Below are 461,373 nucleotides of genomic sequence, written 5' to 3' on the forward strand. Positions count from 1 at the left end.
GTCCACCCGCACCTACTCGCAGTTCGCCGGCTTCGCGCAGACCACCGTCGTCAGCGGAACGGACGACCCGGACATCGGCGGCAGGCAGACCAAGTCCGTCACCCGCTACTTCCAGGGCCTCGGCGACACGGTGTCGGTACGCGACATCGCCGGTGTCGAGATCGCCAAGGACCGGGAGCCCTTCGCCGGCCGGATCGCCGAGGAACTCACCTACGCCAGCGCCGACGACGGGGACACGGAGTGGCTCACCCGCAGCGTCACCACCCCGGAGGCCCGCCAGCTCGCCAGCCGTACCCGGGACGACGGACTCGACCCGCTGCGCGCCTGGCGGGTGACCGAGCCGCGCCAGACCACCTACACGAAGTCCTCCGGCAGCGGTGACGACGACCGTACCGAGCGGGTCGTCGAGACCAGGACCACCTACGAGCCGACGCACGGCCTGCCCACGCACATCGAGTCCCTCGGCGACACCGGCCGGACCGGCGACGAGTCCTGCGTCTTCGTGGAATATCTGCACCGCCTCGACAGACACCTGGTCGGCCTCACCAAGCAGGCGCGTACCAGCCCCACCACCTGCGGCAGCGCCAGCTTCGACAACCTGACGACGCTGAGCGCCGCCAGCCGTGTCGGTTACGACGGCCAGGCGTACGACGTCGGCCTCGGCGGCTCCGCTCGCGGGCTCGCCACCCAGACCTGGTCGCTGAAGGGCGACGGTTCCGGCTTCCAGTCCGACGGCACCACCGGCTTCGACGCGATCGGTCGGGTGGTCTCCCGCACCGACCCGGACGGCAGGACGTCGCGGATCACCTACACCCCGGCGGCCGGTCAGGCGTTCAGCGTCACCGAGGAGAACTCGCTCGGGCACCGGCAGATTCAGGAACTGGATCCGGGCCGGGCCGTCACGGTCAGGACCACCGACCCGAACGACCGGACCAGCGAGGCGAGATACGACCCGCTGGGCCGCCTCGTCGAGGCGTGGGGGCCGGGACGCACCCCGAACGCGGCAGCGGTGCCCGACTTCCGGGCCGAGTACGCCGTCCCGGTCGGCAAGCCGGCGTACGTCACCACCTTCACCCGGGGACACGACAACCAGATCCAGAGCGCGGTCACCCTCTACGACGGCCTGGGCCGGGAACGGCAGACCCAGGAGCAGGCGGTCGGCGGCGGCCGGCTGATCACCGACACGCTGTACAACGGCTCCGGTGAGGTGTGGCAGAGCAACAACGCCTACCTCGCCGACGGATCGCCGATCGGCCAGTTGTTCACCCCGCTCGCCGACACGGCGATACCGAACGCCACCCGCTACACCTACGACGGCCTCGGCCGGGTGACGGAAGAGCTGCCGGTCCTGCGTGGCGTCGAGACGCCGGCACGGGCCACCAGCTACACCTACGGGGCGGACCACTCCACAGTGGTCAACCCGAACGGAGCGGCCTCCTACCGGCTCTACACCGACGCACTGGGCCGGACCAGCCGGGTGGACACCTTCACCAACGCCGCACGGACCGAGTTCACGTCGATGCGCTATCGGTACGACGCGCGCGGCCAACTGGTCAGGGCGGAACACTCGGCCGACCCGGACCACCCGTGGACCTGGAGCTACGACCAGCGCGGCCGGCTGGTGACCGCGACCGACCCGGACGCCGGCACCAGCCGGTTCACCTACGACCATCGCGACCGGCAACTGACCGTCACCAACGCCCGTGAGGTCACGGTCTGGAACGGCTACGACGAACTGTCCCGCCCGATCCGGCAGCGGCTCGGCGACGGCAACGGACCGCTGCTTGCCGAATACGGCTACGACACGGCCCCGGGCGGCAAGGGTCTGCCCGCGAGCGCCACCCGCTACACCGACGGTCTGCCGTACACGCAGACGGTCGGCGGCTACACCACCGACTACCAGCCGACGTCGACCACTCTCACGCTGCCGCAGTCCATCGCCGACACGTGGGGGTTGCGGACCTCCTACACCTACGACTACACGTACACCGACACCGGGCTGCCGGAGTCGATGACGCTGCCCGCCGTGAGCAGCCTCCCCGCCGAGAAGGTCCTGGTCCGCTACACCAGGGACGGCCTGCCGCTGTCGGTCTCCGGCCGGGACTGGTACGGGGCCGAGACGGTCTACTCGCCGTACGGTCAGATGTTGCGGTCCACCCTCGGGGCGCAGCCGTACCGGGTCTGGACCACGGCCTCCTACGACGACGCCAGCGGGGCCCTGACCGACCAGCGGATCTACCGGGAGCAGACCCAGGACCAAGCCCTCGTCGGCGGCAACCTCGTCTCGCACCGCTCCTTCGGCTACGACGCGGCGGGCAACGTGACCTCGATCCGCGAGCGGTCGACCGGCATCGAGGAACGGCAGTGCTTCCGGTACGACGCACGCGGTCAGTTGACCACCGCCTGGACGGCCGCGGACCAGGAATCCTGCACCGCCGACCCGTCCGGCGGCAGCGGCACCGTGAGCCGCGGACGGGACGGTTCCGGTTACTGGCAGGAGTACGAGTACGACCTGCTCGGTAACCGGACCAGGCTGGTGGAGCGGGACCTCACCGGTGACCAGGCGAAGGATGCCGTCACCCGGTACGGATACGGCAGGGCCGACGGCGGCCAGCCGCGCACCGTGACCGAGGTGACCAGGGAATACGTCACGCCGGAGGGCGCCGAGGTCACCGCCGTGGCGGAACGGCTCTACGAGCTGACCGGGGAGACCAGGTCCGTCACGTCGCTGCAGAGCGGCGACCACCAGGCGCTGTCCTGGACGCACGACGGGAAGATCGAGCGGATCACCGGGCAGGGTGGTCCGGGCAGGACCGCGTACGTCGGTCTCGCGGACAAGTGCATCGACCTCAGCGCCGGCCTCACCGAGCCGGGCCGACCGATCCAGTTGTACGGGTGCAACGGCACACCGGCGCAGAAGTGGAGCTTCACCCCGGTCCCGAACCAGTCCGACCCCAACCTGGGCACCATGTCGATGTACGCGGAGTGGTGCCTGCAACCGGCCGCGAACACCGCCGGGTCGGCGTTCGGGATCCAGAAGTGCGATGGCGGGACCGGACAGCGGCTGGCACGCACCGGCGCCGGCCAGCTCCGGCACACCGCCTCCGGGTTGTGCCTCGCCGTCAGGGATGCCGCCACCGCCAACGGCACCCCGATCGTGTTGGCGGCCTGCAACAGCAGCGCCGCCGCACAGCGCTGGGAGGCGCAGGACGAGACCCGGTATGTCTACGGCCCGGACGGGGCGCGGCTGCTGACGGTCCAGGGTCGGCAGGCGACCCTGCACCTCGCCGACTCGCAGTTGACCGTCGGACGCGGCGGGGTGCTGATCAACGCTCAGCGTTCGTACGCCGTTCCCGGCGGGTCGGTGGTGCGGTACGCGACCGCGACCGCGAGCGCCGGGTCGACGCTCGTCGCCGTGCCGACCGATCATCAGGGCACCCCGTATGCGGAGATCGGGTTGCAGGGGACGATGCCGACCCGGGTTCGCAAGCAGGACCCGTTCGGCAACCTGCGCGGTCCGGCCCCGCTCAACACCAACCTGCAGAACAATGCCGGCTTCCTGGGCGCGGTGCGGGACGACGCGTCGGGCTACGTGCCGTTGGGGGCGCGGTGGTACGACCCGGTGGTGGGGCGGTTCCTGTCCGCGGATCCGGTGCTGGACCTGACGGACCCCGCACAGGCGAACGGGTACGCGTACGCGCACAACAACCCGGTGACGTTGTCGGACCCGACGGGGCTGTCGGTGTCGTTGACGCCGTCGGAGCTGTCGGCGGCCCTGGCCGGTGCCGGACTGTCGGCGGCGCAGGTCGCGCAGGCGCAGGCCGACATGAACCGCTCGCTGGTCTCGGTGATCCTCGGCGCGGCGTGGTACGCCTTGAAGGACTTCATCGGCATCAACGACGCGATCAACTGCTTCGGCGGCGACCTGTGGGCCTGCGGCAGTCTGATCATCGGGGCCATCCCGTGGGGGAAGGTCGCCAAGATCCCGTCGGTACTCAAGGCCATCGACCGGACGATATCGGCCATCCAGGCGTGGCGGGCGGCGAAACGGGCCGCCGAGGCGGTGCTGGCGGCGGCTCGGGCGGCCGAGCAGGCGGCGCTGAACGCAAAGAGGCTGGCGATCGAACGGGCGAAGAGAGCCGCCCAGGCCGCGAAGAAGAAACCAGCCGACAAGGTCAACCCGACGAGCAACGCCGCGGCGAACAACACGAAGAAAACCGGCAACCCAGCCCAGAAGGACGCCCAGGCCAAGGCGAACCCGAAGGGCTCCTCCGCCGGCTCCGGAGGCTCCCGGAAGTCCGGCGGCGGGAGCGGCGCGAAGTCCGGTGGATCCTCCAGCGGCTCGGCCCGCAGCAGCGGCGGCAGCAGCGGCGGAGGCGGTGCCGGCAAGGCCGACGGTGGCTCGTGCTCGCCCAGCAACAGCTTCGTACCCGGCACCCGGGTACTCATGGCCGACGGGTCGACAACGCCGATCGAGGAGGTACGCCCGGGTGACAGGGTCATGGCCACCGACCCGGAAACCGGCGAGACGCGGGCCGAGACCGTCACCGCAGCCATCAAGGGCAACGGCGTCAAACACCTGGTGAAGATCACCATCCACGCCGACGGCACGGACGGCCCGGACACCGCCGAGGTCACCGGCACGGACGGCCACCCGTTCTGGGTACCGGACCTCGACACATGGATCGACGCCACCGACCTGCGACCCGGCCAATGGCTCCGCACCAGCGCCGGCACCTACGTCCAGATCACCGCAGTCGAACGCTGGACCGTCCAGCAGGCCACCGTCCACAACCTCACAGTCGCCAACACCCACACGTTCTAAGGCGTGTTTCGTAAGTCGGGCTGGCGGCGTCAAGGTCACGGCGTGGCGGTGATCGACAACTGAAGAGGTCTCCGGTATCTGGTTCTGCGACCAAGCAAGAACTTCGTACCGGAGACCTCGTGCCCAGCGTAGCGGTGACGAGGCGGCATGACCTGACCGACAGGCAGTGGGCTGTTCTGGCCCCGCTGCTGCCTGCCGCACCGAGAACGGGTCGGCCGCCGAAGTGGGAGAAACGGCAGCTCATCGACGGGATCCGGTGGCGGATCCGGATCGGCGCCCCATGGCGGGACGTCCCGGCCGAGTACGCGCCCTGGCCCACCGTCTACGGCCTGTTCCGCCGCTGGCAGCGCGACGGGACCTGGGACAGGATCCTGGCCGCGTTGCAGGCCGCCGGCGACGCGGCCGGCCGGATCGCCTGGACGGTGAGCGTGGACTCGATGACCAGCCGCGCCCACCAACACGCCGCTGGCGCCCGCACCGACGGCCACCTGCAGAAAGAGTCGCCCGGTGGCGTGCACGACGAACCAGCCGACCACGCCCTCGGACGGTCACGCGGCGGGCTGACCACCAAGACCCACCTGGCCTGCGAACAGGGACAGAAGGTCCTGTCGATGATCGTGACCGCCGGGCACCGTGGCGACAGCCCGCAGTTCATCCCCGTCCTGCGCCGCATCCGCGTGACCCGACTCGGGGTCGGCCGACCCCGCACCCGTCCCGACCTGGTCCTGGCCGACAAGGCCTACACCAGCCGAGGCAACCGCGCCCACCTACGCTCACGCGGGATCAAGGCCTGCATCCCCAGCAAGACCGACCAGGACGCCCACCGCAAAGCCAAAGGCTCCAAGGGCGGCCGCCCGCCCACGTTCGACAAGGACCTCTACCGGCTACGCCACGCCGTCGAAAACGGCATCAACCGGCTCAAACGCCACCGCGGCGTCGCCACCCGCTACGACAAGCTGGCAGTCCGCTTCCAAGCCGTCCTGACCATCACCATCATCACCGAGTGGCTCTGACCGGCTTATGAAACACGCCTTAGTTGGTGCCACGCGCGAAAGGCCAGAGTCACGCAAGCGGTCGGCTCTTTGATTTCCAAACGTTCGATTGATCGGTAGTTGTGGAGCATCGGCGGACCACTGGCCCTGGCTCACATTCGGTGGTGACGGAGCGCGAAGCCGTACCTGTCGGCTGACTCTGTGCCATGCGAGAGTGCTTGTGGATCTCTGCCAGCTGCGCGCCGCTGACCGATGCGAGCGTCTGGGCACGCCGCGCGACCGGTCGGCGGTGTCCCACTCGGGATCGGCGGCTGGGACGTGCTGTCTTCAAGCGATCCACCAGTGGGCGGCCCAACGCCGGGCCGTGCTCGACAAGTAGGTCGATGGCCTCGGCGACGACTATAGAGTTGGCGGCTTCCATACAAGCGGTGTCTGCGACGGAGGACCGGATGGCCGAAAACGTGACCTTCGACGGAGTCGCCCCGGTGGTGCCGGTGCGCGACCTGGACGCCGCGCTCGACCGCTACCGGCGACTCGGCTTCACCATTCGGCCCTACTCCGGCACCGAGCGGTACGGCTTCGTGCAGCGCGATTCCGTATCCCTGCACCTCACCGAGTGGGCCGAGCACGACCCCGCCCGGACAGCCGCCGCCGTCTACCTCTATGTCTCCGACGCCGACGCCCTGCACACCATCTGGGCGAAGTCAGGAGTCGAGGGGCGGCTCGGCGAGGTCCACGACACCCCATACGGCCTGCGCGAGTTCGCCTTCGTCGACCCCGACGGCACGCTGCACCGCGTCGGCTCCCCCGGCCCGACCCGTCAGACGTAGAACGCGTCGAAGGGTGCCCAGGGCAGGTTACGCAGCACCGAGAAGGCCCCCCAGGCGGCGAGGAAGATCCCGATCGCCCTCGGAGTGATCTCCAACTGCGGGAGCCGCCAGCCGAAGAGCTGCCGACCGGCCCAGGCGACGTAGAGATAGATCAGGAACGGCACCGCGAAGACGAAGAGCAGGTGATGCCGGGCGGCCGCCGGCAGGTCGCCGTGCAGCAGGTACCAGAACGCGCGGGTACCGCCGCAGCCGGGACAGTCGAGCCCGGTGGTCAGCTTGAGAAAGCAGGTGGGGGCCGCGTCGGGCGCGCTGCGGGTCGGATCGGTGATGAGAGTGAAGCCGACCGCACCGGCGACGCAGCCGAGCGCCGCCACCGGGGCGAGCCAGCGGGGTGCCCGCGCCTGGAACCGGTTGACCCACCGGGTGAGCCGGTCGGGCTCGGCGTAGTGGTACGCCGGCGCCGGATATCCCGTCGGCGGATGGCCACCCGCCTGGCCACCGTCCCCGGCCGACCAGCCACCGGCAGCACCGTCCGCCGCCCACTCCCCCGCCGCCGGACCAGGCCCGCCGGGCCGGTTCTCGTCAACGCTCGTCATCCCGCCCGTCCCGTCGCCGGTCGTCCCTCACCGATCACACCCATCCGCCACCGCCCGGCCACAACGCACCGGAGCCGGGGCAGCGCCACCGCATCCGCCGCACCACCCGGTCAGCACGGCGCGACGCCGGCCGCCTCGTCTCACCGTACCGCGAGGGTGCCGGCGAGGGCGGCGGCGAGCGGCCCGGCGAGGTCTCCGCCGACCGGCGGGGCCACCGCGCCCAGGCCCAGCCAGCCGGCCAGCCGGCGCAGCTCGGCGGCGAGCGCCCCGGCCGTCTCGACCGGGTCGGTGCCGGGCTCGGCCCAGGCCGCCGGGACCAACAGCACCCCGGCCTTACGGTCCGCCTTCAGGTCGACCCGGGCGACGAACCGGTCACCGAGCAGGAACGGCAGCACGTAGTAGCCGTACACCCGCTGCGGGGCCGGCACGTAGATCTCGATCCGGTAACTGAAGCCGAAGAGCCGCTCGGTGCGGGATCGTTCCCAGATCAGCGGGTCGAAGGGGCTGACCAGGGTGCTGGCCCGGATCCACCGGGGCAGCCGGGCGTCCCGGTGCAGGTAGGCCGACAGTCGCCAGCCCTGCACCGTGACCGGCCGCAGCTCGCCCGCCCCGACCAGCTCGGCGATCGCCGTCCGGGCGCCGGCCACCGGCAGCCGGAAGTAGTCCCGCAGCTCGGGCTCGGCCGCCACCCCGAGCGCGCGGGCCGCGACCCCGACCAGCCGGCGGTACGCCTCCGCCGGCTCCGGCGTCGGTGCGGCCAGCACGTCGGCCGGCAGCACCCGCTCCGGTACGTCGTAGACCCGGGCGAAGGAGCTGTTCCGGGCGGCGGCGGTCAGCTCGCCGGCCCAGAAGAGAAACTCGCAGGCCCGCTTCACCGCCGACCAGTTCCAACCCCAGTTGCCGGTCTCGCGCGGGGCGTCGTGCTCGATCTCGGCGGCGGTCAGCGGCCCGCTGGCGCGTACCTCGTCGAGAACCCGGGCGACCAGCGCCGGCTGCTCGACGGCGATCCGGCGCATCCCGCCCCAGGCGTCGGTGTGCGCGGCCGCCATCCGCCAGCGCAGCGCCGGCTGGAGGTCGACCCGGACCAGCGAGGCCTCGTGCCCCCAGTATTCGAAAACGTCCCGGGGGCGCCGGTAGGCGGCCCGGTCGAGCAGGTCGGTCGGATAGGGGCCGAGCCGGCTGTAGAGCGGCAGGTAGTGGGCGCGTTGCAGGACGTTCACCGAGTCCATCTGGAGCAGGCCGAGCCGGTCCAGCACCCGGCGCAGGTGGCGACGGTTGGGCACCGCCCCGGGCGTGGGGTCGGCGAAACCCTGGGCGGCCAGCGCGATCCGCCGGGCCTGGGACAGCGACAACGATTCAGGTACGACCATCGCCCCGGACCCTAACCGACGGGTCCGACACCACACACCGGCCCCGATCCGTCAGCGACACCGCGTCAGTCCCCGCGGAGGGTGAGCGGTTGACCGACGAACTGCAACGGCCGCGGCGAGGGTCGTCGCTTGGGCCGCTCGGACTCTGCCACGCCGCCCGGCACCTCGGGGTGGCCAGGGTCCCGCCCCGGGAGCGCGAGCAGCAGCGCGACACTGATCCAGACGTAGAAGTTGCTGCCGAGGAAGCCGAGCAGGCCGTCGAAGCGGCGCTCCCAGATCCAGACCAGTCGACTGATCAGCACCAGGTACGCGAAGATCGCGAAGCCGAGCAGCCAGCGCCGCCGTCGGCTGCCGGTCGGTGCGGCGTACGCGTTGTCGACCAGCAGGATCAGCGCGGGAATCAGCCAGACCAGGTGGTGCACCCAGGTCACCGGGCTGACAAGGCTGGCCACCACGCCGGTCAGCGCCAACCCGGTCGCCTCGTCGCCGGCCGCCGCCGTCGCCCGGACCCGCCAGATCCAGATTGCCAGCGTCGCCGCCACGAGCAGCAGCCAGAGCGGGGTGCTCGGATGGTCCGGATCGAGCCGGGCCACCACACCCTGCCACGACTGGTTCGAGATGAACGACAGCGACCCGACCCGGTCGGTGTCCCAGAGCGCGGTGGTCCAGAACTCCCGGGACGCGTCCGGGGCCACCCCGGCGGCGAGCAGCGTCGCCGCCGTCGCGGTGCCGCTGGCCACCAGCGCCGCCCGCCACCGCCCGGTGACCAGCAGGTAGACGATGAAGATTCCCGGGGTCAGCTTGATCGCGGTCGCCAGCCCGACACCCACCCCGGCGAAGCGGCGGTAGCGCTGCGGCAGCCGGCGCCCGAACGGGGTCGCCGGGGCGACCAGCCAGAGCAGGTCGGCGCCGACCAGGAAGAGCAGCAGCATGTTCACCTGGCCGAAGTTGACCGTCTCCCGCATCGGCTCGAAGGCCGCCGCCAGGCAGAGCGCGACGGCGAGGGTGAACCAGCGGGTCCAGCCCGTCCGGCGGGCGATCGGGTCGACCAGCCACCAGATGAGCAGCGCGCTGGCCAGCACGGTCAGGGCGACGCTGATCACCATCGCCACCGGCCAGTTCACATACGCCAGCGGCAGCATGACCAACGCCGCGAACGGCGGATAGGTGAAGCCGTACTTGCTGTCCGGCTTCAGCCAGTCGTAGATCTCGCCGTCGGCGCGTACCCAGTGGTGCAGGGCCCCGTAGTAGACCCGGAGATCGAAGAAGCCGTGCCGGACAGCGGCCACCGAGAGGAAGCCGGCGACCAGTACGGCCAACACGATCACGAACAGCACCTGATGCCGGGTACGCCAACCGGCACCCTGCGCCATTACCGCCCCCCTCGCCCTGCGTAGGCTTCTTCCCCATGGCTCTCGGGTACGTCCGCCCAGCGCGTCCGTCGGACGCCGGCGAGATCGCACGCATCCAGCTCGCGACCTGGCGGGTCGCGTACCGCCGGATGCTGCCCAAGCATGTGCTCGACAACCTCGACGAGGAGTGGCTCGGTCGCCGGTGGAGTGCGGCGGTCGAGGCGCCGCCCTCCGAACGGCACCGGGTCCTGGTCGCCGTCGAGCAGGCCGAACAATCGTATCTGGTGGGATTTGCCGCATCCGGGCCCCCCGACGAACAGGCACTCGCCCCGGAGGAACCGGCCGAGGCGCTCGGCCCCGGCGTCGTCGCGGTGACGGATCTCCTGGTCGAGCCGAGGTGGGGCCGGCGCGGGCACGGCAGCCGGCTGCTCGCCGCCAGCGTCGACCTGTGGCGCTCCGACGGCTTCGACACGGCGCTGGCCTGGGCGTTCGACGGCGACGCCGCGACCCGGAAGTTTCTCGGCGGCGCCGGCTGGGAGCCGGACGGGGCGGCCCGGGCCCTCGACGTCGACGACCTGCTCGTGCCGCAGCTCCGGCTGCACGTCTCGCTCGCCGCCGACCCGACCGCCTGACGCCGGGGAACACCCTGTTAGGAAGGGCCCCCGCTACAACGGAAAACGATAAGCGGGGGCCCTTCCTTACAGGAGTCCTTACCCGAGCAGGGTGTCGATGCCGACGGTCAGGCCGGGGCGCCGGGGCGCCGAGCGGACGGCCAGCAGCACGCCGGGCATGAACGACGCCCGGTCGTAGGAGTCGTGCCGGATGGTCAGCGTCTCCCCGGCCGTCCCCAACAGCACCTCCTGGTGCGCGACCAGGCCGGCGGCCCGGACCGCGTGCACGCGTACCCCGTCGAGATCCGCCCCGCGCGCACCCGGCACCTCGTCGGTGGTGGCGTCCGGCATCGGGCCCAGGCCGGCGTCGGCGCGGGCCTCGGCGATCAACCGGGCGGTGTGCGTGGCGGTACCGCTGGGCGCGTCGAGCTTCCTCGGGTGGTGCTGCTCGATGATCTCCACCGAGTCGAAGTATCGGGCCGCCCGGGCGGCGAACTGCATCATCAGCACCGCACCGATGCCGAAGTTGGGTGCGATCACCACCCCCACGCCCGGCTTGGCGGAGAGCCAGCCACGCACCTGGTCGAGCCGCTGCTCGGTGAAGCCGCTGGTGCCCACGACGACGTTGATGCCCTGCTCGATGCACCAGTGCAGGTTCTCCATCACCACGTCCGGGGTGGTGAAGTCGACCACCACCTGCACACCGGCGTCCGAGGCGTCGAGCAGCCGGTCGCCGTCGTCGACCGTGGCCACCAGGTCGAGATCCTCGGCGGCGTCGACCGCCCGGCAGACCTCGACGCCCATCCGGCCCCGGGCGCCGAGTACGCCCACCCGCAGCCGCTCGCCCGCCCGCAGCCGCTCGCCCGCCCGGCCCTGCGGCTGAGCCGGGGAGGTCACCGTCGCCCCGCCCTGGGTGGCGCGCCCTGCGGCACGGTCGACCTGTTCTGCACCGGTTCACGCTCGTCGCTCACGGGCCACAACCTATCCCAGCGCGGACGAGCCCGTGCGGGCAGCGCTGCACCTGCCCGGCCGGCCCGGGAGGCGGCGGTCCGGCGGTCCGCGTCACAGGAGTCTGCGGGCGCCGACCGGGAGGCAGGCACCGGAGTCTGTGGGCGCCGACCGGGAGGCAGGCACCGGAGTCTGTGGGCGCCGACCGGGGGGCAGGGCCGTCGGGGCCGTCGGGAGCCGGCCCGAACGGCCGTCAGGAGTCCGCCACGGCCGGAGGGCCGGTCGGGACTCCGGTTCGCCGCAGGTAACGCAGACCCCGTCGCAGATACGTACGCGGATTCGTGTCGACATGGCGCGCCCAGTCAGGTGCGGTCTCACCGCGCAGCCACGCGTACCTTGCGAGGGCGTAGCCGTACATCGGCTCGGTCAGGTAGCCCAGCCGGCTCGCCGACCACCCGGTGCGCTGCCCGGCGAACTCCAGGGCGGCGTTGGCCGCGAAGACGCCGAACCCGAGGTAGACCGTGAGCAGGTCGGTCAGGGGCTCCTGGTCCCGCCGGTACGGATCGACCCGCCCCTCGCCGAGCAGGCGTTCGTGCGCCAGCTCGTGCGCGACCGTGGCGACCAGCGCCAACGGCCGGAGGCCGAGTGACTCCTCCAGCGAGATCACCGGTCTGCCCTCGACCACCCGGTAGTGCCCGGCCGCACCGGACCAGCTCGCGGAGCCGCCGGCCACCTTCTGCAGCTCGCGCCCACCCACCCGCTCGGCGTGCAGTTCCACCCGGATCCGGTCGGGGTCCACCGACAGGTGTACGCAGAGCTGGTGCACCACGCGGCGCATATCCTCCTCGGAGCCGGAGTATCCGCCCGGGAAGAAGTCGTCGGTGGGGAGCACCACCGGCGAGCGCAGCCAGGAATCGCCGAACTCGCGCACGAACCACGCCAGGTTCTCTTCGGTCCACCGCTGCTCCTCGGCGACGACCGGGCAGCGGGGTGTGAACCAACCCATCGATCCGCCTCCTCGCCGGCATGGTAGAACAGCGGTGCTCGTCGGCCGCCGCTCTCATACCTCGCCGGCGACCGGCCTATTCCGGGGCGGCGGAGAAGTCGGCGGCGCCGAAGGGGCCGACCACGGCCAGCGACATCGGCCGGGCCAGCAGGTCGGCCGCGAGCGCGTTCACCTCGTCCGGGCCGACCGCGTCGACCCGGGCCAGCAGCTCGTCGACCGAGAGCAGGTCGCCGAAGAGAAGCTCACCCTTTGCCAGCCGGCTCATCCGGGACCCGGTGTCCTCCAGGTTGAGCACGTACGACCCCTTCGCCATCCCCTTGCCCCGGGCCAGCTCGGCGTCGCTGATGCCGTGCGCGGCGACCTCGGCGAGTTCGGCGCGGATCAGCTTCAGCACCTCCTCGACCTTGCCCGGTGCGCAGCCGGCGTAGACGGCGAAGAGTCCGGTGTCGGCGTACTGGCTGGAGTAGGAGTAGACCGAGTAGGCCAGGCCCCGCCGCTCACGGATCTCCTGGAAGAGCCGGCTCGACATCCCGCCGCCCAGCACGTTGTTGAGTACGCCGAGGGCGAACCGCCGCTCGTCGAGCCGGCCGATGCCGGGACAGCCGACAACGACGTGCGCCTGCTCGGTCTCCTTCTGCTCCACGATGCTGCGGGGCCGGGCGGTGCGTACCCGGGAATCGGCCGGACGCAGCGGCGCCGGCGCCGCCGGCTCGCCCTCCAGCGACGTGTCCCGCAGCGCCTGCCGGACCAGCTTGACCACCTCGCCGTGCTCGAGGTTGCCGGCGGCGGAAACCACGATCGACGGCGCGGTGTAGCGGCGCCGGTAGAAGCTCTGGATCTGCCGTCGGGACATCGGGGAGACGGTCTCCTCGGTGCCGGAGATCAGCCGGCCCAGCGGGTGGTCACCGTAGACCGCCCGGGCCAGCAGGTCGTGCACCTCGTCCCCGGGTTCGTCGTCGTGCATGGCGATCTCTTCGAGGATCACCCCGCGCTCGGTTTCCACGTCGGCCGCGGCCAGCACCGAGTCGGCGACGAGGTCGCACATCACGTCGATGGCCAGCGGCAGGTCCTGGTCGAGCACCCGCGCGTAGTAGCAGGTGTATTCCTTGGTGGTGAAGGCGTTCGTCTCGCCACCCACCGCCTCGATCGCGGCGGAGATGTCCAGTGCGCTGCGTTTGCGGGTCCCCTTGAAGAGCAGGTGCTCGAGGAAGTGCGACACACCGGCCTGGGTGCCGGTCTCGTCCCGCGAACCGACCGCCACCCAGATGCCGAACGACACACTCCGCATCGCCGGGATCGCCTCGGTGAGCACCCGCAGGCCGCTGGGGAGGACGGTGCGCCGTACGGTGCCGCCGAGCGGATCGCTCTCCACCACCTGAGTCACCGCCCGGGCCGCTCGACCGGCAACCCCGTGCGCGGCACCGGAACCCGGCACTCGTTTCGCCCGACTCAAGGGACTCCGGCTCCTCACTTCACGGCGGCGGGGCGGCGGACGCCACCCCGGGGACGGTACGACGGCAGGCGCCGCGCCGACCTGTACGCACGATCCCCGTGCGGCCCGGGTCGGCGCGGCGCGCCTCGATCAGCTGTGCCGGTTGCGCCGACGGCGCGGCTCGCCGCCACCGCCGCCCTCGCCGTCCTCGCGGTCGCGCTCGCCGCGGCTCGGGCCGCGGTCGCCCCGGTCCCGGTCGCTGCGATCGCGCGGGCCGCGGTCGCCCCGGTCCCGGCCGGCCGGACGCTCGCCGCCGGCCGCCTCGGCCGGCGCCTCCTCGCCCTCGGGCCGCACCTTGTCCAGGTAGATCTTGCCGCGAGCGTCGATGTCGGCGATCTGCACCTCGATCCTGTCGCCGACGTTGAGGAAGTCCTCGACCCGCTCGACCCGCTTGCCGTCGCCGACCTTGGAGATGTGCAGCAGGCCGTCCCGGCCGGGCAGCAGCGAGATGAACGCCCCGAACGCGGCGGTCTTCACCACGGTGCCGAGGAACTTGTCGCCGACCTTCGGCAGGGTCGGGTTCGCGATCGCGTTGATCCGCTCGACCGCGGCCTCGGCCGACGGGCCGTTGGTCGCGCCGACGTAGATCGTGCCGTCGTCCTCGATCGAGATCTCGGCGCCGGTCTCGTCCTGGATGGCGTTGATGGTCTGGCCCTTCGGCCCGATCACCATGCCGATCTTGTCGACCGGAATCTTCACCGTGGTGACCCGGGGAGCGTAGTCCGACATCGTGGCCGGCGCCTCGATCGCGTCCTGCATCACGCCGAGGATGATCTGCCGGGCCTCGTTCGCCTGCTGCAACGCCGACGCCAGCACGTCGGACGGAATCCCGTCGAGCTTGGTGTCGAGCTGGAGCGCGGTGACGAACTCCCTGGTGCCGGCGACCTTGAAGTCCATGTCGCCGAAGGCGTCCTCGGCACCGAGGATGTCGGTCAGCGTGACGTACTGCGTCTTGCCGTCGACCTCGTCGGAGATCAGACCCATCGCGATGCCGGCCACCGGGGCCTTCAGCGGCACACCGGCGCTGAGCAGCGCCATCGTCGAGGCGCAGACCGAGCCCATCGAGGTGGAGCCGTTCGAGCCGAGCGCCTCGGAGACCTGGCGGATCGCGTACGGGAACTCCTCGCGGCTGGGCAGCACCGGGATCAGCGCCCGCTCGGCCAGCGCCCCGTGCCCGATCTCGCGCCGCTTCGGCGCGCCGACCCGGCCGGTCTCACCGGTCGAGTAGGGCGGGAAGTTGTAGTTGTGCATGTAGCGCTTGGTCTTCTCCGGGGAGAGAGTGTCCAGCGCCTGCTCCATCCGGAGCATGTTCAGCGTGGTGACACCGAGGATCTGCGTCTCGCCGCGCTCGAAGAGCGCCGAGCCGTGCACCCGGGGCAGCACCGCGATCTCGGCGGTCAGCGAGCGGATGTCCCGCGGCCCGCGGCCGTCCATCCGGACCTGCTCGCGGAGTACGCGGGCCCGCACCTCGGACTTGTTCAGCGAACGGAACGCCGCGCCGAGTTCCTTCTCCCGACCCTCGTAGGTCGGGGCGAGTTGCTCGACGACCCGCTCCTTGATGCGGTCCAGGGCCTCCTCGCGCTCCGCCTTGCCTGCGATCTTGAGCGCCTCGGCGACCTCGCCGCGCGCCGCGCCGGAGACCGCGTCGTAGACGTCGTCGGCGTAGTCGAGGAAGACCGGGAACTCGGCGACCGGCTTGGCCGCGACCTCGGCCAGCTCGCTCTGCGCCCGGCACAGCTCCCGGATGGCCGGCTTGGCGGCCTCCAGGCCGCCCGCCACGACCTCCTCGGTCGGCGCCGGGGCACCGCCGGCGACCAGCGCCACTGTGTGCTCGGTGGCCTCCGCCTCGACCATCATGATCGCGACGTCGCCGTCCGGCAGGACGCGGCCGGCGACCACCATGTCGAAGGTGGCCCGGGCCAGCTCCTCGTGCGTCGGGAAGGCAACCCACTGCCCGTCCACGTGCGCCATCCGGGTGGCCCCGATCGGGCCGGAGAACGGCAGGCCGGAGAGCTTGGTGGAGAGCGACGCCGCGTTGATCGCCACGACGTCGTACGGGTGCAGCGGGTCGAGCGCCAGTACGGTCTCGACGACCTGCACCTCGTTGCGGAGTCCCTTGACGAACGACGGGCGCAGCGGCCGGTCGATCAGCCGGCAGGTGAGGATGGCGTCCTCGCTGGGCCGGCCCTCACGGCGGAAGAACGAGCCGGGGATCCGGCCCGCCGCGTACATCCGCTCCTCGACGTCGACGGTGAGCGGGAAGAAGTCGAACTGCTCCTTCGGCTGCTTGCTCGCGGTGGTCGCGGAGAGGACCACGGTCTCGCCGAGCTGGGCGAGGACGGAGCCGGCGGCCTGCCGGGCGAGCCGGCCGGTGGAGAAGGTGACCTCGCGGGTGCCGAAGGACCCGTTGTCGATCACGGCGGTGCGGTGCTGGGTGCCGAGCGTGCCGGCGCCGCTGGGGTTGGTGCTGTTCGGGTTGGATGTTTCGGTCATGGTGCGGAAGCACTCCTTCGATCGGGGGCCCGCGACTGCCCTCCGCGCCGGTGGTCCTGCACCGGTGCGAGACCGTGGCCAGAGAAGCCGCTCGGACAACCGGTCTTCGATCGAAGCGCCCGGGGCGGCGGATGACCTGCCGGCCCGGGGGCCACTACCGAGGACCGGTGCGTCGACCGGCTCCGCTGTCGGGTGGTCGCGCTGGCCCCTGGTTGGGTGGGCGGTGGAAGCGGGTGGAGCGGCTGCCCGTCGGTGCCGTGGCTGCGCCGGTGCCGTCGGTGTGTCGCTGGCGACCGCGCCGCGGGGCGGTGCCGGGACGGCCGCTCCCCCGCCTCAGATCACCGCCGCAGACCGAGCCGCTCGATGAGCGACCGGTAACGGTTGATGTCCTTCTTCTGCATGTAGTTGAGCAGCCGCCGGCGGCGACCCACCAGCAGCAGCAGACCACGGCGACTGTGGTGGTCGTGCTTGTGCACCTTGAGGTGCTCGGTGAGGTCGGCGATCCGCTTGGTCAGGACCGCCACCTGCACCTCGGGCGAGCCGGTGTCACCCTCGACGGTCGCGTACTCCTGGCGGATCTTGGCCTTGGTTTCCTGGTCGAGCGCCATTTCTCCCTGTTCCTGGATTGTCGTGTCCGCCCGCGGCAGGTCGGTGGACCGACCGGGACGACCTCGCACCCGCGGCGTCGTGCAGGCACGCGAGGCCACGCCGGTAACCCCGACGTTCCCGTCAGGTTACCAGCCTGGCGGGGTTCGTCCGAGTTGAGGGCCGCCCGGACCGGTCAACCCAGCGCCTCCCGGGTCTGCGCCACATCGGCGTCGATCTGTGCCACCAGCGGCTCGATCGCGTCGTAGCTGCGCATTTCCCGCAGGTAGGACACGAAGTCGAGGGCGAGCCGCTCGCCATAAAGATCGCCGGAAAAGTCCAGCACGTACGCCTCGATCCGCCGCTCGCGTCCGGAGAATGTCGGATTTGTTCCTATCGACACTGCGGAGGGGAGCCGCTCGGCGCCCTGTCCCGCCCGGCCGCCCCGGCGGATCAACCAGGCCGCGTAGATGCCGTCCGCCGGCACCGCCGCGTAGCGGTGGCAGAGCAGGTTGGCGGTCGGAAAGCCGATCTCCCGGCCGCGCTGGTCACCCCGGACCACCACGCCCTCCAGCCGGTGCGGCCGGCCGAGCGCCGCCGCCGCGGCGGTCACGTCGCCGGCGGCGACGCAGGCCCGGATGTAGGTCGACGAGTAGACCGTCCCGTCGTCGGTGATCAGCGGCGCACCCTCGACCCCGAAGCCGAAGGTGCGCCCGAGCCGCTCCAGCAGCGCCACGTCGCCCGCGGCCCGGTGCCCGAACCGGAAGTTCTCCCCCACCACCACCAGCGCCGCGTGCAACTGCTCGACCAGTACGTCGTGCACGAACGCCTCCGGCGACAGCCGGGAGAAGTCGGGGGTGAACGGCACCACGCAGAGCATGTCCACCCCGAGCGCCTCGATCAGCTCCGCCTTGCGGGCCTGTTCGGTCAGCACCGCCGGATGCGACCCGGCCCGGACCACCTCGGCCGGGTGCGGGTCGAAGGTGACCACCACCGACTGCACACCCATGTCCCGGGCGCGCTTCACCGCGTGTCCGATGATTGCCTGGTGCCCCCGGTGTATCCCGTCGAAGACGCCGATGGTGACCACCGACCGACCCCAGCCGACCGGAGCTCCGTGGTACCCCCGCCACCGCTGCATCCCTGATCCCTGTTCCCTCTCCTGTTCCTGACAACTCCACCGCCGGAACCCCGGCAGAACCGGCTCGCTCCGGGCGAGCGGTGGCAGCTCAGGCCGGGGCGAGCACAATCTCCGCCCGGGCCCGGCCGTCCCGCTCGCTGACGATAGCGATCACCCTCCCCGTGGAGTCGACGACCGCATACGGCCCGGAGATGCCGGCGGGGTCGAGCGGGCCGCCGTGCGAGAGCACCTTCACCTCGTCCGCCGACGCCGCACGCTCCGGGAAGAACCGCCGGGCCGCCGCGTCGACGGTCAGGTTGACCACCTCCGGAGCACGTTCCTCCAGCACCGGAAGGGTCGCCGCCTCCGCGAGGGTGAACCCGCCCACGGCGGTACGTCGCAGCGCCGTCAGGTGCCCGCCGACCCCGAGCGCGGCGCCGAGGTCCCGGGCCAGCGCCCGGATGTACGTGCCGGACGAGCAGTCCACCGCCACGTCCACCTCCACCACGGCCCCCCCGCCGATGGTGCCGCGACGGAAGCCGAGCACGTCGAAGCGGAGGACGGTGACCCGACGCGCGGCCAACTCGACCGTCTCGCCGTCGCGTACCCGCTTGTAGGCCCGCTGTCCGTCGATCTTGATCGCGCTGACCGCGCTCGGCACCTGGTCGATCTCGCCGGTCAGCGGCAGCACTGCGGAGCGTACCGCCTCCTCGGTGACCCCGGCGGCGTCGGCGGTGCCGACCACCTCGCCCTCCGCGTCGTCGGTCACCGTCGACTGGCCAAGCCGGATCGTCGCCGTGTAGCTCTTCCCGGCACCGATCACGTACGTCAACAGCCGGGTCGCCCGGCCGACCCCGATCACCAGTACCCCTGTGGCCATCGGATCCAGCGTGCCGCCGTGTCCGACCCGGCGGGTCCGGGCCAACCGGCGGACCCGGGCCACCACGTCGTGCGACGTCATGCCGCCGGGCTTGTCGACCACGATCAGCCCGTCGGCGCCTGCGGGAGCATTCACGGGCAACCAGCCTGCCAGATACCGCCACCGCCGCCCGCTTCGCCCACGCCGGCGGCCCGGCGCCCGCAGGTCCGGCCAGCCGAGGCTGCCGACGATGTGGTGCACCAGCACCGGATCGAGGTCCCGCTACGACCACTGCCAATTCACGGCGGTACGCCCGGCCGTACCCCGCTCATCCGGCCGAAGGTCCGGGGGTCGGGCCGCCGCGATCCCGCCTCTGCCAGGAGCTGCCGACCGTTGTGGAGGAGACGCCGAAATCTGTGGGGAAACTGTGGTGGTGGCGGGGCTGTGTTCCGGTGCCCGAGGCAACACAATGCGTACATGACCAATCACGACAGGTCGGCGCCTGACCACCTGCTGATCAAGATCGAGCAGCGGGACGACCCCGTCTCGATGATTTCGGAGGACGACGCCCGACGTCGCTCGCTCGCCTACCCCAAGACCATGTGGGGTGCCCCGGTCTTCGGTGTCGCCGAAGAACTGGATACCGGCCGGTGGCGGATCATCCGGCTCGACGCCGAGGAGCCGCAGTACGCCCGGGACAGCCTCGCCCACCACCTCCGCAAGCGGCACAGCGAGACACCGGACATCCCCGAGAACGCGACCGAGCGGGCCGAGTGCGAGACCGCGTACGAGTTGCTCGACTGGGAGCCCGTCAACGACCTCACCGTCAACGGCCGCCGATACCGGATCATCCGCGCCCAACCGTTCATCCGGATGGGGCCGGACGGGCCCGAGCCGCCCCGACCCACCGACCCCGACCCGTACCCGCCAGGCCAGGCGGAGAACGCTCCGTCTCAGATGGACGGGTTCGTCATCGACCCGACCGCCGGCACCGGACTCACCGACGGCATCGCCCGGATGGAGATGATCTCCGCCTTCCACCTCGCGGAGACCGTCCCCGCAGCGGTACGCGCAGACTCCTACCGGGCCATGGACACCCACCCCAACGTGGTGCTGCTTCCGGTCGGTTTCACCATCGGCGGGTACGTCGGTGGCAGCTGGCGACCCAAGTCGTTCGACGCCTACCCGACCCCACAGGCTGCCCGGGACGCCGGCTCCTACTCCATGGTGCATCCCCGGATGGACGGGACCACCACGATCGAGGAGTTCATGGCGGCGTGCGAGCGCGCCCGCGCGGCACACCAGCCGCCGCGCACCGACGACTTCGAGTTGAACGGCGTGCGGTGCCGGGTCACCCGCGTCGAAACCTTCGTCCGGGTCGGCCCCGACGGGCCGGAAGGACCACGTCCCTCCGACCACGACTCGCAACCGCCACCGGCCCGACACGTCGCCGACCTCCGCGCCCAGGGCCTGATGCCCGACCCCGACTGACCGACCCCGACTGACCGACGCCGGGTGGGCCTGCGGCCGGTTACGCCGCCTGCCGTTCGTCATGAGCCGCATGCCCACCCGGTCCGCCGGTGCGGTCAACGTACTAACCGCAGTGGATCGGGCCCCACCGCTCCTCGGAGAGATTCCGGTAGACCACGTACACCAGGATGCAGTGGCCGGCGGTCCCGGTGATCTGGGCCGGACCGGCGTCGTACTGGAAGTTGCCGTAGTCGCGGTCGAAGACCAACGGCTCACCCGGGTAGCCCGGGTTGCCGGTGGCTCATTCGGCCGATACTCCGTGCCCGCACCTGCCCCACGACCTTGTCGCACACCCCCTATCCTGAAGCACGCTCAACGTAATCGAAGCGGTGAGTTGAGTAGTCGAACCACCAGCCGATGCGGTCCGTCGGCCCGCCGTGAACGGCGGTCAACCGGGGAGACGGGTACCCATGGGATCCATTGCCGACACCTACGATGCCATGCGCGCGGTCGGACGCTCACCGGACCGGTCGGTGACACTGACCCTGACCGGCCGGGGTCAGGTCGAGGTCGAGCTCGACCCGGATGTGCGGTTCACCCACAGCGAGGCCCAGCTCGCCCGCCAGATCGCCGGCGCGGCCCGGATCGCGATCGCCGCGTTCCAGCAGGAGCAGGCCCGCGCGATTGCCCAGGCCGTTGCGGAAGCACAGCCGGCGTGACGACCGCCCGCCGCAGCCTGCCGTATCCCTTGCTGACCCGGCTGCTCGCCGCGCTCTCGCCTCCCGGCTGCTCGCTCGGACCACCCGACCCGATGCCGGTCCCGCACGATAAACCACTGCCAGGCCGCGACGCTCTCGTACCGGCGCTGATCTCCCTCGGCACGAGCAGGCTATACCCCCCGTGATCGCGATGCTGTGAGGACCTGATCATGGAAAACCAGTACGACCGCTTCCGCGCCGAACTCGACAGCAGTCCGGTACACGGCCGCTCCCCGTTGGGATACGTCGAGGTACGCCGCGACGCCAAGGGCGAGATCAGCGTGTCGATCGGGCCTGGCGCCTTCCGGGAACTAACCCACCGGCAACTCACCGACGAGGTACACGGCGCCCTGGCCGCCGCCATCGCCGACTACTCGCAGACGTCGGAACGGCTGTTCCAGCGGTGGGGTGGCACCCTGTGACCAGACCCCAGCGTCGGAACCGCCAGCTCGCACGAGGCCCGGGAGACGCCGCGAAGAGCCACCAAACCCTCCCGTACGTCCTGCTCGCCGCGGTGGTGGCCGGCACCGCGCTCGCCGGCTGCACCTCCGGCCCGGAAAAACCAAAGCCGATCGAGCACGACAAACCGATGCCGACCTGCGACGCCCTCCCACCGATACTGATCTCCCTCGGCATGAGCCGACCGGAACCACGACCGCCGGCGCTACCCGGCCCCCCGGCGACTCATTACAACTGCTCGTTCTCGCTACCCGAGCCAATCACCGAACCAGGCATCGCCAGCGCCAGCGTGGACGCGGTTCGCCCCAACACCGATCCGTTCGGAACTGTTCGGGTCGAACGTTACGGGGAGATCTTCGTGGACAGCATGCAGTGCGAGGGCCTTACCCGGCCCGTCCCGTCGCTGCCACTCGGAACGATCTGCTACGAGCCGTACAGCGAAAACAGCGGTTCGGCACTCCTGATGGGTTTCACCGGACAGGTGACCGTTCGGATCTGGGTTCTCTGGTGGGAGCCCGACACCAGCCAGGCCGCGATCCGCGTAGTCGCCGAACAGAAGGCCGACGAACTGGCCCAGCAAGTGATCACGCTGCTGTAGCTCGACATCCGTACGTCGCCATCGTGACCGTTTCCAGAGGGGACAGCAAGCTGTGAGCACCATCAACGTCGAGACCGCCGCCCTGGTCCGGCACGCGAGCGGACGCTACGGCGATGCGATGGCCTGCGCGGGCATCGGACGCTACGTCCGGCACGTCGGTGCTGTTCCCGACTTCGCCTGGGGTTCACTGGAGTGGGCCCAGAAGTGGCGGACCGAATGGGCGGAAGCCTGCGACGACCGCGTCAGGGAAGCCAGCCTGGCCAGCGAGCGGTTCGGTGACGTCGGCGAAACCCTTTACCAGGTGGCCGCCAACTACGCCGAGGCAGACATCGGAGTCGAGGCGGACCTGTCTGCCCTGGCGGGTGGCCCGCTCATGCCCTTCGTCGATGCTCTGGGCGCCCCGCCCAGCGGCGTCGCCCGTCCCGGTGGCGACTTCCAAGCCCCTGACCGCCACACCGGCGCGGTCATCCCGTCCATTCCCGACGACACGCCGGTCAACCACGATCTGAACATGTTGTTGAAGGACGGCTCGATCATCCAACAGGACCTCTACCCGAAGGGCGCCGACCTCTCGAAAACCCCGAAGGCCCAGCTCCGGGCCGAGCTGATGACCGAGGGCCGCCGCAAACTCTGGGAGTTCATCACCGAGTGGTACGACGACCTGCAGACCGCGGAAAAGCTCGTCCGGCAGTGGGGGGTGGTCGAGGGCACGAGCAGCACCGGCCTGATCGACGAGGCCAGTGCGGCCTGGCCCGGCATCATCGCCAACCGGGCCAACCTGCTGCGCCTCGGCGCGAACGCCTACCGGACCCTGCGGGAGAACATGGCCAACCAGGTCAAGGATCTTCAGCAGTACTGGGCGTCACCCGGCGCCGCCAGCGCCTACGTGATCTATGCAAGCAGTCTGGGCAGGTACTACGACGCGATCGCCGACAATCTCCAGTGGCTCGGCGACGAGGGTGTCGAGGCGGCCAAGACCATCGACAGCCTGCAACTGTCGTACGCGAACGTCGGCTACTCCCACATTGGCGTCATCGCTACCCAGCTCCAGGCGTACAACGAGGCGGCGGCCAGTCTCAGCAAGGCAACCGGAGATCCGCTCAAGGCGCTTGGCGACGCACTGACCGCGTTGACCGATTCATTGATCGAGAGCTGGAAGGCCGCCGCCAACAAGGCCGGCGGCACCCTCGCGGTCAGTGACAAGGTCATTGACCGGGCACCGCACTTCGACAACAACAACCACGCGCTCGAACTGCCACCCTCCGGCCCGTCGAACGAGTGGCGGGGTGACGGCTGGAAGCCCGGCACCCGCATCCCGACGCCGTGAACCGCCGCTGACCGGCCACGGCCGGGTTCGCGTTGTCGCCCCACCGGGGCAGGGTCCCGGTCGCCATCTCGTAGAACGTCACCCGGCGGCGAACCGCTCGGCGGCGGCGTCGGAGCGGAGCCGGCGCGGCGGCTTGTTTCGGTAGCAGCCGCGACGGCCGTACTCACCGGGTGGCGCCGAGCACCGCCCACCGGCCGGAACGCATCCGCAGCAGCAGCCCGGCCAGCCGGGCCACGACGAAGAGGGCGAGCCCGGCCCAGATGCCGCCCAACCCGAGATCGAGAGCGTAGCTGAGCCAGATCATCGGCAGGAAGACGCCGAGCCCGCTGACCACTGTCAGGTTGCGCAGGTAGCCGACGTCACCGGCACCGATCAGCACCCCGTCGAGGGCGAAGACGACGCCGGCCAGCGGCTGCATCGCGACGAACCACGGCCAGGCGAGCATCGCCTGCTCGCGTACCTGCGGGTCGTCGCTGAACCAGCCGGGGACGGTGCCGGTGCCGGCACCGATCAGCACGGCGAAGGCGAGACCGCAGATCCCGCCGTAGACGGCGATCCGTCGGGCCAGCAGCCGGGCGTTTGCCGCGTCGCCGGCACCCAGCGCCGCCCCGACCAGCGCCTGGGCGGCGATGGCCAGCGCGTCGAGCAGCAGCGCAGTGAAGAACCAGAGTTGCAGCGCGATCTGGTGGGCGCCGACGGCGGCGACGCCGAACCGGGCTGCCACGGTGGTGGCGGAGAGGAAGCTGGCCTGGAAGGCCGCGCCCCGGATCAGCAGGTCCCGGCTGAGCACGAGCTGCCGGCCGATCACCCGAGGGCGGGGCACCAGCGGCACCCGCTCGGCGACCAGCGCACCGGCGAAGAGCAGCCCGGAGAGGGTCTGGGCCACCGCGTTGGCGATCGCCGAACCGGCCAGGCCCAGGCCGGCCGGATATACCAGCAGCGGGCAGAGCAGGGCGGAGAGCAGGTTCGGCCCGAGCACGAACCAGAGCGGCCGGCGGGTGTCCTGCACGCCGCGCATCCAGCCGTTGCCGGCCGCCGCGAGCAGCAGTCCGGGAGCGCCGAGCACCGCGATCCGCAGCCAGAGCGCCGCACCGTCGGCCACCTCGGGAGATCCGCTCCCCGCGACGGTACGCGCCAGCGGGCCGGCCGCCACCTGCATGACGACCACCAGCAGCAGGCCGGCGGTGAGGGCGAGCCAGGAGGACTGGACGCCCTCGGCGACGGCGGCCGGCCGGTCACCGTACCCGAACCGGCGGGCCGCCCGGCCCGTGGTCCCGTACGCGGTGACGGTGCCGATCCAGACGACCAGGGTCATCACGGGACCACCGACCGCGAGCGCCGCCAGCGGCACCGCGCCGAGGTGCCCGAGCACGGCCGTGTCGACCAGCACGTAGAGCGGTTCGGCGGCCAGCACCACCAGGGCGGGGAGGGCGAGTCCGAAGATCCGCCGCGCGGAGGCGTCGATTGCCCGTGACGGCGGGGCGATCTCCGGGGTGGGTGTGCGGGACTGGCTCATCGCGGATGATGGTGGCACGGCACTCGTAAGGAGTGCAATAGAGTCCTGCACTTACTATTCCCGTCCTGGCCGATCCGGCTTGCCGGTTGCCGCACCGGACTGGCCCGATCAACGATCAATGCCTATGCTCCGGACCGTGTCTAACCACGGCGGGGGGCCGGGCGGGCGCCGGGCGGGGCCGGCCGCGCGGCTGCTGGCCGTCCCGTTGCGGTGGCTGGGGATCGGTGCCGGCGTCGCGGGACTGGCCGCCTCCGGCCTCTTCGGTGGTCTGGACCAGGTCGAAAAGCCCGAGGTGCCGACGGTCGAGGTCGGCAGGACCGTCGATGCCGGCCCGTGGAACGTCGCGGTGACCGGCAGCAGGGCGGTGGACGAACTGCCGACGCTCCATCTCGGCGACGGCAAGCGGTGGCTGGCGGTGCTGGCCACGATCCGGAACACCGACGCCGAGAGCCGGGCCGGCTTCGGCGACACGATCCGGCTACCCGGTGTCGCCGGGCTCGACGACGAACGGCCGGACCAGGTCCTGCTGGTACGCGACGCGAGCCGACCGACGTACCTCAACCCCGGACTCCTGGAAGAGCTGGCATTCCTCTGGGAGCAGGACGACCGCGACCCGCCACCGAGCCGGATACGGGTGGAGGTGTGGGGGACCACGCGCCGGCTCGACACCATCGGCGACCGGTGGGAGTGGCTCGACCCCGAGTGCCGGGCCGTGGTCGAGGTGCCGGTGCGGGACCGGAGGATCGGATGACGACTCCACCGGACGACTCGGCTCGTGAATCCGTCGCCAGCCATCGGGCACCGCCTGGCCCGGCACAGCGGATGGGCATGCGGGTCGGCGCCGGCACGCTGATCGTCGCGGCGCTGGCCGTCGGTGGTGCCATCGCCGACTGGCGGCCCGTCAACGGCGGCGGCGCCGAGGCCCGCGAGCGGCCCTTCGTCCAGGTCGGCCGCTTCGGCGAGACCGTCTCGACCCGAGTCTTCGACGCGACCGTGCTGGACGTCCGGGGCGCCGCCGTCGTGGACAGCGGCGGCCAGCGGTATGACACGGCGGGCATCTGGCTCGTCCTGCGGGTCCGGCTCGCCACCCGCACCGAGGCGACCACCATCGGGTACGCGGCGGTCCGCGACCATCGTGGCCGGGAGTTCCGGGCCACGACGCGGTTCTCCCAGGCAATGGTCGGCGGCGGCCGGGTCCTGCAACCGGGGATCCCCGTCGAGGGGGATGTCGCCGTCGAACTGCCCCGCGACGCGGCGGCCACCCGGCTGACGGCGCGCTTCGCCCAGCAGCAGGTCGACCTCCGGATGGACGCGCTGGCCGAGGTGTCGTTGCCGGCGGTGGCGCCGGCACGGGTGGACGAGTGGGCGGCGGCTCCGGCACCGGTGGCCCTGGCGACCCCGTCGGTGGTGGCACCGTGACCCGGCCGCCACCGCCGCCATGGCCCGGCCCGCCGACCGTGGTCCTCAGGTACGCCGAGGTCGAGACCGCGATGCTGCCCATGGTCGATGCCGGACCGTCACTCGTCGACACCCGGGCCGTGGAATCCGTCTCCGCCGCTGCGGCACCGGCCGCCACGCCGACCGTCGCGGAACCCCCCGCCACGCCGACCGCCGCAGGCCGCCTCGTCACCACCTCGGGCACGGCGGAACCCCCGATCTCGCGGACCGCCACGGAATCCTCGGTCGCCCCAGCCATGCCCCCGCGGCCCGTCTCCGGGCACCGTGGCTGGTGGCGGCGCAACCGCTGGGGACTGCTGACCCTGCTGCCCGCGCTCGTGCTGGCGATCGCACCCGGCGCACGGGACGGCTACGAGCGGTACTCCCAGGCGGAGTACCGCGACCCGGTCAGGGCGGGGACCGACGGCTGGGTGACGTTCTCCGGTGCCCGGATCCGCCTGGTCGAGCTGGTCCGGGAGAATCCCGAGCCGCCGGCCGGCAGCCGCCCACTGGCGCTGTCCGAGGGCGTGGTGGCCTGGCGGGCGACGCTGACCTTCGAACTCTCCACCCCGGACGCGCTGATCGGTTGCCAGCCGCACCTGGAGGACCGTGACGGCCGGCTCTTCGGCCCGAACGCGGCCGAGCTGCGCGGTGCGCGGCTGCCGATCGCCGGATGCGACGCGGAGGATCCCGCCCAGCGCTCGTTCCGGTCGGTCGTCTACTTCGCGCTGCCCCGCTCGGCGACACCGGTGGCGCTGCGGATTCTCCGAGCGACCGAGCGACCGCGCTACGCCCGGCTGACCGTCGGCTGACCGACCCCGTCCGGCTCCTCCGGAGATGGCCGGATCCGCAGCACCCGGTCGACGGCGGCGCCGAGCAGACAGGCCAGCAGCACGGTGCCGACCGCGTCGTTGAGCAGGGACAGCGGCCCGGACAGCGGCATCCACACCGACTGGAGGTCCTGGGCGCCGACGATCAGACGCTCCGCCTCCCAGAGCCATTCCCGGGCGGTCTGGGCCAGCAGGAAGGCCAGACAGAAGAGGAGCATCGGCGCCAGGCCGGCCCGCGCCATCAGTCGCAGGCTGTGCACCATCGGTGCGAACCGCTCACGCAGGTCGGCGCCGAGGTTCGCCCCGACCGCCCGGAGCGGACGGGGAAGGGCGCGCCAGCGCCGGACGGCCCGTTCCACCAGATCGGACCCTGCCGGCGGGGGTGGCACGAGTCGGTGGCCATACACCACCGCGCCGACGGCCAGCCAGGCCAGCGGTACGACGATGGCCACCTCGATCGATCCGGCCACTCCGACCAGCCACGCCCCGGCAGCCCGGACCGTCCCGGAGAGCGGTCCCAACCGGTCCACCAGATCGTGCCAGGTCTCCACCAGCCAGACGACGATCCGCCGCTCCTGGAGCCACTGCAACGCGGGATCCTGTGCCTGGGCGATCGTGGCGGCGACGATCGAGATCCAGATGATCTCGACGTAGGCCCCCGGGATGCCGAGCCATCCCATCCCGGGCCGTTCCTGCCACCTGCCGAGCAGCCAGCGCAGCACCACCGCGACGGCCACCACCGCCACGATCGCGCCGGTGAGTTCGATCGGGATCCGCCGCTCGGCGTTCTCGGCGATCCGGGCGGGGTCGGTGAAGATGGCGGCGTCGGCGAGATGGGTGTCGACGAAGAGCCGGTACAGATAGTCGGTGAGATCTTCCTGGAGATATCCCCACGAGGCGTAGACGGTCAGGAACGGCACGAGCGCGCTGCCCAGGTGGTCGAGGAAAGTCCTGCGGCGCCGCGGCCGACCCGCCTCCGCCTCCCCCGGCGCTCCCCGCTCCCGCGCCTCCGCCGCTCCTGCCGGCTCGGTCGCGTGCCGTAGCCACGGGAGGGACGGGCGCAGCACGCGCAGCATCAGCACCAGCGCGGTCAGCGTGGCGATCGGCCCCAGGATGACCACCAGCAGCCCCAGGACCCCATTGATCTTGCTGACCTGGACCGCGCCCAGGGTCACGAACTCCCGCGCCGCCGCACCCGCGAAGAAGAGGGCGAAGAGGACCGGCCAGTGCCGGACCAACAACCGCAGCGACATGCCGAGCACCGCGACGGCCTCCCGCAGTGCCCCGCCGACCGTACGGCGGCGGCGCGGCGACCGGGTCCACGCCGACGGAGCCGCCACCGCCGTTGCCTCCGGCGCGATCACGGGCCACAGGTTACCCCCGATCGCCGTCCGTCGGGTGACGTCATCGCCGGCCGGCCGACCCGGCCCGCCGCACGGCCTAACCCGGCCCGCTGCACGCGCCGGAGAGCCACTCGTCCGGCCCGAGCGACCTGCGGAGCCGTTCGAGGTCGCCGAGCAGGGTGTCGAGCCGCTCCGGATAGCGCAGGTATTCGAGTACGGCGTGCTGGAACGCGTTCGCCATCGCGGTCGGCATCACGTCGGAGGCGTCGAGGCAGAGTGGACTCCGGCTGTCGGTAAGCGTCTGCGCGATCCTGGTACGCACCTCGGCGCGGCGGTCCGGCCCGGTGGCGCCGGCCGGCTCGGCGCCACGATCGCTCGGCCGCACGTCCCGGTTGACCGAGAAGGAGGTGCCGGCGCTGCTGCCCTGCCAGATCCGCTGGGCCTCGTCGGTGGCGAGGAACTCGATCAGGCGCCGGGCCGCCGGCTTGTCGCTCAGGAGGCCGGCGAAGTCGGCCGAGACCATGGCGGCGTCCCGCCGTCCGGCACCCGGGTCGGCGTCGCGGAAGGCCGGGAACGGCAGGTAGTCGGCAGCGGCCACCTCGGCCGCCCGGACGGCACCGCCCCGGTCGTCCTCCGGGTAGCCCTCCCGGATGCCGATCACGAAGGACGCCTGGTGTTCGAAGAGGCAGCCGGGTCCGCCGGTGAACATCGGCCGGCCGGCGTCGGTGAACTCGGTCAGCAGGGCCGCGTCGGCACCGCCCCGGACCATTCCCGGCGCGGTGACCAGATCGCCCCAGGCCGTCCAGGCCGCCCTCACCTTCGCCGAGTCCCAGGCGAGCCTGCCGCCCGCCCAGGCGTCGTAGTCGGCCACCCCGGAGCGGTGCAGCAGAATGTCCTCGATCCAGTCGGTACCCGGCCAGCCGGATCCCGGCGTCGCGCTCATCCCCAGACACCACGGTGTCGCGCCCGCCTCCGCCAGCGACTCGCTGGTCTCGACCAGCGCCTCCCAGCTCGTCGGCGGTCCCGCCGCGCCGAACGGTGACCGCTCCGGGACGTACCAGACGAGACTCTTCAGGTCGGCCTTGATCGGGATGACGTCCGGGCCACCGCGCGCGTTCAGTTGGGCCAACTCGCGCCACTGCCGCGCCATCGACGACGAGCCGGGCTCGCCGTCCAGCGGTCGCAGCACGTCCCGGCGCAGATACCCGGCCAGCTCGCTCAGGGTCGGCAGCACCGCGACATCCGGCGGCGTGCCCTTCTGCACCTCGGCGAGGAGGATCTGTCGCACGGCCCGGGTGCCCTGGTAGTCCACCGCGACGCCGTGCTCCTCCTCGAACGCCCGCAGCACGGTGCGGAAGCTCGCCTCCTCGGCACCGGTCCAGGAGGCGAGCACGCTGACCGTCTCCTCGACCGGCTGGCCGAGGCAGCCGGTCGCCCCCGCCCCGGCGGTCAGCAGCGGCAACAGGACCAGGTGGGCGGCCTTACGCCGCAGGTGAGGTCTCATCTCGACCGGTACCGGTATTCCTCGAGGCGTGGCCGCAGCCCGAGCCAGACGAGCAGCGCGATCGGTGACACCAGCAGCAGGACGACGAAGGCCCAGGACGTCGCGCTGGTCGCCGCCCCCGCCTGCTCGTCGACCTCCTCGGCCCGGCCCAGCACGTCGCGGTCCGCGACCGGCATCGGGGACCCGGCGGTGAGGCCGGGGCGGAAGACGTCGCTCGAGATGTCGCAGCCGTCGTCCCGGACGCAGGAATCCCGCAGGAGTCTCTCCAGGGCCATGGCTCCCTCCCGGTCGGCGGCCCGGAACTGCTCGCCGGAGAGCCGGCGGACCTCCGACAGCTCCGCCCCGGCGTCGGCCAGCTGGGCCTTTGAGACAAGCGCGAACGACGTACCGGCGACGAGCAGGGCGAGCAGGAGCGTGCTGGTGGCGAGTCCCCAGTTGACCATGCGCCGGAAGCGCCGGTGCAGGAAGAGCTGGGTGCCGACGAGCAGGATCAGCGCCGGCACCAGCCAGAGCAGGGTCGCGGCGGGACTCAGCCAGCCGGAGGCCAGCCGCGCCTCCAGCGCGTCGGTCTCCGCCGCGAGCAGGCTGTCGAGCTGTGCCAGGATGCCCTGCTCGGAGTGGAGCAGCCGGGAGGCGTACCAGAGATAGGCGGTGGCCAGGCCGCCCGGCCCGCTCTTGCGGTAGTGCGCGTCGGCCTGCCCGACCAGGCCGACGTACGTCACCAGCAGCCCTTCGACGAGCTGGATCCGCCGGCTGCTCGTGCCGTCCCCGGAACCGATGTCCTCGGCCGCCTGGGCCAGGCTCTGGCTGGCGGCGGCAATCTGGTTCTGGTATTCCTCTCCGGGCCCGGCCAGCCCCGCCTGCCTGCTCTGGAAGCTCGTGATCGCCGCGGTGTCCGCCCGGACCAGCGCGGTACGGACCGCCGCCAACTCCATCACCGAGGGGAGGCTCCGGGTGCGTACCGTCTCGGCGGTGCGGTGGGTGCCCCATACCACGGCGAGCGAGCTGGTCAGCACCAACGCCGTCGCGCCGAGGAGGCAGCCGAGCAGCCGCAGCAGCGTACGCCGGGTCGTGCTCGACCGCGCCGTGCCACCCGCCGATGGTCCCGCCGGCACGCCGCCCACCGACGGCCCCGCCATCATGCCCTCCCACCGTCCTCGGCGCGGTCGAACGGGCGCTTGCACGCCTCGCAGACCAGCGCGTCCGGTGGTGAGATCCGCCCGCAGGGGCACTCCTGGTCGGGACCGGTCGCGATCGCCGGCTCGGGTGCCGGCTTGTGGTCGGTCAGTCGTGGCTCCGAGCCGACCATCACCGAGCTGACCGCGACCCGCAGCATGGCGCTGCGGGTCCAGTCGTCCCTCAGCCGTACCGGCCGGTCGGAGTCTCCGGTGACCTCCACCAGACCGGCCAGCCGGCGCAGGATCTCGGCGTTGCCCAGCCGCTCCGCCAGGACGACGGCGAGCCCGAGCTTCGCCTCCGCGGCCTTCCGGTCACCGCTTTCCAGGGCGTCGCAGCCGGCCGCCACCGCCTCGCCCAGTTCCTCCTGCCCGAGGTGCCGGGCGACCAGCGGCTCGATCCGGGTCGACGCCACCGGGTCGTCCGTCCAGCGCAGCTCGATCGGCTGCGGGTCGGCGCACCGCTCCCCCGCCATGATCAGGTCCACCCGGGCTGCCCGGACATCCTCCTCCAGCGGCGGCCGGTCCCCGTCCTGCCCGTAGGCGATCGCCAGGTCGACGAGGAATTCGCGGCTCTCCTCACCGCTCCAGGAGCCGGTGTAGAACTCCGTGGTCCGCTCGTCCAGCACCGTGGCGTGCTCGGTCAGGTCGGCCAGTGTCGGCGTCTCCTGGCGCACCGACCGCACTCGCACTCCCGGGGCCGTGCCAAGGCGGATCCGCAGGTCGGGAACGTGCTTCCCCATCGCCCTGTCCATGATGGACTCGAAATCGGCCGCCAGCTCGGCGACGTCTCCGATGGCCTCGGCCTCGCCGCGCAGCACCGAGGTGATCCGGAGCAGCTGGCGGTGGTCCCAGTCCTCGCCGATGCCCCGGGCGTCGCAGACGAAGCTGCCCGCGCAGGCGGTCAGCACCGCCTCCAGCTCCTCCGGCGTCTCGTGCTGGTTGCGGCCGTCGGTCAGCAGGATCACGTGGCGCACCAGTTCCGGATACGGCGCCAGCAGCCGGTCCGCCAGCCGCAGCCAGCTTCCCATGGCGGTGCCGCCGCTGTCGTAGAGATGCCCGGTCGCCTGCTTCGCCGCCGCCCGGGTGGTGGCATCGGCGACCGCCATCGTCGCCGGCTCCGGATAGACCATCCGGGCGCCGTCGGTACCGGCGACGACCGCGAAGCGGCTGCCGTCCCGGATCGTGTCGATCGCGGCCCGGGTGGCCTGCTTCGCCGCCGACATCTTGGCCGGCGGATACCCCATCGAGCTGGAGCAGTCGACCAGAATCGCCACCGCGGCCGAGGCCGGCGCCGATGCCGCCCCCGCCCCGCCGGAACGCCCGGTACCGACCCTGAGTACCACCGCCATCCCGGTGTCCGAGGTGGACCGGTACTTGTTCTGCACGACCTCCAACTCGAAGGCGTGCAGCGGGCCGCCGGCCCCTGGAGTCATGGCGTCTCCTCCCGTCACGGCGTCACCACCGGGTCCTCGGCCGCACCGCGTTGGCGAGATCGACCAGCGCCCCGTGGTCGTCGGCGGTCCTTGCCTGGCCGGCGAGCACCCGCATCGACCGTTCCAGCCGCCGCCGAAGGTCGTCCTCGGTCAGTTTCCGGCCGAGCACCTCTCCGCCGTCCCCGAGCCCGTCCGCGTCCCGGTGCTCGACAGCGGAGGCGGCATCGAGGCCGTCTCCGTCGACGCCACCTCCGCCTCCTGCGCCGATGCCGGCCGGGTCGTCCCGACGGACCAGGGCATCCCGACGGACCAGGGCATCCCGACGGACCAGGGCATCCCGACGCACCAGGCCGAGCGCCGCAGCCTGGACCAGCGCGGTCAACCGGTCTCGGGCCTCGCCGGTCTCGTTGCCCCCGTCGAGATGCAGTGCGGGCAACCGCCGGACCGCCTCGGCGACGTCACCGGAGGTCGGTCCACCGTCGCCCGACCTGCCCATGCCGGCGCTCGGTACGCCGGCAGGAAGCCGCCCGCAGAGGATCCGGACCGCCGCCACCCGGGCCCGTTCGTAGTGCAGGCTCTCCCTCGGCACCTCGTCCAGGATGCGTACCGCGCCGGCCCGGTCGCCGTCGCGCAGCCGCAGTCTCGCCAGCCCGAACGCGGCGCTGCCCACGCTGTTGTCCCGCCGCCAGACCGCCTCGTAGCAGCGTTCCGCCCTCGCGTACTCGGCCAGGTGCTCGGCGCAGAAGCCGAGGGCGAGCTTCGGGGCGATCTCACCGGGACAGTCGGCGTAGACGGCGTCGAATTCGTCGCGCCCCGCCGCCACGTCTTCGTCGCGCCCCGCCGCCACGTCGGCGCGGGCCAGGCAGAGCAGCGCACTGTGCCAGCGGATCCGCCAGTCGTGGTCGGACCGGACGCCCAGCTCGGCGACTGCCGCGTCCAGGCAGCGCGCCGCACGGTCGAGATCGCCGGCCTCCAGGTACGCCCGGCAGAGCGCGAACTGGACCTCGACCGACTGTCGGCCGGAGTTGGCCAGCTTCTCGATCAGTCCCCGCGGGTCCGCGGCACCGGCGGTCGCCAGCAGGTCCGCCGCGTCGTCGTCCGGGTCCACGATCGGCACCGGCAGGCCGCCGGACGCCGCCGAGGAGGGTGACGGCGGTGTGACGTCGAGCAGGTCGGTCGCGCCCCGGATCCAGAGCTCCAGTCCCGGTACGGCACCGAGCCCGCCGTCCAGCAGCACCGGGGTCGGGGCGAAGACCACCGACCGCGCCGGATGAGGTCGGCCGGTACGCAGCGACAGCACCTCCCGGAGCACTCCGGTGAGCTGCCGGGACATCTCCGCAGCGGTGGCGAACCGCCGGTCGCGCCGGGCGACGGCCCGGTTGACCAGCCGGAGGAACGACTCCACACCGAAGGCGATCCGGTCCTCCGGGGCATTCGCCGGGCGTCCCTCGTCGCTCACCTCGAAGAGCACCTGGAGCGTCCGGCCGACCGTGTGGATGTCGGAGCGGACGGTCAGACCGTGTCGGTGGATCTCGTACTCCGGTGGTCGGAAGAACTCGGTGGTCACCGAGGGGCCGCTGCTGTCGTCGATCCGCCGTACGCCGCCGATGTCGATCACCTTGATCCGCTCCGGGCAGCGGATCACGTTCGCCGGCTTCATGTCGCAGTAGAGCAGCCCCCGGCTGTGCAGATACTCCAGCGCCGCGAGGATCTCGTGGCCGTACGCGAGCACGTGCTCGATCGGCAGCGGCTCGGCGCCCCGGGCGGCGGCCTCCAGGACGTCCTGCAGGGACTGCCCGTTCAGGTACTCCATCACGATGTAGCCGGTCTGCTCACCGGTCTGCGGATCCTGGTGCGTGACCGAGTTGAAGATCCGGACGATGTTGGGGTGGTCGAGTGCGGTCAGGAAGCGACGCTCGGCGACCGCCAGCCGTAGCGCCGCCGCGTTCTTGGTGATCAGGCCCTTGAGGGCGACCAGGTTGCCGTCGAGGTGGGTGTCCCGGGCCAGGTACACCCAGCCGAGGCCGCCCCGGGCCAGGCAGCCCTCGACCTCGTACTGGTCGGCGACCAGGTCCCCACGGTGCAGCTTCGGGGCGAAGGAGAACGGTGTCTGACACCGGCGGCAGTAGCCCTCCAGCAGGCCGGGCTGGCCGGCGTAGCCGCGGCCGACCTGGGCCCGGCACTCGCCGCAGAAGCGGCTCGACTCCGGCACCTCCGTGGCGCCACGCACCCGGCTGAGCGGGTCGGGCAGCGGCAGGTCCGGCATCGGCACCAGGCCGTCCGCCAGCCTGGAGACAGCACCCGAACCAGCGCCGCCGGAGCCGACGACGCCGGAACCTGTGCCGTCGGAGCCAGTGCCACCGGCTTCGGCGGGGCCGGAACGAGCGGGACCGGAACGAGCGGAGCCGGAACGAGCGGGACCGGAACGAGCGGAGCCGGAGACGGTCGGGTCGGGCACGCCGGGCGGTGCCTCGGGAGTGGCCGCCGCAAGCGGCCGGCGGTTGCAGCGGTCGCAGTAGCCCGTCTCGTCCACCGTCCCGGTGCAGCCCGGACGGTTGCAGTTCCCCGTCACCACGTCCCCGTCACCTGTCCCCGTCACGACGTCTCCGCAAGCTGGTCGTCCGGTCCGGCACCGCGCCGCCGGACCAGGGCTCCGTACCGGTCGACCAGAGCGGCGCAGGCCGCGAGGTCGGACGGCCCGTGCCAGAGCGCCTCGTGAGCCTCGCGGTAGAGCGCGGTCAGCGCCGGGTCCTCCCGCAGCCGCTCGGGCACGCTCGCCCGGTACGCGTCGAGCCGCTCCCGCAACCGGTCGCGCTCGTCGAGCTTCGCGTCCAGATCCCGTCGCGCCTCCTCGGCGGCGGCGAGCGCCTCCTCGACCAGGGGGCGGCACACCTCGACGGCGGGCAGCAACGGAGTGTCACCGGGCCGGGTGGCTGCCACCCGCAACGCCGTCAACCGCAGCCGCAGCTTGGCACCGCTGCGCTTCGGCGGATCGACCGGCGTGACCCGCTCGGCTACATGGAGGTAGCTACGCCAGGCGGCCTCCTCGGCGGCCTGCAGGACGGCGATCCGCTTCCCCAACAGCTCGGTCGCGGCACAGCCGAGGCTCGGTGCGTGGTCGTCGTGGAAGACCAGCAGCAGCCTGAGGTCGTGCCCGGTCATCCGCTCCGCGATCGGCAGCACCACCTTCGCGATCAACGCCTCCGGGTCTGCCGCCCGGTCGACGCCGTCGAGCACCAGGCTCATCGGGGGCGGCTCCCCGGTCAGGCAGTCGACCAGCGACTTCGCCGAGGCACCGACACTCATCCAGTTGACGATCCGGCTGCTCACCTCGTCCGCCGTCCGGCCCGAGACGTCGAGGGCCAGATCGATCCGGCCCGGTCGTGGTTCTCCGGCGGCGGCCGGCGCGGATCCGGGCGGGCCGGCGTCGGCGGGCCGGAACTCCCGGCTGGTCCGCAGCACCACGTCGCGCACGGCGGCGTGCACCGCCGACCCCGGGGTGGTGACGATGACCCTGGTCTCCGGCCGGGCTCCGGGGGCAAGGAACTCGGTGAGCTGCCGGACCACCGTCTCGTCGCTGACCACCGGACCGACCGGCCTGGCGAAGCTCTCGTCGACCGCCGAGTCGCCGCTGACCCACTCCCGGGTCCGGGGCAGATATCTGATGATCGTCTCGACCGGGATCATCCAGGAGGTACCCGCACCGCCGCGGGCAAGATAGCTGACCACGATGCCCACGACCTGATCGGTCTCCTCGTCGAACACCGCCGTGCCGCTGAACCCGGCCTCCACGGCCACGCCGATCGGATCGCGATCGAGTTGGATCCATTCACCGCCCGGGCCGCCGTCCCCGCCGAGCCGCGCCCGCGCCCAGACCCCGGTCGGAACGGCCGCCGGAAAGCCGAACATCCGCACGGGACGGCGTGCGTTCGACGGCAGCCGGCGCAGCACCTCCGGACCGGTGCCCTCCGGCAGCGGATCGGCGAGTTCGAGCAGCGCCAGATCGGCGCGCTGGTCGTCCTGCGGCGGCTTCCAACAGCCGCCCGCCACCCGTGCCCAACCCGGCGGGACCCCCGGGCGTCGCCGCCCGACGAACTCCACCTGAAAATCGTCAGACGGAGGTCCGTGGGCCGTGCCCTGCTCGTCGTGTGTCGCCGGCAGGAGAATGTGCGCACAGGTCAGCACGTGCCGGTCGCCGAGGACGATGCCGCCACCTCGAATACCGGCGCGATCGTCCCTGATGCACGCCCGCCACTCTGCGCGGCCCGAATGCGACACACGGCAACGTTATTCGCAGGTGTCCAATCGACGCCACCCGTGTCAAGGTCGGAAATCGGCACGCCATCCCCCGCTTCCCGATCCGTAGCGCACTCTCAGCTCCGGTCGATGCCGACGGCGGCGAGGGCGGCCGTGAGGTTCTGCGCAGAGCGGGCGTACGCCGAGCAGGGCTGCATCCCTCGATGCTCTCGGATAGTGTTCGGTCGCCCACGTAAGCGTCACGATGCGGCGCGCTGGCGAGTCCTGCCGCAGCAGGGCATCCGTAGGTCGGGGAGGACCACATGGCCAGTATCGAAGAAGTCAAAGCAGCGCTCGCGCAAGCCGCCGAGCAGGGGAACACGACACTCAACCAGATCCGGTCTTCGATCGAGAGCACCGAGCAGATGCTCAACCGCCTGCGCACGGTCGCCGCCGGCACAAACCACGCAATGATCGCGGAGGCGATCCAGCGCGCCGAGCAGAGCAAGCAGCGGCTCACCGAGGCGGCGACCCTCGTCCAGGGCAGCTCCGCCGCCGCCCGCCAGTACGTAGGCGTCCTGGGCTAGCTGGGCACCACCCTGAATGTCGACGAGGTGACGGACACGGTCCGGGAGAGTAACCAGGCAACGAGAGATCGAACTGACGCCGCTCGCCGCAACAGCGGATATCGGCATGGCCGGGCGGCCGAGTAGTGCGGCTGGGCGGGGCTGCCATCATCACCGGCATGACCGTGACCCGCCGTACGCTGCTCGGTGCCGGCGTCGCCGCCGCCACCGCCTCCCTCGCCGCCTGCGATCGGCCCGACACCGTGCGGCGGGAGGTTGGCTGGAGCGGCCCCGGGGGGTCGGTGAGCGCGACCGGAGGTGTGCGCACCCACGGCACACCGACCCACTCCGGCACACCCGCGCCGGTCGGTACGGTCGGCCCGGCCGCCGCCCCCGAGACGCCGCCGGGCAACCGGCTCCGGCACGGGCCCGAAATGACCGCCCTACTCAAGCGGCACCTGCCGGCCACCTCGCAGACCTTCCAGCACGGCGGCTTTCCCGGTGCGGTAGCGATGGTGACGGTCAGAGGAGTGACGACGGCACTGAGCGTGGTCGGCGAGGCGCTGCGCTACGGCGCCGGGCCGAAGCTCCTCCCGGCCAACCAACGGGTGGCGATGCGCTCCGATTCGATCTTCGACCTCGCGTCGGTCACGAAGATCTACACCGCCATCCTGCTGCTCCAGCAGGTCGAGCGGGGCCGGGTCGCCCTCGACGCAGCGGTCCGCGACTACCTGCCGGGCTTCACCGGCACCGGCAAGGAGCGGGTCACCGTCGAGATGCTGCTGACCCACACCAGTGGGCTCCCGGTCGGCGCCAAGGTCACCGGCCTGCCCGACAACAACGCCCGGTGGAACGCGGTCCTGGCCACCCCGCTGATCTCCGGTGCCACCCCCGGTGACACGTTCCGCTATTCCAGCGTCGGCCTGATGGTCGCCGGCAAGATCGTGGAGAAGGTTACCGGTCAGCGCCTCGACCAGGCTCTCAGGTCCAACCTCACCGGACCGCTCGGCCTGCGCGACACCGGCTTCAACCCGACGACCTGGCTTTCCGCCTCCGCAAGGGCCAGCCGCCTCGTCGCCACCGACGCCCGATCCTCCCGTGGACTGCTTCGCGGCACCGTCCACGACGACGTCGCCAACCACCTCGGCGGCATCGCCGGGCACGCCGGCATTTTCGCCTCCGCCGCCGACCTCGCCGCGATAGGCCAGCTCCTGCTCAATGGCGGCAGCTACCAGGGCAGGCAGATCCTCTCCGCCGACACCGTGGCGCAGATGCTCACCGATCACAATGCCGGCAAGCCCGCCATCGACCCCGACCGCCCCAGCCGCACCTCGGCGCACGGCCTCGGTGTCGTCCTCGACCAGCCGTGGTTCATGGGGAAACTCTCCTCGCCCAGGACGTTCGGCCACACCGGTTTCGCCGGACCGTCGCTGCTGGTCGACCCCGGCCGCAAGCTCGTGCTGGCCCTGCTCACCAACCGCGCCCATCCCAACTGGAGCTGGGCCGACCCCGACCCGGTACGTGCCGCCGTGGCGGACGTGTTAGCCGCATCCGCGCGCTGACCGGCGTTGCCGGGGTACCCCGGGGCGGGGATCGGTGGCCGTACGCGCTGTACGCCGACGATCGTCTGTGCCGCGAGATTGCACGTCAACAGCCGATTCTGGGGTTTTCCTTTACACCGGGTCGGGCGTGCCATTCCTCCAGATGCACGGCGAGCTGCCGATCAGATAGATGTCGACCGAGCCCGAAGCCCGATGGTGCACCGCGACGCCGATCCGGTAGCCGTCGGCCGGGTCCTGCACGCTCAGCCGGGGGTCGCTGCGGTCCCGCAGGTCGTTGACAACCGTGTAGCCCCGCCGCCGCCAGTAGTCGGCGAGGTTCGCCAGTGCCTGCCCGGTGCGCCAGTTCGCCGGGAAGACCACCTCGTACTGCTGCTCCACGAAGACCCGGCCGGCCGGACCACCGTCGGTCGGGTCGTCGCACGGCAGCACGCCGCTGACGCCGAACGGCTTCAGCTCGGCGCCGGGCGGGAGCTGCGCATGGGCCTCCCGCAGGATCTCCCCGACCCGCTGGGCCGCCGCTACGGCGGTGACGGTGGGCTGCACGTCGTCGTCTCCTCCACATGCCGAAGCCCGCCGGGCCGGCGGGGCGCCTCACGTCGGTCGTGCGGCCCTCATCGGACCATCTCCGGGTGTCCGGTCACGATGTATGCGATGTTCTCCCGGGCCAGGTTTCCCGGGTCCCAGTACGCCGAGTGGGTAGCCACCCGGTCGGCGGAGTTGCCCGGATCGCTCCCGAACACCCGCCCACCGAACCGCGGCTCGGTCGGGTCGATGCCGTGCACGACGTCCGGTGACCACGCGGCGATCTTGTCGTGCTGTGCCCGGGTGGCCCACACCTCGTTCGCGGTGACACCTCGCAACTCCACCGCCGAGTCGACGTCTACCCCGGGCGCGCCCACGAAGACCACCGCGTCGGCGTCGATCCCGGCGCCGCCGGCGGCGTGCCCGATCACCAGCGAGCCGTAGCTGTGCCCGAGGACGACGTTCCGGGACGGCTCGCCGTCGTGGGTGACCCGCAGCCCGTTCTGGAACCGGTTGAGCTCCCGGGCACCCGCCTCGGCGTAGCTGTCGGACGGCGCGTCGACGACGGCGTCGTCCGGTGCGTCGTAGCCGAGCCAGTACAGCGACGCGGTCTCCTGACCCGGATCGATCCGCCTGGCGTCCAGGGCCATCCGGTCGGCCCGCTCGATACCGGTCTCCACCCCCGCCAGCTCGGCCCCGACCCCGGGGACGTACGTCAGCACGTTGTCGGCGGCGTCCGGGTTGCCGACCGAGACGATCGCCCGGCCGTCGTCGGTGGTGGAGAGCCCGATCAGGTACGCCCGCGGCTTGTCCGGATCCTCCAGCCGGGCATCGATCGAGTTGAGCCCGTGCAGGGTGGCGTCGATGCGGTTCCGCTCGTCCGCGATCACGGCAAGTTCGCGCTGGGCGGCGTGTGTGGCCGGATGGTGATCGCGCGGATAGAGTTCGATGGCGCGGCCCTGCTCGAGCATCGCCCGGATGTGTGCCTCCCGGGCCTGCAACTCGGCCCGGCGCTCGGTACGCCCGTCCATCTCCCGATCCAGCACGATCCGGTTGGCGATGTCCCGGTTGACCACCGGCACCCCGTCGAGCGACCCGATCAGCTCCGGATATTCCGATATCGCGTACCGGCGCTGCGCCGGGGAGAGCGAGTCCCACCACCGCTTGACGTCGGTCGGGTCGGCTCCCCTGGCCGGCACGCTCGACCTCTGCACCGTGGCGGAGGGCATACCGGATGCCGTCGCGGTGTTCTCGGCGATCGTCCTCGCGGTCCGCGCGTCGAGTTCGGCGGCCTCCCGCAGCAGCGCGTCCCGGACCGCGACCAGGGCGGAGACGGACCGGGCCGTAGCTTCGGTCACGTGGGCCGGGTCGACCGTCATCGACCCGTCCGGGTGGACGGTGACGTGTGCGGCCCGGCCCTGCTCGACCAGTTCCCGGGCTCGGACGCGCAGTTCCGCGACCGTGTTGCCGTGCTGGGCGAGGGCCTGGGCGATCAGCAGCAGCGGCGGGAACGCGGCGTCGAGGTCCTTGCGCAACGCCTCGCAGTGCGCACCCGCCGACGACGACGCCGGACCGGACTCCCAGACACCGACGAGCCGCCTCGCCGACCGGGACAGCGCGTCCGTCCGCTCGTCGAGCGCCGCGCCGAGCCTGTCCCAGTCGGCTGCCGCCTTCCGCCACGGTTCCGGGTCGGCTCGCAGCACCATCTCGAAGGAGATCCCGGCCATGCCCGGCTATCCCGTGCCGGACCGGGCGGGCGGACCGGCCGATCCGGTCGCTCCCGACGCCGGCAGCGGCATCCGACGGACGCGACCGATCCGCTGGACGGAGCGCTTCTCCGACTCCGCGTAGTTGTCGGCCGAGTCGCTCAACAGGCCCCCGGCCGCCTCGATCCGGGCGCCGAGCCCGGTGAGACAGGAACTCCAGCCGCGCGCGGCTCTGGTCGTCGCGTCGAGAGTGGCCCAACCGTCGACCCCCGGTCCGCCCGGTGGCACGAGTCGACTTTCGACCGCCGTGACGTTGCGCTTCAGTTCGGCGCCGTGGTCGACGATCTCCGCGCCCAGCCGTCGCAACCCGGGCACGTTGACCCGCACCGGCTGCGTCATCACGCCTCCCCGCCACACCTCGGGGCTACCACCCGGCCGACCGGGCCACCCCCGCTGGGAGAGCAATATACCAACGTCGACCTACGGGCCAGGACCGTCGACCTACGGGCCAGGACCGTCGACCGGGCCACGACCCGTCGGCCGTCCCCACCCGACGCACGATCCCTAGCCGACACGCGACCGCACCGGCTGTCCGGGACGGATCGGTGCCGTCCGGCAGACCGGTGCGGGCGGAGCAGTCCGGCTCGTCGGCCGGCGCCAGGGAGGATTGGCGAGGGTGCGAAGGGATCGGTCCGACAACCGGATCCGGCCCCTCACGCCGCTCCCCACTCGGTCACTGGCGGGTGTCCATCGACATCTGGAGTGCGCGCCGGGCCTGCTCACGGGCCTCGTCGGTGTTTTCCTGCTTCGGTTTGGTCGGCTTGGCGGCCATCGGAGTGGCTCCTTCCAGGGCGGGCGGCACCGCAGGACGCGGTGCACCACGACGGGGTCGTGCTGATCGGCCGCGACGACGGCGGGTCCGGGATCTCCGGACCGGGCGGCCGGGACGGCGTGAGCCCCGGGTCGGTCGACCCTGGCAGCCGGGCGATCTGCGCGGGGTTGCCACACCCGGTCCGGGTGGGACGGGTGGGAACGCAACCCTAGGTATCGTTCAGTTCCATTACCCAAGTTATCGTTCAGGTCCACATCCTGCGCAGCATTCCCGCCATCCGGGACATCGAAACCCGCCGGCCCCACCCGGACGACCTGGTCAGCGGGCGAAGAAGTGCCAGCCCATCCACCACCAGAACCCGAAGAGGGCGATCCGGCCGACCGGTACCGGACCGACCTCGTAGCGCATCACGTAGGCGCAGACGTCACCGAAGGTCGGAATCCGGGAGTCCTCCCGCCGTGCGGCCCACTCCAGTGCGCCGAAGAGCAGCAGCGCCAGGCTGAAGCCGGCGATCGCGACGTGTCTCATCGCCGCACCAGTCCCCAGAACGCGGAGAGCCACGCGAAGTAGGCGACCGACCGCACCAGCGGGTCGTCCAGCAGCGGGTCGGCCAGCTTGGAGAAGGTCGGAAAGTCGTCCCGGGAACCGAGCATGAAGGTGCTGGCCTCGAAGACCCCGAAGACCAGCACCGGCAGCAGCCACCAGGCGGCACCGGACCGCAACCGGTGCGGTACGGGCCGCCGGGGCACCCGGCTGGTTACGCCCAGCCACACCAGCGCCCCGCCGGTGCCGATGGCGTAGATGTTCGCCTGGGTGGAGAAGGAGGGGAACTGCCCTCCGATCACGGACAGGAGGGTGAGGGTCGGAACCGTGACGACCGGTCGGTCCCAGGCCCGGGGCACGTCCGCAGAGAGCTCCGGCTGCTGTTCCATTAGCCAATTGTCCTCGCGCGAGCGCCGGGCGGAAAGCACGCCGCCGGCCGGGTTACTCCCGATCTTGCAGGTCGGCGGAGGGCATCCCCGCCCCGGCTGCGCCCGGCCGGCCGGCCCTGGCCAACTCGGCCCGGATCGCGTCGACGATCTCCGGCGCCGAGCCGCGCCCCGTGAACCCGGCCGCCAGGCGGTGTCCACCGCCGCCCAGCGCCACCGCCACCGCACTCACGTCCGTGGCCCCCTTGCTGCGCATGGAGACCGCCCACTCCGCCTCGGTGACCTGCTTGAGCACGCAGCTCACGTCCGCCTCGGCGGTGCACCGCACCGAGTCGATCAGTGGTTCCAGCGTGTACGGGCGCTGCCCGTGCCGGGCCAGGTCCGCCAGCGTCGCGTACGTCCAGACCAGCCCGACCCCGCCGGCCGCCGACGGTTCGAGCTGGGTACGCCCGAGCACGTCACCGTAGAGCCGGACCGCACCGAACGGCCGGGTGTCGAAGATCCGCCGGGAGATCTCCCCGGGGCTGATGCCGGTGGCCAGCAGCCGGGCGGCCATCTCGTGCACCGCCGGAGTGGTCATGTCGAACCGGAACGAGCCGGTGTCGGTGGCCAGGGCGATGTAGAGGCACTCGGCGATTTCCGCGTCCAGCGGCACACCGAGCCGGACCAGCAGCTTCTCCACCACCACCGAGGTGGCGGCGGCGTCCGGGTCGACCAGGTGGATGCCGCCGAACCGGGTGTTGGAGGCGTGGTGGTCCAGCACCAGGGCGGCGCCGGCCCGGTCGAGCCGGTCGGCCAGGTCGCCGAGCCGCGAGACGCCGGCGACGTCGAAGCAGATCACCAGGTCAGGATCGGGATCCGCGGCCGTCGCCGGGACCAGCAGGTCGAGGCCGGGCATCGCCTGAAGCGGCTCCGGCACCTCCGGACGCCCGGGGAAGGTGGCCTGGAGATGCCGTACGCCGAGCTGCCGCAGCCCCAGTCCGAAGCCGAGCATGCTGCCCAGCGCGTCGCCGTCAGGGTTGACGTGACAGATCAGCAGCACCCGGCCGTCGGCGGGGAGACGGGTGATCGCCGAGACCGCCGCCGCCCACTCCGCCTCGGTCGGCTGCTCGGCGGCCGGCGGGGACACGTCGGTGAGCAGTGCGCCGCTCACGGACGCCCTCCGCCGTCACCGGCCGGTGGCCGGTCGTCGTGCCCGGAGTCGGTCTCCTCCTCGGAGTCGATCGCGTCCTCATCGGAGTCGATCCGGTACGGCTGCGCCTCGCCCGCGTACTCCGCCTGGGCGGCCAGCCGCTGCACCTCGGCGTCGGCGGTACGAGCCGCCGCCAGCAGGTCGTCGATCTGTTTGACCTGGTCCTGCACGTTGTCGAGGACGAAGGTCAGGCTCGGCGAGTGGCGCAGCCCGAGCGCCTTGCCAACCGTGCTCCGCAGCAGCCCCTTGGCGCTCTCCAGCGCGGCGGCGGTGGCCGCCTGGTCGGAGGCGTCACCGAGCACGGTGTAGAAGACGGTGGCATCGCGCAGGTCGGGGGTGATCCGGGCGTCGGTGATGGTGATCATGCCGAGTCGGGGGTCCTTGATCTGGGTGCGTACCACCGACGCCACCAGTTCCCGCACCCGCTCCGCGTGCCGACGCACCTTGGCCTGGTCCGTCATCTCCGCACCTCCACGCCCATCCTGCTTCCGGGCCGGACTGGCGACGCTGGGCGCCGCGGCCGGACCGGCCGACCTGGGAAACACTACCCGCGCATCCTGGAGCCTCGCCGCCGCCGTCGCCATCGGCCGTCCCGGCAGGCCCGGCCCGGTGAGCCGGGCTCGGTCCTCGTCGTGGGTCAAGGCTCGCTCCTCGTCGTCCGCCGGGCTCAGTCGTCGTCGCCGTGCATCCGGCGCCGCACGGAGAGCAACTCGACCTCCGGCCGCCCGGCGACCAGACGCTCGCAGGCATCCAGCACCGTACCGACGTGCTGCGGCTCGGAGGCGACCAGGGCGACCCCGATCTGGGCCCGCCCGTGCAGGTCGAGCACGCCCACCTCGGCGGCCGAGACCTCGAACCGGCGCAGCGCGGCGACGATGGGCCGGACATACGACCGCTTGGTCTTCAGGGAGCGCGAGTCTCCGGGCAGCAGCAGGTCGAACAGGGCGGTTCCGGTATACACGGCCGGAAGGGTACGCCATCTTCCCGCCGCCGCTCACCGCCTTTCCCGGCGCCTGGCCCTTTTTTGCCGCCCGACCCCGGACAGGCCGGTGGCCGGAGCCCGAAGGGCTCCGGCCACCGGCGATCGATCTCGCTCAGGCGCGCGGCTTCTCGCGCATCTCGAACGTCTCGATGATGTCCCCGACCTGGACGTTGTTGAAGTTGCTCAACGTCAGACCGCACTCGAAGCCCTCGCGGACCTCGGTGGCGTCGTCCTTGAACCGCTTGAGCGAGCTGATCGTGACGTTGTCGGCCACGACCGTCCCGTCGCGCAGCAGCCGCGCCTTGGCGTTGCGGCGGATGACACCGGACCGGACGATACAACCGGCGATGTTGCCGATCTTGGACGAGCGGAAGACGTCGCGGATCTCCGCGCTGCCCAGCTCGACCTCTTCGAACTCCGGCTTGAGCAGGCCCTTGAGTGCGGCGTCGATTTCCTCGATGGCCTGGTAGATGACCGTGTAGTACCGGATCTCCACGCCTTCGCGGTCGGCGATCTCCCGGACCTTGTTGGAGGCCCGGACGTTGAAGCCGATGATCGTGACCGCCTCGGACGAGGCACTGGCCAGCATGACGTCGCTCTCCGTGATGGCACCGACGCCCCGGTGGATGATCCGCAGCTGGACCTCCGCCGGAATGTCGAGCTTGAAGAGCGCGTCCTCCAGCGCTTCCACCGAGCCGGAGCCGTCGCCCTTGAGCACCAGGTTGAGCGAGGTCTTCTCGCCCTCCTTGAGCTGCTCCATGATCGTTTCGAGGCTCGGTCGCCGCTGCGAGTTGGCGAAACTCGCCGCCCGCCGCCGCGCCTGCCGCTGCTCGGCGATCTGCCGCACCGTACGGTCGTCCTCGGCCGCCAGGAAGGTGTCACCCGCTCCCGGCACCGCGGTCAGACCCAGCACCATGACGGGACGCGCGGGGCCGGCCTCGGTGACCGGCTTGCCGTTCTCGTCGAGCATGGCCCGGACCCGGCCGTGCGCCCCACCGGCGACGATCGAGTCGCCGGCCCGCAGGGTGCCCTTCTGCACCAGCACCGTGGCGACGGCGCCGCGACCCTTGTCCAGGTGTGCCTCGATGGCCACACCCTGGGCCGGCCCGTCGGTCGGAGCGGTCAGCTCCAGCGACGCGTCGGCGGTGAGCAGGATCGCCTCGAGCAGCTCCTCGATGCCGATGCCGGGCTTGGCCGCCACGTTGACGAACATGGTGTCGCCGCCGTACTCCTCGGCGACCAGACCGTATTCCGTCAACTGCTGCCGAACCTTGTCCGGGTTGGCCTCCGGCTTGTCGATCTTGTTGACCGCCACCACGATCGGCACGTCCGCCGCCTTGGCGTGGTTGAGCGCCTCGATCGTCTGCGGCATGACGCCGTCGTCGGCGGCGACCACCAGCACCACGATGTCGGTGACCTGGGCACCACGGGCACGCATGGCGGTGAACGCCTCGTGACCCGGGGTGTCGATGACGGTCAGCGCCCGGTCCTCACCCTCGTGCGGCACGTGCACCTGGTAGGCACCGATGTGCTGGGTGATGCCACCGGCCTCGCCCTCGACCACGTTCGCCTTGCGGATCGCGTCGAGGAGCTTGGTCTTACCGTGGTCGACGTGACCCATGACGGTCACCACCGGCGGGCGGCTGACCAGCCGGTCCGAGGCGACCTCGGCGTCCAGATCGATGTTGAACTGCGCGAGCAGCTCGCGGTCCTCGTCCTCCGGGCTGACGATCGAGATCTCGAAGCCGAGGTGCTCGCCGAGCAGCTGGAGGGTGTCGTCCGAGACGGACTGGGTCGCGGTGACCATCTCGCCCAGGTTGAACATCTCCTGGACCAGCGAACCCGGATTCGCGTTGATCTTGTCTGCGAAGTCCGACAACGACGCACCGCGTGGCAGCCGGATGACCTGGCCCTGACCGCGCGGAGCGCCCGAGCTCATGGTCGGCGCCGACAGGTTGTCGAACTCCTGTCTGCGCTGCTTCTTGGACTTGCGACCACGGGTCGGCTTGCCACCGGGACGCCCGAAGGCACCCGCGGCACCGCCGCCACGGCCACGACCGCCGCCACCGGGACGGCCGGCACCACCGGCCGGTGCCCCACCGCCGGGGCCGCCACGGAAGCCACCGCCACCGCCGCCACCACCGCCGGGACCGCCACGGAAGCCACCGCCTCCGCCGCCACCACCGCCACGGAAGCCACCGCCTCCGCCACCACCGCCGGGACCGCCGCGGAAGCCACCGCCTCCGCCACCACCGGGGCGACCGGCACCGGCACCGCCACCGGGACGGCCGGGGCCGCCACCGGGACGGCCGGGGCGCTGCGTCGGCATGGACGCGGGGCTCGGCCGGGGCGGCATCGAGGCCGGGCTCGGCCGGGGCGGCATGTTCGCCGGGTTGGGCCGGGGCCCACCCGACGCCGCCGGACGCTGACCGCCCGGTGTGATGCCGAACGGGTTGTTACCGCCGCTGCGTCCCGTCGGACGGCCACCGGGCCGGCCGGGACCGGGCGTCGGCGCACCGGGCGGCGTCGGCCGCGCGCCCGACGGGGCGCCCGGACGCGGCGGGGCGGCACCGGGACCCGGCTTCGGCCGGTTCGTGGTGGTGCCGCCGTCACCCGGCGGCTCCCGCCGGGTGGTGTCGTTGCGTTGCTGCCGAGCCGCCTGGGCGGCCTTGACGGTTGCCTCCTGCTCGGCCTTGAGGGCGGCCGCGCGCGCCTCCGCCGCGGCCAGCTCGATGTCGTGGGCGCTCGCCGGCTTGGCGACCGGGGTCGCCGGCTGCGGCGGGCCCGGCACCGGGCCCCTGGGCTTGGCCGGAGGCGTCGGCCGCCGGGGCGGTCCCGGCTTCGCGGAGATCCTGGGCTCTCCTGTGCTCGGCGTCGGGGCCGCCTTGGGTGTCGGCGGCGGCGTCGGAGCGGCCGGAGGTGCCGACGGCTCCGCAGACGCGACGAAGGCGCCGCGCAGCCGCCGGGCCACGGGGGCCTCGACGGTGCTCGACGCTGACTTGACGAACTCGCCCATCTCCTTGAGCTTGGCGAGAACGGTCTTGCTTTCGACCCCGAGCTCCTTAGCCAGCTCGTGTACGCGGGCCTTGCCTGCCACTGCACTCCTCACTCCGAGGTCGTGCGGGCAGCACCCGCAGCGACCTCACTCGTGCACTTGAAGCCTGGTCATTTCTGGGACTTCATCGTGTGCTCATGTCGGTCGTCCTACCTTGCTTACGGTCCGTTGCGTCGATCCCGCCCGGTCGGGTGACCGGTCGTGGTTGTCAACGCCTTGGAGGTGCTCGGCCAACTCACTCGCGTCAGGTACGCCAGCGATCCGCAGCGCCCGCCCGAAGGCGCGGCGCCGCACTGCGAGCGTGAAGCATGCCGGGTCGGGATGAAGGTGAGCTCCCCGCCCCGGCAGGCTACGCGCCGGATCGGGTCGGAGGCTGTGACCAGTCTCATCGCCGACCGCGACAATCCGCAGCAGCTGGCCGGCCGGCGCCCGTTGCCGACAGCCCACACAGGTGCGCTCCGGCTCCGCGCGTCGTACCACTGAGAAAGTCTACCCCTACCCGGCCGAGATCGCGCCGTCTGCCTCGGCCGCGTGATCAGGACCGCTCTGCCGGCCGGCCGGCGCCTGGCTCGGCATCTGCTCGGTGTCCGGGCGGATGTCGATCCGCCAACCGGTCAACCGGGCAGCAAGCCGGGCATTCTGCCCCTCCCGCCCGATGGCCAGAGAGAGCTGGAAGTCGGGTACGGTCACCCGGGCCGTACGGGTCGCCGCGTCGACGACCTCGACCCGGAGCGCCTTGGCCGGCGAGAGGGCATTGCCCACGAACTGGGCCGGATCCTCCGACCAGTCGATGATGTCGATCTTTTCACCGTGCAGCTCGCTCATCACCGCCCGGACCCGCTGCCCCATCGGGCCGATGCAGGCACCCTTGGCATTCACGCCCGGCACCATCGACCGCACCGCGATCTTGGTGCGATGGCCGGCCTCGCGGGCGATTGCGGCGATCTCCACCGTGCCGTCAGCGATCTCCGGCACCTCCAGGGCGAAGAGCTTCTTCACCAGGTTGGGATGCGACCGGGAGAGGGTGATCTGCGGGCCCCGGAAGCTCTTCACCACGTGGACGACCACGCAACGGATCCGCTGACCGTGCTCGTAGATCTCGCCGGGGACCTGCTCGGCCTGGGGCAGCACCGCCTCCACCTTGCCGAGGTCGACCGAGACGATGCCCTTCTCGCTGCGCGCCTCGTGCGCCTGCACCACCCCGGTGACCAGGTCACCGTCCCGGCCGACGTACTCGCCGAAGTGCACCTCGTCGGTGGCCTCCCGCAGCCGTTGCAGGATGACCTGCTTGGCGGTCATCGCGGCGATCCGGCCGAAGTCGTGCGGAGTGTCGTCGAACTCCCGGATCACCGCGCCCTCGGCGTCCTGCTCCTGGGCGTAGACCAGGGCCGCGCCGGTCTTGCGGTCGATCTCGACCCGGGCGTGCGCCTGGGCCCCCTCGGTGTGCCGGTACGCCGTCAGCAACGCGGTCTCGATCGCCGCGAGAATGGTGTCGAACGGGATCTCCCGCTCCCGTTCCAGGGCGCGCAACGCCGCGAGGTCGATGTTCATCGCTCCTCGCCCTCCACATCTTCGTCGTCGCCGTTGCCGACGTCTTCATCGTCATCATCGCCGGCACCGGTCAGATCGTCATCGGCGATCTCGTCCAGCCGGCCGAACTCCACCTGCACCCGCCCCGGCCCGAGGTCGGGGTACGCCCAGCCAACCGGTCCGGCGTCGGTCTCCAGCACCACCTGGCCGTCGTCCGCGGCGACCACCCGGGCGGTCAGCTGCCGGTCACCGGACCCCGACACGGCCGCCCCGCCCGCGGCGCCGGCACCCGGGCGCCCGTCCGAACCGCCGCCCTCGGCACCGCCGGCCTCCGGGCGCCGGCCGGGGCCACGCACGGTCACCTTCACCAAGCGGCCGACGTTGCGCCGCCAGTGCCGGGGCAGGGTCAGCGGCCGGTCCACGCCGGGTGAACTCACCTCGAGCTGGTATTCCCCGGCGACCAGGTCCCCACCGGTCTCCTCGGCCTCGTCGAGGGCCTTGGAGAGCAGCCGGGAGACGTCCGCGACCGCGTCCAGGCTCACCCCACCGTCACCGTCCACCACCACCCGGACCACGTACCGCCGGCCGGCCCGGGACACCGACAGGTCCTCCAGGTCGTAGCCGGCGGCGGTCACCACCGGTTCGATCACCGCACGGAGCCGGAGCCGACGCGTGGACGAGTCGTCGCGTGGACGCCCAGGAGCCCGGTGGCCCACCTTCGGCCGACCGGCGTTCCGGCCACGCTGCGTCATCTCCGCCCTCCTCCCACGATCGCCGGCCCCGCCCGGCAGCCATACCAGCGTGCCACCGGACTCGTGCGTCCGGCGGCTGCGCAGAGCGTAACGCGCGGGCCGCCCCGGGGGCCGGTCGGCGCACCGACGCCCCGGGTGCGGACCCCGGCGACGGTACCGATGGTGTTGACTTGCCGGGTGCGGATCGGGAACACGGACCAGACGATCGGGACGAGCCGGCATCCGGAACGGGTCCTCCGGGTGGGGCGGTCCCGGCGCGAGGTGGTGCGTGCAGTCGTCCTGCTGGGGTTCGTCGGCGCCACCGCCCCGGTCACCGGCTGCGGGCTCTTCGACGGCGAGCCGGATCCGCCGCCTCCGCCGGACCCGCTGGCACCGCTGATCACCGGCGCCCTCGACCTCGCCGCCCGCTACGACGCGGCTGTCGCGGCCCACCCGGAGCTGGCCGACCGGCTCCGCCCGGTCGCCGAGGCGCACCGTGCGCACGCCGCCGAGCTCGCCCGGGTGACCGGAACGGCGCTGCCCAGCGCCACCCCCACCGCTGCCACCCCGGCCACCGACCCCGCGGCCGGGACGGCGGCGACCACCCTCGGCGGGTTGCGGGAGGCCGAACAGCAGGGCAGGGAGGCGGCGAGCAGGGCCGCCGCCGAGGCTCCGGCCGGCCGGGCCGCCCTGGTCGGGTCGATCGCCGCGGCCCGGGCGACCCACCTGGAGGTGCTGAGGTGATCGGGCCGGGGCCGGCACGGCAGGAGGTGGGCTGATGTCCGAGGCACTGGCGGCCGCACTAGCCGCCGAGCATGCGGCGATCTACGCGTACGGGCCGATCGGGGTACGGCTGCGCGGTGCCGCCGCCGACCAGGCCCGCTCCGCCGAGGCGGCGCACCGCAGCCGCCGGGACGCGCTCGTCCTGCTCCTCACCGAAGCGGGCGGCCCGGTGCCGGCGGCCGCACCGGCATACGCGCTGCCGTTCCCGGTGACCGACGAGGCGAGCGCGCTCCGGCTGGCGGTCGAGATCGAGGAGCGGACCGCGGCGGTCTGGCGGGCCGCACTGCCCGCCACCGAGGGTCCCCAGCGCGCCCGGGCGGTCGACGGGCTCACCGACGCGGCGGTCCGGGCCACCCGGTGGCGAAAGGCCGCCGGGGTCAACCCGGCCACCGTTCCGTTCCCCGGCCGCCCGGCCTGACACCGCCGGCACGGCAGTCCCTGCGGCAGGCACTCCCCACGGCACCCCGGCGGCACGGCACCCAGCGGCACGGCACTCGCGGCGGCACGGCACCCAGCGGCACGGCACTCGCGGCGGCACGGCGCGTGGGGAACCGGCACACTGTATCGATGTCCGCTTCGGGGAAATCGTTGTCCGCGCTGGGCAGGGCCGTCCGTCGGCTCGGGCACACGCGCTGGTTCGCCGCCTGCACGCCGTTGCTGGTACCCGCCGACCGCCTGGTCGCCCGGCTGACCCGGGGTCGGGTCGTGGCTCTCGGCCTGGTGCCGTCGCTGCTGATCACCACCACCGGCCGCCGGTCCGGGCGCCCGCGCAGCACCCCGCTGCTCTACGTGCCGGACGGCGACGCGTTGATCGTCGCGGGCTCGAACTGGGGGCGCCCGGAACAGCCCGCCTGGGCGCTCAACCTGCTCGCCGACCCGACCGCCACGGTCACCGTCGACGGCACCCGGACACCGGTCCGGGCCCGAATGGCCGAGGGCGCCGAGCGGGACCGGCTCTGGGCTCTGCTGGTGGCCGAGTGGCCGGCGTACCGGACCTACGTACACCGGGCCGGCGTCCGCGAGATCCGCGTCTTCCGCCTGGAACCGGCCGGTCCACCGGCCGGAGAGTGGCCGCCGGGCACCACCGGCGACAACGACCTGGACATCAGAGGCGCCAACGGCGCGGGTTAACGCCTCTGATGTCCAGGTGACCGGCCTGTTGTCGCGCCGGTCGGCGTCTCAGCTCACGCCGACGCCGATCAGCCGACCGACCAGGTACGTCGCGGCGGTCGCCGCCGCGCCGAGCAGGAGCTGCCGGCCACCGCTGACCCACCACCGCCGCCGGGTGAAGCGGGCGACCAACGCACCGGCGACGAAGAGGCCGACACCACCCACCCCGAGCGCCAGCCACAGGCTGGAGAAGCCCAGCAGATAGCTGAGCAACGGCACGACGGCGCCGACCGAGAAGCAGAGGAACGACGAGAGGGCGGCCGTCCACGGGCTCGGCCGCTCGTCGGCGTCGACGCCCAGCTCCTCCTGGACGTGCACCCGCAGCGCCTCCTCCGGGTTGTCCCGCAGGACCTCCGCGACCTGCTCGGCGAGCTCCCGGGGCAGCCCGCGCTCCACCCAGGCGTCGGCGAGTTCCCGCGCCTCGCCGGCCGGGTTCCGTTCCAGCTCGCGGCGCTCCTTGGCAACCTCGGCGGCGACCTGCTCGTTCTGCGACTGCACGCTGGTGTACTCGCCGAGGGCCATCGAGATCGCCCCGGCCACCAGCCCGGCGAAGCCGGTCAGCACGATGTTGCGGGGCGCGACACCGCCGCCGCCGACCCCGGCGATCAGGGCGATGTTGGTGACCAGGCCGTCCATCGCGCCGAAGACGGCGGGGCGGAGCCAGCCGCCGGAGACGTCGGCGTGGTGGTGCTCGCTGACCGGGGTGGCGGCCTCCGTCACGGTGGGAGCGTCCGTCACGGCAGGGTGAGGATCTCGTGGCCGTCGTCGGTGACCAGGATGGTGTGCTCGAACTGCGCGGTCCAGCGCCGGTCCTTGGTGACCACGGTCCAGCCGTCCTCCCACACGTCGTATTCGTACGTGCCGAGGGTGATCATCGGCTCGATCGTGAAGGTCATTCCCGGTTCCATCACGTCGGTCGGGCGCGGGCTGTCGTAGTGCGGCACGTAGAGCCCGCTGTGGAATGCCTCGCCGATGCCGTGCCCGGTGAAGTCCCGCACCACGCCGTAGCCGAAGCGCTTGGCGTACGACTCGATCACCCGGCCGATCACGTTGATCTGCCGTCCCGGGGCGACCGCCCGGATGCCCCGCATCATCGCCTCGTGGGTCCGCTCCACCAGCAGCCGGGCCGGCTCGGAGACCTCGCCGACGCAGAAGGTGGCATCGGTGTCCCCGTGCACACCGTCGAGGTACGCGGTCACGTCGACGTTGATGATGTCGCCGTCCGCCAGCACGGTGGAGTCGGGTATGCCGTGGCAGATGACCTCGTTGAGGCTGGTGCAGCAGGACTTGGGGAAGCCCTTGTAGCCGAGCGTGGAGGGGTAGGCGCCGTGGTCGACCAGGAACTCGTGCACCACCCGGTCGATCTCGTCGGTGGTGACACCCGGCTTGCAGTGCTCACCGGCGAGCTGGGTCGCCTGGGCGGCGATCCGGCCGGCGACCCGCATCTTCTCGATCGTCTCGGCCGTCTGCACGTGCGAGCCGCGCCACTCCTTCGGCCGCTTCTTGCCCACGTATTCCGGGCGGGCGATGTGTGGCGGCACCTGGCGCCACGGGGAGATCGTGCCAGGGGTCAACGGCGCACGGACGGTCATGACTTCCACCCTATCGCCGCTCTAGAGGGGGGTGACGTAGGCGCCGGTGATCCCCCCGTCGACCACGAACTGGGCGGCGGTCATGAACGACGCGTCGTCGCTGGCGAGGAAGGCGACCGCGGCGGCGATCTCCTCCGGCTCCCCGAAGCGCCCCATCGGCACGTGCACCAGTCGCCGGGCCGCCCGCTCCGGATCGGCGGCGAAGAGCTCCCGTAGCAGCGGGGTGCCGATCGGCCCTGGGCAGAGCGCGTTGACCCGGATCCCCTGCCGGGCGAACTGCACGCCGAGCTCCCGGGTCAGCGCCAGTACCCCGCCCTTGCTCGCCGTGTAGGCGATCTGCGAGGTGGCCGCACCCATCAGCGCGACGAAGGAGGCGGTGTTGACGATCGAGCCCCTGCCCTGTCGGAGCATGTGCGGGAGCACGTATTTGCAGCAGAGGTAGACGCTCGTGGTGTTGACCCGGATCACCCGCTCCCAGGCGTCCAGCCCGGTCTGCAGGATCGAGTCGTCCTCCGGCGGGGAGATGCCGGCGTTGTTGAAGGCGATGTCGATCCGGCCGCGCCGGGCCGCGACCTGGTCGAAGAGATCGCGTACGGCCGCCTCGTCGGACACGTCGCAGCCGACGAACTCGCCCGCCACCTCGTCGGCGGCGGCCTGCCCGGCCTCGGCCGCCACGTCGACACAGACCACGTACGCCCCCTCGGCGGCCAGCCTGCGGGCGCTCGCCAGCCCGATCCCGCTGCCGGCACCCGTCACCACGGCCACCCGACCGGCCAGTCGATCACTGATCATCGCCGCGCTCCTCCCGAAGATCGCCGTCACCGGCATCCTCGCCGACCCGTCACCGGCATCCTCGCCGACCCGGGACCGGTGGTCGAGCGAGGCCGACCCTCCCCGCCGTGCGCGTGGACGCCGTCGCCGTCAGTCCCGCACCCGGACGGTCACGGTGGCGGTGTCGCTGCGGCCGTGTTGGCTGAGCCGGTAGACGAAGGTGTCCGGCAGCGCGTGCGTGGCGGTGCGCTCGTAGACGATGTCGGCGGGCCCGGTCGAGACCAGTCGGCCGTAGCACGGCGGCCTGATGACCCGCAGCGTCGCGTTCGTACTCGCGAGGTCGTTGTCCCGCACCCTGATCGCCTGCGGCCGGCCCCGCTGCACGGAGGCCCGGTCGTCGTGTGCCACCGGCGGCAGGACGAAGGTGCGGTCGCCCCGGTTGATGAAGGTCTCCCGGACTCCTCCTACCCACGAGACGGTACGGATGTCCGGCCGCCCGTCCCCGCTGACATCCCCGACGACTACCCGCCAGGTGTCGTCGCCGCCCTGCAGTTGCCGCCTGGTGCCGTCGTCGAAGACCACCACCACGCCGTTCTCCGGAACCCCGATGGTGTAGCTGACCACAAGGTCCGTCCGACGGTTGCCGTCCAGGTCCACCAGGATCGGTTCGTCGATGCTCATGCTGTCGACGGCCAGCGGCCCGGGTACCAGCCGTCCGTCGCGGGTGTTGAGCCAGCTCTGGAACCCGTCCAGGTCGTCCGTCATCTCCCACAGGTCGGTCAGCCCGTCGGCGTTGAGGTCGGCGGTCCGGATCACACTCGGCCGGAGGATCGCGCCCATGCTGCCGACCACCCGATAGTCACGCAGGATCACCAGGTCGGGCCCCCAGGCAGCGCCGTGGAAGTAGCCGAGCACCAGCTCCGGAACGCCGTCACCGCCGAGGTCGAGGTGGACCCCCATGTCCGGGCAGTAGGTGGGCGGCACCGTCTCCTCCGGCGGCAGGTACGGGTACCGGACGATCGGCCCGTAGCCGCCACCGGGCCGGCCGAGACGGACGAGCAGCAGGCAACTGTCGCTCCCGTAGCCGAGGGTCACCCGGTCGACCAGGCCGTCACCGTTCAGGTCTCCGTGGATGGGCTCGTCCTGCTCGCCCGCGTGCGCCGCCGGCCCGGTCAGGGTCAGCGCGCAGAGCACTCCGACCATCGCGCCGGCCAGCGCTCCCCTGCCATTCATCCCCACCGGGCCCCCTTCCCGTTCGCCGAGGTCAGTGGCGCTACCCGCGGCTGATGGTGGTGTTCTGTGCAGCAGGCTACGAGCGGGTCGGTCGAGACGGAAGATGACTTTCCGTATTATGACAGTTACATATCGTTACATCATCTCCACGGACCGCTACCCGTCGGTGGCCAGGAAGACGTTCTTGACGTCGGTGAAGGCGTGCAGGGCATCCGGGCCCAGCTCCCGGCCGAGACCGGAGCGCTTCATGCCGCCGAACGGCGTCCAGTACCGCACCGACGAGTGGGAGTTGACGCTGAGGTTGCCCGACTCCACGCCCCGGGCCACCCGGACCGCCCGGCCCAGGTCACGGGTCCAGATGGAGCCGGAGAGGCCGTACTCGGTGTCGTTGGCCAGCGCCACCGCCTCGGCCTCGTCGTCGAAGGGCAGCACCGAGACGACCGGCCCGAAGATCTCCTCCCGCCAGTGCCGCTCCGCCGGCGACCCGGCCAGCAGGACGGTCGGGGCGTGCCAGAAGCCGGGGCCCTCCGGGCAGGAGCCGGTGAAGGCGACCTCGGCACCATCCAGGTAGGACGCCACCGACGCGCGCCGCCCGGCCGAGATCAGCGGGCCCATCTCCGCCGTCTCCAGCGCCGGATCCTCCACCCGGAACGCCGTGACGGCCGGCTCCAGCAGTTCCAGGAAGCGGTCGTACACGGATCGCTGGACCAGGATCCGGGAGCGCGCGCAGCAGTCCTGGCCGGCGTTGTCGAAGACGGCGTACGGCGCGGTCGCCGCCGCCCGCGCCAGGTCGGCATCGGCGAAGACCAGGTTGGCGCTCTTGCCGCCGAGTTCCAGGGTCAGCCGCTTCACCTGGGCCGCACAGCCGGCCATGATCCGGGTGCCGACCTCGGTGGAGCCGGTGAAGCAGATCTTCCGGACCGCCGGATGCGCGACGAGTGCCTCGCCGACCACGCTCCCCCGCCCCGGCAGCACCGTGAGCACGTCCGGCGGCAGCCCGGCCTCCACCGCCAGCTCGCCGAGGCGGAGCGCCGTCAGCGGGGTCAGCTCGGCCGGCTTCAGCACCACCGTGTTGCCGGCGGCGAGCGCCGGGGCGAACCCCCAGCCGGCGATCGGCATCGGGAAGTTCCACGGCACGATCACCCCGACCACGCCGAGCGGCTCGTGGAAGGTGACGTCCAGCCCGCCCGGGACCGGGATCTGCTGTCCGGTCAGCCGCTCCGGCGCCCCGGCGTAGTAGTCGAGCACGTCCCGGACGTTTCCCGCCTCCCAGCGGGCGTTGCCGATGGTGTGCCCGGCGTTGCGTACCTCCAGCTCGGCCAGTTCCTCGAGGCGCGCGTCGACCCGGGCGGCGAACCGGCGCAGCAGCCGGGCCCGGTCACCCGGCGCCACCCGCCGCCACGACCGGTACGCCCGCGCGGCCCGGTCGATCGCCTCCGCCGCCTCGGCGGCACCGGTCTGCGGCACGGCCGCCACCACCAGCCCGGTCGCCGGGTTCACCACCTCGGTCACCGGGCCCGCCGGCAGTTCCGTCACCGGGCCCGCCGGCAGCCGGGACACCGGATTCACCGGCAGCCGGGACACCGGGTTCGCCGGGCCGGGACCGGGTTCAGAGCCGCTCGAAGCCACGCCGCAACTCCCAGTCCGTCACCGCCGCGTCGAAGGCGGCCAGTTCCACCCGCGCCTGGTTGGCGTAGTGCGCCACCACCTCGTCCCCGAAGGCGTTCCGGGCCACCGGCGACGCCGTCCACCGGTCGAGCGCGTCCCGCAGCGTCGCCGGCACCCGGGGCGCGGACTCGTCCGCGTACGCGTTGCCGGCGAACTCCGGCTCCAGGTCGAGCCCGGCCTCGATCCCGTGTACGGCCCCGGCCACCAGCGCCGCGATCGCCAGGTACGGGTTGACGTCGGCGCCGGGCAGCCGGTTCTCCACCCGCATCCCCTGGCCCTGCCCGACCAGTCGGAGCGCGCAGGTCCGGTTGTCCGTGCCCCAGCGCAGCGCCGTCGGGGCGAACGAACCCGGCTGGTAGCGCTTGTACGAGTTGACGTTCGGCGCCGTCAGCAGGCTGAGGTCGGGGATCGTCGCCAGCAGCCCGGCCAGCACCCGCTGCCCGATGCTGGAGAGCCGGGCCGGGCCGTTGCCGAGCATCGCCGAGCGGCCGTTCGCGCTGCGCAGCGAGAAGTGGACGTGGCAGGAGTTTCCCTCCCGCTCGTTCGGCTTCGCCATGAAGGTGATCGACATGCCCTCCTGAGCGGCGATCTCCTTGGCCCCGTTCTTGTAGACCACGTGGTTGTCGGCGCAGGTCAGCGCGTCCGCGTACCGGAAGGCGATCTCGTGCTGGCCGAGGTTGCACTCGCCCTTGGCGCTCTCCGGGACGAGCCCCGCGCCGGCCATCTCGGTGCGGATACGCCGCAGCAGCGGCTCGACCCGGGCGGTGCCGAGCAGCGAGTAGTCCACGTTGTAGAGGTTCGCCGGGGTCAGCTCGCGGTAGCCGCGCCGCCAGGCGTCCTCGTAGGAGTCGCGGTAGAGCACGAACTCCAGCTCGGTGCCGGCGTACGCGGTCAGGCCGTGCCCGGCGAGCCGGTCGAGCTGGCGGCGCAGGATCTGCCGGGGCGAGGCGACCACGTCGCCGCCGCCGTCCAGCCAGCGCAGGTCGGCCAGGAGCATCGCGGTGCCGGGCTGCCACGGGACCCGGCGCAGCGTACCGAGGTCGGGGACCATGGCGAAGTCGCCGTAGCCGCGCTCCCAGCTCGACATCGCGTACCCGTCGACGGTGTTCATCTCGACGTCGACCGCGAGCAGGTAGTCACAGCCCTCGCTGCCGTGCCCGAGCACCTCGGCGAGGAAGTACGGGGCGTGGAACCGCTTGCCCTGTAGCCGCCCCTGCATGTCGGTCAGGGCCAGCACCACGGTGTCGATCTCGCCGCCGTCGACCGCCACCCGCAGCGCCTCCAGGCTGAGCGCCGGTGCCCGGCCCCCGCCGGCCGCCCGCGCCGTCACAGGCCCGCCCCGTCCGCCTCGCCGGCGTCCGTTGGTGCCGGGTCGGGGATGGCCGGATCGGGTTGCGCGACGGTGGGGACCAGGTTCTGGCGCGGGCCGGTGAACCAGTGTCGCGCGCCGAGCAGCCACCAGAGCCAGGCTCCGCCGAGCACCACCGCGACCGCCACGATCGTGTAGTTGAAGGTCGAGGCGGTGATCGGGGCGGTGGTGGGAAGCACGAAGAGCACGCAGATCACCGCGACCCAGCCGATCGCCAGCCAGCCGACCAGCGGGCTCCAGCGGCCGAGCTGCCACGGGCCGGGCCGGAAGTCGGGGCTGCGGCGGCGCAGGAAGACCGGGCCGACGTAGGCGATGTAGAGGCCGATCACCGCGATCGAGGTGGCCGCCAGGTAGGCGGTGGTGTTCCAGAGCGAGGGGACCACCAGCAGGGTCGAGCAGGCGACGCAGAGCCAGATGGAGTTGGTCGGCGTACCGGTGCGGGGGTTGACCCGGCGCCAGATCGCCGAGCCGGGCAGCGCGCCGTCGCGGCTGAACGCGTACGCCATCCGGGAGTTGGCGGTGACCGAGGCCATCCCGCAGAAGAACTGCGCCACCACGCAGATGAAGAGCAGGAAGGTGCCGGTGACCTCGCCGGTGGCGTCGATGAAGATCTGGGCCGGCGGCAGCCCGAGCTCGGTCTGCCGCTGTGCCTCGTAGTCCCGGATCGACCAGGTGATCGCGAAGAGCAGCACGAAGCCGGCGAGGACCGAGACCACCACCGACATCACGATGCCCCGGGGTGCCGCGCGGGCCGCGTCGTGGGTCTCCTCGGCCACGTGCGCGCTCGCGTCGTAGCCGGTGTAGGTGTACTGCGCCATCAGCAGGCCGATCAGGACGGCGTAGACGGCCACGCCGGTGAAGTCGAAGCCGGTGGCGTTGCGTACCTCGAAGAAGACCTCGGAGATCGGCTTGTGCTGGTCGGGCACGATCGCCAGCACCCCGACGATGGTCGCCACGCCGGCCAGGTGCCACCAGGCGCTGACGTCGGAGAGCACCCGGACCAGGTTGACGCCGAAGGTGTTCAGCAGGCCGTGCGCGACGATGATCACGAGAAAGACCACGAAGGTACGCTCCGCGGTCACCTCGAGGTCGAAGGTGAGGCTGAGGAACGCCGAGGTGGTGATCGCCGCCCCGAAGTCGATGGCGGCGGTGACCGCCACCTCGCCGAGGAAGTTGAACCAGCCGATGAACCAGGCCCAGGCCGCCTTGTTGCGCTTCGCCAGCGCCGCCGCCCACCAGTAGAGCGCGCCGGCGGTGGGATAGACCGAGCAGATCTCGGCCATCGCGAGCGCGACCAGGGTCACCATCCCACCGACGGCGAGCCAGCCGAGGGTGATCGCCAGCGGCCCGCCGGCGGTCATCGCGATGCCGTACGAGGTGATCGCGCCGGCCAGGATGGAGATGATCGAGAAGGAGACCGCGAAGTTGGAGAAGCCGGAGAGCTTGCGGCGCAACTCCTGCTGGTAGCCGAGTTCGGCGAGACGCTGCTCGTCGGCGTCGGGTGCGGCGGTGACCGGCGTACCGGTCGGCTGGGTCGGTGCGCTCATCGGTGTCTCCTTCATCCGGTCGGATGGAGTTTGTGACCGTCGTCACGCCTCTGCCGAGATCGTCCGCTCCCGGAAGATCTGCGTCAACCGATCACGACGGAGTGATCCGGGCCACTGGTGCCACCTCCGGGTCGCGTCGGCGATTTGAAGAAGTCTTCAATTGCTCATATGCAGGTACCGCTGTACCAGGCCAAGGCCGAGTTCTTCCGGATGCTCGGGCATCCGGTCCGGATCCGCGTCCTCGAACTGCTCGGCGAGGGCCCGCGGCCGGTCCGCGACCTGCTGGTCGAGACCGATGTGGAGGCGTCCAACCTGTCCCAGCAGCTCGCGGTGCTGCGCCGGGCCGGGATCGTCGTGTCGCACCGGGACGGCGCCAACGTCGTCTACGCGCTCGCCGGGCCGGACGTGGCCGACCTGATGAGAGCCGCCCGGCGCATCCTCACCGAGATGCTCCAGGGCCAGGCCGAGCTGCTCGCCTCGCTGCGGGTGGAGAGCGAGTGAGACTCGCCGGACTCCTGCCAGGCCGGGCCGACCTGGCCGCCGTACGCCGCAACCCCCGCGCCGACCTGCTGGCCGGGCTCACCGTCGCGGTCGTGGCGCTGCCGCTCGCCCTCGGCTTCGGCGTCGCCTCCGGGCTCGGCGCCACGGCCGGACTGGTCACCGCGATCGTGGCCGGTGCACTGGCGGCCGTCTTCGGCGGCTCGAACCTCCAGGTCTCCGGCCCGACCGGGGCGATGACGGTGGTCCTCGTCCCGATCATCGCCCGGTACGGGCCCGCCGGGGTCCTCACCGTCGGGTTCCTCGCCGGGCTGATCCTGCTCGGCCTCGCGCTCGTCCGGGCCGGCCGGTACGCGCGACTGGTCCCCGCCCCGGTGGTCGAGGGCTTCACCGCCGGCATCGCCGTCATCATCCTGCTCCAGCAGGTGCCACCGGCGCTCGGCCAGCAGTCCCACGCCGAGCAGGTGCTCCCGGCCACCCGGCGGGCGGTGGCGGCCTTCGCCGACGCTCCCCACTGGCCGTCGGTGGTCTTCTCGCTCGGTGTCGCGGCCGTGGTGCTCGCCCTCCTCCGGTGGCGGCCACAGCTCCCCGCCGCCCTGCTCGCCGTCGTGGCGGCGACCACCGCCGCCCAGCTCTGGGACGTCGACCTGGCCCGCATCGGCGCCCTGCCGGCGACGCTTCCCGCACCGTCGCTGGCGTTCTTCCGGCTCGACGCCCTGGCCACCCTGCTCACCTCGGCGGTGGCGGTCGCGGCCCTGGCCGCGCTGGAATCACTGCTCTCGGCGACCGTGGCCGACGGGATGCGGCGCGGCGAGCGGCACGACCCCGACCGCGAGCTGTTCGGGCAGGGCATCGCGAACCTCGTCACCCCGCTCTTCGGCGGTGTGCCGGCGACCGCCGCCATCGCCCGTACGGCGGTCAACGTCCGCGCCGGGGCGGTTTCCCGGCTCGCCGCGCTGACCCACGCGCTCGTGCTCGCCGTCATCATGTTCGCCGCGGCACCGCTGGTGGCCGGCATCCCACTGGCCGCGCTCGCCGGGGTGCTGCTCGCCACCGCCGTCCGGATGGTGCATGTCGGCACGCTGCGCGCGATGGCCGGGGCCAGCCGCTCGGACGCGCTGGTGCTGGTGCTCACCGCCGGTGCCACGGTGCTGCTGGACCTGGTCGCCGCCGTACTGCTCGGACTGGTCGTCGCCGGCGGCCTGGCGCTGCGGAAGCTCGCCAACTCGATGCGGGTGGACCAGGTACCGCACGACGAGCACCTGCCGCACCTCGCCGTCTACCGGCCGAGCGGACCGCTCTTCTTCGCCGCCGCGCACCGGCTGCGCCGGGAACTCGCCCGGATCGACGGGGTCGACGTCGTGCTGCTGCGGCTCTCCCGGGTCACCGCGATCGACGCCTCGGGCGCACTGGCGCTGCGGGAGGCCGTCGAGGACCTGCACCACCGGAACATCGTCGTACACGCGTCCGGAGTCCGGCCCGAGCACCGCCGGGCCCTGGCCTCGCTCGGCGTCCTGGCACTGCTGCACGAACGGGTGCACGTCGATGCCCCGACCGCGATCGCCGCACTCCGCGCACCTGCGGCTCCGCCTCGGTCCGGGCACCATCCCCCGGGAGGGGAGCCCGTAGTCGCCGCCGGAGCGGCTGAAGCAGCCGGGCACGATGGTCGGCCGGACGGCCGTCCGGTCGTCCGGCCGGACGGGTCCGCACCGTAACGCCGATGCCGGTAATTGCGTTGCCGGGCAGTGGTCGCCCGGCGCATGATCTGGGGCGTGACATGTCAGGAGTTGCACACCGCGCGCCGCCCACGCCGGCGCGCCGGGTCCCTGGCCTGACCGGACGGCATCGCGCGCGATCTCGGCGCGCCGGTCCGGCTCCGCCGGACCCGACGGGCCCGCACCAGGGCCCGACGCCGGGTTCTCGGACGACCCGGCTCCCGCGGCGGCGCGGGGCGCGGTCACCTCTCTCATCGGGTGCGACGCCGGTCGTGCCAGCGCCCGCCCCGCGCCGCCGCACTCGTCCCGTCCGGCTTTCCGCCCTCAGGGCAGCCGGCGCTCAGGTGACGACGAGGCCGACCAGCCAGACGCCGGTGATGCCGAGCGCGGCGGCCAGCTCGACCAGCAGGGCGAGCCCGACCGCCGCCAGCGCGTGCCGGGTGGAGGGCCAGGCCTGCCGGACGTCCCCGAGCCGGGCAAGCTCGGCGAGCCAGAGCCCGAGTACGAAGCCGAGCACCAGCCCGACCACCGGCACCACGAAGAACCCGACCAGCCCGAGCACGCCCCCGGCGAGCAGCGAGACGGTCGACACGCCGCTACGTTTCAGGTTGCGCCCCGGCCACAGGTACTTCACGGTGGTGCCGAAGACCGCGATCACCGTGGCCAGGCCGAGCACCACCCAGCGACCGCCCCCCTCGCCGTCACCGAAGAACGACCAGATCACCACGCCCAGCCAACAGAGGATGAGTCCGGGGACGATCGGCACGATCACCCCGCAGACGCCGATCACGATCGTCACGCCACACAGGAGGGTCACCACGGACTCGGTGTCGGTCATGTCCACGCCCCCCAGGGTGCCCTACCGCCGCCGGAGGCACCGCATCCGCCACCCCCGTCAGGCCGTGCCACCGCGTCAGGCCGTGCCACCGCGTCGCTGCTCCGCCCGGGCGGCCAGCCGCCGGATGATCTCGGCCTCCGGAGCCGGCGGCGCGAAGTACCGCCCCTGGGCGGCGTCGCAGCCCAGTGCTCGGAGCTGGTCGGCCTGCCCGACCGTCTCCACCGCCTCGGCGGTGACCGTCAGCCCCAGGGCGTGCGCGAGCCGGACCAGCGCGTCCACGATCCGGCCGTCCACCAGACCCTGCCGGTCGCCGGACCGGATGCCCTCCACGAACGGGCCGGCGAGCTTCAGGTTGTGGATCGGCAGCCGGCGAAGGTACGCCAGGTTGGAGTATCCGGTGCCGAAGTCGTCGATCGCCAGCCGTACGCCGAGGGCGGCCAGCCGGCGCAGCGCGGGCAGCGGCTCGCCCGCGGTGGCCATCACCGCGCTCTCGGTCAGTTCGAGCTGCAGCAGGTCGGCGGGGAGGTCCGTCCGGCGCAGCGCCTCGGAGACCGTGTCCACGATCGACGGATCGCCGGCCTGCCGGGCGGCCAGGTTGACGCTGACCACCACCCGGGCGTCGGGAAACTCCCGGTGCCACCGGCTCGCCGCCTCACAGGCCCGGGTCAGCACCCAGCGACCCAGCTCGATGATGAGTCCGGTCTCCTCGGCCAGCCCGATGAACTCGTCCGGGCCGAGCAACCCCCGCTCGGGGTGCCGCCACCGGACCAGCGCCTCCACCGCGCAGATCGACCCGTCGGCCAGCGCCACGATCGGCTGGTAGTCGATGAGGAACTCGCCCCGGGCCAGTCCCACCGACATGGCGGCGACCAGGGCCGACCTGGCCTGCTCCCGGGCCCGCCGCGCCGGGTCGTAGCTCACCCAACGATCCCGCCCCTCGGCCTTGGCCCAGTGCAGGGTGACGTCGGCGGCCTTCATCAGCTCGGCCACCGACGTGGTGCCGAGCGGCCCGGAGACCAGGCCGATGCTGGCGGTTACCGCGAGCCGGTGCTCGCCGATCTGCACCGGTTCGGCGACCGTCGCCAGTATCCGGTCTCCCATCGCCTTGACCGCCCGGCACCCGGCGTCATGGTCGAGCAGGATCATGAACTCGTCGCCACCCATCCGGGCCACCAGGTATCCCTGCCCGGCCACGCTGTCGGCGAGTCGCCGAGCGACGGTGACCAGCAGGTTGTCCCCGAGGGCGTGCCCGAGACTGTCGTTGACCGCCTTGAAGCCGTCGAGGTCGAGGAAGCAGATTCCCACCCGGTCGTCGGGCTCGCCGCCGGCGAAGAGCTCGCCGAGCCGGTCGAGGAAGAGGGTGCGGTTCGGCAGCCCGGTCAACGGGTCGTGCGACGCCTGGTGGCGCAGCCGCTGCTGCAACCTGTGTCGTTCGGTGACGTCCTCCACCATGGCCACGGTGAACCGGGGGCGGCCGTCGTCGTGCCGGATCAGCGAGACCGCGAGATCGGTCCAGATCGCGCTGCCGTCCTTGCGGTGGTAGCGCTTCTCCACCCGTACGGTGTCGTGCTTGCCCTCGATCAGTTCCTGGTACAGCTCCCACATTCCGGCCGCGTCGTCCGGATGGAACAGGGCGGCGACGTTCATCTCGCGCAACTCGGCCGCCGAATAGCCGAGCAGCTCGGTGAAGGCGCGGTTGACGTCGAGGATCCGCCCGTCGATGTCGGCGATACCGATCCCGATCGCGGCGTCGACGAAGACCGCCCGGAACCGCGCCTCGCTGTCCCGCAGCGCCCGCTCGACCCGGTCCCGGGCCTCCCAGACGGAGCGGGCGATCCGTTCCTGCTGGGTGAGGGTTTGCTCGCGCAGGGCGCGGGCGAACCCCGCCGCCAGGGCACCCTGGAGAGCGGCGACCCGGGCGGAGGCCTCCGGTTCGCTCCCGGACGCCTCCGGCCCGGCCGAGGCCGGTGCGACGAGGGCGCGGAACTGGTCGCCGAGGGCGCGTACCGACCAGTCCAGCATCTCCGGCTCGGTGAGCTGGGCGTCGACCAGGGCCCGGCCGACGTCGTACGCCGGCTGCGCGGTGAACGGCTCGGCCAGCATCGCGCGGGCGAGCTGCTCGGTCTGCCCCAGCAGCAGGCGCTGGTGCTCCGCCGCGCTCGTCGGCACGAAGCCCCGCCCGGCCAGCGCCATCGCCCAGCGGCGCGCGTACAGCTCGATGCCGGGCCGGTCTCCAACCGGAGCGTCCTGGTGGTGGTCGGCGTCGAGCCGCTGGCCGGTGGCGGGCGCCGACGAATCGCCGGCTCCGGTGACGGAGGTGGACACCGCTAGCCCGCGCCGCCCTCGTGCCGGCCCACGCCGCCGAAGGCCCCGAGCCGCTGCGGGTCGGCGACCGCGTCCGCCGGTCCGTCCGGTCGCCAGAGCGGCAAATGCACCACCCCCGGTTCGACGATCGTGAAATCGCCGAAGAAGGCGGTGATGTCGGCCCGGGAGCGGAGCGTGATCTCGGTCGCCGTCCGGGCCGAGAGCCGCTGCGCGTCGAGCATCTCCGGCGGCTGGTCCTCGTGGGTGGCGTGCGAGAGCAGCAGGTAGCTGCCCGGCATCGTCGCGGCGCGCAGGGTGGCCAGGATCTCCTGCGGGTCGTCGGAGTCCGGGACGAAGTGCACCACCCCGGCGAGCAGTACGCCGACCGGCCGGCCGAAGTCGATCAGGCCCAGCCTCTGCGCCTCGGCCAGGATCCGCTCGGGCTCCCGCAGGTCGCCGTGGATCACCCCGGTCTGCTCGTCGCCGGCCAGGATCGACCGGCTGTGCGCCACCGCGACCGGGTCGATGTCGACGTAGACGACCCGGACCCGTGGGTCGATCTCCCGGGCGACCTCGTGCACGTTGCCGGCGGTGGGGATGCCGGAGCCGATGTCGAGGAACTGGTCGATGCCCTCGCCGACCAGCATCCGTACGCCCCGCCGGAGGAACGCCCGGCCGGCCCTCATCGTCTCGGCCAGGTTCGGCGTCATCGCGGCGATCTGCTCGGCGAGGCGCCGGTCGACCTCGAAGTTGTGCGCGCCACCGAGAAAGTAGTCGTAGACCCGGGCGGCGCTGGGTCGAGTCAGATCGATGTCCGCGGGTAGCCCGTCCGGCAATCGCATGTCCGCCTCAGCTCGTCACTTCCGGTCCGTGCAGGGGCTGGTCGGCCACGACCTGCGCCCGGCGGGCGGCACCGACGGATCCGGCGGGTCGTGGTTGATCGATCCACACTCTAGGGCCTGTCCAGCGGATCCTCCACCGGCCCTCCGCCGGCGGGATAGGTTTGCCGCATGGCGCAGGCTTCCTCCGGCTCGGTTGTCGACGTCGATGACCGGCCCCGGGCCGGCGCCCGCCGCAGGTGAGGGCCGCCCGACGGGCGCCCGCCGCATTCGCCGCCGCGGCCTGCGCGCTGGCCGGCACGGTGGCGGTGGCTCTCGCCGTGGCCGGTGGGCCGGCTCCGGAGCCCGCCGGCTACGTCAGCGAGGCCGGCGCGCCGGAGAGCGCGACCGTCTGGCCGTACCGGCTCGGACTGCTCGCCGTCGCCGCCGGGCTGGTGCTGCTCGGGGTGGCCCTGCCGCCCGCACTGCGCCTGGCGACCGGGCTGCTGCTCGCGAGCGCGGTCGCCACGGGCGTCTCGGCCGGGGTGAGCTGTCGTGCCGCGTGCCCGCTGCCCCCCTTCGACCGGGTCGTCCTGGCCGATCTGGTGCACGGCGGCGCCAGCATCGCGGCCGTGGCCGGACCGGTGCTGGCGATGTTGGTGGTGGCCGCGACGGCCGGAGTGGACCGGCCGCTGCGCAGGATCGCGGTGGTCGCAGTCGCGGTCGCGCTGCCGCTCTCGCTGGTCGCCGGTCTCGCCCTGCTGCTGGTCGGCCGGAGCGTCCTGATGGGATCGGTCGAACGGCTGCTCCTGTTCGACCTGGCTGCCTGGGGGGTGGCGACCGGGCTCGCGCTCGGGCTGGCCCGAGCGCCCGTCGCGGTCGGGCAGGTCGCCGGCGGTGCGGGCCGGCCCCACCGGCAGCGCATCCTCGGCGGACGATGGCCGACGTCTGGTTCCTGACCGGCGCGGGGACGGATGTGCCGGGCGGGCTCAGAAGAGCACGGTGGCGAAGGTGCCGACGGTGCGGAAGCCGCACCGTTGGTAGACCCGGCGGGCCGGCGCGTTGTAGTCGTTGACGTAGAGGCTCACGGTGGGCGCGATCCGGGCCAGGGCGTCCCGGACCACCGCCGCCATCGCGGCGGCCCCGATCCCCCGACCGCGCCAGGCGGGATCGACCCAGACCCCCTGGATCTGCGCGGTGCGCCGGGTGACGACCGCCAGCTCGGCCTTGAAGATCACCTGGCCGTCGAGAAACCGGGCGTACGCCCGGCGGGCCCGGACCAGCTCGGCGACCCGCTGCCGGTAGGCCCGCCCACCGTCGTCGGCCAGCGGTGAGATACCCACCTCCTCGGTGTACATCGCCACCGCCGCCGGAAAGAGTGCGTCGATCTCGCCGGGCCGGACCGGATGCACGTCGGGGTCCGGCGCCACCTGCGGGGCGGCGTCGGTCGCCAGCAGCGGCTGGTTGGGGCGTACGTCCCGGGCCGGCCCCCACCGGCCGGAGAGCCGATCCCAGAGCCCGAGCACCCCGTCGGCCCGCCCGACGATCGACGAGCAGGTCCGTTCCTCCGCCCCGAGCGCCTCGGCGAAGGCGGTGATCGCCGAACGGCCGGCCCGGACCGGAGTGACCTGCCCGCCCAGCCAGCAGAGTGCCTCGATGCTGTCCCGGGAGCCGTAGCCGAGCACCCGACCGTCCGCCCGCCACCAGGACAGGCCGTTCGCGGCGACCCGCTCCGCCACCTGTGCGGCGGCGAACGGATCGAGGTCGAGGATTCCTTCCACCGCACCGCGCTCGGCCTCACCGAGTTGGCGTACCGGCACCATCAGCACGCTTACCAGCCTGCCAGATCATCGGCCGGGGAACGGGCCGGATCACCGCGTCCGCCCCGCGCGGGACCCGGACAGAGGGGCCGTTACGCGCACTTCCGGGCCGGCCGCTCCGCGACCGACCGTCACGCCGACTCGCGGATCACCAGCTCGGTGGGAAGGATGACCGCGGCGTGCGAGTCCCCGGCGAGGTGCCCAAGGAGCAGCCGGACCATCTCGGCGCTGATCCGGGCCCAGGGCTGCCGGATCGTGGTCAGCCGGGGCACCGAGGTGGTGGCGACCTTGGAATCGTCGAATCCGCCGACCGCGACGTCGTCCGGCACCCGCCGCCCGGCCCGACGCAGTGCGGCGATCGCACCGGTGGCCATCAGGTCCGAGCTGACGAAGACGGCGTCCAGCTCCGGCGCCTGCCGCAGCAGCTGCTCCATCGCCGCCTCGCCGCTGTCGTGGCTGTAGTCGCCGGTCACCACCAGCCGGGGGTCGGTCTGGCCCAGCACGTCGTGGTAGCCGGCGAGCCGGTCCACCCCGCCGGAGGTGTCCAACGGGCCGGTGATGGTGGCGATGGTGCGCCGCCCCCGGGAGCGCAGGTAGCCGACCATCTGCCGGGCACCGCCCCGGTCGTCGGCGGCGACGTAGCTGACATCGGACTCCCGGCCCAGCGGGCGGCCGACCGCTACGAACGGCAGGCCCCGCTCGTCCAGCTCGTCGAGGAGCGGGCTGCCGGCGTGGGTGGAGATCACCAGCGCGCCGTCGACGTGGCCGGCGGTGACGTACCGGCCGACCCGCTTACGGTCCTCCTGGGTGCCGGCGATCGTCAGCAGCAGGGTGATGTCGTGCTCGGCCAGCTCCTGGGTGCAGCCCCGGAGCAGGATGTTGAAGTTGGGGTCCTCGAAGAGCCGGTCCTGCGGCTCGGAGAGGATGAACGCCACCGAGTCCGAGCGCTGGGTGACCAGACTCCGGGCGTGCTGGTTGAGCACGTAGCCGGTCTTGCGGATCGCCCGGCGGACCGCCTCCAACGCCGGGCCGCTGACGTTGTGACCGCCGTTGAGCACCCGGGAGACGGTGCCCCGCGAAACGCCGGCCACCGCCGCCACGTCGTCCATGGTCGGGCGGGGCCTTGTCCGGCGGATACGGCTGCGGTCGGGCGCGGTCACCCTGTCATTGTCCCCGCACCGGCCCCTGGTGGCGGTACCGGTGCCTGTGACACGCCTCGCCCCAGTCGCGACCGGACGGAGGCGCTCCGAGGCAGGCGCCGCCTCGCCCCGCATTCGCCCTGCGCACCGCGCCCGCGTCCGCCGCGCTATGCCTTGGTCGCGCCGGAGAGCAGGTCGATCCGCCAGTAGCGTTGCAGCGACAGGAAGAGCGCCACCAGCGGGACGATCGACAGCAGTGCCCCGGCGATCACCAGCCGGTAGAGCGCGGGCTGGGTGTTGCCCTGGTTGAGCAGCGTGTAGAGGCCCAGCGTTACCGGGAACCGCTCGTCGTTGGCGAGCATGATGAACGGCAGCAGGAAGTTGTTCCAGATCGCCACGAACTGGAGCAGGAAGACCGTGATCAGCCCGGGAACCATCATCGGCAGCGCCACCCGGCGGAAGATGCCGAATTCGGTCGCGCCGTCCACCCGGGCCGCCTCGACCACCGAGTCCGGCACGGCGGCCGCCGCGTAGATCCGGGCCAGGTAGATGCCGTACGGGCTGACGATGCTGGGCAGCAGCACCGACCAGTACGTGTCGGTGAGCCCGACCTTGGCCAGCAGCAGGTACTGCGGCACGGCCAGCGTGATCGCCGGCACCAGCACCCCGGCCAGCAGGACGTTGAAGACCACCGACCGGCCCGGAAACCGGAACTTGGCCAGGGTGTAGCCACTCAGCCCGGAGACGGCGGCCGAGAGCGCGGCGCCGACCCCGGCGTACAGGGCGGTGTTGAGCATCCACCGCCAGAAGAGCCCGTCCCGGTACGTCGACAGGTCGACCAGGTTGTCGACCAGGTCGCCGCCGGGGGCGAAGGTGGAGGTGCTGAAGAGGCTGCCCGCGCTCTTGGTCGACGCGACCACCACCCAGGCCACCGGGAGCAGGCAGTAGACCGCCCCGATCAGCAGGATCGCGGTCGGCGCCAGCCGGGCGAGCCCGCCCTCCCGCCGGCTCCCGGTCGGGGTCGCCGCCGGCCCCCGCGGTTCGCCGGCGCCGGCCCGGGTGGTGCTGGTGACGGTCTCCGTGCCGGCCGTCCCGGTGCTTCCCGCCATCTCACTGCTCCTGTCCGAAGGCGCGCCGCTGCACCAGCCGGAGGAAGCCCAGCGACAGCAGCAGGGTGACCGCGGCGAACAACACCGAGGTGGCCGCGGCGGCGTACCGGTCGTCGGTGGCGAAGGCGTCGCGGTAGATCTTCATCAGTGGTGTCCAGGTCGACGGGATCGAGTTGGTCATCGGCGCCAGCGTCATCGGCTCACTGAAGACCTGCAACGTGGCGATCATGGTGAAGAGCGTGGTCATCACCAGGGCCGGGACGAGCAGCGGAATCTTGATCCGGAGCGCGACCTGGATCTCGGAGCAGCCGTCGAGCCGGGCCGACTCGTAGAGCTCCGGCGGGATCGCCCGGAGTGCCGTGTAGAGCACGATCATGTTGAAGCCGACCCCGCCCCAGAGCGCGATGTTGACCACCGCGTAGAAGACCACGTCGGTGCCGAGCAGGTCCGGCTCGGGCAGCCCGAGGCGGGCCAGCAGGTCGTTGAGCGGACTTGTCGCCGGCAGGTAGAGGAAACCCCAGAGCAGGCTGGCGATGACCGCCGGGACCGCGTACGGCAGGAAGATCGCGGTGCGGCTGAACCGGGCGAGCTGGGCCCGGGGCCGGTCCAGCAGCAGCGCGAAGAGCAGGGCCAGCCCCAGCATGGTCGGCACCAGCAGGGCACCGTAGCCGAGTACCCGCAGCGTGCCGGACCAGAGTTCCGGGTCGCTGACCGCGTTGCGGTAGTTCTCCAGACCGGCGAAGACCTCGGTCCGGGCGCCCCGACCGAGTCCCAGCCCGGAGATCTGGACCTTGCGCAGGCTCAGGTACGCCGCGTACCCGATCGGCGCGAGGAAGAAGGCGAGAAACAGGATCACCGCCGGGGCGAGGAAGGCGTACGGGGCTCCCGTCCGCCTTCCCCGGCGGCGCACCCCTGCGGTGGCCGTTGGCATGGACTCTCCGTTCGGTCGGCCGGCTCGGTCGCCGGCCGTGGGGTCGGCCGGTCAGGTGCCGGGTCAGCCGGCGATGGTGAAGCCGTTCTTCCGCATGTCGTCGACGGTCGCGGTCTGCATCGCGTCGACCGCCGCGCCGAACGGCGTCTTCTCGGTGATCGCCTTGCCGAACGCGTCCTGGTAGGTCTCGTAGGTGACGTTGACGTTGGGACCCCAGGTGACCCCGGCCGCGGTCTCGGCGATCTGCTTGGCCAGCGGATAGAAGTCGGCCTGGCCGGCGAAGAAGTCCGGCGGTGCGGCCAGCCCCGGGCCGGACTGGGCGTCCCGGGCCGCCGGATAGACCGCGCACTCCCGGACCAGCATGCTGGTCGCGTCCGGATGGGTGTTCAGCCAGGTGGCGAAGCGGACCGCCGCCGTCTTGTGCTTCGAGGCCGCGGTGACCCCGGTCGAGGAGCCGCCCCAGTTGCCCGTCCTGTTCTCCCCGGCGCTCCACTGTGGCAGCGGCGCCATCGCCCACCTGCCCTTGGTGTCGGGCGCGTTGCCGACCAGCACGCCCGGTGCCCAGACGGCGCTCGGCCAGGCCAGCAGGGTCCCGTCGTTGAGCGCCTTGTTCCACTCCGGGGTGTACATCGGGTTGCCGTCGACGACACCCTCGCCGACGAGCCCGCCCCAGTAGTCGGCGACCTTCCTGGTCGCCGCGTCGTTGACGGTGACCCGCCATGACTCGCCGTCGATCCCCCACCAGTTCGCCCCGGCCTGCTGGGCCAGCCCGGCGAACCATCCGGGGTCGTTGGCCGAGAAGGTGGTCAGGAAGTGCTTTGTGCTCCTACCCCGCAGCGTGCGGGCGGTCTGCGCGAACTCCTCCCAGGTCTTCGGCACGGTCAGGCCGAACTGCTGGAAGAGGTCCGTGCGGTAGTAGAGCATCATCGGGGCGGCGTCCTGCGGGACGGCGTACACCGCATCGGTACCGAGCGTCACCTGTCGCCAGGTGCCCTCGGAGAACTTCTCCTGAAGTGGTGTGGCCTGCTCGGCGATGTCGGCCAGCACGTCGTTGCTGACCAGCGTGGGCAGCGCCTGGTATTCGACCTGGGCGAGGTCCGGCGGGTTGCCCGCCTTGGCCGCGGTGAGCAGCTTGGCGACGATGTCGGCGCCGCCGGCCTGCTTGCTCAGCGTCACCTTGGTCTCCGGGTTGTCGGCGTTCCACCGGTCGACCAGCTTCTCCATGTTCGGCGCCCAGGACCAGAAGGTCAGCTCGACCGGGCCGGTCGGCTCCTCCGGGTCGTCGTTCGATGTCGAGGTGCAGGCGGCGACCAGGCTGGCGCCGAGAGCCAACGCCAGGATCTTCGCGCCGAGCGTACGGGTCATCTCAACCTCTCAGTTTTCACGGTGTCATCGGCTGGTGATCGGCCAGAAACAACTGGGAGCGCTCACAGTCTTGGACCCTCGATCGATCATGTCAAGACACGTTTTGGCACTTGTTCACCTCGTAGAATCCGTGTGCAATCATGCGCACTACCTTTGGGAGCGCGCACAGTACGGAGACCCCGCATGAGTCAGACCCCGCAACTGGTGGTAGCCGCAGCGGATGTCGCCGGGCGGGCCGGGCCACTGCCCCGGCTGGCCCGGCTGGCCTACGGCGGCGACTACAACCCCGAGCAGTGGCCGGAACCGGTCTGGGCCGAGGACGTCGAGCTGATGCGCACCGCCGGGGTCAACCTGGTAAGCGTCGGAATCTTCGCCTGGGTCCTGCTCGAACCTGCCGAGGGGCGGTTCGAGTTCGGCTGGCTCGACCGGCTGCTCGACCTGCTGCACGGCGGCGGGATCGCGGTCGACCTGGCCACCCCGACGGCGGTGCCGCCGGCCTGGTTCCGCCGGCGGTTTCCCGAGGCCAGGCTGGTGGACCGGCACGGCGTACCACTGGGCGGCGGGGCGCGGCAGTCGTTCTGTCCCAGCTCACCCGCGTACGCCGAGGCGAGCGCGCGGATCACCGAGCAGCTCGCCCGCCGCTACGCCGACCATCCGGCACTGGTGCTCTGGCACTCGCACAACGAGTACGGCGGCGCCAACGCCCTCTGCTACTGCGCCACCTCGGCCGAGGCGTTCCGGGACTGGCTCCGCGTCCGGTACGGCGACCTCACCGGGCTGAACGCGGCCTGGGGCACCACCTTCTGGGGCCAGCGGTACGGCGACTGGGCCGAGGTCGAGCCACCGGTCGCCGCACCGACCTCGGTCAACCCGACCCAGCAGCTCGACTTCCTGCGCTTCTCCTCCGACGCGCACCTGGCCAACTTCCGCCGCGAGCGGGACATCCTGCACCGGCTCTCCCCCGGCGTCCCCGTCACCACCAACTTCATGATCGCCAACTGCAAGACCATCGACTACTGGCGCTGGGCGGCCGAGGTGGACGTGGTCTCCAACGACCACTACCTGCGCGCCGAGGAGCCGGAGAACCACATCGAGCTGGCGATGTGCGCCGACCTGACCCGGGCGGTGGCCGGTGGCCGGCCGTGGCTGCTGATGGAGCACGCCACCTCGGCGGTGAACTGGCAGCCCCGCAACATCGCCAAGCGCCCCGGCGAACTGCGCCGAAACAGCCTGGCCCACCTGGCCCGGGGCGCCGAGTCGGCGCTCTTCTTCCAGTGGCGGGCGTCCCGGTTCGGCGCCGAGAAGTTCCACAGCGCGATGCTGCCGCACGGCGGCACCGACACCCGGATCTGGCGCGAGGTGGTGGCGCTCGGCGCCGACCTGGCCAGCCTCGAACCGCTGCGCGGCACCCGGGTCGTCGCGGACGTGGCGATGCTCTGGGACTGGGAGTCCTGGTGGGCCGTTGAGCTGGACTGGCGACCCTCGGTCGACCTCGACTACCGGGAACGGGTGGCGGCCTACTACGAGCGGCTCTGGCGGGACCGACTCACGGTGGACTTCGCCCATCCGGAACGGCCGCTCGACGGCTACCGGCTGGTCGTCGTGCCGAGCCTCTACCTGACCACGCCGGCCGCGGCGGAGAACCTGCGCCGGTACGTCGCGGGCGGCGGCACGCTGCTGGTCTCGTACTTCTCCGGGATCGTGGACGCGGACGACGCCGTCCACCCCGGCGGCCACCCCGGCGCGCTGCGCGAGTTGCTCGGGTTGACCGTGGAGGAGTTCCTGCCGCTGCGCACCGGCGAGACGGTCCGGCTGGCACCGGCGACGCCTCCCGGGACGGCCGGCCACGCCGGGGGTCCCGGCGGCGACGACGAGGGCGGGGGCGCGGGAGGGCGCACGGATGGGGGCACGGCTGGCGGCACCCGAGGGGCCGCGCACACCGGGGACGTCTGGGCCGAGATCGTCGTGCCGCACGGCGCCGAGCCGGTGCTGACCTACCAGGACGGTCCGGCCGCTGGTGGACCGGCCGTGACCCGGCACACCCTCGGCGCCGGCCACGCCTGGTATGTCTCCACCCGGCTGACCGCGGCCGGCCTGGCCCCGGTGCTCCGGGCCGCGTACCGGGACGCCGGCCTGGTCCCGCCGGACGGGGTGCCCGACGGTGTCGAGCTGGTCCGCCGGGCCGGCGCCGACGGCACCCGATTCCTGGTCGCCATCAACCACACCGACCGGGACGTGGACCTGCCGGCGACCGGCACCGACCTGCTCGACGGAACCTTCCACCCGGGCACCTGCCCGCTCCCCGCCGGCACCGTCCGCACCCTCCGCACCTGAGGTGCAAGGAAGGGCCCCCGCTTATCGTTTTCTGTTGTAGCGGGGGCCCTTCCTAACGCCTCGGGCGCAGCAACGACCCTTGACATCCATCGGCAGTGATGGTTCTGTGAGCGCTCCCAATCCATGTCCTCGACGAGAGGGTCGGGGCTGGCGGCGGCACGGCATTCGATCGAGGAGGAACGTCGAGCGATGCGGACCAGAAAGACCACGATCGTGGCTCTGGCGCTGGCAGCTGCCGTGGTCGTACCGGATCTCGGTCGACCCGCACTGGCCGGACCCCCAGCCGGCGGCACACCGGCAGTGCTCAACCCCGGCTTCGAGACCACCGCCCCCGACGGGTCACCGGCCGGATGGTCGGTACGCGGCCAGCGCTCCGCCAGTTACGTCGAACCCGGCGGCCGCACCGGCGCGAACCGGCTCACCCACCGGGCGGACCGGCCCTACCGGGTGGAGACCTACCAGCGGCTCACCGGGCTGCGCCGGGGTGACCACACCCTCCGCGTCTCGGTACGCGCCAGCGGTGGCCAACGCGACGCGTACGTATCGCTCACCGGCTGCGGTGGGCGGAGCCAGCGGGTCGACCTGCCCCGCACCGGCGAGCAGTGGTGGGTGGAGGTGAGCGTCACCGCCCGGGTCAGCACCGGCCGGTGCACCGTCACTCTTGCCTCCGCGGGCGACGCCGGGCAGTGGGCGCACTTCGACGACCTGACCCTCTCCCCGGCCACCCGGCCGGCCGGCGCCCCGGCGCTGCGGATCGCCGGCGCCGACGTCTCGCACCTGACCAAGAACGAGCACCACGGCGCGGTCTACCGCGACCGGGTCGGCCCGCCCCGGGACGCGCTGCGGATCCTCCGGCACAACGGCGTCAACTATGCCCGGATGAAGGTCTGGGTGGATCCGGCGGACGGGTTCAGCGACAAGGCGGACGTCCTGGCCAAGGCGCGCCGGGCGAAGGCCCTCGGCATGGGCCTGCTGATCGACTTCCACTACTCGGACACCTGGGCCGACCCGGGCAAGCAGTTCAAGCCCGCCGCCTGGGCCGACCTGCCCTTCGCGCAGCTCCGGCAGGCGGTCTACGACCACACCCACGACGTGGTGGCGAGCCTGCGTCGGCAGGGCACCCCGGCCGACATGGTGCAGGTCGGCAACGAGATCAACGGCGGGCTGCTCTGGCCGGACGGGCGCTGGGACAACTGGGACGGTCTGGCGGCGCTGCTCACCGCCGCGAGCACCGCGGTCACCGACGCCTCACCGCACAGCAGGGTCGCGCTGCACCTGGCCGAGGGCGGCGACAACGGCGGGCACCGCTGGTGGTTCGACAACGCGGTCAGCCGGGGGGTGCCGTTCGACCTCATCGCCGTCTCGCACTACACCTACTGGCACGGGCCGCTCGGCGCGCTCCAGGCGAACCTGCTCGACCTCACCGCCCGGTACGGCAGGCCGGTGATGGTGGTGGAGACCGGCTATGGCTTCACGCTCGCCGAGAACGACCACGAGGCCAACATCTTCAACGCCTCCCTGCAGCAGGCCGGGGGCTATCCGGCGACGCCGCAGGGTCAGGCGGAGGCGATCCGCGACATGGTCACCACAGTCGCCGCCGTGCCAGGCGCGCTCGGGGTCTTCTACTGGGAGCCGACCTGGACCGCCGTCGACGGCGCCGGTTGGGATCCGGCCGACCCGACCTCCGGCGACGGCTGGGAGAACCAGGCGCTCTTCGACTACTCCGGCCGGGCCCTGCCCGGTCTGCGGGTGCTCGGCGGCGCCGCCACCTGAGGTGTGTGCTCGGCGGCGCCGCCACCTGAGGTGTGCTCGGCGGCGCCGCCCCACCACGCCGGCTCTCCCGAACGCGCGCGCCTGAACGCGCGCCCGAAACCCACGACCTCTGACGGCCGACCATCCGGCGGCTCCCCCGGGAAGGGCCCGGGCGGGGCCGCCGTCGGCGTTCGCCGGACAGATCCCCTAAGATAGACAATCACAAATTTTCCCTGTTACAGGCTCTTAACGGCAACCGGGCATAGATATCGATATCCTTCGATGTAACCTGGTGGTTGGCGTCCGTTAACCCACCGGCCATCGGATCATATCCAGGAGGACAGGATCCATGCCCCAACTCGCCCTCTTTGCGACCGACATCGTCGCAGTGACCCTGCTCGTGTTCGGGCTCTACTTCCCGCGCCACCGGCGTCGAGACCTCGTCGCCGCGTACCTCGGTGTCAACATCGGGGTGATGGCGGTGGCGAGTTCGCTCGGCACCAGCAACGCCGGCACCGGCCTGGGTCTCGGACTGGCGCTCTTCGGAGTGCTCTCCATCATCCGGCTCCGCTCCACCGAGCTCGACCAACACGAGGTGGCGTACTACTTCTCCGCGCTGGCCCTCGGCATCCTCTCCGCGCTCGGCGGCGGCCCGGCCTGGCACGTACCGACCATGATGGCCCTGATCCTCCTGGTGATGTTCGTCGGCGACCACCCCCGGATGTTCCGCAACTACCGGCGGCAGAGCATGTTCCTCGACTCGGCCTTCACCGACCAGGTCGCCCTGATCGCCTACCTCGAACAGATGCTGGGCGCCCGGGTGCACTCCGCCAGCGTTCAGCGACTCGACCTGGTCAACGACACCACCCTGGTCGACGTCCGCTACTCGCACCCGCCCGTGCAGCGGGCGGTCCGGAACGTCGCGGTCGCCTCCGGCGGGGTGGCCCGATGACCGCCGCCCCCGTCGGCTGCGCCCTCGCCGGGCACCTCGCGCCGATCGGGCTGGACGAGCTGACCGAGCGCGCCGCGCTGCAGACCCGGGTGGACCGCAAGTACGTGCTGCCGGTGAGCGAGGCACACGCCGTCATCGGCCAGGTCGGCCCGGACACCCTGGCCCTGGAGATCGAGGGCCGCCGCTCCTTCAGCTACCGCTCGGTCTACTTCGACACCCCGGAGCTGACCAGCTATCTGCTCAGCGCCCAGCGCCGGCGACGCCGGTTCAAGGTGCGCACCCGGACCTATCTCGACTCCGCCGAATGCTGGCTGGAGGTGAAGACCCGGGGTCCCCGGGGCAACACCGTGAAGGACCGGCTCCCGTACCCGTCGGATCACGAAACCACCCTCTCCCCCGGACGCCGGTTCGTCGAGGACGTGCTCGCCCGGGAGTCGATCGAGGTGGGTGACCGGGCCTTCGCACCGGTCCTCGTCACCCGCTACCGGCGTAGCACCCTCTTTCTCGCCGCGACGGTGAGCCGGGTCACCATCGACACCGAGTTGACCTGGGAGGGTGCCGGCGAACCGCTCCAGCTCCCGGATCTCGCGGTGATCGAGACCAAGACCGGCTCGACCGCGTCCTGCGTGGACCGCCTGCTCTGGGCGCGGGGCCACCGGCCGACCCGGATCTCCAAGTACGCGACCGGGATGGCCGCGCTCCGGCCCGACCTCCCGTGTACGCCGTGGCGCCGCACCCTGCGCCGGCATTTCCACCCCACCGGGGTCATCGACGACCACCGGTCGGCTCTCTGCACCGACGCGCCCGGGTTCAGCCCGGTGGCGAGCGCCATCCACCCACCGCACATCCCCGGAACGGAGTAAAAGGTGCGTAAAATCAGTTACTACGTGGTCGGCCTCCTGGTCGCCGCGGCCCTGGGGCCTGCCGCAGGGCCCGGACCGGACCGGGCCGATGCCGCCGGCCGCACGGCGGCGGAGCCCGACCGGCCGGTCGCGGCCGAGGTCGGGGCCGCCGCGGACCCGACCGGCGACATCACCTTCTCCGTGCCGAGCGGCACCTTCCAGAACGAGGTCTCGGTCTCGCTGGGCAGCACGGTGAGCGGGGCCCAGGTCCGGTACACCACCGACGGCCAGCCGCCCGGTCCGGCCTCGCCGGTCTACTCCGGAACCCCGCTGCGGTTCACCCGCACCACCCAGCTCCGGGCGCAGGCCTACGTCAGCGGCACCGCGACCGGTGCGCCCGGCACCGCCATGTACGTGGCCCGCGCCGTCACCACCAACCACGACCTGCCGGTACTGCTGCTCGACGCGTACGGGCAGGGCGCCCCGGGGCGTGAGTACATCGACGCCGCCGTGATGGAGTTCCGGCCGACCAACGGTTCGACCTCGCTCTCCGCCTCGCCGAGTCTGGTCAGCCGAGGCGCCTTCCACCTGCGCGGCAACTCCAGCGCGATGTTCCCGAAGACGCCGTACCGGCTGGAGCTGCGGGACAACACCGACGACGACACCGACCTGCCGCTGCTGGGCATGCCGGCCGACTCCGACTGGGTGCTGCGCGGGCCGTACACCGACAAGGCGCTGATCCGCGACGCCTTCGTGCACGGCCTCGGCCAGGACATGGGCCTGTACGCCCCGCGCTACGCCTTTGCCGAGGTGTACGTGAACACCGACGCCCAACCGGTGGCCGCGAACGACTACCTCGGGGTGTACCTGATCGTCGAGACGATCAAGAACTCGAAGAACCGGCTCGACCTGAAGCAGCTCGACGAGGAGGACGTCACGCTGCCCAAGCTGACCGGCGGCTACATCTTCAAGTTCGAGTGGATGGCGGCTGAGGAGCCGACCCTGCCCTGCCAGGGCGCCGACGCCACCTGCTGGCACTACCTGGAGGTGGTCGACCCGGATCCGCTGCAACCGGCGCAGCGGGACTGGCTCCGGCAACACCTCCAGCAGTTCCACGACGTGCTCCGCAGTCCGAATTTCGCCGACCCGGCGACCGGCTATCCCTCCTTCGTCGACGTCAACTCCTGGGTGGACATGCTCATCGTCAACGAGCTGACCCGGGGCATGGACGCATACCTGCGCAGCGCCTACTTCTACAAGGACCGGGACAGCAAGATCGTCGCCGGTCCGCTCTGGGACTTCGACCTCACCTTCGGGGTGGGTGGCTTCTTCCAGAACGACCAGATCGCCGGCTGGCAGCACCAGCAGACCCGGACCCCGAGTGCGAACGACTGGTTCCAGCGGCTGCTCCAGGATCCGGCGTTCGTCAACCGGGTCAGGGCGCGCTGGCAGGAACTGCGCCGGGGCGTGCTCTCCAACGCCCAGCTCCAGTCCCGGATCGACCGGCTGACCGCACCGCTGACCGCCGCCGCGCAGCGCAACTTCCAACGCTGGCCAAACCTCAGCACCCGGATGCTCGGCCCGTTCATCACGCCGACCTCGCCGACCTGGCAGGGACAGGTGCAGTTCATGCGGGACTGGATGTTCCAGCGGGCGGCCTGGCTGGAGACCACCGGCGGCTGGGGATCCGGCGGCCCGACCACCCCGCCGACCACGCCGCCGGTGACCGGTCCGCCGACCCCGCCGGCCACGACTCCGCCCGCCTCGGGCCGCACCTGTACGGCGGCGTACACGGTCGTCAGCCAGTGGACCGGCGGCTTCCAGGCCAACGTACGGGTCACCGCCGGTTCCTCCGCGATCAGCGGCTGGCGGGTCAACTGGACGTTCGGCAACGGCCAGACGGTCAGCCAGTCCTGGGAGGCGACCGTCACCAGTAGCGGCTCGGCGGTGACCGCGACGAACGTGTCGCACAACGGGGCGCTCAGCGCCGGAGCCAGCACCAACTTCGGGTTCCTCGGCACCTGGAACGGCACCAACAGCCCGCCGACACCCACCTGTACGGCATCCTGACCGCAACCCTGACCTGCGCTGCCGGCGCCGCCCGTTCCCGGGGCGGCGCCGGCAGTGTGTGGTGAGAGTCACGTCCAGCTCGGACGGGGAATCGACGCCGGAGGCGATGGCGTTGTCGTCGATAGTTTTCCGATATATCGTTGAGCTATCAGCGACAGTCCAGAGGAGGCTCAGATGGGTTTTCACCGACGCTTCTACGCGATGCAGGAGGCCCGGATGCGCGGCTTCGGCTTTCCGCCGGGCGGCCCCGGTCACGGACACGGCCGGGGTGGTGGCCGGGGCCGCGGTGGCCGGGGACGCCGGCCCAACGTCCGCGCCGCCGTGCTCGCCCTGCTGACCGAGCGGCCGATGCACGGCTACGAGATGATCCAGGAGCTGGACTCGCGCACCGGTGGTGCCTGGCGGCCGAGCCCCGGGTCCATCTATCCGACCCTGCAACTCCTGGAGGACGAGGGCCTGATCGCCGGCAGCACCGAGTCGGGTGGCGGCCGGCGGCGCTTCGCACTCACCGAAGCCGGCCAGACCGAGGCGACCCAGGCGGCGACGCAGCCGCCGTGGGCCGAGTTCGCCGAGGACACCATCAACAGCTGGCACGACATCCGGGAGGCCGGGTTCCAGGCGATGAACGCGCTGCGCCAGGTGATGATGACCGGCACCGACGACCAGCGCGAGCGGGCCGCCCAGGTGCTCGACGAGACCCGGCGCAAGCTCTACGCCATCCTCGCCGAGTCGGAGTAGCCCGGTGCACCGGCCGGCTCGGCCCTTGCTACGGCAGTTCGGGCTCGGCCCTTGCTACGGCAGTTCGGACGGGCGGTGGCTGGTCGTCCCCTCGGAGGTGTGCACCAGCACTGTCAGCCGGTCGACCTCGCCGCCCTCGGGCCCCGGCCACCAGGCCGCCCACCAGCCGCCCTTCACGCTGGCGTGGAAGACCCGGCCACCGTCGAGACGCAGCTCCACCCCGGTGACTCCCGGGCCGGCGAGGCCGACCATGTTCGACCAGATGTCGTCGCCGTTCCCGGTGGAACTCATCGTCTCCAGGTTGACCGTGCCGGCGGGCGGAGGCGGCAGGGGGCGACTGTCGGCCAGCCCCATCGAGGCAAGCTGGTCCTTGCCCACGCTCATGCACTCGACGATGTTGCCGCTGCTCTTGCGCATGATGAGCAGCGTCGCGTCCCCGCGCTGCTCGGCGAGAAGCACGTCCGACGGACGGACCGTCGAGGAGTTTCCCCCGACGCCGTTGCCGGCGCACGCACGGGCCTGCGGGAGTACCTGCTCGCCGGTGCGTGGACTGGGTGCGGCCGTCCAGCCCGCGACCGCCCGGTCGGCCGCACCAGGCAGCAGCGCGGGCACCACCGCCGCCGCGACGACGCCCGCCGCGACCGTGGCCGCACCCACCGCCAGCCAGCGCCCCACCGGCCGGTGGGCGGACCCGCCGCTGACCTCGCCGGCCATCACCCGCTCGACGAACGCCTGCGAGCGCGCCCACTCCAGCTCGGTCGGCACCCGCTCCCGCGCCGGGTCAAGGACAGCCAGTTGCTCCAAGTCCTTCACGCTTGCGTCCATGACTGCTGCTCCTTGAGAGATCGGGGGCGGACAGACGAGCGGGTGGCGGGTTCCGCCGGTTCCAGGGCGGTCCGCAGGCGTTGCCGCGCCCGGCCGAGTCGCATCGCGAAGGTCGACCTCCGGCAGCCGAGCACGGTGGCCGCCTGCTCGGCGGTCAGACCGTCGAACGCGACCAACGCGAGAACCTCACGGTCCGCCGTGCTCAGGGCGGCCCAGGCGCGCTCCAGGTCGATCCGTACCGCCGTACCCGTGGAGTCGTCGGAAAGCTCGCGCGCCTCCGACGACCTCAGCCGGACGTCCAACGCCCGGCGCCGCAACCAGCCGCGGGCCTGATTGGTCATGGTCCTGCGGGCCACCGCGAAGAGCCACGGCCGGGTGTCGTCCGGCAGCTCGTCAAAGCGCCGCCAGGCTGTCAGGAAAACCGTCGACACGATGTCCTCGGCCTCACCTGGCGGCACCCTCCGCTCGACGAAGCGCAGCAGGTCGGCGTACGTCTCGAGGTGCAGGGCCCGAAAACGCTCCTCCCGGGCGCCGGGGCAGGCTCCGCTCATCTGTTATTTCCTTCGTCGTCCATACCCCCCACCTGTCCGGCTCGGCGGTCGCTGTCACACGCCGATCGCCGGTTTTCTCAGGTGTTCAGGACGACCCGGCCCCTGGCCGAGCTCTGCTCGGTCAGTGCACCGTGACGGTGGGCTTGACGACGAGGTCGCGCAGCTCCTCGGGGAGCTCGGCGCCCATCTCGTCGGCGAGCCGGACGGCCTCCTCGATCAGGGTCTCCACGATCTGGCCCTCCGGGACCGTCTTGATCACCTGGCCCTTGACGAAGATCTGGCCCTTGCCGTTGCCGGAGGCCACCCCGAGGTCGGCCTCCCGGGCCTCGCCGGGCCCGTTGACCACGCAGCCCATCACGGCGACCCGCAGCGGCACCGGCAACCCCTCCAGGCCGGCGGTGACCTCCTCGGCCAGCTTGTAGACGTCGACCTGGGCGCGGCCGCAGGAGGGGCAGGAGACGATCTCCAGGCCACGCTCGCGCAGCCCCAGGGACTCCAGGATCGCGGCGCCGACCTTGATCTCCTCGACCGGCGGTGCGGAGAGCGAGACCCGGATGGTGTCGCCGATCCCCTCGGCGAGCAACGCGCCGAAGGCCACCGCCGACTTGACGGTGCCCTGGAACGCCGGGCCCGCCTCGGTCACCCCGAGGTGCAGCGGATAGTCACACTGCTCCGCGAGCTGCCGGTACGCCCGGATCATCACCACCGGGTCGTTGTGCTTGACCGAGATCTTGATGTCGCGGAAGCCGTGCTCCTCGAAGAGTGAGCACTCCCAGAGCGCCGACTCGACCATCGCCTCCGCCGTGGCCCTGCCATGCTTGGCCAGCAGCCGCTTGTCCAGCGACCCGGCGTTGACCCCGATCCGGATCGGCACCCCGGCCGCCGAGGCCGCCGCCGCGATCTCCCTGACCTTGTCGTCGAACTGCCGGATGTTCCCCGGGTTGACCCGGACGGCGGCGCAGCCGGCGTCGATCGCCGCGAAGACGTACTTCGGCTGGAAGTGGATGTCGGCGATCACCGGGATCTGCGACTTCTTCGCGATCGCCGGCAGCGCCTCCACGTCGTCCTGGGACGGCACCGCGACCCGGACGATCTGACAGCCGGCGGCGGTCAGCTCGGCGATCTGCTGGAGCGTCGAGTTGACGTCGGCGGTCAGCGTGGTGGTCATCGACTGCACCGAGACCGGCGCGCCGCCCCCGACCAGCACCGAACCGACCTTGATCTGGCGACTGGCCCGGCGGGCGGCCAGCGGTGGCGGTGGCACGGCGGGCATGCCGAGGCTGACGGCGGTCACTCTGTCCTCACCTCTGGATCAGGGTTATCGGGTTGACCACGTCGGCGGTGATGGTGAGCAGCGTGAACGCGCCGCCGATCAGGATCAAAGCGTACGTTACGGGCATCAGCTTGAAGTAGTCGACCCGCCCGGGATCCGGCCTGCCCAGTCGGGCGAAGAGCCAGGAGCGGACCCGTTCGAACCAGGCGATGGCGATGTGCCCGCCGTCGAGTGGCAGCAGCGGAAGCAGGTTGAAGACGCCGATGAAGAAGTTGAGCGAGATGAAGAGCAGCACGAAGACCTCCCACAGGCCGTGCTGCACCGCCTCACCGCCGAGCCGGCTCGCCCCGACCACGCTTATCGGGGTGTCGACGTCGCGCTCCGCCCCGGTGATCGCCTCCCAGAGGGCCGGGATCTTCTGCGGCAGGCGCTGGAGCGCGTGCGCGGTGTTGACCGCCATGGTGCCGGTGAAGTCGGCGGTGGCACCGAAGGCGGAGAGCGGGCTGTAGGTGATGGTCGGCGGGGTGCCGAGCCCGACGCCGAGCGCCGACACCGGACCGACCGGGCCGTCCACCTGGTCCTGCGGCGGCCGCTGCACCTCGGCCAGGTCGACCCGGACGGTGTGGGTGGCGCCGTCGCGCAGGTAGCTGACCTCCGCCGGCCCCGGCTCGGTCGCCCGGATCGCGTCCAGCATCTCGCCCCAGTTGCCGATCTGGCGGGTGCCGATCGCCGTGATCACGTCACCGTCGCGGAGACCGGCCTCGGCCGCCGGACTCGTTAGGTCGCCGGGCTCGCAGACCCGGGCCACATTCTCCTGGACCACGCAGGGCGCCAGCTCGATCCGCGCCGGCTCGTTGCGGATCTCCGCGGTGCTGCTCGGGTAGTCGGGGTTGGGCAGCCCCATGAAGATCGCCGCGAACCAGAGGGTGACGACGGCGAGCGCGAAGTGCGCCGCCGAGCCGGCGGCCATCACGGCGGTCCGTTTCCAGAGCGGATAGCGCCACATCGCCCGGGGCTCGTCCGCCGGGTCGACGTCGTCGTCCTGTGGGGTCATCCCGACGATCTTGCAGAAGCCGCCGAGCGGGATCGCCTTGAGTCCGTACTCGGTCTCGCCGCGCCGGAACGACCAGATCGTGGGGCCGAAACCGACGAAGTAGCGGGTGACCTTCATCCCGAACCGCTTGGCCACGAGCATGTGCCCGGCCTCGTGCAGGCTCACCGAGATGAGGATTCCCAGGGCGAACGCCACCACCCCGAGTAGATACAGCATCAGGCTCCTTCTGCCGCTTTCGCGATGATCTCCTGGGCCCGCGCCCGCGCCCAGGACTCGGCGGCGAGCACCTCCTCGACGGTACCCGGTTCGGCGAACTCCGGAGTGGCCTCCAGCACCCGCTCCACCACCTCGACGATGCCGAGGAACGGCAGCCGGCCGGCCAGGAACGCCGCCACGCACTCCTCGTTTGCCGCGTTGTAGACCGCCGGCCGGCACCGCCCGGCCGCACCGGCCTGCTTGGCCAGGCGTACGGCCGGAAACGCCGCCTCGTCCAGCGGGGTGAACTGCCAGGTGTGCGCGGCGGTCCAGTCCACCGCCCCGGCCGCGCCGGGGACCCGGTCCGGCCAGCCGAGGGCGAGCGCGATCGGCAGCCGCATGTCGGGCGGGCTCGCCTGGGCCAGCGTCGAGCCGTCGACGAACTCGACCATCGAGTGGATCACCGACTGCGGGTGGACCATCACCTCGATGTCGTCGTACGCCACGTCGAAGAGTTCGTGCGTCTCGATCACTTCCAGCGCCTTGTTCACCAGGGTGGCGCAGTTGATCGTGACCACCGGCCCCATGTTCCAGGTGGGATGGGCGAGCGCCTGCTCGGGCGTCACCCCGGTCAGTTCCTCCCGGCGCCGCCCCCGGAACGGGCCGCCGCTGGCGGTGAGGATCAGCCGACGCACCTCGGCACGGCCGCCGCCGCGCAGGCACTGGGCCAGCGCCGAGTGCTCCGAGTCGACCGGCACGATCTGGTCCGGTCGCTGGAGGGCGGCCCGGACCACCGGGCCGCCGGCCACCAGCGACTCCTTGTTGGCCAGCGCCAGAGTACGACCGGCGCCCAGCGCCGCCAGGGTCGGCACCAGCCCTCGCGAGCCGACGATGCCGTTGAGCACGATGTCGCAGGGCCACTCCGCGAGTTCGGCCATGGCGGAGGGGCCCGCGACAATCTTCGGGATCCGGAAGCCGCCGGCCGGATAGCCCTGCCGGGCCGCCTCGGCGTAGAAGGCGAGTTGCAGGTCCTGCGCGGCGGAGGCCCTGGCGACCCCGACCGCCTCGACACCGAGTTCGAGCGCCTGGGCGGCGAGTTGGGTCACGTTTCCGCCGCCCGCGCCGAGTGCGACCACCCGGAACCGCCCCGGGTTGCGCCGGACTATGTCGATCGCCTGGGTGCCGATCGAGCCGGTGGAGCCGAGCAGCACGATCTCGCGGGGAGAACTCACCCCGCCATTGTTGCCGACCCGGCCCGGCGGGCTACGGCCGGACCAACCGGAAGGTCTCCAGTTCCTCGCCGCCGTACCAGTCGGTGCACCGGCCGATCGGGGTCATGCCGAGCCGCCGGGCGACCGACATCCCGGATCGAACCAGCGGTTTCCTCCGTACCGGGCCCGGCCGGCGCCGTCCCGGGCCCGGTACGAGAGGCAGCGCTGTCCCGGGCCCGGTGTGGGGAAGCCCGCCGGGGGTCAGCGCCGGAACGGTCCGGTCACCTCGTAGGTGATGCCGCCACTGCCGGTCGAGTTGCCGGAGGTTCCACGCTGGGAGGAGAAGTAGAGGCGGGAGCCGTCCGGGGAGAAGGCCGGTCCGGTGATCTCAGAGGAGGACTGGCCGTTGATCCGCAGGAACGGCGCGACCACGCCCTGCGGTGTGATGATGTTGATCTCCATGTTTCCGCCGTCCTCGGCGACGAAGAGGTCGCCGGAGGACGCCCCGGTGATGTTGTCGACCCCGGTCAGCGTGGCGGTGCCGGCGGGCACCAGGGAGTCGTCGTACGCCAGGTCGATGCGCTGGTTCACCGCGTCGTACGCCCACACCCGGTTGTCGCCCTTGGTGGTGAAGTAGCAGACCCCGTTGTCGTACCAGCAGCCCTCGCCGCCGTCGAAGTGCTTCGCCGCGCTGACCTGCCAGCGGGTGAAGATCGGGAAGCCGTCCCGGTCGGGGATGTCCCGCCAGGTCACCGGCCCGCTGGTCTGGTCGGCCGGCGCGCAGAGCACCTGCACCTTCCCGGTCCGCAGGTCACCCCAGGTGTCCGGGATGAACCGGTAGAAGCAGCCGTCCTCCTCGTCCTCGGTGAGGTAGACGACCCGGCGGTCCGGGTCGCAGGCCGCCGCCTCGTGGGTGAACCGGCCCATCCGGGTCCGCTCCTCGCCGGAGCGGCTCCCGTCCGGCCAGGTCTCGAAGACCCGGCCGAGCGGCACCTCCTCGCAGGAGAGCCAGGTGCCCCACGGCGTCGCACCGCCGGCGCAGTTGACGTTGGTGCCGGAGAGGATCCGGTACGCCGAGGCGATCGAGCCGTCGGCGTTGAACCGCACCGCCGAGGCGCCGCCGACGAGCGGGATCTCCGAGTTCGACACGTAGATCCAGCCCGAACCCGCGGCGAAGCACGCCCCGCCGTCGGGTGCGAAGTGCCAGGTGTAGGAGGTGCCGGCCACCCTGCTGCCGGAGCGGGCGATCACCCGGCTGCTGAACCGGGCCGGGAGTTGGATGCCGTTCCCGTCGGCGGCCAGCAGCTCGCCGTAGGGACTGGGACCGGGCTGGGCGACCGCGCCGAAGGCCTGCTGCCACAGCGCGCCGGAGAAGGCAGCGGTGCCGGCGCCGACGACAGCGGCGCGAAGGACGGTACGACGTTCCACGAGAACCTCCACAAAGGTCGATGCCTGGTGGAAGGTACGTCGCACGGGGCATCGACCACTCCCGTCTCCCCGTGAACAGGCGATGCACATCCGGCATGATCGTCGTGACCACCGCCCGCGAAGCGGAGGTGCTCCCGGATCGGCTCAGGCGTGCCGGATCGGCTCAGGCGTGCCGGATCGCTCAGGGCACGCCCGCCCCGGCCGGGCTGCTCGCGGCCCCCGCGTCGCCGCCCCCGGCGTCCGCTGCCGACTCGCGGATGCCGTACCGACGGTAGACCCGGGCCAGCGGGCCCGGCGCCCACCAGTTCCAGCGCCCGAGCAGCCGCATCGTGGCCGGCACGAGCAGCGCCCGCACCAGGGTGGCGTCGACCACGATCGCCACGATCATCCCGACGCCGATCAGCTTGACGAAGACCACGCCACCGGTGGCGAACCCGGCGACCACGACGATCAGCAGCAGCGCGGCGGCGGTGATGATCCGGCCGGTGTGTTGCAGCCCGGCGGCGACCGAGGCGGTGTTGTCGCCGGTGGCGTCCCACTCCTCGCGGACCCGGGAGAGCAGGAAGACCTCGTAGTCGGTGGCGAGGCCGAAGAGCACCGCCAGCATCAGGATCGGATTGCTCGGCTCGATGAAACCGGTCGGGGTGAAGTCGAGCCAGTCGGCGAGATGCCCGTCCTGGAAGATCCAGACCACCACGCCGAACGACGCACCGATCGAGACGAGGTTCATCACCACCGCCTTGATCGGCAACAGCACCGAGCCGAAGGCGAGGAAGAGCAGCACCAGCGTTGCCGAGGCCATGATCAGGGCCATCAACGGCAGCCGCGAGGTGAGGCTCTCCAGCAGGTCGACGTCGAAGGCTGGCCGCCCGCCCACCAGCACCTCGGCCCCGGGCGGTGCGGGGAGGTCCCGGGCGTGCCGCACCACCTCCGCCGCCACCGGGCCGGTCGGCTCGCCCGGATAGGTGACCGAGAGCAGCGTGGCGTCGCCGCGGTTCGCCGCCACCTGCACGCCGGTGACCCCGGAGATCCGGGTCAGTTCGTCGGCGAAGCGCTGCGCCTCCGCCATCGGGGCGCCGGTGACCAGCACCTGGACCGGCCCGACGCTTCCGCCGGGGAAGTCCGATGCGATCCGCTCGGCGACGATCCGGGGCACCGCGTCGGCCGGCAGTACCCGCTCGTCGAAGCCGCCGGCCTCCATCCGGAAGGAGGGGGCGGCGAGGACCGCGAGCACCGCGAGCACCCCCAGCAGGTAGAGCACGGGCCGGCGCATGACGCTGCGGGCCAACCGCGCCCAGGCACCCGGGCCGGCGAGGCCCGCCCCACCGGCCTCCGGCACCGCAGCGGCAGCACCGGGAGCGCCGCCTGCGGTCACCGCGCCGGCGTCCGCCGCCCGGGAGCGGATTGCCCGGGAGCGGATTGCCCGGGAGCGGATTGCCCGGGGGCGCCAGGGCAGGCGTACGGCGAGCGCGTTGATGCGTGGTCCGAGCACCGCGAGCAGGGCCGGAAGTACGCTCAGCGCGGCGACCATGGCGACCAGGACGGCGGCGATCCCGCCCAGCCCCATCGAGCGCAGGAACGCCTGCGGGAAGATCAGCAGGCTGGCCAGCGCGGTCGCGATGGTGAGCCCGGAGACCATCACCGTGCGGCCGGCGGTGCTCATCGTGCGCCGGATCGCCTCGGTGCTCGGATGGCCGGCGGCGAGTTCCTCGCGGAACCGGCTGACGATGAAGAGCGAGTAGTCGACGGCCATGCCGAGGCCGATCAGCGTGATGATGTTGATGGCGAAGACGGAGACGTCGGTGACCGTGGCGAGCAGCCGGACCGCGACAAAGGCACCGAGGATGGCCAGCCCGCCGACGAGCAGCGGCGTCGCGGCGGCGACCAGCCCCCGGAAGATCAGCAGAAGCAGCACGAGCAGGACCGGCAGGGAGAGCGTCTCGGCCCGGGTGATGTCCTCGGTGGTCTGTTCGTTCGCCTCGGCGAGGAAGGCCACCGTGCCGCCGACGTCGGTGCTCACCCCGGCGGCGTCCAGCGCCGGCCGGAGGTGCCGGTACACCTCGGCCTGCTCGTCCGGGTCGGTCGCCCGGAACTGCACCGCCGCGTAGCTGGCGTGCCGGTCGGCCGAGACCAGGGCCGGCGCCCCGGTCTCGTAGAAGCTGGTCACACTGGCGACGTCGGGATGCCGGCGGAGCCGGTCCAGGGTGGCGACGACCGGGTCGCGGAAGACCGGTTGGTCGACCGTTGCGGTGTCGCTGGAGTAGAGGACGAGCAGGTCTGCGCCCTGGTTGCCGAGTTCGGCGGTGATCCGCCGGTCGGTGCGGACCGACTCGCTGGCAGGATCCTCGAAGCCGCCGCCGGTCAGCGAGCCGAACACCCCGACCCCCCAGGTCGCGCCGACGGCGACCAGCACCAGGCCGGCGGCGAGCACCACCCAGCGGAGCCGGACCACCACGCTCCCCCACCACGCGAACATCGCCTGCTCTCCCGTCAGCCGTTAAGGTCGTATCCGTAACAAGGCTTAAAATGAGTGAACGTCGTTTACTATTACAACGGCGTTCACTCCGGTCAAGGGGGTTCGCGATGACGGTACCGACCCGCCGGGAGCGCCTGCGTACCGCCGCCCTGACCGAGATCAAGAACGCGGCACGGCGGTTGTTGGTGACCGGTGGCCCACAGGCCGTCTCGTTGCGCGCCATCGCCCGGGACATGGGCATGACCGCTCCCGCCATCTACCGGTACTTCCCCAGCCTGGAAGCCCTGATCCTCGACCTGGCCGGCGATCTGCTGAACGAACTCTGCGGCGTGCTGAAGGAGGCCCGCGACGGGGCCGGTGCCGCACCGGCCGACCAGATCGTCGCCGCGTCCCGCGCCTTCCGGCGCTGGGCCGTCGGGCACCCGGTCGAGTTCGACCTGGTCTTCGGCACCCTGGTCCCCGGCGTCAACGCGTTTCCGGAATGCGCCCGGGACGACGATCCGGGCGCCCGGCTCGGGCACGTCTTCCTCGCCCCCCTGGTCGAGCTCTGGCGGCGGGCGCCGTTTCCGGTGCCGTTGGCCGGACAGGTCGACGCCCGACTGGCCGACGCCCTGGCCCCGGTGCGGGAGAGACATCCCGAGGTACCGGTCGAGGTGGCCTGCCTGATGCTCTCCGGCTGGACCATGCTTTACGGGCTGGTCGCCATGGAGGTGCACGCCCAGCTCCGGTGGGCGGTCACCGACCCGGAGGCGCTCTTCGAGGCGGAGCTGGCGACCTTCCTGCACCAGTTCCTGGCGCCGGCCGGCGCCGGCCAACCACGCACAGCGGCCGGCCGGCGCCACTAGGCTTGCCGAGCATGACCGCCGAGCTGCCCTCCCGTGCCGACGTCGTGATCGTCGGCGCCGGCCACAACGGACTGGTGTCCGCGATCCTGCTGGCCCGCGCCGGCCTCGACGTCGTGGTGCTGGAGGCCGCCGACACGCTCGGCGGGGCGGCCCGCACCGAGAACCCGTTTCCGAAGGTGCCCGCGCTGCGCCACTCCACCGGCTCGTACCTGCTCGGCCTGATGCCGCCGGAACTGATCCGGCTGCTCGGCGTCGAGCTGCCGGTGCTGCGCCGGGACCCGCACTACTTCCTGCCCACCCCGGGCGGGCCCGGCTCGCCGTACCTGCTCTTCGGGGCCGACCGGGAGGCGACCCGGCAGCAGATGGAACGCTTCTTCACCCGCGCCGACGTGGCGGCCGACGACGCCATGCAGGCCGAACTCGCCGCGCTCCGCGACGACCTCGCGCCGGCCTGGCTGGCCGAGCCGCTGCCGGTGCCGGAGACCGCCGACCGCTACATCCGGCCCGCGCTGCGCCAGGTCTTCGTCGACCTGGTACGCGGCTCGGTCGCCGACTACCTGGCCAGGTTCGACTTCCGCTCCGAGCTGCTCGTCTCGATGTACGCGGTCACCGACGGCCTCTCCGGGCTGAACGCCGGACCGGACGACCCGGGCACCGGGCACAACTTCCTGGCCCACAACATGTGTCGGCTCCCCGGTGCCGGCGGCACCTGGATGATCGTGGCCGGCGGAATGGGCACGGTCAGCCGGACCTTCGCCGACGCGGCCCGCTCCGCCGGCGCACGGATCCTCACCGGTACGCCCGTCGCCGCGATCACCCTGGACGGTGGCGCCGCCACTGGCGTCGTACTCGACGACGGGCGCAGCGTCGCCGCCGAGGTGGTGCTCGGCGCCGGTGACCCGTACCGGCTGATGGAGCTGGTGCCCGACGGCGCCCTGCCGGCCGCCCTCACCGAGCGGATGGCGGCGGTCCGGCGCACCGGCACCACCCTCAAGGTCAACCTGGCCCTCGCCGGCCTGCCGGAATTCTCCTGCCTGCCCGAGGGGGCACCGAGCCCGTTCGGCGCCACCATCCACCTGCTGCCCGGCTCCGGGGCGCTGCTGCCGGGCGCTGCCGGCGGGTCGCCGATGGCCGAGCTGCGCGACATGTGGGCGGACGTCCAGGCCGGCAGGTTGCCCGACGAGCCGACGATCGAGTGGTACCTGCACACCACCGTCGACCCGTCGCTGCGGGACGCGGCCGGGCACCACTCCTCGGCGCTCTTCGTCCAGTCCGTCCCGTACGCTCCGGCCGACTCGAGCTGGGACGACCTGCTCCCCGGATACGTACGGCGGCTGCTCGCCATCTGCGACCGGTACGCCCCGGGCACGAGCGACCTGGTCGCGGATGCGGTGCCGCTGACCCCGCCCGGCATCGAGTCGCACTTCGGGATCACCGGCGGCCACATCCACCACGTCGACAACACCGTCTCGTTCACCGACCGCATGCCGTACGCCACCGGCGTCGACGGCCTCTACGCGGGCGGTGCCGGCTGTCACCCCGCCGGCAGTGTCATCGGCGCCGCCGGACACAACGCGGCCCGCCGCATCCTGACCGACCTCGGCCGCGTCATCTGATAGCAGGGGCCCCCGCTTATCGCATTCTGGTGCAGAAGGGCCCCCGCCCAACACCTCCGGCCGGCTCAACCGGCCGGCTCAGCCAGCCGGCTCGGATTCGACGCTCGTGGAGGCGGGTGCGGTGGCGGTATCGGGGGCGGCCTCGTCGAGGCGGTGCGCGCGGATCGAGTGGCCGACGCTGGTCAGGCAGCGGCCGCTGGCCAGGTCGAAGCGCCAGCCGTGCAGCTGGCAGGTGAGCTGGCCGTCCTCGACGATGCCGAACCGGGTCAGGTCCGCCTTCAGGTGCGGGCAGCGCCGCTGGACCACCCAGTCGCCGAGGGTGACGTCCTCGGCGTCGGTGGCCCGCTCGTGCTCGTCGTACCAGCCCTCGGCGTACTGGAGACGCTCCTCGGAGAGGCACTTGAAGAAGGCGTAGACGAACTCGTTGTACTGGCCGATCCGGGCCGCGGAGAACCGGCAGGAGAGGAAGAGCGAGTTGACCCAGTCCACCTCTTCGATGTGCAGCAGGTGCTCGACCAGCGCCCGCTCGGTACGGAACCGGTAGCGGACCTTCTCGTCCGCGTACGGCCGGACCTGCTTGCCCGGGAAGTCCACCAGGACGGATTCGACCGACTCGCCGTCGTAACCGACCAGGTCGAACCGGACCGGCCCACCCACACCCTTGGCGAGGTAGATCGACTCGTCCAGCAGGGGCTCGATCCGGCGCTTCATCTCGGCCAGTACGTCGATCTCCGGGTGTCGCCAGGAGGCCTTCGCCGCCTCGATCACCGGCCGGGACCGCTCCTGGTACTCCCGCAGGTGTTCCTCCTTGCGCGCGAAGAACTCCCGCACGTCCGGCACCGGATGGCTGGTGTGCAGACTGTCCGGGCCGATCTCGGAGACGCTGCCGGGCAGCAGGATCACGCCGTTGTCGTAGCCGAGCCCGGCGTAGTGGTCGAGGAAGACCTGCTGGTCGGGGAAGATGTTCCCCTCGTCGCCGTGGATGTCGTTGAACTGCCAGAGCTCGTCGTCGAGGAAGCACGGCGGGCCGGCGATCGGGAAGACCCAGGACGCCTTGAGGTCGTCGATGTACCGGATCGTCCGGTCCATCTGCCGGTCCCGCTTCTGCTTGCCGAACGCGGTCTTGGCGGAGGTGGGCAGCTCGTAGACCATCGGGTACCAGATCGCGCCGGAGAACTGCAGCATGTGCGCGTGCACGTGCCCCAGCTCCGCGAAGACGCCCAGGTCGGTCGGGCGGGCGTCGTTCTGGTTCAGCAGCCGCACGCCGTCGTACTCCACCCAGAGCGAGGAGTCGCCGATCGGCCCGTCGGTGGGGCTGGTCAGTGCCTGGATCATCACCCGCAGGCCGCCGTCGAGCTCGACGACCTCGTTGCTCTTCGTCTTCAGGAAGCTGGCGAAGCCGAGCTCCCGCAGCTCGTCCTCGAGCTCGGAGGTGGGGTACTCCGGCAGCAGGACGGTCGCCTTCTTGGAGACGAAGCGCTTGAGGTGCGCCGCGTCGAAGTGGTCCCGGTGCAGGTGGGAGACGTAGAGGTAGTCGACGTCGCCGAGGGTCTCCCAGTCGAGCTGGGAATTGTCCGGGAAAGGAAACCACGAGGCGAAATAGGCCGGGTTGACCCATGGGTCGCAGAGGATGCTGCCCGCACCGGTGTCGATCCGCATGCTCGCGTGTCCCGTACCGGTCAGTCGCACCGCACACTCCCCCTAGACCTAGGCATTTCTCGTCGCGCGCCGAAGGCGATCACAGGCGTACGCCCCAAACGCTACCGGAGGCCGCAGGCCGGCCGACCCGCGACGCCGGGTTGCACGCCCCGATCACGGCACCGGGAAGTCCGGCCCGTGCGCCGGTGGTCGGATGGCGCATGCCAGACTTACCAGCATCCGATCGTGAGGAAGGACCGGAAAGTGGCTGGAAGCGAGCCGGTGACGTCACCAGACCAACGCAAGCCGGGCAACCGCAGGGCAGGCCGGATCGGTGCGATCCTCTCCGCAGCGGCGCTGGTGCTGATGATGTTCAACAACAACGAGGTCAGCGGCACCGCGAAGCTCTGGCTCGGTTCGATCGCCGCGTTCCTGGTGCTCGCCGTCGTCGGAGACACGATCCTGCGCCGCAACGGTCTGCGGTCCTGAGCCGCCACGACAGCGCCGCGCGCTTCTGAACTCGGCGACAGCTGAGCCGCCTCCGGGTCACGGACAGGCCCTCGCCCGGCCCCCGGACCCAAGGAGGCTCCCGCGTGGTGGCCGGCGCCGATCAGCGCCGGCCGCACGTTCTCCAGAGCCGCCGCGCCGCCGAGGATCCATCACCCTCACCGGCAACCGCCAACGCCTCCCCCGGACGGGGCGCAGGTTGACGGCAGTCTCGCCGCGGGCCCGGCGGGTTGACGGGAATGTCGTCACTGGCCGAGCAGCAGGTCCTTGACCTCCTTGAGCGCGGCGTCGACCTCGGCCTCGAAGTAGCCGCCGGGCACCAGACCGAATCGGGTGATGTCGAGGTCGGCGGGGTTTACCGGCATCGGGCCCCGTCCCGCCATGCTGCCCAGAATCCCGTCGAACAGCCGATCGACCTGGTCCGGGTCGTAGCCGCTGCCGAACCTGCGCACCTGGAAGGACCGCCGGATATGATCGATCCGGGCCATGTCGCTGCCGGGCGGACCCATCAGGGGTGGACCGCCGAGCCCGGGAGGACCACCCATCGAGGGGCCACCCCCTGACGGGGCGCCCATCGGCGGCGGGCCGCCGGCCGGCGGAGGCATCGGTGGCACGGCCCCTCCCATGCCACGTCCCGGCCCGCGAACGTCCCGGTCCGGCATCCGGATCTCGGCTGTCATGTCCGTTTTGCCGCGACGTCCCGGCTCGAAGCCGTCGAAGCGCTCCTCCGGCCCGAGGCCGCCCGCCGACCCTCCGGGAGCGCCCGGGGTACGCGGCGGAAGTGGTGCGCCCGTGCCGCGCTGCGGCTCGAACCCACCCCGCTGAGGCTCGAAGCCACCCCGCTCGCGCTCGAACCCACCCCGCTGAGGCTCCAGCCCACCCCGCTGAGGCTCGAAGCCACCCCGCTGAGGCTCGAACCCGCCCCGCTCGCGCTCGAACCCACCCCGCTGAGGCTCCAGCCCACCCCGCTGGGGCTCGAACCCGCCCCGCTCGCGCTCGAACCCACCCCGCTGAGGCTCGAAACCGCCGCGTTGGCCGCCGAAGGTCCCGGTCGGCTCGTCGAACTGACCGTACGGGTCGTTCGGCGGGCCGGCCTGGGCCGGCATCGGCCGTGGCGGCGGCCCGGGCGGCACGGTCCGATCGTTGCGCATCGGCGGGCCCATGCGGTCTTGCGGGCCCATGCGGTCTTGCGGGCCCATGCGGTCCTGTGGGCCCATCCGGTCCTGTGGGCCCATCCGGTCCTGTGGGCCCATCCGGCCCGGCGCCCCTCGATCGGCCAGCCGTGGGTCCGCCCCGCGCCCGGCGGCACCGCCGCGCTCCTCCAGCTCGGCGATCTGCCGCTCGACGCGGTCGAGGTGCAGGTCCACCTGCCACTCGTCGTAGCCTCCGAAGCGCACCCGGAAGACGACGTCGTGCACCTCCTGGGAGGCGACCGGCGCGCCAACCTGCTCACCGGCGAGCGTGGCCTCGACACGATCGAGGAACGAGTCCACCTCATCGACCTTGTAGCCTCGCCGGAGCGCCTTGCGCCGGAAACGCTGACCCTGACTCGCCACTATGTCTCCTGCTTCGCTCGCTCGCTTCGCTCGCTCACGCCACCGCCCCGCCACGCGCGCCGGCGCCGCAAGCGGCACTACCAAGCCTGTCGACCCGGTCGCTCACCCTGTCACCTCGGCGGCGGCCAGTTGGCCGCACGCACCGTCGATCTCGCGCCCCCGGGTGTCCCGAACGGTGGTCGAGACACCGGCCGCACGGAGCCGCCGGACGAACTCCCGCTCTACCGGCTTCGGGCTCGCGTCCCAGCGGCTACCCGGAGTCGGGTTGAGCGGGATCAGGTTCACGTGGGTCAGTCGACCAGCCAGCAGCCGACCAAGGAGGTCGGCACGCCACGGCTGGTCGTTCACATCTCTGATCATCGCGTATTCAATGGACACGCGACGCCCCGTACGCTCCGCGTAGTGCCATGCGGCGTCCAGCACCTCGGCAACCTTCCACCGTTGGTTGACCGGAACCAGTTCGTCGCGCAGCTCATCATCGGGCGCATGCAGCGACAACGCAAGAGTCACCGACAGACCCTCGTCGGCCAACCGCCGCATCGCGGGGACCAGACCGACGGTGGAGACGGTGATGTGCCGCTGGGAGAGGCCGAGACCCTCGGGGGCGGGTGCGGTCAGCCGTCGCACGGCGGCCACCACCCGGGCGTAGTTTGCCAGCGGCTCGCCCATGCCCATGAACACCACGTGGGACAACCGGGGCGGGGACCCGACGACCGCGCCGGACGCGGCCACACCGGCGAGATGAACGGCCTGGTCCACGATCTCGGCGGTGGAGAGGTTGCGGGTCAGCCCCGCCTGCCCGGTCGCGCAGAACGGGCAGGCCATGCCGCAGCCGGCCTGGCTGGAGATGCAGACGGTGACCCGGTCGGGATAACCCATCAGCACGCTCTCCACCAGCGATCCGTCGTGCAGCCGCCACAGCGCCTTGCGGGTGGCGCCGCCGTCGCAGGCCACTTCACGTACCGGCGTGAGCAGGTGGGGAAGCAGCTCGGTCGCGATGCGGTCCCGGGCGGCAGCGGGCAGATCCGTCATCCTCGCCGGATCGCGGACGAGCCTGCCGAAGTAGTGCGTGGAGATCTGCCGGGCCCGGAAGGCGGGCTCCCCCAACTCGGCGACGGCCGCCTGCCGTTCGGGCAGGTCGAGGTCGGCGAGATGTCGGGGCGGCATCCCCGCACGGCGCGACGGCACGAGCCCGGTCGGGGCCTCGGGCGCGATCTGGATCAAGGGTTGGCTCGTCATGGCACGTCCAGTCTCCCACGTCCGCGCGACAACGCACCTGGCCGGAGGGACCCATCCGGCGACCAGGGCCGGACCACCTGGATGTGCAGGCTCATCGCACCTCTCAGCCGGCCGGGACGAAGATCGCCAGCAACAGGTAGGCGGTGGGCACCGCGAAGAGGATCGCGTCCAGCCGGTCCATCAACCCACCGTGCCCCGGCAACAGGTTGCTCATGTCCTTGACGCTGAGGTCCCTCTTGATCAGGGACTCGGCGAGGTCGCCGAGGACCGCCGCGACCGAGACCGCCACCCCGAAGAGCGCACCCCACCACAACGCGACGTCGAGCAGGATCGCCAGCAGCACGGAACTGCCCACGGCGGCCGCCAGCACCGAGCCGGCAAAGCCCTCCCAGGACTTCTTCGGGCTCACCGAGGGAGCCATCGGGCGCTTGCCGAAGGCCACGCCGGCGGCGTACCCGCCGGTGTCGGAGAGGACCACCGCGACCAGGGTGGCCAGCACCCGGAGGTCGCCGTCGGCCGGCTCGGCGGCGAGTAGCGCCGCGAACCCGCCGAGGAACGGCACGTAGACCGCGATCAGGGTCGCCGCCGTCATGTCCCGCTGGTATCCGGCCGGACCGTCCCCGAGCCGCCAGACCATCGTCGCCAGGACCGTCACCAGCAACCCGAGGCTGAGCGCGTCGGGCCCGGCCCACCAGGCCAACCCGACCATCAGCAACCCGCCGGCAACCAGCGGCACGAGCGGCGGCTGCATCCCGGCCGGGCGTACCGCCCGGGTCATCTCCCAGATGCCGACGGCGACCGCGAGCGCCACCACGACCAGAAAGGCCGGACGGAACAGGAAGAGCGGGACCACGATCGCCGCGCCGAGCCCGAGCCCGACGGCGATCGCGGCCGGTAGATTCCGGCCGGCCCGGGACGGTCCGGCCGGCTTGCCGGAGCGGGTCGCGCGGCGCCGGCCCGGGCCGCGCCGCGACAGCGGCTCCGGGTCGCTCCCCGACTCCGGACCCGCCGTTGGCTGCGGATGCGTCGGTGGCCGCAGGTCCGCCGGCGACCGCGACTCCGTGCCCGGGTCCGGGTCGGCACCGACGAACGGCCAGCCGACCGGATTGGTCGGCGCGTCCATCCCCGCCTCCGCTCCGGCCCGGACTCCGCCGCCACCCTGGGCGCCGCGCGACCGGTCGCCGCCATCGCGGTACGCCGGCACGCCGTAGTCGAGGCCGGCGGGGTGCTCGGCACCCGGCTCGACCGAGCGCCACTGGCTCGTCGGATCCGGTACGCCCTCGGCCGGATGCCCGTTGCGGTGCATGGTCGACCTGCCCGGCCGGTGCGCGGAGCCGGGGTACTCGTCGGCGGCTCCCGGGTACGGCGTCACCGGGGACGCGTCGGTCGGCGTCGAATAGGCGTCGGGCGCGGCACCACCGTGCCGCGCCCGAGCCCAGGCGTCTTCTCCGGCCGGCCGCGGTCGGCTCGACGGCCCGTCCTGGCGTCCCGGGCCACGGGACCATTCGGGACCGCGGGGTTGCTCCGGCCGCGGCCGGCCACCCGGCTCCGCGCTACCGCCGTAGGGGTCGACGTGGGACATCAGACCTCGAGCAACTCGGATTCCTTGTGTTTCACCAACTCGTCGACGTGGGAGACGTACCTGTGCGTGAGGTCGTCCAGTTCCTTCTCGGCACGCCGGCCCTCGTCCTCGCCCGCCTCGCCGTCCTTGACGATCCGGTCGAGTTCCTCCTTACCCCGGCGGCGAATGTTCCGGATCGCCACCTTGGCTTCCTCACCCTTGTGCCGGGCCACCTTGATCATGTCCCGACGTCGCTCCTCGGTCATCTGCGGCAGCAGGATGCGTAGTTGGTTGCCCTCGTTGTTGGGGTTCACCCCGAGGTCGGAGTCGCGGATCGCCTTCTCCATCGCCTGTAGCTGCGACGCGTCGTACGGCTTGATGATCGCCATCCGCGGCTCGGGCACCCCGACGGAGGCCATCTGGGTCAACGGGGTGGGACTGCCGTAGTAGTCGATAATGATCTTGGAGAACATCGCCGGAGTCGCCCGCCCGGTGCGGATGGCGCCAAACTCCTCCTTGGCGTGCTCGACGGCGCGCTCCATCTTCTCCTCGGCCTCGAGGAGGGTGTCGTCGATCACCTGCTCCTTCGCCTCCCTCTGCTGGCTACTGCTCCGAAAAAACTCCACCCGTGCCCCACCCGCCGGCCGGGCCGTTCCGACTCAGGTCGTGATGAGCGTGCCGATCGGCTCGCCGGCGACCGCCCGGACGATGGTGTCGTCACCCTCGGCGCCGAACACCAGCATCGGCAGGCCATTCTCCTCGCAGAGGCTGAACGCGGCGGCATCGGCGACCCGGAGGCCACGACGCAGCACCTCGGAGAAGGTGATCTTGTCGAACTTGCTGGCGCCGGGGTCGGTACGCGGGTCGGCCGTGTAGACGCCGTCCACCCCGTTCTTGCTCATCAGCACCACGTCGGCACGGATCTCCAGCGCCCGCTGCGCGGCGACCGTGTCGGTGGAGAAGTACGGCATGCCGGCGCCCGCCCCGAAGATCACTACCCGGCCCTTCTCCAGGTGCCGGATGGCCCGCAGCGGAATGTAGGGCTCCGCCACCTGGGCCATCGTGATCGCGCTCTGCACGCGCGTCTCCACACCCTCCTTCTCCAGGAAGTCCTGCAGCGCGAGGCAGTTCATCACCGTGCCGAGCATGCCCATGTAGTCGGCGCGGGCCCGGTCCATGCCGCGCTTCTGCAGCTCGGCGCCCCGGAAGAAGTTCCCGCCGCCGACCACCACGGAGACCTGCACGCCCCGGCGCACCACGGTGGCGATCTGCCGCGCGATGGCCTGGACGACGTCCGGGTCGACGCCGATGGCCCCACCGCCGAAGACCTCGCCGGAGAGCTTGAGCACCACCCGGCGGGCCCGTCCGGGTGGTGGCGCCGTCGGATCGTCCGCCGCCAGGGTCCGGTCACTCACGAGCTGCGTCATCCGACCCGCCTTTCCCACGCCGGAACGCCGGCGCCCAGTTCAGCCAACCTGCCGCTGCTGACCCTACGTGACGAGGAGGCCGCGGTGTCCGTTGCATACACCTGCGGCCTCCCCTCCGTGTCGACTCCGCCGTGACCCCGGGTCGCGACGGTCCAGGCCCACGAGACGCCGCAGGCCTCACGACCGCCACGACCCGCGCCTGCCGACCGCCACGACTCAGGCCTGGCCGACCTCGAACCGGACGAACCGGGTCACCTCGATGCCGGCCTCGGCGAGCACCTGCTTGACGGTCTTCTTGTTGTCGGCAACCGAGGACTGCTCGACGAGGACGTAGTCCTTGAAGAAGGCGTTGACCCGACCCTCAATGATCTTGGACAGCGCCGCCTCGGGCTTGCCCTCCTCGCGGGCGGTCTGCTCGGCGATCCGCCGCTCGGAGGCGACGGTCTCGGCCGGCACCTCGTCCCGACTCAGGTACTTCGGGCGCATCGCGGCGATCTGCATGGCGACACCCCGTGCGTCGGCGTCACCCGCCTCGTCGGCCTTGCCGGCGTACTCGACCAGCACGCCGACCTGCGGCGGCAGGTCCTGGGCCTTGCGGTGCAGGTAGACCGCGACCGTTCCGTCCAGCGCGGCGAAGCGGTTGAGCACCAGCTTCTCGCCGATCTTGGCGGACTGCTCCTGGACGGCGTCGGCGACGGTGCGACCGTCGGGCAGCGTACTGCCGAGCAGCCCCTCGGCGTCCCGCACCCCGGCCTGCGCCCCGTGCTCGACCAGGAGCTGCGCGAACGCGATGAAGTCGGTGTTCTTGGCGACGAAGTCCGTTTCGCAGTTCAGCTCGAGCAGCGCCTTGCCGGAGTGCGCCACCAGGCCGTTGGCGGCCGTCCGGCCGGCCCGCTTGCCGACATCCTTGGCGCCCTTGACGCGCAGGATCTCGACGGCCTTGTCGAAGTCGCCCTCGGCCTCGGTCAGGGCCTTCTTGCAGTCCATCATGCCGGCGCCGGTGAGGTCCCGGAGCTTCTTGACGTCCGCGGCGGTGAAGTTGGACATGACTCTCTCTTCGGTGTGTAACGCGGCTGATTCGTGGTCTGCGGCTGATTCGTGGTCTTCTGCGGTTACCCCCGATCGGGGGCCGCCGTGCCTGCTACCGGTGTTGGCTGCTGCCCGGTGCGGGTCCGCCGACCGGGAGCGGCCGGCGGAACCCGACACCGAAGATCACTCGGCGGCGACGCCCGCCGGCTCGCCGGCCTTCTGCTCCGAGTCGCCGGCCGCCTTCTTCTCGTTGTCCTCGATCAGCTCGCGCTCCCACTCGGCGAGCGGCTCGTCGGCGCCGACCACGCCCGGCTCGGGCTTCTCGTCGGTGCCCCGACGCTTGCCGGAACGGGCGATCAGACCGTCACCGACGGCCGCCGCGATGACCTTGGTCAGCAGCTCGGCGGAGCGGATCGCGTCGTCGTTACCCGGAATCGGGAAGTCGACCTCGTCCGGGTCGCAGTTGGTGTCGAGCACCGCGATCACCGGGATGCCCAGCTTGCGGGCCTCGTCGACGGCGATGTGCTCCTTCTTGGTGTCGACCACCCAGATCGCGGCGGGGACCTTCTGCATGTCCCGGAGGCCGCCCAGGGTGCGGGTCAACTTGTCCTTCTCGCGGGAGAGCTGCAGGGTCTCCTTCTTGGTGTAGCCCTGCGCGGTGCCCGAGAGGTCGCCGAGGGCCTCCAGCTCCTTCATCCGCTGCAGCCGCTTGTAGACCGTCTGGAAGTTGGTCAGCATGCCGCCGAGCCAGCGGTGGTTCACGTAGGGCTGCCCGACCCGGGTCGCCTGCTCGGCAATCGCTTCCTGGGCCTGCTTCTTGGTGCCCACGAAGAGGATGCTGCCGCCCTCGGCCACCGTCCCGCGCACGAAGTCGTACGCCTTCTCGATGTAGTCGAGGGTCTGCCGCAGGTCGATGATGTAGATGCCGTTACGCTCGGTGAAGATGAAGCGCTTCATCTTCGGGTTCCAGCGCCGGGTCTGGTGTCCGAAGTGGACACCGCTCTCCAGCAGCTGGCGCATGGTCACCACGGCCATGGTGAGGTGCTCCTTCAGTTGTCCCTGGTTGTCACGCCGGGCCGGCGGCCTGGCGTCCTGGCGCCTGATCGCCGGCCATGGCGGACCCGATCAAGATCGGGACCAGGGGGCCGTCGCTCCACGGACTCACCGTGGAGAGGGCACGCGAGGTCGACCGCGCGAGGCGGTCGCCAATCGCCAAGTGTACGCCCCCGCCGGACCCACCAACGCACAAACCCCCGCCCACCACCACTCACCGGCGCATCCGTTGCACTCGGCAGACCTCGCGGGCGGCCTCACGGGCGGGCCTGGCGGGCGGCCTCACGGGCGGGCCTGGCGGGCGATCGGGTCAGCCGGCTGCGAGTGCCGCGGCGAGGAAGAGCACCAGGCCGATGCCGAGATACCCGGTCGGCGGCCGGAGCCATGCCCGCACCGGATCACCGAACGCGGTGGCGCTGGTGACCAGGCCATACATTCCGGCAGCGAAGATCGGCAGACCCAGCACCACGAAAATGCCGGAAAGCACCGCGGACGGCACAACGGGATCACCGAGTACTCCGGCGAGGAGTAGGCGTACCGCCGGCACCTCGAAGATCACCGTGAGCACGGCCAGGACCACCGCCAGAGCGGGCCGGCGGGTCCGGTACACGCCGTCTCCGGTGGCCGCCCCGAGTCCGCCGGGCAGTCCCGGTGATGGCTGTGCCGGTGATGGCGCTGGGGAGGTCGGACGGCCCGGTGCCGTCCGGTCGATCGCCTCGGTGTGGCGGCTTGACGGGTCGCCGCCAGCCGGTACCGCGCTCCCGCCAGCCGGTACCGCGCTCCCGCCAGCCGGTACCGCGCTTCCACCGGCCGGTGCGGCACTCCCGCCGGCTGGAATGGCGCCTGCCCCGGCCTGCGGGTCGACCTGCGGCACCAGGTCGGTGGGTTGGCCCAACGCGCCCATCTGGTCGGCGACGCCGCCTCCGGCCGGCTGCACGATCGGGTAGCCCGCCAGCGGCGACCGCGCCGGTTCGCTGTTCGGTTGGCTGACGGTCACGCCGTCCGTCGCTGACCGAGCCTGGGGATCGCGCTCCCCAGGTGGCGCAGCGGCCTGGAACTGTCCGACCGGGTTTCCGGTCCACTGAGCAGGCGGATAGCCGGGGTCGGGCCGGGCCGGACCGGTACCGAATGCCGGCAACGGCACCTCCAGGGCCGGCCGGGCCGGGTCGAACCCGCTGGTCGGCGCGAAGCTGGCGTACCCGGCAGCGTCCGGGAAGTCGCCGTCCCGCGGCGCGGGTGCCGGGTACCGGTCGGCGGCGGCGGTGCCCTCCGGTGCGCCGAAAGGGTGCGGTCCGGCGTACGGGTCGGCGCCAGCATCGTAGGGCCGACCGTGCCGGGCGCCCGGTGTGGGAGCGGCAGGCTGGCTCGGCGCCGCCGGAGGTTCCGTGCGGGGGTACCGGTCGGTACCGGCGCCGTACCACGGCTGGTCGGCGTAGCCACGGTCGCCGTCCCGCCAGTCCGGGGCCGGCTCTTCCGAGAAGTTGCGTTGTTGCTCCACGGCCCCGCACCGTATGTGACCTGCCGCCTCCTCGCCACCCGGGCCGCCCGGTCGCCACGTCGCCGGCCTCGGTTCCGGGGTGTTTTCCTCCTGTTCCGGCCGGTCCGGCCCGGCCCTGCTCTCCGCGCCTCCGACGCCGCCAGGATCAGCGGCCCCAGCAGAACCCTTGGCAGCCCCTTAGCAGCCGAAGGACTTGATCGTCCGGCTGTCCACAGCACCCCTGGATATCCACAGCCGCGTGACCCCGGGTTGGCCGTGGCACCCGCCGGGCGCCAGGGTCCACGCCATGACAGCAGCGAGACAGGCGGTCGGGGCGTACGGAGAGAGATGTGCCGTGCGCCACCTGGTCGAGGCTGGCCTGCGGGTGGTGGTCCGCAACTGGCGGTGCAGCCACGGTGAGATCGACATCATCGCCTGGGAGGGCGAGGTCCTCGCCTTCTGCGAGGTCAAGACCAGACGGAGCGGCACGTTCGGCACGCCGGCCGATGCCGTGGAGGGTCGGAAGGTCCGGCGGCTGCGGCGGCTGGCCCTCGAGTGGCTGCGAACCAGCGGCGTTCATCCGGAGCAGATCCGGTTCGACGTCATCGAGGTGTATCCGGCGCGCAACGGCCCTGCCCGGATCGAACACCTACGCGCGGCCTTCTGACCAGGTCGGTCTGCACCCTCTCGACGTCGGCGACACCAGGCACAGACTGCCGTGCCGTCACCCGACGCCCGCCACCACCAGCCCGAGACGATCATTATTGCCATGCCGTGGCAGTAGGGTCAGACTCGTCGGCATGCCCGCCGTCGCACCTGGCCCGCATGACCGCCCGGTGGGGTCGATCCGGCGATCCCTCTTCCTGCACTCGCCGATCCACCGGTCGCCCCACACGGTTCTGCGGCAGCTCCTCGAGGTGGTCGACGACGACACCCCGCCGAGCGGACCGGACGGACCGGTCGCCCGACTGGAGCGACGGATCGCCGACCTGCTCGGCACGGGGTCGGCACTGTTCTTTCCGACAGGCACGATGGCACAGCAGGTGGCGCTGCGGATCCATGCCGAACGCCGTGGCCGGAACGCGTTCGCCGCACACCCGCAGAGCCACCTGGACGTCTGGGAACGGCGGGGTTACCACGTCGTCCACGGGCTGCGGTTCCACCCGGTCGGTGACCGCCACCAGCTGATGACCGGCGCGGATCTGGCAGCGATCGGCGAGCCGCTGGCCGCGGTCGTCTGGGAGTTGCCACAGCGGGACATCGGCGGGCAGCTCCCGGAATGGGACGAGCTGTGCAGCCAGGTCGCGACGGTACGGTCCCGGGGCGCGGCGGCGCATCTGGACGGCGCCCGGCTGTGGGAGGCACAGACCTACTACCGGCGGCCCTTCGACGAGATCGCCGCACTCTTCGACACCGTCTACGTCTCGCTCTACAAGGCCCTCCTGGGCATCCGTGGCGCCGTTCTCGCCGCCGACGCCGCGACCCTCGGCGAGGCGGCGGTGTGGCGCAGCCGCCTGGGCGGGGCGATCCACGATGCCTGGCCGCTCGCGTTGGCGGGCCTCGCCGGCCTGGACAACCTGCTGCCCCGGATGCCGGCGTTCCGGGAGCACGCAATCGCGCTCGCCACCGCGATCAACACCGACGGCACGGCGCTGGCCTGGCCGGATCCGCCCCAGACGCCGATCTTCCACGTCCATCTGCCGGCGCCGAAACGGGCCGTCGAGCGGGCCGGCGAGGCGATGATCGCGGAGCGGGGCGTCCAGCTGTTCGGCAGAGTGCTCTCGGCGCCGGATCCGAGGCGGTGCAGCTTCGAGGTCACCGTTGGCGAGCAGGCCATGGACTTCGCTCCCCAGGAGGTGGTCGCCCTGCTGTGCGAACTGCTCGACCGGGCCGCGACGGGGCCCTCCCCGGCCTGAGCGGGAGGCCCGCGCGGAGTGTGCCGCCACGCCATACTCCGCCACGCCATACTCCGCCACGGCCGGGCCGACCACGCATAGCACAGCCACAGCATGATCGTCCGGACATCCACAGGGACCGTGGTTGTCCACAGGCCGCCCCGCCGGGCATGTCCAGCCCACGCTGGTCGGGCACCGTCGGCACCATGCCGATAGCGCCAGACACCTCCCCGGGGGCGTGCCGATGAGTTACGCCAAAGTGCTCTGCGTCGGACTGGTCGGGGTGACCGGCCATGTGGTCGAGGTCGAAGCCGACGTGGCCGCCGGCCTGCCCACCGTTCTCCTCTCCGGACTGCCCGACACCGCGCTCAACGAGGCCCGGGACCGGGTACGTGCCGCGATCGTCAACTCCGGACAGCGCTGGCCCAACCGACGCATCACCGTGAACCTGCTCCCCGCGACCCTGCCGAAGCACGGGTCGGCGTTCGACCTGGCCATCGCGGCCGCCCTGCTGGGTGGTGCGGGCGAGATGCCGCTCGCCCCACTGGACCGGGTCGCCATCCTCGGCGAACTCGGACTCGACGGGACCGTCCGGCCCGTCCGGGGCGTACTCCCGATGGTCGCGGCGGCGGCCCGGGCCGGGATAGACCGCGTGGTCGTGCCCCTCGGCAACGCGGCCGAGGCGTCGGTCGTGCCGGGCGTACAGGTCCGGGCCGTCGATGCCCTGCACCGGCTGGTGGCCTTCGTCCGCGACGGTGCCCCGCTGCTCGACCCGCCCTCTCCGCCGGCCGTAACGCCCCGGCCCGGGCCCGATCTCGCCGACGTCGCCGGACAGGGGCTCGGGCGGCGGGCACTGGAGGTGACCGCCGCCGGCGGGCACCACCTGGCCCTGCTCGGCCCGCCCGGTGCCGGCAAGACCATGCTCGCGGAGCGGCTGCCCTCGATCCTGCCGGAGCTGGACGACGAGGCCGCACTGGAGGTGACCGCGCTGCACTCGATCGCGGGTCTGCTGCCTCCGGACGGCCAGCTCCTGCGCCGGCCACCCTTCCAGGCCCCACACCACACCGCGACGATCGCCTCGCTGGTCGGCGGCGGCTCGGGACTGGCCCGACCAGGAGCGGTATCGCTGGCCCACCGCGGGGTTCTCTTCCTCGACGAGGCTCCCGAGTACGCCAGGGGCGCGCTCGAGGCACTCCGCCAACCGCTGGAGAGCGGCCGGATCGTGTTGACCAGGGCGCAGGGCGGGACGGAATATCCGGCCAGGGTGCAGTTGGTGGTGGCAGCCAACCCCTGTCCCTGCGCAAAGCCCTCCGGTGACATCTCGTGCGAGTGCCCACCGCTGGCCCGCCGCCGCTACCTCGGTCGACTCTCCGGCCCGCTGCTGGACCGGCTGGACGTGCAGGTGACGGTGCAGCCGCTGCGAGCGGCCGAGCTCATGGCCGCGGGGCAGACCGTCGAATCCTCCGCCGTGGTCGCCGAACGGGTCGGCAAGGCCCGAGCCGCCGCCGCTGCCCGCTGGGCCACCGACGGATGGCGGATCAACGCCGAGGTGCCCGGCCCGCAGCTGCGCCTTCCCCGGTGGCGGTTGCCGGCACGGGAGACGTACGCCCTGCGCCGCCTGCTGGACAGCGGCGTGCTTTCCGCCCGTGGCTTCGACCGGGTGATCCGGGTCGCGTGGAGCATCGCCGACCTCGACGGCCGGTCGCGCCCGGACGCGGGTGACGTCGAGGAGGCCACCCAACTGCGCACCGGGAGCGCCACATGAGCAGACCAGCGGATAGTGGTCCCGTCCTCACCCCCGACCCGAACCTTGGGGCCGGCCCGATCCCGGCAGACGGCCCCGGACCGACCCCGGCCGCCGTCCTCGGTCCGCTGCCCGACGATCCGCTGCCCGACGATCCGCTGCCCGACGATCCGCTGCCCGACGATCCGCTGCCCGACGATCCGCTGTCCGGGCGGGATGCACCGGTGGAAATGGACGACGACCGGCTGGCCCGGATCGCCCTCACCTGGCTCTTCGAGCCCGGCACCCGAGCAGTCTTCGGGCTGGTGGAACGGTTCGGGGCGGTGGGGGGCCTGCAACGGTTGCTCGCCGGAAAGGTGCCCGACCGTCGGCTGCGGGCGACGGTGGAGTCCCGGCTCGCCGCCGGCGACCCGTGGCAGGTCGCGCACTCCGCCGCTCAGCAGACCGAACGGCTCGGTGCCCGCCTCGTGACCCCGGCCGACGCGGAGTGGCCGGCGCGGATGGGGAGCTTGAAAGGGCTGGCCATGGGCGGCGCGGACCGCCGGGTCGACCAGGAGACGGCACCGCCGCTCTGCTTCTGGGTACGCGGCGCCTGCTCGCTCGGGGAGGCGTTGCAGCGCTCGGTGGCGGTGGTCGGTTCCCGCGCCGCGACCTCGTACGGGCTGCACGTCGCCACCGGGATCGCCTTCGGCCTGGCCGAGCGGGACTGGAGCATCGTCTCCGGCGGCGCGTTCGGCATCGACGCGGCGGCGCACCGGGGAGCCCTGAACGCCGGCGGCCTGACCGTGGCCATTCTCGCCTGCGGCGTCGACCGCCCCTACCCGATGGGCAACGCCGCCCTCTTCGACCGGATCTGCGACGTCGGGCTGCTGGTCAGCGAATGGCCTCCGGGAGCGGAGCCACTGCGGCCACGCTTCCTGATCCGCAATCGGGTCATCGCCGCAGCCACCGCCGGCACCCTGCTGGTCGAGGCGGCGGCCCGCAGCGGCGCCACCCAGACCCTGCGCCGGGCGATCGCGATGAGGCGGCCCGCGATGGTGGTACCCGGGCCGGTCACCTCCGCCATGTCGGTCGGCGCGCACGAAATACTCCGCGAATATCCCGAGGCGCGGTTGGTCACCGGCGTGCCACACGTCCTGGAGGAGGTGGGCCGGCTCGGTACCGACCTGGCCCCGCCGCCCCGTGGTCCGCAGCGGCCGCAGGACTCGCTCGACGACGAGTCCGCGCTGCTCCTGGAGTCGGTGCCCCGGCGTGGCGCGTTCGGGCCCGACGTCCTCGCCGCGCGGGCCGGCCTCGACCTGCGTACCACGCTGCGGAAACTCTCCCTGCTGGAGCAGGTGGGCCTGCTGGTGCGCCGCGACGGCGGGTACGCCCTCACTCCGCTGGCCACCCGACCGGCGGCGGCACCGTCGGCACAGTGAATCTGACGGTCGGTGGAGCGATCGGTCGCCGGCCGGCGACGGCATAGCCGCAAAGCGACCCGAGCGGGCGGGACGGACGCCACGTTCGTCGACATCCGGAGGGAGCGAACGGACCGGACGGGACGGGTCCGGTGCGAGCCGGCTTGACGTAGCGGACATCCGGGTCCACCGTCACGGGTGATGAGCACACCCAGCCGCAGCACCCGCGTCCGGCACGAGGCCCTGGCGCCGCCCTTCCGGGACGGCGTCGACGACTTCGCCCAGCACCTCGCGTCAGTCGAGAACCGGTCGGCGCACACCGTCCGGGCGTACGTCGCGGACGTGGTCTCACTGCTCGACCATGCCACCCGGATGGGCTGCACCGGGCCGGGTGACCTCGACATCACCGTGCTGCGCAGTTGGCTGGCCAAACTGCGTACCCTCGGGGCCGCCCGCGCCTCGCTGGCCCGCCGCGCCGCCTCCGCCCGCACATTCACCGCATGGGCACACCGGAGCGGACTGTCGGCGACCGATGCCGGCGCCCAGTTGGCGAGCCCTCGGGCACACCGCGAGCTGCCGACCGTGCTCCGGGCCGACCAGGCCGGCGGACTCCTCGACGCCGTCGGCGAGCCCGGCTCCGCAGATTCGTCGCGGGACCGGGTGGTGCTCGAACTCCTCTATGCCACCGCGATTCGGGTCAGCGAACTCTGCGGTCTGGACCTCGGCGACGTCGACCCTGCCCGGCGGGTGGTCCGGGTGATGGGCAAGGGCGCCAAGGAGCGCACGGTCCCCTACGGGCTGCCGGCACAGCGGGCACTCGACGACTGGCTCCGGACCGGCCGGCCCCGCCTGGCGGGCCCGACCAGCGGCGCCGCGCTGCTGCTCGGGGTACGCGGCGGGCGGCTCCAGCCCACTGTGGTACGACGAATCGTCGGCACCTACGCCCGCGTCACCGGACTGCCCCACACCAGCCCGCACGGGCTGCGGCACTCCGCCGCGACCCACCTGCTGGAGGGTGGCGCCGACCTGCGCACCGTGCAGGAGCTGCTCGGGCACGCGACGCTGTCGAGCACCCAGATCTACACCCACGTCTCGATGGAGCGGCTGCGGGCGGCGTACCGGCAGGCGCACCCGCGGGCCTGACGACCGGAATGTCGGCTTACCGGCCGGCGCCCGACCGGCTCCGGGCTATGATCACCGGGTGAGCATCGCCGGGCCGCCGCCGCCCGTACCGATCCCCGGCGCCCGGCTCCTCTTCTCGCTGGATCCCGCCGTCGCCCATCTCAACCACGGCTCGTACGGCGCGGTGCCGATTGGAGTGCAGCGGGCGCAACAGCGGCTGCGCGACGAGACCGAGGCCAACCCGGTGCGGTTCTTCAACCGTGGCCTGATCGACCGGATCACGCACGCCCGGCGGCACCTGGCCGGGTTCCTCGGCGCCGACCCGGACGGGACCGCGCTGATCGGCAACGTCACCGTGGGGGCGGCCATCGTGCTCCGGTCGCTGGGGCTGGAGCCGGGTGACGAGGTGCTCTGCACCGACCACGGGTACGGCTCGTTCGCCCTCTCGATCGATCGGGAGGCACGCCTGACCGGGGCGGTCCGGCGCACCCTGTCGGTGCCGCTGACCGCCACCGACGAGGAAATCGTTGAGATCGTCCGGACCGGGATCCGGCCGGGACGGACCAAGCTGCTCGTCGTCGACCAGCTCACCTCCCCGACGGCCCGGCTCTTTCCGGCCGCCGCGATCGCCGCCGTCGCCCGGGAACGGGGCGTGCCGATCCTGGTCGACGGCGCGCACGCACCCGGCATGCTGCCGACCCCGGTGGAGGGCATCGGCGCCGACTTCTGGGTCGGCAACCTGCACAAGTGGGGATTCGCCCCGCGCGGCACCGCCGCGCTGGTGGTGGCGCCCCGCTGGCGGCGGCGCATCGAGCCGCTCGCCGTCTCCTGGTATGACGAGGACGGCTTCCCGACCCGGGTCGAATGGCAGGCGACGCTCGACTACACGGCCTGGCTGGCCGCACCCGTGGGCGTGTACACACTGCGGACGCTCGGGCTCGACACGGTCCGCGCCTACAACGCGGGCCTGGCCGCGTACGGGCAGTGGGTCGTCGGCCGGGCGCTCGGCATCGCGCCGGCCGATCTGGTCGACCCCGGCGGGCCGACGGTCTCGATGCGGGTTCTGCCGTTGCCGGCCGGCGTCGCGACCACCGTTGCCGATGCGGTGGCGCTGCGGCACCGGATCAGCGACGAGCTCGGCACCGAGGTCAACGTCAACGCCTGGCGCGACCAGGGCTGGCTGCGGCTCTCAGGCCAGGTCTACAACCGGCCGGAGGAGTACGGGCGGCTCGCCGATGGCCTGCCGGCCCTGCTGGCCACCCTCTCCTGACCGGCTGTCTTCACCGATCCCCGCTCCGGACCGGCCGGCTTCACCGATCCCCGCTCCTGGCCGGCCGGCTTCCCGACCGCCCGGCGGACGGTCCCGTCGTCAGCCAGGCCGTCGGCGTCTCGGGGTGGCGCCGACCGGGCGGCCGGATGTGACCGGCAGCAGGCGGACCCGGCCGAGCCCCAGCAACAGCAGCGGATCCAGATAGTCGTCACCGCAGCGCAGGCCCCAGTGCAGACAGGCCGACCCGCTGGCGGCGCAGCCGGGATGGCCGGACAGCAGCACGCCGAGCGGATCCCCCGCCCGGACCGCCTCGCCAGCTGCCATCCTGGAGCGCACCGGCTCGTAGGTGGTGCGTAGTCCGTTGCCGTGGGAGACGCTGACGACCGGCCGCCCTGCCACCATTCCGGCGAAGAAGACGACTCCCGGCCCGGCGGCCCGGACGGTCGCACCGGCCGGCGCGGCAAGATCGACGCCGCGGTGCCCCGCCGCCCACGGCTGCGGCGGAGGATCGAACCGGCGGACGACCCGGGGGACCCCGTCGAGCGGCCAGCGGTAACCGCCCACCGGCGACGGTAGCGCCGACCGCGCCGGGGCGGCATTTCCGATCGCCGTCCAGCTCCGGGCCGTCTCGGAGCTGAGCGACCGCCACCTCCGGACCGTCCCGGGATCCGTCGCCGGTGGTAGCAGCGTCAGGAGCACCACCACCGGAAGCAGCACCGCCGGCAGCGCCGTCGCCGGTCCCCGGCCAGGCCATTTCCTGCTCATGGTCCGGCAGCCTCCCGCCGACCGGCCGGGTCGGACAACCGCCCGGCCCGAACCTGTGCACAACTCACCCTGCTGTGGAAAACGGCCGCGAGTCCCGATGATCTGCTATGGCGGGCCCGGACAGCGAGACCGTGGCCGCGTCCGGAGTGGGGAAGAAGCCTGCGCAGGGCGAGGCGGTCGAGCCGGCACGTCGAGCCCCGCCCCACCTCGCCTAGGCTGGGCAGGCCGGGGGCGGAACGACCCGTCGTCGGCCGGAGGAGGAGCGGCGATGACCACAGTGGACGGAGTGAGCCTGCCGGCCCGGCTGGCCGATCCCGACGAGGGCATCAGCATCGAGGAACTGGGCCTCGCGGCGCGCAACCACGCGCTGCCGCTGGAGGCACTCCGCTACGACGTCACCCCGGTGGGCCTGCACTATCTGCTCATTCACTACGACATTCCGGACCTCGACCCCGGGAAGCATCTGCTGACCGTCGACGGCCGGGTCGACCACCAGCTGACCCTCGATCTCGCCGCGCTGCGGGCCCGTCCGCGCGTCACCCGGCGAGTCACCCTGGAGTGCGCCGGCAACGGTCGGGCCCTGCTGACACCCCGACCGATCAGCCAGCCCTGGCTCTCCGAGGCGGTCGGCACCGCCGAGTGGACCGGCACGCCGCTGGCTCCACTGCTGCGCGAGGCCGGGCTGGCGCCGGACGCCGTCGACGTGGTCTTCACCGGCGCCGACCACGGGGTGGAGCGCGGTGTCGAACAGGACTACCGGCGCGGGCTGCCGGTCGCCGAGGCGCTGCGCGAGGAGGTGCTGCTGGCGTACGAGATGAACGGCGCACCCCTGCTGCCCCAGCACGGCGCCCCGCTGCGACTGGTGGTGCCCGGCTGGTACGGGATGGCGCACGTCAAGTGGCTGACCCGGATCACGGTGCTGGACCGGGAGTTCGACGGTTACCAGAACGCGGTGGCCTACCGGCTGCGCAGCTCCGCCGACGATCCCGGTGTCCCGGTGACCCGGATCGAGCCTCGGGCGCTGGTCCAGCCGCCGGGCTTCCCGGATTTCATGTCCCGGACCCGGGTGGTCCGGGCCGGGCCGCGTGTGGTCGAGGGGCGGGCGTGGTCCGGGCACGCTCCGGTCACCGCCGTCGAGGCGACCACGGACGGGGGCGTCACCTGGGAAGCCGCCACCCTCGATCCGGCCGGGAGCGATGCCGACGCGCGCTGGGCGTGGCGCCGCTGGCGGTACGAGTGGCCGGCCACCCCCGGCCGGTACGTGCTCGGTGCACGTGCCACCGACGCCTCCGGCCGTACACAGCCGGTCGAGCAGCCGTGGAACCGGGGCGGGTTCGCCAACAATCTCGTCCAGCGGGTGGAGGTCGTGGTCACCGGGGACGCCTAGCCCGGCGACTGCCTGCGGCCGGTCGGCGCCGGGTGGTCAGCCGGCGCGGCACCGGCGATGACCGGCGCAGCCCCGACGAGGATCAGCCGCCGAATCCAGAATCAGCGGGAAGGGAGATGTCCGGCTTTTCGAGTTCTTCGACGTTGACATCCTTGAACGTCATTACTCGGACATTCTTCACGAAGCGGGCCGGCCTATACATATCCCATACCCAGGCGTCGTGCATTTCCACCTCGAAGTAGACCTCACCGTCGGAGTTGCGGACGTGCAGGTCGACCTGGTTCGCCAGGTAGAACCGCCGCTCGGTCTCCACGACATAGGAGAACTGACGAACGATGTCGCGGTACTCCCGATAGAGCTGCAGCTCCATCTCGGTCTCGTACTTCTCGAGATCTTCCGCGCTCATCCCACTCCGCCTTCCATGGCCACATCTTCCCCCACTGACGCCGACGGCCGAAGCCGCTCGCCCAACGCCACGCCGACGGTACTCCCTGCCCGGCCCTCCCGCGCCATCGACTCGATCCCGCCGAGGTGCACCGGCCTCCGGGAGCGCGGCGGGCGGCCGACCCGGCCGGAGACGGCCGCCACGTTGACGTACGAGAAGCGATGTTCCGGACACGGCCCGTGCCGTTCCAGCGCGGCGCTGTGTTCGGCGGTGATGTATCCCTTGTGCTCGGCGAAGCCGTACCCGGGGTGACGGCCGTCCAGCTCCACCATGATCCGGTCTCGGGTGACCTTGGCCAGCACGCTCGCCGCGGCCACACAGGCGGCGACCTGGTCACCCTTCCAGACGGCCAGCCCCGGCACACCCAGCCCGTCGACCCCGAACCCGTCGGTCAGCACGTAGTCCGGTGCGACGGCGAGGGAGGCCAGCGCCCGCCGCATCGCCGCCAGGTTGCAGACGTGCAGTCCTCGGGCGTCCACCTCCACGGCCGGGACGACCACCACGGCGTACGCCAGGGCCCGCTCGACCACCTCGGCATAGATCCGTTCCCGGGTGGCCGGGGTGAGCAGCTTGGAGTCGGCCAGCCCCTCGATCTCGCCGCGCCGGCCGTCGGACAGCACTGCGGCTGCGGCCACCAGCGGCCCGGCACAGGCCCCCCGGCCCGCCTCGTCGGCGCCGGCGACCTGCGCGAAGCCGCGCCGCCGCAGGGCGCGTTCCATGGCGTAGATGCCGCCCTCGCGGCGGATCACCGTACGAGGTGGGGTCAGCACCGCTACTCGCTCCCCAGCGCCCGGCGCAGCAGCTCGGGCAGGTCGGTCGGATAGAAGCCTTCCGTCGTCCGGGCCAGCTCGTCCAGCGACCACCAGCGGTGGGCGTCGATCGTCTCCCGCTCGATCGCGTCGAACCCGGCCGTGTCCACCACCCACCGCGTGACCCGGGCGAGGAAGAATTGCTGTTCTTGGCGGTACCACCGGCCGGCGAAGCTGAACTCGGTCACCTCGCGCCAGATCGGCTCGCCCAACTCGGCCGGGGCCAGACTCAGCCCGGTCTCCTCGGCCAACTCACGGACGGCACCGGCCACCGGCGTCTCGCCCGGGTCCAAGCCGCCGCCGGGGGTGAACCAGTAGCGGCGTTCGGGACGGGCCGGGTCCCAACCACGGAACAGCAGCAGTCGCTCCTCGGCGTCCACCAGGAGGATCCGGGCGGCCTGGCGAGGGGTGAACACGGTCACCCGGTCAGCCTAGCCGCGCCGGCCGGGTATCCCGCCCACCGGCGGGCCGGTCAGCCCTGCGGCTCGGGGATGACGCCGTAGGTGTCGGGCACGGAGAGCCAGGTGGCCCGTCCCACCGGCCAGAAGACGGTGAAGGCCCGTCCGACCACCGACTCCTCCGGTATCGTCGCGACCTCGATGTCCTTGCGGCTCTGCTGCCAGTGCTCCAGCGAGTCACCGGAGGCGGAGCGATGGTCGCCCATCACCCAGAGCCGGCCGGGCGGCACCGTGATGTCGAACTCCTCGTCGGCCGCCGGATCCCGGACCCCGTTCTCGGTGAAGATGTACGGCTCGTCCAGCGACTGCCCGTTGATCGTCAGGCGGTCCTGCTCGTCGCAGCAGACCACCCGGTCCCCGCCGACGCCGATGACCCGCTTGATGAAGTCCTCACCTTCGGGGTTGCCGGTCCACTGCGTCGGGGCCTTGAACACGATGATCTCGCCACGGTGCGGTGAGCGGAAGTCGTAGACCAGCTTGTTGACGAGCACCCGGTCGTAGATGTCGAGGGTGTGTTCCATCGACGGTGACGGGATGTAGAAGGTCTGCAGGACGAAGGCCCGCACCAGCACCGCGACCAGGACGGCCACGCCCACCAGGATCGGCAGTTCCCGCCAGAACGAACTCCTGGGCTTGGATTTGTCGGTCTGCTCGTCAATCACGGGTGGAGCCTACGATGCCGGGTCCCGGAAGAACGTCGGGAACGCGCGGTAACGAGCAGAGAAGCCAAGATTGGCATAGCAATTGCTATTTCTCCCGTGTTTGCACTGTTCTGCGTATTGTCGGTGACGGGTTCGTCGGCGCTGACAGGTTCGTCATCGGTGACGGGTTCGTCGGGGGCGGGGGCCGCCGCCGGTCTCGGCAACTCGTCGAAGGTCTCCGGCACCGGCAGCGAACTCCAGTGGCCGAACGGCCAGACGATCACGAAGGCCCGGCCGATGACGTTCTCGATCGGCACCGGTCCCTGACACCGCGCGTCCTGCGACACCAGCCGGTGGTCGCCCATCACGAAGATCTGCCCCGGCGGCACCACGACCTCGTCGAAGCGGCGCGACCGGCACTCCTGCCGGTTGGGAGGTACGTCCAGCGGAGAGTCCTCGAGCACGTAAGGCTCGTCGATCGGGGCACCGTTGACGGTCACCCGGCCCTGGTCGTCGCAGCACTGCACCCGGTCGCCGGGCAGCCCGACCACCCGCTTGATGAAGTCCTTCTCGCCCGGGCGGCTCACCCCGACCAGGTCGCCGACGGTACGCCCCAGTTTGGCGACGAACCCCGGATCGGGCTCGTCGCGGACCTCCGGTGCCCAGGCCGCGGTCCCCCGGAACACCACGATCTCGCCGCGTACCGGATCGCGCACGTCGTACACGATCTTGTTGACCAGAACCCGGTCACCGATCAGCAGCGTGTCCTCCATGGACCCCGAGGGGATGAAGAACGCCTGGAGCAGGAAGGTGCGGATCAGGACCGCGAGGCAGAACGCCACGACAAGAAGGAGCGGAAGCTCCTGCCACAGTGGCATCTGCTTGCGCGTGCGGCGGGATCGCCGGCGCCGGGGACGCCATGACTCGACGTCGTCCTCGTCGTCCACCCTACGCACCATGCAACTCCCCGGTCCCGAGAGACGACGCCGGCATCCAGAGCACCGTCATCCAGAGCCTGGACGACGGGCACCGCGAGCGGAAAGGCGCGGGTAACGAGCGACCCCGGCAGCTGCCGGGGTCGCCGCGCCTCGCCTCCGCCCGTGCGGCCAGCGTAGTCGGCCCGGCGAAGGTCGGCACCCCGCGATCGGCGCCAGCGCGGCCAGTCCGGAGGTCAGCCGACCCGCTTTTCGCGCTTCTCCTTGATCTTGGCCTTCTTTCCGCGCAGCTCGCGGAGGTAGTAGAGCTTTGCCCGACGGACGTCGCCACGGACGATCACCTCGATCCGGTCGATCGCCGGGCTGTTGACCGGGTACGTCCGCTCCACACCTACCCCGAAACTGATCTTGCGGACGGAGAAGGTCTCCCGCAGGCCCGCGCCGTGACGCCGGATGACGACGCCCTCGAAGACCTGGACCCGGGACCGGTTCCCCTCGACGACCCGGGCGTGCACCTTGACGGTGTCACCGGCCCGGAAATCCGGGATGTCGGTCCGCTGCGACTGGGCGTCGAGGGCGTCCAGGGTGTTCATCGCTGCATCCTTGAAGGCTCACGGCGCACCGGGCATCGGCGCGCGGATGGGTGATTCTGAACTCCACGCGGAATTCCAGGATCGCAACCCCGGCGGAGATCCTCGCCGCCGCCCGCGGCACGGGCGGCTGCGGCAACCCCCCTACTTTGCCATATCGTCGGCCCGAGGCTGAAATCCGACCCCGGCCAGGGCGGCTATATCCCATTTGTCCCACCGCTCCGCCGGCAGCGCCGCCAGCATGTCCGGCCGGCGCCGGGCCGTCCGGACCAGTGCCTGGTCCCGCCGCCACCGGGCGATCCGGCCGTGGTCACCGGAGCGGAGGATCTCCGGTACGTCGTGTCCCCGCCAGCTCGGCGGCTTGGTGTAGACCGGCGCCTCCAGCAGCCCGTGTGCGTGGGACTCCTCGGCGAGCGAATCGGCGTTACCCAGCACCCCGGGCAGCAGTCGGGTCACCGCCTCCATGATCACGAGGACCGCGACCTCGCCGCCGAAGAGCACGTAGTCGCCGAGCGAAACCTCGGTCACCGGCATCCGGGTGGCGGCGTGCTCCAGCACCCGCTGGTCGATCCCCTCGTACCGCCCGCAGGCGAAGAGCAGGTGGGACTCGCCGGCCAACTCGTGCGCCAGCGCCTGACTGAACCGGCTCCCCGCCGGCGTCGGCACCACCAACCTGGCGCCGGCCTCGGCGCCGGCCGGCACCAGGGCGTCCAGCGCCTCCCCCCACGGCTCGGGCCGCATCACCATCCCCGGTCCGCCACCGTACGGGGTGTCGTCGACCGTACGGTGCACGTCGTGGGTCCAGGTCCGCAGGTCGTGCACCCCGACCTCCAGCACCCCGGCCGCCTGCGCCCGCCCGATCAGCGACAACCCCAACGGCGCCAGGTACTCCGGAAAAATCGACACCACGTCGACCCGCATGTAAGGAAGGGCCCCTTCTTATCGTTTCTTGTAGAGGAAGGGGCCCTTCCCAACCACCGTGCCGGGTCACAGGTCCAGCAGGCCGGGGGGAGGGTCCACGACCACCCGGCCAGCGGCCAGGTCGACCTCCGGCACGATCGCCTTGACGAACGGGATCAGGGCGGTCCGTCCCTCCGGGCGGCGGAGCACCAGCAGGTCGGAGGCGGGCGCATGGTCGATCCGGGTCACCTCGCCGAGCGGATCACCTGCCGGAGTGACCGCGGCGAGCCCGATCAACTGGTGGTCGTTGAACTCGTCCGGGTCGGCCGGCGGTGGCAGCTCGGTGCTCTCCGCCCAGAGCAGGGTGCCCCGGAGCGCCTCGGCCAGGTTCCGGTCGTGGACACCCTCGAAGCCGACGAGCAACCGGCCCTGGTGCCAGCGGACGGTCTCGATTGTGACCTGCTCGGGCACCTGGAACAGCTCGCCGTATCCGGGCACCGACGGCGCGCTCGCCGGACCGGTGCCGGACGCCGCCGGACCGGTGCGCAACACCGCCCCGGCGGCGAATCGAGCCTCGGGATCGTCGGTCCGCACGTCCACGGTCACCTCGCCGCGGATGCCGTGCGGGCGCCCGACCCGGCCGACGATCAGGAGCATGAAGGCGGGCGGGTCAGTACGCGTCGACGATGTCGACGCGTACCCCACGGCCACCTATCGACCCGATCACCTGGCGCAGCGCCTTTGCCGTACGGCCGGAGCGGCCGATCACCGTGCCCAGGTCCTCGGGGTGCACCCGCACCTCCAGTCGCTTGCCGCGCCGGGAGTCGACCATCCGGACCCGTACGTCGTCCGGATGGTCGACGATGCCCTTGACCAGATGCTCGAGCGCTGGCCGGAGCGCCACGTCAGGCCTGCTCGCCGGAGTCCGCACCGGCCTGCTCCTCGGTCTTGGGCGCCTCGGCGGGCGCCGCCTTGGCCGCCTTCTTCGCCGGCTTGGCCGACTCGGTCAGCCCTGCCGCCGCCTTCGCCTCGGCCTCGTAGGCCGCCGTGCGGTCGGCCCGCTCGGGAGCCACCAGCAGCGGCGGCGGGGCCGGCAGGCCCTTGAACTTCTGCCAGTCGCCGGTCTTCTCCAGCAGGCGCTGGACGGCCTCGCTCGGCTGGGCGCCGACGGAGAGCCAGTACTGCACCCGGTCAGACTTGACCTGGATCACCGAAGGGTCCTCCTTCGGCTGGTAGATCCCGACGAACTCGATCGCCCGACCATCGCGCTTCGTACGCGAGTCGGCGACGACGATGCGGTATTGCGGGTTGCGGATCTTTCCCATCCGCAGGAGCCGGATCTTTACGGCCACAGTCTGTTCGCTCCTGTTGCGATTTCCACCGCCCGGGACACGGACGGTGCGCGGGTGAGAGCCGACCGGCACAGTGGGGTTGGGCCGGGGACTGCTCGATGGACTGGCGACGCGCCCGGGTTAGAGGGCGCCGGACGCGCGCCGGATACCAGCGAACCATTGTGCCAGACCCGGCGCGGAGACCTCACACCGGCCAGCGAACTCGCCCATACGGCCCATCCTGCACGATGCGGGCTCATCCTGCACGGTCATGGCCGGCCCCGAGCAATGATCATGAACGAACGCCCGTTTTTTCGGTAGGTGCCATCGGCTAGGTGCCATCGGCGCGACGATGGTCCGGGGCGGTGGTGGCCGGGACGGCGGTGATGGCCGGGACGGCGGTGCGGGGCGGGACGGCGGTGATGGCCGGGACGGCGGTGCGGGGCGGCGGCGGTCCGGGCCTGATCTGAGCCGGACCGGCCGCCACCGCGCACATCGCTGGTGTTGCTCTGCCGCTCCCCGTTGTCGCTGCTGTGCCCGCTACCGCTCAGCCCTTGACCGCGCCCTGGAGGCCGCCCACGATCTGCTTCTCGGCGAACGTGAAGAAGAGCAGTGCCGGCAGCATCGCCAGCGACGTGAAGGCGAGGATTCCGGCGGTGTCGGAGGTGTACTGGCTGGAGAAGTTCTGCACACCGAGCGGCAGGGTGTGCAGGCTGACGTCGCCGAGGACCAACAGCGGCAGGAGGAATGCGTTCCAGCTGGTCACGAAGGCGAGAATCCCGACGGTGACCAGCGCGGGCCGGGACAGCGGCAGCACGATCAGCCAGAGGAAGCCGAGCCGACCCGTACCGTCGATCGCGGCGGCGTCCTCCAACTCCCGGGGGATGGCGGTCAGGAAGGGGCGCAGGATCACGATCGTGAGCGGCAACGCGAAGGCGACCTGCGGAAGGATCACCGCGTAGTACGAATTGATCAGGTTCAGGTCACGCAGCATGAGGTAGAGCGGCAGGATCGCCGCACCGGCCGGGAAGAGCAGGCCGAGCGTGAAGAAGGTGTAGAGCGCCTCGCGTCCCCGGAAGGTGTATCTGGCGAGCACGTAGGCCGCGCAGACTCCGAGCACCACGACGCCGAGCGTCGTACCCAGAGCGATCACGGCGCTGTTGAACGCCTGCCCCCAGAAGTCGCTCTGCGTCAGCACCCTGGCGTAGTTGTCGAAGACCCACGGGTCCGGAAAACCGGCCGGGTCCGCGACGATCTGCGGCGTGGTGCGGAAACCGCCGACGATCACGTAGACCACCGGGGCGATCGACACGGCCGCGACCGCGAGCGCCAGCGCGTAGGTGAGCGGACTGCCCCAGGACACCGGGCGGCGCGAGGACGGCGGAGGCAGGACGGCGTTCCCGGCCACGGTCAGTTCACCCTTCTGCTGGTGATGGCGCCCTGGATGTCACGACGCAGGAGGAAACGCTGGAACAGCAGCGCCGCGACGAACGAGATGGCGAAGAGGATCACGGCCACCGCGTTGCCGTAGCCCCACAGCCGGGCGAAGAAGCCGTTGTCGACCATGTATGTCGCCATGGTGGCCGACGCGCCGAGGGACCGCACCGCCGGCACCGAGGTCACCCAGATGACGTCGAAGACCTGCAGCGAACCGATCATCGAGAGGAACATCCAGATCCGGATGGTCGGGCCGAGCAGCGGAAGCGTGATGTGGCGCTGGACCTGCCACCAGTTCGCTCCGTCGATCGCGGCAGCCTCGGTGAGCTCGTGCGGCACGTTGGACAGGCCGGCGAGCAGGAGGATGATGGCGAAACCGACGTACTTCCAGGTGAGGATCGCCAGCAGGGTCCAGATCACGATGTCGAGATCGGCGAGCCACGCCTGCACCAGGCTGCCCAGTCCGATCGACCGCAGCAGCGCGTCGACCGTACCGCCGTCGGTCAGGATCAGCTTCCACATGATGCCGACCGTGACCTCGGCGAGCACGTACGGCACGAACACCAGCATCCGGAAGACGCCGCGGCCGCGGAAGCGACGGTTGAGCAGCAGGGCGATGCCCAGCGCGATGGGGCCCTGGATCAGCAGTGACCCGACCACGATGAAGGCGTTGTTGCGCAGCGCGTCGACGAAGATCGGATCCTCGAAGGCGAGGACGTAGTTGTCGAAGCCGACGAAATCGGTGGGCGCGCCGACGCCACGCCAGCGGAAGAGGCTGTAGTAGACGGCGAAGCCCATCGGTACCAGCACGAACATCACGTAGACGATGATCGCCGGCGTGGTGAGCCCGATGATCTCGTACCACTTCCGCCGGGTCTGGGCCGCGCCCGTCGGTCGCCGCTGGTCGGGCCGGCGGCCCGCCGGCGGCGCGGAGGCGCCGCCGGCGGGATACAGGGTTGAGTTGGTGGCGGTCACTTGCGTGCGGCCGCCTTCATGGCGTCGACGACCTGCTGCGGGGTGCCGTTGCCCGCGAAGATGGCGACGATCGCGTCGTTCATCGCGTTGCCGACGGTGCTACCGAAGGCGGTGTCCAGCCAGAGCTGGACGTAGGTCGCGCTGGACGTGGCCTCCAGGATGGACTTCAGCGCCGGGTCCGCGACGCCGTCCTCCGCGCCCTTGGCGACGGGGAGGCCGGTGCCGGTCTCGGCGTAGCCCTTCTGCACCTCGGGGCTGACGATGTACTTGAGGAACTCGACGCACTCGGCCGGCGCGTTCTTGGCGCAGGCGAAGCCGTCGCCACCGCCGAGGGCCGCCTTGGGGTCGCCCGCCGAGCCGCTGATGGCTGGCACAGGGAACCAGCCCAGGAACTTGGCGAGAGCAGCCTTGTCCTCGGCGACGGTCTCCAGGGTGCCCTTGTTCCAGTCGCCCATCAGCTCCATCGCGGCCTTGCCGTTGGCGAGCAGGCCGTTGGCGCTGGTCGGGTCGTTCTGGCCCGGCGTGGCGATGAAGTTGGGCTGGAACGGCTCGGTGGCAATGAACTTCTGCAGGTCCTCGCCGGCCTTCACGAAGCACGGGTCGTCGAAGACGGCCTCGTTGGATGCCTTCTTCAGGGTGTCGACCGAGCAGGCGCGGAGCGCGAAGTTGTACCACCAGTGCGCCGCGGGCCACTTGTCACCGGCGCCGAGGGCGATCGGGATGACATTGATGGCCTTGAGCTTCGCCACCGCGTCGTTAAGCTCGTCGAACGTGGTGGGAACCGCGTCGATGCCCGCACGATCGAACATGTCCTTGTTGTACCAGATGCCCTCGATGCCCATCCGGTACGGCAGGCCGTACTGCTTGCCGTCCACCGCCCAGATCTCGGCGGCGCTGCCGATGTTCTCGACCTCCGCCTTGACCTCGTCGGTGATGTCCTTGAGGTAGTCGGCCTCGGCCTGCTCGCGGATCTCGCCACCGCCCCAGGCCTGGAAGAGGTCCGGCGGGTCGCTGCTGAGCAGGGCGGCAGGGAGCCGGGTGCGCTGGAGCTGATTGGTCTCGATCGCCTCGATCTCGATCGTGACGGTCGGGTGAAGGGCGGAGAAGTCCTGGGCGACCTTCGCCCAGTAGGTCTTGCCGGGCCCGTCCTGCGAGGCGTTGTGCCACCAGGTCAGGGTCACCGGGTTCTTGTACAGCTCATTCTCGGCGGGTTCTTCGCTCTCGCCGCCACCACACCCCGCGGCCAGGAGTGCGCCGGTGGTCAGCAGCGCGAAGACGGCGCCCGTGCGGCGCTTGATCGGCATCGAATGTCTCCTCGACTAGTCAGTCGCGGTACTTCAACCTGAACGGCGAGTTTTACAGCCCCGTAACGCGGTGTCAACCGTTGTCGATAACGTTTTCGACACCCCTATGGCGGGGCCCGAAACGCCCTCTATCATCGTCGGCGTGGTGTTCCCGCAGCGTGTGAAGATGTCGGACGTGGCCCGTACGGCCGGCGTCTCGGTGGCAACCGTATCTAAGGTGGTCAATGGACGGTATGGCGTGGCGCAGGCGACGGTGGAACGTGTCCAGCAGGTTATCCACCAACTGGGGTACGAGGCCAGCCTCGGAGCGCAGAGCCTGCGCAGCCACCGCACCAACGTGCTGGGCATCCTGGTCGCCGAGTTCGAGCCCTTCTCGACCGAACTACTCAAGGGCGCTTCCCGGGAGGTCGCCGGCACCGGCTACCAGTTGCTGGCCTACTCCAGCGGCGACGGCGGCGGCGCGGCCATCGGCTGGGAGCGGCGCTCACTGGCACGCCTCTCGGGAACGCTCATCGACGGTGCCGTGATCGTCACCCCGACCGTGGTCGAGACCAAGCAGGGCTTCCACGTCGTCGCCGTCGACCCGCACACCGGCCCGTCCGGCCTGCCCACGGTCGACTCCGACAACTTCGCCGGTGCCGTGCTCGCCACCAACTACCTGCTCTCGCTCGGCCACCGCCGCATCGGGCACATCAGCGGGCGCCCCGACCTCGAGTCCGCGCGCCTGCGCGAGGCGGGCTTCCGCAGAGCGATGGCGGACGCCGGAGTCCCGGTCGACGAGCGGCTGGTCCGCGTCGGCGGGTTCCGGACGGCGAGCGCCGCCGGCACCGCCGCCGAACTGCTGGCCCTCCCCGACCGGCCGACGGCGGTCTTCGCCGGCAACGACCTCTCGGCGATCTCCACACTGGACGTCGCCCGGAGCATGGGCATCGGCGTGCCCGACGACCTCTCCGTGATCGGCTTCGACAACGTCCCGGAGTCGGCGCTGGTCAACCCGCCGCTGACGACCATCATGCAACCGTTGCAACGCATGGGCGCCGAGGCGCTGCGCCTGCTCATCGACCTGATCGGCGGCGTCGAGCGCGACACGCACATCCGGCTACCCACCGAGCTGGTCATCCGGGCGTCCTGCCGGCCCCACGCCCCTGCCGCCCGGCAGCCGAGCCTGCCGCTGCCCGCGCCCGCCGCACCCGCGGCCGGCTGATCCGCAGCGGTCCACGCCAGGGGCCAGCTGATCCGCGGCTGCCGGAGCCACACGTGGCGCGCCGGTCAGCGTACGGGGGGCCGGTCCCAGCCCGCCGGCAACGCCAGCGGGGTCCAGGTCGGGTCGGGGACGAAGTCGCACCAGGTGCCGTCGAAGGGGAACTGCCCCGCCTCGGCCATCTTGATCACCCGCTCGCCCTCGGCACGTACCACCGCCCCGTCCGGGACCCAGTAGTGCTCGGGCAGGGCGAGCCGCTCGGCGAACTCCTCCTCGTCCTTCCACGCCCAGGTGTGGTCCGGCCGGATCACCACGTCGAGATCCTGGTCCACCACGTCAACACCGGCCAGCTCGCCGTCGTCCCAGCGGATCCCGTGCTCCTCCAGGTTGACGTACCAGTTGGCGAACCGGCCCGCCTCGTCCCGGAAGAACCAGACCGAGTGGTCGGCACCGGCCGGCAGGAACTTCAGCACCGGTGGACCGCTCCAGGGCGACACGTGCAGTCGGTAGCCGAAGGTCACCCACTCGGTGAAGGGCATCGTACGCATGCCGCGGCCGTCCTCGGTGACCTCGCTGGCCACCTGGCTGCCCTGGGCGACCCAGAGCAGCAGGCCACGGTCGTCGTCACTGACCACCCTGGCCGGACGGGCCCAGCCGATCCGGCCGTGCCGGACGTTGCGGTGCACGACGAGCCGGCCCGGCGAGAAGCGCATCCCGGTCATACCAGGGAGGCCGGTCAGTAGGAGCGCGCCATGATTGCGCTGAGCTCGGGCTCGTCCTCCGAGTCCGGCACCGAACCATCGGCCCGGCGCAGGCAGCGGACGGTCACTCCCTGGGCGTTCGCCTCCGCCTCCCCCTCGGCGCCGACGGCCGACCACGGGACCCGGGCCCAACCGGTGGCGGCCGCCTCGATCGCCTCGGCGAGCGAATCCACCGGAACGGTCTGCGACTCCCGGCGGGCCAGCGCCTCGTCGTAGAGCGCCTTCTGGTCGGCGTCGAGCGCGGCGAGCACCGCCGCCACCACGTCCGGCACCGGGACCGGAGTCTTGGCACCGGTGGTCCGGCGCACCAGCACCGCGTTGCCGGCGGCGAGGTCGCGGGGACCGAGCTCGATGCGTACCGGATAGCCCTTGAGCTCGGCGTCGACGGCTCGGCGGCCGAACGGTGTCTCCACCCGGTCGTCGAGGGCGACCCGCACCCCGGCGTCGCGCAGCGCGTCGCAGAGCTTGGCGGCGGCCTCGGCGACGCCGTCGCCGGCCTTGACCACCATCACGTACGCCTGCACCGGCGCCAGCCGTGGCGGCACGCGCAGCCCGTTGTCGTCGCCGTGGCACATGATCAGACCGCCGAGCATCCGGGTGGAGCTGCCCCAGGAGGTGGTCCAGGCGTGCTCGACGGCGCGTTCGGCCGAGGTGTAGGTGATGTCGAAGGCGCGGGCGAAGTTCTGGCCCAGCTCGTGCGAGGTGCCCATCTGCAGCGCCTTGCCGTCGCCCATCATGCCTTCGAGGGTGTAGGTGCGGGTCGCGCCGGCGAAACGCTCCCGGGCGGTCTTCAGCCCGACCAGCACCGGGATGCCGAGCACCCCGACCATGAAGTCCTCGTAGACCTCGTGCAAGATCTTCCGGGCGTACGCCCGCGCGTCCGCCTCGTCGGCGTGCGCGGTGTGCCCCTCCTGCCACAGGAACTCGCTGGTCCGCAGGAACACCCGGGGCCGCAGCTCCCAGCGGACCACGTTCGCCCACTGGTTGAGCAGCAGTGGCAGGTCGCGGTAGGAGTCGACCCACTTCGCCATGAACTCGCCGATCACCGTCTCGCTGGTCGGCCGGACCACGACCGGCTCGGCGAGCTGCTTGCCGCCACCGTGGGTGACCACCGCCAGTTCCGGCGAGAAGCCCTCGACGTGCTGCGCCTCGCGGCGCAGATAGCTCTCCGGGATGAAGAGCGGGAAGTACGCGTTCTCGGCACCGGCGAGCTTGATCCGGGCGTCCATCTCGGCCTGCATGCGCTCCCAGATGGCGTAGCCGGCCGGTCGAATGACCATTGTCCCCCGGACCGGGCCGTTGTCGGCGAGCTGCGCCTTGGCGATCAGGTCCTGGTACCAGCGGGGGAAGTCCTCCGCCCGGGGAGTGAGCACGCGTGCCATGAGGGCACATCTTAGGCGCCGGCCCCGGAACCGACGCGCCCGGCCCGCGGCCGACGCGCCACCCTCGTGGTTGACGCGCCCGTCCCGGCGCCGAGGGCACAGAGTCAGGGCCGAGGGCACAGAGTCAGGGCCGAGGGCACAGAGTCAGCGGAGCACGCGACCGCGCAGCACGATGCGCTCGGGTGCCCGTACCACCCGCAGGTCGGTGCGGGGATCCTCGGGGTAGACGACCAGGTCGGCGAGGCCGCCCTCGACCAGGCCGGGAAAGCCGAGCCAGTCCCGGGCCCGCCAGGAGGCGGCGGCGAGGACGTCGACCGGGGAGATCCCGGCCTGCTCGTGCAGCAGCAGCATCTCCTCGGCCGCCAGCCCGTGGTCGATCCCGCCGCCCGCGTCGGTGCCGACGTAGATCGGCACCCCCGCCTCGTACGCGGCGCGGACCACCGCCGGGAAGCCGTCGCGGAGCGCGAGCATGTGCTTGGCGTACCCGGGGAACTTCCCGGCGGCCTGCTCGGCGATCCCGCCGAAGGTGGCGACGTTGATCATTGTTGGCACCAGGGCCGTACCGCGCCGGGCCATTTCGTCGACCAGGGCGAGACGCACGCCCGTGCCGTGCTCCACCGAGTCGACCCCGGCCCGAACCATTACCTCGACCGCCGCCTCGGAGAAGGTGTGCACGGCCGCCCTGACTCCGGCGGCGTGCGCGGCCCGGACCGCCGCCGCCATCGTCGCCGGATCCCAGGACGGCGCCAGGTCGCCGACGCTCCGATCGATCCAGTCGCCGACCAGCTTGACCCAGCCGTTGCCGGCCCGGGCCTGCTCGGTCACGGTCGCCGCCACCTCGGCGGCCTCGACCTCCACCGCGATGCCCCGCAGGTACCGCTTCGGCGGCGCGATGTGCCGCCCGGCGCGGGCCAGTCGCGGCAGGTCCGGCTCGTCCTCCAACTCGGGGTACGGGAACGGCGATCCCGCGTCCCGGATCGCGAGCACCCCGGCGTCCCGGTCGATCCGGGCCAACTCACGGGCCTGGTCGAGGGAGCCGATCGGCACCGCTCCGGGCGCGATGCCCGGATGGCAGTGCGCGTCGACCAGTCCCGGCAACACGAAGCCGCGATCGGCCACCGTGACCGCCCCGGGGACCGGGGTGAAGGTGACCCGGTCCCCGACCAGCCACAGGTCGCGGACCTCGTCGTCGGGAAGCACGACCCCTCGTACGTGCAGCGCCATGCGCCATTCCTACCCGATCGGCCCCCGGGCACCCGCCGCACCCCGCCGGGTCCGGCCGGAGATCACGCTGCACGCCGCACCGCGCCGCACCACACCGCACCACACCGGGGTATCGACGCGCCCGACGTCACCCGGACACGCCCGACGCCGCCGCGCCCGACGGACTCACGACTCGCCGCGCCCGACGGACTCACGACTCGCCGCGCCCGACGGACTCACGACTCGGCGCGCCCCCGCAGGCCGGCCCTGCGACTGCTCAGGGCCGGCAGGTCGAGGGTCACTTCCAGGGGCGCTCGGTGTTCTAGACGTTCCCCCGCTGTCTCTGCCGACAGGCATCCCGTCCGTCCGTCAGCGGTCCTTGTCGTCCCGGCGTTTGGTGAACTTGTTGAAGTCCAGCTTCGGTGGCGTGAAGCCCGGCGGCAGGCCCTGGCCACCCTGCAGCGCGCTCGGGTCCAGCCCCGGCGGCAGCTGCGGCATGCCGCCCGGGAAGCCGCCGGCCGGACCGCCGACCCGGGGCCGTCCGCCGCCCTTGGTCCCCTTCCGCTTGTTCTTCGGGGACTTCGTCGCCTTGCGCCGGCTGCCGGGCAGGCCCATCATGCCGCCCATCTGCTTCATCATCTTCTGCGCGTCGGCGAAGCGGTTGAGCAACTGGTTGACGTCCATCACGGTGACCCCGGAGCCGTTCGCGATCCGGGCCCGCCGGGAGCCGTTGATGATCTTCGGGTTGGTCCGCTCGCCGGGGGTCATCGACCGGATGATCGCGGTGACCCTGTCGAAGTGCTTGTCGTCGACCTCGGCCAACTGGTCCTTCATCTGCCCCATGCCGGGCATCATCGCCAGCACGTTGGCGATCGGGCCCATCCGGCGGACCGCGATGAGCTGGTCGAGGAAGTCCTCCAGGGTGAACTGCTCGCCGCCCATCAGCTTGGCGGTCATCTTCTCTTTCTGATCGGCGTCGAAGGCATGCTCGGCCTGCTCGATCAGGGTCAGCACGTCGCCCATCCCCAGGATCCGGCTGGCCATCCGGTCCGGGTGGAAGACGTCGAAGTCGCTCAGCTTCTCGCCGGTGGAGGCGAAGAGGATCGGCTGGCCGGTGACCTGCCGGACGGAGAGCGCGGCGCCACCCCGGGCGTCACCGTCGAGCTTGGAGAGGACCACGCCGGTGATCCCGACGCCGTCCCGGAACGCCTCGGCGGTGCGTACCGCGTCCTGACCGACCATCGCGTCGATGACGAAGATGACCTCGTCCGGGTCGACCGCGTCCCGGATGGCGGCGGCCTGGGCCATCATCTCGGCATCGATACCGAGCCGGCCGGCGGTGTCGACGATGACGATGTCCCGGGCGGCCCGTCGGGCGTGCTCGATCGACGCCTTGGCGACCTGGACCGGGTCGCCGACGCCGTTGCCCGGCTCCGGCGCGAAGACCTCGACCCCGGCCCGGCCGCCGAGCACCTGCAACTGGTTGACCGCGTTGGGCCGCTGGAGGTCGGCGGCGACCAGCATCGGCTGGTGCCCCTGCCCCTTCAGCCAGCCGGCCAGCTTGCCGGCGAGGGTGGTCTTACCCGAACCCTGGAGACCGGCGAGCATGATCACGGTCGGCGGCTGCTTGGCGAACTGCAACCGGCGGCCCTCGCCACCGAGCACGGCGACGAGTTCCTCGTGAACGATCTTGATGACCTGCTGGGCCGGGTTGAGCGCCTGCGACACCTCGGCACCCCGAGCCCGCTCCTTCATGTTGGCGATGAAGGACCTGACCACGGGCAGGGCGACGTCCGCCTCCAACAGCGCCAGCCGGATCTCCCGGGCGGTGGCGTCGATGTCGGCGTCGGTGAGGCGACCCTTGCCGCGCAGCTTCCCGAAGATCCCGGAGAGGCGGTCACTCAAAGTGTCAAACACGGCGCAGCATCCCGTTTGTCGTATTTACCCGAGCACGGTTGCCCGAGCATGGTGTGGCGGGCACAGGGTTCCCAGCCACCGCAAGGGTAGCCGCCCGCCTCCCCCGCCGCTTCCACCCGCCATCCCCTGAACGGGGAACTCCGTCGTGTAATCACCCCACCGATCATCTGTGATGAGGCGTGGGATGGCTCGGGTCAGGGATCGACGAGGCCGGACTGGTACGCGTACACGACCAGTTGGGCCCGGTCCCGGGCGCCCAGCTTGACCATGGCGCGGCTGACGTGCGTACGCGCCGTGGCCGGGCTGACCAGCAGCCGCCGACCGATCTCGTCGTTGTTCAGCCCCTCACCGACCAACCCGACCACCTGCCGTTCCCGTTCCGTGAGAGTCTCCAGCCGGGGGTGCGGGCGGAGCACCCGGGACGGCCGGGTCGCGAACTCCCGGACCACCCGCCGGGTGACCGACGGGGAGAGCAGCGCCTCGCCACCGGCGACCAGCCGGATAGCCCGGAGCAGCTCGACCGGCCTGGTGTCCTTGGTCAGGAAGCCGCTGGCGCCGTGCCGGAGCGCCTCGAAGACGTACGAGTCGAGTTCGAAGGTGGTCAACACCACCACCCGGGTACCGGCCAACTCCGGATCCGCGACGATTCGGCGGGTCGCCTCGATGCCGTCGATCCCCGGCATCCGGACGTCCATCAGCACCACGTCCGGGCGCTCGCTGCGGGCCAACGCCAGCGTGCGCAACCCGTCGGCCGCCTCACCGACCACCCGCAGGTCCGGTTCGCTCTCCAGCAGCGCGCGCAGCCCCAGCCGGACCAGATCCTGGTCGTCCGCGATCAGTACGCCGATCGTCGGAACGTTCTCTCCGCTCATCGGACCCCCGTCGGTAGCCGGGCGAAGACCCGGAACCCGCTGCCGGCCCGAGGGCCGACCTCCAGCACACCGCCGAGGGCGTCGACCCGCTCCCGCATCCCGGTCAGCCCGTGGCCGGCTCCGGGGCCGGCCACTCCGGAACCGCCCCGGCCGGTGTCGAGAACCTCGACCGTCACCCCCGCCGGCAGGTAACCGATCCGCACGCTGGCGCTCGCCGCCCCCGCGTGCCGCAGGACGTTTGTCAGCGACTCCTGCACCACCCGGTACGCGGCCAGGTCCACCGCCACCGGCAGCGCCCGCCGCTCCCCGACGACCTCCAGGGTGACCGGTAGGCCGCTGCGGCGCAGCCGGGCCGTCAACGCCGGCACCTGGTCCAGCCCCGGCACCGGTACACGCTCGGCAGCGGCGTCGCGGCGGACGACCGAGAGGGTGACCCGCAGCTCGTCCAGCGCCTCCCGGCTGGTCCGGCTGATCGCGGTCAACGCCGTCTCCGCCTGCTCCGGACGCTTGGCCAGCAGGTGCAGGGCGATCTCCGCCTGCATGTTGATCGCGGCGAGCCCGTGCCCGACCACGTCGTGCACCTCCTGGGCGATCCGCAACCGTTCCTCGTCGGCCAGCCGGCGAGCCTCCTCGATCCGGTTCCGGGCGGCGGACTCCCGGTTGGCCCGGACGGTGATCCCGAGGGCGAACGGCACGACGGCCCAGGCCGAGGCGGGCAGCACTCCGGCCAGTCCCTGCGGCGTGCCCCGGACGGCAAACACCGTGTGGGCCGTCAGCGCCAGCAGGGAGGCGGCGGCGCCGATCGCCGCCCGCCGCGGCGGAAGATGCGCCGCCACCGTGTACACCGCGACGAAGTAGCTGAGCAGCATCGGCCCGTACGGGTAGCCGAGCACCAGATACGTCGAGACCGCCACCGTGGTGACCGCGAGCGTGACCAGCGGCCAGCGACGGCGTACCGCCAGGCTCAGCGTGGCGGACGCGATCAGGGTGTAGCACCAGCCGTCCGCCGGTACCGCGCCGGGCATGTTCCAGCTGATCACCGTCGTCACCGGCACGGTCAGCGCGAACAGCCCGACCGCCAGCGCCGCGTCGGCCAGCCGGACCCGGCCACCCCGCCCCGCATCCACCGTGCCGTGCGCATCCACCGCGCCGCGCGCACCCGCTGCGCCGGTTGCCGCCACCGCACCCGCTGCGCCGGTTGCCGCCACCACACCCGCTGCGCCGGTTGCCGCCACCACACCCGGCACGCCGTGCGGGCCGTCGTCCGCCGCGTCAGGCTCCGGCACCGGATCGTTCTGCGCCATCGGTTCAGAGGATGTCACGCCGACGCTCCACCACGTCGGCCGGCAACCCTGGCGAATCAGTCATGCGACCGACGATCCCGCCCCGGCGGTCCGACGGCATCGGCCGTCGAGCGGCTGTGCGCGTACGCCCGTCGACGTACGTCCCGACGGTGGTTAGGCGGGGGCCCTTCTTCTACAGAAGACGATAAGCGGGGGCCCTTCCTTGCGCTTCCTTGCGCATTCTTGGGCGCTAGGCGGCGGCGGCCAGGACGGCGGCCTCGACGCGGGCCCGCTCGGCGTCGTCGGGCCAGCCGCCGACCAGGTAGAAGGCGTCGACCACGTCGCCGCCGAGGGTGGAGATCCGGGCGGCCCTGACCTGGGCACCCGCCTCGTCCAGAGCGCTGGTGACCCGGTAGAGGAGCCCACCTGAGTCTGCGGCGCGCAACTCCAGCACCACGGCGTCGGTCGCGGCGGCGCGGTGCCAGACCACCCGGGGTGGCGAGCCGCTGCCCCGGGTGGCCAGGGCGCGGCCCCGCAGGCGCTGGGTGACGGAGATGTCGCCGCTGACCGCCTTGCGGAGGTCGGTGGCGAGGGCGACCGGGTCCGGCGGGGTGCCGTAGCGGGGCTGGACCAGGAACTCGACCAGGGCGGTCTGCTCGACCATGCTGGCGTCGGCGGCGAGGACTTCGAGGCGGTGCAGGGCCAGGCATCCGGCGACCGCGGCGAGCAGGCCGCGCCGGTCCGCCGCGGCCACCGCCACCCGGTCCCCCTCCAGGTGTACGGCCGGCAGCGGCCCCGCCACCAGCGCCGGATCCGGGGTCGGCGGCTCGGGAAGCTCGCCGGTGTCGAGCCGGGTGTGCACCCGGCGCGCCAGTTCGGCGATGAGGCGGGCCTTCCAGTCCGACCATGCCGCCGGCCCGGTCGCCTTCGCGTCGGCCCGGGCCAGGGCATGTAGCAGGCTCAGTGTGGTGGTGTCCTGCACCGCCTCGGCGACGCGGGCGATGGTGACCGGGTCGGCCAGGTCGCGTCGGGTCGCCACCTCGGGCAGCAGCAGGTGCAGCCGGACCAGCCGCTCGATCAGGTCGACCTCCGGCGGCGGCAGCCCGATCCGGGCCGCGATCCGGGCCGCGATCGGCGCACCGACCAGGCTGTGGTCGCCGCCGAGTCCCTTGCCGACGTCGTGCAGGAAGGCGGCGAGCAGCAGCAAATCGGGCCGGTCGACCTCGCGGGCGTGCCCGGTCGCCTCGGCGGCCGCCTGCACCAGGTGCCGGTCCAGGGTGTAGCGGTGCACCGGGTTGTGCTGCGGCAGGCTGCGCATCCGGGGCCACTCCGGCAGCCAGCCGTCGACCAGGCCGTACCGGTCGCAGGTCTCCCAGGTGGCGACGAGGCCGGGCCCGGCGCCGAGCAGCGTGATCAACGCGGCGCGGGCTCCGGGCGGCCAGGGCGTCGGCAGCGGCGGGCAGTAGGCGGCGAGCCATTCGCAGGTGGCCCTGGCGATCGGCAGCCGGGCGCTGGCCGCGGCGGCGGCGACCCGCAGCGACAGGCTCGGGTCGGGGCGGGCCCCGATGGCGGTACGGGCGAGCACCAGCTCGCCGTCCTGCTCCACCACGTCCCGGGCGACGGGGCGGCGCAGCGGCCGGCCGTCGGCACCCCGGCGCCGGCCGGAGCGGAGCCGGTCGGCGGCCCGCCAGGCGTCGTCCAGGGCGTGGCTGATCGTCCGGGCGTCGCCGGCCACCTTGCGCAGCAGCGCGTCGCCGGCGTCGGCGACGTTCCCGTCCGGCCAGCCGGTCGCCACGCCGCCGATATCCGACCCGGCGTTGTCGGACCCGCCGGTGTCCGGGTCGCCGGCCGGGAGTTGGCGCGGCGCTCCGGTGCCGCCGGGGCGGCGCTGGCGTAGCCCGAGCAGGTGGGCGACGGCGGCCCGTTCCTGGGCGAGCAGCCGGTCGACCCGCCGTCCCACCGAGGTGTGCAGGGCGTCCCGGGTGTCGAGCAGCCGCAGGTGCGCGGCCCGGACGGCCGGGCGGAGCGTGTCGCTGATGCCGGCGAAGGCGATCGCCCGGAGCAGCGCCACGTCCCGCAGCCCGCCGGCGGCCTCCTTCAGGTCGCCCTCCAGCAGGAAGGCCAGCTCGCCGTGTGCCTGCCAGCGGTTGACGGTGATCTCGCGCAGTGCGGGGAGCACGCGTACGGCCGTCCGCCGCCACTGGTCCGCGGCGGCGGTGACGAGCCGGGCGGAGAGGTCCCGGTCGCCGGCGACGTGCCGGGCGTCGAGCAGGCCGAGCGCGACCTTGACGTCGTCGTGTGCGACCGAGAGCGCCTCGGGGATGGTCCGCACCGAGTGGTCCAGGCCGAGCCGGGCGTCCCAGATCGGGTACCAGAGCGCGGTGGCCAGCTCGTCCATCCCGGGCACCCCGGCGTGCAGCAGCACGAGGTCGAGGTCGCCACAGGGTGCGCACTGCCGGCGGCCCAGCCCGCCGACCGCGATCAGGGCGACCCCGTCGACCGAGGTCGGGTCGGCACCGCCTCGCGCGGCTGCGGTGTCCCGCAACCCTGCCGCGAGCAGCCCGGTCAACCATGCGTCGAGCGCCGCCGCACGCTGCTCGCGCGCGGCGGCGCCGATGCCGGGGATGACCAGGGGCCTCGGGTCGACCTCTCCCACGGTCAACGGCGAGGGTCCCCTGGTCATCGTCATGATCTCCTAGAGCGCGTCGAGGCCGCGCTCGCCGGTCCGGACCCGGATGACGTCCTCGACGCCGGTCACCCAGACCTTCCCGTCACCGATCTTGCCGGTACGGGCAGCGGTGACCACCGCGTCGACCACCTTGTCGACGTCGATCTCGTCGGTCAGCACCTCGACCCGGATCTTCGGCAGGAACTCGACGGTGTACTCGGCTCCCCGGTACACCTCCGTGTGCCCCTTCTGCCGTCCGTACCCCTGGACCTCGCTGACGGTCAGGCCGGCCACGCCGAGGGCGTGCAGCGCCTCCTTGACCGCGTCCAGCTGGTACGGCTTGATGACCGCAGTCACCAGCTTCATGTCCAACCCCTCCATCGGAGAAACTTAACCGGCGACCTTTTCGCTGACCGGAGCGGCAGGCTCGTCTGCCGCCGTGCTGCTGTTCGGGGAACCGATCCCGGCCATGGCGAACGCGCCGCCACCGCCGGTGGCCGTGGAGAGGTCGTACCCGCTCTCCGCGTGCTCCGCGATGTCGATCCCCTCGACCTCGGCCTCGGCGGAGGTGCGGAAGCCGATGGTCTTCTCGATGAGGAAGCCGAGCCCGAGAGCGATCACGAAGGAGATCGCCGTGACGATCAACGCGCTGAGCGCCTGGATTCCGAGCTGGGTGACTCCACCACCGTAGAAGAGCCCCTCGTTCTCCACCAGCGAGCTGACCGTGCTGGTGCCGAAGAGGCCGATCCAGAGGCAGCCGATCCAGCCGCCGACGAAGTGCACGCCGACCACGTCGAGCGAGTCGTCGTAGCCGAGCGCGTACTTCAGGCTGACCGCCAGGGCGCAGACCGCACCGGCCACCAGGCCGAGCACGACCGCCGCCCAGGGCGCGACGAAGGCACAGGCCGGGGTGATCGCCACCAGGCCGGCGATGGCACCGGAGGAGGCACCGACCAGGGTCGGCTTGCCGTTGCGCAGCCACTCCACGATGATCCAGCCGAGCACGGCCGCAGCGGTGCAGACCTGGGTGTTCATGAACGCGATCGCCGTGGTCGCGTCGGCGGTCAGCTCCGAGCCGGCGTTGAAGCCGAACCAGCCGAACCAGAGCAGGCCGGCACCGAGCGCCACCATGGGCACGTTGTGCGGCTTCATGCTCTCCTTGGGCCAGCCGACCCGCCTGCCGAGCACGATCGCCAGGGCGAGCGCCGCCGCACCGGCGTTGATGTGCACCGCGGTGCCGCCGGCGAAGTCCAGTGCGCCGAGGCCCGCGCCGATGAAGCCACCGCCCCAGACCATGTGCGCGACCGGGAAGTAGACAAGCGTGGCCCAGCCGAAGGCGAAGACCAGCCAGCCGGAGAACTTGGCCCGGTCGGAGATGGCGCCGCTGATGAGCGCGACGGTGATGATCGCGAACATCATCTGGAAGGCCATGAAGACGTAGAGCGGGATGCCGGTCTCGCCCCACAGGTCGGTCTCGGCCATGAACGTCTTGGTGCCGACGTACTGGCCGAGGTCACCCCAGATGCCGTTCTGGTCGTCGCCGAAGGCGACGGTGAAGCCGTAAAAGAGCCAGAGGATGGAGACGAGCCCGATGGCGGAGAAGCTCATCATCATCATGTTCAGGACGCCCTTGGACCGGTTCAAGCCGCCGTAGAACAGCGCCAGACCCGGTGTCATGAGCAGCACGATCGCGCTGGAAATCAGCAACCAGGCGGTATTGCCGGTATCGATCGTCGGTGCTTCAGGCACGCTGGCCTCCTAAAGTTGGTTACCCTCCTTCCCGGCCCACCGAGGCAGCATCGCCCGTACGCCGGTTGCGCGGAAGCTTCGTAGCTGGAGGTTTCACCCGTGGTGCCCAGTTGGTTTCTGCCCTGTCACGGGTTGTTTCCAACGTGTGAAGAAGTCCGCACTATCGATGGAACGGACAGGGGCATACCAGCCGAATAGCCCGGAGTAGCTGTACGGAAAGCGACGTACGGTTACCGGAGCGCGTACTCCAGGGTGTGCCGTTCGTAGTCCAGCAGCCGCAGATCGCGCATCGGGCGCCGGAGGTGGCCCTTGTGCACGATCCGGACGAAGGCCGGGTCGCCGGCCGCCGCCATTCGGCGGATCCCCTCGACGTGGTCCACGATCCGCTTCCGGATGGTCCGGACCAGCCGGTGCCGGTCCCTCGGGATCAGCCCGTACGCGTCGGCGAAGAGCCGCAGCCGGCGCGGCCGGTTGGGGCGCTGCCAGCCGAGGGTGTAGGAATCCCGGTCCGAGAAGAGCGGCACCCAGGTCCAGGCCGCGTACGCGACGTCGTAGATCCGGGCGCCGGGCGAGGCGAGGTCGAAGTCGATCAGCGCCAGCGTGCCGTCCGGCCGCCAGATCACGTTGTGCGGGGCGGCGTCGTGGTGGCAGATCACCTCGGTGTCCGGCGGCGGCGGCCCGAACGAGCGCCAGACCGCGTTCGGCGGCGGCTGGAAGCCGTACTGCGCGTCGTGGAACATCCGCAGCATGGTGGCGACGGTGACCAGCGCCTCGTCGGTGACCCAGTGCGGGGCGAGCGGATATTCGCCGCACTCCCCCTCCAGATACGACAGCACCTCGCGGTTGCGCGAGTCCATCCCGAGGGCCCGGGGCGAGCCGGTGAAGCCGACGTATTCGAGGTGTCGCAGCAGGGCGTGCACCGACGGCGTCCACGGGCCGGCGTTGCGGCGTACCGTGTCGCCCACCCGCACGACGGTGCTGACGTTCCCGCCGTGCAGCGGGATCTCCTGCGATGTCACGTACGTCTCTCCTACCGGAGCGGCGCTGGGAAACAGCGTCACCAGGCCCGCGCCCGGGAATGGGCGCGGCATCCGAACAGTCCCCCGAGATTACGCGTCGGCGCCAAGCGGCTCGGTGCCGAGGAGCGCGTCGACGAACTGTGCCGGATCGAAGGGCGCCAGATCGTCCGGGCCCTCGCCGAGCCCGACCAGCTTGACCGGGATGCCGAGCTTGCGCTGCACCGCGATCACGATGCCGCCCTTGGCGGTGCCGTCGAGCTTGGTCAGCACCACGCCGGTGACGTCCACCACCTCGGTGAAGACCCGGGCCTGCTCGAGGCCGTTCTGCCCGGTGGTGGCATCGAGGACCAGCAGCGTCTCGTCCACCGGGCCGTGCCGGGAGACCACCCGCTTGATCTTGCCCAGCTCGTCCATCAGACCGACCTTGTTCTGTAGCCGGCCGGCGGTGTCGACAAGCACCGTGTCGACGGAGGCCTCGATGCCGCGCTGCACCGCGTCGAAGGCGACGCTCGCCGGGTCGGCACCCTCGGGGCCCCGGACCACCTCGGCACCGACCCGGCCGGCCCAGGTGGTGAGCTGCTCGGCGGCGGCGGCCCGGAACGTGTCGGCGGCGCCGAGCAGCACCGTACGGCCGTCCGCGATCAGCACCCGGGCCACCTTGCCGCAGGTGGTCGTCTTGCCGGCACCGTTCACCCCGACGACCAGCAGCACCGCCGGGGTCCCGCCGGACCGGGTCGCCCGCAGCGACCGGTCCAGCGTCGGGTCGAGCACGTTCACCAGTTCGGCGGCGAGCAGCGCGCGCAGCTCGGTGGCGCTGCGGGTGCCGAGCACGGCGGTACGCTCCCGCAGCCGGTCGACGATCTCCCGGGTCGCCTCGACCCCGACGTCGGCGCCGATCAGGCTGTCCTCGATCTCCTCCCAGACCTCCTCGTCCAGGTGGTCCCGGCTCAGGAGGCTGAGCAGGCCCTTGCCGAAGACGTTCTGCGAGCGGGAGAGTCGGGCCCGTAGCCGGACCATCCGCCCGGCGGTCGGCTCCGGCCGCTCCACCACCACCGGGGTCTCGACCTCGGTGGGTGCCGGCGGCGCCTCGACCGGCGGGGCCACCAGCTCCGTCGGGGGTGCGCCCGGCGGGCTGGGCGGCACCGGCGGCACCGGCGGCGCGGGCGGGATCGGCGGGAGCGGCGGGGCCGCCCGGCCACCCCGGCGGGTCACCACCAGACCGATCGTCAGGCCCACCGCGAGGAGCACCAGCACGCCGGCCACGATCAGCATGACGACGAGGTTGTCCATACGGGCGATCCTGTCAGACGCCGAACGGCTCGGCGCAGCCGCCGCACCTCTGCCCGGGTGTTACCCCGGACGAGTAGGCTCGCCGCCGAAACGCCGGTAATGCCGCGGCCCGCCGGGACAGGCGGGTGTCGTGGCCGACCGGACCGCAGGATCGAGGTCGTCACCCTTCCCCGCTCGGAGGTCCCGCATGTCCACCGCCCGGCTACTGATCGGCCCGGTGCTGCGCCGGGTGGTCGGCTCCAGGGCCACCGTCTGGGTGGAGACCAGCGGGCCGGCCCTGGTCCGGGTCGAGACGACGGAGGGCGCGGCCGGTGAGGCGGCCACGTTCAGCGCCTTCGACCACCACTATGCGCTGGTCGTGGTGGAAGGGCTGGAAACGGGCCGGGCCGCCCCCTACCAGGTCCTCCTCGACGGTGCACAGGTCTGGCCGGAGCCCGGGACGACGTTTCCGCCGAGCGTGATCCGGACCCGCGCGGCCGGCGATCCCGGGGCACGGCTGATCTTCGGCTCCTGCCGGGAGACCACCCAGCACGCCACCGCCCGGAAGCTGCCGCCGGACGCGCTCGACGCGTACTCCCGGCGGTTGATGACGACCGACGCCGCTGGCGAGTGGCCCGACCTCCTCGTGCTCCTCGGTGACCAGGTCTACGCCGACCAGACCTCGCCGACGGTACGCAAGCTGCTGCACCGCCGCCGCGACCGGAGCGCGGGTGCCCCGGCCGACCAGGTGGTCAGCTTCGACGAGTACACGAAGCTCTACCTGGAGTCGTGGCGCGACCCGGAGATCCGCTGGCTGCTCTCCACCGTGCCGAGCGTGATGATCTTCGACGACCACGAGATCATCGACGACTGGAACACCTCGACGCCGTGGCGGACCGAGACGCACCGCCAACCCTGGTGGTCGGAGCGGATCTCCAGCGGCCTCGCGTCGTACTGGGTCTACCAGCACCTGGGCAACCTCGAGCCAGACGAGCTCGCCGCCGACCCGGTGTACGCCAAGGTCGTCGCCGCCGAGGACGCCACCTCGGTGCTGCGCGAGTTCGGCGAGCGGGTCGGCGCGGAGGCGACCGGTTACGACGCGGCACTGGGCCGGGGCGAGTCACCGGCCGAGGCTGCCCCGGCCGGCCGCTACCAGTGGAGCTACTCGCTGGACGTCGGCCGGACCCGGCTGGTCGTGCTGGACAACCGGTGCAGCCGGGTGCTGGACCGCCGACACCGGGCGATGCTGCCGCCGACGGAGTGGGCGTGGTTCACCGACCAGGTGCACGGCGACTACGACCACCTGGTGGTCGGCTCCTCGCTGCCCTGGCTGCTGCCGCCCGGCATCCACCACCTGGAGTCCTGGAACGAGCGGCTCGCCGACTCGGAGCGCCCCAGGGTGGCGGCCTTCGCCGAGCGGCTGCGCCGGGCGCTCGACCTGGAGCACTGGGCCGCCTTCCGCCGCTCCTTCGACGCGCTCGCCCAGGTCTTCGTCCGGCTCGGCACCGGGCCGCAGGGACGGCCGGGCGACCGGGTGGGGACCGGGCCGGCGTATCCGCCACCGGCCTCGATAAGCGTGCTCTCCGGTGACGTGCACCACTCGTACGTCGCGCGGGCCCGGTTCCCCGGCGAGTCGATGACCACCCCGGTGCACCAGTTGACCTGCTCGCCGATCCACAACCAGATACCGGGGCCGATGCGACCGCTGCTCCGGCTCGGCTGGTGGCGCGGACCCACCGTGGCGGCGTGGACGCTGGCGCGCACGGCCGGGATCCGTCGCCCGCCGGTGCGCTGGCGCAAGCTCGACGGCCCCTACTTCGGCAACGCGGTCAGCACGCTCCGCCATGACGGCCGCTCGGCCGAGGTGACGATCGAGGGGACGGCGCCGGACGGCAGCCTGCGCGCGGTCGCCCAGCGCACACTCACCCACTGATCCCGACGCTCTCAGGCGGAGGGACCGGCGCGGACCGGATCAGAAGTCGAACTCGCCGTCCTTCGCACCGGCCAGGAAGGCATCCCACTCCGCGCGGGTGTAGACGATCACCGCACCCTCCGGCGCCCTACTGTGCCGAACCGCTACCCGGCCACTCCCGTCACCCAACGGCCCCGCCTCGACACAGTTGCCGCCGCCACCGCTGCTGCGGGTGCTGACGTGCCACTTCACGCCGGCCAACTCGTCCATCAGATCTCCTCAGCGATCGCCGCGATCAGCTCGGTCGATTCCCGCTCGGTCAGCGCGACCTCCCGAAGCTGATCGTACGCCTGGACAAATCGAGTCGACTTAGGCCATTCCAGGAACAGTCGACCACCGAGGTGTTCCACATAGGCCACCGGCGGGAACGGCTTGGGTAGTTCGAAGACCTGGAACGGGCCGTCCGTGCCGACGCTGGCACCGACCGCGAGCGGCAGCACCCGCAGCTCGATGTTGCGCTGCCGGCCCAACTGGACCAAGTGGTCGAGTTGGCCCCGCATGATCCGGTCGCCACCGATCCGGGCCCGGAGCACGGACTCCGCGATAACGCAGGTCAGACGGGTCGGCTTGACGCCGGTGAGCACCTGTTGCCGGGCGAGCCGCAGCGCCACCCAGCGGTCGATCCGCTCGTCGGTCGGCTGGTCTCCTTCCACAACCCGCAGGACTGCGGTGGCGTATCCCGGGGTTTGAAGTAGCCCAGGCACCCGTCCCAGATCGAAGGTGTGGATCGCCGTGGCGCGTTCTTCGAGCCAGGGCAGGTCGACGAAAGACTTGTCGTAGATGGCGTCCTCGAATTCGGTCTCCCATTCGTGGCGGCGGCCGACCTCCTCACTCAGTCGGATGAAGTGCTCCCGGACCTCCTTGTCGATCACGCCGTAGAGGTCGAGCAGCAGCCGTACGTCCGGACGCGGGAACGGCCACTCGGCCCGCTCGAAGCGGCCGAGCGCCGAGCGGTCCCGGTTGAGATAGCTGGCGGCCTCCTCCAGGGAGAGTCCGATCTCCTCGCGGAGTGCGCGTAACTGCTGGCCGAGGAGTTGGCCGCGCAGCGTGGAGACCTTGCTCGGGTGGGATGAGTGCATCGATCGTCTCCTGTCGGCGGGCGCCCGGGAACCGTTGCTCCCACTTCGGGGCGCGGGGAAGCGTGGTGGCGTGCGTGACGGAGGCAGCCACCGGGCCACTGGCAACGGCTTGGCTATGAAGCCGACAGGTAAGGGTTTCCGGGCGCTGTCCCGGCCACCGGGCCTCATCTGCGGGTCGGACCGGACCCGCCTTACCAGCCCAGAAACAACTACCACAAACCCCTCAATCCCGGCCACCCCCGGCCACAAGCGAGAGGACGCACTCCAGATCTTGGCAATCTGTGGTTCGCGGCGAACCACAGATTGCCAAGATCTCGGCGGGCACCGGCCGGCGCCGGCAGGCGCCGGCCGGGGGCGGGCGTAGGCGGGGGGCGGGCGCAGGCGGGGGACGTGCGCAGGCGGGGGCGTGCGATCATGTGTCGGTGGTCTGGATCGCACCTGAGGTGGAGCGGCAGCGCGCTCCCGTCGTCGCCGACGAGCGCACCATGCTCGACGGCTGGCTCGACTTCCACCGGCAGACCCTGCTGGGCAAGTGCGCCGGCCTCACCGCTGAGCAGCTTCGCACCGCCAGTGTCGCGCCCTCCGGGTTGACCCTGCTCGGCCTGGTCCGGCATGCCGCCGACAACGAGCGGTACTGGTTCCGCCAGCAGTTCGCCCGGCTCGACCTGCCGTCGCTCTATTTCACCGACTCGCAACCGGACCGCGACTTCGAAGGGCTCGACGACGCCGATCCGGCGGCCGACCTCGACACCCTGCGAAACGAGATCGACCTCGTCCGCCAGGCCGTCGCCGGCCGGTCGCTGGAGGAGACCTTCGCCGGTCCGCGCGGCCGGGACATCACGTTGCGCTGGGTCTATCTGCACATGATCGAGGAGTACGCCCGACACAACGGCCACGCCGACCTGATTCGCGAGCGCATCGACGGGACGACCGGCGAATAGCCACCCGCGGGCCCGGTCCGGGCGGTGCCGGTCCGGACGGGTCTCAGGAGATCGTCACGGTCCAGACGGTAGTCGTCGACTGGCTCCGGGTGCGCTCGTTGTGGCAGCCCTGGAAGCAGTTCGACAGGGTGATCGTCGCCCGCCCTGCCTGCTTCGCGTCGAATCTGAAAAAGCGGAACCCCCCGCCACCGCCGAGTGCCGGCCCGAACAGCCGGTCACCGAGGCTGTCCGAGACCAGCTCGTCGCCGACCTGCTCCACCAGGTCGGCGGGGTCGGCCGACGCGGACCACCGGTCGCCGACCGACGGGCCGCGATCCGGCACCCGCAGCGAGAACCGATCGCCGACGTCCACTGTGATCGACGCGGTCTCCTGGTCGGCGATCGTGCCGTACCGGAGCTGTCGGCGGATCGCCAGCCCCGCCACCGCCACCACGACGACCAGCAGGGCGAGAGCGGCGCCGATCAGCACGACGCGTCTGGGATGGGCCACGGCCGATCACGATACCGCCGCTCGGCTCACCGCACCGCCGCCCGGACGCCGGCCGCCCGGCACGGGGCCGCGCGGCCGGCGTCCGGGCGATATGGTGCGGGGCGACGAGGGGACGGGCGATGGTGCGGGTGGACACCGCCGCGTTGCGGGCGGCGGCGAAACAACTCCGGGACGAGGCCGCCGACGCGGTCGGCGAGGCGAGCAGGGCGACCCGGTCGACCGAGGACCGCACGCTTGTCGGCTTCGCCTTCGACCGCTACGGCAGCCACGACGGCTACAAGGCCGTCTCGCATGCCTGGCGCAGCGAGCTGAGCGGCCTCGCCGAGGCACTGCGCCAGCTCGCCGGCGCGCTCGACACGGCGGCCGACAACTACGACCGGTCCGACGAGAACGCCAGCGCCCGGTTCGGTCACGGAGGCCCCCGATGAGCGACGACGACACCCCGCTGCCCCGGCTCAGGAAACTCAAGCGCGACATCGACGACCAGAACGGCTTCTGGAACGCCGGCGCGCTGCACTACTCCACCCGCGACGCCCTGGGCGTTTCAGGGCCGGGCGGCGAACCGTCGACACTGGAGTCGCTCGCCAGCGACTACGACCGGGCCGAGAAGAGCCTCGACGCCGCGCTGATGGCGGTGAGCGAGATCCGGCAGCGGCGGCTGCCGGCGGTCTGGGCGGGCGAGACCCGGGTCGCGGCGACGGACGCGCTCGCCGCCGCCGAGCGGGCCCTGGAGCGCGGTGTCGGCGTCATGGGCAAGGTCGCGCACGGACTCCGCTCGCTGGCCGGCACCCTGGAGGCCGCGAAGCGGCGGGACGCCGCCGCCCTCACCCCGCTACGCGAGGCGTACGACCTGACCGAGGAGGTCACGGCCGGGCCCTTCACCGACCCGCTCCACTACGACGGCGACACGATGTACCGGGCCCACCAGCTCGCCAAGGGCGCAATGGCCGAACGGGTCACCGCGCACGCCGCCGCGCAGGAGTCGTCCCAGGAGACCAGCAGCACCTTTCACGACCTCGCCTCGCAGGCCCGGTTGCAGCGGCTGGCGGACTCGCCGCTCCCCGCCCTGGACGAGTTACTGCTGACCGACGCGGGCAGCACCGGCACCGGCATGGACTCGGCGATCCTGTCGGCCTCGATGGCCGACCGGGCGGCCGACCGGCTCGCCGCGCTGAGCGAGGCCGACCGGGCCCGGTTGGCGGCGCTGCTGGCCGGGGCGGGCAGCCCGGAGCACCGGGCCTACCTGATGCGCGCCCTCGCCGCCGGCTACGACCTCGACAGGATCGCCGAGTTCGACGGGCTGATCGGCCCGTACGGGAACGACCCGGCCTGGCTGCGCGACCACCTCAGCCCGCTTGCCGCCGGCGGCCCCATGCCGACCGGGCTGCAGCGGGACACGGTCTTCGACGGCACGGAGTGGACGCAGGGGCAGTACCCGACCTGCGTGGCGTCCTCCACGGTCACCGCCCGGGCCGACGTCGACCCCCTCTACGCCCTCCAGCTCACCACCGGCGGCCACCCGGGCGACCCGGCCTACGACAACGGTGCCGCGTTCGCCGAACGCCTCCGCGACGAGCAGGTACGCGTCTACGACGGCGGTCGCTCCTGGTATCAGGATCTGCCGGTGCTCGGCAGCGACGGGATGAGCAACGACCAGTCCGAGACGATCGCCGACGAGGAGATCGGCGCCCGGACCGGCGTCGACTACGAGAACCGGGCCGTCGACAACGCCGACGAGCGCCGCGCGGTGCTGCCGGAGATCGAACGAGCGGTCGACGAGGGGCATGCGGTGCCGTTCTCCAGCCACGACGACAGCGGCGGACACCAGATGCTGGTCATCGGCCACGATGGTGACCGGTTGCAGGTATACAACCCGTGGGGCTACACGGTCTGGGTGCACGAGGACGACTTCGTCGACGGCAACCTCGACTCGATCGGCGGCGGCGTGCCGAACGAACTCACAAGCGTCCGGCTGCCCGGGTAAGGACGACGATGAGCTATCCGAGGATCGGCGAGGACGAGCTGCGGGCCATCGACGTACCGTCGGCGCTGACGGCCGGGCTGCGGAGTGGCGGCCCGCCGCCCGGCGAGGTGACGGTGGCGGCGGCGCTCGCGGCAGACCGGCTCGGCACCCATCCCCGGTCGCTGACCTTCCTGGCCGAGATCGTCCGCCGGGGCGGCACGGGATACGCGGTCACCCTGCCGGAACCGCTGCCGACGCCGGAGCAGGCCGCGCTCGCCGCGAGCTGGTTGGCCGCGGCGAACGCCGTCGAGGAACGCGACCCGGCGTACGACGAGACGATGGCCCGCTGGCTGGAGAATGTCGCCGTGGTCGTCGCGGCCCGCCGTCAGGCCGGTCCCGGCGTCTCCGGCTGACTCACCCTGGCCCGGCGAATGCCAGTTCCGGCCGATCGACAGGGCCACGAGCGGTACGCGCAGGTCTGACGGCAACCTGGCACCATTGCGCCGACAGGCGTCCTGGACGACACCGTCGCCGCAGGGGAGATGACGTCCTGGACTGGTTGCCGGTCCTCGCGTCGATTGCGGCACTGGGCCGGGGACGGGCCCTGCGTGGCGACGCACCGGCAGCAGAGGTCGAGGAGGGTCCGATGGCGTTGACGAGGCGAGCCGCGCGCTGGTCGGTGCCGGTGGCCGAGCCGCCGACGGTAGGGACGAGTCGTGCGGCTCCGGAGGACCGATTCTGGGGGTCGAATCGTGTGATCGTCTTCGTCGGTGGACTGGTGCTTGCGCTCATCGCCGGCTTCGCGCTCGGCGGGTCTGTCGGAGACCCGGATTCGCCCACGGTAGGCCAGCCCGCCGGTCCCGGGAACGGCGGCGCCAGTGGCATGGCGCATGACCATGCCGCGGTAGGTGCGCCAAGCATCCGCACCGAGGTCGGCGGACTCGCCGTCAGTGATGGTGGCTACACCTTCGCAGCGGAGTCGATGTCCCTCTCGGCGGGCACACCGACCACCTGGCGGTTTCGGATTGACGGCCCCGACCGGAAGCCCGCGACGACCTTCGCGATCGCACACGACAAGCCGATGCACCTGATCGTCGCCCGCCGGGACCTCTCCGGCTACCAGCACCTGCATCCGACGATGGCACCGGACGGCACCTGGAGTGTTGACCTGACCCTCCCCCACCCCGGCGTGTGGCGGGTGTTCGCGGACTTCGTGGCCGTCGACCCGACCGGCGCCCAGATCGCCAGGACGCTCTCCATCGACCTGGCAGTGCCCGGAGACTACCGGCCGCGCGCACTGCCCGCCGTGGCTCGCGAGTCCACCGTCGATGGGTTTGCCGTGACTCTGGAGGGTACGCCGCAGGTGGGCATGGCCCGGCCGCTGTTGTTTCGGGTGTTCGGTAACGGCGTGCCAGTAGCCCACCTCCAGCGTTACCTCGGCTCGTACGGCCACCTGGTCGTGATGCGCGAGGGCGACCTCGGGTACGTGCACGCGCATCCGGAGGAACTGCTGGCGCCGACGCCGACGACCGGCGGTGCGGTCAAGTTCTGGCTCGTGGCGCCGAGCCCCGGCCGGTTTCGGGTGTTTTTTGACTTTCAGGTCGACGGGCAGGTGCGTACCGCGGAGTTCACCGTCGTGGTGCGGTAGCGATGACGCTGAAGATGGTGAGTCCCCGCCATTGCTCTGCCGCACCGCCTGGCATGACAATGTCCACCAAGGACGAGATCCAGGTGTAACAGCTTGCGAGATGACAGCCGCGACCGCCCCGGGCCGCACTCGCCCCCGACGGGGTCGGCACGGTCGGGAGGTCAGCGGCACTGTTGACGGAGCCGGTGACGGGTCCGCCAAGTTCTGTGTCGGCTGACCTGCCCGATCGGATGTGATCTTATGATGCGGCAACCGCGCCGAGGCGCGATCCTACTCTCCGTGGTCCTTGTCACGGCCGGCCTGACCGTCGGACCGGCCGGCGCCGACAATGCGACGATCTTCGATGACGGCGGTGTTGTCGTCGACGGCCACCAGCACGGTGGCCAGCGTGGCCACCTCGACGCCGGCCGCAGAGACGTCACCCTCGTCGGCAAGGCAAAGGTCAACAATGCCCGGGAGGGCATCGTCTCCGATGTCGGCGTGCTCGGCAACTACGCATATCTCGGCGCCTACAACAGCAGTCCGTGCGAGGGCGGCGTCTACGTCATGGACATCGCTGACCTGCGCCGTCCGCGGCAGGTCGGCTTCATCGCGGCGTCGCCGGGCTCGTTCGTCGGCGAAGGGGTCCAGCCGATCCGCTTCCGCACGCCAGCGTTCTCCGGCGACGTCCTGTCGTACAGCAACGAGTTGTGCGCCGAGGCGACGGCACCGCCCGCCGTGGGTGGCGCGACCCTGGTCGACGTCAGTGATCCCCTGCACCCCGTGGTGCTCGCCAACGGCTTCGGCGCGGCCGAGCCGGGAGTAACGACCCGGGCGCGCACGGCCCACAGCACGTTCATGTGGCAGACCGGCTCGGGGCGCAACAGCAAGGCCTACATCGTGCTCCCGGACAGCAGCACGCCAATGCTGCCGATCTTCGACATCACCGATCCACGGCACCCGGTGCAGGTCATCGACATCGATCTGACCACGGTGTTCCCCCAGATCCTGCAGACCGGCGTCGACCTGGACACGGTCTTCTTCCACGATGTGGTGGTCCGCAAGCACGGAAACCGGCAGCTGATGCTGCTGTCCGTCTGGGACGCCGGCTACCTGGTGCTCGACGTGACCGACCCGGCCCGCCCGAAGTACGTCGCCGACACCGATTTCACCTTCCCCGACCCGCAGCTGCTCGAGACCAACGGGGTGGCGCTCGGTCCGGAGGGCAACGGGCACTACGCCGAGTTCATGGACAACAGGAAGTACATCCTGACCACGGACGAGGATTTCGGGCCGACCAGGATCCGGGTCGTGAGCGACGACGGCGGCGACTTCCGGGCGGTCCAGGCCGGCAGCGCGCAACTGCCCACCGGCGGCAGCCTCGCCGGTACGGTGATCTTCGTCGGCCTCGGCTGCAACGCGGCGCCACCGGAGCCGGCACCGGCCACCGGCGGGCCGTACGTCGCGCTCGTCGAGCGGGGCGGCTGCGCCTTCACCGAGATGGCAGCCAACGTGGAGTCTCGCGGGTACGCGGGCACCGTCGTGTTCAACCGGACCGGGCCGGGGAACGGCTGCGGTGCGCTGGTCACTCCGTCCGTTGAGGCGACCAAGCCGTTCTTCTTCGTCAACCGGCTAGGTGGCCTGTCCATGGTGGACGCTGAAGCAGGCTACGACGAGGCCGCCTGCCAGACGGGTTCCACCCAACTGCCGGTGCCGATCGGCACGACCGGTGACACCGTTACGTTGGCCGCCACCTTTGACGGGTGGGGCTACCTGCATCTGTACCGAAACGGGACCGGCAAGCTGCGGGAGCTGGACACCTACGCCGTGCGGGAGGGCATGGACCCCGCCTATGCTTCCGGGTTCGGCGACCAGACCATCCACGAGGTGGCCGCCTCGGCGCAGACCTCGCACCTGGCATACCTGTCGTACTACAACGCGGGCTTCCGGGTCATCAGTGTCAAGGGCGGCAAGATCAAAGAGGTGGGCAGTTTCATCGACGAGGGCGGCAACAACTTCTGGGGCGTCCAGGTCATCCAGCGACACGGTCGCGAGTATGTGCTGGCCAGCGACCGCGACTTCGGTTTGTACATCCTCAGTTACAACGGCAGGCGCTGACCCTCCTGCCCGCGGCGCCGCCACCGATTCGGTGGCGGCGCCGCGACAGCACGGCCCGACGATCAGAACGCCAGCGCGGCCCGCAGATACCGCAGGTCCGCCGGCCCGTTCCACCGGTACGCCGAGAGCCCGGCGACCCGGGCCCCGCGCACCGACCGGTCCTCGTCGTCGACGAAGAGCACCTGGGGCGGCGGGGTGCCGAGGGCCAGGCAGGCTTGCTCGAAGTATTCCCGGCTCGGCTTCGCCACTCCCAGCGCCGAGGAGTTGACCACCACGTCCACCTCGCCGGTCAGGCCGAGCTGGACCAGGTCGGCGTCGAGCAGGTCGGTGGCGTTGCTGGCCAGCCCGACCCGGATCCCGGCCGCCCGGACCTCCCGGACGAAGGCCAGCACCTCCGGGTCCACGGTGCCCCGGTCGGCCTGCCACTCCCGCACCGCCGCCTCGGCCCGCACCGCCGCCTCGGCCCGGTCCACCGCCTCGGCCCGCACCGCCGCCTCGGCCCGGTCCACCGCCTCGGCCCGGTCCGCTCCAGCGGCGGTCTCGGCCAGCGCGTCGGTGACTCCGGCGAGCCAGTCGGCGTGGCTGAGCCGTCCGGTGACCGCCGGTTGCAGCAGCGACCAGCGCATCGCGGTCTCGTAGAGGGCGCCGGCCGGCAGGCCGTGCCGGCGTTCGACGGCGGCGGTGGCCGCCGGGTCCCAGCGGCGCAGCACCCCGTCGAGGTCCACCAGCAGGGCCGTGGCCCGCTCGCGCGGCATCACTCCTCCTCGTTGGCGAGTCGCTGGCTGATCACCTGGGTCACGCCGCTGCGCATGGTCACGCCGTACAACGCGTCGGCCACCTCCATCGTCCGCTTCTGGTGGGTGACGACGATCAACTGGCTCTTCTCCCGCAACTGGGCCATCAGAGTGATCAGCCGGCCGAGGTTGACGTCGTCGAGCGCCGCCTCGACCTCGTCCATGATGTAGAACGGGCTGGGCCGGGCCCGGAAGATCGCCACCAACATCGCGACGGCGGTCAGCGACCGCTCGCCGCCGGAGAGCAGCGAGAGCCGTTTGATCTTCTTGCCCGGCGGCCGGGCCTCGACCTCGACACCGGTGGTGAGCAGGTCCTCCGGGTCGGTGAGCACGAGCCGCCCTTCACCGCCGGGGAAGAGCACCGTAAATACCTCTTCGAACTCCCGCGCGGTGTCGTGGTAGGCGCTGGCGAAGACCTCCAGGATCCGGTCGTCGACATCCTTGACCACGGTGAGCAGATCCCGGCGGGTCGCCTTGAGGTCTTCGAGCTGTTCGGAGAGGAACTTGTAGCGCTCCTCCAGGGCGGCGAACTCCTCCAGGGCCAGCGGGTTGACCTTGCCGAGCAGCGCCAGCTCGCGTTCCGCCTTGGCGGCGCGCTTCTCCTGCACCGGCCGGTCGAACGGCACCGGCTCGGGCGCCGGCCGCTCGTCCCGCTCGGCGGCGGTGATCTCCGCCTGGCTTGGCGGGACGGGCTGCCGGGGGCCGTACTCGGCGATCAGGGCCTCCACGTCGAGCCCGAAGTCCTCGGCCGCCTTCGCCTCCAGCTGCTCGATCCGCAGCCGCTGCTCGGCCCGGGCGACCTCGTCCCGATGCACCGCGCTGGTCAGCCGCTCCAGGTCGGCGCCGAGCCGCTTGGCCGCGCCGCGTACCTCCTGGAGTTCGGCCTCGCGTGCGGAGCGGGCCTGCGCCACGGCGTCCCGGGTCTGCTCGGCCGCCGCCAGCGAGACCGCGAGCCGGGTCAGCGCCTCGCGGGCGCCGAACTCGACGGCGCGGGCGATGGCCGCGCCCCGGGCCCGCGCCGCCCTGCGGGCGGCGGCCCGCTCCCGGGCGGCCCGCTCGGCGGCGGCCTGCCGGGCCAGCGAGTCGGCGCGGCCGGCGATCGAGGCGACCCGCTCCTCGGCGGTACGCACCGCGAGCCGCACCTCCATCTCGTTCTGCCGGGCCTGCGGCAGGTACGCGGCCAGCTCGTCCCGTTCCTCGGTCGACGGCTCGGCGTCGACCGGGGTCGCCTCGGCGAGCCGGAGCCGCTCCTCCAGCTCGGCCAGGCCGGCGAGATCCCGCTCCCGCGCCTGCTCGGCCCGGCCGCGCGACTCGGCGAGCCGGTCCATCTCCGCCTTCGCGGACCGGGCGGCGGCGCCCAGCTCGGCGAGCCGGCGGGCGGCGGCGTTGCGCTGCCCCTCCGCGTCCCGTTTCACCGCCGCCGCGGCGACGACCGCCTGCTTGCGCTCGGCCGCCTCCTCGCGCGCCTCGCCGAGCTGGTCGCGCAGCTCGGCGATGGTCTGCTCGGCGGCGGCCCGGTTGGTGCGGGCCTCCTCGACGGCGGCCTGCACCTCGATGAAGCTCGGCGCCTTCGCCGCGCCGCCGGCCGCCGCATAGCCGCCGAGCACGTCACCGTCGGCGGTGACCGCCCGGAGTTCGGGGTTGCCGGCCACCACCCGGGTCGCGGTCTCCAGCGTGTCGACGAGCACCACGTCGCGGAGCGCCCGGTGCACCGCCGGGCGGACGTCGTCGGGGCAGCCGACCAGGTCCGGTGCCCAGCGTGCCCCGGCCGGCAGGGCCGGGCGGAGCGCGTCCGGTGAGCCGATCATGCCCGGTCCGGCCTGGCCGCCGACCAGCAGCTCGGCCCGGCCGGCGTCCTGGATCCGCAGCCAGCGCATCGCCTCGGCCGCCTCGTCCACCCCGGCGACCGCGACCGCGTCGGCGAGCGAGCCGAGCGCGGCGGCGAGCGCGGCCTCGTGCCCGGGGGCCACGGTCAGCATCCCGGCCAGCCCGCCCAGCAGCCCCGGCACCTGGTCGGCGCGGGCCAGCAGCGCACCGGCGCCGTCCTTGCGGCGCAGCCCCATCGCCAGCGCCTCTTCCCGGGCCTTCCAGGTCGCCGCGTCCTTCTCCGCCGCCCGTTCGGCGTCGGAGAGGGTACGCACCCGGGCCGCCGCCTCCTCCTGCGCGGCGACCGCCTCGGCGTGCCGGGCGTCCAGCTCGGCGTTGTCCCGGTCCGCCTCCGAGGACTGCTCGGCGACGGCGTCCAGCTCGGCCTGGGTCTCCTCGGCCCGCAGCTGCGCGTCGGCGTGCGCGGCGGCGAGCCGTGCGATCTCCTCGGCCGCCGATCCGGTACGGGCCCGCGCCGAGTTGACCTGCCCGGTCAGCTTCGCCAGCCCCTCCCGCCGGTCGGCTATCGCCTTGGCGGCGGCGACAAGCGCCCGTTCGGCCTCGGCGAGCTGCCGTTCGAGCTGCTGGCGGCTCTCCACCGCCTCGGCCAGCCGCACCTGGTCCTCGGTGAGGGCGGCACGCAGCTCCTCCTCGTGCGCGCGGACCTCCTCGGCCTCGGCGTCGAGCCGGTCGGGGTCGCGGCCGGGGCGCTCGTCGTCGGGGGTCGTGCTGAGGTGCCGGAGCCGCTCCCGGGCCAGCTGCTCGGTGGAGCGGAACCGCTCGGTGAGCGCGGAGAGTGCGTACCAGGTCTCCTGGGCACGGGCGAGCAGCGGGGCGTCGGAGGCCAGCGCCGCCTCCAGCTCGCCGAGCCGGGACTGCACCTCGGCGTGCTCCGCCTCGACCTGCTCGCGGCGCTGCCGCAGGGCCGCCTCGTCGGCGATCTCCTTGTCCAGGGTCGAGCGGAGCGTGGCCAGGTCGTCGGCGAGCAGCCGCAGCCGGGCGTCCCGCAGGTCGGCCTGGATGCCCTGGGCCCGCCGGGCCACCTCGGCCTGCCGGCCCAGCGGCTTGAGCTGGCGGCGCAGCTCGGCGGTGAGGTCGGTCAGCCGGTTCAGGTTGACCTGCATCGCGTCGAGCTTGCGCAGCGCCTTCTCCTTGCGCTTGCGATGCTTGAGTACCCCGGCCGCCTCCTCGATGAAGGCCCGCCGGTCCTCCGGCTTGGCGTGCAACACGGCGTCGAGCTGGCCCTGCCCGACGATGACGTGCATCTCCCGGCCGATGCCGGAGTCGGAGAGGAGTTCCTGGATGTCGAGGAGTCGGCAGGAGTCCCCGTTGATCTCGTATTCGCTCTCCCCGGACCGGAACATCCGGCGGGTGATCGACACCTCGGTGTAGTCGATCGGCAGCGCACCGTCGGTGTTGTCGATCGTCAGGGTGACCTCGGCCCTGCCCAGCGGCGCCCGGCCGGCGGTGCCGGCGAAGATCACGTCCTCCATCTTGCCGCCGCGCAGCGCCTTGGCGCTGTGCTCGCCGAGCACCCAGGCGATCGCGTCGACCACGTTCGACTTGCCCGAGCCGTTGGGACCCACCACGCAGGTGATCCCCGGCTCCAGCTTGAAGGTCGTGCTGGAGGCGAAGGACTTGAAGCCCTTCACGGTCAGGCTCTTGAGATACACGTTCCCGATCCTCGTCCGGCGCGACCGCCGGGCAGACTCAGCCTTCCCGGTCCGTCCCGCTCCCGGTCCGGCACCGCCACGACCGGATCGTCAGCCGCTCGGCCGCGGCCCGGCCCGGCCCGGCGGAGACTGCTTGCCCCCGGCGGTGGGGGCTGGTCAACCCGCAGAGTAACCCGGGGCTGGGCGTCATGCCCGACGTGGCACGCCTCGCCCAGCGTATCGGATCGCCGAAAACCGTCCGCACAGCGTTCAACGGCCGTTCGGGTGGCAGAACGGCTGTCGGCTCGGATGTGGCCCCGGGACATGGCCCCGGGAAGGAGACGTGATCCCGGGGAAGGAGAGTGCGGCAGCGCCGGGAACAGAACTGCGCGCCGTCACGGATGTGTCGGCGCGCGTTTTCTGGTGCGATTCAGTTGTCCAGGCGGGGCGCCGGTCACCCGGCGCCCGAAGCTCAGGTCAGCGCGGGCTCGGCCAGCCGCAGCAGGTCGTCTGCCTCGGCCGCCGCCGCCGCGAGCCGATCGTTCTCGGCACGCAACCGCGTTGTCTCGAACTCCAGTGCCTGAACCCTGGCACGCAGTCGGGTGACCTCGTCGAGAAGGCGCCGGTCTGGCGCCGCACCGACGTGGCCGTAGAGGGCCTTCGCCATATCGTCTCCTTGTAATGCGCTGCCGGAAAGGCCGGCCAACGCGCGCCCAACTCGTACGCGACTGCCCGCCCGCGCGGAAACGCGGGCACGGTCGGGCGCGACTGGCGACACTTACATAGTGTGCCGCTGTCCCGGCGTAGTCAAGTTTCACCGGGCGTGAGCCACCTGTGCCGTCAACCACTCGCTGACCGAGAGCTGCCGCAGCGGCACGAACAGGACGCTGTCCGGACGACCACAGTCTATCCCCGGTCCATGTCTGGATCAGCAAGAGCCCTGGCCAACGGCGTAATCCCGCCGATGGGTCCCCCCTTATTTCTTCCTTAGCCACGTTGCCCCTGGCCGGAGGGCCCGCGTAGCGTCCGCACGGACAGTGATCAGGCCATGGCCGAAGATCTCGGGAGCAGTGGCCCCGGGAACGTCTCGGAAGCAGAGGCTCCCGGGAGCGGTGGCCCGAGGCCCCGGGAGCAGTGGCCCGGGTTCCGGAATCAGTGGAGGCGTCGCGTGCAGGGGTGGAGCGAACAGGCCGACTGGGAGGATGGCGCCGACTGGCCCAGCCCGCCCGCCGGTCGTGCCGACCCGGCCGATCGCGCCGGCTGTCCGGATGATCCGCCCCCGTTCCGGCACGACGATCGGGGCATCCGGCGCCGCGAACACGGCCGGGGCGAACACGGCCGGGGCGAACACGGCCGGGGCGAACACGGCCGGGGCGGCGAGCAAGACCGGAGGGGCGACCGGACGGTCGTCGGGCACGCCGACCGGTCCGGCGCGTACGCCGCCCCGTCCCGCGCGTACCCCGGCTGGAGCAGCGTCCAGGGCGGCGGGGACGACGAGCGGCCCGACCGGGCAGGCGCCGGCCGGCACCGCAGGCCGACCTCGCTGCGCGGCCCGATCGGACTGGGCGTGGCGGTCACCGCGCTGCTCGGCGTCATCGGCGCCGGAGCCGCGCTGCTACCGGCCAGCCTCACCGATGCGCCGGCCGACGCCAGGGGCAACGAGCCGGCGGTCGAGGCGGCCGGCCCGGAGGAGCCGATCGACCTGACGACACCGGAACCTGCGGACGTCGACGAGAAGACTCCCGGCCCGACCACGACCCCGACCGCCACCCGTACCTCCCCGAAGCCCAGGGTCACCACGACCGCGCCCAGGCCGGCCCGGACGTCCGCTCCACCCGCCCGGCGTACCCCCGGCGGCTCGGGTTCCGGGCCCGGGTCGGGAGCCAGCGGGGCGGGCAGCAGCAGCCAGGAGACGCAGGTGTTGACGATCGTCAACCGCGAACGCGCCGCCAACGGCTGCGCCGCGGTGGTGATCAACAGCGATCTCGCCGAGGCGGCCCGGCTGCACAGCCAGGACCAGGCAGAGAACACCAACATGTCGCACACCGGCAGTGACGGCAGCGACTTCGTCGAACGTGCCCGGCGGGCCGGCTACGACCGGCCGATCGGCGAGAACGTCGCCATGGGCTACCGCGACGCCGCCGCCGTGATGGAGGGCTGGATGAACAGCTCCGGGCACCGGGCCAACATTCTCAACTGCGATGCCAGGGCGATGGGCGTCGGGGTCGCCACCGGGCCCGACGGGCGGCTCTACTGGACCCAGATGTTCGGCTCGGCCGCCTGAGGCCGACCCGCCGGCCGACCCGTGCCCCGGGCCCGGGCCCGATCGTTGGGCCCGTACGAGGGGGGTGCGCGGTCGTGCTGAGCGCTGCGGGATGAGGTGCCCGGAATACGCCGGAGCGCCGGCCTGCTCGTCACCGCCCTGCTGCTGGCGACCCCGGGGTGCCGACTCCTGCCGGACCGGTCCACCCCGGTGCCGCCGTGGCCCGGCGGGCAGACGCCAAGCTGGCAGTGGCAGCTCACCGGCCCGCTCGACAGCACCGTCGACGCCCAGGTCTACGTACTCGACGGGTTCCGGACGTCGCTGGAGGCAGCGCGGCGGTTGCGGGCCGACGGGCGCCGCCTGGTCTGCCACGTCGACGCCGGCGTCCACCAGGAGTCCCGCCCGGACGCGACGCGCATTCCGGCCGCCGTGCTCGGTGCGCCGGCCCGGGTGCCGGGACAGCCGGCGGGCGCACCCCGCGGCCGGTGGCTGGACATCCGGCAGTGGTCGGCGCTGGAACCGGTGCTCGCCGACCGGTTCCGGCTCTGCCGGGGCAAGGGGTTCGTCGCCGTCCTGCCGGTCGGGATGGACGGCTACGCGCAGCGGTCCGGCTTTCCACTGACCTTCGACGACCAGCTCACCTTCAACCGCCGGGTCGCCGACCTGGCCCGGCAGGCGAGCCTGGCGCCGGGCCTCGGCAACGACATCGACCAGGTGCTGGCCCTGGAGCCGTACTTCGACTTCGCGGTCAACGAGGAGTGCGTCCGGCGTACGGAGTGCGCCCGGCTCGCGCCGTTCACCCAGGCCGGCAAGCCGGTCTTCCACGTCGAATACCAGGGGTCCACGGCGGACTTCTGCACCACCGCGGTCGGCTACGGCCTCAGCTCGATCCGCAAGGACCGCGACCTCGGGGTACGCCGGGACACCTGCCTGCCGCCGTGACGGGTCAGCGGGCCGGTCGTACCCCGCGCGGCCGGGGCTGGCACCGGGGGCAGCTGAACGACGAGCGGTTCATGAACGCCTCCCGCCGGATCGGCGTACCGCACCGCCGGCACGGCAGGCCCTCCCGGCCGTAGACGTTGAGTTCGCGGTCGAAGTAGCCGCTCTCGCCGTTGACGTTGACGTAGAGGGCGTCGAAGCTGGTGCCGCCCTGCGTGATCGCCTCGCCGAGGACGTCCCGGACGTGGCCGAGCAGCCGGGTGACCGCCGGAGCGGTGAGCGCCTCCGTCGGTCGTACCCCGTGCAGGCCGGCCCGCCACAGCGCCTCGTCGGCGTAGATGTTGCCGACGCCCGAGATCAGGGTCTGGTCGAGCAGCGCCCGCTTGATCTCGGTACGCCGGCGACGTACGGCGGCCACGAAGGCGGCGTCGGAGAACTCGGGATCCATCGGGTCCCGGGCGATGTGCGCGATCTCGGACGGCAGCGTCGCGCCGCTCTCGGAGACGGCCAGCCCGCCGAAGGTGCGCTGGTCGACGAAGCGCAGGTCGGTCCCGCCGTCGTCGAAGGTGAACCGGATCCGCAGGTGGATCTCGTCGGCCGCCTCGGTCGGCCGGACCAGCAGCTGCCCGGACATCCCCAGGTGTCCGACGACCGCGTCGCCGCTGTCCAACGGCAACCAGAGATATTTTCCGCGACGGCGGGCGCCCAGGATCGTCCGCCCGGCGAGCACCTCGGCGAAGTGCCCGGCACCGGGGAGATGCCGGCGCACGGCACGCGGGTGCCGCACCTCGACGGCTGCGATCCGCCGACCCGTCACCCAGCGGGACAGCCCTTCCCGGACCGTCTCCACCTCGGGCAGCTCAGGCATGTACCACCTTCGTTCAGTCCGGCACGGCGCCCGCTGCCGTACCCGGGATGCGGCCGTTCGGATCGACCGGCGCGCCGGAGGGCGCGACGGCCGGCCCGCCGGAGCCCGGCTCGGCTGGCGCGGCGGCGGGCGTTGTCGGCGCTCCGGTGGCTCCGGAGGTCTCGGATGACGCGGCGGCGACAACTGACGCGTTCTGCTGTTCGGAGAGGGTCCGCCAGGCCGCCTCGGCGGCCCGCTGCTCCGCCTCCTTCTTGCTGCGGCCGTCGGCTCCCCCGTACTTGCGGCCGGCCACCACCACCCACGCGGTGAAGGTCTTGGCGTGGTCGGGCCCCGCCTCGTCGATCCGGTACTCCGGCACGCCGAGCGCGAGCGCGGCGGTCAACTCCTGGAGGCTGGTCTTCCAGTCCAGCGCCGCGCCCCGGCCGGCCGACTCCGCCATCAGCGGGTCGAAGAGCCGGTGGATGACGATGGCGACGGTGTCCAGTCCGTACTGGAGATAGATCGCCCCGAGCAGCGCCTCCAGGGTGTCGGCGAGGATGCTCGCCTTGTCCCGGCCACCGGTGCTCTCCTCGCCCTTGCCCAACAGCAGGTACGGGCCGAGCCCGGCCGGCCCGAGCCGCCGCGCGACGTCGGCCAGGGCACGCATGTTGACCACGCTGGCCCGCAACTTCGCCAACTGTCCCTCGGGGAGATCCGGGTGGTTGTGGAAGAGCGCCGTGGTGATCACGACGCCGAGTACCGAGTCGCCGAGGAACTCCAGCCGCTCGTTGGTGGGCAGGCCGCCGTTCTCGTACGCGAACGACCGGTGCGTCAGGGCCCGCTCCAGCAGCTCCGGGTCCAGGGCGACCCCGAACGCCGCCTCCAGATGCGTGATCGGCGGCCGCCGCCGCTTCTCCTTGGTCATGCCGTCTCCTCGCTTCGCCCGTCGCCGCCACGACCCCGGCGACTGAGCTGGCTGATGCACTCGCTGCCCCGCTGGCTGACGTGCGTGCGGTGCCGATGGCCGACACGCGCGCCACGCACGTCCAGGGCGTCTCCCCCGCGCCGTCGGCAGACGTCACGGACCCGGCACGGGAGCCGACGGGCGTCCCGGAACCAGGTCCTGAGCTGGTTCGTTCCGCCACTCACGCCGGCACCTCACGATCGGGCGCACGACCGGTCACGGTGGAGTCGGCGAGCAGCGCCGACATCGCCGGAATCGTCCGGCGGCGGTGCAGGTGGGCGGCGAGCGCGATCCCCGAGGCGACGTCGTCGTCCCGGGCCGCGCCGTGGCAGACCACCACGGCGCCGGCCACCCCGAGCAGCACGGCCGCCCGGGGCGCCCCACCGCCGGCCGGTGGGCCACCGGCCATCGCGTACGCGCCCTCGATCCCCTTGAGCAGGATGTTGCCGGTGAACCCGTCGGTGACGACCACGTCCGCCCGGCTACCGAACGCCACGTCGTACCCCTCGACCAGGCCCACGTAGCGGGCGTCGGCCGGCAGCGCCTGCCCGGCCAGGGCCGGATCGGCGGCGCGCCGGGTCCGGTCACCCTTGCCCGATTCGGTGCCGATGGAGAGCAGCCCGACCCGGGGCCTGCGCACCTCGTGCGTGACCGCGGCAAAGGCTGCGCCGAGCACGGCGTGCCGGGCCAGGGTGGCCGGTCGGGCCTCCAGGGAGCCGCCGACGTCGAGCAGCACCACCGGGCCGCCGAGGGCGGGCAGGGTGGCGACGAGCGCCGGCCGGCGTACGCCGGGCCAGCGGCCGAAGCCGAGCACGGCGGCAGTCACGGTCGCGCCGGTGGCACCGGCGGAGACGACCGCGTCGGCCGTACCCTCCCGGACGGCCGCCACGGCGGCCTGGATGGTGTTCTCCGAGCGGACGATCGCAGCGGAGTGACCGCTCACCGTGACCGCGTCGCGGACCGGCCGGGCGGCGACCCGGTCCCGCTCCGCGGATGGAAGCGCAGCTATCAGCTCGTCGGCCACCTCGGCGGGGCCGACGAGCAGGAAACACAGATCGGGATCAGCGCCGAACGCCCGCAGAGCGCCGTCAACCACGACGTCGGGAGCTTCGTCCCCGCCGAGGAGGTCGACGGCGATCCGCACGGTGCCCGGCTCCACGGGAACGCCGGCCGACCGGGGTCGGTCGGCGTCGGCGGGAGCCGGTGCACCGGGCAGTCGCCAGGGCGGGTGCGCCGCCCGACCGGAGGTCGGTGGCGTCACTCGAGTTCCAGGGGATCAGACCTCGATGACCTGGCGGCCGTTGTAGGTGCCGCAGACGCTGCAGGCCGCGTGCGGCAGCTTCGGCGACTTGCACTGCGGGCAGGCCACGGTCGCGACCGCCGTGGTCTTCCACTGCGCCCGGCGGGACCGGGTGTTGCTGCGCGACATCTTGCGCTTGGGGACGGCCACGGTTCTTCCTACTCCTCTTGACGGGTCAGTTGCGACAGGCCCGCCCAGCGCGGGTCGATCTGCTCGTGGCTGTGCCCAGCCGGCAGCTCGTCCCAATGCACCCCACACTCGGGGCACAGTCCTGGGCAGTCCTCCCGGCACACCGGGTTGGTCGGCAGTGCGAGCACCACCGCGTCCCGCAGTGCCGGTTCCAGGTCGATCAGGTCGCCCTGCATCCGGCCCACCTCGTCCTCGTCGGTCGTCTCGTCCGTGGTGCTGTGCGCGTAGGCGTACAGCTCCTGGATCGGGACGACCAGCGAGTCCGTGATCGGGCGCAGGCAACGGCCGCACTCACCCTCGATCGGACCGGTGACGGTCCCCGAGACGAGTACGCCCTCGGACACCGACTCCAGCCTCAGATCGAGGCTCAGGTCCGCGCCCTCCGGCACGCCGATCAGCTCCACGCCGAGGTCCGCCGGTGCCGCCACCGTCCGATTGACCGTACGCAACACGCCAGGTCGGCGCGGCAGCTCCCTCGTGTCGAGGACCAGCGGCGACCTGGGGTTGAGATGGGTCGGCAGATGTTTGGGCATAGTCAGACTCCGGCCTGTGCGAGGCCGACGTAACAGGTTACCTGAGCAGCGGCCTTAGCGTCGAACCGGGGCGAGCCCGCCGGAACCGGCCGGTCCCGGCCCTGGCCGGATCGACGAAAACGACATCCGTCTCAGAACGGCAGGGGGCGCTCGTTCTCCTCGCCCACGAAGGTGCCGATCTCCCGCAGCGCGTGCATCTTGTCCCGCCCGCGCTCGATGGAGGCGAGTGCCCGGGTCAGGAACTGCTCGAAGTTGGCCAGCGCCGTGTCGACGTAGTCGTCGACCTCCTCGCGCAGCCGCTGGGCCTCGGCCCGGGCCTCCGCGATGATCCGGGCACCCTCGTGCTCGGCCGAGACCGTGATCTCGTTGACCGAGACCAGCCGGGCGTGCTCCGCCTCGCCCTCGCTGATGATCCGGTCCGCCTCGCGCTTGCCGGCGTCCATGATCTTGTCGCGCTCCTCCAGCAGCGCCGCCGCCCGGCGCAGCTCGACCGGCAGCTCGACGCGCAGCTCCTCAAGGGCACCGATCATCTCGGCGCGGTCGACCATGGCGTTGTTGCGGGACATCGGGACGGAGCGCGCCGTCTCCACCATGGCGATGATCTCGTCTATGCGATCGAGCGGGTCCACCGGTACCTCACTCCCGTCGTTACGTCGGTCGACATACATGATGAGGTGTCGGACCGGATTACTGCTCAACCAATGATGCGGTGCCGTCCGTACCCGGTCGGTGATCGACCCGGAAACGGCGCGTCGCCGGCGCCGACGAGCTGGTCTCCGGCGCCGGTCAGCCGGTATTCGTGCGGTGGTGCGCCGGCGCGGTCCGGCCGGCCGGCGCCCCGGCTCCCCGCCGACCACCCGGTCCCGGTCGGCTCCCGGTTACTCGCCCCGGTCGGCTCCGGGCCGCCCTCCCGGTCGTCCCCTCCCCCGGACGCGGCCGGTCAGGAGCCGGGACGCACCAGACGCTCCCGCAGCCGCTCGCGGACCACGTCCGGTACGTGCGGCGAGACGTCCCCACCCCACTTCGCCACGTCCTTCACCAGGCTGGACGAGAGGAAGGAGTAGAGCGGGCTGGTGGGCATGAAGAGGGTCTCGACGCCGGCCAGCCCGATGTTCATCTGGGCCATCTGCAACTCGTAGTCGAAGTCGCTGACCGCCCGGAGACCGCGGACGACCACCCCGGCCCGCTGGGTCCGGCAGAAGTCGACCAGCAGGCCCTGGAACGACTCCACCCGGACGTTGCCGTAGGAGCCACTCACGTCGCGGAGCATGTCGATCCGCTCGTCGACGGTGAACAGCCCGCGCTTGGACTCGTTGATCAACACACCGACGATCACCTCGTCGAAGAGCCGGCTCGCCCGACCGATGATGTCGAGGTGACCGTTGGTGACCGGATCGAAGGAGCCGGGACAGACCGCACGTCTCACGATCGGCGACCGTACCAAAGAGTGGTCTCGCCGTACCGGCGGCTGCGCTCCGCAGTGATTCCCTGCACCCAGTCGACCGGCCCGCTGCGGCTGGACCGTTCCAGCACCAGCAGGGCGTCCGGGGCCAGCCAGCCGTGGTCGCGCAGCGCCGCCTGCACCAGCGCCAGCTCCGAATCCGGTACGGCGTACGGCGGGTCGGCGAAGACGACGTCGTAGGCCCCGCCCTCGGGCGGGGTGGCGAGCACCTGTGCGACCTTCGCGGTGACCAGCCGAGCCGTGCCGGCGACCGGGCTGGCCGGGGTGGAGCGCAACGCGGCGAGGTTCTCCCGGACGACCCGGGCGGCCCGGGGATCGGACTCGACCAACAACACCTCGGCAGCACCCCGGGAGAGCGCCTCCAGGCCGACGGCGCCGGAGCCGGCGTAGAGGTCGGCGAAGCGGGCCCCGGTCAGCTCGGTGCTCGCCTCGACCGCGCTGAACAGCGCCTCGCGGACCCGGTCGCTGGTCGGCCGGGTCCGCCCGCCGGGCGGCGCGGCGATCCGGCGGCCGCCGAGCACTCCGGCCACGATCCGGGTCATCGCACCGCCCTCCGCATGACCCCGACGCTACGCGACCGCCGGACCACCGCTGCGGCAGGTCACACCCCTTCTGGCAGCGGTGATCGTCTTTTGGGACACCGGGCAGGACTCTTCCGTCCGGGTCAAGGGCCTTTCGTCACCTGACAACGGACGAACAGACACGACACACACACCGTGGGAGATAGCTTTGCTACCCCCTGTGTATCAATCATCTCGAATTGACAACATCATCGTTAGAAGACTCTGAAGGGTGTTCCTGTACCACGCCAATCGCTAAGGTCGTGCGCTGTGCCGGCTGCGTCTTGCCGGCCAACGACGTCGGAGAGGCAGTTCTCGCAGGTCGCGCGCCACCCCAATGGTGCCCTTGCTCGTCATTCCACGTCGTACCCTGACGCCCTCATCTCCCAGGAGCACGCGTGATCCGTCCAAAGCTGCCGCTCCGGCGGCCGCTCGCCATCATCGGGGCCGCGCTACTCGGCCTCGGCGCGACACTCTCCGTGGCCGCGCCCGCGAGCGCCCACCACCCTGAGATCACGGGCACGGTGGTCTGTCCACCGGCGTCCAACGAAAAGGTCATCACCTGGACCATCTCGCACAGCGAGCGGGACAAGACCGCCACCATCCTCGGCGTCACCGCCACCCCGGACACGGACGTGGTGACCAAGGAGGGCAAGGCGCTCGCCAGGATCGGCGGCAGCAACCCCGACGCCGTTCAGCCGGTGCTCGGCAAGAAGGGCAGCAGGAACGACACCATCGTCGTCACCCAGAAGGTCCCCGGCACCACGACCGGCATGGCCAAGCTGCGGATGTCGATGAAGTGGAGCAAGAACGGCAGGACCGTCCTGGAGCTCGTCACCAACGACAGCCGCGACGGCAAGGTCAACCTCGGCAAGAAGACCTGTGGCGAGGAGCCGCCGGTCTGTGTGGACGCAGCCAAGGCGCAGTTCACGCACACCTTCGACGGCCCGGGTGGCAAGGCGACGGTCGAGCTGGAGGGCACCCTGCCGCTCTGCGGCGAGGGCGCGCAGCCGTTCACCCTGGTCTCCTACTTCGCGCCGCGCCCGCAGTTCGACGTCCCGCAGTACGTCTACGGGCAGGACACGGACGTCATCAAGGCCGGCACCAACAAGATCGAGCTTGAGGTCCCGATCCCGGACTGCAACACCCAGGTCGACCTGATCTGGGGCGACGAGTCCGAGGTGATCGAGGAGATCGTCGCGGGCGGTCCGCGCTACGGCGACAAGAAGCTGGGCAGCCCGGGCGCGCCGGGCAACCGGTCGAAGGGCCCGCAGGGCTGGTACAACGGCGGCAACAAGGCCTGCCAGCAGCCGGCCGCCGACTTCGTGTCGAGCTGTGACGGCAGCGTCGCGGTCAACCTGAGCAACGACGGCGAGATCAGCAAGTACCCGGTCGAATTCACCATCACCGCCGGTGAGTGGGTCAAGAAGGTCACCGTCGCCGCAGGCAAGGGTGACACCGTCGAGGTGCCGGCCGAGCACGCCGCCGAGATCGTCGTCACCGCCGAGGGCTTCGAGACCAAGAAGGGTGGCTGGCAGCGTCCCGAGGACTGCGAGCTGCCGGAGGTGCTTGTCGCCTCCGACTGCGAGACCTACGCCGTCGGGGTGCTGAACCCGGAGGGCAACACCCCCGTCAAGGTCGAGGTCACCTACGAGGGCGAGACCAAGACCCTGACCGTGCCCGCGGGCAACGAGGAGCCGGCCACGGTTACCTTCGAGGCGGGCAAGGGCACCACCGCGACGATCGTCTTCCCCGAGCTCGACATGGAGCCGCTGGAGGCGACCTTCGAGAAGCCGGCTGACTGCGGTGGCGGCGGCGGTGGCGAAGAGCCCGGCCTCCCGGTGACGGGTGCCGCCGCCGGTGGCATCGCCGCGGGCGCGCTGGTGCTGCTCGGTATCGGCGTGTTCCTGTTCATCATGGCTCGCCGCCGCCGGGTGACCTTCACCGCCTGACCGGTGTAGCAGTAACGAAACCTGAACCAACCGCCTGAGGGCGCGTCGACCGGAAACGGTAGGCGCGCCCTCAGCGTTTCCGCAGGTGATATCGGCACTGCCCCAGACCTCGGCACTGCCCCAGACCTCGGCGCTGCTCCGGGGTCTCAGGCCCTTCGCCAGGGCTCAGCCCTTCTCCAGGTACTCGGCACGCTCCTCGTCGACCAGTGCGGCCACCGAGGCTGCCAGGGCCGGATGCCGCGCCAGCTCGGGATCCTCCTCGACCAGGGCGATCGCCTCGACCCGGGCGTCCCGGATCAGGTCGGTGTCGCGGAGCAGCGAGAGCAGCCGCAGGTGTGAGCGCCGCCCCGACTGGGTCGCCCCGAGTACGTCCCCCTCGCGGCGCTGCTCCAGGTCGAGTTCGGCGAGCCGGAACCCGTCGGTGGTGGAGGCGACCGCGTCCAGCCGCTCCCGGGCCGGCGTACCCTCGACCGCCTCGGTGACCAGCAGGCAGAGCCCGGCCGCCGAGCCCCGCCCCACCCGGCCGCGCAACTGGTGCAGTTGCGAGACACCGAACCGGTCGGCGTCGAGCACTATCATCACGGTGGCGTTCGGCACGTCGACCCCGACCTCGATCACCGTCGTCGCCACCAGCACGTCCAGCTCACCGGCGGCGAAGGTTCGCATCACCGAGTCCTTCTCGTCGGCCGGCAACCGGCCGTGCAGTACGCCGATCCGCAGCCCGTGCAGCGGTCCCTCGGCGAGCAGCGGCGCCACCTCGGCCACCGCCAGCGGGGGCCGTCGACCGTCCTCGCCGGCCATGCCGACCTCCTCGGCGGTCGCCGCCTGGTCACCGATGCGCGGGCAGACCACGTACGCCTGGTGACCGGCGGTGACCTCCTCGCGCAGCCGCCGCCAGGCCCGGTCCAGATAGGCCGGTTTCTCCGCCGCGGGTACGACGTGCGAGGCGATCGGCGACCGCCCGCGCGGCAACTGGGAGAGTGTGGAGATCTCCAGGTCGCCGTAGACGGTCATCGCCACGGTGCGCGGGATCGGGGTCGCCGTCATCACCAGCACGTGCGGCGGCTGCTCGGCCTTTGCCCGCAGCGCGTCCCGCTGCTCGACCCCGAACCGGTGCTGCTCGTCCACCACCACCAGCCCCAGGTCGGCGAAGTCGACCCCCTCGTAGAGCAGCGCGTGGGTGCCGACCACGATGCCGGCGTCGCCGGTCGCGACGGTCTCCAGGGCCCGCCGGCGGGCCGCCGCCCCGAGCGAGCCTGTGACCAGGGCGAGCCGGGTGCCGTCCGGGTCTCCGTCCAGCTCGCCGGCCCGGCCGAGCGGGCCGAGCAGGTCGCGCATGCCCCGGTAGTGTTGTGCGGCGAGTACCTCGGTCGGGGCCAGCAACGCCGCCTGGCCGCCCGCGTCGACCACCTGGAGCATGGCGCGCAGGGCGCAGACGGTCTTGCCGGAGCCGACCTCGCCCTGGAGCAGCCGGTGCATCGGATGCGCGGTGCCCAGGTCGGCGGCGACCTCCTCACCGACCGCGCGCTGCCCAGCGGTCAGCTCGTACGGCAACCGGGCGTCGAAGGCGGTCAGCAGGCCGTTGTCACGGCGCGGACGCGGCGTCGCCGGCCAGGCCGCCGCCCGGTACTTGCGCTGCACCAGGGTCAGCTGCAGGGCGAACGCCTCGTCCCACTTCAACCGGTGGCGGGCCCGGTACAGCTCCTCCTTGCCGGCGGGGCGGTGGATCTCCCGCAGGGCGGTGGCCAGCCCGACAAGGTTGCGGGTGGCTCGCAGCGTCGCCGGCAGCGGATCCTCCGGCGGCGTGACGGTGTCCAGCACCACCCGCACGCAGCGGGCGATCACCCAGGTCGGCACCGCCGCCGCGGCCGGGTAGACCGGAATCAGCGCACCGGCGAACTCCTCGATCTCCTCGCCCGACACGCCACCGTCACCGCCGGTACCGGACCCGCCGCCGGCGCCACCACCGGTGTCCGACTCGCTGCTGCCGCCGTCGCCGTCGCCGAGCAGGACGTACTCCGGGCCGTTGAGCTGGCGTTTGGCCCGGAACTCGGTGACCTTGCCGGCGAACATCCCCCACCTGCCGGGCTTCAGGTCCCGCTCCCGCCATGCCTGGTTGCCGAAGAAGGTGAGCGTCAGTACCCCGCCGGAGCCGTCCCCGACGGTCACCTCCAGCAGTTTTCCCCGGCGCTGCCGCATCGGCCGCACGGCCGTACGCTGCACCTGGGCCAGCACCGTGACCTGCTCACCCACCTCCAGGGAACGGATGTCGGTGTGCTCGCCCCGCTCGTCGTAGCGGCGGGGAAAGTGGTAGAGCAGGTCCCCGGCGGTGTGCAGGTCGAGGTGGCTGGCGAGCGCCTTCGCCGTCTTGTCGCCGAGCAGCTTGCGCAGCGGCGTCTCCAGGCCGGCCGAGGTCGGCTCCTTTCCGGTCATCCGCCCTCCACGTGCGCTGCCACCCGGCCCCCGGTCACGTGCGCTGCCACCCGGCCCCCGGTCACGTGCGCTGCCACCCGGCCTCCGGGCACCTTGCCGAAGGGTGCCGTTCGGTCCTCGGCCACCGCCGTCATTCGACACCCACCAACAGTGGGTAGAACGGCTGACCGCCGGAGTAGTCGTGCACCTCGACGAAGGGCCACTGCCGGGCCAGATGCGTCCGGAGCATCTCGGCCAGCTCGTCGGGCGCGTCGGCGCCGAGCAGCAGGGTGACCAGCTCACCGCCACCACCGAGCAACCGGTCGAGCAGCGCCGTACAGGTCGGCACCAGGTCGCTGCCGATCAGGTGTACCTCGCCGTCGACCAGGCCGAGTATGTCGCCCGGCTGGCACCGGCCGGCCACCGTCAGCGCCTCGCGGCCGGCGGAACAGACCTCCGCGTAGCGGCAGGCGCCGGCCGCCTCGGCCATCGCGATCACGTCGTCGGCGAACGGGCGGGCCGGATCCCGGACCGCGAGCGCGGCAAGGGCCTGCACCGGCGAGCGGGTCGGCACCACGCTCACCTCGATGCCGAGCCGCCGGGCCTCCTCGGCCGCCACCCGGGCCACCGCCTGGGTGTCCGGATCGTTCGGCAGCACCACGACCCGGAACGCACCGGTCGACCGGATCGCGCCGAGCAGCTCACCCGCGGACGGGTTCCCGTGCACCACCGTCGCACCCTCGGCCGCGAAGATCGTGGCGAGGCCGCTGCCGGCGGCCACCACCACCGCCGCCCGCTCCGGCTGCGGCCGTGCCGCCTCGACCGCAGCCCGCTCCGGCTGTGGCCCCACCGCTTCGACTCCCGACCGATCCTCGACGTCCGTCCGCTCCGCGGCAGGCGTTCCGCCCCCGGGACGTGCCCGGTCCGCCAGGCCCACCCTGCCTCCGACGCCGGACGGGGCCTCGTCCTCGAAACGGGTGACCGAGATCTGATAAGGCCGACCGGCCCGCACCCCGGCCTCGATCGCCGCCCCGACGTCGTTGACGTGCACGTGCACCTGCCACGTCGACGTGCCGGCGGCCTCCGCCCCGTCCCCGACCACCACCAGCGAGTCACCGAGCCGGCCCAGTTCGGCCCGGAGCCGGCGTACCGCCGGGGCGTCGGCGTCGAGCAGGAACTGCACCTCGTAGGCGTACTCCGACGAGCCGGTCTCCCGGGCTGCCGTCAGCTGCCGGTGCGGCGATGCGGGCACGAATTCCGGCCGCTCCGGCGCACTGCCGGTGACCACCTCGACCAGGGCATCGAGCAGGACGCAGAGACCCCGCCCGCCCGCGTCGACGACGCCGGCCCGGGCCAGCGCCGGCAACTGCTCCGGGGTACGCGCCAGTGCCTGGTCGGCAGCGGTCGCGGCGGCTCTGGTCACCGCCGGAAGATCGTCGGTATCGGCCTGCCCGGCGGCGCTCGCGGCGGCGGCGGCGATACTGAGCAGCGTTCCCTCCACCGGCTCGGCCACCGCCGCGTACGCCGCGGTGCTGGCCCGTCGCAGCGCCGCCGCGAGGGCCCGGCCCCGAACCACCGGGGTGTCGCCGAGCGCCTCGGCCAGGGCACGCAGGATCTGCGAGAGGATCACGCCCGAGTTGCCCCGGGCGCCGAGCAGTGCACCCCGGGCCAGCAGTCGCAGCACCCGGGCGTGCGCCGGCTGCCCGTCAAGGCCCGGATCGTCCCGGCCGAGCCGTAGCGCCTGCTCGGCGGAGGTCATCGTGAGCACCAGGTTGGTGCCGGTGTCACCGTCGGGGACCGGATAGACGTTGAGCTGGTTGATCTCGTCCTGGTGCCGCTTGAGCGCGGCCAACCCGCCGGCGCACCACCGGTGCAGGGCCGTGGCGTCAAGGGTCTCCAGCACGGCGAGAAGCCTACTGGCGCACCCCGACGCCGCGCTGGCACGCGCCGGGCGGGGCCGGCCGGCGGGAGCACTTCCTGGCATGTTCACGATGCCGGCGGAGCCGATTCGCCGGGCGACCGGGGGATCGGGTACCCTGACCAGGTTGCCCGGCCTGCGCCTCGCCGGCAACCTGACGACGATCAATTTCCAGGAGTATCCCGTGGCTAGCGTGTGCGACATCTGTGGCAAGGGGCCTGGCTTCGGCCACAACGTGTCCCACTCGCACCGGCGGACCAACCGCCGCTGGAACCCGAACATCCAGTCGGTGCGTACGCCGGCGGGTGGCGGCACGACCCGCAAGCTCAAGGTCTGCACCTCGTGCATCAAGGCCGGTAAGGTCACCCGCGCCTGAGCCTGCGCAAGCCGTGACACACGGATAGCCGCCGGAGCACCGCTTCGGCGGCTATTACTGTGTGCGCTAATCCTTCTGTATTGCCACTCCCTCCATTACCACTCCCCTCCGCGGCGGAACTGAGCGGGATGTAGGGGGTCAGAGAGAGCGGCCGAACGAGATGACCCCCGGCTCCTCGCGGTAGTAGCCGAAGTCGGGGATCCGCTCATAGCCGCTGGCCCGGTAGAGCGCGATCGCCTCCGGCTGCCGGTCACCGCACTCCAGGATCAGCCGGCTACGCCCGTGCTTCCGGGCCGACTCCTCGATCCCGGTCAACACCCGCCGAGCGACGCCCCGGCCGCGAGCTGCCGGGGAGACGTACATCCGCTTGAGTTCGGCGACCTCACCGGTGTCGCCGTGGGTCCGCCACCCGGCGCAGCCGACCGGGGCGCCATCGAGATAGGCGATCAGGAATGCGCCGGCCGGCGGCTCGAACTCGCTCCCCGCTACCGGGGTCTCGTCGCCCTCGCCGCCGTACCGCTGCGCCAGGTCCGCCATGGCGGCGGCGACCAGTTCCCGAGCCACGGGGGAGTCGTAGCGCATGATCCGAATGTCCAGCTCACCCACGCGACGAAGGCTACGACCCGCACCACACCTCCCCGCCACCCGGGTACATACCCCCCCACCCCGCCCCCGCCCACCCGCCCCCGGCCACAGCTCCCGTGACCCTGTATGTCCGGCTCGCCCCGACGAGCCGGACACTACACACAAAGCTGCCTGGTGCGCGGCGGAGGCGTGAGGGTGGTAGGGAGTCAGCTTCGAGAACCGATTGCTTGGGGAATCAGCGGAAGTGGTCCCAGCCGCCCGGTCCCCGGAACGCACGCCCGTCCACGGTCACCCCGGCGCCGTGCACCACGTGGCCGATCAACCGGAACCCCCCGGGCAGCGGCTGGTCCTCCGGAAACGTCGCCACCAGCGCGTGGTCGTCGCCGCCGGCGAGGACCCAGGCCAGCGGGTCCACCCCGAGCGCGTGCGCCGCGTCCCGCATCTGCTCCGGCACCTCGAAGGCGCCGCCGAGCAGGTCGATGCCGACCCGGCTCGCTGTCGCGACGTGCCCCAGGTCGGCGAGGAGCCCGTCCGAGACGTCGATCATGGCGGTGGCGCCGAACCGGGCGGCGGCCGGCCCTGCCGGGTACGGCACGTCGGGCCGCCGGTACGCCTCGACCAGGACCTTCGGGGTGCGGAAGCCGCGGGAGAGCACGGTGTAGCCGGCGGCGGCAAACCCGAGCCGGCCGGCGAGCGCGACGACATCGCCGGCCCGCGCCCCGCTGCGCACCACCGGGGCGAGCCCGCCCAGGTCACCGAGGGCGGTCACCGCGATGGTGAGGGTGGGACTGGCCGACATGTCCCCACCGACCACGCTGGCCCCGACCCGCGCCGCCTCCGCCGCCAGCCCGTCGGCAAGCTCCTCCGCCCACTGGATCTCCAGGCCGGGAGGCATGCAGAGCGCGACGAGCAGCGCCGTCGGTACGGCACCCATCGCCGCCACATCTGCCAGGTTCGCCGCGGCGGCGCGATGTCCGATATCCACCGCGCTCGACCAGTCTCGCCGGAAGTGCCGGCCCTCGACGAGCACGTCCGTGGAGGCGACCACCCGACCGTCGGGTGCGTGCACCACCGCCGCGTCGTCGCCGGGACCGAGCAGCGTGGCATGACCGGTGCCGAGTCGGGCGGTGACCCGGGCGATCAGGCCGAACTCGCCGGCCCGTGCGACACTCACACCGGCCTCCGGAGACGCCGCTTCCCGCCCCGGAGCCGATGGCCCCCGCTTCCAGGTACGTCCGAACCCGGGACCGCACTCACACCGAGCCGGCCGCTTCGGTCGCTCATCGTGTCTCCTCCGACCACCGATCGAAATCCGACCTGGCCCGTACGGTATTTTCACGGTCTAGCCGCTCGGCGGCGGACGGGAGGCAGGTCGTGGTCCAGGCGTACATCCTCATCCAGACTGAGGTCGGAAGGGCACGTGACGTGGCCGCGCACATCTCGGATATTGCCGGAGTGGTCCGGGTCGACGCGGTCACCGGGCCGTACGACGTCGTGGTGCTCACCGAGGCACACACCGTCGACGAGTTGGGCAAGATGATCGTCAGCAAGGTGCAGATGGTGCCCGGCATCACCCGCACCCTGACCTGCTCCGTGGTGCGGTTGTAGATGGCACACGCCACCAGGTCCGACCAGCTCGAACCACGCCGACCACGGACGGAAGAGACCGAGACGACGCAACCGGCGACCGGCGCCGGACCGGACCGGACCACCCGGCAGGCGGCGCTCTGGGCGACCCTGGTCGCGGTGCCGCTGACCGTCCTGGTCGCTCTGCTGGTCATCGGCCAGCTCAGCCCGGATCCGACCGGCGGGCCCGCGCCGCACCCGACCTCCGCCGCCCCCCGGGTGACCGCACCGGTGCAGATGGCCGCCCCGCCCCTGGCCGAGCGGCCCGCCACCGTCTGCCGGGCCCTGATGTCCCGGCTGCCGGCCACCCTCCGCGGCCTCGACCAGCGGCCGGTCACCGCCGGCCCGGAGCAGAACGCCGCGTTCGGCGACCCGGCCGTCGCTCTCGCCTGCGGGGTAGCCAGGCCGGCGCTGGCGGATGTCACCGACACCTGGATGATCAACCGGGTCTGCTGGCTCGCCGAGCACGACAACGGCGGACTCGTGCTGACCACTGTGGACCGGGAGGTGCCGGTCCGGCTCACCGTGCCGGCCGGGCAGGAACAGACGGTGCAGTGGGCGGCGCCGGTGTCGGAGACACTGGTCGCCTCGGTTCCCTCGCTGCCCGACGTACCGGCCAGCTGCGCCGCCGGGTGACCACCGGCGTACCGAGACGCGGAGCACCTCCGGCCGGGGACGCGCAGGCAGAGGCTCGTCAATGCAGACCGGTGCCCCGGCGTAGCGCGGTCCGGATCAGCCGGTTCACCAGCTTGGGGTACTCCAGTCCGGTCGCCGCCCACATCTGCGGAAACATCGAGGTCGGGGTGAACCCCGGCATGGTGTTGATCTCGTTGAGATAGACGTCCAGCTCCGGTGTGACGAAGAAGTCGACCCGGGCCAGCCCGGCACAGTCCAGCGCCGTGAACGTGCGGCAGGCGTAGTCCTGCACCTGCCGGGTCACCCGGTCCGGCAGGTCGGCCGGGATGTCGAAGTCGCTGGCGTCGAGGTATTTGGCCTCGAAGTCGTAGAACTCGTGCTCGGCGACCCGGATCTCGGCCAGCAGCGACGCCTCGGGGCCGCCACCGGCCTCGGCCTCCAGCACCCCGCACTCGATTTCGCGGCCGACGATCGCCGCCTCCACCAGTACCTTCGGATCCACCTGGCGGGCCTGCGCGACGGCGGCGTCGAGGTCGGCCCAGTCGGAGACCTTGCTGATCCCGACCGACGAACCGGCCCGGGACGGCTTGACGAAGACCGGCAGGCCGAGCCGTTCCTTGTCTTCCTCGGTGAGGCTGACGCCACTGCGCAGCACCGCGTACGGCCCCACCGGGATGCCCTCGGCGGCGGCAAGCTTCTTGGTGAACTCCTTGTCCATCGCGGCGGCCGAGGCGAAGACGTTGGCACCGACGTACGGAATGCCGGCCATCTCCAGCAGCCCCTGGATGGTGCCGTCCTCGCCGTAGGCGCCGTGCAGCGCCGGGAAGACCACGTCGACCCCGGCGAGCGCCCGGGGACCGTCGGCCGGGTCGAGGACCATCAGGCCGTCGCCGGTCGGGTCGGCCGGCAGCACCACGGTGGATCCGGCGGCGGCGGTGATCTCGGGGAGCCGGCGCTCGGTGATGGCGAACTGCGCCGGGTCGCCGTCGGTCAGCACCCACTGGCCGGCCCGGGTGATGCCGACCGGGACCACGTCGTACTCGTCCGGATCGAGGGCGGCGAGGATGCTGCCGGCACTGACGCAGGAGATCGCGTGTTCGGTGCTGCGACCGCCGAAGACGACGGCCACGCGGGTTCTGCCTGGGGTGGTCACTCCGGTCACCTTTCCTTTGCGTTCCCGCTGGTCGGCGTCACCACTCGGCGCACGGGTCACCATAGGTGCACGCAACGGCCACCGCGGCCTCCTCGGCGGTCGTCCGTGCCACCGTGACCGGTCGTTTCCGGCTCACCGTGGCCGGCCGTACCGTCGCCTCGATCCGCTCACCGGGTGACCCTACTCTGCGTGGCCAACTCTCGGGTCCACCCCCCTTTTCGGGACCGGGAAACCTTCGTGGGAGTGAGCGGTACGAGCACAAGGGGTAACCAGTGACGCACGGCAACCCGAGGGACCGGAGCGATCTTAGTTGCCGCTGTGTCGTCACCGGTTGCCGGCGCGTTTCGGGGTGCTCGTTCTGTGGCTCCGCCGCGTCTGCACCTCGCCGGGCTACTTCTCGGCGCCGGCCGAACCGGCGCTCAGCCGACCGGCAGGCCGGCGCTCAGCCGACCGGTGACCGGCGGCGGCCGACGGCGAGCACCTTGACCCGCTGCCGTCCGGCGCGCACCATGCCGAGCGCCGCGAAGGCGGTGGCTATCCGGTCGGCGGCCTCCCGGCTGGTGGCGCCCACCACCTGGCGACGCCGCTCCGGCTCGATCCGCTCGTCCCGGCCCTCCTTGGTCAGTGGCCGCACGTCGGTGAGTACGACCAGGTACCGGGTCACCGCGACCGCTCCGACGACCGCCGCGGGTGCTGCCCCCGCCCTCGGCCGTTCGGGCGTCCATACTGGTCAGAGGGCACGGCGAGCCGCCTCCGGCTCTGCTGTCGTCCCGGCCAACCCGCCCCACCGGTCCCGGCACACGTAGGCCAGGTCGGCGTGGATCCACGCGCCGTCGTTGTCCCGCAACACCGGTCGCGCACACCAGCGGCATCGGGAGATCCGAGGCCAGCACGGGGTTGTCGCCATTCGTCACCTCCAGGTCCGCTTGCTGGCGGGAGGGACACGGCGATCGGGTACGGGAAGGTCCGATCGCCGTGCGCCTCATTCCCCTTCGGTCACCCACAGCCACCGTCGACACGACCACCGGCGGTGAGGACGTGATGACAGATTGCCAGTTGTGAACGCGTGAATGCAACTCTCACGAGCCTTCTCTCATGCACGCTTTCCCGGTTCCATGTGACAGGATCGATGCATGGCTCCGAAGTCGTTCCGCGCCCGCCGTCTCGGCATCGCCCTGCGCCACGCCCGGGAGGCGGCCGGCCTCACCCTCGAACAGGCCGCCGACGAGATCAACAGCACCCGCAGCACGCTCTCCCGCTACGAGAACGCCCAGACGATGGTCAGTCCGGCCTCGGTACGTGCCCTGCTCACCCTCTACAAGCGGCCGGAGAGCGAGATGGACGACATGGTGGCGCTCGCCAAGGAGGCCAGGAAGCCGGGCTGGTGGGTCTCCTACTCGTACATCCTGGACCGTCGCACCATCGACTTCATCGCGGTCGAGGCCGAGGCGACCGCGATCGCCAACTTCGAGCCATCGCTCGTGCCCGGCCTGCTGCAGACCCCGGAATACATCCGGGCGATCATGCGGGGCGGCCCGCACACCCTTCGCGACGAGGAGGTGGAGCAGCGGGTGCAGATCCGGATCGGCCGGCAGGAGCGGCTCAAGGAAACCGACCCGCCGATCTTCGACGCCATCGTCGACGAGGGTGCGCTGCTGCGCCCGGTCGGCGGCGAGGCCGTGATGGCGGCGCAGCTCCAGGCCCTGCTCAAGATGTCCGAGCTGCCGAACGTCACCATCCAGGTCGTACCGCTCAAGGCCGGCTACCACCGCGGCACGCGCGGCTCGCTGCACATCCTCGAGTTCGCCGACCCGGAGGACCCGACGCTGGCCTCGGTCGAGACGGTCGCCGGGCAACTGATCCTCGACCGGCCGGCTGACCTGCGGACCTGCGCGAAGATCATGGAACACCTGCGGGCCGTCGCGCTGAGTCCCGCGGAAAGCCGCGACACCATCAACCGCCTCCTGAAAGGACTGTGAGATGTCGGAGACGACCGACCAGCTCGACGAGGTCACCTGGCGCAAGAGCAGCTACAGCGGCGACCAGGGCGCCTGCGTCGAGTTCGCCCTGCTCGGCAGGGCCGGCGATGCCGGAGCCGCTCACGCCGGGGCGGCCGACGCCGCCGTGGCGATCCGCGACTCGAAGGACGCCACCGGCCCGGCGCTGCTCTTCGCACCGACCGCCTGGACCGCATTCACCACCGCGCTGTCCGCCTCCCACATTCTCCCCTGACGGGTGGGAGGTCGGCGGTCCCGAGCTGAGTCCCCCCGGCAAGGCTCGGTCCGCCCAGCTACGGTGCCCCACGCCCCCTGCTCCGCCCGGTCCGGGTCGGCGGACAGGGGGCGTGGCGGTTCACGGCGACGCCCGCCCGTCCGGCTCTCCATTCCAGGCGCTGTCCCGGCCGCACCGCCCGCTCCTCGGACCGGCAGACACCTCCCTGGGACGCTGTCGAGCTGGGCGCAGAAACGGGGCACGGCATTCCGGCTGCTATCTTCGTCGCATCAGCCGCCGGGCGCACAGAGCCGCCGGGCGCACAATGCGGGGCAGCTCGACGGCGTCGGGACCGGACACCTGGTTCCCGAAGCCGCCCGCATCGCGGCCCACTCCGAGCAGCTATGACCGGTGACTGCGGCCCGGCGATCCGGTCACGCGTCGCGGGCCGGCGGTGATCCGGTACAGCCTGCCGACCAGGCCCGCGAGCAACGCCAGCTCGACAAGGACCAGGATCCGCTCGACCAGCCCCATCATCACCCGCTCGCCGGGAAACGCGACGTAGTAGAGCGCGAGCAGGGCGAACACGCTGGTCACCGCGAGCGCCCGCAGCCGCTGTACGGCATCATGCCATCGGGCGTCGGCGGCCAGCCGCCGGATCGCCAGCAGCGTCGCGACCGGCAGGGCGACGAAGGCGGCCACCGAGACATACCGGTGCACGTAGCCCTGGGTGCTCAGCTCGACGACGTGGAGCGGATCGGTAGGGATCAGCGCCGAGGCGACGAGCCCTGCGCACCAGACCAGCAGCAGCGTCTCGGCGAGGCGCCCCACGTCGACCCGGACGGCGCGCAACGCCAGTGGTACGGCGAGTGAGCTGACCCCGAGGGCCAGGATCGCCACGTTCATCGGCCAGCCGTTGCTGGACACCGCGTAGTCGCTGATGGTCAGGGTCAGCGGGCTCATCCCGGGGGCAGGCACGAGGTGCGCCGCGACGCCCAGGACCGCCGTCACGAGCAGGCCGAGCGCCGCGACCAGGGTGAGCGGTCGGGCGGTCCAGGGCTGTGGTTGAGATCCGGACGTCATACCACCAGCGTCGTCGCGCCGGTACGGAGGCGAATCCGGCGCGATCCCGGACCGATCCCCGGGTTCGGCGACCCTGAGCAGGTCAGGGTCGGGTTTTCCTCACCGCCGGCACTACCCCCAGCACCATCGACACCGGGCCGCCGCCGGCCCGCTCCGGCACGACGTTTTCCGGCGTACGCGTCTTGTCAGGCTTCCGACTGACCGGCGCCGACCGTGGCAGGTAGGTATCTCCGATCCCGGTTCGGCTGATCTTCTATCAGTCTGTGATCTGACCGGGTGCGTTTCCTGATCATCTTTTCCCGGGCCTGTCCGTTCGTCTGGTCGGTGGTGCGGCCTCGCGGAGTGTCGCTGATGGATGCGGCTTTGTAGGATGGCGCGCGGCGGATGGGAGGGCGGTGGGTGGGCGACGCGGGATCGGGCAGGGATTTCTTTATCAGCTACGCGACCGAAAATCGCGCGTGGGCCGAGTGGATCGCCGTGCAGTTGGAGCAGGCGGACTATTCGACCGTGTACCAGTCGGCGGATCTCCGACCAGGCCGCGATTTCGTTTTCGAGATGCAGAGGGCGGTCACGTCCGCGCGCCGGATGATCGCCGTGTTGACGCCGGCCTACCTGGTTTCGGTCTTCGGTGGCGCGGAGTGGCAGGCGATGTACCTGCGCGATCCCACGGGTGAGCATGGGTTGTTGATTCCGGTGCGGGTGCAGCCGTGCGAGCCGACCGGATTCCTGGCGTCGCGGGTCTATGCGGATCTGGTCGACGCGGACGAGCCGGTGGCCCGAAAGAAGTTGCTGGCCGCTGTGGACGAGGATCGGCCACGCCCGTCGGTGGTGGATTTCCCTGGCCGGGCCGGAATGCGGTTTCCGGGCGCCGGGCCGGTGGTGACGAATCTGCCGACGCGGAATCCGGTCTTCACCGGCCGGAGCGAGGTGATCGAGGCGATGTGGGAGGGGTTGCGGACGGGCGGCCCGTCGGCGGTGGTCTCGGGTGCGGTGCATGGCCTGGGTGGAGTGGGCAAGTCGGCAGTTGCGACGGAGTACGGATACCGATTCGGCAGCGACTACGACGTGGTGTGGTGGGTCGACGCGCAGCAACCGGCGACGGTGCCGGCGCAGCTGGCGGGGCTCGGCCGCAGGCTGGGGCTGCTGCCGGAGGTGGTGGACGACCAGGACGCGGTGGCGACGGTCTTCGATCATCTGCGGGGCCGTGACCGGTGGCTGCTGGTGTATGACAACGCGGAGCGGCCGTCGTCGCTGTCGGGGTTGATACCGGCGGGCGGGGCCGGGCATGTGCTGGTCACCTCGCGCTGGCCGGACTGGGGCGCACACGGCCGTGTGGTGCGGTTGGAGGTGTGGTCGCGGGAGGAGTCGGTGGCGTTTCTGCGGACCCGGACGCGGCACGTCGACGAGCGGTTGTTGGGTGAGTTGGGGGAGTTGGTGGGGGATTTGCCGTTGGCGGTGGAGGAGGCCGCCGCCTACCTGTCGCAGACGGGCGAGGATCTGGTGGTCTATCTGGAGCTGGTGCGGGAGCGGTCGCGGGAGTTGTTCGCGGTCTCCGATGCGGCGGAGGATGCGGACGGGCGGCGGGTGGCGACGGTGTGGATTTTGTCACTGACCCGGGTCGGCGAGGATCAGCCGCTGGCCGGAGAGTTGCTGAAGCTGTTGGCGTTCCTGGCTCCGCGCGTCCCCCGGCAGTTGCCTGCGGCGGCGCCGGACACACTGCCAGCGGAGTTGGCGGCGGCGGTGACCGACCGCTTGGCTTATAACCGGCTGTTGGATGCGGTGGGCCGGTATGCGTTGGTCGGGCTCGACCCGGAGGTGATCGCGATGCACCGGCTGGTCCAGGCGGTGGTTCAGGCCCGGCTCGGCCGCGAGCAGGAGGAGCAGTGGGCGACGGCGGCCGTGGCCCTGATTCGGGAGACGTTCCCGAACGACATTTCGGAGCCGGCTCGCTGGCCGGCGTGCCAACAACTGCTACCGCACCTGCTGGCCGTGACCGGTCACGCCCGAAGGCTAGGCGTCGCTGCGGAAGAGGTCGGCTGGTTGCTCGCCGGGGCGTCGAGCTATCTGCGAGAACGGGGTCAGTATCAGCAGGCCGAGCCTCTCGCCCGCGACGCACTCACCATCACCCGCAGCACGCTCGGTCCCGACCACCCCACCATCGGCATCCGGCGCAACAACCTCGGCAACGTGTTGCGGGACCTGGGCCGGCTGGAGGAAGCACACACCCAGTTCCAGCAGGCACTCACCATCGGCCTGACCGCCCTCGGCCCCGACCACCCCACCATCGGCATCCGGCGCAACAACCTCGGCAACGTGTTGCGGGACCTGGGCCGGCTGGAGGAAGCACACACCCAGTTCCAGCAGGCACTCACCATCGGCCTGACCGCCCTCGGCCCCGACCACCCCGACATCGGCAGGTGGCGCAACAACCTCGGCAGCGTGTTGCAGGACCTGGGCCGGCTGGAGGAAGCACACACCCAACTCCAGCAGGCACTCACCATCGGCCTGACCGCCCTCGGCCCCGACCACCCCGACATCGGCAGGTGGCGCAACAACCTCGGCAACGTGTTGCAGGACCTGGGCCGGCTGGAGGAAGCACACACCCAACTCCAGCAGGCACTCACCATCAGCCTGACCGCCCTCGGCCCCGACCACCCGCAGACCCGGACCATCCGTGACAACCTTGATCGATTAGAGGGGCGGGAGTAGAGGGACAGGCCCGGTGTCAGCCGCCGGAGAGGACTGTGATGAGTGACCCGTCGGACATCGTGCTCGCGTACTGGAACGAGCATCGTCAACAGCTACGGCAATCCGAGAACCAGCGTGCCACCACCACCAACTTCGTACTGGTCATCACCGCCGCTCTGAGCGGGCTCATCGTCCAGCAGAAGTTCGCGACGACGACGATAGCCCTGGGCGCCCTGATCATCCTGGTGGGACTGTTCGGCGCCCTCGTCGCGGCGAAATATCACGAGCGGGCCGCTTACCACCTCAACCAGGCCCGGGGGCTCACCGCCACGCTCAAGAGCACCGGCGCCCTACTCGACGACGCCAATATCACCGAGCGCCGCGAAGCCCACTACGACACCTATCCTCGGCTGCACCGCATCCGCCTGCACTGGCTCTGGACCGGCCTCAACCTCGCGATAGCCGCGTACGGGATCACCCTCACCACGATTTCGATCGTCCGGTAGTCATCACGGCCTTCGCAGTCGTCACGGGCTGCCGGAGGTGCCTCGCCGGTCTGGACGGTGCCGGGCCGACGACGGCGCGCCTGTTGCGTGTCGGGATGCCGGGATCGCCGGTGGATCGACTGCCGTAGGCGCGGGGAGGGCGGCGTTCCGGCGGGCGAGTGCCCACGTGATCATGCGGTGTGTCGGCACCCATCCGAGAAACCGCGCGTGCAGCTCGGCCGGGTTGGGCGCCGGGTTCGGGCAGAGCCGGTAAAGATCCCCGGCCGCCTCGAAGAGGGCCGAGCCGAGATAGACGAAGAGCGAGAGCGGCTCCTGCCGGAACTCCTCGGGCAGGGCGGCCCTGGCCCAGGCGCACGGCCACGGATGACCGCACTGGCGGCAGGTCCACATCGGCCGCCGGGGCGAGTGCGGCCGGTTCGGGTCGGTGAGTGCCGCCAGGTCTCGCAGCACGACGATGCCCATCACCGGTCGGTCCCGGTTCGCACGCCCGCTGAGGGCGGGCCGATCGGCTCGTAGCGCACGACCTCCGGCACCGGCGAGGAGGCGCGCAGGCCCGCCCGGTACTCCTCCTCGGTCATCGGCCGGACGAACGGCTGGTACGGCGTCGGCACCAGTGTGGCCGAGTCGGGACAGCGCCAGCGGTGGCCGCACCGGCAGTACCGCCAGAGCCGCCGCCAGTCCCGCCGCTGTCGCTTTCCCTTCCGGAATGCCATCGGGTCACCTCTCAGCCTCGCCGGTATCAGGACCAGGAAGGGGCGGGGAGGGCCCGTTCCGCTCGAGCCCGTCCCCACCCCGATGACGGGAGTGGCCCACCCGGGGGCGGGATTGCCGCCCCGCATCCCCGGCGTGTCGATGGGCCGTTGTGATGGCTCCTCCGTCTGCCCTCCACCCTGGACCAGAGGCCGCCCGGAGTGGAAGATGAGCCACAGGGAGTATCGATGGATATCGCTTAGTTGATCAGGAGTGGGGTGGAGTACGTGAACGACATCCGCGAAATCCTCAGGGAGCACCGGAGGCGGGCGAAGCTGACCCGGGATCAGGTGGGGGCGGCCGTCGGGCTCAGCGGAGCGTCGATCGCCTCGTTCGAGCAGGGCCGGATGATCCCCCAGCCGGACACGGCCGAACGCCTCGACGCGCACTTCAAGACCGGCGACACGTTCCAGCGGGCGGCCCAGGAGGCCCGGGAGGACGCCCGGCCGACCTGGCTACGCCCCTGGGCGGAGCACGAGCTGCGCGCGACGATGCTCCGCTCCTTCGAGCACAGCCTGATCCCCGGCCTGTTGCAGACCGAGGCATACACCCGCGCGCTCCTGCGCAGTGGCCGGCTGCCGGAGGACGTGATCGACCGGACGGTGCAGGTCCGGCGGGAACGGCAGGCCGCCACCGTCGACCGGCCGAACCCGCCGATGCTCTCCGCGCTCATCGGGGAGGCGGCCCTGACCTACGGGCCGCCCGACGTCGTCAAGGGCCAACTGGAGCACCTGCTGGAGGCGAGCCGCCGCCCCCAGGTGCAGATCCTGGTGGTGCCCCGGACCGCCGGCCTGCACCCTGGCCTGGCGGGGGCGTTCGTGCTGGCGACCCTCCCCGCCCGGACCCGGGCCGTCTACCTCGACGACCAGCTGCGCGGCCGTACCGTGACCGAGGGGGCAGACGTGGACGAACTGGAGCGCTCCTGGGAGATCGTCCGGGGTCTGGCCCTGCCCGTAAGCTTGTCGCAAGAGCTGATCGCGAGAGCGATCGGCGATCTTGACTGAGCCACACCCGAGCCACAAATGATGCCGGAGACGACAATGACCGAGCCGAACTGGCGCAAGAGCAGCCGCAGCAGCACGAACCAGGGCAACTGCGTGGAGGTTGCCGACAACCTTCCCGGCCGCGTGCTGGTCCGGGACACCAAGGACCGCGACGGCGGCACGCTCACCTTCGACCCCACCGCCTGGCGCGCCTTCGTCGACCTGGCGAAGTCGCACGGCTGACCGCCGGCCCAGGCGCGACGGTCAACACATCCGGTCGGGGTCGCCGCGCCATCGTCCGAAGTCTGGCCCTGCCCGGAAGTGTCGCAAGAGCTGATTACGAGAGCGGTCCGCAACCTTGCCTGAGCCACAAATGATGCCGGAGACGACAATGACCGAGCCGAGCTGGCGCAAGAGCAGCCGTAGCGGCACCAACCAGGGCAACTGCGTGGAGGTTGCCGACAACCTCCCCGGCCGCGTGCTGATCCGGGACACCAAGGACCGCGACGGCGGCACGCTCACCTTCGACCCCACCGCCTGGCGCGCCTTCGTCGACCTGGCGAAGTCACCGGGCTGACGCCGCAGGGCTGACGGCGGGGCGGACGCCCGGCGCTCAGACGACCGGCGTCGCCGCGCCGTCGAGCAGCTTCAGCGCGGCGATGGCGGCGCCCCGGGCGCCCGCCATGTCCAGATCGGGTACGAGCGCGAAGCGCGCCCGCTCCGCCTGCTCGGCGCGGAGCGTGGTGTGCTCGCGCACCGTCGCCAGGAACCAGTCCCGGAACTCCGGCGTCGCCTCGACCACTCCACCCCCGACGAAGTAGCCGTCCGGGTCGGTGAAGTTGGCGACGATGGTGAAGAGCCGCCCCAGTGCCATCGCCTGCTGCTCGAAGATTTTCAGCGCCATCGGGTCGCCGTCGATCCCGTACGCCCGCACCTGCCGGGCGGCGCGTCCCCGGTCCAGGTCGCCGAGCGGGTGCCCCGCGTAGCGGGTCAGCCAGTACGGCAGCAGGTTGCGCCGGATCGCGGTGAGCGAGGCGACGCTCTCCACGTCGCCGACGAAGCCGCAGTTGCAGGTCGGCACCGGCTGCCCCTCGGCGAGCAGCCCGAAGAGCGGGATGTGCACGTGCCCGAGTTCGCCGGCCATCCCGGCGGTGCCGGTGACCACCTGGCCCCGCTCGACCACGCCGCCGCCCAGTCCAGTGCCGACGATCGCCGACACCGACGACCTCTTCGGCGCGTCGGCGCCGAAGAAGGAGTGGTGGGCGTAGAGCGCCGCCGCGTTGCCGTCGTTGTGGTAGACCACCGGCAGGCCGAGCCGCCGTTCGAGCGCGCTGCGGATGTCGTAGCCGCGCCAGGCGGGCTGGGAGAAGTTCGTCGAGCCCTTCGACGAGATGACCCCGGCTGCGCTGGCCGGCCCCGGGGTGTCCAGCCCCACCGCCCGGACCTGGTCGGGACGGGTGCCGGTCCGGGTCAGCACCTGCTGCATCGACTCCGCCAGCGCCTCGACCGCCGCCTCGGGCCCTTCCAGCACCCGGCACGGCGTCTCGACAAGCTGGTCGACCAGAAACCGCCCGCTTGCGTCGAGAACCGTGGCGTTGTTGCTGTTTCCACCGTTGTCGAGCCCGACCACCACCGGTATCTCGGATTTCGCCATGGTGTGCCTCCCGGGTACGACGGTCGGTTCGGGCCGACATCGCCAGCAGATCGATCTCAACATCGCCAGCCGACCGATCTCAATACCCTGCCGCACGCGGGGTTATCCCGCACCCCCCGGCCGTCTGCCCGGACCGGGTCAGGCACCGCCGGCCGCGTCGAGCGCCGTCGTCAGGTCGGCGACCAGGTCGGCGGTGTCCTCGACGCCGCAGGAGAGCCGCACGAAGCCGTCCGGAACGTCGTCGCCCCACTGGGCCCGCCGGTCGGCGCTGGTGTGCAGGCCGCCGAAGGAGGTGGCCGCGAAGACCAGCCGGCTGGCGGTCAGGAACCGCGCCACCCGGTCGGCGTCGCCGAGGTCGAGGGCGACGATGCCGGGCATCCGCCGCATCTGCCGGCTGGCAACGGGGTACGCCGGATCGTCGGCGAGCCCCGGCCAGCGGACGCCGGAGACGTCGGCCCGGTCCCGCAGCGCCGCCGCCACCGCCGCCGCGTTGGCGCTCTGCCGCGACAGCCGCAGGTCCAGTGTGGCCAGTGACCGGTGGGCGAGCCAGGCGTCGAAGGGGCCCGGGACGGCGCCGGTGCTGGTCCGCCAGGCCCGGATCACGTCCAGCAGCCCGGCGGTGCGGCTGGCCACGTAACCGAGGAGCAGGTCCGAGTGCCCGGTCAACGCCTTCGTGCCGGAGGCGACGACCAGGTCGGCACCGAGATCCAGCGGGCGTTGGCCGAGCGGGGTCGCGGCGGTGTTGTCGACCGCGAGCAGCGCGCCGGCGGCGTGTGCCCGGGCCGCCAGGTCGGCGAGATCGCAGACGTCCAGGCCCGGGTTGGCCGGAGTCTCGACCAGCACCAGCCGGACGCCGTCGAACGCCGGGTACGGGCCGGTGGTCGGCACGAAGTCGACCCGTACCCCGATGCTACGCAGCGTCTCGGCGGCGAACGCCCGGACCGGGTAGTAGCCGTCGGTGGGGAGCAGCACGGTGTCCCCGGGCCGGAGCACCGAGAGCAGCACGGCGGTGATCGCGGCCTGCCCGCTGGCGAAGGTGAGACAGCTTCCGCCCTCCAGCTCGCCGATCGCCGCCTCCAGCCCTCGCCGCGTCGGGTTGTCCGACCGGCCGTAGCCGTTCGGGGTCGCCTCCGGCCCGGCCGCCGGATCGAGGTGGTACGGGGCGGCGAAGACCGGCCCGGGAAGGAACGGCTCACCCGGCACCGGCTCCGGCAGCCCGGCGTGCACGCACCGCGTGCCGTCGCCGTACGTCGAGGGGGTCATTCCGGCCTCGGCTTCCGGCTCATCAGGGCCGCCATCGCGGCGCGCGGGTCGGCGCCCTCGTGGCAGACCCGCTCGACCTGCTCGGTGATGGGCATCTCCACCCCGTGCGCCCGGGAGAGGTCCCGGATCGCCAGGCAGCTCTTCACCCCTTCGGCGGTCTGCCGGGTCGCCGTCTGCGCCTGTTCGAGGTTTTCCCCCCGGCCCAGGTGCTCGCCGAAGGTGCGGTTGCGGGAGAACGGGGACGAACAGGTGGCGACCAGGTCACCGAGGCCGGCCAGGCCGGCGAAGGTGAGCGGGTCGGCGCCGAGGGCCACCCCGAGCCGGGCCGTCTCGGCCAGCCCTCTGGTGATCAGAGTCGCCCGGGTGTTGTCGCCCAGCCCCATCGCGGAGGTCATGCCGTAGGCCAGCGCGATCACGTTCTTCACCGCGCCGCCCAGCTCGCAGCCGATCACGTCGTCGTTGGTGTAGGGCCGGAAGTACGGCGTGTTGACCGAGGTCTGCACCAGGGTCGCCCGGTCCGTGTCGGTGCAGGCGACCACGGTGGCGGCCGGTTGCTCGTCGGCGATCTCGGGGGCGAGGTTCGGGCCGGAGACCACCACCACCCGGTCCACCGCCACCCCGGCGGTCTCCACGATCACCTCGCTCATCCGCTTCGTGGTGCCGAGCTCGATCCCCTTCATCAGGGAGACCAGCGTCGAGTCGGGTTCGAGGTGCCGGGCCCACTCGGCGAGGTTGCCGCGCAGCGTCTGCGAGGGCACCGCCAGCACCACCAGGTCGGAGCCGCCGATCGCCTCGGCGGCGTCGGCGGTGGCCCGGACCGCGGCCGGCAGTCGCAGCCGGGGCAGGTAGTCGGGGTTGGTACGGGTGGCGCGGATCGACTCGGCCACCGCCGGCCGGCGGGCCCAGACGACCACGTCCCGCCCGGCGTCGGCGAGCACCTTGGCGAAGGCCGTACCCCAGGAGCCGGCGCCGAGCACAGCGGCGTGCGTCATGCCATGTCCTCCGTGCGCCGCTTCGGCTGGGCCGACCAGAGCGGCGGAGGTGTCTCCGCGCGGATCTCGGCGAGCATGTCCCGGAGCCGCAGCATGATCGCGTCGGTCATCTCGTCGAGCACTGCCCGGGTCGGCGTCGCGCCGGCCCATCGGCTCAGGTCCACCGGCGGACCGGCGACCACGGTCACCGGAGTACGCGGCCGGAGGCTGAACTTCTTCGTCCGCGGGTCGAAGATCCGCTGCGGCCCCCACATCGCGACCGGGACCACCGGGGCGCCGGTGGTCAGCGCGAGCCGGGCGGCGCCGGTCTTGCCGCGCATCGGCCACAACTCGGGTTCCCGGGTGGTGGTGCCCTCCGGATAGATCACCACCGCGCTGCCGGCCCGGATCGCCCGCTCCAGCGTCTCCAGCGACCGGGCCGCGTCCACGGTGCCGCGCTCCACCGGGATCTGCTGGCACTTCAACAGGATCCGGCCGATCACCGGCACCTTGAAGACGCTGGCCTTGCCCAGGTAGCTGGGCCAGCGGCCGGCGTCGTAGATGAAGTGTGCCGAGACCAGCGGGTCGAAGTGGGAGAGGTGGTTCGGCACGACGATGACGCCGCCGGAGGCCGGGAGGTGCTCCATCCCGCTCCAGTCGCGCCGCGTCCAGACCGTCAGCACCGGCTTGACCAACACCACGGCGAACCGTCGCCAGAACCCCAGCCTGCGCCGTGCCACTCTGCCTCCTCATCGTCCCAACCTCCGGCGGGACCCCTCCGGTACGCCGCTCGGGCGTCCGCTCCGGTGGCGAGGGCACGCGCCCGTGCGTACCCCGGTCCCGGCCGCCGCTCCCGGACGCGACGCCGGCGACACGAGGTCGGTTGCCGCCGCCCGCAGCGAAATCATGCCTGCTCGCCCCCGGTACGGCCAGCCAGGGGTCGGGCGGGGTCCGGAAGCGCCACATCCGGCCGGCCGCGCCGGGACGGGATGTACGTCGACGGGGAGGGTCGCAGCTGAACTGGCAGGATTGCCGCGTGGCAGAGCGGAACTGGACCGTGGTGGTGCCGGTCAAGCGCCTCGATGCGGCGAAGAGTCGGCTGCGGGGGGCGCTCGACGGCGTGCCGCACGAGGTGCTCGCCCTCGCGCTGGCCGAGGACACCGCCGAAGCGGTGCTGGCCTGCCGGGCCGTCCGGGAACTGCTGGTGGTGACCGACGACCCGTCGATCGCCCGGAAGCTGGGACGGCTCGGCGCCCGGATCGTGCCGGAACCGCCGACGCCCGGGCTCAATCCCGCGTTCGCCCGGGGCGCCTCGCTGGTCCCCGGGGAGTGGGTGGCGGCGCTCACCGCCGACCTACCGGCGTTGCGGCCCGACGAACTGGCCGAGGCGCTCCGAGCCGCCGAGGCCGGTGAACCGGGGGGCGGGCCGGGGGACGGACCGGCGAGCGTACGGCGGTTTGTCGCGGATGCCACCGGCACCGGCACCGTGCTACTCACCGCCGCTCCCGGCTCGGCCCTGGATCCCCGGTTCGGCCCGCGCTCGGCGGCGGCCCACGCGGCCTCCGGCGCCCGTCCGCTCTCTGCCGCCTGGCCGACGCTGCGCCGGGACGTCGACACCCCGGCGGACCTGCGTGCCGCGACCGCGCTCGGGCTCGGCCGCCACACCGCCGCAGCGACCCGGCGCGCGGCACCGGCCGCTGCGGACCGCTGACCCACCGGAGCCGTTGGCCGCCGGCAATCGGTGTACGGCCGGCGACGGTGTACGGTGCTCGGCATGCAGGGCACCGTGGCCGACTACGATCCGAGCACCCGGACCGGCACCCTGCTGCTCGACGACGGCAGCCGGGTCACCTTTCCCGCGAGCGCGTTCGACGCCTCCGGTCTGCGCCTGCTCCGGCTGGGTCAGCGGGTCCGGCTGGAGCACGACGCCGGCGGCACGCTGGTCCGGATCACGCTGCCGACCTTCCCCTGAGCGGGTCGGTCTTCCCCTGAGCGGGTCGGTCTTCCTCTGAGCGGGTCGGTCAAGTTCATTTTCCGTTAACCGGGCTCGGGCAATGATGGGACCGTGAGCACGCCGCCGTCCCGCCGCCCCCTTTCCGCCCGCCAGCAGCGCTCCCGCGCCACCGAGCGGTCGGCCCCCGATCGTGCATCGGACGGCCCGGACGAGTCACCGCAGACGGGCCGGTCCCGGCGTTCGACGCCGCCCGCGACGCCGGCAACCCGAGCCGACTCCGGTGGCACGCCCCGGACCAACCGTGCCTCCCGCTCTGCCCGGCCGGCCAGCCCCGCCGAACGGGTCGGGGACGTACCGGAGGCCGCGGGCGAAGCCGCACCGAGGGCCGCACCACGCCGGGAGGCACCGCAGGCCGCACGCCGGGAGGCACCGCAGGCCGCAGGCGGAGAGGCACCCGAGCGCGACCCGGCGGCCGAGCCCGACGGCACCGTGGAGCCCGACAGCGCCACGGAGCCGGCACGGGTCGGCACTCTCGACGAGGCGGCCGACTCGGCCCGTGGCGCGGCCGCCGGACCGGACCGGACGGCGTCGACGGGCCTGGCCGACAACCCGCTACGGGGCCGACGCGGCGTGCCGGCCACCGGCCCGGGGAGCGCCGCCCCGGACAGCGGCCTGGCCGCCCGCCCCGGCCCGGACGAGCCCACCCCCGAGCCCTCTGCCGAAGCCACCAGCGAGCCCGCCACCGGGCCCTCGGCCGGGCCAACTGCCGAGCCCGCCGCCGCGCCGCATGCCGAGCCCGCCGCCCGTACGCCGGTCGGGCCGGCCGAACCCCTGCCGCCGGAGCGGTTCCTCAACCGGGAGCTCTCCTGGCTCGACTTCAACGCCCGGGTGCTCGCTCTGGCCGAGGACCCGGACACCCCACTGCTGGAACGGGCCAAGTTCCTCGCCATCTTCGCCAACAACCTCGACGAGTTCTACATGGTCCGGGTCGCCGGGCTGAAGCGCCGGCTCTCGGCCGGGCTGCCGGTGCGCGGCGGCGACCAGATGCCGCTGCAGACCCAGCTCGAACTGGTCTCCGAGCGCGCCGCCGAGCTGGTGGCCCGGCACGCGGCCTGCTTCGTCGACGAGGTGATGCCGAAGCTCGCCGCCGAGGACATCGCGCTGCTGCACTGGGACGAGTTGCCCGCCCCGGAACGACAGCGGCTGCGGACGTACTTCCGGGAGCAGATCTTCCCGGTGCTCACCCCGCTCGCCGTCGATCCGGCGCACCCGTTCCCGTACATCTCCAGCCGGTCGCTGAACCTGGCCGTGGTGGTCCGGGACTCCGACGGCGGATCGGAGCTCTTCGCCCGGGTCAAGGTGCCGAACAACGTACCCCGGTTCGTCCGGGTCGAGCGGGACGCACCCGGCAGCCGCTTCCTGCCGGTGGAGGACCTCATCGCCGCCCACCTCGACCAGCTCTTCTCCGGCATGCAGGTGATGGAGTGCCACCTGTTCCGGGTGACCCGCAACGCCGAGGTGGAGGTCGACGAGGACCGGGACGAGGACCTGCTCCAGGCCCTGGAACGCGAGCTGGCCCGCCGCCGGTTCGGCCCGCCGGTACGCCTGGAGGTCGCCGCCTCCGTCTCCGACCACGTGCTCGACCTGCTGGTCCGGGAACTCGACATGGACAGCCAGGACGTGCTGCGGGTGCCCGGGCTGCTCGACCTGACCGCGCTCTGGCAGGTCTACAACGAGTCCCACCGGTCCGACCTCAAGGATCCGCCCTTCGTGCCGGCCACCCATCCCCGGCTGGCGGAGGGCGAGGTGCCGCGCAGCGTCTTCGCCACCCTCCGCGACGGCGACATCCTGGTGCACCACCCGTACCACTCGTTCTCCACCAGCGTGCAGCGCTTCATCGAGCAGGCCGCCGCCGACCCCAACGTGCTCGCCATCAAGCAGACCCTCTACCGCACCAGCGGCGACTCGCCGATCGTCGACGCGCTGATCGATGCCGCTGCGGCCGGCAAGCAGGTGGTGGTGCTGGTGGAGATCAAGGCCCGCTTCGACGAGGTGGCCAACATCGGCTGGGCCCGGGTGCTGGAGCGGGCCGGCTGCCACGTGGTGTACGGGCTGGTCGGGCTCAAGACGCACTGCAAGACCGCGCTGGTGGTCCGGCAGGAGGGCGGCCAGATCCGGCGGTACTGCCACATCGGCACCGGCAACTACCACCCGAAGACGGCCCGGCTCTACGAGGACTTCGGCATGCTCACCGCCGACCCGGAGATCGGCGCCGACCTGACCGACCTGTTCAACGTGCTCACCGGCTACAGCCGGCAGAGGTCGTTCCGGCGGCTGCTGGTGGCACCGCAGGGTATCCGGCGTGGGCTGATCGAGCGGATCGAGCGGGAGATCGAGCGGGCCCGGCAGGGGGTGCCGGGGCTGGTCCAGTTCAAGGTCAACGCGCTGGTCGACGAGGCGATCGTGGACGCGCTCTACCGGGCGTCCCGGGCCGGGGTCCACGTCGACCTGCTGATCCGCGGGATGTGCACGCTGCGGCCCGGCGTGCCAGGGCTGTCGGAGAACATCCGGGTGCGCTCGATCCTGGGCCGGTTCCTCGAGCACTCCCGGGTGTTCCGGTTCGGTAGCGGGGTCACGGCCGACGGCGACGGCGACGGGCCGGAGGCCGGTGCCGAGTTCTGGATCGGCTCCGCCGACCTGATGCACCGTAACCTCGACCGCCGGGTGGAGGCGCTGGTGCAGGTCACCGATCCGACCGCGCGGGCCGAGCTGGACGAGTTGCTGACCGCCGCGATGAGCCCGGAGGTCGAGGCGTTCGACCTGACCGGGGACGGCGGCTGGATCCGGCGCAGGGGAAGCCTGGAGGCACCGCTGGTGAACCTCCAGGAGGCGCTGCTGCGCCGCTTCTCCGGGGCCGCCAAGTGATCCGCCCGGACTAGGCTGGACCGATGTTGGAGGAGGAGCGGAAATACGACGTCGACCCCGACTTCACCCTGCCCGAGTTCTCCGGCGCGCTGCCGGACGGCGTACGCGTGGTGGAGCTCTCCCCGGTGACGCTCACGGCCACCTACCTCGACACCGCCGACCTACGGCTGGCCCGGGCCGGGGTGTCGCTGCGGCACCGGCGCGGTGACGAGCTGCCCTGGACGGTGAAGCTGCCGGCCGACAGCCCCGGTGTGCGGCACGAGATCTCCCGGCCCGGTCGGCGGAAGTCGCCGCCGGCCGAGCTGACGGCGCTGGTCACCGCATACTCACGGGGCGCGGAGCTGGCGCCCGCCGCAGTGGTCCGGACGGTCCGCCGAGCGTACGAGCTGCGCGACGGCTCCGACCGGCTGCTCGCCGAGATCGCCGACGACGCGGTCTCGGTGCTGGACGGCAAGCGGATCCGCGCGACGTTCCGCGAGATCGAGGTGGAGCGCAAGGAGGGCGACCAGGACCTGCTCGACCGGGTCGAGGCGGCGCTGACCGGTGCCGGCGCCCGGGCCGGCGGGTTCACCCCGAAGCACGTCCGGGCGCTCGGCCCGGCCGCCGACGGCCCACCCGACCTGGTGCCCCCCGGCGAGCTGCCCGAGCCGCCGAGCGCCGGTGACGTGGTGGTCGCCGCGATCCGGCGCGGCATCGGCCGGATCCTCGCGCACGACCCGCTGGTCCGGTTGCGGGCGCCGGTCGGCGACGACGACACCGCCGTACACCAGATGCGGGTCGGCTGCCGGCGGCTCCGCAGCGACCTGCGGACGTTCGGGCCGCTGATCCGCAAGGCGTGGGCCACGCCGCTGCGCGACGAGCTGAAGTGGTTGGCCGGCGTGCTGGGGCAGGCCCGCGACGCCGAGGTGCTGCGGGACCGGCTGCACCAAACGGCCTCCGCCGACCCGCTCAGCCCGCTCGACCCGGAGGCGGTGGGGCGGATCGACCGGGTCCTCGCCGACCGGCACGACGCGGCGCTCGCCGCGGTCGACGAGGCGCTGGGCTCGCCGCGCTATCACGCCCTGGTCGAGTCGCTGGTCGACGCCGCCCGGGCACCCCAGCTGACCGCCCGAGCCGACGAGCCGGCCGCGGAGGTGCTGCCCCGGCTGGTCGCCCGGCCCTGGCACCGGCTCACCGACGGCGACGACGAGGTCGACGGCGCGGCCGATCTGCGCGGGGACGCCCCGGACGAGCGCTGGCACGCGGTCCGGATCAACGGCAAACGGGCCCGCTACGCCGTCGACGCCGTCGCCGGCGTGCTCGGCGGGGACGCGGCGAAGCTGGCCAAGGCGCTGTCGAAGGTGCAGAACCTGCTCGGCGAGCACCAGGACGCGGCGGTCGCCGCGCAGACCTGGCAGTCGATAGCGGAGGAGAACCCGGCCGACCACGCGGTCGCGGTGACCGCCGGCCGGTTGGTGGAGCGGGAACGGGCCGCCACCCGCACCGCCCGCGCCGCCTTCCCCGAGGCGTGGGATCGGGCGAGCCGGGGACGCCGGACGGCATGGCTGGACTGACCCCGGTCCGGGCGGCGGGTGGCGTGGTCTGGCGCCGCTCGGCCGCCGGCGGCGTGCAGGTGTGCCTGGTGCACCGTCCCCGCTACGACGACTGGTCGCTGCCGAAGGGAAAACTGGATCCCGGCGAGCATCCGCTGACCGCTGCGGTACGCGAGGTGGCCGAGGAGGCCGACGTGCACGCGGTGCCGGAGGTGCGCCTGCCGCCCGTGCGTTACCTGATGCGCGACGGCACGCCGAAGACGGTCGAGTACTGGTCGATGCGGGCGGCCGGCAGCGGCGGCTTCCAGCCGGAGACCGAGGTCGACGCCGTACGCTGGCTGCCGCTGCCCGAGGCCGCCCGGCTGGCCAGCTACCCGCACGACGTCCGGGTGCTGGAGGACTTCGCATCGCTGCCACCGGTGAGCGTGGTGCTCGGGATCGTCCGGCACGCCCGTGCTGGCAAGCGGGGCACCTGGTCCGGCCCGGACACCGCCCGCCCGCTGGATGCCACCGGTCGGGCGCAGGCCCGGGATCTGGCCGGCCTGCTCGCGCCGCTCCGCCCCGGCCGGCTGCTCTCGGCGACGCCCCGGCGCTGCGTGCAGACGCTGCAGGCACTGGCCGAACTCCTCGACCTGCCGGTGGAGGCGGATTCCGCGTACGACGAGCCGAGGCCGGGGCAGGACACCGGGGAGAACGCGCTCGCCGCCGCCGGCGCCCTGCTGGAGCTGGCCCGGGCCGGGGTGCCGGCGGTGGTGTGCAGTCAGGGCAAGGTGATCCCGCCGGCGCTGGCCCTGCTGGCGAACCCGGCCGCGGTCCCGGATCAGGGTCCGGGGTCGGTGGAGAGCTTCCGGGCCCGGAAGGGCACCGGCTGGCTGCTCGCCTTTGCCGGCGACCGGCTGGTCGCCGCCAGCCGGCTGGACGGCGGGGACCGGTTCGCCGCCGTAACGGTCTAGCCCCGTGACGGCGGCGCTGCGGCGCGAATCGGCTTGGGGTATCGGGAGACATCCGGTCCGGGGTTTCGAGCCGCTGAGCAGCCCCTGAGCGGCCCCAACACCCACAACGAAGGCAGGGGACGGGACTGCCCCTGGCCGGCGGTGGGCCGGGCAGCCGATGACGGTACGGACAGCCGGCGGTGGGCCGGGCAGTCGATGGCGGGCCGGGCGACGCGAAAGGGCGCCCCCGGACCAGCCGGAGGCGCCCTGCGGTGCAGAGCCGGCTCAGCGCCTGGCGGCCTTCTTGGCCGGAGCCTTCTTGGCGGTCGCCTTCTTGGTCGCCGTGGCGCGGGTCGACGTGCTCTTGGCAGCCGTCGTCTTCTTGGCCGTCGCCGTCTTCTTGGCCGTGGTGGCCTTCTTGGCCGTGGTGGCCTTCTTGGCGCCGGTGGCCTTCTTCGCCGGAGCCGTCTTCTTCGCCGCCGCCTTGGTGGCGGTCTTCTTGGCCGGTGCGGCCTTCGTGGTCGTCGTCTTCTTCGCGGCGGTCGACTTGGCCGTCGTCCCCGTAGCGGTCTTCTTCGCCGCCACGGTGTTCTTCGGGGCCTTGCCGCTGGCCACCATCTCCTTGAATCCGGCGCCCGGCCGGAAGGCCGGAACGGATGTCTTCTTCACCTTCACCGATTCCCCGGTGCGGGGGTTGCGGGCTGTTCGAGCACCGCGCACGCGCTTTTCGAACACCCCGAACCCGGTGATGGCGACCCGGTCCCCCTTGGTGACCGCCGCCTGGACCTCCGCGAGGACCGCGTCGAGCGCCGACGTCGCCGTCTTCCGGTCCCCCAGACGAGCGGCGAGAGCCTCGATGAGCTCGGCCTTGTTCACGACTTCCCTCCCAATGTGCAACTGGACTCAACGCGAGCCATTCTGCGCGCACGGTATGCCCTGTGCCACCGGGACACAAACATCTGCTCGAAAAAACCCATTGTGTCGCAACGGATTCGCCCCCGCCGGGCGAACCGGCGGGGGCGAAAACGGCTGTGCGGACGGCGGTTCGGCCTATGCCACCACGGGCCGGAAGGGGGATCGCCGGGTCTCGTACGCGGTGATGTCGGCCTCGTGCCGCAGGGTCAGTCCAATGTCGTCCAAGCCCTCGATGAGGCGCCAGCGGCTGAAGTCGTCGAGCGGGAAGGACCAGGTTTCGTCCCCGGCCCGGACCTCCCGGGCGGTCAGGTCGACGGTGATCCGCGCGGTCGGGTCGGACTCGACCAGCTCCCACAGAGCTTCGACAGCCTTCAATTCGAGCTCAACCGGAAGGAGCCCTTCCTTGAGAGCGTTCCCCCGGAAGATGTCACCGAAGCGGGGAGAGATGACCGCCCGGAACCCCCAGTCCCGCAGCGCCCAGACGGCGTGCTCCCGGGAGGAGCCCGTACCGAACTCCGGACCGGCCACCAGAATCGATGCGCCGGAATATGAAGAATCGTTGAGTACGAATGCGGGGTCCTCCCGCCAGGCACTGAAGAGGCCGTCGGCGAAGCCCGTCCGGGTCACCCGCTTGAGGTACACGGCCGGGATGATCTGATCCGTATCCACGTTGGACCGGCGCAGCGGGACCGCCGTGCCGGTGTGCACGGTGAACTTGTCCATCTCAGGTCAGCCCCTTCACAGGTCGGCCGGCGCGGCCAGCCGGCCGACCACGGCGGTGGCGGCGGCGACCGGTGGCGAGACCAGGTGGGTGCGCCCGCCCCGGCCCTGCCGGCCCTCGAAGTTACGGTTGGAGGTCGAGGCCGAGCGCTGGCCCGGCTTGAGGGTGTCCGGGTTCATGCCGAGACACATCGAGCAGCCGGCGAACCGCCACTCGGCGCCGGCAGCGGTGAAGACCTTGTCCAGCCCCTCCTGCTCGGCCGCCTCGCGGACCGCCGCCGATCCGGGCACGACCAGCATCCGTACCCCGGTGGCGACCCGGTGGCCGCGCAGCACGTCGGCGGCGGCGCGCAGGTCCTCCAGCCGGCCGTTGGTGCACGAGCCGACGAAGACCACGTCCACCGGGACGTCCCGGAGCGGGGTGCCGGGCTTGAGGTCCATGTATTCCAGGGCCCGCCGGGCGGCGGTCTGCTCGGCGTCGGTGACGAACTCCTCCGGATCCGGCACGGCCGCGTCCAGCGCGGTGCCCTGCCCGGGGTTGGTGCCCCAGGTGACGAACGGGCTGATCCGGCTCGCGTCCAGCACCACCTCGCTGTCGAAGGTCGCGCCCGGGTCGGTGGGCAGGCTCCGCCAGTATTCGACGGCGGCATCCCAGTCGGCGCCCTGCGGGGCGTTCGGCCGGCCCTTGAGGTACGCAAAGGTGGTCTCGTCCGGCGCGATCATGCCGGCCTTGGCGCCCCACTCGATCGACATGTTGGCGATCGTCATCCGCGCCTCCATGGAGAGCCGGCTGATCGCCTCGCCCCGGTATTCGACGATGTGGCCGCGACCGCCGCCGGTGCCGACCTGGGCGATCAGCGCCAGCACCAGGTCCTTGGCGGTTACCCCGGGAGCCAACTCGCCGATCACGGTCACCGCCATGGTCTTCGGGCGGATCTGCGGCAGGGTCTGCGTGGCGAGGACGTGCTCGACCTCACTGGTCCCGATGCCGAAGGCCAGGGCGCCGAACGCGCCGTGGGTGGCCGTGTGCGAGTCGCCACAGACGATCGTCAGGCCCGGCTGGGTCAGCCCGAGCTGGGGGCCGATCACGTGCACGATGCCCTGGTTGTCGTCGCCGAGCGGATGCAGCCGGAGGCCGAACTCGGCGCAGTTGCGACGCAGCGTCTCGATCTGGGTCCGCGAGGTCGGATCGGCGATGGTGAGCAGGTCACCGCGCCGGGACCGGAACGACGGGTCGTCGTAGCCGGTCGGGGTGTTGTGGTCCTCCGTCGCGAGTGTGAGATCGGGCCGGCGGACCTTGCGGTTCGCCATCCGCAGCCCGTCGAAGGCCTGCGGGCTGGTCACCTCGTGCAGCAGGTGCAGGTCGATATAGAGCAGATCCGGCTCACCGTCAGCGGATCGCACCACGTGAGCATCCCAGACCTTCTCGGCCAAGGTCCTCGGCGAGGACGGCTCTGGAGTGACTCCCACCATCTGGACATCCTAAATTCTGGGAGGTAGGTTTCGGCTTGTGGGACACAGTATGAGCGGTGTCGGCGTTCTCGACAAGGCGGTGGTCATCCTGGCCGCCTGCGTCGACGGCGCCAGCCTGGCCGAACTCGTCGATCGCACCAAGCTGCCCCGGGCCACGGCACACCGCCTGGCCCAGGCCCTGGAGATCCATCGAATGCTGGTCCGGGACACCCAGGGACGCTGGCGTCCCGGGCCCCGGCTCGGCGAGCTGGCCAACGCGGCGCCCGACGTACTACTCACCGCGGCCGAGCCGCTGCTTTCCGCACTCCGTGACGCGACCGGCGAGAGTGCCCAACTCTACCTGCGCCGGGCGGACGAGCGGGTCTGCGTCGCCGCCGCCGAGCGGGCCAGCGGGCTGCGCGACACGGTGCCGGTCGGCTCGGTGCTCCCGATGACCGCCGGCTCCGCCGCACAGATCCTGCTGGCCTGGGAACCGCCGGAGGCGGTCATGCCGCTGCTGCCCAGGTGCAAGTTCACCGGCCGTACCCTCGCCGAGGTACGCCGCCGGGGTTGGGCGCAGAGCGTGGCCGAGCGCGAGGTCGGGGTGGCGAGCGTCTCGTCGCCGATCCGCGACCGGACCGGCCGGGTGATCGCCGCGATCAGCATCTCCGGGCCGATCGAACGGCTCGGCCGCCGCCCCGGCGACCGGCACGCGATGGCCGTGGTCCGGGCCGGCCAGCGGCTGAGCGGCCTGTAACCCGGCCCCGGCCCCGTGCCCGGCGGCGCCGGCCGACAGAGACTGCGCCGCTCGGCGGACTGTCGAGCTGCCCCGTCTGTGCGCCCACTCCCGGTGCCCGATCGCCTCGAGAGCGGAAAGGACCAGGTCGCGGGTACCGGAACCCGGACGCCGCCGCGAAGGCCGAGCGAGGGCCGAGCGGGCGCGGACCGCGCCAAGGGCTTCGAGGGCCAGCTCAGGATTTCGGCGACCAGGACCCCTGCTGATGTGCGATGCTCGACATCGGGAACCGGCCCGTGGGCCCGTGGAGCCCAAGGGCCCACCCAAACGGCAGACGACCCGCGCCACCGGAGTGACACGGGCCGTCGATCGTAGCCCCGACCGGATTCGAACCGGCGCTACCGCCTTGAGAGGGCGGCGTCCTAGGCCGCTAGACGACGGGGCCAGGACTTTCCGTTGTTGACCTTGCGATCAACGCCGCTGAACTCTATCAGAGACCAGCTACCGGCGCCCTTGCGGGCTTCGGTTGCTGGGGTACCAGGACTCGAACCTAGACTAACTGAACCAGAATCAGTCGGGCTGCCAATTACCCCATACCCCATCGGTGCTCGTCGCACCGAAAGCGAACTTTACCGGACCCCTCGGTGGAGACCAAATCGGGTCGGCACCCACACCGGCACCTGCCAGCCGCGGCCACACGCCCTCCCCGACCCCTCAGTCGAGGGCCACCACCGGGTTCGACAGCTCGCCGATGCCACCGACGCGCACGGTGACCGTATCCCCGTCGACGATCGGACTAACCCCGGCCGGAGTACCGGTCAGCACCACGTCACCGGGCAGCAGCGTCATCACGTGTGAGATATAGGACACCAGGGTCGCAACGTCGAAAACCATGTCACGGGTCCGGCCGAGCTGGCGTACCTCCATCTCGTCCGGCCCCCGACCCACCTCACAGCGGATCTCGACGTCGCTGACGTCGATCCCGGTCGAGATCCACGGGCCGAGCGGGCAGAACGAGTCGAAGCCCTTGGCCCGGGTCCACTGACCGTCCGAGCGCTGCAGGTCGCGCGCTGTCACGTCATTGGCGCAGGTGTAGCCGAAAATGGCCCGGGCAGCGGCCGCCCGGTCGGCCCGGCGCGCACCGGGCGGGCCGATCACCACGGCCAGCTCCGCCTCGTGCTCGACCTGCTTCGACTGGGCCGGCAGCCGGATGGCGTCACGGGGCCCGATCACCGACGTGGAGGGCTTGAGGAAGAGCAGCGGCTCGGTCGGCACGTCGTTGCCGTGCTCGGCGGCGTGTTCGGCGTAGTTACGGCCGACACAGACCACCTTGCTCGGCAGGATCGGCGAGAGCAACCGGACGTCCGCCAGTGCCCATCGGGCCGTCGTGAACCGGATCTCGCCGAACGGATGGCCCTCGACCTCGGCGACCGTCAACCCTTCGGGGCCGGCCGCCGGGTCGCCTTCGACCACGCCGAACGACATTCCCTTTGCATGAGCGAAACGAGCGATACGCACGCCGCCAATCTATCCCCACCCACGGGCCGGGCCCGCGCCGGAGGCGGCGCACGATACCGCAGCGCTGCGGCCACGGGCAGCGGTTCGATCCTTCCCCACCGGCCTGCCGCCCGACCGGCTTAGCGTCGGGGCGGGAGGACATTCGTGATGCCTGCATCGACCCGACTACGTGCGGCAGGGGCGGTGGTCGCGGGTTGCCTGCTGGCCACCACCGCGCCCGGAGCCCCCGCCCAGGCGGCCACCCCGCCGATCACCGTCGCGATGACCAGTTACGGCGACCCGGCGCCCCGGTACGACATCCGGGTGCGCAACGGCACCGACGGCATGGTACGGACGACCGTGCGGCAGGAGCTGCCGCCCGGGGCCACCCCCTTCATGATCAGTCAGGGCGGTGCGGCCACCCCGCCCGGCACCCTGCCGGGCCAGGTCGGCACCGAGGTGGTCTGGCAGGTCCAGCTCGGCGCCCGCAGCGCCGCGCTGCTCAGCAGCACGCTCGTACCACCGACGAGCGGGGTCGACGTCACCGCGCCGGCCTGCGCCTTCGTCGCGGGCGGCGCCGTGCCGTACGACTGCGCCACCACGACCTGGGTGCGTGGGAAGGGCGGCGCGGGTGGGGGTGACTCGGTGCAGGCCGGGGCGGGGGCCGCGCCGCCCTGGTGGCGGCGCGGCACGCTGCTGGGTACCGCCATCGCGGCACTGACGCTGCTCCTCGCGGGTGGCGGTGCCCTCTGGTGGCGCCGGCGGCGGCGCCGGCGGATCGCCGACCAGGTCAACGCGGCACCGCCGGGGCGCGCCGAGAAGCGGGCCGCCCGGCGTGCCGCGAAGCGGCGTGCGGCGCAGGAGCGCGCCGTCGAGCGGCAGACCGCGGCGGCGGCCCGGCGGGTCCGCAGGTCCGGAAGTCCGATCGCGCGTGCTCGGGCCCGGGTGCGCGGCGACCACAAGATCCCTGCGCCCGAGAGCGTACGCCTGGCCACCGGGCATCCCAGGATCGGCAGCGCGGCCGAGCCGGCCCTCACCACCGTGGCCGAGCGTGCCCCCGAGAGGGTCGACGGTGACGCGGTCACCCACGACGGCGTGGTGGCCGACGGCGCGGTCGTCGACGACGGCGGTCTGCTGCGCGACGGTGGCCTGGCCAGGACCGACGAAGGGGTCGAGGACGGTGGCCTGGTCGGCATCGCGGGCGGCGCCCGGTACGTCGGCCGGGCGCCCATCCCGCCCCGCTCCCCCGTGCCGGATCCCGACGCGCCTGCCGGACCCGGGCCCGAGGCCGCCGAGCCCGCCGAGCCGCCGGAGCCGGGTGCCGAGGAACTCGCCCCGGTGGTGGGGCGGGCCCGGCCCACACCGCACCCCGCCACCACCTATCGACCACCGCGGCGGCGTCCCAGGCCCCCGGCGTGGGCGGCGGTCGGCACCGCCGCCCTGCTCGCCGTGGCGCTGGCCGCCCTCACCGCCTGGACCGGCTCCAGCCAGGTGAGCGCGATCAACGGCGACCGGCAGCCGTCGAGCGGGGCGTGGGTGGGTAGGACCGTGGCCGGACCGGTCGGCACCAGCCTGCGGGAGAGCGCCTTCGAGTTCACCGTCTACCGGCTGGCCTGCCCGCCCGCGCCCGGCGGCTGCCAGGCGATCGTCGGACTACGCAACCTGACCGACCGGAGCCAGCAGTGGCACGGCACGCTGCAGCGGGCGTACCTGCCGAACGGGGACTGGGTCGGTGCCGACGTGCCGGCGACCCAGATCGCCAACGCCGGCAAGGACCCGTTCGCCGACCCGGTCCCGGCCGGCGAACGGGTGGTCACACCGCTGGTCTTCGCCCCGACGGGCGGGGCGGCACCGACCCGGATCGAGCTGCGCAGTGCCGTCTTCTCGGCCGGGGTGAGCGTGGACGTGCCGCACTGACCCGCCCCGGCGCCGCCGTACCCTGGAGCGGTGACCGCCGCTCTCGCGCGTACCGCCGTGCTCGACGCGGCGGACTGGCGTGCCCGGCGGCGGGCCCACGAGCGGCGGGTGGACGCCTGGCTGGCGCCGCACCTGGCCCGGCGCGGCACCGGCGAGCGGCACCCGGTGGAGGACTTCCTCTTCACCTACTACTCGCACCGGCCGGCCCAGTTGCGGCGCTGGCATCCGGGTGCGGGCGTCGTGCTGCGGGACGCCGACCCGGCCGAGTTCGGTGCTGACTACCGCGCCGGCTCCGCCGGCCTCACCCTCGACACCTCGGCGGTACGGCAACGGCGCGGCGACTCCGTCGAGTGGATCCGCACCCTGCTGGCCCGCACCGCGAGCCGGCCCGGCCAGTTCGGCTGCTTCGGGATGCACGAGTGGGCGATGGTCTACCGGCAGACCCAGGCGGAGGTACGCCACGACGCCTGGCCGCTGCGGCTCTCTCCCGAGCAGACCGCCCGGGTGGTGGAGGGCAACCGGATCCGGTGCAGCCACTTCGACGCGTACCGCTTCTTCACCGCGCCGGCCCGGCCGCTGAACCTGCTCACCCCGAGCCGGGAGACCCAGCACGAGAACGAACAGCCGGGGTGTCTGCACGCCAACATGGACCTCTACAAGTGGGCGTACAAGCTCTCCCCACTGGTGCCGAGCGAGCTGGTCGCCGACGCCTTCGCCCTGGCCCGGGAGATCCGCACCCTGGACATGCGGGCCAGCCCGTACGACCTGACCGCGCTCGGCCATCCGCCGGTGCGGGTGGAGACTCCCGAGGGCCGGGCCGAGTACGCCGCCGCACAGCGCGGTTTCGCGGATCGGGCCGCTCCGCTGCGGGCCCGGCTGCTCGCGGCAGCCGGGGACGGCTGACAGAAACCCGGAGGCGCCACCTCGCGGCCGGCGGATAGCCTGGCCCGGTGGATCTCGCCGGGGCGCAGCAACTGTGGAGGCCCGAGCCGGGCTGGCTGAACACCGCGAGCTACGGGCTCCCGCCGGATCCGGCCTGGGAGGCGCTCCAGGCCGCCCTGGCGCAGTGGCGGGCCGGGACTACCTCCTGGGAGGGGTGGGACGCCTCCACCGGGCGGTCCCGGGCCGCCTTCGCCGAGCTGGTCGGCGTGCCGGTGGCGGACGTGACCGTCGGCGCGACCGTCTCCCAACTGCTCGCGCCGGTCGGGGCGGCGCTGCCGGGCGGAGCCACCGTGCTGGTGCCGGAGGTGGAGTTCACCTCCAACCTCTTCCCCTGGCTGGTGCACGCCGAGCGCGGGGTACGGGTCCGCACCGTCCCGCTGGACGGGCTGGTCGAGGCGATCGACGCCGGCACCGACCTCGTCGCGTTCAGCCTGGTCCAGTCGGCGGACGGCACCATCGCCCGGTACGACGACATCCTCGCCGCCGCGCGGGCGCACGACGCGCTGGTGGTGGTCGACGCCACCCAGGGCTGCGGTTGGCTGCCGTTCGACGCGGGCCGGGCGGACGTGGTCGCGGTCGGCGCGTACAAGTGGCTGATGGCGCCGCGCGGCGCCGCCTTCGGCTACCTGAGCCCGCGGATCCGCGACCGGTTCACTCCGCTCGCCGCGAACTGGTATGCCGGCTCCGACCCGCACGCCTCCTACTATGGCCCGCCGCTACGCCTCGCCGAGGACGCCCGCCGGTTCGACATCTCCCCCGCCTGGTTCTGTTTCGTCGGTGCCGCCCCGGCCATGGAACTGCTGGCCGAGGTGGGACTGCCGGCGATCCGGGAGCACAACGTCCGGTTGGCGAACCGGTTTCTGACCGGCCTGGGCCGGCCGGCCGGGGAGAGCGCGATCGTCACCGTCGACGTGCCGGGCGCGGCGGAGAAGCTGGCGGCGGCCGGCGTGCGGGCTGCGGTCCGGGCCGGTCGGGTACGCGCCTCGTTCCACCTCTACTCCACCGAGCACGACGTCGACCTGGCGCTCACCGCGCTGTCGGCGTGACCAGGCGCTCACCGCGCTGTCGGCGTGACCAGGCGCCCGTCACTCCTCGTCGCGTCGCCGCATCTGTTTGAGCTGTCCCCGGCGCTTCTTCTCGGAGAGCCGCCGCTCCTTCGCCGCCCGGCTCGGTTTGGTCGCCCGCCTCGGCGGCGCGGGTGGCGCGACCGCGTCGGCCAGCAACGCGACGAGTCGGGCCTGGGCCGCCTCCCGGTTGCGCAGTTGGGCGCGGTGCTCCGACGCCGAGACCGTCAGTACCCCGTCGGAGAGACGTCCGGCCAGCCGCTCCACCGCCCGGGCCCTGAGCCGCTCCGGGAGCGCCGACGAGCGGGCCACGTCGAAGGAGAGTTCGGCCCGGGAGTCGGTGGTGTTCACGCCCTGCCCGCCCGGCCCGCTGGACCGGGAGAACCGCCAGTGCAGTTCCGTCTCCGGGATGACGAGTCCGGGTCGGATGGTCAGGGGTGCCATGTCGTCAACCGTACGGGCTCAGCCGCCCTTGCCGATGATGGTGTCCGCGGTCTGCTGCGCCTGTTCGATCGGGATGGCGAAGCCGATCCCGATCGAACCGTTACCGTCGATGGTGGCGATCGCGGTGTTCACCCCGACCACCTCACCACGGGCGTTGACCAGTGGACCACCCGAGTTGCCCGGATTGATCGAGGCATCGGTCTGCACCGCGCTGTGCCGGTTCTCGCCGAGCTTCACCTGGCGGTCCAGCGCGCTGACGATCCCGGCGGTGACCGTGCCGGAGAGTCCCAGGGGCGAGCCGACCGCGAGCACCGGCTCGCCCACCCGGGTGGCACCGGGCCTGGCCAGCGGCAGCGCCGTCAGGCCGGCCGACGGCGGCACCCGAAGCACCGCGATGTCGCTGCTCGGGTCGCGGCCGACCACCCGGGCCGGATACTGCCGGCCGTCCGAGGTCTCCACCATGACCGCGCCGCCGGGATCACCGCCACCGCCGCGGGCCACGATGTGGTCGTTGGTGACGATGTGCTGGAGGTCGTCGAGGGCGAACCCGGAACCGCCGGCCGACTTGCCGTCCCCGGCCACCATTACCGAGACCACCCCGGGCACGACCTGGGCGGCGGCGGCCACCAGGTCGGCCGGCACGGCGGCCTGCGCCGCGTTGCCCCGCTCCGCCGACGTCTCCTGGCTGGCCACCCAGCCGCCGGCCAGGCCGCCGGAGCCGATGGAGAGCGCCATCACCGCCAGCGCGGCGAGCAGCGCCCGTCGCCGCCGGCTCGCCAGGTCGGCCGCGGGCACCTCACCGGGTACGCCCGGGACCCCGCGCCCGTCCGGTGGGAGGTCCGGCGAGACGAACCATGGGCCGCGCGGTTCGCCGAGCCCGGTCTGGGTTGCCATAGCTCACTCCTCGTCACTCCGTCGTCGGGTCAGGTCGGATCGGATCGGGCGGGTCGGGCGGGTCGGGCGTCAGGTCCGTGCCGGTCCGGGGGCCGGGTGGGCCGGGCCGCCTACGGCAGTCGGGAGAACCAGGCCATCGAGCCGCCGGCCGCCGCCAGGGCCAGCAACAGGCCGATGCCGATGAACCGGGCGGAGACGTCCTGCTTCTCCGTCCGGTAGCCGACAGAGGTGCCGATGTCCTCGTAGACCGCGCGCAGTTCGTCGCTGGTGCCCGCCTCGTGGTAGCCGCCCCTGGTCTGCTCGGCGACCGCCCGCAGGGTCTGGCCGTCGACCGGCACCCGGATCGGCCGGCCACCGCGGGCCACGTAGCCGGAGGCGGTGCCGAACGAGATGGTGTGCACCGGCACGCCCACCTGCACCGCCTCGTCCGCCGCCGCGAGCGGATCCCGCCCGGAGGTGTTCGCCCCGTCGGAGAGCAGCACGATCCTGGCCGGCGGCGGATTCTTCGCGGCCTGCGCGTCGAAGGTCCTGATCGCCTCCAGCGAGGTGCCGATCGCCTCGCCGATGGCGGTGCCCTGCACGCCGGTGCTGCCCTCGGCGAGCCGCCTGATCCCGGAGTGCAGCACCGCACGGTCGGTGCCCGGTGGCACCAGCACCGCCGCGCTGCCGGCGAAGGCGACCAACCCGACGTTGAACTCGTCCGGGAGCGTCTCGGCGAAGCGGTGCGCCGCCGACTTCGCCGCTGCCAGCCGGTCCGGCTCGACGTCGGTGGCGAGCATCGAGGTCGAGACGTCCACCGCGACCATCACGGTGGCCCGTTCCCGGGGCACCCGGACCTCCGCCTCCGGCCGGGCGAAACCGACGACCAGCAGCGCCAGCATGGCCAGGAAGAGTCCGGCCGGGACGTGCCGGCGCCAGGACGGTCGGTCCGGCGCGACCCGGTCCAGCAGGCGGAGGTTGGTGAAGCGTACGGCGTACCGGCTGCGGCGTCGCTGGAGCAGCACGTACCAGATGCCGAGCCCGAGCACACCGAGAAGCAGCAGGAGCCGCTCCGGAGACTGCCACGTCATGCCGCGCCTCCCCGTAGCGCCGGAACGGGCGGGCGGGCCGCGCCGGCCAACCGCCGCTGGGTGTGTACGTGCCGGACGATCTCCGCGACCCAGTCCCGGTCGGTACGCAGCGGCAGGTGCGCCGCGCCCGCCCGGCGGAGCGCCCGCCGGATCAGGTCACGCTGGCCGGCGGCAGCGGTGGCGAACCGATCCCGGAGCCGGTGGTCCGATGTGGAGATCTCGCGTCGCCGGCCGGTCTCCGGGTCGATGACGGTGAGCAGGCCGACGTCCGGCAACTCCAGTTCGCGCGGGTCGGTCACCTCGACCGCGAGCACCTGGTGACGTACCGCGAGTCGCCGCATCGCCCGCTCCCAGGCCGGGGTGCCGGTCTCACCGTCCGGCAGCCCGTCGAGGAAGTCGGAGACGACGACCGCCAGTCCGCGGCCGGAGCTTGCCCCCTGCAGCGTCGTCACCGCGTCGGCGAGCGACGGGGATCCGGCCACCGGCAGGTCGCCGCGTGGCGCCGCGAGGAGCCTGGTGAGCAGGTTCAGCAGGTGGGCCCGGCCGGTCCGGGCAGGTAGCCGGCGGATCCCGACGGCGTCGAGCAGGTGCGCGCCGAGCCGGTTGCCCACCCCGGCGGTGAGGAAGCCGACCGCCGCCACCGCCGCCACCGCCAGTTCCCGCTTGTCCAGGTCGGCGGTGCCGAAATCCATGCTGGGGGTGGAGTCGACCAGTAGCCAGGTGGTGAGTTCCCGGTCGGCGTCCACCTCACGGACGTGCGGCAGAGTGGTGCGGGCGGTGACCGCCCAGTCCATCCGGCGTACCTCGTCCTCGCCGGCCCGGTATTCCCGGGCGCCGGTGAACTCGCTGCCCGGTCCCGGCAGCAGGCCGAGGTGTTGGCCGTGCAGCAGCCCGTCGAGCCGGCGGGTGACGGCGAGTTCCAGCCGGCGCAGCCGGTGCTCGGGCGCGAGTTGGCGCAGCGTGGGCTCGGGCGCGAGTTGGCGCAGCGTGGGCTCGGGCGCGAGTTGGCGCAGCGTGGGCTCGGACCCGCCGGGCAAGGATCCGCCGCCGTTCCGGCCGGGCCGGTTCACGCGACCGCCATGCCGGGCCGGTGTTCCTGCCGGGACGGCGCGATCCGGGGCGGCGGGACGGCCTCGACGAGCCGCCGTACCACCGACTCGGCGGGCACCCCGTCGGCGATGGCGTCGAACGAGAGCACCAGCCGGTGGGCGATCACCTCGGAGGCGAGTTCGCGTACGTCGTCGGGGAGCACGTAGTCCCGGCCGCGCAGCAGGGCCTGGGCGCGGGCGGCGGCGACCAGCCCCAGGGTGGCCCGGGGACTCGCACCGTACGCGAGCAGCGGCGCCACCTCCGGCACCCCGAACCGGGCGGGATTGCGGGTGGCCAGGATCAGCCGTACGACGTACTCGGCGAGCGCGTGGTGCACGAAGACCCGGCTGGCCCGGTCCTGGAGCCCGCGCAGTCGCTGCGGGTCGAGCACGGCGCGCGCGGTCGGCCGTTCCGCACTCATCCGGTAGAGGATGGCCAGCTCGTCGACGTCCGTCGGATAGTCGACCAGGACCTTCAGCAGGAACCGGTCCCGCTGCGCCTCCGGAAGCTGGTACACCCCCTCCGACTCGATCGGGTTCTGCGTCGCCAGCACCAGAAACGGCTCCGGCACCGGATAACTCCGCCCCCCGATCGACACCTGCCGCTCCGCCATCGCCTCCAACAACGCCGACTGCACCTTCGCCGGCGCCCGGTTGATCTCGTCGGCCAACACCAGGTTCGCCATCACCGGCCCCAGCTCCACGTCGAAACTCTCCGCCGACGCCCGGTAGATCCGGGTACCCACGATGTCCGACGGCACCAGGTCCGGCGTGAACTGGATCCGGGAGAACGTCCCACCCACCGCCGTCGCTAGGGTCTGCGCCGCCAGGGTCTTCGCCACCCCCGGCACCCCCTCCAGCAGGCAGTGCCCGTCGGCCAACAACGCGGTGAAGAGCCGCTCCACCAACCTGTCCTGCCCGACGATCACCCGCTTGACCTCGAAGAGCGCCTGTTCCAGCTCAGGGCCGACCGAAGCCGTCTCGACCGGACTGGGGCGGGTGGCCACGGTGTCTGACATGTCCGTCACGGTGCGGGCTTCCCGGGCAGCGCCGCCGGCAAACCCGGGGCCACCTCGATGTCGTGACGATTTCCGCCCGGAGAACAACAGGGGTTGCCGGACATCACTCCGGTACCAATAGGATCGGTGCCACGCAAACCGGTCAGCGAAGCCGGGACGGGACGAATCCGGGAGGCACCGTGTCGCTGCGACACCGCGGGACGCGCCTGCTGGCGACACTCCTGCTGCCGGCGGCCACGGTGATGGCCCTCGCGACACCCGCGCTCGCCGCGCCCGACCAGGGGCCCCCGCCGAGCTACGCCGGGTTCCGGCTGGTCAAGGCGATCCCCGGCGAGCCGGGCACGCCGGAGATCACCCTGCCCGCCGGCTACGAGCTCGTCCCCGGCGCCCAGCACCAGGTGGCCAGCCGGGCGGAGTACTACTCCTTCATCCGGGGGCCGCGCCGCGAGGCGGTGACGGTCACCGTCGACTGGCCCGGAAGCTGGATCGGCTCGGTGGTCGCCACGGACACCCGACTGCCGGTGCGCCGGCACCCGGGCGCGCCGTACCGGATCAGCTTCGACGTCCCGGTGACCTGGTCCTCGGCAAACGCCAACCAGGCGACCCTGCAGGTCTGGAGCATCCTGAGCCCCTCGACCGCCAGCGGGCTGCACTGGCGCATCGAGCACAACGACCCGGACCGGACGGCCGGGCCGTGGACCGGCGTGGCGTGGCCGGCGGCGCAGGCCGCCTCCGTGATCAACTACATGGTCGCCGGCGAGGCGGTGTTACGGGACTCCGGGCTGGTCGCCGAGGCCCGCCGCAAGGGGCACTTCTTCTCGCTGATGGGCTTCGAGACCAACAACGTGCTGCACCCGGACAACCCGCCGCACTGGCACCTCGCCTACTACCCCGGCGCCAGCCGCGGCGCGCCCCGCGCGCACGTGCCGCACTTCTGGGTCGACGCGCGGGGCAGGACCTTCTACAACGGGATGGACATCCAGGGGCAGGGCCGCAGCCGCTTCCACGCCGGTGACCCCGCGCGGATCCACGACCTCGACGGCAACCTGGTCGTCACTCTCACCATCCGGGCCGACGGCGGGCTCGACATCGACCCGCCGGCCGGGCCCCGTTACTCGATCACCGCCCCGGACGGCGACTTCTCGCACCAGGTGGACGTCGCCCGGGACGGCGTGCCGTGGCGCTCGGTCGTCAGCCGGGACCACGTGAAGATCGGCGTACTGGTCATCCAGGTGAGGGAGCACGGGACGGTGCGGCCGCACCGGACCACGGTCCACCGGTACGACGCGCTGACCGGAGTGCTCACCAGCACCTGGCCGACCCCGGGCTGAACACCCGCACGGCTTCTTCACCGGCCCTGCACACCCGGCGGTTAACGTGCCGGCATGAGTGTGGATCTCGATCGGGAGCCGGTGTCCGGGGCCCGGTCCCGGGGGCACCGTCGGCCGCTGCTGACCGGCCTCTGCTGGGCGCTTGTCGTACCAGCGTTCTGCTGGGCGTCGATCCGGGTCGCCGGGGTGGAGCGGGGGCCGCTGGTGCAACTGCTGGCCTTCACCCCGTACGTGGCGGCCTGGAGCCTGGTCCCGCTCGGAGTGGCCCTTGCCGTCCGGCGCTGGTCGGCGGCGGGTGCCGCCGCGACCGCCGCCATCGCCCTGGTCGCCCTGGTCCTGCCCCGCGCCCTGCCGGACCCGCGACCGGCCGCGGGCGGGACGGCGCTGCGGGTGCTGACCGCCAACCTGCTCGCCGGGGCGGCCGACCCGGCGACGCTGGTCGGCCTGGTCCGGACCTCGACGGTCGACGTGCTCGCGTTGCAGGAGTTCACTCCGGCGGCCGAGCGGTCGCTGGGCCGGCTGGGCCTGGCCGAGCTGCTGCCGCACCGGCAGGTCAACCCGGAGGTGGGGACGACCGGGTCCGCGCTCTACTCCCGGCATCCGCTCCGGGACGCCGGGACCCGCCGCAACTCCGGCGGCTTCTCCCAGGCGTACGCGACGGTCCTGCCACCGACCGGGCCGGCGGTGCTGGTGGAGTCGGCACATCCGATGGCCCCCGCCAGCCTGGACTGGCTGGCGGCGTGGCGGGCGGACCTGCGGGCGCAGCCACCGGCCGCTCCGGAGGGACCGCTGCGGATCCTGGCCGGCGACTTCAACGCCACCCTTGACCACTCCCCGCTGCGCGATCTGCTGGCGACCGGGTACGTCGACGCCGCCGACGCGGTCGGGGCCGGCCTGGCCGGCACCTGGGGGCCGTACGACGGGGACCCGATCCCACCGGTCACCATCGACCACGTCCTGCTGGACCGGCGGATCGCGGTGGATCGGGTGGCGGTGTGGGCGTTGCCGGGCTCCGACCACCGTGCCGTGCTGGCCGCACTGACCCTGCCGGCGCCCCACCCCGGCGGGTGATCCGGGTGCCGCCGATCAGGAATCGGGCGGGCCACCGGACGCCGCCGGCCTCCGTGTCTGTTCGGGAGACACGGAGGCCGGCGGGCACCGGGGATATCAGGGAAGGAACACTCCGAGGTGGAAGCTCCGGTTGGCCGGCTGGTTGGAGGCGTTCCAGGTCTGCACGAAGACGCCCTGCGCCAGGTTGGTCCGGCCGACCACGGAGATCAGGCCCGAGGGTGAGGTGCCGACGCTGCCGGTCAGCCCGATGGTGCCCACGAACGCCCCGTTGTTCACCGGCACGTTGAAGACCACCTGGTAGAGGCCGAGACCCAGCGAGGTCGCCGAGACGGCCTGGCTGCCCCGGATCAGGCCGCCGTTGGCACTGACCACAGCGAAGAGCTGCGCGCTCGACGCCTGGGTGCCCGCGCCGTCCTTCAGGGCGGCCTTTGCCAGGTCGATGTCGGCCTGGGTGACCGGTGGCTGCTCCACCATCTTGCCGGCGACCCGGACCGCGTCGGGGTCGGTGCCGGGGGTCGGCTTGGCGACAGCGACACCGCCGCCGAGGAGGGTCAGCGCGAGCGCTCCCACGGCGAGCAGGATCGTCTTGCGTCCAAAGATTCTGGCCATGACGTCATCTCTTTCTTTAGCCCAGGATGGTGATGGTCTTACGACGGTGGGAGCCGGTCAGATCTGGTGCCGACCTGGCGTCCCGGTACGCCCGCGTCCTCCGACCCGTAACCGGAAATGGCGTCGCCCAACAATCACAAAGGACACCCCCAGTCATGGATCAGGCGAGGAACGCGGCCTGCATCAGCCTTTGACGCACGATTGTTTCGCTCGTTGAACGCCCGATCGCGTCGTTCATTGCCCCGCGCTCACCAGCATCAACTACTTAGAGTGGCCACTCAACAACCATGAGCGAAGATAGCATTCAGCAAAGGAGCAGGTCAATAGCGGTTTCACCCGTACGCGTGCCGGAACGTGCGCACCAACGATGGGTCACCGGGGCGGAAAATGCGAAGTGACATTACGTATCGCCCTCGCAATTCACGTTCTATTTCGCCGCGTGCGGAAAGCGCGGAGGCGCGGAAAAGGGCGGCCCCGCCCGCGGGTGTGTCACCGCGGGCGGGGCCGCCCCACACGAACGCCGTCGTCTCAGACCTCGGCCGGAGCACGCGAGACGCCGTAGGTCAGCGCGTCGACCAGGGCGTGCCAGCTCGCCTCCACCACGTTCGGATGCACGCCCACCGTGGTCCAGTCCCCGCCGCCGCTGTCGGTCGTCTCCACCAGCACCCGGGTGATCGCGCCGGTGCCGTGGCTGCCCTCCAGGATCCGCACCTTGTAGTCGGCGAGCTCGAAGCCGCGCAGCTCCGGATAGTGCCGCAGCAACGCCACCCGCAGCGCCTCGTCCAGGGCGTTGATCGGGCCGTTCCCTTCCGCCGTGGCGATCACGCGCTCACCGCGTACCCGGAGCTTCACCGTCGCCTCGGAGACGACCGCGCCGTCCTCCCGGTGCTCGACCTGGACCCGGTAGGACTCCAGCGCGAACGGCCGGGGTGCGCTCATCCCGGGTAGCTCCGCGCGGACCAGCAGCTCGAACGAGGCGTCCGCGGCCTCGAAGGACCAGCCGCCGGCCTCCATCTCCTTGACCCGCTTGGTGACCCGCGCGGCGGCGTCGGGATGGTCGGCCAGGTCCAGCCCGAGCTCGCGACTCTTCAGCTCGATGCTGGCCCGGCCGGCCATCTCCGTCACCAGGATCCGCATGTCGTTCCCGACCACGGCCGGGTCCACATGGTTGTAGAGCAGCGGATCCACCTTGATCGCACTCGCGTGCAGCCCCGCCTTGTGAGCGAAGGCAGCGGCCCCGACGTAGGCCTGGTGGGTGTCGGGGGCGATGTTGGCGATCTCTGCGATGGCGTGCGAGACGCGCACCATCTGTTCGAGACACCCGTCCGGTAGGACCGGCAGCCCGAGCTTGAGTTGCAGGTTGGCGACCACGGCGAAGATGTCGGCGTTGCCCGGCCGCTCCCCGTAGCCGTTGGCGGTGCCCTGGAAGTGCCGCACCCCGGCCTCGACCGCGGCGATGGTGTTCGCCACCGCGCAGCCGGTGTCGTTCTGGGTGTGGATGCCGAGCCGGGCCGGGGAGATCCCGAGCCGCTCGGTCAGCGCGCCGATCGCCGCCGTCACCTGGGACGGCAGCATCCCGCCGTTGGTGTCGCACATCACCACGACCTCGGCGCCGGCAGCGAGTGCGGTCTCCACCACCGCCGAGGTGTACGCCGGGTCGTGCCGGAAACCGTCGAAGAAGTGCTCACAGTCGAGGAAGGCCCGGCGCCCCTGCGCGACCAGGTGCGCCACGCTGTCCCGGACCATCGCCAGGTTCTCCGCCGGGGTTGTCCGCAGCGCCCGCTCGACGTGCCGGACGTCGGACTTCGCGACCAGGCAGACCGCCGAGGTCTCCGCGTCGAGCAGCGCCCGCAGCTGCGGGTCGGCGTCGACGGCCACCCCGGCCTTGCGGGTGGCGCCGAAGGCGACGAGTACGGCGTGCCTGAGCTCCAGTTCCGTGCGGGCCCGACGGAAGAACTCGGTGTCCTTCGGCATCGCACCCGGCCAGCCGCCCTCGATGAAGCCGACGCCGAACTCGTCGAGCAGCCGGGCCACCGCCAGCTTGTCGACGACCGAGTAGCTGATCCCCTCCCGCTGGGCGCCGTCGCGCAGCGTCGTGTCGAACACCTGGTACGTCATCTGATCTCCTTCGTCAAGGGCGCGGCCCCTGCTCCCGTCTCCTGGCCCGACAAACAAAATGACCCCCCGCGAATGCGGGAGGTCTGCGCGCTCGGCGGGGAGGATGCCGGCGCGCTAGCTGCCAATAATGAGTGCGGAGCAGGTCACGGAACGTACTCTGCCACGATCACAAGGATGTGGGAGAAGAATTCCACATCGCGGGACCGGCTGGTTCGGGGTGCCGAAGCCGTATCCCGCCAGGTGTAGGTATCGACCACCGTGGGTACAAACCACCCGACAGCGGAGAACGTCGAGACAGTCGAGAAGAGGAGTGATAGCCAGTGGACAGGCTCGATCCTCAGACGACCCCGCAGCAGCAGACGCCGGATCCCCTGATCCATGGCGGCGGTGGAGCCGTCGCGGGTGGTACGCCCTCGGGCGACTTCGACCCGTGGCGCTACCGCGACGACGCCGGGGTGACCGGCGCCGACCTGGTGGGCTACAAGGTGGAGGCGACCGACGGCGGCATCGGCAAGATCGATGCTGCCAGTCACGAGGTCAACGCCAGCCACCTGGTGGTGGACACCGGCCCGTGGATCTTCGGCAAGAAGGTCATGTTGCCGGCCGGCGTGGTTAACCACGTCGACCACGACAGCCAGAAGGTGTACGTCGACCGGAGCAAGGACCAGATCAAGGCCGCTCCGGAGTTCGACGACGCCGCACACGAGGATCCGGCCTACCGGGACAAGCTCGGTAGCTACTACGGCGGCACGTACGGCTCGTCGGGCTGGACGGTTCCGCCGGGCCGCGCCATGTGACGCGCGACCCGCGGTCGGCTGGCCGGCAGGGCTCCCCGCCCCGCCGGCCAGCGGCGTCCTCGGGCCCGGTCAGGACGGGCCCTCCCACCACGGGAAGCGATGAGTGGACGCCTTTCTCGCACCCACTACGGTAGGCGTGTGGATCTGACTTCGACTCCTACGGCGGCCTTCGAGAAGCTCTTCAACTTCCGGGACGTCGGCGGCGTCCCCGGGCTCGACGGCCGGCCGGTCCGCCGGCAACGGCTCTACCGGTCCGACTCGCCGCACCGGATCGACGGTGCCGACCGGGAGGCGTTCGGGGCGCTCGGCATCCGCACCGTGATCGACCTGCGCCGACCCTCCGAGGTGCAGGAGCACGGCCGGGTCCCGACCTATGACGGACTTGTCTACCAGCACATCCATCCGGAACACGCCCTCTGGGAGGAATCGGCGTACTCCGAGGAACTCGGCATGGCCCGTTACCTCGCCGACCGCTACCGCGACCTCGCCACCACCGGTGCCGCCGGGCTGGTCGCCGCGATCGAGGTGATCGCCGACGCCGAGGCCGCCCCGGTGCTGGTGCACTGCGTGGCGGGCAAGGACCGGACCGGCGTGGTCTGCGCCTTGACCCTGTCGCTGCTCGGCGTCGCCGACTCCGACATCGCCGAGGACTACGCCCGGAGCACCGCCGCATCGGCCCGGTTCAGCGAGTGGCTGGCCAGCACGATGCCGGAGGCAGCGCCGCTGCCGGCGCCGTTTCTGGGTTCGCCAGCCGAGGCGATGACCCTCTTCCTCGGCGAGCTGCGCGACCGGCACGGATCGGTGCCGGACTACCTGATCGGCGCCGGCCTGGCCCCGGAGCGGATCGACGCCCTCCGGGGCCACCTGCTGAGCTAGGCCGCCGTCGTCACCTGCTGCGCCAGCCCGCCCTACGCCGCCGCTCAGCCAATCCGTTGGATCCAGCCGTCGGGGTCCTCGGCGCGACCCCGCTGGATGTCGACCAGGGTCTGCCGGAGTCGCATGGTGACCTCCCCTGGGCTGCCGTCGGCGATCCGGAACTCGCCGTCGGGGTGACGCACCTGCCCGATCGGGGTGATCACCGCGGCCGTGCCGCAGGCGAAGACCTCGCGCAGCCGGCCGCTGGCGGCGTCGGCCCGCCACTCGTCGAAGGCCACCGGCCGCTCCAGGACGGTGCCGCCGGACTGCCGGATCAGCGTGATCAGCGCATCCCGGGTGATGCCGCGCAGTATGGTGCCGCCGAGCGGCGGGGTGACCAGGGTGCCGTCGTCGTAGACGAAGAAGATGTTCATGCCGCCGAGTTCGTCGACGTACCGGCGCTGGACGGCGTCCAGGAAGACGACCTGGTCACAGCCGTGGTCGGTCGCCTCCGCCTGGGCTGCCAGCGAGGCGGCGTAGTTGCCGCCGAACTTCGCCTCGCCGGTGCCGCCGGGCGCGGCGCGGGTGTAGGTGGGCGAGACCCAGACATCGACCGGCTGCACGCCGCGGGCGAAGTAGGAACCGACCGGCGACGCGATCACGACGTAGAGGTATTCGTTGGAGGGGCGGACCCCGAGGAAGACCTCGTTGGCAAACATGAACGGCCGCAGATAGAGGCTGCCCTCCTCCGACATCGGCAGCCAGGCCCGGTCGATCTCCACCAGGTGCCGCAGCGAGTCCAGGAACACCGCCTCCGGCAGCTCGGGCATGGCCATCCGACGGGCCGACTCGTTGAACCGGGCCGCGTTGGCGTCCGGCCGGAACATCGTCACCGAGCCGTCCACGGCGGCGTATGCCTTCAGCCCTTCGAAGATCTCCTGGGCGTAGTGCAGTACCGCGCTCGCCGGATCCATCGGGATCGGTGCCCGCGCCTCGACGCGGGCGTCGTACCAGCCCTTGCCCTCGGCGTATCGGATCGTGACCATGTGGTCGGTGAAGACTCGACCGAATCCCGGGTTGGCCATCAGCGCCGCGCGCTCGGCGGCGGCTACGGGCTGAGGATTCGGACGGATCTCGAAGTCGAGCTTGTCACCACCGCTCATCGTGCTGACCTCCAGGAAGTGGGCCGGCGCCCGGGCAGGGGCGGGCCGGGAGATGGGAGTCGTGCCTGAAACTTACCCGAACGGTCGTTAAAATCTCGACCCTCCGGTCGACCGGCGGGCCGCACCACCCGCACTTTCCCCGAAAACGGCACCCGTGGGCGGGAGGACCGCTCGGGATGCCGGGCGCGGGAAACGCTCAGGTTGCCGCGTGCGCGGCGAGCCGGTCTCCGATGTCGGCGGTGCGCCGCGGCGAGATCGAGGTACGGGTGGCCAGCTCGGCGGCGACCGCCTCGGTTACTCGGCGGGCCGCGTCCGGGTGGCCCAGGTGGTCCAGGAGCAGTGCGGTGGAGAGCACCGCCGCGGCCGGGTCCGCCACGCCCTGACCGGCGATGTCCGGCGCCGAACCGTGCACCGGCTCGAACATCGACGGGTGGGCCCGATCGGGGTTGATGCTGCCGCTGGCGGCCAGCCCGATCCCGCCGGTGACCGCGGCGGCGATGTCGGTCAGGATGTCGCCGAAGAGGTTGTCGGTGACCACCACGTCGTACCGCTGCGGCTGGGTGACCAGGAACATCGCGGCAGCGTCGACATGCTGGTACTCCGTCTCGATCTCCGGATGCTCGGCGGCGACGGCGGCGAAGGTCCGGGCCCAGAGCGAGCCGGCGTGGGTCAGCACGTTTGTCTTGTGCACCAGCGTGACCTTGCGGCGCTCCCGACGCCCCGCCCGAGCGAAGGCGTCCCGGATCACCCGCTCGACGCCGTGCCGGGTGTTCAGGCTCTCCTCGGTGGCGATCTCGGCCGGGCTGTCCCGGTGCAACGTGCCACCGGCTCCGGCGTAGAGCCCCTCGGTGCCCTCCCGGACTACCACCAGGTCGATCTCGTTCGGCTTGACGCTGGCCAGCGGGCCGGTGGTGCCCGGCCAGAGTCGGGCCGGCCGGAGGTTGACGTACTGGTCGAACTCGAAGCGGAGCTTGAGCAACAACCCCCGCTCCAGCACGCCGGGCGGCACCGTCGGATCGCCGACCGCCCCGAGCAGAACCGCGTCGTGCTCGGCAAGCTCGGCCAGGACCGAGTCGGGCAGCACCTCACCGGTCCGGTGGTAGCGCGCGGCACCGAGGTCGTATTCGGTGGCCTCGACTCCGGGCAGCACAGCGTCGAGCACCTTGCGGGCCTGCGCGACCACCTCCGGTCCGATACCGTCGCCGGCCACCACCGCGATCCGCGCCACCGCCACGTCCCAGCTCCCTTGCCTCCGTCGTGTCTAAGGAACGTTAAGGGACCGTCCCGGCTCCCGGTACGCAGCTCCCAACATGTGGAAAATCAACTGCACAGGAGCTTCTCAGCAAGCACTCATGCTCTCACCATCTTCACTGCTTACGGTGAGCGCGAAGGCCCCGGCGGGGGTGGGATGTCCCGGGGCGGAATCCAGTTGCGATCCAGGGGGCGGAACGTGCGGATCCAGGGTGCGAACATGCGAATTCCAGGGGGCGGCCGGGGCCGCGGCCAGCGTAGCCGGAGCCTGCCGCCGACACCCGCCACGGGCCGGGGACGGCCCGACCTGCGGCTCGGCGCCGGTTGGCGCAACGTCCGGCCGGGCGGGGTCCTGACCGACCGGGTGGTCGCCCGGCACACCGTGCAGACCTCGATCGCCGAGTACACGCTGGTGCTGAACGGGATCGGCGCCACCGGCTGGCGCGAGGTCGGCGGTGCCCTGCGGGACGCCGTCGCCGAACTGCGGGCGATCGACCTCACCTACAGCCCGACCCGGCCGGCCAGCCTGGTCTCCCGGCTGCGTCGGGGCGAGATCTCCGCCGACGCATACCCGCCACTGGCCGACATCGTCGCCCGGTGCGCCGCGATGCGCGCCGCCACGGACGGCTGGTTCGACGCCTGGGCGGTCCCCGGCGGCTTCGACCCCGGCGGCCTGCTGGTGGGCTGGGCGGTGGAGCGGGCCGCCGCGCGGCTACGCGCCGCCGGCATCGAGGACTACGCCGTGGTCAGCGGCGCCGACCTGGTGGTACGCGGCCACGCACCGCACGGTGGCCCCTGGCGGATCGCGGTGCACCACCCGACCCGGGCCGACCGGCCGGCCACGATGCTGGAGATGACCTCGGGCGCGATCGGCACCTCCGGAGTGGCCGGCCGGCGCGGCCACGTCGTGGACCCGCACACCGGCCAGCCCGCCGACAAGCTGGTCGCGGCCACGGTCGTCGGCCCGGACCTCTCGATCGCCGACGGCTACGCCACCGCCCTCTTCGCCGCCGGCAGACCCGGCCTCGCCTGGTTCCCCACCCGCGACGGCTACAAAGCCCTGTAAGGAAGGGCCCCCGCTTATCGCTTTCTGTTGTAGCGGGGGCCCTTCCTAACACCTTGACGGGGGTGCACCCGCGAACGCGATCGGCCCCCGCGATCTCGGCAACGATCGCGGGGGCCGATCAGCGACGAGTGCGCGTGGCTCGCGCACACGGGGGTGCTGGCTACCCGGCCGGCGCGACGCCTCATCACCCGAAGACGAGTCCACGCCAGGAACTCGCCGGGTATCCGCGTCAATACGCTATCGACCACACGCAAGTCCCCGCAAGAGTTGCCCGTCCGCGTGTCGGCGGCCCATGTTGCGACGCTTCCTCGCGCAAGTGGCACCCTGTACGCCCATGAGTGCTGATCTGTCAACCGACGCGGCGTACGGGAGTCCGGCGTGAGCTTCGATCTGATCGTGTGGGCGCTCGGGCCGGGCGCCGCCGCAGAGGACGTACGCGCGGCCCACGGCCGGTGCCGGCAGGGCGACCATGCCGGGGGCGAACCGGCGCCACGGATATCGTCGTTCTACCGGGCGATCACCGCCGGATACCCGGACCGGCCGGGGCCGGACACGCCCTGGGCGGTGACCCCCCTGCACGTCGCCACGGACCACGTCGAGATGAACCTGACCGAGTCCTGCGCGGATCAGGTGCTCCTCGACATCGAACGGCTCGCCGCGGAACACGGCCTGATGCTGCTCGACCCGCAGGACGGCTCGGTCTATCCACCGCCGACCACGGTGAACGGTTGACCGGAACGGGGCGGTGCAGTGGCGACCGCCCGTTCCGGACACCGGTCGGCTACCGCCCGTTCCGGACACCGGTTGGCTACTGCCGCGCCGCCGTCACACCTCGTCGTCGCGCAGGTCCGCGGCGCTCGCCGCGACCGCACCGATCGAGTCGGCCGCCGAGCTGAGCAGCTCCGCCGCGGTCGCCGAGTCGACCGTCAGGGTCATCAGCGCCTCGCCGCCAGCCTCCCGCCGGGCCACCTGCATCGCCGCGATGTTGACGCCCGCCTCGCCGAGGATCGAGCCGATGGCGCCGACCACGCCCGGCCGGTCGACGTAGCGGAAGAAGAGCAGGATCCCGTCCGCGCCGAGCTCCAGGTCGAAGCCGTCCACTTCGGTCAGCTTGAGCACGTCACGGGTGCCGGTGTGCAGGGCGGTGCCGGAGACCGACACGGTACGCCCGTCCGGCAGCGCACCGCGCACGGTGACCAGGTTCGGGTGGTCGATGGTCTCCGCGTGCGTGGTCAGCGCCACCGTGACGCCCCGGTCGGCGGCGAGCAGCGGCGCGTTGACGTAGCTCACCTGCTCCTCCACGACGGAGGTGAAGAGGCCCTTGGTGGCGGCGAGCTTCAACACCGAGACGTCGTGCGAGACGATCTCGCCGCGTACCTCGACGGTCACGCTGGCGGCGACGCCGCCGGCCACCGCGGTGAAGACCTTGCCCAGCTTCTCGGCGAGCGGCAGCAGCGGCCGGACGTCCTCGGCGACGACCCCGCCGGTCTGCACGTTGACCGCGTCCGGCACGAACTCGCCCTGGAGGGCGAGCTTGACGCTGCGGGCCACCGCGAGGCCGGCCTTGTCCTGCGCCTCGGCGGTCGAGGCGCCCAGGTGCGGGGTGGCCACCACGTTGTCGAAGGCAAAGAGCGGCGAGGCGGTGCAGGGCTCCTTGGCGTAGACGTCGATGCCGGCGCCGCCGACCCGACCCTCGGCGATCGCGTCGGCCAGCGCCTGCTCGTCGATCAGCCCGCCCCGGGCCGCGTTCACGATCCGGACGCCCGGCTTGACCATGGCGAGCTCCTTCTCGCCGAGCAGGCCGACCGTCTCCGGGGTCTTCGGCAGGTGGATGGAGATGAAGTCGCTCTCCCGGAGCAGTTCCTCCAGCCCGACCAGGCGGACGCCGAGCTGCGCCGCCCGGGCCGGCTGCACGTACGGGTCGTACGCGATCATCCGGGTGCCGAACGCCGCGATGCGCTGTGCGAAGAGCACGCCGATCCGGCCCAGCCCGACCACGCCGACGGTCTTGCCCTGGATCTCGACGCCGGTGTACTTGGACCGCTTCCACTCCCCCGCCTTCAGCGCGGCGCTCGCGCTGGCGGTGTTCCGGGCGACCGCCAGCAGCAGCGCGACCGCCTGCTCGGCGGCGGAGACGATGTTGGAGGTCGGCGCGTTGACCACCATCACGCCCCGGGCGGTCGCCGCCGTCACCTCGACGTTGTCGAGCCCGACCCCCGCCCGGGCGACCACCCTGAGCCGGGGCGCTGCGGCGATGGCCTCGGCATCGATCTGGGTGGCGCTGCGTACGATGACCGCGTCGGCCTCGGCGAGTGCGCTGAGCAGGGCCGGGCGGTCGGTACCGTCGACGTGGCGTACGTCGAAGTCGTGCGCGAGCACGTCGATGGCGGCGGGAGCGAGCTCTTCAGCGATCAGTACGACGGGAGTCATTGGTCCTCGTATGTGTCGTCAGGGCGAGGTCTGTGGCCACGTGGGCGCCGCACTGCGTCCCGCGCTTGCGCCAAACGGGTGCGTCCGCGTCGTGCGGGCCAACGGGACGACGGCCCGCACGACGCGGAGCACCTTTCCTGCCGATCGTAGGCGTCCTGCTGCGCACCGTGCGGCGTGGATGCGCGTGAGTGCCCTCACAAGCCCTCCCCACCTGCCCACCGGCGCAGAAACCCGACACACCCGGTCCCCCGACCACCGGTCGGCACCGCCGACCGACCACGCCCGGCACACCCGGGCCAGGCGCCTCGGCCTGCGGAACGGCGCCCCGGCCGGCGGCCCGGTCAGCCCGAGACGACCACGTGGTGCTCGGGCCACTCGGGGCGCGACCTGGGCTGGGCGACCAGCGAGCGGGTGCCGAGCTGGCGGAAGGTGCCTGCCTCCGACTCCAGCACGTCGCGGAGCAGGTCCAGGTCGAGCGAGCCGACCGGCGGGTAGATCCGTTCCCGGGGCGGCTCCTCGCCGGGCGCGAGCGCCTGCTGGGCGACCATGAAGTCGAGGATCGCCTGGCGGACCGGGGGCAGCGAGACCGGCGAGTGGTAGAGCACGTTCAGCGCCTGCATCCGCATGCCCTGCACGTGGTCCTCGCCCTTGTTGTCGTGGAAGTGCGGGTTACGGGTCTCGACCTGGAGCACCGGGACGGAACTCGTCATCACCTCCGGATGCGCGGTGTCGAGTATCCCGCCGAACTGCTCGAAGAGCTCCACGAACTCGAACGGCTCGACGGCGAAGCCGCCGGCCAGCCGCATCCGTAGCCCGAGGTCGAGGCTGAGGGCGTGTTCACCGGCATTGCCGGTGGCGATCACTTCGGTCCCGAAGCCGGAGTATTCGGCCACCAGCCGGTTCAGGAACTCGTTGGTGATCTCTGAGCTCCGGCCGCGCCGGCTGAAGAAGAGCCGGCCGTCCCGGAGTTTCGGCTTCGAGTGCCAGGAGATCCGGACCATCGCGTACGGATTGGCGGCCAGGTGCAGGCCGGCGGCGTACACCTTGACGTACTCGTGTACGGCACCCGGCACATAGTTGTCGGCGTCGATATAGCCGATGTATTTCCGGCCGGTCAGCGCGGCGACGGCCATGCCGATCAGCATCGCCTCACCCTTGCCGGCCCGGACCAGCCCGGCGTCGTCGATCAGTTCGGGCATGCCGGCGGCCTTGAACGCGGCGGCCAGTCCCGGGTCCCGCTGGTGCACCATCACCGCCGGCCGCTCGGTCGCCCGGCAGTGCTGCTCCAGCGTCTGCGCCTCCATGTCGTAGCGATCGACAGGATGTCGGGCGCTGTTCGAGACCAACACGATCAGGCAGTCGTGCGGTATCCCCGAGAGCACGCCTTCGATTACTCTGCGTGTCTCATTCATGCAGGGAATGACTATCACCATCTGCCGCTCGATCGCGCGCATCGCCGCCTGCGAGACGATCCCCTCGCTGGTGGACCCCGTGGCGTCTCCCGAGTCCAGCTGTAGGACACGCTGAAGTTCGTGGATGCGAACGGCGCCGAAACGCTCGGTGCGGTGCGATTGCTCCAGACGCATGCGGCGACAGTACCCGAGCGGACGCATTAACGGCGCGTAACCGCCGGCCATTTCCTGACCACGATCTCCGACGCATCGATTGGACGTGGAATGGCAATGATCCGGTAACGCGGCGGAGGAAGATCCGGTAACGCGGTGGATCTCCAGCTCTCGCGGGTGCCGCCCCGGGCCGGTACGCGCCGACCCGGAGCGGCCCGCCGCGTCAGGCCGTCTCGGTGATCGGCCGGTCGACCCAGCTCATCATGCCGCGCAGCTTCTTGCCGGTCTCCTCGATCGGGTGCGCCGCGCCCTCGGCCCGCCACTTGGTGAAGTTGGGCCGGCCCGCGTCGTCCTCGGCGATCCACTCGCGGGCGAACTCGCCGGACTGGATCTCGGAGAGGATCTTGCGCATCTCGTCCTTGACCCGAGCGTCGACGACGCGTGGACCGCGTGAGTAGTCGCCGTACTCGGCGGTGTCGGAGACGCTGTAACGCATCCGGGCGATGCCACCCTCGTACATCAGGTCGACGATCAGCTTCAGCTCGTGCAGGCACTCGAAGTACGCCACCTCGGGGGCGTAGCCGGCCTCGGTCAGCACCTCGAACCCGGTCTGCACCAGCGCCGAGGCACCGCCGCAGAGCACCGCCTGCTCGCCGAAGAGGTCGGTCTCGGTCTCCTCCTTGAAGGTGGTGCGGATCGCACCCGCCCGGGTACCGCCGATCGCCCTGGTGTAGGCCAGCGCCAGCGGGAAGGCGGTGCCGGTGGCATCCTGCTCCACCGCGACCAGGCAGGGCACGCCCTTGCCGTCGACGTACTGCCGGCGGACCAGGTGACCCGGGCCCTTCGGCGCGACCATCGCCACGTCCACGTCGGCCGGGGGCGTGATGAAGCCGTACCGGATGTTGAGGCCGTGGCCGAAGAAGATCGCCTTGCCCGCGCTCAGGTTGGGCGCGATGGCCTCGGCGTAGAGCGACCGCTGCGCGGTGTCCGGCGCCAACACCATGATCACGTCGGCCTCGGCCGACGCCTCGGCCGGGGTCAGCACCCGCAGGCCCTGCTCCTCTGCCTTGGCCCGGCTCTTCGAACCCTCCGGGAGACCGATCACCACGTCGACGCCCGAGTCGCGCAGGGACAGCGCGTGGGCGTGGCCCTGGCTGCCGTACCCGAGCACCGCGACCTTCTTGCTCTGGATGAGCGACAGGTCGGCGTCGTCGTCGTAGAACACCTCAGCGGTCATGACTTTCCTCTCCTGCGGCGCGACCCGGCCGGGCCCGCCGTTGCCAATCGTTGTGCGGCATCCGCCGTGCTCAGGCGGCCCGCAGCGCCGAGCCGGTGGTGATCGAGCGGGAGCCCCGGCCGATCGCCACCAGACCCGACTGCACCATTTCCTTGATTCCGAACGGTTCGAGGTCGCGCAGCAGCGCGTCCAGTTTGTCGACGGTGCCGGTCGCCTCGATGGTGAGGGTGTCCGGTGCGACGTCCACCACCCGGGCCCGGAACAGGTTCACCGTCTCCAGCACCTGGGCCCGCTGCGACCGGTCGGCCCGGACCTTGACCAGCACCAGCTCCCGGGCGACCGAGACCGACGGGTCCAGCTCGACGATCTTCAGCACGTTCACCAGCTTGTTGAGCTGCTTGGTCACCTGCTCCAGCGGCGAGGAGTGCGCGTTGACCACGATGGTGATCCGGGAGACGTCCGGGTTCTCCGTCTCACCGACGGCGAGCGAGTCGATGTTGAACCCCCGGCGGGAGAAGAGCCCACTCACCCGGGCCAGGACACCGGGCTTGTTCTCCACCAGCACGGACAGCGTGTGCCTACTCATCTGCACTGCCTCACAGGTCGTCGTCGTCGAAGGCGGGGCGGACCCCGCGGGCGAACATGATCTCGTCGTTGCTGGTGCCGGCGGCCACCATCGGCCAGACCATCGCGTCCTTGCCGACCACGAAGTCGATCACCACCGGCGCGTCGTTGATCTCCATCGCGGCCTTGATGGTCTTGTCCACGTCGGCCCTGCTCTCGCAGCGCAGCCCGACGCAGCCGAGCGCCTCGGCCAGCTTGACGAAGTCGGGGATGCGGTGCTTGTGGGTGCCCAGCTCGGTGTTGGAGTAGCGCTCACCGTAGAAGAGGGTCTGCCACTGCCGGACCATGCCCAGATTGCCGTTGTTGATCACTGCGATCTTGACCGGAATCCCCTCCAGGGCGCAGGTCGCCAGCTCCTGGTTGGTCATCTGGAAGCAGCCGTCGCCGTCGACCGCCCAGACCGTGGCCTCCGGCCTGCCGACCTTGGCACCCATCGCCGCCGGCACGGCGTAGCCCATCGTGCCGAGACCGCCGGAGTTGAGCCAGGTGTGCGGCTTCTCGTAGGAGACGAACTGCGCGGCCCACATCTGGTGCTGGCCGACCCCGGCCACGTAGATCGCTTCCGGCCCGGCGATCGCGCCCAGCCGCTCGATCACGTACTGCGGGGCCAGGGTGCCGTCGGTCGGCTCGTCGTAGCCGAGCGGATAGCGCTCCCGCAGGTCGTCGAGTTGGGCCCACCACTCCGTCCGGTCGACCGCCGGCTGTCCCGCCGTGGCCGCCCGGACCGCCTCGATCAGCTCGTCGATGACGTACTTGGCGTCGCCGACGATCGGCACGTCGGCGGCGCGGTTCTTGCCGATCTCCGCCGGGTCGATGTCGGCGTGCACGATCGCCGCCCCCGGGGCGAACGAGTCCAGCTTGCCGGTCACCCGGTCGTCGAACCTGGCTCCCAGAGCCACGATCAGGTCCGACTTCTGCAGGCCGTAAACGGCGGCGACCGTTCCGTGCATGCCCGGCATCCCCAGGTGCTGCGGGTGCGAGTCAGGGAAGGCGCCCCGGGCCATCAGCGTGGTGATCACCGGGATCCCGGTCAGCTCGGCCAGCGTGCGCAGCCCCTCGGTGGCACCGGCCTTGAGCACGCCGCCGCCGACGTAGAGCACCGGACGGCGGGCCGTGGTCATCAGCCGGGCCGCCTCCCGGATCTGCTTGCCGTGCGGGTGCAGGGTCGGCCGGTAGCCCGGCAGGTCCAGGGTCGGCGGCCAGGAGAAGGTGGTCTGCGCCTGTAGAACGTCCTTCGGGATGTCCACCAGCACCGGGCCGGGCCGGCCGGTGGCGGCGAGGTGGAACGCCTCGGCCAGGATCCGCGGGATCTCCTCGGCGGTCTGCACCAGGAAGTTGTGCTTGGTGATCGGCAGGGTGATCCCCTGGATGTCGGCCTCCTGGAAGGCGTCCGTGCCGATCGCCGGCCGCGCCACCTGACCGGTGATCGCCACCATCGGCACCGAGTCCATGTACGCGTCCGCGATCGGCGTCACCAGGTTGGTGGCGCCCGGACCGGAGGTGGCGATGCAGACCCCGACCCGGCCGGTCGCCTGCGCGTAGCCGGTGGCGGCGTGCCCGGCGCCCTGCTCGTGCCGGACCAGGATGTGCCGGACCGACGAGTCGTAGAGCGGGTCGTACGCCGGCAGGATCGCCCCGCCCGGGATGCCGAACGCGACCTCGACGCCGAGCGCCTCCAGCGACTTCACCAGCGAACCGGCCCCGCTGACCTGGACCGGCGCTACCACCTGGCCGGCACCGGCGACGGTGCGGGCGCCCGGCTCACCGGGCGGGCCGGAGTGCTCGCCGGCCGGCTGTGCGCCGGGGCGGAGCCGGCGGGGGAACTGGTCGGAGGGGTCGCTGCCGCCCTCGGCAGCGGCGGCGGAGCGGTGCCGGCGCGCGCTGTTGGCGAGGGTCTCGGGTGTGGGTCTCGTCATGGCTATTCAGGCCTTCGGCTCGGAGCAGTGGTCTTTCGAGGTATGGGGTGCGCGCGTGCCACGCCTCCGCTGGCGATCTCCGGCGGGCCGGCCGCACGAACCGGCAGGCCGGCCGCACGAACCGGCAGGGACCGGCACGCCCGACGAGGGTGGCCGCCCCGCCAACGAGGTACGTGGCCAATAAAAACGGCCCTCGTGCCGGATGCACGGGGCCTGCGCACTCTCGAGAGTCGAGAGTGCGCTCAGATAAGTACTCGAAAGGACCTAGTCACAGACATGCGGCTAAGCCTGACGCATCTCACGCCCTGAGTCAACTGATCCCGCATTCTGGACGGAGTCGGTTTTCGGACCCGCGTCGCTCGGCCGGCGCTGCCGGGGCGCCGCCCGGTTGCCCGCCGTGCGGTTCGACCCCTTCCCGAGGGTGCCGTCGGCCGCCCCGCCGCCCCGGCCGCCAGGAGTACGCGACTCCGGCCCGTTCCCCTCCGGCGGGCTGGCCGCCTCCAGCATCGCCTCCAGGTGCTCGGCCGGCACCCCCCAGCCGAAGAGCTGGCCCTGCCCGAAGCGACAGCCGGCCTCGACCACGGCGGCCAGCTCGGTCGGGTTGGTCACCCCCTCGGCGATCACCTCCAGGCCGAGCTGGTGGCCGAGCCGCATCACGATGTCCACCATCGGGGCGAAGGCCGGCCCGTCCGGCGGCCGGACCGGCTCCGGGCCGGCGACCAGGCTGTGGTCGATCTTGAGGATGTCGAGCGGCAGACGGCGGAGCTGCCCCAGCGACGAATAGCCGGCGCCGAAGTCGTCCAGCGCGATCCGCACCCCGGTCCGCCGCAACGCCCGCAACCGCCGGATCAGCTCGTCCAGGTCGGTCGCCACGGCGTGCTCGGTCACCTCCAGCACCAGCCGCTGCGGCGGCACCCGGTGCGCGCGCAACGCCTCGGTGACCTGGACGACGTACTCCGGGGCGTGCAGCTCCCGGGGCGAGACGTTCACCGAGACCCAGACGTCGTGCCCGGCGGTGAGCCAGATGGAAAGCTGGTGGCAGGCGCGGTGCAGCACCCAGGCGCCGAGCTTGGCGATCATCCCGCACTCCTCGGCGAGCGGGATGAACTCGTCCGGACCCACGTTGCCCAGTTCCGGGTGGTGCCAGCGCAGCAGCGCCTCCGCGCCGACCGGCCGGACGGACGGGACCGCCACCACCGGCTGGAAGGCCAGGTAGAGCTCGTCCCGCTCGATCGCGCCCCGCAGCTCGTGCTCCAGCGTGGTACGCCGGCGCAGCAGGTTGTCGTAGGCCACGTCGTACCGCTCGACGCGGTTCTTGCCGCGCTGCTTGGCGTAGCGCAGCGCCAGGTCGGCGTTGCGCAGCAGGGTCTCCACGTCCGCCGCCTCGGCACCGTCGGCCACCCCGATGCTCACCGACAGGAAGACCGACCCGAGCTCGTGCCGGTACGCCGATCCGACGACCCCGAGCAGCCGCTCCGCGACCCGTTCCGCCTCGGCCGGTCCACCCCGCATCAGCACCGCGAACTCGTCGCCGCCGAGCCGGGCCGCCAGGTCGCCGGGGCGCAGGTTGCCGCGCAGCCGCCGCCCCACCTCGACCAGCACCGCGTCGCCGACGTCGTGCCCGCGCATGTCGTTGACGTTCTTGAAGCCGTCGAGGTCCAGGCCCAGCAGCACGCAGGGCTCCTCCCCGCCGGCCTGCCGCTGCACCGCCCGGAGCAGGCCCCGGCGGTTGGCGAGCCCGGTCAGCGGGTCGGTGTGCGCCAGTTCCCGGAAGTGCGCCTCCCGCTCGGCGAGCCGCCCGGCATAGGCGCGTACGTCGTTGAGGGCCAGGGACTGCCGGAAGACCAGGGCGAACCCCTCCACGATGCCGGCCACCACCGCGAAGATCGTGAAGTTGCCGCCGACCACCAGGTGGTAGAGGGCGGAGACCGCCATCGCCACCATCGGCAGGAAGGCATACGACGTACCGCGCCGGATCAGGTCACCGTCCGGACCACCCACCGGCACCGACGCCCGCCCCGCCAGGGCGATCATCAACAGCCCGAACGGCAGCAGCACCGCACCGACCAGCGCGACCACCGGCCCCGCCTGGGAGACCCCGGCCGAGATGGCCAGCCCGCACCCGGCCACCACGATCACTCCGGCGCCGGCCAGCCACAGCCCGCCTCTGGGCGCCCGGACCCGGACACCGACGATGAAGGCCAGCCCCACCGCCACCGCCGCCGTCACCGTCGCCGTCAGGATCGCCGGGCAGCCTCGCGGAGTCAGGTCACCGAGCACCCGGGTCGGCTCGGCGAGCAGCACCCAGCCGACGAACCAGAGCGCCGCCCCGATCACCAGCCCGTCCAGGACCAGCCGGAGGGCCGCCGCACCGCTCTCGGCGACGCCGGGCAACCGGAGCAGCCCGGCGCAGAGCAGCGCCGCGCCCAGCGCCATCCCGGCCGCGACCACGGTGCCCAACGCGGTTCGCTGGTCCTGCTCCCGGCTCCACTGCTCGGCGAGCGTGACCACCACGAACATTCCCAGGCCGGCGCTGGCCGCCGCCAGCGCACCACCGGCGGCGAGCAGCCAGCAGCCGACCCTGCGCGCGCCGGCGTGCCGCTGTGCCGAGAACGCCAGCATGACCGGCCCGAAGCCGGACGCAAGGCCGGTCACCACGGCGAGGACCGGCACACCGGAGGCGAGTTGCACGCCTTCACTCTGCCGGATCGACCCCACTCCATGGGGGAGCGCGCGCCGGTTACTCGATCAGAGGCACAACCCGCCCATTCGGGCATCGGGTGTAAGGAAGGGCCCCCGCTTATCGTTTTCTGTTGTAGCGGGGGCCCTTCCTTACACCTTCGGTGTCTCGGTGGTTGGGCGGGGTGGGGCTCGGGGGCGGCGGGGTGCGGGCGGGAGTGCCACACTGGTCAGATGCCTGAGCTGCGGTCGAAGACCTCCACGCACGGCCGGACGATGGCCGGTGCCCGCGCCCTCTGGCGGGCGACCGGGATGACCGACGACGACTTCGGCAAGCCGATCGTCGCCATCGCCAACAGTTTCACCCAGTTCGTGCCGGGCCACGTACACCTCAAGGACCTCGGCGGCCTGGTCGCGGACGCGGTGGCGGAGGCCGGCGGGGTCGGCCGGGAGTTCAACACCATCGCGGTCGACGACGGCATCGCGATGGGGCACGGCGGCATGCTCTACTCGCTGCCGAGCCGGGAGCTGATCGCCGACGCGGTCGAATACATGGTCAACGCGCACTGCGCGGACGCCCTGGTCTGCATCTCCAACTGCGACAAGATCACCCCCGGGATGCTGCTCGCCGCGCTCCGGCTCGACATCCCGACCGTCTTCGTCTCCGGCGGGCCGATGGAGGCCGGCAAGACGGTGGCGATCGAGGGCATCGTGCACGACAAGATCGACCTCATCGACGCGATGATCGCCTCGTCGAACGACGCGGTCACCGACGACCAGCTCGGCGCGATCGAGCGCTCCGCCTGCCCGACCTGCGGCTCCTGCTCCGGCATGTTCACCGCCAACTCGATGAACTGCCTCACCGAGGCGATCGGCCTGGCACTGCCGGGCAACGGTTCGACGCTGGCCACCCACGCCGCACGCCGGGCGCTCTTCGAGCGGGCCGGCCGGCTCGTCGTGGAGATCGCCAACCGCTGGTACGCCGAGGACGACGCCTCGGTGCTGCCGCGGGCGATCGCCTCCCGGGCCGCCTTCGAGAACGCGGTCGCCCTGGACGTGGCGATGGGCGGCTCCACCAACACCGTTCTGCACCTGCTGGCCGCCGCCCGGGAGGCGGAGCTCGACTTCGGCGTCGCCGACATCGACGAGATCTCCCGCCGCGTCCCCTGCCTGGCCAAGGTCGCGCCGAACTCGCCGAAATACCACATGGAGGACGTGCACCGGGCCGGCGGCATCCCGGCGATCCTCGGTGAGCTGGACCGGGCCGGGCTGCTGCGCCGGGACGTCCACGCCGTGCACTCGGCCGACCTGGACGGCTGGCTGGCGACCTGGGACGTCCGGGGCGGCAGCCCGAGCCGCGAGGCGCTCGAGCTCTTCCACGCCGCCCCTGGCGGGGTGCGCACCACCGAGCCGTTCTCCACCACCAACCGCTGGTCCACGCTTGACACCGACGCGGCCGGGGGCTGCATCCGGGACCGCGAGCACGCCTACACCGCCGACGGCGGGCTGGCGATCCTGCACGGCAACCTCGCCCCGGAGGGCGCGGTGGTCAAGACCGCCGGGGTGCCGGCCGAGTGCCTCACCTTCCGGGGCCCGGCCAAGGTCTACGAGTCACAGGAGGCCGCCGTCGACGCGATCCTCGGCAAGCAGGTCGTCGCCGGGGACGTGGTGGTGATCCGCTACGAGGGCCCGAAGGGCGGGCCGGGGATGCAGGAGATGCTCTACCCCACCTCGTTCCTCAAGGGCCGTGGGCTCGGCCGGGAGTGCGCGCTGATCACCGACGGTCGGTTCTCCGGCGGCACCTCCGGGCTCTCCATCGGGCACGTCTCGCCGGAGGCGGCCGGCGGCGGGCTGATCGCGCTGGTCGAGACCGGTGACGAGATCGTCATCGACATCCCGAGCCGGAGCATCGAGCTGGCGGTTGCGCCGGAGGTGCTGGAGGCGCGCCGGATCGCGCAGGAGAAGCGGGAACGGCCGTACACCCCGGTGGACCGGGAGCGGCCGGTCTCCGCCGCGCTGCGTGCGTACGCCTCGATGGCGACCTCGGCCAGCGACGGCGCCTACCGGCGCGTCCCGGAGTGAGCTGACCGGGCGGGGCGCTTGCCAGGTGATTTCGGCCACGCCGTGCGAGGGGCGGCCCGCAGCCGCCCCTCGCGCCAGCTCGGTGGCCCGGCGGTCAGTAGCCGGGGAAGACCCGGCGCAGGTCGTCCAGGTCGAGCGGGCCGGTGACGGTCATCGTCTCGGGCGTGTGCTCCGGGGCCAGCCGGCCCGCGGCCAGCCGCAGGAACGCCTCCGCCGGTCCGGCGATCTCGCCGGCCGGCTGTTCCGGTGCCCCCGCCAGCGAGACCCGGTCGGCCAGCCGCAGCCCGAGGGAGCGATCCGGGTCGCTCAGCCGCAGCGCCAGCTCCACCGGCAGATCGGCGATCGCGTCCGGTCGACCGATCCAGCCGAGCAGGCGGTCGAGCTGGTCGAGGAGCAGCGGCACCGCCTCCGGCGCCACCGTCGCGTACCGGTTGAAGCCGACCTCCACGTCCCACTCGTGCAGCGCGAACTCGCTCAGCCGCATCCCGGCCGCCGTCCCCAGGTCGACCGGGTCGGGCAGGAAGCCGAGGTCGATTCGGATGCTCTCCCGGGTGGCGGCGTCCAGCGACTCGTACCGCTCGACGAGCCGCCGGTTGGCGTCGAGGAACCCCTCGGCGTGCGCGATCGGGCTCATCGCGTCCCAGCGGGCCCAGACCTGCTTGTTGAAGTCCGCGTCGGGAGCGGGGGCACCGCGCAGCGCCGCGTCGAGGGTCGCCTCGCTGATCTCGGCGCCACTGCCGAGATGGCTGAGCACCTGGGACACCTGCCACTCGCTGGCGCCGGACGGCCTTGTCAGATCGGTCGGGCCGAGGTCGCGGACGAGTGCCGCGAGCTCGTCATGGCCCGAGCGGAGGGCTGCGATGGTCGTGTCGGCAGTAGTGGGCATGTCTTCCTGTCTCCCGGGTCGTACGTCGCCGGCTCCGGATCGGCCGGCGCGCCACCCGCAATCATGCCCGCTGGCGCCGACCGAAGCCGACCCCTCCGGCCGTTACCCACTCTGCGGACAGGACGGGGCTACGCGGGGCAGGCCGATGATTGTCAGATGTGACAGGTCGCGGCGATGCTGGGACGGTCGAGACTTGTCCCCGATGACGTCGACAGTTCTGCCGATACCTGACAACCGTGCCCGGCGGGCGATCTCCGCTCGCCGGGGCATCGGAGAGGAGGTGCCGCCGACTCAAGGACGCGCAAAGCCGGCGGTGCTGATCTCCAGCTCCTGCTCGGGCGGCGCGGCGAACCGCTGCCGTCGCTCGTCGAGGAGGAGCAGCAGTCCGGTCGGGATGTCGAAGAAGAGGCCGCGCACCGACAGCTCTGCCGGATCGACGTCGCGGCCGGCGAGGAACTCCCGGAGCACCGCGACCTGATGTGCGACGTTGACCATCGCCAACTGGTCCACCTCGGGGCGTGCCTGGTCGGCGGCGGCCAGCCCGACCGGGTGACCGGACCGCCACGCCTCCAGGCTCGGCATCCCCCACCGCAGCCACCGGCCGAGCGGGCTCTCCTCCCCGCCGCGCCCGCCGAGCAACCCGTGCATGGCGCCGCAGCCGGAGTGGCCGCAGACCAGCAGTACCCGCACCTGGAGAACCTCGACCGCGTACGAGACGGCGGCGGCGACCGAGGTCTCCGCATCGTGGTCGGCCGGGATCAGGTTGCCGATGTTGCGCACCGTGAAAAGGTCACCCGGACCGCTGCTGGTGATCACGTTGGGCACGATCCGGGCGTCGGCACAGGTCAGGAAGAGACTACGCGGCGTGTGCCGGCCGCCCAACTCGGTGAGGAACGGCAGCAGGCGGGCGGCCGAGCGGCGATGGTATTCACGTACTCCGGCGTGTAGCGGCCGGAGCGCGACGGCGTCGGGGGACGTCGGATGCTCCGTGGGGCCACCGCCCGCGCCGTCGGCCTGCCGGGCCTGCCAGCTCGACCAGGGTGAGAACCAGCGTGGCGGCACCAGCGCGTGTATCCGCCGCAACGGCCGGGGCTGGTCGCCGCGCAACGCTGCCGGACCGATCTCGTCGAGGTGTACGGTCCCGCCGGTGGCCTCGTGCTGGCGTACCCACCAGTCGAGATGGTCGAAGGCCGCGTGGTCCAGGAAGTCCGTGGCCAGTTCCAGGTCGACGGCGCTGCCCGGCGGCACCCTTCCGAGGACGGCGGAGAGCCGTGGGATGGCGAGGAAGCTGAGCGTGCCCTCGACATGCACGGACCAGTGCTCACGACCGGAGGGCCGGGTTGGTCCCCGCTCGGCGTGCACCTTCGCCCAGACCACCCGCCGCAGGATCAGCACGACCGCCAGGACGAGTCCGATGAGTACGCCTTCGAGCAGGTTGAGCAGCACGACGCCGAGCGCGGTCGCGACATAGACGGCCAGCTCGCGGTGCCGGCGTACCCGCCGGATGTCAGAGATCTTGACCAGCTGCATGCCGACCACGACGAGCAGCCCGGCAAGCGCCGCCATCGGGATCCGCTCGACGAGCACGACGAGCAGCACCGCGAAGAGGAGTACCCAGATCCCGTGCAGGACGGCGGAGCCGCGGGTCCGGGCTCCGGCGTGGACGTTGGTGGAGCTGCGCACGATGACGCCGGTCACGGGCAGCCCGCCGAGCAGCCCGGAGACGCTGTTTGCCAGGCCCTGGCCGATCATCTCCCGGTCCAGGTTGGTCGGCCGGGCCGGGCCGGCGCCCGGGGTGGTGGCCCGGGCAGCGGCCAGCCGGTCGACGGCCGTGGCCGAGAGCAGGCTCTCCACGCTGGCGATCACGGCGACGGTGAGCACCGCGGCGGCGACGGCCGGCCAGGCGCCGCCGGGCAGTGCCGGCAGCTGCACGGCTGCCAGCAGCGAACCGGGCATCTCGACTCTGGCCAGGTCGACGTCGTCCCAGATGAGCGCGGCGAGGGTGGCGGCGGTGACGGCGACGAGCGGGCCGGGTACCCGGCGGACCGGCGCCGGAAGCCGGGGCCAGAGCAGCAGCAGCCCGATCACGGTCAGCCCGATCAGCGCGGCGTGGTCGTGCCTGCTGGCGAGCTGGGCGGGCAGGTCGAGGAGATTGCGCACCGGTGTACTGCCCGGTTCGCCGCCGAGCAGGACGTGCAGTTGGCCGAGCACGATGGTGATGCCGATGCCGGCGAGCATGCCGTGCACGATCGCCGGCGAGAGGGCCAGCGCCGTCCGCGCGGTCCGGCACAGCCCGAACGCGACCTGCACCAGCCCGGCCGCTGCGGTGATCGCGCAGGTGGCCGCCCAGCCGAACCGGATGACCAGCTCCGCCACCACGACGGTCAGCCCGGCCGCCGGGCCGGTGACCTGGAGCGCCGACCCGCCGAAGAGGCCGGCCACCACTCCACCGACCACCGCCGCGATCAGTCCGGCAGCCACCGGGGCACCGGAGGCGGCGGCGATGCCGAGGGAGAGCGGCACCGCGACCAGGAAGACGACGAGCGATGCCGGGAGGTCGTACCGCAGGTCTCCGGTGACCCAGGAGCGGAATCGCGCCGATGCCCGGGCCGGGCTGATTGACGTGGGCGACATGTTGCCTCCTCCGGCTCCGCCGCCAGCACGACAGCAGAGAATGTTGCCGACCGATTTCGGCATGACAAATGCGCGTTACGAGATGATTAATCGGAAGAGGGGTACTAGTCGCTGTTCTGGCGGCAATTCTATCTTTACCAGGTATGAATACCTTATAGCGATCATGTACTATTTTGCCGTCTTCGGGGCATGCGGCTCCGGCCCGACCGTGGACCCGCCGGCGCGAGATCCCGGTCCCTGCCGGAGCGGGGCCGGTCAGCCGATCCGGACCCGGAACACCACCGTGTCGTTGGTCGGGTCGGAGTCGTCCATCCTGTTCCCGTCGCTCCTGCCGACCACCCGCAGCATCGCCGTGATCGCGCCGCCCGGCGTGTCCGGGTCGAAACCGCCCTCGACCTCGACCCTGACACTCCGGCCCGGTTCCAGTGGCGGCTGGTAGGTGTCGTGGTCGCCCCAGGCCCAGTCGGGGAACGCGGCGCAGTCGAAGGTGCAGGCGCCGAATCCCACCTGGAACCGTCCGGACGCCCGGGGACCGTTGTTCCGCACGGTCACGGTCGCGCTGCCGAACCGCTTCCCGTCCGTCACCGGCCCCAGCACCACGTCGCTGACCAGCACCTCCAGATCGGTCACAAACCTCGGGTCGCCCCAGATGGTCGCTCCGCCGACCTGTGTGAACCTCGTCCCGTCCCACCCGTACTCGCGTTGTTGCCGGCGCTCGCGAGAGGCCGGGACGCCACAGCAGGCGATCATGTCAGTGACATCGGCGACGATGCCACCACCGGGACGGACGCCGATGTCGCGGATGTTCAACATCTCCTCCTGGCCGACGATCAATCCCAGGGTGCGGATCTTTCCGGAGGCGTCGCGGTCGAAGCCCACCACCTGGCTGTCCGGTGCCTCGCCGGCCCGACAGAGGAGCAGCGCGGCCGTCTCCAGTGCGGAGTCGCCGTCGAGGTTGGTGTGCACCACCTTCTCCACCCACCGGGCGTACATCGCACCGGACTCCTTCGCCGGCAGCTTGACCCTCGTGTCCGGACAGGCGCTGGTCCGGAACGGGGGGATCTCGACCTCCGTCCGGCCCAACTCCCGAAGCGTGATCCGACCGTCGACCGGCGGTGCCGGCGTCGGCGACGACCGTGACGCCGACGCGCCCGGTGTGGGCGTGACCGGCGCGGTCGGGCTCGGCCGGTCCGAGACCGCCGGATCGGGTGGCGGATTGTCACCCTGCGGGTTGGCAGCGAGCGCCGCGATGGGTATGGCGACCACGATCGCAGCGAGCACGCTGAGCGTGCCGAGGCGTACCCGTCGGCGGTGCCGGACCGTCGCCCGTACCGTGCCGGCAGCCGGCACCGGCCCGGCAGTCGCCGCCTCGACGGCATGGAAGTCCCCGAGGGCGTCGTCGATCAGGTTGTCGTAGGACTCAGACATCGCTCCTGCCTTCCCTGCCCTCCGCCAACTGCTCGCCCAGTGCCGCGCGGCCCCGGCTCAGCCAACTCTTGACCGTTCCCTCGGCCGCGTCGGTCTGCTCGGCGATCTCCGCGACCGTCAGCCCACCGATGTAGTGCAGCACCACGGCCCTGCGTAGCTGCGCCGGAATCTTCGCCAGCGCCGCCACCAGGGCGACCCGGTCGGGTGAGGGCCCGGCGGCATACTCGACACGCTGTCTCCGCACGAAGTTCAGAGCGGTTCTGCGACGGCGCAGGCGACTGGTGGCCAGGTTCCAGGCAACCCTGCGCACCCAGGCGAAGGGATCCTGGTATCCGCTGATCTTCTGCCATCTGGCGAACGCCCGGCAGAACGCCTCCTGCACCACGTCCTGCGCCTCGGCCCGATCCCCCAGGTACGCGAAGAGCTGCGATCTCAAGACCGGGAATGCCGCCGCGTAGAACTCGTCGAAGTCCCGCTGGACGTCGACGGCGGGTGCAGCGTCCTCCTGTGCCGTCACTGAAGTCACACTGTCCTTCCCTCCGCCCGCCACCAGCCGTTGTCGGGCAGGCAGCTCCAACACGTGCCAGGGCGCGACAAGGTTGCGAGGCTGTTCGGGCACCGGTGGCCGGAGCTCGTCCGGGCAGCGGCGCCCCGCCGGTGGGCGGATCCGACGGGAGGGCGGATCCGACGGGAGGGCGGATCCGACGGGAGGGCGCAAGGTAGGAATCAGCCGGAGAGGGATCAGCCGGAGAGGGATCCCTCGCGCCGCCGGAACGCGGCCGGCGTGGTCGTGCCGGGCGCCGGGCCGCCGGGGACCCGGTTCCACCAGAGGGCGAGCCCTACGCCGGTGAAGGCCAGCACCCCGCCGGCGAGCGCGAACCAGACACTGATCTCGACGTCCTGCTCGTGCAGGCCGAACTCCCGGGGCAGGTCGGCGAGGACGTCGGTCAGCTCGTCGGCGTCCTCCGCCCGGAAGTAGCGCCCGCCCGAGACGTCCGCGACCCGGGTCAGCGCCTCCTCGTCGAGATCCAGGTAACGGCTCCGCCCGGTCCAGGCCGGCAGGTCACCGCGCGAGCGGCGGCCGAAGTAGGAATCGTCGCTGATCTGGTCGGCGGTGCAGACCATCGGCGCGGGCTCGGTGGTGCCGAACCCGATGGTGTAGACACGAATCCGGCGCGCGGCGGCCTGCTCGGCCGCGGTGACCGGAGCGACGCCGGTGGTGTTCGAGCCGTCGGTGAGTACGACGATGGTGTCGGGCTGGTAGTCGCCGAGGGCGCCCGGGGCGGCCTCGCCGAGGTCGACGCCGGTGGCGGCGACGTTCGGGTTGGTCTCCGCTATCGCGTCGATGGCGGTCAGGATCGCCTGGCCGATCGCCGTACCCCTGGCGGTCCTCAGGGTGTCGATGGCGTCGAGCAGGGCGTCCCTGTCGGTGGTGGGCGGCACCACCAGGCCGGCGATCCCGGAGAACGCGACCAGGCCGATCCGGGTGTCCCCCGCCTGCGCCTCGATGAAGTCCCGGGCCGCGTCGCTCGCCACGGCCAGCCGGTTGGGCGCGATGTCGGTGCTGCACATCGAGCCGGAGATGTCGATCGCCAGCAGGATCGAGGTGTCGTTCGACGGTACGGCGACCGTCGCCTGCGGCCGGGCCAGTCCCGCCGCCAGTGCGAGGAGCCCGGTGAGGAAGAGGAGGACCGGGACCCGGCGGCGCCACGACACGGGGCCGGGCAGCGCGGTCCGGATCAGCGCCACGCTGGAGACGGTGACGGCGACCCGCTTGCGGCGCCGGTTCAGCCACCACCGGACCGCCAGCAGCAGGGGCGCGACCAGCAGCGCGGTCAGCGCCCACGGCCAATCGAACGACATCAGACGATCCTTCCCTGCCAACGGATGCCGAGCAGTCCACCGGCGGTCAGCAGCAGCAGGGCGGCACCGGCGAACGGGGCGGTCAGCTCGACCGGCTCCGTGCGGGTGGTCAGCCGCAGGTCGAGCGATCTGGTCGTGTCGGCCAGCGTGGCCTCGTCACCGGCCGGGTGGTGGGCGCCGCCGGTGGTCTGCGCGACCGCGGTCAGCAGCGTCTCGTCCAGCGCGGTACCGAGCTGGTAGCCGTCGACCTCGACGGTGGTGCCCCGCACGGTGCCGACCCCGACGGTCTGGATGCGTACCCCGGCGGCGGCGGCGAGTTCGGCCGCTGCCACCGCGTCCGGCCCACCGGTCTGCTGGCCGTCCGAGAAGACCACGATCGTCGCCGAGGGCCAGTAGCCGAGTTGCTCCGTCGTCACGGCCGCCCCGTCGGCCGGCAGGCTGACCGGCCGACCGGTGATGGTGCCGAGCGCGACGAGGATCGCCTGCCCGAGGGCGGTGCCGCCACTGGCGGCGAGCCGTTTGATCGCGGCCACCGCGGCGGCGTGGTCGGCGGTCGGCTCCTGGGTCAGCAGCGCCTGCTCGCCGAAGGCCAGCACGGCCACGTCGACCGAGTCCGGCTGCTCCTCGACGAAGCCGATCGCGGCGGACTGCGCGGCGGCGAGCCGGGTCGGGGCCACGTCCTCGGCGGACATGCTGTTGGAGACGTCGAACGCCAGCACCACCGTGCCGGCCGCCCGCGGCACGACCATCTCGGCCTGCGGGCGGGCCAGCCCCACCAGCAGGACCGGCAGGGCGGCGAGGAGCAGCGCGTACGGCAGGTGGCGGCGCAGCGCCGCCCGCCGCGCACCACGGCCGGTCGGTCCCCCGAGGCCGGCGGCGGCCAGCGCCGCGCCACGGCGGCGCTGCAGCGCCACGTAGCCGGCCGTCACGGCGGCCGTGACCAGTACGGCGGCGGCCAGCACGAGCGGGTGGTGGAAGGTCACCGGTGCCTCCGTCCCGAGCGGCGGGTCATGCTCACGAGTACGGTGAGCGCCTCCTCGTCGGTGCCGACGTGCCGGAGCTCCACCCCGGCCCGCCGCATCCCCTCCGCCAGTGCCTCCTCGCGCGCGTCGACCTGGGCGGTGAGGCGGCCCCGCAGCAGGGGATCGCTGGTGTCCACGAGCAGTTGCTCGCCGGTTTCGGCGTCCTCGACCAGGATCAGGCCGAGGTCCGGAAGCTCGAGTTCCGCCGGGTCGAGCACCCGGATCACCACCACCTCGTGGCGGTGGGTCAGCATGGTGAGCGGGCGCTCCCAGTCCGGGTCGCCGATGAAGTCGGAGAGCACGAAGACCAGGCTGCGGCGGCGCGCGACGGTGGTGGCGGCGAGCCGCAGCATCGCGGCCAGGTCGGTGGTGGCGCCGGGGCCGGCAGCCGGCTGCGGGCGCAGCAGCTCGTGTGCGATGCGCAGGACCTGGTCGCGGCCGGTCCGGGGTGGGATCACCCGGTGGGCGCCGTTGTCGTAGAGGATCGCGCCGACCCGGTTGCCACCCTGCGCCACCAGCCGGCCCAGCCCGACCGCCAGCTCGGTCGCCACGGACTCCTTGCCCTGACCCGTACCGCCGTCGACCGCGTCACGGGGGCGACCGAAGCGCATCGAGGCGGAGCGGTCGACGACCAGCCAGGCGGTCAGTTCCCGGTCCTCCGTGTACTGCCGGACGTACGGCTCGTCCAGCCGGGCCGTGACGTTCCAGTCGATGTGCCGGACGTCGTCCTCCGGCGTGTAGACACGCAGGTCGGTGACGTCGATGCCGGCGCCCTGCCACACCGTGCGGTAACCGCCCTGGAGGCGCCCGTCGAGGCGGCGCCGGAGCCGCCACTCCAGGCGCCGCAGCAGCCGGTCGGGGACGGTGGCCATCGGTCAGCGACCGCGACCGGCGGGCTCAGGCACCGCCACGTTCGCCAGGATCTTCGACAGGATCAGATCGGCGGTCACCTCGTCGGAGAGGGCCTCGTAGGAGAGGACGAGCCGGTGCCGCAGCACGTCCAGGGCGAGGTCGGTGAGATCCTCGGGTACGGCGTACTCCCGGCCCCGGACGTAGGCGAGGGCGCGGGCGGCGAGTACCAGGCTGATCGAGGAACGCGGGCTGGCGCCGAAGGTCACGTAGCGGGCCAGGTCGGTCAGGCCGACCCGGCCGGGATCGCGGCTGGCGTGGGCGAGTTGGACCGCGTACTCGATGAGCGACGGGTCGACGTAGACGCGGTCGGTCTCCTGCTGGAGCCCGGCGAGGGTCGGCGGGTCGATGATGCGCCCGATCGCGGCGGCCGGGGCGAGCGCCCGCTCGACGACGACGAACTCCTCGGTCACGCTCGGGTAGTCGACGACCACCTTCATCATGAAGCGGTCGACCTGCGCCTCCGGCAGCGGATAGACCCCCTCGGACTCGATCGGGTTCTGCGTGGCCATCACCAGGAACGGGTTCGGCACCGGACGGCTCTCCCGGCCGATCGTCACCTGCCGCTCCTGCATCACCTCCAGCAGCGCGCTCTGCACCTTGGCCGGCGCCCGGTTGATCTCGTCGGCGAGGAGCAGGTTGGTGAAGACCGGCCCGAGCGAGACCTGGAACTCGCCGGTCGGCTGGTGGTAGACCCGGGTACCGAGGATGTCGGCGGGCACCAGGTCGGGCGTGAACTGCACCCGGTGGAACTCTCCACCGATCGCCTCGGCCAGCGACTTCACCGCGAGCGTCTTGGCCAGCCCGGGTACGCCCTCGACGAGGATGTGACCCCTGGCGAGGAGCGCCACGATGAGTCGTTCGAGGAGCTGGTCCTGACCCACGATGGTCTTCTTGACCTCGTAGAGCACCTTTTCGATCGGGCCGGCGGAGGCCGGTACGCTCCCCGCCTCGGCCCACTTCCCGGCGCCACTTGCCGGCATGTTCATCGATCCGTCCTCGGTCCTGTGCTCGGATTGGGGGGTGGTCGGGTATGTCACAGCGGTGGCACCTGCCCGTCGCCCTGGCCGGCGCCGAGCGCCGTCCCGATCGGGACGGCGAAGCCGATGCCGATGAAGGTGCCGGCGTCGGTGGGGTTGGCGAGCGCCACGACGACGCCGACCACCTGACCCTGGTCGTTCACGAGAGGGCCGCCCGAGCTGCCCGGGTTGACCGCCGCGTCGAACTGGATGAGGCCGGATATCTGCGCCGCCTCCCCCCGGGCGACCCGGTCCAGGCCGGAGACGACCCCGCTGGTGGTGCTCGCGGTCAGCCCGAGCGGGTTGCCGATCGCCACCACGTCGTCACCGACCGCCGCGCCACCGCCGAGGACCGCCGGCACGACCGTCTCCGGCAGCCTCGCCGGGGTCAGGGCCGCGATGTCCTGTGCGGCGTCGGCGCCGGCGACCACGGCCGCCGTTTCGGTGCCGTCGGCGTACGTCACCGTGATCGTGCCGCCGCCGTCGACGACGTGCGCCGCGGTCAGGATGGTGCCGTCCGCGTTGACGATGACGCCGGTGCCGGTCGCCGACTCGGTCGTGCTACCGGCGCCTCCGGCGGAGTTCCCGCCCGTCGTCGCCTGGATCAACACCACCGAGGGGAGCAGCGTGCGGTAGACCTCTGCCACGCTCAGCGGCCCCTCCGAGGCCGACGGCGATGCCGACGGCACGGCGGCGCCCGGCACCTCCCGCTGGTCGCCGGTGCGGAGGAAGAGCAGTGCCGTGATCGCCACGGCCCAGGCCAGCACCGCACCGACGAATACGTTCCGGCGCAGGCGTTCGGCCGGCCACCGGCCGGCCGGCTTCTCGACGGCCGGGGTCGGCTGCTCGGCGTCCGCTCCGCCACCGGGCGCCGCCGTCACCGCGAAACCGCCAGACTCCGCATCCTTCGACTGTAGGGGCGTTTTCGCGAAATGACTCGGGGTGCCTGCTGACCCGGCCGCCAGGTGGACTACGCCCTAGCGTTGCAGGGTCAGCAGTCCGGGGCGGTAGGGCAGGAGGCCGTAGTCGCCGCCGGAGTTCGGGGAACGCCCCTGGTAGAGCAGTCGCAGGTTACAGGGATCGACGGTCATGGTCTGGTCGGCACTGCTGCGGATCAACTCACCGTGACTGATGTCGTTGGTCCAGGTCGCACCACTGTTGGCCCTACCGGCGAACGGGTTGCTCTCCGACGTGGCCTGCGGCGTCCACGTACCACCCAGACTGGTCGCGGTGAACGAACGGAAGTACCGGCCCTGCGAACCGATCGCCTCGACCAGCATCAGGTACCGGTTCTGCCCCTGCAACCGGTAGACCTGCACCCCCTCGAACAGGTTGTTCGTCGAATCGGTCATGATCGTCGTGTAGGCCGAGCCGAAACTACCCGGGAAGTTCCCGATCGGCATGCTCGCCCGGTAGATCCGACCGTTGTCCCCGGCGAAGAAAAGGTACATGTTCGTACTGTCACCGATCAGCGCCTGATCGATCGGCCCCGTGCTGGAGTTGGAGATACTCCCGGTGAACAGCGTCTGGTGCGCCGACCAACTGTTCACGTTGGCCGGATCGGTCGAGGTCCGGTACGAAAACGCCGGCCCGCCCCACTGGTAGGCCAACACCCACACGTTACGCGGCGCGAAGTAGAACAACGACGGCGCGACAGCGGAGAACGGCATCGCGTTCTGACTCGCCGACCCCATCTCCGACCAGTTCGTGAACAGACCGAAGTTCATCGAACCCCACGACGTACCCGTGTCGTGCGTCGTCGCGTACACCAACTGCCGACCGTTGTAGGGAGCATGGGTGAAATCCTTCAACGACACCCACCCCGACCTCGGCTGCGCCAACACACCCGTCGACGACCAACGATACGACGACGGAAGATCACACGTGCCGGTCGGGGGCGGCGTCGTCGGGGGCGGCGTCGTCGGCCCTGTCGTGGGCCCGGTGGTCGGCGGCGTGGTGGTCGGCGCGGTCGTCGGTGTGGTGCTGCCGGTGCAGGCCACACCGTTCAGGGCGAAACTCGTCGGCACCGGGTTGCTGCCCGTCCACGATCCGTTGAAGCCGAACGACGTCGTCCCGTTGGTCGGAATCGATCCGTTGTAGCTCACATTCCTCGCGGTCACCGCCGAGCCGCTCTGCGTCAGCGACGTGTTCCATGCCTGCGTCACCGTCTGCCCGGCGCCGAACGACCACGTCAACGTCCAACCGTTCAACGGATCACCCAGGTTCGTGATCGTCACGTTGGCCCCGAATCCGCCCTGCCACTGTGACGCGACGGCATAGTTCACCGAGCAGCCCGCGGCCGCCGCGCCAGCCGGCAACGCCACGACGACCGCCGCCGACGCCAGCAACGCGACACCGGCCGACGCCAGGCCGACATTGACGGTTCTGATTTTCATCATGAAGCACCACTCCCGGTGGGTGACGGCTTGCGCATCGATGGTCGCCGAGTGGGTGAGCGCTAACATAACCCGTGTCGGGAATGGTACGGGAGCGCTCCCAGTCTCTCAACCTTCAATTCGCAGAGATCGATCCCCGGGCCAGAACCGGTACGCGGCGCGGCGACTCAGCGACGGTCGTCTCTCGTACGGTTCTGTCTGCGCAGCTGGTCCAGGAGTTCGGTCCAGCGTCTCGGCACGCCCAGGTCGAGGAACTCCGCCTTCAGGGCGGCGATCTTCTTCTCCCGGTCGGCCAGCATCGCCTGCACGGCCGCGGTGAGCTGGGACACGAAGGCTGCCTCGCCCAACCTGGCCAGGGTGCCGTCCGGGAACTCCACCGTCCAGTAGAGGGCGCCGGTGGTGCGGACGACGATGGATCCATCCGGCGACGTGCCGGCCGCGACCACCTCGTGGAGCGCCTCCGTGTATGCGGCCTGTCCCGGAGTCGGTTCGGGCGGGCCGCTCGGGCGGGGAACGACGCGGAAGGATGCCAACCGTCGCTCGTGGAGCTCCTCCTGGGACCGCTGGAAGGCGATCCACATCGCCTGGCCGAGACGGCCGAGCTGGTGCGCGAGGTCCACGTCGGTGTAGCGCCCGAAGGCCGCGTAGCTGAAGCTGATCCGCAGGTCCGTGCCGTCGGTGGTCACCGCCCAGATCGCACCGTCGGGCGACGACGCGGAGAGTTCTGGTCTGCGTTCAAGGCCTGAATCGGTCACGTCTCCCCGTTTCGCTGGTCACACCGCCGCAGGCTGCCCTCCCGGCGGCATGTGGGCCGGCGCGTCTCCGAAGCTCCCGAATGCGCCCCGCGCACGATGCGCCCGGCTGGCGGCGCGTCACGGTCTGAACCCGGCCTCCGCGGCGGACCGAGCGGGACGCCCCTCGGTGCGGGCCTGTGTTAAGACTAGTCCATGCAACGATCTGTCCGCGGACTCGCTGTGGCGCTCGTCGCGGTGGCGATGGTCAGCGCGCCCGCGCCGGCCCTGGCCGACACCGCAACGGCGACGCTCTACGCCGGCAGCGGCGACGCGGGCTATTCCGGCGATGGCAGTGCCGCGGTCGCGGCGGCGCTGAACAAGCCTGGCGGGGTAGCGGTCGGCCCGGACGGGGTCGTGTACGTGGCGGACACGGAGAACTGGGTCGTCCGGGCGATATCCACCGACGGCGTGATCAGCACCGTCGCGGGCCGGGGCCGATCGGAGCAGGAAGCACCGGAGACACGTGTGCGGGCCGGCGGCGCAGTTCCCGGGTCCGAGGTCGTGCTGCGCTATCCGGCCAGCCTGGGGGTCGGGGCGACCGGGACCGTCTACATCGGTGACAGCGGAAACTCCCGCATTCTCTCGCTCTCCAAGGGCGGTGACGTCACCCTGGTGGCGGGCGGTAACGGAGCAGGGTTCGCCGGTGACGGAGGACCGGCGGTCGAGGCCCAGCTTCGCGACGTCAGCGGCATCGACGTCGGGAGCGACGGTGCCCTGATCTTCGGCGACCTGCGGAACTATCGGGTACGCCGGATCGGGGCTGACGGCCTCATCGACACCCTCATCGGCAGTGGCGACGTCGGGCTGGTGGCGGGTGGTGAGGCGGGTTCGTTCACCTTCCCCTACGCACCGATCTCGACGGCGACCGGCCCGGGGGGAGACCGGTGGGTGGCGAGCACCCTGCTGTACGGCCTGTCGGGCACGCGGATGCGAGCGGTGGTTCGGGACGGCGAGGGCCGATGGTCCTACTCCGACTCCCAGGGCGCCTCGATACCGGACGGCGCCTGGCGTGGCAACCTGCACCTGGCCGCCACCGGCAACGCCGTGTACCTGTCGAGCGACGAGGGCCTGTACCGGTTCTATCCGGACGGCAGGGTGCAGACTCTGTTCACCGATCCGTCGTTCGTGGGCGCACTGACCATGATGGACGATGAGGTCGGCTACGTGGCGGACCCTCGGCTCCACAAGGTCTACCGGCTGGATCTCCCCGGACCGTCGGGTGGGGACTCGATTGCCGACGGCGGGTGGTGGCGACAGTGGTGGCTGCTGGCGATCGCGCTGGCGATCGTCGTGGCCCTCGTGGTCACAGTGGTGATGGTGTCACGCCGCCGCAGAGCATGAACGAGACGCCGCTCGTAGCGTTGTTGCCGTAGAGTTTGGCTGATCATCGACGGGGGTGATGGTGGTGCCGGAAGATGTCACCGGTGGTGACCTGTACGCGTTGTGGCGGGTGTCCGAGGCCCTGCTGCCGCGCGTCGCGGACGTCTACTACGACTCGAATCGTCTGGTCGCCGGGGCGAGCGGTGCCGCCGGGCTGACCTTCGCCCTGACCATGTGGAACACCCTGCGGGACGAGTTGCAGGACATGTACGCCGAGATCGGCGGCGTGGTGATGGACGGTGCGGCGGCGGTCCGGCAGGCACGACTGGCGTACGAGGCGTCCGACGCGCAGGCGGCCGGCGAGTTGCAGAGCATCCTCGCGGACCCATATCGGAACTCCACCGATCCCGCCGTCGCACCGCCGGCACCGGGATCCGAGGACGATCCGGGCACGCCGATCCAGGTCGAGGGACCACCCGGCACCTCCTGATCGACAGACGCGGCCGATTCCGGGCCGACCGGCGCACGACCAGGCGGCAATGGAAACGGTTGTTCACGGAGGGGCCGAAGACTTGTGGGTAACGCCGATACGCCAGCCGAGTACACGAACGCGAATTTCGTACCAGCCCTGACCCAGAAGGCGGAGAAGCTGCGTCAGGAGTTCGTCCGGCAGACCCTGCAGGACATGAACTCCTACCTCGACGCGCTCCTGGAGGAATACAACAAGGCCAATCCGGACAGGCCGGCGTTGACCGTCACCTCCGGGGGCTTCTCCGTCATCATCAGCGAAGGCCCCGGCCTGCCGAACAGCGAACGGCTGATCACCGAGGCGGAGATCCGGGAGTGGCAGCACGCGATCGAACACGAACACTACGCCTGGGTCGTCCCCACCTTCGAGGGTTATCTGACGCCGGACCCCGACGAGGCCAACTCCGCGATCGACAACCTCGGGAAGATCGCCGAGATGTTCGGTGGGGCCGCGACCGAGTCCGGGAAGCTGGGCAACCGTGATCTCGGGCTCACCGGGCTGCAGACCGTCCGCGACCAGATGGAGAATCACTGGGAAGGCTCGTTCCAGCAGACCTTCATCAGCACCTTCGTCGCACCGTTGGAGAACGGGCAGGCATGTCAGGCCGCGGCGGCCCGGATCTCCAAGGAGCTGCTGGAGGCCAACAAGATCAGCAAGATCGCTCAGCGGAAGGCCATCCTCGACCTGCTGGACAAGGCGATCGCCGCGCTGGGAGATCTCGGCGCGGGCGGCAAGTCCGCCAAGAGCTACGCGTGGAGCACCCTGGTCGGCATCGCCGCCGGCACCCTCATCGCCGCCACGGGCGGCATCGCCGCCTGGATCGGTGCGGTGATCATCTCGACCAGCACCCTGGCACAGGGGTTGGAGGTCGGCGGCGACGACGCGCCCGTCGAGCTCGGTGGCACCACCGCCCAGGACGTCGCGGTGGCGGTACAGCGGGCGCTGACCAAGCAGAACGAGAAGTTCGTCGAGGACGAGACCAAGGTGGCGGACGCCCTAACCCGGCTGCAGCAGGACGTCGCCGCCGCGCGCAAGGTGGTCGGCCAGCTCGGGGTGAACCGACCCGACCTCTACGGCGCCACCCCCACGGACATCCAGCGCGGCCTGACGCCGTCAATCAGTTAGCCGGCTGCGCCGTGCGGACGGGGCGTTCGTCGCGTGCGCGGCGCCGATAGCGCAGAGGCGATTCTCCGATCTCTCGTTTGAACGCGGTGCTGAATGCGGCCTCGGAGCCATAGCCCAGCTCGACCGCGAGGGAACCGAGACGCACGTCGGCGCCGCGCAGGGCGCGCTGGGCGAGAAGCATCCGGTAGCGGCTGAGGTAGGTCAGCGGCGGGACGCCGGCCACCGTCCGGAAATGCCGGGCGAAGGAGGAGCGTGACATCGCGGCGGCGCACGCCAGATCCTCCAGGCCCCACGGCTTTCCGGGCTCGGAGTGCATGAGTTCGAGGGCGGGGCGCAGCCGTTCGTCGGTCAGCACCCGGAGCCATCCGGGCGGTATCTCGGCCTGGTCGAGGTAGGCGCGGAGCGCTGAGAGCACGAGGAGCTGGGCGTATTGCCGGATGGCGAACGCGGAGCCAATGCGGTTGCCGGCGACCTCGTCGAAGAGCTGGTCCAGGAGGCCACGCATGCTGGACGCGGCCGACGCCCGGACGTGTCCCACCGGCGGCATTGTCCGCAGCAGCAGCTCGCGGCCGGCCGGGTTGATGTCCACGGCGGTGCCGATAACGATGTCGTCGGTGCTGCGGTCGGCCTCGGTGAAGCCGGTGAAGTTCTCCTCGGGCCCGATCCGCCGGCGTGGTCCGGTGCCGGTGCCGCCCTCGTGCTGCAGCCACGACCGGTTGCTGAGGATGGCGACGTCGCCCGGCGCGAGGTCGATCGGCTCGCCGATGCCGTCGGTGAGCAGCCGGCCGTGGCCGGACACCATGGCGATGAGCTTCAGCGAGTCCACGCAGGGCGACCGCGCCAGCCACGGGCCACGCGCCGCGAACCCGCCGGCCACGACACCTCGGACCTCGACGAGGTCGAACACCTCGGACAGCTGGTCATTGCGCATGCTGACACTCTCGCGCAAAAAATGCGGACGGAAAAGTATTCAGCGTCCAGCCACGGTTGCGCAGACTGGAACCCACGCCGCGTCGGCAGACCGAGGAGTTGGTTCGATTGTCACATCAGCCCATGGACGGATCCCGGACCATTGTCATCACCGGCGGAAACAGCGGCATCGGCTTCGCAGCCGCCACCGCGATCCTGAGGTCGGAGAACGGGTCGTGGCACGTGGTGCTGCCGGTCCGGGACGCGGGACGGGGCCAGGTCGCCGTCGAGGCGCTGACCGCCGGCGCCGCAGCGGGCAACACGGTCGAGGCGATGACGATGGATCTGTCCTCGCTCGCCTCGGTCCGGGCGTTCACCAGCGGGCTGACCGCCCGCGTGGAGTCCGGCGATATCCCCCGGCTGCACGCCCTGGTCTGCAACGCCGGCGTACAGACGGGGACCCAGCTGACCCGGACCGCCGACGGCTTCGAATCCGCGTTCGGGATCAACCACCTGGGCCACTTCGTGCTGGTCAACGAGCTGCTGCCGGTGCTGCAGGCGCCCGCACGCGTTGTCGTGGTCGCCAGCGACACCCACGACCCGGCCCTGAAGCTCGGCCCGGCCCCCGCCTGGAACAACGCCGAAGCCCTGGCCCGCGGCACCCTCGCGCCGTCGGCCGCCGGCGACAACGCATTCATCGCCGGTCAGCGCCGCTACAGCACCTCCAAGCTGGCCAACATCTACTTCAGCTACGCCCTGGCCCGCCGCCTGCCCGACGGCGTCACCGCCAACGCCTTCAACCCCGGCATGGTCCTTGGCACGAGTCTGGGACGCTCACTGCCCGCCCCGGTGCGGTTCGTCTCCCGGCACGTCCTGCCCCACCTCACGTGGCTACTGCGCCGGGCGGTGACGCCGAACATCCACTCCGCACCGGAGTCGGGCAGTGCGCTCGCATGGCTCGCGACCGCGCCGGAACTGGCCGGCACCACAGGTCAGTACTTCGACGGGCGCACGGCCACCCGCTCGTCGGACGAGTCCTACGACACCGTGCGCGCGGACGACCTGTGGGACGACAGCCTCTCGCTGACCAGCGTGCGCGCCTGACCGACTCGCGACAACGACGCTCCCTTCAAGCGGAGTTGACGCGGCACGTTCTCCCCCCGCCAAACCCCTGCCGGCCGGAGAGCCCGGCAGCGAAACCTGTGGAAGGACGCCATCATGAGTGAATCGAGTCATCCGACTGACGTCGCCGGCGGGTCGGCCGGGATGTCGCGGCGTAAGGTGCTGACGGCCGGGATGGGTCTGGTCACGGTCGGTGCCGTCACCGCGATCGGGACCGGTGTGGCCGAGGCAACGGCAGGCGCCGATCGAGTCGGTGCCGGTCGTTCCGGCGAGCCCGGTCGGATCATCTCGGTCAGCCCGGTAACGCTGTCAGCGCCCGGCCGCGCCGCGCCTCTGGAGGTACGGGTCTGCGCGCCGGTGACCGGACGCAACCTGCCGATCATCCTCTTCGCCCACGGCCACGGTCAGGTGAACTTCCTCAACTCGTACCTCGGCTACGGCCCGATCGTCGACTACTTCTCGTCGCACGGCTTCGTGGTGATCCAGCCCACCTTCCTGGATGCGATGACGCTCGGCCTGCGTGATGCCGATGACCCAGATGCACCCCTGTACGCGCGGGCGCGGGCCGAGGACATGTCACGCATCCTGGACCAGCTCGACCTGATCGAGAAGGCCGTGCCGCAGCTTGCCGGGCGCCTGGACCGGGACAGGGTCGCCGCCGTGGGCCACTCGCTGGGCGGGCACACGGCCGCCCTGCTGCTGGGCATGCAGTTCGACGATCCATCGCGGGGCGGCCGGAAGGTGAGCCTCGCCGACCGCCGGATCAGAGCGGGTGTGGTGATCGCCGGGCCCGGCCGCGGCGGCGATGCGCTGCACGACCAGGTTGCCGAGCGCTACCCCGCCCTGAACGCTCCAGACTTCTCCACGATGCGGACGCCAGCACTCGTCGTCGCGGGCGACAGGGACCTCTCCACCACCTTCACCGACCTGGGCGCGAGCTGGCGGATGGACGCGTACTTCCTCTCCCCGGGTCCCAAGTCGCTGCTCACCGTGTTCGACGGCGAGCACCAACTCGGCGGAATCTGCGGATACGACTCCGTCCTGACCACCGACGAGAACCCGCAGCGGGTCGCCGCGGTCGGGCGGCTGACATCGGCCTACCTGCGCACCGCGTTCGACCGCCGGGATCCCGCCTGGCAGCAGGCGCGTGACGCGCTGACGACCGGAGCAAACGCGATCGGACGGGTCGACTCCAGGTAAGCCCGGTGGTCGGATGAAGCTATCTGACGAGGTCAAGGCGGTCAGGCAGGAGCCGTCGCGGGCAGGTGTCGATGACGCCGGCTTTCTCTCGGGCGCCGTCGCGGCGGAGCTGGTCAGCTCAGAGGCCGAGGGCGCCGATGGCGACGGACAGGGTGGGCGCGGCGGCGATCTGGCGTACGTCGTCCCGCTCGCGGAGCCAGACGTGGCAGGTGACGCCGTCGTAGTGGACGGCGACGGACTGGCCGGGGTGGTGGCGGGCGAGCCGGCGGAGCAGGGGTACGGGGTCGTCGACGACGATCGGGGTCGGGGTCTGCGGCACCGGGATCGGCTGGTCGGGGTTGTCGGGGACGTTGCCGGCGATGGCGAGTTCGAGATATTCGAGGCAGTACGCGGTCGCGGCCTCCGGGGTGGACCGGGTGGGCGGGTCGGCCGGGGCGGGGAGTCGGCCGGGGACGCTGATGGTGACGTCCCAGCTCTCGCCCTGGATGAGCCGGAGGTCGCCGGCATTGCGGACGTGGTCGACGAGGGTGATCGTCACCGTCAGGCGCAGCCCGAGGACGAGCCGGACCAGGTCGGCCAGGGGTGGCACGTCGGGCCGACGGGCCAGCACGAAGAGCCGGCCGCCGGGTCGGCCCCGGGCGGCCCCGCACAGATATTCGGTCAGCGGGTCGGCGTCGGGCCAGTCCAGGGTCACGGTGCCCTTGCGGAGATTGTGGTCGAGGGTGCCGCCGCCGTCGAGTTCGACGAGGTCTTCCGGGCGTACGCCGAAGTGGTCGGCCCAGCCGGCGAGCCGGAAGTGGTCGGGGAGTTGGTGCAGTGGTTTGCCGCCGGGGTGGGTTGCCACGTGCGGCGCCGGCAACTGTTGGCCGGTCCGCCAGGTCTCCTCCCCCGCCGGCCCGGCCGGCCCGGCTCCCGGATCGGCGCGACCGGTCTGCCGGCCGGCGGGGGCGTCGTCGTGCAAGGCGAATTCGCCGGTACGCCAGCCGGAGGCGTCGCGCTGCCAGGTGAGGTGCACGACCCGGCCGCCCAGGTCGGTGATCGTGACGGTCGCCGCCGCACACTGGAGCCGGCGGCTGCCCCGGCAGGTGTAGCAGTGCAGCAGTGACGGGCTGCGGCCGGAGCCGGCACACTTCGGGCAGTCGGCGTCGACCCGATCGGTGCCGAGTCGACAGTCGCAGCGTTTCAGCAGACTGTGCGGGTCGCAGTCGGGGCAGTCGGCGTACCCGATGGGCGAGCCCTGCCACGACGGTGCCGGCGGCTGCCATCCCCGGCGCAACGTCGACGAGCGCCGGCTGTAGATCTGCCCGGTCGACCACTCGGTGAGGGTTTCCGTGGTCCCGGCGGTACGCAGGCTGGTGTGCCACCAGCGGCCGTCCCGCCAGATCGCCTGCGCCCCGGCGGTCGCCTCGCCGGTGACAAGATCGAGACAGTCGGCGAGGATCCGCCGTTCGAGCTGGTCCAGGTCGGGCGGGGGTGGGGCGGGCGGCGGCGCCCCGATGGTCAACTGGTGGGCGGGGGCGGTCAGGCCGCGCTCCTCCAGGCCGTAGCAGGCGTCGAGCACGGTCGTGGTGGTGATCGCGGCGGCCAGGTCGTCGGCGTAGCCCCGGGCCTCGGCCGGCACCGGCCCGCCCGGCACCTCGAACCGGATCGCCCAGGTCAGCCCGTCCGTGGCGACCAGGCGGCGGGCCTCGACCACCAGGTCGAGGCAGAGCAGGTCGGCCAACCGGCACAGCCGGCCCAGCTCGGCCGCCGCCTCCCGGGGCGGCGGGACCGCCGCCCGGCCGAGATAGAGCCGCCACGCCTCGTTGCTCTCCCCGGCGATCGCCTCGGCCTCCAGCACCTCCCGGACCGCCGCCGAGTGCTCCGGCCGCCAGGCGCGGGGCAGGAGCACGAGCGGCCCGTCCGGATCACCGGGCTGGCGGACATCCGCCCACGAGTCGACGCCGACACCGACGGCGGCGGCCAGGTCGCGGAGCACCGGGGCGAACGGCAGATACCAGTTCCCGCCGCCGTCGCCGGGCCACGGCGCCGGCTCCACCACCCCGGGTACGACGTTCGCCGAGGCCACCGCCCCGGTGTCCAGGTTCGCCATCGTGAGCACGAGTTGGGCGCGGCGCCGGCCGGTCTGCCGGCAGGGGTGGCAGGGCCGGCCGACCGTGCCGACCCCGTGACACTCCAGGCAGTCCTGGTACGCCTCCCCCGCGGTGCGCCGGTTCGCCTCGCTGTCGTTGATGCTGTCGTCGACCAGGAGGCGGTTGCCGCCGTAGGTGCAGCGGCACGGGTCGAGGGTGAAGGAGAGGCCGTCACAGGATCGGCACTGCACCACCGGCGGGCCGGCCATCAGCGCCGCGCCAGCTCGTGCGCCGCCGGTGCCTGGCGGGACCGCCAGCGCCGCAACGCGTCCTTGATCCGGGCGTTCTGCTCCCGGACCCCGGCCAATTCGGCGTACGCCCTGGCCAGGTCGGCGGCGACCTGCTCCAGGAACTCGGTCACCTCGTCGGGATCGACTCCGCGCCGGGCGGAGCCGACCGGGGTGAACCGGCGCAGCCGCACCTGCGACGGCAGCAGCGGCCGGCGCGACGCCGACCGGTCCGGGTACGCCGAGCCGAGCCGCCGTAGCAGCTGCCGCTTCCGCCGGAACAAGCATCGGAGCTGAGCGCGCATAACCTCTCACCAGTCTCTCGGAGCACAGGACGTGGACGGGTGACCCTGGCCCGGAACGCCGGCTCGCCCGTCACGGGCCGGGGCCACCCCGCCCTGCCGCCGCAGCCAACAAGCAGCACGTACGGCAGCAGGGCGTGACTCAGAAGCCGGGACGGACAACCTGTACAAGCTGGCCGCCCCGGCCGGGTGAAGTAACTCAGCGCCGACCGAGCAACTCCGGAACCAACTTACGTTACGAGGTAACGTAAGAGTACCCCGTAACACAAGTTCCTTCGTGCGTGTGGTGTGTTGACGCTGCCGACCGAGGGAGCGACCATGGCCACGCCGCTGTACCAGCAGATCGCGAACGACATCGCGGAGCAGATCCGGAGTGGCGTCCTGAAACCGGGCGACCGTCTGCCCACGACTCGACAGCTCATGGATCGCTACGACGTGAGCGAGACCGTGATCCGGTTTGTCATGATCCAACTCAAGGCGGAACGTCTCGTCTACGGCCAGCAGGGACGCGGCGTCTACGTCGGGTCCGAACCTGGCTCAGCCTGATCCGCGCTTGCCCTACCGGGGCACGTGCCCTGGAGATGCCACATGCGACGCGGCTGCGCGGGGCTGCGCGGCCCAGGGCCTTTCGGATAGTGTTCTGACGACCACGCGGGGGTAACAGCGCTTTCAAGTCCGTCTGCTTCCGCCCGCTGGAGCCAGGCATCCGGGGAGGACCGCATGGCCAGCACCGAAGAGCCAGGCTCACACGCGCAAGCAGCCGACACCCTTCTCCAGAGCAGGGCGACCAGCGAGCACGGCCATCCGAGCATGCTGGGCTGCTAGAGGCGACGCGGTGAACATCGACGAGGTCAAGCGAACGATCCGTCGTGGCAGCGAAGCCGCAGCCCAGGCCAAGAGCACCCTGGAGCAGGCCGGCCTCGAGACGGCGAGCAGCCTACGGCTTGTACAACTCACCGTCCATGACAGCCAGAACGACGATGTAGAGCACGCTCTGAAGATCCTGGGAACGATGGATGGCGAGATCACGCGGGCGCTGCGGCGCATAGATGCCGCTGTCGAGCATGCCGATGCCTACCTCAATGCCCTCGGATGACCGAGGACATGCCGGCGGTTGTGGCCCAACTACTGGAAGCGCGCCAACGCCTCGCAGCGACCGCAGTCATCGCCATGCGCGCCAAAGCAGACGCCGAGCACAGCCAGGGCCTGTATGTCGAAGCCGCGAAGGGAACCAGCAGATCCAGACTTCAGCAGGCCGTGGCCGACATCAAGATCGCTAGCGACAAGGCTGCCCGGATCGCCCGCTTGCTGAGCAAGACGCGAGATCACGTGACCGCTTACCTCGAACAAATTGCCCCGGGTGCAACGCGGGGCGAAGGCTCCGCTGTGGACGGGATGCCTTCAGGGGCGCAGCTACTCGCAGACACGGAACGCCGGGCAGACGCACGGGCAAGCGTAGGAAGCTTCCTCAGGAGAGCAGCCAAGAACACCGAGAATGCCCAGGACACCGCGAAGAACCTCACGGAGCTGGGTGAGATGGGCGTCAAGGTGCTTCGTGATCCGGCAGGTGCCTCCGGCTCTCAGTCAGCCGGAACGACGACGCCCACCGTAACCCCGAACCCTCGACCGAAGATAGACATCCCCGAAACCGTTGGGCACTTCGTTGTGTTGGGGATAGTGACGGCGGTCGCCATCCACAAGACAAACGAAGTCCTCCGCAACCAGATAGCAAGGCGGCGAGATCGTGAACGCTCAGACGGAACTGACCGAACTGATTCAGGCACTGACTAAGCAGGACTGGGAGGCCGTTGACAGCCTTCTGGAGACGCTTCGCCAGAAGGAGTGGGCCGGCGCCACTCAAATTATTGGCGCCGCGTTCGTGTTAGCCGTACATCGTCGTTTCCGTCGTGGTCAGGACCCACGTGACATCGCAGCTTTCGTAGCAGAGACGCGGTCTCGCTACGAAAGTGGGAAGAAACTACCCCCACTGGCGATGGAAGGACTCATCCGAGCTGCACTTGGCGAGGTTGACCTCATGGACGAGATCAGCCCAGATAATTATCTCCCAGCCCAGATCGTGGTCGTCGGCACGATCCTTCAGGACGAGAACCCGACCCAGGACCAGCTTGACCAGTTCGTCCGAGAAGTCGAGGAGACAGCAGCCGAGCACATGTAGAAGTCGGCGAGCATGGCGGATACTTCCTTGGAAAGGATGAGGGCTTACCGGCACCCGTCCAGCGGGTTCCTATGACCGTTGGGAGAACTTTAGTCTCGGCTCGACACCTAAATCTCTGCATCGCCGCGCCCACGCATCAATTTTCTGCTTCAAAATGATCGAGTTCGTATCGGATATACTATTGGGGACCCTCTTCAGCTTGAATCCAAACCAGAGGCAGTAGCTCGTGAATTTTTGATTCAATCTCTTGGTGTTGGCGTTGTTGCGGATAATCTCCAAGACATTGTTGGCCTGGTCGCACGCATAGCCCAGCTTTTGAGTCGTGCCGAACTTGACGGCGTATGCCGTGCCACCCTTGTATAGATCCCACGCCTCGATAGGCGTCGACATTGCTACTTTAATTTTGGAAAAATCCTTATCTGCTCCCACATAACCAAGCCTCTGTACGACCTCCCAATCGTTGAACGCACCTTCCTCCATGTCGATGATCCGAAGTTCGGGCTCGGTGTCCTCGACCTCGATGCCGTCGAGAGACGCATTAAGTTGATCGACGTAGTCCTCGTTGAAACGTACCCATCGGCCATGCGATAGCATGACGTTCTCTCCATCGACCACGAACTCCAGGGCTTCGCCAAGGCGTTTAGAGTATGACTTTTGCCCCTCGTTGTCTATCCGAACTCGAATGTTGAGAATCTCGTCTCGCCCAATTTGCCCGTCAGCAATATAGGACCGTAGGGCCGCGAGATCGAGACCGTCTTCCCCGAGGTCTCTCTTGCTCCCACCTCGATACGAAAGCGTGTATCGCTCATCCCCGGCGAATACGAACTCGACACCGACAACCTCATGGGCGTCGTAGGCAAATTCAGGAGAATCGTCGCCGGCAAGTATTGCGTCCACCAACTTCCCATTATAGAGACACAACTGTTCGTTATCTGTAATCACGGTCGTGCGAGGCAGTTTAAAGCGGGGTTCTTGTTGCATTTGGGCACCGACAACATCAAGCACGCTACCGATTTGATGTCGAGCGACAGGCGCACCAATTAACATCGACGAACCAAACTTTCCTACTTTGCCGAATGTATCTTGCATCTCGGCCTCGATGGCAGCCCTGAGATAGTCCACCGACTCGCCGCTTTCAATATTCAAGGGAGTATTTTTCGTATAACTCTTAATCTCCTTCTTCTTCTTACCAGCAAACTTTTTTGAAGCAGTCTGCTTGATGTCGCTCTCATTACCGATTCTCTTGGCCATTTCGATGCCAAAATCGTGGTCACAGAACGGCCGGACGTAGAAATGGCTCTTGCCATAAGTGACAACAAACAGTAGCTCATCTTTTCGGAAAGTGTAGGCCGCAAAGTAAATGAGATTGGCGGGTTTCCGCCCTTGGAAAAAGTCCGCGTAGGTTTCAACCCACGGGATGGGGTTCGGTTCTTCGTTCGCCGAGAAGTAGAAGCGAGCCCGCCAACCACCTTGCTCACTCTCATGGATTTTACGGAGACCCACGGTCTCAAACTTCGACTCAAGATCGGTAACATCCGTCGATGGCACTAGGAAGATATTGAGCTTCATGCCTGGCAACTCCCGGTTCAGATCTTCGCGAAGATCACATTGCGTATCCGGCAACTACCCTGAGCAAAAATTAGCCACCGCCCTCGGGGGTCGACAAGACTCTCTCAGGGCACAGCATGCACACGAAGCAGCTTGATCGTTCATCCAAGGGCGGACCAAACGCCACCGAATGGACAACTGGTGATGGGCCGATAGGCCCGTATCGCACGGACAACCGCCCGATTCGCGGACAGAGGCGCTTATTGCAGCGCCGCCAATGGGAACCCGAAGGCCATGTTCTTGAACAGACTCATCACGGTCAGCAAATCAGCTCCGAGGAGCCATCACAGAGTCCGCTCCCACCGGTCCTCCATACCCGTCAACCGCATCGACTTTCGCTTATGAACGCCACGAACGACCACTGAACGGGATAGAACGCCCTGGTCTTCCCCGGCCATGCCGGGTCGGACCAAGGCGTTGCGGCGAATAGCTCCAACCTCGACGGTGGCCTCGCGGCGCAGATCATCCGATGGCGGTGGCCCGATCGCCTCCTGCGGCCCACATTCCGGCACGACGACCGTCGGGCCTCGGCTGGCCGACCTGGTAGGCGCCGGCCCGGGTGGGTATGGGACGGCAGGAGCAATGTCCAGCCGGGACGGCAATCGAAGGGTACGGGTGATGGCGGAGACATCGGTCAGTGATCGTGACAGCGGCGTGGTGGCGGTGCCGGAGCCGCCGTCCGGGCGCGCCAAACTCGGCTACATCGGACCAGGCGTGCTCTGGGCGCTCGCCGCCCTGGCCACCGGCGAACTGCTCTTCACCCCCCGGGTCGGTGCCCAGTACGGCTACGCGCTGATGTGGGCGCTGATCGCGGCGCTGGCGCTGAAGCTCTTCGTCACCCGGGAGATCGGGCGCTACAGCGTGGTGACCGGTCGGCGGCTGCTCAGCGGCATGGCCGACCTGCCGGGCCCGCGCGGCTGGGCCCTGTGGGTGATCCTGGTGCCACAACTGGTGGTCGGCGTCGCGGCGATCGCCGGCATCGCGAGCGCCGCCGGCAGCGCTTTCACGCTGGCCGTCCCCGGGCCGATCGAGCTCTGGACCGGGGTGGTCATCGGGGCCGCGGCCGGCCTGGTGCTCTTCGGTCACTACACCGGGGTGGAGTGGGTGTCCCGGGTCATCGGGCTGCTGCTGGCGATCGGCGTCGTGGTCGCCGCCATACTCGTCGGTCCCGACCTCGGCGAGGCCGCGTCCGGGGTGCTGCCCACGGTGCCGGAGGACCTCGTGGTCGCCGACATCCTGCCCTGGCTGGGTTTCCTCTCCAACGGCGCCGCCGGGCTCATGTGGTATTCGTACTGGGTCGCGGCAAAGGGCGTGGGCGTCGGCGCGCTTGACGATCCGGGCCGCCTCGACCCGCACGGCCTGGACGCCGGCCAGGTGGCCCGGGTACGGCAGTGGCTGCGGACCATGACCCTCGACTCGACGTTCGCGGTGGTGGGTGTCGGGATCATCACCATCGCATTCCTCATCCTCGGTGCGGAGTTGTTGCGTCCGGAGGGCATCGTGCCGGCGGAGGCCGACGTTGCCCACGACCTGACGAGGCTCTTCAGCGAGGTGTTCGGCAGTGCCGGGTTCTGGCTGATGGTGGTGGGTCTGATTTCGGCCTTCTGGACGGCCACGCTCACCAACATCGACGGCTGGAAGCGGCTGTACACCGACGGCATCCGGAAGGCGCTGCCGTCGCGGCTCGCGGAGGCACCCTTGGCCAGCCCTGCGGTCATCGGTCGGGTCGCCGTCGTCGGGTGGCTCGCGGTGCTGCCGTTCGCGGTGTTCGTCTTCTTCGGTGACCCCGTGGGCCTGCTCACCCTGGCCGGATCCATCGAAGCCGTGCACATCCCGCTGGTCGCGGCGCTCGTCCTCTGGCTCAACCGGCGCACGCTGCCGTCCGCCGTGCGGGCGGGCTGGGCGGCGAGCACGCTCGTGGTGATCGCGATCGTCTTCTTCGCCGGCTTCGCGGCGTACTACGTGTGGCAGCAGGTGTTCGGCTCGTAGTGAACGCAGGGCACTGCCGCATCCCGGTGGTCACAGCGGTCCCAGCACGGCCTCGGGGTCCGCGTCCAGGGCGAGTGTCTCCAGCACCGTCAGGAGCTGGCGTTCCTCGTACCGGAAGTGGGACTCCATGATCGCCGCCACGCCCTCCAGGTGCCGGTCCAGCTCCTCCGGCGAAGCACTCCGACCCACAGCGGCCTGGAGCCCGGTCAGCAGATACCCGATCATCGAGTGGTCCTGCCGCAGATAGCGCAGCGTCTCCCGCAGCTCGGGATGCAGCTCGGCGATCGCCGGGAACAGGTCGCGGTCCTCACCCTCGTGATGCGCGGTAAGCGCGGTGCAGAACCCGTGACAGAAGAGCAACAGGTCCCTGGTCGCCGGCTCCGCCGGCTCGCCGTCGGCCACGGCCCGCCGGGTCACCGCCAGTGCTTCGCGGAGCCGTCCGTGGACGCGGCGCAACTCTCGACTCCAGGCCACCAGCCTGGTCTGCTCGCCCTCACCCACGGGTGGAGGGCGAAGGGACGACAAGCATCGTCGTGATCCCTTCGGTCCGGCGCCTCCATGCCTGACACGGTCTGCCACCGGCACGCGACGCTGGGGCCGAAGCTACCACGGCGCGCCCGGACCAATCTTGGCCCGGACCGATCTTGGCCCGGACCGATCGTCCCCCGGATCGATCTCACCCGGACCGGTCGTCGCCCGGACCGATCGTCGCCCGGACCGAAACGTCGGTAGCCGACTCACCGAAACTTTCGGTCCATCGGCCGTCCGGTGCAGCGACGACGCCCGGTCGGACAGGGTATCTCGACTAGCCCGCGTCACCCGGCTAACATTCGCGCGACTGGATCCGCGAAAAGCGATTCGGAGACACCGCCACCACGCCGTCCCGCCCGGGTAGGAGCCCCTGATGCACATCGGACGTAGACCGGCAGAACCATCTCGAAGAATAACCGCTTTTGTCACATCCTTACTGCTCACCATGGTCGGGTCGGTCGCGCTCGCCGCCCCGGCCCAGGCCGCCGACCGGGTCGTCCTGGCCAACGATTTCGAATCGGGTTCCTACGCACCGTGGGGGCCGCGTGGAGCCGTCACGCTCGGGATAACGGCGGAGGGGCACGAGAGCGCGAATAGCCTTTCGGTCACCGGCCGTACCGCGAACTGGCAGGGCACGGCGATCGACGCCGCCGCGAGATTCGAGCCCGGTGCGACGTACGTTATCAGCGCATGGGCGAAACTTCCGGCCGGCACCGCCGGGCCGGCGGGCGTGCACTTCACCATGGAGGCCACCCCGGCCGGCGGCGGTGACAACACCTACACCTGGATCGGCGACAACGTCCCCACCACTGCGGAGACCTGGGTACGGATCGGCGGCAGCTACACCATGCCTACGGGCCTGGCCGCGGCCACCCTCTACGTCGAGGCCGAGGGCACCACGCCGTACCTGCTGGACGACATCAGCATCACCACCCCGGAGGGCGGGCCGGCACCCGGCACGGTCGTGATCGACACCGACTTCGAGGACGGGCTCGACGGGTGGGGACCACGCGACGGCGGCCCCGGCGCCCCGACGGTCGGGCTGACCGACGTCGCGCACGGCGGGGAGGCCGCGGCCCTGGTCAGCGACCGGGTGAACCAGGGCGCCGGCATCGGCCGCGAGGTGGGCGCCCTCTTCGAGACCGGCGTGACCTACGAGTTCAGCGCGTGGCTGCGGTTCGCCGAGGGACAGCCGACCGACCAGATCTGGCTCAGCCTCGCCAGCACGAGCGGCGGCAGCCAGTCGTTCAGCACGCTGGCCCAGTTCGACGGGATCACCAACACCGGCTGGACCGAGGTGACCGCGAGCTTCACGATGCCGGCGGCCGACAGCGCACTGCTCTACTTCGAGTCCCGCTGGCGCAACGGCGAGACCGGCAACACCAGCGACTTCCTCGTCGACGACATCGTCGTACGGGTGCCGGAGCCGCCGGTCATCGAGGACCTTCCGCCGCTGCACGAGACCACCGACTTCCCGATGGGCGTCGCGATCGACAGCCGCGAGACGGTGGGCGCCGCCGCCCAGCTGCTGACCCGGCACTTCGACAACATCACGCCGGAGAACCACATGAAGCCGGAGGCGTGGTACGACGCGGAGCGCACCTTCCGCCCGCACGACCAGGCGATCGCGCTGATGGACTTCGCCCGGGACAACGACCTGGGCCTCTACGGTCACGTACTCGTCTGGCACAGCCAGACCCCGGCCTGGTTCTTCCAGGACGAGGCCGGCGCCCCGCTCAGCACGTCGGCGGCGCATCGGCAGCTCCTCCGCGACCGGCTGCGGACGCACGTCTTCGCCGTCGCCGAGTCGCTGAGTGACCGGTACGGTCCGTTCGGCTCCGCCACCAACCCGATGCGGGCCTTCGACGTCGTCAACGAGGTCGTCGCCGACAGCGGCGAGTTCAGCGACGGCCTGCGCCGCAGCGAGTGGTACCGGATCCTCGGCGAGGAATACATCGACCTCGCGTTCCAGTACGCGGACGAGGCGTTCAACGACGTCCACGCGGTCGCCGGCGCCGACCCGGTCACCCTGTTCATCAACGACTACAACACCGAGCAGAGTGGCAAGCAGGGCCGGTACAAGGCACTGGTGCAGCGGCTGCTCGCGCGTGGGGTGCCGGTCGACGGCGTGGGCCACCAGTTCCACGTGTCGCTGGCCACCCCGACCGCCAACCTCGGGGCCGCGCTGGCCGCCTTCGAGGAGCTGCCGGTGATCCAGGCCGTCACCGAGTTCGACGTCACCACGGGCACCCCGGTGACCCAGGCAAACCTGATCGAGCAGGGCTACTACTTCCGGGACGCGTTCCGGATCTTCCGGGCGCACGCGGACGACCTGTTCGCGGTCACCGTGTGGGGCCTCACCGACGGCCGCTCCTGGCGGGTCGGCAACGGTGCCCCGCTGATCTTCGACGACAACCTCCGGGCCAAGCCCGCGTACCACGGCGCGGTGGACGGTGAGCTTCCGGCCCGGCTGCGTGCGGCGAACGTCTTCGCCGGTGACGTGGCCCTCTCCGACACCGCCACCGCCGACCTGACCTGGCGCAAGCTTCCGCTGCATCCGGTGGAGGACCTGGCGAGGTTCCAGCTCCGCTGGGCTCCGGACCATCTGACCGCCTTCGTCACGGTCTCCGACGCCGACGCCGACGCCACCGCCGGCGACCAGGTCAGCTTCGTGCTGGGTGACCAGACGTACACGGTGGCCCGGGACGGCAGCGGGGACGTGCCCGCCGTGGCGAAGGAGCGCGACGGCGGCTACGACATCGTCGCCCACCTGCCGCTCACCGACGCGGCCGAGGGCGACACGCTCACCCTGGACGTCCGGGTCGGCGACGACGGTCGGACGGCCACCTGGAACGCACCGGGCGCGCTGGGCACCCTGGCCCTGGTCGAGGAGCTGTCCTATCTGGAGGTCACCCAGGCCCGTACGGCGCCGGTGATCGACGGCGCGGTGGACACCGCCTGGGCGGACGCCCGCGCGGTCACCACCGCGAAGGCGGTCTCCGGCGCGGACGGCGCGACCGCAACGGTCCGTACCCTGTGGCGGGACCAGACGCTCTACGTGCTCGCCGAGGTCGCCGACCCGGTCGTGGACGTCTCCGGCTCCGACCCCTGGACCCGGGACTCGGTGGAGATCTACGTCGACGGCGGCAATGCCAAGAACGGCCCCTACCGCTACGACGACACCCAGATCCGGATCAACGCGGAGAACGGCGTCTCGTTCGGCACCGGTGACGAGGCGTTCCAGCGGGGCCGGCTGACCAGCGCGGCGGTCCGCACCGAGACCGGGTACACCGTCGAGGCGGCGATCAGCCTGCTGGAGTACGGCGGCCTCGGCACCTTCCACGGCCTGGACTTCCAGGTCAACGACGCCACCGGGGGCACCCGTACCGCGATCCGGAACTGGGCCGACGAGTTGGGCACCGGCTACCAGACCACCGCGCGCTGGGGGGTGGGCCGGTTGGTCGGCCCGGCCGACGGCAACGTCGACATCACGGTCGAGAACTTCACCCAGTGGAACTCGGACAGCGGCGGCGGCTACTGCGCGACGATCGTCGCCACCAACAACACCGACAAACCCGTCGACTGGTACGGCTACGTCGCGCTCACCGGTCAGATCTACACGGCCTGGAACTTCGCCCGGCAGCTCCAGGACGACGGCAGCTACCGGATCCACGGCGATGCCTGGAACAGGACCCTGAAGCCGGGCGCCAGCACCTTCAGCGTGGGCTACTGCGCCAACCGCTGAGCCGGTCAACAACCGCCGAGGCGGTTAGGCGGGGGCCCTTCCTATACAGAATGCGATAAGAAGGGCCCCCGCCTTTCAGTCGTTGACGCAGCGCAGCACCGGGCGGGTGGTGAGCGCTGCTGGGTCCAGCGCGGCTGCCGAGCGGACGGTGAAGGTCGCCGACTCTCCCGGCAGGAGCGTGATCAGCGCCTCGTCGACCTCGGCCGCCGGGTCGAGGCGGTCCGGGGCGAGCAGCAGGTCGCGCAGGATCGTCCGGGCGGTGACCCGGACCCGTAGCACGCCGTCGGGGGTCGGCTCGACAGTGGCGTCGTACTCGGCCGGCGGATAGGCGAGGTCGCGGTCGGGGGCGAAGAACCAGAATGCCCGTTCGCCGTCACCGCCGGGGTCGGCGACCAGCAGTTCGGCGCGCGGGTCGTCGGGAGCGGCGACCTCCGCCGGGAGCGGCCAGGTGAATTCCGAGTACGGCGGCACGGACAGCTCGACCGACGCCTTGCCCCTCGGCTCCCCGGCCAGGGTCAGCCGGCGTACGTCCACCCGGCCGGTCCAGGGCGCACCGCCGTCGTTGACCGCGACCAGGGCCAGCCCGCCCTGTCTCGGCTGCACGGTCAGCAGCCGGTCGGCATAGGCGCGGCGCAGCGCGTACCAGAGGGGCTTGCGGCGGCCGTCACCGTCGACGGCGGACCAGGAGGTGACCGGCCAGCAGTCGTTGAGCTGCCAGACGACGCTGCCCATGCAGATCGGGCGGTACGACCGCAGGTGCTCCACCCCGACGCTTATCGCCCGCGCCTGGTTGAGCTGGGTCAGGTAGTGCCAGTCGTCGAAGTCGCGCGGTGCCGGCAGGTGTGCGTCCAGCCCTCGGGCCAGCTTGAGCCGGCCGTCTCCGGCCTTCTGCCGGTGCGCCATCGCGGGTGAGTCCTCGGCGAGTCCGCGTGGGTCGGAGATCGCCCGGCGCAGCGTGGCGTAGCTGGCCGGGCCCTGCCAGCCGAACTCGGCGACGAACCGGGGCAGGTAGTCCCGGTAGTGGGTGTAGTCGAGCTGGTTCCAGACCGTCCAGATGTGCGTGCTGCCGTGTGCCGGGTCGTTCGGGTGGATCTCCGGCCGCCCGGACCAGGGGCTGCCCGGCCAGTACGGGCGGGTCGGGTCGAGATCGGCCACGATCCCGGGCAGCAGCTCGAAGTAGTAGCCGGCGCCCCAGCTCCGGTCGGCCAGCTCCGCCTGCCAGCCCCAGTCGTGCCAGCCCCAGATGTTCTCGTTGTTGCCGAACCAGAGCACCAGGCTCGGATGGCTGGCCAGCCGGACGACCTGCTCGGCCGCCTCGGCGCGTACCTCGGTGCGGAACGGCTCCTCCTCCGGGTACGCGGCGCAGGCGAAGAGGAAGTCCTGGCCGACCAGCAGCCCGAGTTCGTCGGCGAGGTCGTAGAAGTCCTCTGACTCGTAGCGCCCGCCGCCCCAGATCCGCAGGAAGTTGACGCCTGCGTCGCATGCCTGGCGGAGGCGTTCGGCGTAGCGTCGCCGGGTCACCCGGTGCGGGAAGCAGTCGTCCGGGATCCAGTTCACGCCGCGGGCGAAGATCGGCAGGTCGTTGACGACGACGGTGAACGCCGAGCCGTGCTCGTCGGCGGCGGTGTGCAGGCGTACCGAGCGGAAGCCGATCTGCCGCTGCCAACCGTCCAGCTCGTGCTCTCCGGCGTGCAGGGTGACGGTCAGCGGGTAGCGCGGCTGTCCGCCGTACCCCCGGGGCCACCACAGCTCGGGGTCGGCGACGGTGACGGTCAGGTCCGCGCCGCGCTGCCCGGGTGCGAGCACCGCCTCGGCGACCTCACCGGCGACGGCGGCCCGGACGGTGAGCGGTGCGCCGGGATCGCGGTCGCCGGCGCGGTCGACCTCGACGCGTACGGTCACCCGGCCCTCGGCACCCGCGACGGTGACCTGCGGGCGGACCTCGGCCAGCCGCGCGGTCCGCCAGGTGCGCAACCCGATCTCCTGCCAGATCCCGGCGGTGACCAGCTCCGGCCCCCAGTCCCAGCCGAAGTTGCAGGCCATCTTGCGGATGAAGTTGAACGGCGTCGGGTACGCGTTCGGCCGGGACCCCAAACGCCGCTGCTGCCGCTCGGCGTACCGGTATGCCGAGTCGAACCGCACCCGCAGCACGTTGTCGCCGACCCGCAGGGCCGACCGGACGTCGAAGGAGTAGCTGCGGTGCATGTTGGCGGTGCGGCCCAGCTCGACGTCGTTGAGGGTGACCGTGGCCACCGTGTCGAGCCCGGCGCAGACCAGCTCCACCCGGTCGCCGTCCGCGCCGCCGTTCCACCGGAAGGTGGTCTGGTAGCACCAGTCGGTGTGGCCGATCCAGCTCAGCGCGTCCTCGTGCTCGTCGAGATAGGGATCCGGGATCAGTCCGGCGGCGAGCAGGTCGGTGTGCACGCAGCCGGGCACGGTGGCCGGGATCGGGGCGGACCCGACCTCCGCCGGGATCTCCCGGTCGCCGATCGCGGTCAGCGTCCAACCGTCGTGCAGGCTCTGCCAGGACGTCACGGGCACCTCAACTCTCTCGGGTCGCGCGACCGATCACGACCGTGGCGTACGTTTCCTGGTGGTGGGCCGTTTCCCTGGTGGCGGGCACTGTCGCCGGGCCGGAAAGCACGCCCCCAGACATCGAAAGATGTCGACTGAACCGGATAAGTAAAGTCACCGTACGGGCGACCCCGCACGCTGTCAACGGTCGCCAAATCGGCCACGAATGGTCGGCAATGGTTGGCCGAGTAGTCGCGGCCCGCCGTTCCCCGCCGTTTCCGACCTCGACATATCCCGGGCCCGTCCGGCGACCGGACCGGCGCGGCGGCACTGTCGGCAAGATTGCCGCATCGCTATGCTTAACCGGAAAAGTCCACTCCCCTGGCCTGCCCGGGCTTCCCCGGCCCGTGCGGCAGCACACGCAGCATGCAGTGGCAACACACGCAGCGTGCGGACGACCCGGCCGGCCCACCCGCGCCCGGCGTACCCGCAGACGAAGGAGCGCCGGGTGAAGCGGCCGACAATCGCGGATGTGGCCCGGCGGGCCGGGGTCTCCAAGGGCGCGGTCTCCTACGCCCTGAACGGGCAGCCCGGCGTCTCCGACGCCACCCGGCAACGCATTCTCGCCATCGCCCGGGAGATCGGCTTCAACCCCAACAGCGCCGCGCGGGCGCTCTCCGGCGCCAGCGCCAACGCGGTCGGACTGGCGCTCTGCCGCCCCGCCCGCATCCTCGGCATCGAGCCGTTCTACATGGAGCTGATCAGTGGCGTAGAGGCCGAACTATCCGCCCGGTCGTACGCGCTGACCCTCCAGGTGGTCGACAGCCCGGAGACCGAGATCGCGGTCTACCGGCGCTGGTGGGGCGAGCGGCGAGTGGACGGCGTCTTCGTCTGCGACCTGCGTCTCGACGACCGGCGGGTGCCGGTGCTGGAGGAGTTGCACCTGCCGGCGGTGGTGATCGGCGGTCCCGGGCACAGCGGCGCGCTGGACCACGTCTGGTCCGACGACGCCGCCGCCCTGAGCGAGGTGCTCGAATATCTCGTCGCGCTCGGCCACCGCCGGATCGCCCGGGTCGGTGGCCTGCCCGGCCTGCTGCACACCGAGATCCGCACCGAGGCGTTCGGCACCGTCTGCCGCCGCCTCGGTCTCTCCCGTACGGTCACGGTCTCCGCCGACTACAGCGGGGAAGAGGGTGCCCGGGCGACCCGGCGGCTGCTCAGCTCCGCCGACCGGCCGACCGCGATCGTCTACGACAACGACGTGATGGCGATCGCCGGGCTCTCGGTCGCCCAGGAGATGGGGTTGGCCGTCCCGGCCGACGTCTCCGTCGTCGCCTGGGACGACTCGCCGCTCTGCCAACTCGTCCATCCGGCGCTGACCGCGCTCAGCCGGGACATCCCGGCGTACGGGGCGCATGCGGCGAATCGGCTCCTCGCCGCCATCGCCGGCAAGCCGCTCGGCGACTTCCAGGATGAGACCGCGCATCTCATCCCGCGCGGCAGCACCGCACCGCCCCGCCAGGCCTGAGCGGGCCCGCACCGGGGTGACCCGAGTGTGAACGCCGACCGCAGCCGCCGGTCCGGCGACCGGGGACAACCGCCGGTCCGGCGACCGGGGACGACCGCCGGTCCGGCGACCGGGGACAGCTCCCGGTCCGGCTACCGATAGCATCGGCCGCAGGCGGAGACCCAGCCGGGGAGCCCCAGCCAGGAGGACGACGACCGTGCACGTACCAGCGATCCCAAGCCTGACCGCCGCCGATCCGGAGCTGGCGAAGCTGATCGAGGCCGAGTCGACCCGGCAGCACGACAAGCTGCGGATGATCGCCTCGGAGAACTACGTCTCGACCGCCGTCCTCGAGGCCAGCGGCACGGTGCTGACGAACAAATACTCCGAGGGCTACCCCGGCCGCCGCTACTACGAGGGTCAGCAGTACATCGACCCGATCGAGACGCTCGCGGTGAGCCGTGCCCGGGAACTCTTCGGGGTGGCGCACGCCAACGTGCAGCCATACTCGGGCTCGCCGGCCAACCTTGCGGTCTACCTGGCGTTCCTCTCCCCCGGTGACACGGTGCTGGGCATGGCGCTGCCGATGGGCGGGCACCTCACGCACGGCTGGTCGGTCTCGGCCACCGGAAAGTGGTTCCACCCGGTCCGTTACGGCGTCTCGGCGGAGACCGGCCGGATCGACCTGGACGAGGTGCGCGACCTGGCCCGGCGGGAGCGACCCAAGCTGATCTTCTGCGGCGGTACGGCGGTGCCGCGCATCATCGACTTCGCCGGCTTCGCGGAGATCGCCCGCGAGGTCGACGCGGTGCTGGTCGCCGACATCGCGCACATCGCCGGCCTGGTTGCCGGTGGCGCCCACCCGTCGCCGGTCGGGCACGCCGACGTGATCACCACGACCACGCACAAGACCCTCCGGGGCCCGCGCGGCGCCATGATCATGACGACCGCCGAGCACGCCGCCGCCGTCGACAAGGCCGTCTTCCCCGGCCTGCAGGGCGGCCCGCACAACCACACCACCGCCGGCATCGCGGTCGCGCTGCGGGAGGCCGGCACCGAGGAGTTCCGCCGGTACGCCGCCCAGGTGGTCACCAACGCCAGAGCGCTGGCGGCGGCGCTTGTCGAGCGCGGCTTCACCCTCTCCTCCGGCGGCACCGACAACCATCTGATCCTCGCCGACCTGACCAGCAAGGGAATCGCCGGCAAGCCGGCGGCGCAGGCGCTGGACCGGGCCGGCATCGAACTCAACTACAACACCGTCCCGTACGACCCGCGCAAGCCCTTCGACCCCTCCGGCATCCGGCTCGGCACACCGGCACTGACCACCCGGGGGCTGACCGAGGAGCAGATGCCGCAGGTGGCGGCCTGGATGGACGAGGCGGTCACGGCCGCGGTCAAGGACGACGAGGCGGCCCTCGACCGGATCGCCGGGGAGGTCCGCGACCTGCTTGCCGCGTACCCGATGCCGGGCTACGCGGCTGGCTGACCGCGACGCCGCAACCGGCCAGGGCCGGCGGTCAGGCGGCGCCGCCGGAGCGGGTTGCGGGCCAAGGCCAGGGCCGGGGCGCCCACCAGGAGACGTCCGGATCCAGGCTCTCGGAGACCAACTCCGTCCCGGAGTCGTACTGGTCCGGAACCGGTGGGTCGACGGCGGATACGTCGACTCGGCGGTTGCCTACGAGCGGCTCTCCGCCGCGAAGTTCAACGTGATCGCCGAAGTCTGTCAGTTGCTCGGTGCCCGGCGCCTGGAGGTGAAGGAGGTCCGGGAGCTGACCGACACCGGCAAGGTGACCGCGTCGGTCACATTCCACTCGGGAGGCCTGCTCCGGCAGCGTACGCAGACCGGCAACGCGCTCGCCGAACACGTACTCGAACTCGACGTCAGCTCGGAGGCACAGCGCGAGGTCCGGGGCGTACTGGAGATCGAGTCGGTGTTGCGCAGTCTCGGCCCGTCCTTCAAGGGAACCTTCGACCGGATCAGGACGCAGTCAGCCCAGCTACGCCTCCGGGTCGCGGTCACCTTCGTCCCGGGTGCCACCGGTCTCGACAGCTCGACGTGACTGGTCACCGGTCCCGGCCGACGATCGGTCACCGCTCCCGGCGGACCAGGTCAGCGAGACGCTGACGTCGACCTGGTCAGCGGGACGGGCTGGGAAACTCCTCCAGGTACGCCTCGACCCGCTCCGCGGGAGCGGGTCGGGACAACGCGTACCCCTGGCCGAGCTTGCAGCCCGCCCTGCGGGCCTGGTCCACCTGCCCCGGCGACTCCAGGCCCTCGGCGATGATCTCCAGCCCGAACCGCCTGCCGAGGTTGACCAGCACGTCGATGAAGGGGCGGGCCTCACCGCCCCGGGTGCCGCCCTCGGTCACCAGGGTCCGGTCGACCTTGAGGAAGTCCACCGGCAGCCGGCGGAGCTGAGCCAGCGACGCCTGCCCGCTGCCGAAGTCGTCAAGCGCGGTCCGGACGCCCAGCGCCCGCAACCCGGCGAGCTGGGTCACCACCGCCGGCACGTCGGCGCCGCCCCGGGGTTCGGAGATCTCCAGCACCAGTCGGTCCGGCTCGACCCGGTGCTCCGCCAGGGCGGTACTCACCCGCCGGATGAAGTCGGGCGAGGCCAGCTCCCGCGCGGATATGTTGACCGACATCCAGAGCCGTCGCGGCCGGTGCGACCAGGTCGCCATCTGCCGGCAGGCCGTCTCCAGCACCCAACGGCCCAACTCCTCCACCAGCATCAAGTCCTCGGCCACCGGCAGGAGTTCGGCCGGGAGCACGGTGCCGAGCGCCGGATTACGCCAGCGCAGCAGCGCCTCGGTCCCCACCGGCTGTTCGTCGTCGAGGTCGAGGACCGGCTGGTAGACGAGGTCCAACTCACCCCGCTGCACCGCGCCGGGCAGCTCGCGCTCCAGGTCGAGCCGCCGGGTGAACTGCTTCTCCATCTCGTCGTCGTACCACTCGACCCGGTTGCGGCCGAGCTGCCGGGCACGCAGCCGGGCCAGGTCGGCCCGGCGGAGTACGTCGTCGACGCCGTCCTCCCCGCAGAGGTCGGCGAGCCCGATGCTGGCGCCGAGGTGCAGCACCGCGCCGGGCATCTGGTACGGCTCGACCAGCGCCGTCAGCAGCCGCGTCCCCATCGCGTACGCGAGCACGGGCCGGTCCACCGTCACCACCGCGAACTCGTCCCCGCCCAGCCGGGCCACGAGGTCGTCGGTGCCGGCCCCGCTCCTCAACCGCCGACCCGCCTCGGCGAGCACGGCGTCACCCATCTGCCGCCCGTGCACGTCGTTGATCCCGGACATGCCGTGCAGGTCGATCACCAGCAGTGCGCCGGTGTGCCCCTTGACCGAGCGCTGGGTGACGATCGTGCGCATCAGCTCCCGCCGGTTGGCCAGCCCGGTGAGTTCGTCGGTGAAGGCCAGCTCGTTCAGCCTGCGCTCCAGGCGCTGCCGCTCGCTGACGTCCCGGACGTGCACCACCAGCGCGGCCACCTCCGGCACCGCCCGCTGGTCGCTGACGGTCGACTCGGTGTCCCGCCAGGCGCCGTACCCGTCCCGCAACCGGGCGGTGACCAGCTGCGGGCTTCCGGTCGGCACCTCCCGCCCGGCGAGCATGTCGGTGAGCACCCGGGTGACGTCGGCGGCGTCGTCCGGGTGCATCAGGTTGGGAAACGCCCGCCCCAGCACATCGGCGTCGGAAAGCCCGAAGAGCCGGGCCGCGGCCGGCGACTGCCAACGGATGATCAGGTCCTCACCGACGATCATGGTCAGGTCGTTCGCCCCGGAAACCAGCGAGCGGAAGTGCGCTTCCTGGTCCGCCAGGCGCTTGGCGTACCGGCGGATGTCGAGCATCACCAGGACCTCCCGGACCACCAGGGTCGGGATGACGGCCAGTCCCAACAGGATGGACGTGTGGTCGAAGGAGCCGACGACGATCAGGTGCCACAGCGCGGAGAGCGTCGCCAGGAGCGCCGGGATGGTCAGCAGCGGGTAGGCGGTGAGGTTGGTCTGTGGCTCGGTCGGAACCGCGGTCTGTTCGGCCACCGGCCCGGCCCGTCGGGCACCGGCGGCGATCAGCGTCGGACCGGCGACCAGCGAGACGGCGACCAGCGGCAGCGCCAGCGCCGGCGCGCCGTAGTCGATCAGCACCGCGATCAGCGAGTGCCCGAAGACGGCCAGCCCGGCCCCGGTGCCGCAGAGCGCGGCCGAGCGACGGTGCTGGTACGCCCGCAGCGTGGTGATGATGATGATCGGCAACCCGACGACGGCGGAGAACGCGGCGCCCATGGCCAGCGGTGGCAGCCCACCGTCCGGTGGGATCACCCAGGCCGAGAAGGCGAGGCTGATGCCGAGGCTCAACCCGTCGAAGGCGCGGCGCAGCCGGACCGGCACCGTGCCGGCCGCGCCGGGCAGCAACATCATGCCGAGCAGGTAGCAGGCGAGTGCCAGCAGCAGGCCACCGAGCGCCACCGTCGACCGGCTTTCCGCCGGGGCCAGGAAGAGCGCGAACGACGAGAGCGCGCTGGCGACCAGGCCGAAGCCGAGGAAGCCGGCGCCCCGGCACGGGCCGAAACCGGTGCTGCCGCCGTGAAGCCGGAGGGCCAGCCGGATCAGCCGGGCGGCGGCCAGGGCGGCAGCCATGCCGACGGCGAGCGCGACGGCGGCGTACGGCGGGATTGCGCCGAAATGACCGGCGAGCAGTACCCCCACGGCAAGCAGTGGGGTGCCGGTCTCGGTGGCTCGGACGACGAGCCGGCGGGCTCGTCCGTCCGGGATGTGCGCCACGAACATGGCGGGATGCCTTCGCAGAGGGGGCACGGACGTGGTGCGGGGTCAGGTCCGACCGGGACGGCGAACCATTCCTGTCAATCCCCCAACGATCGGCCGGGGGCATGGTTACGTAATGGTAGGGATCTTCCACTCCGGGTTGCTCGGGAGCATCTTGCCCCAGCCGGGCAAGTCCGCTCCACCCCGGCCCGGCCAGCGGTTCCGCCCGCCCGGCCGACTCCACTCGGCCCGCCCGGCCGACTCCACTCGGCCCACCCGGCGACCCCACTCGGCCCGCCCGGTCGACTGCACTCGGCCCGGCCGGTGGAGGCCCGTTCCGCACGCTCGCCAACCGGGGTGCGAAAATCGCCGGGTGGGTACCACCGGCACGCTCCGCTTCCGGCACAACCAGGCGATCTGGGTGGCCGCCGTTCTCGCGTTCCTGGCTGCCCTCCCGCTGGCCACCTCCCGATGGTTCCTCCTGCCGCTGCTGCTCGTGCCGGTCGCGGTCGGGGTGTGGGCCTGGCGGGCCGGCACCGACGCCGACCCTGCCGGAGTGCGTATCAGGGCCCTGCTCGGCCAGCGCAGGATCGCCTGGTCGGAGATCGTGGAGCTGGCCTCCGATCCGCGCGGCCAGGCGGTGGTCCGGCTCCGGGACGGGCGGACGACGGCGCTTCCGGCGGTCCGGGCCACGGACCTGCCCGACCTGGTCGCCGCTAGTGGCCAGCCGCTCGCCGGTGCCGGCGAGACCCGGGAGCGCCCCGACCCGGCCGGTCAGTAGCCGTCGATCACCTCGTTGATCAACGGCGTGCCGGCGACGAAGCGGCGCAACTGCTCGCCGGCCAGCCGGTAGGCGCGCGGCATCAGACCGCGTACCGAACCGGCGACGTGCGGGGTGAGCAGCACGTTGGGCAGGTCCCAGAGCGGGTGCCCGGCCGGCAGCGGCTCGGGTTCGGTGACGTCCAGTGCCGCCGCAATCCGGCCGGTGCTCACCTCCGCGAGCAGGGCGTCGGTGTCGACCACCGGCCCACGGGCGGCGTTGACCAGCAGGGCACCGTCCGGCATGGCGGCGAGGAACGCGGCACCGACCAGGCCCCGGGTCGCGTCGGTGAGCGGCACCAGCAGCACCACGACGTCCGCCTCGGGCAGCAGCGCCGGTAGGTCGTCGACTCCGTACACCCCCTCGGCGGAGCGGGCCGTCCGGGCGACCATGGTCAGGCCGACCTCGAACGGCGCCAGCCGCGCCCGGGTGGCCGCTCCGATCGAACCCGCGCCGACGACGAGCACCCGTTTGCCGGCCAGTTCGTCGGTCGGGTTGACCCGGTCGTAGGACCACTCATGGCGGGCCTGGGCCCGAGCGAACACCGGGAACCGCCGGAAGTGGGACAGGATCGCGGTCACCACCCACTCCGAGGTGGACGAGTCGTGCACGCCGCGCGCGTCGCAGAGAGCGACCTGCGCGGACAGCCGGCCGGCCCAGACTTCCGCTCCGGCGGAGAGCAGTTGCACGACGCGCAGGTCGGGCAGGTCGGCCGCGAGCGGCACCGCGGCCGCCTGGGCGAGGAACGGCGGCACCCAGAACCGGACTCCGGCCGGGTCCGACGGCAGCCGGTCCGGTGCGGGCGCGATCTCCACGGTGACACCGTCGGGAATCTCGCCGAGCAGTTCCCGGCCCTCGGGATGGGGGATCCAGACCTTCACGGGGGCCGACGATAGCCGTCGGCGACGGAAGGCAGGCGGTCGCCCTCGGCGACGGAAGGCAGGCGGTCGACGCAATGGCCGAGCGGCTCGACTGCCGGGCGGCGGATCCGGCTACGCTGGGCCGGGTGAGCGCTCGCCCGTACCCCAGACTTCGCCGTCGGCGCGCGGCGGTCGCGCTCGCTGCGGCGGCCGCATTCGTGACCAGTGGCTGTTCCTTCGGCGAGCCGGAGCCGGACCCGGCCGGAGAACCCCCGAGCTTTCCCACCCCGTCCGTCACGCCGACCCAGGGTGGCAGCGGCCAGCAGGTCGCCGCCACCGTGCTCGCCAGCGGGCTGCGAATCCCGTGGGGGATCGCGTTCCTGCCGGACGGCGGCGCGCTCGTGACCGAGCGGGACACTGCCAAGATCCTCAAGGTCGGTCCTGAGTCCGACACGAACGGGCTCAAGATCACCACGGTGCAGACCCTTGACGAGGTCGACGCGGACGGCGAGGGCGGCCTGCTCGGCATCACCGTGTCGCCGGCCTACCAGCAGGACAAAACGGTCTTTGTCTACTATTCGACGACCGAGGACAACCGGATCGCCAAGCTGACCCTGGGTGCCGAGCCGGCGCCGATCGTCACCGGCATCCCGCTCTCCGGCATCCACAACGGTGGACGGCTCGCCTTCGGCCCGGACGGCCACCTCTACGCCACCACCGGGGACGCCTCGGAACGAGGGCTGGCACAGGATCTCAAGAGCCTCGGCGGCAAGATCCTCCGGATGACGCCCGACGGCAAGCCCGCACCCGGCAACCCGTTCCCGAACTCTCTGATCTGGTCGTACGGTCACCGGAACGTGCAGGGCATCGCCTGGGACGACAGCAAGCGGCTCTACGCCACCGAGTTCGGGCAGAACCGGTGGGACGAGATCAATCGGATCGAGCCCGGCAGGAACTACGGCTGGCCCGAGGTCGAGGGCACCAGCGGGGGTGGCGCGGACGCCGAAGAGTACGCCGAGCCCCTCGTCACCTGGACCACCGCCGAGGCGTCCTGCTCCGGCGCGGCCATGATCGAACGAGTGCTGGTGGCGGCGTGCCTACGGGGCGAGCGCCTCTGGCTGGTGGAACTCACCGCGGCCGGCACCGTACTCGGTCAGCCGCGCCCCCTGCTGGTCGGCGAGTACGGCCGGCTCCGCGCCGTGGTGGCCGCGCCCGACGGCTCCCTCTGGTTCTCCACCTCCAACCACGACGGCAAGCGCGACCCGGCCCCGGAGGACGACCGGATCTTCCGGCTCGTCTTCTCCGGCGGCACGGCCGGAAAGAGCTGACGTCCACAGTTCACGACAGGCCCCGAGCCGAGGCCGGAGCCGGAGCCGGAGCCGGGGCCGGGGCCCGGGGCCGGGGCCGGGGCCGGGGCCGGGGGCCGGGGCCGGGGCCGGGGCCGGGGCCGAGAGCAACCTCATACGCCCGGTGGAAATAGCGTGCGACCTGCGATGGGTTTTGGGATATGTCGGTTTGGGCAGGTGATGATTGAGCATGGACAGGCGGAGGAATGACACCCGGACTGCCGGGGGCACGCTGCCCCCGGCAGTCCGGCGTGCGCTGCGCTGGTCGCGTGCTGCCGCACGGGGCACCCGCGGCGCGCTGACCGCCGGGCCGAGCCGTCGGATCGGGGCTGCGCTGTCGGTCATCGTCGTCACGATGGCTGGAATCGTCATCGGTTCCCTGCTCGGCGGCCGGATGCAGACCGACATCGGGCCGTTCCGGGCCGAGATGGCGATCACCCCGTCGCTCGACGGCGGCACCACCGTCACCATCCCGCCGCTCGGCGCGCTCCAGCTCAGCAGTCACGCCGGCCCGGCGCATCTCTCGGTCCGTCTCGGTGCGCTCGACCAGCGCCGCACCGAGGCGCTGATCGGCGACCCGGCGAGCATCAGCCGGGCCAGCCAGTCCGCCGTCTCCGACGTGACCAGCGGGGTGATCCGCGTCGGCGTCCGCACGGTAGCGGTCTCCGTACTGGCCAGCATGATCCTGGCCGCGCTGGTCTTCCGGCGTACCCGGCGGGTCGCCTGGTCCGGCGCGCTCGCGTTGGTGATCACCGGCGGCAGCCTCGGGATCGCCGCGCTCTCCTTCCGGCCGGACTCGATCGAGGAGCCCAGATACGAGGGGCTGCTGGTCAACGCCCCGGCGGTCGTCGGCGACGCCCGACGGATCGCCAACGACTACGGCCGGTACGCCGAGCAGCTCCAGCGGATGATCGGCAACGTCAGCCAGCTCTACACCACCGTCTCCACCCTGCCGATCTTCGAGCAGGAGCAGGGCACCGTACGGGTGCTGCACGTCTCCGACCTGCACCTCAACCCCGCCGCCTGGCCGGTGATCCGGACAGCGGTCGAGCAGTTCAAGATCGACGTAGTGATCGACACCGGGGACATCACCGACTGGGGCAGCGAGCCGGAGGCGTCCTTCGTCGGCTCCATCGGCCTGCTACAGGTGCCCTACGTCTTCATCCGCGGCAACCACGACTCGGCGGCCACCGCCGAAGCGGTCGCCCGGCAGTCGAACGCCATCGTGCTGGACAGCCAGATCGTCACCGTCGCCGGGCTGACCATCGCCGGCATCGCCGACCCCCGGTTCACGCCCGACAAGGAGACCTCGCCGGCCGGGTCCGGCGGCCTGCCCGAGACCGTCAACCAGGTGACCGGGGCCGGCAAGCAGCTTGCCGCGACGATCCGGGCCTACAACAGGCCGGTCGACATCGCCCTGGTGCACGACCCGGCCTCGGCCGAGCCGCTCTCCGGCGTCGTACCGCTGGTGCTGGCCGGGCACACCCACAACCGCGAGGTACGCGAGCTGCCCCAGGTGCCGGACGCGATGCCGACCCAGCTCATGGTGCAGGGCTCCACCGGCGGGGCCGGGCTGCGCGGGCTGGAGGGCGACAAGCCGACCCCGCTGGCGATGTCTGTGCTCTACTTCGACCAGCAGCGGGCCCTACAGGCGTACGACGACATCACGCTCGGCGGCACCGGCGAGGCACAGGTCAACCTGGTGCGGCACGTGGTCGACGAACCCGAACCGCCGACCCCGACCGCGACTCCGACCGGAAGTGCGACTCCGAGCGGAAGCGTGACTCCGAGCGGAAGCGTGACTCCAGCACCGCCCGGTGGCTCCGCGCCCCCGCCCAGCCCCGGCGCACCGGCGGGCGCCCCACAACCCACCGGCTGACAGGTGTTAGGAAGGGCCCCCGCTACAACAAAATGCGATAAGCGGGGGCCCTTCCTTACACGCCGAGGCGGGTGAGGATGAGCGACCGTACGGTCTTGGCGTCCGCGCCGCGGGTGCTCTTCATGACCGCACCGACCAGGGCGCCGGCCGCGGCCACCTTGCCGTCCCGGACCTTGGCCGCGATCTCCGGGTTGGCGGCGATCGCCTCGTCGACGGCGGCGGTCAGCGCGCCGGTGTCGGAGACGACCTCCAGACCACGGGCGGTCATGATCTCGGTCGGCGAGCCCTCGCCGGCCACCACGCCCTCCAGCACGGTACGGGCCAGCTTGTCGTTGAGCTTGCCCGCGTCGACCAGCCGTTGCAGCTCCGCCACCTGGGCCGGGGTGGCGCCGACGGCGGACAGGTCGACGCCGGCCTCGTTGGCCCGCCGGGACAGCTCACCCAACCACCACTTCCGGGCACCGGCCGGGGTGGTGCCGGCGGCGACGGTCTCCTCGATCAGCTCGACCGCACCCGCGTTGATCACGGACTGCATGTCGTGGTCGTTCAGGCCCCACTCCTGCTGCAACCGCCGCCGGTGCACCCGGGGCAGCTCCGGCAGCGCGGCCTTCAGCTCGGCCACCCAGGCCGGATCCGGGGCCAGCGGCACGAGGTCCGGCTCGGGGAAGTAGCGGTAGTCGGTGGCGGTCTCCTTGGAGCGCCCCGGGGTGGTGTCGCCGGTGTCCTCGTGGAAGTGCCGGGTCTCCTGGACGATCCGGCCGCCGCCGTCCAGCACGGCGGCCTGGCGCAGCATCTCCGAGCGGACCGCCCGCTCCACCGAACGCAGCGAGTTGACGTTCTTGGTCTCGGTACGGGTGCCCCACGCGGTCGAGCCGGCCGGAGAGAGCGAGGTGTTCACGTCGCAGCGCAGCGAGCCCTCCTCCATGCGGACGTCGGAGACGCCGAGCGAGCGGATCACGTCGCGCAGCTCGGTGACGTACGCCCGGGCCACGATCGGGGCCAGCGCGCCGGTGCCGGGGATCGGCTTGGTGACGATCTCGACCAGCGGGATGCCGGCCCGGTTGTAGTCGACAAGCGACTCGGTCGCGCCGTGGATCCGTCCGGTGGCGCCGCCGACGTGCAGGGTCTTGCCGGTGTCCTCCTCCAGGTGCACCCGTTCGACGCCGATCCGGACCAGCTCGCCCTCCACCTCGACGTCGAGCCAGCCGTCCACGCAGAGCGGTTCGTCGTACTGGCTGATCTGGAAGTTCTTCGGCATGTCCGGATAGAAGTAGTTCTTCCGGGCGAACCGGCTCCAGGACGCGATCGAGCAGTTCAGCGCGAGGCCGATCCGGATGGTGGCCTCGATCGCCGCCCTGTTGGCCACCGGCAGGGAGCCGGGCAACCCGAGGCAGACCGGGCAGACCCGGGTGTTCGGCTCGCCGCCGAAGTCGGTCGGGCACCCGCAGAACATCTTGGTCTTCGTGCCCAGCTCGACGTGGGTCTCCAGGCCGATCACCGGGGCGTAGCGCTCGACGACGTCGTCGTACGAGGGCAGGACGGTCGTGCTCATCAAGACTCCAGCTCTCGGGGCGGCGCCGGCCCCCCGGCGGCATCCGGACAGAACCCTGCAAGCCTAGTCGCTGCTCCGGCCGGTCAACCCGGCGGATCCGGTGCGGCGCCGGGGCGTACGAGACCGGTCTCGTACGCCAGGATCACCAACTGCACCCGGTCCCGGACGGCCAGCTTGGCGATCGCCCGGGTGATGTGGGTCTTCACGGTGAGCGGGCTGATGAAGAGCCGCCCGGCGATCTGCTTGTTGGAAAGGCCGGTGGCGACCAGTCGGAGCACCTCGCGTTCCCGGTCGGTCAGCACCGCCAGCCGTGCCCCGGTGTCGGTCGCCGCCACCGGGCGGTGTGCGAACTGTTCGATGACCCGGCGGGTGACGCTCGGCGAGAGCAGCGCCTCGCCGGCGGCCACGACCGCGACCGCCTGGCGCAACTGTGCCGGTTCGATCTCCTTGCTGAGGAACCCGCTGGCCCCGGCCCGCAGCGCGGCGAAGACGTACTCGTCGGTCTCGAAGGTGGTCAGGATGACGACCCGGCAGCCCGACGTCGCCGGATCGGCGACGATCCGCCCGGTGGCGGCGAGGCCGTCCAGGCCCGGCATCCGGATGTCCATCAGCACCACGTCCGGGTGCAGGGCACGGGCGAGCCGGACCGCCTCGTCGCCGCTGGCCGCCTCCCCCACCACCTCGATCTCCCGGCCCCGGGCGAGCAGGCTGCGAAAGCCGGCCCGCACCAGGGACTGGTCGTCGGCGAGGAGTACCCGGATCGTCACGGCCGGAAGCCTGCCACAGGTATCGTCGCCCGCACCGCGTACCCGCCGCCCTCGACCGCCCCCGCGGTGAAGGTGCCGCCGAGTGCGGCGACCCGTTCCCGCATCCCGGCGATGCCGTGCCCCTGCGCGGCGGCCGGGCCGCTGCCGCCGACGGTGACCCGGCCGGCGCCATCGTCGGTTGTCCGGCGGGTGCTCTCGTCGGTTGTCCGGCGGGTGCCGTCGTCGACGATGTCCAGCCGTACCGAGCGGGCGTCGATCTCGAGCCGTACCGTGACCCGCCTGGCGCCCGCGTGCTTCACCGTGTTGGTCAGTGCCTCCTGGATCACGCGGTAGCAGGCCAACGCCACCGGCGCGGTCAGCGTGCCGGGATCCCCGGTGACGTCGAGGACGACCACCAGCCCGCTGGCCCGGGTCCGGGCGGCGAGTTCGGCGAGGCCGTCCAGGTCGGCCTGCGGCGCCGGTGCGCCGCCCGCGTCGGGCGGCGCACCCGGGCCGCGCAGCACGTCGATCAGGGACCGCAGGTCGGCCACCGCCGTGGCCCGGACTTCCTGGGCGGTACGCAGCGCAGCCCGCGCCTCGTCGGTGGAGTCGTCCAGCGCCTCGTCCACCACCCGCAACTGCACGCCCACCACGGTCAGCGTGTGCGCCACCACGTCGTGCAGCTCGCGCGCGATCTGCAACCGTTCCTCAGCGGCCCGGCGCCCCGCCTCCAGCCGGCGTTCCTGCTCGGCGCGGGCCAGTCCGGCGGCGAGTTCGACGCGCCAACGCAACCAGTTCCGGTACGCGACCGCGACCGCGATCGTCAGGGCCAGGCCGAGCGCCTCCCCGCCGATCTCACCGATCGCCCGTTGCGGATCCTGACCCTCGACCGTCCACTGCCAGTTGACCGCGAAGGTCAGTTGGAACAGGCCGGCACCGACCGCCCAGCGCAGGCCGTGCCGGCGAGGGTTGTCGTCGGCCGCCACCAGGAAGAAGATCACCGTGGCGGGCCAGGCCCAGCCGGCCCCGGTCAGCTCGGCCGCCCGGAACGCGATGATCACCGCCAGGCTGGCGAGTAGCGTCGCCACCGGCCAACGACGGCGGAGCAGCAGGAACAGGGCGAGCCAGGCGGCCACCGGCCACGTGCCCGCGTGAGTGATCGGCGCACCGGCCACGGCGGTGCCGACCGGGACGCCGATCAGGGTCAGGCCGGCCAGGGAGAGAGTGTCCCAGGGCTGACGGTGGACGGCGGATCCACCGGCCGGGCCCGGTGGTCGCGTTTCGGCCGCTGTCATCCTGGTCTCCTCCCCGACGAGTGCTCGCCCGGCCGGCCGCCGTGGCGGCGCGGGGGCGATGACACCGACGGTAGGCGGTACGGAACGCCGCCGCGTCAGCCCTCGGCCGACGTCGTTACCTGCTCGGTTGGAGCAGGACCTACACCGGACGGGGTATCCGGCCGACGCCGGCTATGGTGCACGGCCGGCGAGGGCGTCGCGCAGTTCGCCGGCCCGGCGGCGGCCCAGGCAGAGCGGGCCCGTCACTTCCAGCCAGGAGCCGTCCCGGAAGGTGACCCGGAGCCGGGCGCCGTGCAGCCGGTGCCAGCGCCGCCGCGCGTCGGCGACCTCCGAACGCCGCACCGACCACAGTGGCTTGAGCTTCGCCGCCACCACCGGCTTCGCCGGCACGCCGAACGGGCGCACCTCGGTGGTGTTGCGGCCGACGCGGAAGACCCGCAGCCGCCGGTCGGTGACGACCACCAGCAGCCGGTCGTCCGTCGGCACCGCGCGTGCGTAGCCGGCAGCGACCGAGTCGGTCCTGCCGTGCGCGGCGCGCCCGAACAGCGATCGGATCAGCCAGTCGGTCGGGCCGCCGCCGCCGAGGTTGTCGACCGCCTCGACACCGCTGAGCACGACATCGGCCAGCCCTGCCCCGGCGACCTTCGCCCCGTCGCCGGGGGCCGGTTCCGGCGGCAGGGGCGGCGGGTCCGGAGCCGGGCCGTGCGGGCGCTTCGCCTCGCTCAGCGCGAGGATCGCCTCACCCGGGTCGAGCTTGCTGGTGACCGCGTCGGCGTAGCGATGGCGGTGGTCGGTGCCCACGGGTCAGCCCAGCGGATAGTCGTCGGCGGCGCTGCCCAGCACCTCCCGCATGGAGTCCTGCAACCGCCGGGTCGCCTCCCGCTGCGCCCGCCGGATGGTCCCGGTGATCTCCGCGCCGAGCTGGTCCGGGCTGTACCGCATGCCCCGCGAGGTGATGTCGACCCGGTCCACCCGACCGCCGTGGTCGACCGCCACCCGTACGGCACCGCTCTCGCTCTCCAGTTCGAGCGGCTCCGCCTGGAGCTCCTCGATTCGCCGGTTGAGCTGGAACTGCAGGCCGTCCAGGCTGTTCGCGAGCTGCTCCAGCCGGTCCAGCGCGGGATATTCCACGTCGTCCTCTCCTGCCCTCGTCCGGTCAGCCCACCGAGTCGATCAGATTCTGCACGCTCTTCGTGTAGGGGCCGATGTCCTCCCGATAGGTGCCGTCGGTCGCGTAGTTGCGATCCTTCCGGCCGTCCGAGATGTCATGGATCCCGACTGCGGTGTCCAGCGCCGCACCGCCCTTGCCGCTCAGGTTGACCGGCGAGATCTGGTTGAAGACGAAGCGGGGCACACCGACCTTGAGAGCATGCTCCGCCATGATGGCACGGCCCTGTGCGGTACGCCCCTGTTGCTTCCAGATGGCGTACTCCTTCTTGAGCTTGCGCAACTCCATCACCCGCTGACGGTAGCGGGTGAGCAGCGCCTTGACGTCGTCCAGCTTGCGGGCCAGCTTCACCAGAACCCGGACGAGCCTGCTGACGATCCGGGCGCCCCGGCCCAGGGTCATCGCCAGCCGGGCGAGCCAGCGTACGACGAACGCGGCGATCGACGCGCCGAAGCTGAGGAACGCCGCCGCGGCGGCGATGATCGCCTCGATCAGGAAGGCGACGAGGAACTCGAAAATCAGCTCACAGAGCAGGTTGAACGCGTCGACGGCCGCGTTGGCCGCCTCGACCAGCACCTCCTTGGCCGCGTTCAGCCCCTCGGCGAGCTGCCGGACGGTCTCCTCGACGTTGGCCAGTCCGGTCTGGAACGCCTGCTGCGCGGGGCCGCCCCAGGCCGGCGGCTGGAGCGCTGCCCGGTCGGCCTGCTGCTGGGCCGCGATGCCGAGCACGTCCTGCGACGCGGCGAGGCAGCGTTCCGCGCCCCGCATCAGGTCGTCGGGGTCACCGGCGACCTGCTCGAGAAGCTGCTCGAAGGGGGAGAGCACGGTCCGGGTGAAACCCTGGAGCGGTTCCGGCACGGAGCCGACGAACTGCTCGAAGTAGGTCTTGCTGCGTTCGAGCGCGACGGTCGACACTCGGCCTCCTGTCGTTTCCGGATGGTCTGGGCTGTGGACGGTCAGCCACCGGCGCCGAACCGCCCCTGCGCGGCGACGTCGCTGTTCAGGTACGCGTCCCGCTCGGCGATGACCGCGTCGCCGATCACCTCCATCACCTCGACGCCGTCCGCCAGGGCCTGGAGACACTCGTCCAGACACGACTCGTACTGGTCGTAGAGGGTGAAGGAGGCGGGCATGATGCCGAACGAGGAACGCCCGACGGCACCGTCGCGGAGCCGGCCACGGATCTCGTCGAAGTCGTCCGCTCGGGCAAAGCTGGTCTTGGAGAACGCCTCCAGCGCTGTCGGGTCTACCGTGAACCCGTCGCCTGAACCGCCAGTCATGCACGGCACCCTAGTGGATCAGGACGCCGGAAACTGCCCGCCCACCGCGAGCGGGCGAGCCGCCGGCCGGTCGACTGGTCGATCGAGAGTCTTAACCGCCCGGTCAACTGCGGCTATCTCCGTGTTGCCGGCAACCATATGCACTGTCCCGCATGACTTCCACCCCTGCCGACACCGGGCACACCCACACCCACTCCGGCACGAGCCGGCGTACGCTGATCGCGGCCGCCGGCGGACTGCTGACCCTCGCCGCCGCCCCCGGCACCGCGTACGCGGGCGAAACCGGCCTCGCGGCCGGGCCGCACCAGGCGCCGGGCACCGGCGCGTCCCGGGCGTCCCTGATCACCCAGGGCACCACGCTGGTCCACGCCGACCTGCACAACCACACTCTGATGTCCGACGGTGACGGTGACCCGGCGCTGGCCTTCGCCTCGATGCGGGACGCCGGGCTGGATGTCGCCGCACTCACCGACCACAGCACGCTCTTCTCGATCGAGGGACTCTCCCGCTCGGAGTGGGACCGCACCGGCCAACTGGCCGACGCCGCCGACGACCCTGGCCAGTACACCGCGATCCGGGGCTTCGAGTGGTCGCACCCGCTGCTCGGGCACGTCAACGTCTGGTTCACCGGCAACTACACCGACCTGCTCCAGTCGTCGAACATGAGCCGGCTCTACAGCTGGGTCGGCAGCTCGGGCGGGGTCGCCGGCTTCAACCACCCCGGCCGGGAGGTGGGCCGTTTCGACAACTTCCGGTACGTCGCCGGGGCCCGCGAGCCGATGATCGGCCTGGAGATGTTCAACCGGGGCGACGACTACCTCTTCGACGGCTGGGGCAGCGGCCAGAGCTCCCCACTGGTCGCCTGCCTCAACGCCGGCTGGCGGCCCGGCCTCACCGGGGTCTCCGACGAGCACGGCACCAACTGGGGCTTCCCGGAGGGCAAGGGCCGGACCGGCCTCTGGGTCACCCAGAACACCCGGCAGGAGGTGCTGGCCGCGATGCGGGCTCGCCGCTTCTTCGCCACCCGCGTCTCCGGGCTGCGCCTCGACGCGACCGCCAACGGGGTACGGATGGGCGGAGTCCTGCCGGTGAGCCGGGCCGACGTCACCTTCTCGGTCGACCTCGACCGGGGACCCGACTGGGTGGGCAAGCCGTTGAAGATCCAGGTCCTCCGACCCGGCACCTCCGCCCCGGTGGTGCCGCAGGTGGTCGACGTCGAGGCCGGCCGGGGCGTCGTCCAGTTGACTGTGCCGCTGGACATCGCCGACGGGCACTGGGTGGTGCTGCGCGTCTCCGACCCGAGCCAGCCGAACGGCAGCCCCGGACCGGCGAACCACCCGTGCAACGACTGGGGTGTGGCGTACACGAGTCCCTGGTTCCTCCAGCCCTGACCGGTCGGTCCGGCGCTGGCGGTCGGCGCCCACGAAGCCCCCGGCACCGCGCACGAAGCTCGGCGCCGGGGGCGCGTGGTACGGCGAGTTCTGCGATCAGTCGTGAACGACCTACAGTCCCCAGCCGTACCGGACACGGTCCCGGCCGGAGGCGTTGCGGACGGTCAGGTTCAGATTGGTGCCGCTGCCGCTGAAGGCGAACATCGAGTACCAGTCGTAACCGGAGCTGCCGGGCTTGCCACCGAGGGCGGGCCAGTAGGTGCCGCCCATCCGGTTGTCCCGCATGACCTGTGTGACGGCGCGGATGTGCCGCACGAAGTTGTCGGTGCTGTTCGCGTCGGCGTAGTTGAGGCCGGTGGACATCGGCGCACCGTACTCGGTCACGACCGCGCGGGAGGCGCAGTTCCCGAGCCGGGTCTGGATGTGGCTCCGGAAGGCGTCGTACGTCATCGCGCTGTAGAAGAAGGCGTAGTGGTGGAAGGAGAGCAGCGTGCCGTTGAAGCGGCTGTCGTTGCAGACGTCCCGCAGGTCCTGGCTGTAGCCGGTGCCGCCGATGAGCACCCGACCGGGCACCGCCGAGTAGTGGTAGCTGAGCCAGTTCGCGGCGACGTTGCGCCAGTCGGCCGAGCTGTAGCCGTGTGGCTCGTTCATCGGCTCGAAGTAGACGTTGGTGTTCGAGCCGTAGGTGTTGGTCACGCGGGACCACATCGTGTTCCACGCGGCGAGGTTCGTGATCCTACCGCCGGAGGCGGCGCCGTCCTCCCAGTAGGCGAGGATGACCTTGAAGCCGCGGGCGGTGGCGGCGTCGATCGCGCCCCGATAGTTGTTCCACCACGTCGTGCCGACGGTGTGGGTGTTGATCGGCAGCCGGACGGTGTTGACCCCCATGGCCGCCATGTCGTCGTAGAGGGCGTTGGCCTTGGCCCGCACCGTCGCGTTGCTGTCGGACTGACTCAGCCCCTGCACGACGAGCGGGCCGGTGCTGAAGTTGTCACCCAGCACGGCCCAGTTCATGCCCCTGAACTGGTTGGTGGCAGCGCTGGCCGGCGCCGCTCCGCCGACGGCGCCGAGCGGAATCAGCGTCAGGGCTGCCAGGGCGCTGATGAAGACGCGACCGGGTGATCGCCGACGGGTCGTCGATGCCTCGTCGTGTTGGGTCGTCAATGTCTCGTCCTTCCTCGGGGGATCCTGTCACCGGATACGGCGGATCCGTGCCATCTCGCCTGCGCATGGCTGCCCGCCTGGTACACCGGTGCGCCGACTCGGACTGGAGACGCTCGCGCCGGCGGCCGCAACACCCCAGCAACATCTTTCTAATCTGTTGTGCACGGCCGCGCGATTTATCGAACCAACTCGATCAAAAACAGTCACACCCGAACATACGAACCGCCCCGAGCGCTTCCCGGCCCCTCCGCGGCGGTCGACGTGCGGTCAGAAGAGGGTGAGGGGCTCGACCGGCAGCGGCTCGGACAGCGGCTCGACGCCCGGCACCCGGGCCCGCACCTCGGCATGGAAGCGCCGGGCGAGCGCGGGCGCCCCGGAGTTGTCCGGGGTGTGGATGAAGACGCTCGGGGAGCGTCCCTCGCGCAGCCATCCCGCGGCGACCTCGACCCAGTGCTGCCAGCCCTCGACTGTCCGCGCGTCGTCGTCCCGGCCGAGATACCGGATGATCGGCCGGTCGGTCAACGCGTCCGACCGGCGCGGCACGCGCGGCTTCTTGGTCCAGGCGTCCCGCTCGGCGTCACTGGCCGGCGGATCCCGGAAGAACGCGGTGGTGTCGAAGGGCACCCATTCGGCCGCCGCCTCGGTGAGCACGCCTTCGAGCAGCGCCGTCGCGGCCGGCTCGGTGAAGAAGGCGGGGTGGCGGACCTCCACGGCGTACCTGTAGGCGCTGGGCAGGCGGCGCAGGAATCGGGCGAGTGCGCCGACATCGGCGGGCCCGAACGAGCCCGGCAACTGGATCCAGAGGGCGTGCGCCCGGGAGCCGAGCGGCTCGATCGCGTCGAGAAAGACCCGGAGCGGTTCGTCCGCATCGGTGAGCCGGCGCTCGTGGGTGACGACCTTCGGCAGCTTGACCACGAACCGGAAGTCGGGATCGGTCTGCCGTGCCCAGGACACCACGGTCTCCCGGGCCGGCGTCGCGTAGAACGTCGTGTTCCCCTCGACCGCGTTGCACCAGCCGGCGTAGTGGCGCAACCGCTCGTGCGCCGGGGACGGGTGCGGCAGGAAACGCCCCTGCCACGCCTTCAGCGTCCACATCGCGCACCCCACGTACAGCCGCACCTTCCTCCGCCCCTCCCACCGGACCGACCACCACGACCCACGTACCGTATACGGCTCAGTGTCCTGTCCCGATCGCTCCGCGGCTGTCACACGGGACAGTCGAGGGTGGCGAAGCTATCGGCCTCCACCGGATGCCGCCGTTGCTCCGGTGCCATCGCGCACCGTCGCGACGACGAGATCGCCGTCGTGCCCGGTCTGGACCTCGATCGTGTACGGGGCCGGCGGCTCGACCGGCTCCGCGCGGAACCCGACAGTCATCAGGTGCCCGACCCAGGCCGCAGTCCATCCGTCGGGCAGGGCGGAGCGGAACTCCGCCGGGTCGCCAACTGCCTTGATCCAGTGGCCCGGGGCGGTCAGCTCTCGGGCCAGCCGGCCGAGCGAGTCGGCGTCGTAGGTGTGCAGCACGTGGCGTACCCGATGACCTGGCGAACCCACCTCGACCCGGAAGCCGCCGGGCACCTCGACCGGCGCGGGCGTCCCCCGGGAGACGGCCCAGCCCCGCCCCCAGGTCATCACCAGTTCGGAGAGTGAGTCAATCTGCTCGTCGTCGGCCAGATCGATGGTGCCGTGCGGCATTGCCGTCTCCCGTTCGTGGACCGACCACTGCACGCCGACCCTATGGCAGGTTCTGCATCAGCGGGCGGGTATGACCGGTCCCGCCACGCCGTTCACCTGTACGTCATCGGGCGTCTTATCCATGTTTGCCGTCACACAACGTTCACGTAACCGTGACGGGCCGGTAGCCGGATTGGGCGAGGGTGGCCGGGCCCAGAAAGGTGCCCGTCAGATGCCCCTGCTGACCATTGTCCTCCCCGTCTACCGGGTCCAGGCATACCTCCGCGACTGCCTCGACTCGATCCTGCGGCAACGCTTCACGGACATCGAAGTGATCGCCGTGGACGACTGCTCTCCAGACCACTGTGGAGCGATTCTCGACGAGTACGCCGCCCGCGACAGCCGGCTCCGCGTGGTACACCTGACCGAGAACGTCGGCCTGGGTGAGGCGCGCAACGTCGGGTTACGCCATGCGACGGGCGAGTACGTCTGGTTCGTCGACAGCGACGACTGGATCGCGCCCGGCGCACTCGCCGCCGTGGCGGACCGGCTACGCGCGGCGGAGCCGGACGTGCTGGTGGTCGACTACGCCAAGGTCTGGTGGAACAACAGCAGCCGGCACAGCACCCTGACGAACCTGGTCCGCGCCGAGGCGCTGCCGACGGTCTTCACGCTTGCCGAGCACCCCAACATGATCAAGCTGTTCCACGTCGCCTGGAACAAGATCTTCAAGCGCGACTTTCTCGTCCGGCACGAGATCGCCTTTCCGACCGGCCTCTACGAGGACGTTCCGGTCGGCTTTCCGGTGCTGATCCTCGCGGACCGGATCACCGTGCTCGAACGCGTCTGCGTCTACTACCGACAGCGCCGTCGCGGTGCGATCACCTCCACCCCCGGTTACCGGCACTTCGAGGTCTTCGACCAGTACGACCGGTTGTTCGCGCAGCTCGACGGCATCGGTGAACGCGCAGCGCCGTTCCGGACCCTGGTCTTCGAACGAATGATGTTCCAGTGCCTGCTCGTCCTGGAGAACCCGGAACGGGTCGCCCGCTCCCAGCAGCGGGAGTTCTTCGCGGCGCTGGCAAAGGCATACGCCCGGCACCTGCCCGCCGCCGGCTACGCGAGGCCGGGCGGGCGGGGCCGGGTCAAGCATCTCCTCGTCGCCCGCCGCGGCTACGCACCCTGGCTGGCGCTGCGGACGATCCTCCGGCTGCGCCGCCGCATCGGAAGCCAGCTGAGGAAGGTGCAGCAGGTGGTCCGGCTGCGCACCCGGCTCAGGATGCTCTACTACCGGCTCCAGACCCACCGGCCGCTCGACCAGAAGCTGGCGGTTTTCTCCTCGTACTGGGGCAAGGGCTACGGCTGCAACCCGGCGGCGATCTACGAGAAGATGGCCGAGCTGGCCCCCGACGTCCGGGGCGTGTGGGAGGTCAAGCCGGGACAGGAGCAGGCCGTGCCGTCCGGCGTCGAGACGGTGACGATCGGCACGCTCCGACACCTCCGAGCCCTCGCCCGAGCCGGACACCTGGTCTCGAACGTCAACTACCCCGGCTGGGTCGTCAAGCGGCCCGGCGCGGTGCACCTGTCGACAAACCACGGCACCCCGGTGAAGGCGATGGGGGTCGACCAGCTGAAGTTCCCCGCCGGCATCCGGGGGATGAACATGGACTGGCTGCTGGAGCGCTGCGACCGCTGGACCTACAGCATCAGCCCGAACGCCTACACCACCGAGATCTGGGAGCGGGCCTACCCGTGCGGCTACGAGACCCTGGAAACCGGCTACCCGCGTAACGACGTGCTCGCCAACGCCACCGGTGAGGACGTCGCGGCGGCCCGGGAGCGGCTCGGGCTGGCGCCGGGGCAGCTCGCCGTCGCGTACCTGCCGACGTACCGCGACTACGAGTTCGGCAGCGACGCCCTCTTGAACGTCGGGCGTTTCGCCGACCAGCTCTCCCCCGAGACGGTGCTGCTGGTCCGGGTGCACCACTTCGACCGCACCATCGTGGCCGGCGACCATCCCCGGATCCGGGACCTCTGCGATCATCCCCGGGTCGAGGACATCTATCTCGCCGCCGACGTGCTGATCACCGACTACTCCTCCGTGATGTTCGACTACGCGGTGCTGGACCGACCGCTGGTGATCTTCGCGGCGGACTGGGACACCTACCGGACCAGCCGGGGGGCGTACCTCGACGTGTTCGCGGAGGGGCCGGGGGTGGCAGCCCGTACCGAGGAGGAACTGGTCGAGCTCTTCCGCTCCGGCGAGGTCTACGGCGAGCGGGCGGCCTCGGCCAGAAAGGTGTTCCGGCAGCGCTTCTGCTATCTGGACGACGGTCGGGCGGCGGAGCGGGTGGTTCGCCGGGTCTTCCTCGGTGAGCCCCTGCCGGCTCCCCCGACGACCGGGGCGGCGGTACCGGTGGTCTCCGCCGGACAGTTGCCGGAGATGCGCTCCGTCGCCGACGACACGCAGCTGCCCGACCCGCCGACCGTCGACGACGACGTCACGGAACTCGACGGCGCCGACCTGCCGGACCCGCCCACGCCCGCCCACGGCGGCGTCCCGGACCGGTCCGCGGAACCGGATGCGCTCATCGGCCCCTCCGTCCGCTGGTACTCCGGCACCGTCCCCGCCGCCTCGGAGCCGCCGCGCTGATCATCAGCATGCGCAACAAGGCACTCTCCTGACCTGACCTGGTGAGGCCGGCCCCAGATCTTGACGACTTCTTGTAGCGGGAGGTGCAAGAGATCGTCAAGGTCTGGCCCTGTCGCAGGCTGCGGACCGGCCGCCTAGAGTTCCGGCGGGGTGAGGGTGCCGATCACCGACTCCAGCGCGGCACCGACCCGGTACATCCGGTCGTCCGCCATCGTCGGCGCCATGATCTGCAACCCGACCGGCAGCCCTTCCGACAGCCCGCACGGCACCGAGATGCCCGGCCCGCCGTAGAGGTTGGTCGGGATGGTGAAGAGGTCGGCCAGGTACATCTGGTAGGGATCCGACGTCCGCGAGCCGAACGGGAACGCCACGAACGGCGTGGTCGGCGAGATCAGCACGTCGGCCTGCGCGAAGGCGGCGGTGAAGTCGCGGGTGATCAGGGTACGCACCTTCTGCGCCTGCCCGTAGTAGGCGTCGTAGTAGCCGGACGAGAGGGCGTAGGTGCCGATCATGATCCGCCGCTTGACCTCGGGGCCGAAGCCGGCGTCCCGGGTCAGCGACATGACCTCCTCCAGACCCCGGTTGCCGTCGTCGCCGACCCGCAGCCCGAACCGCACCCCGTCGAAGCGGGCCAGGTTGGAGGAGCACTCGCTCGGGGCGATCAGGTAGTACGCCGGCAGCGCGTACTGGAAGTGCGGGCAGGAGACCTCGACGATCTCGGCGCCGAGCTTGGTCAGCGCGTCGACCGCGTCCCGGAAGGCGGCCATCACGCCCGGTTCGGCACCCTCGCCGGAGAACTCGGCGACCAGGCCGACCTTCACCCCGGTCAGGTCGCCGCTGGCACCGGCCCGAGCGGCGGCGACCACGTCCGGCACCGGGGCCGGGATCGAGGTGGAGTCGCGCGGGTCGTGCCCGCCGATCACCTCGTGCAGCAGTGCCGCGTCCAGCACCGTGCGCGCGCACGGGCCGGGGGTGTCCAGCGACGACGAGAAGGCGACCAGTCCGTATCGGGAGGTGCCGCCGTAGGTGGGCTTCGCCCCGACGGTGCCGGTCACCGCGCCCGGCTGCCGGATCGAGCCGCCGGTGTCCGAGCCGATCGCCAGCGGCGCCTCGTACGCGGCCAGCGCGGCCGAGCTGCCGCCGCCGGAGCCGCCCGGAATCCGGCCCAGATCCCACGGGTTGCCGGTCGGCCCGTACGCCGAGTATTCCGTGGAGGAGCCCATCGCGAACTCGTCCATGTTGGTCTTGCCCAGCATCACCGTGCCGGCCTCGCGCAACCGGCGCACGATCGTCGAGTCGTACGGCGGACGCCAGCCCTCCAAGATCTTCGAGCCGACGGTGGTCGGCACGCCCCTGGTGGTGAGCACGTCCTTGACCGCCACCGGCACCCCGGCCAGCGGCCCCAGCTCCTCCCCTGCGGCGCGCCTCGCGTCGACCTCGCGGGCGGCGGCCAGCGCGCCGTCGGTGTCGACGTGCAGGAAGGCGTGCACCCGCTCGTCGACGGCGGTGATCCGGTCCAGGTGTGCCCGGGTCACCTCGACCGCCGACGCCTCGCCGCCGGCGATGAGGGCCGCGATCTCGGTCGCGGTCATCCTGGTCACGTCAGCCACGGTGGTCACCCGTTCCCTTCCGCCGCGCCCTCGCCGCGCGGGCTGGGCGGTTCGTCCTCGTCCAGGATGCGCGGCACCCGGAACCGGTCCTCCTCGCTGTCCGGCGCCCCGGAGAGCGCCTCGTCCCGGGTCAGGCCCGGCACCACCACGTCGTCGCGGAGCACGTTGGTCAGCGGCACGGAGTGGGAGGTCGGCGGGATGTCCGCGGCGGCCACCTCGCCCACCCGCGCGACGGCCTGGAGGATCACGTCGAGCTGGCCGGCGAAGGTCTCCAGCTCCTCCTCGGTGACGGCGAGCCGCGACAGTCGCGCCAGGTGCGCGACCTCCTCGCGGGAGATGGCGGACATCGGTGCCCCCTTCGTGCGGTGACGTCTACGCGGCGGGCTGGACAGCAGCAGCTCTCGCCGTCGACTTCCCGGCGCGGCGTGGCACGCGCGCCGTGACCTGAGCGAGTCTATTTGTGACCCCGACCCGTGCCGCCTCCGACTCCCCCGAAGCCGCTTCCGGCGCGCCGCCGCCGGCCCGTTCACTCCACGCTCGGATGCAGCCGTCCCGCCGCGTCGGCCGCCGGGCGTGGTCGGCCCGCCGCCTCCGGCGGGCTGCCGGCGACCTCCCCGCCCATGCCTAGCTGGGTGGTCGGGCTGACCGGCCGGTACCGGGCCAGCCAGGTGACCAGGTCCTCCGCCGGCATCGGCCGGGCGAAGAACCAGCCCTGTGCGGTCTCGCAGCCGGCGGCGTGCAGCAGCCGCCAGGTGCGCTCGTCCTCCACCCCCTCGGCGACGACCCGCAACCCCAGGGCGCCGGCCAACTCGATCATCGACCGGACGATCGCCGCGTCGTCGGCGTCGGACACCATCCCGAGTACGAAGGAGCGGTCGACCTTCACCTCGGCCAGCGGCAGCCGGCGCAGGTGCTGCATCGACGAGTACCCGGTGCCGAAGTCGTCGAGCGAGATCGCCACCCCGAGCCGGTCCAGCCGGGAGATGGTGGCCAGCACCCGGCGCGGGTCGGCCATCAGCGCCCCCTCGGTCAGCTCCAGCTGGATCCGCGACGGCGGTACGCCGTACTCGGGCAGCCGCTCCGCGATCTGGTCGACGATCTCCCCGGTGTGCAGGTCGCGGACGCTGACGTTGACCGACGCCCGCAGCTCCAGCCCGGCGGCGGACCACTTGGCGAGCTGCTCCACCACGTCGTCGACGACCCGGCGGGTCAACAGCCGCATCACCGCGCTCTGCTCGGCGACCCGGATCAGCTCCTCGGGGTCGACCATGCCGCGCCGGGGGTGCCGCCAGCGCAGCAGCGCCTCCACCCCGACCACCTCGCCGGTGGCGATCGCGACCTGGGGCTGGTAGTAGAGGGTGATCTCCCCCGCGTCGTCGGCACCGCCCTCCAGGACCCGGCGCAGGTCGGCCAGGAGGCTCAGCCGCTCCGCCGAGTTGTGGTCGGACTCGGCGGCGTAGACGGCGACCGGGTCGCCCCGGTGTTTCGCGTCGTACATCGCCACGTCGGCGTGGCGCATCAGGGTGGCGAAGTCGTCGCCGTGCTCGGGGTAGAGGGCGATTCCGATGGAGCCGCCGACGTCCAGCGGCAGCCCGTCCAGCGGCACCGGGTCGGTCAGCTCCGCGACCACCCGGTCGGCGACCTGCCGGGCGCCGGCCACCCCGTCGAGCCGGGTGGCCAGGATGGCGAACTCGTCCCCGCCGAGCCGGGCGATCACGTGCGGCGGGCGTACCGCCGCAGTCAGCCGGGCGGCGACCTCGACCAGCAGCCGGTCCCCGACGGCGTGCCCGAGGGCATCGTTGACGTGCTTGAAGCGGTCCAGGTCGAGCAGGAGCAGCGCCAGGTGGCCGCCCGGCCCCTCCCGTCCGGCCAGCCCTTCCCGGCCGGCCGGCTCGGCGTGCATCGCCAGTTGCTCGGTCACCTCGGCGCGCAGCGCCTCGCGGTTGGCCAGCCCGGTCAGCGGGTCCCGCCGGGCGAGCTGCTCCCGCTCGGCGGAGAGCCGGGCCATCCGGGAGACCGCGTAGAGCGGCAACACCATCATCGGCACCAGCGCCGGGCTGGTCCGGGCGGCGGCGACCAGCACCGGGCCGAGCAGCAGCAGCGATCCGGTGGCGAGCAGTTCGAAGCCGAGACCCTGCCGGATCCGGCTCCACCACCGGCCACCGAAGCGCAGCCGGACGGCGGTGGCGACCAGCCCGTGGTTGACGGTCAGCCAGGCACCCGCCGCGCCGACCGCGACGACGACGTCGAGCGGCCGGAGCCGGCCCGCCAGCCCGAAGCCGCCACCGGGGGCGAGCCGGACGGCGGCGTCGGCGGCGACGAGCGCGCAGGCGTACTGGGCGATGTTGAAGACGGTGCGCCAGGGCGCGTACCGCATCCGCCAGCCGGAGACCAGCACGGCGGCGGCCTGCACGGCGATGGCGGGGCCCGGACCCCACTCCAGGGCGATGGCGAAGGTGAAGCAGATCGACGGGAAGACGGACATGCTGCGCCGCTCGGCGTGCGGGCTGAACGGGCGGGCGTCGAAGCTGACCGCGAGCGCCGCCATCAGCCAGAATGCCAGCGGCAGCCGGGTCAGGTCGCCGGGGAGGGCGAGCAGCGACCCGGCGGAGACCCCGGCGGCCAGGGCCACGACCGCCCAGACGAAGCCGAAGAACGGCGCCGTCCGATCTGGAGGGACGGAGTTCCGCAGCGCGGCGGCCTCCATGGGACCTCCCGGCCTCTCGGTCAGGGCGCGGCCAGTGCCGCGCGGCGTGTCTCCCATGAAACGCCCCGACCCGGGTCGCACGGAGGCGACAGACGCGAATCGGGTCTAGTCGTGACTAACTTGAAATACGCCGCATCTCGACCAATCGATTTCGTTACATAACGCTGATGACTCAATTACTGGTTGTCACTGATTACGAGCCTACCCGCCGCCTCCGGCCCCTCGGCGAGCAGCGCGGCGAAGCCGGCCTCGTCGAGCATAGGCACCTTCAGCGCGGCGGCCTTCTCCGCCTTCGAACCCGGGTTGTCGCCGACCACCACGAAGTCGGTCCTCTTCGACACCGATCCGCTGACCTTGCCGCCCCGGATCCGCACCTCCTCGGCCGCCCGGTCCCGGGTGTACGCCGACAACGTCCCGGTCACCACCACGGTGAGCCCCTCCAGCGGGCGCGGTCCCACCTCGACCCGCTCCTCGGCCATCCGTACGCCAGCCTCGGTCCACTTGCGCACCACCTCGCGGTGCCAGTCCACGTCGAACCACTCCCGCAGGCTGACCGCGATCGTCGGGCCGACACCGTCCACCGCCGACAGTTCCTCCTCGCCGGCCGCCTCGATCGCCGCGACCGAGCCGAACTCCCGGGCCAGCGCCTCGGCGGCGGTCGGGCCGACGTGCCGGATCGAGAGCGCCACCAGCACCCGGGACAGCGGCCGGTCCTTCGCCGCCGCCAGACTCTCCAGCAGCTTCTCCGCGTTGCGCCCCAGCGTGCCGTCCTTGCGGACGAAGAACGGCACCCGGGAGAGCCGCTCGGCGTCCAGGTCGAAGATGTCGCCCTCGTCGCCGATCACCCCGGCGTCGAGCAGCGCGCCCACCGCCTTGAAGCCGAGCACCTCGATGTCGAGCGCCTCCCGGCCGGCCAGATAGAAAATCCGCTCCCGGAGCTGCGCCGGGCAGCTCCGGGCGTTCGGGCAGCGGATGTCGACGTCGCCCTCCCGGGAGGGCGCCAGCGGGGTGCCGCAGGCCGGGCACTGCTCCGGCATCACGAACGCCCGGGCGCCGGCCGGGCGCAGCTCCACGATCGGCCCCAGCACCTCCGGGATGACGTCGCCGGCCTTGCGGACCACCACCGTGTCGCCGATCAACACGCCCTTGCGCTCCACCTCGTGCGCGTTGTGCAGGGTGGCCCGGGCCACGGTGGAGCCGGCCACCTTCACCGGCCGCAACTCGGCGAACGGGGTCACCCGGCCGGTCCGGCCGACGTTGACCTCGATGCCGAGCAGCTCGGTGGTGACCTCCTCGGGCGGGTACTTGAAGGCGATCGCCCAGCGGGGTGCCCGGCTGGTCGAGCCGAGCCGGCCCTGGACCGCCACCGGGTCGACCTTGACGACCACGCCGTCGATCTCGTGCTCGACGTCGTGCCGGTGCGCGGCGTAGTGGTCGATGTACTCCTCGATCCCGTCCAGGTCCGGCACCACCCGCCAGCGGTCGCTGGTCGGCAGCCCCCAGCCGCGCAGCGCCGCGTACGCCTCGGACTGGGCGACCGGCGCGAACCCCTCCCGCGCCCCCAGCCCGTGCACGACCAGCCGCAGCGGCCGGCTTGCGGTGATCCTCGGATCCTTCTGCCGTAGGCTTCCCGCCGCCGCGTTGCGCGGGTTGGCAAAGGGCGCCTTTCCCTGCTCGACCAGCCCCGCGTTCAGGTCGGCGAAGGCCGCCACCGGGAAGTAGATCTCACCCCGCACCTCCAGCAGCTCGGGAACGGCCCCGGTGCCGTCGGCCAGCCGCTCCGGCACCTCCTTGAGGGTGCGTACGTTGGCGGTGACGTCCTCGCCGATCCGGGTGTCGCCCCTCGTGGCGGCCCGGACCAGCCGGCCGCGCTCGTAGGTGAGGTTGATCGCCAGCCCGTCGACCTTCAGCTCGCAGAGGAAGTCGACCGCCTCACCGGCGTCCCGCTCGACCCGCTGCACCCAGGCGGTCAACTGCTCCCGGGTGAAGGCGTTGTCCAGCGACATCATCCGCTCGATGTGCGGCACCGGCGTGAAGAGCGTGGAGAAGGTGCCGCCGACCCGCTGGGTCGGCGACTCCGGGGTACGCAGCGCCGGATAGCGTGCCTCCAGGGCCTCCAGCTCACGCAGCAGCGCGTCGAACTCCGCGTCCGAGACGATCGGCGCGTCCAGCACGTAGTAGCGGTATTGATGATCGGTGATCTCGGTGCTCAGCTCGGCGTGCCGGTCCCGCGCCTCGGCCGTCGGCTCCTCGCCGGCCGCTGCCTCCTGCTCGCGGCTGACCTGCTGCGGGATCGCTTCCTCGGACACTTCCTGACCTCCTCGAACCTCCCGCCACCGTAACCGCCCGAAGGTGCAAGGAAGGGCCCCCCGTTATCGCTTTCTGTAGAAGAAGGGCCCCTTCCTAACGGCTCATCAACAAGTGCGGTGCGGTGGGGGTTCAGTCCCAGGCCGCGCCGAGGGTGCCGAGCTGGTCGGCGTACTCGATGTGGTCGCGCCAGCCGGCGGGCCAGGCCGCCATCCCGTACGCGGCGCCGAGGAAGGCACCGGTCAGGCAGGCGATGGAGTCGGAGTCGCCGGAGGTGGTGGCGGCGCGCGCCAGGGCCGTGACCGGCTCGTCGGCGTGCCGGACCGCACAGAGCAGGGCCGTGGCCAGAGCCTCCTCGGCGACCCAGCCCGCCCCGGTGGCCTCGCACGGGTCGGCGCCGTCATCCGGCCGCGCCAACGCGGCGTCGAGCCGGTCGAGCGCGGTCAGGCACTCGGCCCAACCCTGCCCGATGAAGGTCACCGGGTCGTCGGTGTCGGGCTGCCGCCAGAGGTCGTCGAGCCACTCCGCCCGGTAGATGCCGCGTTGCCGCTCGGCCCGGTCACGCAGCAGGTCGGGCAGGTCGGTGGGCGCGGCGCCGTCGCGCAGCACCCGAACCGCGTACGCGGTCAGCTCGCTCGCGGCCAGCCCGGTCGGGTGGCCGTGGGTCAGCCCGGCCTGCAACTGGGCGATCCCGGCAAGGGTCTCCAGATCGTAGCCGGGCACCAGGCCGACCGGAGTGACCCGCATGTTGGCGCCGCAGCCCTTGGAGCCGGCCACCGTCGCCTCCTGCCAGCGCATCTCCTCGGCCAGTCCGGCGCAGGCCCGCAGGCAGGTCATCCCAGGAGCGCGGTCGTTCTCCGGGCTCCGGGCCCAGGCCACGAAGCGCCGCCGGAGCAGCGGCTCCAGCACCTCGGGGGTGGTCGCCTGACCGGCGTCGTGCAACGCCCAGCCGACCGCCAGCCCCAACTGGGTGTCGTCGGTGACCCGGGCCGGCTGCCCGACCAGGTCACGCGGACCGCCCGGACCGTAGCGTCGCCGGATCTCGGCCACCGACAGAAACTCCGTCGGCCCCCCGAGGGCGTCGCCGTAGGCCAGCCCGAAGAGCGACCCGGAGGCCAGGGCGGAACGGATCGCGGCGGCTGAGCCGGTCGCGGCGGCTGAGCCGGTCGGTAAGGCGGCGGAAGCGGTCGGCACGGCAGCCGGATCGTCCATGGCGGCCATCCTCCCGGAGGCGGTCCCGCGCCGACAATCCCTCGGCCGGCCGGCCCGGCTGCCGTCGGGCGGGACCTCCGGTACTCAGTCGTCCCAGCAGAGGCAGAACGGGTGGCCGACCGGATCGGCGTAGACCCGCCAGCTCTCGCCCGAGCCGGGCAGCCGGGTGGCGCCGAGCGCCAGCACCTTGGCCTCGGCTGCCTCGATCTCGTCGACCGTGACATCCAGGTGGAACTGTTGCGGGCGGTCCGGGTCGGGCCAGCGCGGCTCCCGAAGGTTGACCGCCCGCTGGAAGGCGAGCCGGGGGTGCTGCCCGGGCTCGCCGCCGAGCACCGTCCAGCCGTCCTCGTCGTCGGCGCCACGATCGTCGACGGGCAACCCGAGCAGCTCGGAATAGAAGCCGGCCAGGGCCCGCGGATCGGGACAGTCGATCACGACGGTGCGGAGTTGACCAATCATGCGGCACATCCTGCCCGCCACCTACGACAGGAAACCTACTGAAACCTACTCCTCGGCGAGTCGCCGGCCGGCGTCCCGGCAGGCCGTGAGGACGGTACGGGCGTAGTCGTCGGTGGCGCCGGCCAGCCCGCAGGCCGGGGTCACCACGACCTGCTCCGCGAGCCGGGCCCGGGGAAAGCCGAGCCGGTCCCAGAGCTGGCGTACCCGATCGGCGACCTGTGCCGACGAGGGCGCGCGCCCGTTCGACGACGGCCCGCCCCGGTCCGGCGGCGGCAGCGTCGGCGCGGCACCGGCGAAGAGGCCCAGCCCGGCGTCGATCGCCTCGCCGACCGGGTCGAGGCGGTCCAGCAGGGCCAGGTCGAGCGCGACCGCAACCGCGCCGCTGGCCCGGATCAGGTCCAGCGGTACGTCCGGGGCGCAGCAGTGCAGCACGACCGGCGCGTCGACCGCCGAGACCACGCCCCGGAGCAGCCCGGTCGCGGTACCCGACTCGACCGCCCGGTACGCTCCCAGCCCGCTCTCGGTCCGGACCCGCCCGGCCAGTACGGCCGGCAGCGCCGGCTCGTCCAGTTGGAGCAGCACCGTGGCCCGGGGCAGCCGGCGGCGGACCTGCGCCACATGCCCGCGCAGCCCTTCGGCGAGCGACTCGGTGAGTTCCCGGACCGCGCCCGGGTCCCGGAGCATCCGGCCACCGACCGGCAGCTCGATCTCGGCCGCCAGGGTGAGCGGGCCGGCCGCCTGGATCTTGAAAGTTCCGGTGAACTCGCCGGCCTGCTCGGTCATCTGGTCGAGGTCGCGTTCCAGCAGGTCCAGGGCGCGGCGCAGGTCCCGACCCGGCCGGCCCGCGATCCGCCAGCGGGCCGCGTACAGCTCGACGGGGAGCTCGACCAGCAGGCCGGCGCTTCGGCCGACCAGATCGGCGCCGGGCCCCCGGGCAGGCAGCTCGGGCAGGTGCGGCACCGGCAGCTCGCCGAGCACGACCCGCTGCGCCTCGGCGACGTCGCTGCCGGGCATCGACCCGATCCCGCTCGCCGCCCCGGCCGGCCACGGCCAGGCCGGTCCGGGCTCCCGCACCGGCTCCGCCATCTGCTCTCGATCGGTCACGCCGGCAGGCTACCCCGGCGCCGGCGGATCCATCTCCGCCCGCTCCTCCTGCCGTACCCGTTCGTCCCGCTGCCGCTCGGCCTCGCGCTTGTCGACGTGGCTGCCGCCGGCGTAGAGGTAGACCAGGACCAGGCCCAGCAGGATGACATGGACGACCGCGCCCACCGCCAGGGGCGGGAGCCGGACCAGGCCCGGTGTGCTGGCGAGGATCAGCACCACCGCCCCTCCGCTGCGCCAGACCGGATGCGCGTAGACCAGCAGGCCCATCAGGATCCGTCCGACCAGGAAGAGCGCCGCACCACCGACGATCGCCAGCGACCAGGAGGTCCGCGCCTCGCCGACCGGATGCATGATCATTATCTCGGCGCCGACCGCCGTGAGCACCACTCCGGCGATCATGATCGCGTGGCAGTACGCCGCGTAGACCCCGCCCCGGGGCTGGTTGCGCTCGATCGCCCCGCCGAGCCACCCGCTGACCGGCACGAAGTACATCCAGAGCATCAGGACGGCGTTGAAGAAGACCACGACGAACGCCAGCATCCGCAGGACGCCCAACCCCTCCCGGGTGTAGGTCAGCCCGCTGACCAGGATGACCTCGCCGAGCGCCACGATGAAGATCTGCCGGTACCGCTCGGAGAGGTGCTCGCCGACCACCCGTATCTGGGCCGGCGAGACCCGCCCGAGCCATGGCACCGGCCAGCCCTGGGAGGCGACGGCATAGTCGATCAGGATCGCCACCACCCAGAAGACCACTCTCATCGGCCCGGTGAGAATTCCACCGACGATCCAGGGGATCGCGGAGAGCCCGAACCAGATCGCGACCACCGCGCTCCGCCGCTGGATCGGGTGCCCCCGCAGCGCAGGGAGCAGCAGTGCGGCCCGGCCGAGGTGGATCAGCGCGTACGTCCCGGCGAAGACCAGACCGAACGAGCCGTACGCATGCGGTATGGCGGCACTCATCAGGAGTCCGGCCACCATCACGCCGAGGACGAGTCCCCGGATCAGGGGCTGGTTGGGGTCGTACCAGTCGGTCGACCAGGCGGTGGCGATCCAGATCCACCAGATGGCGGCCAGCAGGATCGCCGTCTGCCCGGCGTTGCGCCAGGTGAGGTGCTCGACCAGTCGGGCCGAGAGCAGGGCGAACGAGACGATGAAGGCCAGGTCGAAGAAGAGTTCGAGGAAGGACGCCTGCCGGGAGTGGGCACGGCGTCGCAGCAGCCGTTCCGGTCCCGGCCGTTCCGGCCGCTGCTCTTCCGCCAATTCGTCCGCCTTGCCTGGTACGCACCTTATTCGTACCATGCGACGGCGCCTCGACCTCCGCCGACGAGGAGTTTCGCCGGCAACCGTCGGGCCTTCCCGGGCGCAGCCTTCCCCGGCGCAGCCTTCCCGGGCGCCGAGGGCTCCGCGCCGGAACGGGTCGGTCAGGCGGCGACGCTGATGGTGGCGGAGCCGAGCACGATGTCACCGGCCGGATCGGGCCGGTATGCCACAACCGCCTGGCCGGCCGCGACCCCGCGGACCGGCTCGCGCAGCTCGGCGCGCAGCGTGCTGCCGTCGAGCCGGACCGTCGCCGGCACGACCTGGCCGTGCGCCCGCAACTGCACCTCGCAGTCGAACGGGCCGGTCGGCCGCACGCCGCCGGTCCAGACCGGACGCTCACCGGTCACCGTGGCGACCTCCAGCGCCTCGGCCGGGCCCACCGTCACGGTGTTGGTCGTCGGGGTGATCGAGAGCACGTAGCGGGGCCTGCCGTCCGGGGCCGGTACGCCGAGCGACAGCCCCTTGCGCTGCCCCACCGTGTACGCGTACGCCCCGCTGTGCGCGCCGACGACGGCACCGGTGCGGGCGTCGACGATCTCGCCGGGAGCCTCGCCGAGCCGGTCGGCGAGGAACCGCCGGGTGTCACCGTCGGCGATGAAGCAGATGTCGTGCGAGTCGGGCTTGTCGGCGACGGCGAGACCGCGCCGGGCCGCCTCGGCGCGCACCTGCGCCTTGGTCGAGTCGCCGAGCGGGAAGATCGACCGGTCGAGCTGCTCCCGGGTGAGCACCGCCAGCACGTACGACTGGTCCTTGGCGAGGTCGACGCTGCGCCGGAGCAGCCCGTCGGAGCCGAGCCGGGCGTGGTGGCCGGTGACCACCGCGTCGAAGCCGAGCGCCACCGCCCGGTCCAGCACCGCCGCAAACTTGATCTTCTCGTTGCAGCGCAGGCAGGGGTTCGGAGTGCGTCCGGCCGCATACTCGGCGACGAAGGTCTCCACCACGTCGTCGTGGAACCGGTCGGCCAGATCCCAGACGTAGAACGGGATGCCGAGCACGTCCGCGGCCCGCCGGGCGTCCCGGGAGTCCTCGAGGGTGCAGCAGCCCCGGGCACCGGTCCGGTACGTCTGCGGGTTGCGGGCCAGCGCCAGGTGCACGCCGGTGACGTCGTGTCCGGCCTCCACCGCGCGCGCGGCGGCCACCGCCGAGTCGACCCCGCCGGACATCGCTGCCAGTACCCTCACCCTGACGAGGGTAGCCGGTCAGGAAGGGTCCCTCGGCAGCCGTCAGCTCCGGGCGGACTTGACCGCCCCGGCGCGGCGTGCCCGCTCCACCACTGCGGGGAGCGCGGCGACCAGTGCGTCGACGTCGGCGGCGGTCGAGGTGTGCCCGAGCGAGAAGCGCAGCGACGACCGGGCACGGTCGTCGTCGGCACCCATCGCCAGCAGCACGTGCGAGGGCTGGGCCACCCCGGCCGAGCAGGCCGACCCGGTCGAGCAGGCGATCCCCTGCGCGTCGAGGAGCATCAGCAGGGCGTCACCCTCGCAGCCGGGGAAGGAGAAGTGCGCGTTGCCGGGGAGCCGGTCGGTCGGCTCGCCGTTGTAGACCGCCTCCGGCACCGCCTCCCGGACCCGGGCCACCAGGTCGTCGCGGAGTGCGGCGACCCGGGCCGCGTACTCCTGCTGGGTCTTGACCGCCGTCTCGACCGCGACGGCGAAGGCCACGATCCCGGCCGCGTCGAGGGTGCCGGAGCGGACGTCCCGCTCCTGCCCGCCGCCGTGCAGCACCGGCGTGCAGGCGACGTCCCGACCGAGCAGCAGTGCGCCGACCCCGACGGGGCCGCCGAGCTTGTGCCCGGTGACGGTGAGTGCGGCCACCCCGCTGGCGGCGAAGTCGACCGGCACCTGGCCGACCGCCTGCACCGCATCGGTGTGGAACGGGACGCCGTACGCGGCGGCCACCTCGGCGAGCGCGGCGATCGGCTGGACGCTGCCCACCTCGTTGTTCGCCCACATCGCGGTGACCAGGGCGATCTCGTCGGCGTGTGCGCCGAGTTCGGCAGCCAGCCGGTCGGGGTCGAGTCGGCCCATCCGGTCCACCGGCAGCCAGCTCGCGGCCGCCCCGTCCCGGGCGGCCAGCCACTCGACCGAGTCGAGGACGGCGTGGTGCTCCACCGCGCTCGCCACCACCCGGGTCCGGCCCGGGTCGGCGGCCCGCCGGGCCCAGAAGATGCCCTTGACCGCCAGGTTGTCGCTCTCGGTCCCGCCCCCGGTGAAGACGACCTCGGAGGGGCGGGCGCCGAGCGCGGCGGCGACCCGCTCTCGGGACTCCTCCACCCGGCGCCGGGCACCGCGGCCGGCGGCGTGCAGCGACGACGGGTTGCCGACCTCACGAGCGGTCGCCACGTAGGCATCCAACGCCTCGTCGAGCATCGGAGTGGTGGCGGCGTGATCCAGGTATGTCATCGGCGTCCAGCCTAGTGCCAGGGTGGCGGTCGCCCGCCGGGCCGCCGGGAGCGGATCCCGCCGGTCACGGGGCGGCGCCGGCGCAGCCTGTCGTGCCGGCGCCCTGCGACTCCGTCCTGTCCAGCGACGGAACCCGGCCGGGCGCCCCGCGAGGGGCCCGGCCGGGTAGCGGAGGTCACAGTAGCGAGGTCAGCGCCGCTTGCGAATCTCCTCGGCCGCCTGCGGTACGACCTTGAACAGGTCCCCGACCACGCCGAAGTCGGCAAGTTCGAAGATCGGCGCCTCGGCGTCCTTGTTCACCGCGACGATCGTCTTCGAGGTCTGCATGCCGGCCCGGTGCTGGATCGCGCCGGAGATGCCGAGGGCCACGTAGAGCTGCGGGGAGACGGTCTTGCCGGTCTGGCCCACCTGGAACTGGTGTGGGTAGAAGCCGGAGTCGACCGCGGCCCGGGACGCGCCCACCGCGCCGCCGAGCAGGTCGGCCAACTCCTCCACCAGCTTGAAGTTGTCGGCGTTGCCGACGCCGCGCCCGCCGGAGACCACCACCGAGGCCTCGGTCAGCTCCGGCCGGCTCCCCTTCTGTTCGGCCACCCGCTTCACGACCCGGGCGAGCCGGTCGGCGTCGCCGAGCGCGACGTCGAGCTGCTCGACGGCGGGGGTGGCGGCGGCGGGGCTCGGGGTCACCGAGTTGGGTCGCAGGGTCACCAGCGGCAGGCCCCGGGTCACCCTGGAGGTGACGATCGTCGAGCCGGCGAAGGCGACCTGGGTCGCGGTGCCGTCGGCGGCCAGCCCGACCACGTCGGTCAGGACGCCGTTGTCCAACTTGACCGCCAGTCGGGCGGCGATCTCCTTGCCCTCCTGGCTGGACGCCAGGAGCACGGCAGCCGGCTGGACCCGGCGGACCAGGTCGGCCAGCACGGTCGCCTTCGGCGCCACCAGGTAGCCGTCGATCTCCTCGTGCTCTGCGGCGTAGATCTTCTCCGCGCCGTACTCGCCCAGCCTGTCGCCGAGCGCCGCGGCGGCGCCGGGGCCACCGAGCACCACCGCGGCAGGTGTGCCCAGCTCACGGGCGAGGGTGAGCAGTTCGAGCGTGACCTTCTTGACGCCGAACTCCCGAGTGGCCTCGACGACGACGAGAACCTCAGCCATGATCATTCCTCCTGATTCCCGGTCGCGCTCAGACGAACTTCTCGGCGGCGAGGAACTCGACCAGCTTCGTCCCACCGGTGCCGTCGTCGGTGAAGCGCTCGCCGCCGGTCCGGGCCGGGCGGCGGCTGTGCTCCACCACCGTGCTGGTGGCGCCGCCGAAGCCGACCTCGTCGGCGGCGACGCCCAGATCGGCGAGGGAGAGCGTCTGCACCGGCTTCTTCTTCGCCGCCATGATGCCCTTGAAGGACGGGTAGCGGGGCTCGTTGATGGTGTCCCAGACCGAGACCACGGCCGGAGTCGCGGCGCTCACCACCTCGTAGCCCTCCTCGGTCTGCCGCTCCACCGTCAGGCTGGCGCCGTCGACGGTCAGCTTGCGGGCGCCGGTCAGCGCGGCGATGCCGAGCCGCTCGGCGAGCATGTGCGGCATCACCTGGACCCGGCCGTCGGTCGACTCGGCGCCGCAGAGCACCAGATCCGCGCCGAGCTGGCCGAGTGCCGCGGCGAGTACCTTGGAGGTGGTCACCGCGCAGGAGCCGTGCAGGGCGTCGTCGAGCACGTGTACGGCCTTGTCCGGCCCCATCGACAGCGCCTTGCGGATCGACTCCGCGGCCTTTTCCGGCCCCATGGTCAGCACGGTCACCTCACCGCCGGAAGCCTCCTTGATCCGCAACGCCTCCTCGATGGCGTACTCGTCCATCTCGTTGATGACGTTGTTTGCCGACCCCCGGTCGACGGTGTTGTCGTCACTGCGCAGGTTGCGGTCCGCGCCCGAGTCGGGCACCTGCTTGACGAGTACGACGATGTTCATCGCGCTACGACGACCCTCCTGTGAATGGCGATCTCCGCTGATCGTGCTCCGCTGATCGTGCCGGTCCCGCCGGGTTGCTCCGGAGCAGCCTCCCGCCTTCCTTAACGATCGGTCAAACCGAGGGCCGACCGCCGGGTGCCCGGGAGGGGTGTGGCGTTGTCAACAAGCAATGTTACCCGCAAGTAGCATAGGACCTCCGACAGCCCGGAGTGACCCGGCTCACGGGACGCGCCCGGCGGACTCGACGCGTCACCCTGAGGCGCCGAGCGCCTCGCGGACGGTCGCCATCATCGCCGCCTCGCTCGGACTGATCCCGTCGTGGGCCCGGGCCGCCTCCTCGGCGGCCCGCAACACCGCCGACCGGTAGCTGGCGACCTCGCCCGGGGCCTTGGCCCGGAGGATCTCCACCGACCGGCGCAGCGCCGGCAGCACCACCGCCGGCGCCTCGGCCGGCGACCCGCCGGGCAGCCGCGGCAGGGCACCGGTGGTGAGCAGCTCCCGGACCAGCCCGGTGGTGCCGGCGAAGGCGTTCGACGCCGCCAGGCTCTCCTTGATCATGGAGTACGCGCCCGGTTCGGCGCTCGACACCAGGAAGACGGCGCCGAACGCGGCACGCTTCAGGGTCGCCCGCTCCTCCTCGGTCAGCGGTTGCGTCACGGCTTCGGAGTGTAGACGTAGGGCGTGGTCGTGGTGACCGCGACGAAGCCGAGCCGCTGGAGGATCGGCCGGCTCTGCTCCGAGGCGTCCACCTGCAGGAGACTGAAGCCGCGCGCCTCGGCGAGCCGGGCGCGGTAGGCGAGCAGTGCCCGGTAGATCCCCCGGCGGCGCCAGTGCGGCAGCGTGGAGCCGCCCCACAGGGTGGCGAACCTCGTCCCGGGGACGAACCGGACCCAGCCGGCGCTGACCAGCTCGTCGTCGGTCTCGGCGACCACGATCGTCAGCGGCGGCTGGTCCACTGCGGCACCGGCGGCGAGCTCCCGCTCCAGCCCGTCGGCCAACCAGGAACCGTCGCCACCGTCGCCACCGTCGCCACCGTCGCCACCGTCGCCACCGTCGCCACCGCCGTCGTCGCTACCGTCGCCACCGCCGTTGCCGCGGTTGTTCCAGACCCGCACCTTCAGCTCCGCGATCCGGTCCAGGTCCGCGCGGTCGGTCACCTCACGCAGGCGTACGCCCTCGGGCGGCGCCGGCAGCGTCGCGGCCAGCGAGGCGACCGGGCCGATCACCACGGTCTCCCGCTCCTCCGGCGCGAAGCCGGCGGCGACCAGCCGGTCGGGCAGGTCGGCTGGCTCGTCGTGGCCGTGCAGCTTCCACTCGACCTGCTGGCCCAGCCCGGCGAAGTGGTCACGCTGCCGGACGATCAACTCGTCCAGCGCCGTCCCGGTCAGCCCAGCCAGATCCCGGTACGTCAGGAAGCCGCCCCGGTCCAGCCCCTGGATCCGCAGCAGCGGGCCGTCCCGGTCCACCGTCACCCCCGGCGGCACCGGCTCCGGCGGGCGGGCCCGCAACTGGCTGTCGTAGGCGGTCCGCAGCAACCCGGCGTCGAGGTCTGTCACCCGCCCAGGCTACGGGCGATGTCCACCCGATAACCTCCGAACGTGTACCGGGCGATCAGGCGGTGGTTCGACCCGCGGGAGCTGCGGGAGGTCGGCGAGACGCCGGACTACCGCTTCTCGCTTGCCAACGAGCGCACCTTCCTGGCCTGGCTGCGTACCGGGCTGGCGCTGATCGCCGGCGGGTTGGCCGTCGCGCAGTTCCTGCCCCCGATGCCCGTCCCGCAATTGCGCGAGGCGCTGGCCGTGGCGCTGCTGCTGCTCGGCGGGACGGTCGCGGTCCGGGCGGTGGACCACTGGGCGCGTACCGAACGTGCCATCCGGCTCGGCGAGGAGTTGCCCGCGTCGCGGTTTCCCGCCGTACTCGCCCTGCTGGTCGGGATCGGCGCCACCCTGCTGGTCGTGGCGGTGCTGATCCAGGCCGCCCGGAACCGATGAACTCGCCGCGCCGCCCGGGACCGATGAACCCGCGGCGCCGCCCGGAACCGGCGAACCCGCAGCGTCAGCCACCGGGGCGGGACGCCGGGCTGGCCACCGAGCGGACCCGGCTCGCCTGGCGGCGTACCGCTCTGGCGGTCGGCGTGGTGGCGGCGCTCACCGCCCGGCTGGCACTGTCGGACGGCACCCTCGGCACGGTGGTCACCGCCCTGGCCGGACTGGGCTGGCTCGTCGTGCTCGCGGTGACCTTTCCGCACGTCGCCGGCCGGCGGGCCCGGCACGCCCGCACGCTGCCGATGACCGCCCTGGTCACCGCCGGTTTCGCCGGACTCGGCCTGCTCCTGGTGCTGGCGTCGATGCGGTGAGGGCGTCCGGTGCGTCATCATGGCGAGATGGTCCGCCTCTACGCGCTCCTCGCCGTGATACAGCTCGTCCTGGCCGTCTTCGCCCTGATCAGTTGCCTCTCGGCGGAAGACGACGAAATCCGCGCACTCCCCCGGTTCGCCTGGGTTCTGATCATCCTGTTCTTCCCGCTCGTCGGTTCGATCGCCTGGTTCGTCGCCGGACGCCCGCAGAGCGCCGGACGCCCGACCTTCGGTACGCGACCGGCCGGCGGCCGGCCCTCCGTCGGCCCGGACCGCCGAGTGCCCGTCGCCCCGGACGACGATCCGGAGTTCCTCCGGTCCCTCGACAGCGAGCGGTCGAAGCAGGACCGCGAGCTGCTCGACCGCTGGGAGCGGGACCTGCGGCGACGCGAGGAGGAACTGCGGCGCCGGGAGGACCAGCCGCCCCGCCCCGAGGGGCGGGCGGAGCCGGGTGACCAGGCCGGAGCCACCGGCTGATCCGACCCGGGCGGCGGCTTCCGGGGCCCCGGCCGAAGACGCTGCCGGCCCGGACCTCCAGATCCACTCCGGCCAGCACGGTGGTCTCGCCGACGAAGCGTCTGACCAACCCCGCCGACGAAGCGTCTGACCAACCCCTCGGCCCGGATCGCGCCACTCATGAACTCGCTCCCGCCGACTTCCACCGGTGCGACCACCACCATGCCCAACGGGTCTGACGAGACGCTGACTCGGCGCTGACAGCGGCGATCCGGTGCTGTCGGCGCCGGGTCGATGACGGGCCACCCGTGCGGTACGGATGTCGGCCGTTCCGGGGATCCATGGCAGGTGGCGGCCGTACCATTGCCCGATCGGTGCCACCACCCCTCGCACCGCTGGTCGGCGCGGTTGCGCGCCCGGGGCGAAGGACGACAGGCATGACACACGGGGTGGTGGCTGGGCCGGCATGGCCGGTCGACGGGGCACCGGAGCCCGACGACCGCCGGCCGGAGCGGCTCGCGGGCCGTCCGGCCAGGCTCGGGGCACTGACCTTCGTACTGGCCCAGGCGGTGCTGCTCTTCTGGTGGGCGGCCCGCTATCCCGGTCTGTTCAGCCCGGACTCGCTCGACCACGTCTGGCAGGCCACCACCGGCAACTGGAACACCCATCACCCGGTCGGCTACACCGCTCTGGTCTGGTTGTCGGTGCAGCTCACCGGCGGGATCGGCGCGCTGACCCTGGTGCAGACCACCGCCCTGGCGGCCGGACTGGCGTACGCGGTCACCGGTCTGCGCCGGGTCGGCGGCCCGGCCTGGGGCTGGGTCACGGCGGCGGTGCTCGTCGTGGCGCTGCCTCCGGTCGGCACCTTCGCCGTCTGCGTGTGGAAGGACGTGCCGTTCGTCATCTGCCACGTCTTCCTGCTCGGCACGATGGCCCGGCTCGTGGCCGGCCGCCGGTCCGCCGAAACCGGCGCACCTGCCGGCATCGGCGGGAGTGGCGGCGGTGCCGGCAGTGGCGCCGGACCCTGGCCGGACGGCCGCCGGACGGCCGCCCGGGACGCCGGAACGGTCGCCCGGCACAGCGCGTCGGCACGCCGGGCCGGACGGCATACGGCCGCAGGCGCCCGGTCGCTACCGAAAGAGCTCTTCTGGGCGCTCCTCGCCGAGCTGACCCTGATCTGCCTGTTCCGGCAGAACGGCTTCGTGGTGGTGGCCATCGTCGGCGTGTTGCTGGCGGTGCTGCTGCGTGGGGCGGCGCTTCGGATCCTGCTCGCCGGGGCAGTGGCGGCCACGGTCGCCCTGCTGACCAACTGGGCCCTGCTGCCCGCGCTCGGGGTACGTGACAGCGAGTCCATTGTGGCCTACGAGACGTTCCTCGCCGACCTGGCTATCGGCTACGCCGAGGATCCGGCCGGGTTTCCCGCTGCCGACCTGACCCTGCTGGCGAAGGTCGCACCGCTCGCGCACTGGCAGCGGTCGGCGAGCTGCTACACCGTCGATCCGACCGTCTACCACCCCGACTTCGACCGCCGGGCCGCCGCGGCACACCGCAGCGAACTGCTCTCGGCGTGGTGGCGACTCGTCCGACGCGCGCCGGAGACGATCCTGGCGGCCCGGGTCTGCCGCAGTTCGATCGCCTGGCGTCCCACCCCTGCCGGCGGCCTGCATGCCAACCCGACCGCCTGGGCGTTGCCCGTCTATCTGGAGCGGGATGAACGGTTCCAGCGCGAGGAGGTGCTGGCGGTCGCGTACAGCCGGCCGCTCGGCGAGCGGATCGGCGATGTCGCGGACGTGCTCTACCGTCGGGTCGGCCAGCCCGAGTGGTTGCTGTGGCGTGGGGCGGGCTGGGCCTACCTGGCGTACCTGACGATCGGGTTACTGGCCTGGCGCCGCCGGGACCGGGCCCTGCTGGCGCTGGCCACGCTGAGCGTCGGCAACCAGCTCTCGGTGCTCGTGTTCAACCACGCGCAGGCCGCCCGCTATATGGCGGCACCGTTCGTTCTCGGCGTACTGCTGCTACCGCTTCTCGCGGCCCGCGGTCCGGCGCTGCCGGCGTCGGGCGGGCGGGCAACCGGCGACCCGGCGGCGGGTGGTACGGAACCGCCGCTGCGGGTCACCGAGTTGACCGTGGTGGCCGAGCCCGGCACCGCCGGATCACCCCCCCGGCCCGACCTGGCCACGGCGCTCGACCCGACGGTCCGGGCGCTGCGGCCCGACGCGACAGGCTGGCTTCCACAGTCCGCCGCCACGAGCCAGGTCGAGGCGACGGAGGAGGCCGGGCTCCGGGCACCACCCTTCGGACCGGCCGAATGGTGGACCGACTCCCCCGACCGGGCCCGTTGAGCCGGGCGCTTCCTCAGGCAGCCGGCACCTCCGGCAGCCGGCCTCTCAGCGGGCGGTTCGGGAGGTACTGCCGGTTTCTCGCTGAGGGTGAAGAGGCCGGGCCGGGTTTGGGTCAGCTGACGGGTCGTCATTTGCCGATGGCGGCAGGGCGTCGACGCCGAGTTCGTGCGCGTTGCGTCCGTAGACGACGGTGGCCAGCGAGAGGTCGCGGGCCGGCTTCGGCGGGTCCGCGCCCACGCCCTTGACGAAGAAGCCGAGCAACGCCGCCTGCACGCCCTGCTGACCAAGGCCAGCGCCGACTCCGACCCGCGCGGGGCAACGCGACTCAGCGGCCCGTGACGCTGCCGAAGTGGCATATCGTGGCCCACGATGCGGGATGTCTCGGGTCGCCGTTCTCGGGCAGCTGCACCTCAGGCGAGGTTGGACGAGCGGGGGTAGGCGTCGGTCGGGTCGGTGAGCACGTTGACCAGGTACGGCACGCCGGCCTCGAACGCCCGCTCCAGCGCCGGCCCCAGGTCGGCCGCCTTCGCCACGGTCTCGCCGGCACCGCCGAGCGCGGTCACCACCTGGTCGTAGCGAAGCTCCGGCTGAAGGTCGGCGGCGACGTCGTAGCCGTACATGCCACGCATCGGATGCTTCTCCAGGCCCCAGATGCCGTTGTTGCCGACCACGATCACCACCGGCAGGTTCTGCCGCACCAGCGACTCGACGTCCATCAGCGAGAAGCCGGCCGCCCCGTCGCCCATCAGCACGCAGATCTGCCGGTCGGGGTAGCTGACCCTGGCTCCCATCGCGTAGCCCATGCCGGTGCCGAGGCAGCCGTACGGGCCGGGGTCGAGCCAGGTGCCGGGCTGGGCGGGCTCGAGGTAGCGGCCGGCGTACGAGACGAAGTCGCCGCCGTCGCCGATGGTGACCGCGTCCGGGGCGAGCACCCGGCGCAGCTCGCCGTAGACCCTGGCCGGTTTGATCGGGTCGCTCTCGGCCGCCATCGCCGCCGCGTCCTTGGCCCGGGCGGCCTCCTCGGCGGTACGCAGCTCGGTGATCCACGACTCGTGGTCGGCCCGGTCCCCGGTGTGCTCGGCGAAGGCGGTCAGGATCAGCCGCAGGTCACCGGCGGGACTGACCGCCGGCTCGACGTGCCCGGCCCGCTGGGTCGGCGCGTCGACCACGTGCACCACCGTGGCGTCGCCGAAGTCGCCGAAGCCGAGCCGGAAGTCGAGCGGGGTGCCGACCACCACGACCACGTCGGCGCCGCCGAGTGCCATCCGGCGGGCCTTGGCGAAGCCGAGCGGGTGGCCGGGCGGCAGCGCACCCCGCCCCATCCCGTTGGTGAAGACCGGCACCCGGAGCGCCTCGGCGGCGGCGCGGAGCGCGTCGACGGCGTCGCCGACGTAGACGTCGGAGCCGGCGATCAGGACCGGACGTTCGGCGCCGGCGATCAGCCGGGCGGCGTTCGCCACCTCGTCCGGGTCCGGCTCGACGGGCGCGATCGCCGGACCGGTCGGGGCGTCGACCTCACCGGTCGAGAAGATCACCTCCAGTGGCAGGTCGAGGAAGACCGGACCCCGGTGCGGGCTCAGCGCCTCGGTCAGCGCCGCCGCCACCGCGCCCGGCACGTCGTCGGTCGACCAGACCGTGCCGGCGTGCTTGGTGACGGGGGCGACCAGCGGCACGTGGTCGATCTCCTGGAGGCTGCCCGCGCCCCAGCGGAAGGCCGGCGCCCGGCCGCCGAGCACCAGCACCGGCGAGGCGTTGAAGAATGCGCTGGTCAGCCCGGAGATCCCGTTGGTCACCCCGGGGCCGGCGGTGAGCACGGCCAGCCCTGGCCTGCGTTGCAGCTTGGCGACCGCCTCGGCGGCGAAGACGGCCGACTGCTCGTGCCGGACGTCGTAGATCGGAAAGTTGGTACGGTGCGCCGCGTCGTAGAGCGGGAAGACATGCCCACCGGAGAGGGTGAACATCTCCGAGACGCCGTACGCTCGCAGGGCCGCCAGGGCCAGGTCGCCGCCGTGTCCTTCGATCCGTCCGGTCATCGCCGCTCCCGTCGTACGCCGTGGGCTTCCCGCTCGTCGCCGCGTGGTCCTGCTCGCTGCTCCGTGAGGTCGTCGGTGCGAGGTTACCGGCCAGTCACGTAGAACGTGAACAACACGCGCCGGCGCCGGGTCGTCGCGGACTCAGCAGCTGGTCGCGGACTCAGCAGCTGGTCGGGACTCAGCGGCCGGTGAAGTCGGGGCGGCGCTTCTCGACGAAGGCGGCCATCCCCTCGCGGCGGTCGTCGGTGGCGAAGAGCGCGGCGAAGAGCTGGCTCTCCCAGGCCAGCCCGGAGGCGAGATCCATCTCCAGCCCGCCGTCCACGGCCAGCTTCGCCGCCCGCAGCGCCTGGGCCGGCCCGGTCAGGTACGGTCGGACCAGCGCCACCGCCTCGGCGTACACCTGATCGGCCGGGACCACCCGGTCGGCGAGCCCGATCCGGAGCGCCTCGGCAGCGTCGACCATCCGGCCGGACATGATCAGGTCCTTCGCCCGGGCCGGGCCGACGAGCCGGGCCAGCCGCTGGGTGCCGCCGGCACCGGGGATGATGCCGAGCTTGATCTCCGGCTGGCCGAGCTTCGCGTCCTCGGCGACCACCCGCCAGTCGCAGGCCAGCGCCAGTTCACAGCCGCCGCCGAGGGCGTACCCGGTGATCGCCGCCACCACCGGCTTCGGGATCCGGGCCAGCGCACCGAGCGCGCTGGAGAGGTCGGCGGCCCGCGCCGCCATGTCCACGTACGACATGTCGGCCATCTCCTTGATGTCCGCGCCGGCCGCGAAGACCTTCTCCCCGCCGTACACGATGACCGCGCGGACGTCCGGGTCGGCGGAGACCTCGGTCGCGGCGGCGCGCAACTCCTCCTGGACTCCCGTGTTCAGCGCGTTCATCGGCGGCCGGTCCAGCCGGATCGTGCCGATACCCTCGCTGGTCTCCACCCGGACGAAGTCGCCCACAGCCCACCTCCACGTCGAAGTCGCGAGGCCCACCCTAACGGGCGTTCGGAGCCGGAGGTCACCGCCGGGGCCGGCCACGACGGCGTCCCGCCGGGGAGACCGGCGGCGCCGTTTCGGGCGATGGCACCCGAACGGGTGGTCAACGGTTCCGACCGTCGAGGTGGGATTCACGCCTTCCGGCGCGGGGTAACCTCGACCAGGTCCAGCTTTTCGAAACATCTCACACGTCAGCCGGGGCGGGATGGTGATGATCACCTACTACGACGACCGACGGGTACGGATCACCTCCAAGGCGATCCGGATCGACGGCCGGTCGTACCCGTTGACCGAGGTCGACCAGGTCTGGCACGTCCGAGGCGGCCGCTCCTGGGGCAACCTCGCCGGCCGGGGCGCGCTGCTCGCCGCCATCGCCGGCCCGCTGGTCGCCGCCGTGCTCGGCCTGCTGATCGCGGTACGCCTGCACACCTCGCTCACCGTCTCGATAGCGATCGTCGGCGCCTCCGTCCTGGTCGGACTGGCCGTCGCTCCGGTCGCCGACTACCTGCTCGAACACGTCGACCGCACCTACACCCGGGGCGCGTACCGGCGGGAGATCTGGGCACAGTGGCGCGGTGCGCCGGTCCGGCTGCTGACCACCGGTGACGCGCTGCGGTTCGGCCGGATCTACCGGGCCCTGGAACGCGCCGTCGAGCAGGCCAGCGCCAGCCCTGCCCGCCGCTGAACGCGGCGCCGACGTTTCCTCCACGGGGGCTGACCCGAATCCGACTCTTCCCGGCGGTAGCCGGGCGGTCGGTGGTCGCGCTTTGCTGGAACGGTGACGCTCTATTACCGGGACGACACGGTACGGGTAACCTCCGACACCATCCACGTCAACGGGCTCGCTCCGGTGCCGATCGCCGAGGTGTCGTACGTCTGGCACGCCCGTGCCCGGGGCACGGCCCGGACCCGGGGGCGGCTGCTCGGGCGGGGCGCACTCATCTTCCTGCTGTCGATCCCGCCGCTGGTCGCGATGATCTGCGTGCTGGCACTGGCCTACTCGGCACAGGACCGGGGCGAGTGGAAGCTCGCGGCGCTCGTGCTCGCGGTCTGCGTCGTCGGGGCGCTGGCCCTGTATCCGTTCCTGGAACTGCCGCTCTACTGGCTCGACCGGTCCTACGAGCGGGGCGTGCGGGTGCAGGAACTGTGGGTGCAGTACGCCGGCCACGAGGTGCTGCTGCTCCGCACCTCGGACGCGCTGCGGTTCGGCCAGATCTACCGGGCCGTACAGCGCGCCATCGAGCAGCACAGCCCGGAGGGGTGACCGGAATCGTTGCCGGGCGACGAGGGGTGGTCGTCGCCGGGCGACGAGGGGTGGTCGTTCCTGGGCGACGAGGGTCCGGCGTGGGAGAACGCGGTCGTTCCGGCGTTCTCCCACGTCTGGCCGTGCTCGGCGGTGGTCAGTCGCAGAGATCCCAGGCGAAGCTGCCGCTGGAGATCCAGACCGAACTGGTGACCGGAGCCCTCGACGGCACGGTGCCGTACCCCTCGAAGCAGATGCCGCCCCAGTTCACGTTCGAGCGTGCTGGCCTCGACCCGCCGTTGCCGTTCGCGACGGGGCCCGCCACGCCACGTAGGAGCGCCGGCCTCGACAAGCCGCTCGGAAATCACGTGGGGTGTCGCACCCGTCTCGTAGGGTGCCCGGCATGCCGAGTGCGGAGCATGAGTCCCCGGTGGCTCTGGCGAAGTTGGATCCGGGGTTGGTGGCGTGGCTGTTGACGCATGTGTTCGACGTGAAGGTGCCGGACTATCACCACGCGCGGGCGCATGCGACAGATGTGCGGGTGCTGGTGCCGCGGACGTACCACGCGGACGGGATGCTGCTGTTCTGTGATCCGGTCGACCGGCCGTTGCTGGCGGTGGTGTTGGAGATCCAGCGTGGGTGGGACTCGGGGAAGCGGCGGACGTGGAAGCTGTACGTGGCGCAGTTGGAGGCGGAGGTGGATGTCGATGCGGCGTTGCTGGTCTACTGCCCCGATCCGCGGACTGCCCGTCGCTATCGGGGTTTGTTCGAGTTCGACGGGTTGAGTCTGTCGCTGCGGCCGTTGGTCTTCACGCCTGGTGATGTGCCGTTGGTGGTGGAGGTGGCGGTGGCGCGGGCGAATCCGGCGTTGGCGGTGCTGTCGGCGATCTGTCACGGTGCTGACGCGGGGGTGGAGGCGACGTTTCCGGCGTTGATGGAGGCGCTTCGGTCGGTGGGTCCGCGGCGGGCGATTTTGTATTATGACGTGGTGTTGGCCGGGTTGCCGGTGGCAGCTCGGGCGCGTTGGGAGGCGTTCATGACCACGAGTGTGGGCCACGAATACCGTAGTGAGCTGCTGCGGGAGCTTGCCGCCCAGCACGAGGAGTTGGGCGAGACCCGCGGCGAGGCGCGGGCGGTTCTGACTGTGCTGGAGGGGCGGGGTGTGGCGGTGCCCGCCGAGGTTCGTGAGCGGGTCCTCGCCTGCACCGACCTGGCCCAGCTCGACACCTGGCTACGCCGGGCCGGCAACGCCACCACCGTCGACGACGTCATCGACGGATAGGCCGGCACCGCCGGTCAAGTGCCACCACTGCCGCAATCGGACGAGAAGCACGGCTCGGGCCCTCCGTGGAAAAGCCACCTGTCGCCGATAGGCGGTCTGCCAGCTCTGGTCGTCGTTCGGTGGCGTCCGGTCCTCGGCGCGGCCTCGGACGTACGGGGTGGAGGTCACACCTGCTCCGGGTGACTCCGCGCGTCGCGGTAGCTCGCTGCGTAGAGGGCGTCGATCTCGTCTCGGGTGGGCAGCGCCGTGGAGGCACCGGGGCGCCGCGCGCAGGCGGCACCGGCCGCGCAGGCCCAACGCAGCGCCGCCCTCACCGCCACCGGGTCGACCGGCCCAGCGTGCTCAATCGGCCCAGGACGCTCAACCGGCCCAGGACGCTCAACCGGCCGGCGCTGCCCCGCCCAGGCCACCGCGAGCGCGCCGGTGAACGCGTCTCCGGCGGCGGTGGTGTCCACCGCCTCGACCGTCGGCGCCTCGACCGTCAGCCGCAGGCCGGACCGGTCGGCGTAACAGGCCCCCCGGGCGCCGAGCGTCAGCACCACCCGGGGAACCTGCTCCAGGAGAGCGTCGGACAGAGCGTCGACGGCGGTGTCGGCACCCAGGCCGGCCACCATCGCCCCCTCCACCTGGTTGACCACCAGCACGTCGACCGCGTCGAGCAGCTCCGCCGGCAGCGGCCGGGCGGGTGCCGCGTTCAGCACCACCGTCGTACCGGCTTCCCGGGCCCAGCCGGCTGCCCGGATCACCGCCGACAGCGGCACCTCCAACTGGCAGAGCAGCACGTCCGCCGCTGTCACCGCGGTCTGGTCCTCCGCGTCGAGGCTGGTCAGCTCGCCGTTCGCGCCGGGTGCCACCACGATCAGGTTTTCGGCGTCGGCATCGACCGCGATCAGCGCCACCCCGGAGGGACCGGGGACGCTGCGCAACCGCCGCAGCTCCACCCCCGCCTCGGCCAGGTTGGCCCGGAGCTGGGCGGCGAAGCCGTCCTGCCCGACCGCGCCGACGAAGGCGCACCGGGCGCCGGCCCGGGCCGCCGCCACCGCCTGGTTGGCGCCCTTGCCGCCGGGAACGGTGCGCAGCGCACCGCCGAGCACCGTCTCGCCGGGCCGGGGCAGCGTCGGGGTCGACACCACCAGATCCAGGTTGGTGCTGCCGACCACCACCACCCGAACGTCCGTGGATCCGCCCGTCACTGTTCCTCCCTGCCGCGTCCCGTGCATCCACACGAGCCGCCAACAGCTCGTCACAAAGCGTTTCGTCCCTGCTCAGTGTCACTATGATGACGCCGGCACGCCGGTCCGGAACTCTCCGGTGGCCGTGTCGATCCGGGTGGCCGCCGTTCGTGTAGAGGTGGAGAGGCCGCCGGTACGGTGCCGGCGGCGCCGATCAGGAGGCTCGGACATGCCGCAGTACCTGCTCAGCATCTACCAGGGCGACGGAGGCACGCCGGGACCGGAGGTGCTGGACCCGATCATGGAGAACCTGGCAACCCTGAACCGGGAGATGAAGGCGGCCGGAGCCTGGGTCTTCTCCGCCGGACTGCACCCGGCGAGCAGCGCGACGGTGCTCCGGCCACGCGACGGCGACGTGCTGATGACCGACGGGCCGTACACCGAGGGCAAGGAGCACCTCGGCGGGTTCACCGTCATCCAGGCCCCCGATCTCGACGCGGCGCTGGAGTGGGGTGGCAGGCTCGCCCGCGCGATCGGCCTGCTGCCGATCGAGGTACGACCGCTCGCCGACGAGGCCGAAAGCTGCGATCCGCCCGGTGCCTGAATCTCCCGCCGGCAGACAGGCGACCGCGGCGGAGATCGAACGGGTGTTCCGCGCCGAGTACGGCCGCGCGGTCGCCGTCCTGATCCGTGTCTTCGGCGACATCGACGTCGCCGAGGACGCGGTGCAGGACGCGTTCGCCGCGGCGACCCGGCGGTGGCCTGTCGACGGCACTCCGCCGAGCCCGGCCGGCTGGATCATCACCACCGCCCGGAACCGGGCGATCGACCGGCTCCGCCGGGAGGCATCCCGCCCGGAGCGGCACGCCCGGGCCGCCGCCCTCCTGGAGAGCGCACCGGGCGAGGGAGGTCCCGTGCAGGACGAGCGGCTACGCCTGATCTTCACCTGTTGCCATCCGGCGCTCTCCCCCGCCGCCCGGGTCGCCCTGACGTTACGCCTACTCGGCGGGTTGACCACCGCGCAGATCGCACACGCCTTCCTCGTGCCCGAGCCGACGATGGCGCAGCGGCTGGTACGCGCCAAAGGCAAGATCCGCGACGCGCGCATCCCGTACCGGGTACCGGCGGAGGCGGACCTGCCCGACCGGCTCCAGGCCGTGCTCGCCGTGCTGTACCTCGTCTTCAACGAGGGATACACCGCCAGCTCCGGCGAGCGACTCGACCGGCCCGACCTTGCCGCAGAGGCGATCCGGCTCGGTCGGCTGCTCGCCGAGTTGATGCCGGACGAACCCGAGGTGCTCGGGCTGCTCGCCCTGATGCTGCTGGTCGAGTCCCGCCGGCCGAGCCGCACCGGACCAGAGGGCGGGCTCGTCCGCCTCTCCGAACAGGACCGTTCCGGCTGGGATCAGCGGCTGGTCGCCGAGGGGCAGGCACTCGTACGGCGCTGCCTGCGGCGCGACCGGGCCGGCCCGTACCAGATCCAGGCGGCGATCAACGCGGTGCACAGCGACGCGGCTACCGCCGCCGGGACGGACTGGGCCCAGATCGTCCAGCTCTACGACCACCTGCTCGCGCTGGCTCCCAGCCCGGTCGTGGCGCTCAACCGGGCGGTCGCGGTCGCCGAGGTCGCCGGGCCGGCCGTGGCGCTGGCCCTGGTCGACGACCTCGGATCCGGTGCACCGGGGCGCTGCGCTCTCGGCGCCGACGCCGCAGCAGCCGGCGCTCCCGGCACCGGCGCTCACGGCACCGGCGCTCACGGGTCCGGCGACGCCAGGCTCGGCAACTACCACGTGTTCCACGCGGTCCGGGCCGACCTGCTGCGCCGGCTGGGTCGTTACGGCGAGGCCGCCGCCGCGTACGACTCGGCGGCGGCCCTGACCGGCAACGCCGTCGAGCAGGACTTCCTGCGCCGCAGCCGGGCCGCGTTGCCCCGGCAGGAATCGCCCTGAGAGCACACGGCGGAGACTCCGGGGATGGGCCCGGTCCGGTCAGGCCGGCGCGGCGACTCCCGGGCGGCGCAGGTCGTCGACCTCCACCACCTCGCGGCCGAGTGGCCAGAAGGCCGCCGGCACCAGCTTGAAGTTGGCGACGCCGAACGGGATACCGATGATCGTGAGGCAGAGCGCGATCCCGGCGACGATGTGCGTCAGCGCCAGCCACCAGCCGGCCAGCACCACCCAGAGCACGTTGGCCAGCCCCGAGCCGAGTCCGGCGCCGGGCTTGGCCACCAGGGTCCGGCCGAACGGCCAGAGCGAGTAGTAGGCGAGCCGCAGCGCGGCGACTCCGAACGGGATGGTCACGATCAGCACGAAGCAGATCAGCGCCGCAATCCCGTACCCGATGGCGAGGGCGATGCCGCTGCCGAAGATCAGCCAGAGCAGGTTGAGCACGAGTCGCACCATGCTTCCATCCTGCTCCACCGGATCAAGCGGCGGAGAGTTATCGCGCGGCCGGGTCCGGTCACGTGGCGGGGACGTAGAGCGCGTCGATCTCGGCCCGCAGCGGCAACGAGACCGAGGCACCGAGCCGGCGGGCGCAGGCGGCACCGGCCGCGCTCGCCCAGCGCACCGCGTCGACCAGCTCCCGCCCCTCGCCCCAGGCCACCGCCAGGGCTCCGGTGAAGGCGTCACCGGCCGCCGTGGAGTCCACCAGCTCGACCGTGACCGCCGGTACGTGCACGGCGGTGCCGTCCCGGTCGCCGTACCAGGCGCCGTGCCGGCCCAGGGTCAGCACGGCGCGCGGCGCCGTCGCGAGCAGCGCCGCCGGGTTCTCCCGGCCGCAGCCGGTGATCGCCCGTGCCTCCGTCTCGTTGACGACGAGCAGGTCGACCGAGTCCAGCAGCTCCACCGGCACCGGCTGGGCGGGAGCCGCGTTCAGCACGACCCGGGTGCCGGCGGCACGGGCGGCACGGGCCGCCGCGGTCACCGTGTCGACGGGAATCTCCAGCTGCGCGACGAGCACGTCCGCCTCGCGTACGGCGGTCAGCTCGTCCTCCGTCAGCCCGGTGAACGCCGAGTTCGCGGCGGGGGTGACCACGACGGTGTTCTCCCCTTCGCCGTCGACGGTGACGACCGCCACCCCGGAGGCGCCGTAGACCACCCTGACCCGCTCGGTGTCCACCCCGGCGGCCGAGATCCGGGCCTTGAGCGTCACGCCGAACGAATCCGAGCCGATCGCGCCGAGCAGAGCCGTGTCGGCTCCGGCCCGGGTGGCCGCGATCGCCTGGTTGGCGCCCTTGCCACCGGTCACCATCACGAAGTCGGTGCCGAAGACGGTCTCACCGGGCTTCGGCAGCGAACCGGTGGTCACCACCAGGTCCATGTTCGCGCTGCCCATGACTACGACCCGTGGCCGGCTCACCGGCGGCACCTCCCGGTTCGGCGACCGCCCGGGAGACTCTGCCGCTCCCACTGCGGCCGTCGTGGCCGGGGGCGAGGCTCGGGACACGGGCGCCGCGCAGTTCAGGTTGGAAAGGGCTTCAGTCTAGAGGCGGCCGTCGTCGGACTCTTCTGGCAGGCTGCCAGGCATGGGAGAGATGCCGGTCGGAGTGATGTACCGCTGTGACACCGCCCCCGAGCAGCTTCCGGCGTACGCCCGGCTGGTGGAGCGGCTCGGCTACGACGAGCTGTGGATCGTCGAGGACTGCTTCTTCGGTGGTGCGGTCTCGGGCGCCGCCGTCGCCGCGGCGGTGACGGAGCGGCTCAGGATCGGCATCGGCATCCTGCCGGCGGCGTTCCGCAACCCCGCGCTTGCCGCCATGGAACTCGCCAACCTCGCCCGGCTCTTCCCCGGCCGCATCCTTCCCGGGTTCGGGCACGGAATGCCGGCCTGGGTCCGGCAGGTCGGCGCCGCCCACCCGTCCCCGCTCGCGGTGCTCGAGGAGACCGTCGCGGCGGTACGCGCCCTGCTGGCAGGGAAACGGGTCACCGTCGCCGGCCGGCACGCCCGGCTCGACGAGGTGGCGTTGGAGTTTCCGCCGGAGCAGCCGCCCCCGATCTCGACCGGTGTACGCGCCGAGAGGTCGCTGCGGCTCTCCGGACGGGTGGCGGACGGCACGATCCTGGCCGAGGGCGCCAGTCCGGCTTATGTCCGATGGGCCCGGGGACTGATCGACGAGGGGCGCCGCGAGGCCGGCCGTACCGACGACCATCGGCTCACCGTCTACGCCCACCTGGACTTCGACGAGGCCCGGGCCAGCGCCCGACGCGAGTTCGCCGCCCAACTCGCGCACGGCTGGGCGCTACCGCCGGCCGATGCCGACCTGGCCGACGAGATCGCCGGCATGCTAACCACCACGACCGGCGCCGGCAGTGCCTCCCGCGCGACCGGCACCTCCGCCTGGGCTGCCACCGGGCCGGCCACCGGGGCAGTTGCGCTGGCGGCGGCCCTTCCCGAGCACTATCTCGACCGGTTCACCGCGGCCGGTACCGCTGAGCAGTGTGCGGCGTCGGTGATCCGGCTCCGGGAGGCGAGCGCGGACGCGGTGGTCTTCGTCCCACCCCGCGACGCCCAGCTCGCGGTGGCCCAGATCACCCTGGCGGCGGAGACCCTGCTTCCCATGATCCGAGCCGTCACCACCCGCTGAGCTCCGGGGCGTCCCACTTTTCGCCAAGCGGCCCCGCCCAGGCTGGCCGCCGGCCGGGCGGAGATGGGGGCGGGGCCGGGCGGTGCGTCAGGCGGCGCGGGCCGTGAAGCGGTCGCCGGAATGCTCCACCACCAGCGGCACCCCGAACGTCTTGGAGAGGTATTCACCGGTGACCGTCTCGGCGAGCGGCCCCTGCGCCACCACACCGCCCTCGCGGAGCAGGAGGGCGTGGGTGAAACCCGACGGAATTTCCTCCACATGGTGGGTGACCAGCACCATCGCCGGAGCGTCCGGGTCGTGGGCCAGATCGGCGAGCCGGGCCACCAGGTCCTCCCGGCCGCCGAGGTCAAGCCCGGCCGCCGGCTCGTCGAGCAGCAGCAACTCGGGGTCGGTCATCAACGCGCGGGCGATCTGGGTCCGCTTCCGCTCACCCTCCGAGAGGGTTCCATACGCCCGGTCGGCGAGGGCCAGCACGCCGAACTGGTCGAGAAGGGCGTTGGCGCGCGTCTCGTCCATTTCGTCGTACTGCTCCCGCCAGCGGCCGACCACCGCCCAGGCGGCGGTCAGCACCACGTCCCGGACCCGCTCGCCGGTCGGGACCCGTTCGGCCAGCGCGGCGGTGCTCAACCCGATCCGGGTACGCAGCTCGGTCAGGTCGGTACGCCCGATCCGCTCGCCGAGCGTGTGCACCAGACCGGTGGTCGGGTGCAGCCGCCCGGAGACCAGGTTGAGCACGGTGGTCTTTCCCGCGCCGTTGGGGCCGAGAACCACCCAGCGCTCGTCCGGCCGGACCCGCCACGTCACGTCGTGCAACAGGGCGGCACCGGAACGCGACACCCCGACCTGGTGAAAGTCGATCACGACGTCCGGAGGCACCGGTGCCGGCAAACCTGAGTCAGGGCCGGAGGCAGAGTCGGCGGAGACGGAAACCGGATCATCACGCACCCGACCATCCAACCACGCAGCGCCGGACCCGTGCCGAGCAGCATCCGGAGGGTGGCGTGCGGCACGCTGCCGCGCGGCACATTGCCGGTGCCGGTGCGGCGGACGCTTCCGGTCGACCTCCTGAATCGCCGGGGAGTCGACACCGGGCGCTGCAAGCGATCAGCCGAGCGTGGAGCCGAACACCTCGTCGCGGACGGCGTCGAGCGCCACCTGGAGGGCGCCGCGCAGCACCGGCTCCTCGGTCAGCTCGGTGGGCACCACCCGGGGCGTGACCAGCGTGATCGCCGCTACCTCGTGCTGCACCCGCTCGGCCAGCGCGGTGCCGCCGGCCTGGCCGACCTCGCCGGCGAGCACCACCAGCGGCGGGTCGAGCACCACGCAACTGCTGGCCACCCCGAGCGCGAGCCGACGGGCCACCTCGTCGAGCACCGGCCCGCCCTCGGTCCCCGCCGCGATCGCGGCCCGGATCGCGTCCGCCGCCGTACCGGCCCGGAAGCCGTGTTCCCGGGCCACCGCGCGTACCGCGTCGGAGCCGGCGAGCTGGCCGAAGGCCGGTTTTGCCCGCCGGGAGGCGTCCCGGGGAATGGGCGCGCCGGGCACCGGCAGGTAGCCGATCTCGCCGGCCGCGCCGGTGCTGCCGTGGTGCAGCCGACCGTTCAGCACGATAGCCAGGCCGACGCCGACGCCGAGCCAGACCAGCACGAAGTCCTCGACACCGCGCGCCGCGCCGGACTCCGCCTCGGCGACCGCGGCCAGGTTGACGTCGTTCTCGAAGACCACCGGGGTGTGCAGGTCCTCGCGGAGCGCGGCGAGCAGACCCCGGTGCCAGCGCGGGAGGTTGAAGGCGAAGGTGATGTCGCCGGTGCCCGGGTCGACGAGGCCGGGCGTGCCGAGCACCACCCGACGTACGGTGGCCAGCTGTGCGCCGGCGTCGCTCGCCGCCTGGACCACCGCGTTGTGCACCACACCCACCGGATCGTCGGTGTCCCGGGTGGACTGCTCCACCCGACCCATCACCTCGCCGGTGATGTCGGCGCAGGCCGCCACCACCCGGTCCGACTCGACGTCCACCCCGACAACGTGTGCGGTCCCCGGCCGTACGGCGTAGAGCTGCGCGTTCGGGCCGCGCCCGCCTGCCTGCTCACCGACCCGGCTGACCAGTCCCCGCTCCTCCAGGCGTTCCACGAGCTGGGAAGCAGTGACCTTGGACAACCCGGTCAACTCGCCCAACTGCGCCCGGGTGAGCGGCCCCCGCTCGAGCAGCAGTTCCAGCGCCGCGCGGTCGTTGAGCGCGCGGAGCAGGCGCGGTGTGCCAGGTAGCCGGGTGCTTGCCATGCAGTGTCCCTCTTCTTTAAGAAGCTTTCTTAATAGCTAAGCTAACCTTCGGAGGAGTAGCCGTAGCGTAATGGGCCGGCGAGCCGGGAGTGCTAAGCCGATCCGGTAACGCTGGGCCACGAGATGGTCCACCTCGATGCGACACTCGGACCCGAGGAAAGGGCCGAAGGGGGAGAGACGTGCCGACCGATCCAGGAATCCGCCGGCTGGCGCTGGGTACGCTGCTCGCCGCCTTTCCCGGCACCACCCCACCCGGCTGGGCGCTCGACCTGCTCGCCGAAGGGCTGGCCGGGCACACCCTCTTCGGCCGCAACATCGACCACCCCGACCAGGTCGCCGCCACCACCGCCGCGCTGCGCCAGGCCCGGCCGGACGTACTGATCGCGATCGACGAGGAGGGTGGCGACGTCACCCGGCTGGCACACGCCACCGGCAGCCCGTACCCGGGCAACGCCGCGCTCGGCAGGGTGCACGACGTCGCCCTGACCGAACGGGTCTACCACGCCATCGGCAACGACCTCCTAGCGGTCGGGATCAATGTCGACCTCGCACCGACGGTCGACGTCAACACCGCCGACGACAACCCGATCATCGGCACCCGGGCCTTCGGCGCCGACCCGGAGCGGGTCGCCGCGCATGCCGCCGCCGCGGTCACCGGGCTCCAGTCCGCCGGGGTGGCCGCCTGCGCCAAGCACTTCCCCGGGCACGGCGCGACGATCGCCGACTCCCACCTCGAACTGCCCACCGTGGACGTACCGGTGGAACTGCTACGCCGCCGCGACCTGCCACCCTTCGCGGCCGTGATCGGCGCGGGCGCCAGGGCGATCATGACCGCGCACATCCGGGTGCCCTCGCTCACCGGCGACGCACCGGCGACCTTCAGCCCCGCCGTCCTCGGTGAGCTGCTGCGCGGAGAGTACGGCTTCACCGGTGTGGTGCTGACCGACGCGCTGGAGATGCAGGGCGCGGCGGTGGCCGCCGGCGGCATCGGGCCGGGTGCCGTCCGGGCCCTGGCCGCCGGCGCGGACCTGCTCTGCATCGGCGCCCAGGTCGACGCCGACCTGGTCGAGCTGGTGGTCGCCGAGATCGTGGCCGCACTGGGTGACGGCCGCCTCGGCCTGGCCCGGGTCGAGCAGGCCGTGCAGCGCACCGCCACGCTCGCCGCGTGGACCCGGGCCGCCGCACCGGTCCGGGCCGCCGGAACCGATCCCGGGTACGTCGCCGCGCGGGAGGGCTCCGCGGAGGCGTCCCGGACCGCCGCACGGCGGGCGATCAGGGTCGAGGGCAGCATCGACGGGCTCGGCGTGCCCCTCGTGGTGCAGCTCTTCGCCGCCTCCACCATCGCCGAGGGGCGGGTGCCGTGGGGCCTCGGACCACACCTCAACGGCACCGAACAGCTCCGGGTCGTGGCTGCGGAGACCGACCCGGCGGCGCTGCGGGAACGCGCCGCCGGGCGGCCGATCGTGCTGGTCGGCCGCCATCTGCACCGGCTGCCGGGCGGGCCCGAGCTGATCGAGGCGCTGGCCGCCGGCCATCCGGTGACCGTGGTCGAGATGGGCTGGCCCTCCGCGTGGCGGCCGGCGGGCGTACGCGCCTTCGTCACCACCTACGGCGCCAGCCACGCCAACGGCCGGGCCGCCGCCGAAGCCCTCCGCCTCACCGCCTGACACCCCGCCGATCCCCTCTGGACGGTCTCAGGTGGTCCGGACGATGGGACCGCCGAGCACAGGTCACCCCGGCGGGCAGCCGCAGCTGGCTCCGGCCGGGAAGCATCCACCGCAGCTGGCCGGGCAGCATCCACCGCAGCTGGCCGGGCAGCATCCACCGCAGCTGGCCGGGCAGCATCCACCGCAGCTGGCCGGGCAGCACGGGCCAGCGTCACACGGCGACGTCATTCGGTGTCGGCTGGTCCCTCTTCGTCAGGCCGTAGGCGGACCAGCCACGGTCGTCGAAGCCGGCGGCCCGGGCGACCCGGGCCGAGGCGACGTTGCCCGGGTCGTGCAGGTACGTCGGCACCGCACCCTCGTCCAGCACCCGTCGCGCCGCCTGGGCCACCAGTCGACGCGCCAGTCCACGCCCCCGCCCGGCCGGTTCGGTGCCAACGGCCAGTTCGTGCCCGTAGCCGTCGTGGCGCTTGACGCCCACCCCGGCGAGATAGGCACCGGCGGGGTCCCGCATCACCAGCACCTCGCCGCCGAACGGCCGCAGCCACGGCGGCACCACCGGATCCCCGGCGTCGATCCACTCACCGCCGTCGGGCAGCGGCGCCGGGGCGAGCGTGTAGCGGAACACCGCCCGGTAGCCCGACCAGGCCGGTAGGCCCAGCGCGGCGGGCAGCGCGGAGAGCAACGCCGCGATCGGCCGGGGTCGCAGCGCCCGTACCGCGGCGACCCGGGCCGGCGGCACGGAGAGTACGGCCCCGTGCGGGCTGCCGACCCCCACGACCGGATGCCGCTGCCCGTCCCAGCCGGGTTGGACCCGGCGCTCGGAGCCGACCACGTCCAGAGCCCTTCCGGCCGGCCACTGGCCGAGCCAGGTCACCAGATGGTGGTGCAGCCGCCGGTCGAGCATCCACCGCCCCCCGATCAACGTCAGCCCGCGAAGACCGATCCGGGTAACCCAATCCCACCGGAGGTTATCAATGGATACCGGCCCACGGCGGGCGCGTCGGCCGTGGCGCCGCGCGGGCAACCCCTGCCAGCAGGCCAACCGCGCGCTACGGGCCAAAAAGGTGATCTTCGTCTAAACCGGGGGTTGAGGCATCACACCGGGCACTGCTAGCGTGCGCCGGGTACTGAAAGATCGTGGATGCGGCCCAGGGTGCCCGCGACACCAGAAAACCTGGTGAGTAGTCGATCAATCGCCTTCGACCGGTACGGGACGGTGTAATGGGCTTTCCTGCTTCGCGCCTGCGTACCAAGGTCGTCGCCCTGCTACTCACCCTGCTCACGCTCTGGGCGTTCGGCGCGTGGGTCACTCTCCGCGACGGGCTCAACCTGGTCTGGGTGCAGACCCTCGACGCCCGGGTGTACGCACCGACCGAGCCACTGGTCCTGAACCTGCAGGACGAGCGCCGGCTCTCCCTCGGCTACCTCGGCGCCCCGCAGCCGCCGCCCCGGGAACCCCTTGAGGTGGAACGCCGCAGGGTCCGGGCGGATGTGGCGACCTTCCGGGCGGAGGCGCAGACCTGGTTCGCCAAGCTGGCGGCCCGGCCCGAACTCGAGCGGCGGATCGCCCGGGCGCTTGTCGAACTGGACGGACTGACTGCCGTGCGGGAGGCGATCGACGCCCGCCGCATCGACCGGCTGACCGCCGCGCAGGCGTTCACCGAGGCGATCGAATCGATCTTCCGGATCTACGGCTCGCTCGGCAACCTGGACGCCGGTGACATCGACCGCCGCGCGGAGAACCTGATCAGGTTCACCGAGGCGCGTGAACTCGCCTCCCAGGCGGACGCGCTACTCACCGGCGCGTACGCCGCCAACCGGATCAGCGAGGCCGAGCACGCCCAGGTGATCCAGCTGATCGGCGCCGAGCGGCTGATCGCGGACGAGGCAGTCGCCGAGCTGCCCCGGTCCGACCAGGACCGATACCGCCAGGCGCTCCGTGCCGGACCGGTCGCCGCGCTCCGCGCCGTCGAGGACCGGATCGTCCAGGAAGGACGCCCGAACGGGCGCCCCGCGGTTCCCGCCGACCAGTGGCGCAGCACGGTCGACCCCGGGCTGGCCGAACTGCTCCGGTTACAGGTCGCCGGTGGCGACGAGCTGGTCCGGGCGGCCACCCCCGGCGCGATCGGGACCGTCGTCCGGATGCTTGTCATGTTCTTCCTCGGGCTCGCCGCCGTCATCATCTCGATGAACACCGCGCGCTCGATGGTGCGCCAGCTCGAACGGCTCCGCCTGGCGGCGCTCAGGCTCGCCAACGAACGGCTGCCGGACCTGGTCGCCCGGCTCGGCCGGGGTGAGCCGGTCGACCTCGGCAAGGAGGCGCCACCGCTCAAGGTCGGCCCCGACGAGATCGGGCAGGTGGCACACGCGTTCAACGTCGCACAGGAGACCGCCGTACGGATCGCCGTGGAGCAGGCCCAGTTGCGCCGGGGTGTCCGGGACATCTTCCTCAGCCTGGCCCGCCGTACGCAGGCGCTGATCCACCGACAGCTCACCCTGCTGGACGCGATGGAGCGGCGGGAGAACGACCCTGAGGAGCTGGAGGACCTGTTCCGGGTGGACCACCTCGCCACCCGGATGCGCCGCAACGCGGAAAACCTGATCGTGCTCTCCGGGGCGACGCCGGGCCGGGCCTGGCGGCGGAACGTCCCGATGATCGACGTACTGCGGGGCGCCGTGGCCGAGGTCGAGGACTACGCCCGGGTCAGCGTGCTGCCGGTCGGTGCCGTGGACCTCGCGGGCCGGGCCGTCGGTGACGTGATCCACCTGATCGCCGAACTGATCGAGAACGCGCTCTCCTTCTCGCCCCCGCAGACCGATGTGCACGTCGGCGGGCAACTGGTCGCCAACGGCTTCGCGATCGAGATCGAGGACCGCGGTCTGGGCATGAGCGCCGAGGATCGGGCCGCCGCCAACGAACGGATCGCCACCCAGCACGAGTTCACCCACATCGGCGGTGCCGCCCAACTCGGCCTCTACGTGGTCAGCCGGCTCATCGAGCGGCACGGCATCCGGGTCCGGTTGAAGGACTCGCCCTACGGCGGGATCACCGCCGTGGTGCTGCTCCCGATCGCCCTGATCACGGACCGCAGCGCGGAGGGCGAGCCGGCCACCGGGTCGATGCCGGTCGAGCGGCTCGCGGCGAGCGCGGTCGGGGAAAGCCTCCGGCGACCGCCCGGCCAGGATCTCGGCCGCCCTCCGGACCAGGTGCCCGGCAGCCGGCCCGGTCGGGAGCCTGCACACGCTGCCGACCGGGAGCCGGGACACGCTGCCGGGTGGGAGCCGGGACACGCGCCGGGGCAGGACCCGGGGCGTCATCCGGGACGGGACCCGGGTCACGGGCCGGAGCAGCACCCGGAGCGCGAAGCCGCCCGGGAGCCGGCGCCGGCGTCGCGACGGGATGCCGACCGCAGGTCGGAGCCGGTCGCCACAGGGTCGGCGAGCGTGCTGCCGGGCACGCCACCGGCCGACCCGATCGTCGCGACGGCCACGACAGTCCCCGCACGCTCTTCGCCCGGCCGGCGAGCAGCCTCGGCAAGCCCGGGAACATCCCCGACGAGCGCCGGATCGACAGCCGCGGGCGGACCGGCCTCGCTGACCCGCTCCGGCCTGCCGGTCCGGGTGCGGCAGGCGAACCTCGCCCCGGCCCTGCGGGACGGTGGCGAGCGGACCGAACCGGAGCCGGCCGAGGAATACACTCCCCGGACTCCCGAGCAGATCCGCCGGATGATGAGTTCCTATCAATCGGGTACCCGGCGCGGACGGTCCAGCGCCGTACCCCCGCCGGACGACGGTAGCGGCGCCGGGGCGGCTCCGCCCCAGGCCTGACCGGCCACGTCCGGCGAGATGGCGATACCACCGGCTAAGAAAGGGACGAATCCGTGCAGAAAACAGCGTCCAACCTCGACCTGACCTGGCTGCTCGACGACCTGGTCGGCCGGGTGAAACAGACCCAGCACGCAATCCTGCTCTCCGTCGACGGACTGCTGATGGCCTCGTCGCGCGAGCTTGACCGGGACGACGCGGAACATCTGGCCGCTGTGGCGTCGGGCGTGCAGAGCCTGGCCCGCGGCGCCGGAAAGCGGTTCGGCGGAGGGCCGGTACAGCAGACGATCATCGAGATGCGCTCGGCGTTCCTGTTCGTCACCGCAGCCGGGCACGGTGCCTGTCTCGCCGTGCTGGCCGCCGAGGACGCGGACGTGGGGCTGATCGCGTACGAGATGGCCATGCTGGTGGCCCGGGCCGGCAAATACCTGGCCTCCAGCACCCGGACACCCGACGCACCGGTCTACCGGCAGTGAGCCCCGGCGATGACCGAGAACGAGGAGCCTCCGGAAATCCACTGGGTCGACGACCACGCCGGCCCGGTGGTCCGGCCGTACGCGGTGACCCGGGGTCGGGCCCGGCCTGCGACCGGCAAGTTCGACCTGATCTCGCAGGTCAGCACGGTGCGGACGATCTCCTCCCGAGATGTCGGGCTCGGGCCGGAACACCTGGCGATCGTCGCGCTCTGCCGACGGCGGCTCTCCGTCGCCGAGGTCGCGGCACATCTGGACCTTCCCCTCGGCACCATCCGGGTACTCCTCGGCGACCTCCTCGAACACCGGCTCGTCCGGGTCGCCGAGCCGCGGCCGGCGCCGGTCCTGACCGATGACAGCATCTTCGAACAGGTGATCAATGGACTACGAGCACTTTGACGGTGTCGACCGGACCGGGACGTCCGCGGACCGGATGCCGACCGCCGTCAAGATCCTGATCGCCGGAGGTTTCGGCGTCGGCAAGACCACCCTGGTCGGCGCGGTCAGCGAGACCCGGCCGCTGCGCACCGAGGAGGTCCTCACCGAGGAGGGCCACAGCGTCGACGACCTGTCCGGAGTCGAGACGAAGACCACCACCACTGTGGCGATGGATTTCGGGCGGATCAGCATCACCGACGACCTGGTGCTCTATCTCTTCGGCACTCCGGGACAGGACCGGTTCTGGTTCGTCTGGGACGAACTGGCGCTGGGTGCGCTCGGCGCGGTGGTGCTCGCCGACACCCGCCGGTTGGCCGACTGCTTCCCGTCGGTCGACTACTTCGAGAAGCACGGCACGCCGTTCGTGGTGGCGGTGAACTGCTTCGAGGGTGCCCGGCGCTATGAGCTCGACGAGGTCACCCAGGCGCTGAGTCTCGACCCGGGCGTACCCGTCATGCTCTGTGACGCCCGGTCACGAAAGTCCGGCAAGGAGGTGCTGATCGCGGTGGTCGAGCACGCGATGCGCAGCCACCGCACCGTGACGGCGGCCAGCGCCGGCTGACCGGCGCACCGGGGGCACAACCACCCGGCCGCGTGCCTCGTCCGCGACGGCGCGGACGAGGCACGGAAAGGCGGAACGCGGTCGCTGCGGATCCTCGGGGGCGGGTAACCGCAGGGCGGCGGTCAGAAGACGTACCGCTCGGCGGTGCCCCGGTAGTCGAACTGCTCGTCGTCGCCGAACCAGAGCTCGGCCTCGTACTTCGCCTCGTCGATGCTGCCCGAGGCGTGTACCAGGTTGGCGACGGCCTTGCCGCTCGTCTCCGCGTACGCCTTCGACATGTGGGCGAAGTCGCCCCGGATGGTGCCCGGCGCCGCCTGGCCGGGGAAGGTCGGTCCGATCATGCGGCGGACGTTCGCCACCGCCTCGACCCCCTCCAGCAGGAGCGCGACCACCGGTCCCTGCTGCATGTAGGCGGCGGTGGCCGTGTAGACGCCCTTACCGAACCGCTCCTCCAGGTCGAAGTAGTGCCGGCGGGTGAAGTCCGCGTCCAGCTGTTTCATCTTGAGGCCGACGATCTTGAGGCCGGCGTCCTCGAACCGCTGCACCAGCCGGCCGGTCAGCCCGCGCGCCACCGCGTCGGGCTTGAGCAGGACAAGAGTACGTTCCAAGGCCGCCACCGGTGCCCCTCCTCGATCATCTGGTCGGGCCCGGGAACCGGACGCCGCAGGTCGAGAATGCCGTCCGGCGTCGCTCCCGCGACAGGCCGCTGAGATCAGGATAGTAGCCGGCCGAGGCTGACCGGTTCGGCGCTACCGCCCGGCGGTATCGCTCAGAACTCCCGCACCACCGGGATGACGTCGGCGCCGATCCGCTCCAGCACGTCCAACCGGGGCAGCTGCGGTACGGCGCCGATCGCCATGTCGAAGCCGAGATCGCTCAGCCGGCGCAGCTCGTCGACCAGCTCGCTCGTCTTCTCGCCGTTCTCCCCGACGTCCATGAACTGGTAGACCGTCTTGGTGATCGCGTCGTAGTCGCGCCCCTCCCGTTCGCAGTGCTCCCGCAGCACCGTGAGCTTGTGCTCCAGCTGCGGGCTGTTGAACAGGTTGCACGCCTGGGCGTACCTGGCGACCAGCCGCAGCGTCTTCCTCTCCCCACCTCCGCCGATCATGATCGGCGGGTGAGGGCGGGTCAGCGACTGCGGCGAGTTGAGCAGGCGCTCGGCCCGGACGTGCCGGCCGCGGAACGGTCCGTCGTCGTCGGACCACATCTGGAGCAGAAACCGCAGGGTCTCCTCGAGCAACTCGAAGCGCTCGGCGAGCGGCGGGAACGGGAAGCCGAGCCCGCGCGACTCCTCCTCGTTCCAGCCGGCCCCGATGCCGAGCATCGCCCGCCCGCCGGAGAGGACGTCCAGGGTCGTCAGGATCTTCGCGAGCAGGCCGGGCGACCGGTAGTGCGCCCCGGTGACCAGGGTCAGCAGGGTGGCCCGCTCGGTGTGTGCGGCAAGGAAACCCAGCGTGGTGTACGCCTCCAACATGTCGGCCTCGCTCGGACCGACGCTCGGGATCTGGAAGTGGTGGTCCATCACGGCGACGCAGTCGAAGCCGACCCGGTCTGCCGTCCGGGCCACGGCGGCCAGATCGGCACCGAGCCCGGCCGGACCGTTCGGCCAGGTGAAATTGGGGATCTGTAGGCCAAGCCGCATGGGGCGTCCGCCTCCTCCGGTAGGTCGGCGACTGTCGAACCGGACGATCTGCCGCCACCCTAACCGCGCGGCGCCGGATCGCCGCACCGACACCCGGTCAACCGGTCTCCGAGGCCGGCTCGGCCCGACCCGTCGTCCCGGCGAAGGCGTTGCCGGATCGTGGGTTCCCGTCTGCTATGTCCGTTCTCCGGGTCGTACCGGGCCGGTCCACGCCGAACCGACCGTCCAGCAGCACCGCTACACCCCGGCAGAGGCTACGCTTTCCCGCGTGATCGAGGCGGATGACTCCGGCGCCGACGAACGGCTGCGCCGGATCGAGGCGGTGACCGACTCGACACTGTCCCGGCTCGAGGTGGAGGACCTTTTCGACGAGTTGCTGGCGCGGGTCTGTGGGCTCCTCCAGGTGGACACCGCCGCGATCCTGCTCCTGGACCAGCACGCCCAGCAGCTCGTGGCCACCGCCGCGCAGGGGTTGGCGGAGGAGGTCCGGCAGGGCTTCCGGGTCGCGGTCGGCCGGGGGTTCGCCGGCCGGGTCGCCCAGGACAAGCGGCCCGTGGTGCTCGAGGAGGTCACCCCGGCCACGGTGGTCAACCCGCTGCTGATCGAGAAGGGCATCCAGTCGATGCTCGGCGTGCCCATGTTCGCCGGCTCCGAACTCGTCGGGGTCCTACACGTCGGCAGCCTCACACCACGACGGTTCAACGCCGACGACATCCGGCTGCTGCAACTGGTCGCCGACCGCGCCAGCCTGGCGAGCCAGGCCCGACTGGGCAACATCGACCGGACGGCCGCGCTCGCCCTGCAACGCAGCCTGCTGCCGACCCGGCTACCCGAGGCGGCCGGCGTCGACATGGCCGCCCGGTACGTGCCCGGCCACCACACCGGGATCGGCGGCGACTGGTACGACGTCTTCAGCCTCCCCACCGGCTGGCTCGGCATCGTCGTCGGCGACGTCTCCGGGCACGGGCTGCCGGCGGCCGTGGTGATGGGACGGCTGCGCAGCGCGCTGCGCGCCTACGCCCTGGAGTGCGACGACCCCGCCGACGCGCTGACCCGACTCGACCACAAGATCCAACATTTCGAGGCGGGCAAGCTCGCCACGGTGCTCTACACGCTGGTCAGCCCGGACCGGACGGAGATGCGCGTCTCGCTGGCCGGTCACCTGCCGCCCATGCTGGCCAGCCCCGGAAAGCCGGTCGACACCGTCCCGCTCCCCGTCGACCTGCCGCTCGGCATCGGACGCCCGAAGCGCCGCCGCAGCACCTCGGTCGAGTTCCCGCCCGACGCCGTCCTGGTCTGCTACACCGACGGGCTCATCGAGCGGCGCGACGAGCTCATCGACGTCGGGCTGGACCGGCTGCGTGCCGCCATCCAGCCCGGGCCGGCCGAGTCGGTATGCGTCACCGTGATGACCACCCTCGCGGTCGAACAGCCCGTCGACGACGTCGCGCTGCTGGCGGTACGCCGGCACGCGCCGGCCGGATGACCCGGCCGCCCTACCGCGGTGGCAGTCCCCCCTACAGCGGTGGCAGTCCGAGAGCCTCGTCGACCCGGGCCAGCACGGCGACGTCGTCCGCGCCCACGCCCCGGAGCAGGTCGATCGCGGTCGCCCGGATCTGCCCCACGATCATGATGATCGGCAGCGGCGGTTCCGGGGTGAGCAGCAGCCGCCCGGCCGTGCGTACCGCGTCGAGTGCGGCGACGTCGGTCTCTTCGGCGTACCGGTCGGCCGCCTCGTCCTGCCCGGTCAGGTCGGCCGCGAGCGCCTCGCCGGCGCAGCGTACCGCCTCGGCGAGGCAACGCAGTGCGGCGCCGAGTTCCGGCGGGTTGGCCACCGGCAGCCGGGTCAGCGCCACTCCGGCCCGGGCCAGCACCCGCAGGTTGCGTACGGCGTAGTCGACCTGTCGGCTCGACGCCTCCAGCGCGTGCACCCGCCCGATGTGCCGGCGCCGCCGCAGGTGCAGGCGCAGCGCCTCCCCGGCCGCCAGCACCGCGGTCTGGAGCCGGTCCACGGCCGAGTCGAGTTGGCGGGCCCGGTGCAGCGCCGCCACCGCCGCCGGCTCGTCGTCGCGGTCCAACGCCTCGCTGATCCCGATGAGCAACTCCGCCAGCGCGGCGAAGGTCTGCCGGGACTCGGCCAGCAGTGGGGCGAGCGGCTGCCGGGCGCTGAACAGTTGGCTCGCGGCGAGCGCGACAAGCCCGCCGATCAGCGCGTCGACGAACCGGAACGGCACCAGCGCGTCGGTCGCCGGCGGCACCGTCACCAGGTAGAGGGCGGAGACCGTGGCCTGTACCACGGAGACGCTGCTCGCGCCGATCGCCATGGCGAGCCCGACGGTGAGCAGCACGACGGTCAGCACGGTCCAGGTGGTCCGGCCGAGCGCCTGCACCACGAGGTCGGCGACGAGCACTCCGGCCGCGACCCCGAGCACCACCTCCACGGCCCGGCGCATCCGTTGCCCCCGGGCCTGGCCGAGCACGATCAGCGCCGCCGCCGGGGCGAAGAAGGGTTGCGGATGGCCGAGCAGCGCGGCCGCGACCGCCCAGGAGACGGTCGCGGCCAGTGTCGCCTCGACCACTCCCAGCCAACCCTGGCGGAGTCGGTCGGCAACAAGCCGGAGCCATCCCACCGGCACACCCCGATCATCGACCGTTGATCGTTTCCCGCACGATATCCGCATCCGGTCGCCGCGTCCGCTCTCCCGCCGGGGTCCGACCCGCCGGGGTCCGACCCGCCGGGCGCAGGCCGCCGAGGCGCCGCCCGCCTCGAGCCCGACCGAGGAGGCCGCCGAGTGGCTGCTCCTCACCGCCCGGCCGAGCTGGCCTTCTCCACCCGCACCGAGGTGCTCGCCGACGTTCTCGTCGCCGTCGCTCCAAGCGCCGCCGCTGCAGGCCCAGAGATCAGCCGAGAGCGGCCCGGACGATCGCTGCCGCCAGCTCCCGGGTGCGCTCCGGAGTGATCTCGTCCGGCGCGCTGCTCACCAGGGTGAACAGCGCCCCACCGTAGAGCGTGACGAGCGTCGGCACGACCTCCGGCGGAATCTGGAGGTCGAGGTCGGCATGGTGTCCGGTGGTGACGGCGACCGAGCGCTGGAGCAGGCCGTGCAGCGCGTCGGCGAGGGCCGGCCGGCGCAGGCTCTCCAGCCGAAGCTCGAAGATCGCCAGATAGCGGTCCCGATGCGCGGTAGCGGCAATGAGCAGCGATTCGGCGATCAGCTCCACTGCGCGCTCCCGGGTGCCGGCTGCCGGCGCCGGCCGGTATGTGGATCCGGCCGCGTCCATGTCCTCGTAGTGCAGCTCACCGACCCGCTCTGCTGCCGCGACCAGCAGCGCCTCCCGGCTGCGGAAGTAGTTGGAGGCCGTGCCGGTGGGGAGTCCGGCCCGCTTCTCGACCGCCCGATGGGTGACGCCGTGCACGCCGGACTCGGCCAGCAGCGCGATGGCGGCGTCCGCGAGGGCTGCCCGGCGGCGCGGGTTGGGTGGTGGCACGTACCGATAGTATGACACCATCCGTAGTACAACGATGGTAGTGAACTGGAACCGATGGCAGTGAACTGATCCGTGCACGGGGTGTCGTCGTGGAGGTGATCATCGTCGGTGCGGGCATCGGCGGGCTGGCCCTGGCGAACGGGCTGGTGGCCGACGGGCACCGGGTCCGGGTGCTGGAAAGGGCACCGGGACCGCGTGCCGACGGCGCGGCGGTGACGATCTTCAGCAACGGCGCGGCAGCGGCCGCCGACCTCAGGGTGCCGCTCGACGGGCTCGGTGGCGACGTCGAGACCCTGGAGTTCCACACCCCGCGTGGGCGCCCCTTCGGGCGTGCGGATCTGCGGGTGATGCGCCGCCGCACCGGCTACGGCGTGGCCACCGTGCCCCGCGCCGCGATCCTCGACCGGTTCACCGGAGCCCTGCCGCCCGGGACCGTGCGCTACGGATGCGCCGTCTCCGACCTGCGGGTGGCGCCCGGTGGCGTGACCGTCACCGGCCTGGCCGAACACGCGGATGCCGGAGATGCGCCCACCAGGGACGCGGACGCCGGAGACGCGCCAATCGGGAACGTGCTGGTCGGTGCCGACGGCTACCGGTCCGCGGTGCGCCGGGTGGTGTTGGACCCGACGCCCGCGAGCCGGAACGGCTGGGTGAGCTGGCAGGGCCTGACCCTGGCACTACCCGAGCTGGCCGGCGGGGTGGCCGCCCGCTGCCTCGTCGGTCCGGCCGGGCTCTGCGGCCTGATGCCGGCCGGCGGTGGACTGCTCCAGTGGTGGTTCGACGTACCCGTGCCGGCGCCCGCCGACCGGCCCGTGCTGGAGTGGCTGCGCGGCAGGTTCGCCTCCTACGCCGAGCCGGTCGGTGAACTGCTGGCCGGGCTCGCCGAGTCGGACGTGCAGGCGTACCCGCACGTCCTGCACCAGGTGCCGGCCCGCTGGGGCACCGGCCCGTCGACCCTGCTCGGCGACGCCGCGCACGCGTTTCCACCGTCGCAGGCCCAGGGCGCCAACCAGGCTCTGGAGGACGCCTGGCTGCTGCGCCGCGCGCTGCGCACACCCGGCGACCCGGTCACCGCCCTGCGCCGGTACGAGCGGATCCGGAGCCGACGGGTACGCCGGATCTCCCGACTGGCGGCGAGCGAGATCACCAACGCGCCACCGGCGGCACCGGCCCGGCTCGCCGGCCGGCTGCTGCCCTCCGCCCTGACCGGACGGCTGCACCTCGCGACGATCCGCAGGTGCAGCAGCGTCCTCAACGACGACCGCGTCTGACCGCGACATGTCCGCCCCCGGCGCCCGCTAAATCGGGACCCGGCCGACGCTCAGCATGTCGATCATCGCGGGCCCGGTGTCGTACGCGGTCACCCCACCGTCGACGGTCAGGCAGGCACCCGTGACCATCCGGGACGCGTCGCTGGCCAGGTAGACCGCCGCGCCGACGAGATCCTCCGGCTCCCCCCACCGCCCCACCGGCACGCTGCGGATCAGGCCATCGGCCAGCTCCGCGTTCCCGGCGAAGCTGCGGGTCAACTGGGTCCGCGTCCAGCCCGGCGCGATCACGTTGACCCGTACTCCACGGGCCGCCCATTCCACCGCGAGGGTGCGGCTCAGCGAGATGACCCCTGCCTTCGCCACCGCGTACGGCGAGAGCATGGGAACACCGTTGTAACCGCCGACCGAGGCCACGTTGATGACCGATCCCCGGCCGACCCCGGTCAGATATCCGCCCACCGCCCGGCACATGTGCGCGACAGAATCCAGATTGGTGCGCATAATCTGCGTCCAGTCCTCCGGCGTCATCTCCAGAAACGGTCCGACATGGCTGAACCCGCCGGCGTTGTTGACCACGATGTCGATCCCGCCGAACTCGTCCCGGGTGGCGGCCACCGCCTGGTCGATCTCATCCGGCCGGTCGATGTCACAGGTGAGCACGGCGGCCCTGCGCCCCGACGCCTCGATTTCCTTCGCCACCTCGGCCAGCGCGGTCGTGCCGCGGGCCAGTACCGCCACGTTCGCACCGGCCTCGGCCAGGCCGAGCGCCACCGCCCGGCCGATGCCCCGGGACGCGCCGGTGACCACGGCGTTCTTGCCGTCCAAACCAAACACTTCGGGCCCCTTCCTCGGGCAGCGCGGACATCGGCGCAGACCATTTCGTTGACCGATTGTCACCAGGTGCCGCCGACGTCACGTCTTCATGCATGCGCAGCCACCGCACGCCAGGAGATGCCTCGCCGTTCGACCCGATACGACGATTCTGGAGTACCGGCGACAGGTCAGCGTCCCCGGTCACGCGCACCTTTTGCCACCCGTCGCGGGAAGGGAAATCGCAATGAGTAGCTCCGTCTCCCCCGTACGCCCGGAAGACGAGAAAGCGGTACGCGATATCGTCGCGCGCATCACCCTCGCGTGGGGTGAGAACGACGCCGACACCCTGGCCACCGTCTACAGCGAGGACGCCTCGATCGTGCTGCCCGGCGCCCATCTGAAGGGGCGCCCGGCCATCCGTGACTGGATGGCGGAGGCCTTCGACGGCAAGTGGAAGGGCACCAACGTGCTCGGTGCGCCGCTGGAGCTGCGGTACATCCGGGACGACGTGATGCTGCTCCTCTCGCAGGGCGGCGCGTACCCGCCGGGCGCCACCGAGGTGCCGGTCGAGCACGCGATCCGGGGCATCTGGGTCTTCGTCAAGCAGGACGGTGAGTGGATCATCACCGGGTACGGGAACACACCGGTCCGCGCCCCGATCCCGCTGCCGGACGGGCCCCGGTGAGTCAGCCGGTGGACGGCGCCGTCGGTGGGCGTGCCGTGGTCCTGGGGGGCAGCATCGCCGGTCTCTTCGCCGGTCAGGTACTCGCCGAGGCGTACCGCGAGGTCGTCGTCGTGGACCGGGACCGCCTGCTCGGCGCTACCGACACCCGGCGCGCCACCCCCCAGGCGTTCCACGCACACGCGCTGCTCGCCCGGGGGCAGCGCGCCATCGAGGAGCTGTTCCCCGGCATCACCGAGGAGTCCCGGGCGGCCGGGGTGCCCACCGGCGACGTGGGCGCCGACCTGCGCTGGGTGATCAACGGCCGGCGGCTGCCGAAGGTGCGGAGCGGACTCGTCTGCCTCGCCATCCCGAGGAGCGCACTGGAGCAACGCACCCGCGATCGGGTCCGGGCCCTGCCGAACGTGACCTTCCGGGAGGGTCACGACGTGCGGGAGCTGGTGACCACGCCGGACCGCCGCCGGGTGACCGGGGCGCGGATAGTCGACCAGCGCGACGGTAGGCCGGAGGTGCTCGCCGCCGACCTGGTGGTGGATGCCACCGGCCGGGGCTCGCGGCTGCCGGTCTGGTTGGCGGAGCTGGGCTACCAACCTCCGGCGGAGGAGCGGATGAGGATCCGGCTCAGCTACACCACCCGGCACTACCGGCTGCCGCTGGGCGTGCTCGGCACGGACCTGGCGTACATCGTCGCGCAGACACCGAGTCACCCGCGCGGCGCCGTCTTCGCGCGGGAGCGGGCCCTGCCGGACGGGGGCGAGCGGTACGTCCTGTCGCTCAACGCCCACCTCGGCGACCAGGCACCCACCGAGCCGGAGGGCTTCCTCGCGTACGCCCGGACGGTGCCGGTGCCGGAGATCCACGATGCGCTGCGGATCGCCGAACCGCTGGACGGAATCCGGGCGTACCAGTTCCCGACGAGCCTGTGGCGGCACTACGAGAAGCTGGCCAGCTTTCCCGACGGCCTGCTGGTGTTGGGGGACGCGATGGCCAGTCCCAACCCGGTCTACGCACAGGGCAACACGATCACCGCCGTCGAGGCGCTGGTGCTCCGCGACCACCTGCGTCGCGGTGTCGAGCCCCGACCCCTGGAGTTCTTCGCCGACGTCGCCCCGACCGTCCGGGCCGCCTGGGACGTCAACGTCCTCGGCGACCTGGCGTACCCGCAGGTGGCCGGCGTACGGACCCCGAGAGTCCGGCTCGGCTGTGCCTACCTTGCCCGGGTGCACCGCGCGGTGGCGGACGACCCGGTGGTGGCGGAGTCCTTCCTGCGGGTGGCCGGGCTGATCGACGGCCCGCAGTCGCTGCTGCGGCCACGGATGCTGGCGCGGGTGCTCGGCCGGCGGCACCCGGCGCCGCTGCCGGCGGTCGCCCCGGCCGCGGTCCCCTCATGATCCCGGGAGATGAGTCATGGAGAGCAACGGCTGCCCCTACGTCATCGACCGCGCCGGGAGCGACATCCTGGCCGAGGCGGCACGGCTGCGCGACCTCGGGCCCGCCGTCCCGGTGGAGCTTCCCGGTGGGGTGATGGCGTGGTCGATCACCAGCTACGCACTGGCCAGACGCCTCTTCGCCGATCCGCGCGTGGTCAAGGACCCGCGCCGGTACTGGCCGGCGTTCGTCGCCGGCGAGATCGGCGACGACTGGCCGCTGATCAGCTGGGTCAAGATGGACAGCATGACGCTGGTCGACGGCGACGACCACCGTCGGCTGCGCGGACTCGTCGCGCCCGATTTCGGCCCACGCCGGATCGAGGCACAGCGTCCACTGGTGGAGCGCATCGTCGCCGACCTGCTGGACCGGCTCGCCGAGCATCCCCCGGACCGGCCGGTCGACCTCCGGGCCAACTACGCCGCGCCGTTGCCGGCGCAGATGATCTGCGAACTCTTCGGCATACCGGAGGAGGCCCGGCCGGAGGTGCTGCGCGGCCTCGAACTCGCCGTCGACACCACCCTGCCGCCGGAGCAGGCCGCGGCCAACCTGGCCCACTGGCAGGTGGCGCTGCGGGATCTGGTGGCCGCCAAGCGGGCGGCCCCGGCCGACGACATGACCAGCCGCCTGGTGCAGGCCCACGACCGGCAGGGGCTGCTCAGCGAGTCCGAACTCGTCGGCTCGTTGTTCAACGTGCTCGGCGCGGGGTCGGAAACGGTGATGAACCTGCTGACCAAGGCCGTCGTCACCCTGCTCACCCAGCCTGGCCAGCGCGAGCTGGTGGCCGCGGGCACCGCGTCCTGGTCCGACGTGATCGAGGAGACGTTGCGGGCGGAGGCGCCGATCGCGCAACTCCCGCTCCGGTTCGCGGCCGAGGACATCGAACTGGACGGAGTCACCATCGCCAAGGGGACGCCGATCCTCATCTGCCTCGCCGCCGCCGGCCGCGACCCCGCGCGGTACGGCGAGAGCGCCGGGACGTTCGACCTCACGCGGCCGGACAAGGAGCACCTGTCGTTCGGCTACGGGGCGCACTTCTGCGTCGGCGCCGCCCTGGCCCGCCTGGAGGCGTCGGTGGCGCTGCCGGCGCTCTTCGAGCGGTTTCCGGAGCTGACTCTCGCGGTCCGGCCGGCGGAGCTGGAGCCGCCCGGCACGTTCATCATGAACGGTCTTCGCGCGCTGCCGGTGTATCTGGCCGGGCCGCCGTCCGGTCGAGCCAACTGATCCGGGTTCCCCAGTGAATGGCGATATGAAGGAGGTAACCGTGTCGACCGGAAACCTGCGCTCGGCGCTGCTCGTCACGACCGTCGCGGTGGCGACCCTGCTCACCACCGCGACGGCGGCGACAGCCGGCCCGGCATCCGCGCACCGTGCGAATCCCTGTCCGTCCCGCTCGCTCTGTCTCTACGAGGGCGCCAACTTCACCGGCGAGATGTTCCCGGTGACATCGCTCGTCCCTGGCGGCACCTGTGTCAGCCTGGTCGACCACGGCTGGGGCGACCGGGCCCACTCGGCGGTCAACACCCACAGCGCCAGTGCCGCGATGTTCATGAACGACGACTGCCTCGGCGGCCCGTACCAGGTGGCCGGCAACTCCAGCCTGACCAGTTTCGGCAGCTTCACCCCGGAGAGTGTCTGGGTCCCGTACCGGGGATCCTGACCACCGGGCCGCGCGGGCGGGCAACTGCGCTTTTTCGAAGTTGGTCAGCTCCGGCACGTCGATATTCTCATTTCCGTGAGTTTCGCGCCGCCGCACTCTGCGACGTGCCCCGTCTCGGAGGGAAGTGCCGACCGTGACCATCAGTCGTGAGATCCATCTGATCGCCCGCCCGCCCGACGATCTGCCGGTACCCGGTGAGGTGGCCATGGTCGAGGTGCCGGTGCCGGCGCCGGGGCCGGGGCAGGCCGTGGTCCGCAACATGTACATGGCGATCGACCCCGGCCTGCTCCAGCGGATGCGTGACCTGAGCGACCTGCACGTGCCGCACTTCCAGCTCGGCGAGCCGATGTGGGGGCACGCCATCGGTGAGGTCGTGGAGTCCGCCGGCCCTGACCTCCGGGTCGGCGACGTGGTCCTGCACCACATGGCGTGGCGGGAGTACGCCGTCGCCGACGCCAAGGAGTTCACCGTCCTCGACACCAGCCGGTACCCGTCGATCTCGCACCATCTCAGCTCGGCGATCGTCTCGTACTGCGGACTGCGCCGGATCGGCATCGAGAAGGGCGACACCGTCGTGGTCTCCAGCGCGGCCGGCGCGGTCGGCAGCGTGGTCGGGCAACTGGCCCGGATCTACGGGGCCAGCCGGGTCGTCGGCAGCGTCGGCTCCGCCGAGAAGGTGCGGTTCGTCACCGAGAAGCTCGGCTTCGACGAGGCGTTCGACTACCACGACGGGTGGCCGGAGGAGCTCGGCGGGGTTGACGTCTACTACGACAACGTCGGTGGCTGGCAACTCGACAGCGCCGTCAACGCCATGCGCCCGCACGGCCGGATCCTGCTCTGCGGAAGTTCGGAGGAGCACAGCACCGGCCGCCCGCACGGGCACCGCACGATGCAGATGGTCATCGGCAAGCGGCTGAACCTGATCGGCTTCACCACCAACGACCATCTGGACCTGCTGCCCGAGTTCGAACGCGAGTTCCCTCCGCTGGTCCGCGACGGCAGGGTGGTGCTGCACGAGACCTTCGTCGACGGTCTCGACGAGTTGATCCCCGCCATCAAGTCCCTGCTCGACGGGGCCTACCTGGGCAAGGTCCTGCTCAGGTTCTGATCGTCCGGACGCGCTGGAATCTAGCCGGAGGGAATCCTGCCGTGACGTCACCCGCAACCGATCCCCAGGTCTCGGTCGTCATCCCCACCTACAACCGACGAGACCAACTGCACGACACGCTGCTGCAGCTGACCCGGCAGCGGCCGGGCACGCCGGAGTTCGAGGTCGTGGTCTCCGACGACGGGTCGTCGGACGACTCGGCGTCGGTGGTGCGGTCCTTCTCGGACCGACTGCGCCTGAAATACCACTTCCAGGCCGACGAGGACAACCGGGTGGCACTCGCCCGGAACGAGGGGGCGCGGCTGGCCTCGTCGCCGATCCTGGTCTTCCTGGACACCGGGGCACTGCCCGGGCCCGACTTCGTCCGGCGGCACGTCCTCGCCCACCAGGACGACGCGGCGCGCTGCGCCCTGCTCGGGTACGCCTACGGGTACAACCCGGAGGCGCCGATGTGGGAGGTGCCGGACATCCTCCGGCAGTACCCGCCGGAGGAGGCGGTACGCCGCTACGGCGAGGTGCCGGAGTTCCTCGACCTCCGGGAGGGGGTACTCGCGCAGTGCGGTGACGACCTGGAGCGGCGCAGCATCCCGTGGCAGGTCTTCTGGACCATCAACTGTTCGGTGCGTGCCGACGACTTCTGGTCGGTGGGCGGCTTCGACGAGAGCCACCGCGGCTGGGCCGTAGAGGATCTGGAGCTCGGCTATCTGCTGCACCGCAGAGGCCTGCCGATCCGGTTCGACCGGTCGGCATGGGTGATCGAGTCGTTGCAGGAGCGCAAGCGGCGCGAGCAGCTCGACCAGTTCAAGCAGAACATGCTCCGCCTGGTGGCCCGGCATCCGGAGCCGGTCATCGAGATCGGCTGGGCGCTCGTCGACGACGACCTCTTCTGGCCGTGGGAGGACGACTACACCGACCTGTTGCGGCACACCCGGGAGGTGCGCGCCCTGGACGTGGCCGCCGAGATCGAGCAGGCGTTGCGCGGCAGCTCGCCGACCGGCACGGTGGCGGTCGTCGGCGCGGGCGGCCACCTCCCGGACTCGCTGCGGCCGGCCACGGTCATGGACTTCGACCGGGAGCTGCTTGACCGGGCCGTACGCGACGGGCGGCACGCCGGGCACCACGCGCTCGGTTTGCGCACCCCGCTGGCCGACCGCTCCGTCGACGTCGTGGTCATCACGTCCCGGCTCGCCGGCCTCTGGGACCGCTGGAAGGACCGGCTGCTGGCCGAGGCGCACCGCGTCGGACGCGAGGTCCGCTGCTTCAGCTGAGCGGCAGGCGGGGTCCTGCCGGGCCGTACGCGAAGACAGGAGGGCTGGCGCCCGCGCCAGCCCTCCTGTTCGTCCGGTGTGTCGCGGCGTCAGAGGTACATCGTGTTCGGCGGGAGCCCGCAGAGGATCCGCCCGTACAGCTCCGCGTTGGTGTTCGGGTGCATCAGCGCGTGCATGTTGAGCGTCTGGATGTCCCGGTCGATGCGCTGGATCGGCACGTCGTCGTAGATGGACGTGCCGCCGCTGCCGGTCTTCAGCACCCCGACCGCCTCCTTGGTCAGCTGGAAGACGCGACCGAGGCCGGCGCGGGCCCGCACCCGGTCGACGAGCTGCCAGGCCTCACCGGTGGCGTACTTCCCGTCCAGCAGATCCGTCAGCCGCCGGCCGTGGAACTCGGCCTCGTCGATCTTCGTGGCCGCCTCGGCGACCTGGAAGTGCGTGATCGGCGCGTCCCGCTGGCTCGTGTACTCGGTGTAGGTGATCTTCCGCTCGCCGAGCCGGTCGAGGAACGCCTCCAGCGCGGCCTTCGCCAGTCCGACCGCGGTCGCGGCGAAGGTGGCACAGCCGGTCGGGATCAGTGGCTGGCGGAACAGCGGTGACCCGGCGTTGCACTGCGAGGCGTACTGCTCGGAGAGGATCGCCACCATCGGCATGACCCGGTGGTGCGGCACGAAGACCTGCTTCGCGACCGTGGTGACGCTGCCGGTGCCCCGCAGCCCGGCCGTGTGCCAGTCGTCGACTATCTCCAGCTCCGACATCGGGACCAACGCCAGGAGCGGCCACTGCGAGCCGTCGGGAGCGGGCCCCATGGCGAGGATCGCCTGCCACTGGCTGTGCAGCGCGCCGCTGATGAACCGCCATTGCCCGTTGACCACCATGCCGCCCTCGGTCGGCTCGGCGCTGGCGGTCGGGCTGAGTACCCCGCAGACCCGCACGTCCGGCTCGGCGAAGACCTCGTCCTGCGCCTCGTCGGGGAAGAGGCCGGCGATCCAGTTGCTGATCGACCACACGGCCGCGTTCCACCCGGCCGAGCCGTCGCTGCCGCTGATCCGGCTGATCACCTCGAGGACGGTGCCGGCGTCGCTCTCGTACCCCCCGTAGCGGGCGGGCACCCGCATCCGGAAGATCCCGGCGGCCGACATCGCCTCGATGACCTCGTCGTGCAGCCGCCTGTGCTGGTCCGTCCAGGCCGCGTGCGACCGCAACAGGGGTACGAGTTCCTCGGTCCGCCGGACAAGCTCCATTCCTTGCGGAACGGCGGTTTCCAGCCCTGACGGAACGTCCTTCTCCGTCCTCGGTGGAACGTCGGTTCTCAACACCATGACCTCCTGAGACCTCCGGCAGAAGTGGGCCGGCCGACCCGGCCGGCCCACTTAGTAACGTGACATTTCGCCACCAACCACGCACCTTCCCGAGTGCGCAATGCACGACCCCGTCAGGTCGTCGCCGACACCGGACGGTTGCGGTCGGCGAAGGCGATCAACCGGGCGTTGAGCACCACGCCGACCAGCAACGGCACGAGCCCGGCCAGGGTCCAACCGAGGCCGACCAGCTCGGCGGACCATCCCACCAGCGCCGGGCCGATCAGGATGCCCGCGTAGGTGAAGGTGCTGAAGCGGGAGATGAACGTCGCGGCGCCCGGCCCATCGCCGCCGGCGTGCCCGACCGCGCTGAAGACCAGCGGCAGCAGCACCGACCCGCCGAGACCGAGCAGCCCGAACCCGGCGATCGCGACCGTCGGCGACGGAGCCAGCAGGACGACCAGGAGGCCGCAGACGGCCACGACGCCGCCGGCCCGGAAGAGCGCCGGCGCCCCGTAGCGCACGTGCAGCCGGTCACCGACAAGCCGGCCGGCCGTCTGGCAGGCGGTGAACGCGGTGAGGCCCAGCGGGGCGAGCGCGAGCGTCGCGCCGTGGTAGTCGTGCAGGAAGACACCGCTCCAGCTGATCACGGTGGCCTCGGAGACCATCGTGACGAAGCCGATCGCGCCGAAGAGCAGCAGCGTCCTGGTCCAGCCGGCCCGCCAGCCCACCCGAACCCGCTTGCGGTCCGGGGAGCGCGGGACGTGGTCGGCCGAGGGCGGAAGCAGCCATGCGGTGATCAGCATGCCGACGACCAGGAGCACCGCGCCGACCGCCAGGAAATGGCCGGTCGGCGAGACGCCGGCCCGGGTGAACCCGGCGGCCAGGAGCGAGCCGGTCGCCGCGCTGACGCTCCAGGCCGCGTGGCAACCGTTCATGATCGGGCGGCCCCGCACTCGTTCCACCGCGACGGCGTGGGCGTTCATGGCGACGTCCAGGACCCCCATCACGGTACCCAGTACGAGCACCGCCGCGGCGAGCTGGAGGGCGTCGCCGGCCAGGCCGACGCCGACCAGGGCCACCGGCAGCCCGACCAGGGTCAACCGGATGACGCGGACGCTGCCGAACCGGGCCACGAAGACCCCGACGAACTGCATCGTGAGCACCGCAGCCACGCCGTAGACCGTCAGGATGAGACCGAGCTCGCCGTCGCTGAGCGCGTGCTCGGTCTTCAGTCCCGGCAGCCGGGCTATGTAGCTGGTCATCAGCAGGCCGTTGACGAAGAAGACGGCCGTGACGGCCCAGCGGGCCCGGACCGCCACGGCGGTGCCGATCGGCTGCCGCTCCTCCGCCTCGAGAAGGTGATCGCTCATACCTTGGACCACATCCTCAGTAGCGGTCGTGGTGGCGCAGCCAGCCGGCCTTGTCCTGGATAAGCGGCCGGCCCTGCGGGGTGAGCTCCAGGTAGTTGTCGATGCCGTGCAGCAGCGCGGCACCCTCCCCGTACGTCGAGTAGGTGTGGTAGACAGCGCCGCCGTCCTGGACGAAGACGCTGAGGCCGCCCGCCTCGCCCTCGGTCGGTCCCCCGGTCCGCTCCAGCGTGGCCCGGTCCTGGAAGTTGTACTCGACCGGAGCCACCGCCTCGTCCAGCGTGACGTGGAAGTCGTAGTTGAAGTCGCTGCCGTGGGAGGAATACCACGGCACGCTCCAGCCCATCCTGGCCCTGAACGACTCGATCTTCGGGAACGGCGCGCGGGACACCAGCGCGAGCGCGGTGTCCCGGGCGTGCAGGTGCGACAGGTGTCCGATGTTGTCGACCAGGTACGAGCAGAACTTGCAACCGTGCTCCCAGGCCGGGTCGAACATGAAGTGGTAGACGATCAGCTGGCGGCGCCCGGCGAAGAGGTCGAGCAGCTCGACCCTGCCGTCCGGGCCGTCGAAGACGTACTTCTTCTCCAGCCGCACCGCCGGCAGTGCCCGCCGCTGCGCGGCCACCTCCGCCAACCGGCGGGCGGCCTCCTCCTCGTCGGCCAGCAGCTGCCTGCGGGCGACCAGCCAGTCTTCCCTCGACGCCACCTGTACGTCGCTCATCTCGCTCTCCTCTTCCGCCTCGACGGGCTTTCATAGGTAGGTCGGAGCCGAGGGGCCGGAGGACGACAACCGGAGGGGTTTCCGGCGGGAGTCCTGCGGCCCCGTGCCGCTGGATGGCCGAGCGGATAACAGAGTCCTACGCGGCCCCGGCGGCAGCGCGCGGCCCCGGCCGCAGCCCTACGCTCCGGCGACCGGCGCGGGCCGGATCTCGTCGTCCTCGGGGGCGGGGGCCGCCACCCGGCGGGCGGGAAGCGCCACCGCGAAGGCGAGCGCGACCACCGCGAACACCACGCAGGCGACGAAGCCGGCCCGGAAGCCGTTGGTGAGCGCGCTGGGCTGGTCGGCCCCGGTGGAGAAGGAGACGGCCACGGTCGACACGATGGCGATACCGAACCCGCCGCCGACCTGGAACGCGGCGTGGACCAGCCCGGAGGCCAGGCCGGATTCCGACTCCGCGACCCCGGTGAGCGCGACGATCGAGGCGGTGGTGTGCGCGACGCCCAGGCCGAGACCGAAGATCACGAAGGGGAAGAAGAGGTCGCCGAGGTAGTCACCCCGGACATTGATCATGATCAACAACGCGCACGCGACGCCGAGCATCACCACACCGGGTACGGCGGCCGGCCGGAACCCGCGCCGGGTGACCACCGCCTGCCCGATGTACGCGCCCACGACGGCCATCACCGGCATGATCGAGCCCAGGAAGCCGTACTCGATCGCCGAGTACCCCAGCACCTGCTGCCCGTAGAGGGAGGAGAGGAAGGAGAGCGAGAAGACCAGCATCGCGACGACGGCCATCAGCAGGTTCCCGGTCGCGACCGTACGCATCCGCAGGGTGCGCAGCGGCACCAGCGGCGCACTGGACCGCGCCTCGATCCCGACGAAGACGACGCCGAGGACGACGACCAGGGCGAGCAGGCCGGTGGTCTGCATGCTCGACCAGCCTGCCGCCGGCGCCTCGGAGATCGCGTAGACGAGCGCCACCAGTGCCGCGGTGCTGGTCAACGCGCCGGCGAAATCGAACGTCCGGCGCCGCCCGTGGTCCCGACTCTCCCGCAGCACCAGCGGGCTGACCAGCAGCAGGACCAGCACCACCGGCACGTTCACCAGGAACACCGACTCCCAGCCGAGATTGCTGGTGAGCCAGCCACCGACCAGCATGGCCGTGGTGGCGCCGATGCCACCCACGGCCGACCAGGCGGCGATGGCCTTGTTGCGCTCGGCTCCCTCCTCGAAGGTGCGCATGAGGATCGACAGCGCGCTCGGCACCATCATCGCCGACGAGATCCCGTGCACGGCCCGGGCCGCGATCATCACCTCGGCGTTCCAGGCGAACCCGGAGACCAGTGAGGTGAGCAGGAAGCCGATCAGGCCGGCCATGAAGATCCTGCGCCGGCCCAGCAGGTCCGCCGAACGGCCGCCGAGCAGCAGCAGACCTCCGAAGGTGAGCAGGTTGGCGGTGAGGATCCACTGTGCCGCGCTGGCTTCAAGCGCCAGCGCCGACTGGATCGCCGGCATGCCGACGATGACGATCTGCGAGTCGAGAATCACCATGAAGCTGGCGCAGCAGAGCACGACGAGCGCGCTCCAGCGACGCGGATCGCGCTCGCCGTGCCCGGCAGGTGTTGCGGTTACCCCGGCTGGTTCCATCTCCGCTCCTCCTCGTTACACCGATCGGCACGACGGTCGGCGCAGCGACGGTGCTGGCGGCGGCCGACGGGCCGGCTCAACCTCCGTTCGACCGGCGCAGGGCCGGAAACAACACCCGCGAGACCATCGCGGGTCGCATCAGGGTCTCCGGCCGGTCGACGAGACCGGCCACCCGCATGAAGGCGTGCGAGACGACCGCGTCCTCGGTGGCCGCCCGCTGCAACCGGGGCATGTAGGCGTTCCCCATCCGTACCTTGAGAGTGCGGCGGCCGGCGACGCCCGGAAAGCCGAGGTCGCCGCCGGCGGACATGTCCCAGGGCGGGTCGATCGCCCGGGCCAGGTCGCGGAAGTACCGCTGCGGCCGCCGCGCGCCGTCGGCGAGGTACTGGCGCAGCACGACCGCCCCGATCGCCGCCACCGTCATCCCCTGCGCGTAGATCGGGTTGAAGACGCACGCCGCGTCGCCCACCACGAGCAGCCCCTCCGGCAACCGGGCCAGCCGCTCGTAGCGGCGGCGGATGCTGCTGGGGAAGTGGAAGGAAACCGGGTTCGTCAGCGGCTCCGCCCGGCTGACCGACTCGAAGATCTGCGGCACCGGGAGCGAGCGGACGTACTCGAGGAAACCCTCCGGATCGGTGGGTGCGCGGTCGCCGAGAATCCCGTTGAGCGAGACCGAGTAGCGGCCGGGCAGCCGGGCGAAGGTCGCCCCGCGCGGGTTGCCGGGGGTCGCGACCGAGATGATCGCGATGTCGTCGCCGATGGGGTCCGTCGCCAGCGGCGCCCTGAAGTCGCACGTCGTGTAGGTCAGGTCCATCCTGACCTGCTCCTCCTCGACGCGCGGATAGCCCAGCTCGGCCAACCAGCGCGGGGTTCGCGAGCCACGCCCCGTGGCGTCGACGACCAGGTCCGCCGGGAGCGACTGGCGGCCGCCGGGACCGTCGTCGTCGCGCCGGTGCACCGAGACACCGGTGATCCGGCCGCCGTCCGGGCTCGCCTCGAGCCCGACGACGTCGGTCCGGTCCAGAAGGGCGACATTGGACAGTTCACCGACCCTGGCCCGCATCCGCTCCTCCAACAGCCAGCGGCCGGGCGAGATGCACACCAGGTCGGTCTCCACCTTGCGGATCATCCGGCCGTTGAAGTGCCAACCCAGGCTGGTACCGAAGTCGCGGGTCGGGACGCCACCGGCCGCCATCTCCTTGGTGAAGCCCGGAAACAGCTCCTCCAGGATCTGCTGGCCCCGGGCGAGCAGTCCGTGGATGTGGTGTCCCTGTGGTACGGCGCGGCGCGGACCGGTCGCGCCGACCAACTGGTCACGGTCCACCACCGTCACGGTGCGGTAGAAGTCCGCGAGGACCCGGGCGGCGAAGAGTCCTGCGACACTCCCGCCCAGCACCACCGCCCGGTCACCGACATGTTCGTTCAAGGGGGACCTCCCGGGGCTCCGCCGCCGTCCAGGCGACTGTCACACCGCGGCCGGATGCCGCGCATCTTCGCCGTTGCTGTCACGCGGATACACCGCACGTGTCCGGCCTCCGGCGTACACCGGAAACTGATAGCCTCCCGGCGGTGACCTGACCTTCACGAAGGGTGGCGACGGTGAAGTACCTGTTGATGGTGTGCGTCGACGAATCCGTCCAGCCGAGTCCGGAGGCGGCCGAGGCCGAGGTCAAGGCCGCGACCGCGTGGGTTCAGGACCTGCAGGCCCGCGGCGTACGGGTGATCGGCGACCGCCTCCGCCCGACCAGCGAGGCCACGACGGTGCGGGTACGCGACGGTGAGCTGCTCGTCTCGGACGGCCCGTTCGCCGAGACGAAGGAGCAGCTGGCCGGCTTCGACGTCATCGACTGCGCCAGCCTCGAGGAGGCGGTCCAGGTGGCGTCCGCCCACCCCGGCGCCCAGATCGGCACCGTGGAGTTGCGGCCGTTCTGGCACGGGTGACGGCAGCCGGGGACCGGTGACGACATCCCGCGCCGGAAACCGCTACCGCGCCTCGCCGCCCACCAGGCGCGCCGCCCGGTCCTCCAGGTAGCGCCGCTCCAGCAGGCTCGCCGTCCGGCGCGCCGCCAGCCGGTAGCACGTCTGCGCCGCCGGGTGGTCGCCCGCCATCTCCAGCAGGTGCGCCCGGGTGGCCTCCAACCGGTGGTGCCCGGCGAGCCGGTCGTCGGCGGCGAGCCCGCCGAGCAGGCCGAGCGCCGCCTGCGGGCCGTGCACCATGGCCACCGCCACGATGCGGTTCAGCGCCACCACCGGGCTGGGCGAGACCCGCTGCAACAGGTCGTAGAGGGCGAGAATCTGCGGCCAGTCGGTCTCCTCGGCGCGCGCCGCCTCCGCGTGCACGGCCGCGATCGCGGCCTGGAGCTGGTACGGCCCGGCCGGTCCGGTCGGCAGGGTGCTGGTCAGCAGCGATATCCCCTCCCGAATGGCGGCCTGGTCCCAGCGGCTGCGATCCTGCTCGCCGAGCGGGATCAGCGTGCCGTCCGCCCGGGTACGCGCCGCGCGCCGGGCGTCGGTGAGCAGCATCAGCGCCAGCAACCCGGCGACCTCGCCGGCCGCCGGCCGGAGGCGGTGCACCTCCCGGGTCAGCCGGATGGCCTCCCCGGTCAACTCGCCGCGTTGCAACTGCGGCCCGGAGGTCGCGGTGTAACCCTCGTTGAAGATCAGATAGAGCACGTGCAGCACGACCCGCAGCCGGTCGGGCAGTTCCTGCCTGGGTGGCAGCTGGAACGGGATGCCGCTGGCCCTGATCCGCTGCTTCGCCCGGCGGATCCGCTGCGCCATGGTCGACTCGCTGGTCAGGAACGCCTTGGCGATCTGATCCGTGCTCAGGCCGCCGACGGCACGCAGCGTGAGCGCGGCCTGGGCGGGTGGGGAGAGCGAGGGGTGGCAGCAGAGGAAGAGGAGTCGCAGGGTGTCGTCCTGGTCCTCCGGGCGTTCGGCGTCCGGGCCGGGCACCCACTGCTCGTCCGCCGGCAGCCGCGCCGCCGTCGTCGCCTCCCTGCGCCGGCGGGCGACCTCGCTGCGGTACTGGTCCGTGAGGCGGCGCGCCGCCACGGTCGTCAGCCACCCGCGAGGGCTCTCCGGCACGCCCTCGACGGGCCACTGCAGCGCGGCTGCCAGCAGCGCCTCCTGGACCGCGTCCTCGCAGGCGTCGAAGTCGCCGTGCCGGCGTACGAGCGTGGCGAGCACCTGGGGCGCCGACCGGCGCAGCAGGTCGGCGAGTCCGCCGTCGGTTTCCATGGCTCCATGATGCAACGACCGGCCTGGTCACGGGCCCCGGGCGGGCGAGGTCGGGGCGGCTGGCAGACCAGCAAGTTGGAAGAAAAATCCACCCTGACCGGCGTCTATGGTGAGGACGTGATCGAGCGATCCGGGCATCCGGGCACCGATCGAGCGGCGCAGGAGCGACCGCAGTTCTCCTGATTCCCGGTGCCCGCTGCTCACATCCGGTTGATGACGCGGATCGGCCACGGGAGGTACCGACCATGGAACAGGCTGTCTGCCCCTACGTCCTCGACCCGCAGGGTCAGGACACCCACGCGGAAACCGATCGGCTGCGCGAGCAAGGTCCCATCGCCCGGGTGGAACTCCCGGGCGGCGTCCTCGCCTGGTCGGTGCACAGCTACGAACTCGCCAAGCAGATCCTCATCGACGAGCGGTTCTCCAAGAACCCGCGCCGGAGTTGGCCCGCGTTCGTCAACGGGGAGATCCCGCCGGACTGGCCGCTGATCACCTGGGCGGTCATGGACAACATGGCCACCCACGACGGTGCCGACCACACCCGGCTGCGCGGGCTGCTCCTCAAGGCGTTCACGACCCGCCGGGTCGAGGCCATGGCGCCGCAACTGGAGACGACGGCGAAGGAACTCCTCGACGCGCTGGCCACCGCCGGCCCCGACGAGGTGGTGGACCTGAAGACCCGGTACTGCCAGGCGCTTCCGGCGATCATGATGTGTGACCTCTTCGGCGTGCCGGAGGAGGCCCGCGCCGACGTGCTGCGCGGCGGGCACGTCAACGTGGACACCAGGATCACCCCGGAGGAGGCGGCCGCCAACGTCGACCAGTGGACCAAGGCGATCGCCGATCTCGTGGTGCACAAGCGGCAGTTCCCCGGCGACGACCTCACCACGGCGCTGATCGCGGCCCGGGACGAGGACGGCGGCCGGCTGACCGACGACGAGCTGATCGGGACGCTGCACCTGATGCTCGGCGCCGGCTCGGAAACCATGGTCAACTCCCTCAGCCACGCCATCGTCGCGGTCCTCGACGATCCTTCGTTGCGCGCCAAGGTGATGGCCGGCGAGGTCTCCTGGAACGACGTGATGGAGGAGACCCTGCGGGTGGAGTCCCCCGTCGCGCACCTGCCGTTCCGTTTCGCCACCGAGCGCTTCGAGATCGGCGGCGTGACGATCGAGCAGGGCGACCCGGTGATGATCGACTACGCCGGACTCGGGCGGGACCCGGAGCTGCACGGCGAGACCGCCTGCGTCTTCGACGCCACCCGCAAGGACAAGACGCACCTCTCCTTCGGCCACGGCGTGCACTACTGCCTCGGCGCCCGGCTGGCCAAGCTGGCAACCCTGATCATGCTGCCGGCGCTCTTCGAGCGCTTTCCCCACCTGGAACTGGCGACGCCGAAGGACCAGCTCGAACCGCAGGGCACCTTCATCATGAACGGCCGCCGCGACGTCCCGGTCTACCTCTGGGGCCGGGTGAGCGTATGAGGCCCTTCCGGATCGCGGTCCCGCAGGCCGACCTGGACGACCTCGCACGGCGGCTGGCCAACACCCGCTGGCCGTCCGAGATGCCCGACTGCGGATGGGACCGCGGCGTACCGCTGGACTATCTCAGGGAGCTGACCGAATACTGGCGCACCAGCTACGACTGGCGGGCGGCGGAGGCGAAGCTGAACTCGTACCCGCAGTTCACCACCGAGATCGACGGCGCCAACGTGCACTTCATGCACGTCCGGTCGCCGGAGCCGACCGCGGTGCCCCTGCTGATCAGCCACGGCTGGCCCGGCTCCGTCGTCGAGTTCCTCGACGTCATCGGTCCGCTCACCGACCCCCGGGCGCACGGCGGGAATCCGGCCGACGCCTTCCACCTGGTCGTCCCGGCCCTGCCCGGCTTCGGCTTCTCCGGCCCGGCCCGCGAGCCGGGCTGGAACGTCCCCCGGATCGCCGCCGCGTGGGCGGAGCTGATGCGGCGGCTCGGCTACCAGCGGTACATCCCGCAGGGCGGCGACGTGGGCGCCTGGATCACGCTCACCCTCGCCGGACTCGACGCCGAGCACGTCTTCGGGGCGCACGTGAACTTCCTCTTCACCGCTCCCCCGCCGGACCCGGCGGCGCTGGCGGGCCTCGCACCAGGCGACCGGGAACGCCTGGAGCTGCTGGCGAGGTTTCTCGCCGACGGCTCCGGCTACATGCTGCTCCAGGCCACCCGCCCGCAGACGCTGGCGTACGGCCTCACCGACTCGCCGGTCGGGCAGCTCGCCTGGATCGTCGAGAAGTTCCGGGAGTGGAGCGACTCGGCGAAGGTCCCCGAGGACGCGATCGACCGGGACAGGATCCTGACCAACGTCATGCTCTACTGGCTGACCGCGACCGCCGGCTCCTCCGCCCAGTTCTACTACGAGACGGCCGACCAGCTCCCGACGGCCGCGACCCCACCGGCCGCACCGCCGCCGCTGCCCGTGCCGCTCGGCGTGGCCGTCTTCCCGCGCGACTCGGCCCGGCCGGTCCGGCGCTTCGCCGAGGCGGCGTTCCCGAACATCGTGCAGTGGCACGAGTTCGACCGGGGTGGCCACTTCGCCGCCCTGGAGGAGCCCGACCTCTTCGTCGACGACCTCCGCGCGTTCGCCCGGTTGGTGACGCGGTAGCTGCGCATCGGAGAAGGTGCCACGGTGTCACCTCGGTGGCACCGTGGCACCGCCGCGCGCGGCCCGGTCGGTCAGTTGTCCGGCATGTGGACGGTACGCAGGAAGGCGGGCAGCAGCCACGGGCGCGGGCCGCGTACGACGAGCCGGCCGGTCAGCGCCGCTCGCAGCCGGGACATCCGGCCGAAGAGCACCAGGTTCAGCGTCGGCGGGTGGAAGGAGAGCCGCACGTCGTCGCCGGGGCTCGGCTCGGCGATCGTCACCCGACCCCGGTTGCCCGGGTGCCGGCCGCTGCCGTCCAGGACCATCGTGACCGGGCTGGTGTAACGGGACCGGAACTGCACGGCGATCCGCCGGGGCGGCGGGGGTGCCGTGCCGTCGAGCAGGGCGCCGTAGCCGTAGGAGGTGACGCCGGCGAGGAAGAGCTCGACGAAGAGGCCGGCGTCGCGGGGCGGAATCCGCCACGGCAGCGAGTGGGCGCGGGCGATGTCCCAGCCGTGGATCAGCAGCTCGTTGGTCAGGTGGGCCAGCAGGCCGCCGAGCGGGAGCCGGGACTCGCCCAGCCAGTCGACCGCCTCGGTCGGATCGCGCCCGTCCGTGGCCCGGAGCACCACCCGGACGTGCTCGCGGAGCCGGTCCGCCAACGGGGCGAGGTCACGTTCCAGGACGTACCGGCGCAGCAGCAGGTCGTTGAAGTCCCGCACGGTGTCGACCTGGGTCGCCCGTAGCTGCCGCTCCAGGGCGGCGTCCCGGATGGCGGCGCCGGGCTCGACCATGGTCTCGCAGGCCCAGGCGAGCGAGACCATGTGCGCGGCCGTCTGCGCCACCGACCACGACCGGGTCGCCCGGACCGCCGGGTCCGGGGTGGCGACGAGCAGCTCCGCGAACCCGTCACCGGCCCGCAGCATCGCGTCGCGGGTCTCCTGCCACTGTCCGTCGGAAATGATCACGTCGCCTCCAGTACGGCGGCCGTGCCGGCGAGCCGGTCCGGGATGTGCCCGGCCCGGTGCAGCCAGCGGACGGTGTCGCGCAGCGTGGTCTCGAAGGTGGTGTGTGCCGGACCGAGGAGCCGATCGGTGGCGGCGGTGTCGACGGCGCGACCGACCAGGCAGGTGTAGATGGCGCCGTACTCCGCCGGGATGTGCGCCGGCACCAGCCGCTGGACGAGGTCGGTCAGTGCACCGACCGGCAGCATGGCGGCGGCCGGGAGGTGCAGGGCGGGCAGCGTCCGGCCGGTGACCCTGCGCAGCACCCGGACGAACTCGCGGGTGCTGACGTACCGGCCCTGGGCGAGGAACCGGCGGGGTCCCCGGCCCGGCGTCAGCACGGCGGCGTGCAGCCGGGCGACGTCCCGGACGTCGCCGACCGGAAAGCCGCCCGACGGCCACATCGGCATCAGGCCGCGCAGGGCGTTGCGGACCCGGGTGGCCTGGTCGCCCAGCTTCGGGTCGTCCGGGCCGAGGGTGGCCAGCGGATAGGTGATCACCACCGGGGCAGCGGCCCGCTGCGCCCGCCGGGCCGCCTCCTCCGCGCGGGCCTTCGTCGCCATGTACGCCTCGCGCGGCGCCCCGACCGGAGACTCGGTGTGCAGCGGTGCCGAGTCGGCCGGAAGCAGAGCGGCGAAGCTCGACACGTACACGATCGGGTCGGCACCGGCCGCCACGGCGGCGTCGAGCACCAGCTCGGTGCCGCGGACGTTGACCGCCCGCATCGCGGCCCGGTCCCGGCTGTCGAAGCTGTAGACCGAGGCGGCGTGCAGCACCGCGTCGCAGCCCCGCACCGCCCGCGCGACGGCGCCCGGGTCGGTGACGTCGCCCCGGACCGGTTCGACGGCGCCCGGGGCGACGCCGAGCGGTCCGAGCGCGGGAGCGACCGTGGCCGGATCGCGGACCAGTAGGCGTACCCGGTGACCCGCGCGCAGGATCTCCGCCACCGAGTGGGAGCCCAGGAATCCGGTGCCCCCGGTTACCAAAACCAGCACGTTGCCATCGTCCAGTCCCGGCCCACCGGCCGATAGGTCGAGCATTCTCGATATGGGAGGGGGCCGTGCGAGGCGCCGGTCAGGCGGCCTGCACGGTCATCGGCAGTCCGCCCCGGATCCGCAGCGAGAGCATCGGCTCGGGCACCACCCGGTAGCCGGGCACCTGACTGAGCCGCAGCTCCCGGGCGACCATGGCGACCACGAAGACCGCCTCCATCATTCCCAGGTGGTTGCCGACACAGAACCGCGGACCGGCCCCGAACGGGATGTACGCGTACCGGGGCCGGTGCCCCGGCTGGGCGCGGGCCGGGTCGAACCGCTCCGGGTCGAACCGCTCCGGGTCGTCCCAGAACGCCGGATGCCGGTGCAGGGTGTACGGGCAGATCAGCACGTCGGCGCCGGCCGGCACCCGGTAGCCGCCCACCTCGTCCGCCTCCTGCGCCAGCCGGGAGAGCATCCACACCGGCGGGTAGAGCCGCATCACCTCCTCGACCACCATCGAGGTGTAGCGGAGCCCGTGCAGGTCCTCGTATTCCGGCAGCCGGTCCCCGAGTACCTCACGGGCCTCGGCCCGGACCCGCTCCCACACCTGCGGGTGCCGGTCCAGCAGGTGGAACGTCCAGCCGAGCGTGCTGGCCGTGGTCTCGTGGCCGGCGAGCAGCAGCGTGACCAGCTCGTCGCGCATCCGCCGCCGGCCGACGGCCGGGTCGCGCTCCCCGGAGGTGGAGACGACCAGCCGGGAGAGCGCGTCGTCACCGGAGGGGTCCCGGGTCCGCTCCCGGACCAGCTCGTCGACGATCCGTTGCAGCTCGGCGCGGGCCCGCCGGAACCGGAGCTGGTGCGCCAGCGGCACCCACATCGGGACCGCGCTCATCGACACCATCTCGAACATCGCCTGGTCCTGCATCGCCTCGAAGGCCCGGCCGAGCGAGCCGAAGGCGCCGAGGTCGGCGTCGAGCAGGGTCCGGCCGAGCACGCCGAGGGTCAGCCCGGTCATCTCGCGTACGACGTCGACGGGTTGACCGCTGCCCCGGTGCGCCCGGAGCCGGGCCAGCAGCTCCGCCGCCTCCTCGGCGATCACCCCGGCCTGCCGGGCGATGCGCCGGTGCTGGAAGACGGGCTGGATCACGGTACGCTGCTTGCGCCACAGCTCACCCTCGCTGGTCAGCAGCCCGTCCCCGAGCGCCCGCTTCGCCTGGGCCAGCCCGAGTCCCTTGTGGTAGTTGCCGGGGTTGTCCGCCAACACGTACTTCGCATGGTCGGGATGGTTGAAGAAGTAGAGCACCTTGGGGCCCATGGCGATCCGTACGGCGTCGCCGTACGCCGAGGCCGCCGAGGACATCAGTCCGAGCCGGTCCCGGACCAGTTTCCAGAGCAGCTTCGGCGCGGACCGGGCCGGCGGGCCGGGCGGGACCCGGACGGGGATGGTCAGGGACACGGCGTGCTCACCTCGCTCACCTCGGTGCTGCGGGCCGCCGGGCCGGTCCGGTCGAAACGGCCGCGCAGGAACACCAGCGCGTCGGCGCCCTCCGGCTGCCCCACCGAGAGCACGCTGCCGAGATAGATGGTGTGGTCACCGCCGTCGTAGCTGCGCCAGACGTCGCACTCGAAGTGCGCCAGCGCACCGGAGATCAGCGGCGCGCCGGTCACCGGTCCGGGTCGCCAGTCGACGGAGTCGAACTGGGCGGCGCCCAGCGGCCGCCGCCGGTCGGCGAAGTACCGGGCGACGGCCTCCTGGTCGGCGGCGAGCACGGAGACCCCGAACGACCTGGTGCCGTCGAGACAGCCGTGCATGATCGCCTTCCGGTCTATGCAGACCAGCAGCAGCGGCGGCTCCAGCGACACCGAGGCGAAGGAGTTCGCCGTCATGCCGTGCGGCACGCCGCCGCCGACGGTCACCACGGTGACGCCGGTGGCGAACGCCCCGCACGCCCGGCGCAACGACTGGGCGTCGACGGTCTTGCCGGCCTGGAGTGTCATGGCTGGCTCCCGGCCGGCAGGTACGCGTCCAGCGCCCGGATCAGCGACTCCGGCACCCGGGCCGGCGCGGTGGCGCCGTTCGGCCCCCGCATGCAGGCCACCCGCTGCCGGCCCCGGGCGACCAGGGTCTCCCCGCCGCCCGGGTCCAGCCGCAGGTAGTCGAAGCCGAATTCGAGCTGGGTCTGCGCCAGGTCCACCAGCCGCATCCGGACGGCGAGCTCGTCGAAGGCGGTGATCTCGGCGAAGAACTCGCAGTCGACCCGCAACGTGAAGAGCTTCAGGTCGGCCTGGAGCTCCGCCAGGACGTCCGGGGCCCGTTCCTTGAGGAACATCTCCCGGCACCGGCCCTGCCAGCGCAGGTAGTTGACGTAGTAGACGTTCCCGACGAGGTTCGTCTCCTCGAACCCCACGGTGTGCAGGTACTCGTAGTACTTGTCCATCGTCACGACCACCCGTCGTACGTGTCCATACCGTCACGACCACCCGTCGGTCAGTACCGCGACCACCACCGGCGCGGCGACGCCGTGCAGGCGCGTCGCGAGCGTGGCGATCCGCAGCGTGCCGGAGGCGAGCACCAGCCACCCGTCGCGGCGTACCGCGCCCAGGGTGAGCGGGGCGTTCGCCGGCAGGCCCGCCTTGGCGAGGCATTCCAGGGCCGTCCAGATCCGGGTGGCGGCGGTGTGCGTGTCCTCACCCAGCTCCGTGCCGGCCAGCTCGGCCGGGCCGGTGTGCTGGCCGAGCAGCGCCCGCCAGTCCGCCGGGTCCCGTTCGGCCACCGGCTCGACGTCGCAGCCGAGGATCCCGGGAGCGGCGACGCAGAGCGTCACACCCGCGCCGTGCGCGACCGAGATCGTCCGGTCGCCGTCGACCTCGGGCCGCCCGTCCGGGCGGTACCGGACCTCCACAGGGCTGCCGAGCGCCCGGCCTGCGGCCACCGCGGTGTGCCGGCGGTCCCGGCCGGCCGGCGCCGCCGGCTCCGGCTCCACCGCGACCCCGATCCGGGCGCCGACGACATCCTCCAGGGCCCGTTCCAGGTACGGGCCGAGCAGCGGCGCGACCCACGGACCCCGACCGTCCTTCTTCCGGACGGCGCGCAGCCGCAGCCCCTCCCACCGCTCGACGACCGTGCCGTCCGGGGTGCGCACCGCGATGTCGTAGACGTAGGTGTCGCCGTCGCGGCTGCGCTCCGTGGCGCAGAACCGCAGCTCGTCGACCTCGTCCAGGGCCTGCCCGGCGGGGTGGACCCGCGCGATGCCGGCCGGCAGCAGCGTGGCGTGCGGCACGCAGACCTGGTTGCCGTGCATGAGCGCGTCCCGCATGCCGGGGTCGGCGAGCAGCCGTTCCCCGGGGAGGAACGGTGCGATCCAGTCGACCGTCGGGTCGACCGCCAGGTCGGCGTCGACGTGCCGGGCGGCGGCCCGGTGGTAACGCCGCAGCCGGTGGAACCGCTTGCCCTGGAAGAGCGTGTCGCCGTAGAGGTCCCGCTCCGGCTCCAGCGGCACCGGCGGCAGCCCGTCGCCAATCTGCTCCGGCGGGCCCTCGGCCACCGGGTCGGTGGTGTAGCGGAGCCGGGCGTGGAAGTGGTCGGCGGCGAAGTCGGTCTCGGCGCTGCGGATCGCGACCGCCACGGTGTCGTCGTCGACGACCGTCGCCGCGATCCGGATCGTCGTGCTGCCGTCCGGCGGCACCACGATCGGGCGCGGGAACTCGACCTCCTCCAGCACCGGCACGGTGCTCCGCCCGGTGACCGCCCCCGCCACCTGGGTCATCGCCTCCATCCCGAAGACCGCCGGGAAGAGGAGGTTGCCGTCGAGGAGGTGATCGCCGAGGTATCGGTCGGTGCCGGGGTTGAGCTCCACCTCGGTGACCAGCTCGACGCCGTGGTAACGGACCAGCGGGCGGTCGACGAAGCGTCGCAGCGGCAGCTCGGGGACGTCCCGTCGGACGGTGTCGATCCCGTCGGCCCGGCCGCTGACCACCACCACGGCGGGGGCGTCCGGGTCGGCGAGGAGCCGGCGCAGCAGGCGTACGCCGTCGTCGGGGGTGATCGGGGTGATGCCGTCCCGGTACAGCCCCTCCACCACGGAGAGCCGCTCCCCCATCCCGACCCCGGACCAGACCGACCACTCCAGGCAGAGGGCACGGCACCCGGGATTCCGGGCCGCCACCTCGGCGGTGAGGTCGGCGAGCCACTCGTTGGCGGTGGCGTAGTGCGCCTCGCCGCGCAGCCCGGCGCGGCCGATGATGCTGCCGAAGGTGACCAGCAGGCGCAGCCGGCCGGGGTCGACCGCGTCGAGCACCGCCCGGAGGCCGTCGATCTTCGGCGCGAAGGTGCGGCGGAACGCCTCGGCGTCGAGGTTGGTCAGGGCCGCCGGCTCGTTGCGGCCCGCGCCGTGCAGCACGGCGGTGACCGGGCCGAGCACGGCGGTCACCTCCGCGACGGCCTGCCGCACCTGGGTCGCGTCGGTCACGTCGGCGCGGGCGTAGTGCAGCGGTACGCCGGCCGCCGCCATCCGTTCCAGATTGGCCGCCAGCTCCGGGTCGTCCGCCGGGTCGGAGCGGCCGAGGATCGCCAGCTTCGCACCGGTGTCGGTGGCCAGCGCCAGGGCGCACTCGGCGGTGATGCCCTTGCCTCCGCCGCTGACCAGCAGCACGTCCCCGCCGTCGAGTGGCTGGCCGACCCGGGTCGGGCGTACCGGCATCGGGCGCAGGGTCGGCACCCGCCGGATCCCGGCCGTGTCGTAGTACGCCTCGGCGAACCTGGTCGTGCCGCGCACCTCGGCAACCACCTGGCCGACCGCCTCCGGTGCCGGCGGCACGTGCACGATCGTGGTACGCACGTGTGGCGCCTCCAGCCGGAGCGTCTTGGCCAGGCCGGCCGCGCCCCGGCCGTGTTGCACCAGCACGAACCGGCTGCCGGCGGTGCCGGTGGCGGCCGCCTTCGCGCCGAGCAGGGCCGACTCGAGGTGCTGTTCGGCGCAGTCCGGCGGCAGGCACACCAGGACACCGGAGCCGACGTCGGCGCGCTCCAGGGCGTGCCGCAGCGGCTCGGCGAGCGGGTTGTCGGCGGGCGCGTACACCCGCCACCGGCCGCTGGTCTCCGGCTCGCCGCGCGGCGGCGGCCCCGCCTCGTCGAGGTCGACCCGGAACGCCCGGGACCAGGCCGCGGCCCCGGCGACGACGGCGGAGGTCCCGGCGTCGCCGCCGGGCGCGGTCTCGGCCAGCTCGGCCAGCGCGTCGGCCAGTTCGCGGACGGTCGCGGTGGCGAAGTTCGTCGGTCCCTGTGGGGCGGCCACGGCGACCTGCTGGGCCACCTGGTTGACGAGCTGCCCGACCGTGATCGAGCTCAGGTGCAGGTCGTCGAGGAGCCGGCTCTCCTCCCGGACCAGCTCCAGCGGCAGCTCGGCCCGCTCCGCTGCCAGCCGGCGGAAGAGTTCCACTATCGACTCTCCGGTGCGCTCCGCAGGGTCGGCCACGGCGGGCGCCTCGGCGGGCGCCGTGCGGCGGACGGCACTGCGCAGGCTGATCGGCGGTGCCGCCTCGCAGGGGCTGGCGAAGAAGGTGAACTCGGCGCCGACCTGGAGCGGCCGGACGAGACGGCCGTGGAAGAGGCCGGGGTGCACCGGCGCCGCGCCGACGACGTACGCCGCACCCAGCACGGCGAGCAGCCCGGCCAGCGACTCGTCGTCGGTGTCCAGCGCCACCGCCGGTGTGTCGGTGGCCGCCGCCGCCAGCCCGCTGAGCACCCGGCCGGGACCGACCTCCACGAACAGGTCGGTGTCCTTCGCCGCCAGCTTCACCGCCTGGGTGAAGAGGACCGGGTCGGTGATCTGGCGGCGCAGCAGCGCCGGCACGTCGGTCTCCGGCGCCAGGGGCTCGCCGGTGACCGTGGAGACGATCCGTCGCCCGACCGGACCGACCCGCTCCTCGGCCAGCCGTCCGGCGAAGACCTCGGCGGCGGGCGCGACCAGCGGCGAGTGGAACGCGTGCGAGACGGAGAGCCGGCGCCAGCCGATCCCGGCGCCGTCGGCCCGGCGGCCCAACTCCTCGAGGTCCGGCGCGGTGCCGGCGACCACCGTCTGCTGCGGTCCGTTGTAGGCGGCGATCACCACCGGCAGGCCGGTCAGGAGCGGCTGCACCGCCTCCGGGGACTCGCTGATCCCCACCATGGTGCCCGAGGCGCTGTGCTCGGCCATCGTCCGGCCCCGGACCGCAGCGATCCGCAGCAGGGTCTCCTCGTCGAGCGCGCCGGCCCAGTGCAGCGCCGAGATCTCGCCGAGGCTGTGCCCGACGGCGGCGGCGGCCTCGACCCCGAGCATCGACAGCGCACGCAGTCCCGCCGCCGAGCCGGTGACGATCCGGGGCTGGGCGACCGAGGTCGCCACCATGTCGCCGCCCTCGGGGAGCGCCGCCGAGGCGTACACCTCGGCCACCTCGGCGAAGCGGCGGCGCAGCGCACCGCCGCTGGTGCCCCGGCCGGAGCCCTGGCCGGGGAAGAGGAAGGCGATCCGGCCCGGCCCGCTGGCGTGGCCGAGAAAGCCCCGCCCGTCCGCGGTGAAGAGGCTGGTCTCGCCGGCGTCCAGCGCCTCGCAGAGGCCGCCCAGCCGCCGCTGCGCGTCGTCGGGCGAGGAGACCACCACGGCCGCCCGGTACGGCCCGCCGCGCAGCTCCCGGTGCAGCGTGGCGGCCAGGTCGGCGAGCTGGGCGTACGCCAGGGTCGGCACGAAGTCGCGCACCTGTCCCAACCGGGTACGCAGTTCCGCCGGGGTGCCGCCGTCGACGACCAGCAGCTCCACGTCCTGCACCGAGGAGGCGAGCGCCCGGGTGCGGGTGTCGAAGGGCACCCGGCGCGCCGGGTCGCTCTGGTCGAGCACGATGTGCGTGTTGATCCCGCCGAAGCCCATGGCGGTGACCCCGGCCCGTACGGTGGTGCCGGTCGGCCAGGGCTCGGCCTGGCGCAGCACCCGCAGCGCCGCCGCCTCCTCGTCGAGGATCTGGTGCGGCTCGACGCAGCCGATGGCCGGCGGGAGCACCTGGTGGTGCACGGCCATCGCGGCCTTGATCAGGCCGGCCACCCCGGCCGCCGCCTTGGTGTGCCCGATCATCCCCTTGATCGAGCTGATCACGGCCGGCGGCGCCTCGGCGTCCGCCGCGCGCCGGGCCAGGGAGAGCGCCGTGAGCTCGGTCGCGTCGCCGACCTCGGTGCCGGTGCCGTGCCCCTCGAAGAGCCCGACGGTCTCGATGCCGAAGCCGGCCCGCTCGTACGCGCGGCGCAGGGCGAGCTGGTAGCCGCTCACCTCGGGCCGGGTGATGCCGCCCTTGCCGTCCGACGAGATGCCCCAGCCGGCGACGGTGGCGTAGACGCGGTGCCCGGCCTGCCGCGCCTCCTTCTCGCGCATCAGCACGACCATGCCGCAGCCCTCGCCCGGCCAGAAGCCGTTGGACCTGCGGTCGTAGACCCGCATCTCGTGCCGGGCCAGGGCGCCGGTCTTGGCGAACCCGATGATCTCGAACGGGTCGATCGACAGGTCCACCCCGCCGGCGACCGCGACGTCGACCTCCCCGTCGACCAGGGTCTTGCAGGCGGTGGCGACCGAAAGCAGCGAGGAGGAGCAGGCGCCGTCGACGGTGTAGCCGCCGCCCTTGAGGTCGAAGTGGTTGCAGATCCGTCCGGCGATGGTGTTGGAGAGCCCACCGGCGAGGGTGTCCTCGTCGATCGCCGGGAACGGGCTCTTGAAGGTCTCCTCGAAGTCGTCCAGGAAGGTCGAGAGCTGGTCGTCGTCCCAGTCCTGGTCCTTCAGGGCGGCGGCGACCATCCGGCGGACGTAGGGCCAGCGCAGCCGCAGCTGGTTGGCCCGGGAGAACTCGCCGGTCAACGTGTTGCCGACGACCACGCCGGTACGCTCGCGCGGCAGCCCCTCGGCCATCGGGAAGCCCGCGTCGGCGAGTGCCCGGGCGGCCGTGTCCAGCGCCAGCCAGTGGGTCAGGTCGGTGGAACGGTAGGTGCTACCGGCGATCTTGTAGGCGATCCGGTCGAACCGGTAGCCCTCGATGACCGCCGCCGTCCTCGCGTAGAAGCGGTCCGGTGCCGTCGGGTCCGCGTCGTAGTAGTCCTCCAGCCGCATCCGCTGGTCGGGGAGGCGCCGGAAGGCGCGTCGCCCGGCGAGTGCGTTCTCCCACAGTTCCTTGGGCGACGTGGCGTCCGGGTACTGGCACGCCATGCCGACGACGGCGATCCTGGTCATGCGGTCACCACCTCCTTGCCGGCCGACTCCTTGCCGGCGGGTTCGGTCCCGGCCGGCTCTGCGGCGGGTTCCCGGCCGTTCGGGGAGGCGGCCACCTCGACGGGCGCGACCACGGCCTCGGCCGCGGCGGTGGCCGCCGCCTCCCGCTGCTCGCGGGCCTGGTTGACGAAGTGGACCGACCAGAGGAAGCCGCCACGGACCAGGCAGACGATCGCCGTGGCGAAGAAGATCCCGTACGCGATGCCGGCGCCGGTGAGGAAGCCGTAGACCACGGCCACGCCGGCGCCGAAGGCGATCTGCGAGGCCGGGCGGGACGGACTCGTGCCAGGGTCGGTGACCATGTAGTTGGTGAAGAGCACGAAGGCGACGCCGGTCATCATCGCCAGCGCGGCGATGATCGAGGTGTCCAGGACGAGCCCCCGGAAGACCGCCTGCAGGGCGAACGCGCCGAGCCAGCCCAGGATCAGCCACATCCGGCCGGTGAGCATGCCGTTGATCATCGTGCCGCCGAGGATGATCACCGCCGGGATGATCCAGTCCACCACACCGCCGACGTGTTCCGTGAAGTGGTACGGCGGCGCGACGCTCGCCCAGGGAAAGAGCAGCAGGATCATCGTGATGCCGAAGTTCGACGGGTTCATGTAGTGCCGCATCCGACCCCGGAGCGGCGCCCGCAGCACCCACTTGGCGCCGATCGCGACGGCGATACCGAACATCATCGGCAGCACCTGGTCGTTGACGTAGATCAGCATGTTGAGCGCGAGACTGGTGATGTGCGCCGGGTAGAGGAACTCGACCACCCCGCGTACCCCGCCGCCCAGGAACCGGGGGGCCCGCCCCTCCGAGCGGGCACCGATGATCTCCAGGACGATCTCGATCGTGTATCCGGTCAGGATCGCGATGAACGGCCAGGTCCAGGGCTGTTCGAAGCCGAAGACCGTGTAACCGAGGACGTTGAACACGGTGATCGAGATGGCGAAGTTGCGCAGCGCCTTGATCACCTTTGGGTCGTGCCGGGGTGGATTCTTGGTCTTCTCGGCCATCTCCGCCTACCTCTCCAGCGCTTGTGTACCGAGCTCGAGCGCGTGCCAGCCCGGGTCCAGTCGAAGGTCTTGCCGGTGCACCTGCCCGGCGCGGTCCCGCCACTGAAGGTGGACCTGCACGGGTCCGCCGACGTCGCGGCCCAGCCCGATGTGCACCTCGTGGCTGCGCTTGCCGGAGTGCCCGCTGCCGCCGTCCACCCGGCCGAGCAGCGTCCGCCCGTCCTCGGTGGTGACCGTCACCTGCGCGCCCACCACCGGTGACCCGGGTGCCGGCAGCGCGTCCGCCGGCTCCGGGGTCGTCGCCGGCTCGGTGGCGCCGGGCGGCGCCGCCTCGTCGGTACCGCCCGCGGCAGACGGCGTGCCGGTCGTACCGGCGGCCCCCGTCGTGCCGGTGGTGCCGGTGGTCGGTGCGGCCGGGTGGGTGAGCCGCAGGCCCAGGAAGGCGCCCGGGGACGGGCTCTGGTTGCGGTAGAAGACCGGCGCGTCCCACTGCCGGGCGACCGCGAAGTCCAGCCGGCCGTCACCGTCGGCGTCACCGGTCGCGATGCCCCGGGTCGGCACCGGCACCGCGAGGCCCAGCTGCTCGGCCAGGTTGGTGTAGCGCCCGTTCCGGTCCTTGACGAAGAAGTGCAGCCGCTGGGCGCCGCCGATGTCGTCGCCCGCCTCCAGCCGGGGCCAGAAGGACGGGTGTTCGAGCAGGCCGTCGTTGGTCATCGCCAGCTCCTGGAGCTGGGGCCAGCGGTTGACCTCGCCCTTGAGGAAGCCGGTGGTCTGGGCCACCTGCAACTCGCCGCTGTTGTCGAAGTCGGCCAGCTTCACGTCCCAGCCCCAGCCGGACCAGGCGAGGCCGAGCGGCGCACTGCGGTCCTCGAAGGGTGCCTTCCCGTCGTCGAACCGCGCGCGCAGGTCGTCGACGTTCTGCGCGGTGTTCACGAACGTGAAGTGGCTCTCCTCCAGTCCGAAGGTGGTGGTGATGTTGCTGACGTACATGTCGTAGAGACCGTCGCCGTCGATGTCGCCGAAGTCGACGCCCATGCCCTTGAAGGAGTCCGCACCCACCCGCTTGGAGTTGGGCACGAACGCCTCCCGGGGCGCCTTGACGGCCGAGAACTTGAACTGGCCCGGGGTCGACTGGTTGTAGAGCAGGCGGTCCGGGCCGAAGTCGTGCGCCAGATAGAGCTCCGGCAGGTTGTCGCCGTCGAAGTCGTTGGCGCCGGACGCCAACGCCCAGCCCTTGGAGACGTCTCTCGGCAGGGCGTCCGAGACCATCTCGTAGGTCACCGTGGGCTGCGCCCCCGAGGTCGCACCGGTCCACCGGAACAGGTAGTCCTCGCCACCGTTGAACGCGTGCGACATCGACCGGTTCATCGCCACCCCGCCGGCCTTGGTGTCGTCCAGCACCGGACCGTGCGGGAAGTAGTTACCGACATAGATGTCGAGGTGGCCGTCGCCGTCGAAGTCGTCCACCGCGGCCGTGTTGGTGTTCCAGAGCGGGCCGGCGTAGCCGCGCCCGCTCGCCCCAGGCACCAGCTCGACCGCCTGGTAGGCCGACGGGTCGAGGACGGTGGCCCCGGACCGGGCCAGGTAGAGGATCGGCGTGCGTCCCCACAGGTAGACGAGCAGGTCCATCCGCCCGTCCTCGTTGAAGTCGGCCGGTACGCACCCCATCGGCGCCGACGCCCGCGCGGCGGGCACCGCCGCGAGGTCCACCGCGAACGGGGCGTACCGGTCCGCCCGCGCCCCCGGCACCGGGGTCACCACGACCTGGTCGATGCGCGGGTCGCTGATGCAGAGGTCGTTGGCGAGCCCGTCGCCGTCGAGGTCGTTCATGGCGATGCCGGCGCCGACCGAGGAGATCCAGGCGTCGATGTGCCGGTAGTCCTTGTTCACCTTGCGGACGGTCTGCTGGGGGAAGCCGCCCGGCATCGCCACCGCGTAGGGTGTGAACCCGAACCGGCTCGCCATACTCTCCAGTTCGGCGGAGGAGGCGGCGGGTAGCCGGGCCGCCTGGAACAGTGTCGCCATCAGGGCGACCGCGACGATCCCGGGCAGCTGCCTGCGCAGCCAGCCAGCTGTGTGAGCCATGTGCTAGCACCTTCCGATAGAGACGAACTCGTTGGCGATGCGCCGCCGCCACACCTCGTAGGCGGGCTCGTCGCCGGGCACCGGGGCGTCCGGGCGGTTCCCGTCGCTCAGCCGGGCGGCCTCCACCGCCGACATCCCGCAGAAGACCTGGGTGGCGACCTCGTTGTGCGGCACGACCAGGTCGGCGCGCATCCGGGCGGCGGCGGCGAAGGCCGAACCCTGGGCGAGCTGGGGGCGGCACTCCCCGGCCGCGTCCCACAGGAACCTCAGCTCGGACTCGTCCGCCCCGCCGGCATAGGTGGCCGCGAGGCCGGCGCCTGAGTACAGGTCCGGCCACCGGTGCCGCGGAAACGTCTCGATCGTCCTGACGACGAGATCGGGGGCGGTGCCGCAGACGAACCAGAGCGCCCGGCCGACGCCCTGGTCCAGCACCCGACTCGCGTACCGGCGGGGGCCGTCGGCCGGCCAGGGGAAGCGGTCGTGCTGGTAGTGCTCGTGCACGTACCGCCGGGTGTGGAAGTACGCCTGGTGGAAGCCGTACCCGTCGAGCGCGAGCCAGCGCAGGACCGGGTCGGTCGGCACGATCCGCGACCAGCGTGCCCGGGGCAGCCGCGCCATCGCCCAGCCGATGCCCACATAGGCCATGTAGCGGTGCCAGTGTCCCCGCCCGGCAAGGAAGCGGGAAACGTTGTCGCCCCGACTGAACGGCAGTGCGTCACGAATGGCGAAACCCATCGCGGCACCCTCGTACGCGAATCCGCGAAAGCGCATCGCGACCCGTTCGAGTCCCACTTCCGCCTCGGCCGTGGTACGCGCCTCCGCCGCATGAGAGAAGCCGGTAAGAAAGGTGCGACCTATCGTCTCCAGTAATTCCTTGGAGGCCGCGTCCTTCTCATGGAAGCCGCGTACGTCCAGTCTGGTTGCTGAGGTACTCGGGGTCAGAATGCGCCGCCGCAGCCCTCGCCAAACACTTGTCAACTCTACCCCCAAGGCATCTCGGTGGCCGTTGGTCGGTGGTTTGCGACCAAGCTTCGCAGAGCAACCCGAATCGAGTCTTCTTCCGCCTTGCTGCGGTTTTCTTCAAAGATGCTCTCGTCATTGTTTCCGAGCAGAAAGCACCCGGTGAGACGAATGGTGGAGCCTGCGCAAATAATTGGTCGACGAAATCAGTGAACGCGGTCGGCGACGTGAAGGGCGCCGATCCGCCGCGCGGCGGTGTAGCTCGCCCAGGCTGCCGCCTCGACCAGTGCGACGTCCCGCGGCTCGGTCTGGCGGAACTCCCGCACGGTGTCCTCGTCCACCTGATGGGAGGCGAATGCGGTCAGCAGCGCCAGGCGCCCGGCGGCCCGGTCGGCCGCCGGTAGTCCGGCGACGAGCCGCTCGCACCACTGGCGGCTCAGACCCGCCTCCTCACCCCGCCAGCCGGCGAGCCGGTCGGTCACGAGCTGCCGCACCGCCGGCGACAGGGTCCGCTCGCCGCCGCGCTCGAACGCGGCGTACGACCGGGCCACCGCCTCGGCGATCTCCGGTCGCCCGGCCGCCCAGCCGGCGTCCGGCGGCAGCGGTGCCTCGGGCAGCAGCGGCAGCGAGCGGCCCGCCGGATGCACCTCCCGCAGGGACGCGCTGAGCAGCAGGCTGATCCCGTGCTTGACCCGGCGTCGGGCCCGCGGGCCAAGCCTCGGTGGGATGAGGAAGTTCGCCAGGAAGACGTTGACCATGCGGCCGAGGTAGTGGAAGCCCACTGTCACCCCCACCAGTTCGGCGCGCTCGGGCGGCGAGAACGGCGGCCGTACCGCCGCCTCGTCCGGCTGGTGCGCGGTCCGGGCCCACGCCGCCAGGTCCCGGATCCGGGGGTCGGCGACCTCGTCCACCCGGTCGCCCGCGACGGCCTCGGCGTCGTGCTCGGTGGCGAGGTCGTAGATGCCGATGCTGTGCATGTCGACGCAGTACGGGCAGATGTTCGCCACCGACACGGCCGCGGCGACCGCCTCCTTGCCGAGCCGGTCGACGGCGCCTCCGGCCAGCAACGGCTCCCGCATCAACATCCAGTACCCGGCCAGCGCCTCCGGCGCGGGCGAGTGCAGCAGGACCGGCGGCACCACCAGCCGCATTTCCTCCGCCACCTGCCGGTAGACCGCTTCGACCAGCCCGTCGGCGTTCCCGGGTGGGACGGTCCTGACGTACTTGACCTGCCGCTGGACGACAGACGAGATAACCCGACCGGCAACCATTTCCCCTCCTGCGCGCCCTCGATGACCTACCGCGGGTGTGCGACCGGCGTAGCTACGCCCATGGCGCGGTCGGGTACCAGGGAATGATCTCGCGGCGGGCCAGCAGCCGGACGTCCCAGTACAGGAACGTGAAGACGCCGGCCGCCAGGAGCGCGACCGCGGTGACGGTGGCGATCCGGCTCGGCCTGGCGGCGAGCCACCGCCGCAGGCCCGATCCGCTGACCAGCGCCACGATGGCGAAGAGCACCGCCATCACCAGGATGTTGCCGATCGACTGCAACGTGAACGCGAGCGCGCCGTAGAGCGGGTTGCCGCTCTCCGCCGCGTCCCGGAACATCTGCCGGAACAGCGCGAAGGGGCGTCCGATGAGGAACCCGCCGATCAGCGCACCCAGGAAGACCATCGGCGCGTTCGGGAACCGCCGTGAGACCCGCGCGAAAGGGTCGGGGACGATGCCGAGGGCGGCAAGGCCCAGGTAGGTCATGGCGAGCCCGATGACGCCGAAGACCAGCAACGACTGGACGCTGCGGGCGGAGAGCCCGCCGGGGGTGTTCGCGGCCGTCGAGAACTGCGGCATCGCGGTGCCGACCAGCCCGACGACCGCGCCGTAGCTGGCGGAGACCGCGATCATTCCCACCGACAGCCAGCCCAGTGGCGCGAACATGTGCCGCAGCCGGCTCCAGCGCCCACCCGTGCCCAGCATCGGGGCCACCGCACCGAACGCGGCGATGTTGCAGGCCGTGAAGGTGCCGGCGAGTCCGGAGACGAGGGCGAACGCCAACCCGGCGCCGATCCCCGCGATCGGGGTCTCCCGGGCATCGTGGCCGAGCAGCGTGTCCGCCACGCCGTCGCCGATCGTCCGGTCGACGAACTCCGCGGACCAGACCACGGTGAGCAGGAAGCCACCGAGGACGCTCAGCCCGAGTACCAGCCACCGCCGGCGCGGAAAGTGGCCGTTGACCAACATGGAGGTCGCGCGCGGTGCCGGGCGTGCGGTCCCCGTCGTTCCCGTCGTTCCCGTCGTTCCCGTCGTTCCCGTCGTCTCCGTCGTTCCCGTCGTCTCCGTCGCCTTGGCTCGTCCGGCCTCGGCGGTCATTCGGCGGGTCATCGCGCCTCCCCTGCGGTACCCGACACTTCCCGTAACCGACAGCATGCGGTGACGGAGCGCGACGGTGTTCTCTCAGGATGCGCTCCGGCCGGCCGGCACTGCGCAACCTGAGATAACGGGCGGCCCCGAGGGGGCGGCTACGGTCGGCCGGAACCGGTAGTTCACCGCGGGAGGAGACACCCATGGTCAGCGGTTCGGCGGTCGCCCCGCCATCTGGACCGATCGCTCGGATCAACGGCAGCCATCACAAGGCGGCGTTGAACCTCTACCTCTTCGTCGTCATCGCGCACTGGGCCGAACACCTGGTACAGGCGTACCAGATCTGGGTGCTCGGCATGCCACGACCACAGGCGCGCGGGGTGCTGGGGCAGTTCTTCCCCTGGCTGGTCACCTCCGAGTGGCTGCACTACGGCTACGCGCTCGTCATGCTGGTGGGCCTCTTCCTGCTGCGGCCGGGCTTCGTCGGGCGGGCCCGGACGTGGTGGACAGTGGCGCTGGTCATCCAGTTCTGGCACCACATCGAGCATCTGCTGCTGCTCATCCAGGCGCAGGCCGGGGTCACCTTCTTCGGCGCGGCCCAGCCGACGAGCGTCGTCCAGCTGGTCCTCGCCCGGGTCGAGCTGCACCTCTTCTACAACTCCGTGGTGTTCATCCCGATGGTGATCGCGATGTACCTACACCTGCGTCCGAACCGGGACGAACTCGCCGCGACCACGTGCAGCTGTGTCGCCCGGGGCAGTTCCCGCGAGCCCGCGCCGTCGGCGGCCTGACCGGTCATGCCGTCCCGCGCCGCAGCACCGCTCGCGCTGGCCCTGCTCGGTGTCGCCGGTGCCGTCCTGCTGGCGGTGCCGGCGGCCGCCGCCGCCGGGGGCGGTCTCGTCTCGAGCGAGCCGCGGGACCAGGCGGTGCTCACCGCCGGGCCCCGCGGCGTACGGTTGACCTTCTCCGAAGCACCGGCGGAGGCCCACGTCTCCGTACTCGACGGCAGCGGCTCCGCCCTGACCACCGGCAGCCCGGTGGTGGGGCCCGGCCGGACCGTCTGGCAGCCGATCGCGGTCGACGCCCCGGGCGACGTGGTCGTCGCCTACCACGTCGAGTTCACCGGCGGCGGTGCGGCCTCCGGCCTGCTGCGCTTCAGCGTCGGCACCGGCGAGCCGCCCGCGCCGCTGCGGGCCGCCATACCCATCGGCGACCACCCACACGAGATCGATCCGGTCAGCGCGTTCCTGCTCGTGGTCGACGGGATCGTCGCGTTCGGCGTGCTGGCGCTACTGTGGCTGCGCCGGCCGCTCGCACCGTGACGGACCGGCCGGCGCCACCGGGCGCTACCGCTCGCTCCGGGTGCCGTGCAGTTGGGACGCCAGCTGCGCCTCGACCCGCTGCCGCCAGATCTCGTAGGCGGGCTCGGGACCGGCAGCGAAGCCGTCCGCCGCCACGTCGTCGGCGAGCGCCGCCGCGGCCCGGACGGCCATTCCGGTGAGGATCCCGGTCGCCAGCTCGGTGTGTGCCGGCACGAAGCCGGCGAAGTCCCGGGCCTTGGCCGCGAAGACCGCGCCCTGCGCCAGCTGCGGGAGCCTGTCACCGGCCGCCCGGCGTAGCACCGCGAGGCCGCCCGCGTCACTGCCGCCGGCAAAGGTGGCCGCCAGGCCGACACCGCTCCACAGGTCGGCCTGGCGGCCGGTGGCGAAGCGCCGCACGGCCGCGGCCACGTCCGGCGACACGCCACCGTGGATGAACCAGAGAGCTCGGCCGATGCCCTGGTCGACGGCGCGCGGGAAGTAGTCGGCCCGCCCCTGCCACGGGTACGGCGCCGGCCGGCGCTGCCGGGTGACCCAGCGGTCGGTCTCGAAGTAGGCGCGGTCGAAGCCGTACCCGTCGACGGCCAGCCAGCTCATGGTCGGGTAGTACGGCACTCCGCTCAGGTCGGGCAGCACGTTGCGCCACAGGACCCGCGGCAACCGGGCCATCGCGAAACCGATGCCGATGTACGTGAGGAAGGTGTGCGGTCGGCCGGCTCCGCGCAGCAGGTCCCGCGCCCGGTGGCCACGACCGCCCGCCATCGCGTCGCGCACCGTGTACGCCATCGCGGCGCCCTCGTACGCGAACCCCCGCAGCTCGGGTTCCACCATCTCCAGCCGGCGTTCCACCTCCCAGCCGGCCCGCACCTCGATCGCCCACTCGAAGCCGCAGAGGACCGCCTGCGGGATCGCCTCCAGACGGCGGGTCGCGTCGGTGGCCCGGACCGGAAAGCCGCGCGCGGAGAAACCCACCCCGGCAAAGGACGGCGTCAACGCCAAACGGCGCAGCGAACCGAGCATCGGCATACCGTGCTCCTAATCCGATAACGTGGACAGCTCATCCCATCGTGCCGCGGCCCTGTCGAAATCCCGTCTTCCGCCGTGCGCTGTCGCGGCCCGGGCACGGCTTTCCGGCACCCGTGTCCAGCGCAACGCAGAAGATGATTTCCCACCTCTGTATCGGGAGGATTGTCGACTGACGGACCGGAATGTCCCGACCATCCGAGCCCGTCTTTCAAATCCACGACAGACTCCCTCACGAGAGGAGAAAATGCCGTGCAGCCCGACGAACACGACGCGGGGCCGGCCCGCACCGCCACCATAGAGGCGTTCGCCGACACCATCGTCCCGGGGACGAAGCGCTCGCCCGACGACCGGGCCGTCGCGGGCGCCGACCCGACCGGCGGTGCCGTCGCGGCCGGCGCTCTCGACCTGCTCGAACAGCCCGGAGGCGGGCTGGCGGAGGCGTTGGACTCGCTGTTCTACACCCTGAACGACCACGCCACCGGCTACGCCGCGACGCACGGTCTCCGCCTCGACGAGGAGGTACCCGCCTTCGTCGCGCTGCCCTTCGCGCACCGCACCGCGCTGGTGCGGGAACTCACCGCACCGGAGCATCCCGAAAAACAGATGTGGGTGGCGCTGGCACTCTTCAGCAACATGGCATTCGACAGCGCCGCGCACATCAGCACCACCGAGGCATTCGCCGATAGGCACCCCGGACTGTTGACGATCGGCTATTTTCCGCCGGATACCGAGGGCCTTTTCCGGTTTCCGGAGTACTCGTACGGACGGGCCCTGGCCCCACATCATCCACAGACGACGGTGACAGGTGATCCAGCATGACAACAGCCACGGAGTCGACGGACGTCGTCGTGATCGGCAGCGGCTTCGGCGGCGCCATCGCGGCCTACCACCTTGCCGCCGGCGGAGCCCGCGTCGTGGTCCTGGAGCGCGGACCCTGGCTCAGGGCGGAGGAGTTCGACCACGACTACAAGCTGGGCTCCTCCTACACCCGGGTCTTCGACTTCGTGGTCGGGGACGGGATGAGCGTGCTCAGCGGCAACTGCGTCGGCGGCGGCAGCGTGGTCTACTTCGCCACGATGCCCCGGGCCCCGCGGTTCGTCTTCGAGCGGCACGGCAGCATCGGCCGCCGGATGTGGCCGGCGGCCATCAGCAGGGAGCGGCTCGACCCCTGGTACGACCGCGTCGCCGAGGCGTTGCCGGTCACACAGCAGTCCTGGGACAGGGTGCCCTACGCGGGCGGCCTCTTCGCGGCGGCCTGCGCGCACGCCGGCCGCACCGCCAACCCGCCGCCCGCCGCCGTCGACCTGGACGAGTGCGTCAACTGCAACTGGATGATGGCCGGCTGCCGGTTCGACGCCAAGCGGTCGCTGTTGCTCAACTACCTGCCGGCCGCGCTCGCCCACGGCGCCGAGATCCGGCCGCTGCACGAGGTTCAGCAGTTGAGCAGGAACGACGACGGTGGCTACCGGGTGCATTACCGGATCGTCGACGCCGAGGACTACCGGATCCTGCACGACAGCGGAGCGATCGACGCCAAGCTCGTGGTCCTCGCGGCGGGTGCCGGCGCGACACCGGTGATCCTCCAGCGCTCGGAGGCCGCCCTCGGCCCGATGCCGCACGCGGTGGGCCGGTACTTCTCGGGCAACGGCGAACGCCTCAACACGGCGGTCTTCGACGAGGACCGGGTGCGTGAGGTGCTGGGACTGTCGCGGCCGGGCGGGCACGCCTACGCCGCGTACCAGATCGGCCGCGGACCGACGGTGGCGAGCTGGGACCGGCTCGACGGGCGGCTGCCGGAGTACGAGCGTTTCTCGCTGGAGCAGCTGTATTTTCCGCCGGGGCTCGGCACCATCCTGGCCCAGGTACCCGGCGCCACCGGCCCGTCCTGGTTCGGTCTGGAGAAGAAGGAGATGCTGCGGCGCTGGCAGTCGTGGTTGACCGTCTTCACGATGTCCGAGGACGACAACGAGGGTGTCTTCGGGCCGCCGCCGGAGACCGGCAACGCACACCGGCTCTCCATGCAGATGCTGGGCGACGGGCCGCTGCGGTACCGGCCCACCCCCAACACCTGGCGCGGCTGGTCGCTCGCCGACGCCGAGGTGAAGGACATCCTCGAACGCGACGGCCTGGCGCGGGTGGCGCCGTGGACCAACGACCTGGTCGGCGCGTACACCGTGCATCCGCTGGCGTCCTGCCGGATCGGGGACGACCCGGAGACCTCGGCGCTCGACGACCGGCACGAGTTGCGCGGGCATCCGGGCATCTTCGTCACCGACGGCTCGGCGGTGCCGGGGGCGTTGACGGTGAACCCGGCGCTCACCATCGCGGCGCTGGCGGAGCGGGCCATGCCCGGCGTGGTCCGGGCGGCCCAGGAGCGGGGTGTCGCGGTGCGGTACGGCGCACCCGGACCCGGCACCGGCACGGCCCCGCCGGTCGCCCTGGCCCGGACGGCATGACGGGGGTGCGCCGTGGGATCGCTGTTCGCACGCGTCGCGCGCCGGGCGTCCGCGGCGCACATCCGGCACGTCGCCCCGGTCGCGCCGGGCACCGAGACCGGGCCGGTGGCCCGGGTGTACCGGCAGATGGAGGCCGACTTCGGCATGGTGGCACCGCCGATCGGGCTGCACGCGCCCGCACCGGCGGCGCTGGCGGCGAGCTGGCTGATGCTGCGGGAGTCACTACTGGCGGGTGGCCTGGTCAGCCGGTCGGTCAAGGAGGCGGTGGCGGCGGCGGTGTCGGTCGCCAACCGGTGCCCGTACTGCGTCGAGGTGCACGGGGCGGCGATGGCGGGCCTGTCGTCCGGGCGGGACGCCGCCGCCATCGTCGCCGGCCGGCCCGATGCGGTCGCCGACCCGCGACTGCGCGAGCTGGTCGGCTGGGTCACGGCGAGCGGGACGCCGGAAGCCACCGGCCGGCCGGCGCCCTTTCCGCCCGGGCAGGCACCGGAGGTCATCGGGGTGGCGGTGACCTTCCACTACCTCAACCGGATGGTCAGCCTCTTCCTCACCGAGTCGCCGCTGCCGCCGGTGCCGGCCCCGGCGCTGGGTGTGGTGCGCCGGGGAGCCAGGTTGGTCATGGGGAGCCTGGCGCGCCGGCGTCCCGCGCCGGGCACCTCGCTGGACCTCCTGCCCGACGCCGCACTGCCGCCGGAGCTGTCCTGGGCCGCCGGTCGGCCGCCGGTCGCGGCGGCCTTCGCCCGGGCCGCCGCCGCCTTCGAGGAGGGCGGGCGGCGGACCGCGACCGCAGAGGTACGAGAGCTGGTGCTGACCACGCTGGCCGGCCGGGTCGGCGTCGAACCGGGGTTCCGCACGCCGGGCTGGCTGGACGAGGCGATCGGGGGCGTGCCGCCCCGTGACCGCGCGACCGCCCGGCTCGGCCTGCTCACCGCCTTCGCTCCCTACCGGGTGACCGACCAGCTAGTCGACGAGGTCCGCGGCGGTCTCGACGAGGCGGGACTGGTCCAATTCACGTCGTGGGCCAGCTTCGCCGCGGCGCGTGCCATCGGCACCCGGTTGTGGCGGGCCGAGTCGGCACCGCCGGCGGGACGGCAGAATTAACCTGAACGTTTCCGGACGATGACGTGGCAGCTACGCCCGGCGAAGTGGTGCGCACCGCTATCCAATTTCCACTTCGCGATTGCGCAGGTATAGATATCTATAAATCCGGGTGTTGCTGCGACGGGGCTCGTTAAGTTAACCTCGATGTGGCGCAACTCGTCGACGGGGACAAGCAAGCCTGAAGCACCGGGGGCCAGGAGCTTCGACAATCGTTCTGTTATCCACCCACTGACTGACGCCGACGGGCGGCCGGGGCCGTCAGGCCTTGTCTGCTCTCGACTCTCTGTTGGTTCGGCCATTGTCGACGCTTTTGGGTAATTTGATAAAGGCGACCATTCGAGACCTCGAGAGGAGCAGGAGTGGACAACCCGATCGAGCAGGCCGTGGGGCGCGCCATCGCCGCCATGCACGAGAATCTCGGAGAACAGCTCACGGTAGACGACATCGCGCGTGCGGCGATGTTCAGCAAATTCCACTTCACCCGGATATTCCAACGCGCCACCGGCGTCTCTCCTGGTCGCTTCCTGTCGGCTCTGCGATTGCAGCGGGCAAAACAGCTTCTGGTGTCGACCACGTTAAATGTAGCAGACATCAGTGTCCGCGTCGGATACAACAGTGTCGGCACCTTCAGTACCCGTTTCAGCAGAAGTGTGGGGATGTCGCCGACAGCCTATCGCAAGCGGTCCGGCTTCGCGCCGCACATATCTCTCGATCCGCACGCCAGCATGGACGGCCGCTCGTCCGGTCGGGTCTCCGGACGGGTGTGGCCGGCCCAGCAGGAAAAAAGCAGTCTCATCTTCGTCGGACTCTTTCCCGACCGAATTCCTCAGGGGCGGCCGGTGCGGTGCGCGATTCTGTCCGGGCCGGGCCAGTACCGGTTCGACAGCGTGCCGCCCGGAATGTGGTATCTGCTGGCACAGGAGGTGACCGGCGACCCGCGAGCGGCGATCGGCGAGCCGGACGGCTCCGACGGCTCGGTCTCCGTCGCCACGAACGGTCCACTGACCATCGGTCGTGACACGTTCATCCAGGCAGACCTGGCCCTCAAGCCGGCGGGCACACTGGACCCACCCGTACTACTGGCCCTGCTCGACGCCCGGAACACGGCACTGGCCGCAGCTCCCGACCCCGACCCGTCACCCGGCACGGCGACCCGGTCCACCACGGAAGACTCCACCCGGGTGGAAATCATCATTCCGGGCAAGGCCATCAATACCAACGCAAAGGAACGTATTGACGTCACTGATAATCTTGGCGAGCTCAACCAGGTGCGGTGCGGCACCACAGGAACCATAAGCAACACCTGCGGGGGGCTTGATGCGCATCTCCGACCTCAGCCGGCGGACCGGAGTACCAGTTGCCACGATCAAGTTCTACCTACGCAGGGGCCTGCTCCCCAGAGGCGTACCGACCCAGCGGAACCAGGCCGAGTACGACGAGAGGCACCTGTACCGGATCCGCCTCATCAGGGCCTTCACGAACATCGGCCAACTCGACCTCTCCACCGTCGGCGAGCTGCTCGCAGCCATTAACGACGAAAAGCTGTCGGTTCCGGACCTGTACGAGGTCGTCAACCGCGCGCGCTTTCCGGAGCAGCCGCCCGTCGACACCGTCAGGGGGATAGGCGTCGCACGCTCCGACGTCGACGGATTCATCCAGCGGCTGGGCTGGCAGGTCGACCCGGAGGTGGCCGGCAGGCTGGCGCACGTCGTGGTGACACTGCGCCATCTCGGCTGCGACTGCGACATGGAGTTCTTCAGCCCGTACGCGGCCGCGGCCGAGCGGCTCGTCCTCCAGGAGCTCGACCTGCTCCCGTCGAAGGGCGCCAGCGCCGACCGGGCCGCCGCGGTGATCCGGATGGTTCTGCTCGACGCCGCGCTCGCGACCGTGCGCCGGATGGCACAGGAACACTTCGCGGCCGAGCGGTTCGACGCGGCGTCGCCCGCGCACCGGTGAGCGCGGGCGACCTCGGTTCACGGCGTCGCGACCCGATTCACCCCACCGGCGCCGCGAACTGGCCGGGGCGCCGCCCCGGACCGGCCGGCCCGCGGTACGCCTGCGCGATGTCGAGCCACCGGTCGGCCTCGGCGCCCGTCGCCGTCAGGCCGAGATCGTCGCGGTGCCGGCGCCTGGTCACCAGAAGGCAGAAGTCGACCGCCGGGCCGCTGATCCGGTTTTCGCCCCCGGCCGGGCCGAACGTCCACACCGTGCCCGAGGGCGCGGTGAGCTCGAAGCGAAGCGCGATGTCCGGAGTGATGAGGCCTCGCGCCTGGTAGCCGAAGTCCCAGGTGCGGACGGCGAAGGCGACCAGGTGACCGACGCGGTCGGTGTGTTCCCGCCGTACGCCGAGCGCGTCGGCGATGTCCTGGCCGTGCCCGAACAGCTCCATGAGACCGGCCGATGCGAGCACAGCCGCGGGCAACGGGCGGACGAGCCAGGGCACGACGTGGTCCGGCGGCACGGCCGACAGAGCCTGCTCCGCACGGGCGCGCTCGGCACGCCAGCGGGTCAACAGCACGTCCGGCGGCTCGGCCAGAAACTCCGCCAACGCGTGCGCCACGTTGGCGTCGAAGTCGTCACCGAGCCGCGCCGTCATCGCGGTGAAACGGTCCGGATCCGCCACCGCCAGCGCCGCCATCCGGAAGGTGGCGGCCAGGTGGGCGATCTGGTGGGCGATCGTCCAGCCTGGCGCCGGGGTCGGCAGCCTCCACTCGGGCGCGTCGAGTCCCCGCACCATGCGGTCCACCTCGTCGCCCTCCGCGACGAGGTCCGGGACCACTCCTGTCTCGTTCATACGTCTGCCACCTCTCCTGGGCTAGCGGGCGGAATCAGAGCTGTCGGGCTCTTCTGAGCTGTCGGGCTCTTCTGAGCTGTCGGGCTCCTCTGAGCTATCGGGCCGGGTCGCGCGGGCAGTTGTGGTAGACGGCCAGCAACCACGCGTCACCGCGCTTCACCAAGATCCAGGACGCCCGGATGGCCGCCTCGGCGGAGAGTTCCGACTCGCCTGGAGCCAGCACCCCGCCCACGGTGGTCAGCGCCACCGCGCCGGGCGCGAGCGGGACGACCTCGACGGGCTGACCCGTCACGCGGGTGCCCCGGTAGGCGCCGGCGTACTCCGCCGCCATGAACGCGCGGATCTCGTCGCGCCCCTTCCGGTAGACACCAGGAAGAATAAGGACGCCCTCCGGCGTGAAAAGCTCGGCGAATGCGTCGGCATCGTGCTTCGCCCAGATCTCCACCATGCGTGCGGGGACCGCCGCTATCGCTGCGCGATCGGCGTCCGTGGCCGCTGTCGCGGGCCCGGTAATCGTCATTCTCGTCTCGCCTCCCATCGTGTTACGCACGAAAGGCCGGCCGATTGCCGGCGCATTCTCGTTGGATCACCCTGGCACGCGGCCCAGGCCCGCCGCATCTCCGGTATTGCGGCTCTCCGGGCGGAACCGACACCCCGACAGAACCACCGGTGTCAGCGGAGGGAATTGCTGCCGAAGCCCTAGACCCGCGGAATGTCGAACATCTGTGGAAATCTCGCGGTCAGGGCGAGGTCGCCCTTCGTCTTCAGCTTTCCCTTCATCGCCAGTGTCACCGGGTGGGCGTTTCCGGTGACCATGCGGAGGAAGTCGACCGCACCGACCGTCAGCGTGAGCTTCGGCTGCCGCTGTGGCGCGGTCGACAGCGCGCAGGCACCACCGTCGATGACGATCTCGTAGACGTCCACGGCACCGTCCGGGCCGTCGCCGATCCTCCAGTGCACCACCGCCGACGTGCCGCCGGCCCGGTCGCCCCGGAAGACGCCCGGCATCCGCGCGAGCACGGTGTCCAGCACGGCCCGGCGCCGGCTCCCACACATGAGTTCCCGCAGCTCCTCGGTAGAGGTCGCCTTGACGAGCAGGGCGAGTTCGCGGGCGTCCAGCTTCTCCGGATCGAGGTCCTCGATGGGCATCTCATCCTCCCGGTGGAACGGCTCCCAGATCGTCGCCACGGCCGTCTCGGCCGGATGCACGTCGTGCGCTGACGCCCGTCCATCCTGGTCACCGGCGCCGGCATGGCTCACCTCCTGACTTGCTCTCCCTCGGCTGCACACCGGCGCCTCCCGACCGCCACCGGAGCACCATCGGGAGCGACGCCGGCTACCGTTGCCGGGACGAGGCCGGCCGCGCAGACGATCACCACACACGCGGTCACGGCGACGAGCAGCACCGACCACGGCAGCCGGATCGGCACCGGCCGCCGACGACCACCGCCGGGTACTCGCCGTCCTCGCCTACCTCCGAGCTGAGAGCGGGAGAAGCTGACCGCCTGCCGGCCCTGCCGCACCTCCTGACACGGCGATGAAGCCGAGATGAAGCCGCGCCATGGTGCGGTGCTCGCATCATCGGATCGGACGGGTGGGGTTGCGCACCCGGCTGTGCGTTTGCGGGGGAGGCAGCGTGCTGCGGCGCTTTCTGGTTGTGCTGATAGTTGGACTGGTCGGCGTCTCGTCGTGGGGGGTGGCACCGGCCCACGCGGTCAGCGGCGGGGCGGCGGTACCCGCCGGGTCCTGGGGATTCGTGGCAAAGGTGAATGTCGGCGGCGCGCGGGCCTGCACCGGTGCGCTGGTCGCCCCACGGTGGGTGATCACGGCGGCAAGCTGCTTCGCCGTCGGCGGCGCCTCCGTGAGCACGGGAGCACCGGCCCAACCCACGACGGTGACGGTCGGCCGTACCGACCTGTCGGGCTCGGACGGACGGGCGCTGCCGGTCGTGCGGATCGTGCCGCATCCCGACCGGGACGTCCTGCTCGCCAAGCTCTCCCTGCGGGTCACCGACGTCGCCCCGGTGCCACTCAGCGGCACGGCGCCCGCCCCCGGGGACGCCGTGCACGTCGCCGGCTACGGCCGGACCGCGACCGAGTGGGTGCCCGACCTGTTGCAGGCGGCGCGGGCCGCCGTCGGCAGCGTCGACGCCGACCGGTTCGGCTGGACCGGGCAGGGTGACAACCCGGTGAGCGCCTGCCTCGGCGATGCCGGCGGCCCTGTGTTCCGCACCGCGTCCGGCGAACCCGAACTGCTCGGGCTCGGCCTCGCCTCCGGGCAGGGCGGCTGCCTCGCGGTCACCGGGACCCGGCACGGTGCGGACGCGGTACGCGTCGACAACCTTCGGAGCTGGATCACCTCGAACACTCCCGACGTCGTCAGCGCCTTCCGGGCCTACCACCACAGTTCGAGCGGGATCGGCGGCTCCGACCTGCTGAACAACAGCGACCAGGTGGTGCCCTTCGACTACGACCACTCAGGCAAGCTGGACCACCTTGTGGTGTACCGGCCGGGAACCGGCAGGATCGCCATCCTCCGGCACGCGCCGGACGACACGTACGTGCCGGTGTTCAACAGCGTCACCGGGATCGGTGGCTACGACCTGAAGAGCGCCGCCGACCGCATCGTCGCCTTCGACTACGACCACACCGGCAAACCCGACCACCTGGTCCTCTACCGCCCCGGCTCGAAAACCGTCTTCATCCTCCGGCACACCGCCGAGCACACCTTCATCCCCGTCTACCACACCACCACCCAGGGCATCGGCGGCTACAACATGGCCGACACCCGCGACCAACTCCTCGCCTACGACTACGAACACACCGGAAAGCTCGACCACCTCGTGCTCTACCGCCCCGGCGCCAGCACGGTCTTCGTCCTCCGGCACGGCACCGGCAACACCTTCAACGCCGTCTTCAGCAGCAACGCCGGGATCGGTGGCTACGACCTCAAGAGCGCCGCCGACCGCATCGTCGCCTTCGACTACGACCACACCGGCAAACCCGACCACCTGGTCCTCTACCGCCCCGGCTCGAAAACCGTCTTCATCCTCCGGCACACCGCCGAGCACACCTTCATCCCCGTCTACCACACCACCACCCAGGGCATCGGCGGCTACAACATGGCCGACACCCGCGACCAACTCCTCGCCTACGACTACGAACACACCGGAAAGCTCGACCACCTCGTGCTCTACCGCCCCGGCGCCAGCACGGTCTTCGTCCTCCGGCACGGCACCGGCAACACCTTCAACGCCGTCTTCAGCAGCAACGCCGGGATCGGCGGCTACGACCTGGCCGACAGCAGGGACCGGATCATCGCCTTCGACGACGAGCACTCCGGTGGCCCGAACTACCTGCTGCTCTACCGGCCGGGCGGGCACACCGCCTGGGTGGTGGGTCGGGGGCGGAATATTGCCGCCCCGCTGATGCCGGTCACGGTGTCACCCGCCGCCGACGACGAGACCTCCATCGTGGAGCGCTTCGACTATCCGGACGCGGCGGCGATTCTGGCGTCGCTGAACGTACGGCTCGTCTCCGGTGACGGCCACATCCTGCTCGCCGACTGCGCGACTCCGCCGGTGGGCAACGTCGGCGTGGTCAAGGTCTGGACCACCGAGCAGATCGGGCCGAACGCTGCCGGGTTGATCTGCTTCAGGGTGACCGCGCCGGTCGGACGACTCGTGCTGGAGGTGCCCGGGGTCTACGAGATCCGCGGTGACGGACAGCAGCCGGGGCACGGCCATCCGATGACCGCCGTCGTGACGACGGACTCGGGCTCGGCGACCTCGGTGACCGTCAACCCGTCCGGCAGCACCCAGGTCGGCATCGGCGCCGACCCGAACAACGATCCGACGACCCTGCTGGAGCTGCGGGTCCCCGCCTGACCCGGTCGACATCGAGGAGACGTGGTCACGATGAGCATCACACCGGTCCACACGGGTCGAGGCCGCCCCGCGATCGCCGCCCTGACGGTGCTCGCCGTACTGCTCACCCTGGTCGGCGTGCCGCGTACCGCGCCCGCCAAGGCCGACCCGGCGGCCACCGGCTGCGACCGGGACGCCGTGGTGATGGCCTGGCGCACCGGTGGCTCGCAGGTGCGCGTCGCCGCCGAGCAGGCGCTGCTCGGCGGCGACGCGGACATCTGCACCTTCCTGGACTCCGGCTGGAGCCAGCGTGGCCGGGTCGACGACCGGCTCGGTGTCAACCAGATGATGGCCGTCGGCGGCCCGGCGGTACGCGGTGCCGCCCAGCGCACGCTGGACGCGACCGACCAGGCGGCGCTCGGCACCTTCCTGGAATCCGGCTGGCAGCAGCCCTGGTGGACCGACCAGCGGGTACGCGTCGACCAGATGATGGCCTCCGGCGGCGCGCAGTTGCGGGCGGCCGCGCAGCGGGCGCTGGACGCGACGGACCCGGCGGCGCTCGGCACCTTTTTGGACTCGGGGTGGCGGCAGCCGCACCTGACCGACCAGCGGCTGCGGGTCAACCAGATCCTGTCGACCGGTGGCCCGCAGGTGCGCATCGGCGCGCAGCGGGCGCTGGACGCCGGCACCGTCGAGGCGCTGACCAGGTTCATCGACGTCGACTGGGCGGTGGCGGCAGCCCGCGACCAGGAGACGCAGACGCTGACCGACCTGGTCCGCGCCGCGGAGGTGGCGGGCGCCCGTGCCGAGGCGGAGACCCGGGCCGCCCGGGCCGAGGCGGACCGGGCGGTGACGGAGGCGGCGGCGGCCCGACAGGCGGCGCGGGCGGCGGCGGAGGCGACCGCCCGGGCCCAGGACGACGCGGTCGAGGCGGCGGCCGCGTCCCGGCGCGCCGCCGACGCGGCGGACCGGGCGGCGCACGCGGCCCAGCAGGCGGTCGGCGCGGCACGGGCGGCGAGCGCGGCGGCCCGGGTGGCCGCCGGTGCCGCGGCGCGGGCGGCCACGGCCGCGTCCCGGGCCGGGCAGGCGGCGTCCCGGGCGTACCAGTCGGCGGCGCTGGCCGCGACGGACGCGTCAAAGGCGAGCCAGGCGCGCGCCATCGCCGGTTACGCCCGGGACATCGCCGTCGGGGCGCAGCGGGCGGCCGAGGCGGCGGCCGCGGCCGGGGTGGCGGCCCGGCACGCCGGGGAGGCGGCATCGGCGGCCGCCTCGGCCGGCCAGCACGCGGCCGACTCGGCCGAGGCGGCGATCGAGGCGGGCAACTTCGCGGCCAGCGCCGGTGCCGACGCCTCGGTGGCCCGGGCCGCCGCCGCCCGGGCCAGGGCCAACGCGGATCGGGCGACCCGGGCGGCACAGGCGGCCGTCGCCTTCGCCGGCACCGCCGCGAACGCCGCCTTCGCGGCCCGGGACGCGGCCAACCGCGCGGCCGCGAACGCGAACGCCGCCGCGGCGGCCGCCGAGGACGCGGCCGACCACGCCGGAAACGCGGCCGAGGCGGCGGTCCGGGCCACCAACCACGCCAACGCGGCGGTCCGGGCCGCGGAGGCCGCCGTCGACGCGGCCACCCAGGCCAACGTGGTGTACGAGGCGGCCCGCGCCGCCGACGCCGAACGCCTGAGGATCAGCACCGAGCAGGGCCGTGAGGCCGCGCTCGCCGCCGCCGCCGAGGTGAACCGGCTGGAGGTCCGGGCCGGTTGGGACGCCGCGCAGGCAGCCCGCCGCTCGGCAGAGGTCGACCGGCTGATCGCCGAGGCGACCGACACGACGACGGCCGAAGCGGTGGCGGTACGCAGCGCGCGGCAGGTCGCCCTGGCACTGGCCAGTGCCGACGGGGCCTGGACCCGGGCGGCGGCGCTCGACGCGCTGGCCGGCCCCGACGCGATCGCGCTGGAGTTCGTGCACTCCGGGGTCGCGGCAGCGGCCGGCCAGGATGACCGGGCGACCCTCTCCGGCCTGATGGCCACCGGCAGCCCGGCGATGCGGGCCGGCGCACAGGCTGCGCTGGACGGCTCGGACGCGGACGTCGCGGAGTTCCTCCGCACCCGCGATTACCCGGGGCGTACCACCGAGGACCGGCTGGCGGTCAACCAGGTGCAGGCGGCGGCCCGGGACGCCGGAGACGTGGTCACGGCGGAACACGCGCAGCGGGCGCTGGACGCGGGCACCGGCGCGGCGCTGCGGCAGTTCCTGGAGGTCGGCCGGTTCACCGCGGCAGCGGCCGACCAGCGGGTCAGGGTCAACCAGATCCTGGCAGCGGACGGCAGCGGCCCGGAACTCAAGGCCGCCGCGCAGATCGCGCTGGACGGACCACCCGCCTTCCTGGCCCACTTCCTGGATGTCGAGCGGCATGCGGCCGCGCAACGCGACCAGGACGCGGCCGCGCACGACGAGGTGGTCTCCGCGCTGCTGGCCCAGGCCGCCGAGGTGGCCACGGTCGCGGTGCAGAGCGCGTTGGAGGCGCAGGCCACGGCGGCCACCGCCCGGAACGAGGCAGGCAAGGCCGCCGACTACGCCCGGCAGGCGGCCGAGTCGGCCGCTCGGGCCGCCGACCACGCCCGGCGGGCGGAGCAGTCGGCCGCGCGGGCGCAGGAGGCCGCGAACCGCGCCGCCGCCTCGGCCCGGACCGCCGTCGCGGCGGCGAACTCGGCCAACGCCTCTGCGAGGCGGGCCGCCCGCTCGGCGGCGTGGGCGCACGCCTCCGCCGAGCACGCCGCCGGCTCTGCCTCCGAGGCGTTCGCCTCCGCCACGAACGCGTACCACGCGGCGATCGCGGCGCAGAAGGACGCCGAACAGGCCCGGGCCGCGTACGCGGAGGCGTTCCACGCCGCGAAGCGGGCCGCCGCCGACGAGGTGGCCGCGTGGGCGTACCAGCAGGGTCTGCGGTGCGAGGCGGTGAACATCGACAAGGAGACCTGCCTCAGCAACGTCGAGAAAATCATCAAGGATCCTGCCAAGGTCGCCTACCTCAACGCCGGCGTCTGCGAGCTGCTCTACCAGGAGGGCAGCCAGACGTACGACGCCTGCCTGCGAGACGTGCTGAACCCACAGTTCGAGCTGAACCAGGAGCTGACCCTGGTCACGGCGGTCCTGACCATGGCGACCGCGCTCTTCACCGCACTGGCGGCGGCCGAGATCGCGGTGCTCGCCGGGGTGGCCGTCGCAGTCGGGATCGCCTACTGCGTCGGCGTCTGCGCGGCCCTGCTGCAGGCGTTCACCCCGATCCTGGCGCCGGAACTCGTCGGCCTGCCGACGGCCGGAGTCGGCATCGTCGCCGGTACGGCGGTCAGCGTGCGTACTGCGGCCATGCTGGAGCGGGCCGCCGTCGAGGCGCAGGCCCAGAACGGCGCCTTCGCCCGGCTCGTCTCGGCGATCAAGCTCTGCGGCCGCAACAGCTTCACCGTCGGTACGCCGGTGCTGCTCGCCGACGGCACGAGCCGCCCGATCGAGCAGGTCCGGGTCGGCGACCGGGTGCTGGCCACCGATCCCGCCACCGGCACCACCAGCGCCGAGCCGGTCACCGACATCCTCACCGGTGCCGGCGTCAAACGCCTGGTCGAGGTCACCGTCGATCCCGACGGCCGGGGCGGCGCGGCCCCGACGACGCTGCATGCCACCGCCGAACACCCGTTCTGGGTGGCCGACCTCCGGCAGTGGGTGCAGGCGGGCGAGTTGCGCGCCGGGCAGTGGCTGCGGACCGGCACCGGAAGCTGGGTCCAGATCACCCGGACCGGGCACCGGACCGAGCCGGCCACCGTGCACAACCTCACCGTCGCCGTGCACCACACCTACTACGTGGGCACGGGTGCCGGTGCGGTACTGGTGCACAACTCCTGCCGCGACTACGTGTGGGCACCGGTGCCCGCGCCGGTCGACGTGCTGCCGGCCCAGTACCGGTGGCATCCGAGCCAGGGCATGCCGGTCATCGGCCGCTGGCCGGAGAACGCCGTCGTCCGGGAATGGCCGGGACACACCTTCTTCGACATCCCGCGCCCGATGTGGAACGCACAGCTCAACGACGCCTGGATCCAGTCGATCGTCAACCAGCGCGGTACGGTCTACGTGGGCTCGCTGACCAAGGGAAACTACTGGCACAAGGGTCGGCACGAGCCGTCCACCTTCGCGCGGGAGATCCAGCAACTGCTGGACAACGGATACCGGTGGCAGGGCGACCACCTCGTCCCGCCGCCGCGGTAGGAATCGGCGGGTGATGTCGAAACCCACGGTGGCGCACCTGCTCGGCCGGCAGTTCGACGGCTATCCGGCGGTCGGACTGCCGGACGGGCGGGACGCCGTGGTGGAGTCCGTGGTGCTCGACTACCTCGGGGCTCCGGCGGGCGAGCGGCGGCGGATGCTGGAGGCGGTTCGGCCGAGGGCGGCCGGCGTGCTCAGCGCGTACGGGCAGCGGATGGCGGCGGTCGCGGTCCGGACCGGATCGGTCGTCCCGCTGCGCCGGGCGGTCGTGGCGCTCGGCATGGCGGACGCCCGGCTGCCTGACCCCCGCGACAATCTCGTCGTCCTCGCCGCGGTGAGCCACAGCGCGCGGATCCTCGGCAGCACCCTGAATCGGATTCTCGACGATGTCCGGCGCCACCTGCCGGAGCCGGCACACACCACGTTCCGGGCGTTCGTCGCCGGCAACGCGGGGCACGATTCACTATCGGCGATGGGGCTGGCCGTGTACGGCTCGACGGACGATTTCCGGTACGGCAGCGGGCCCACCACGCCGTGACCCGGAGGCGGTTCCCGCACGGGCCGGGCGTGCCGCCGGGCGCTGCCGCCCCGGGCTGACCGTCTCCTGACGCGGTTTCGGGTGGCACGTAGCGGCGTCGGCTCGCGGTGCCCGGCCGGCGGACTGTCGTGCTGCCCCGTTCTTGATCGGTTTCGGTTCGTTCTTTCACCAGCCGTTATTGATCAATTCGCGTACCCGTACCCGGTGACGGGACCCTCTATACTCGGCGCCACGCCCCCGCACAGTGAGGATGGATCACCAATCCAGATCTGCCCGGCCACGGGCCACGACCCTCGGAGGTCAAGTGCTCTACTTCTTCCTCAGTTACGCGCGAGGTGAGGAGGATGAACTTGTCCAGCGCTTCTTTCAGGACCTCAGCAAGGAAGTGCGACTCCGGGCTGGTTTGCCCGGCGATGCGGTGGTCGGCTTCGTCGATCGGAGCATCCAGGTCGGCGAGCGTTGGCCCCGACAGCTCTCCGAAGCGCTCTCCTCGTGCCGATCATTTCTCGCACTCATGTCCCCACGCTACTTCAAGAGCCCGGCCTGCGGCCAGGAGTGGCAGGCATTCGCCGACCGCACACATCGCTATGAGTCGGTAACAAAGGCAGACTCCTCGCTCCTCAAACCACTGATGTGGGTTCCGACCGTACCGTCGAAGATGCACCCGGTCGCCGAGCCCATCCAATACTTCTCCGACGCGCTCGGCGACACCTACCGGCAGTTGGGAATTCGACAGCTCATGCGGCTGCAACGGCTCCGGGACGACTACCGCGCGTTCACGTTCGAACTAGCCGAGCAGATCGTCAACAGCGTGGAGACGCACCGGTTGGCCGAGGGTGTGGCGGCGGCCGACTTCGCGACCCTGCCGAGCGCCTTTCACCGTAATCTTTGGGAGTCGGATGGCGATTCCAGCCTGGACGACAGGCCGCTTACGACACACCTCGTCGTGGTGGCACTACCACGCGTCGACATGGGCACCGTGCGCACCGCGCTCGACGTGTACGGCGACCGCGCCATCGACTGGGCGCCATACCGGCCACCGCTGTTGAGCCCGCTTGTCGAGTACGCGTGCAGGATCGCCGAGACTCACAGCGTCAATGTCCGGGTGGCCAGCCTGGACGAGCTTTCGATCCGAGCCGCGCATGCGCACGCGCACAACCAGATCATCGTGCTGCTGGTCGATGCCTGGGTGACCCGGTTCGACGAAATACAGCGTGCCCTGACGAGCGGGGGAAACGACCGGGTGCCGATCACCGCCGTTCTCATTCCGAAAAGCCGCGACGACCCGGAGACCCGCCAGCAGTGGCCGGATCTGTCGATGGCATGCCGGGGCATGTTCGGCAAGTTGGCCAACGACGACGAGCTGTACCGATCGGCGATCCCGACCCACGTGGCCTTTGGCCACGCCCTTCCCGACGTCCTCGAGGCCGCGCGGAACCGCGTGCACAGCGTGGGTACGGTGAAGCGAGTGCTGGAGGGTCCGGTGAGCACCGAACACGCGCGTGTGGACGGCCCCTGGATGAATCCGAGCTGACAGAAGGTGTGCAGGTGACACCCGCGAACACGACCACGCCAGGAAGCGGTCCCAGACGTCCCGGCAGCATTATCACGTTCTATTCGTACAAGGGCGGGGCGGGCCGGACGATGGCCCTGGCCAATGTGGCCTGGATTCTCGCCAGTTCCGGTCAACGTGTCCTCGCCGTTGACTGGGATCTGGAGTCGCCGGGCTTGCACCGCTATTTCCATCCCTTCCTGCTCGACAAGCACCTTAAATCGTCGCGCGGTGTGATCGACATGGTCCGCGACTACGCCGACGCGATGCTCGAGCCGCCCGCCGACAACGAGGATCCGGGCTGGATCTCGGCCTATTCCGACGTGCTGCGCTTCGCGGTTTCGCTGGACTGGAACTTCGAGCCACCCCCGGCGGGGCCGGGCGAGGAGCGCCGCAAGGCCGGTTACCTCGACCTGCTTCCCGCCGGGCGGCAGGATTCGACGTACACCACGGCGGTCGTCACCTTCGACTGGTCCGCGTTCTTCGAACGGCTCGGCGGTAACGTCTTCCTCGACGCACTCGCGAAGAGCATGCGGGACAACTACGACTACGTGCTCGTCGACAGCCGCACCGGGGTCGGTGACGGCGCCGGCATCTGCACGGTCCGGCTGCCCGACACCGTGGTCGCCTCATTCACGATGAACGAGCAGAGCATCGACGGTGCGGTGGCGGTGGCTGACTCGATCATGCGCCAGCGCGATGGCAGGAAGACCCGGCTGCTGCCCGTGCCGATGCGGGTGGAGGACGCCGAGCAGGTCAAGCTCGAAGCCGGCCGGGATCACGCCCGGCGCAGCTTCGCACCCTTTCTACCCCGGCTGACCGCAGAGGAGAGCGACCAGTACTGGGGCGACATCGAGATCCCGTACAAGCCCTTCTACGCGTACGAGGAGATCCTCGCGCCGTTCGGGGACCGGTCCCGGCAGGAGGGCACCCTGCTCGCCGCATACGAGCGCCTGACCCGGGAGGTCAGCGACGGCCGCGTGGCGCAACTGACCCCGATGGAGGAACGCCAGCGCCGACGCTGGCTGCCGGCCTTCGAGCGGGTGCGTGCCGGTACCGGGACGGATCTGCTGATCAGCTATGCGGCGGTGGACCGGATGTGGGCGGAGTGGATCGCCGGCGAGCTGACCGAGACCGGCCTGCGGGTAATCATGCGGGAGGTGGACTTCTCCGCCGCTGGTGTGGAAACCGACGTCAGCGGGCCGGAGGGCGCGGGGCAGATCGCAATCCTGCTCTCCCAGGACTATGTGCAGTCCCCCAACGCGGCCGAGCTGTGGAACAAGACCATCGACCGGGAGCCGCTGGACAGTCGCCGCTACCTGGTCGCGGTCCGGCTCGACAACGCCCGGATACCCGCCCCGTTCACCGAACGCGAGCCGGTCGAACTCGCCGGGCTGAGCGAGGAACGGGCCCGCGAACGGCTGATAGAGGCATTCGACCGCCCCCGGCCGCAGCGCCGGGACGGGTCCGCGCCCGAGCCGGGCATCGCACAACGGCACCGCTTCCCCAACTCCGAGCCGCCGACCTGGAACGTGCCCCCGCGTAACGTCGCCTTCCACGGCCGCCGGGCGCTGCTCGAGGACATCCGCAACCGGTTGTCCACCACGGAGACCGTTGTCCTGCCCCAGGCACTGTACGGTCTCGGCGGGGTGGGCAAGACCCAGACCGCCCTCGAGTACGCGCACCGGTTCCGCGCCGACTACGACGTGGTGTGGTGGATCTCTGCCCGGCAGCCGAGCGTGGTACGCGCCTCGCTGGCCGAACTCGCCGAGCAGCTCGGCGTAGCGGCCGGCAGCAGCGTCTCCGAGCGGGTGACCGACGTGCTCAACGCACTGCGCCGGGGCCAGCCGTACCGGCGGTGGTTGATTGTTCTCGACAACGCGGAGGATCCCGCCGAACTGCGGGACATCCTTCCACAGGGGCCCGGGCACACTCTGGTGACCACCCGTAACCAGGCGTGGGCCGAGAAGGCGAAGACGGTGGAGGTGGGAGTCTTCAGCCGGATGGAGAGCACCGCGTTCCTGCGGCGCCGGGCAAATCACCTCTCCGAGTCCGAGGCGTCCGTGGTCGCCAGGCGCCTCGGCGACCTGCCGCTCGCCATCGAGCAGGCCGGAGCCTGGCTGGCGACCACCGGCGAACCGGTGGAGCAGTACCTCGAGCGGCTCGAACGCCAGCTCCCGCAGATGCTCTCCGAGGAGCTGCCACCCGATTACCAGGAGACCGGTGCACAGCCGTGGCTGGTCTCCCTGGAGAGCCTGCGCGAGCGGAGTCCGGCCTCGGCGAAGCTCCTTGAGATCTGCGCGTTCTTCGCCGCCGAGCCGATTCCGATGTGGCTGGTCTACAGCGAACGCTTCGTGTCGGTGCTGGTGCCGTACGACCCGACGCTGCGCGACCCGGTGCTGATGGGGAGGGCGATCCGGGAGATCGGCCGGTACGCGCTGGCCCGGATCGAGGCCGGGCGGTCCGGCGTACGGGCCGACCAGCGGCGGCGGGCCGGCGACTCCGACGACGCCGGGCAGACGAGCATCCAGTTGCACCCGCTGGTCCAGGCGGTGATCCGGGCCTCGCTGCCGCCCGAGGAGGCCGCCGGCAACCGCGAGCACGTCCACGCGATCCTCGCCGCGGCGAACCGGAAGGACCCGGACCGGCCGGAGAACTGGAGCCTCTACTCGGACCTGTGGCCGCACATCGTCCCGCCGGGCACGATGGGTTCGGAACAGCCCGAGGTGCGCCAACTGCTTCTTGACATGGCCCGTTACCTCTGGAAACGGGTCGACTACACCACCTGCGAGGAACTGGCCACCGCCAGCATCGCGCAGTGGGAGCAGCGGTTCGGCGCGGACGACCCGCAGACGCTGCTGATGCGCTTCCACCTCGCCAACGTGCTGCGGCTGCGGGCACAGTATCCGGCCGCGCACGAGATCGACCAGGACGTGCACCAGCGGCTGCTCCGCACCCTCGGCGGCGACCACCCGTACACGCTGATGGCGGCCGGCAGCCTCGCCGGCGACCTGCGCGCGCTGGGCCGCTTCGTCGAGGCGCGCGACCTCGACGAGCAGACCGAGCCGCTGGCCCGGGACGTCTTCGGCGAGTTCAACCCCCTGGCGCTGAACGCGGCGCACAACCTCGCCGTGTCGCTCCGGCTCGTCGGCGACCTGCGCCGGGCCCTGCAACTCGACGAGGACACCTTCAACCGGCGCCGCGCCGTGCTCGGCGACCGGCACCCCAACACCCTCTACAGTGCCGGCAACTACGGACGCGACCTGCGCGACATCGGCGAGCTGCGCGAGTCGCGCCGGGTGCTGGAGCAGACCGTGGAGGCGCACCGGGAGGTGCTCGGCGAGGAGCACCCGGAGACGCTGCGGGCTATCAAGAACTACGCCGTGACGCTGCGGAAGATCGGGGAGTTCGCGCAGGCGCACGCCCTGAGCAAGGAGACGCTGAACCGCTCGCGGCGGCTCTTCCAGGGCCCGGACCACCCCGACGTCCAGGCATGCGCGATGAACCTCGCCTGCGACGACTCCGCGCTCGGCAACGACGAGGCAGCGCTGCGCCGCGCCCAGCCGGTGTACGAGTGGTACCGGCAGACCATGGGCGAGAACCACCTCTTCACGCTCGCGTACGGGAGCAACGTCGCCATCTTCATGCGCAAGAGCGGGGAGACGGACCGGGCGTACGAGCTGAACAAGGACATGGTGCAGCGGTTCACCGCGGTCGCCGGGGCGGACCACCCGTACACGCTGGCCGCCAGGATCAACCTCGGCAACTGCCTCTACCACCAGGGTGACTACGCGGCGGCCCGCCGCACCGACGAGGAGGACTACGCACGGCTCCAGCAGCTCCTCGGCCCCGACCACCCCGACACGCTGGCGGTCGCCAACAACCTGGCGACCAGTCTCACCGCCGACGGCGACCGGGCCTCGGCACAGGAGCTGCGCCGCTCGGTGCTACCCGTGTTTCGCCGGGTCCTCGGCGACGCCCACCCCAACACGATCGCGCTGGCCGAGGAGAACCGGCTCAACTGCGATCTGGAGCCGCCTCCGACGTAGCACCGACCGGCGTACGGCGTGGCTGGACGAGCGGACCCCAGGTCCGCTCGCCCGCGCCGTCCTCGTCGCAGGTCACCGGCTCCAGCCAACGGGCCAGCCCCAGCGGGTCCGCCTCGCGGCCCCGGCGGCGCAGTTCGGTGTGCACGGCGAGGCAGAGTTCGGGTGACTCGAGCCGCACCGGGTACCCGTCGTCACGCTGACACGCCAGAATCAGGCCGATCCACGCGTCCAGCGGATCCTCGCCCACCGCGATCTGCGCGCGGTACGCGTCCCGGGCCGCCGCCAGATCGCCGCCGACCAGGGCGAGGTCGCCGACGGAGAAGCCCGGGTCCGGCTCCCGGCAGAGTGCGGCGAACCGTGCCGGGTCGGTCAATCCCAGCCGGGTCAGGTCCAGCCGGGCGCTGAAGGTGAGCAGCCGCTCCGCCCGTGCCTCGACGCTCACCTCCACCCAGCGGGCCGGACATGGCTCTCCGGCATCGAAGAGGTCGGCGAGCCGGAGCACGGCAGCCGGATCCGGTCGGCGGTTACGCAGCCGCCAGCCCACCCAGTGGTCGGCAGCGGCGTCCCGGGCCAACTGTTGTGCCAGCGGCGAGGCCGGTTCGCTCCACCACAGCTCCTGCGCCCCACGCATCGCCGCGAGGAAACGCCGTCCGGGCGCGGTGAACCGGTTCGCCCTGACGAGGGTGTCGTGGGTCCGCCAGACCCGGTCGCGCCAGCGGACGAACTCCGCCTCCGCGAGCTGGGCCGGACCGCCGGTGAGGAGGGTGCGCTGGATCCGCCAGAAGTCAGTGACGGCGAGGAACGCGTACACGCCCTGGAGGACCGCACCGAGCGGGCGGGGGTCGTCGCGCCAGGGTGCGTAGTAACGGGGCCGCTCGTCTCGCTGGTACAGCTCGACGACGTCGAGCACGGCGCCGAGCTTCGCGTGTTGGAACTCGTGCACCAGGCCGAGCCCGAGGGCGGTCCCGTCCGCAGGCCGGGTCATCGCCGTGGCGCCGAAGGCGTCCATGCTGGTCACGTTCACCCCGGCGGTGCTGTCCGGCGCGTCGAGCGGCACCACCGTGGTCAGGCCGGCGGCGATGCCTTCGGCGTACCGGCGGTGGTGCCGGGTCAGCATCGACCATGCCGAGCTGAGCGCGCCCTGCCAGTGCCGTACCTCGGCCTCGTCGAGCCGATCGGCCGCGCCGAGTTGGTGGCGGTCCCGGAACGGGTCCAGGTCGTCGAGGAGAAGTGTTATGCCGATGCCCTCGCTCTCGGCCCGCAGCGTCCGCACCGCCAACCAGTTCTCCGTGTCGCGCCCGGGCTCCGCGGGAACGGTCAGCGTACCGACCCGCAGGACGCCGTCGCGGTGGTGGACGACGGCCGGTGCCGACGGGTCGACCAGGGCTATGCCCCGGCCGGGGAGCACCACGGTGCCGTCGCGCGGGGTGAGGATCAGTTCGAAGTCCAGGCCGGCGCGGGTCGCCGCGTCCGCCGCCACGCAGCCGAGATAGTCGAGATCCGCCGGTGCGGCTGCGCCGTCCCCGCCACGGTGCAGCCGCCGGAGCTGTTCGGCCAGCCAGGTGCCCAGGTGCGGGTGGGCGAGGGCGACCGGCCCGAGGTCGGGTCGCCGCCGGGTCGCGGCGACCAGGAGCGCGAAGTGCTCGTGTACGGGGCTCCGCTCCGGCAGGCCGTCCAACAGCAGCCGCAGATGCAGCATCCGCTTGCTCAGCTGGCCGGCGCGCAGCCGGTCGATGAGCGCCGGGTCGCCCAGGCCACGGCCCAGTTGGTCGAGCTCGGCGTCAGCCAGGTGATGCGTGTGCATGGGTACCATCCCTCAGGCCGGTCAGATCACTGCGGAGCCGCGCCACGACGTGGCGAATCAGCCGCTCCAGGTCCGCGCAGTACACCGAGGGGTTGGCGAAGCCGGACGCCGCACGGTAGCGGTGAGGGTAGTAGCCCCCGCCGCACACCTGATGCACGGCACACCGCTGGCAGTCGTCGGCGAGTCCCGCCGCTCCGGCCTGGCGCGCGCGTACCTGCGGATGGTACATCGCGGCGTCGAGGGAATCGGCGAAGACGTTCAGGTCGGTACGGACGGCTCCCGGGTACGTCGACCGCAACGTGTCGACCTGCTCGTAGGCACCGTCCACATTAATCACCACCGTGGCGACGGGACTCAGTCCCAGCGTCTCGGTCCGGCTGGGGACACCGAAAGACAGGCGGATCAGCTCCTCGAAGAGGCGCACCCTGGTTTCCTGGACGGGTGCGCCGTACTGCCGGTCGAAGACCGCGATCAGCCAGTCGCCGTATCGGGTGGCGCCGGGGTGCCAACCGGGGGGCGGACGGTCCCAGTGCGCGTGCGGCAGCAGGAAGTCCACCATCGGCGGGTCGTACTCCAGCAGTGCCTCGTAGGTGTGCACCGGGTCGTTCTCGACCTCCACCACGCAGAGGATGCCGGCGAAGACCTCCGGCCGGGCGCGCAGCATCCGCAGTGCCCGGTCCGCCGCCGGAAAACTGCTGCGCCCGTTGCGGTAGCGCCGGTGCCGGTCGTTCGCGACCCGACCGCCATCCAGGCTCACCCCGACGCGCACTCCGGCGGCCGCGAGCCGATCCAGGTCGGCGCCGGTCAACAGCACGCCGTTGGTTTGCACCGCGACCTCCGCGACGGTCCGCTCCGGCAATGCCGCACGCAGCCGGCCGACACGCTCCGCCAGCAGTGCGGAGCCGGCGAGCATGGGCTCTCCACCGTGGAACACCACTCGTACCCCGGTGAGTCTGTGCGTGCCGGCGTGCTCGGCGATCCGTTCGCAGGCACGGTCGAAAACGGCACCGTCCATGATCGCCGGCGCCCTACGGGCGCTCTGGTCGGCCAGTTCGTACATGTAGCAGTAGTCGCAGGCCAGGTTGCAGCGCGACTGCAACTTGACGACGTATTCGCGGAACGGAACCCCTCGCCCCTCCGCACGGACATCCGGCGGCGTCGATCGGGTCGGCTCCGTCGGCCGGTTTGTGGCAGGTGGTCGAGGAGGCACTGGCGGCATGGCCTACATGGCCGAGTTCCATCCGGCCACCACGTCGTGGGGCTCTTCGATGTCTTCGAGGATCCTCCGTAACGAGCCGACGAAGACGGTCTGCGGCAACTCGTTGAGCTTGGCCAGGCTCACGCCGGTCAGATCGACAAGGTCGAAGTGAGCACTTTCGGCCGAAGGTTCCATGCAACCCACCCTGGGTGATCGATACTGCCCCTAGCATCCGGCAATTCGGCGCATTACGCCGAAGGACACGCCAATCGCAGAGCAAATGTTAGCGGTCTTGACGCCCCGGCGAGGACCGACCCGACGGCCGGCAATCATGCCACCGCGTGCGACCGTCCGCCGGAGGATCGTGTTTGGCTCGTCCGGTGGAGGTTAGTCGCAGGTCCGCCCATCCGAAGGAACGGAGGTTGGCTGATGGATGAACCGGCGACACCCCCGATGCGGACCGGTGACGAGATCATCGCGCGTCAACGGGACATCGCCGCCGTCCAGGGCGAGGCGTACCGGTTGGCGGTCGAGGCGATGGCCGTCGAGAACGGCATCCGGGAGGCCCGTGCCGGCGGCTACCTGATCGGGTTCAGCACCCGGGCCGCCGAGGGCACCTACGCCGCCCGGGACGGCCGGCTCGTCTGGACCGAGCCGCCCCCAGACGCGAACACCCACCTGACGGTCGTGGTCGCCGACGCCGGTGACGGCCGGTTCGTGCCACAACTCGACGTCACCGTCACCGTCCTCTCCGGCGGGGACGGGCTGTTCACCACGAACCTGCCCTTCCTGTGGCACCCGTTCCTGCACCAGTACGGAACCAATGCCCGGGTGCCCGGCGAGGGCCCGTTCGACGTGGCCGTCCGGGTGGGGGTGCCCCGGTTCGTACGCCAGGACCCGCTGGACAGCCGGCACTTCGCCGAGCCCGCAGAGGTTTCCTTCCCGGAGGTCCGGTTCCGGACCGGGACCAGGCTGCGCCGGTAGGCCACCTCACCGACGGCGGCTGCCGTGCCGGCTGGTACCGCCGGTGCCGCCAGACCTGCCAGCGCCGCTGCCGCCGTCGCTGCCGCCGCTGCCGGCGCTGCCGGCGCTGCCAGCGTTGCCGGCGCTGCCAGCGTTGCCGGTGCGGAAGCGGGCGAGCAGCACGCAGAGGTCCTCACCCTGGCCGGCCCCGTCGAGCAGGGTGGTAACCGCCTCCGGCTGGATCCGGGCTCCGGCGTGGACGATCCGGTCCATCAGCGACGACCGGCCCCGCGGCGGCCGGTGCGCGAGTCCATGGGTGTGTAGCAGCAGGCGGTCGCCGGAGCGGACCACCAGCGTCTCCTCCCGGTACGCGGCTGCCGGGTCGGTGCCCAGCGGCGGGTCACAGGTGCCGGCCAGCACGGTGCCGGAGTCCCTTCCGCGGAAATACGCCGGGGCGGCCCGCCCGGCGGCCGCCCAGCGGAGGCGCCGGTCAGCCGGGGTGTACCGGGCGAGCACGACGCCGGCCGTCAGCCCGGGACGGTCGAACCGGAGCAGGGTGTTGGCGGATGCCAGGAGCTCGGCCGGTTCCTGCCGCACCAGCGCGTACGAGCGGAGCGCCTGCCGCACCCGCCCGGCGTCGACCACGGCCGCGGTCTCCTCCCCCGGCACGTGTCCCACCACCAGCAAGACGTCGCCGCCGGGCAGCTCCGTCGCGTCGTACCAGTGGGCGCCGGCACTCCGGCGCGCCGGTGTGCCGGCACCGTCCGCGCTCACGTCCGGGCCGGCCAGCGGCTCCGGTGCCGGCAGCATGGCCGTGACGAGACCCTCCCGGACGGCGGCCGTCCGGCGATGTCCGGCCAAGACCACGTCGCGCTGGCGCAGCCGCGCCCGCAGCAGCCGCTCCTCGGTGACGTCCTGGACCGTGCCGACGAGCATCGCCGCCTCACCCGCGCCGTTCCCTGGCGGCTCCACGCCGACCCGCAGCGACCGGCCGGTGAGCCGTCCGGCCCCACGGAACTCGTGACTGGCCCGCACGTCGCGGTTCCCGGCCGGCGGCTCCGCCAGCAGGCGCCGTGCCGCCGCCCGGTCCGCCGGATGCAGCTGGTCGATGACCGCGTCGAGCGTGCTGAGCCGCCCGTCGTCGACCCCGAGCAGTTCCCGCAGGTACGGCGAGAGGTGCAGTACGCCCCCCGACGGATCCCGGCGGAACGAGCCGACCCCGGAGACCGCCTCGGCCCGCAGCAGCTGCTCGTAGCTGGCCTCCGCCGCCGTGTGCGGATGCCACACCAGCAGCACCTTGTCCGCCACCGCGGCGACCCGGGCACTGAGGCTGTCGCTGGCCCGGCCGCACAGGTCCGCCGTCCGCAGCCGGACCAGGTCCAGGTGGCGCAACGGCGTCCCGGCGAGCACCTCCCGGCAGGCGGTCAGGAGGTCCTGACTGCCCGCGTACGGGAACAGCGAGAGCAGTGTCGCGCCGGCCAGGTCGACCCCGGCCTCCCGGCACAGCGCCTGCGCGTACGTGTTCGCCCGGCGCACCCGGAAGTCGGCGGCGACCGGGGAACCCGTCCGCAGCGGGGTCAGCAGCACCGCCGGGTTGTGCATCGCCTCCAGCGGGATGGGCAGCCACGGCTCGCCGAACTCCACGAGGCTCTCCGGGCCGGCCGCCAGTTCCCGGGCACGCGCGCCGACCGGGCCACCCAACGCGAACAGGTAGCGCTCCGCCCCGGCCTCCATCTCCAACGGGCTGGACCAGCTCAGGCCGACGCTGCCAATCACCTCGTCGCCGTCCGTCAGTGGCAATGCCAGCGCCGCCGACGGCGGGTCGCTGCTGTCGGCCAGCGAAGGGAACTCCTGCTTGACCTCCGCCGGGGTGTTCGCGACGACCGGTGCCCGGCAGCGCACCGCCCGGGTCACCGGAACCTCCATCTGCGGCGGCATGCGTTTCCACTGCGATCGCTGCACCACGGTCAGCCCATGCCCACCCAGCAGGCGCAGTGCGCCGTCCGGCTCCAGCCCGCAGATCAGTACCGCCCGCGGCTGCGGCCAGCCTGGTGTCGCCAGCACCAGCGCCTCGGCGAGTTCGTCGTAGTCCCGCGCCGCCGCCGCCCGCGCCCCGACGATCTGGTGGTGGCTGTGCAACGCCTCCGCCGCCGGGGAACGCGCCTGCGGCGGCACCGGCCGGCGGGGCTGCCGGATCGACAGGTCCTCGGCCACCCTTAACCGCAACTGCTCGGCTGTCGCCGGCTCGGGTACCGGGGCCGCCGGCTCGGGGGTGGCGGTGCCCACGACGGCGGCGGCCACCCCGCTGACCTTGGTGTTCGTGTTCTGGGACAGCCGTAGCAGGTGGTCGAACGCCTGCTCCGGCGGTACGCCGAGCCGGGCCGCCATGACGCCCTTGGCCTGCTCGATCATCGCGCGGTGCCGCATCGCCTGGCGCAGCCCGGCGACCTCGGCACGGAGTCGTGCCACGGTGGCCTCCAACGACCGCGCCGCACTCTCCCGGTCGGACACGTGTGTCTCCCTCCTTGGGCGCGCCGGAAGGTTGCCCTCCGCTCCCTCCTTCGATCTCTTCGGAACGTTCCCCGGAAGCCTTCTCCTCGGAGAGGTTTCCCCGTCCCGGCCGCGATAACGTGTAGTTGCCGGCACAATCGCATGACGGGCGTGTAACAGGGACTTCTCCGGCAAGCGGGCCGCCCGGCGCCCGACACCGGCTGGCAAGCGCCGCCGCGCGGACGGCCGGCGGTCGGTGCGTACGCGACTGCACGGTTCTATGACAGCTACGTAACAGCGGACGCACTGCGACCCGGCTCGGGCGCCAGATGCGATAGCGTTCGGTGGAGCCGCCCGAGCACGTCGCTCCCCGGAGCGCGACGCTCGGAGCGGTCGACTCGACAGGTGTGCGAGTTCGGCAGCATGCCGTCCGCCGCCTGGCGGCACTCGAGACCAGGGTGCCCCTGCCCACGGCCCTTCCGGCCGGGCGTCACGTCGCCACCGCGCCCCTGCGCGCGCCGAAGACGCCGGCCGCTGCCTGCAGGAGTGCCCCATGACCACCGCTGTCACCCCGCACACGGCCACGACCACCGCCACCCGTCCGACCGCCCCACGACCCGACCGATTCGATGCGACCGAGCGGGCCCGCACCGAGGCGACGATCGATCACCTGCTGCACCGCATGTGCACCGAGCCAGCCGGCACGGTGGCCCGGGCACGCCTGCGCGAGCAGGTGATCACGCTGAGCCTGCCGATCGCGCACCGCCTGGTACGCCGCTACCGCAACCACGGCGAGCCCCTGGAGGACCTGCGCCAGGTGGCGGCCCTCGCGTTGGTCAACGCCGTCGACCGGTACGACCCGGCGGTGGGCGAGCACTTCCTCGGCTTCGCCATCCCCACCATCCTGGGGGAGGTCAAACGGCACTTCCGGGACTGCACCTGGATGGTGCACGTGCCCCGCCGATTCCAGGAGCTACGCCGGCGGATCGCCGCCGCCTCCGACGCGCTGGCACAACGTCTGCACCGCTCGCCCACCCTCGCGGAACTCGCCGACCACCTGGCCGTCGCCGAGGAGGAACTCATCGACGGCCTCTACGCGGCCACCTGCCACGACGCCCTGTCGCTGGACGGGCCCGGCGTACGCACGGAGCTCCTGCTCGACGGGGTCGGCGACGACGACCCGAGCTACCGGCGTGCCGAGGCGCGTCTGGTCGTCCATCCCGCGCTCTGCACCCTGCCCGAACGCGAAAGGACGATCATGTATCTGCGGTTCTTCGAGAACCTGTCGCAGACGCAGATCGCCGCCCGCGTCGGGATGTCGCAGATGCACGTCTCCCGGTTGATCCGCCAGTCCCTGGACCAGCTCCGCGAACACCTGTCCGCCGACCCCGACACCGAACCCGACCCCGACACCGACACCGAGCCCGGGGCCGGCACCAGGCCGGAACCGGCAACGTCATTCGGCGCCAGCTCCGGCACCGCGTGAGCGCCGCCCGGAAAGGGCGACCGGTCGGCCACCGCTTGGAGAGGATGGGGACATGTCCCTGCCGCTGGAGGATTACGCGTTCGTCGGCAACACCCGGACCGGGGCCCTGATCGGCCGCAACGGCAGTGTCGACTGGCTCTGCCTGCCGCGCTTCGATTCGGACGCCTGTTTCGCCGCGCTGCTCGGAGAGCCGGTGCACGGGCGCTGGAGTCTGTCACCCGCCGGCCGGACCGGCACGGCCAGACGCTATCTCGGCCACAGTCTCGTACTGGCCACCGACTTCACCACCGAGAGCGGCGGCGCCGTACGGGTGACCGACTGCATGCCCGTGGAGGGCGCGCACGACAGTCTGATCCGGCGGGTCGAGGGAGTGCGGGGCAGCGTCGAGGTGGACACCGAGATACGGCTGCGCTTCGACTACGGGCTCTCCGAGCCGTGGCTGCGCCGGGACGGCGACCGGGTCATGGCCATCGCCGGCCCGCACACTGTTGCCGTCGACTCGCCCGTGCCGCTCCAGTTCCGGGACGGCACCCTCTCCGGACGCTTTCGGGTGAACGCGGGCGACTCCGTCGACCTGTGTCTGACGTACCTGCGCCAGGGTGAGTCCGCCGGGCAGCTCCCGCCCGCCGCTGCCGCCATCGCGGGTACCCGGGACTGGTGGCAGGGCTGGGCGGACCGGTGCACCGTGGGCGGCCGGTACCGGGATCCGCTGATCCGGTCGCTGCTCACGCTGAAGGCGCTCACCTACGCGCCGACCGGCGGCATCCTCGCCGCACCCACCACCTCGCTGCCCGAGCGACTCGGCGGCGTCCGCAACTGGGACTACCGGTACTGCTGGATCCGCGACGCCACCTTCACCCTGCTCGCCTTCCTCGACGCCGGGTACACCCGGGAGGCGGTGGCGTGGCGGGAGTGGCTGCTCCGCGCGGTCGCGGGGCGCCCTGACCAGATGCAGATCATGTACGGCCTGCACGGTGAGCGGCGACTCACCGAGATGGAGCTGGACTGGCTGCCCGGTTACGCCGGCTCCACACCGGTACGGATCGGCAACGCCGCCGCCGGCCAGTTCCAGCTCGACGTGTACGGGGAACTGATGGACGCCCTGCACCAGGCCCGCTCCAGCGGCATCGAGCCCGATCCGGACGCCTGGCGGGTGCAGCGGGATCTGCTGGACTTCCTGGAGTCGCGCTGGAGCGATCCCGACGAGGGCATCTGGGAAATCCGTGGACCGCGCCGACACTTCACCCACTCGAAGGTGATGGCGTGGGTGGCGGCGGACCGCGCCGTCAAGGACGTGGAACGGTTCGACCTGGACGGGCCGGTGCCGCGATGGCGTCGGTTGCGCGCCGAGATCTTCGACGAGGTCTGCGCCAAGGGGTACGACGCGGGCCGCAACACCTTCACCCGCTCGTACGGCTCGCCGGAGGTCGACGCCGCGCTGCTGCTGATGGCGCCCGTCGGCTTCCTACCGGCCACCGACCCCCGGATCGTCGGCACCGTCGCCGCCATCGAGCGGGACCTGTGCCAGGACGGTTTCGTCCACCGCTACCGGCACGAACGCCGGCCGGGGGCAGGACACGGCCGGGACGCCGAGGCGGACGGCCTTCCGCCCGGCGAGGGCGCGTTCCTGGCCGCCAGCTTCTGGCTCGCCGACAACTACCTGCTGCGCGGCGATCTCGGCCGCGCGCGGGCCACGTTCGAACGCCTGCTGGAGGTCGGCAACGACGTCGGCCTGCTCGCCGAGGAGTACGACGTGGACGCCGCGCGTCTGGTCGGCAACTTCCCGCAGGCCCTGTCGCACCTGCAGTTGGTGAACACCGCGCTCAACCTCACCCAGGCGGCGGGGCCGGCCCGGCACCGCGCCGAAGAGGCGCGTCGCTGAGCCGCGCCCTCGCCCCCGCAGGCACGCCCTCGCCCCCGCAGGCACCGAGCCGCAGCCGCGGCCCCGCAGGCGCCGAGCCGTGGCCCGCACCTCTACTGCTCCGCCATGAGCTGGTCACGGCCCACCCGGAGAAACACCGTCGGGTCGTCGACCTCGGAAATCTGGTCGGCCGCGACGTAGCGGTCCACGCCGTGCACCCCGGTGCCGATCACCCTCAGATAGCCGCCGGCCATCAACCGCTCAGCCTGGCGGTGTTCCAGGTCGGGTGCGTCCCTGCCGAGCACGCCAGCGGCCCAGCCGTCCGCTTCCCGGTCGGGCCGGATGCCGCCTCCCGCCGGCCTGTCGCCGACGGTGACCTGGGTGACGGTGCCCACCATCTCCCCTTCGGCGTCCACGACCCGCATACCGGCGCGGACCTTTCCGATCGGGCGGCCCGGTCCATCGGACAGGTCGGTCATCGACGTCCACCTCCTTCCGCCGGAATCACCCCCGAGTGCCGCCGTGCCGCACCTCTCCGGCCTCCGCCGGACGGCGGGACGGGTGGTACGGGAAGCCGGAGTACAGGTAGCCGGGGGTCCAGAACGGCGGGTAGCCGTAGTAGCCGTAGAGGCTCTCGTAGTACGGCTGCTGGTCGACCAGGTCGGGGTCGTAGCGGGGCGCGCCGGCCACCCGCTGCCGCCCCTGGTCCACCGTCACCTCGTCGTCGGAGACGCCCTTGACCGCCTCCACCGGGATGAACGACGGTGTGGCGCCGAAGCCCAGGATCCCGCCGTGCTCGACGCGGAGGAAGCGGATTCTCCACTCCCCGGCGTCGACCAGTAGCTCCTCGACCGTGCCGAGCTCCTCCCCGTCGGCGTCCCGGACCTTGCGGCCGCGGACATCCTCGGCCGGGTCGGCCAGCACACGGTCCGAGTCCGAGAGCCGGACCAGGGTCGCCCTCTCGTCTGCCATGACCTCTATCTCCTTCGAGTCCTGGGGGCGGATGATCCGGGTCGGGCCAACCCACCCCTGCTCAATCCGGACGGTCGTCGGCGCGGCTACCCGCCCGGTCACAGCCGAAACATGCGCACCGGGTGCCCGCGCGGGGCAGCTCCACGACATCGGCGTCTGCCGATGGTTGGAAACGCTGTCCATGGGGTAGGCGGCGGCCCGCCCAGCGCGACAGAGGGGCCCCGGCGCCGCAGAGGTGTCACCGCTCCACATCCGAGAGGCAATCTTTCAGATCCAAAACGATCTTCCAGATCCGGACAGCGATCCGAACGGTCAGGAGGGACCATGCGATCTTCACGACTGACCGCGATGACGGCGACGGCCATGGCGGCACTGCTGGCGCTCACCGCCTGCGGCGACGACGCGGGAGGCGGCGACGACACGGTCGAGGTCTTCACCTGGTGGGCCGACGGCGGCGAGAAGGCCGGCCTCGACGCGCTCGTCGGCGTCTTCAACGACCAGTGCCCCGCACAGACCTTCGAGAACGGCGCGGTTGCCGGCGGTGCCGGGGCGAACGCCAAGCAGGTGCTCGCCTCACGCCTGCAGACCGGCTCCCCGCCGGACACGTTCCAGGCGCACGCGGGCGCGGAGTTGGTGGACTACATCACGGCCGGCCAGCTCGAGGACCTCAGCGCCGGCTACGACGAATGGGGTCTCCGGGAGGCGTTTCCGGACGGACTCATCGAAAACCTCACCCACGAGGGCAAGATCTATTCGGTGCCGGCGAACATCCACCGGGCCAACGTGGTGTGGACGAACGAGCAGGTACTCGCCGACGCCGGCGTGACCGAGGCCCCGACCACGATGGCCGAGTTCATCGCCGCGCTGGACGCGGTCAGGGCCAACGGCGTCAGCGCCCCGCTGGCGGTCGGGACGGACTGGACCCAGCTGATGCTGCTGGAGACGGTGCTCATCACCGACCTGGGCCCGCAGCAGTTCACCGGCCTCTGGGACGGCGGCACCGACTGGCGCGGCGCCGACGTCACCCGGGCGATCGCGGACTACGACCGGCTGCTCGGCTACGCCAACGCCGACCGGGACGCGCTGGACTGGACCGACGCGGAACGGCTGCTGATGAACGGTCAGGCAGGCTTTCAGCTGATGGGTGACTGGGAGGCCGCCGACCTCGACGCGAAGGGGTTCCGCGACTACGGCTACTTCACGTTCCCCGGCAACGGCGAGACCTTCCAGTGGCTGGCCGACTCGTTCACTCTGCCGCGCGGCGCCCCCAACCCGGAGGGCGCGCGGTGCTGGCTGCGCACTGTCGGCAGCAGCGACGGCCAGCGGGAGTTCAACACCAAGAAGGGCTCCATCCCGGCGCGCACCGACGCCGACCCGGCGAACTACCCGGCGTATCAGCAGACCGCGATGGCCGACTGGGGGACGGCCACGCCGGTGCCGTCCTGTGCGCACGGCTCGGCCTGCTCGCAGGGCATGTTGGAGGCAGCCAACTCCGCCGTGGCGAAGTTCTCCACCGACCGAAACGCGGGCGCGCTCCAGGACGCGCTGGCACAGGCCGCTACCCGGTACGGCGCCGGCTGACCTCGCGGGTGGGGCGGTGTACCGCCCCACCCGCGCACGCCGCCCCACCCTTACACCCCACACCAGGAGTTGCCCGATGCGGAACGTGCGCCAGTGGGGGCCAGGGCTCCTGCTGATATCGCCCTCGCTGATACTGCTGGCGGTCTTCGTCTACGGCCTGATCGGCTGGACGGTCAAGGTCTCCCTCTCGGAACAGCACGACGCGCTCGGTTCGCGCGGCTTCGTCGGATTGGACAACTACGTCTATCTCTTCACCGAGGACATCAACGGCCGGTTCGTTCACTCGCTGCGGAACCTCGCAGTCTTCACCGTGGTGTTCCTGGCCGGCGCCATGCTGCTGGGCCTGCTCTGGGCCTTCCTGCTCGAGCGGGGCGTACGCGGGGAGGGCTTCTTCCGCACCGTGTACCTCTTCCCGATGGCGATCAGCTTCGTCGCGTCCGGAGTGGTGTGGCGGTGGCTGATGAACCCGAGCACCGGCGAGCGGGCCGGCGGGCTGAACCGGCTCTTCCAGGCGATGCACCTGGACGTCCTGCAGAGCGAGTGGTGGACCAACCCGACCTGGGGCATGGCGGCGATGGCGATGCCGGCGATCTGGCAGATAACCGGATACGTGATGGCCCTGTTCCTGGCCGGATTCCGGGGCATACCGCACGAGCTGCGCGAGGCCGCGGCCGTCGACGGCGCCTCCACCTTCCAACTCTACCGACGGGTGATCTTCCCGCAGCTCACCCCGGTCGCGCTCTCGGCACTGATCATCGTCGGCCACATGTCCATGAAGATGTTCGACCTGATCATGAGCGTCTCCGGCGCACAGTGGCTGACCGAGGTGCCCGCCGTCTACGTGTGGCAGGCGCTGCTCACCAGCGACTACGCCAAGGCCGCCGCGATCAGCGTGATCCTGCTGCTCATCGTGGCGGTGGTGGTCGTGCCGTACCTGCGCCACGTCAACCGGGCGGAGAAGCGCTCATGACCGCCACGACGAATCCCGCACCGCCACCCGCCGCGGTCCGCCGTCCACCGGCCCGGAGCGCCCGCACCGGCCGCCGGGCGCCGATGACCGTCGCCGGGCAGCTGGTCAGGTACGCCCTGGTGCTGTTCTTCCTGATGGTCGTCCTGATGCCGGCGTACGTGCTGGTGGTGACGAGCTTCAAGTCGGGTGCCGAGATCGGGGTCTCCGGGCAGTGGAACCTGCCCCGGGAGTGGACCCTGGAATCCTGGGCGAAGGCGTGGGATGCGCTACGCCCCTCGTTCCTGCGCACGATCGCGCTCGCCGCACCGGTGGCCGTCATCTCGTCGCTGCTCGGTGCGGCGAACGGCTTCGTGCTCTCCCGCTGGCGATTTCCCGGCGCGGACGTGGTGTTCACGCTGATCCTGTTCGGCATGTTCATCCCATACCAGGCGGTGATGATCCCGCTGCGGGACATCGTCACCACGATCGGCCTGCCGCCCGGCATCCCGACGCTGGTCTTCGTGCACTGCGTCTACGGCATCCCGATCTGCACGCTGATCTTCCGCAACTACTATGCCACCACCATCCCGGAGGACCTGGTCGAGGCCGGCCGGGTGGACGGTGCCGGCGTGCTGCGGACGTTTTGGTCGGTCATCCTGCCGCTCTCCGCCCCGGGTTTCGTGGTGGCGATCATCTGGCAGTTCACCTCCGCCTGGAACGACTTCCTTTTCGCGATCTTCCTCTCCAACACCCGCAACGGACCGATCACGATCGCCCTGAACGCCTTGGCCGGCGCCCAGTCCCCGGACTACGCGGCCTCGATGGCCGGCGCGTTCATCACCTCTCTGCCCAACCTGGTGATCTACGTACTGCTCGGCCGCTGGTTCATCGGCGGCCTGATGGCCGGCTCCGTCAAGAACTGATCGGCCGCCGGGCGGACCGACCGAGACAGGAGGATGTGGTCCGGGCTCGGCCGAGGCGCGGTCCGGGCTCCGCCGAGGCGCGGTCCGGGCTCGGCCGAGTACGGCACCGAGCCCGGACCGGTCAAGGGCGCCGAACCGGACGTTCCGCCCGGATCAGCGGCCCGCCACGGGGTACCAGCCGCTGGGCTCGGCGGGATCCGCGAACTCCAGACCCTCGGCGATCTTCTTGATCTCGTCTGTCGACAGCGTGCCGGACTGGTCCTGGACCTCCGCGTAGTACCGGCTGTCGATCTTCACGTCGCAGAAGTGCCCCTCCGTGGAGCAGGGTGGCGTCACCGGGTGCGCATATGGTCCCTCGGTCTCCACCGGCGCGACGCTGACACGCAGGTACGGCGTCTCCGGATCGTCGAGGTCGACCCGGGTCGTCAGGGAGCCGAAGTCGGGCGCCTGCCTGGCGTACTGCGCGAGCGCCACCGCGGTGTCGCCCGGCACCAGGCTGCGACCGGCACTGACCAGCTGCCATCCCGCCGGCAGGTAGCTCGCCCGGTAGGGCAGCCGCGCCTGCGTCGGCTGGCCCACGGCGAACCGTTCGGCGAGTTGCTGCTGGATCTGCGCCGGCACACCCCGCTCACCGATGTTGTCCGACTCGATCGTGGCCCAGGCGCCGTCGGCGTACTGCCAGGCAAGCGCCGGCAGCTGCACCGTCTCGGTGCGGAGAGTGCGGCGACCGTCCGCGTCCGTGCCGGCGTCCCCGAACCGCATCTGGACACCCAGGGTGGTCGCGTACCCCTCCCGGCCCTGCACGACGACGCGGCTACCGGAGCTGAACCGCTCGGGCCGGAAGACGCCGGGCCGGTAGACGGTGAGGGTGCCGGCGTGCACGGTGATGGCGGGCCCGTCACCCACGTCCAGGTTCGAACGTTCGATGGCGGTGCTCTGGTAGCCGGACGTGACCTGCATTGAATCCACGACCCGGTAGTCGCCGAGTTCGTACCCGGTGAAGGTGTGGGCAAAGCCGGACGCCGCGGCGTCCGCCCCCTGCTGCCCCGCGACCGGGCCGCCGACGGCCGCGGCATCGCCCGGTCCGCTCCCCTCGGGAAGCAGCGCCGTCGTCGCCAGTACGAGGGCGGCCACGGCCATCGACGCCCCGCCGACCGCGCCGGCACTCCTGCCGAGTCTGCGGCGCCGCACCCGGCGCCGACCGGAGACGACGATGTCGTCGACGGTCATCCGCGCGGGCGGCGAGTCGGACTTGGCAATCTCCAACAGCTGACGCATGTCACTCACGTTGTCTCCTAGATTGTGCTCGGTGTCGGGACGTCCTGGGCGGCGAGCACGGCCCGCAGGGCGGCGAGGCCGCGAGCGGTCTGGCTCTTGACAGTGCCGGGACTGCGGCCCAGCATCTCCGCCGTCTCCTCCACGCTCAGTTCCTCGTAGAAGCGCAGCACCAGCACGGCCCGCTGCCCGCGCGGTACGCTCAGCAACGCGGCCCGCACGCGCAGCTTCTCGTCCACCACCTCTGACTCGTCGACCTGCGCGAGGTCGAGGAGTTCGGGGCTGACCGTCCGCTCCCTGCGCCAGGGGCGCCGCCGCTCGTCCACGACCGCGCGCATCACCATCCGGCACGCGTACGCGTACGGGCGGTCGACGCCGGACCAGCGGACGAACAACTTACTGAGGACCGTGGAGACGGCATCGTCAGCGGTCTGCCAGTCGCCGCAGGTCAGAAAGGCCAAGCCGCGCAGCGCCTCCAGCTTGGCCGCGACGAACTGCCGGAACTCCTCCTCGTCGGGCTGCTTCACCAGTCTTCGCTCCTTCCGTCGGGGGGAAGACGGCAGCTCCGGCGGCCGGGGTTGCACCGGGCACCGGAAAATTTCGCCGCAGCTAGCCACGGGTCGGCGCTAGCCACCGGTCGCAGTCGACCTTCGCGTCCCGGTACGCGGCCAGCCGCGCCAACTGCTCGGTGCGGGGCAGCCGGCCGAGTTCGGCCAGGGCCTGCCCGGCCGGCCCTGCAGCGCCGCCGGCCGGCGCGTGCACCCGGGTGACGCAGACGTGCGGCTCCCCTCGGCACAGACCAGCGCGGCGGGCGGCTAGACGACTCCGATCCACCTGCGGGTTCTCACAGCGGTCGAGACCCGGGTCACATCGCGACACCCCCGCCGCCACCCGGGACGACTCCGGAGTGCCGGCGTCGGGACGTCCATCGGCTGTCGACCGGGCAGCTATGCCCGGTCGGGACGATCGTCCTCGGCTATCCGTGAGGGAGAGAGCGATGAGGACGTACCTGGTAACCGGCGTGGCCGACGGCATCGGGCGGGCGACCGCCGAGCGGCTGGCGAAGGAGGGGCACCGGGTCGTCGGCGCCGACCGCCGGGACGCGGATATCGTCGCCGACCTCGGCACGGCGGCAGGCCGCCGGCACCTGGTGGCGGAGGCCGGACGTGTCCGCGGCGGTATCGACGCCGTCATCGCGGTGGCCGGCACGGCGGAGCCGGACACCTCCCCGGTCTCGGTGAACTACTTCGGCATGCTGGCGACGCTGGCCGGCCTGCGACCGCTGCTCGCCGCCGCGCCGGCGCCCCGGGCGGTCGCGGTCACCTCCATCGCGGCGATCGCCCCGGCCGACGAGGCCCTCGTGTCGGCGTGCCTGGCCGGCGACGAACCCGCCGCGCTCGACCGGGCCCAAACCCTGGTCGACGAGGGGCGGGCCGTCTTCACCGCCGGCTCGCAGGTCTACACCGCCAGCAAGGTGGCGCTGGCCCGCTGGGTACGGCGCACGGCGGCCGGGCCGGAGTGGGCCGGCGCCGGGATCCCGCTCAACGCGGTCGGCCCCGGCGTGGTGCTGACCGCGATGACCCGGGACATCCTCGCCACGCCGTCCGAGCGGGCCATCCTGGAGCAGGTCTCGCCCAGCCCGCTGAACGGTGTCGCCGAGCCGGCCGTCCCCGCCGGACTGCTGGCCTGGCTGGCAAGCCCCGAGAACACCCACGTGACGGGCCAGGTCATCTACTGCGACGGCGGGGCGGACGCGATCCTGCGGGGCGACCAGGTCTGGTGACGCCGCGTCCGGCGGGGTGCCGCCCCGCCGGACGTCCCCGCCGCATGGCGCTCAGCCGGCCTCGCGGACCGTGAGGCCGATGAGCTGGGTGATCAGGCCGTCACGGAGGTCGTCGGTGAAGGTCTCGCCGGGGTGTGCGGCACCCATCTCCCGGATGACCGTGACGACGGTCTCGGTCGGAGTCGCGTACGGCCAGAGCCCGGCCACGACGACGAAGACCGCACCGGCGAACCGGCCGGCGGCAGCCTCGGACAGCTGCGGCAGCTCCGCGCGGACCAGGGTGGCGAGCCGGGCGCTGTTGACCGCGGCACGGCGCTTGAAGTCACGGGCGAAGTCGAGCGAGATGTGTCGCTCCAGCACGCCGGCCATCAGGCTGATCAGTTCGCAGAGCAGCGGTTGCGCGGCGACGGTCTCGGCGACGATCGACGCGACCCGGATCTCCGTGCCGAAGCGGTCGGGCGGCGTCCGGCCCGGCGGTGCCCGATCCGGCGGAGGCGGTTCGCGGAGTCGCTCCTCGACCGTCGCCAGCCAGGCCTGCCAGGCCTCGTCCATGATCTCCAGAAAGATGGCCTCGCGGCTGTCGAAGTAGCGCAGCACGTTCGACCGTGCGAGACCGACCCGGTTGCTGAGTTCGCGCAGGCTGATCTCGGTCACCGGCTGCTCCCGCAGCATCGTCCGGGCGGTCTCCAGGATCACTTTCCGGCGGGCCTCCACCTGCTCGGGGCGGCGTGCGCGCTGGAAGCCGGCGGAGACCTCGACCACCGCCCGACCGTATCAGACCAGCGGTTCCCTACCGGCCCGGTGACGATCCCGCCCGCCTTCCCCAAAATAACAGCCAGCCGGTTCTTTGTTAAGAGACCGGCTGTCCGTTACTGTGGGAGCCGGACCCCGGCCGACTTCGATCACCGACGGAGGAATGTGCAGATGCCGGATCAGGCAACGGACGAGACACCCCGGCGGCCACGCCGCAGGCGCTGGTGGCTCTGGATCTCCGCCGCACTCGTGCTCACCCTCGGCGCCACGGCCGGAGTCGTCGCGACGAACTACGGCAACCAGCCCCTGGGGATCACGGACGTCCAGCGCGCGACGATCAGCGAGGAGGCGGCCGCCTACCTCGAGGACGCGACGACACTGACGATCCCCGACGTCGCCGTTCGCTATGTCGCCACCGAGGAGGTGGTCCGGGAAAGCCAGCAGGATTTCGTCGCCGAGGAGACGGTGGTCGAGGACCGGCTCATCGACCGGTTCGACCTCAGGCTCGACCAGACTGTGCTGGCGGGAGTACCGGTGACGGTGGTGACACCGCCGACCGTCCGGCCGGAGAACGCGAACCGGATCGCGATCAACGTGCACGGCGGCGGTTTCGTACTCGGAACCAGCCGCGACCGGGTCGGGCTGCTGATGGCGCAGGAACTCGGCATGCCGGTCTACTCCGTCGAATACACCCTCGCCCCGCAGGCCCGCTATCCGGTCGCCGTCAACGAGATCCTCGCCGTCTACCGCGCCCTGGTCACCGGCCGCGATCCCGGTCAGGTCGTCGCCTTCGCCAGCTCGGCCGGCGGCAATCTCCTGCTCTCCATGCTCCTGGAGGCGAAGAAGCAGGGCCTACCGATGATCGCCGGAATAGCCCTCTTCACGCCCTGCACCGATCTCACCGGCGTCGGCGACAGCGTGGTCGCCAACAACGGCCGGGACAGCCTGGTGACCAACATCCGCGTCGGCGTTCCGGAGAAGTTCTACGCACCCGGCGAGGACCTGAAGGCGCCCGGGCTATCCCCGGTCTACGCAGAGTACCCCGCCGACTTCCCCGCCACGGTGCTCACCACCGGCACCCGCGACTTCAACCTCAGCGACGCCACCCGGCAGTTCTGGAAGCTCGACGCCGCCGGTGTCGAGTCGCGCCTGCTCGTCGGCGAGGGGATGTGGCACGGATACCACTGGGAACCGGACATGCCCGAGGCGGTGCAGACCCGGGCGGCCGTCGTCGACTTCCTCCTGGCCCAACTCGACCCCGCGTGACAGGCCCCAACGTCGCGGAGCCCGCCGGGCGGGCCCAACGTCACGGAGCCCGCCGGGCGGGACTCGACGCCACGGAGCAGGACTCCACCGCGCCGGACCGGGCGGGCGGTCCGCGCGTCTATCCGGCGTCGACGCGGCGCCGAGCGGCGCCGGCCACGCTGGAGTCCTCCGGGAGAGGAGCAGAGATGTCGACATCCACCGGCAGCCACCGCATCGCCAGCCCGTTCACGGCGACCGTCGAGGGCCAGCGGCACGAGATCTACGCCGAGTACGCCCGGACGGGCAGCGTCCACCGGATCGCCATGCCGACCGGCGTACCGCTGTGGCTGGTCACCGGGCACGAGGAGGCGCGGAGCCTGCTGACCGATCCGCGACTGGTCAAGGGCGGCTGGGAGGCACGGGCCCGGTGGTCACCGCCCGGCAGCCGGCTCCCCCCGGACGTGGCGCGCGGGCTGCACACCCACATGCTGACCGCCGACCCGCCCGACCACGGTCGGCTGCGCAGGCTGGCGACCAAGGCCTTCACCCGACGCCGGATCGACTCGCTGGAGCCCCGGATCCGGACGCTGACCACCGACCTGCTGGGCGCCCTCGACGGCGACGACGAGGCCGACCTGGTGGCCTCGCTCGCGTACCCGCTGCCGATCGCCGTGATCACCGAGCTGGTCGGCATTCCCGAGGAGGGACGGGAGGACTTCCGGGGCTGGGCCGTACCGCTGATGGCGCCCGGGATCGTCTCCCCCGAGGTGGCCGCGGCGGCCGCCACCAAACTGCACGGATACACCCGCGAGTTGATCGCGCGCAAGCGCCGGAGTCCCGAGGACGACCTGCTCAGCGACCTGATCGCGGCACGCGACGGCGGGGACCGGCTCGACGGGGACGAACTCACCTCGATGGTGTACCTGCTGGTGTTCGCCGGGCACGAGACCACCGTCAACCTCATCGCCAACGGCGTCCTCGCGTTGCTGGCCAACCCCGACCAGCTCGCGCTGGTGCGGGCCGAGCCGGACCGGCTCGCCGACGCGATCGAGGAACTGCTCCGCTACGACGGGCCGGTGCAGGGCACCCTGCCGTACCTCACCGTCGAGCCGGTGGAGGTCGGCGGCGTCACCATCCCCGCGGACGAGCTGGTGATGATCTCGGTGCTCGCCGCCAACCGCGACCCGGCCCGCTTCCCCGGCGGGGACCGGCTCGACGTCACCCGCCCGGCCGCCGCCCACCTCGCCTTCGGGCACGGCCTGCACTACTGTCTCGGCGCGCCGCTCGCCCGGCTCCAGGGGCAGATCGCGATCGGGGCACTACTCGACCGCTTCCCGGCGCTCCGGCTCGGCGTCCCCGTCGAAACCCTCACCCGGAGCCCGTCGATGATCGTCAACAGCCTGACCGCACTGCCGGTCCGGCTCCGTTGACCCTCGGTCCGGGACAGCCCGGGCCCCGGCCCACGGCGGGGCCCGCTACTTCCGCACGGCAGGCTGGGCGGCGGCAGCGCTCATCGCGGAGCGCGCCGCCGCCATCCAGTGCGCGGAATCCCAGCCACGCGCGACCTCCACGGCGTGCGTGAACTCGCGCTCCGCCGCGCGGTCGTCGCCGGTCAGCCGATACAGGTCGCCGAGGGCGTGTGCGACCGGCCGCAGCACCACCGAGTTGCTGGCCGCCCCCGCGACCTGGTCACGCAGCGGAAGCAGGCGCCGGATCAGCCCGGGAACGGCATCGTGCTGCCCGAGCAGCACCGCGGTCTCGGCGCGCAGCGTCGCGAGGATTCCGTGGAAGGCGTCGGGGCGCACCTGCACCGCCCGCCGGACCTTCCGGGCCTCGTCGAGGCGGCCCTGCCGGGCCAGGACGATCGTCAGGGCGTCACCGGCGATCGGGCCCACCACGTCGTAGAGCGCCCGCACCAGTGGTTCGAGTTCGGCGTGCCGTCCCTGGCTGAACCGGACGGTGCAGATGGCGAAGGCGTGCAGCCGCCAGCTGTGTAGCGAGCCGTACCGGGACATCCGGTCGCGTACGTCGTCGTAGCGGGCCTCCGCCTCGTCGAACCGCCCCTGCGCGTGGTCCAGCATGGCGAGGGTGGCCCGGTGCACGACCTCCGGCTGCGCCATCCCGTACTGGCGGGCGATCCGCAGCGCGGCCTCGGCGTGTCGGCGTACCCCGGCCGCGTCGCCACGACCGCCGGCGATCATGCCGTCGATGTGCTCGCCGGCCCACCGGTAGGCAGGCATCTCGTGCGCCTGCGCGAGGGTGCGGAGTTCCGCGGTGAGTTTCGCGCGCCGTTCCTGGAACAACTCCCACGGCACGAACTTCGCCGCGACCACCAGTGTCGCGGCGAGCAGCCTGGGATCGCCGACCCGACGCGCGATCGCCAACGCCTCCTCGGCCGCACCGGCGACGCGCGGGTCGTCCTCGCCGTCCAGCTCCGTGGCGAAGACGTTCAGCAGCCGGCAACGCGTCTCCGGATCCAGGTCGTCGCGGTCGAGCAGCCGCTCGAGTACCGCGACCGTGCCGTGGTCGACGGTGCCGTACAACCGGGTCGACCAGGGTGTCGGTTCGGTCCAGGCGGCGAAGGCGGCGGCCACCAGGTCGGCGCGGCCGGCCCGCTCGGCGACGTCGACGGCACGCTGACGGGTGCGGCGGGCCGCCGGCAGTGCGCCCGCCCGGACCTGTGCCCGCAGCAGCCTGCCGAACAGCTCGATCAACCGCTCGTCCCGGTCGTCGGCGGGCAGGGGCACCCGGACGAACGCCTCGATCGCCTGTTCCAGCAGTTCGGCCTCTGCGTCGTGGGCGTACCGCTGCCGGGCCAGATCCGCGGCACGCACGCCGTACTCGACCGCGAGGGACGCCGTGGCGGCGGTCCCGGAGAGCGCGTGGTGGTGTGCCAGGGCCGTCAGGTCGTCGGGGCGGAGCTGCCGGACGGCGTCGGCGACCCGGGTGTGCATCCGGCTCCGGCGCAGCCTGGTCAGGTCGGTGTAGAGGGTGTCCCGGACCAGGGCGTGCGCGAACCGGACCCGGCCCGGCGCCGGTTCGGTGAGCAGCCCGGCGATGAGTCCGGCCTCGAGACCGTCGAGGACGCCGTCCTCGTCCGTCTCCGCCGCCAGCACCAGCACGTCGACGTCCGCCTCCCGGCCGACGACGGCGGCGAGTCGCAGCACCGCGACGGCGGGCCGGGGCAACCGTGCCAGGCGCCGCCGGAGCACGTCGCGTACGCCCTGCGGCACGTCGGAGGTGGCCACCAGGGCCCCCTCGCTGGCCAGCAGGCGGGCGCTCTCCCGGACATAGAACGGGTTGCCGCCGGTGCGCTCGACGAGCCGGGCCACCGTGTCCCGGTCGACCGGCCCGCCGCAGACCGCCGCCACCAGCACCGCCACCTCGGACGGACCGAGACCGGTGAGTTCGAGCCGGTACGGCGTCCGGCGGGCGATCTCGGCGAGCGTCTCGCCGAGGAGGTCGTCGACCTCGGTGGGCCGGTGGGCCGTCATCACCAGCACCGGGACGCCGGGCAGATCCGTCACCGTCTCCAGCAGGGCCAGGGTCTCGCTGTCCGCCCGGTGCAGGTCGTCGAGCACGATCGCGAGCGGATTGGCCATGGCGGCGGTCCGGATCCACGCGCCCGCCGCCTGGTTCAGCAGGAAGCGCCCGATGGAGGCGTCGTCGCCGGCCCGGACCGGCGGGACACCGGTGGCGGCCGGAAGATCGGTGGGCGGCGGCGTTCCGGGCTCGTCCAGCAGGGGGCGCAGCGGTGCGGGCTCGGCCGGCGGCAGCCGCCGGGCGAGCGCCCGCAGCGCCTCCACCCAGGCCCACGCGGGCGGGGCGCCCTCGAACTCCGGGCAGCGGCCGACCAGCACCGTCCAGCCCTCGGCCTCCAGGTCGCGCCGTGCCCGGGCCAGCAGCGCCGACTTGCCGGCCCCGGCCTCGCCGGTGACGAGCACGGTCGCACCGCCGCGCCGGGCCGTGGCGGCGACGTCGGCGAGCGTCCGGAGTTCCCTCTCGCGGCCGACGAAGATCTCGGCCTCGCGGGACGGCGGGTCCGGTTCGCGGCGATCGCGCCCGGCCGGTGGTGCCGCCGGCACGGGCCCCGCGGCGGGGGGCGCCGCCTCGTGCAGCACCTCCATCCGCTGGTTGAGGATCGCCTGTTCCAGCGCCACCAGCGGCGGTCCGGGCACGATGCCCAGTTCGTCGCGGAGGATCCGGCGGTTGCGCCGCAGCGCGGCCAGGGCATCGGCCTGGCGGCCGGATGCCCAGAGCGCGAGCCCGAGCAGCCGCCAGCCCTCCTCACGGAGCGGATGGTCCCGGGTGACGGCGTCGGCCATGGATATCGCGTCGTGCGTCCGGCCCGTACCGAGCGCGGCCCCGATGGTGAGTTCCTGCGCCGCCAGCCGGAGTTCGGTCAGCCGGGCGATCTCGGCGGCGGCCCATGCCTCGTCCGCAACCTCGGCGTAGGCGGCCCCCCGCCACCAGCCCAGCGCCTCGTCGAGGAGCTGCCGGGCCTGTCCGGGCGGGGCCTCCCTGGCCTGCCGCACCGCCCGCTCGAAGCGCCAGGCGTCGACCGCCTCCTCCGGCAGCCGCAAGGCGTATCCCGGCGGGACGGTCACCAGTACGGTGGCCGGGGCCCGTCGCGGGCGGTCCGGCTCGAGCAGCCGGCGGAGGTTCGACACGAACGCCTGCAGCGAGGCGATCGCCCGTGGCGGCGGCTCGCCCCGCCACAGCTGCTCGATGAGCCGGTCGATCGAGACCGCCTCACCCCGGCCGATGACGAGCAGCGCCAGCGCCGCCCGCTGCTTCGGCCCGCCCAGGTCGATCTGTTGGCCGTGCACGTCGGCCTCGATCGGCCCGAGCACCCGCAGCAGCACCATTGGACAAATGCTACGTCCGCAAGTCGCAGCCAAGTTCGGGCCAAGAAGCGCGGCACATCGTGGGCCGGAGCGGATCAGTCGTCCCCGGCGGATCAGTCGTCCCCGCACGAAGGAGTGCAGCGTGGTCTTCCCGAATGTTGCGGGCCGTCCTGACACGGACGGGATGCTGCTGGTTCACCGCATCTTCCGTCGCGAGTCCGGTCTGCTGCCGCGACTGGTCCGGGCCGTACCCGACGGCGATGTCGCCCGGGCGGAGGAGATCGCGAGACACTACCTCTGGTACGCGGAGATCCTGCGTCTGCACCACGACATCGAGGACGAACTGATCTGGCCGCTGCTGCTGGCGCGGCTCGACCTGGAGGCCGAACTCGTCCTCGAGATGGAGGAGCAGCACAGGCGGATCGACGAGACCCTGGTCCGGATCGCGGCGCTGCTGCCGCCGTGGCGGCACACCGCGGCGACGGTCTTCGGCGAACGGCTCGCCGAGGGCCTGGACGAGCACCGCGCGCTGCTGCTGGCGCATCTCGACGGCGAGGAGCACCTCGTGCTCGACCTCATCGCCGACTATCTCACCGTGCCGGAATGGGACGCGGCGGCCGATCGCGCGCGGACCGGGATGGCCCGCCGGAGCGCGACGATCGCGCTCGGCGCGCTGCTCGAGGAGGCGACCGCCGGGCAGCGCCGGTGGCTTTTCGACGAACTGCCGGTAGCGGCCCGGCTGGCGTGGCGGACCGTCGGCCACTGCCGGTATGCCCGGCACGTCAGTCGGCTCCGCGCGCCGCTGGCCGGCTGACCGGCTGACCGGCCGGCTGAGTTCCGGCGCCGTGCGGGGTAGGTGACCCCGGTCGGTTGCGTCGCCGCCGGCCGCGTCTCTGCCCGCCAGTCCCCGGCTATGCCGCGCGGGCCAGGAAGCGTTCGACCTCCTGCAACCTGGCCCGCACCTGCCGACCCAGCGGATGCCCGAGGCGTTCCAGGATCTCCAGCGCCTGCCGCCACACCCCGACCGCCGCCGACGCGTCACCTGCCGCGTGATGGCAGTCGCCCAGGTGGGCGAGCGTCTCCGCCTCGTTGTAACGGTCCCCGCGCCGGCGGAAGATCTCCAGCGCCCGGTGGTAGGCGTCGACGGCCGCCGGCCGGTCTCCCAGGCTCGCGTTGATGAAGCCGAGGCTGTCCCAGGTGCTCGCCTCCCCGTCGGCGTTACCCATCTCCTGGAAGAGCCGCAGGGCCCGCCGGCAGGCCGCCAGCGCCTCGTGGTGGTTCCCCAGCATCGCGTGGCACCAGCCGCAGTCGTTGAGCGCGCTCGCCGTGCCGGCCCGGTCCTCCGATATCCGGTACAGCTCCATCGCCCGTCGGCTCTCCCGGAGCGCCAGCTCGTAGCCGCCCTCTTGCCCGTGCAGGTAGGCGAGGATGCGGTGGGTACGCCCCTGGTTGCGCCGGTCGCCGAGTCCGTCGAAGAGGACCAGCGCCTCCGCCAGGCTCGCCCGGGCCTCTTCCGGCCGATCGAGCCGGGCGTACGCGCTGCCCAGGCTCCGCTGCGCGGCCGCCTGCACATCCAGGTCGCCGAGCCGGCGGCCGGCCCGCAACGCGAGCAGTTGCACGGTGACCTGGTCCCGCCAGTGCCCGTGCCGCTGGAAGATGTCGGAGAGCGTCGCCGCGAGCCGCCAGACCTGGGCGTCGAGCGAGTGCTCGGCCGCGAGCTGGACCGCTGCGACCAGGGCGTGGTGCTCGGCGGCGAGCCAGCCCCGCGCGGAGTCGGCGTCCCGCAGGTGCGCCAGCGCCACCCCGTCCGGCGGCGGTGGAAGGGGGTCCAGCTCCCACTGCGGCCCGAGCAGCCGCACCGCCTGGTGGGCCGTGTGGATGTAGTGGTCGAGCATCCTGCCCAGCCCGGCACACCGTTCACCCTCCGGGTCGTGCCGGTGCCCGATCTCTCCCGCGTACGCGCGCACGAGGTCGTGCAGGAGATAGCGGCCGGCCCCGTGCTCCCGGGTCAGGCTCGCCTGCACGAGTTCCTCCGCCAGGCCGCGTGCCTGCCGCACCGGCACCCCGGCGAGGCTGGCCACCGCCGCCAGGGTGGTGTCGGGCCCCGGATGCAGGGCCAGCAGGCGCAGCGTCCGGGCCGCCGGCGGGCTGAGTCGCTCGTACGACCAGGAGAAGATGCTGCCGAGATCGATGGCGGGATCGATGTCCGCGAACGAGTCAAGGGTGCCGTGGTCGGCGCCGAGCTGGTCGGCGACCGCCGCGACGGACCACTGCGGGTTGAGCACGGTACGCGCGGCGACGATGCTCAGGGCCAGCGGCAGCCGGCCACACCGCCCGACGATGGCGTCGATGTCGTGCCGCGTGGCCGTGCCGGCGCGACGCCCGAGGCGGCCGGTGAGGTATCTCCGGGCGTCGCCGTCGGCCAGCACGTCCAGGGCCACCGGGCGGGCGTGCTCGATGGTGACCAGGCTCGACAACTGATAGCGGCTCGTGACGATCACCAGGCAGCCCGGCGCGCCGGGCAGCAGCGGGCGCACCTGGTCGGCGTCGCGGGCGTTGTCCAGCACGATCAGCAGCCGCCGGCCCGCCAGCAGGCTCCGGTATCTGGCCGCCTGGGCGTCCAGCCCCACCGGAAGCTGCCCGAGGCCGACACCCAGCGCGTCAAAGACCGCCCGGAGCGCTTCCAGCGGCTCCATCGCGGTGCCGGAGGGATGGAAACCGCGCAGGTTCAGATAGATCTGGCCGTCCGGGAAGCGGCGGGCGATCCGGTGGGCCCAGTGGACCGCCAGGGCGGTCTTGCCGGTCCCCGCCATCCCGTGGATCGTGGTGATGATCATCGCCGGCGAGACCCGGCCCTCCGCCGGCAGGAGCGCGTCGAGCTCCGCCAGCTCGGCGCCGCGCCCGGTGAAGTCGGGAAGATCCGCCGGCAGTTGTGCGGGTGTCACCACGGCGGACACCGGCACCGTCCGGGCGAGCGGCTCCTCCTCGGCGAGCGCCCCCTGTTCGGCAGGCGCCCTCTGTTCGGCAGGCGGCCGCGCCGGCGGGGCGGGAACCGCCGGTACGGCGGGCCGCGGCACCGCAGGCCGCGGCACCGCAGGTGCTGGCACCGGATCGGCACGCAGGATCTGCAGGTGCAGGGCCTGCAACTGCGGACCGGGATCCACCCCCAACTCCGCCGCGAGGACGTCCCGGGCCTCCTGATAGACCCCGAGTGCCTCGGCCTGCTGACCCGACCGATAGAGCACCAGCATCAGCAGCCGCCGGAACCGCTCGTCCAACGGGTGCTCGGCGACGAGCGAGGCGAGCTGGTCGGCGGCCGAGACGTACGCACCGAGATCGATCTCGATCGCGAGCAGCGCCTCCAGCGCGGTGAGTCGTAGCCGACCGAGGTTCGAGCGGTTCGCCTCGGTGTGCCGGCCCGGCAGCCCGGCCAGCGGCTGCCCGTTCCAGAGCGCGAGCCCGCGCCGCAACAGGTCCGCCGCTCCCGCGAGGTCCGGGGCCCGGCGTGCCTCCTCCGCCGAGGCCATGAGCCGCCGGAACGTGGCGAGGTCGAGTTCGTCGGGAAGGACGTCGATCGCGTACCCGGCACCGACCGACCTGATCAGGTGCCTTTGCTCGCCACCGGCTGCCAGCGCACGCCGCAGCCGGTATACGTAGGTGCGCACCGTCGCCTCCGCCGAGCGCGGCGCGTCGGCCTCCCACAGGGCGTTGACCAGGTGCTGGATCGGGACCTGAAGACCGGGCTGGAGCAGCAGCACGGCGAGCACCGCCCGCTGCTGAGGCGATCCCAGGTCGACTTCGACCCGGCCTCGTCGCGCGGTGACGGGGCCCAGCAACGTGAACCACAGGCGGTCAGGCACCACGCACCTCCGTGCCCGGCGATACCAACGGGTAGCCAGCGGGGGTGGTACGGCCGGAACGTGTCGATGCCGGCCGGGCGAGGCCCGGGCGGCGCACCAGATCAAGCACGACGATCCTTCCGCACCTTCGTCGACTCCGGTCAACGGCAGCGTCCGGCCGGACGCTTGCGAAGGACTTGTGAGCCGTTTGGAGGGACCTACGAGCCGCACCGCCACGTCGAACGAGGCCGAGCCCGGCACCGGCGCCTGGGCGCTGCTCAACGGGTCGACGTCGGCGTGCACCGGCGAGTGCGCACCGGCAACGGTTGATCAGGAGCGGTGGGCGTCACCGAGAGCGGCGAACCCCGGCGCGGTGGCCTCGACGAGCGCCTCCAGCGCCGCAGGAGGAAGGCCCCGCCACGGCGGCGGCTCCGCCGGACGGACGCCGGCCGCCGCCGTCGACAGCCAGTTTCCCTCCATCGGGTCGGCGCCGACAAACCGGACCAGCTCGTCGAGCGTGGCCGCCGGCTGCCGGAGGACGTCCTCGTAGCGCACGGTGTGAACCCGGCCGGCGGGAAGGTCGCGGAGCACCGCGCAGCCCGGCGCGAGCTGGCTGGACCAGAACGCGCCGAAGAACGCCGGTGGGATGTCGAGCCGCTCGAACACCTCGGCGGAGAAGTTCTCGGGCAGCAGCTCCCGGAACTCCGGGCTCAGCGCCGCAGGCCCGTCCCGGGTGTCCCGCTCGGCCGGATCACCCGGCTCGAAGGGGTTGTAGCCGAGCATCCGGCGCAGCTGCGCCTGCACGTACACCAGCCGGAAGTTGCGCTGCCGGCGCATCGACATCGCCACCGACCGGCCGTCCCGCACGACGTGCACGAACCTCGCGTGCGGGAACGCCTCGGCGAACGTCCGGGCGAACGCGATGGAGCCACCGGAGCGCTCGACCGACACGGCGCGCCCCAGCCTGTGCCGCAGCCACCGGATGAGGCACTGGAAGTGGCCCGGGGTGGTGGCCGGCGGCAGGGTCGCGACGAATTGCCGCACCTCGTCGTAGAGGGCCTCGGGGTCGTCGGAGAGCAGGCAGAGGCTGACCAGGAGGATCGGTGGGACCTCCGCGTCGACGTCGAAGCGCCGGGCGGGCCGGTGCAGATAGCGGAACTCGCTGCCCACGACGCCGTTTCGCAGGGTGCTGCGGAGGAAGGGCTGCGGCTCGCTCAGCAGCGACCAGAAGTAGCCGGCGTCGACCACCCGGCCGGGGAAGAGCCGGGCCAGGTTCTTCGACATGTCGGAGAAGAGGACGAAGAACTCGGAGAGGCTGAGAATCGCCGGATGCCGGCCGAGCAGTTCCGACACCATCGTCGACCCGCAGCGCCCGGTGCCCAGCACGAAGACCGCAGGCTCGCCTCCGGTCACCACCGCGGCCACCGGGCGTACGACAGCGGGTCACGCACGGACATCACCGCACCTCTCGTTCCGGGACGTTCGCGCCTTCAGCCGGCATCCGAGCGGGCCGTCGACACGGCAACTCCAACACTCTCCCGTCGACGACCGACCGACGCCGGATCGACGCCGGTCGGCGGAGTCGCACCGGAAACGGGATTCGTCGAGGCCGCGCCGGTCGCGCCTATCCGGAGGTCAGCTGCTGCGCCAGCCGGTCCAGGCCGGCCCTGATCAGCTGTGCGTACTCGTCGTCGCCGAGCGCGCCGATCCCCGCCTGCGCCCGCCCGAGATGCTCGCGGGCGCGGTCGAGATCGCCGAGCTTGCGGTAGCACTCCGCGAGGTTGAGGTGCAACGACGGATAAAGACCGGCCACCGGCAGCGTCACCCCGGCCTGGGCGACCCGGGCATCGGTCAGCAGGTCGGCCGCCGCCAGCGCCCGCTGGTCCCAGACCACCTCCTGGTGTACGTCGTCCTGCACGTCGGCCATCGCGTGCGCGAGGACGCAGACGTGCAGGGGATCACCCCGCTCCCCGTCGATCTCGTCCCAGATCTCTGCGAACAGGGCGCGGGCGGCCGCACGCTGACCCTGACGATGATGCAACTGCACCCCCTGGTTGATCCGGGCGAGCGTTGCATCGCTGATCATCGGCTGCTCCTGGCAAGTTCATCTCGCGACGATGCCCATGGATCGTACGTCGCCCGCCGTCACGGGGATGCCCCGAGTTCACCGGACGGCAGCGGTCACGCCGGCGGCCCGCCGCGCGAGGTGAGCCCGGTGGCGGTGGCCTGGAGCAGGCGGATGAGCCGCGCCTCGAAGTCGAGGGCGGCGTGTGCCCAGCGGGGTTCCTGGGCGTAGAGCCGGGCGAGGGTCGGGGTGGGGTGGGCGAGCTGCCAGAGGTTGGCGGTCAGGCCCAGCGCCGCCGTGACGAGGTCCTGCACCTGGCCGACGGTCATGGTGCCGGATGCGGTCAGGGTGTCGACGATGGCGTCGTACGCCTCGAACGACCGGGTCTTGTAGCGGCGCGCGCGTTCGATGCCCACCTCGCCCTCCAGGCTCAGCGGCACGTGGGTGAGCAGGTCGCAGAAGAGCGGCAGCGCGGTGAGGGTGCTGCCGACGACGGCAGCGGTCTCGGGCGGCGTGCGGCCCCGGGCGCCGTCGAGCCGGGCGGCGAGGATGTCGCGCCACTCGTGCCAGCCGCGTTCGGCGAGTTCGAGCAGGAGTTCCTCCCTGCTTTCGAAGTAGCGCCGGACGGCGGAGGGGTGCAGCCCGGCCGCCTCGGTGACGGCCGCCAGGGTGACGTGGCGCACGCCGCCGCGCTCCGCGGCCAGGGACTGGGCGGCTTCCAGCAGGTCCTCGGCGCGGCGGGCCTTGGCCTGCGGAGATCGTGCGCGGCGAGCCATCCGACGACTGTAACGCACTTCGCGTGCGTTAATGCGCCCGGACGTGTTACCGTCGCCGTAACGCAAGCCGATTGCGTTGAACCGGCCGGGTCGTCGGACGCAGCGCGTCCCAGCCCGCCGACGAGAGGAGCACCGCCACATGCAAGCCGCCGTCGTCACGCGTTTCGGGGACCCGGAGGTCTTCGAGTTGACCGAGCTGCCGGACCCGGTCCCGGGCCCCGGGCAGGTGGCGATCGACGTCAGCCACGCCGCCGTCGGGTTGATCGACGCCTACGTCCGACAGGGGCTCTACCAGGACCGGCCGGGCCTGCCACAGCCGCCGTACGTGCCCGGCCTGGAGGTGGCCGGCACCATCCGCTCGCTCGGCGCGGGCGTGACCGGCTTCCGGGCCGGGGAGCCGGTGGTGACCCTCTCCGGCACCGGCGCCGAGGGCGGTTACGCCTCGATCGCCGTCGTCGACGCCGCGATGACCGCGAGCCTGGCGGGCACGGGGGTCGATCCGGCGCTCGCGGTGGCTGCCGTGCCCAACGCCGCCACCGCCCACCTGGCACTGACCGAGGTGGCACACCTCGCGCCGGGCGAGCGGGTGTTGGTGCACGGGGCACTGGGCGGGCTGGCCGCCGCGTTTCCCGGAGTCGCCCGTACCCTGGGCGCCGCCGGGGTGGTCGGCACCGTGCGCCGCGCCGCGCTGGCCTGCGCGCGCGCCACCGCCCTGCCCTACGACGAGATCGTCGCCGCCGAGGACCTCATCGAATCCGTCGGCGACCGGCGTTTCGACGTCGTGGTCGACCCGGTCGGCGGCCAACTGCGCACCGACAGCCTCCAGGTGATGGCGCCGATGGGCCGGATGCTGCTGGTCGGCAACGCCAGTGGCGACTGGGAGCACACCGTGCCCAGCAACGCCCTCTGGGGTGGCAACCTCGCCGTGCTCGGCTTCGCCGCCGGCTACTATCTGCCCACCCACCCCGGACGGGCCCGCCCCGCCGCCGAAAGCGCCCTCGGGGCCATCACCCGGGGACTGGTCGACATCCCCACCCGGTCCCTGCCACTCGCCGAGGCCGCCGAGGCACATCGCCTGATCGAGCACGGCGGGGTCGCTGGCCGCATCCTGCTGACGCCCTGACCGTTGCCGGGCCAGCCCGCCGCCGCAGGCTGTCCGGCCGCTACATCAATCGGTTGAGTTCGTCGGGGGCGTCCCTGCCGGACGGCAGGGACGCCGTGCGGACGCAGCAAGCGTGGTGTCGATTGGATGCCTTGACATTGCCGGAATGTTACGTCCAGCATGGTCAACACCCTATTGGTCAATCGATTGACTGGAGTTCGTGTTGAGCCGCCTGCACCCGCCGCCGGCCGTGGTACGGCCGAAGATCACCGCACTGCTCGCCATCCCGCTGCTCCTCGTGTCAACGGCCCAGGCCACGGCCAGCGCCGCCGCGCCGAGCCGGAGTCCCGCCCCCGGCGCTGTCACCCTGCACGCCGACCCCGACGGCAAGGGCCGCGCCTGCAGCCGGCGGCAGCCCTGCGACATGGACGAGGCGCAGCGCCAGGTCCGGCGACTCGCCCCCCGGATGACCGGCGACATCGTCGTCGAACTCGCCGCCGGGACCTACCGGCGCACGTCACCGCTGACCCTCACCGCGGCCGACTCCGGCACCGGCGGGCACACGGTCTTCTGGCAGGCCGCCCCGGGCGCCCGACCGGTGATCAGCGGCGGGCAGCGGATCGCCGGCTGGCGGCGGGCGGAGACGGGTCGCAACCTCTGGGTGGCGCGGGTGCCGGCCTCGCTGCGCACCCGCCAGCTCTACGTCGACGGTCAGCGCGCACCGGTCGCGCAGGGCGTCCCGCCGGTGGCGCTGGCCCGCGCCGAGGGCGGCTTCACGGCTGCGGACGCCAGCTATGCGGGCTGGCGGAACCCGAAAGGCATCGAGTTCGTCTTCACCGGCGGCAACGGCGCATGGACCGAGAGCCGCTGCCGCGTGGAGCGGATCACCGGTACCGGGATCGCCATGCAGCGCCCCTGCTGGGACAACGTCACCAACCGCCCGAAACCGGCGATCCAGGCCCCGTACTACTTCCCCGACATGTCCCCGACCACGGTGCCGGACCGGATCGAGAACGCCTTCGAGCTGCTCCACGAGGGACAGTGGTATCTGGACGAGGCGCGTGACCGGCTCTACTACTGGCCGCCGGCCGGGCGGAACCCCAACCACGCCGCCGTCGAGGCGCCGGTGCTGGAGACGCTCGTCGCCGGGGCGGGCACCCTGGACGCCCCGGTGCACGACATCACGCTGCGCGGACTGCAGTTCTCCTACGCCACCTGGCTCGACCCGAGCGGCCCGGACGGATTCGCGGAGATCCAGGCGAACATCCGGCTGACCGGCGACCAGAGCGAGCGTCCACAGGGGACGTGCGAGCTGACCGACCCGCCCGGCACCTGTCCGTTCGGCGCGAACGCCCAGCAGCCGGCGAACGTGACCTGGCGGGCCGCGCACGACATCCTCATCGAGGACAACCTCTTCACCCACCTCGGCGCCGGCGGGCTGACGCTCGCCCACGGCAGCCAGCGCAACACCGTGCGGGGCAACGAGTTCACCGACATCTCCGGCATCGGCGTCCAGCTCGGCAGCGCCGACGCGCCGAACCCCACCGACCCGCGCGCCATCAACCTGGCGAACCGGATCGAGAACAACTACGTGCACCACACCGGTGCCGAATACGCCGGGGCGAGCGGGATCCTGCTCTTCTTCAGCCGGCAGACCGTGGTGGCGCACAACGAGGTCGCGTACGTGCCGTGGGACGGCATCGACAGCGGGGCGAACGCCGGGCACGTCAACACCGCCGACCACCCGGACGTGACCACCAACGTCAACGCCGACAACCAGATCGTCGGCAACCTGGTCCACGACTATCACGGCGTGCTCTCCGACGGCGGCGCCATCTATCTGGAGGGGCACCAGGGCGCGACGATCCGCAACCCCGACGGGAGCATCGACCGGGAGGCCAGCTTCCGGCACGGCACCATGGTCGCCGGCAACGTCGTCTACAACGACCTGCACAGCGGGCTGACCCTCTACAACGACATCGGCAGCCAGTGGATCACCTGGCGGGACAACGTGCAGTTCGCGACCGGCGCCGGCAACGGCGGATGCGCCCCGGTCGGGCACATCAGGTTCGTGCACAACCACCACTCCGACCCGATCGCCGTGTATCCCTGCGGACCGCCGGCGGTCGACCTGGAGTACGCGGACAACATCGCCATGCCGATGCGTCCCGGCCCGGCGGACCTGCCCGCGCACATCGTGGCCGGCGCCGGCCTGCAGTCGGCCTACCGGCACCTGGCCACCGCCACGGCGCCGGAGGTGTCGACGGTGAACCCCCGCAAGGGCATCGCCGCCGCCCCCACCGAGGTCCTGGTCGTCGGCTCGGGCTTCACTCCGGACACCGCCGTCTCCTGGGACGGCCGGCCCGCCACCCAGGTGCGGGTGCTCTCGCCCAGCTTCGTCCTGGCCACCGCGCCGGCCGGCGCGCCGCTGGCCGAGGTCACCGTGCAGACCCGCAACGGCAGCCACACCGGCCCGTCCGGGCTGCCACTGGCCGAGGTGGTCGCCGACTCGATGGACGACGAGGTCTTCTGGCGGACCAGTTTCGACCCGTACAACATCGTGGACCGGAACCTGAACACGTTCTGGTCCTCGGCCGGCACGGCCATGCCGCACTGGATCGAGATCCGGTTCACCCGTCCCGTCACACTCGGCCGGATCGTCGTGCACGTCCGGCGGCTCGACCAGCTCGCCGTGCGCGACCTGTCGGTGGGCACGGCGGTCGGCGACGGCCCGCTGACCCCGCGCGGCACGGTCACCGGCAACACCGCACCCGACGTCACGATCCCGTTCGGCACTCCGGCCGCCGTCGACCGGATCCGGATCACGGTGGAGAGCGCGACGTACGCGGGCGCGCCGCGCGACAACGCCGACCTGGCCGGGATCTCCTTGTACGACGCCGACGGCCGCCTGCTCGGCAACTGAGGCCGCGACCCACGCGCCGAGGCCCGGAGCCGGTGCCCATCCGGCTCCGGGCCCGCGGACCGGCGAGCCCCACGATCGGGGGAATATTGGGCGGCGCGACGTCCCGGCGGGATGTCCGGGTTCAGATCCGGATCGCCTCTGCCGGCTCCACGGGGACGGGCGGAGCGGGCTCCGGCCGATCGTCGTCGCGGGGCGCGGAGCGGCGGCGCAGCGCCGTGACCGTGTAGAGGGACGCGGCCGCGATCAGCACGCCACCCTGCACGACGTTCTGGTAGTTCGCGCCGATGTTGAGCACGTTGAAGCCGTTGCTCAGGGTGAAGAGGACGAGGGCGCCCACGACCGACTTCGCGACGTATCCGGAGCCGCCGAAGAGCGACGTACCGCCGAGGATCGCCGCGGCGATCACGGTCAGCTCGGCGCCGGTGAGCACGGTCGGGTCGACGGAGTTGAACCTGCCGGCGTAGAGCACGCCCACTCCCCCGGCCACGACTCCGTTGAGGACGAACGCGCCCATCCGGTAGCGGTCGACGTCGATGCCGGAGAGCCGCGCCGCCTCGGCGTTCCCGCCGACCGCGTAGAGGTTGCGGCCGACGACGGTGTAGCGCAGCACGAGACTGGTGAGCACCGCCAGGACGAGCAGGAGCCAGACCGGGGCGGTCTGGGTCAGCAGCCGTGGCGCGGCCGTGGCCAGCGCGAGCACCGCCACACCCGCCAGCCCGAGAGCGAGGTGGGCACCGGGGGCGAACCGGCCCTCGCGGCGCCGCAGTGCGATCGCCACCCCGGCGACGAGCAGGGCGGCGCCGGCCGCGACCGCGACCGGGCGGGGCAGCGTCGCGCGGGCGGTGCCGAAGTCGAGGAATACGGTGTTCGTGGCCGTGATGCTCTGGCCCTCAAGGATCGCCTGCACGATGCCGCGCACCGCCGTGAGGGTGCCGAGCGTGACGATGAACGCGTTGACGCCGACCTTCTGCACCAGCACCCCGTTGAGGGTGCCCACCGCCGCCCCGCTGAGCAGCGCGGCGACCAGCGCGACGAACGCGCCGTGCTCGTCGACCAGCGTGAGGGCGACGGTCCCGGAGAGGGCGGCGGTGGAGGCGACGGAGAGGTCGAAATTGCCGGTGATCAGCACCACGGTCATGAAGACGGCCAGGATGCCGACCAGCGCGGTCTGGTCCAGGACGTTGGCGATGTTGACGCTGCGCAGATAGCTGGGGCGGCCCTGCAGGTCGGAGGCGACGGTGAGCGTCACGACCAGGGCCACGAACGCGTACACGACGCCGGCAGCGCGGGGTGCGAGGAGTTGCCGCCAGCCCGACGCGGTGTTCGGGGTCATCGGTCTGCCTTTCGTTTCAGGACGGGCCGCTGGCCAGGGCGGTCAGCTCGTGCAGGTCGGTGTCGGCGACGGCGCGTTCCGCGGCTATCCGGCCGCGCCGCAGCACCAGGACGCGGTCGCAGGCGCCGAGCAGTTCCTCGAACTCCGAGGCGGCGATCAGCACCGCGTGGCCCCGCCCCGCCAGGCCGCGGACGAGGTGGATGATGTCGGCCTTGGCGCCGACGTCGACGCCGGCGGTGGGCTCGTCGAGCAGGAAGACCCGGGCCGGCCCGTAGAGCCACTTGGCGAAGACGACCTTCTGGGCGTTGCCGCCGGAGAGCTGCGAGACCGCGAGGTCGGTGGAGGCCGCCACGATCCCGAGGTCGGCGACCGCGCGGGCGGCCAGCGCACGTTCGTGGGCGGCCCGGGGCAGCGCGGCGCGCCAGGAATAGCGCGGCAGGTAGGGCAGGGAGACGTTGCGCCAGATCTCCCAGCCGGGCAGCAGGCCCTGCCGGGCGCGGTCGCCGGGGACCAGGGCGACGCCCGCCCGTACGGCGTCGCGCGGGGACGACCGCCGCAGCGGCCGGCCGGCCACCGTCACCGTGCCCCGGGCGGCCGGATCGGCGCCGAAGACGGCCTCCAGCAGTTCGGTGCGGCCGGAGCCGAGCAGCCCGGCGAGCCCGACCACCTCGCCGGGGCGTACCTGGAAGGTGACCGGGCCGAACCGGCCCGGCGAGGCGAGCCGGTCGACCGCGAGCAGCGGCACTCCGGGCACCGGGGCGGGCGGCCGGCGGTCGTCCACCTGGGACTCGACGCGGTGCAGCCGGTCGCCGACGATCGCCGTGACCAGGTCGGCCTTGCCGACGGTGGCGGTCTCGGCGTCGACCACGACCCGGCCGTCCCGCAGCACGGTGAGCCGGTCGGTGAGGTCGATGATCTCGTCGAGGAAGTGCGACACGTAGACGAAGGCGGTGCCCTGGCCCCGCAGCCGCCGGATGGTGCCGAAGAGCACCTCCCGTTCGGCCGGGGAGAGCGCGGCGGTGGGCTCGTCGAGCAGGATGACGGCGGGGTCGCGGGCCAGGGCCTGGAGGAGCGCGACCATCTGCCGGGCCCCGACCGAGAGGTCGGCGACCGGCCGGGACGGCTCGATGTGGTAGCCGAGCCGTTCCATCAGGCGCTCCAGCTCTCGCCGGCGGGCGCCCGCCCGCCAGAGCGGCGCACGCCGCCCGAGGAAGACGTTGTCCAGCACGGTCAGCGGCTCGACCAGCGGGGTGTGCTGGTGCACCGCGGCCATGCCCGCCGCCAGCGCCTGGCCGGGGCTGTCCCAGCGGGCCGGCGCGCCGCGCCATTCGATCTCGCCGGCACTCGCCCGCTCCACCCCGGAGAGGATCCTGATCAGGGTGGACTTGCCGGCGCCGTTGGCGCCGACCAGTCCGTGCACCGACCCCGGGCGCACGCGCAGCGAGACGCCGCGCAGCGCCCGGGTGCCGCCGGGATAGACCTTCTGCACGTCGCGCGTTGCCAGCACCGGGTTCATCGGCCGGCTACCACTCGGGGGTGCACGCGGAGGCGTTCTCCGCGGTGATGCCGGGGGTGTCGTAGAAGGTCGTCTTCGGCGGCCCGGTCAGCTTGCCGGTGAGCACGTCGTGCATCATCTGGACCGCCATGACCCCCTCGGTGTAGGGCTTGTAGCAGACGGTGCCGTAGACGTCGCCGGCCCTGATGGCCTCGATGCCGCCCCTGGAGCCGCCGACTCCGATGATCTTCGCCGAGGAGCCCGCCGCCCTGACCGCCGCCGCGCAGCCGACGGCCATGTCGTCGGAGAGGGCGTAGACCAGTCCCAGGTCCGGGTTGGCCGCCAGCATGTTCTGGCAGGCCGCCTGCCCCTTCTCCTTCGTCCAGTCGCCGGGCTGCGAGGCGACGACGGAGTATCTGCCGGCCCCGGCGCCGGCCAGCTTCTCCTCGAACTGGGTGACCCGGGTGGTGTTCTCGACGAAGCCGGCGGCGCCGAGCACGATGGCGACCTTGCCACCGTCGGGGAGCGCCCTGAGCGCCATGTCACCGGCGATGCCGCCGGCGCCGGCCTCGTTCTCGTCGAGCACGAAGGCCAGCTTCGGGTAGGGGTCCTCGACCTTCCGGTCCGCGCCGGCGTAGCCGTGCACGGTGGCGATCGGGATCTCGGCCGCGGCGGCCCGGTCGACCAGGGCCTGGGCCGGCCCGGGCGAGAGCGGCACCAGCAGGATCGCGTCGACCTGCTGGGCGATCAGGTCCTGCACCTGGCTGGCCTGCCGGGCCTGGTCGCCCTGGGAGTCCAGGTCGACGACCCTGATGCCGCGCTTGGCCGCCTCGTCCTTGACCCCCTGGGCGATGGCCGCCGGGAAGGTCACGGACTCCTGCTGGTTGGCCAGCCCGATGGTGTACGTCGGGCCGCTTCCGGCATCCGAGCCGTTATCCGAATTCGCGTCGCAGGCGGTCGCCAGCGCCAGTGTGCTGACCAACGCCACGCCGCAGCGCATTGCCCTGCTCATCGCGCCTCCATTAGACAACCGATTGACCTGGGAGTCTCGTCCCGGCGTCCCGCCGTGTCAATAGGAGATCAATAAACTGTTTCAGCCAGACAACATGTCCTGGCCAGGAGGGTGCTTGCGGTCCACCCTGCCGGACGACTACCTTTCTGAGCAATCGGTTGACTTGTTGGAGGTTCGCGTTGGATGTCGGGCTGAACGGCCGCCGGGTGCTGGTGACCGGCGCCGCGGGTGGGCTCGGCCGGGCGATCGCCCGGCGGCTGGCTGAGTGCGGCGCGGCGGTCGCGGTCAGCGACCTGGCCGGGGACGCGCTCGCGCCGGTGGCCCGGGAGGTGGCGGCGGCCGGGGCTGCCCCGGTGGCGACCATCCCGGCGGACCTGGGCGACGGCGGCGGCCACGACCTCGCCACCCGGGCGGCGGACCAGCTCGGCGGGCTCGACGGCCTGGTCAACTGCGCCGGGCTGATCCGCACCACCCCGCTGGCGGAAATCTCGCTGGACGAGTGGCAGCGGATCGTCGCGGTCAACCTGACCGGGACCTTTGCGGTCACCCAGGCCGCCGCGGCGCTGATGCGCGACGGCGACGGCGGCGCGATCGTCTCGGTCGCCTCCGTCGCGGCCCGGTCCGGCCGGCCGGACGCCGCGCACTACGCCGCCGCCAAGGCCGGACTCCTCTCCCTGACCAAGTCCGCCGCGCTGGCCTACGCGCCCACGGTCCGGGTCAACGCGGTCTGTCCGGGGGTCTTCCTGACGCCGATGTGGGACGGCATCATGCGCGACCGGGAACAGCGCTTCGGCGGCGGCGCCGGCGAGCGCTGGCTGGCCGAGACCCGTGACCGGGTCCCGCTGGGCCGCACCGGCGAACCGGTCGAGCTGGCCAACGCGGTGCTCTTCCTCCTGGGCGACCTCGCCTCCTACGTGACCGGGCAGGCGCTCAACGTCGACGGCGGACTGGAGATGGACTGATGGCGTTCCGGCTCCTGGAGCGGCTCTACGCCGACCCGCCGATGGTGGACGTCTGGTCCGAGCACGGCACGGTGCGGGCCTGGCTGCGGGTCGAGGCGGCCCTGGCCCAGGCGCAGGCGGACGCGGGCGTGCTGGACCGGGCCGACGCCGACGCGATCGGCGCGGCGTGCCGGCTCGACGCCATCGACCTGGACCGGCTCTGGGCGGGCGCCCGCAACGTCGGCTATCCCATCCTGCCGCTGGTCCGCATGATCGCCGACAAGCTGCCGGCCGGCCCCGACGGTCGGGTGCACTGGGGCGCGACCACCCAGGACATCATGGACACCGCGCTCAGTCTCCAGCTCGGCGCGGCCGGCGACCGCCTCGCCGAGTTGCTCGTCGCCTTCGGCGACGCCCTCGCCCAGCTCACCGAGCGACACGCCGGCACGGTGATGCCGGCCCGCACCCACGCGCAGCAGGCGGTGCCCACCACGTTCGGCGCCAAGACCGCGGTCCTGCTCGGCGAGGTCGCCCGGCACCTGACCGAGATGCGGCGGCTCACCGCCGACGCCCGGGTGGTCTCGCTCTTCGGCGCCGGCGGCACCAACGCCGCCCTCGGCCCCCGCTCAGCCCAGGTACGCCGGGCGCTGGCCGGGCGGCTGGACCTGGCCGACACCGGCGTGCCCTGGCACGTCGCCCGGGACAGGGTGACCCGCTTCGGCCTCGGCTGCGCCACCGTGGCGGCGACCTGCGTGCGCTTCGCCCGCGAGGTCATCGACCTGTCCCGCACCGAGCTGGGCGAGGTGCACGAGCCGGCCGGGCACCACCGGGGCGCCTCCTCGACGATGCCGCAGAAGGCCAACCCGATCTCCTCCGAGGCGGTGATCGGGTTCGGCGTGGCGACCGGCGGCGCCGCCGGCACCCTGCTGCGGGCGATGGAGGCCGGTCACGAGCGCGCCGCCGGGGAGTGGCAGATCGAGTGGATGGCGGTGCCGGTCGCGGCGGAGGGCAGCGCCGCGGCGCTGCGGCTGGCCGGTGAGACCGCCGCCGGGCTGCGGGTCTCGCCCGCGGCGATGCGGCGCAACCTCGCCGCCGACGGCGGCCTGCTGATGGCCGAGGCACTCATGATCCGATCGGCGGAGGTGCTGGGCCGGGAACGGGCGCACGATCTGGCGTACGCCGCCGCCGAGCGGGCCCGCCGCGACGGCACCGACCTGGTCACCGAGTTCGGCGCGGAGTTACCCGCCGGGGTCGCCGCCGCACTCGGGTCGCTGCGGATCGAGCACGCCGACTACGTCGGCGAGGCCGCCCAGATCTGCGCGGCGGCCGTACGCGAATGGCACGAGCACAAGGGAGCGATGGCATGACGGTTGACGACCTGCACGCCATGTGGCGGATCAGGGCGTTCGAGGAGAAGGTCCGGGAGCTACGGGTGGCCGGCGACATCGTCGGTTCGGTGCACCTCTGCATCGGCCAGGAGGCGGGACCGGTCGGCACCGGCCCGGTGCTGGCACCGCAGGACGCGCTCTTCGCCACCTACCGGGGGCACGGCTGGGCGCTGGCCCGGGGCGTGCCGGCGGAGCCGCTCCTGGCCGAGCTGCTCGGCCGGGCCACCGGGATCAACGGCGGGCGCGGCGGCTCGGCGTACTTCACGGCGCCGGAGCACGGCTTCTGGGGCGAGAACTCGATCGTCGGCGCCGGGGCGCCGATCGCGGTCGGCGCCGCGCTGGCCGCCCGCACCGACGACAGCGGGCGGGTCGCGGTCACCGTCTTCGGCGACGGCGCCCTCAACCAGGGCTCCGTGCACGAGGCGCTGAACATGGCCGGGGCGTTCAAGCTGCCGGTCGTCTTCGTCTGCGAGAACAACCGCTACTCCGAGCTGACCCCGATCGCCGACATGGTCGCCGACCCGGAGCTGTGGCGGCGGGCCGCGCCGTACGGGATGCCGGGGCACCGGGTCGACGGCAACGACCCGGCGCAGGTGCGGGCCGCCGCCGCCGAGGCGGTCGACCGGGCCCGTGGCGGCGCCGGCCCGACCCTGCTGGAGCTGATGACCGAACGCCTGGTCGGGCACTACATCGGCGACGCCGAGCAGTACCGGCCGGCCGGCGAGGTGGAGCGGGCGCTCACCCGCGAGCCGATCGCCCGGCTCCGCGCCGCGCTGGCCGCCACGGGCGTCGGTGCCGCCGAGCTGGACGCCGCCGAGAGCCGAGCCCGCGCCGAGATCGACCGGGCCGCCGAGGCGGCGCTCGCCGCGCCGGCCGCCGACCCCACCACCGCACGGGAGCACGTCTATGCCTGACACGCCCAGCACCACACGCCTGACCTACGCCGGTGCGGCCAACGCCGCCCTGCGGCACCTGCTGGCGACCGACCCGCGCGTGCTCGTCTACGGCGAGGACGTGGCACTGCCCGGCGGCGTCTTCGGGGTGACCCGAGGGCTGCGCCGGGCGTACGGCGCCGACCGGGTCTTCGACACCCCGATCAGCGAGGCCGCGATCCTCGGCAGCGCCGTCGGTGCCGCGCTGATGGGGCGCCGCCCCATCGTCGAGATCATGTGGGTGGACTTCACCCTGGTCGCGCTCGACCAGCTCGTCAACCAGGCCGCCAACGCCCGGTACGTCTCCGCCGGCCGCGCGCCGGCACCGATCGTCGTACGCACCCAGCAGGGCAGCGCACCGGGTGCCTGCGCCCAGCACTCGCAGAGCCTGGAGGCGTTCTTCCTGCACACCCCCGGCCTGCGGCTGGTGATGCCGCGCACCGCGCAGGACGCGTACGACGCGCTGCTGTCCGCCGCCGCGCTGGACGACCCGGTGCTGGTGGTGGAGAACCGGACCCTCTACTTCGGCGAGCCCGTCGACGTCACGCCGCACACCGAGCCCCGCCCCGCCGGCTGGCACCACCGCCGCCGCGCCGGCACCGACCTGACCGTGGTCACCTGGGGTGCCGTCACCGGCCAGGTGCTCGCCGCCGCCGAGCGGCTCGCGGCGCACGGCGTCGAGGCCGAGGTGCTGGAGATGGTCTGGCTCAACCCGTTCGACACGGCGGCGGTGCTGGCCAGCGTCGGCCGGACCGGGCGGCTCGCCGTGGTACACGAGGCGAACCAGACCGGCGGGTTCGGCGCCGAGGTGCTGGCCCGGGTCGCCGAGGCGGGCGTACCGCTGGCCGCCCCGCCGGTGCGGGTGGCGGCGCCGGACGTGCGGCTGCCCGCCGCGCCGGGGCTGGCCGAGTCGCTGGTGCCGTCGGTGCGGAGCATCACCGAGCGGCTGCTCTCGGCCGTCCCGGCGGCGGTGTAGCGGTGCTCGCCATCTGGCACGTCGGGCTGCACGTGGCGGAGCTGGACCGGTCGACCGCGTTCTACCGGGACGCGCTCGGGCTGCGCCTGGTGCACACCCAGGAGCAGGGCAACGCGTACACGGCGGCGCTGGTCGGCTTCCCGGGCGCCCGGCTGCGGATCGCGCAGCTCGCCCTCCCCGACCGGCCGGCGTCGAGCCCGAGCAGCCACGACGTCGAACTCGTCGAGTACGTCGTGCCGCGCGGCCTGCCCAGTCCGGCCCGGCGCTGCGATCCCGGCACCGCGCACCTGGCCTTCGCGGTCGCCGACATCGACGCGACATACCAGCGGCTACGGTCCTACGGCGTCCGGTTCGTCTCGGCGCCCAACCGGATCACCGCCGGGGTGAACCTCGGCGGCGCCGCCTGCTATTTCCTCGACCCCGACGACCACACGCTGGAGCTGGTGCAGCCACCACCGGCCCGGAAGGAATGACGAACATGCGAGTCGCCCTGCACAGCTTCCTGCACGACGGCCGGGAGACCGGCTACGAGGAGGCGCACCGCACCGTCCCCGACGACCTGCTCGCCGCGCTGCAACGGGTCGGCATCACCGAGTGGGTCATCTGGCGCAGCGGCCGGCACCTCTTCCACCTGGTCGACTGCGCCGACTTCGCCGCCGCCATGCGCGAGCTGGACGGCGACCCGGTCAACCAGCGCTGGCAGGAGTTCATGGCCGGCTACGTCGAGCGGTTCGCCGAGGACCCCGACGGTGCCGCCGGGCTGGGCCTGCGGCACGTCTGGACGCTCACCGAGCAGGCCGGGACGGAGGGGCCGGCATGACCGTGGTGGACGCGCACCAGCACCTGTGGGACCTGGAGCTGGTCGACTACCCGTGGCTGACCGCCGAGTACGGCCCGATCTTCCGGACCTTCACCGAGGCGGACGCCGAGCCGGTGCTCGCCGCCGCCGGGGTGCGGCACACCGTCCTGGTCCAGTCGATGGACTCGTACGCCGACACCGACCACATGCTCACCGTCGCCGACCGGTGGTCCCGGGTCGCCGCGGTCGTCGGCTGGGTGCCGCTGGACCGTCCCGACGAGGCCGCCGAAGCCCTGGACCGCTACACCGGGGATCCCCGCTTCGTCGGCGTGCGGCACCTCATCCACGAGGAGGCCGACCCGGACTGGCTGCGCCGGCCGGCGGTGCAGGACGGCCTCGCCCTGCTCGCCGAGCGCGGGCTGAGCTTCGACGTGGTCGCCGTGCTTCCCCGACACCTGGAGCACCTGCCCTGGCTGGCCGAGCGGCATCCCACCCTCCGGATGGTGATCGACCATCTGGGCAAGCCGCCGGTCGCCGGGCGGGGCTGGGCGCCCTGGGCCGACCTGCTGCGCGCCGCGGCCGGCAGCCCCACCGTGCACGCCAAGCTCTCCGGGCTGAACACGGCGGCGGAGTGGCAGAGCTGGACCGCCGACGACCTGCGGCCGTACGTCGACCACGCGCTCGCCGTCTTCGGCCCGGACCGGCTGATGTACGGCGGCGACTGGCCGGTCGCGCTGCTCGCCGGCGACTACCCGAAGGTGTGGCGGGAGACCAACCGGCTGCTGGAGCCGCTCGGCGAGGCCGACCGGGCCCGGATCCTCGGCGGCACCGCCGTCGACTTCTACCGCATCCCGGGAGTCTGAAACATGCTGGACGCACTGGCACCGGTCGCCGAGCGCGCCGCCGTCCGGATCCCGGCCGAGCACCGGCGCCCGGTCGCGATCGTCGGCGCCGGCTCGATCGTCGACGTCGCCCACCTGCCCGCGTACGCCCGGCACGGGCTCGCGGTGCGGGGCATCTTCGACGTGGACGCGGCGCGGGCCCGTTCCGTCGCGGGGCGGCACGGCGTGCCGACGGTCTACGCCTCCCTCGACGACCTGCTCGCCGACCCCGAGGTGTCGGTGGTCGACATCGCCGTGGTCCCCTGGGCGCAGCCCGAGACGGTCCGCGCCGGTCTCGCCGCCGGCAAGCACCTGCTCTGCCAGAAGCCGTTCGCCCCGGACGTGGCGACCGGCCGCACGCTCGTCGAGCAGGCCGAGGCCGCCGGGCTGGCGATGGCGGTCAACCAGCAGCTCCGGTTCGACGAGGGGATCGCCGCCGCGCACGCGATGGCCCGGCTGGGCTGGATCGGCGAGGTCACCACGGTCTCCTACACGGTGGACATCCACACCGACTTCTCGGCCTGGGACTGGCTGGTCGCCAGCGACCACCTGGAGATCATGTATCACTCGATCCACTACCTCGACGCCGTGCGGGACCTGCTCGGTGATCCCCGGCTGGTCTTCGGCACCGGCTCGCGCGTGCCCGACCAGGGCACCCGGGGCGAGACCCGCACGATCAACACCCTCGTCTACGACGGCGACGTCCGCGCGGTGCTGCACGTCAACCACAACAACCGCAACGGCGACCCGCGCGCCGAGTTCCGCATCGACGGCACCGCCGGGGCGATCCGGGGCACCCTCGGGCTGCTCTACGACTACCCGCGCGGCCGGCCGGACACCCTGGAGGTGACCAGCCGGGTGCTGCCGACCGACGGCTGGCTGCCGTACCCGGTCACCGGGCGCTGGCTGCCGGACGCCTTCGCCGGCCCGATGGCCGGGCTGCTGGCCGCGATCGCCACCGGGGATCCCGCGCCGACGGCGGCCCGGGACAACCTGGGTACCCTCGCTCTGGTGCACGCCCTCTACCGGTCGATGGACTCCGGCACCGCCCAGGCGCCGGAGCCGGCATGACGCCCCCGGCGGCGGCCCGGCCGCCCCGGCGCAGCACCCTCGCCGACGTGGCCGCGCTCGCCCAGGTGGACCGGTCGGTGGTCTCCCGCCTGATCAACAACGATCCGGCGCTGAGCATCCGGGAGAGCACCCGGAAGCGGGTCCTCGACGCGATCGCGATGCTCGGCTACCGGCCGCACGCCGCCGCCCGCAGCCTGCGTACCGCCCGGACCCGCACACTCGGCCTGCTCATCCCGGACTTCGCCAATCCGGTCTACGCCGAGATCATCAAGGGGGCGGAGCAGGCGGCGGCAGCGGTGGGCTCCGCGCTGGTCACCGGCTCGGCCAGCGCGGGCGGCAACGCGCAGACCTATCTCAGCCTGCTCGGTGACGGCCGGGTCGACGGCCTGCTGCTCGCCACCGGGATCAGCACCGCCGAGGAGGCCGAGCTGGCCCGGCTGCGCCTGCCCTGGCTGCTGCTCAACCGCAGCGGGGAGGGGCACCGGCACGTCACCCTGGACGACGAGCGGGCCGCCGCGATCGCGGTCGAACACCTCGTCGCGCTCGGCCACACCCGAATCGGGCATTTGGCCGGCCCGCGCGGCGCGGACACCGCCCGACGGCGGCGGGCCGGCTACACCCGGGCGGTCCGCCGGGCCGGTCTCGCCGCCGAGAGCGGCCTCGTGGTGGCCGCCGACTACACCGCCGAGGGCGGGGCCACGGCGATGACCCGGCTGCTGCGGCTCCCGCAGCCGCCCACCGCCGTCTTCGTGGCCAACGTGGCCTCCGCGATCGGCGCACTGCACGCGGCGCAGGAGCACCGGGTGCGGGTGCCCGGGGACGTGTCGGTGATCGCCGTGCACGACCTGCCGCTGGCCGCCTATCTGGCGCCGCCGCTGACCACCGTACGCATGCCGCTGGTGCGGCTCGGCGCCCGCGCGGTCGAGCTGCTGCTCGGCAGCGATCCGGACGCCCCGATCACCGAGACGGTCCGGGAGCCGATCGAGCTGGTGCTCCGCGACTCGACCGCCCCCGCCGGCTCCCGCTGACCCCCGCCCGGTCCCTGCCGCTCGTCTACGCGGTGTCGATCCCGCGTCTATCCCCGGCTGCTCGACTTGGCCGGTATGCCCAGCCGATCCGCAAGGAGTCATCGCGTGTCCACGCCCGACCGCCCGTTCACCCAGGAAATGGTGCTCGTCCACCGAGTCTTCCGCAGCCAGTCGATCCTGCTGCCCCAGCTGGTCCGGGCGGTGCCGGCGGGCGACCGTGGTCGCGCCGAGGAGGTCGCCGCGCGCGTGACGGCCTACACCGCCAACCTGCACCACCATCACACCGCCGAGGACGACCTCATCTGGCCCCTCCTGATCGAACGGGCCCGGCTCGGCGCCGACCTGGTGCGGTTGATGACGGAGCAGCACGGGACGATCGACGAGACCTTCGCGCAGATCGAACTCGCCCTGGCCGACTGGAGCCCGTCGGCGGCCTCGGAGGCCCGCGACCGGCTGGCCCTCGCGCTGGAGGCGCACCACCGGGCGCTGGTCGCGCATCTTGACGACGAGGAGGAGCACGTCCTGCCGCTGGTGCGGGAGCACCTCACGGTCGAGGAGTGGGAGGCCGTCGGCGCCCACGCGATGAGCCTGATCCCGCCGGCCCAGCGGCTGCTCGGGCTCTGCGCGGTCCTCGACCACGCGTCGGAGGAGGAGCGCCGCCATTTCCTGGCCAAGCTACCGCTGGCCGCCCGCGTCCTGCTGCGGCTGGTCGGCCGGCGCCGCTACGCCCGCGAGCGGGAGCGGATCCGGAGCCTGCTCACCACGGGATGACGGACCCTCGGCGGCCGTCTTGACGGCTCGTCCGGTCGATTCAGCCGGACTCCGCGTACTCGGTGAGAATTTCGCCGATGACCCGTTCGGCCTCCACCGCCGTGGCATGGGCGGCGTGCGGCGCACCGGCGCGGATGACCAGCGCCTTCCACAGCGCCCAGCCCCGCCCGCGCGCCCAGGTGCCGGGGTCGACGTCGAGCGTCGTCCGGAACGCCTCGCGGCTCGCTCCGGACAGGAACGTCCAGGCGATCGCCACGTCGCAGGCGGGGTCGCCGACACCGCAGGTGCCGAAGTCGATGACGGCAGCCAGCACGCCGTCCCGGACCAGGAGGTTCCCCGGGGCGATGTCGCCGTGGAACCAGACCGGCCCGGATTCCCGGGACGCGCCCAGCGCCGCGTACCAGATCTCCGTGACGGTGTCCCGGGGGATCCGGCCGTCGAGCACCTCCATCGCCCGCCGCGCCTGCGGGGCGTAGACCCGCAACGGCCCGCCTCGGAACCAGTTGTGCAGCCCCGGCTCGGGCCCGCCGGCCGGATCCACCTGCCGCAGCGCGACGAGGAAGGCGGCCAGGTCGACCGCGAACCCGGTCAGGTCCGCGACGGGGTCGATGCCGGCCGGACCGCCGTCGATCCACTCGTACACCGACCAGGGAAAGCGGAACCCCTCGTCGGGCTCGCCCTTCGCCCGCGGCGTGGGGATCCGCAGCGGCACCCGTGGCGCGAGCGCCGGCAGCCATCGGTGCTCTTTCTCCACCGCCAGCGCATATTCCGCGGCGGTGGGTAGCCGCACCGACATGCGGTCGCCGAGCCGGAAGGTCTGGTTGTCCCAACCCCTGCCGACCGGCCGCACGGGCAGGCCGGCCCAGTGCGGAAACTGCCTGGCGATCAGACCTCGCACGACACTCTCGTCGACCAGACGTCTATCCGGGACAGGGACGGTGTCTGGGTCGGGGTCGGTGTCGGTGTCGGTGTCGGTGTCGGTGTCGGAGGGCACGCTCCCAGCTCACCAGACGGACGCCTGACGGCAACCGAATTTGCCCCGCGACCTCGGTCGGGCGCGACGGGTTCGGCCGGAGTCGCGGTGCGCGACCCCGGCCGTAACCGCGCTCAGCCCGCCGTACGCGGGACCTCGACCCGGTCGATGTCCGGCGAGTAGACCGGCGTACTGCTGTCGATCTCGATGGTGTTGCGGCCGGCGTTCAGCCGCAGCGGGACGGTGATCGTGGCCGGCACGTCCCAACCGCCGCTGGCCGGGAAGGCGAGCGTGACCGGTCCCTGCCCGTTCGCCGAGACGGTCGCCGAGCGCGGGTCGCCGGTGGTGTACCGGATGTTCACCTGGTAGGTGCCGCTGCGCGGCACCGTGACGTCGTTGACGCGCAGCGCACCGCCGCTGTAGAGGCTGCCGACCTTGCGGCCGCCGGAGCAGGCGGCGCAGTCGACGACGCCGGCCCCGTCGGCGAGGGTGTTCCCGCCGGCCTCCGCCTCGTAGCCGACCAGCTGCGGCGCCGCCCGGCCAGGCGTCACCCGGAACAGCCGGGAGCCGTGCGCCGGCAGCGTCGCGGAGATGCCGTCCCGGTGCGCGCCGAGGTCCCTGCGCTGCCACAGGTCGCGCACCTTCGCGCGGCCGCCGAAGCCGAAGCTGCTCCAGTGCCCGGTCACCGTCGCCGGGAAGCTGCCCAGGTTGAAGAGCGCGACCGTGTACGAGCCGTCCCGGTTGCGCATCCCCCAGACCTGGGCCGGGCCGGTCGGCGTCACCGGGCGGGCCGGGATGCCCTGCTGGTCCACCCCGATGACCTCCCGGTTGGTGAGCAGGCGCAGCCCGTACGCGTCGAGTTTGGTGAGGTCGTCACCGAGGTAGAGCGGCGCCGCGGAGATCGCCCAGAGCGTCAGGTAGCTCTGCCGCTCGTCCTCGGTGAGGCCGTCCATCTCGCCGTTGCCGACGTTGAGGGTGTCCAGGTCGTTCCAGCCGCCCGGACCGGCCCACGGCGTCCAGGCCGGCACGTCGTCCCAGCGGACCTTGACGGAGTTGTCCCAGGTGGTCAGGGTGTCGCAGTAGCACTCGACGTCCGTGTCGATCCGCCAGCCGTTGGAATAGCGCTTCCAGTCGGCGGCATGAGCGCGGTCCAGCGACCACGACAGCTCCAGGTGGATCGGCCGGCCGGTCCGGGCGATCGCGGCGTGCCAGGCGGCGATGTCCGGGACGTTGTCGTAGTTGTCGCCGCTGCGCCACGACCCCGGCCCGACGCCGTCGATCTTCAGGAAGTCGTAGCCCCAGTCGGCCAGCAGTTGCGCCTGCGAGTCGATGTATTTCTGGGCGCACGGCCGGGCAAAGTCGATCTTGTATGAGCTGTCCCAGCCGTTCGTGGTGCGCAGGTCCGGATAGACGATGTCGGCGAGCGTGCAGCCCGGGGCGTTCCAGACCGCCGGAGCGCCGTCGCGGTACGCCTCCTTCGCCAGCCCGACCGCCAGATAGATGCCGGCCTTGAGGCCCTTGCCGTGGATGTAGTCGGCGACGAACTTCATCCCGCGCGGGAACCGGTCGGGTGCGGCGATCTCCCGCCCGTACTCGTCGAAGCCGGGGACCCAGTCGAACCCGCGCGACCAGCCGGCGTCGATGTTGATGTACTCGTAGCCGTACGGCTTGAGCGTGCTGGCCATCGCGTCGACCTGGCGCAGCAGGTTTGCCTCGGTCAGCCAGCTCCCGAGACCGTCCGGGTTCACTCCTGGATAGTTGGTGGCCTGCAGGCTCCAGCTGCTCCACCCCAGGTAGGGGCGGGCGGCGATGCCCTCGGCGGCGGCGGCTGCGCCGGCCCGCTCGGCGGCGGCACGGTCACCGGCCGAGGGGTCGCGGGTGACGACACCGGGCGCGCCGGACCCGGCCGGTGGCGCCGGCTTCGGGCCGGGCGCTACGGCGCCCGCCGCTGGCGACGGCTTCCGGTCGGGCGGCGCGGCCTGCGCCGGGACGGTGCCCGCGCCGAGGGTCAGCGCGAGCGCCGCGACCATCAGCGTTCCGGCGGGTCTTGCCTTTGACTGCATCGTCGAACCTCCTGCGGGGGGTGGTGGGGGTGGCTGAACAGGTTGCTGGGAGTGGCTGCGGAGCCTGTTGGGTGGCGGGAAGATCGCTGGTTGGCGGGAAACGTGGCGGGGCACCGCGGCGTCGCTAGGACGCGACGAGCGCCTGGATGCTGACGGCCGCCGCGCTGCGGGCCCACTCCTCGAAGGGCAGGCGGCGGATGGTGAGCGCACAGTCGGCGGCGGCACCGAACGCCTGGCGCTCGAAGCTCGCCCGGATGGGTGCGTCGAACAGGTCGTAGGCGGCCAGCCCTTCCCCGGAGACGACGATCCGGGCGGGTCCGACGAGGTTCGCCACGGCGGCGATGCCGCAGCCGATCGCGTTGCCGGCGCGGGCGAAGACGGCCCGGACCGGCTCGTGGCCGTCCCGGGCCAGGGCCACCGCGCCGTCGATGGTGAGGTCGGGGCGGCCCGCGCTCTCCCGGGCCTGGCTGACGATCGCGTCGGTGCCGGCGATGGCCTCGACGCAGCCGCGACCGCCGCAGTGGCAGTCCGGGCCGGTGGCGTCGACGGGAATGTGCCCGATCTCGCCGGCGACACCGTGCGAGCCGGAGACCAGGCGGCCGTTGACGACCAGGCCGCAGCCGATGCCGGTGCCGACGGTGACCAGGGCGAACGAGTCGGCGCCCACTCCCTCGCCGAACCAGTGCTCGGCGGCGGTCAGCGCCTTGACGTCGTTCTCCACCGTCACCGCGAGGCCGGTGGCGCCGGCCGCGAGCGTGCCGAGCGGCACGTTGCGCCAGTGCAGGAACGGTGAGTAGCGGACCAGGCCGGTCGTCCGGTCCACGTCGCCGGAGATGGCGAGCCCGAGCCGGCGGGTGCGGGCCCGGTAGCCGCCGGGCGCGTCGAGCAGCCCGTCGACCAGCCGGCCGAGCTCGGTGAGCACGGCGTCGACGCCGGGATCGGGCAGTGGCCGGCGGGCGGTGGCGCGCACCTGGGCGCCGAGATCGCAGACCACGCCGATCAGCTCGTCGGCGGTGATCTTCACTCCGACGAAGAACTCACGCTCGGGGCGGATGGCGAGCGGGCTGGCCGGGCGGCCGGCGCCGGGCGCGCTGCGCTCGGTCGCGGCCATCTCGTGCAGGTAGCCGAGCTCGATCAGCGGCCGGGCCGCCTTGGTGACGGCCGAGGAGGAGAGCCCGAGCCGGCGGGCCAGGGTGACCCGGCTCAGCGGCCCCTCGGTCAGCACCGCCGTGAAGACCGCCGTCGTCGCCGGTGCCGTGGCGAGTGGCGCCGGTCCGTCGTAGTGCCGGCCCGCCGCTGCTACACCGCCGTCGGGAAACATGGCCGAAATCTTCGACCAAATAATTTCCTTCGTCAAGTATTGATTTCGGCGAGCAGGGCTGCCTACATTCGGCCGCACTTCCCGACCCCGCACCCTGAGGACCCGATGGCAACCGTGCAGTTCGACCCCGACCACCGCCTGTGGCTGCTCACCGGCCCCACCACGGCGTACGCCCTCCGGGTCGCCGAGGACGGCGGCCTGCGGCACGTCCACTGGGGAGCGGTGCTCACGCTCGCCCAGGCGGTACGGCTGGCCGAGCAGCCGTCACCGGCGGCGAGCAGCTTCGAGGCGATCGCCGGGGTCGACGAGCTCGCGGTCGAGGGCGGTCCCCGCTTCGGGCCGGCGAGCCTGCTGGTGCGCTTCGCCGACGGCACCCGCGGCGTCGAGTGGCGCTACGACGGCCACGACGCGGACGCCGGGCACCTCCGGGTGCACCTGCGCGACCGGCACTACCCGCTGCACGTCACCATGCACTACCGCCTGCACCCCGACAGCGACGTGCTCGAACGCTGGACGACCGTCGAGAACCGCGACGACCGGCGGCCGGTCACGGTGCTGCGCTGCGACTCCGCCGCCTGGACCGTGCCGCACCGGGGGACATACCGGATGAGCCACCTGGTCGGCGGCTGGAACAGCGAGTTCCAGCTCCGCCGCGACAGCGTGCCGGTGGCCGAGACCGTCCTCACCAGCCGCCGGGGCATGACCAGCCACCACGCCAACCCGTGGCTGGCGGTCGACGACGGCACCGCCGGCGAGGAGCACGGCGAGGTGTGGAGCACCGCCCTGGCCTGGAGCGGCAGCTGGCGGATCACCGTGCACCGCGACCCGGTCGGCCGGACCTCCTGGACCGGCGGCTTCGGCCACGACGGCCTCACCTGGTCGCTGGCGCCCGGCGAGACGCTGGACACCCCGGTCTTCGCCGGCCTGCACAGCACCGGCGGCTTCGGCGCGGCCAGCCGGGCCTGGCACGGGTACGTGCGCCGGCACGTGCTCACCCACCCCGCCGAGACCCGGCCGGTGCTCTACAACTCGTGGGAGGCGACCGGCTTCGACGTCGACGAGGCCGGTCAGCTCGCCCTGGCGGCACGCGCGGCAAGCCTCGGCGTCGAGCTGTTCGTGATGGACGACGGCTGGTTCGGCGCCCGCGCCAGCGACCGGGCCGGCCTCGGCGACTGGACGCCGAACCCGGTCCGCTTCCCGGCCGGGCTGGGGCCGCTGGTCGCGGAGGTACGCCGGCTCGGGATGCGCTTCGGCCTCTGGGTGGAGCCGGAGATGGTCAACCCGGACAGCGACCTCTATCGGGCACACCCGGACTGGGTGCTGCGGATGGCCAACCGGCAGCGCACCGAAATGCGCCACCAGCTCGTGCTCAACCTGGCCCGGCCGGAGGTGGCCGAGTGGACGCACGGCTGGCTCGACGGGCTGGTGCGGGCGCACCAGATCGACTTCCTCAAGTGGGACGCCAACCGCCCCTTCACCGAGGCGGGGTGGCCCGGCCACGACGACCCGGACCGGCTCTGGATCGCGCACACCCGGGCGGTGTACCAGATCATGGACCGGCTCCGGGCCGACCATCCGGGCCTGCGCATCGAAACCTGCTCCGGCGGTGGCGGGCGGGCCGACCTCGGCGTGCTGGCCCGCACCGACCAGGTCTGGACCTCGGACAACACCGACCCGGTCGACCGGCTCGGCATCCAGGCCGGGTTCAGCCAGCTCTTTCCCGCGCAGGTCATGGCGGCCTGGGTCACCGACAGCCCGAACGTGGCCACCGCCCGGCACACCCCGCTGCGCTTCCGCTTCCACGTGGCGATGGCCGGCGCGCTCGGCATCGGCGGCGACCTCACCACCTGGACCGAGGACGAGCTCAAGGAGGCCGCTGAGCTGGTGGCCGCCTACAAGCGGGTCCGCGGGGTCGTCCAGCACGGCACGGCGTACCGGCTGCGCGGTGACGGCGCGCTGACCGCGGTGCAGTACGTCCACGACGGCGAGCACGTGGTGCTCGCCTGGTGCCCCGTCCGCCGGTACGGGCACGAGCCGGCGCCGCTGCGCCTCACCGCGGTGGCGCCGGACGCGGTCTACCGGGACCGGAAGACCGGAACCGCCTATCCGGGCGCGCTCCTGCGGCACTCCGGCCTGCCGCTGGAGCTGCCCCCGGGTGACCACGCCAGCACCCTCGTCCACCTCGAACGCCTGGGCTGACTCCCTGCGCTCCACACCCGACGCTCCACACCCGACGCTCCACACCCGACGCTCCACACACCCCACACACCACTGGAGTTCCCATGGATACGCACGAATTCCGGCCCCGCCGGCGTACCCTGCTCGGACTCGGCGCGGCGGTCGCCGCCGCACCGCTCCTCGCCGCCTGCGGTGGCGGCCAGGCCGGCGGCGGTGCCGGCGGCAGGGCCGCCTCGCTCGGCTCGAACCTCTCCGACGCCGTCCCGAAGAGCGCGATCCAGGCGATGGTCGACGCCTACCAGCAGAAGTCGGGAGCGAGCATCCGGGTCAACGTGATGCCGCGGGCCCAGCTCGTCGACAACGTCAGCACCTACCTGCAGGGCAGCCCCGAGGACGTGATCACCTGGTACGCCGGCTACCGGATGCGGTACTACGCCGCCAAGGGCCTGCTGGCGCCGGTCGACGACGTCTGGGACGAGATCGGTGGCAACTTCTCCGCGGGCATCGCCTCGGCCTCCTCCGGCGAGGACGGCAGGAAATACCTGGTGCCGAACTACAACTACCCGTGGGGCTTCTACTACCGCAGGAGCCTCTGGGCCGACCGCGGCTACGAGATCCCGGCGACCTTCGACGCGCTGCTGGCGCTCTGCGGGCGGATGAAGAAGGACGGCCTGACCCCGATCGCCTTCGCCGACAAGGACGGCTGGCCGGCGATGGGCACCTTCGACTACCTCAACATGCGCACCAACGGCTACCAGTTCCACGTCGACCTCTGCGCACACAAGGAGTCGTGGGACCAGCAGAAGGTCAGGGACGTCTTCGACAACTGGAAGGCGCTGCTGCCGCACCAGGACCCGGCGGCGCTCGGCGCCACCTGGCAGGAGGCCGCCCGGTCGCTGGCCGACAAGCGGTCCGGGATGTATCTGATCGGCTCGTTCATCGGCCAGGAACTCACCGACCCGCAGGTCGTGGCGGATCTCGACTTCTTCCCGTTCCCGGCGGTCGCGGTCGAGGGGACCGACGCGATCGAGGCACCGATCGACGGCTTCGTCCTCTCCAGGCGGGGCGCGGAGAACGCGACGGCCAGGGAGATGCTGGCGTACTTCGGCACCGGCGCGGCCCAGGACGTCTACGCGGCCAAGGACCCGTCGAACCTGCAGACGGCCAGGGACGCGGACACGTCGTCGTTCAGCGCGCTCAACCGCAAGGGTGCCGAGGCGATCGCGAACGCTAAGTACGTGAGCCAGTTCTTCGACCGGGACGCACTGCCGGCGATGGCGAACAACGTGATGATCCCGGCGCTGCAGGGCTTCCTCAAGGACGGCACGGTCGACACCGCCAACCTGGAGGCGCAGGCCAAGACCCTCTACGCGGCCGCCGCGTGAGCTGATGAGCGTGCTGACCGGGACCACCGTCCCACCGGCGACCGCCGCGCCCGGCGACCCGACCGTCCGGAACGGACGGTCCGGCCGGGTGCGGCGGCTCTCCGGAGCGGACCGGCTCGTACTCGGCCTGATGGTGGGCGTACCGACGCTCGTCCAGGCCGTGCTGGTCTGGATCCCCACGCTGCTGTCGATCGGGCTGTCGTTCACCCGGTGGAACGGGTTCGCGCTGGCCGACATCGAGCCGGTCGGCCTGGACAACTACGCCTACGCGGTACGCGACTACCCGCCGTTCTGGCCGGCGATCGCGCACAACGTGCTCTGGCTGGTCTTCCTCGCCGTGCTGGCCACGCCGCTCGGCCTGCTGCTGGCGGTGCTGCTGGACCAGCGGATCCGGGGCAGCCGGCTCTACCAGAGCGTCTTCTTCGCCCCGGTGATGCTCTCGCTGGTGATGGTCGGCATCGTCTGGCAGCTCGTCTACGCCCGCAACGAGGGCCTGCTCAACAACCTGCTCGGCACCGCCGGGACGCCCGGGGCCACCGACTGGTTCGGCGACTCGGACGTCAACCTCTGGGCCGCGCTGGTGGCCACCGCCTGGCGGCACGCCGGCTACGTCATGGTGCTCTACCTGGCCGGGCTGAAGGGCCTGGACCCGAGCCTGCGCGAGGCGGCGGCGATCGACGGCGCCAGCGGCCGGCAGACGTTCTTCCGGGTGGTCTTCCCGGCCATGCGGCCGATCAACATCGTGGTCGTCGTCATCACGGTCATCGAGGCACTGCGGGCCTTCGACATCGTGTACGTGATCAACCGCGGCACGAACGGGCTGGAACTGCTCAGCGTCCTGGTCGTGCAGAACCTCACCGGCGAGGGCCAGGTCATCGGCGTCGGCTCCGCCCTCGCGACGATCCTGCTGGTCGTCTCGCTCGTGCCGATCGTCTACTACCTGGTCCGTGTCTTCCGGAGGGCAGACCGATGACGGCTGTGCCGCAGTCAGCCACCCGCCGGCGGCACCGGCGGCGGCACCACGGCACCCACCTCTTCCTGACCACCATGGCGGTGATGTGGCTGGTGCCGCTGCTCTGGACCCTCTACACGGCGCTGCGGCCGAAGGAGGCGACGGACCGCTACGGCTACTGGAGCCTGCGCGGCCCGCTCAACCTCGACAACTTCGCCGCCGCCTGGGAGCAGAGCGGGATGGCGCGGTATTTCGTCAACTCGGCGATCATCGTCGTCCCGGCCGTGCTGCTCACCCTGGTGCTCGCCTCGATGATGGCGTTCGCGGTGAGCCGCTTCACCTGGAGGTTCAACCTGACCCTGCTGGTCATGTTCACCGCCGGCAACATGCTGCCGCCGCAGGTGCTGGCCGCGCCGCTCTTCGAAATGTTCAAGCGCACGCCGCTGCCGTACTCGATCAGTGCCTCCGGCAGCCTGCTGGAGACCTACTACGCGGTGATCGCGGTCGAGGTCGCGTTCCAGACGGGCTTCTGCACCTTCGTGCTGAGCAACTACATGAAGGCGCTGCCCGGCGAGCTGACCGAGGCGGCGCTGGTCGACGGCGCGGGCGTCTGGCGCCAGTACGCCCGCATCATCCTGCCGCTCTGCCGGCCCGCGCTCGCCGCGGTCGGCACCCTGGAGGTGATCTGGCTCTACAACGACTTCTTCTGGCCGCTGCTCTTCATCCACAACGGCGACCGGCTGCCGGTGACCACGGCGGTCAACAACCTCCAGGGGCAGTTCCTGCAGGACTACAACCTGATCGCGGCCGGCGCCACCCTCACGGTGATCCCGGTGCTGGTCGTCTATCTGCTGCTGCAACGACACTTCGTCGCCGGGCTGACCCTCGGCGCGAGCAAGGGCTGAGACCATGGGCGCAGGGGTGGAGACGGCGGCCGGCGACCTCGTCCTGGCCTGGCCGGAGCCGGCGTCGAGCTGGTTCGAGGCGGCACCGGTCGGCAACGGCCGGCTCGGTGCGATGGTCTTCGGCGGCGTGCACCGGGCCCGGTTCCAGGTCAACGACGCGACGGTCTGGTCCGGTACGCCCGACGGGCCCGCCGCCGGCCTGGCCGACGTCCTCGCCGCAGGTGCCGGTCCCGAGCGGCTGGCCGAGGTGCGCCGGGCCGTGCTCGCCGAGGACTACCGGCGGGCCGAGGCGCTGCTGATGTCGTTCGAGGGCCGCTACAGCCAGGAATACCTGCCCTTCGTCGACCTCTGGATGTCGCTGGCCGCCGGACCCGACGCGGCGTACCTCGGCCGGACACTCAACCTCGACACCGGGGTGGTCGACGAGACGATCGACCTCGGCGGCGGCCGTACGCTGCACCGCCGCACCTGGGCCAGCCGGCCCGCGCAGGCGCTCTGCGTCGCGGTCACCGTGGCGGGCGGGACCGCCGACCTCGCGGTCGAACTCACCTCGCGGCTGCGCGTGGCGGACCGGGCGGTACGGCCGCCCGGGCTCGACCTCGGTCTCCAGGTGCCCGTGGACGGCGCCCCGCTGCACGAGCCGGGCATCGCCGAACCGCTGCGCTACGCCGAGCCGCTCGACGGGCACGCCGGGCCGTCCGAGGGCCGCGCCGGGCCGGGCGGCTACGACCCGTACGCCGCCGCCGCGCTGCGGATCGAGACCGACGGCGTGTGGGAGCACTCCGCCGGCGGCTTGGCGGTCCGGCGGATGACGTACGCCCTGGTGACGCTCGCCAGCTCGACCAGCGCGGGTGACGCCTGGGCACGGCGGCCGGCCCGCAGCCGCGAGCAGCACCGGCACGCCGCGTCCCGGCGCGCCGCGGCCGCCCTCGACACCGGCGCCGAGCACCTGCTGCGTGCCCACGAGGCGGACGTCCGCCGGCTGCTCGGCCCCACCCGGCTGCGGGTCGGTGGCCACCGTGCCGGCACCGTCGACGTACACCGGGACATCCTCGGCGGCACCGACGAGCAGTTGGTCGCCACGGTGATGTTCCAGCTCGGCCGCTATCTGCTCGCCGCCGCCTCCCGCCCGGGCGGCCCGCCCGCAAACCTGCAGGGCATCTGGAACGACGAGCTCCGCCCACCCTGGTCGTCGAATTACACCCTCAACATCAACACCCAGATGAACTACTGGGGCGCGGAAGCCGCCGGCCTGGGCGAGTGCCACGAGCCGCTGCTGGACCTCGTCGAACGGCTCGCCGGGACGGGTGCCGAGGTGTCCCGCCGGCTGTACGGGACCCGGGGCTGGGTGGCGCATCACAACAGCGACATCTGGGGTTGGGCGCTGCCGGTCGGGATGGGTCACGGCAACCCGTCGTGGGCGATCTGGATGATGGGCGGCGTGTGGCTGACCCAGCACGTCTGGGAGCACTTCGCCTTCACCCGGGACACCGGCTTCCTGCGCGAGCGTGGCTGGCCGCTGCTGCGCGGCTGCGCCGAGTTCTGCCTCGACTGGCTGGTCGACACCGGCACCGGCTGGCGGGACACGATCCCGGCCACCTCACCGGAGAACATGTTCCTCTCCACCGAGGGGAACCCGGAGTCGCTGTCGTACTCGACCACGATGGACATCACGCTGATCCGCGAGCTGTTCACCAACTGCCTGGCCGCGGCCGGCGAGCTCGGCCTCGACGGCGACCCGGTCTGTGCGCAGATCCGCGCCGCCCTGCCGTCGCTGCGGGCGCCCGGGCTGACCGCCGACGGCCGGCTACGCGAATGGGTCGAGGACCGGCCGGAGCACGACCCGCTGCACCGGCACATGGCCCAGCTCGTGGGCCTGCATCCCCTGGACCAGATCGACCCGGATCGCACGCCGGACCTCGCGGAGGCGGCGGCCCGGGTGCTGGACCACAAGGGCCCCGGCGCCTTCGGTTGGGCATGGGCGTGGAAGATCGCGTTGCGGGCCCGGCTCGGGCACGCGAGCACCGCCCGGGACCTGCTACGGGAGGCGACCCGGCCGTTCGCCGGCGACCCTGGCCGGCACGGCCCGGTCAACCCGACGGACCCCGCAGACTGGGGCGGCCTGCTGCCCAATCTGCTCTGCACCGGCCCGCCGTTCCAGCTCGACGGCAACTACGGGCTCATGGCAGCGATCCTGGAATTGGTGGTGCAGAGCCACGGCGGGCTCATCCGCCTGCTACCCGCGCTGCCCGCCCAGTGGCCGGAGGGTGCCGCGCAGGGCGTGCGGTGCCGGGGCGGTTGGAGCGTCGACCTCGCCTGGCGCGACGGGCGGCTCAGCTCGGCGACGATCCGCAGCGGCCACCCGGCCGGTCCCCGGACCGCGCGGATCCGGCACGGGCGCACCACGGTGCTGCTGGCGATCGAGGCCGGCGAGGAGGTCCGGCTCGGGCCCGACCTGGCAGAGACCGGGCGGTCCGTCGCCCGTACCGCCGAAACCTAGCCGCCCGTACCACCGAAACCGAGCCGCCCGTACCGCCGAAACCGAGCCGGCCGCCCGCACCGCCGAGATGGGGCGGGCTGCCCGCACCGTTACGCGCACGGGCCGCTCTCCGGACGTGCCTGCCTGATGCTTTCTCCGGCTGAACGGCGGCGGGTGACGCGGGTCACGCCGCCCGCCGCTCAGCGGGGGTCGTAGGTCTGGCAGTCCGCGATGTCCTGCCGGGGACCGACCCGGATCGAGGGCGCCCGGCACTCGAGATCGGCGTTGTGCCGGCAGTCGACCCGCTTGCACGCACCGACCTGGGCGATGACCCGGTCGAGACCGCCCTTGGCGGAGGTGTCGATGAAGGTGGCGCAGTTGGCGGTCTGCTGACCGATGGTGATCGCGAAGGCGTGACAGCCGTCGTGGTTATAGCCACACTCCGTCACCGTGCACTCGTGAACGCGCGGCATCTCCAACATATCCGTCATTGCCAGCTCACCCTTCCATTGTCAATTCAGACAATCGAACTCTCGCAAGTAGACCATACACGCCACCATGCGGCTTGACCATTCGGCAACCCCGGAACCAAATAGTAGGGTAGCCTTTCCTTCTATTAGGTAACCATTACCGCTATGGCAATAGCCGCTGGCCAGAGACAGGATACTGGCTCACCGCCATCGAGTATCCGCTTCCGAGCGAGTTCGAAATCGCCGACCCGTCGGCGCGGACGCCAGAAGGTGACAGAAGGACTGCCTAACCTAATCCCACCGCACCGCCATCCCCGTTTCGAAACGCCCGGCCGGCTGATTCATCCGATCGGGGTGACGCAGGACCACCGGACGGCGCGCGAGGCTGACCGGGTATCCCACGCGAGGCTGACGGATGCCCCGGCCGTGGGCGGACCTCGTCAGGGAGGATTGATGGCGGATCCGACGGCGGACTTCTTCGCCGGTGAGGCGCAGCGCCGCGCACACCTGCTGCCGCAGGGGATCTCCGCAACGGTCCGCCTCGACCTGAGCCACCCCGAGCGCACCGAGCGCACCGAGCGCACCGAGCACTGGTACGTCACGCTACGGGAGGGCGAGGTGGCGGTGTCCAGGGAGGCGGACCGCGATGCCGACTGCATCATATCGACCGAAAAGCCGATCTTTGACCGGCTCGTCCTTGGCGCCAACCCGGTCGCCGCGACGCTCCGCAACGACGTCACCTACCAGGGCTCTCCCGAGGTACTGATCTACTTCGAGCGTCTCCTGCCCGGCCCACCCGACTCGGTCGGGCCGACCCGGGCGACCCGAGCCGGGGACGGAGCCCATGGAAGATGAGCGGATAACGATCCTGGAGGGCCTGACCTTCATCGTCAGCGCCCGGAACGGGGATGTCGACCCGGCTGCCGGCGAACCGGACGGGCTCTACTTCCTGGACACGCGATTCCTGTCCAGATGGGTCGTGACCGTGGACGGCAAACGGCTCACCCCGCTCTCCGTGGACGATCTCCAGTACTTCGAGGCGCGCTTCTTCCTGGTCCCCGGAGAACCGAGGCACTACGTCAGTTCCACGCAGTCGGTGATCCGTCATCGCTCGACCGTGGCCGGGATGGACGAAGAGGTCACGGTTCTCAACCACACCGACCAGCCCGTCGAGGCGACGATCCGGCTCGAGGTCGCCAGTGACTTCCTCGACGTCAACCGGCTCGGCAACCCGCCCGTCCCGCGAGAGGGAGAGTTCCGGCACGCCATCGGCGACCGCCAGCTACAACTGGAATACCTGCGCGGGCGCTTCCGACGCGCCACGATCATCCGGAGCACCACCGAACCGGCCGGGATCGACTCCGACGGCATGACCTTCACCGCCCGGATCGCACCGCACGGCGCCTGGAGCACCCGGCTCCAGGTGACGACCGACATCCGGGCGTCGAGCGGTGCCGAGGTCACCGGTGCCGGTCGATCCCTGCGGGAGATGAAGGAGGGGATGCGGGACGAACTCGACGCCTGGATCGCGGCGGCTCCGCGGCTGGAGACCGGATACGGCCCGCTCGTCACCGCCTACCGGCGCAGCCTGATCGACCTGGCCGCGCTCGCCAACCCGGGCATCACCGGCCAGGGGAAGCTCCCGGCGGCCGGGCTGCCGTACCTCAACATCGCGATCGGCAGGCAGTGCATCTTCACCAGCCTCCAGACGCTGCCGTTCCTGCCCGGCCTGGCCGCCGACACGCTCCGGCTGCTCGCCACCGACCAGGGCGCGAAGCTCGACGACTACCGCGAGGAGGAGCCAGGAAAGATCATCCACCTGCTCCGCTTCAACGAGGGGGCGGCCTTCGAGGAGCGGCCGTACCTCTACTACTACGCCTCGGCCGACTCCACACCACTCTTCGTGGTGCTGCTCGACGAGTACGAGCGGTGGACCGGCGACGTCGAGCTGGTGCGGACGCTGGAGAAGGAGGCGCGCAGAGCGCTCGACTGGATCGACGAGTGGGGTGACCTCGTCGGCGACGGCTACCTCTGGTACCAGCGGCCCCGCTGGCCCGACGAGCCGCCCAACCAGTGCTGGAAGGAGACCGAACCGGCCATCTGCTACGCCGACGGACGGCGGCCCGGCTGGCCACGCGCGACCTGCGAGCTACAGGGTTACGCCTACGACGCCAAGCGGCGCGGCGCGCGGCTGGCCCGGCTGTTCTGGGACGACCCGGCGTACGCCCACCGCCTCGAACAGCAGGCCGCCGACCTGCGGGACCGGTTCAACCGGGACTACTGGCTCGCCGACCACGGCTACTACGCACTGGCCCGGGAGCCCGACGGCACGCCCGTCGACGCGCTGACCTCGAACATCGGGCACCTGCTCTGGAGCGGCATCGTCGACGCCGACCGCGCTCCGGCACTTGTCGAACACCTGCTCGGCCCCCGGCTCTTCTCCGGCTGGGGAGTGCGAACCCTCGCGGCCGGCGAGGCCAACCACAACCCGGTCGGCTACCACATCGGCACGGTCTGGCCGTACGACAACTCCGTCGTCGCCGAGGGTATGCGCCGCTACGGCTTCGCCGCCGAGGCGTCGACCATCGCGAAGTCCATTCTCGACGCCGCCCCCTACTTCCAGGGCCGCCTGCCGGAGGCGTTCACCGGATACCACCGCACCATGACCACGTACCCCGTCCGCTACCCCACCGCCAACAGCCCGCAGGGCTGGTCGGCCGGCGCGGTGCTGTCGCTGCTACGCACCCTCCTCGGCCTGGCGCCGCATCCCGACCATCTGGAGAGCAAGGCCCTGATACCGCCGGAGATCGGCGAGATCACCCTCTTCGACGTCTGCGGACGGTGGGGCAGTGCCGACGTCTTCGGGCGCGCCCGCCAGCAGGAGCCGGCGGGTCGCTGCTCCGCCCGCCGACGTCGTACAGACCCGCGCCTTGACCGTGATGGCTAGCGTGGCCGACAGTCACGGTGCGCGCTGGACGGCTGCCACGACGATGCGCGCCCACAGCACGGCGATGCCGCATTCTGGACAGCGCCGGCAAACGTGCATACTCCGTGGACGGCACCGGCCGGAATAGCGCACGGCGACGTCTCCCGGATCACGACACACGGTTCACTTCGGATCGACTCCTGGGCACCACAGAGAGCATCGCCGGTGAACTGCCTGCGCCCGGAAGTGGCTGACCGGCCCCGAACCCGCCCAGGTACGCCCTGGTGGCGATGGTCACCTCGGGCAGGCCGGGAGTCGCCGACACCGACTGATCTGCCATCCACACCTGCCTTTGCGTATTTTCACGGATGTGTCCCGCCCGGGCCGCTTCCTACGCTGAGCCTTCCTCGACGGCATTTGCCGATCGATCAGGCTGGGGAGGTAGCAGTGGCGACGTTCGGGAAACGGTGGTCACGGAGGCGACCGAGGTGGGCCCTGTCGGTGGTGTCGGTGGCGGCGGTACTCTGCGGCTCGGTCATGGGTGCGCAACCCGTACAGGCCGATCCGGTCGCGCCCAAGGAGCGGAGCAGTCGGATCGCGCCCGCCGGCAAGGCCGATCCGACGAAGCGGCCCGAGGACGTCTTCGATCCGGCGACGAAACCTCCACAGTCGAGGGTCTTGCCCGGCAACGGTACGAAGATCGCCCCGCTAACCTCGGAGCTGAAGCCCACCGCGCCGAAGGCGCTTCCCGGGGCGGGGAAGGCGGGCGGGGTCGGCCTCGCCTTTCCCGGTGGCTCCGGCACCGCCTCCGAGTCGGACGTCAACGACTACACCTGCACACCGAGCATCTACGGCAGCACCTATGTCGGTGAGGACGGTACGATCGGCCCCTACTCCGACACGATTTACACCGCCGACGTGCAGTGCAACTTCTTTCTGGAGTACATGTACGGGATTTCCGCCGCCGTCGACTGGAGCCCGTACTACGAGGGCGAGATCGGCTACGTCGGCACCGAGTTCGCGGTCAGCGGCAGCTACGGAGCCAGCTACGGCGCCTTCGAGGTGCAGGGCGACCTGTACGACGGCGGCCGGCAGGTCGAGGTCATCCTGGAGCTCTATCTGATGGCCTCGGCCCCCTGGGCGGCCTGTAACCCGGTCCCCGGCCTGCGCTACCTGCTCTGCGACGGACTCGGCACCCTCACCCTGCACGTCGTGCTCGGCACCGGGGCGTTCAACACCGGGCTGGCACCACCGGTCATCCGCTTCGTCGCGCTCGGCGACTCGTACTCGTCCGGCAACGGCGCACCCACGAACGTGGACCCGGTCTCCGCTCCGGCTTGCCGGCGCAGCACCGAAACGTACTCCTGGCAGCTCATCGCCGGCCGGCTACCGCTCGGCGACCGGGGCCAGAGCCTGCCCATCGACCGACCGAACCTGAGAGCGTGCAGCGGCGCCCGCCTGGAACACCTGCTCAACCCGCAACCCGAGGCGGGAACGCCGCAGTTGCAGTGGGTGAGTCCCTACCGGACCCGATTGGCCACCATCACCATCGGCGGCAACGACCTCGGCTTCACCGACCGGCTCTCCGGCTGCTTCAGCGGCTACTGTGCCGATGCCCCGCTGCTGACCCCGGCCGACCTGTTCGCGATACAAGCCCGGCTGAACAACGCGTACGCGCTCATCATGGGCAGCATGAGACCTGACGGGCGGTTGATCGTCCTGGGCTATCCGGCCGTCCTGCCGAACCCGGACGACCCGCAGGACTTCCAGCGAGACTCGGGCAACTGCGGCATCGTCAACACCTTCCTCAGCGACGCCGAGCTGAGGAGGGTGTACGAGGCGGCCACCCAGATCAACACCGCCATCGCCACCGCGGTCTTCCTGACCGGCGACTCCCGGGTGCGGTACGTCAACACCCTCGACGCCTTCCGCGGGCATCGGGTCTGCTCACCCGACCACCTGCGGTGGGCGGCCGACATCTCCTTCCCCACGACCTCGGACACGTTCCACCCCAACGGTGCGGGATACGCGGAGATGGCCCGCCAGATCAGGTCGCAGGCCGGCATCGGCTAGTGCGACGTAGCCACAACCGCGGGCGGGCCTCACCGGGCCCGCCCGCAACCGTTTTGCGAGTAAGACGAGGACGCGCGGGCATGGTAGGGATCATCCGGACAGGATCTCCTCCGGCCGCCGGTGCGCGACAGCCGCCTCGTACCCGGTGTCGACGGAGCGCAGCAGCGCATCCAGGTCGCCGTCGTAGTCGGCTGCCGCCATCCGGAGAACCTGTTCCACAAGCGTTCGGCCGCCGACGAGCACCAGCGGGTACTGGTCGTCGATCACCTCGATCTGGGCCTGGCGGGAGAAGGTGCCGGTGGTGACGAAGACGCCGATCCAGCCGCGTCGCAGCCGTGCGACAACCCGGGCAACCTGGTCCGGGCTGATCGAACTGCTGGGTGCCACGCACTTGGCCTGACCGAGAACGACCAGCGGCGTACTGCTGCCCGGGGCGCCCACGTCCAACCGCCCGACGAAGTCCATCCCACCGTCGCCACCGGCCCGGGTCAGCCAGCCATCCCGGTACATCGCACCCGAACCGGCCAGCAGTTGGGCGGCCACCCGGGCGGCCAGCAGTTCGAAGGCGTGTTTCCGGTCGTCGAAGAAGTGATAGAGCCGCCACAACACCCGCATGTCGTCCGGGTTGACCGGCAACTGTTCGCTGGCGGTTCTCACCCGGGACGAGACGACCCGGCGTCGGACCCGCGGGATGGCGGCCCGCCCCTGGTCGACCCAGCGTAGCCAGGAGGCCGGCGCGAACCGGTGGGTCTGTTCGGTGGTGAGCGAGGCGTCCCGCCGGTCGTCGATCCAGCGCAGATCCAGGGTGTCGCCGGCCGGCGCCAGATCCAGCACCGCGAGGTCCAGCACCAGGTTGGGAAAGCTCCGGCCGCCGGAGGGATCGCGCTGGACGATGTGCTCCAACCGTTCGATCACCGCGACACCGCAGAACTCGACGTGTCCCTTCACCACCCGGCGCCCACCGCGCAGCACGGTGGCGGACCGGAACAGCAACAACGGCGGCGCCAACGACCGCTCGTACGCGCTGGTCCCGGCGTGGTGTCGCCACGCCTCCAGCAGCGCCCGGTTGCCCGCCGTCGCACCGGGCAGGCCGGTGGTATCCGGCTTGTGGTCGCCGTAGTAGCGGACGTGCCCGTGGTCCAGGTCGAACTCGTCGTGCCACGGGTTGGTCGCGTGCCCCGCCTTCCAGGGGCTGGACCGGATGGTGATGACGGGCCGGCGCCGCTCGTCCGGCGCCTGGACCATCGCGGCCGGGTTGATCCCGCGCTCCAGCATCAACCTCGGCAGGTCCCGGCCCGGAGCGGCGGTTATGTGGTGGTAGTTCGGGTAGCCGTCGACCTCGACCTCGATGGGGCTGGCTCCCCTGGGGTAGCGGAAGACGTCCAGCATCGGCACCCGGTTGCGGTCCACCGCGTCATCATGCCGGGTCCGGCGGACACCGGGGCAGGCCGACCGAATCGGGGCCGTCCGGTGGCTGTGGGAGGGCGCGTCGGTCGAGCCGTGCAGCCGTGCGTCGCGACCGCGGCGCTTGGATCGTCTCGCCCGCAGGTTCGCTTCCAGCTATTCGTACAGCGTCGCAGCGACCAACATGTCGCCTACCAGCCGCCAGGACGGTTGATCAGGACTTTCCAGACCCTGATTCTCAAGAACGGCCCCGGCCGAAGCCGGCCCCGCGCGCACGCGCTATAGGCCTACGGACCTGCGCGCACGCCCGCCATACCGAGCCGCCCAACTCCGAGAAGGGTGCTGTCGGCGGCGCCATGACAATTCCTTCGAAGCCATCACGATGGGTGGCTTTCGGGATCGAAGCTGCACCACCGAACCGTCTGGTCGCGCACGGCCGAGATGCTCATCGGCATAATTAAATGCCAAACCCGCGCTGACGGCAACCCAGGCAGACGGCATCGACCCCCGACAGCTCTGCGCTACGCGCTGTAACCGCAACCCTGAATGAGCGAGTGAACGCAGAGATCACGCGGGCGGCCAGGGGGCCACACCCGGATCAGAGTACAGACAGAGCAGCGGGCGGTTCGCGCAAACTGCCAGCTCCAAGGATTCTTCAAAGCTCGAACCCATTTCCCAGAACCATCCCATGCCAGCAGCAACCACTCTCCCCCCAGCTTCCAGGAAAACGCTTGAGTAGCTTAGCCATTCACCGATAGGGAAGTACTGTCCACCAAGAACAGTCTCTACCTCCACAGCTAGGGCGCGCTGACCCGATCCGGCCGCGATCGGATCGAAGTTGTAAGGCTCATCATTAGCAAAGTTTGGGCCAACCGCGTTGCGCGGCTCAAGCGAAAGCCCTCCCAGTGCAGACAGGGCAGCTATGGCCAGAGTATGGACCCGGTAGCCCTCTCTCTCCAGAGGTTCTACCCACTGGCCAGCGTCAACGGCGCGGTCTACGCTCCACCCGGAGGCGTCAAGCGCTTTAAGCACGTCCTGACTGAGTGAGTCAAAGCGGATCATAAGTTCACCCGATCCCGAGATCTTCCAGTAGCCGGCTACAACGACCGCAAGGGTACGCCGGTTCGCCATGACCAGTCGTATTTGACGTCGGCATAGAACTGTTTCTCGTCTGCACCGTACGCATGGTTCCACCCCTGATAGCGTCGGGACCTTCCGCTGCCTGGGCTTGGATCAGGCGCGCCAACTTCCTTCAGCACCCGCAGCGAGTCGAGTTTGCTGGTCGGCTCCCGAGTTGGCTCATTTGGTTAGTGCGTGGCGTCCGGCCGGTTCAGGGCGTTGAGGATGGCTTGCTGGTTGGTGGGGATCGCCGGTGGCAGGGTGTGGCTGGTCCCGTTGATCGCGATGGTCGCGGACCGTAGGGGCCGTAGCTGACGGACGACGCTGCGGATGGACAGGCCGGTGCGGCTCTGGACCTCGCGGGAGACCGCGAGTGCGGCGAACACGATGGTCAGGTGCGCCTCGATGGCGTCGTGGCTGCGGTGGAACATGGGCCGGGCTGCCAGGTCGGTCTTGCTCATCCGGAACGACGCTTC

At 72.0% G+C, this 461,373-nt stretch carries 395 protein-coding genes, 2 tRNA genes and 4 pseudogenes (2 of these 401 running past the window's edge); 162 read left to right on the plus strand and 239 right to left on the minus strand.

Translation table 11 applies throughout. From position 1 onward, the window contains the following. The 3 genes and pseudogenes from ACN28C_RS29490 to ACN28C_RS29500 all read left to right on the plus strand — a co-directional run. Nucleotides 1–4,822: pseudogene (locus tag ACN28C_RS29490) on the plus strand (ricin-type beta-trefoil lectin domain protein) (its annotated part extends 2,588 nt beyond the left edge of the window); the annotation flags it as partial. A gap of 137 nt (nucleotides 4,823–4,959) precedes the next feature. Further along, nucleotides 4,960–5,838, plus strand: a complete 879-nt coding sequence (locus ACN28C_RS29495) for an IS5 family transposase (RefSeq protein ID WP_422768979.1) — start codon at nucleotides 4,960–4,962, stop codon at nucleotides 5,836–5,838. A 428-nt stretch (nucleotides 5,839–6,266) separates the two neighbouring features. Continuing rightward, entirely contained in the window at nucleotides 6,267–6,647 is a 381-nt protein-coding gene (locus ACN28C_RS29500; protein WP_422770765.1) for a bleomycin resistance protein, read from the plus strand. Here the strand turns inward: ACN28C_RS29500 and ACN28C_RS29505 are convergent. The 3 genes from ACN28C_RS29505 to ACN28C_RS29515 all read right to left on the minus strand — a co-directional run bounded on the left by ACN28C_RS29505 (nucleotide 6,638) and on the right by ACN28C_RS29515 (nucleotide 9,986). Further along, on the minus strand, nucleotides 6,638–7,243 hold the full coding sequence (locus ACN28C_RS29505; RefSeq protein ID WP_422770766.1) for a DUF2752 domain-containing protein: 606 nt from the start codon (nucleotides 7,241–7,243) through the stop codon (nucleotides 6,638–6,640). The two genes, ACN28C_RS29500 and ACN28C_RS29505, sit on opposite strands and share 10 nt — an antisense overlap. A gap of 140 nt (nucleotides 7,244–7,383) precedes the next feature. Beyond that, the gene (locus ACN28C_RS29510; protein ID WP_422770767.1) at nucleotides 7,384–8,613 is read right to left on the minus strand and encodes a winged helix-turn-helix domain-containing protein; all 1,230 of its coding nucleotides are present in this window, start codon (nucleotides 8,611–8,613) and stop codon (nucleotides 7,384–7,386) included. 65 nt (nucleotides 8,614–8,678) lie between these two features. Continuing rightward, nucleotides 8,679–9,986 (minus strand): glycosyltransferase 87 family protein, encoded by a 1,308-nt coding sequence (locus tag ACN28C_RS29515; protein ID WP_422770768.1) that lies wholly within the window; start codon nucleotides 9,984–9,986, stop codon nucleotides 8,679–8,681. 35 nt (nucleotides 9,987–10,021) lie between these two features. Here ACN28C_RS29515 and ACN28C_RS29520 point away from each other — a divergent pair, with 35 nt between their 5' ends. Next, nucleotides 10,022–10,597: a GNAT family N-acetyltransferase gene (locus ACN28C_RS29520; protein WP_422770769.1), complete on the plus strand. Its 576-nt coding sequence runs from the start codon at nucleotides 10,022–10,024 to the stop codon at nucleotides 10,595–10,597. Between the two features lie 78 nt (nucleotides 10,598–10,675). Here the strand turns inward: ACN28C_RS29520 and dapB are convergent, their stop codons facing one another. The 7 genes from dapB to truB all read right to left on the minus strand — a co-directional run bounded on the left by dapB (nucleotide 10,676) and on the right by truB (nucleotide 19,241). Further along, complete coding sequence (dapB, locus tag ACN28C_RS29525) at nucleotides 10,676–11,431, minus strand: 4-hydroxy-tetrahydrodipicolinate reductase (protein ID WP_422774854.1); 756 nt, start codon at nucleotides 11,429–11,431, stop codon at nucleotides 10,676–10,678. A 346-nt stretch (nucleotides 11,432–11,777) separates the two neighbouring features. Then, nucleotides 11,778–12,530, minus strand: a complete 753-nt coding sequence (locus ACN28C_RS29530; protein WP_422770770.1) for a hypothetical protein — start codon at nucleotides 12,528–12,530, stop codon at nucleotides 11,778–11,780. 76 nt (nucleotides 12,531–12,606) lie between these two features. Next, nucleotides 12,607–13,983 carry a M16 family metallopeptidase gene (locus ACN28C_RS29535; protein ID WP_422770771.1) on the minus strand — a complete coding sequence of 459 codons (1,377 nt, stop codon included), beginning with the start codon at nucleotides 13,981–13,983 and terminating at the stop codon, nucleotides 12,607–12,609. A 129-nt stretch (nucleotides 13,984–14,112) separates the two neighbouring features. Beyond that, nucleotides 14,113–16,515, minus strand: coding sequence for a polyribonucleotide nucleotidyltransferase (locus ACN28C_RS29540; protein ID WP_422770772.1), 2,403 nt, complete (start codon nucleotides 16,513–16,515; stop codon nucleotides 14,113–14,115). Between the two features lie 338 nt (nucleotides 16,516–16,853). Next, the gene (rpsO, locus tag ACN28C_RS29545) at nucleotides 16,854–17,123 is read right to left on the minus strand and encodes a 30S ribosomal protein S15 (RefSeq protein ID WP_421491535.1); all 270 of its coding nucleotides are present in this window, start codon (nucleotides 17,121–17,123) and stop codon (nucleotides 16,854–16,856) included. 173 nt (nucleotides 17,124–17,296) lie between these two features. Then, nucleotides 17,297–18,241, minus strand: a complete 945-nt coding sequence (locus ACN28C_RS29550; RefSeq protein ID WP_422770773.1) for a bifunctional riboflavin kinase/FAD synthetase — start codon at nucleotides 18,239–18,241, stop codon at nucleotides 17,297–17,299. 88 nt (nucleotides 18,242–18,329) lie between these two features. Continuing rightward, nucleotides 18,330–19,241 (minus strand): tRNA pseudouridine(55) synthase TruB, encoded by a 912-nt coding sequence (truB, locus tag ACN28C_RS29555; protein ID WP_422774855.1) that lies wholly within the window; start codon nucleotides 19,239–19,241, stop codon nucleotides 18,330–18,332. Between the two features lie 315 nt (nucleotides 19,242–19,556). On the opposite strand from truB, the gene ACN28C_RS29560 reads away from it, so the two are divergent. Next, nucleotides 19,557–20,570 carry a DUF5954 family protein gene (locus ACN28C_RS29560; RefSeq protein WP_422770774.1) on the plus strand — a complete coding sequence of 338 codons (1,014 nt, stop codon included), beginning with the start codon at nucleotides 19,557–19,559 and terminating at the stop codon, nucleotides 20,568–20,570. A 103-nt stretch (nucleotides 20,571–20,673) separates the two neighbouring features. Here the strand turns inward: ACN28C_RS29560 and ACN28C_RS29565 are convergent, their stop codons facing one another. Beyond that, nucleotides 20,674–20,817 (minus strand): hypothetical protein, encoded by a 144-nt coding sequence (locus tag ACN28C_RS29565; RefSeq protein ID WP_422770775.1) that lies wholly within the window; start codon nucleotides 20,815–20,817, stop codon nucleotides 20,674–20,676. 202 nt (nucleotides 20,818–21,019) lie between these two features. Between ACN28C_RS29565 and ACN28C_RS29570 the strand changes: the two genes are divergently transcribed. The 4 genes from ACN28C_RS29570 (at nucleotide 21,020) to ACN28C_RS29585 (ending at nucleotide 23,691) form a co-directional block, all read left to right on the plus strand. After that, entirely contained in the window at nucleotides 21,020–21,268 is a 249-nt protein-coding gene (locus tag ACN28C_RS29570; RefSeq protein WP_422770776.1) for a YbaB/EbfC family nucleoid-associated protein, read from the plus strand. A gap of 209 nt (nucleotides 21,269–21,477) precedes the next feature. Then, a complete protein-coding gene (locus ACN28C_RS29575; protein WP_422770777.1) occupies nucleotides 21,478–21,729 on the plus strand; it encodes a YbaB/EbfC family nucleoid-associated protein in 252 nt (83 codons plus the stop codon). After that, entirely contained in the window at nucleotides 21,726–22,364 is a 639-nt protein-coding gene (locus ACN28C_RS29580; RefSeq protein ID WP_422770778.1) for a hypothetical protein, read from the plus strand. The genes ACN28C_RS29575 and ACN28C_RS29580 overlap by 4 nt, the downstream gene beginning before the upstream one ends. A gap of 52 nt (nucleotides 22,365–22,416) precedes the next feature. Beyond that, nucleotides 22,417–23,691, plus strand: a complete 1,275-nt coding sequence (locus ACN28C_RS29585; RefSeq protein ID WP_422770779.1) for a hypothetical protein — start codon at nucleotides 22,417–22,419, stop codon at nucleotides 23,689–23,691. A gap of 163 nt (nucleotides 23,692–23,854) precedes the next feature. On the opposite strand, the gene ACN28C_RS29590 is transcribed toward ACN28C_RS29585, so the two are convergent. Further along, nucleotides 23,855–25,207, minus strand: a complete 1,353-nt coding sequence (locus ACN28C_RS29590) for an MATE family efflux transporter (RefSeq protein WP_422770780.1) — start codon at nucleotides 25,205–25,207, stop codon at nucleotides 23,855–23,857. Nucleotides 25,208–25,343: 136 nt separating this feature from the next. Here ACN28C_RS29590 and ACN28C_RS29595 point away from each other — a divergent pair, with 136 nt between their 5' ends. The 3 genes from ACN28C_RS29595 to ACN28C_RS29605 are packed head-to-tail and all read left to right on the plus strand — an operon-like array spanning nucleotide 25,344 to nucleotide 27,456. Beyond that, nucleotides 25,344–25,958: a hypothetical protein gene (locus ACN28C_RS29595; RefSeq protein WP_422770781.1), complete on the plus strand. Its 615-nt coding sequence runs from the start codon at nucleotides 25,344–25,346 to the stop codon at nucleotides 25,956–25,958. Further along, the gene (locus tag ACN28C_RS29600) at nucleotides 25,955–26,626 is read left to right on the plus strand and encodes a hypothetical protein (RefSeq protein WP_422770782.1); all 672 of its coding nucleotides are present in this window, start codon (nucleotides 25,955–25,957) and stop codon (nucleotides 26,624–26,626) included. Before ACN28C_RS29595 ends, ACN28C_RS29600 begins: the two co-directional genes overlap by 4 nt. Then, nucleotides 26,623–27,456: a hypothetical protein gene (locus tag ACN28C_RS29605; RefSeq protein WP_422770783.1), complete on the plus strand. Its 834-nt coding sequence runs from the start codon at nucleotides 26,623–26,625 to the stop codon at nucleotides 27,454–27,456. The genes ACN28C_RS29600 and ACN28C_RS29605 overlap by 4 nt, the downstream gene beginning before the upstream one ends. Here the strand turns inward: ACN28C_RS29605 and ACN28C_RS29610 are convergent. The 6 genes from ACN28C_RS29610 to ACN28C_RS29635 all read right to left on the minus strand — a co-directional run bounded on the left by ACN28C_RS29610 (nucleotide 27,432) and on the right by ACN28C_RS29635 (nucleotide 37,210). Beyond that, entirely contained in the window at nucleotides 27,432–28,838 is a 1,407-nt protein-coding gene (locus tag ACN28C_RS29610) for a hypothetical protein (RefSeq protein ID WP_422770784.1), read from the minus strand. The two genes, ACN28C_RS29605 and ACN28C_RS29610, sit on opposite strands and share 25 nt — an antisense overlap. 76 nt (nucleotides 28,839–28,914) lie before the next feature. Continuing rightward, the gene (locus tag ACN28C_RS29615; RefSeq protein WP_422770785.1) at nucleotides 28,915–30,321 is read right to left on the minus strand and encodes an ABC transporter substrate-binding protein; all 1,407 of its coding nucleotides are present in this window, start codon (nucleotides 30,319–30,321) and stop codon (nucleotides 28,915–28,917) included. Next, the gene (locus ACN28C_RS29620; protein ID WP_422770786.1) at nucleotides 30,318–31,463 is read right to left on the minus strand and encodes a hypothetical protein; all 1,146 of its coding nucleotides are present in this window, start codon (nucleotides 31,461–31,463) and stop codon (nucleotides 30,318–30,320) included. Before ACN28C_RS29620 ends, ACN28C_RS29615 begins: the two co-directional genes overlap by 4 nt. Next, nucleotides 31,460–32,932 carry a vWA domain-containing protein gene (locus ACN28C_RS29625; protein ID WP_422770787.1) on the minus strand — a complete coding sequence of 491 codons (1,473 nt, stop codon included), beginning with the start codon at nucleotides 32,930–32,932 and terminating at the stop codon, nucleotides 31,460–31,462. Before ACN28C_RS29625 ends, ACN28C_RS29620 begins: the two co-directional genes overlap by 4 nt. A gap of 22 nt (nucleotides 32,933–32,954) precedes the next feature. Then, a complete protein-coding gene (locus tag ACN28C_RS29630) occupies nucleotides 32,955–35,531 on the minus strand; it encodes a tetratricopeptide repeat protein (protein WP_422770788.1) in 2,577 nt (858 codons plus the stop codon). Next, nucleotides 35,528–37,210, minus strand: a complete 1,683-nt coding sequence (locus tag ACN28C_RS29635; RefSeq protein ID WP_422770789.1) for a trypsin-like peptidase domain-containing protein — start codon at nucleotides 37,208–37,210, stop codon at nucleotides 35,528–35,530. The genes ACN28C_RS29630 and ACN28C_RS29635 overlap by 4 nt, the downstream gene beginning before the upstream one ends. 281 nt (nucleotides 37,211–37,491) lie before the next feature. Between ACN28C_RS29635 and ACN28C_RS29640 the strand changes: the two genes are divergently transcribed. Beyond that, nucleotides 37,492–37,755, plus strand: a complete 264-nt coding sequence (locus tag ACN28C_RS29640; RefSeq protein ID WP_422770790.1) for a hypothetical protein — start codon at nucleotides 37,492–37,494, stop codon at nucleotides 37,753–37,755. 158 nt (nucleotides 37,756–37,913) lie between these two features. Then, nucleotides 37,914–39,296 (plus strand): serine hydrolase domain-containing protein, encoded by a 1,383-nt coding sequence (locus tag ACN28C_RS29645; RefSeq protein ID WP_422770791.1) that lies wholly within the window; start codon nucleotides 37,914–37,916, stop codon nucleotides 39,294–39,296. 111 nt (nucleotides 39,297–39,407) lie between these two features. On the opposite strand, the gene ACN28C_RS29650 is transcribed toward ACN28C_RS29645, so the two are convergent. From ACN28C_RS29650 to rimP, 12 genes are all read right to left on the minus strand, one after another. Further along, nucleotides 39,408–39,839 carry a hypothetical protein gene (locus ACN28C_RS29650; RefSeq protein WP_422770792.1) on the minus strand — a complete coding sequence of 144 codons (432 nt, stop codon included), beginning with the start codon at nucleotides 39,837–39,839 and terminating at the stop codon, nucleotides 39,408–39,410. 68 nt (nucleotides 39,840–39,907) lie between these two features. Continuing rightward, complete coding sequence (locus tag ACN28C_RS29655; protein ID WP_422770793.1) at nucleotides 39,908–41,545, minus strand: alpha/beta hydrolase; 1,638 nt, start codon at nucleotides 41,543–41,545, stop codon at nucleotides 39,908–39,910. 6 nt (nucleotides 41,546–41,551) lie between these two features. Beyond that, the gene (locus ACN28C_RS29660; protein ID WP_422770794.1) at nucleotides 41,552–41,923 is read right to left on the minus strand and encodes a hypothetical protein; all 372 of its coding nucleotides are present in this window, start codon (nucleotides 41,921–41,923) and stop codon (nucleotides 41,552–41,554) included. Nucleotides 41,924–42,674: 751 nt separating this feature from the next. After that, entirely contained in the window at nucleotides 42,675–42,884 is a 210-nt protein-coding gene (locus tag ACN28C_RS29665) for a DUF6186 family protein (RefSeq protein WP_422770795.1), read from the minus strand. Next, on the minus strand, nucleotides 42,881–43,288 hold the full coding sequence (locus ACN28C_RS29670; RefSeq protein ID WP_422770796.1) for a hypothetical protein: 408 nt from the start codon (nucleotides 43,286–43,288) through the stop codon (nucleotides 42,881–42,883). Before ACN28C_RS29670 ends, ACN28C_RS29665 begins: the two co-directional genes overlap by 4 nt. A gap of 52 nt (nucleotides 43,289–43,340) precedes the next feature. Beyond that, a complete protein-coding gene (locus tag ACN28C_RS29675; protein ID WP_422770797.1) occupies nucleotides 43,341–44,438 on the minus strand; it encodes a DHH family phosphoesterase in 1,098 nt (365 codons plus the stop codon). After that, nucleotides 44,435–44,938, minus strand: coding sequence for a 30S ribosome-binding factor RbfA (gene rbfA, locus ACN28C_RS29680; protein WP_422770798.1), 504 nt, complete (start codon nucleotides 44,936–44,938; stop codon nucleotides 44,435–44,437). The genes ACN28C_RS29675 and rbfA overlap by 4 nt, the downstream gene beginning before the upstream one ends. 206 nt (nucleotides 44,939–45,144) lie before the next feature. Further along, on the minus strand, nucleotides 45,145–45,438 hold the full coding sequence (locus ACN28C_RS29685; protein ID WP_422770799.1) for a DUF503 domain-containing protein: 294 nt from the start codon (nucleotides 45,436–45,438) through the stop codon (nucleotides 45,145–45,147). Nucleotides 45,439–45,571: 133 nt separating this feature from the next. Beyond that, complete coding sequence (gene infB, locus ACN28C_RS29690) at nucleotides 45,572–48,556, minus strand: translation initiation factor IF-2 (RefSeq protein WP_422770800.1); 2,985 nt, start codon at nucleotides 48,554–48,556, stop codon at nucleotides 45,572–45,574. A 93-nt stretch (nucleotides 48,557–48,649) separates the two neighbouring features. Then, a complete protein-coding gene (locus ACN28C_RS29695) occupies nucleotides 48,650–48,994 on the minus strand; it encodes a YlxR family protein (RefSeq protein ID WP_422770801.1) in 345 nt (114 codons plus the stop codon). A 15-nt stretch (nucleotides 48,995–49,009) separates the two neighbouring features. After that, nucleotides 49,010–50,065 carry a transcription termination factor NusA gene (nusA, locus tag ACN28C_RS29700; RefSeq protein ID WP_422770802.1) on the minus strand — a complete coding sequence of 352 codons (1,056 nt, stop codon included), beginning with the start codon at nucleotides 50,063–50,065 and terminating at the stop codon, nucleotides 49,010–49,012. Beyond that, nucleotides 50,062–50,796, minus strand: a complete 735-nt coding sequence (rimP, locus tag ACN28C_RS29705; RefSeq protein WP_422770803.1) for a ribosome maturation factor RimP — start codon at nucleotides 50,794–50,796, stop codon at nucleotides 50,062–50,064. Before rimP ends, nusA begins: the two co-directional genes overlap by 4 nt. A 261-nt stretch (nucleotides 50,797–51,057) precedes the next feature. On the opposite strand from rimP, the gene ACN28C_RS29710 reads away from it, so the two are divergent. The 3 genes from ACN28C_RS29710 (at nucleotide 51,058) to ACN28C_RS29720 (ending at nucleotide 52,689) form a co-directional block, all read left to right on the plus strand. Next, nucleotides 51,058–51,519, plus strand: a complete 462-nt coding sequence (locus ACN28C_RS29710) for a hypothetical protein (RefSeq protein WP_422774856.1) — start codon at nucleotides 51,058–51,060, stop codon at nucleotides 51,517–51,519. A gap of 34 nt (nucleotides 51,520–51,553) precedes the next feature. After that, on the plus strand, nucleotides 51,554–51,976 hold the full coding sequence (locus ACN28C_RS29715; protein ID WP_422770804.1) for a ferritin-like domain-containing protein: 423 nt from the start codon (nucleotides 51,554–51,556) through the stop codon (nucleotides 51,974–51,976). Between the two features lie 170 nt (nucleotides 51,977–52,146). Beyond that, a complete protein-coding gene (locus ACN28C_RS29720; RefSeq protein WP_422774857.1) occupies nucleotides 52,147–52,689 on the plus strand; it encodes a nitroreductase/quinone reductase family protein in 543 nt (180 codons plus the stop codon). A 48-nt stretch (nucleotides 52,690–52,737) separates the two neighbouring features. On the opposite strand, the gene ACN28C_RS29725 is transcribed toward ACN28C_RS29720, so the two are convergent. From ACN28C_RS29725 to ACN28C_RS29755, 7 genes are all read right to left on the minus strand, one after another. Beyond that, on the minus strand, nucleotides 52,738–53,448 hold the full coding sequence (locus ACN28C_RS29725) for a VIT1/CCC1 transporter family protein (protein ID WP_422770805.1): 711 nt from the start codon (nucleotides 53,446–53,448) through the stop codon (nucleotides 52,738–52,740). 14 nt (nucleotides 53,449–53,462) lie between these two features. Continuing rightward, nucleotides 53,463–54,320 (minus strand): type I methionyl aminopeptidase, encoded by an 858-nt coding sequence (map, locus tag ACN28C_RS29730; RefSeq protein WP_422770806.1) that lies wholly within the window; start codon nucleotides 54,318–54,320, stop codon nucleotides 53,463–53,465. Nucleotides 54,321–54,341: 21 nt separating this feature from the next. Further along, entirely contained in the window at nucleotides 54,342–55,112 is a 771-nt protein-coding gene (locus ACN28C_RS29735) for a 3-oxoacyl-ACP reductase (protein WP_422770807.1), read from the minus strand. A gap of 129 nt (nucleotides 55,113–55,241) precedes the next feature. Further along, a complete protein-coding gene (locus ACN28C_RS29740; RefSeq protein WP_422770808.1) occupies nucleotides 55,242–56,324 on the minus strand; it encodes an FG-GAP repeat domain-containing protein in 1,083 nt (360 codons plus the stop codon). 156 nt (nucleotides 56,325–56,480) lie between these two features. After that, nucleotides 56,481–57,836: an aldehyde dehydrogenase family protein gene (locus ACN28C_RS29745; protein WP_422774858.1), complete on the minus strand. Its 1,356-nt coding sequence runs from the start codon at nucleotides 57,834–57,836 to the stop codon at nucleotides 56,481–56,483. 97 nt (nucleotides 57,837–57,933) lie between these two features. Beyond that, entirely contained in the window at nucleotides 57,934–59,322 is a 1,389-nt protein-coding gene (locus ACN28C_RS29750) for a glutamine synthetase family protein (RefSeq protein ID WP_422770809.1), read from the minus strand. After that, the gene (locus ACN28C_RS29755; protein ID WP_422770810.1) at nucleotides 59,319–60,908 is read right to left on the minus strand and encodes an amino acid permease; all 1,590 of its coding nucleotides are present in this window, start codon (nucleotides 60,906–60,908) and stop codon (nucleotides 59,319–59,321) included. Before ACN28C_RS29755 ends, ACN28C_RS29750 begins: the two co-directional genes overlap by 4 nt. A gap of 168 nt (nucleotides 60,909–61,076) precedes the next feature. On the opposite strand from ACN28C_RS29755, the gene ACN28C_RS29760 reads away from it, so the two are divergent. Then, nucleotides 61,077–61,409, plus strand: coding sequence for an ArsR/SmtB family transcription factor (locus ACN28C_RS29760; RefSeq protein WP_422770811.1), 333 nt, complete (start codon nucleotides 61,077–61,079; stop codon nucleotides 61,407–61,409). Next, nucleotides 61,406–63,121, plus strand: a complete 1,716-nt coding sequence (locus ACN28C_RS29765) for a SulP family inorganic anion transporter (protein WP_422770812.1) — start codon at nucleotides 61,406–61,408, stop codon at nucleotides 63,119–63,121. Before ACN28C_RS29760 ends, ACN28C_RS29765 begins: the two co-directional genes overlap by 4 nt. Before the next feature lie 340 nt (nucleotides 63,122–63,461). Here ACN28C_RS29765 and ACN28C_RS29770 read toward each other — a convergent pair whose 3' ends face one another. The 3 genes from ACN28C_RS29770 to ACN28C_RS29780 all read right to left on the minus strand — a co-directional run bounded on the left by ACN28C_RS29770 (nucleotide 63,462) and on the right by ACN28C_RS29780 (nucleotide 67,105). Beyond that, nucleotides 63,462–63,959: a DUF456 domain-containing protein gene (locus ACN28C_RS29770; RefSeq protein WP_422774859.1), complete on the minus strand. Its 498-nt coding sequence runs from the start codon at nucleotides 63,957–63,959 to the stop codon at nucleotides 63,462–63,464. 75 nt (nucleotides 63,960–64,034) lie between these two features. Next, nucleotides 64,035–66,179: a putative bifunctional diguanylate cyclase/phosphodiesterase gene (locus ACN28C_RS29775; RefSeq protein WP_422774860.1), complete on the minus strand. Its 2,145-nt coding sequence runs from the start codon at nucleotides 66,177–66,179 to the stop codon at nucleotides 64,035–64,037. A gap of 107 nt (nucleotides 66,180–66,286) precedes the next feature. After that, entirely contained in the window at nucleotides 66,287–67,105 is an 819-nt protein-coding gene (locus ACN28C_RS29780; RefSeq protein ID WP_422770813.1) for an SAM-dependent methyltransferase, read from the minus strand. A 236-nt stretch (nucleotides 67,106–67,341) separates the two neighbouring features. On the opposite strand from ACN28C_RS29780, the gene ACN28C_RS29785 reads away from it, so the two are divergent. Then, entirely contained in the window at nucleotides 67,342–68,040 is a 699-nt protein-coding gene (locus tag ACN28C_RS29785) for a DUF998 domain-containing protein (protein WP_422770814.1), read from the plus strand. Between the two features lie 30 nt (nucleotides 68,041–68,070). Here ACN28C_RS29785 and ACN28C_RS29790 read toward each other — a convergent pair whose 3' ends face one another. The 5 genes from ACN28C_RS29790 to ACN28C_RS29810 all read right to left on the minus strand — a co-directional run bounded on the left by ACN28C_RS29790 (nucleotide 68,071) and on the right by ACN28C_RS29810 (nucleotide 73,445). Further along, nucleotides 68,071–68,910: a GNAT family N-acetyltransferase gene (locus ACN28C_RS29790; RefSeq protein WP_422770815.1), complete on the minus strand. Its 840-nt coding sequence runs from the start codon at nucleotides 68,908–68,910 to the stop codon at nucleotides 68,071–68,073. A gap of 122 nt (nucleotides 68,911–69,032) precedes the next feature. After that, the gene (locus ACN28C_RS29795; protein ID WP_422770816.1) at nucleotides 69,033–70,061 is read right to left on the minus strand and encodes a LacI family DNA-binding transcriptional regulator; all 1,029 of its coding nucleotides are present in this window, start codon (nucleotides 70,059–70,061) and stop codon (nucleotides 69,033–69,035) included. A gap of 146 nt (nucleotides 70,062–70,207) precedes the next feature. Then, complete coding sequence (locus tag ACN28C_RS29800; protein WP_422770817.1) at nucleotides 70,208–71,149, minus strand: carbohydrate ABC transporter permease; 942 nt, start codon at nucleotides 71,147–71,149, stop codon at nucleotides 70,208–70,210. Between the two features lies 1 nt (nucleotide 71,150). Further along, nucleotides 71,151–72,080 carry a carbohydrate ABC transporter permease gene (locus ACN28C_RS29805; protein WP_422770818.1) on the minus strand — a complete coding sequence of 310 codons (930 nt, stop codon included), beginning with the start codon at nucleotides 72,078–72,080 and terminating at the stop codon, nucleotides 71,151–71,153. Between the two features lie 63 nt (nucleotides 72,081–72,143). Further along, complete coding sequence (locus ACN28C_RS29810) at nucleotides 72,144–73,445, minus strand: ABC transporter substrate-binding protein (RefSeq protein WP_422770819.1); 1,302 nt, start codon at nucleotides 73,443–73,445, stop codon at nucleotides 72,144–72,146. Nucleotides 73,446–73,628: 183 nt separating this feature from the next. Between ACN28C_RS29810 and ACN28C_RS29815 the strand changes: the two genes are divergently transcribed. The 6 genes from ACN28C_RS29815 (at nucleotide 73,629) to ACN28C_RS29840 (ending at nucleotide 82,133) form a co-directional block, all read left to right on the plus strand. Then, complete coding sequence (locus ACN28C_RS29815; protein WP_422770820.1) at nucleotides 73,629–75,779, plus strand: beta-galactosidase; 2,151 nt, start codon at nucleotides 73,629–73,631, stop codon at nucleotides 75,777–75,779. Between the two features lie 189 nt (nucleotides 75,780–75,968). Beyond that, nucleotides 75,969–77,552 carry a glycoside hydrolase family 53 protein gene (locus tag ACN28C_RS29820; protein WP_422770821.1) on the plus strand — a complete coding sequence of 528 codons (1,584 nt, stop codon included), beginning with the start codon at nucleotides 75,969–75,971 and terminating at the stop codon, nucleotides 77,550–77,552. Nucleotides 77,553–77,880: 328 nt separating this feature from the next. Continuing rightward, nucleotides 77,881–78,483, plus strand: coding sequence for a DUF4956 domain-containing protein (locus ACN28C_RS29825; protein ID WP_422770822.1), 603 nt, complete (start codon nucleotides 77,881–77,883; stop codon nucleotides 78,481–78,483). Next, nucleotides 78,480–79,346, plus strand: coding sequence for a polyphosphate polymerase domain-containing protein (locus ACN28C_RS29830; protein WP_422770823.1), 867 nt, complete (start codon nucleotides 78,480–78,482; stop codon nucleotides 79,344–79,346). Before ACN28C_RS29825 ends, ACN28C_RS29830 begins: the two co-directional genes overlap by 4 nt. 3 nt (nucleotides 79,347–79,349) lie before the next feature. Then, complete coding sequence (locus tag ACN28C_RS29835; RefSeq protein ID WP_422770824.1) at nucleotides 79,350–81,395, plus strand: CotH kinase family protein; 2,046 nt, start codon at nucleotides 79,350–79,352, stop codon at nucleotides 81,393–81,395. Between the two features lie 174 nt (nucleotides 81,396–81,569). Beyond that, nucleotides 81,570–82,133, plus strand: a complete 564-nt coding sequence (locus ACN28C_RS29840; RefSeq protein ID WP_422770825.1) for a PadR family transcriptional regulator — start codon at nucleotides 81,570–81,572, stop codon at nucleotides 82,131–82,133. A 54-nt stretch (nucleotides 82,134–82,187) separates the two neighbouring features. Here the strand turns inward: ACN28C_RS29840 and ACN28C_RS29845 are convergent, their stop codons facing one another. From ACN28C_RS29845 to ACN28C_RS29875, 7 genes are all read right to left on the minus strand, one after another. After that, nucleotides 82,188–82,958, minus strand: a complete 771-nt coding sequence (locus ACN28C_RS29845; RefSeq protein WP_422770826.1) for a hypothetical protein — start codon at nucleotides 82,956–82,958, stop codon at nucleotides 82,188–82,190. Further along, nucleotides 82,943–83,509: an RNA polymerase sigma factor gene (locus ACN28C_RS29850; RefSeq protein ID WP_422770827.1), complete on the minus strand. Its 567-nt coding sequence runs from the start codon at nucleotides 83,507–83,509 to the stop codon at nucleotides 82,943–82,945. The genes ACN28C_RS29845 and ACN28C_RS29850 overlap by 16 nt, the downstream gene beginning before the upstream one ends. 121 nt (nucleotides 83,510–83,630) lie before the next feature. Continuing rightward, nucleotides 83,631–84,803, minus strand: coding sequence for a flavodoxin-dependent (E)-4-hydroxy-3-methylbut-2-enyl-diphosphate synthase (gene ispG, locus ACN28C_RS29855; RefSeq protein WP_422770828.1), 1,173 nt, complete (start codon nucleotides 84,801–84,803; stop codon nucleotides 83,631–83,633). A gap of 7 nt (nucleotides 84,804–84,810) precedes the next feature. Then, the gene (locus ACN28C_RS29860; protein WP_422770829.1) at nucleotides 84,811–86,052 is read right to left on the minus strand and encodes a M50 family metallopeptidase; all 1,242 of its coding nucleotides are present in this window, start codon (nucleotides 86,050–86,052) and stop codon (nucleotides 84,811–84,813) included. Further along, nucleotides 86,052–87,263 (minus strand): 1-deoxy-D-xylulose-5-phosphate reductoisomerase, encoded by a 1,212-nt coding sequence (gene dxr / locus ACN28C_RS29865; protein ID WP_422770830.1) that lies wholly within the window; start codon nucleotides 87,261–87,263, stop codon nucleotides 86,052–86,054. The genes ACN28C_RS29860 and dxr overlap by 1 nt, the downstream gene beginning before the upstream one ends. Before the next feature lie 240 nt (nucleotides 87,264–87,503). Further along, nucleotides 87,504–88,670: an alkaline phosphatase PhoX gene (locus ACN28C_RS29870; protein WP_422770831.1), complete on the minus strand. Its 1,167-nt coding sequence runs from the start codon at nucleotides 88,668–88,670 to the stop codon at nucleotides 87,504–87,506. 181 nt (nucleotides 88,671–88,851) lie between these two features. Continuing rightward, nucleotides 88,852–91,146: an MMPL family transporter gene (locus tag ACN28C_RS29875; RefSeq protein ID WP_422770832.1), complete on the minus strand. Its 2,295-nt coding sequence runs from the start codon at nucleotides 91,144–91,146 to the stop codon at nucleotides 88,852–88,854. A gap of 107 nt (nucleotides 91,147–91,253) precedes the next feature. On the opposite strand from ACN28C_RS29875, the gene ACN28C_RS29880 reads away from it, so the two are divergent. Continuing rightward, nucleotides 91,254–91,991: a TetR/AcrR family transcriptional regulator gene (locus tag ACN28C_RS29880; RefSeq protein WP_422770833.1), complete on the plus strand. Its 738-nt coding sequence runs from the start codon at nucleotides 91,254–91,256 to the stop codon at nucleotides 91,989–91,991. An 11-nt stretch (nucleotides 91,992–92,002) separates the two neighbouring features. Continuing rightward, entirely contained in the window at nucleotides 92,003–93,607 is a 1,605-nt protein-coding gene (locus tag ACN28C_RS29885) for a phytoene desaturase family protein (RefSeq protein WP_422770834.1), read from the plus strand. A gap of 78 nt (nucleotides 93,608–93,685) precedes the next feature. Here the strand turns inward: ACN28C_RS29885 and ACN28C_RS29890 are convergent, their stop codons facing one another. Continuing rightward, a complete protein-coding gene (locus ACN28C_RS29890; RefSeq protein WP_422770835.1) occupies nucleotides 93,686–95,296 on the minus strand; it encodes a Rieske 2Fe-2S domain-containing protein in 1,611 nt (536 codons plus the stop codon). 231 nt (nucleotides 95,297–95,527) lie between these two features. Here ACN28C_RS29890 and ACN28C_RS29895 point away from each other — a divergent pair, with 231 nt between their 5' ends. Continuing rightward, a complete protein-coding gene (locus ACN28C_RS29895) occupies nucleotides 95,528–95,734 on the plus strand; it encodes a hypothetical protein (RefSeq protein ID WP_422770836.1) in 207 nt (68 codons plus the stop codon). A gap of 263 nt (nucleotides 95,735–95,997) precedes the next feature. Here the strand turns inward: ACN28C_RS29895 and ACN28C_RS29900 are convergent, their stop codons facing one another. From ACN28C_RS29900 to ACN28C_RS29935, 8 genes are all read right to left on the minus strand, one after another. Then, nucleotides 95,998–97,308, minus strand: a complete 1,311-nt coding sequence (locus ACN28C_RS29900; RefSeq protein WP_422770837.1) for a DivIVA domain-containing protein — start codon at nucleotides 97,306–97,308, stop codon at nucleotides 95,998–96,000. Nucleotides 97,309–97,410: 102 nt separating this feature from the next. Continuing rightward, complete coding sequence (gene rlmN, locus ACN28C_RS29905; protein WP_422770838.1) at nucleotides 97,411–98,547, minus strand: 23S rRNA (adenine(2503)-C(2))-methyltransferase RlmN; 1,137 nt, start codon at nucleotides 98,545–98,547, stop codon at nucleotides 97,411–97,413. 103 nt (nucleotides 98,548–98,650) lie between these two features. Further along, complete coding sequence (locus ACN28C_RS29910) at nucleotides 98,651–99,919, minus strand: phosphatidate cytidylyltransferase (RefSeq protein ID WP_422770839.1); 1,269 nt, start codon at nucleotides 99,917–99,919, stop codon at nucleotides 98,651–98,653. Nucleotides 99,920–100,128: 209 nt separating this feature from the next. After that, nucleotides 100,129–100,686, minus strand: coding sequence for a ribosome recycling factor (frr, locus tag ACN28C_RS29915; RefSeq protein WP_422774861.1), 558 nt, complete (start codon nucleotides 100,684–100,686; stop codon nucleotides 100,129–100,131). Between the two features lie 81 nt (nucleotides 100,687–100,767). After that, entirely contained in the window at nucleotides 100,768–101,535 is a 768-nt protein-coding gene (pyrH, locus tag ACN28C_RS29920) for a UMP kinase (RefSeq protein WP_422770840.1), read from the minus strand. Between the two features lie 216 nt (nucleotides 101,536–101,751). Further along, the gene (gene tsf / locus ACN28C_RS29925) at nucleotides 101,752–102,582 is read right to left on the minus strand and encodes a translation elongation factor Ts (RefSeq protein ID WP_422770841.1); all 831 of its coding nucleotides are present in this window, start codon (nucleotides 102,580–102,582) and stop codon (nucleotides 101,752–101,754) included. 165 nt (nucleotides 102,583–102,747) lie between these two features. Then, nucleotides 102,748–103,599 carry a 30S ribosomal protein S2 gene (gene rpsB / locus ACN28C_RS29930; protein ID WP_422770842.1) on the minus strand — a complete coding sequence of 284 codons (852 nt, stop codon included), beginning with the start codon at nucleotides 103,597–103,599 and terminating at the stop codon, nucleotides 102,748–102,750. Between the two features lie 328 nt (nucleotides 103,600–103,927). Further along, nucleotides 103,928–105,115, minus strand: a complete 1,188-nt coding sequence (locus ACN28C_RS29935) for a hypothetical protein (protein WP_422770843.1) — start codon at nucleotides 105,113–105,115, stop codon at nucleotides 103,928–103,930. 286 nt (nucleotides 105,116–105,401) lie between these two features. Between ACN28C_RS29935 and ACN28C_RS29940 the strand changes: the two genes are divergently transcribed. The 6 genes from ACN28C_RS29940 to ACN28C_RS29965 all read left to right on the plus strand — a co-directional run bounded on the left by ACN28C_RS29940 (nucleotide 105,402) and on the right by ACN28C_RS29965 (nucleotide 112,525). Then, nucleotides 105,402–105,761: a YraN family protein gene (locus tag ACN28C_RS29940; RefSeq protein WP_422770844.1), complete on the plus strand. Its 360-nt coding sequence runs from the start codon at nucleotides 105,402–105,404 to the stop codon at nucleotides 105,759–105,761. Nucleotides 105,762–105,894: 133 nt separating this feature from the next. Further along, nucleotides 105,895–107,010 (plus strand): threonine aldolase family protein, encoded by a 1,116-nt coding sequence (locus tag ACN28C_RS29945; protein ID WP_422770845.1) that lies wholly within the window; start codon nucleotides 105,895–105,897, stop codon nucleotides 107,008–107,010. Nucleotides 107,011–107,233: 223 nt separating this feature from the next. After that, nucleotides 107,234–108,754, plus strand: coding sequence for a YifB family Mg chelatase-like AAA ATPase (locus tag ACN28C_RS29950; protein WP_422770846.1), 1,521 nt, complete (start codon nucleotides 107,234–107,236; stop codon nucleotides 108,752–108,754). A 209-nt stretch (nucleotides 108,755–108,963) separates the two neighbouring features. Next, nucleotides 108,964–110,154 carry a DNA-processing protein DprA gene (locus ACN28C_RS29955; protein WP_422774862.1) on the plus strand — a complete coding sequence of 397 codons (1,191 nt, stop codon included), beginning with the start codon at nucleotides 108,964–108,966 and terminating at the stop codon, nucleotides 110,152–110,154. A 180-nt stretch (nucleotides 110,155–110,334) separates the two neighbouring features. After that, complete coding sequence (locus ACN28C_RS29960; protein ID WP_422770847.1) at nucleotides 110,335–111,276, plus strand: tyrosine recombinase XerC; 942 nt, start codon at nucleotides 110,335–110,337, stop codon at nucleotides 111,274–111,276. 64 nt (nucleotides 111,277–111,340) lie between these two features. Next, entirely contained in the window at nucleotides 111,341–112,525 is a 1,185-nt protein-coding gene (locus ACN28C_RS29965) for an aminotransferase class V-fold PLP-dependent enzyme (protein WP_422774863.1), read from the plus strand. A 99-nt stretch (nucleotides 112,526–112,624) separates the two neighbouring features. Here the strand turns inward: ACN28C_RS29965 and ACN28C_RS29970 are convergent, their stop codons facing one another. After that, nucleotides 112,625–113,290: a murein hydrolase activator EnvC family protein gene (locus ACN28C_RS29970; RefSeq protein ID WP_422770848.1), complete on the minus strand. Its 666-nt coding sequence runs from the start codon at nucleotides 113,288–113,290 to the stop codon at nucleotides 112,625–112,627. Nucleotides 113,291–113,558: 268 nt separating this feature from the next. On the opposite strand from ACN28C_RS29970, the gene ACN28C_RS29975 reads away from it, so the two are divergent. Then, nucleotides 113,559–114,677 carry a sulfite oxidase gene (locus ACN28C_RS29975; protein WP_422770849.1) on the plus strand — a complete coding sequence of 373 codons (1,119 nt, stop codon included), beginning with the start codon at nucleotides 113,559–113,561 and terminating at the stop codon, nucleotides 114,675–114,677. Between the two features lie 82 nt (nucleotides 114,678–114,759). Here ACN28C_RS29975 and ACN28C_RS29980 read toward each other — a convergent pair whose 3' ends face one another. The 10 genes from ACN28C_RS29980 to rpsP all read right to left on the minus strand — a co-directional run bounded on the left by ACN28C_RS29980 (nucleotide 114,760) and on the right by rpsP (nucleotide 120,807). Next, nucleotides 114,760–115,083, minus strand: a complete 324-nt coding sequence (locus tag ACN28C_RS29980; protein WP_007075222.1) for a DUF2469 domain-containing protein — start codon at nucleotides 115,081–115,083, stop codon at nucleotides 114,760–114,762. After that, nucleotides 115,080–115,892 (minus strand): ribonuclease HII, encoded by an 813-nt coding sequence (locus tag ACN28C_RS29985; RefSeq protein WP_422770850.1) that lies wholly within the window; start codon nucleotides 115,890–115,892, stop codon nucleotides 115,080–115,082. The genes ACN28C_RS29980 and ACN28C_RS29985 overlap by 4 nt, the downstream gene beginning before the upstream one ends. 2 nt (nucleotides 115,893–115,894) lie before the next feature. Then, nucleotides 115,895–116,353, minus strand: coding sequence for an NUDIX hydrolase (locus ACN28C_RS29990; protein ID WP_422770851.1), 459 nt, complete (start codon nucleotides 116,351–116,353; stop codon nucleotides 115,895–115,897). Nucleotides 116,354–116,403: 50 nt separating this feature from the next. Further along, nucleotides 116,404–117,051, minus strand: a complete 648-nt coding sequence (lepB, locus tag ACN28C_RS29995; RefSeq protein ID WP_422770852.1) for a signal peptidase I — start codon at nucleotides 117,049–117,051, stop codon at nucleotides 116,404–116,406. Continuing rightward, nucleotides 117,048–117,989 (minus strand): signal peptidase I, encoded by a 942-nt coding sequence (gene lepB, locus ACN28C_RS30000; protein ID WP_422770853.1) that lies wholly within the window; start codon nucleotides 117,987–117,989, stop codon nucleotides 117,048–117,050. The genes lepB (ACN28C_RS29995) and lepB (ACN28C_RS30000) overlap by 4 nt, the downstream gene beginning before the upstream one ends. Before the next feature lie 212 nt (nucleotides 117,990–118,201). Next, nucleotides 118,202–118,558 carry a 50S ribosomal protein L19 gene (gene rplS / locus ACN28C_RS30005; protein WP_422770854.1) on the minus strand — a complete coding sequence of 119 codons (357 nt, stop codon included), beginning with the start codon at nucleotides 118,556–118,558 and terminating at the stop codon, nucleotides 118,202–118,204. Between the two features lie 141 nt (nucleotides 118,559–118,699). After that, complete coding sequence (gene trmD / locus ACN28C_RS30010) at nucleotides 118,700–119,476, minus strand: tRNA (guanosine(37)-N1)-methyltransferase TrmD (protein ID WP_422770855.1); 777 nt, start codon at nucleotides 119,474–119,476, stop codon at nucleotides 118,700–118,702. 66 nt (nucleotides 119,477–119,542) lie between these two features. Continuing rightward, nucleotides 119,543–120,112, minus strand: a complete 570-nt coding sequence (rimM, locus tag ACN28C_RS30015) for a ribosome maturation factor RimM (RefSeq protein ID WP_422770856.1) — start codon at nucleotides 120,110–120,112, stop codon at nucleotides 119,543–119,545. 13 nt (nucleotides 120,113–120,125) lie between these two features. Further along, nucleotides 120,126–120,386, minus strand: coding sequence for an RNA-binding protein (locus tag ACN28C_RS30020; protein WP_422770857.1), 261 nt, complete (start codon nucleotides 120,384–120,386; stop codon nucleotides 120,126–120,128). After that, complete coding sequence (rpsP, locus tag ACN28C_RS30025) at nucleotides 120,361–120,807, minus strand: 30S ribosomal protein S16 (protein ID WP_422770858.1); 447 nt, start codon at nucleotides 120,805–120,807, stop codon at nucleotides 120,361–120,363. Before rpsP ends, ACN28C_RS30020 begins: the two co-directional genes overlap by 26 nt. Before the next feature lie 314 nt (nucleotides 120,808–121,121). On the opposite strand from rpsP, the gene ACN28C_RS30030 reads away from it, so the two are divergent. Beyond that, a complete protein-coding gene (locus ACN28C_RS30030) occupies nucleotides 121,122–121,256 on the plus strand; it encodes a hypothetical protein (protein ID WP_422770859.1) in 135 nt (44 codons plus the stop codon). A 77-nt stretch (nucleotides 121,257–121,333) separates the two neighbouring features. Here the strand turns inward: ACN28C_RS30030 and ACN28C_RS30035 are convergent, their stop codons facing one another. From ACN28C_RS30035 to ACN28C_RS30045, 3 genes are read right to left on the minus strand one after another with little or no spacing between them, the layout of a single operon-like run. Then, on the minus strand, nucleotides 121,334–122,200 hold the full coding sequence (locus tag ACN28C_RS30035) for a carbohydrate ABC transporter permease (protein WP_422774864.1): 867 nt from the start codon (nucleotides 122,198–122,200) through the stop codon (nucleotides 121,334–121,336). Further along, nucleotides 122,197–123,198: a carbohydrate ABC transporter permease gene (locus tag ACN28C_RS30040; RefSeq protein WP_422770860.1), complete on the minus strand. Its 1,002-nt coding sequence runs from the start codon at nucleotides 123,196–123,198 to the stop codon at nucleotides 122,197–122,199. Before ACN28C_RS30040 ends, ACN28C_RS30035 begins: the two co-directional genes overlap by 4 nt. Beyond that, a complete protein-coding gene (locus ACN28C_RS30045; protein ID WP_422770861.1) occupies nucleotides 123,195–124,502 on the minus strand; it encodes an ABC transporter substrate-binding protein in 1,308 nt (435 codons plus the stop codon). The genes ACN28C_RS30040 and ACN28C_RS30045 overlap by 4 nt, the downstream gene beginning before the upstream one ends. A 142-nt stretch (nucleotides 124,503–124,644) precedes the next feature. On the opposite strand from ACN28C_RS30045, the gene ACN28C_RS30050 reads away from it, so the two are divergent. Continuing rightward, nucleotides 124,645–125,706 carry a LacI family DNA-binding transcriptional regulator gene (locus ACN28C_RS30050; RefSeq protein ID WP_422770862.1) on the plus strand — a complete coding sequence of 354 codons (1,062 nt, stop codon included), beginning with the start codon at nucleotides 124,645–124,647 and terminating at the stop codon, nucleotides 125,704–125,706. Nucleotides 125,707–125,771: 65 nt separating this feature from the next. On the opposite strand, the gene ACN28C_RS30055 is transcribed toward ACN28C_RS30050, so the two are convergent. The 11 genes from ACN28C_RS30055 to ftsY form a co-directional block, all read right to left on the minus strand. Then, nucleotides 125,772–126,416 carry a DUF402 domain-containing protein gene (locus ACN28C_RS30055; protein WP_422774865.1) on the minus strand — a complete coding sequence of 215 codons (645 nt, stop codon included), beginning with the start codon at nucleotides 126,414–126,416 and terminating at the stop codon, nucleotides 125,772–125,774. 23 nt (nucleotides 126,417–126,439) lie between these two features. Continuing rightward, complete coding sequence (gene proS, locus ACN28C_RS30060; RefSeq protein ID WP_422770863.1) at nucleotides 126,440–127,846, minus strand: proline--tRNA ligase; 1,407 nt, start codon at nucleotides 127,844–127,846, stop codon at nucleotides 126,440–126,442. Between the two features lie 144 nt (nucleotides 127,847–127,990). Continuing rightward, entirely contained in the window at nucleotides 127,991–129,070 is a 1,080-nt protein-coding gene (locus tag ACN28C_RS30065; protein ID WP_422770864.1) for an amidohydrolase family protein, read from the minus strand. 348 nt (nucleotides 129,071–129,418) lie between these two features. Next, the gene (gene ffh / locus ACN28C_RS30070) at nucleotides 129,419–130,966 is read right to left on the minus strand and encodes a signal recognition particle protein (protein WP_422770865.1); all 1,548 of its coding nucleotides are present in this window, start codon (nucleotides 130,964–130,966) and stop codon (nucleotides 129,419–129,421) included. 194 nt (nucleotides 130,967–131,160) lie between these two features. Beyond that, on the minus strand, nucleotides 131,161–131,838 hold the full coding sequence (locus ACN28C_RS30075; protein ID WP_422770866.1) for a response regulator transcription factor: 678 nt from the start codon (nucleotides 131,836–131,838) through the stop codon (nucleotides 131,161–131,163). Beyond that, on the minus strand, nucleotides 131,835–133,160 hold the full coding sequence (locus ACN28C_RS30080) for a sensor histidine kinase (RefSeq protein ID WP_422770867.1): 1,326 nt from the start codon (nucleotides 133,158–133,160) through the stop codon (nucleotides 131,835–131,837). The genes ACN28C_RS30075 and ACN28C_RS30080 overlap by 4 nt, the downstream gene beginning before the upstream one ends. A gap of 211 nt (nucleotides 133,161–133,371) precedes the next feature. Then, the gene (locus ACN28C_RS30085; RefSeq protein WP_422774866.1) at nucleotides 133,372–135,783 is read right to left on the minus strand and encodes a [protein-PII] uridylyltransferase; all 2,412 of its coding nucleotides are present in this window, start codon (nucleotides 135,781–135,783) and stop codon (nucleotides 133,372–133,374) included. Between the two features lie 33 nt (nucleotides 135,784–135,816). Continuing rightward, on the minus strand, nucleotides 135,817–136,155 hold the full coding sequence (locus ACN28C_RS30090) for a P-II family nitrogen regulator (RefSeq protein WP_196205300.1): 339 nt from the start codon (nucleotides 136,153–136,155) through the stop codon (nucleotides 135,817–135,819). A gap of 24 nt (nucleotides 136,156–136,179) precedes the next feature. Then, nucleotides 136,180–137,538, minus strand: a complete 1,359-nt coding sequence (locus ACN28C_RS30095; RefSeq protein WP_422770868.1) for an ammonium transporter — start codon at nucleotides 137,536–137,538, stop codon at nucleotides 136,180–136,182. 230 nt (nucleotides 137,539–137,768) lie between these two features. After that, nucleotides 137,769–138,629, minus strand: a complete 861-nt coding sequence (locus ACN28C_RS30100) for an aminoglycoside phosphotransferase family protein (RefSeq protein ID WP_422770869.1) — start codon at nucleotides 138,627–138,629, stop codon at nucleotides 137,769–137,771. Between the two features lie 18 nt (nucleotides 138,630–138,647). Next, nucleotides 138,648–139,847: a signal recognition particle-docking protein FtsY gene (ftsY, locus tag ACN28C_RS30105; protein WP_422770870.1), complete on the minus strand. Its 1,200-nt coding sequence runs from the start codon at nucleotides 139,845–139,847 to the stop codon at nucleotides 138,648–138,650. Nucleotides 139,848–140,034: 187 nt separating this feature from the next. On the opposite strand from ftsY, the gene ACN28C_RS30110 reads away from it, so the two are divergent. Continuing rightward, entirely contained in the window at nucleotides 140,035–141,759 is a 1,725-nt protein-coding gene (locus ACN28C_RS30110) for an alkaline phosphatase D family protein (RefSeq protein ID WP_422770871.1), read from the plus strand. Nucleotides 141,760–141,798: 39 nt separating this feature from the next. Here ACN28C_RS30110 and ACN28C_RS30115 read toward each other — a convergent pair whose 3' ends face one another. Together ACN28C_RS30115 and ACN28C_RS30120 are read right to left on the minus strand one after the other, a co-directional pair. Continuing rightward, a complete protein-coding gene (locus ACN28C_RS30115) occupies nucleotides 141,799–142,008 on the minus strand; it encodes a DUF397 domain-containing protein (protein ID WP_422770872.1) in 210 nt (69 codons plus the stop codon). Next, the gene (locus ACN28C_RS30120; protein WP_422770873.1) at nucleotides 142,008–142,877 is read right to left on the minus strand and encodes a helix-turn-helix domain-containing protein; all 870 of its coding nucleotides are present in this window, start codon (nucleotides 142,875–142,877) and stop codon (nucleotides 142,008–142,010) included. Before ACN28C_RS30120 ends, ACN28C_RS30115 begins: the two co-directional genes overlap by 1 nt. Before the next feature lie 422 nt (nucleotides 142,878–143,299). On the opposite strand from ACN28C_RS30120, the gene ACN28C_RS30125 reads away from it, so the two are divergent. Then, a complete protein-coding gene (locus tag ACN28C_RS30125) occupies nucleotides 143,300–143,818 on the plus strand; it encodes a DinB family protein (protein WP_422770874.1) in 519 nt (172 codons plus the stop codon). A gap of 43 nt (nucleotides 143,819–143,861) precedes the next feature. Here ACN28C_RS30125 and ACN28C_RS30130 read toward each other — a convergent pair whose 3' ends face one another. Beyond that, nucleotides 143,862–144,308: a protease inhibitor I42 family protein gene (locus ACN28C_RS30130; protein ID WP_422770875.1), complete on the minus strand. Its 447-nt coding sequence runs from the start codon at nucleotides 144,306–144,308 to the stop codon at nucleotides 143,862–143,864. A 119-nt stretch (nucleotides 144,309–144,427) separates the two neighbouring features. Here ACN28C_RS30130 and ACN28C_RS30135 point away from each other — a divergent pair, with 119 nt between their 5' ends. The 5 genes from ACN28C_RS30135 to ACN28C_RS30155 all read left to right on the plus strand — a co-directional run bounded on the left by ACN28C_RS30135 (nucleotide 144,428) and on the right by ACN28C_RS30155 (nucleotide 150,016). Next, nucleotides 144,428–144,736, plus strand: coding sequence for a WXG100 family type VII secretion target (locus ACN28C_RS30135; protein ID WP_422770876.1), 309 nt, complete (start codon nucleotides 144,428–144,430; stop codon nucleotides 144,734–144,736). Next, on the plus strand, nucleotides 144,733–146,292 hold the full coding sequence (locus tag ACN28C_RS30140) for a hypothetical protein (RefSeq protein WP_422770877.1): 1,560 nt from the start codon (nucleotides 144,733–144,735) through the stop codon (nucleotides 146,290–146,292). Before ACN28C_RS30135 ends, ACN28C_RS30140 begins: the two co-directional genes overlap by 4 nt. Before the next feature lie 8 nt (nucleotides 146,293–146,300). Beyond that, nucleotides 146,301–146,684, plus strand: coding sequence for a hypothetical protein (locus tag ACN28C_RS30145; protein ID WP_422770878.1), 384 nt, complete (start codon nucleotides 146,301–146,303; stop codon nucleotides 146,682–146,684). A gap of 470 nt (nucleotides 146,685–147,154) precedes the next feature. After that, nucleotides 147,155–147,919, plus strand: a complete 765-nt coding sequence (locus tag ACN28C_RS30150) for a hypothetical protein (protein WP_422770879.1) — start codon at nucleotides 147,155–147,157, stop codon at nucleotides 147,917–147,919. 279 nt (nucleotides 147,920–148,198) lie between these two features. Beyond that, nucleotides 148,199–150,016, plus strand: a complete 1,818-nt coding sequence (locus ACN28C_RS30155) for a PA domain-containing protein (protein ID WP_422770880.1) — start codon at nucleotides 148,199–148,201, stop codon at nucleotides 150,014–150,016. A 62-nt stretch (nucleotides 150,017–150,078) separates the two neighbouring features. Here ACN28C_RS30155 and ACN28C_RS30160 read toward each other — a convergent pair whose 3' ends face one another. The 3 genes from ACN28C_RS30160 to ACN28C_RS30170 form a co-directional block, all read right to left on the minus strand. Beyond that, nucleotides 150,079–150,771, minus strand: coding sequence for an HAD family hydrolase (locus tag ACN28C_RS30160; protein WP_422770881.1), 693 nt, complete (start codon nucleotides 150,769–150,771; stop codon nucleotides 150,079–150,081). Further along, nucleotides 150,771–154,349: a chromosome segregation protein SMC gene (gene smc, locus ACN28C_RS30165; protein ID WP_422770882.1), complete on the minus strand. Its 3,579-nt coding sequence runs from the start codon at nucleotides 154,347–154,349 to the stop codon at nucleotides 150,771–150,773. The genes ACN28C_RS30160 and smc overlap by 1 nt, the downstream gene beginning before the upstream one ends. Before the next feature lie 451 nt (nucleotides 154,350–154,800). After that, complete coding sequence (locus ACN28C_RS30170) at nucleotides 154,801–154,995, minus strand: hypothetical protein (RefSeq protein ID WP_203858414.1); 195 nt, start codon at nucleotides 154,993–154,995, stop codon at nucleotides 154,801–154,803. A 501-nt stretch (nucleotides 154,996–155,496) separates the two neighbouring features. On the opposite strand from ACN28C_RS30170, the gene ACN28C_RS30175 reads away from it, so the two are divergent. Both ACN28C_RS30175 and ACN28C_RS30180 read left to right on the plus strand, forming a co-directional pair. Then, on the plus strand, nucleotides 155,497–156,612 hold the full coding sequence (locus ACN28C_RS30175; RefSeq protein ID WP_422770883.1) for a CAP domain-containing protein: 1,116 nt from the start codon (nucleotides 155,497–155,499) through the stop codon (nucleotides 156,610–156,612). 96 nt (nucleotides 156,613–156,708) lie between these two features. Continuing rightward, a complete protein-coding gene (locus ACN28C_RS30180) occupies nucleotides 156,709–157,533 on the plus strand; it encodes an endo alpha-1,4 polygalactosaminidase (protein WP_422770884.1) in 825 nt (274 codons plus the stop codon). A gap of 4 nt (nucleotides 157,534–157,537) precedes the next feature. Here the strand turns inward: ACN28C_RS30180 and mutM are convergent, their stop codons facing one another. The 8 genes from mutM to rsmD all read right to left on the minus strand — a co-directional run bounded on the left by mutM (nucleotide 157,538) and on the right by rsmD (nucleotide 163,367). Further along, the gene (gene mutM, locus ACN28C_RS30185; protein ID WP_422770885.1) at nucleotides 157,538–158,398 is read right to left on the minus strand and encodes a bifunctional DNA-formamidopyrimidine glycosylase/DNA-(apurinic or apyrimidinic site) lyase; all 861 of its coding nucleotides are present in this window, start codon (nucleotides 158,396–158,398) and stop codon (nucleotides 157,538–157,540) included. Nucleotides 158,399–158,411: 13 nt separating this feature from the next. Further along, nucleotides 158,412–159,302 (minus strand): ribonuclease III, encoded by an 891-nt coding sequence (gene rnc, locus ACN28C_RS30190; protein ID WP_422770886.1) that lies wholly within the window; start codon nucleotides 159,300–159,302, stop codon nucleotides 158,412–158,414. A gap of 220 nt (nucleotides 159,303–159,522) precedes the next feature. After that, complete coding sequence (locus ACN28C_RS30195; protein WP_422774867.1) at nucleotides 159,523–160,500, minus strand: phosphate acyltransferase PlsX; 978 nt, start codon at nucleotides 160,498–160,500, stop codon at nucleotides 159,523–159,525. Nucleotides 160,501–160,617: 117 nt separating this feature from the next. Beyond that, nucleotides 160,618–160,791, minus strand: coding sequence for a 50S ribosomal protein L32 (gene rpmF, locus ACN28C_RS30200; protein ID WP_089254967.1), 174 nt, complete (start codon nucleotides 160,789–160,791; stop codon nucleotides 160,618–160,620). Between the two features lie 8 nt (nucleotides 160,792–160,799). Then, entirely contained in the window at nucleotides 160,800–161,363 is a 564-nt protein-coding gene (locus tag ACN28C_RS30205; protein WP_422770887.1) for a YceD family protein, read from the minus strand. A 131-nt stretch (nucleotides 161,364–161,494) separates the two neighbouring features. Beyond that, complete coding sequence (locus ACN28C_RS30210) at nucleotides 161,495–161,992, minus strand: hypothetical protein (protein ID WP_101370278.1); 498 nt, start codon at nucleotides 161,990–161,992, stop codon at nucleotides 161,495–161,497. 311 nt (nucleotides 161,993–162,303) lie between these two features. Continuing rightward, nucleotides 162,304–162,789, minus strand: coding sequence for a pantetheine-phosphate adenylyltransferase (gene coaD / locus ACN28C_RS30215; protein ID WP_421491406.1), 486 nt, complete (start codon nucleotides 162,787–162,789; stop codon nucleotides 162,304–162,306). Next, nucleotides 162,786–163,367, minus strand: a complete 582-nt coding sequence (rsmD, locus tag ACN28C_RS30220) for a 16S rRNA (guanine(966)-N(2))-methyltransferase RsmD (RefSeq protein ID WP_422770888.1) — start codon at nucleotides 163,365–163,367, stop codon at nucleotides 162,786–162,788. Before rsmD ends, coaD begins: the two co-directional genes overlap by 4 nt. 416 nt (nucleotides 163,368–163,783) lie before the next feature. Here rsmD and ACN28C_RS30225 point away from each other — a divergent pair, with 416 nt between their 5' ends. Beyond that, nucleotides 163,784–165,337 carry a cell wall anchor protein gene (locus ACN28C_RS30225; protein ID WP_422770889.1) on the plus strand — a complete coding sequence of 518 codons (1,554 nt, stop codon included), beginning with the start codon at nucleotides 163,784–163,786 and terminating at the stop codon, nucleotides 165,335–165,337. 165 nt (nucleotides 165,338–165,502) lie between these two features. Here ACN28C_RS30225 and recG read toward each other — a convergent pair whose 3' ends face one another. Both recG and ACN28C_RS30235 read right to left on the minus strand, forming a co-directional pair. After that, nucleotides 165,503–167,770 (minus strand): ATP-dependent DNA helicase RecG, encoded by a 2,268-nt coding sequence (gene recG, locus ACN28C_RS30230; protein WP_422770890.1) that lies wholly within the window; start codon nucleotides 167,768–167,770, stop codon nucleotides 165,503–165,505. A 130-nt stretch (nucleotides 167,771–167,900) separates the two neighbouring features. After that, nucleotides 167,901–169,652, minus strand: a complete 1,752-nt coding sequence (locus ACN28C_RS30235; protein WP_422770891.1) for a DAK2 domain-containing protein — start codon at nucleotides 169,650–169,652, stop codon at nucleotides 167,901–167,903. Nucleotides 169,653–169,851: 199 nt separating this feature from the next. On the opposite strand from ACN28C_RS30235, the gene rpmB reads away from it, so the two are divergent. Beyond that, entirely contained in the window at nucleotides 169,852–170,043 is a 192-nt protein-coding gene (gene rpmB, locus ACN28C_RS30240) for a 50S ribosomal protein L28 (RefSeq protein ID WP_278060137.1), read from the plus strand. Nucleotides 170,044–170,181: 138 nt separating this feature from the next. On the opposite strand, the gene ACN28C_RS30245 is transcribed toward rpmB, so the two are convergent. Beyond that, on the minus strand, nucleotides 170,182–170,625 hold the full coding sequence (locus ACN28C_RS30245) for a GNAT family N-acetyltransferase (RefSeq protein WP_422774868.1): 444 nt from the start codon (nucleotides 170,623–170,625) through the stop codon (nucleotides 170,182–170,184). A 238-nt stretch (nucleotides 170,626–170,863) separates the two neighbouring features. After that, nucleotides 170,864–171,802 carry a thiamine-phosphate kinase gene (locus tag ACN28C_RS30250; protein ID WP_422770892.1) on the minus strand — a complete coding sequence of 313 codons (939 nt, stop codon included), beginning with the start codon at nucleotides 171,800–171,802 and terminating at the stop codon, nucleotides 170,864–170,866. A 200-nt stretch (nucleotides 171,803–172,002) separates the two neighbouring features. On the opposite strand from ACN28C_RS30250, the gene ACN28C_RS30255 reads away from it, so the two are divergent. Together ACN28C_RS30255 and ACN28C_RS30260 are read left to right on the plus strand one after the other, a co-directional pair. Beyond that, entirely contained in the window at nucleotides 172,003–172,236 is a 234-nt protein-coding gene (locus ACN28C_RS30255; RefSeq protein WP_421491400.1) for an Lrp/AsnC ligand binding domain-containing protein, read from the plus strand. After that, nucleotides 172,237–172,890 carry a DUF3515 family protein gene (locus tag ACN28C_RS30260; RefSeq protein WP_422770893.1) on the plus strand — a complete coding sequence of 218 codons (654 nt, stop codon included), beginning with the start codon at nucleotides 172,237–172,239 and terminating at the stop codon, nucleotides 172,888–172,890. Nucleotides 172,891–172,948: 58 nt separating this feature from the next. Here ACN28C_RS30260 and ACN28C_RS30265 read toward each other — a convergent pair whose 3' ends face one another. Together ACN28C_RS30265 and ACN28C_RS30270 are read right to left on the minus strand one after the other, a co-directional pair. Beyond that, a complete protein-coding gene (locus ACN28C_RS30265) occupies nucleotides 172,949–174,043 on the minus strand; it encodes a D-alanine--D-alanine ligase family protein (protein WP_422770894.1) in 1,095 nt (364 codons plus the stop codon). Nucleotides 174,044–174,485: 442 nt separating this feature from the next. Beyond that, nucleotides 174,486–174,707, minus strand: coding sequence for a hypothetical protein (locus tag ACN28C_RS30270; protein WP_422770895.1), 222 nt, complete (start codon nucleotides 174,705–174,707; stop codon nucleotides 174,486–174,488). A 469-nt stretch (nucleotides 174,708–175,176) separates the two neighbouring features. Between ACN28C_RS30270 and ACN28C_RS30275 the strand changes: the two genes are divergently transcribed. Both ACN28C_RS30275 and ACN28C_RS30280 read left to right on the plus strand, forming a co-directional pair. Continuing rightward, nucleotides 175,177–176,022, plus strand: a complete 846-nt coding sequence (locus tag ACN28C_RS30275; protein WP_422770896.1) for a helix-turn-helix domain-containing protein — start codon at nucleotides 175,177–175,179, stop codon at nucleotides 176,020–176,022. A 1-nt stretch (nucleotide 176,023) separates the two neighbouring features. Continuing rightward, complete coding sequence (locus ACN28C_RS30280) at nucleotides 176,024–176,275, plus strand: DUF397 domain-containing protein (protein ID WP_422770897.1); 252 nt, start codon at nucleotides 176,024–176,026, stop codon at nucleotides 176,273–176,275. A 381-nt stretch (nucleotides 176,276–176,656) separates the two neighbouring features. Here ACN28C_RS30280 and ACN28C_RS30285 read toward each other — a convergent pair whose 3' ends face one another. Further along, entirely contained in the window at nucleotides 176,657–177,337 is a 681-nt protein-coding gene (locus tag ACN28C_RS30285) for a DUF998 domain-containing protein (RefSeq protein WP_422770898.1), read from the minus strand. Between the two features lie 384 nt (nucleotides 177,338–177,721). Between ACN28C_RS30285 and fxsT (ACN28C_RS30290) the strand changes: the two genes are divergently transcribed. Continuing rightward, entirely contained in the window at nucleotides 177,722–180,046 is a 2,325-nt protein-coding gene (gene fxsT / locus ACN28C_RS30290; protein ID WP_422770899.1) for an FxSxx-COOH system tetratricopeptide repeat protein, read from the plus strand. A 38-nt stretch (nucleotides 180,047–180,084) separates the two neighbouring features. After that, on the plus strand, nucleotides 180,085–180,531 hold the full coding sequence (locus tag ACN28C_RS30295; protein ID WP_422770900.1) for a hypothetical protein: 447 nt from the start codon (nucleotides 180,085–180,087) through the stop codon (nucleotides 180,529–180,531). 21 nt (nucleotides 180,532–180,552) lie between these two features. On the opposite strand, the gene ACN28C_RS30300 is transcribed toward ACN28C_RS30295, so the two are convergent. Further along, nucleotides 180,553–180,993 (minus strand): hypothetical protein, encoded by a 441-nt coding sequence (locus ACN28C_RS30300; RefSeq protein WP_422770901.1) that lies wholly within the window; start codon nucleotides 180,991–180,993, stop codon nucleotides 180,553–180,555. Next, nucleotides 180,993–181,244 carry a hypothetical protein gene (locus tag ACN28C_RS30305; RefSeq protein ID WP_422770902.1) on the minus strand — a complete coding sequence of 84 codons (252 nt, stop codon included), beginning with the start codon at nucleotides 181,242–181,244 and terminating at the stop codon, nucleotides 180,993–180,995. Before ACN28C_RS30305 ends, ACN28C_RS30300 begins: the two co-directional genes overlap by 1 nt. 255 nt (nucleotides 181,245–181,499) lie before the next feature. On the opposite strand from ACN28C_RS30305, the gene ACN28C_RS30310 reads away from it, so the two are divergent. The 3 genes from ACN28C_RS30310 (at nucleotide 181,500) to ACN28C_RS30320 (ending at nucleotide 182,841) form a co-directional block, all read left to right on the plus strand. Beyond that, nucleotides 181,500–182,285 (plus strand): helix-turn-helix domain-containing protein, encoded by a 786-nt coding sequence (locus ACN28C_RS30310; RefSeq protein WP_422770903.1) that lies wholly within the window; start codon nucleotides 181,500–181,502, stop codon nucleotides 182,283–182,285. 36 nt (nucleotides 182,286–182,321) lie between these two features. After that, a complete protein-coding gene (locus ACN28C_RS30315; RefSeq protein WP_422770904.1) occupies nucleotides 182,322–182,507 on the plus strand; it encodes a DUF397 domain-containing protein in 186 nt (61 codons plus the stop codon). Nucleotides 182,508–182,655: 148 nt separating this feature from the next. Next, on the plus strand, nucleotides 182,656–182,841 hold the full coding sequence (locus tag ACN28C_RS30320) for a DUF397 domain-containing protein (RefSeq protein ID WP_422770905.1): 186 nt from the start codon (nucleotides 182,656–182,658) through the stop codon (nucleotides 182,839–182,841). Between the two features lie 36 nt (nucleotides 182,842–182,877). Here the strand turns inward: ACN28C_RS30320 and ACN28C_RS30325 are convergent, their stop codons facing one another. The 4 genes from ACN28C_RS30325 to ACN28C_RS30340 all read right to left on the minus strand — a co-directional run bounded on the left by ACN28C_RS30325 (nucleotide 182,878) and on the right by ACN28C_RS30340 (nucleotide 186,892). Next, nucleotides 182,878–183,918, minus strand: a complete 1,041-nt coding sequence (locus ACN28C_RS30325; protein ID WP_422770906.1) for an ROK family protein — start codon at nucleotides 183,916–183,918, stop codon at nucleotides 182,878–182,880. A 138-nt stretch (nucleotides 183,919–184,056) separates the two neighbouring features. Further along, on the minus strand, nucleotides 184,057–185,181 hold the full coding sequence (locus tag ACN28C_RS30330) for a cystathionine gamma-lyase (protein ID WP_422770907.1): 1,125 nt from the start codon (nucleotides 185,179–185,181) through the stop codon (nucleotides 184,057–184,059). Then, nucleotides 185,178–186,173: an NAD(P)H-dependent glycerol-3-phosphate dehydrogenase gene (locus tag ACN28C_RS30335; protein ID WP_422770908.1), complete on the minus strand. Its 996-nt coding sequence runs from the start codon at nucleotides 186,171–186,173 to the stop codon at nucleotides 185,178–185,180. Before ACN28C_RS30335 ends, ACN28C_RS30330 begins: the two co-directional genes overlap by 4 nt. Next, the gene (locus ACN28C_RS30340) at nucleotides 186,170–186,892 is read right to left on the minus strand and encodes a lysophospholipid acyltransferase family protein (RefSeq protein ID WP_422770909.1); all 723 of its coding nucleotides are present in this window, start codon (nucleotides 186,890–186,892) and stop codon (nucleotides 186,170–186,172) included. The genes ACN28C_RS30335 and ACN28C_RS30340 overlap by 4 nt, the downstream gene beginning before the upstream one ends. Before the next feature lie 296 nt (nucleotides 186,893–187,188). Between ACN28C_RS30340 and cofC the strand changes: the two genes are divergently transcribed. From cofC to ACN28C_RS30365, 5 genes are all read left to right on the plus strand, one after another. Next, complete coding sequence (gene cofC, locus ACN28C_RS30345; protein WP_422770910.1) at nucleotides 187,189–187,863, plus strand: 2-phospho-L-lactate guanylyltransferase; 675 nt, start codon at nucleotides 187,189–187,191, stop codon at nucleotides 187,861–187,863. 63 nt (nucleotides 187,864–187,926) lie between these two features. Continuing rightward, on the plus strand, nucleotides 187,927–188,124 hold the full coding sequence (locus ACN28C_RS30350; protein ID WP_422770911.1) for a cold-shock protein: 198 nt from the start codon (nucleotides 187,927–187,929) through the stop codon (nucleotides 188,122–188,124). Nucleotides 188,125–188,595: 471 nt separating this feature from the next. Further along, nucleotides 188,596–191,031, plus strand: coding sequence for an RNA degradosome polyphosphate kinase (locus ACN28C_RS30355; protein ID WP_422774869.1), 2,436 nt, complete (start codon nucleotides 188,596–188,598; stop codon nucleotides 191,029–191,031). A gap of 23 nt (nucleotides 191,032–191,054) precedes the next feature. Next, entirely contained in the window at nucleotides 191,055–192,584 is a 1,530-nt protein-coding gene (locus tag ACN28C_RS30360; RefSeq protein WP_422770912.1) for a CHAD domain-containing protein, read from the plus strand. Continuing rightward, the gene (locus tag ACN28C_RS30365; RefSeq protein WP_422770913.1) at nucleotides 192,572–193,516 is read left to right on the plus strand and encodes an NUDIX hydrolase; all 945 of its coding nucleotides are present in this window, start codon (nucleotides 192,572–192,574) and stop codon (nucleotides 193,514–193,516) included. Before ACN28C_RS30360 ends, ACN28C_RS30365 begins: the two co-directional genes overlap by 13 nt. Nucleotides 193,517–193,780: 264 nt before the next feature. Here ACN28C_RS30365 and ACN28C_RS30370 read toward each other — a convergent pair whose 3' ends face one another. The 3 genes from ACN28C_RS30370 to leuC form a co-directional block, all read right to left on the minus strand. Beyond that, nucleotides 193,781–194,371 carry an HU family DNA-binding protein gene (locus ACN28C_RS30370; protein ID WP_422770914.1) on the minus strand — a complete coding sequence of 197 codons (591 nt, stop codon included), beginning with the start codon at nucleotides 194,369–194,371 and terminating at the stop codon, nucleotides 193,781–193,783. A gap of 174 nt (nucleotides 194,372–194,545) precedes the next feature. Continuing rightward, nucleotides 194,546–195,133, minus strand: a complete 588-nt coding sequence (gene leuD / locus ACN28C_RS30375; protein ID WP_422770915.1) for a 3-isopropylmalate dehydratase small subunit — start codon at nucleotides 195,131–195,133, stop codon at nucleotides 194,546–194,548. Nucleotides 195,134–195,148: 15 nt separating this feature from the next. Further along, nucleotides 195,149–196,603 (minus strand): 3-isopropylmalate dehydratase large subunit, encoded by a 1,455-nt coding sequence (leuC, locus tag ACN28C_RS30380; protein ID WP_422770916.1) that lies wholly within the window; start codon nucleotides 196,601–196,603, stop codon nucleotides 195,149–195,151. A gap of 49 nt (nucleotides 196,604–196,652) precedes the next feature. Between leuC and ACN28C_RS30385 the strand changes: the two genes are divergently transcribed. Continuing rightward, nucleotides 196,653–197,339 (plus strand): IclR family transcriptional regulator, encoded by a 687-nt coding sequence (locus ACN28C_RS30385; RefSeq protein WP_422770917.1) that lies wholly within the window; start codon nucleotides 196,653–196,655, stop codon nucleotides 197,337–197,339. 351 nt (nucleotides 197,340–197,690) lie between these two features. Here ACN28C_RS30385 and ACN28C_RS30390 read toward each other — a convergent pair. The 3 genes from ACN28C_RS30390 to ACN28C_RS30400 all read right to left on the minus strand — a co-directional run bounded on the left by ACN28C_RS30390 (nucleotide 197,691) and on the right by ACN28C_RS30400 (nucleotide 198,836). Continuing rightward, a tRNA-Glu gene (locus ACN28C_RS30390) sits at nucleotides 197,691–197,763 on the minus strand. An 84-nt stretch (nucleotides 197,764–197,847) separates the two neighbouring features. Beyond that, nucleotides 197,848–197,919 (minus strand) — tRNA-Gln (locus ACN28C_RS30395). A gap of 113 nt (nucleotides 197,920–198,032) precedes the next feature. After that, nucleotides 198,033–198,836, minus strand: a complete 804-nt coding sequence (locus ACN28C_RS30400; RefSeq protein WP_422770918.1) for a fumarylacetoacetate hydrolase family protein — start codon at nucleotides 198,834–198,836, stop codon at nucleotides 198,033–198,035. Nucleotides 198,837–198,983: 147 nt separating this feature from the next. On the opposite strand from ACN28C_RS30400, the gene ACN28C_RS30405 reads away from it, so the two are divergent. From ACN28C_RS30405 to ACN28C_RS30415, 3 genes are read left to right on the plus strand one after another with little or no spacing between them, the layout of a single operon-like run. Next, complete coding sequence (locus tag ACN28C_RS30405; protein ID WP_422770919.1) at nucleotides 198,984–200,732, plus strand: hypothetical protein; 1,749 nt, start codon at nucleotides 198,984–198,986, stop codon at nucleotides 200,730–200,732. Between the two features lie 30 nt (nucleotides 200,733–200,762). Further along, on the plus strand, nucleotides 200,763–201,635 hold the full coding sequence (locus tag ACN28C_RS30410) for a 3-methyladenine DNA glycosylase (protein WP_422770920.1): 873 nt from the start codon (nucleotides 200,763–200,765) through the stop codon (nucleotides 201,633–201,635). A gap of 47 nt (nucleotides 201,636–201,682) precedes the next feature. After that, nucleotides 201,683–202,720, plus strand: a complete 1,038-nt coding sequence (locus ACN28C_RS30415) for an aminotransferase class V-fold PLP-dependent enzyme (RefSeq protein ID WP_422770921.1) — start codon at nucleotides 201,683–201,685, stop codon at nucleotides 202,718–202,720. Nucleotides 202,721–202,759: 39 nt separating this feature from the next. Here the strand turns inward: ACN28C_RS30415 and arfB are convergent, their stop codons facing one another. The 5 genes from arfB to ACN28C_RS30440 form a co-directional block, all read right to left on the minus strand. Then, nucleotides 202,760–203,182, minus strand: coding sequence for an alternative ribosome rescue aminoacyl-tRNA hydrolase ArfB (gene arfB, locus ACN28C_RS30420; protein WP_422770922.1), 423 nt, complete (start codon nucleotides 203,180–203,182; stop codon nucleotides 202,760–202,762). An 18-nt stretch (nucleotides 203,183–203,200) separates the two neighbouring features. Beyond that, entirely contained in the window at nucleotides 203,201–204,076 is an 876-nt protein-coding gene (locus ACN28C_RS30425; RefSeq protein WP_422770923.1) for a S1C family serine protease, read from the minus strand. A 110-nt stretch (nucleotides 204,077–204,186) separates the two neighbouring features. Next, nucleotides 204,187–205,146: a VWA domain-containing protein gene (locus ACN28C_RS30430; RefSeq protein WP_422770924.1), complete on the minus strand. Its 960-nt coding sequence runs from the start codon at nucleotides 205,144–205,146 to the stop codon at nucleotides 204,187–204,189. Beyond that, on the minus strand, nucleotides 205,143–206,132 hold the full coding sequence (locus tag ACN28C_RS30435) for a DUF58 domain-containing protein (RefSeq protein ID WP_422774870.1): 990 nt from the start codon (nucleotides 206,130–206,132) through the stop codon (nucleotides 205,143–205,145). The genes ACN28C_RS30430 and ACN28C_RS30435 overlap by 4 nt, the downstream gene beginning before the upstream one ends. An 80-nt stretch (nucleotides 206,133–206,212) precedes the next feature. Then, nucleotides 206,213–207,262 (minus strand): AAA family ATPase, encoded by a 1,050-nt coding sequence (locus ACN28C_RS30440; protein WP_422770925.1) that lies wholly within the window; start codon nucleotides 207,260–207,262, stop codon nucleotides 206,213–206,215. 170 nt (nucleotides 207,263–207,432) lie between these two features. Between ACN28C_RS30440 and ACN28C_RS30445 the strand changes: the two genes are divergently transcribed. Next, the gene (locus ACN28C_RS30445; protein WP_422770926.1) at nucleotides 207,433–208,584 is read left to right on the plus strand and encodes a hypothetical protein; all 1,152 of its coding nucleotides are present in this window, start codon (nucleotides 207,433–207,435) and stop codon (nucleotides 208,582–208,584) included. A 54-nt stretch (nucleotides 208,585–208,638) separates the two neighbouring features. Next, nucleotides 208,639–209,655, plus strand: coding sequence for an endonuclease/exonuclease/phosphatase family protein (locus tag ACN28C_RS30450; protein WP_422770927.1), 1,017 nt, complete (start codon nucleotides 208,639–208,641; stop codon nucleotides 209,653–209,655). A gap of 96 nt (nucleotides 209,656–209,751) precedes the next feature. Here ACN28C_RS30450 and ACN28C_RS30455 read toward each other — a convergent pair whose 3' ends face one another. Beyond that, on the minus strand, nucleotides 209,752–210,264 hold the full coding sequence (locus ACN28C_RS30455; RefSeq protein ID WP_422770928.1) for a hypothetical protein: 513 nt from the start codon (nucleotides 210,262–210,264) through the stop codon (nucleotides 209,752–209,754). A gap of 528 nt (nucleotides 210,265–210,792) precedes the next feature. Next, on the minus strand, nucleotides 210,793–212,382 hold the full coding sequence (gene cimA, locus ACN28C_RS30460; RefSeq protein WP_422770929.1) for a citramalate synthase: 1,590 nt from the start codon (nucleotides 212,380–212,382) through the stop codon (nucleotides 210,793–210,795). 320 nt (nucleotides 212,383–212,702) lie between these two features. Between cimA and ACN28C_RS30465 the strand changes: the two genes are divergently transcribed. Together ACN28C_RS30465 and ACN28C_RS30470 are read left to right on the plus strand one after the other, a co-directional pair. After that, nucleotides 212,703–213,179 carry a PRC-barrel domain containing protein gene (locus ACN28C_RS30465; RefSeq protein ID WP_422770930.1) on the plus strand — a complete coding sequence of 159 codons (477 nt, stop codon included), beginning with the start codon at nucleotides 212,703–212,705 and terminating at the stop codon, nucleotides 213,177–213,179. 99 nt (nucleotides 213,180–213,278) lie between these two features. Further along, entirely contained in the window at nucleotides 213,279–214,055 is a 777-nt protein-coding gene (locus ACN28C_RS30470) for a tyrosine-protein phosphatase (protein ID WP_422770931.1), read from the plus strand. Between the two features lie 44 nt (nucleotides 214,056–214,099). Here the strand turns inward: ACN28C_RS30470 and ACN28C_RS30475 are convergent, their stop codons facing one another. Continuing rightward, the gene (locus tag ACN28C_RS30475) at nucleotides 214,100–215,197 is read right to left on the minus strand and encodes a branched-chain amino acid aminotransferase (RefSeq protein WP_422770932.1); all 1,098 of its coding nucleotides are present in this window, start codon (nucleotides 215,195–215,197) and stop codon (nucleotides 214,100–214,102) included. A gap of 196 nt (nucleotides 215,198–215,393) precedes the next feature. Next, complete coding sequence (locus ACN28C_RS30480) at nucleotides 215,394–216,425, minus strand: 3-isopropylmalate dehydrogenase (RefSeq protein ID WP_422774871.1); 1,032 nt, start codon at nucleotides 216,423–216,425, stop codon at nucleotides 215,394–215,396. Nucleotides 216,426–216,668: 243 nt separating this feature from the next. On the opposite strand from ACN28C_RS30480, the gene ACN28C_RS30485 reads away from it, so the two are divergent. Beyond that, nucleotides 216,669–217,514 (plus strand): FAD:protein FMN transferase, encoded by an 846-nt coding sequence (locus ACN28C_RS30485; RefSeq protein WP_422770933.1) that lies wholly within the window; start codon nucleotides 216,669–216,671, stop codon nucleotides 217,512–217,514. A 378-nt stretch (nucleotides 217,515–217,892) separates the two neighbouring features. Next, the gene (locus ACN28C_RS30490; protein WP_422770934.1) at nucleotides 217,893–218,246 is read left to right on the plus strand and encodes a hypothetical protein; all 354 of its coding nucleotides are present in this window, start codon (nucleotides 217,893–217,895) and stop codon (nucleotides 218,244–218,246) included. Between the two features lie 93 nt (nucleotides 218,247–218,339). Here ACN28C_RS30490 and serA read toward each other — a convergent pair whose 3' ends face one another. The 6 genes from serA to ACN28C_RS30520 all read right to left on the minus strand — a co-directional run bounded on the left by serA (nucleotide 218,340) and on the right by ACN28C_RS30520 (nucleotide 227,908). Continuing rightward, complete coding sequence (serA, locus tag ACN28C_RS30495; RefSeq protein WP_422770935.1) at nucleotides 218,340–219,944, minus strand: phosphoglycerate dehydrogenase; 1,605 nt, start codon at nucleotides 219,942–219,944, stop codon at nucleotides 218,340–218,342. A 341-nt stretch (nucleotides 219,945–220,285) separates the two neighbouring features. Beyond that, nucleotides 220,286–221,581 carry a mannosyl-3-phosphoglycerate synthase gene (mpgS, locus tag ACN28C_RS30500; protein ID WP_422770936.1) on the minus strand — a complete coding sequence of 432 codons (1,296 nt, stop codon included), beginning with the start codon at nucleotides 221,579–221,581 and terminating at the stop codon, nucleotides 220,286–220,288. 151 nt (nucleotides 221,582–221,732) lie between these two features. Continuing rightward, entirely contained in the window at nucleotides 221,733–222,746 is a 1,014-nt protein-coding gene (ilvC, locus tag ACN28C_RS30505) for a ketol-acid reductoisomerase (protein ID WP_422770937.1), read from the minus strand. A 70-nt stretch (nucleotides 222,747–222,816) separates the two neighbouring features. Next, complete coding sequence (ilvN, locus tag ACN28C_RS30510) at nucleotides 222,817–223,332, minus strand: acetolactate synthase small subunit (protein ID WP_421491354.1); 516 nt, start codon at nucleotides 223,330–223,332, stop codon at nucleotides 222,817–222,819. A 10-nt stretch (nucleotides 223,333–223,342) separates the two neighbouring features. After that, nucleotides 223,343–225,286, minus strand: coding sequence for an acetolactate synthase large subunit (locus ACN28C_RS30515; protein WP_422770938.1), 1,944 nt, complete (start codon nucleotides 225,284–225,286; stop codon nucleotides 223,343–223,345). Between the two features lie 282 nt (nucleotides 225,287–225,568). Further along, on the minus strand, nucleotides 225,569–227,908 hold the full coding sequence (locus ACN28C_RS30520) for a putative bifunctional diguanylate cyclase/phosphodiesterase (RefSeq protein WP_422774872.1): 2,340 nt from the start codon (nucleotides 227,906–227,908) through the stop codon (nucleotides 225,569–225,571). Nucleotides 227,909–228,199: 291 nt separating this feature from the next. Here ACN28C_RS30520 and ilvD point away from each other — a divergent pair, with 291 nt between their 5' ends. Beyond that, nucleotides 228,200–230,047 (plus strand): dihydroxy-acid dehydratase, encoded by a 1,848-nt coding sequence (gene ilvD / locus ACN28C_RS30525; RefSeq protein WP_422770939.1) that lies wholly within the window; start codon nucleotides 228,200–228,202, stop codon nucleotides 230,045–230,047. A gap of 94 nt (nucleotides 230,048–230,141) precedes the next feature. Here ilvD and ACN28C_RS30530 read toward each other — a convergent pair whose 3' ends face one another. From ACN28C_RS30530 to ACN28C_RS30580, 11 genes are all read right to left on the minus strand, one after another. Next, nucleotides 230,142–230,933 carry a maleylpyruvate isomerase family mycothiol-dependent enzyme gene (locus ACN28C_RS30530; RefSeq protein ID WP_422770940.1) on the minus strand — a complete coding sequence of 264 codons (792 nt, stop codon included), beginning with the start codon at nucleotides 230,931–230,933 and terminating at the stop codon, nucleotides 230,142–230,144. Nucleotides 230,934–231,224: 291 nt separating this feature from the next. Then, complete coding sequence (locus ACN28C_RS30535) at nucleotides 231,225–233,567, minus strand: SulP family inorganic anion transporter (RefSeq protein ID WP_422770941.1); 2,343 nt, start codon at nucleotides 233,565–233,567, stop codon at nucleotides 231,225–231,227. A 255-nt stretch (nucleotides 233,568–233,822) separates the two neighbouring features. Next, nucleotides 233,823–234,995, minus strand: a complete 1,173-nt coding sequence (locus ACN28C_RS30540) for a hypothetical protein (RefSeq protein ID WP_422770942.1) — start codon at nucleotides 234,993–234,995, stop codon at nucleotides 233,823–233,825. Then, the gene (locus tag ACN28C_RS30545) at nucleotides 234,988–235,512 is read right to left on the minus strand and encodes an RNA polymerase sigma factor (RefSeq protein WP_422770943.1); all 525 of its coding nucleotides are present in this window, start codon (nucleotides 235,510–235,512) and stop codon (nucleotides 234,988–234,990) included. Before ACN28C_RS30545 ends, ACN28C_RS30540 begins: the two co-directional genes overlap by 8 nt. A 224-nt stretch (nucleotides 235,513–235,736) precedes the next feature. After that, complete coding sequence (locus ACN28C_RS30550; RefSeq protein ID WP_422770944.1) at nucleotides 235,737–236,858, minus strand: VWA domain-containing protein; 1,122 nt, start codon at nucleotides 236,856–236,858, stop codon at nucleotides 235,737–235,739. Then, nucleotides 236,858–237,841, minus strand: coding sequence for a vWA domain-containing protein (locus ACN28C_RS30555; RefSeq protein WP_422770945.1), 984 nt, complete (start codon nucleotides 237,839–237,841; stop codon nucleotides 236,858–236,860). Before ACN28C_RS30555 ends, ACN28C_RS30550 begins: the two co-directional genes overlap by 1 nt. Next, nucleotides 237,838–238,752, minus strand: a complete 915-nt coding sequence (locus ACN28C_RS30560) for a DUF58 domain-containing protein (protein ID WP_422770946.1) — start codon at nucleotides 238,750–238,752, stop codon at nucleotides 237,838–237,840. Before ACN28C_RS30560 ends, ACN28C_RS30555 begins: the two co-directional genes overlap by 4 nt. Nucleotides 238,753–238,755: 3 nt before the next feature. After that, nucleotides 238,756–239,778, minus strand: coding sequence for an AAA family ATPase (locus tag ACN28C_RS30565; RefSeq protein WP_422770947.1), 1,023 nt, complete (start codon nucleotides 239,776–239,778; stop codon nucleotides 238,756–238,758). A 47-nt stretch (nucleotides 239,779–239,825) separates the two neighbouring features. After that, nucleotides 239,826–240,689, minus strand: coding sequence for a S1C family serine protease (locus tag ACN28C_RS30570; RefSeq protein ID WP_422770948.1), 864 nt, complete (start codon nucleotides 240,687–240,689; stop codon nucleotides 239,826–239,828). A 96-nt stretch (nucleotides 240,690–240,785) separates the two neighbouring features. Next, nucleotides 240,786–242,207, minus strand: coding sequence for a non-reducing end alpha-L-arabinofuranosidase family hydrolase (locus ACN28C_RS30575; RefSeq protein ID WP_422770949.1), 1,422 nt, complete (start codon nucleotides 242,205–242,207; stop codon nucleotides 240,786–240,788). Between the two features lie 164 nt (nucleotides 242,208–242,371). Then, entirely contained in the window at nucleotides 242,372–242,959 is a 588-nt protein-coding gene (locus ACN28C_RS30580) for a hypothetical protein (RefSeq protein WP_422770950.1), read from the minus strand. A gap of 192 nt (nucleotides 242,960–243,151) precedes the next feature. Here ACN28C_RS30580 and ACN28C_RS30585 point away from each other — a divergent pair, with 192 nt between their 5' ends. From ACN28C_RS30585 to ACN28C_RS30595, 3 genes are all read left to right on the plus strand, one after another. Next, complete coding sequence (locus ACN28C_RS30585) at nucleotides 243,152–244,339, plus strand: hypothetical protein (protein ID WP_422770951.1); 1,188 nt, start codon at nucleotides 243,152–243,154, stop codon at nucleotides 244,337–244,339. 64 nt (nucleotides 244,340–244,403) lie between these two features. Further along, the gene (locus ACN28C_RS30590; protein ID WP_422770952.1) at nucleotides 244,404–244,808 is read left to right on the plus strand and encodes a hypothetical protein; all 405 of its coding nucleotides are present in this window, start codon (nucleotides 244,404–244,406) and stop codon (nucleotides 244,806–244,808) included. A gap of 84 nt (nucleotides 244,809–244,892) precedes the next feature. Further along, the gene (locus ACN28C_RS30595; RefSeq protein WP_422770953.1) at nucleotides 244,893–245,972 is read left to right on the plus strand and encodes a hypothetical protein; all 1,080 of its coding nucleotides are present in this window, start codon (nucleotides 244,893–244,895) and stop codon (nucleotides 245,970–245,972) included. Here the strand turns inward: ACN28C_RS30595 and ACN28C_RS30600 are convergent. Beyond that, the gene (locus tag ACN28C_RS30600) at nucleotides 245,965–246,903 is read right to left on the minus strand and encodes a cupin domain-containing protein (RefSeq protein WP_422770954.1); all 939 of its coding nucleotides are present in this window, start codon (nucleotides 246,901–246,903) and stop codon (nucleotides 245,965–245,967) included. The genes ACN28C_RS30595 and ACN28C_RS30600 overlap by 8 nt on opposite strands. 122 nt (nucleotides 246,904–247,025) lie before the next feature. On the opposite strand from ACN28C_RS30600, the gene ACN28C_RS30605 reads away from it, so the two are divergent. Further along, nucleotides 247,026–247,985 carry an SDR family NAD(P)-dependent oxidoreductase gene (locus ACN28C_RS30605; RefSeq protein WP_422770955.1) on the plus strand — a complete coding sequence of 320 codons (960 nt, stop codon included), beginning with the start codon at nucleotides 247,026–247,028 and terminating at the stop codon, nucleotides 247,983–247,985. Between the two features lie 237 nt (nucleotides 247,986–248,222). Beyond that, nucleotides 248,223–249,203, plus strand: a complete 981-nt coding sequence (locus ACN28C_RS30610) for an alpha/beta hydrolase family protein (protein WP_422774873.1) — start codon at nucleotides 248,223–248,225, stop codon at nucleotides 249,201–249,203. 118 nt (nucleotides 249,204–249,321) lie between these two features. Here the strand turns inward: ACN28C_RS30610 and ACN28C_RS30615 are convergent, their stop codons facing one another. Together ACN28C_RS30615 and ACN28C_RS30620 are read right to left on the minus strand one after the other, a co-directional pair. Continuing rightward, on the minus strand, nucleotides 249,322–251,544 hold the full coding sequence (locus ACN28C_RS30615) for a hypothetical protein (protein ID WP_422770956.1): 2,223 nt from the start codon (nucleotides 251,542–251,544) through the stop codon (nucleotides 249,322–249,324). Further along, complete coding sequence (locus ACN28C_RS30620; RefSeq protein ID WP_422770957.1) at nucleotides 251,544–251,867, minus strand: DivIVA domain-containing protein; 324 nt, start codon at nucleotides 251,865–251,867, stop codon at nucleotides 251,544–251,546. The genes ACN28C_RS30615 and ACN28C_RS30620 overlap by 1 nt, the downstream gene beginning before the upstream one ends. Before the next feature lie 315 nt (nucleotides 251,868–252,182). On the opposite strand from ACN28C_RS30620, the gene ACN28C_RS30625 reads away from it, so the two are divergent. From ACN28C_RS30625 to ACN28C_RS30640, 4 genes are all read left to right on the plus strand, one after another. Further along, nucleotides 252,183–252,410, plus strand: a complete 228-nt coding sequence (locus ACN28C_RS30625) for a winged helix-turn-helix domain-containing protein (protein WP_422770958.1) — start codon at nucleotides 252,183–252,185, stop codon at nucleotides 252,408–252,410. Between the two features lie 289 nt (nucleotides 252,411–252,699). Beyond that, complete coding sequence (locus ACN28C_RS30630) at nucleotides 252,700–252,960, plus strand: hypothetical protein (RefSeq protein ID WP_422770959.1); 261 nt, start codon at nucleotides 252,700–252,702, stop codon at nucleotides 252,958–252,960. Next, nucleotides 252,957–253,655, plus strand: a complete 699-nt coding sequence (locus tag ACN28C_RS30635) for a hypothetical protein (RefSeq protein ID WP_422770960.1) — start codon at nucleotides 252,957–252,959, stop codon at nucleotides 253,653–253,655. The genes ACN28C_RS30630 and ACN28C_RS30635 overlap by 4 nt, the downstream gene beginning before the upstream one ends. Beyond that, nucleotides 253,609–254,040 carry a hypothetical protein gene (locus ACN28C_RS30640; RefSeq protein WP_422770961.1) on the plus strand — a complete coding sequence of 144 codons (432 nt, stop codon included), beginning with the start codon at nucleotides 253,609–253,611 and terminating at the stop codon, nucleotides 254,038–254,040. Before ACN28C_RS30635 ends, ACN28C_RS30640 begins: the two co-directional genes overlap by 47 nt. Nucleotides 254,041–254,109: 69 nt before the next feature. Here the strand turns inward: ACN28C_RS30640 and ACN28C_RS30645 are convergent, their stop codons facing one another. Next, entirely contained in the window at nucleotides 254,110–255,609 is a 1,500-nt protein-coding gene (locus tag ACN28C_RS30645) for a DUF6119 family protein (protein WP_422770962.1), read from the minus strand. Between the two features lie 657 nt (nucleotides 255,610–256,266). Here ACN28C_RS30645 and ACN28C_RS30650 point away from each other — a divergent pair. Then, a complete protein-coding gene (locus ACN28C_RS30650) occupies nucleotides 256,267–257,637 on the plus strand; it encodes an Nramp family divalent metal transporter (protein ID WP_422770963.1) in 1,371 nt (456 codons plus the stop codon). Nucleotides 257,638–257,667: 30 nt separating this feature from the next. Here the strand turns inward: ACN28C_RS30650 and ACN28C_RS30655 are convergent, their stop codons facing one another. Beyond that, a complete protein-coding gene (locus ACN28C_RS30655) occupies nucleotides 257,668–258,138 on the minus strand; it encodes a hemerythrin domain-containing protein (protein WP_422770964.1) in 471 nt (156 codons plus the stop codon). A 475-nt stretch (nucleotides 258,139–258,613) separates the two neighbouring features. Between ACN28C_RS30655 and ACN28C_RS30660 the strand changes: the two genes are divergently transcribed. Then, entirely contained in the window at nucleotides 258,614–261,913 is a 3,300-nt protein-coding gene (locus ACN28C_RS30660; protein WP_422770965.1) for an endo-1,4-beta-xylanase, read from the plus strand. Nucleotides 261,914–261,988: 75 nt separating this feature from the next. Here ACN28C_RS30660 and ACN28C_RS30665 read toward each other — a convergent pair whose 3' ends face one another. After that, nucleotides 261,989–264,448 (minus strand): glycoside hydrolase family 2 protein, encoded by a 2,460-nt coding sequence (locus ACN28C_RS30665; RefSeq protein WP_422774874.1) that lies wholly within the window; start codon nucleotides 264,446–264,448, stop codon nucleotides 261,989–261,991. 487 nt (nucleotides 264,449–264,935) lie between these two features. Here ACN28C_RS30665 and ACN28C_RS30670 point away from each other — a divergent pair, with 487 nt between their 5' ends. The 3 genes from ACN28C_RS30670 (at nucleotide 264,936) to ACN28C_RS30680 (ending at nucleotide 267,994) form a co-directional block, all read left to right on the plus strand. Next, complete coding sequence (locus ACN28C_RS30670; RefSeq protein ID WP_422770966.1) at nucleotides 264,936–265,955, plus strand: LacI family DNA-binding transcriptional regulator; 1,020 nt, start codon at nucleotides 264,936–264,938, stop codon at nucleotides 265,953–265,955. Between the two features lie 196 nt (nucleotides 265,956–266,151). Continuing rightward, nucleotides 266,152–267,420, plus strand: coding sequence for a serine hydroxymethyltransferase (gene glyA, locus ACN28C_RS30675; RefSeq protein WP_422770967.1), 1,269 nt, complete (start codon nucleotides 266,152–266,154; stop codon nucleotides 267,418–267,420). Between the two features lie 220 nt (nucleotides 267,421–267,640). Next, nucleotides 267,641–267,994, plus strand: coding sequence for a hypothetical protein (locus tag ACN28C_RS30680; RefSeq protein ID WP_422770968.1), 354 nt, complete (start codon nucleotides 267,641–267,643; stop codon nucleotides 267,992–267,994). A 76-nt stretch (nucleotides 267,995–268,070) separates the two neighbouring features. Here the strand turns inward: ACN28C_RS30680 and ACN28C_RS30685 are convergent, their stop codons facing one another. Next, on the minus strand, nucleotides 268,071–270,719 hold the full coding sequence (locus ACN28C_RS30685; RefSeq protein WP_422770969.1) for a putative bifunctional diguanylate cyclase/phosphodiesterase: 2,649 nt from the start codon (nucleotides 270,717–270,719) through the stop codon (nucleotides 268,071–268,073). 349 nt (nucleotides 270,720–271,068) lie between these two features. Between ACN28C_RS30685 and ACN28C_RS30690 the strand changes: the two genes are divergently transcribed. Beyond that, a complete protein-coding gene (locus tag ACN28C_RS30690) occupies nucleotides 271,069–271,476 on the plus strand; it encodes a PH domain-containing protein (protein ID WP_422770970.1) in 408 nt (135 codons plus the stop codon). Here ACN28C_RS30690 and ACN28C_RS30695 read toward each other — a convergent pair. Continuing rightward, the gene (locus ACN28C_RS30695) at nucleotides 271,470–272,396 is read right to left on the minus strand and encodes a 2-hydroxyacid dehydrogenase (RefSeq protein WP_422770971.1); all 927 of its coding nucleotides are present in this window, start codon (nucleotides 272,394–272,396) and stop codon (nucleotides 271,470–271,472) included. The genes ACN28C_RS30690 and ACN28C_RS30695 overlap by 7 nt on opposite strands. A 125-nt stretch (nucleotides 272,397–272,521) precedes the next feature. Between ACN28C_RS30695 and ACN28C_RS30700 the strand changes: the two genes are divergently transcribed. Both ACN28C_RS30700 and ACN28C_RS30705 read left to right on the plus strand, forming a co-directional pair. Next, a complete protein-coding gene (locus tag ACN28C_RS30700; protein ID WP_422770972.1) occupies nucleotides 272,522–273,703 on the plus strand; it encodes a PQQ-dependent sugar dehydrogenase in 1,182 nt (393 codons plus the stop codon). A gap of 208 nt (nucleotides 273,704–273,911) precedes the next feature. Further along, the gene (locus ACN28C_RS30705; protein ID WP_422770973.1) at nucleotides 273,912–275,600 is read left to right on the plus strand and encodes a metallophosphoesterase family protein; all 1,689 of its coding nucleotides are present in this window, start codon (nucleotides 273,912–273,914) and stop codon (nucleotides 275,598–275,600) included. Nucleotides 275,601–275,655: 55 nt separating this feature from the next. Here ACN28C_RS30705 and gatB read toward each other — a convergent pair whose 3' ends face one another. The 7 genes from gatB to ACN28C_RS30740 form a co-directional block, all read right to left on the minus strand. After that, nucleotides 275,656–277,152, minus strand: a complete 1,497-nt coding sequence (gene gatB / locus ACN28C_RS30710; protein ID WP_422770974.1) for an Asp-tRNA(Asn)/Glu-tRNA(Gln) amidotransferase subunit GatB — start codon at nucleotides 277,150–277,152, stop codon at nucleotides 275,656–275,658. Nucleotides 277,153–277,235: 83 nt separating this feature from the next. After that, nucleotides 277,236–277,919 carry a response regulator gene (locus ACN28C_RS30715; protein ID WP_422770975.1) on the minus strand — a complete coding sequence of 228 codons (684 nt, stop codon included), beginning with the start codon at nucleotides 277,917–277,919 and terminating at the stop codon, nucleotides 277,236–277,238. Next, the gene (locus ACN28C_RS30720) at nucleotides 277,916–279,193 is read right to left on the minus strand and encodes a sensor histidine kinase (protein ID WP_422770976.1); all 1,278 of its coding nucleotides are present in this window, start codon (nucleotides 279,191–279,193) and stop codon (nucleotides 277,916–277,918) included. The genes ACN28C_RS30715 and ACN28C_RS30720 overlap by 4 nt, the downstream gene beginning before the upstream one ends. A 171-nt stretch (nucleotides 279,194–279,364) precedes the next feature. Beyond that, entirely contained in the window at nucleotides 279,365–279,994 is a 630-nt protein-coding gene (locus tag ACN28C_RS30725; RefSeq protein WP_422770977.1) for a hypothetical protein, read from the minus strand. A gap of 3 nt (nucleotides 279,995–279,997) precedes the next feature. Next, nucleotides 279,998–280,324, minus strand: a complete 327-nt coding sequence (locus tag ACN28C_RS30730; protein ID WP_422770978.1) for a YbaB/EbfC family nucleoid-associated protein — start codon at nucleotides 280,322–280,324, stop codon at nucleotides 279,998–280,000. Between the two features lie 25 nt (nucleotides 280,325–280,349). Beyond that, complete coding sequence (locus tag ACN28C_RS30735) at nucleotides 280,350–281,276, minus strand: WXG100 family type VII secretion target (RefSeq protein WP_422770979.1); 927 nt, start codon at nucleotides 281,274–281,276, stop codon at nucleotides 280,350–280,352. 41 nt (nucleotides 281,277–281,317) lie between these two features. After that, on the minus strand, nucleotides 281,318–281,641 hold the full coding sequence (locus ACN28C_RS30740) for a hypothetical protein (RefSeq protein WP_422770980.1): 324 nt from the start codon (nucleotides 281,639–281,641) through the stop codon (nucleotides 281,318–281,320). A 152-nt stretch (nucleotides 281,642–281,793) separates the two neighbouring features. Between ACN28C_RS30740 and ACN28C_RS30745 the strand changes: the two genes are divergently transcribed. Continuing rightward, a complete protein-coding gene (locus ACN28C_RS30745) occupies nucleotides 281,794–283,032 on the plus strand; it encodes a CehA/McbA family metallohydrolase (protein ID WP_422770981.1) in 1,239 nt (412 codons plus the stop codon). Between the two features lie 111 nt (nucleotides 283,033–283,143). Here ACN28C_RS30745 and ACN28C_RS30750 read toward each other — a convergent pair whose 3' ends face one another. The 3 genes from ACN28C_RS30750 to ACN28C_RS30760 form a co-directional block, all read right to left on the minus strand. Next, on the minus strand, nucleotides 283,144–284,196 hold the full coding sequence (locus ACN28C_RS30750; RefSeq protein ID WP_422770982.1) for a glycoside hydrolase family 5 protein: 1,053 nt from the start codon (nucleotides 284,194–284,196) through the stop codon (nucleotides 283,144–283,146). A gap of 267 nt (nucleotides 284,197–284,463) precedes the next feature. Next, nucleotides 284,464–285,291 (minus strand): DUF72 domain-containing protein, encoded by an 828-nt coding sequence (locus tag ACN28C_RS30755; RefSeq protein ID WP_422774875.1) that lies wholly within the window; start codon nucleotides 285,289–285,291, stop codon nucleotides 284,464–284,466. 138 nt (nucleotides 285,292–285,429) lie between these two features. After that, nucleotides 285,430–285,891: a hypothetical protein gene (locus tag ACN28C_RS30760; RefSeq protein ID WP_422770983.1), complete on the minus strand. Its 462-nt coding sequence runs from the start codon at nucleotides 285,889–285,891 to the stop codon at nucleotides 285,430–285,432. Between the two features lie 211 nt (nucleotides 285,892–286,102). Here ACN28C_RS30760 and ACN28C_RS30765 point away from each other — a divergent pair, with 211 nt between their 5' ends. Beyond that, entirely contained in the window at nucleotides 286,103–288,523 is a 2,421-nt protein-coding gene (locus tag ACN28C_RS30765) for a bifunctional glycosyltransferase/CDP-glycerol:glycerophosphate glycerophosphotransferase (protein WP_422770984.1), read from the plus strand. 134 nt (nucleotides 288,524–288,657) lie between these two features. Here ACN28C_RS30765 and gatA read toward each other — a convergent pair whose 3' ends face one another. The 14 genes from gatA to ACN28C_RS30835 all read right to left on the minus strand — a co-directional run bounded on the left by gatA (nucleotide 288,658) and on the right by ACN28C_RS30835 (nucleotide 305,157). Beyond that, nucleotides 288,658–290,115, minus strand: coding sequence for an Asp-tRNA(Asn)/Glu-tRNA(Gln) amidotransferase subunit GatA (gene gatA / locus ACN28C_RS30770; protein ID WP_422774876.1), 1,458 nt, complete (start codon nucleotides 290,113–290,115; stop codon nucleotides 288,658–288,660). A gap of 23 nt (nucleotides 290,116–290,138) precedes the next feature. After that, nucleotides 290,139–290,480: an Asp-tRNA(Asn)/Glu-tRNA(Gln) amidotransferase subunit GatC gene (gene gatC / locus ACN28C_RS30775; RefSeq protein ID WP_422770985.1), complete on the minus strand. Its 342-nt coding sequence runs from the start codon at nucleotides 290,478–290,480 to the stop codon at nucleotides 290,139–290,141. Nucleotides 290,481–290,659: 179 nt separating this feature from the next. Next, complete coding sequence (locus ACN28C_RS30780) at nucleotides 290,660–292,840, minus strand: putative bifunctional diguanylate cyclase/phosphodiesterase (RefSeq protein ID WP_422770986.1); 2,181 nt, start codon at nucleotides 292,838–292,840, stop codon at nucleotides 290,660–290,662. A 176-nt stretch (nucleotides 292,841–293,016) separates the two neighbouring features. Further along, on the minus strand, nucleotides 293,017–295,149 hold the full coding sequence (ligA, locus tag ACN28C_RS30785) for an NAD-dependent DNA ligase LigA (protein WP_422770987.1): 2,133 nt from the start codon (nucleotides 295,147–295,149) through the stop codon (nucleotides 293,017–293,019). Nucleotides 295,150–295,279: 130 nt separating this feature from the next. Continuing rightward, nucleotides 295,280–296,359: an ADP-ribosylglycohydrolase family protein gene (locus ACN28C_RS30790; RefSeq protein ID WP_422770988.1), complete on the minus strand. Its 1,080-nt coding sequence runs from the start codon at nucleotides 296,357–296,359 to the stop codon at nucleotides 295,280–295,282. Nucleotides 296,360–296,443: 84 nt separating this feature from the next. Next, entirely contained in the window at nucleotides 296,444–296,818 is a 375-nt protein-coding gene (locus ACN28C_RS30795) for a VOC family protein (RefSeq protein ID WP_422770989.1), read from the minus strand. A gap of 45 nt (nucleotides 296,819–296,863) precedes the next feature. Next, nucleotides 296,864–297,904 (minus strand): methionine synthase, encoded by a 1,041-nt coding sequence (locus tag ACN28C_RS30800; protein WP_422774877.1) that lies wholly within the window; start codon nucleotides 297,902–297,904, stop codon nucleotides 296,864–296,866. Nucleotides 297,905–297,931: 27 nt separating this feature from the next. Beyond that, the gene (locus tag ACN28C_RS30805; RefSeq protein ID WP_422770990.1) at nucleotides 297,932–299,182 is read right to left on the minus strand and encodes a low temperature requirement protein A; all 1,251 of its coding nucleotides are present in this window, start codon (nucleotides 299,180–299,182) and stop codon (nucleotides 297,932–297,934) included. A 161-nt stretch (nucleotides 299,183–299,343) separates the two neighbouring features. Continuing rightward, a complete protein-coding gene (gene mnmA, locus ACN28C_RS30810; RefSeq protein ID WP_422770991.1) occupies nucleotides 299,344–300,423 on the minus strand; it encodes a tRNA 2-thiouridine(34) synthase MnmA in 1,080 nt (359 codons plus the stop codon). 42 nt (nucleotides 300,424–300,465) lie between these two features. Continuing rightward, nucleotides 300,466–301,644, minus strand: coding sequence for a cysteine desulfurase family protein (locus tag ACN28C_RS30815; RefSeq protein WP_422770992.1), 1,179 nt, complete (start codon nucleotides 301,642–301,644; stop codon nucleotides 300,466–300,468). 189 nt (nucleotides 301,645–301,833) lie between these two features. Continuing rightward, nucleotides 301,834–302,793, minus strand: a complete 960-nt coding sequence (locus ACN28C_RS30820; RefSeq protein WP_422770993.1) for an electron transfer flavoprotein subunit alpha/FixB family protein — start codon at nucleotides 302,791–302,793, stop codon at nucleotides 301,834–301,836. A gap of 28 nt (nucleotides 302,794–302,821) precedes the next feature. Beyond that, nucleotides 302,822–303,601, minus strand: coding sequence for an electron transfer flavoprotein subunit beta/FixA family protein (locus tag ACN28C_RS30825; protein ID WP_422770994.1), 780 nt, complete (start codon nucleotides 303,599–303,601; stop codon nucleotides 302,822–302,824). Between the two features lie 249 nt (nucleotides 303,602–303,850). After that, nucleotides 303,851–304,258, minus strand: a complete 408-nt coding sequence (locus ACN28C_RS30830; RefSeq protein WP_422770995.1) for a hypothetical protein — start codon at nucleotides 304,256–304,258, stop codon at nucleotides 303,851–303,853. After that, on the minus strand, nucleotides 304,255–305,157 hold the full coding sequence (locus tag ACN28C_RS30835) for a GNAT family N-acetyltransferase (protein ID WP_422770996.1): 903 nt from the start codon (nucleotides 305,155–305,157) through the stop codon (nucleotides 304,255–304,257). The genes ACN28C_RS30830 and ACN28C_RS30835 overlap by 4 nt, the downstream gene beginning before the upstream one ends. 42 nt (nucleotides 305,158–305,199) lie before the next feature. Between ACN28C_RS30835 and ACN28C_RS30840 the strand changes: the two genes are divergently transcribed. The 4 genes from ACN28C_RS30840 (at nucleotide 305,200) to ACN28C_RS30855 (ending at nucleotide 308,755) form a co-directional block, all read left to right on the plus strand. After that, entirely contained in the window at nucleotides 305,200–305,592 is a 393-nt protein-coding gene (locus ACN28C_RS30840) for a YidH family protein (protein ID WP_422770997.1), read from the plus strand. A 23-nt stretch (nucleotides 305,593–305,615) separates the two neighbouring features. Next, complete coding sequence (locus ACN28C_RS30845) at nucleotides 305,616–305,957, plus strand: DUF202 domain-containing protein (RefSeq protein WP_422770998.1); 342 nt, start codon at nucleotides 305,616–305,618, stop codon at nucleotides 305,955–305,957. 27 nt (nucleotides 305,958–305,984) lie between these two features. Then, nucleotides 305,985–306,434 carry a PLD nuclease N-terminal domain-containing protein gene (locus ACN28C_RS30850; RefSeq protein WP_422770999.1) on the plus strand — a complete coding sequence of 150 codons (450 nt, stop codon included), beginning with the start codon at nucleotides 305,985–305,987 and terminating at the stop codon, nucleotides 306,432–306,434. 416 nt (nucleotides 306,435–306,850) lie between these two features. Next, entirely contained in the window at nucleotides 306,851–308,755 is a 1,905-nt protein-coding gene (locus ACN28C_RS30855; protein WP_422771000.1) for a hypothetical protein, read from the plus strand. Nucleotides 308,756–308,800: 45 nt separating this feature from the next. Here ACN28C_RS30855 and ACN28C_RS30860 read toward each other — a convergent pair whose 3' ends face one another. The 3 genes from ACN28C_RS30860 to ACN28C_RS30870 form a co-directional block, all read right to left on the minus strand. Beyond that, complete coding sequence (locus tag ACN28C_RS30860; protein ID WP_422771001.1) at nucleotides 308,801–309,016, minus strand: hypothetical protein; 216 nt, start codon at nucleotides 309,014–309,016, stop codon at nucleotides 308,801–308,803. A gap of 149 nt (nucleotides 309,017–309,165) precedes the next feature. Beyond that, the gene (locus ACN28C_RS30865; protein WP_422771002.1) at nucleotides 309,166–310,788 is read right to left on the minus strand and encodes an acetolactate synthase; all 1,623 of its coding nucleotides are present in this window, start codon (nucleotides 310,786–310,788) and stop codon (nucleotides 309,166–309,168) included. Between the two features lie 178 nt (nucleotides 310,789–310,966). Further along, nucleotides 310,967–311,740, minus strand: coding sequence for an enoyl-CoA hydratase-related protein (locus tag ACN28C_RS30870; protein ID WP_422771003.1), 774 nt, complete (start codon nucleotides 311,738–311,740; stop codon nucleotides 310,967–310,969). Between the two features lie 247 nt (nucleotides 311,741–311,987). Between ACN28C_RS30870 and ACN28C_RS30875 the strand changes: the two genes are divergently transcribed. Together ACN28C_RS30875 and ACN28C_RS30880 are read left to right on the plus strand one after the other, a co-directional pair. After that, nucleotides 311,988–312,461, plus strand: coding sequence for a DUF6232 family protein (locus tag ACN28C_RS30875; protein ID WP_422771004.1), 474 nt, complete (start codon nucleotides 311,988–311,990; stop codon nucleotides 312,459–312,461). A gap of 93 nt (nucleotides 312,462–312,554) precedes the next feature. Beyond that, complete coding sequence (locus ACN28C_RS30880; protein WP_422771005.1) at nucleotides 312,555–313,040, plus strand: DUF6232 family protein; 486 nt, start codon at nucleotides 312,555–312,557, stop codon at nucleotides 313,038–313,040. Between the two features lie 136 nt (nucleotides 313,041–313,176). On the opposite strand, the gene ACN28C_RS30885 is transcribed toward ACN28C_RS30880, so the two are convergent. Beyond that, nucleotides 313,177–313,344, minus strand: a complete 168-nt coding sequence (locus ACN28C_RS30885; protein WP_422771006.1) for a hypothetical protein — start codon at nucleotides 313,342–313,344, stop codon at nucleotides 313,177–313,179. Between the two features lie 132 nt (nucleotides 313,345–313,476). On the opposite strand from ACN28C_RS30885, the gene ACN28C_RS30890 reads away from it, so the two are divergent. Beyond that, nucleotides 313,477–314,301 carry a hypothetical protein gene (locus tag ACN28C_RS30890; RefSeq protein ID WP_422771007.1) on the plus strand — a complete coding sequence of 275 codons (825 nt, stop codon included), beginning with the start codon at nucleotides 313,477–313,479 and terminating at the stop codon, nucleotides 314,299–314,301. A 164-nt stretch (nucleotides 314,302–314,465) separates the two neighbouring features. On the opposite strand, the gene ACN28C_RS30895 is transcribed toward ACN28C_RS30890, so the two are convergent. Next, nucleotides 314,466–315,494 (minus strand): PfkB family carbohydrate kinase, encoded by a 1,029-nt coding sequence (locus ACN28C_RS30895; protein ID WP_422771008.1) that lies wholly within the window; start codon nucleotides 315,492–315,494, stop codon nucleotides 314,466–314,468. A gap of 208 nt (nucleotides 315,495–315,702) precedes the next feature. Between ACN28C_RS30895 and ACN28C_RS30900 the strand changes: the two genes are divergently transcribed. Next, nucleotides 315,703–316,077: a YciI family protein gene (locus ACN28C_RS30900; RefSeq protein ID WP_422771009.1), complete on the plus strand. Its 375-nt coding sequence runs from the start codon at nucleotides 315,703–315,705 to the stop codon at nucleotides 316,075–316,077. Continuing rightward, entirely contained in the window at nucleotides 316,070–317,422 is a 1,353-nt protein-coding gene (locus ACN28C_RS30905; RefSeq protein WP_422771010.1) for an RNA polymerase sigma factor, read from the plus strand. The genes ACN28C_RS30900 and ACN28C_RS30905 overlap by 8 nt, the downstream gene beginning before the upstream one ends. Nucleotides 317,423–317,461: 39 nt before the next feature. Here the strand turns inward: ACN28C_RS30905 and ACN28C_RS30910 are convergent, their stop codons facing one another. Together ACN28C_RS30910 and ACN28C_RS30915 are read right to left on the minus strand one after the other, a co-directional pair. Continuing rightward, nucleotides 317,462–317,875: a YccF domain-containing protein gene (locus tag ACN28C_RS30910; protein WP_422771011.1), complete on the minus strand. Its 414-nt coding sequence runs from the start codon at nucleotides 317,873–317,875 to the stop codon at nucleotides 317,462–317,464. Nucleotides 317,876–317,933: 58 nt separating this feature from the next. After that, nucleotides 317,934–318,833 carry a ribokinase gene (locus ACN28C_RS30915; protein ID WP_422771012.1) on the minus strand — a complete coding sequence of 300 codons (900 nt, stop codon included), beginning with the start codon at nucleotides 318,831–318,833 and terminating at the stop codon, nucleotides 317,934–317,936. Nucleotides 318,834–318,999: 166 nt separating this feature from the next. On the opposite strand from ACN28C_RS30915, the gene ACN28C_RS30920 reads away from it, so the two are divergent. Continuing rightward, nucleotides 319,000–320,058: an LLM class flavin-dependent oxidoreductase gene (locus tag ACN28C_RS30920; protein ID WP_422771013.1), complete on the plus strand. Its 1,059-nt coding sequence runs from the start codon at nucleotides 319,000–319,002 to the stop codon at nucleotides 320,056–320,058. 87 nt (nucleotides 320,059–320,145) lie between these two features. Here the strand turns inward: ACN28C_RS30920 and ACN28C_RS30925 are convergent, their stop codons facing one another. Both ACN28C_RS30925 and ACN28C_RS30930 read right to left on the minus strand, forming a co-directional pair. Beyond that, complete coding sequence (locus ACN28C_RS30925) at nucleotides 320,146–321,003, minus strand: ABC transporter ATP-binding protein (RefSeq protein ID WP_422771014.1); 858 nt, start codon at nucleotides 321,001–321,003, stop codon at nucleotides 320,146–320,148. 159 nt (nucleotides 321,004–321,162) lie between these two features. Continuing rightward, complete coding sequence (locus ACN28C_RS30930) at nucleotides 321,163–322,338, minus strand: ROK family transcriptional regulator (RefSeq protein ID WP_422771015.1); 1,176 nt, start codon at nucleotides 322,336–322,338, stop codon at nucleotides 321,163–321,165. Between the two features lie 179 nt (nucleotides 322,339–322,517). On the opposite strand from ACN28C_RS30930, the gene ACN28C_RS30935 reads away from it, so the two are divergent. Then, entirely contained in the window at nucleotides 322,518–324,005 is a 1,488-nt protein-coding gene (locus ACN28C_RS30935) for a glycoside hydrolase family 3 protein (RefSeq protein WP_422771016.1), read from the plus strand. A 211-nt stretch (nucleotides 324,006–324,216) separates the two neighbouring features. Here the strand turns inward: ACN28C_RS30935 and ACN28C_RS30940 are convergent, their stop codons facing one another. Next, nucleotides 324,217–324,909 (minus strand): GNAT family N-acetyltransferase, encoded by a 693-nt coding sequence (locus ACN28C_RS30940; RefSeq protein WP_422771017.1) that lies wholly within the window; start codon nucleotides 324,907–324,909, stop codon nucleotides 324,217–324,219. Nucleotides 324,910–325,226: 317 nt separating this feature from the next. Between ACN28C_RS30940 and ACN28C_RS30945 the strand changes: the two genes are divergently transcribed. From ACN28C_RS30945 to ACN28C_RS30960, 4 genes are read left to right on the plus strand one after another with little or no spacing between them, the layout of a single operon-like run. Then, nucleotides 325,227–327,833, plus strand: coding sequence for a nitrate- and nitrite sensing domain-containing protein (locus ACN28C_RS30945; RefSeq protein WP_422771018.1), 2,607 nt, complete (start codon nucleotides 325,227–325,229; stop codon nucleotides 327,831–327,833). 53 nt (nucleotides 327,834–327,886) lie between these two features. After that, complete coding sequence (locus ACN28C_RS30950) at nucleotides 327,887–328,306, plus strand: roadblock/LC7 domain-containing protein (protein WP_422771019.1); 420 nt, start codon at nucleotides 327,887–327,889, stop codon at nucleotides 328,304–328,306. Nucleotides 328,307–328,315: 9 nt separating this feature from the next. Continuing rightward, complete coding sequence (locus ACN28C_RS30955) at nucleotides 328,316–328,702, plus strand: DUF742 domain-containing protein (protein WP_422771020.1); 387 nt, start codon at nucleotides 328,316–328,318, stop codon at nucleotides 328,700–328,702. Continuing rightward, the gene (locus ACN28C_RS30960) at nucleotides 328,683–329,303 is read left to right on the plus strand and encodes a GTP-binding protein (protein ID WP_422771021.1); all 621 of its coding nucleotides are present in this window, start codon (nucleotides 328,683–328,685) and stop codon (nucleotides 329,301–329,303) included. Before ACN28C_RS30955 ends, ACN28C_RS30960 begins: the two co-directional genes overlap by 20 nt. 122 nt (nucleotides 329,304–329,425) lie before the next feature. On the opposite strand, the gene ACN28C_RS30965 is transcribed toward ACN28C_RS30960, so the two are convergent. Together ACN28C_RS30965 and ACN28C_RS30970 are read right to left on the minus strand one after the other, a co-directional pair. Beyond that, nucleotides 329,426–329,920, minus strand: a complete 495-nt coding sequence (locus ACN28C_RS30965; protein WP_422771022.1) for a nucleoside-diphosphate kinase — start codon at nucleotides 329,918–329,920, stop codon at nucleotides 329,426–329,428. Nucleotides 329,921–330,072: 152 nt separating this feature from the next. Next, on the minus strand, nucleotides 330,073–330,945 hold the full coding sequence (locus tag ACN28C_RS30970) for an LLM class F420-dependent oxidoreductase (RefSeq protein ID WP_422771023.1): 873 nt from the start codon (nucleotides 330,943–330,945) through the stop codon (nucleotides 330,073–330,075). Between the two features lie 268 nt (nucleotides 330,946–331,213). Here ACN28C_RS30970 and ACN28C_RS30975 point away from each other — a divergent pair, with 268 nt between their 5' ends. Then, nucleotides 331,214–332,431 carry a PP2C family protein-serine/threonine phosphatase gene (locus tag ACN28C_RS30975; protein WP_422771024.1) on the plus strand — a complete coding sequence of 406 codons (1,218 nt, stop codon included), beginning with the start codon at nucleotides 331,214–331,216 and terminating at the stop codon, nucleotides 332,429–332,431. Between the two features lie 31 nt (nucleotides 332,432–332,462). Here ACN28C_RS30975 and ACN28C_RS30980 read toward each other — a convergent pair whose 3' ends face one another. Beyond that, entirely contained in the window at nucleotides 332,463–333,524 is a 1,062-nt protein-coding gene (locus ACN28C_RS30980) for an FUSC family protein (protein ID WP_422771025.1), read from the minus strand. 322 nt (nucleotides 333,525–333,846) lie between these two features. Beyond that, nucleotides 333,847–334,434 (minus strand): TetR/AcrR family transcriptional regulator, encoded by a 588-nt coding sequence (locus ACN28C_RS30985; protein WP_422771026.1) that lies wholly within the window; start codon nucleotides 334,432–334,434, stop codon nucleotides 333,847–333,849. An 89-nt stretch (nucleotides 334,435–334,523) separates the two neighbouring features. On the opposite strand from ACN28C_RS30985, the gene ACN28C_RS30990 reads away from it, so the two are divergent. Next, nucleotides 334,524–335,705 carry an FAD-dependent oxidoreductase gene (locus tag ACN28C_RS30990; protein ID WP_422771027.1) on the plus strand — a complete coding sequence of 394 codons (1,182 nt, stop codon included), beginning with the start codon at nucleotides 334,524–334,526 and terminating at the stop codon, nucleotides 335,703–335,705. A gap of 27 nt (nucleotides 335,706–335,732) precedes the next feature. Here the strand turns inward: ACN28C_RS30990 and ACN28C_RS30995 are convergent, their stop codons facing one another. Beyond that, nucleotides 335,733–336,539 carry an SDR family NAD(P)-dependent oxidoreductase gene (locus ACN28C_RS30995; RefSeq protein WP_422771028.1) on the minus strand — a complete coding sequence of 269 codons (807 nt, stop codon included), beginning with the start codon at nucleotides 336,537–336,539 and terminating at the stop codon, nucleotides 335,733–335,735. 223 nt (nucleotides 336,540–336,762) lie between these two features. On the opposite strand from ACN28C_RS30995, the gene ACN28C_RS31000 reads away from it, so the two are divergent. From ACN28C_RS31000 to ACN28C_RS31025, 6 genes are all read left to right on the plus strand, one after another. Then, complete coding sequence (locus ACN28C_RS31000; protein WP_422771029.1) at nucleotides 336,763–337,203, plus strand: SgcJ/EcaC family oxidoreductase; 441 nt, start codon at nucleotides 336,763–336,765, stop codon at nucleotides 337,201–337,203. Beyond that, the gene (locus ACN28C_RS31005; RefSeq protein WP_422771030.1) at nucleotides 337,200–338,591 is read left to right on the plus strand and encodes an FAD-dependent oxidoreductase; all 1,392 of its coding nucleotides are present in this window, start codon (nucleotides 337,200–337,202) and stop codon (nucleotides 338,589–338,591) included. Before ACN28C_RS31000 ends, ACN28C_RS31005 begins: the two co-directional genes overlap by 4 nt. A 16-nt stretch (nucleotides 338,592–338,607) precedes the next feature. Then, nucleotides 338,608–339,852, plus strand: a complete 1,245-nt coding sequence (locus tag ACN28C_RS31010) for a cytochrome P450 family protein (protein WP_422771031.1) — start codon at nucleotides 338,608–338,610, stop codon at nucleotides 339,850–339,852. Between the two features lie 40 nt (nucleotides 339,853–339,892). Further along, nucleotides 339,893–340,288 carry a peptidase inhibitor family I36 protein gene (locus tag ACN28C_RS31015; RefSeq protein ID WP_422771032.1) on the plus strand — a complete coding sequence of 132 codons (396 nt, stop codon included), beginning with the start codon at nucleotides 339,893–339,895 and terminating at the stop codon, nucleotides 340,286–340,288. A 133-nt stretch (nucleotides 340,289–340,421) separates the two neighbouring features. Beyond that, the gene (locus ACN28C_RS31020) at nucleotides 340,422–341,396 is read left to right on the plus strand and encodes a zinc-binding dehydrogenase (protein WP_422771033.1); all 975 of its coding nucleotides are present in this window, start codon (nucleotides 340,422–340,424) and stop codon (nucleotides 341,394–341,396) included. A 41-nt stretch (nucleotides 341,397–341,437) separates the two neighbouring features. Further along, on the plus strand, nucleotides 341,438–342,664 hold the full coding sequence (locus ACN28C_RS31025) for a glycosyltransferase (protein ID WP_422771034.1): 1,227 nt from the start codon (nucleotides 341,438–341,440) through the stop codon (nucleotides 342,662–342,664). A gap of 89 nt (nucleotides 342,665–342,753) precedes the next feature. Here ACN28C_RS31025 and ACN28C_RS31030 read toward each other — a convergent pair whose 3' ends face one another. From ACN28C_RS31030 to ACN28C_RS31050, 5 genes are all read right to left on the minus strand, one after another. Further along, nucleotides 342,754–343,908 (minus strand): acyl-CoA dehydrogenase family protein, encoded by a 1,155-nt coding sequence (locus ACN28C_RS31030; protein WP_422774878.1) that lies wholly within the window; start codon nucleotides 343,906–343,908, stop codon nucleotides 342,754–342,756. A 191-nt stretch (nucleotides 343,909–344,099) separates the two neighbouring features. Next, a complete protein-coding gene (locus tag ACN28C_RS31035; RefSeq protein ID WP_422771035.1) occupies nucleotides 344,100–345,338 on the minus strand; it encodes an MFS transporter in 1,239 nt (412 codons plus the stop codon). Nucleotides 345,339–345,354: 16 nt separating this feature from the next. Continuing rightward, nucleotides 345,355–346,056: a DUF899 domain-containing protein gene (locus tag ACN28C_RS31040; protein ID WP_422771036.1), complete on the minus strand. Its 702-nt coding sequence runs from the start codon at nucleotides 346,054–346,056 to the stop codon at nucleotides 345,355–345,357. 177 nt (nucleotides 346,057–346,233) lie between these two features. Next, a complete protein-coding gene (locus ACN28C_RS31045; protein ID WP_422771037.1) occupies nucleotides 346,234–347,706 on the minus strand; it encodes an MFS transporter in 1,473 nt (490 codons plus the stop codon). 76 nt (nucleotides 347,707–347,782) lie between these two features. Beyond that, on the minus strand, nucleotides 347,783–349,132 hold the full coding sequence (locus ACN28C_RS31050; protein WP_422771038.1) for an FAD-dependent oxidoreductase: 1,350 nt from the start codon (nucleotides 349,130–349,132) through the stop codon (nucleotides 347,783–347,785). Between the two features lie 173 nt (nucleotides 349,133–349,305). On the opposite strand from ACN28C_RS31050, the gene ACN28C_RS31055 reads away from it, so the two are divergent. Next, complete coding sequence (locus ACN28C_RS31055) at nucleotides 349,306–349,647, plus strand: YciI family protein (RefSeq protein WP_422771039.1); 342 nt, start codon at nucleotides 349,306–349,308, stop codon at nucleotides 349,645–349,647. 42 nt (nucleotides 349,648–349,689) lie between these two features. On the opposite strand, the gene ACN28C_RS31060 is transcribed toward ACN28C_RS31055, so the two are convergent. Beyond that, nucleotides 349,690–350,946 (minus strand): RNA polymerase sigma factor, encoded by a 1,257-nt coding sequence (locus ACN28C_RS31060; RefSeq protein WP_422771040.1) that lies wholly within the window; start codon nucleotides 350,944–350,946, stop codon nucleotides 349,690–349,692. 245 nt (nucleotides 350,947–351,191) lie between these two features. On the opposite strand from ACN28C_RS31060, the gene ACN28C_RS31065 reads away from it, so the two are divergent. Then, on the plus strand, nucleotides 351,192–352,430 hold the full coding sequence (locus tag ACN28C_RS31065) for a cytochrome P450 family protein (RefSeq protein ID WP_422771041.1): 1,239 nt from the start codon (nucleotides 351,192–351,194) through the stop codon (nucleotides 352,428–352,430). Beyond that, a complete protein-coding gene (locus ACN28C_RS31070; RefSeq protein WP_422771042.1) occupies nucleotides 352,427–353,587 on the plus strand; it encodes an epoxide hydrolase family protein in 1,161 nt (386 codons plus the stop codon). Before ACN28C_RS31065 ends, ACN28C_RS31070 begins: the two co-directional genes overlap by 4 nt. Nucleotides 353,588–353,658: 71 nt before the next feature. Here the strand turns inward: ACN28C_RS31070 and ACN28C_RS31075 are convergent, their stop codons facing one another. From ACN28C_RS31075 to ACN28C_RS31125, 11 genes are all read right to left on the minus strand, one after another. After that, a complete protein-coding gene (locus tag ACN28C_RS31075; protein WP_422771043.1) occupies nucleotides 353,659–354,534 on the minus strand; it encodes a hypothetical protein in 876 nt (291 codons plus the stop codon). Then, nucleotides 354,531–355,610 carry an NAD-dependent epimerase/dehydratase family protein gene (locus ACN28C_RS31080; RefSeq protein ID WP_422771044.1) on the minus strand — a complete coding sequence of 360 codons (1,080 nt, stop codon included), beginning with the start codon at nucleotides 355,608–355,610 and terminating at the stop codon, nucleotides 354,531–354,533. Before ACN28C_RS31080 ends, ACN28C_RS31075 begins: the two co-directional genes overlap by 4 nt. Before the next feature lie 34 nt (nucleotides 355,611–355,644). Continuing rightward, nucleotides 355,645–356,997, minus strand: coding sequence for a cytochrome P450 (locus ACN28C_RS31085; RefSeq protein ID WP_422774879.1), 1,353 nt, complete (start codon nucleotides 356,995–356,997; stop codon nucleotides 355,645–355,647). Next, nucleotides 356,994–357,545: a flavin reductase family protein gene (locus ACN28C_RS31090; protein WP_422771045.1), complete on the minus strand. Its 552-nt coding sequence runs from the start codon at nucleotides 357,543–357,545 to the stop codon at nucleotides 356,994–356,996. Before ACN28C_RS31090 ends, ACN28C_RS31085 begins: the two co-directional genes overlap by 4 nt. Next, on the minus strand, nucleotides 357,542–357,985 hold the full coding sequence (locus ACN28C_RS31095; protein ID WP_422774880.1) for an acyl-CoA thioesterase: 444 nt from the start codon (nucleotides 357,983–357,985) through the stop codon (nucleotides 357,542–357,544). Before ACN28C_RS31095 ends, ACN28C_RS31090 begins: the two co-directional genes overlap by 4 nt. 33 nt (nucleotides 357,986–358,018) lie before the next feature. Beyond that, on the minus strand, nucleotides 358,019–363,790 hold the full coding sequence (locus tag ACN28C_RS31100) for a type I polyketide synthase (RefSeq protein WP_422771046.1): 5,772 nt from the start codon (nucleotides 363,788–363,790) through the stop codon (nucleotides 358,019–358,021). Beyond that, nucleotides 363,787–364,833, minus strand: coding sequence for an enediyne biosynthesis protein (locus ACN28C_RS31105; RefSeq protein WP_422771047.1), 1,047 nt, complete (start codon nucleotides 364,831–364,833; stop codon nucleotides 363,787–363,789). The genes ACN28C_RS31100 and ACN28C_RS31105 overlap by 4 nt, the downstream gene beginning before the upstream one ends. A 6-nt stretch (nucleotides 364,834–364,839) precedes the next feature. Further along, a complete protein-coding gene (locus tag ACN28C_RS31110) occupies nucleotides 364,840–366,918 on the minus strand; it encodes a CRTAC1 family protein (RefSeq protein ID WP_422771048.1) in 2,079 nt (692 codons plus the stop codon). A 3-nt stretch (nucleotides 366,919–366,921) separates the two neighbouring features. Then, entirely contained in the window at nucleotides 366,922–367,896 is a 975-nt protein-coding gene (locus ACN28C_RS31115; RefSeq protein ID WP_422771049.1) for a DUF1702 family protein, read from the minus strand. A gap of 188 nt (nucleotides 367,897–368,084) precedes the next feature. Continuing rightward, nucleotides 368,085–369,149, minus strand: coding sequence for a carboxymuconolactone decarboxylase family protein (locus tag ACN28C_RS31120; protein WP_422771050.1), 1,065 nt, complete (start codon nucleotides 369,147–369,149; stop codon nucleotides 368,085–368,087). Nucleotides 369,150–369,201: 52 nt separating this feature from the next. Next, nucleotides 369,202–370,116: a hypothetical protein gene (locus tag ACN28C_RS31125; protein WP_422771051.1), complete on the minus strand. Its 915-nt coding sequence runs from the start codon at nucleotides 370,114–370,116 to the stop codon at nucleotides 369,202–369,204. Nucleotides 370,117–370,439: 323 nt separating this feature from the next. On the opposite strand from ACN28C_RS31125, the gene ACN28C_RS31130 reads away from it, so the two are divergent. Together ACN28C_RS31130 and ACN28C_RS31135 are read left to right on the plus strand one after the other, a co-directional pair. Beyond that, nucleotides 370,440–371,027 carry a hypothetical protein gene (locus ACN28C_RS31130; RefSeq protein WP_422771052.1) on the plus strand — a complete coding sequence of 196 codons (588 nt, stop codon included), beginning with the start codon at nucleotides 370,440–370,442 and terminating at the stop codon, nucleotides 371,025–371,027. Nucleotides 371,028–371,033: 6 nt separating this feature from the next. Beyond that, a complete protein-coding gene (locus ACN28C_RS31135) occupies nucleotides 371,034–371,558 on the plus strand; it encodes a copper resistance CopC family protein (protein ID WP_422771053.1) in 525 nt (174 codons plus the stop codon). A 24-nt stretch (nucleotides 371,559–371,582) separates the two neighbouring features. Here the strand turns inward: ACN28C_RS31135 and ACN28C_RS31140 are convergent, their stop codons facing one another. Then, nucleotides 371,583–372,581, minus strand: coding sequence for a DUF1702 family protein (locus ACN28C_RS31140; protein ID WP_422771054.1), 999 nt, complete (start codon nucleotides 372,579–372,581; stop codon nucleotides 371,583–371,585). Nucleotides 372,582–372,830: 249 nt separating this feature from the next. On the opposite strand from ACN28C_RS31140, the gene ACN28C_RS31145 reads away from it, so the two are divergent. The 6 genes and pseudogenes from ACN28C_RS31145 to ACN28C_RS31170 all read left to right on the plus strand — a co-directional run bounded on the left by ACN28C_RS31145 (nucleotide 372,831) and on the right by ACN28C_RS31170 (nucleotide 378,094). Continuing rightward, the gene (locus tag ACN28C_RS31145; RefSeq protein WP_422771055.1) at nucleotides 372,831–373,400 is read left to right on the plus strand and encodes a DUF5987 family protein; all 570 of its coding nucleotides are present in this window, start codon (nucleotides 372,831–372,833) and stop codon (nucleotides 373,398–373,400) included. Beyond that, nucleotides 373,397–375,037 (plus strand): FAD-dependent oxidoreductase, encoded by a 1,641-nt coding sequence (locus ACN28C_RS31150; protein ID WP_422771056.1) that lies wholly within the window; start codon nucleotides 373,397–373,399, stop codon nucleotides 375,035–375,037. The genes ACN28C_RS31145 and ACN28C_RS31150 overlap by 4 nt, the downstream gene beginning before the upstream one ends. 12 nt (nucleotides 375,038–375,049) lie before the next feature. Next, nucleotides 375,050–376,138 carry a carboxymuconolactone decarboxylase family protein gene (locus ACN28C_RS31155; protein WP_422771057.1) on the plus strand — a complete coding sequence of 363 codons (1,089 nt, stop codon included), beginning with the start codon at nucleotides 375,050–375,052 and terminating at the stop codon, nucleotides 376,136–376,138. A 359-nt stretch (nucleotides 376,139–376,497) separates the two neighbouring features. Continuing rightward, nucleotides 376,498–377,280: pseudogene (locus ACN28C_RS31160) on the plus strand (helix-turn-helix domain-containing protein); the annotation flags it as partial. Nucleotides 377,281–377,455: 175 nt separating this feature from the next. Further along, nucleotides 377,456–377,602: pseudogene (locus tag ACN28C_RS31165) on the plus strand (MerR family transcriptional regulator); the annotation flags it as partial. 222 nt (nucleotides 377,603–377,824) lie between these two features. Further along, nucleotides 377,825–378,094: a hypothetical protein gene (locus ACN28C_RS31170; protein WP_422774947.1), complete on the plus strand. Its 270-nt coding sequence runs from the start codon at nucleotides 377,825–377,827 to the stop codon at nucleotides 378,092–378,094. A 37-nt stretch (nucleotides 378,095–378,131) separates the two neighbouring features. Here ACN28C_RS31170 and ACN28C_RS31175 read toward each other — a convergent pair whose 3' ends face one another. The 3 genes from ACN28C_RS31175 to ACN28C_RS31185 form a co-directional block, all read right to left on the minus strand. Next, the gene (locus ACN28C_RS31175) at nucleotides 378,132–378,932 is read right to left on the minus strand and encodes a TIGR03084 family metal-binding protein (RefSeq protein ID WP_422771058.1); all 801 of its coding nucleotides are present in this window, start codon (nucleotides 378,930–378,932) and stop codon (nucleotides 378,132–378,134) included. A gap of 94 nt (nucleotides 378,933–379,026) precedes the next feature. Continuing rightward, nucleotides 379,027–379,452 carry an SgcJ/EcaC family oxidoreductase gene (locus tag ACN28C_RS31180; protein ID WP_422771059.1) on the minus strand — a complete coding sequence of 142 codons (426 nt, stop codon included), beginning with the start codon at nucleotides 379,450–379,452 and terminating at the stop codon, nucleotides 379,027–379,029. Nucleotides 379,453–379,631: 179 nt separating this feature from the next. Next, on the minus strand, nucleotides 379,632–380,081 hold the full coding sequence (locus ACN28C_RS31185; RefSeq protein ID WP_422771060.1) for an SCP2 sterol-binding domain-containing protein: 450 nt from the start codon (nucleotides 380,079–380,081) through the stop codon (nucleotides 379,632–379,634). Nucleotides 380,082–380,568: 487 nt separating this feature from the next. On the opposite strand from ACN28C_RS31185, the gene ACN28C_RS31190 reads away from it, so the two are divergent. The 5 genes from ACN28C_RS31190 to fxsT (ACN28C_RS31210) all read left to right on the plus strand — a co-directional run bounded on the left by ACN28C_RS31190 (nucleotide 380,569) and on the right by fxsT (ACN28C_RS31210) (nucleotide 393,187). After that, entirely contained in the window at nucleotides 380,569–382,818 is a 2,250-nt protein-coding gene (locus ACN28C_RS31190; protein ID WP_422771061.1) for a S1 family peptidase, read from the plus strand. A 30-nt stretch (nucleotides 382,819–382,848) separates the two neighbouring features. Further along, nucleotides 382,849–387,051: a polymorphic toxin-type HINT domain-containing protein gene (locus ACN28C_RS31195; protein ID WP_422771062.1), complete on the plus strand. Its 4,203-nt coding sequence runs from the start codon at nucleotides 382,849–382,851 to the stop codon at nucleotides 387,049–387,051. Nucleotides 387,052–387,064: 13 nt separating this feature from the next. Further along, nucleotides 387,065–387,586 (plus strand): hypothetical protein, encoded by a 522-nt coding sequence (locus ACN28C_RS31200; RefSeq protein ID WP_422771063.1) that lies wholly within the window; start codon nucleotides 387,065–387,067, stop codon nucleotides 387,584–387,586. Between the two features lie 304 nt (nucleotides 387,587–387,890). Beyond that, nucleotides 387,891–389,120, plus strand: coding sequence for a TIR-like protein FxsC (locus ACN28C_RS31205; protein WP_422771064.1), 1,230 nt, complete (start codon nucleotides 387,891–387,893; stop codon nucleotides 389,118–389,120). Nucleotides 389,121–389,134: 14 nt separating this feature from the next. Continuing rightward, nucleotides 389,135–393,187: an FxSxx-COOH system tetratricopeptide repeat protein gene (gene fxsT / locus ACN28C_RS31210; protein WP_422771065.1), complete on the plus strand. Its 4,053-nt coding sequence runs from the start codon at nucleotides 389,135–389,137 to the stop codon at nucleotides 393,185–393,187. On the opposite strand, the gene ACN28C_RS31215 is transcribed toward fxsT (ACN28C_RS31210), so the two are convergent. The 3 genes from ACN28C_RS31215 to fxsA are packed head-to-tail and all read right to left on the minus strand — an operon-like array spanning nucleotide 393,156 to nucleotide 396,384. Further along, on the minus strand, nucleotides 393,156–394,991 hold the full coding sequence (locus tag ACN28C_RS31215) for an HEXXH motif domain-containing protein (protein WP_422771066.1): 1,836 nt from the start codon (nucleotides 394,989–394,991) through the stop codon (nucleotides 393,156–393,158). The genes fxsT (ACN28C_RS31210) and ACN28C_RS31215 overlap by 32 nt on opposite strands. After that, on the minus strand, nucleotides 394,969–396,210 hold the full coding sequence (locus ACN28C_RS31220; RefSeq protein ID WP_422771067.1) for an FxsB family cyclophane-forming radical SAM/SPASM peptide maturase: 1,242 nt from the start codon (nucleotides 396,208–396,210) through the stop codon (nucleotides 394,969–394,971). The genes ACN28C_RS31215 and ACN28C_RS31220 overlap by 23 nt, the downstream gene beginning before the upstream one ends. 3 nt (nucleotides 396,211–396,213) lie before the next feature. Next, the gene (fxsA, locus tag ACN28C_RS31225; protein ID WP_421491208.1) at nucleotides 396,214–396,384 is read right to left on the minus strand and encodes an FxSxx-COOH cyclophane-containing RiPP peptide; all 171 of its coding nucleotides are present in this window, start codon (nucleotides 396,382–396,384) and stop codon (nucleotides 396,214–396,216) included. Nucleotides 396,385–396,618: 234 nt separating this feature from the next. Between fxsA and ACN28C_RS31230 the strand changes: the two genes are divergently transcribed. Then, a complete protein-coding gene (locus ACN28C_RS31230; protein WP_422771068.1) occupies nucleotides 396,619–397,173 on the plus strand; it encodes a hypothetical protein in 555 nt (184 codons plus the stop codon). Nucleotides 397,174–397,179: 6 nt separating this feature from the next. Here ACN28C_RS31230 and ACN28C_RS31235 read toward each other — a convergent pair whose 3' ends face one another. After that, on the minus strand, nucleotides 397,180–399,663 hold the full coding sequence (locus ACN28C_RS31235) for a SpoIIE family protein phosphatase (protein WP_422771069.1): 2,484 nt from the start codon (nucleotides 399,661–399,663) through the stop codon (nucleotides 397,180–397,182). Between the two features lie 532 nt (nucleotides 399,664–400,195). Here ACN28C_RS31235 and ACN28C_RS31240 point away from each other — a divergent pair. Together ACN28C_RS31240 and ACN28C_RS31245 are read left to right on the plus strand one after the other, a co-directional pair. Then, the gene (locus ACN28C_RS31240) at nucleotides 400,196–401,128 is read left to right on the plus strand and encodes a SigB/SigF/SigG family RNA polymerase sigma factor (RefSeq protein WP_422771070.1); all 933 of its coding nucleotides are present in this window, start codon (nucleotides 400,196–400,198) and stop codon (nucleotides 401,126–401,128) included. A 52-nt stretch (nucleotides 401,129–401,180) separates the two neighbouring features. Next, the gene (locus ACN28C_RS31245; RefSeq protein ID WP_422771071.1) at nucleotides 401,181–403,010 is read left to right on the plus strand and encodes a glycoside hydrolase family 15 protein; all 1,830 of its coding nucleotides are present in this window, start codon (nucleotides 401,181–401,183) and stop codon (nucleotides 403,008–403,010) included. 92 nt (nucleotides 403,011–403,102) lie between these two features. Here the strand turns inward: ACN28C_RS31245 and ACN28C_RS31250 are convergent, their stop codons facing one another. Together ACN28C_RS31250 and ACN28C_RS31255 are read right to left on the minus strand one after the other, a co-directional pair. Then, on the minus strand, nucleotides 403,103–403,468 hold the full coding sequence (locus ACN28C_RS31250) for a hypothetical protein (protein ID WP_422771072.1): 366 nt from the start codon (nucleotides 403,466–403,468) through the stop codon (nucleotides 403,103–403,105). Nucleotides 403,469–403,493: 25 nt separating this feature from the next. After that, nucleotides 403,494–403,961: a PRC-barrel domain-containing protein gene (locus ACN28C_RS31255; RefSeq protein ID WP_422771073.1), complete on the minus strand. Its 468-nt coding sequence runs from the start codon at nucleotides 403,959–403,961 to the stop codon at nucleotides 403,494–403,496. Nucleotides 403,962–404,285: 324 nt separating this feature from the next. Here ACN28C_RS31255 and ACN28C_RS31260 point away from each other — a divergent pair, with 324 nt between their 5' ends. The 3 genes from ACN28C_RS31260 (at nucleotide 404,286) to ACN28C_RS31270 (ending at nucleotide 407,414) form a co-directional block, all read left to right on the plus strand. Then, on the plus strand, nucleotides 404,286–405,542 hold the full coding sequence (locus ACN28C_RS31260) for an ABC transporter substrate-binding protein (protein WP_422771074.1): 1,257 nt from the start codon (nucleotides 404,286–404,288) through the stop codon (nucleotides 405,540–405,542). Nucleotides 405,543–405,618: 76 nt separating this feature from the next. Continuing rightward, a complete protein-coding gene (locus ACN28C_RS31265) occupies nucleotides 405,619–406,512 on the plus strand; it encodes a carbohydrate ABC transporter permease (protein WP_422771075.1) in 894 nt (297 codons plus the stop codon). Further along, nucleotides 406,509–407,414 carry a carbohydrate ABC transporter permease gene (locus ACN28C_RS31270; protein ID WP_422771076.1) on the plus strand — a complete coding sequence of 302 codons (906 nt, stop codon included), beginning with the start codon at nucleotides 406,509–406,511 and terminating at the stop codon, nucleotides 407,412–407,414. Before ACN28C_RS31265 ends, ACN28C_RS31270 begins: the two co-directional genes overlap by 4 nt. A 153-nt stretch (nucleotides 407,415–407,567) precedes the next feature. Here the strand turns inward: ACN28C_RS31270 and ACN28C_RS31275 are convergent, their stop codons facing one another. The 3 genes from ACN28C_RS31275 to ACN28C_RS31285 form a co-directional block, all read right to left on the minus strand. Then, nucleotides 407,568–408,701 (minus strand): hypothetical protein, encoded by a 1,134-nt coding sequence (locus tag ACN28C_RS31275; RefSeq protein WP_422771077.1) that lies wholly within the window; start codon nucleotides 408,699–408,701, stop codon nucleotides 407,568–407,570. A gap of 8 nt (nucleotides 408,702–408,709) precedes the next feature. Continuing rightward, nucleotides 408,710–409,216 carry a sigma-70 family RNA polymerase sigma factor gene (locus ACN28C_RS31280; RefSeq protein WP_422771078.1) on the minus strand — a complete coding sequence of 169 codons (507 nt, stop codon included), beginning with the start codon at nucleotides 409,214–409,216 and terminating at the stop codon, nucleotides 408,710–408,712. An 82-nt stretch (nucleotides 409,217–409,298) separates the two neighbouring features. Beyond that, nucleotides 409,299–409,451 (minus strand): hypothetical protein, encoded by a 153-nt coding sequence (locus tag ACN28C_RS31285; RefSeq protein WP_422771079.1) that lies wholly within the window; start codon nucleotides 409,449–409,451, stop codon nucleotides 409,299–409,301. A gap of 235 nt (nucleotides 409,452–409,686) precedes the next feature. Between ACN28C_RS31285 and ACN28C_RS31290 the strand changes: the two genes are divergently transcribed. Continuing rightward, on the plus strand, nucleotides 409,687–410,472 hold the full coding sequence (locus ACN28C_RS31290) for an SDR family oxidoreductase (protein WP_422771080.1): 786 nt from the start codon (nucleotides 409,687–409,689) through the stop codon (nucleotides 410,470–410,472). A 51-nt stretch (nucleotides 410,473–410,523) separates the two neighbouring features. Here the strand turns inward: ACN28C_RS31290 and ACN28C_RS31295 are convergent, their stop codons facing one another. Then, nucleotides 410,524–411,234, minus strand: coding sequence for a TetR/AcrR family transcriptional regulator (locus tag ACN28C_RS31295; RefSeq protein ID WP_422771081.1), 711 nt, complete (start codon nucleotides 411,232–411,234; stop codon nucleotides 410,524–410,526). Nucleotides 411,235–411,396: 162 nt separating this feature from the next. Here ACN28C_RS31295 and ACN28C_RS31300 point away from each other — a divergent pair, with 162 nt between their 5' ends. Further along, a complete protein-coding gene (locus ACN28C_RS31300; RefSeq protein WP_422771082.1) occupies nucleotides 411,397–412,491 on the plus strand; it encodes an alpha/beta hydrolase in 1,095 nt (364 codons plus the stop codon). A gap of 185 nt (nucleotides 412,492–412,676) precedes the next feature. After that, nucleotides 412,677–413,900, plus strand: coding sequence for a cytochrome P450 family protein (locus ACN28C_RS31305; RefSeq protein ID WP_422771083.1), 1,224 nt, complete (start codon nucleotides 412,677–412,679; stop codon nucleotides 413,898–413,900). 45 nt (nucleotides 413,901–413,945) lie between these two features. Here ACN28C_RS31305 and ACN28C_RS31310 read toward each other — a convergent pair whose 3' ends face one another. After that, the gene (locus ACN28C_RS31310) at nucleotides 413,946–417,338 is read right to left on the minus strand and encodes a BTAD domain-containing putative transcriptional regulator (protein WP_422771084.1); all 3,393 of its coding nucleotides are present in this window, start codon (nucleotides 417,336–417,338) and stop codon (nucleotides 413,946–413,948) included. Between the two features lie 121 nt (nucleotides 417,339–417,459). Between ACN28C_RS31310 and ACN28C_RS31315 the strand changes: the two genes are divergently transcribed. Next, nucleotides 417,460–418,131, plus strand: coding sequence for a hemerythrin domain-containing protein (locus ACN28C_RS31315; RefSeq protein ID WP_422771085.1), 672 nt, complete (start codon nucleotides 417,460–417,462; stop codon nucleotides 418,129–418,131). A gap of 97 nt (nucleotides 418,132–418,228) precedes the next feature. Here the strand turns inward: ACN28C_RS31315 and ACN28C_RS31320 are convergent, their stop codons facing one another. The 4 genes from ACN28C_RS31320 to ACN28C_RS31335 form a co-directional block, all read right to left on the minus strand. Continuing rightward, the gene (locus tag ACN28C_RS31320; protein ID WP_422771086.1) at nucleotides 418,229–421,177 is read right to left on the minus strand and encodes an AfsR/SARP family transcriptional regulator; all 2,949 of its coding nucleotides are present in this window, start codon (nucleotides 421,175–421,177) and stop codon (nucleotides 418,229–418,231) included. A gap of 309 nt (nucleotides 421,178–421,486) precedes the next feature. Next, a complete protein-coding gene (locus tag ACN28C_RS31325; RefSeq protein WP_422771087.1) occupies nucleotides 421,487–422,581 on the minus strand; it encodes a sulfotransferase in 1,095 nt (364 codons plus the stop codon). Nucleotides 422,582–422,780: 199 nt separating this feature from the next. Beyond that, on the minus strand, nucleotides 422,781–423,242 hold the full coding sequence (locus ACN28C_RS31330; RefSeq protein WP_422771088.1) for a hypothetical protein: 462 nt from the start codon (nucleotides 423,240–423,242) through the stop codon (nucleotides 422,781–422,783). Between the two features lie 95 nt (nucleotides 423,243–423,337). Then, entirely contained in the window at nucleotides 423,338–423,997 is a 660-nt protein-coding gene (locus tag ACN28C_RS31335; RefSeq protein WP_422771089.1) for a TetR family transcriptional regulator, read from the minus strand. A 139-nt stretch (nucleotides 423,998–424,136) separates the two neighbouring features. Here ACN28C_RS31335 and ACN28C_RS31340 point away from each other — a divergent pair, with 139 nt between their 5' ends. Then, the gene (locus ACN28C_RS31340) at nucleotides 424,137–425,120 is read left to right on the plus strand and encodes a quinone oxidoreductase family protein (RefSeq protein WP_422771090.1); all 984 of its coding nucleotides are present in this window, start codon (nucleotides 424,137–424,139) and stop codon (nucleotides 425,118–425,120) included. Between the two features lie 202 nt (nucleotides 425,121–425,322). Then, nucleotides 425,323–428,022, plus strand: a complete 2,700-nt coding sequence (locus ACN28C_RS31345) for a right-handed parallel beta-helix repeat-containing protein (protein ID WP_422771091.1) — start codon at nucleotides 425,323–425,325, stop codon at nucleotides 428,020–428,022. A 121-nt stretch (nucleotides 428,023–428,143) separates the two neighbouring features. Here the strand turns inward: ACN28C_RS31345 and ACN28C_RS31350 are convergent, their stop codons facing one another. Genes ACN28C_RS31350 through ACN28C_RS31360 form a run of 3 tightly spaced genes read right to left on the minus strand, consistent with a single transcriptional unit; the run spans nucleotide 428,144 to nucleotide 431,862 of the window. Further along, nucleotides 428,144–429,355: an ABC transporter permease gene (locus ACN28C_RS31350; RefSeq protein ID WP_422771092.1), complete on the minus strand. Its 1,212-nt coding sequence runs from the start codon at nucleotides 429,353–429,355 to the stop codon at nucleotides 428,144–428,146. Between the two features lie 16 nt (nucleotides 429,356–429,371). Continuing rightward, nucleotides 429,372–430,871 carry a sugar ABC transporter ATP-binding protein gene (locus tag ACN28C_RS31355; protein WP_422771093.1) on the minus strand — a complete coding sequence of 500 codons (1,500 nt, stop codon included), beginning with the start codon at nucleotides 430,869–430,871 and terminating at the stop codon, nucleotides 429,372–429,374. A 7-nt stretch (nucleotides 430,872–430,878) separates the two neighbouring features. Then, a complete protein-coding gene (locus ACN28C_RS31360) occupies nucleotides 430,879–431,862 on the minus strand; it encodes a sugar ABC transporter substrate-binding protein (protein ID WP_422771094.1) in 984 nt (327 codons plus the stop codon). A gap of 179 nt (nucleotides 431,863–432,041) precedes the next feature. On the opposite strand from ACN28C_RS31360, the gene ACN28C_RS31365 reads away from it, so the two are divergent. From ACN28C_RS31365 to ACN28C_RS31410, 10 genes are all read left to right on the plus strand, one after another. Beyond that, entirely contained in the window at nucleotides 432,042–432,824 is a 783-nt protein-coding gene (locus tag ACN28C_RS31365; protein ID WP_422771095.1) for an SDR family NAD(P)-dependent oxidoreductase, read from the plus strand. Continuing rightward, nucleotides 432,824–434,170 carry a lyase family protein gene (locus ACN28C_RS31370; RefSeq protein WP_422771096.1) on the plus strand — a complete coding sequence of 449 codons (1,347 nt, stop codon included), beginning with the start codon at nucleotides 432,824–432,826 and terminating at the stop codon, nucleotides 434,168–434,170. The genes ACN28C_RS31365 and ACN28C_RS31370 overlap by 1 nt, the downstream gene beginning before the upstream one ends. Next, on the plus strand, nucleotides 434,167–435,105 hold the full coding sequence (locus ACN28C_RS31375) for a thiamine pyrophosphate-dependent dehydrogenase E1 component subunit alpha (RefSeq protein ID WP_422771097.1): 939 nt from the start codon (nucleotides 434,167–434,169) through the stop codon (nucleotides 435,103–435,105). The genes ACN28C_RS31370 and ACN28C_RS31375 overlap by 4 nt, the downstream gene beginning before the upstream one ends. Continuing rightward, on the plus strand, nucleotides 435,098–436,099 hold the full coding sequence (locus ACN28C_RS31380) for an alpha-ketoacid dehydrogenase subunit beta (protein ID WP_422771098.1): 1,002 nt from the start codon (nucleotides 435,098–435,100) through the stop codon (nucleotides 436,097–436,099). The genes ACN28C_RS31375 and ACN28C_RS31380 overlap by 8 nt, the downstream gene beginning before the upstream one ends. 2 nt (nucleotides 436,100–436,101) lie before the next feature. Next, nucleotides 436,102–436,572 carry a VOC family protein gene (locus ACN28C_RS31385; RefSeq protein ID WP_422771099.1) on the plus strand — a complete coding sequence of 157 codons (471 nt, stop codon included), beginning with the start codon at nucleotides 436,102–436,104 and terminating at the stop codon, nucleotides 436,570–436,572. Nucleotides 436,573–436,577: 5 nt separating this feature from the next. Further along, nucleotides 436,578–436,919 carry an L-rhamnose mutarotase gene (locus ACN28C_RS31390; protein WP_422771100.1) on the plus strand — a complete coding sequence of 114 codons (342 nt, stop codon included), beginning with the start codon at nucleotides 436,578–436,580 and terminating at the stop codon, nucleotides 436,917–436,919. Beyond that, nucleotides 436,916–437,761 carry an amidohydrolase family protein gene (locus ACN28C_RS31395; RefSeq protein ID WP_422771101.1) on the plus strand — a complete coding sequence of 282 codons (846 nt, stop codon included), beginning with the start codon at nucleotides 436,916–436,918 and terminating at the stop codon, nucleotides 437,759–437,761. The genes ACN28C_RS31390 and ACN28C_RS31395 overlap by 4 nt, the downstream gene beginning before the upstream one ends. A 3-nt stretch (nucleotides 437,762–437,764) precedes the next feature. After that, nucleotides 437,765–438,850, plus strand: coding sequence for a Gfo/Idh/MocA family protein (locus ACN28C_RS31400; RefSeq protein WP_422771102.1), 1,086 nt, complete (start codon nucleotides 437,765–437,767; stop codon nucleotides 438,848–438,850). Continuing rightward, the gene (locus tag ACN28C_RS31405; protein WP_422771103.1) at nucleotides 438,847–439,878 is read left to right on the plus strand and encodes a LacI family DNA-binding transcriptional regulator; all 1,032 of its coding nucleotides are present in this window, start codon (nucleotides 438,847–438,849) and stop codon (nucleotides 439,876–439,878) included. The genes ACN28C_RS31400 and ACN28C_RS31405 overlap by 4 nt, the downstream gene beginning before the upstream one ends. Nucleotides 439,879–439,983: 105 nt before the next feature. Then, on the plus strand, nucleotides 439,984–440,649 hold the full coding sequence (locus ACN28C_RS31410) for a hemerythrin domain-containing protein (protein ID WP_422771104.1): 666 nt from the start codon (nucleotides 439,984–439,986) through the stop codon (nucleotides 440,647–440,649). A 40-nt stretch (nucleotides 440,650–440,689) separates the two neighbouring features. Here ACN28C_RS31410 and ACN28C_RS31415 read toward each other — a convergent pair whose 3' ends face one another. From ACN28C_RS31415 to ACN28C_RS31425, 3 genes are all read right to left on the minus strand, one after another. After that, on the minus strand, nucleotides 440,690–441,547 hold the full coding sequence (locus ACN28C_RS31415) for an aminoglycoside phosphotransferase family protein (RefSeq protein WP_422771105.1): 858 nt from the start codon (nucleotides 441,545–441,547) through the stop codon (nucleotides 440,690–440,692). A 209-nt stretch (nucleotides 441,548–441,756) separates the two neighbouring features. After that, nucleotides 441,757–443,685 carry an alpha-galactosidase D gene (locus tag ACN28C_RS31420; RefSeq protein ID WP_422771106.1) on the minus strand — a complete coding sequence of 643 codons (1,929 nt, stop codon included), beginning with the start codon at nucleotides 443,683–443,685 and terminating at the stop codon, nucleotides 441,757–441,759. A 124-nt stretch (nucleotides 443,686–443,809) separates the two neighbouring features. Continuing rightward, the gene (locus ACN28C_RS31425) at nucleotides 443,810–445,006 is read right to left on the minus strand and encodes an ROK family protein (protein WP_422771107.1); all 1,197 of its coding nucleotides are present in this window, start codon (nucleotides 445,004–445,006) and stop codon (nucleotides 443,810–443,812) included. A 105-nt stretch (nucleotides 445,007–445,111) separates the two neighbouring features. On the opposite strand from ACN28C_RS31425, the gene ACN28C_RS31430 reads away from it, so the two are divergent. The 5 genes from ACN28C_RS31430 to ACN28C_RS31450 all read left to right on the plus strand — a co-directional run bounded on the left by ACN28C_RS31430 (nucleotide 445,112) and on the right by ACN28C_RS31450 (nucleotide 452,926). Further along, nucleotides 445,112–447,205, plus strand: a complete 2,094-nt coding sequence (locus ACN28C_RS31430; RefSeq protein WP_422771108.1) for an alpha-galactosidase — start codon at nucleotides 445,112–445,114, stop codon at nucleotides 447,203–447,205. A gap of 83 nt (nucleotides 447,206–447,288) precedes the next feature. Then, complete coding sequence (locus ACN28C_RS31435; protein ID WP_422771109.1) at nucleotides 447,289–448,569, plus strand: ABC transporter substrate-binding protein; 1,281 nt, start codon at nucleotides 447,289–447,291, stop codon at nucleotides 448,567–448,569. Between the two features lie 4 nt (nucleotides 448,570–448,573). Beyond that, the gene (locus tag ACN28C_RS31440) at nucleotides 448,574–449,542 is read left to right on the plus strand and encodes a carbohydrate ABC transporter permease (protein ID WP_422771110.1); all 969 of its coding nucleotides are present in this window, start codon (nucleotides 448,574–448,576) and stop codon (nucleotides 449,540–449,542) included. Continuing rightward, the gene (locus ACN28C_RS31445) at nucleotides 449,539–450,426 is read left to right on the plus strand and encodes a carbohydrate ABC transporter permease (RefSeq protein WP_422771111.1); all 888 of its coding nucleotides are present in this window, start codon (nucleotides 449,539–449,541) and stop codon (nucleotides 450,424–450,426) included. The genes ACN28C_RS31440 and ACN28C_RS31445 overlap by 4 nt, the downstream gene beginning before the upstream one ends. 4 nt (nucleotides 450,427–450,430) lie before the next feature. Next, nucleotides 450,431–452,926 carry a glycosyl hydrolase family 95 catalytic domain-containing protein gene (locus ACN28C_RS31450; protein WP_422771112.1) on the plus strand — a complete coding sequence of 832 codons (2,496 nt, stop codon included), beginning with the start codon at nucleotides 450,431–450,433 and terminating at the stop codon, nucleotides 452,924–452,926. 179 nt (nucleotides 452,927–453,105) lie between these two features. On the opposite strand, the gene ACN28C_RS31455 is transcribed toward ACN28C_RS31450, so the two are convergent. Continuing rightward, a complete protein-coding gene (locus ACN28C_RS31455) occupies nucleotides 453,106–453,396 on the minus strand; it encodes a DUF1540 domain-containing protein (RefSeq protein ID WP_422771113.1) in 291 nt (96 codons plus the stop codon). A 432-nt stretch (nucleotides 453,397–453,828) separates the two neighbouring features. Between ACN28C_RS31455 and ACN28C_RS31460 the strand changes: the two genes are divergently transcribed. The 3 genes from ACN28C_RS31460 (at nucleotide 453,829) to ACN28C_RS31470 (ending at nucleotide 458,374) form a co-directional block, all read left to right on the plus strand. Beyond that, a complete protein-coding gene (locus ACN28C_RS31460) occupies nucleotides 453,829–454,230 on the plus strand; it encodes an SCP2 sterol-binding domain-containing protein (RefSeq protein ID WP_422771114.1) in 402 nt (133 codons plus the stop codon). Next, complete coding sequence (locus ACN28C_RS31465) at nucleotides 454,220–456,322, plus strand: glycogen debranching N-terminal domain-containing protein (protein WP_422771115.1); 2,103 nt, start codon at nucleotides 454,220–454,222, stop codon at nucleotides 456,320–456,322. The genes ACN28C_RS31460 and ACN28C_RS31465 overlap by 11 nt, the downstream gene beginning before the upstream one ends. A gap of 480 nt (nucleotides 456,323–456,802) precedes the next feature. Further along, entirely contained in the window at nucleotides 456,803–458,374 is a 1,572-nt protein-coding gene (locus ACN28C_RS31470) for an SGNH/GDSL hydrolase family protein (protein ID WP_422771116.1), read from the plus strand. 90 nt (nucleotides 458,375–458,464) lie between these two features. On the opposite strand, the gene ACN28C_RS31475 is transcribed toward ACN28C_RS31470, so the two are convergent. From ACN28C_RS31475 to ACN28C_RS31490, 4 genes and pseudogenes are all read right to left on the minus strand, one after another. Then, nucleotides 458,465–459,784, minus strand: a complete 1,320-nt coding sequence (locus ACN28C_RS31475; RefSeq protein WP_422771117.1) for a restriction endonuclease — start codon at nucleotides 459,782–459,784, stop codon at nucleotides 458,465–458,467. A gap of 150 nt (nucleotides 459,785–459,934) precedes the next feature. Further along, nucleotides 459,935–460,054 carry a DUF7660 family protein gene (locus ACN28C_RS31480; RefSeq protein ID WP_422771118.1) on the minus strand — a complete coding sequence of 40 codons (120 nt, stop codon included), beginning with the start codon at nucleotides 460,052–460,054 and terminating at the stop codon, nucleotides 459,935–459,937. 291 nt (nucleotides 460,055–460,345) lie between these two features. Next, nucleotides 460,346–460,909, minus strand: coding sequence for an SUKH-3 domain-containing protein (locus tag ACN28C_RS31485; protein WP_422771119.1), 564 nt, complete (start codon nucleotides 460,907–460,909; stop codon nucleotides 460,346–460,348). 176 nt (nucleotides 460,910–461,085) lie between these two features. Then, nucleotides 461,086–461,373: pseudogene (locus ACN28C_RS31490) on the minus strand (IS1634 family transposase) (its annotated part continues 201 nt past the right edge of the window); the annotation flags it as partial.

The organism is Plantactinospora sp. WMMC1484 (genome assembly GCF_049315195.1).
In the GTDB taxonomy this organism is placed as follows: Bacteria; Actinomycetota; Actinomycetes; order Mycobacteriales; family Micromonosporaceae; genus Plantactinospora.

Bases quoted from the DNA above. Each gene is read 5' to 3' on its own strand.
- ACN28C_RS31400 (WP_422771102.1), top strand. From the start codon at position 437,765: ATGCTGGACGCACTGGCACCGGTCGCCGAGCGCGCCGCCGTCCGGATC.
- ACN28C_RS31440 (WP_422771110.1), top strand. From the start codon at position 448,574: ATGAGCGTGCTGACCGGGACCACCGTCCCACCGGCGACCGCCGCGCCC.
- ACN28C_RS30325 (WP_422770906.1), bottom strand. From the start codon at position 183,918: ATGGCGAAATCCGAGATACCGGTGGTGGTCGGGCTCGACAACGGTGGA.
- ACN28C_RS30275 (WP_422770896.1), top strand. From the start codon at position 175,177: ATGGCTCCGAAGTCGTTCCGCGCCCGCCGTCTCGGCATCGCCCTGCGC.
- ACN28C_RS31150 (WP_422771056.1), top strand. From the start codon at position 373,397: ATGACAACAGCCACGGAGTCGACGGACGTCGTCGTGATCGGCAGCGGC.
- ACN28C_RS29655 (WP_422770793.1), bottom strand. From the start codon at position 41,545: ATGGCCGGGATCTCCTTCGAGATGGTGCTGCGAGCCGACCCGGAACCG.
- ACN28C_RS29875 (WP_422770832.1), bottom strand. From the start codon at position 91,146: ATGTTCGCGTGGTGGGGGAGCGTGGTGGTCCGGCTCCGCTGGGTGGTG.
- ACN28C_RS31350 (WP_422771092.1), bottom strand. From the start codon at position 429,355: ATGACCCCGAACACCGCGTCGGGCTGGCGGCAACTCCTCGCACCCCGC.
- ACN28C_RS30865 (WP_422771002.1), bottom strand. From the start codon at position 310,788: ATGACCGGACGGATCGAAGGACACGGCGGCGACCTGGCCCTGGCGGCC.
- ACN28C_RS30295 (WP_422770900.1), top strand. From the start codon at position 180,085: ATGAGTGACCCGTCGGACATCGTGCTCGCGTACTGGAACGAGCATCGT.
- ACN28C_RS30660 (WP_422770965.1), top strand. From the start codon at position 258,614: ATGGTCGGGTCGGTCGCGCTCGCCGCCCCGGCCCAGGCCGCCGACCGG.
- ACN28C_RS30260 (WP_422770893.1), top strand. From the start codon at position 172,237: ATGGCACACGCCACCAGGTCCGACCAGCTCGAACCACGCCGACCACGG.
- ACN28C_RS30720 (WP_422770976.1), bottom strand. From the start codon at position 279,193: ATGACAGCGGCCGAAACGCGACCACCGGGCCCGGCCGGTGGATCCGCC.
- ACN28C_RS31405 (WP_422771103.1), top strand. From the start codon at position 438,847: ATGACGCCCCCGGCGGCGGCCCGGCCGCCCCGGCGCAGCACCCTCGCC.
- ACN28C_RS30645 (WP_422770962.1), bottom strand. From the start codon at position 255,609: ATGAAGCTCAATATCTTCCTAGTGCCATCGACGGATGTTACCGATCTT.
- ACN28C_RS29950 (WP_422770846.1), top strand. From the start codon at position 107,234: ATGAGTTACGCCAAAGTGCTCTGCGTCGGACTGGTCGGGGTGACCGGC.
- pyrH (WP_422770840.1), bottom strand. From the start codon at position 101,535: ATGACGCAGCTCGTGAGTGACCGGACCCTGGCGGCGGACGATCCGACG.
- ACN28C_RS29600 (WP_422770782.1), top strand. From the start codon at position 25,955: ATGACGACTCCACCGGACGACTCGGCTCGTGAATCCGTCGCCAGCCAT.
- ACN28C_RS30620 (WP_422770957.1), bottom strand. From the start codon at position 251,867: ATGCGCGCTCAGCTCCGATGCTTGTTCCGGCGGAAGCGGCAGCTGCTA.
- ACN28C_RS30285 (WP_422770898.1), bottom strand. From the start codon at position 177,337: ATGACGTCCGGATCTCAACCACAGCCCTGGACCGCCCGACCGCTCACC.
- ACN28C_RS29500 (WP_422770765.1), top strand. From the start codon at position 6,267: ATGGCCGAAAACGTGACCTTCGACGGAGTCGCCCCGGTGGTGCCGGTG.
- ACN28C_RS30135 (WP_422770876.1), top strand. From the start codon at position 144,428: ATGGTGCGGGTGGACACCGCCGCGTTGCGGGCGGCGGCGAAACAACTC.
- ACN28C_RS30755 (WP_422774875.1), bottom strand. From the start codon at position 285,291: ATGTGGACGCTGAAGGCGTGGCAGGGGCGTTTCCTGCCGCACCCGTCC.
- ACN28C_RS29945 (WP_422770845.1), top strand. From the start codon at position 105,895: ATGCCCGCCGTCGCACCTGGCCCGCATGACCGCCCGGTGGGGTCGATC.
- ACN28C_RS30360 (WP_422770912.1), top strand. From the start codon at position 191,055: ATGTTGGAGGAGGAGCGGAAATACGACGTCGACCCCGACTTCACCCTG.
- ACN28C_RS29640 (WP_422770790.1), top strand. From the start codon at position 37,492: ATGGCCAGTATCGAAGAAGTCAAAGCAGCGCTCGCGCAAGCCGCCGAG.
- ACN28C_RS30425 (WP_422770923.1), bottom strand. From the start codon at position 204,076: ATGGCAACCCAGACCGGGCTCGGCGAACCGCGCGGCCCATGGTTCGTC.
- ACN28C_RS31290 (WP_422771080.1), top strand. From the start codon at position 409,687: ATGAGGACGTACCTGGTAACCGGCGTGGCCGACGGCATCGGGCGGGCG.
- ACN28C_RS30795 (WP_422770989.1), bottom strand. From the start codon at position 296,818: ATGATTGGTCAACTCCGCACCGTCGTGATCGACTGTCCCGATCCGCGG.
- ACN28C_RS30515 (WP_422770938.1), bottom strand. From the start codon at position 225,286: ATGACGAGACCCACACCCGAGACCCTCGCCAACAGCGCGCGCCGGCAC.
- ACN28C_RS30650 (WP_422770963.1), top strand. From the start codon at position 256,267: ATGGCGGAGACATCGGTCAGTGATCGTGACAGCGGCGTGGTGGCGGTG.
- ACN28C_RS29840 (WP_422770825.1), top strand. From the start codon at position 81,570: ATGGGTTTTCACCGACGCTTCTACGCGATGCAGGAGGCCCGGATGCGC.
- ACN28C_RS30920 (WP_422771013.1), top strand. From the start codon at position 319,000: ATGGGAGAGATGCCGGTCGGAGTGATGTACCGCTGTGACACCGCCCCC.
- ACN28C_RS31265 (WP_422771075.1), top strand. From the start codon at position 405,619: ATGCGGAACGTGCGCCAGTGGGGGCCAGGGCTCCTGCTGATATCGCCC.
- ACN28C_RS29515 (WP_422770768.1), bottom strand. From the start codon at position 9,986: ATGGCGCAGGGTGCCGGTTGGCGTACCCGGCATCAGGTGCTGTTCGTG.
- ACN28C_RS30560 (WP_422770946.1), bottom strand. From the start codon at position 238,752: ATGGCCACCGTCCCCGACCGGCTGCTGCGGCGCCTGGAGTGGCGGCTC.
- cimA (WP_422770929.1), bottom strand. From the start codon at position 212,382: ATGACGTACCAGGTGTTCGACACGACGCTGCGCGACGGCGCCCAGCGG.
- ACN28C_RS31000 (WP_422771029.1), top strand. From the start codon at position 336,763: ATGAGTAGCTCCGTCTCCCCCGTACGCCCGGAAGACGAGAAAGCGGTA.
- ACN28C_RS30845 (WP_422770998.1), top strand. From the start codon at position 305,616: ATGAACCCGCGGCGCCGCCCGGAACCGGCGAACCCGCAGCGTCAGCCA.
- ACN28C_RS29755 (WP_422770810.1), bottom strand. From the start codon at position 60,908: ATGAGCGCACCGACCCAGCCGACCGGTACGCCGGTCACCGCCGCACCC.
- rsmD (WP_422770888.1), bottom strand. From the start codon at position 163,367: ATGACCCGGATCGTGGCCGGAGTGCTCGGCGGCCGCCGGATCGCCGCG.
- ACN28C_RS30910 (WP_422771011.1), bottom strand. From the start codon at position 317,875: ATGGTGCGACTCGTGCTCAACCTGCTCTGGCTGATCTTCGGCAGCGGC.
- ACN28C_RS29715 (WP_422770804.1), top strand. From the start codon at position 51,554: ATGTCCGAGGCACTGGCGGCCGCACTAGCCGCCGAGCATGCGGCGATC.
- ACN28C_RS29860 (WP_422770829.1), bottom strand. From the start codon at position 86,052: ATGCTGTATCTACTCGGGGTGGTGGCGTTCGCCCTGGGAATCCTCATC.
- rpsB (WP_422770842.1), bottom strand. From the start codon at position 103,599: ATGGCCGTGGTGACCATGCGCCAGCTGCTGGAGAGCGGTGTCCACTTC.
- rimP (WP_422770803.1), bottom strand. From the start codon at position 50,796: ATGACGCAGCGTGGCCGGAACGCCGGTCGGCCGAAGGTGGGCCACCGG.
- ACN28C_RS30565 (WP_422770947.1), bottom strand. From the start codon at position 239,778: ATGAACATGCCGGCAAGTGGCGCCGGGAAGTGGGCCGAGGCGGGGAGC.
- ACN28C_RS29845 (WP_422770826.1), bottom strand. From the start codon at position 82,958: ATGGACGCAAGCGTGAAGGACTTGGAGCAACTGGCTGTCCTTGACCCG.
- ACN28C_RS31300 (WP_422771082.1), top strand. From the start codon at position 411,397: ATGCCGGATCAGGCAACGGACGAGACACCCCGGCGGCCACGCCGCAGG.
- ilvD (WP_422770939.1), top strand. From the start codon at position 228,200: ATGCCTGAGCTGCGGTCGAAGACCTCCACGCACGGCCGGACGATGGCC.
- ACN28C_RS30115 (WP_422770872.1), bottom strand. From the start codon at position 142,008: ATGGACGAGTTGGCCGGCGTGAAGTGGCACGTCAGCACCCGCAGCAGC.
- ACN28C_RS31395 (WP_422771101.1), top strand. From the start codon at position 436,916: ATGACCGTGGTGGACGCGCACCAGCACCTGTGGGACCTGGAGCTGGTC.
- ACN28C_RS29665 (WP_422770795.1), bottom strand. From the start codon at position 42,884: ATGAGACACGTCGCGATCGCCGGCTTCAGCCTGGCGCTGCTGCTCTTC.
- ACN28C_RS30075 (WP_422770866.1), bottom strand. From the start codon at position 131,838: ATGAGCGGAGAGAACGTTCCGACGATCGGCGTACTGATCGCGGACGAC.
- ACN28C_RS31360 (WP_422771094.1), bottom strand. From the start codon at position 431,862: ATGAGCAGGGCAATGCGCTGCGGCGTGGCGTTGGTCAGCACACTGGCG.
- ACN28C_RS30960 (WP_422771021.1), top strand. From the start codon at position 328,683: ATGGACTACGAGCACTTTGACGGTGTCGACCGGACCGGGACGTCCGCG.
- ACN28C_RS30245 (WP_422774868.1), bottom strand. From the start codon at position 170,625: ATGCGCTACGACTCCCCCGTGGCTCGGGAACTGGTCGCCGCCGCCATG.
- ACN28C_RS31035 (WP_422771035.1), bottom strand. From the start codon at position 345,338: ATGAGCGATCACCTTCTCGAGGCGGAGGAGCGGCAGCCGATCGGCACC.
- ACN28C_RS29880 (WP_422770833.1), top strand. From the start codon at position 91,254: ATGACGGTACCGACCCGCCGGGAGCGCCTGCGTACCGCCGCCCTGACC.
- ACN28C_RS31270 (WP_422771076.1), top strand. From the start codon at position 406,509: ATGACCGCCACGACGAATCCCGCACCGCCACCCGCCGCGGTCCGCCGT.
- ACN28C_RS31310 (WP_422771084.1), bottom strand. From the start codon at position 417,338: ATGGTGCTGCTGCGGGTGCTCGGGCCGATCGAGGCCGACGTGCACGGC.
- ACN28C_RS30090 (WP_196205300.1), bottom strand. From the start codon at position 136,155: ATGAAGCTGGTGACTGCGGTCATCAAGCCGTACCAGCTGGACGCGGTC.
- ACN28C_RS31330 (WP_422771088.1), bottom strand. From the start codon at position 423,242: ATGATCAGCGATGCAACGCTCGCCCGGATCAACCAGGGGGTGCAGTTG.
- ACN28C_RS30760 (WP_422770983.1), bottom strand. From the start codon at position 285,891: ATGCCGCACGGCACCATCGATCTGGCCGACGACGAGCAGATTGACTCA.
- ACN28C_RS31060 (WP_422771040.1), bottom strand. From the start codon at position 350,946: ATGGAAACCGACGGCGGACTCGCCGACCTGCTGCGCCGGTCGGCGCCC.
- ACN28C_RS30150 (WP_422770879.1), top strand. From the start codon at position 147,155: ATGGCGCATGACCATGCCGCGGTAGGTGCGCCAAGCATCCGCACCGAG.
- rlmN (WP_422770838.1), bottom strand. From the start codon at position 98,547: ATGACGAGCCAACCCTTGATCCAGATCGCGCCCGAGGCCCCGACCGGG.
- ACN28C_RS30335 (WP_422770908.1), bottom strand. From the start codon at position 186,173: ATGACGCACGCCGCTGTGCTCGGCGCCGGCTCCTGGGGTACGGCCTTC.
- ACN28C_RS29800 (WP_422770817.1), bottom strand. From the start codon at position 71,149: ATGGCGGGAAGCACCGGGACGGCCGGCACGGAGACCGTCACCAGCACC.
- ACN28C_RS31435 (WP_422771109.1), top strand. From the start codon at position 447,289: ATGGATACGCACGAATTCCGGCCCCGCCGGCGTACCCTGCTCGGACTC.
- ACN28C_RS31065 (WP_422771041.1), top strand. From the start codon at position 351,192: ATGGAACAGGCTGTCTGCCCCTACGTCCTCGACCCGCAGGGTCAGGAC.
- ACN28C_RS30485 (WP_422770933.1), top strand. From the start codon at position 216,669: ATGCGAATTCCAGGGGGCGGCCGGGGCCGCGGCCAGCGTAGCCGGAGC.
- ACN28C_RS31135 (WP_422771053.1), top strand. From the start codon at position 371,034: ATGCCGTCCCGCGCCGCAGCACCGCTCGCGCTGGCCCTGCTCGGTGTC.
- recG (WP_422770890.1), bottom strand. From the start codon at position 167,770: ATGACCGGAAAGGAGCCGACCTCGGCCGGCCTGGAGACGCCGCTGCGC.
- ACN28C_RS31140 (WP_422771054.1), bottom strand. From the start codon at position 372,581: ATGCCGATGCTCGGTTCGCTGCGCCGTTTGGCGTTGACGCCGTCCTTT.
- ACN28C_RS31260 (WP_422771074.1), top strand. From the start codon at position 404,286: ATGCGATCTTCACGACTGACCGCGATGACGGCGACGGCCATGGCGGCA.
- fxsA (WP_421491208.1), bottom strand. From the start codon at position 396,384: ATGGAACCTTCGGCCGAAAGTGCTCACTTCGACCTTGTCGATCTGACC.
- ACN28C_RS30055 (WP_422774865.1), bottom strand. From the start codon at position 126,416: ATGCGCTTCTCGCCGGGCCGGCTCGTCGTGCACCGCAACGTCCGGCAC.
- mpgS (WP_422770936.1), bottom strand. From the start codon at position 221,581: ATGGCCGGCGGTTACGCGCCGTTAATGCGTCCGCTCGGGTACTGTCGC.
- gatA (WP_422774876.1), bottom strand. From the start codon at position 290,115: ATGACCGCGACCGAGATCGCGGCCCTCATCGCCGGCGGCGAGGCGTCG.
- ACN28C_RS31230 (WP_422771068.1), top strand. From the start codon at position 396,619: ATGGATGAACCGGCGACACCCCCGATGCGGACCGGTGACGAGATCATC.
- ACN28C_RS31100 (WP_422771046.1), bottom strand. From the start codon at position 363,790: ATGACCAGGATCGCCGTCGTCGGCATGGCGTGCCAGTACCCGGACGCC.
- proS (WP_422770863.1), bottom strand. From the start codon at position 127,846: ATGGCACGCGTGCTCACTCCCCGGGCGGAGGACTTCCCCCGCTGGTAC.
- ACN28C_RS29735 (WP_422770807.1), bottom strand. From the start codon at position 55,112: ATGATCAGTGATCGACTGGCCGGTCGGGTGGCCGTGGTGACGGGTGCC.
- ACN28C_RS29955 (WP_422774862.1), top strand. From the start codon at position 108,964: ATGGACGACGACCGGCTGGCCCGGATCGCCCTCACCTGGCTCTTCGAG.
- mutM (WP_422770885.1), bottom strand. From the start codon at position 158,398: ATGCCTGAGCTGCCCGAGGTGGAGACGGTCCGGGAAGGGCTGTCCCGC.
- ACN28C_RS29520 (WP_422770769.1), top strand. From the start codon at position 10,022: ATGGCTCTCGGGTACGTCCGCCCAGCGCGTCCGTCGGACGCCGGCGAG.
- ACN28C_RS30685 (WP_422770969.1), bottom strand. From the start codon at position 270,719: ATGTTCGTGGCGCACATCCCGGACGGACGAGCCCGCCGGCTCGTCGTC.
- ACN28C_RS30320 (WP_422770905.1), top strand. From the start codon at position 182,656: ATGACCGAGCCGAGCTGGCGCAAGAGCAGCCGTAGCGGCACCAACCAG.
- ACN28C_RS30520 (WP_422774872.1), bottom strand. From the start codon at position 227,908: ATGCTGGCGTTCTCGGCACAGCGGCACGCCGGCGCGCGCAGGGTCGGC.
- rimM (WP_422770856.1), bottom strand. From the start codon at position 120,112: ATGCTCCTGATCGTCGGCCGGGTCGGGCGCCCGCACGGCATCCGCGGC.
- ACN28C_RS29940 (WP_422770844.1), top strand. From the start codon at position 105,402: ATGACAGCAGCGAGACAGGCGGTCGGGGCGTACGGAGAGAGATGTGCC.
- ACN28C_RS31180 (WP_422771059.1), bottom strand. From the start codon at position 379,452: ATGACGATTACCGGGCCCGCGACAGCGGCCACGGACGCCGATCGCGCA.
- ACN28C_RS30605 (WP_422770955.1), top strand. From the start codon at position 247,026: ATGGACGGATCCCGGACCATTGTCATCACCGGCGGAAACAGCGGCATC.
- nusA (WP_422770802.1), bottom strand. From the start codon at position 50,065: ATGAACATCGACCTCGCGGCGTTGCGCGCCCTGGAACGGGAGCGGGAG.
- ACN28C_RS29645 (WP_422770791.1), top strand. From the start codon at position 37,914: ATGACCGTGACCCGCCGTACGCTGCTCGGTGCCGGCGTCGCCGCCGCC.
- ACN28C_RS30305 (WP_422770902.1), bottom strand. From the start codon at position 181,244: ATGGCATTCCGGAAGGGAAAGCGACAGCGGCGGGACTGGCGGCGGCTC.
- ACN28C_RS30330 (WP_422770907.1), bottom strand. From the start codon at position 185,181: ATGACCCCCTCGACGTACGGCGACGGCACGCGGTGCGTGCACGCCGGG.
- ACN28C_RS29780 (WP_422770813.1), bottom strand. From the start codon at position 67,105: ATGCGATTGCCGGACGGGCTACCCGCGGACATCGATCTGACTCGACCC.
- ACN28C_RS29815 (WP_422770820.1), top strand. From the start codon at position 73,629: ATGAGTCAGACCCCGCAACTGGTGGTAGCCGCAGCGGATGTCGCCGGG.
- ACN28C_RS30170 (WP_203858414.1), bottom strand. From the start codon at position 154,995: ATGGCGAAGGCCCTCTACGGCCACGTCGGTGCGGCGCCAGACCGGCGC.
- ACN28C_RS30475 (WP_422770932.1), bottom strand. From the start codon at position 215,197: ATGAGCGGTGGTGACAAGCTCGACTTCGAGATCCGTCCGAATCCTCAG.
- ACN28C_RS30600 (WP_422770954.1), bottom strand. From the start codon at position 246,903: ATGCGCAATGACCAGCTGTCCGAGGTGTTCGACCTCGTCGAGGTCCGA.
- lepB (WP_422770853.1), bottom strand. From the start codon at position 117,989: ATGGTGCGTAGGGTGGACGACGAGGACGACGTCGAGTCATGGCGTCCC.
- leuC (WP_422770916.1), bottom strand. From the start codon at position 196,603: ATGGTGGGAGTCACTCCAGAGCCGTCCTCGCCGAGGACCTTGGCCGAG.
- trmD (WP_422770855.1), bottom strand. From the start codon at position 119,476: ATGCGGGTCGACGTGGTGTCGATTTTTCCGGAGTACCTGGCGCCGTTG.
- ACN28C_RS30780 (WP_422770986.1), bottom strand. From the start codon at position 292,840: ATGGAGGCCGCCGCGCTGCGGAACTCCGTCCCTCCAGATCGGACGGCG.
- ACN28C_RS30530 (WP_422770940.1), bottom strand. From the start codon at position 230,933: ATGCCCACTACTGCCGACACGACCATCGCAGCCCTCCGCTCGGGCCAT.
- ACN28C_RS29885 (WP_422770834.1), top strand. From the start codon at position 92,003: ATGACCGCCGAGCTGCCCTCCCGTGCCGACGTCGTGATCGTCGGCGCC.
- ACN28C_RS29590 (WP_422770780.1), bottom strand. From the start codon at position 25,207: ATGAGCCAGTCCCGCACACCCACCCCGGAGATCGCCCCGCCGTCACGG.
- ACN28C_RS31030 (WP_422774878.1), bottom strand. From the start codon at position 343,908: ATGGAGCTTGTCCGGCGGACCGAGGAACTCGTACCCCTGTTGCGGTCG.
- ACN28C_RS29575 (WP_422770777.1), top strand. From the start codon at position 21,478: ATGGAAAACCAGTACGACCGCTTCCGCGCCGAACTCGACAGCAGTCCG.
- ACN28C_RS29570 (WP_422770776.1), top strand. From the start codon at position 21,020: ATGGGATCCATTGCCGACACCTACGATGCCATGCGCGCGGTCGGACGC.
- ACN28C_RS31185 (WP_422771060.1), bottom strand. From the start codon at position 380,081: ATGCCCATCGAGGACCTCGATCCGGAGAAGCTGGACGCCCGCGAACTC.
- ACN28C_RS29620 (WP_422770786.1), bottom strand. From the start codon at position 31,463: ATGATGGCGGGGCCGTCGGTGGGCGGCGTGCCGGCGGGACCATCGGCG.
- ACN28C_RS30455 (WP_422770928.1), bottom strand. From the start codon at position 210,264: ATGGCCAGAATCTTTGGACGCAAGACGATCCTGCTCGCCGTGGGAGCG.
- ACN28C_RS30430 (WP_422770924.1), bottom strand. From the start codon at position 205,146: ATGACGTGGCAGTCTCCGGAGCGGCTCCTGCTGCTTCTCGGTGTGCTC.
- ACN28C_RS29825 (WP_422770822.1), top strand. From the start codon at position 77,881: ATGCCCCAACTCGCCCTCTTTGCGACCGACATCGTCGCAGTGACCCTG.
- ACN28C_RS31070 (WP_422771042.1), top strand. From the start codon at position 352,427: ATGAGGCCCTTCCGGATCGCGGTCCCGCAGGCCGACCTGGACGACCTC.
- ACN28C_RS30705 (WP_422770973.1), top strand. From the start codon at position 273,912: ATGGACAGGCGGAGGAATGACACCCGGACTGCCGGGGGCACGCTGCCC.
- tsf (WP_422770841.1), bottom strand. From the start codon at position 102,582: ATGTCCAACTTCACCGCCGCGGACGTCAAGAAGCTCCGGGACCTCACC.
- ACN28C_RS30815 (WP_422770992.1), bottom strand. From the start codon at position 301,644: ATGACATACCTGGATCACGCCGCCACCACTCCGATGCTCGACGAGGCG.
- ACN28C_RS30385 (WP_422770917.1), top strand. From the start codon at position 196,653: ATGAGCGGTGTCGGCGTTCTCGACAAGGCGGTGGTCATCCTGGCCGCC.
- ACN28C_RS30875 (WP_422771004.1), top strand. From the start codon at position 311,988: ATGATCACCTACTACGACGACCGACGGGTACGGATCACCTCCAAGGCG.
- ACN28C_RS29670 (WP_422770796.1), bottom strand. From the start codon at position 43,288: ATGGAACAGCAGCCGGAGCTCTCTGCGGACGTGCCCCGGGCCTGGGAC.
- ACN28C_RS30575 (WP_422770949.1), bottom strand. From the start codon at position 242,207: ATGATGAAAATCAGAACCGTCAATGTCGGCCTGGCGTCGGCCGGTGTC.
- ACN28C_RS29560 (WP_422770774.1), top strand. From the start codon at position 19,557: ATGACCAATCACGACAGGTCGGCGCCTGACCACCTGCTGATCAAGATC.
- ACN28C_RS30450 (WP_422770927.1), top strand. From the start codon at position 208,639: ATGAGTGTGGATCTCGATCGGGAGCCGGTGTCCGGGGCCCGGTCCCGG.
- ACN28C_RS31220 (WP_422771067.1), bottom strand. From the start codon at position 396,210: ATGCCGCCAGTGCCTCCTCGACCACCTGCCACAAACCGGCCGACGGAG.
- ACN28C_RS31340 (WP_422771090.1), top strand. From the start codon at position 424,137: ATGCAAGCCGCCGTCGTCACGCGTTTCGGGGACCCGGAGGTCTTCGAG.
- ACN28C_RS31080 (WP_422771044.1), bottom strand. From the start codon at position 355,610: ATGCTCGACCTATCGGCCGGTGGGCCGGGACTGGACGATGGCAACGTG.
- ACN28C_RS30800 (WP_422774877.1), bottom strand. From the start codon at position 297,904: ATGGCGGAGCCGGTGCGGGAGCCCGGACCGGCCTGGCCGTGGCCGGCC.
- ACN28C_RS31045 (WP_422771037.1), bottom strand. From the start codon at position 347,706: ATGGAACCAGCCGGGGTAACCGCAACACCTGCCGGGCACGGCGAGCGC.
- ACN28C_RS31120 (WP_422771050.1), bottom strand. From the start codon at position 369,149: ATGGTTGCCGGTCGGGTTATCTCGTCTGTCGTCCAGCGGCAGGTCAAG.
- ACN28C_RS31355 (WP_422771093.1), bottom strand. From the start codon at position 430,871: ATGAACCCGGTGCTGGCAACGCGCGACGTGCAGAAGGTCTATCCCGGC.
- ftsY (WP_422770870.1), bottom strand. From the start codon at position 139,847: ATGGACAACCTCGTCGTCATGCTGATCGTGGCCGGCGTGCTGGTGCTC.
- ACN28C_RS30615 (WP_422770956.1), bottom strand. From the start codon at position 251,544: ATGGCCGGCCCGCCGGTGGTGCAGTGCCGATCCTGTGACGGCCTCTCC.
- ACN28C_RS31125 (WP_422771051.1), bottom strand. From the start codon at position 370,116: ATGTTGGTCAACGGCCACTTTCCGCGCCGGCGGTGGCTGGTACTCGGG.
- ACN28C_RS31175 (WP_422771058.1), bottom strand. From the start codon at position 378,932: ATGAACGAGACAGGAGTGGTCCCGGACCTCGTCGCGGAGGGCGACGAG.
- ACN28C_RS31255 (WP_422771073.1), bottom strand. From the start codon at position 403,961: ATGGCAGACGAGAGGGCGACCCTGGTCCGGCTCTCGGACTCGGACCGT.
- ACN28C_RS30300 (WP_422770901.1), bottom strand. From the start codon at position 180,993: ATGGGCATCGTCGTGCTGCGAGACCTGGCGGCACTCACCGACCCGAAC.
- ilvC (WP_422770937.1), bottom strand. From the start codon at position 222,746: ATGACCGCTGAGGTGTTCTACGACGACGACGCCGACCTGTCGCTCATC.
- ACN28C_RS30540 (WP_422770942.1), bottom strand. From the start codon at position 234,995: ATGTCTGAGTCCTACGACAACCTGATCGACGACGCCCTCGGGGACTTC.
- ACN28C_RS31040 (WP_422771036.1), bottom strand. From the start codon at position 346,056: ATGAGCGACGTACAGGTGGCGTCGAGGGAAGACTGGCTGGTCGCCCGC.
- ACN28C_RS30365 (WP_422770913.1), top strand. From the start codon at position 192,572: ATGGCTGGACTGACCCCGGTCCGGGCGGCGGGTGGCGTGGTCTGGCGC.
- ACN28C_RS29820 (WP_422770821.1), top strand. From the start codon at position 75,969: ATGCGGACCAGAAAGACCACGATCGTGGCTCTGGCGCTGGCAGCTGCC.
- ACN28C_RS31390 (WP_422771100.1), top strand. From the start codon at position 436,578: ATGCGAGTCGCCCTGCACAGCTTCCTGCACGACGGCCGGGAGACCGGC.
- ACN28C_RS29540 (WP_422770772.1), bottom strand. From the start codon at position 16,515: ATGACCGAAACATCCAACCCGAACAGCACCAACCCCAGCGGCGCCGGC.
- ACN28C_RS29960 (WP_422770847.1), top strand. From the start codon at position 110,335: ATGAGCACACCCAGCCGCAGCACCCGCGTCCGGCACGAGGCCCTGGCG.
- ACN28C_RS30900 (WP_422771009.1), top strand. From the start codon at position 315,703: ATGCCGCAGTACCTGCTCAGCATCTACCAGGGCGACGGAGGCACGCCG.
- ACN28C_RS29550 (WP_422770773.1), bottom strand. From the start codon at position 18,241: ATGCAGCGGTGGCGGGGGTACCACGGAGCTCCGGTCGGCTGGGGTCGG.
- ACN28C_RS29805 (WP_422770818.1), bottom strand. From the start codon at position 72,080: ATGCCAACGGCCACCGCAGGGGTGCGCCGCCGGGGAAGGCGGACGGGA.
- gatB (WP_422770974.1), bottom strand. From the start codon at position 277,152: ATGAGCACGACCGTCCTGCCCTCGTACGACGACGTCGTCGAGCGCTAC.
- ACN28C_RS29740 (WP_422770808.1), bottom strand. From the start codon at position 56,324: ATGAATGGCAGGGGAGCGCTGGCCGGCGCGATGGTCGGAGTGCTCTGC.
- rnc (WP_422770886.1), bottom strand. From the start codon at position 159,302: ATGACCAAGGAGAAGCGGCGGCGGCCGCCGATCACGCATCTGGAGGCG.
- ACN28C_RS31485 (WP_422771119.1), bottom strand. From the start codon at position 460,909: ATGGCGAACCGGCGTACCCTTGCGGTCGTTGTAGCCGGCTACTGGAAG.
- ACN28C_RS30790 (WP_422770988.1), bottom strand. From the start codon at position 296,359: ATGGACGATCCGGCTGCCGTGCCGACCGCTTCCGCCGCCTTACCGACC.
- ACN28C_RS31375 (WP_422771097.1), top strand. From the start codon at position 434,167: ATGACGGTTGACGACCTGCACGCCATGTGGCGGATCAGGGCGTTCGAG.
- ACN28C_RS29980 (WP_007075222.1), bottom strand. From the start codon at position 115,083: ATGAGCGCGGAAGATCTCGAGAAGTACGAGACCGAGATGGAGCTGCAG.
- ACN28C_RS30855 (WP_422771000.1), top strand. From the start codon at position 306,851: ATGACACACGGGGTGGTGGCTGGGCCGGCATGGCCGGTCGACGGGGCA.
- ACN28C_RS30550 (WP_422770944.1), bottom strand. From the start codon at position 236,858: ATGTCGTTCGATTGGCCGTGGGCGCTGACCGCGCTGCTGGTCGCGCCC.
- ACN28C_RS30110 (WP_422770871.1), top strand. From the start codon at position 140,035: ATGTCCACCGCCCGGCTACTGATCGGCCCGGTGCTGCGCCGGGTGGTC.
- ACN28C_RS30850 (WP_422770999.1), top strand. From the start codon at position 305,985: ATGGTCCGCCTCTACGCGCTCCTCGCCGTGATACAGCTCGTCCTGGCC.
- ACN28C_RS31110 (WP_422771048.1), bottom strand. From the start codon at position 366,918: ATGGCTCACACAGCTGGCTGGCTGCGCAGGCAGCTGCCCGGGATCGTC.
- ACN28C_RS29615 (WP_422770785.1), bottom strand. From the start codon at position 30,321: ATGAGACCTCACCTGCGGCGTAAGGCCGCCCACCTGGTCCTGTTGCCG.
- ACN28C_RS30145 (WP_422770878.1), top strand. From the start codon at position 146,301: ATGAGCTATCCGAGGATCGGCGAGGACGAGCTGCGGGCCATCGACGTA.
- map (WP_422770806.1), bottom strand. From the start codon at position 54,320: ATGACCGTCCGTGCGCCGTTGACCCCTGGCACGATCTCCCCGTGGCGC.
- ACN28C_RS31465 (WP_422771115.1), top strand. From the start codon at position 454,220: ATGGAAGATGAGCGGATAACGATCCTGGAGGGCCTGACCTTCATCGTC.
- ACN28C_RS30945 (WP_422771018.1), top strand. From the start codon at position 325,227: ATGGGCTTTCCTGCTTCGCGCCTGCGTACCAAGGTCGTCGCCCTGCTA.
- serA (WP_422770935.1), bottom strand. From the start codon at position 219,944: ATGACTCCCGTCGTACTGATCGCTGAAGAGCTCGCTCCCGCCGCCATC.
- ACN28C_RS30120 (WP_422770873.1), bottom strand. From the start codon at position 142,877: ATGCACTCATCCCACCCGAGCAAGGTCTCCACGCTGCGCGGCCAACTC.
- ACN28C_RS31380 (WP_422771098.1), top strand. From the start codon at position 435,098: ATGCCTGACACGCCCAGCACCACACGCCTGACCTACGCCGGTGCGGCC.
- ACN28C_RS29530 (WP_422770770.1), bottom strand. From the start codon at position 12,530: ATGGGTTGGTTCACACCCCGCTGCCCGGTCGTCGCCGAGGAGCAGCGG.
- ACN28C_RS29770 (WP_422774859.1), bottom strand. From the start codon at position 63,959: ATGACCGACACCGAGTCCGTGGTGACCCTCCTGTGTGGCGTGACGATC.
- ACN28C_RS31450 (WP_422771112.1), top strand. From the start codon at position 450,431: ATGGGCGCAGGGGTGGAGACGGCGGCCGGCGACCTCGTCCTGGCCTGG.
- ACN28C_RS31430 (WP_422771108.1), top strand. From the start codon at position 445,112: ATGGCAACCGTGCAGTTCGACCCCGACCACCGCCTGTGGCTGCTCACC.
- ACN28C_RS31420 (WP_422771106.1), bottom strand. From the start codon at position 443,685: ATGCAGTCAAAGGCAAGACCCGCCGGAACGCTGATGGTCGCGGCGCTC.
- ACN28C_RS31335 (WP_422771089.1), bottom strand. From the start codon at position 423,997: ATGGCTCGCCGCGCACGATCTCCGCAGGCCAAGGCCCGCCGCGCCGAG.
- leuD (WP_422770915.1), bottom strand. From the start codon at position 195,133: ATGGACAAGTTCACCGTGCACACCGGCACGGCGGTCCCGCTGCGCCGG.
- ACN28C_RS29660 (WP_422770794.1), bottom strand. From the start codon at position 41,923: ATGACGCAGCCGGTGCGGGTCAACGTGCCCGGGTTGCGACGGCTGGGC.
- ACN28C_RS30315 (WP_422770904.1), top strand. From the start codon at position 182,322: ATGACCGAGCCGAACTGGCGCAAGAGCAGCCGCAGCAGCACGAACCAG.
- ACN28C_RS31460 (WP_422771114.1), top strand. From the start codon at position 453,829: ATGGCGGATCCGACGGCGGACTTCTTCGCCGGTGAGGCGCAGCGCCGC.
- fxsT (WP_422770899.1), top strand. From the start codon at position 177,722: ATGGGAGGGCGGTGGGTGGGCGACGCGGGATCGGGCAGGGATTTCTTT.
- ACN28C_RS31370 (WP_422771096.1), top strand. From the start codon at position 432,824: ATGGCGTTCCGGCTCCTGGAGCGGCTCTACGCCGACCCGCCGATGGTG.
- ACN28C_RS29760 (WP_422770811.1), top strand. From the start codon at position 61,077: ATGCAGGTACCGCTGTACCAGGCCAAGGCCGAGTTCTTCCGGATGCTC.
- ACN28C_RS30405 (WP_422770919.1), top strand. From the start codon at position 198,984: ATGCCTGCATCGACCCGACTACGTGCGGCAGGGGCGGTGGTCGCGGGT.
- rbfA (WP_422770798.1), bottom strand. From the start codon at position 44,938: ATGACGGACCAGGCCAAGGTGCGTCGGCACGCGGAGCGGGTGCGGGAA.
- ACN28C_RS30820 (WP_422770993.1), bottom strand. From the start codon at position 302,793: ATGGCTGAGGTTCTCGTCGTCGTCGAGGCCACTCGGGAGTTCGGCGTC.
- ACN28C_RS30765 (WP_422770984.1), top strand. From the start codon at position 286,103: ATGCCCCTGCTGACCATTGTCCTCCCCGTCTACCGGGTCCAGGCATAC.
- ACN28C_RS31425 (WP_422771107.1), bottom strand. From the start codon at position 445,006: ATGTTTCCCGACGGCGGTGTAGCAGCGGCGGGCCGGCACTACGACGGA.
- ACN28C_RS31215 (WP_422771066.1), bottom strand. From the start codon at position 394,991: ATGCACACGCATCACCTGGCTGACGCCGAGCTCGACCAACTGGGCCGT.
- ilvN (WP_421491354.1), bottom strand. From the start codon at position 223,332: ATGAGTAGGCACACGCTGTCCGTGCTGGTGGAGAACAAGCCCGGTGTC.
- ACN28C_RS30955 (WP_422771020.1), top strand. From the start codon at position 328,316: ATGACCGAGAACGAGGAGCCTCCGGAAATCCACTGGGTCGACGACCAC.
- ACN28C_RS30970 (WP_422771023.1), bottom strand. From the start codon at position 330,945: ATGCGGCTTGGCCTACAGATCCCCAATTTCACCTGGCCGAACGGTCCG.
- ACN28C_RS30740 (WP_422770980.1), bottom strand. From the start codon at position 281,641: ATGACTGGCGGTTCAGGCGACGGGTTCACGGTAGACCCGACAGCGCTG.
- ACN28C_RS30470 (WP_422770931.1), top strand. From the start codon at position 213,279: ATGAGTGGACGCCTTTCTCGCACCCACTACGGTAGGCGTGTGGATCTG.
- gatC (WP_422770985.1), bottom strand. From the start codon at position 290,480: ATGTCCGCCATCTCCCGCGAGGAGGTCGCGCACCTGGCGCGACTGTCG.
- ACN28C_RS30940 (WP_422771017.1), bottom strand. From the start codon at position 324,909: ATGCTCGACCGGCGGCTGCACCACCATCTGGTGACCTGGCTCGGCCAG.
- ACN28C_RS31010 (WP_422771031.1), top strand. From the start codon at position 338,608: ATGGAGAGCAACGGCTGCCCCTACGTCATCGACCGCGCCGGGAGCGAC.
- ACN28C_RS29830 (WP_422770823.1), top strand. From the start codon at position 78,480: ATGACCGCCGCCCCCGTCGGCTGCGCCCTCGCCGGGCACCTCGCGCCG.
- ACN28C_RS29625 (WP_422770787.1), bottom strand. From the start codon at position 32,932: ATGACTCCAGGGGCCGGCGGCCCGCTGCACGCCTTCGAGTTGGAGGTC.
- ACN28C_RS30825 (WP_422770994.1), bottom strand. From the start codon at position 303,601: ATGAACATCGTCGTACTCGTCAAGCAGGTGCCCGACTCGGGCGCGGAC.
- ACN28C_RS30045 (WP_422770861.1), bottom strand. From the start codon at position 124,502: ATGCCGATCAAGCGCCGCACGGGCGCCGTCTTCGCGCTGCTGACCACC.
- ACN28C_RS29510 (WP_422770767.1), bottom strand. From the start codon at position 8,613: ATGGTCGTACCTGAATCGTTGTCGCTGTCCCAGGCCCGGCGGATCGCG.
- ACN28C_RS31445 (WP_422771111.1), top strand. From the start codon at position 449,539: ATGACGGCTGTGCCGCAGTCAGCCACCCGCCGGCGGCACCGGCGGCGG.
- ACN28C_RS29505 (WP_422770766.1), bottom strand. From the start codon at position 7,243: ATGACGAGCGTTGACGAGAACCGGCCCGGCGGGCCTGGTCCGGCGGCG.
- ACN28C_RS30350 (WP_422770911.1), top strand. From the start codon at position 187,927: ATGCAGGGCACCGTGGCCGACTACGATCCGAGCACCCGGACCGGCACC.
- rplS (WP_422770854.1), bottom strand. From the start codon at position 118,558: ATGAACACCCTGGACGCCCTCGACGCCCAGTCGCAGCGGACCGACATC.
- ACN28C_RS29970 (WP_422770848.1), bottom strand. From the start codon at position 113,290: ATGAGCAGGAAATGGCCTGGCCGGGGACCGGCGACGGCGCTGCCGGCG.
- ACN28C_RS30160 (WP_422770881.1), bottom strand. From the start codon at position 150,771: ATGCCGCGCGAGCGGGCCACGGCCCTGCTGGTGGACCTCGACGGGGTG.
- ACN28C_RS29975 (WP_422770849.1), top strand. From the start codon at position 113,559: ATGACCACAGTGGACGGAGTGAGCCTGCCGGCCCGGCTGGCCGATCCC.
- ACN28C_RS30100 (WP_422770869.1), bottom strand. From the start codon at position 138,629: ATGCCGCGCCCATTCCCGGGCGCGGGCCTGGTGACGCTGTTTCCCAGC.
- ACN28C_RS29850 (WP_422770827.1), bottom strand. From the start codon at position 83,509: ATGAGCGGAGCCTGCCCCGGCGCCCGGGAGGAGCGTTTTCGGGCCCTG.
- ACN28C_RS31195 (WP_422771062.1), top strand. From the start codon at position 382,849: ATGAGCATCACACCGGTCCACACGGGTCGAGGCCGCCCCGCGATCGCC.
- ACN28C_RS30625 (WP_422770958.1), top strand. From the start codon at position 252,183: ATGGCCACGCCGCTGTACCAGCAGATCGCGAACGACATCGCGGAGCAG.
- ACN28C_RS30585 (WP_422770951.1), top strand. From the start codon at position 243,152: ATGCAACGATCTGTCCGCGGACTCGCTGTGGCGCTCGTCGCGGTGGCG.
- ACN28C_RS31245 (WP_422771071.1), top strand. From the start codon at position 401,181: ATGTCCCTGCCGCTGGAGGATTACGCGTTCGTCGGCAACACCCGGACC.
- ACN28C_RS31200 (WP_422771063.1), top strand. From the start codon at position 387,065: ATGTCGAAACCCACGGTGGCGCACCTGCTCGGCCGGCAGTTCGACGGC.
- ACN28C_RS30635 (WP_422770960.1), top strand. From the start codon at position 252,957: ATGACCGAGGACATGCCGGCGGTTGTGGCCCAACTACTGGAAGCGCGC.
- ACN28C_RS30280 (WP_422770897.1), top strand. From the start codon at position 176,024: ATGTCGGAGACGACCGACCAGCTCGACGAGGTCACCTGGCGCAAGAGC.
- ACN28C_RS31240 (WP_422771070.1), top strand. From the start codon at position 400,196: ATGACCACCGCTGTCACCCCGCACACGGCCACGACCACCGCCACCCGT.
- ACN28C_RS31455 (WP_422771113.1), bottom strand. From the start codon at position 453,396: ATGACGGATATGTTGGAGATGCCGCGCGTTCACGAGTGCACGGTGACG.
- ACN28C_RS30140 (WP_422770877.1), top strand. From the start codon at position 144,733: ATGAGCGACGACGACACCCCGCTGCCCCGGCTCAGGAAACTCAAGCGC.
- ACN28C_RS30745 (WP_422770981.1), top strand. From the start codon at position 281,794: ATGACTTCCACCCCTGCCGACACCGGGCACACCCACACCCACTCCGGC.
- ACN28C_RS31130 (WP_422771052.1), top strand. From the start codon at position 370,440: ATGGTCAGCGGTTCGGCGGTCGCCCCGCCATCTGGACCGATCGCTCGG.
- ACN28C_RS30930 (WP_422771015.1), bottom strand. From the start codon at position 322,338: ATGGCAAGCACCCGGCTACCTGGCACACCGCGCCTGCTCCGCGCGCTC.
- ACN28C_RS29810 (WP_422770819.1), bottom strand. From the start codon at position 73,445: ATGACCCGTACGCTCGGCGCGAAGATCCTGGCGTTGGCTCTCGGCGCC.
- ACN28C_RS31250 (WP_422771072.1), bottom strand. From the start codon at position 403,468: ATGACCGACCTGTCCGATGGACCGGGCCGCCCGATCGGAAAGGTCCGC.
- ACN28C_RS30065 (WP_422770864.1), bottom strand. From the start codon at position 129,070: ATGGCGCTGCACGTACGAGGGGTCGTGCTTCCCGACGACGAGGTCCGC.
- ACN28C_RS31105 (WP_422771047.1), bottom strand. From the start codon at position 364,833: ATGGCCGAGAAGACCAAGAATCCACCCCGGCACGACCCAAAGGTGATC.
- ACN28C_RS30205 (WP_422770887.1), bottom strand. From the start codon at position 161,363: ATGCCCAAACATCTGCCGACCCATCTCAACCCCAGGTCGCCGCTGGTC.
- ACN28C_RS30535 (WP_422770941.1), bottom strand. From the start codon at position 233,567: ATGTCGCCCACGTCAATCAGCCCGGCCCGGGCATCGGCGCGATTCCGC.
- ACN28C_RS31305 (WP_422771083.1), top strand. From the start codon at position 412,677: ATGTCGACATCCACCGGCAGCCACCGCATCGCCAGCCCGTTCACGGCG.
- ACN28C_RS31095 (WP_422774880.1), bottom strand. From the start codon at position 357,985: ATGGACAAGTACTACGAGTACCTGCACACCGTGGGGTTCGAGGAGACG.
- ACN28C_RS31090 (WP_422771045.1), bottom strand. From the start codon at position 357,545: ATGACACTCCAGGCCGGCAAGACCGTCGACGCCCAGTCGTTGCGCCGG.
- arfB (WP_422770922.1), bottom strand. From the start codon at position 203,182: ATGGCACCCCTGACCATCCGACCCGGACTCGTCATCCCGGAGACGGAA.
- rpsO (WP_421491535.1), bottom strand. From the start codon at position 17,123: ATGGCGCTCGACCAGGAAACCAAGGCCAAGATCCGCCAGGAGTACGCG.